Raw genomic sequence first — 442,401 nt, forward strand, 5'->3', positions numbered from 1 at the left:
CCTCCACACCTACAACCACCACCGCTGCCACACCGCACTCGACGGACACCCACCCATCACCCGAGTCAACAACCCTGCAGGTCAATACACCTAGGCCGCGGCGTCCCGTCGCAGGAGGGCCTCGACGGCTTCGTCGGGGCCCTGCTCCTTTGTGCCGGGACGGCGCGGCGGGGTGGACAGGGCGCGCGCGGCGGCGCAGGACGCCAGCAGCTCCCCCATCGAGACGTGGTCCCGGCCGGGTCCCGCTTCGGCTCCTGCTCCCGCGCGCTGTGGCGTGGCCATGCATGCCTCCCGTAGGTTAGGTACACCTAACCAGCTCGTGCATCCATGTGACCACGGCACGTACGACCCACGCAATATCTTCCCGACACGTTGTCGGAAGCTCCTACGATCAGACGTACGCGCCGCCCCGCGTCACGCGTTCAGCCGAGGTCGAGGTCCTCTCCGGCCCAGCGCGAGCCGATCCCGCGCAGCACGACCGTGCGCCGGTCGTCGTCGGTGTCGCCGGTGACGCGGTGGATGAGGACGTGCAGCCGGTCGTCGGTCAACTCCTCGACCTTCCCGTCACCCCACTCCACGACCACCACGGACTCGGGCAGCGAGACGTCCAGGTCGAGGTCCTCCATCTCGTCGAGACCGCCGCCGAGGCGGTACGCGTCGACGTGCACCAGGGCGGGACCGCCGACCAGGGACGGGTGGACGCGGGCGATGACGAAGGTCGGGGAGGTGACGGCGCCCCGCACGCCGAGGCCCTCGCCGAGGCCGCGGGTCAGGGTGGTCTTCCCGGCGCCGAGCTCGCCGGTGAGCATGACGAGGTCGCCGGGCCGAAGGATTTTCGCGAGCCGGCGGCCGAGGTCCCCCATCTGCTCGGGGGAGTCGATGGCGAGGGTGGCGCCGGAGACGGGCGGGTGCGCTGCTTCCATACCCGCCAACCTAACTCTTGCGGGCGTCGCTCCTCACCGTCGCGGGCCCCTGCCCGAGAACGGCGCCCGCGCGGACGAGCAGGTCGGCGAGGCGGTCGGTGACGGCCTCGGGGTGTTCCAGCATGACCAGGTGGCCGCCGTCCGGGACGATGACCAGCTCCGCGTCCGGGAGGAGACCGGCGATGGCCTCGGTGTGCGAACTGGGGGTGACGAGGTCGTTGTCCCCGGCGAGCGCGAGCACCGGCATGTCCGCGAAGACGGCGAGGGCGGCGGCCTTGTCGTGCTCGGCGAAGGCCGGGTAGAACTCCGCGACCACGTCGATCGGGGTCGCCTCGATCATCCGCTCCGCGAAGCGGGCCACCGCCGGGTCCACGTCCTTCGAGGAGAACGAGTACTTCTTGATCAGCCCGGCGAACAGGTCGGCGGTCGCCCGTCGCCCCCGCTCGACCAGCTCCGCCTGCGAGCCGAGCGCCCGGAGCACACCCGGCAGGACCCGCCGGACGGCGTTGACGCCGGCGAGCGGCAGCCCGTACGACACCTCGCCGAGCTTCCCGGTGGAGGTGCCGACGAAGGCGGCGCCCACCACCCGGTCGCGGACGAACTCCGGGTACTGATCGGCCAGCGCCATCATCGTCATGCCGCCCATCGAGTGCCCGACCAGCACGAGCGGGCCCTCGGGCGCGGCGACGTCGAGGACGGCCTTGAGGTCGCGGCCGAGGCGGTCGATGGAGACGGGCACCGCGTCGGGCCCGGACTGGGCGACGCCGTGGCCGGAGCGGCCGTGGCTGCGCTGGTCCCAGTGGACGGTACGGACGAGACCGCGGAGCGCGGCGCGCTGGAAGTGCCAGGAGTCCTGGTTGAGGCAGTAGCCGTGGCTGAAGACGACGGTGAAGGGCGCGGGCCGCTTGCGCCCGAAGAGCCGCCGCAGCCGCCCGTCGGAGCCGGCCGGGGCGCCGACGCCCACGCCGTCCACCTCCTCCACCTCGTCGACCTCGTAGTACAGAACGGTCGAGTCGTCGGCGAGCGCGCGGCCCGAGGTGCCGCGGAGGCTGCCGTAGGGCCCCGTGGCGTCCAGGGCGAGCCGCGCCTTCTGCCGGACGGAGCGGCCGACGGTGAGCCGCTCGACGGCGACCCCGGCGGCCGCGCCGGCGGCGAGAACGCCTATCGCGGCCCCGGCGAAGCCGGCCCGCCGCCAGTTGTTGGTGCCGCTGGACTCGCCCACGCCGTGCCCCCTCGTTCGGTTACTCGCCCAGATAGACGCGCGGGACGCGCGCCCCGATCCGGGTGACGATCTCGTACGCGATGGTGTCGGCGGCCACCGCCCAGTCCTCGGCGGTCGGCTCGCCCCGGTCGCCTGGGCCGAAGAGCACCGCCTCGGTGCCCGGCTCGGGCGTGTCCCCGCCGAGGTCGACGACGAACTGGTCCATGGCGACGCGCCCGGCGACCGTCCGGACGGTGCCGTCGACGAGGACGCGGCCGCGGCCCGAGGCGTGCCGGGGGACGCCGTCGGCGTACCCGAGGGGCACAAGACCGAGCGTGGTCTCCTCGCCGGTGACGTAGTGGTGGCCGTAGCTCACGCCGTGCCCGGCGGGGACGTGCTTGACCAGGGCGACGCTCGCCTTCAGCGACATGACGGGCCGCAGGCCCAGCTCGGCGGAGGTGCCGAGCTCGGGGCTGGGCGAGATGCCGTAGAGGGCGATGCCGGTCCTGACCAGGTCGAAATGGGCCTCGGGGAGGGTGAGGGTGGCCGGCGAGTTCGCGATGTGCCGGACCTCGGGCCGGACGCCCGCCTCCTCCGCGTGGGCGAGCATCGACCGGAAGACGTCGAGCTGCGCGGCGATGGAGGGGTGGTGGGGCTCGTCGGCGCACGCGAGGTGCGACCAGAGCCCGGTCACCTTCACGAGACCGTCGGCCTCCGCCTTGAGGGCGGCCCCGACCAGCTCGGGCCAGTCGGCGGGCTGACAGCCGTTGCGCCCGAGCCCGGTGTCGGCCTTGAGCTGGATCCGGGCGGTCCTCCCGACGGCCTTCGCGGCGGCGACGACCTCCTCCAGCGCCCACATCCCGCTCACGGACATGTCGAGACCGGCCTCGATGCCCTGGTCCCAGGGGTCGCCCGGGGTCCAGAGCCAGCACATGACGGGGACGCCGGTGATCCCGGCGGCGCGCAGGGCGAGCGCCTCGTGCGGGGTGGCCGTACCGAGCCAGTCCGCGCCCGCGTCGAGGGCGGCGCGGGCACAGCGCACGGCGCCGTGCCCGTACGCGTCGGCCTTGACCACGGCCATGATCCGGACGTGGGGGTCGACGCGGGCGCGCAGCGTGCGGACGTTCGCACGCAGCGCGCCGAGGTCGATCTCGGCGCGGGCTCTGCGGGGCGGAGGTGTCTCAGTCATCGCGCCCAGTCTCTCAGGTGTCAGCGACCGGGCCGCTTACCCCAGATGTAGACCCGGTCACCCTTGCGGAGGACGTCCCAGAGTTTCCGGGCGTTGGCGTGGCTCAGATTGACGCAGCCCCGGCTGCCGGTGGGCGTGGCGATCTGCCCGTAGACGGCGTGGAAGGCCTGGCCGCCGCTGAAGAACTGGGAGAAGGGCATCGGGGTGTTGTAGATGGAGGACCAGTGGTCCTTGTGGCGCCAGTAGACGGAGTGCCAGCCGGTCCGGGTCGCGTACCCGGGGCGTCCGCTCCTGATGTTGACCACCGGGAAGGTGACCTTCTTGTCCTTCCGCACCCACATCAGCTGCCGGTCGAGGTCGACGCAGGCGACGGCGTACTTCTTGACGGGGCAGCGCCGCCCCGGGTCGAGGCTCTTCCGCGCGGCGAGCAGCTCGGCCCGGGCCCAGGTGACGGGCCCGGCGTACCCGTTGGCGGGCTTGATCTTCTCCCGCACCTGGAACGCCTTGATCGCCCGGCAGTCGGCTGCCGACTGCCACCCGTCCACGGTCAGCTTCAGCAGCCGCTCGACCAGCCGCTGATGGCTCCCGGTGGTGGCGGTGCAGGCGGCCCCGACGACGCTGCGCGGCAGGTACTCGACCAACTCGTCGACGTCCCCCTCCGGCTCGGGCACGGGAACGCCCCCCTCGGACCGCAGAGGAGGCAGCACCTGATCGGGCGTGTCCATCGGATACTCGGCCCGCCCACCCCCGACGACCCCGGGCACGAGGGGGTCGTCGGCCCCGGCAGGCGACACCTCGGCACCCGCCGGGGCCGGGCCGGACCCGGTCGTTTCGGCAGCGGACCCCGGCAGGCCGGCAGCGGACCCCGGCGGGCCGGCAGCGGACCCGGGCAGGCCGACGGCGGACCCCGGCAGGCTGGCAGCGGACCCGGGCGGGCCGGCGGCGGACGGAACGGTCCCTGCCGCGACGGGCTCGGGCGCATCGGCGAGGGCCGCCGTCGGTCCGAAGGCCAGGACGGCGGCAAGGCCGAGCAGCAACGGCGCGGTACGGCTTCTTCGGCAAGTGATCACCCACCCACCCAATCCGCGCCGAGCGTTCCCAGCGCGCCGGGTCCCACGGGCGGACCAACGGGTTCGCCCGAGTGGAGGCCGCCGGGGCGCCGCGGAGCGGGCGCTGGGGGCTGGGGGCTGGGGCGGAAGCCCCCGGAGACGCGCCGCGGGGCGGACACGGGGGGCGGGGAGTGCCCAGGAGACGCGCCGCGAAGCGGGCGCGGAGGCCTGCCGGAGGCCGGCGCGCCGCGAAGCGGGCGCGGAGGCCTGCCGGAGGCCGGGGCTCCGCCTCGGGCGGGGCCGGGGGCCCGCCGGGCCGGAGCCCCCGGAGACGCGCCGCGGAGCGGGCGCGACGGCGCTCGGAGGCCGGGGCGGAGCCCCGGAGGCGGCTCGTCCCCGCGCACGGGCCGCGGTGCCGGTGCGGTGCAGGAGCCGGGGAGCCGGGGTCCGCAGGACCCGGGGCCCGGGGGGCGGAAGCCCCCGGGAGACCGGTCGCTCCACCAGCCCCCGGCAGGGTTTCGGGAAGGGGCGGGGTGGGGGAGATCCGCCGCCCGGCCTACCGCGCCGGCGCCACCACGTCCTGCCAGGCCCCCCGCAGGGACTCCGCCACCTCGGCCGCCGTCACCGGACCGGCACCGACGCCGCCCCGCCCCGCCGCCGCCCGCCGTGCCGCCAGGCCGTGCAGGTACGCGGCGGCCGAGGCCGCTTCCACCGCGGGGAGCCCCGCCGCGAGGAGGGAGCCCGCCAGGCCCGAGAGGACGTCCCCGCTGCCGGCCGTCGCGAGCCACGGCGTACCGGTCGGATTGACCCGTACGGGCCCGCCCTCCGGCCCGCACACCAGCGTCGTCGACCCCTTGAGCAGCACCGTCGCCCCGAAGCGCCCCGCCAGCTCCCGTACCGCCGCGAGCCGCCCGGCCTCCACCTCCTCGCGGGAGACGCCCAGCAGCGCCGCCGCCTCCCCCGCGTGCGGGGTGAGCAGGGTCGGGGCGGGGCGGCGGGCCCGTACGGCCGCCGGGTCGAGGCCGCGGAGGCCGTCGGCGTCGACGAGGACCGGCACGTCGGAGGCGAGGACCTCCGCGACGGCGACGCCGGGCCCGGGCCCGTCGCCGAGCCCGGGTCCGACGACCCAGGCCTGGACGCGCCCGGCCTTCTCGGGGCGCCCGGAGTGCACGAGGGTCTCGGGGTGCCGCGCGAGCACCGCGTCCCCGGCGGGCCCGACGTACCGCACGGCGCCCGCCCCGCCCCGCAGCGCCCCGGACACCGCGAGGACCGCCGCGCCCGGGTAGCGGGCGGATCCGGCGACGACGCCGAGGACCCCGCGCCGGTACTTGTCGCTCTCGGCCCCCGGCACGGGCAGCAGCCGTGCGACGTCCTCGTGCTGGAGGGCCTCCAGCTCCGGGACCCCGGGGAGGTACGGGTCGAGGCCGATGCCGACGAACCGCAGCGCGCCCGCGTACTCCCGCGCCGGGTCGACGAGCAGCCCCGGCTTGTACGCCCCGAAGGTCACCGTGACATCGGCCCGGAGCGCCTCCCCCGACACCTCGCCCGTGTCGGCGTCGACGCCGCTGGGCAGGTCGACGGCGACGACGACGGCGTTCGAGCCGCGCGCGGCCCGGGCGACGGGGACGGCGTCGGGCCGGAGCCCGCCCTGCCCGCCGATGCCGGTGATGCCGTCGAGGACGAGGTCGGCGGCGGCGAGCGCCTCGAAGGGGTCGTCGGTGGTCCGCCCGCCGGCCGCCCGGAGCGCCGCGAGCCCGCCCTCGTGGGCCCGGGTCCCGAGCGGTACGGCCGTGACCCCGGCGCCCCGGCGGGCGAGCCGGGCGCCCGCGTACAGCGCGTCACCGCCGTTGTCGCCGCTGCCGACGAGCAGCACGACCCTCGCCCCGTACACCCGTGGCAGCAACCCGGCGCAGGCGGCGGCGAGTCCGGCGGCGGCGCGCTGCATGAGGGCGCCTTCCGGCAGGCGGGCCTGGAGTGCGGCCTCGGCGGCCCGGACGGTCTCCACACGATGAGCGGTACGCATGGTCAGCAGTCTGCCGCAGTCCCCAAGCCGCTGCCCGGGGACGAGGGTTGACGCCCCCTCATCGATCAACTTAGGTTTGCCTTACCTAACTAGCCACCGCCTGGAAAGGCAGCTTCGCCATGCGCACCAGCCCCCGCACCCGCGGCACCCGCACCCTCGCCCGTACCGCCCTCACCCTCGCCTCCGCCGCCGCGCTCACCGTCGGCCTCGCCTCCGCCGCCTCCGCCGCCACCGCGAACCGCACGGTCACGGACGGCACCCGCACCTACAACCTCTCCCTCACCGCCCCGAACACCGCCCCCGCGACGGGCGCCAACGTCACCGTCACCGGCTCCGGCTACAACCCCGACCAGGGCGTCTACGTGGGCCTCTGCGCGATACCGGCGGGGGTGAACACCTCCGACCCGGCCACCTGGAACAACAAGCCCACCCCCTGCCTCGGCGGCCAGGACAAGACCGGCACGACCGGCGCCTCCCACTGGGTGAACAGCGACTGGTACTGGATGTCCCCCTCCAACTCCTCCCCGTTCACGGAGTCCGGCGGCCTCGGCTCCTTCTCCGTCCAGATCCACGTCAAGGCGCAGCTCTCCTCCACCGTCACCTGCGGCAAGTCCGGCGTGACCTGCGCAATCGTCACTCGCGCGGACCACTTCGACAGCTCCGACCGGAAGTACGACGTGTACGTCCCGGTGACCTTCCAGTGAGAACACCTCTCCTGACGGCCGCCGCCGTGCTCGCGCTCACGAGCACGGCGGCGACGCCGGCACCGCTCCACGAGAACCTCCGCACGCTCACCCCGCCCTCCGGCAGCGCCCTCGACGCCGAGGTCGACCCGGCCGCCGACCGCCTCTACGTGAGCAGCAGCGACGGCACGGCCCACCGCCTCACGGTCTGGTCCACCGCCACCGGCGAACCCGTCGGCGAGCCCGTCGTCCTCCCGGCCCCGGCCACGGTGCTGGCCCTCGGCGCCTCCGGCACGCTCTACCTCGGCCTCTCCACCCGGATCGCCGCCTACGACACCACGAGCGGCACCCTCACCGACCACCGCATCACGACCGACGGCAGCGTCACGCAGCTCGCCGCCGACCCGGGACAGGGACGGCTGTACGTCGGCAACCAGGCCGCCAAGTCGGTGACGGTGTACGACACGGCCACCGGCGCGCCCGTCGGCGAGCCCGTCGTCCTGCCCTTCCACCCGGCCGGCCTCGCCGTCGACACCACCCACCACGCGGGGTACGCGACCTACGTCGGCGGCGCCGTCGAGAACGGCTCCGTGGTCTACCGCAACGTCCTCAACACCGTCGACGGCACCACCGGCCGCCTCACGGGTGCGGTCAGCCTGGGCTCCACGGCCCTCGGCAGCATGGGGGTGACGGTCGACCCGGTGGGCCGTACGGGGTACGTGGCCAACCTCGCCGCCGGCACGGTCTCGGTCGTCGACCTGCGGGAGCAGAAGGTCACCGGCACCCTCGCCGTCGACGGCAACCCGAAGGCCCTCGCGTACGACCCCGGGACCTCGACCCTCTACGCGGCACGGACCGGCGCCTCGTCCGTGGCGGTCGTCGACCCGGCGAAGGGCGAGGTGACGGAGACGATCACGACGGGCGAACGCCCGGCGGCACTGGCCCTGGACCCGACGGACCACACGCTCTACACGGTGGCGGGCGGGGCGGTGACCCAGACGGTACGGAAGACCCCGCCGGACCCGACCCCGACCGCCCCCACTCCCCCGGACCCGACGGACCCGACCCCCACGGCGACGGCCACGGAACCGACGACCGGACCGACCGATCCCCCCACCCAGGACCCGACGGAACCCCCCACACCGACCTCGACACCCACGGCACCCACCGACCCGACGCCGAGCGCCCCGCCCACCGACCCGACCCCGACGGACTCGACCGCCCCGGAAGCCGTCACGGAGGAGACCACCCAAGGCGGGGGCACCACAGGAACAACAGGAACCACGGAAGCCACCGGAACCACAGGCACCACAGGCACCACAGGCACCACCACAGCCGGCGGCACCGACCCCCGCACCCCCAACCACCCCGCCCCCACCGGCGGTCTCGCCCCCACCGGCGGTCTCGCCGCCACCGGCGGCCGTGCCCTCCCCGTCGCCCTCACCGCCGCGGCGCTCACCGCCCTCGGCGGAGCGGCCCTGGTCCTGACCCGCCGCCGGGCGGCTCGGGCCGCGCGGGCGACCTAGGGGGTGTCCGTAAACTCCCGCCTGGCCCGCCCTGCGGGCAGACGACGCTACTTTCCGGACACCCTCAGGGCGCCCCCTGGACGCGCACCGCACGCGACCCGCCGCCGGCCCTGGCAGCCGTGCGCACACGGCCAGGGGCCCGACCGCCCACCGGCGGCCGGGCCCCTGGTCCGTACGGGCGCCGCAAGGGCGCGCTGCTCACCCCTCCGCGATCACCACCGCCGAGGCCACCCCCGCGTCATGGCTCAGCGAGACGTGCCAGTGCTTGACGCCCAGATCCGCCGCCCGCGCCGCCACCGTCCCGCGTACCCGCAGCCGCGGCTGACCGGTCTCCTCGACGTACACCTCGGCGTCCGTCCAGAGCAGGCCGCCCGGCGCGCCGAGCGCCTTCGCGAGCGCCTCCTTCGCGGCGAACCGCACCGCGAGCGAGGCCACCCCGCGCCGCTCGCCGCTCGGGAGCAGCAGCTCCCGCTCGACGAAGAGACGCTTGAGCAGCCCCGGTGTGCGCTCGATCGACGCGGCGAAGCGGTCGATCTCCGCCACGTCGATCCCCACCCCAATGATCATTTCCCACTCACTCCACGGTCACGGACTTGGCCAGGTTGCGCGGCTGGTCGACCTCGTTGCCCCGCGCGGTGGCGAGCTCGCAGGCGAAGACCTGGAGCGGCACCGTGGAGACCAGCGGCTGGAGCAGCGTAGGCGTCGCCGGGATCCGGATGAGGTGGTCGGCGTACGGGACGACCGCCTCGTCGCCCTCCTCGGCGATCACGATGGTCCGCGCACCGCGCGCCCGGATCTCCTGGATGTTGGAGACGATCTTGTCGTGGAGGACGGAGCGTGCCTTGGGCGAGGGCACCACGACGACGACCGGCAGGTCCTCCTCGATGAGCGCGATCGGCCCGTGCTTGAGCTCTCCGGCGGCGAAGCCCTCGGCGTGCATGTACGCGAGCTCCTTGAGTTTCAGCGCGCCCTCCAGGGCCACCGGGTAGCCGACGTGCCGGCCGAGGAAGAGGACGGTGTCCTTGTCGGCGAGGGAGCGGGCGAGGGCCCGGACGGGCTCCATCGTCTCCAGGACCCGCTCGACCTCGTCGCCGATCCGCGCGAGCTCGCGGACGACGGCGTGGATCTCGTCGCCCCACTTGGTGCCGCGCACCTGACCGAGATACAGCGCCAGCAGGTAACAGGCGACCAGCTGCGTCAGGAAGGCCTTCGTCGAGGCGACGGCGACCTCGGGTCCGGCATGGGTGTACAGCACGGCGTCGGACTCGCGCGGGATCGTCGACCCGTTCGTGTTGCAGACGGCGAGCACCTTGGCACCCTGCTCACGGGCGTGCCGCAGGGCCATCAGCGTGTCCATGGTCTCGCCGGACTGCGAGATCGCGATCACCAGGGTCTTCTGGCCGAGGATCGGGTCCCGGTAGCGGAACTCGCTGGCGAGCTCGACCTCGCAGGGGATGCGGGTCCAGTGCTCGATGGCGTACTTGGCGATGAGCCCGGCGTGGAAGGCGGTGCCGCAGGCGATGATGACGACCTTGTCGGCCTCGCGGAGCACGGCGTCGGGGATGCGCACCTCGTCGAGGGTGAGCCGGCCGGAGCCGTCGATCCGCCCGAGGAGGGTGTCGGCGACGGCCTTGGGCTGCTCGGCGATCTCCTTGAGCATGAAGGAGGCGTAGCCGCCCTTCTCGGCGGCGGAGGCGTCCCAGTCGACGTGGTAGGCCCGTACGTCGGCGGGGGCGCCGTCGAAGTCGGTGACGGTGACGCCGTCCCTGGTGAGCTCGACGACCTGGTCCTGGCCGAGTTCGATCGCCGAGCGGGTGTGGGCGATGAAGGCGGAGACGTCGGAGGCGAGGAAGTTCTCGCCCTCGCCGACGCCGACGACGAGCGGGGAGTTCCGGCGGGCGCCGACGACGACGTCGGGCTGGTCGGCGTGGACGGCGACCAGGGTGAAGGCCCCGTCGAGTCGGCGGCAGACGAGCCGCATGGCCTCGGCGAGGTCCCCGGCGGAGGAGAACTCCTCGGCGAGGAGGTGGGCGACGACCTCGGTGTCGGTCTCGGAGGCGAGGTCGTGCCCGCGGTCGGCCAGCTCCTCCCTGAGGACGGCGAAGTTCTCGATGATGCCGTTGTGGACGACGGCGACGCGCCCGGCGTTGTCGAGATGGGGGTGGGCGTTGACGTCGGTCGGCCCGCCGTGGGTGGCCCAGCGGGTGTGTCCGATGCCGACGGAGCCGCCGGCCAGCGGCCGGTCCACGAGCTCCTTCTCCAGGTTGACGAGCTTGCCCGCCTTCTTGGCCGCGGCGAGTCCCCCGTCGGAGAGCACCGCGACACCGGCCGAGTCGTAGCCCCGGTATTCGAGCCGCTTCAGGCCCGCGACCACCACATCAAGTGCCGACTGCCCGCCGGCGTATCCCACGATTCCGCACATGTCGGAAGCCTAGGGCGGAACGTGCCGGGAAGGGAGGAGTCGACCGGGTTCGGCGGCTGCGCGTCGGCAGCCGCCGGACCCGGGGCCCGCCGGCCCGGCAGGCCACAGGCCCCGGGCACCGGGCCCCGGGCCCCGGGGACCGGGGACCGGGATCAGCCGAGCTTCGCCGCCTGCGCGTCGACGATGGCCTTCGGCAGGGCCTTGACCGTGCCGCCGAAGCTGAGCGTGGAGAAGGAGGCCAGGGTGCCGCCCTGGCGGAAGACGACCACCTTGGTGACGAACGGCTTCCCGTCCAGGTCGGTGGTGACCGTCCAGGCGAGCGCCTCCTCGCCCGCGGTCACCGTCTCCGGCGCGACCTCGGAGATCTTCGTCTTCTCGCCGCCGCCGATGAGGGTGAAGCCGCCCGCGCAGTCGGTGCCGGCCGTCTTCAGCGAGGCGAAGGCCTCCTGGGCGCCCTGGCCGTCGTACGAGCCGAGGGTCACGCCCGTCACGGGCGCCGCCAGCGCGCCCAGGGCGTCCTCCGGCGAGGCCGTCGCGCCCTCGGTCTTCGGCACCTCGATGGCCTTGCGGGTCGCGGTGGCGCCCGGCTTTCCGGGGGCGACGTACGACATGACGTCGGCGAGCGGCTTGCAGGCCGGCTTGTCGGTGGAGACCGCGGCGGACAGGGGGATCTCCCCGGCCTTGGCCTTCTGCACCTGGTGGCCGGGCAGGTCGGCCTGCTCGACGATCAGCTTCTCCAGCTCGGCGGCGGACAGCGCGTCGGCCGCGGGCGCGCTCGTGGCCGAGGCGCCGGGAGTGGCGTCCTTGCCGGAGTCCTTGCCCTGGTCGCCGCTCTTCTCCCCGCCACCGCAGGCGGTGACGAGCAGCGCGAGGGAGACCGCGCTGACGGCGACGGCGGCGGTTCTCATGGACGTACGCATGTGTGGTGTCCTTCTGCTTCTCTTCGCGTTCTCCACCTCCTGACGGGCGGCACGAGCATGATCACCCTCCGCCGGTGGCCGGACAAGGTCTTTTTATGGCGTGACCGACCCCACGGCCCACGGAGCCCCGCGACCCAGGACAATGGCGGGGTGATCACTTCGCCGCCACGAAGCACCGACGGAGACGCCCCCGGGGACAGCGCCGGAGACGTTCCCGGGCCGGACCCCGCCCCGGGGACCCCCCGGAACGGAGCCGGCAGCCGCCGCCCGTCCGAGGCGACCCCGTACGTCGACTTCACCCGGGCGGAGTGGAGCGACCTCCGCGACAAGACGCCGCTCCCCCTCACCGCCGACGAGGTCGAGCGGCTCCGCGGCCTGGGGGACGTGATCGACCTCGACGAGGTACGGGACGTCTACCTCCCGCTCTCCCGGCTGCTCAACCTCTACGTGCAGGCCACCAGCGGCCTCCGCGGCGCCCTCAACACCTTCCTCGGCGAGAGCGCGGAGCAGCGCGGCACGCCCTTCGTCATAGGGGTCGCCGGTTCGGTCGCCGTCGGCAAGTCGACGGTCTCCCGGCTCCTCCAGGCCCTCCTGGCCCGCTGGCCGGAGCACCCGCGCGTGGAGCTGGTGACCACGGACGCCTTCCTCTACCCGATGGAGGAGCTGAAGGCGCGCGGCCTCATGGCCCGCAAGGGCTTCCCCGAGTCGTACGACCGCCGGGCGCTCACCCGGTTCGTCGCGGACATCAAGGCGGGCAAGGAGGAGGTCACGGCCCCGGTCTACTCGCACCTGATCTACGACCGCGTGCCCGGCGAGCGGCTCGTCGTCCGCCGCCCCGACATCCTCATCGTGGAGGGGCTGAACGTCCTCCAGCCGGCCCTGCCCGGCAAGGACGGCCGGACCCGCGTCGGCCTCGCCGACTACTTCGACTTCTCGGTGTACGTGGACGCGCGGCCGGAGGACATCGAGCGCTGGTACCTCAACCGCTTCCGCAAGCTCCGCGACACCGCGTTCCAGGACCCCGACTCGTACTTCCAGCGGTACACCCGGGTCTCCGAGGAGGAGGCCCTCGACTACGCCCGCACCATGTGGCGGACCATCAACAAGGTGAACCTGCTGGAGAACGTGGCCCCGACGCGCGGCCGCGCGACGCTCGTGGTCCGCAAGGGCCCGGACCACAAGGTGCAGAAGCTGAGCCTCCGCAAGCTCTGACCTCCGTAAGCTCGGGGCATGCTGCATCTGCGGATGATCGTCCCGTCGGACCGCACCACGGCCGCCGTCGAGCTGATCCGGTCGACGGTCGGCACCACGCACCTCGTGGTACTGCCGGGCGTGGCCAGGGACCCCGTCGGCGACCTGGTCCTGTGCGACGCGGCCCGTGAGTCGGCGGACGAACTGCTGCACGGACTGCGCGACATGAGGATCGATCAGGACGGGTCGATCGCGGTGGAGAACGTCGACCTGTCGCTGTCCACGCGGGCGGACACGGCCGAGGACGAGGCTCCCGGCGAGGGCGCGGACGCCGTGATCTGGGAGCAGCTGGCGGAGGCGACCCACGAGGAGTCGACGCTCTCCTTCACCTACCTCTCCTTCATGGGCCTCGCGACGATGATCGCGGCCTGCGGTGTCGTCCTGGACAACGCGATCCTGATCGTGGGCGCCATGGCGGTCGGCCCGGAGTTCGGCCCGCTCGCCGGGGTGTGCACCGCGATCGTGCAGCGGGCGCCGCGGCTCGCGGCCCGCTCGCTGACGGCGCTGCTCATCGGTTTCCTGACGGCGATGCTGGCGACGACCCTGTTCAGCCTGCTCATGGACGGGCTGGGCCTGTTCACCGACTCGATGCTGGACGGGGAGCGTCCGCAGACCAGCTTCATCTGGCAGCCGGACCCGTTCTCGTTCGTGGTGGCCCTGCTGGCGGGCGCGGCCGGCACCCTCTCGCTGACCTCGTCCAAGTCGGGTGCCCTGGTGGGGGTGGCGATCTCGGTGACGACGGTCCCGGCGGCGGCGAACGCGGCGGTGGCACTGAGCTACGGCGAGTTCGCCCAGATGTGGGGGTCGACGGGCCAGCTGCTGCTCAACCTGCTGGGGATCATGCTGGCGGGTACGGCGACCCTGTCCCTCCAGAAGCGACTGTGGCGGACCCAGCGCGGACGCCTCAAGCGCCGGCTCCGACGGGGCTGACCCTGTTCGGCAGGGGTGAGGCGGGCCCCCGCACGCCCGAGGGCCCGCCGCACCGGAATCGGTGCGGCGGGCCCTCGGGCTTCTGCATGACGGTGCCTCAGAAAGCTTAGCCGAGCGCGGACTTCACGACGTCGGCGAGACGCTGCGCGACCGCGCGGGCCTGCTCGATGTCGGCGGCCTCGACCATGACGCGGACGAGCGGCTCGGTGCCGGAGGGGCGCAGCAGGACGCGGCCGGTGGAGCCCAGCTCGCGCTCGGCCTCGGTGACGGCCGCGGCGAGCTCGCCGGAGGTGTCCACCCGCGACTTGTCGACGTCCTTGACGTTGATGAGGATCTGCGGCAGGCGCTCCATCACACCGGCGAGGTCCGCCAGGGACTTGCCGGTGGCGGCGACGCGGGCGGCCAGCATCAGGCCGGTGAGGGTGCCGTCGCCGGTGGTGGCGTGGTCGAGCACGATGACGTGCCCGGACTGCTCGCCGCCGAGCGCGTAGCCGTTCTCCTTCATGGACTCCAGGACGTAGCGGTCGCCGACCGCGGTCTGGACGAGGTTCAGGCCCTCGCGCTCCATGGCGAGCTTGAAGCCCAGGTTGGACATGACGGTCGCGACGACGGTGTCGCCGCGCAGCGTCCCGGCCTCGCGCATGGCGAGGGAGAGCACGGCGAGGATCTGGTCGCCGTCGACCTCGTTGCCCGCGGCGTCCACGGCGAGGCAGCGGTCGGCGTCGCCGTCGTGCGCGATGCCGAGGTCGGCGCCGTGCTCGACCACGGCGGCGCGGAGCAGCCCCAGGTGGGTGGAGCCGCAGCCGTCGTTGATGTTGAGGCCGTCCGGCTCGGCGCCGATGGTGACGACCTGGGCGCCGGCCCGGGTGAAGGCCTCGGGCGAGACGTGGGCGGCGGCGCCGTGGGCCTCGTCGAGGACGACCTTGAGGCCGTCGAGACGGTTGGGGAGGACGGCGAGGAGGTGGGAGACGTACGTCTCGAAGCCCTCTTCGTAGTCGCGGACCCGGCCGACGCCGGCACCGGTCGGGCGCGCCCAGGGAGCGCCGGTGCGGTGCTCCTCGTACACGGCCTCGATCTTGTCCTCGAGCTCGTCGGCGAGCTTGTGGCCGCCTCGGGCGAAGAACTTGATGCCGTTGTCGGGCATCGCGTTGTGGCTGGCGGAGAGCATCACGCCGAGGTCGGCGCCGAGGACGCCGGTGAGGTGGGCCACGGCGGGGGTGGGGAGGACGCCGACGCGCAGGACGTCGACACCGGCGCTGGCGAGACCCGCCACGACGGCCGCCTCCAGGAACTCTCCCGACGCGCGCGGGTCCCGTCCGACCACGGCGGTCGGCCGGTGGCCCTCGAAGGTGCCCGCCTCGGCCAGCACGTGCGCCGCCGCGACCGAGAGGCCGAGCGCGAGCTCCGCCGTCAGGTCCGCGTTGGCGACACCGCGTACGCCGTCCGTGCCGAAGAGTCGTCCCACAGCTGTCCTCCGAGAAATACGTGCCCAAGCCGACGAAAGAAGAAAAAGGGTTATGAAAAAACGTACGCCCCGACGGCACGGGCAGTGCCGCCGGGGCGTACGCAACAGTCCGAGCAGGCGTGATTAACGCTTGCTGTACTGCGGGGCCTTACGGGCCTTCTTGAGACCGGCCTTCTTGCGCTCGACCGCACGGTCGTCGCGGGAGAGGAAGCCGGCCTTCTTCAGCGCCGGGCGGTTGTTCTCGACGTCCGCCTCGTTCAGCGCACGGGCCACACCGAGGCGCAGGGCGCCGGCCTGGCCGGAGACACCGCCACCCGCGATGCGGGCGATGACGTCGTAGCGGTTGTCGAGCTCGAGCACCTTGAAGGGCTCGTTGACTTCCTGCTGGTGCACCTTGTTGGGGAAGTAGTCCTCAAGGGTGCGACCGTTGATCTTCCACTTGCCGGTGCCCGGAACGATCCGGACGCGGGCGATGGCGTTCTTGCGACGGCCCAGGCCGGCGGCCGGCTGCGGGTCGCCGAAGCGGGACGCGAGCGACTCGGAGGTGTACTCACCCTCGACGAGCTCGGTCTCGGTGGTGTACTCCTCGACGCCCTCGAACTCGTCGACGGGGGTCTCGGGGGTGGTCTCGGCCACGATGCTCCTCAGATTTCTTTCGTTCTTAGGGGGTGTGGCCGGAACTACTGCGCGACCTGGGTGATCTCGAACGGGACCGGCTGCTGCGCAGCGTGCGGGTGGTTCTCGCCCGCGTAGACCTTCAGCTTCGAGAGCATCTGGCGGCCCAGGGTGTTCTTGGGGATCATGCCCTTGATGGCCTTCTCGACGGCCTTCTCGGGGTTCTTGTCCAGCAGCTCGTCGTAACGGACGGAGCGCAGACCACCCGGGAAGCCGGAGTGGCGGTACGCCAGCTTCTGGGTCTTCTTGTTGCCGGACAGGTGGACCTTGTCAGCGTTGATGATGATGACGAAGTCGCCCATGTCCATGTGGGGCGCGTACACGGGCTTGTGCTTGCCTCGCAGGAGGTTCGCAGCCGTGGTCGCCAGACGGCCCAGGACGATGTCCTGCGCGTCGATGATGTGCCACTGGCGAGTGACATCGCCGGGCTTGGGGCTGTACGTACGCACTTCGTAGCCTTCGCTTCTTCAGTGGATGGAGTCCAGACACACCTGAAGCGATCATGCAGCTGGGGCCTGCACTGCCGGGACACCGCCCGTATGCGAGCCACTGGTAACTGCTCCAGGGAACCTGCGTAAGGGCCCTTCGTGTAACAACGACGAAGCCAATACGCATAACAAACCGCAACAGTACCCGCGCCACCCCGGACGGGTCAAAACGCACCGCCCCCACCGACCACGGACCACGGACCACGGACCACCGGCCGACGATCAACGACCGCCGACCGCCGACCGCCCGAGGTCACCGCGCCCGCTCGACCCGCCGCTCGTCCCACACCGGCTCCGGCGTCTCCCGGACGACGCCGTCGGAGCCGAAGACCAGGAAGCGGTCGAAGCTCTTCGCGAACCAGCGGTCGTGGGTGACGGCCAGGACGGTCCCGTCGTACGACTCCAGGCCGTCCTGCAGTGCCTCCGCCGACTCCAGGTCCAGGTTGTCCGTCGGCTCGTCCAGGAGCAGCGCCGTCGTCCCCGCCAGCTCCAGGAGCAGGATCTGGAAACGGGCCTGCTGCCCGCCCGACAGCTTGTCGAAGGGCTGGTCGCCCTGGCGCTCCAGCTCGTACCGCCGCAGCATCGACATCGCCGCGCCCCGGTCCTTGGCGTGCTCGGTCCACAGGATGTCGACGAGCGGCCGCCCGGTCAGCTCCGGGTGCGCGTGGGTCTGCGCGAAGTGCCCGGGCACGACTCGCGCGCCCAGCTTCCAGTCACCCGTGTGGGCGACCGTCGGGTCCCCCGCGAGCAGCCGCAGGAAGTGCGACTTCCCGGAGCCGTTCGAGCCGAGGACCGCGACCCGCTCCCCGTAGAAGATCTCCAGCGAGAACGGCTTCATCAGACCGGTCAGCTCGAGGTTCTCGACGGTCACGGCCCGCACCCCGGTGCGCCCGCCGCGCAGCCGCATCCGGATCTCCTGCTCGCGCGGCGGCTCCGGCGGCGGGCCCGCCTCCTCGAACTTCCGCAGCCGGGTCTGGGCGGCGGCGTACCGCGAGGCCATGTCGTGGCTGACCGACGCCGCCTGCCGCAGGTTGAGCACGAGCTTCTTCAGCTGGGCGTGCTTCTCCTCCCAGCGCCGCTTCAGCTCCTCGAAGCGCGCGAACCGCTCGCGCCGCGCCTCGTGGAAGGTGTCGAAGCCGCCGCCGTGCACCCACACGTCCGAACCGGCCGGGCCGGGCTCCACCGCGACGATCTTCTGCGCGCCCCGGGAGAGCAGCTCCCGGTCGTGGGAGATGAAGAGCACGGTCTTACGGGTCTCCCGCAGCCGCTCCTCCAGCCACCGCTTGCCCGGCACGTCGAGGTAGTTGTCCGGCTCGTCGAGGAGCAGCACCTCGTCGGGGCCGCGCAGCAGGTACTCCAGGACCAGCCGCTTCTGCTCGCCGCCGGAGAGCGTCCGCACCTCCCGGAACTGCGCCTTCTCGTACGGGACGCCCAGCGCCGCCACGGTGCAGATGTCCCAGAGGGTCTCGGCCTCGTACCCCTGCACCTCGGCCCAGTCGCTGAGGGCCTGCGCGTACCTCATCTGCGCGGCCTCGTCGTCGACCGTCATGATCAGGTGCTCGGCCTCGTCGACCGCCTTCGCGGCGTCCCGGATCCGCGGCTGCGCCACCGAGACCAGCAGGTCACGGACGGTGGACGCGTCCCGCACGGAGCCGACGAACTGCGGCATGACGCCCAGGCCGCCGCTGACGGTGACGGAGCCGCCGTGCGGCTGGAGCTCCCCGGCGATCAGCCGGAGGAGTGTGGTCTTGCCGGCGCCGTTGGCCCCGACGAGGGCGACGACCGCGCCCTCCCCGACCCGGAAGGAGGCGTCCCCGAGCAGGACCCTCCCGTCCGGAAGGTAGTACTCAAGATGTGCGGCCTCGACATGTCCCATGAGGTGCATTGTCACCGCACGCGTCCCCTTCCCCCAAGCGGTTTAGGATGCGCGGCATGAGCTTTGGGGGACCGCAGTGGCCACAGGAGCCGCAGCAGCAGGGGCAGGGACAGCAGGGCCAGGGACAGCAGCCGGGCTTCGGGCAGCAGCCCGGATTCGGCGGACAGCCCGGCTACGGCGGCCGGCCCGAGTACGGACAGCAGCCGTACGGCGGCACGCAGCCCTACGGTGACGGGCAGGCGTACGGCGGGCAGCCCGCCCCCGCACCGCAGCAGCCGGACCCCTTCCCCGGCGCGCAGGGCGGCGGCACCCCGGACTGGGGCGCCCTCGCCGACGCCTCCGAGAGCCGCAGCCGCCGCAAGCGGTGGCTGCTGATCGGTGGCGGGGCCCTGGCCACGATCGCCGTCGGCGCGATCGTCGCCACCGCGATCGTCAGCACGAACAAGACCGGAAACGAGGCGAAGAACGGCGGGATCCCCACCGCCTCGGTCACCCCGACCGGCTCCCCCACGCCCGATCCGACCTTCTCCTCGGTGGCGCCCCCGCCCCCGCCGAACCCGAAGGACTACATCTCGGACCCGAAGAAGGACAAGGCCCCGATCTCCGCGGAGGGCCTCTTCCCGGGCAAGAAGATGAGCATGAACGGCCGCCCGTACAAGAAGGGCGCGACGTCCGCGACGGCGAACTGCGCGGCCGTCACGCAGGGCGGCCTCGGCACCGTCCTCAAGAAGAACGGCTGCCAGAAGGTGCTGCGCGCCACCTATGTGAAGGACGGCGTGGCGATCACCGTCGGCGTGGCCGTCTTCCCCTCGGAGGCCGCGGCCCTGAAGGCGAAGGCCCAGGCCACCGGCGGCATCGCACCGCTGGCGGGCGCCGGCGTGCGTGACTTCTGCCACGCCACGGTCTGCCTGCGCCGCTCGAACGCGATCGGCCGCTACGCCTACTTCACCCAGGCGGGCTTCGCCGACGGCAAGAAGGTCACCAAGGCCGACAAGCCGATCTTCCAGGCCAGCGACGACCTCGGCACCTTCGCCTTCAACCAGATCTACGCCCGCGGCCGGGCGCAGGCCTCAGCAGCAGCCAACGCTCCCGGGGAGTGACCGCTTGTTGCGCGCCTCCTTGCTGCGGGCGGCGAGCAGCGCGTCCTCCGGGTAGCCGACCTCTTCGAGGGTGAGGCCGTGCGGCCGTACGACGTGCACGGCCGAGTCCCGCACGCCGGCGGCGAGCACCTTGCCGGGCCAGTCGACCGGCCGGTGGCCGTCGCCGACGAAGAGCATCGCGCCGACGAGCGAGCGGACCATGTTGTGGCAGAAGGCGTCCGCCTTCACGGTCGCTTCCAGGACGCCGTCGTCCCGCCGCTCCCACCGCAGCACCTGAAGGGTGCGGATGGTCGTGGCGCCCTCGCGCTTCTTGCAGTACGCGGCGAAGTCGTGCTCGCCGACGAGCGCCGTCGCCGCCTCGTTCATGGCGTCCATGTCGAGGGCCCAGTCGTGCCACAGGACGTGCCCGCGCAGGAGCGGGTCGACGCCCCCGGGGTTGTCGGTGACGCGGTAGGCGTAGCGGCGCCAGATCGCCGAGAACCGGGCGTTGAAGCCGCTGGGGGCCTCCGCCACCTTCCACACCCGCACGTCGTGCGAGAGCCGCCCGGCGAGCCGCCTGAGCAGCTTGTCCCGGTGCTCCTCCCACAGCTCGACGGGCAGGTCGACGTGGGCGACCTGGCCGCGCGCGTGGACGCCGGAGTCGGTCCGGCCGGCGACGGTCAGCTCGTACGTCTCCGTGGACCGCGTCACGGTCCGCAGAGCGGCCTCGATCTCGCCCTGCACGGTGCGCCGGCCCTGGGGCTGCTTGGCCCAGCCGGAGAAGTCCCTGCCGTCGTACGAAAGGTCAAGGCGTACCCGTACGAACCCGTCCTGCACGTCATCGCTCACGCGGAATCATCCTCTCAAACACACGGGAACGGGCCCGCACCCCCAAGGGGTACGGGCCCGCACACGAGAACAGTCGATCGGAACGCTTACGCGTCCTTCGACTCCTCGGCCGGAGCCTCGGCGGCCGCGTCGGCCTCCTTGACGGCGCGCACGGTGGCGGCCTCGGCCTCGGCGACGGTCGCCTTCTTGGCGATCTCGCCCTCGACCAGCTCGATCACGGCCATCGGGGCGTTGTCGCCACGACGGTTGCCGATCTTGGTGATACGGGTGTAACCACCCGGACGCTCCGAGTAGCGCGGGGCGATCTCGGTGAAGAGGGTGTGGACGATGCCCTTGTCGGTGATCGTCTGCAGCACCAGGCGACGGTTGTGGATGTCGCCCTTCTTCGCCTTGGAGATCAGGCGCTCGGCGACGGGGCGCAGGCGACGGGCCTTGGCCTCGGTCGTCGTGATGCGGCCGTGCTCGAAGAGCGACTTCGCCAGGTTGGCGAGGAGCAGCTTCTCGTGCGCGGCGGAACCGCCGAGGCGGGCACCCTTCGCGGGACGCGGCATGGTGTTTCTCCTTGCGTTCTGCCCCGGCCGTATCAGGTACCGGAGTCAGTATCCGAGCGGGCGGTCGCCCGTCGAAGACCCCGCGCCCCCATCAGGGGCGCGGGGAACTGCGCGACCGGCCGAAGCCGGTCCGCAGCCAAATCTGGACCGTGAGGCCCGAGCTCTTAGTACTGCTCGGTCTCGACGAAACCGGCGTCCGCGTCGTCGTCGGCGCCGAAGGCGTCGGCGGCGGCGGTCGGGTCGAACCCGGGCGGCGAGTCCTTCAGCGCGAGGCCCATACCGGCCAGCTTCGCCTTGACCTCGTCGATCGACTTCGCACCGAAGTTGCGGATGTCGAGCAGGTCGGCCTCGGAGCGCGCCACGAGCTCACCCACGGAGTGGATGCCCTCACGCTTGAGGCAGTTGTACGAACGAACGGTGAGCTCGAGCTCCTCGATCGGCAGCGCGAGGTCGGCGGCGAGGGCGGCGTCCGTGGGGGACGGGCCCATGTCGATGCCCTCGGCGTCGATGTTGAGCTCGCGCGCCAGACCGAACAGCTCGACCAGGGTCTTGCCGGCGGACGCCATGGCGTCACGCGGGCGCATGGCCTGCTTGGTCTCGACGTCGACGATCAGCTTGTCGAAGTCGGTGCGCTGCTCGACACGGGTCGCCTCGACCTTGTACGTGACCTTGAGCACCGGCGAGTAGATGGAGTCGACCGGAATGCGACCGATCTCCTGGCCCACCTGCTTGTTCTGCACGGCGGAGACGTAGCCGCGACCGCGCTCGACGGTCAGCTCCATCTCCAGCTTGCCCTTGCCGTTGAGCGTGGCGAGGACGAGGTCGGGGTTGTGCACCTCGACACCGGCCGGGGGCGCGATGTCGGCGGCGGTGACCAGACCCGGGCCCTGCTTGCGCAGGTACATCACGACCGGCTCGTCGTGCTCCGAGGAGACGACCAGCTGCTTGATGTTCAGGATGAGGTCGGTGACGTCCTCCTTGACGCCCGGCACGGTGGTGAACTCGTGCAGGACACCGTCGATGCGGATGCTGGTGACAGCGGCACCCGGGATCGAGGAGAGGAGGGTACGGCGGAGGGAGTTGCCGAGGGTGTAGCCGAAGCCCGGCTCCAGCGGCTCGATCACGAACCGGGAGCGGAACTCGTCGACGACCTCTTCGGTCAGCGACGGACGCTGAGCGATCAGCATGTCTCTGTGTCCTTCAGTCGTGGACGCCCACTATTTGACGCCCGACGGATGTAGCTACTGCGGTACTGCTACTGCAAGGGTACGGGCGGCACGGTCCGAAGAGCCGTACCGCCCGAAGTCCTGGGTCAAGCAGCCGTGCGTCAGACGCGGCGGCGCTTGGGGGGACGGCAGCCGTTGTGCGGCGTGGGGGTGACGTCCTGGATCGAACCGACCTCGAGGCCCGTGGCCTGGAGGGAGCGGATCGCGGTCTCGCGGCCGGAGCCCGGACCCTTGACGAAGACGTCGACCTTGCGCATGCCGTGCTCCTGCGCGCGGCGAGCGGCCGACTCGGCGGCCATCTGCGCGGCGAACGGGGTGGACTTGCGCGAGCCCTTGAAGCCGACGTGGCCGGCGGAGGCCCAGGAGATCACGTTGCCCGAGGGGTCCGTGATCGAGACGATCGTGTTGTTGAACGTGCTCTTGATGTGCGCGTGGCCGTGAGCGACGTTCTTCTTTTCCTTGCGGCGCACCTTCTTGGCAGCGCCCTGACGACCCTTGGGGGGCATCTATAACTCCTACGGGAGGTGGTCGGTCCTACAGCGAAGACCGCTTGGTCAAGCGTCCGCTGAGGACTACTTCTTGCCCGGCTTCTTCTTGCCGGCGATGGCGCGACGCGGGCCCTTGCGGGTACGAGCGTTCGTGCTGGTGCGCTGACCGCGAACGGGCAGGCCACGACGGTGGCGCAGACCCTGGTAGCAGCCGATCTCGACCTTGCGGCGGATGTCGGCGGCGATCTCGCGGCGGAGGTCACCCTCGGTCTGGAGGTTGGCGTCCACGTACTCACGGATCTTGACGAGGTCTTCCTCGGCAAGGTCACGGACACGGGTGGACGGGTTCACGCCGGTCGCGGCGAGGATCTCCTCGGACCGGGTGCGCCCGATGCCGAAGACGTAGGTGAGTGCGACCACCACACGCTTTTCGCGCGGGATGTCAACACCGGAAACGCGTGCCATTCAATGGCTCCTGTGTTCTCGGGGGTCTGCTGCAGAACCGCTCCCGACCGCCGACTCCCCGACTGCTCGAAGAGTGGTACGTCCGGGTCCCCGGCCCCCACCGGAGGTGCCGTCAACCGTGGAACACGGCCCGACGGGCTCTGCGTATGTACGTATTGCTATGCGTCGCGCGAAGAACTGCGAAATGCAGGTCGGTCGGCGTGCGTCAGCCCTGGCGCTGCTTGTGGCGCAGGTTGTCGCAGATGACCATGACCCGGCCGTGACGGCGGATCACCTTGCACTTGTCGCAGATCTTCTTGACGCTCGGCTTGACCTTCATGGGATGTGAGGTTCTCCGGGTCAGTGCCACCACCCGCGCGCGGAGGCGGGGTGCGGGCAAGATCTACTTGTACCGGTAGACGATCCGGCCACGCGTCAGGTCGTACGGAGAGAGCTCCACGACGACCCGGTCGTCCGGAAGGATTCGGATGTAGTGCATCCGCATCTTGCCGGAGATGTGCGCGAGGACCTTGTGACCGTTCTGGAGCTCCACCTTGAACATGGCGTTCGGGAGGGACTCGATCACGGTGCCCTCGATTTCGATGGCACCTTGCTTCTTGGCCACGCTTCGCCTTTCGAATCGGCTACCTTGATCGACTCTCGCCGCCGTATGCGGACACACGGGTACACGAGAGCCGACGCATCAGTCTACGTCAGGCCCCTGGAAAAGACGAATCCGGGAAGTTTGCCCACAGTAGAAGATCATTACTCGAACGATGGAGCCAGGGCTACGCCAGCGGGTCCGGCGCCGCCGTCACGCCCAGTTCCGCCAGCTTCGCCTTGCCGCCGTCGACTGCCGTCAGGACCAGCGGGCCCTCCTCGGTGAGGGCGATCGAGTGCTCCCAGTGGGACGACCAGGTGCCGTCCGTCGTGACGACCGTCCAGTCGTCCTTGAGGACCTCCGTGTGCGGGGTGCCCAGGGAGACCATCGGCTCGATCGCGAGGCAGAGGCCGGGGACCAGCTTCGGGCCCTTGCCGCGCTTGCGGGAGACGTAGTTCAGCAGGTGCGGGTCCATGTGCATCTCGGTGCCGATGCCGTGGCCGCCGTAGTCCTCGACGATCCCGTACCGCCCGAGGCTGTGCTCGCCGACCGAGGGGCGCGGCTGCCGCTTGATGTACGTCTCGATGGCCTTCGAGATGTCGACGAGCCGGTTGCCGAGCTTCATCGCCGCGATGCCGGCCCACATCGACTCCTCCGTCACCCGGGAGAGCTCGACCAGCTCGGGCGCGTGCCCGGTGCCCACGAACGCCGTGTAGGCCGCGTCACCGTGCCAGCCGTCCACGATCGCACCCGCGTCGATGGAGATGATGTCGCCGTCCTTGAGGACGGTCTTGTCGTCGGGGATGCCGTGGACGACGACCTCGTTCACCGAGGTGCAGATCGTCGCGGGGAACCCGCCGTACCCGAGGAAGTTCGACTTCGCCCCGTGCTCGGCGATGACCTTCCGCGAGACCTCGTCCAGGTCCCGGGTCGTGGCGCCCGGCACGGCCGCCTCACGGGTCGCCGCGTGGATGGCGGCGACGACCAGCCCCGCCTCGCGCATCTTCGCGATCTGCTCGGGGGTCTTGATCTGCACCATCGTGGCCGCGGCCTTTCATCGAGTACGGGGAACAGAACAACGATACGGCCGCGGCGCCCCCGAGGGGCACCGCGGCCGTATCGAACGAACCAGGGGTTACTTCTTGAGCGCGGCCATCGCCTTCGCGGTGACCTCGTCCACCTTGCCGAGCGCCGAGATCGTCTCGACCAGGTTCTGCGCCCGGTAGTAGTCGATGATCGGCTCGGTCTCCGTGTGGTAGACCTCCAGGCGCCGGCGGACGGTCTCCTCGGAGTCGTCGTCGCGCTGGTACAGCTCGCCGCCACAGGCGTCGCAGACGCCCGCGGTCTTCGGAGCGTTGTACGTCACGTGGAACACGTGAGAGGAGTCGTTGCGGCAGATGCGGCGACCCGCGATCCGCTTCACGACCTCGTCCTCGGGGACCTCCAGGTCCAGGACCGCGTCCAGCTGGACGTGCCCCGCCTTGAGGATCTCGTCGAGAGCCTCGGCCTGGGCCACGTTGCGCGGGAACCCGTCGAGCAGGAAGCCGTTCACGGCGTCCGGCTGCTCCATGCGGTCCTTGGCCATCCCGATCGTCACGGAGTCCGGCACGAGCTGGCCGGCCTTCATGTACGACTGCGCCTCCACACCCAGCTCCGTGCCCTGCGAGATGTTGGCACGGAACAGGTCACCCGTGGAGATGTGCGGGATACCCAGGTTCTTGGCAAGGTACGCGGCCTGCGTACCCTTGCCGGCCCCGGGCGGTCCGACGAGGACGATTCGCATCAGCGGAGGAACCCTTCGTAATTGCGCTGCTGGAGCTGGCTCTCGATCTGCTTCACGGTCTCCAGCCCCACACCCACGATGATGAGGATGCTCGTCCCACCGAAGGGGAAGTTGGCATTGGCGCCACCGAAGCCTGCCAACGCCATCGTCGGCACAAGAGCGATCAGACCCAAGTACAGCGAGCCCGGCCAAGTGATCCGGTTGAGCACGTAGCTCAGGTACTCGGCAGTAGGTCGACCAGCCCGGATACCCGGGATGAAGCCACCATACTTCTTCATGTTGTCGGCAACTTCCTCGGGGTTGAACGAGATCGCCACGTAGAAGAAGGCGAAGAACACGATCAGGAGGAAGTACGTAGCGATGTAGTAGGGGTGGTCACCCTTGACGAAGTGGGCTTCGATCCAGGTCTTCCACCCCGCGGTGGAGTTCGAGAACTGCGCGATCAAGGCCGGGATGTAGAGCAGCGACGACGCGAAGATGACAGGAATCACACCTGCCTGGTTCACCTTCAACGGGATGTAAGTGGACGTACCGCCGTAGGAGCGCCGGCCGATCATCCGCTTCGCGTACTGCACGGGGATGCGTCGCTGTGCCTGCTCGACGAAGACCACGAGGGCCACCATCGCGAAGCCGACGAGGATCACGGTGCCGAACTCGATCCAGCCGTCGGCCAGGTCACCCTCGACCTTGATCTTCCACAGCGCGCCCGGGAAGCCGGCGGCGATCGAGATGAACATCAGGATCGACATGCCGTTGCCGATGCCACGGTCGGTGATGATCTCGCCGAGCCACATGACGACGGCGGTGCCCGCGGTCATCGTGATGACCATCGTGGCGATCGTGAAGATCGACTGGTCCGGCACGACCTGGTCGGCGACGGCACAACCGCTGAAGAGCGCGCCGCTCTTGGCCGTGGCCACGAGACCGGTGCCCTGGAGGACGGCGAGGGCGATCGTCAGGTACCGCGTGTACTGCGTGATCTTGGCGGTGCCGGACTGACCCTCCTTCTTGAGGGCCTCCAGGCGCGGGATCACGACGGTCAGCAGCTGCAGGATGATGCTCGCCGTGATGTACGGCATGATGCCGAGCGCGAAGATGGTGATCTGCAGCAGCGCCCCGCCACTGAACATGTTGACCAGGCCGAACAGGCTGTTGTTGCCCTCGCTGGCCTGCTTGACACACTGCTGAACAGCCTCGTAGCTGACGCCGGGCACCGGGATGTGCGCGCCGAGGCGGTACAGCACGATGATGGCGAGCGTGAAGAGCAGTTTCTTGCGCAGGTCGGGCGTCTTGAACGCCCGGGCGAACGCGGTGAGCACGGTGCCTCCTGCGACCCCCGCGCTATGCGTCAAGGGTGACGGTCTTGAGGTTCGACGATTGGTTATCGGTCATCGAGCCCGTGCGGGCATACCGCACGGAGTCTAGACAGTGCACGCCACCTTACCGGCGACCATGCCCCCCTAGGAACGACCAACCGTGGATGCCCCTTTTGGGAGATATCCCGGCGGGGGCCGCCCTCCCCGCGCCGGGGCGGTCGACTTTGGTCGGCCTCCCGCTCCGACCAAGAGCCGTCATGACACCGTGCCCCGCCCCCAGAAGACTGATCGAGCCGATCCGGACCGACCGGCCGGAGCGGCTCGATACCCGTCGATCCCACTTCTGGGGGAACACCTGTGAAGACGTCACTCACCGTCGCGACCGCCGTGGGCGCCGCTCTCCTGATGGGCGCCGGCTCCGCCGCCGCCCGGCCCGCCGCGCCGAGCCCCGCCCCGGCGGTCGCCGCGCAGGCGGCCGCCGCACCGCAGGCCGTGGCCGCGGGCTGCTACCTCGCGGTGTACACGCCGTGGAAGGAGAACATGGCGAGCAGTGGGCGGAACGACCACGCCCGCGGCAAGTACAGGACCGTGAACAACTGCAGCGGCTGGTACAACACCGCGCTGCTCCAGTACCACCGCTGGGACGGCTGGAACCGCATCGCCGGTACGGAGTGGGTCGGCAACCGCGGCATGAGCCACCTCCAGTGGAAGTGCCAGGGCAAGGGCACGTTCACGTACCGCACGAAGGGGTCCGTACGCGGTGGCAGTCCGGCCCGGGTCGGCTGGGCCACCAGCGCGGAACGCCGCTTCACCTGCTGACGTGAGGCACGTACGGATCGCCGTCGCGGGCGGCGCCGCGGTGGCGGCCACGATCGTGGCCGTCGCCGTCGGCGCCCCCGACGCCGGAGGGAGCGCGCGTGACGACGGCCGGGCCGGGGCGGGACCCGGGGCGGCCGTCACCCGGATCGAGTTCACGGAGGCGGCTCCGTCGGACGCCGACCAGTCCGTGACGACGAACCGCACGGTGGAGATGTACGCCGAACACCGGGGCGACGCGGTGAGCAGACTCCGCTTCGTGATCACTTTCGAAGGGCGTCTGGCGGAGGAGCGCGTCTGGAGTGCCGACCGCCCCGAATCCATCACGTCGCGGAACTGGGCGTCCTGTACGACCGGGGAGGAAGCCACCCCGGCGCCGAGGCCGGACAGCCTGGAGGTGATCCTGACGGGGTACTTCGGACCTCGCGAGATCCCCCGGGACGCGAAGAGGACCGCCTCCGGCGCGCACCGGTGGGAGACGCCCACGGGCATGATGCTCATGACGTACACCGACCTCGGCGGCGCGTATCCCCACCGGATCGTCGAGATCAAGGGACCCGACGGCTCGGTGGGCTCCACGATCAGCGGTACCCGGACGAGTGACCGCTCCTCCTTCCCCGACTGGAGGACGGGCTGGCGGAGCTGTCGTCCCTCCACCGGTGCGCTCTGAACCGGAACATCAGGTACTGCTCAAAGTGACTGTGCATGTGCAATCGGCCTGGATACAGTCGTGATCACCCAGGGGGCGGCGGCGGGGGAACGCAGCGTCGCCCCCTCGCCGCGATCGCGAAGTGGGGGAAATGAGCACGTTACGCCTTGCACATGCCCATGTCCTTGTCGCCGATGACAGCCCGACCCGCACGCTCGGCCTCATCCAGATCGTCCAGCGGTTCTCGTACGTGAAGACGATCAGCACCTGTACCTTCGACGGCCTGGCCGAGGCGGTCGACCGCGCCGCCCCGGATCTCGTCCTGCTCAGCACCGCCGACGCGCCCGAGGACGACCTGACCACCGTCCTGCTGCCCCGGCCGAGGGAGCACGTGGTCCGGTTCATCTCCGTCGGCCGTCCGGCGCGAACCCGGATCACCCCGTCCAGCGTGTCCGCGGGTCTCCACGGGTTCCTGCCCGACACCGCCACGCCCGAGGACTTCAACCGCGCGTTGTCCGCGGCGCTCGCGGGCTTCACCTACTTCCCCCGCGACATGACGGAGGAGCTGACCGGGTTCCGCATGCGGTTCCCGCAGCTGACTCCACGGGAACAGCAGGTGCTGGACCTGCTCTCCGACGGGATGAGCAACCACCGCATCGCGAGTTCCCTGGGGATCAAGGAGGCCACGGTGAAGATGTACGTGACGCACGTGCTGGCCAAGCTGGAGGTCGAGAGCCGGCTCCAGGCCTGCCTCAAGGCCCGGGGCCTCACCGCGGCCGCGGCCTGATCCCGGCCCGGGCGCGACATCTCGTCCGGACACGAAGAAGCCCGGCCGGCTCCCCCGAGGGGGAACCGGCCGGGCTTACTCAGTACTGCTGTCTACCGGACTCAGACGAGCTCGGTGACGGTGCCACCGGCGGCGGCGATCTTCTCCTTGGCGGAGCCGGAGACGGCGTCAACCGAAACCTGCAGCGCCACGGTGATCTCGCCGGTGCCGAGCACCTTGACGAGGCTGTTCTTGCGAACCGCGCCCTTGGCGACCAGGTCGGCCACCGTGACCTCTCCACCCTCGGGGTAGAGAGCGCCGAGCTTGTCCAGGTTCACGACCTGGAACTCGGTGCGGAACGGGTTCTTGAAGCCCTTGAGCTTCGGCAGACGCATGTGGAGGGGCATCTGCCCACCCTCGAAGCGCTGCGGAACCTGGTAACGGGCCTTCGTACCCTTGGTACCACGACCGGCCGTCTTACCCTTCGACGCCTCACCACGACCGACACGGGTCTTCGCGGTCTTGGCACCGGGGGCCGGACGGAGGTTGTGGGCCTTCAGCGGGCTGTTCTCCGCCATTTTACTCAACCTCCTCGACCGTCACGAGGTGGCGGACGGTGTGCACCATGCCGCGGAACTCGGGGCGGTCCTCCTTGACAACCACGTCGTTGACCTTCTTGAGGCCAAGCGAGCGCAGGGTGTCGCGGTGGTTCTGCTTGCTGCCGATGTACGACTTCGTCTGCGTGACCTTGAGGCGAGCCATTACGCACCCGCCCCAGCACGCGCACGGAGCAGAGCCGCGGGAGCGACGTCCTCGAGGGGCAGACCACGGCGAGCCGCGATCTCCTCGGGACGCTGCAGGCCCTTCAGGGCCTCCACGGTCGCGTGCACGATGTTGATCGCGTTGTCGGAGCCGAGCGACTTCGACAGGATGTCGTGAACGCCGGCGCACTCGAGCACCGCGCGCACCGGGCCACCGGCGATAACACCGGTACCGGGGGAAGCAGGCTTGAGCAGGACGACGCCCGCAGCCTTCTCGCCCTGGATCGGGTGCGGGATGGTGCCCTGGATGCGGGGAACCTTGAAGAAGTTCTTCTTGGCTTCCTCGACGCCCTTGGCGATGGCCGCGGGAACTTCCTTGGCCTTGCCGTAACCGACACCTACGGTGCCGTCACCGTCGCCCACCACGACCAGCGCGGTGAAGCTGAAGCGGCGACCACCCTTGACAACCTTGGCGACGCGGTTGATCGCGACAACGCGCTCAACGTACGCGGTCTTCTCGGCGGCAGCGCCACCGTCGCGGCCCTTCCGGTCCCGCCGCTCGCCGCCACCGGCACCGCTTCCGCGGCGCTGGGGTCCAGCCATTGGATTACCTCTCTCTGTTACGTCCGTTAGTCCCGGAACCGGGGCTTAGAACTTCAGCCCGGCTTCGCGGGCGGCGTCAGCCAGAGCGGCAATGCGCCCGGCGTACCTGTTGCCACCACGGTCGAACACGACAGCCTCGACACCGGCGGCCTTGGCGCGCTCGGCGACCAGGGAACCGACCTGCTTGGCCTGCGCGGACTTGTCACCCTCGCCACCGCGGATCGACGCGTCCAGGGTCGACGCAGACGCAAGGGTGTGACCCTTGAGGTCGTCGATGACCTGAGCGGTGATACCGCGGTTGGAACGCGTCACGACGAGGCGCGGACGCTCCGCCGTACCCGACACGTTCTTGCGGATGCGGATGTGGCGGCGCTTCTTGGCGGCACCCTTGTAGGCGTCACCCTTGGCGATCTTCACACCGTATGCCATGGCTTACTTACCAGCCTTTCCGACCTTGCGGCGGATGACCTCACCCGCATACTTCACGCCCTTGGCCTTGTAGGGGTCGGGCTTGCGAAGCTTGCGGATGTTGGCGGCGACCTCGCCGACCTTCTGCTTGTCGATGCCCTCGACCGAGAACTTGGTCGGCGACTCGACCTTGAACGAGATGCCCTCGGGCGCCTCGACCAGGATCGGGTGGCTGTAGCCGAGCTGGAACTCCAGGTTGGAGCCCTTCGCGGCGACGCGGTAACCGACACCGCTGATCTCGAGCGCCTTCACGTAACCCTGGGTCACACCGGTGATCATGTTGGCCACCAGCGTGCGGGACAGGCCGTGGAGGGCCTTGTTCTGACGCTCGTCGTTCGGACGGGTGACGTTGAGAACGCCCTCCTCGCCCTTAACGATCTCGATCGGAGCGGCGACGGTGTGGCTCAGGGTGCCCTTGGAACCCTTCACCGTGACCGTGCGGCCATCGATGGTGACGTCCACGCCGGCGGGAACCGGGATAGGCAGCTTGCCAATACGCGACATGAGCTTTCCTTCCTTTCCCGACTACCAGACGTAGGCGAGGACTTCCCCACCTACGCCCTTCTTGCCTGCCTGCTGGCCGGTCAGGAGACCGTGGGACGTGGAGATGATCGCCACGCCCAGGCCGCCGAGAACCTTCGGCAGGTTGGTGGACTTCGCGTAAACCCGGAGACCGGGCTTCGAGATCCGCTTGATGCCCGCGATGGAGCGCTCACGGTTCGGACCGAACTTGAGCTCGAGGACGAGGTTCTTGCCGACCTCGGCGTCCTCGACCTTCCAGCCCGTGATGAAGCCCTCCTGCTGGAGGATTTCCGCGATGTGAGACTTGATCTTGCTGTGCGGCATCGTCACGGAGTCGTGGTATGCCGAGTTCGCGTTACGCAGACGAGTCAGCATGTCCGCGATCGGATCAGTCATGGTCATGAATTGGCCTTCGGCCTCTCTCGCCGGGGTTTCCTGTATGCGCCATCCCTCTCCCCACACAGGGGCGGGACGGGTGCGGCGCGGGGACCTACGGCGTAGTAAGTCGTACGGGCGGCGGACGCCCAACCCCACAAGCCTAAGGCATACGGGGGTGGGCCTCCGCCGACCCAGTGCTTACCGAGAGACTCCGGTCATCCCAACTAGGGGATTACCAGGAGCTCTTGGTCACGCCCGGCAGCTCGCCACGGTGAGCCATCTCACGGAGGCACACGCGGCACAGGCCGAACTTGCGGTACACGGAGTGGGGACGACCACAGCGCTGGCAGCGCGTGTAGCCACGCACGCCGAACTTGGGCTTGCGGGCAGCCTTCGCGATGAGAGCCTTCTTCGCCATCTCGCTTACGCCTCCTTGAACGGGAAGCCGAGGTGACGGAGAAGGGCGCGGCCCTCAGCGTCGTTGGTCGCCGTGGTCACCACGGTGATGTCCATACCCCGGACACGGTCGATCTTGTCCTGGTCGATCTCGTGGAACATGACCTGCTCCGTGAGACCGAAGGTGTAGTTGCCACGCCCGTCGAACTGCTTGGGGGACAGACCACGGAAGTCGCGGATGCGCGGAAGCGCGAGCGACAGGGTGCGGTCCAGGAACTCCCACATGCGGTCGCCACGGAGGGTGACGTGCGCACCGATCGGCTGGCCCTCACGCAGCTTGAACTGCGCGATGGACTTGCGAGCCTTGGTGACGGCCGGCTTCTGACCGGTGATCGTGGTCAGGTCGCGGATCGCACCGTCGATCAGCTTCGAGTCACGGGCGGCGTCGCCGACACCCATGTTGACCACGATCTTCACGAGGCCGGGAACCTGCATGACGTTCTCGTACGAGAACTCCTCACGCAGCTTGCCCGCGATCTCCTCGCGGTACTTCGTCTTGAGACGCGGAGTGGTGGTAGCCATCAGATGTCCTCACCCGTCCGCTTGGCAACGCGGATCTTGTTGCCCTCGTCGTCGAAGCGGTAACCGACACGCGTGACGACCTTCTTGCCGTCCTTCTCCACGACCAGCTGGACGTTGGAGACGTGGACCGGAGCCTCGGTCGTGACGATGCCACCGGCCTGCGACGGGCCGGCCTTGGTGTGCTTCTTGACCCGGTTGACACCCTCGACGAGGACGCGGTTCTCGCGGGGGAAGGCCGTGATGACCTTGCCCTGCTTGCCCTTGTCCTTACCGGTGATGACCTGGACCAGGTCGCCCTTCTTGATCTTCATGCTTACAGCACCTCCGGCGCGAGCGAGATGATCTTCATGAACTTCTTCTCGCGCAGCTCACGGCCGACCGGGCCGAAGATACGGGTGCCACGAGGGTCGCCGTCGTTCTTGAGAATGACAGCGGCGTTCTCGTCGAAGCGGATGTACGAGCCGTCCTGGCGGCGGCGCTCCTTGACGGTGCGAACGATGACCGCCTTGACGACGTCACCCTTCTTCACGTTGCCACCGGGGATCGCGTCCTTGACGGTGGCGACGATGACGTCACCGATGCCCGCGTAGCGGCGACCGGAGCCACCGAGAACACGGATGCAAAGGATCTCCTTGGCACCAGTGTTGTCGGCGACACGCAGTCGCGACTCCTGCTGGATCACGTCTATCTCCTGATTGTCTGCCGGTTCCCGGCCGGGGCTTCAGCAGAAGCCCCGGCCGAGCCTGGCGGAACGAACTCGAAGGGTTACCCCTTCAAGAATTACTTGGCCTTCTCGAGGATCTCGACGACGCGCCAGTGCTTCGTGGCGGACAGCTTCCGGGTCTCCATCAGGAGGACGCGGTCGCCGATGCCGGCAGCGTTCTGCTCGTCGTGAGCCTTGAGCTTGTTCGTACGGCGGATGACCTTGCCGTACAGCGCGTGCTTGACGCGGTCCTCGACAGCGACGACGACGGTCTTGTCCATCTTGTCGCTGACGACCAGGCCCTCGCGGACCTTGCGAGCGTTGCGCTCGGTCTTCTCAGTCACGTTGCTCTCGCTCATCAGGCGTTCTCCACCGTCTCGATGCCCAGCTCACGCTCACGCATCAGGGTGTAGATCCGGGCGATGTCCTTACGGACGGACTTGAGCCGACCGTGGTTCTCGAGCTGACCCGTCGCCGCCTGGAAGCGGAGGTTGAACAGCTCTTCCTTGGCCTCGCGGAGCTTGTTGAGAAGCTCCTCGTTGCCCAGCTCGCGCAGCTCGGACGCCTTGGTACCGGCCGACATCACAGCTCACCTGCTTCGCGCTTCACGATCTTGCACTTCATCGGCAGCTTGTGGGCCGCACGGGTCAGGGCCTCGCGCGCGATCTTCTCGTTCGGGTAGGACAGTTCGAACATCACCCGACCCGGCTTGACGTTCGCGATCCACCACTCCGGAGAACCCTTACCGGAACCCATGCGGGTCTCGGCGGGCTTCTTCGTCAGCGGACGGTCCGGGTAGATGTTGATCCAGACCTTGCCGCCACGCTTGATGTGGCGGGTCATCGCGATACGGGCCGCCTCGATCTGGCGGTTGGTCACGTACGCCGGCGTGAGGGCCTGAATGCCGTACTCGCCGAACGCAACCTGCGTACCACCCTTGCTCATACCCGAGCGCTTGGGGTGGTGCTGCTTGCGGTGCTTGACCCTACGGGGGATCAGCATTTCGGTCAGGCCTCCGTTCCGGTGCTCTCAGCCGGAGCAGCGGCGGCAGCCTCGGCCTTGGGGGCCTCGGCGGCCGGAGCCGACTGCTGCGGCTTGCGGCCGCGGCCGCCACGCTCGCCACCGCGGCCACCACGGCCGGCCGGGCGGTCGCCAGCGCCGGCACCACGGGCCGGGCGGTTACCCGCACGGGCCGCAGCGTTCTCGGCGCGGACCTCGGCGATGTTCTTGACGTCGCCCTTGTAGATCCAGACCTTGACGCCAATACGACCGAAGGTCGTCTTGGCCTCGAAGAAGCCGTAGTCCACGTTCGCGCGGAGCGTGTGCAGCGGCACACGACCCTCGCGGTAGAACTCCGAGCGGGACATCTCGGCGCCGCCGAGACGGCCACCGCACTGGATCTTGATGCCCTTGGCGCCGGCCTTCATCGTGCCCTGCATGCTCTTACGCATGGCGCGACGGAAGGAGACGCGGGAGGAGAGCTGCTCGGCAACGGCCTGAGCAACCAGCTGAGCGTCCATCTCGGGGTTCTTGACCTCGAGGATGTTCAGCTGGACCTGCTTGCCCGTGAGCTTCTCGAGGTCACCGCGGATGCGGTCGGCCTCGGCGCCACGGCGGCCGATGACGATGCCGGGACGCGCGGTGTGGATGTCCACCCGCACGCGGTCACGGGTGCGCTCGATCTCAACCTTCGAGATGCCGGCGCGCTCCATGCCGGACGTCATCATCCGACGGATGGCGACGTCTTCCTTGACGTAGTCCTTGTACAGCTTGTCGGCGTACCAGCGGGACTTGAAGTCCGTGGTGATGCCGAGCCGGAACCCATGCGGGTTAACCTTCTGGCCCATTACCGGGTTCCTTCCTTGCTGCTGACGACCACGGTGATGTGGCTGGTCCGCTTACGGATCCGGAATGCACGGCCCTGAGCACGCGGACGGAACCGCTTCAGGGTCGGGCCCTCATCCACGTACGCCTCGCTGATGACCAGCGTGGAGGCGTCCGTGTGGTCGTAGTTGTGTGCAGCGTTGGCGATGGCGCTGTCCAGCACCTTGCCAACCGGCACGCTCGCGGCCTGCGGGGCGAAACGCAGGACCGCCTGAGCCTCCGTGGCATCCATGCCACGGATAAGGTCCACCACGCGGCGGGCCTTCATGGGCGTGACGCGGATGTACCGCGCCTGGGCCCTGGCTTCCATGGTTGTCCTTCCAGTGTCTGTCATGGTCATTCCACCCCGCTACTAGCGGCGCTTCGACTTCCGGTCGTCCTTCACGTGACCCCGGAAGGTGCGCGTCGGCGAGAACTCGCCGAGCTTGTGGCCGACCATCGACTCGGTGACAAACACCGGAATGTGGGTCTTGCCGTTGTGCACCGCGATCGTGTGGCCGAGCATGGCCGGGATGATCATCGAGCGACGGGACCAGGTCTTGATGACGTTCTTGGTACCGGCTTCGTTCTGGGCGTCCACCTTCTTGACGAGGTGGCCGTCGACGAAGGGTCCCTTCTTGAGACTGCGCGGCATCTAAACCCGCTCCTAGCGCTTCTTGTTCGTCTTGCGGCGGCGGACGATGTACTTGCTCGAAGCCTTCTTCGGCGAGCGAGTACGACCCTCCTTCTGACCCCACGGGGAGACCGGGTGGCGACCACCGGAGGTCTTGCCCTCACCACCACCGTGCGGGTGGTCGACCGGGTTCATCGCCACACCGCGAACGGTCGGGCGAACGCCCAGCCAGCGCTTACGGCCGGCCTTGCCCCAGTTGATGTTCGACTGCTCGGCGTTGCCGACCTCGCCGATGGTGGCGCGGCAGCGGGCGTCGACGAGACGGATCTCACCGGACGGCATACGAAGGTGGGCCATCGTGCCCTCCTTCGCGAGCAGCTGCACGGACGCACCCGCGGAGCGCGCGAACTTGGCGCCGCCACCGGGACGGAGCTCGATCGCGTGGATCGTGGTACCGACCGGGATGTTGCGGAGAGCCAGGTTGTTGCCGGGCTTGATGTCAGCGCCGGGGCCGTTCTCGACGCGGTCACCCTGCGTCAGACCCTTGGGGGCGATGATGTAGCGCTTCTCGCCGTCCACGTAGTGGAGCAGCGCGATGCGCGCGGTGCGGTTGGGGTCGTACTCGATGTGAGCGACCTTCGCCGGCACGCCGTCCTTGTCGTGACGACGGAAGTCGATCACCCGGTAGGCGCGCTTGTGGCCGCCACCCTGGTGTCGAACCGTGATCCGACCGGTGTTGTTACGGCCGCCCTTGCTGTGCAGGGGGCGGACCAGCGACTTCTCCGGCGTGGACCGCGTGATCTCGACGAAGTCGGCTACGGAGGAGCCACGACGGCCCGGCGTAGTCGGCTTGTACTTGCGGATTCCCATTTCTCAGTCCTCGTCCGATTCCGGACGATCCAGACCGCCCTTAGGCGGTCGGACCGCCGAAGATGTCGATACGGTTGCCCTCGGCAAGGGTCACGATGGCGCGCTTGGTGTCCTTGCGCTTACCGAAACCGGCCTTGGTGCGCTTGCGCTTGCCCTGGCGGTTGATCGTGTTGACCCCGGTGACCTTGACCGAGAAGACCGCCTCGACGGCCTGCTTGATCTGGGTCTTGTTGGAGCCAGGCGCGACGATGAACGTGTACTTGTTCTCGTCCAGCAGGGCGTAGCTCTTCTCCGAGACGACCGGCTTGACGAGAATGTCGCGCGGGTCCGAGAAGGTCTTGCTGGTGACGACGGCGTCAGTCATCAGGCGTCGCTCCCTTCGGTCTCAGCGGTCTGGGGGCCAGACACGAAGGACTCGAGGGCGGCCTGGGTGAAGACCACGTCGTCGGAGACGATCACGTCGTACGTGTTGAGCTGGCCCGGCTCCAGGATGTGCACCTGGGGCAGGTTGCGGGCGGACAGCCACGCGGCCTCGTCGGAGCGCTCGACGACCAGGAGCAGGTTCTTGCGCTCCGAGATCTTGCCGAACAGCGTCTTCGCGGCCTTGGTGGAGATGCCACCCTCGACCACGCCGGTGACGACGTGGATGCGGGAGTGGTTCGCCCGGTCCGACAGGGCACCGCGGAGGGCGGCGACCTTCATCTTCTTGGGAGTCCGCTGCGAGTAGTCACGCGGCACGGGACCGTGCACGACGCCACCACCGGCGAACTGGGGGGCGCGGGTCGAACCCTGACGGGCGCGGCCGGTGCCCTTCTGGCGGTACGGCTTCTTGCCACCACCGCGGACTTCGCCACGGCTCTTGGTCTTGTGCGTGCCCTGACGGGCCGCGGCCAGCTGCGCGACGACGACCTGGTGGATCAGCGGAACGCTGACCTTGGCGCCGAAGATCTCCGCGGGGAGCTCGACGGTCCCGGCCTTGTCGCCTGCCGGCGAAAGGATGTCAATGGTGCTCATCGGTTCCTCAAACCCCCTTGGCCGCGGTGCGGACCAGGACGAGGCCACCGTTGGGGCCGGGGACGGCGCCCTTGATGAGCAGCAGACCCTTCTCGGCGTCAACGGCGTGGACGGTCAGGTTCTGGGTGGTCACACGCTCGTTGCCCATGCGACCGGCCATCTTCATGCCCTTGAAGACACGACCCGGAGTGGCGCAGCCACCGATGGAGCCGGGCTTGCGGTGCACGCGGTGGGCACCGTGCGACGCCTTGCCACCACGGAAGTTGTGGCGCTTCATGACACCGGCGAAGCCCTTGCCCTTGCTCTTGCCGGTGACGTCGACCTTGACGCCGGCCTCGAAGAGCTCGGCGGTGATCTCCTGGCCGAGCGTGTACTCGGAGGCGTCAGCGGTGCGGAGCTCCACCAGGTGGCGGCGCGGGGTGACGTCAGCCTTGGCGAAGTGACCCTTGAGGGGCTTGTTCACCTTGCGAGGGTCGATCTCGCCGAAGGCGATCTGGACCGACTCGTAGCCGTCGACGTCGTTCGTACGGACCTGGGTCACGACATTCGGGCCGGCCTTGACGACGGTCACCGGGACGACCCGGTTGTTCTCGTCCCAGACCTGCGTCATGCCGAGCTTCTCGCCCAGGATGCCCTTGATGTTCTTAGCCATCTCGCGCGTCACCTCAGAGCTTGATCTCGATGTCGACGCCCGCCGGCAGGTCGAGACGCATCAGCGAGTCAACCGTCTTCGGCGTGGGGTCGAGGATGTCGATGAGGCGCTTGTGCGTGCGCATCTCGAAGTGCTCGCGCGAGTCCTTGTACTTGTGCGGCGACTTGATGACGCAGTACACGTTCTTCTCAGTGGGCAGCGGCACCGGGCCCGCGACCGACGCACCAGTGCGGGTCACCGTCTCGACGATCTTCTTCGCCGAGGAGTCGATGACCTCGTGGTCGTAGGCCTTGAGCCGGATGCGGATCTTCTGTCCCGCCATGGCTACTAGTAGTCCTTTGTCTCGTAACGCTCTGGCCTCCCGGTCGACTGTGCTTCCTGAGAAGCGCCGTCCTACCTCCGACCCACGCGGTCGGGCGTGTCGCACTCCCTCTACGCAGAAATCCCTAGGGATCTCCCAACCAAGGGGGTGCGGTCACCTGGACCGCGAGTCGGGGGTGGAACACCCACCGGGAGCCTGGCCGGCACCCCGCTGACGCTTCCCAGAAGATTCCCGTACGTCCGACCCGAGGGGTCGACGAGTACTGTGGGACTCGCTTCCGGTCCTCCCGACGGGAGGCGCGCAGCATCGGCACTCAACCGAGCAACCCCGACAGTCTGCCATACACGGGCTTCCGGCCGCCAATCGGCGGCGAAGACTGTACCCCACGTCACGTACGGACAAGCGCCGGGGCGCACGCGTGTTCCCGGACGCCCCTCCCGGCCGCCGTCACCCCAACCGGCGTGCCCGCTCCGTCAGATGGCGGCGCTCGGGTGCGCTCGTCGCGCGACGGGCCGCCGCACGGTAGGCCTCCGCCGCCCGCTCCGCGTCGCCGAGGAGTTCGAGGAGGTGTGCGCGGGTCGCCAGGAGCCGGTGGTGGTGGGCGAGGCGCCTGTCCTCCGCGAGGCCCGCGAGGAGCTCCAGGCCCGCCTCCGGGCCGTGCACCATCGCGACGGCGACCGCGCGGTTGAGCGTGATCACCGGGTTGTCCTCGGTCCGCTCCAGGAGCTCGTACAGGACGAGGATCTGCGGCCAGTCCGTGGCCTCCGCGGACCCGGCCCCGTCGTGCACGGCCGCGATCGCCGCCTGGAGCTGGTACGGGCCGACCTGCCCCTTCGGCAGCGTGCGGCCGATCAGCTCGACGCCCTCCCCGATCAGCCGGCCGTCCCAGCGGCTCCTGTCCTGCTCGGCGAGCGGCACCAGCTCACCGAGCGGGCTCGTGCGGGCCGGGCGGCGGGCGTCGGTCAGCAGCATGAGCGCGAGCAGGCCGGCGGTCTCGGTGTCCTCGGGGACGAGCCGGTGCAGGAGCCGGGTGAGGCGGATCGCCTCGGTGGAGAGCGCGGGCGCGGTGAGCACGTCGCCGCCGCTGGCCGTGTAGCCCTCGTTGAAGGTCAGGTAGAGGACGTGCCGCACCTCGGCGAGCCCCGCGGCCCTGGCCGCGCCCTCGGGCCGGGCGAGCCCTCCCCCGGCGGCCTTGACGGTCCGCTTGGCCCGGCTGATCCGCTGCGCCATGGTCGCCTCGGGCACCAGGAAGGCGGCGGCGATCTGCGCGGTGGTGAGGCCGCCGACGGCCCGCAGGGTGAGCGCGATCCGGCTGGGGGGCGACAGGTCCGGGTGGCAGCAGAGGAAGAGCAGGGCCAGCGAGTCGTCCGCCTCCGTCGCGGGGACGTCCGCGGCCCTGGCGACGAGCTCCGCCTCGGGCGTGGCGGACGCGAGGGCGTCCTCGCGGCGCCGGCGCGCGGCGTCGGCGCGCAGCTGGTCGATGTACTTGTGGGTCGCGACGGTGAACAGCCACGCGCGCGCGTTGTCGGGGACGCCGTCCTGCGGCCACTGCCGCGCGGCGGCGATCAGGGCCTCCTGGAGGGCGTCCTCGCAGGCGTCGAAGCCGCCGTGCCGCCGTACGAGCATGCCGAGCACCTGCGGCGCGCACTCGCGCAGCAGCGCCTCGATCTCCCGGGTTCCGCCCACACGTCCTCCGCGGTACGCGAGAAGGCCCCGCACCGTACGGTGCGGGGCCTTCTGCTGCAGCTACCTGAGCTACCAGGTCAAACCACCGAAGTTCGTGAGAACTTACTTGGTGATCTTGACGACCTGGCCGGCGCCGACGGTCCGGCCACCCTCACGGATGGCGAACTTGAGGCCCTCCTCCATGGCGATGGGCTGGATCAGCTCAACGCTCATGGCGGTGTTGTCGCCCGGCATGACCATCTCGGTGCCCTCGGGGAGGGTCACGACGCCGGTCACGTCCGTGGTACGGAAGTAGAACTGCGGGCGGTAGTTGTTGAAGAACGGGGTGTGACGGCCACCCTCGTCCTTCGACAGGATGTACGCCTGCGCCTCGAAGTTGGTGTGAGGCGTGACCGAGCCCGGCTTGATGATGACCTGGCCGCGCTCGACGTCCTCACGCTTGATGCCACGGAGGAGCAGACCGACGTTCTCACCGGCCTGGCCCTCGTCGAGGAGCTTGCGGAACATCTCGATGCCGGTGACCGTGGTGGTGGTCTTCTCGGTCTTGATGCCGATGATGTCGACGGTCTCGTTGACCTTGAGGACACCACGCTCGATACGACCGGTGACGACGGTGCCACGACCGGTGATCGTGAAGACGTCCTCGATCGGCATCAGGAACGGCTTGTCGACGTCACGCTCGGGCTGCGGGATGGACTCGTCCACCGCGTGCATGAGGCCGAGGAGCTTCTCGCCCCACTCCTTGTCGCCCTCGAGGGCCTTGAGCGCCGAGACACGGACGACCGGAAGGTCGTCGCCCGGGAACTCGTACTCGGAGAGGAGCTCACGGACCTCGAGCTCGACGAGCTCCAGGATCTCCTCGTCGTCCACCATGTCGGCCTTGTTCAGGGCGACGACGATGTACGGAACGCCGACCTGGCGGGCCAGGAGGACGTGCTCCTTGGTCTGCGGCATCGGGCCGTCGGTGGCGGCGACCACGAGGATGGCGCCGTCCATCTGCGCGGCACCCGTGATCATGTTCTTGATGTAGTCAGCGTGACCCGGGCAGTCGACGTGCGCGTAGTGACGCGACTCCGTCTGGTACTCGACGTGCGCGATCGAGATGGTGATACCGCGCTGGCGCTCCTCGGGAGCCTTGTCGATCTGGTCGAAGGCCGAGGCCTCGTTCAGGTCCGGGTACGCGTCGTGCAGCACCTTGGTAATGGCGGCCGTGAGGGTCGTCTTACCGTGGTCGATGTGACCGATGGTGCCGATGTTGACGTGCGGCTTAGTCCGCTCGAACTTCGCCTTCGCCACTGGTTCCTCCTGTGGAGTGGTTCTGTACGCCTTGCTTCATCGGCGCCAGGTGATCTTTGCTGGGATGCCAGTCGCCGGGGTCCGGTCCTCGGGGTTCCGGGGCGAAACCCCGGCGACTGGTGTCAAGCCTAAAGCGTGAACTCGGGAGAGTTACTCGCCCTTGGCCTTCGCGATGATCTCCTCGGCGACGTTCCGCGGAACCTCGGCGTAGGAGTCGAACTGCATCGAGTAGCTTGCGCGACCCGAGGTCTTGCTGCGGAGGTCTCCGACGTAGCCGAACATCTCCGAGAGGGGCACGAGGCCCTTCACGATGCGAGCACCGTGACGCTCCTCCATGGCCTGGATCTGGCCACGACGGGAGTTGATGTCGCCGATGACCTCACCCATGTAGTCCTCGGGCGTGGTGACCTCAACGGCCATCATCGGCTCAAGGATGACGGGGGAAGCCTTGCGCGCGGCCTCCTTGAAGGCCTGCGAACCGGCGATCTTGAACGCGAGCTCGGAGGAGTCGACCTCGTGGTAGCCACCGTCGAGAAGGATGACGCGGACGCCGGTCATCTCGTAGCCGGCCAGGATGCCGAACTGCATGGCCTCCTGCGCACCCGCGTCGACCGAAGGGATGTACTCCTTCGGGATGCGGCCACCGGTGACCTTGTTCACGAACTCGTACGAGGCGTCGCCGCCCTCGATGGGCTCGATCGCGATCTGCACCTTGGCGAACTGACCGGTACCACCGGTCTGCTTCTTGTGGGTGTAGTCCACGCGCTCGACGGCCTTGCGGATCGTCTCGCGGTACGCGACCTGCGGCTTGCCGACGTTCGCCTCGACCTTGAACTCGCGACGCATACGGTCGACGAGGATGTCGAGGTGAAGCTCGCCCATACCACCGATGATGGTCTGGCCGGTCTCCTCGTCCGAGTGCACCTGGAAGGAGGGGTCCTCCTCCGCGAGACGCTGGATGGCGACACCCAGCTTCTCCTGGTCACCCTTGGACTTGGGCTCGATGGCGACCTGAATGACCGGGGCCGGGAAGTCCATGGACTCCAGGATGACCGGGTTCTTCTCGTCGCACAGCGTCTCACCGGTGGTGGTCTGCTTCAGGCCCATGACGGCGACGATGTCGCCGGCGCCCACCGAGTCGATCTCCTCACGCTTGTTCGCGTGCATGCGGTAGATCTTGCCGATGCGCTCCTTCTTGCCCTTGACGGAGTTCAGCACCGCGGTGCCGGCCTCCAGGCGACCGGAGTAGATCCGGACGAAGGTGAGCTTGCCGAGGTGCGGGTCGCTCGCGATCTTGAACGCGAGGGCCGACAGCGGCTCGTCGTCGGACGGCTTGCGCTTCACGACGACCTCGGCGTCCTTGACGTCGTGGCCCTCGATGGCCTCGACGTCCAGGGGCGAGGGGAGGTAGCGCACGACCGCGTCGAGCAGGGGCTGGACGCCCTTGTTCTTGAACGCGGTGCCGCAGAAGACGGGGGTCACCGTGGTGTCGCCACCCTTGCCGGAGGCAATGGTGATGCGACGGACGGCGGCGTAGAGCTGCTCCTCGGTGGGCTCGGTGCCCTCGAGGAAGAGCTCCATGAGCTCCTCGTCGTTCTCCGCGATGGTCTCGACCATCTTGGCGCGGTACTCGTCGGCGAGCTCGACCAGGTTCTCGGGGATGTCGACGACGTCGTACATCTCGCCCTTGCTGGCCTCGGCGGACCAGACAAGCGCCTTCATACGAACGAGGTCGACGACGCCCTGGAAGTCCATCTCGGCGCCGATCGGGAGCTGCATGACGATCGGGGTCGCGCCGAGGCGGTCCACGATCATGTCGACGCAGCGCAGGAAGTCGGCACCGGTGCGGTCGAGCTTGTTGACGAAGCAGATACGCGGAACGCCGTAGCGGTCCGCCTGACGCCAAACGGTCTCGGACTGGGGCTCGACGCCGGCCACGCCGTCGAACACGGTGACAGCACCGTCGAGCACGCGCAGCGAACGCTCCACCTCGACGGTGAAGTCGACGTGACCCGGCGTGTCGATGATGTTGATCGTGTGATCGACATTCTCGAGCGGCCAGTGGCAGGTCGTCGCGGCGGACGTGATCGTGATGCCGCGCTCCTGCTCCTGCTCCATCCAGTCCATCGTGGCAGCGCCGTCGTGGACTTCACCGATCTTGTACGAGACGCCGGTGTAGAACAGGATCCGCTCGGTGGTGGTCGTCTTGCCCGCGTCGATGTGAGCCATGATGCCGATGTTGCGCACCTTGGCAAGGTCAAGCGAAGTGGTAGCCATATCGGCTCAGTCTTCTCTCGGTCTCGATGTGGGTTGCGACTACCAGCGGTAGTGCGCGAAGGCCTTGTTGGACTCGGCCATCTTGTGCGTGTCCTCACGCTTCTTGACCGAAGCACCGAGGCCGTTGGAGGCGTCGAGGAGCTCGTTCAGGAGGCGCTCGGTCATGGTCTTCTCGCGACGGGCGCGGGAGTAACCGACGAGCCAGCGGAGGGCCAGCGTGGACGCACGGCCCGGCTTGACCTCGATCGGCACCTGGTAGGTGGCGCCACCGACACGGCGGGACTTGACCTCGAGGGACGGCTTGACGTTCTCAAGCGCGCGCTTCAGCGTGATGACGGGGTCCTGGCCGGTCTTCTCACGAAGACCCTCCATGGCGCCGTACACGATGCGCTCGGCGGTGGAACGCTTGCCGTCCAGCAGGATCTTGTTGATCAGCGAGGTGACAAGAGGAGAGCTGTAGACCGGGTCGATGATGACCGGGCGCTTCGGGGCGGGGCCCTTACGAGGCATTCTTACTTCTCCTTCTTGGCGCCGTAGCGGCTGCGAGCCTGCTTACGGTTCTTGACGCCCTGCGTGTCGAGGGAACCGCGGATGATCTTGTAACGAACACCCGGCAGGTCCTTCACACGGCCACCACGCACGAGCACGATGGAGTGCTCCTGCAGGTTGTGACCCTCACCCGGGATGTAGGCCGTGACCTCGATGCCCGAGGTCAGACGCACACGCGCGACCTTACGGAGGGCCGAGTTCGGCTTCTTCGGGGTGGTCGTGAACACACGCGTGCAGACGCCACGACGCTGAGGGGAACCCTCGAGTGCGGGCGTCTTGTTCTTCTCGACCTTGTCCTGCCGGCCCTTACGGACCAGCTGCTGGATCGTAGGCACTACTTCTCCGGTTTCTGTGTGCCGTCGGTGAAACTAACCTGGAACACTCACCGACCCACGCGGTCGGGTGTGTCGAATCTCGCGGACCTCCGCCGAAGGCGGAAAAGGCGCGGATCACGGTGGCCGTTTCGCGGACTCACTGTGCGGCGGAAGACACGCACGCGAGCCCAGGCACACCCCAGGCACAAGGCTTGAGCGTACCTATCGCACGGACTCCGGTCAAAACAAATGGCCACGCACGCGGCCTCCGGGCGGGGCCGGGCGGGGTCGGCCGGAAGCGGGCCAGGTCAGGCACGGTCGGGACGGCACGGGCCGGGGACGGCACCGGGCACGGCCGGGCAGACCGGGCGCGATGCCGGGCACCGGCGGATGCGGTCGGCCGGACGCTTGCGGGCGCGGTCGGCCGGGCACCGGCGGACACCGGCAAGCACGGTCGGCCGGACACTGGCGGGCGCGGTCGGCCGCGCCCGGGTGCCGGGCCGGCCGTCAGTCGCGCGCGGTGCGCCGCGCTTCGGCGGCGGCCTCCTCCAGGCCCTCCTCGTCGGGCTCCAGGAACTGGTTCACGACCTTGACGAAGACACCCATGCGCTCGTCAGGCACGCCGAGCCAGCGGGCGAAGTCCTCCATGGTCGGCTGCCAGTCGTTGGGCGGCAGCAGGTCCGCCGCCAGCGGCAGCTCCTCCGGGGTGACCCGGCCGGACCGGATCAGCATGTCGCGGACGGAGACCCCGAGGAGCGGGGCGATCCGGCGCATCGTCTCCAGGTCGGGCATGCTCTGCCGCTGGAGCAGGCGGGTCACGGCGGCGCGGTGCACCCCGGCCTCGTCCGCGATCCGGGACTTGCCGCCACCGCGGGGACTGTCGATGTCGTATCCGCGCGCTCTCATCAGGCCTTCGACCCAGCCCGCGAATTCGTCGAGCCCTTGACTGGTCATGTGTACCGCTCCCTCACTCCCCACCCTTCCGAATTCCTTACTTTAGCGTGCTTGCGCGCACGGAATTACGTGCTTTCGGGCACGCAATCGTGTCGAATCGATGAAGACCCAGTCGGGGCACCCTCACAAGTTTGTTGCGCGCTCGCACGCAACGTGTCAGGCTGCTCATCGCCGCACTCGCCGGCCCCCTGAGCCCCAGCAGCCCCACCGGCCCCATGGACGCCCCGGTGGCCCCGGACCGTGGAGAAACCTCTTGTTCCCGACCGACCCGTCCCCCTGGCAGGCCTCCGCCGCATGCGCCGGCCTCTCCCCGTCCGTCGTCTTCGCCCGCCGGCCCAAGGACGCCGCTCCGGCCCTGCGCGCCTGCGCCGACTGTCCCGTCCGCCGGGAGTGCGAGGCGGCCGTGGCCCCGGCCGAGAGCTACTTCGACGGCGTCTGCGCCGGGCGCCTGTGGCGCAACGGCCGTGCCGCGGACGCGGAGCGCGTCGCGAAGGCCGTAGCGAAGGCGGGGGGCCGTCGCCGTGGCTGACCTCACCGACCGCACAGGCCGCGCCGATCACCCGGACCGCACGGACCTCACCGACCGCACGGACCGCACAGGCCTCGCCGACCGCGGCGACCGCACCGTCGAGCCCGTGTTGCGGGACATCACCCTCTGGACCGCCTCCCTCGTACGCCAGTTCCCCGAGCTCGCCGAGGAGCTGGCCCCCGGCCGCCGCTCCCCCGCCGGGACCGCGCCCACCGCCCCGCACCCCGGCCGCGACGAGCTGATCCGCGAGGAGCGGCGCGAGGCGCTGCTCCTGGAACAGCGGCACGGCCTCTCCGTACCCGGGCACGGCGCCGCCCCGATCCGGCTCCACATCTCCGACGCCATCCGGGACATCACCGACGGCGTGGTGGAGCTGGAGGAGGCGGTCTGCGCCCGGCTCGCCCTGCCGAGGCCGCGCCGCGCCGGGGTGATCGAGCGGCTGCGGCGGATCGTCGGACTGCTCGACGCCGTCGCCGCCCACCCGGTCCTCGCCCGGCACGTCCGGGACGAGATCCGGCGGATGGCCCGCCGGTGCGCGCGGACCCTGGGTGACGCGGAGACGATCGTCCGGGTCTCGGGGCGCTGCCCGTGGTGCGACTCGGTGTCGCTGCGGGCGTTCCCCGACCGGCGTGCGGTGCTGTGCGTGAACCCGGCGTGCGTGTGCACGGACGCGGCGTGCGGATGCCAGGACGACCCCGCGTACCGGCACCTGTGGGCCGAGGCGCAGTGGGCGGAACTGACGGAGGCCTCGGGGACCCGTACCGAGGAGATCGAAGCGGCGATGGACGACACGAAGGAGACCTCATGCTGAGCTCGCCCGCGATGCCCGCACTGCCGGCGCTGGCCGCGATGCCCGCCCTGATCCCCGGCCCGCTCGCCGCCGAGGAGGCCGGGGTCGCTCCCGCGACGATCCGCAAGTGGGTCCAGCTGGGACACCTGCGGGCCGCGGGCAAGGCGGGCCGCGCGCAGCTCTTCCGCCTGGAGGACGTCTTCGCGGCGGAGCGGCTGGCCCGCCGCCGTACGCGTACCACCTGACCTCGCATGCATGACGAAGCGCCCCGACTCCGGATCCGGAGTCGGGGCGCTTCGTCGTGCCGTCAGGCCGTGAGGAAGGCGCCGAGCGAGCGGACCAGGCTGTCGGCGAAGCGCTCGCGCACCGGCTCGGCGACTCGGTCGAGGGAGAGGTACGGGTTGAGGTCCTCCAGCTCGACGAGGAGGAGCCCGCCCTCCGGGGTGCGGCAGGCGTCGACGCGCTGGATGCCGTGGTCGAGGGTGTTCCAGTCGACGAAGCGGCGCGCGAAGGCGAGGTCGTCCTCGGTCGGCTCGTACGGCTCCAGGACCCAGCGGCGCTCGGGTTCGGGGGCGTACAGCGCGTACTGGAAGAGGTCGTCGACGAAGTAGAAGGAGACCTCGTACCGGAAGTGGACGCGCGGCTGGACGAGGAGGTCGCCGTACGGGAGGGCGGCGAGCTCGTCCCGCCCCACGAAGCGCAGGCCTATGGAGTCGGCGCCGGCCTTGGGCTTGACCGCGTACTCCGTGGCGTCGGGCAGCCGGTGGAGGTCCTCGGGACGGTCGGCGGTGGGGATGACGGGGTACCCGGCGGCGGTGAGGTCGAGCAGGTACTGCTTTCCGGCCATGTCACCGCGGCCGTGGAGCGGGTTGTAGACGCGGGTGCCGAGGGCCAGGGCGCGCTCGCGGAAGGCCTCGTACTCCTTCTCGTACGCGAGGACCGGGCCGCTGTTGCGGACGACGACCGCGTCGAAGGCCTCCATGAGGGCGGCGGCGTCGAGCGGGTGGCAGAGCGCGAGGTCGAAGTCGGCGCGCAGCCGGGCGGTGAGGCGGATGTCCTCGTCGCCGTAGCGCCGGCCCTTGGCCGGGTAGGCCAGGTCGGTCACGTAGAGCAGGCGGGGGCGGGTGGCGGACACGGGCGGCTCCCTCGGTCGGGTCGGGACAACCTATCGAGGCGGCTCGCGGCGGGGTCCGGCACGTCCTTGCGCATTCCCCGACGGTTCTAGTTGCGTGCGCGCACGATCGCTGTCACAGTTGGTGCAGCGGCGGAGCTGCGCCCGCAGGACGGGACGCGGCTCCGCCGTCCGCCGTCCGGGAGCGCTGCCGCGCCCCGCCCCCTCCCGCCGGAGCGCCCCGGGCGGCGCCCCGTCCCGCCATCCCTCCCCTCCACCGAGGAGAACCGTCATGACCACTCCCCCGAGTGCTTTCCCGGACGTCGAGAAGCTGGTCGTCGACGTCCTCAAGGCCGACCCCGCCCTCGCCGGCGCCACGATCGCGGTCAACGCGCCGGCCGGCTTCGACGGCACGCAGAGCGCGGTCCTGGTGAACCGCCGCGGCGGCGCCTGGATCGGCGACCAGCACGTCGACATGCCGCTGATCGAGTTCGAGGTGTACGGGCCGAGCAAGACCGCCGCCCACGTCCTCGCCAACGGCGCCCGGCGGGCGCTGCTCGCCACCATCGGCAAGCAGATCGGCGCCAACAACGTCGTGCACGACGTCGAGGAGCAGGACGGGCCGCGCTGGCTGCCCGACTACCTCTACCGGGGCGCGAACCGCTACCTCTGCGTGATCCGCCTCTCCCTGAGCGTCTTCTAGGCGCTCGACCCCTGAGCCCCACTCCCCCACCCCCTGGGCGTCCCCCGAGCCACACCGGCTCCCTGACGGGCGCTCACCCCACAGACCAGGCCTCGCCGTCCGGCGGGGCCTTTGCCGTACCCGGAATCCCATGTCCGGGGCGGTCAGCCCTCACCACACAAGGAGAAACACCACCATGGCTGGAAACAACTCTGCCGAGATCCGCGTCGCAGGTACCGGCAAGCTCTACGTGGCCGACGCCGGCACCGCCGCCCCGGCCACCTTCGGTACCGACGCCGCCGCCGACTGGACCGGCGCGGGCTGGAAGGACCTGGGCTTCACGACCGGCGACGGCGTCACCTTCTCGAAGAAGGACAAGCTGGAGGCCATCGACTCGTGGCAGTCGGTCTCCCCGGTCCACTACATCTACTCGGCCCGTGACCTCTCGCTGAAGTTCTCGATGCTCCAGTTCAACGAGCTGACGCTGCCCTTCTTCATGGGCGGTGGCGAGGTCAAGGCCGAGCCGACCCCGGCGGTCGACACGTACCGCTACGAGATCGCCGAGCGCCCGTTCGCCGACGTGCGTGCCCTCGGTCTGGAGTTCACCGACGTCAAGGCCGGTGGCACGACCGCGGTCACGTACCGCTTCATCATCCCGCGTGGCCAGGTCACCGCCTCCGACGACATCAAGCTGGCCCGCAAGGCGGCCTCCCAGCTCGGTATCACCTTCTCCGCCATGTCGAAGGGCGACGGCAAGCCGCTGGCGACCTTCCTCATGAAGGACAGCCAGTACGGCGCGGCGGTCTGATCCAGCTCCACCCGGGGCGGGACGGCCGACCGCCGTCCCGCCCCACCCCTCTCCTCTTCTCTTCACCCGACCAAGGAGTACGCATCCCATGGCCCGTTTCGACGTCAACGCCGCCCGCGCCCAGCGCCAGGAGGCCCACGGCCGCAAGTGGTCCTTCGAGCTGGACGGCGAGACCTACACCCTTCCGACGGAGCTCAGCCGCAGCAACGCCAAGGCGCTGCGCAAGCTCGACGACAACGACGTGGACGGCCTGCTCGCACTCCTGATGGGTGAGGAGCAGTTCAACCGCTTCGAGCAGCACGACATCACCATGCAGGACATCGCCGCCATCCTGGAGGCCTACGGCAAGGAGACCGGGCTCGGCCTGGGGGAAGACTGAGCCTCGTCGAGTTCATTGACGAACACGCCGAGGCCCTTGAGGCGGACCTCCTCCGCTACTACGGGGTCGACATCCTCGACTGGCACCGCGAGGAGCTCTCCAGCAGGCGGGTACTCGCGCTGATCAAGCACCTGCCGCGGGACTGCGCCCTCCAGCGCGAGCTCAACGGCGAGGCCGCCGAGTGGTCGATCACCGACCACCTCCTCGCGGCGACGGTGGACCATCTGGCCGTGTCGAACTGGATGTTCCAGTGCGTCAACGGATCCGAGGACAGCGACCAGCCGGATCCGCCGAAGCCCGTACCCCGCCCGGGCACCAAGGACGAGGACGAGGAGACCGCAGGACAGGACGAGCGGTCCCCCGAGGCGGAGACCCCCGCGATCTCCCCCGAAGGGCTCGCCCGGTTCTTCGGCTGAAGCCGAAGCGTCACGCCCCCGCTGCCCCCGGAGTCCGTTCCCGTCAGGGAGCGGACTCCGGGGGCGCTTCCTGTGCTCGCTCGGAGGTCATTTCCTCCTCCAGGGCGCGGGCCCGTTCGGACAGTCGGCGCTTGCCCCCACGCGTCTCCGCGCCAGTGGACTCGGTGGCCCGGCGCTCGCCGCCGGTCGTCGCCTGCACGGGCACGCCGGCCAGCGGCGGGACGATCGGGCGTCCGCCCTTGCCACGGACGACCTTCCGAACCGGCTGTACGTTCCTGCGGGAACGGCTCTCCTGGGCGGTGACGAGGACGTCCGGCTCGGACTCCGGACCCGACTCCTTCTGGTGCTCGGGCTCGGGTTCGGGATCAGGAACGAGCGAGGGAGTGGCGGGCTCGGGCTTCAACTCGGTTCTCTGCTCGAACAGTTCACGCTCTCTGCGGACCCGGCCCTCGGCCTCGACGACGGCGGCAGGTGGTTCGAGGAGACGGGCGAAGGGCAGCGCGATGACCCGGGCGCCCTCCTGACTCACGTCCGTACGGCGCTGGGGGCGGCGGATTCCCCGCGCGTCACCCTGCCCCTGGGCGTAGGCGTCCGCCACGCGCCGCTCGTACTCCCGTCGTATACGCGGGAGTTCGTCCGACACGGCCTCGGCCCAGCCCGAGGTGAAGGCGGTCGTCTCGCGACGGTCCATCTCGCTCCGGGGAATCACGACGAGATCCTCGGGGGCGTACCCGTGGACGTGCACGAGCTCGGAAAGATACGCGAAGAGGTGGGGCAGATCGGGGTGGTTGGCAAGCCAGTCGACGACTTGCTCCCGCCGGCCCGCGCCCGGCTCCGTGTCCATGCGTCAGTACTGCCTTCCAGCCCCCTGGGGTCCCCGCGCGCCCCTCGCGCCCCTCGCCCCTCCAAGTGGTCAGGCCCGAGGAACGCGTCCTCCAGGTTACCCGGTCGAACAGAAGCTCTGATTCGGCCACCGGCCTGTTCGGGGAACCAGCCAAACGACACGCCGTCGAGCGTTTCCCGCTCGACAAACATCGAACAGATGTTCCACACTCTGTTCGCACAGAAGTTCGAACACGTGGTGCCCCCGCTCCTCAACTCCGCGGCGCCGCCACACACGCACGGGCAAGCAACCGGAAGGCAGGCGTCCATGACTCAGCAGGCCGAGGCATCGCGACCGCACATCCCGCTTCAGGACCGCCTCCGCCAGCTCCTCGACGGACCCACGGCTCTCGACAAGAGAGCGTTGCTCGGCAGCCTGTACGCCGAGTTCTCCCGCTGCGAGACCGTCGCGTACGCGGCGGGCTGGAACGACGCCCTCGCGACGTCGCGCCGCGGCATCCGCCGGGACGAGGACGCCTAGCCGCCTCCCGCTGCCCCAGACGAACGAGCCCCTGCCGGAACCGGCGGGGGCTTTTCGGCGCTTGGCCCTCACGGGCCGGAAGCGGAGCAATCCATGGCAGAAGTAACGAACGCCGAACTCCAAAGGCAGCTCACCGAGCTCCACGACAGCCTCATCAAGGGCACCGCCAAGGTCACGGTGACCTATGCCAAGGACCCGATGGACCAGCTGCCCGGGGCGAAGAATCCCGACGGGTCGAAGCTGGACGAGGAGAAGCTGGAGAAGCCACAGACCATCGAGGGGATCTCCAAGCTCAAGGAAGCCCTCATCGCCGAGGCGCCCAGGGTCGTCACGGACGCGATGCTGCCGTTCGACTTCGTCAAGCGGTTCGCGGACATGTACGAGGAGCTCCAGAAGGAGCCGGTGACGGAGTACCTCGAGGCCATGGGGCTTGACGGTTTCGCCGCCGCGGTCGAGAAGAACTACGAGGAGAACAAGGGCTGGAAGGCCTGGCTCTACTCGGCGATCGCCGGCCTGTTCATCCCCATGCTCGGCGCCGTGATCGCCATCATGTTCCTGACCAACTTCAAGACCTTCCAGCGCGGCCTGCAGAAGCTTCTCTTCAACGTCCTGCTCGGCTGGGTCCCCAAGCTCGGCCCCTATCTTCGCGACAAAATCATCGCGATGGAGCCCGACAGCCGGTTCCCCAAGCTCCAGCGTGCAGAGGACGTCAGGAACCGCGAGGGAGGGAACCTCGCGGGCGTGACCCTCACCAACCCGCCGGATCCGGCGACCTTCGACGCGCTCAAGCGGGCCCTCGGCGACATCAACCGCCGGATCATCAACTTCAACAAGGCCGTCGCCAAGATGAAGAGCAAGGCTCAGCTCGACAAGCTGGCCGCCGGCGTCGAGGCGGTCACCAAGGCGACCGACGCCGCGAAGCCGACGGACATCGAGACCCTCGCCACGGCCATCGGCAAGCTCGGCACGGCCCAGGACACGTTCGACCCGAAGAAGCTGCCCAAGGCCCGTGGCCTCGCGAGCGCCGCGACGGAGGCCGAGCGGCTCGCCAAGGCAGGGGACGCCGTGAAGAAGGCGTTCGACGAACTCAAGGCCGCGGCCTCGCAGGCCGAAGCGGTCATCGCCCGCAGCTGACCCCACCACACCTCGAAAGGAGGTTCTTCCATGTCTCTCGTCAGTTCCCTCAAGAAGGCGTCCGACTCCCTGCGCGCCATCAAGACGCAGGCCTCCGGCGCGGGCACCTCGGTCAAGAAGATCGGTGACGCCGGGAAGTCGGCGGCCGGTCAGCTCAAGACGCTCCGTACGAACGCCCAGGGCTCCACCACCCAGCTCAAGAACCTGAAGACCGCCTCGGAGCAGGCCGAGCGCGCCATGAAGAAGGCCGGCGACACCGCCCAGTCGGCCGGAGGAAAGCTCGGCCGGTACGAACAGGGCGCCGGCAAGGCCGCCAAGGGCCAGGACAAGCTCAACCGGTCGATGAAGGGCAACTTCCTGGTCCGCCTGCTCGAACTCTTCATGCCGCTCATCGAGACGATCGTCGAGATGGCGCTGCGCTCGAAGACCATGCAGACGGTCATGAAGAAGGCGTTCAGCGCCATCAAGAGCGTCATCAGCTCCGTCATGAAGGCCATCGGGCCGATCATGAAGAAGGCCGGCGACCTGATCAAGACGGTCTGGAACGGCATCAAGAAGGCCATCTCCACCGTCGTCAAGGCCGTCGCGACCGTCATCAAGACCTACGTGAAGATCTGGAAGACGGTCATCACCACGGTGATGAACGCGATCAAGTCGGTCGTCAGCGCGGTCTGGAAGGGCGTCAAGGCCGTCATCGTGCCGGTCGTCGACTGGATCAAGTCGGCGATCCCGAAGGCGTTCACCGCCGTCAAGGACAAGATGTCGTCCGTGTGGAACGGCCTCAAGGACATCGCGTCCCGGGCGTTCGACGGCATCAAGAGCGGCGTGAAGGGCCCGATCAACGCCGTCATCGGCCTGATCAACTCGATGATCAGCAGCCTCAACCGCGTGAAGGTCAGCGTCCCCGGCTGGGTCCCCGTCGTCGGCGGCAAGACCTTCGGCGTCAACATCCCGAACATCCCGATGCTCGCCACCGGTGGTGTCGTCATGCCCCGCACCGGCGGTGTCCCGGCGATCCTCGCCGAGGCCGGCGAGGCCGAGGCCGTCCTCCCGCTCTCCAAGCTGGACCGGCTGCTCGCCCAGACCGCGCGGCGCGCCCGCATGTCCCCGGGCAACCAGGGCGCGGCCGCCGGCCCCGGGCTGCACATCGAGCACTACCACGCCGCCCGGAACAGTGACCCGCACGCGACCGCCGACGCGCTCATGTACCTCGTGAAGGCGCGTGGAGCACGCGCATGAGTGCCGTGGCCATCGGCGGCCCCATGCCGAACCCCTTCCGGGGCGTCGCCCCGAGGATCACCGATCTGAGGCGGGGACTCGGCGACGCGGGCGGCTCGCTGCGGCGGTTCTCGGGCAACGTCCGGCAGGCGGCCGGCGGCATCGGCGGCCTCGCCACCGCCACCCGTAACGCCGGAACCACCCTGCGCACCCTCGGCCAGAACGCCTCCGGCGCCGCCACCGCCGTCACCAGGATCAAGCAGTCCACCGCGCCCCCCAGGATCAAGCGGATGGGCGACGCCGCCCGCAAGGCCCGTACCGCCGCCGGGAAGATCGGCACCGGCGCCGGCGTGATCCTCGGCATCCTTCTGCCGCTGCTGCCCATCACGGACGTCATCACCGGCCTGATGGGCACCTTCGGCACCGTCATGACCATCGCCTCCATCGCCATGACCGGCATCAACGTCGCCATGCGGGCCAACCCCATCGGCTTCGTCATCGGCCTGATCGTGCCCATCGCGGCGTACCTCATCGAACTGGCGCTCAACTCCGAGACCGGCCAGCGGATCATGAAGCAGGTGTTCCAGCAGGCGCTGAAGGGCTTCCAGGCGGTCTGGAAGTTCATCCAGCCGTTCATGAAGCTCCTCGGCGAGGCCGTGAGCACCTACTTCAAGGCGTACCTGACCGTCTTCAAGACCGGTCTCAAGGTCGTCGGATCGGCCATCGGCGGGGTCTCCAGGGTCGGTTCCGCCGTCCGTTCCGCCTGGAACGCGCTGAGCGGCATCGCCTCCCGCACCATCGGCGGCATCAAGAGCGCCGTACGGCCGGTCGTCGACTGGATCACCGACAAGATCCCCGGCTTCTTCCGGACCGCCAAGGATGCGGTGAGCAAGGCCCTGGGCGGCATCGGCGAACTGATCAAGGGCGCGCTGAGCGCCGTGGTCGGCGTCGTCAAGGGGCCGGTCAACGGCCTGATCGCCTTCGTCAACTGGATCATCGACGGACTCAACAAGCTGAGCTTCGAAATCCCGCTCACCGACAAGAAGTTCGGCGTCGAGCTCGACAAGATCCCGATGCTCGCCGAGGGCGGCATCGTCTCCCCCGGCAGCGCCGAGGACTACCGCATCGACTCGCTCTCCCAGCTGGAGAACCGTCGTGTCCCGGCCCTCACGGAGCCGCTCCCGCAGCCGCACCGCGTCCGGGACTTCCACGAGGAGCCCGGCGCCGGCCCCCGGTCGACCGCGGAGGACCTGCTCTTCCTCGCGACCGCCGCCCGCTGACGCCCACCGCCGACCCCATCCCAAGTGAGGTGACGGCCCCATGGCCGAGACCACGACCCCGTACGCCGCAAACTCCTACACCGCCGACCTCGCGCCCGGCTCGCTCATCACCCAGGACGGGCAGATGCAGTGGGCCGGGCTCCTCATCGGGCCCGGCACTCCGTTCAACGTCGACAAGTCCGGCCTGTCGGGCTGGGAGGACCTGCCCGAGTACGACTCCTCCGACGCCGACCGGCCGACCTCCCACGGTGCCTGGCCCGGCTCCCGCTTCGCCAAGCCGCGCAAGGTCGGCGGCACGATCGTGCTGATGCCGGAGTACGGCGGCACGGCCAGTGCCCTCCGCGCGCTGCGGCAGGCGCTGGCACTCCTCGACGAGGAGCGGTGGCTCACCGTGCGGCTGCACGGTGAGCTGCTCGCCGTCCGCGCCCGGATCGCGCAGCGCGTGGTCCCCGCCGACCAGGGCTTCGCCACCCAGGGCAGCTCGCGCATGTCGGTCCAGTGGCTGGCCTCCGACCCGCGCCGGTACTCCGTCAACGAGCAGGTGGCCACGACCACTCCCCCGCAGCCCGAGTCCGGTCTGAGCTGGGTGCCGGACGGTCTGAAGTGGCCGCTCGACTGGGGCAAGGCGAAGAGCACGGGTGACGCCGTCGCCGAGAACACCGGTTCGGCCCCCGCCCACCCGGTGATCGTCTTCCGCGGCCCCTGCTCCATGCCGACCGTCACCGAGCGGATCACCCGGCGCCGCCTGCGGTACGCGATCGACCTGGCCGCCGGCGACGAGCTCACCGTCGACACGCGCGCGGGCACGGTCATGCTCAACAACTCGGCCTCCCGCCTGCACACCGCGATGGCCGACTCCACCCCGGAGGAGCTGTTCGTGCTGGAGCCCGGCCGCACCGACCTGTCGTTCCGGCCCGAAGAGGGCACCGAGCAGTCACAGATGACGGTGCGCTGGCGCAGCGCCGAATGGTGACCGCCGCCTCCGTGTGAACCCCGAAGGCGCCCGCCGTGCGGTGCCCACGCCACCGCGTGGGCACCGCACGGCCCCGAGCCGTGCCTCCACCCCGACCGCCCCGACCCTTTCGGAGAGGTGACCCCATGACCGTACGTGCCGCTTGGCTCCAGCCCACCGGCCAGACCCGCGAGGACACCCGTCTGACCCTCGCCGCCCTGCTCACCCCCAGCGGCCAGAGCGCCGAGGAGACCCCGCTGCGCTCGCGGTCGGGCATCGTGCCCGGCGGCTTCGTCCTGACCGGCACCACCCCCATGCAGTGCGCCGTCGGCACCGGCCGCGCGATCATCCAGGGCAGGGACACCGCCCAGGGCGCCTACCTCGTCGCGGTCACCGCCCCGGAGAGCTTCACGCTCGGGGACGGCGACCCGCAGTACGACCGGATCGACCTGATCGAGCTGGCCGTCGTGGACGCCGGCTACGACCAGGGCGGCGCCACCGAGGCCGTGGTCCGCCTGGTCAAGGGCGAGCCGAGCGCCACCCCGGTCGCCCCCGCGAGCGGCAACGGCAGCACGATCCCGCTCTACACGGTGCGCGTGCCGAAGGGCACCTCGGCCGGCACCGGCGGCGTGCCGTGGGCCACCGCGGTCACCACCCAGCACTGGGGGGTCGTCGCCCTCGGCGGCATCCTGCCCGCGAGCGGCTTCAAGGGCGCCTACGTCGGCCAGTACCGGGACGTGTCCGGGCTGCTCCAGCGCTGGGACGGCACGACCTGGGTCTCGTACCCGAAGCCCATCGGCGGCATCGCGCCGCACGGCACGGTGACGACCGGCTCCTACACCGGCCAGTTCCGCGACAACGCCGGAGTCCTCCAGCGCTGGGACGGCACGGCCTGGCAGTACGCCGAGGGCAAGGCGACGATCCTGTTCAGCGCCTCGCAGACGGCACACCAGACCGTCCCGCAGAACGAGTGGACCCCGATCACCCTCCAGACCGTCGACATCGACGACTTCAACGGCTGGAACGGGACCAACACCTTCACCGTGCCGCGCACCGGCTGGTGGCGCGTCTCCGGCCACGTCGCCTGGACCAGCGACTCCTTCACCGGCATGCGCGGCGCCCGGGTCGTCGTCGGAGGTGTCGGCGTCCCCCGGATGACCTGGCTCATACCCGCGGGCGGCGGCCCCGTCGTCGTCGGCGGCCAGGGGCTCATCAAGCTCACCGCCGGCAACACGGTCCAGATCGCCGGGTACCAGACGTACAACGCCCCGATCAGGACCCTCGGCGCCGGCGGCTACGCCTGCAACCTCTCGGCCGAGTGGATCAGGTCCTGACCGCACCGGATCGTCCCCCCGTCCCGCCCCTCCCCCGCTCCCTCCTCGACTCCTCGAACGGAGAAACCCCATGAACCTGCGCAGCAGCTGGGTCGCCGAGATCGGCCAGACCCGCGAGGACACCCGGCTCACCCAGGTCGGCGTCACCACCATGACCAACCCCGTCCAGGTCCGCTCCGGCATCCTGCCCGGCTCGTACGAAGGCCTGCACCGGATGGCCGGCTTCTGGACCTTCGGCTCCGCCGCCATGTCCGCCACCGTCTCCGAGGGCCGGGCCGTCATCCAGGGCGAGATCTCCCAGGGCGCCTACCCGGTGACGATGCCGACCTCCACGGTCGTCACCCTCGCGCCGGGCAACGCCCAGTACAACCGCATCGACCTGATCGTCCTGCGGATCTACGACGGCCTCTACGACTCCTCGACGACCAACTCCGCGAAGGTCGAGGTCATCCAGGGCGCCGCGGAGCAGAACCCGAAGGTCCCGCTCGTCCCGGCGCGCTGCCTCCCGCTGTACGAGGTGCTGGTCCCGGCCGGCGCCAGCGCGGGCAACGGCGGCATCCCCTGGAACACCGCGCTCAAGGACCTGCGCACCCCGGTCGTCTCCCTCGGCGGCATCCTCCCCGTCGAGGGACCGGTCCTGCCGGGTGCCTACCCGGGCCAGTACCAGGACGCGGGCGGCGCGCTCCAGCGCTGGGACGGCGGCGCCTGGGTGTCGTACCCGCAGGCGCTCGGCGGCATCCTCCCGTCCTCCGCCTCCGCCACTCCGGCGAGCTACATCGGCCAGTACCGCGACTCGACGAACGGCAAGCTCCAGCGCTGGGACGGTTCCGCGTGGGTCCCGGTCGTGCAGGGCCCGTACCTCGTCGACAACACCGACTACGGCGACACCACGTCGACCACCTGGACCTCGACGCTCCTGGGGCGCGCCACGAACCCGCTCACGCTCAGCTTCGTCGCCCCGCCCTCGCGGACCATCGCCGTCAGCTTCGGCGCCCGCATGAAGTCGAACAGCGCCGACCACTACGCGTTCATGGCGCTCAAGCTCACCAGGGACACCACGGTCGTCGGCGACCTCGACGACGAGTACGCGACGATCGCGGCCAGCCCGCACCTCGTCTCGGCGTCGACCACGCGCCGCTTCACGGGCCTGCTCGCGGGCCAGACGTACACGTTCACGGCCTTCTTCCGGATCATCGCCAACACCACCAACCTCAAGGCCGGCTTCGACAACACGTTCATCAAGGTCGACCCGCTGCCGTAGCCCCGGATCCACCCACCCGACAGGAGAACACCATGGCACTGCGCAGCGGCTGGCTCGCGCCGACCGGACAGACCCGTGTCACCACCCGCCTCACCGCCCACGGAGCCACCACCCCGGTCAACCCGCTCGCCTCGCGCTCCGGGGTCCTGCCCGGCACGGTCGACGGCAAGTACCGGGTCGGCGGACTCTGGATGAGCTCCAGCGGCCCGATGACCGCGACCGTCTACGCCGGGCGGGCCGTCGTCCAGGGCACCAACGCCCAGGGCGCGTACCCCGTCACCCTCGACGCGGACACCGTCCTCACCTTCGGGGACGGCGACCCGCTCCACCCGCGCATCGACCTCGTCGTCCTGCGCGTGTACGACGACGAGTTCGACAGCCTCACCCGGAGCGAGGCCGCCCTGGAAGTGATCAAGGGCCAGCCGAAGGCGCAGCCGGAACCCCCGGCCGCGCCCGCGGCCTCCCTCGTCCTCTTCTCGGTCAAGGTGAAGGCCGGGGCCTCGGCCGGCACCGGCGGCATCGACTGGGTGGGCGGGGCGATGACCGACCTGCGCACCACGGTCGTCGGCGTGGGCGGCATCCTGCCCGTCTACAACAACGCCGGTGTCCCCGGCTCCTACCCGGGCCAGTACCAGGACAACGACAACGCCCACTACCTCCAGCGCTGGGACGGCAACGGCTGGGTCGCCTACCCGAAGGAGATCGGCGGCGTCGCCCCCCACGGGGCGCTCTCGGTCGGCAGCTACCCGGGCCAGTTCCGCGAGAACAACGGCACCCTCCAGCGCTGGAACGGCAGCTCGTGGGCCAACTACCAGCCGCCGGTCGAGGTGGAGACCACCACGAGCGGCGCGACGCCGCTGGCCGGCTGGACGGTCGTGGCCTTCGCCGGCCGGCGCACCCGGGGCATCGCGAACGTCCTGATCACCGTCACCCGCAACGGCGCCGACATCGTGTCCAGCAACACCGGCCACATCATGGACGAACCGCTGTGCACCCTGCCCGCCGGATGGCGCCCCGCCATCGACTTCGAGGCCTCCGCCTGCGACGGCATCGGCAACGGCGGCGCCAACGTCTGGACCAACGGACAGGTCAACCTCCGCACCTGGTCCTCCAACGGTCTCCTCACCGCCGGCCGGCACGTGCGCATCTCCGCGACCTACGTCCTGTAAGGGGGCTGTCCCATGGCACTCGACACGCCCTACCGGGCCATCTTCTGCGACCTGACCTCCGACCAGACCCTGGACATCCTGCCGCTGCGGGACGTCTCCTTCGACGACTACATCGGCCGGGCCGGCTCCCTGTCCGGCACCGTCCCGATCCCCAACCGCGCCATCGCCGACCGGGTCCGCAAGATCCGGCCGGGCCGCACGACGGTCTACCTGGAGCGCGGCGGAGACCTGTGGTGGGGCGGCATCGTCTGGACCACCAACCTCCAGGGCAGCGACCGGGGCGTCCTGACCCTGAGCGTCCAGGCCGCCACCTTCGACTCGTACGCGACCCGGCGCCGCATCCGTACGGACGACTTCAAGACCCTGTTCACCCAGCCGACCGACCAGTTCGACATCGCCCGCCACCTGTGGTCGAAGCTCTCGGTCGGCCTGCGCGCCAGCAGCATCGACCCCGGTGACTGGGAGGAGAAGTCCGGGGTCCTGCGGACGGCCTCGTGGCGGCACGGCGACGAGACCGTCTACCAGGAGGCGCTCGACCAGCTCGGCGCCCAGGTCGACGGCTTCGAGTACCAGATCCTGGTCTACCGCGACCCGGGCGACGGCAAGCGGATGCGCCAGCTGCGGCTCGGGTCGCCCAAGATCCGTACCGGCGCCACCGACATGATCTTCGACCGGCCGGGCGCGATCCTCTCGTACACCTTCTCGGACGACGCCACACGCGGTGGCACCGAGGCCCTGGCCCGCGGCGCCTCCACGAACAGCAACGCCGCCGCCGAGTCCCGGCCCACCCTGTCCGAGCTCATGAAGCCGGACAAGCTCGACGGCGACTGGCCCCCGCTCGACCTCTCGTCGGACCACAACGACATCAGCGACAAGGCCACGCTGAACTCGCTGGCCAAGGCCGCCGTCGAGGAGGCGTCGGGATCGGCCCAGATCCCCGAGATCAGCATCCGGCTCGGGGGGATCGTGCCCCCGGCGCTCCTGGGCCGCACCGCCCGCATCCGCATCACCGACGAATGGCACCCGACGGGCCTCGACGCCCGCTTCCGCATCGTCGGCGTCAAGGTGCGGCCGGCCGAGCGAGGCCGCCCCGACACCGCCGAACTCGCCCTTGAGGAGGCCTGATGGCACTGCTGCCCGAGGACATCATCGACCGGCTGATCCAGATGGAACGCCGGATCCAGGCCCTGTCCACGGCCGTGAACACCCGCCCGCCGCTGACCGAGATCGTCAACGGCTCGCTGACCATGAAGCGGCAGTCCGACCCCGAGGACCCGAACACGGCCGTCACGGTCGCCCAGATCAACACCAGCGGCCCCGGGGGCACCAAGCCGGTGCTGCGGATCAGCGACGCCTACGGCCACGAGATCCTCTCGGACGACATCCTGACCGGCGGTCTCGCCCGCCCCTGGCTGCCGATGCTGCCTCCGCAGGACATCGTGAACCTCGGGAACTGGGCGTCCACCACCTCGACCGCCTGGACCACGATCGCCACGTCCGTCAACCCGATCTGGCAGCCCCACATGCGGCTCAAGGCCCTCACCAGGGTCTCCAGCGGTGCGGCCGGCCAGGTGCGGGTGATGGTCAACGGCGTCCAGTTCGGTTCGACCATCGCCGCCGGCTCCACCTTCGACCACAGCGGCCCGGTCACCAACGACATGCAGACCAACTTCGGCAGGGACCTGACGGTCGACATCCAGGCCATCATCACCACCGCCGGCACCGTCTACGCGCAGCCGGTCCTGATGCACGGCAAGCAGACCTGACCCACCCCACCACCCTGGACAGGAGTCACCCATGACCCCCGACCCGACCCACCCCTGGGGCCTGGCCATCGACTACGCGGGCCGCGGCACCGTCACCGAGGACGGCCACACGGTCGCCGTCCGGCTCTACGACAACACCTTCGGCGGCCCTCTGGAACTCGACCCGATCACGGGCGAGTACCCGGCCGTCTACGTCAGCGCCCAGGTCAACGAGAACGGCCAGAGCGGCGCCTCGCTGCGCGGCTACGGCACGGTCGTGGTCAACCCGACCAACCGCAACCCGGTCGTGCCCGACCCGACCGCCGTACAGAGCGCCGTCGCCGCGGCGCTCGCCGACTTCGAGACGCGCCGGGCGTCGTACTCCGCCCTCTGCGCCGTCTGGGACCCGGCCACCCGGCCGCCCGAGCCGGAACCGCAGCCGGAACCGCAGCCGGAGCCCGCCCCGTAGCGACCGCCCCGGTCACCCCGCCCCACCCGTACGCAAGCCCGCCCGAGTGCGGGCCTTCTTCATGTCCGGAGGAACACCAGATGGCCACTCCCCTCTCCGCGGACCGGCTGCTCGCCGCGCTCCGCGCCGAAGGCGTCCATGTCGTCGAACACCCCGGCTGGCGCACCCACAACCGCAATCACACCGGTGCCTGGGGCCCCGTCACCGGCGTGATGATCCACCACACCGTCTCCACCGGCACCGCCTCCTCCGTCGAGCTCTGCTTCAACGGCTACGAGGGCCTGCCCGGACCGCTGTGCCACGGCGTCATCGCCAAGGACGGCTCCGTCCACCTCGTCGCCAACGGCCGCGCGAACCACGCCGGCGGCGGCGACCCGTCCGTCCTCCAGGCCGTCGCCACCGAGACCTACGGCGACCGGCCGCCCGCCCCGCGCGAACACCAGGGCAGCTCCAACGCCGTCGACGGCAACTCCCGCTTCTACGGCTTCGAGTGCATCAACCTCGGCAACGGCACCGACCCCTGGCCCGCCGCCCAGCTCGACGCGATCGAGCGGGTCTCCGCCGCGCTCTGCCGCGCCCACGGCTGGGGCGCCCGCTCCGTCATCGGCCACCTGGAGTGGTCCGACTGGAAGAGCGACCCCAAGGGCTTCGGGATGCCGACGATGCGCGACCGCGTCCAGGCCCGCCTCGGCAAGGCCCCGGCCAAGACGCCCGCCCCGGGCAACCCGGCGAGCGGCAAGCCCGCACCGCCCCGCCTCCAGCCCTTCCCGGGCACCTCGTTCTTCCGCAAGGAGACGAGCTCCCCGATCATCACCGCGATGGGCCGCCGCCTCGTCGCCGAGGGCTGTTCCGCGTACGGAGTCGGCCCCGGCCCCCGCTGGAGCGAGGCCGACCGGCGCAGCTACGCCAAGTGGCAGCACAAGCTCGGCTTCCGCGGCTCCGACGCCGACGGCATCCCCGGCGCCGCCTCCTGGAACGCGCTGAAGGTCCCGTACACCAAGTAGCCCGTACGGCACGTGGCCCGTACGGCACGTAGCCGTACGGCACGTAGCCCGTACACGTCCACGGAACACCCCGTACGAGAGGAGACCCCGATGTCCGATGCCGCCAAGCGCACGGCCCGCACCGTCCTCCAGTCCGCCGTCGGCATCGCCGTCGTGCTCCCCGCGATCGTCGACGCCTCCGGCGTCCCCGAGACCCTCCCCTGGGTCGCGGGGGCGCTCGCCGTCGCCGGCGGGCTGGCCCGGGTGATGGCCCTCGACCTGGTGCAGAACCTGCTGCCGTCCTGGCTGCGCAGCTCCCCGGGCGGTGCCGATGACCGAGCCTGACCCGAACGACCCGGTGGCCGTCGCCCTCGAACTGGAACGGCTCCGCGGCACCCTGGAGGCCGGCTTCGCCCGCGTCGACGGCTCGCTCGCCCTGCTCGTGCAGCGCAGCGACCAGACCGACAAGCAGCTGGCCGACCACGAGGCCCGGCTCGACGCCCTGGAGCGGGCCCGCTGGCCGCTGGCCAGCATCGCCGCCCTCACCGCGAGCGCCGGCGTGCTCGTCGCGGTCTGGGAGATGGCCGGCCGCTGACGCGGCCGGGTACGCCGAAGGGCGGCCACCCCCCACGGGGTGACCGCCCTTCGGTTCGCACTACTTACTGGTTGTACGGACCGTAGTCGTAGTCCTCCAGCGGAACGGCCTGGCCGGAGCCCGAGCCGAACGGCGAGTAGTCGATGTCGTCGTAGCCGACGGCCGAGTACATCGCGGCCTTGGCCTCTTCGGTCGGCTCGACCCGGATGTTGCGGTAGCGGGCGAGGCCCGTACCGGCCGGGATGAGCTTACCGATGATGACGTTCTCCTTGAGGCCGACCAGGGAGTCCGACTTGGCGTTGATCGCCGCGTCGGTCAGAACCCGGGTCGTCTCCTGGAAGGACGCCGCCGACAGCCACGACTCGGTGGCGAGCGAGGCCTTGGTGATACCCATCAGCTGCGGACGGCCGGAGGCGGGGTGACCGCCCTCGGTGACCACACGACGGTTCTCGGTCTCGAACTTCGAGCGCTCGACGAGCTCGCCCGGCAGCAGCTCCGCGTCGCCGGACTCGATGATCGTCACGCGGCGCAGCATCTGCCGGATGATGATCTCGATGTGCTTGTCGTGGATCGACACGCCCTGCGAGTTGTAGACCTTCTGGACCTCGGCGACCAGGTGGACCTGGACCGCACGCTGACCGAGGATGCGCAGCACGTCGTGCGGGTTGGTGGCACCCACGGTGAGCTTCTGGCCCACCTCGACGTGGTCGCCCTCGCCCACGAGCAGACGGGCACGCTTCGAGATCGGGAACGCCGTCTCGTCGGTGCCGTCGTCCGGGGTGACGACGATCTTCTTGGTCTTCTCGGTCTCCTCGATACGGATGCGGCCGGCCGCCTCCGAGATCGGGGCGACACCCTTGGGCTGACGAGCCTCGAAGAGCTCGACGACACGGGGCAGACCCTGGGTGATGTCGTCACCGGCCACACCACCGGTGTGGAAGGTACGCATCGTCAGCTGGGTACCGGGCTCACCGATGGACTGGGCGGCGATGATGCCGACCGCCTCACCGATGTCGACCAGCTTGCCGGTGGCGAGCGAACGGCCGTAGCAGAACGCACAGGTACCGACGGCGGACTCACAGGTCAGGACCGAACGGGTCTTGACCTCCTCGACGCCCGCGTTGACGAGGGCGTCGATGAGCACGTCACCCAGGTCGACGTTGGCCGGCGCGATGACCTTGCCGTCGACGACGACGTCCTCGGCGAGCATCCGCGCGTACACGGAGGTCTCGACGTCGTCCGTCTTCCGCAGGACACCGGCCTCGTCCTTGGCCGCGATCCGCAGCTTCAGACCGCGCTCGGTGCCACAGTCCTCCTCGCGGATGATGACGTCCTGCGAGACGTCCACCAGACGACGGGTCAGGTAACCCGAGTCGGCGGTACGCAGGGCGGTGTCGGCGAGACCCTTACGGGCACCGTGCGTGGAGATGAAGTACTCGAGGACGGTGAGGCCCTCGCGGAACGACGCCTTGATGGGACGCGGGATCGTCTCGTTCTTGGCGTTCGACACCAGACCACGCATACCGGCGATCTGACGCATCTGCATCATGTTTCCTCGGGCACCCGAGTCAACCATCATGAAGATGGGGTTCGTCTTGGGGAAGTTCGCGTTCATCGCCTCGGCAACCTCGTTGGTCGCCTTGGTCCAGATCGCGATGAGCTCCTGCGTGCGCTCTTCCTTGGTGATCAGGCCGCGCTCGTACTGCTTCTGGACCTTCTCGTCCTGCGCCTCGTAGCCCTTGACGATCTCCTTCTTCGCCTCGGGAACGACGACGTCGGAGATGGCCACGGTGACGCCGGAACGGGTCGCCCAGTAGAAGCCCGCCGCCTTCAGGTTGTCGAGCGTCGCCGCCACGATGACCTTGGGGTAGCGCTCGGCGAGGTCGTTGACGATCTCGGAGAGCTGCTTCTTGCCGACGGAGTAGTCGACGAACGGGTAGTCCTCGGGCAGCAGCTCGTTGAAGAGCGCGCGGCCCAGGGTCGTCCGCAGACGGAAGGTGTCACCCTGCTGCCACTCCGGCTCGCCCTCCTCGGCGACCGGGGGAACCCAGCCGCGGGGAGCGACGGTGCCGACGGGGAAGCGGATGTCGATCTCCGACTGGAGAGCGAGCTCGCCGGCGTCGAACGCCATGATCGCCTCGGCCGTGGAGCCGAACGCGCGGCCCTCGCCCTTGGTGTCACGGAGTTCACCGTCGGTGGTCAGGAAGAACAGACCGAGGACCATGTCCTGGGTCGGCATCGTGACCGGACGGCCGTCGGCGGGCTTCAGGATGTTGTTCGAGGACAGCATCAGGATGCGGGCCTCGGCCTGCGCCTCCGCGGAGAGCGGCAGGTGCACGGCCATCTGGTCACCGTCGAAGTCCGCGTTGAACGCGGTGCAGACGAGCGGGTGGATCTGGATGGCCTTGCCCTCGACCAGCTGGGGCTCGAAGGCCTGGATGCCGAGGCGGTGCAGCGTGGGCGCACGGTTCAGCAGAACCGGGTGCTCGGCGATGACCTCTTCGAGGACGTCGTACACGACCGTGCGGCCGCGCTCGACCATCCGCTTGGCGCTCTTGATGTTCTGGGCGTGGTTCAGGTCGACCAGGCGCTTCATCACGAACGGCTTGAAGAGCTCCAGCGCCATGGCCTTCGGGAGACCGCACTGGTGCAGCTTCAGCTGCGGACCGACGACGATGACGGAACGCGCGGAGTAGTCCACACGCTTGCCGAGCAGGTTCTGACGGAAACGACCCTGCTTACCCTTCAGCATGTCGCTGAGGGACTTCAGCGGACGGTTGCCGGGGCCCGTCACCGGGCGACCACGACGGCCGTTGTCGAAGAGGGCGTCGACCGCCTCCTGGAGCATCCGCTTCTCGTTGTTCACGATGATCTCGGGGGCACCGAGGTCGAGCAGACGCTTCAGACGGTTGTTGCGGTTGATCACACGGCGGTACAGGTCGTTCAGGTCGGAGGTCGCGAAGCGGCCACCGTCCAGCTGCACCATCGGACGCAGGTCCGGCGGGATGACCGGGACGCAGTCGAGAACCATGCCCTTGGGGCTGTTCGCGGTCTGCAGGAACGCGGAGACGACCTTGAGGCGCTTGAGCGCACGGGTCTTCTTCTGGCCCTTGCCGGTACGGATGATCTCGCGGAGGCGCTCGGCCTCCTCCTCCAGGTCGAAGGACTCCAGGCGCTTCTGCAGCGCCGCGGCACCCATCGAGCCGTCGAAGTACGTGCCGAAGCGGTCACGCAGCTCGCGGTAGAGGAGCTCGTCGCCCTCCAGGTCCTGGACCTTGAGGTTCTTGAAGCGCGACCAGACCTCGTCCAGACGGTCGATCTCGCGCTGCGCACGGTCGCGCAGCTGCTTCATCTCGCGCTCGGCACCCTCGCGCACCTTGCGGCGCACGTCGGCCTTGGCACCCTCGGCCTCGAGCTCGGCCAGGTCGTTCTCGAGCTTCTTGGCGCGGGCCTCCAGGTCGGAGTCGCGACGGTTCTCGATCTGCTGACGCTCGACGGAGACGTGCGCCTCCAGGGAGGGCAGGTCACGCGTACGACGCTCGTCGTCGACGAACGTGATCATGTACGCCGCGAAGTAGATGACCTTCTCGAGGTCCTTCGGGGCGAGGTCGAGCAGGTATCCGAGGCGCGACGGGACGCCCTTGAAGTACCAGATGTGGGTGACGGGGGCGGCGAGCTCGATGTGGCCCATCCGCTCACGGCGCACCTTGGCACGGGTGACCTCGACGCCACACCGCTCACAGATGATGCCCTTGAAGCGGACACGCTTGTACTTGCCGCAGTAGCACTCCCAGTCCCGGGTCGGACCGAAGATCTTCTCGCAGAAGAGTCCGTCCTTCTCGGGCTTGAGCGTGCGGTAGTTGATGGTCTCCGGCTTCTTGACCTCGCCGTGGCTCCACTGACGGATGTCGTCAGCGGTAGCCAGACCGATCCGGAGCTCGTCGAAGAAGTTGACGTCGAGCACTATGCGTCAATCCCTCTCAGGGTTGTAAGTCTTGGGGTCTGGAACGGGGGTCCTGGGGCCGGCCGGGGGACCATCACTGGTCCCCCTGCCGGAACTCCCGTCAGACCTCTTCGACGCTGCTCGGCTCGCGCCGGGACAGGTCGATGCCGAGCTCCTCCGCTGCGCGGAAGACGTCCTCGTCGGTGTCGCGCATCTCGATGGACATGCCGTCCGAGGAGAGCACCTCCACGTTGAGGCACAGGGACTGCATCTCCTTGATGAGCACCTTGAAGGACTCGGGGATGCCGGGCTCAGGGATGTTCTCGCCCTTGACGATGGCCTCGTAGACCTTCACGCGGCCGGTCACGTCGTCGGACTTGATCGTCAGCAGCTCCTGGAGGGCGTACGCGGCGCCGTATGCCTCCAGCGCCCACACCTCCATCTCACCGAAGCGCTGGCCACCGAACTGGGCCTTACCACCCAGCGGCTGCTGGGTGATCATCGAGTACGGGCCGGTCGAACGCGCGTGCAGCTTGTCGTCGACCAGGTGGTGGAGCTTGAGGATGTACATGTACCCGACGGAGATCGGGTCCGGGAACGGCTCGCCGGAGCGGCCGTCGAACAGCCTCGCCTTACCGGTCGGGAGCACCATGCGCTCGCCGTCGCGGTTCGGGATGGTGTGGTTGAGCAGACCCGCGAGCTCGTCCTCACGCGCACCGTCGAAGACCGGGGTGGCGACGTTGGTGCCGGGGGCGACCTGGTCGGCGCCGATCGCCTGGAGGCGCTGCGCCCACTCGTCCGCGAGACCGGAGACGTCCCAGCCGCGGCTGGCGAGCCAGCCGAGGTGGATCTCCAGGACCTGTCCCGGGTTCATTCGGGACGGGACACCCAGCGGGTTGAGGATGATGTCGACCGGGGTGCCGTCCTCGAGGAACGGCATGTCCTCGATCGGAAGGATCTTGGAGATGACACCCTTGTTGCCGTGACGGCCGGCGAGCTTGTCACCGTCGGTGATCTTGCGCTTCTGGGCGACGTAGACGCGGACCAGCTGGTTCACGCCCGGGGGAAGCTCGTCGCCCTCCTCGCGGTCGAAGACGCGGACGCCGATGATCTTGCCGATCTCGCCGTGCGGGACCTTCAGCGAGGTGTCACGGACCTCACGGGCCTTCTCACCGAAGATCGCGCGGAGCAGGCGCTCCTCCGGGGTCAGCTCGGTCTCACCCTTGGGCGTGACCTTGCCGACGAGGATGTCGCCGGCGACGACCTCGGCACCGATACGGATGATGCCGCGCTCGTCGAGGTCGGCGAGGACCTCCTCGGAGACGTTCGGGATGTCCCGGGTGATCTCCTCCGGGCCGAGCTTGGTGTCACGGGCGTCGACCTCGTGCTCCTCGATGTGGATCGAGGAGAGGACGTCGTCCTGCACGAGGCGCTGCGACAGGATGATCGCGTCCTCGTAGTTGTGACCCTCCCACGGCATGAACGCCACGAGCAGGTTCTTGCCGAGCGCCATCTCGCCGTCTTCGGTGGCGGGACCGTCGGCGAGGACCTGGCCCTCGATGACGCGGTCGCCCTCGTCCACGACGACCTTCTGGTTCACAGAGGTGCCCTGGTTGGAGCGGGAGAACTTGTGCAGGCGGTACGTGATGTACGTGCCGTCGTCGTTGGCGACCGTGATGTAGTCGGCCGACAGCTCCTGGACGACACCGTCCTTCTCGGCCTTGAGCACGTCGCCGGCGTCGGTGGCGCAGCGGTACTCCATGCCGGTGCCGACGAGCGGGGCCTCCGACTTAATCAGCGGCACCGCCTGACGCATCATGTTCGCGCCCATGAGGGCACGGTTGGCGTCGTCGTGCTCGAGGAACGGGATCATGGCGGTCGCGACCGACACCATCTGGCGCGGCGAGACGTCCATGTAGTCCACGTCCGACGGCTCGACGTAGTCGACCTCGCCGCCACGCTTACGCACCAGGACGCGGTTCTCGGTGAAGCGCAGGTCGTCGTCGAGCGCGGCGTTGGCCTGCGCGATGACGAAGCGGTCCTCCTCGTCGGCGGTGACGTAGTCGACCTCGTCGGTCACGGCGCCGTCGACGACCTTGCGGTACGGCGTCTCGATGAAGCCGAACGCGTTGACGCGGCCGTACGAGGCGAGCGAACCGATCAGACCGATGTTCGGGCCTTCGGGGGTCTCGATCGGGCACATGCGTCCGTAGTGGGACGGGTGCACGTCTCGGACCTCGAAGCCGGCCCGCTCACGGGACAGACCACCAGGACCCAGCGCCGAGAGACGACGCTTGTGCGTCAGACCCGACAGCGGGTTGTTCTGGTCCATGAACTGCGACAGCTGCGACGTTCCGAAGAACTCCTTGATCGACGCCACGACCGGGCGGATGTTGATCAGGGTCTGCGGGGTGATCGCCTCGACGTCCTGCGTGGTCATACGCTCGCGGACGACGCGCTCCATACGAGCCAGACCCGTGCGGACCTGGTTCTGGATGAGCTCGCCGACGTTGCGCAGACGACGGTTGCCGAAGTGGTCGATGTCGTCGGTCTCGACGACGATCTCGTTGCCGTTCTCGCCGATCGTCTCGGTCTCGCCCGCGTGGAGCTTGACCAGGTACTTGATCGTGGCGATGACGTCGTCGGTGGTGAGCACGCCGGCGTCCAGCGGCTCGTCGGCGCCGAGCTTCTTGTTCACCTTGTAGCGGCCGACCTTCGCGAGGTCGTAGCGCTTCGGGTTGAAGTAGAGGTTCTCGAGCAGCGTCTGAGCGGCCTCACGGGTCGGCGGCTCGCCCGGGCGCAGCTTGCGGTAGATGTCGAGCAGCGCGTCGTCCTGGCCCTGGGTGTGGTCCTTCTCCAGGGTGGCGCGCATGGACTCGTACTCGCCGAACTCCTGCAGGATCTGCTCGGTGGTCCAGCCGAGAGCCTTGAGGAGGACGGTGACGGACTGCTTGCGCTTGCGGTCGATGCGGACACCGACCAGGTCGCGCTTGTCGATCTCCATCTCCAGCCAGGCACCCCGGGACGGGATGATCTTGGCGGAGAAGATGTCCTTGTCGGACGTCTTGTCGATCGAGGAGTCGAAGTAGACACCCGGCGAGCGGACGAGCTGCGACACGACGACACGCTCGGTGCCGTTGATGACGAAGGTGCCCTTGTTGGTCATGAGCGGGAAGTCGCCCATGAAGACCGTCTGGGACTTGATCTCGCCGGTCTCGTTGTTGGTGAACTCGGCGGTGACGAAGAGCGGGGCGCCGTACGTGAAGTCACGGTCCTTGCACTCGTCGATCGAGTTCTTCGGCGGCTCGAAGCGGTGGTCGCGGAAGGTCAGCGACATCGACCCGGAGAAGTCCTCGATCGGGGAGATCTCCTCGAAGATCTCCTCCAGACCGGACTTCGTGGGGACGTCCTGGCCCGACTCAAGGGCAGCCTCGACGCGAGCCTTCCAGGCGGCGTTGCCGAGCAGCCAGTCAAAGCTCTCGGTCTGCAGCGCGAGGAGGTTCGGAACCTCGAGGGGCTCCTTGATCTTTGCAAAAGAGATGCGCAGCGGGGCGGTGCTTGCGCCGTTGTTCGTATTGGTCGAGGCGTTGCGCGAGGCGGCCAAGAGGGGGTCCTTCCGAGGGCTCGGACTCACTACGCGCGTACCGGTCCCCAGCAACGCTTCACGGCAGACGTTTCCTGAGATGACCAAAAGGCCAGGTCAGACGGGGTCGGTCCGAGTAGCGGATGCGAAGGTATGCCCCTGGTGACGGGCAGGGGGCAGCTAACAGGCAGCGCAAAGGGTCAGTGTAGCCACTTGGCTCACTGATGTCCAGGGCGAATAATTCGCGACCCTCGTTGCTCTCAACTCCGCGGTACCTCGCGCCGGGCGGCGCACCTCGATACTGCCCGTTCAGCCGTCGATCCATGCCTCGGATACGGATCGTTGTGACGACGCGTCCTGAGAATTGCGCGCTGCGTGCGGTTCGTCAAGGCCCCCCGGTGTGCGGGGCGCACGGCGAAGATCACCATACTCCGCTCCGGACAGCCGTCGGGCCCCCGCCACGCCCTTCCCCGGGGACGCCGAAAGGCGACCACCCACAAGGGTGATCGCCTTTCGGTGCTCCCGCGTTACACGGGGGCAGGAGTCAGCTCAGCGAGCCGAAACGGTCTTACTTGACCGTGACGGAGGCGCCGGCGGCCTTGAGGGACTCGGCGGCCTTCTCGGCAACGTCCTTCGCGACCTTCTCGAGGACGGCCTTCGGGGTGCCGTCGACGAGGTCCTTGGCCTCCTTGAGGCCCAGGGAGGTGAGCTCACGCACGACCTTGATGACCTGGATCTTCTTGTCGCCGGCACCCTCGAGGATGACGTCGAACTCGTCCTGCTCCTCGGCGGCGGCGGCGTCGCCACCACCAACACCGGCCGGGGCGGCAACGGCGACGGCCGCGGCGGCGGTGACGTCGAACTTCTCCTCGAAGGCCTTCACGAACTCGGAGAGCTCGATGAGGGTCATCTCCTCGAACTGGGCGAGGAGGTCGTCCTGAGAGAGCTTCGCCATGATGGGCGATCCTTCCACTAATTCGGCAAGTGCCGATGTGTCTATAGAGGCGGGCGTAACGGCCCGCTACGACCCGCGCACTAGGCGGCGCGGATCAATGCGCGAGCCGAATTACTCGGCACCGCCCTGCTCGGCGCGCTTGGCGCGAAGAGCCTCCGCAGTGCGGACGAACTTCGACGGCAGAGCCTGGAAGAGCGAGGCAGCCTGAGACTGCTTGCCCTTGAAGGCGCCGGCCAGCTTGCTGAGCAGAACCTCGCGGGACTCGAGGTCCGCAAGCTTCTTGATGTCGTCGGCGGAGAGAGCCTTACCGTCAAGGACACCGGCCTTGATGATGAGGTTCGGGTTCTCCTTGGCGAAGTCACGCAGGGCCTTCGCCGACTCCACCGGGTCACCGGTGACGAAGGCGACCGCGGTCGGACCAGCGAAGTGCTCGTCCAGTGCGGTGATCCCGGCCTCGTTGGCCGCAATCTTGGTCAGCGTGTTCTTCACCACGGCGTACTGGGCGTTCTCACCGAGCGAACGACGCAGCGTCTTGAGCTGCGCAACGGTGAGACCCCGGTACTCGGTCAGCACGGCGGCGTTGGAGCTCTGGAACGCGTCCTTGAGCTCGGCCACCGATGCAGCCTTGTTGGGCGTCGGCATAGTGCTTCGGCCTCCTTCCGGGTGATGAGGACCGCTCAGAAGGTGGCTGAACAAAACAAAACGCCCCGGGCGCAGGCGCACGGGGCTCAGCTCGACCGGAATGAATTCCGGGAACCTTCCACAGTCACCTGCGCGGGTCGTCCGTTGTCAGCGGATCCTTCGGCCACCGCACCCGGTAAGGGCACAGCAACGACCAGCGGTCTTTGGCTTCTGTGGAAGCTTACGCGACGGTTTCCGGTCCGGGCAAATCAGCCCTGGGCGCCACCCTTGCCGAGGGCGTCACTCAGCTCCTTGAGCATCTGGAACAGGTCCACGGTGTCCTCGGCCGGCGGCGTCTTGACCGTCGCCTCGGTGCCGTAGTCGCTGTAGTCGGCCCGCATCTTCATCGAGCCCTCGCCCATGGTCATGGCGACGTTCATGCGCGCCGGGTAGCCCGCCTCGTTGACCCAGACCTCGGTGTCGTAGCCCTTCATGCCCAGCTTCTTCATGTTGGCGACGAGGGCGTCGTGGTCCTTCTTGGAGAGGACCTTGGCCGACTCGTTGGAGGCGAGCATCTGCTCGACGGTGAGCGTGCCCTTGTAGTGCTGGGTCTCCATGCCGTTGACCTTCTCGGCCCCGACGTGCTTCAGGTTCGGGGAGTCGAGGAGCAGGGCGAGCTGCTGGGCCGGGTCCTGGTTCAGGCCCTCCAGGCCGCCGGTCATCTGCTTCTGGAGCGCCTTGTCGCCGGAGGCCTCCGCGGCCGCCTTCATGTCCAGCTTCATCCAGCGCTTGCCGTCCATCTCGGCGGCCTGCTTCGCGTCCATCTCCACGTACATGACGTTGTCGGCCATGACCATGCGGATCTTCTCGGGGGCCTCGGGGTCGCCCGCGGCGAGCATGGAGCCCTTCGCGGTGATGTCCATCACCGCGGGGTTCCAGCCCTGGACCCCGGTCATCTCGGCGGTCCCCGACTCCGCGCCGACGCCGCTCATGCTCATCGTCATCGTGACCTTGGCGGACTTGGCCTCCGCGGTCTTCTCGTACGCGGCCTGGATGACCTTCGTGACGTCCCCGCGGCTCTGCGCCTTGGCGCCCGTCTTCGCGTCCCCGTCGTCCTGACAGCCCGCGACACCCACCACGACGGCCGTGGCCGTCAGAGCGACGCCCGCGCGCTTCCATGCGGACATGTTCATGGTGTTCCCCACCCCTTTGGCACTTCTTTGCGGTCCTTCGAACCGTAACAAAGAACAGGCCCCCGCCTCTCCGAGGAGAGGCGGGGGCCTGTCGACCACTCAGTGAACCGGTGAGGTTCAGACCGCGGCCGGGTCCTCCTCGACGAGGAGGTTACGGGTGCGGTTCGAGTCCAGCGGGATGCCGGGGCCCATCGTCGTCGTCAGGGTCGCCTTCTTGATGTAGCGGCCCTTGGCGGCGGACGGCTTCAGACGAAGGATCTCGTCCAGGGCCGCGGCGTAGTTCTCGACCAGCTTCGTCTCGTCGAAGGAGACCTTGCCGATGATGAAGTGGAGGTTCGAGTGCTTGTCGACGCGGAACTCGATCTTGCCGCCCTTGATGTCGTTGACAGCCTTCGCGACATCGGGGGTGACGGTGCCGACCTTGGGGTTCGGCATGAGACCACGCGGGCCGAGGACGCGGCCGAGGCGGCCGACCTTGCCCATGAGGTCCGGGGTGGCCACAACGGCGTCGAACTCGTTCAGGCGGTTGCCCTTGGAGATCTCGTCGATGAGCTCGTCGGAGCCGACGATGTCGGCGCCCGCGGCGATCGCGGCCTCGGCACGGTCACCGGTCGCGAAGACCAGGACCCGGGCGGTCTTGCCGGTGCCGTGCGGAAGGTTCACGGTGCCACGGACCATCTGGTCGGCCTTGCGCGGGTCGACGCCCAGGCGGAAGGCGACCTCGACGGTGCCGTCGAACTTCGTGGTGGCGGTGTCCTTGGCGAGACGGACGGCCTCGAGGGGCGCGTAGTTCCGCTCGCGGTCGACCTTGGCGTCCGCGGTGCGGAGAGCCTTGCTGCGCTTCACTGCTTCTCCTGTTGGTTCAGGTATGGAGTCGTGGTGCGGGCCGCGCCGGCCCTACCACTGAGGTCACGAGGGGGGTGATCAGCCCTCGACCGTGATGCCCATGGAGCGGGCGGTGCCAGCGATGATCTTGGACGCGGCGTCCAGGTCGTTGGCGTTCAGGTCGGGGAGCTTGACCGTGGCGATCTCGCGGACCTGGGCGGCCGTGAGCTTGGCGACCTTGGTCTTGTGCGGCTCGCCGGAGCCCTTGTCCACACCAGCGGCCTTGAGGATCAGCTTGGCGGCCGGCGGAGTCTTCGTGATGAAGGTGAAGGTGCGGTCCTCGTAGACCGTGATCTCCACCGGCACGACCATGCCACGCTGCGACTCGGTCGCGGCGTTGTAGGCCTTGCAGAACTCCATGATGTTGACGCCGTGCTGACCCAGCGCGGGGCCGACCGGCGGGGCCGGGTTGGCCGCGCCGGCGTTGATCTGGAGCTTGATAAGCCCCGTGACCTTCTTCTTCTTGGGAGGCATTGCTCTCTCCGGGTCCTAGTGAGAGTGTTCAGCCCGCCTTCCGGTCATCCGGATGCAGGCATACCGCACAACGATAACGGGTATAGACGCGCGGCTAAAAACCGAGCAGGTCAGAGCGGCTTCGAGAGCCACTCTGACCTGGTCGGAAGACGGTGAGATCAGTTCTTCTGGATCTGGTCGAAGCTCAGCTCGACCGGGGTCTCGCGACCGAAGATCTCGACGAGGCCCTTGACCTTCTTCGAGTCCGGGTTGATCTCGTTGATCGTGGCCTGGAGGGTCGCGAAGGGACCGTCCGTGACCGTGACCGAGTCGCCGACCTCGAAGTCCAGAACCTGGACCTCCAGCTTGCGGGCGGGAGCCGGCTTGCCCTCGGCCTCGGCGGCCTCACGGGCGGCCTTCTCCTCGGCCTCCGGGGCGAGCATCTTGACGATCTCGTCCAGGGTCAGCGGGTACGGGTCGTAGGCGTTGCCCACGAAGCCGGTGACGCCGGGGGTGTTGCGGACGACGCCCCAGGACTCGTTCGTCAGGTCCATGCGGACGAGAACGTAGCCGGGAAGCTTGTTCTGCTTGACGTTCTTCCGCTCGCCGCCCTTGATCTGGACGATCTCTTCCTCGGGGACCTCGGCCTGGTAGATGAAGTCCTCGACGTTGAGCGAGACGGCGCGCTGCTCGAGGTTGGCCTTCACGCGCTTCTCGTAGCCCGCGTAGGTGTGGATGACGTACCACTCGCCGGGGAGGGTGCGGAGCTCCTCGCGAAGCGCGGCGACCGGGTCGACCGGGGCGGCCGGCTCGGCCTCCTCCTCGGTCTCGTCCGCGGCGTCCTCGACCTCTTCGGACTCCTCGGCGTCGGACTCGTCCGACTCCTCTTCCTCGGCGTCCTCGTCGGACTCCTCGGCGTCGAGCTCGTCCTCGTCGGCCTCGTCCTCGTCGGCCTCGGCGTGGAGAGCGGCTTCCTCGGCGGCCTCGCCCGCAGCGTCGTCAGCAGCGTCGGCCTGGTCCTCGTCGGCGGCCTCGACGATGTCCAGCTCGTCCTCGACGGACTCGGACTCGAAGGCGTCGTTCAGGTTCGCGTCAGACACGGTGGCTGCTTCTTCCTGCGATACAGATGGGGTGGAACAAAAAGTCAGCCGAAGACGTACTTGACTGCTTCCTGGAAGCCATAGTCAATCACGGTGACAAGGCCGATCATGATGACGACGAAGATAATCACCACAGTGGTGTACGACGTCAGCTGGCTGCGAGTGGGCCAGACGACCTTGCGGAGCTCCGCGACGATCTGGCGGTAGAAGAGCGCGAGACGGCCCAGAGGGCCCTTCTTTCCGCGCTTGCCGCCCTTGCGAGTCTTCTTCTTCGACTCGGAGGCCTCGTCATCGGCATCAGGCATGTCGATGGAGCCTACGGCGTCCGTCACGATCTCTCACCTGATTCCGGGTCGGCCGTGCCGCGCCCGGGATGGAGCCGCACGGCGGTGCAATGAAGTACGTACATGCGCACAACACCTGGCGGTGTGTGTAGCAGGGCCGGAGGGACTTGAACCCCCAACCGCCGGTTTTGGAGACCGGTGCTCTACCAATTGAGCTACGACCCTTTGTTGGTGTCCCTCAACGTACCGCATCGTGAGATGTGGTCGGTGCGGGCCAACGAGGAGTGAGCATACGTGGTCTTGGGGGTCCACGTCGAACAGAAACCACGCCGACCTGCTCTCGGACGGGCGAACGACCGGTAATGACCGTTCCTGTCCGGTCCGTGAAACCTGCGTGCCGGGCCCTGATCCGGTCTGGGACCATGGGCCGTATGAGCGCTGCTACCCCTCCCACCGAGCGTCGGGTCTCCGCCCGCATCGGTGCGATCTCCGAGTCCGCCACCCTCGCCGTCGACGCCAAGGCCAAGGCCCTCAAGGCCGCCGGGCGCCCGGTGATCGGCTTCGGTGCCGGTGAGCCCGACTTCCCGACCCCCGACTACATCGTCGAGGCGGCCGTCGAGGCCTGCCGGAACCCGAAGTACCACCGCTACACGCCGGCCGGCGGTCTCCCCGAGCTGAAGTCCGCGATCGCCGCCAAGACGCTGCGCGACTCGGGCTACGAGGTCGACCCCTCCCAGGTCCTCGTGACCAACGGTGGCAAGCAGGCGATCTACGAGGCCTTCGCCGCGATCCTCGACCCGGGCGACGAGGTCATCGTCCCGGCGCCGTACTGGACGACGTACCCCGAGTCGATCCGTCTCGCGGGCGGTGTCCCGGTGGAGGTCGTGGCCGACGAGACCACCGGCTACCGCGTCTCCGTGGAGCAGCTGGAGGCCGCGCGCACGGAGAAGACCAAGGTCGTCCTCTTCGTCTCCCCGTCCAACCCGACCGGCGCCGTCTACTCGGAGGCCGACGCCGAGGCGATCGGCCGCTGGGCCCTCGAGCACGGCCTGTGGGTCCTGACGGACGAGATCTACGAGCACCTGGTCTACGGCGACGCGAAGTTCACCTCGCTGCCGGCGCTCGTCCCCGAGCTGCGCGACAAGTGCATCGTGGTCAACGGCGTCGCGAAGACGTACGCGATGACCGGCTGGCGCGTCGGGTGGATCGTGGGCCCGAAGGACGTCGTGAAGGCCGCGACCAACCTCCAGTCGCACGCCACGTCCAACGTGAGCAACGTGGCGCAGATCGCCGCCCTCGCCGCCGTCTCGGGCAACCTGGACGCCGTCGCGGAGATGCGCACCGCCTTCGACCGTCGCCGCCAGACGATCGTGCGGATGCTGAACGAGATCGAGGGCGTGTACTGCCCGACGCCCGAGGGCGCGTTCTACGCGTACCCCTCGGTGAAGGGTCTGCTCGGCAAGGAGATCCGCGGCAAGCGCCCCGAGACCTCGGTCGAGCTCGCGGCCCTGATCCTCGACGAGGCCGAGGTCGCGGTCGTCCCCGGCGAGGCCTTCGGCACGCCCGGCTACCTGCGCCTGTCGTACGCGCTCGGCGACGAGGACCTGGTCGAGGGCGTGTCCCGGATCCAGAAGCTGCTCGCCGAGGCGAAGGCCTGATCACACGGCAAAAACGGGCCCCGGTTCCTCGGAACCGGGGCCCGTTTTTGCGTTCTAGCAAGGTCCCGATCGAGGAAACGGGGTGCCTTCGTCCATTCGGGTGCGGCAGTATCGATCGATGGAGCACGTTTCACGCGACATCACCCTGCTGCCCAAGGCCCATCTGCATCTGCACTTCACGGGTTCGATGCGGCCCACGACGCTCATCGAGCTGGCGGACAAGTACGGGGTCCATCTCCCCGAGGCGCTCAAGCGCGGTACGCCCCCGAAGCTACGGGCGACCGACGAGCGCGGCTGGTTCCGCTTCCAGCGCCTGTACGACATCGCCCGCTCCTGCCTGCGCGAGCCCGAGGACATCCGGCGGCTCGTCCGCGAGGCGGCCGAGGAGGACGTCAGGGACGGTTCGGGCTGGCTGGAGATCCAGGTCGACCCCACCTCGTACGCCCCGCTGCTCGGCGGGCTCATCGCCGCCATGGAGGTCATCCTGGACGCGGTCGACTCGGCCTCCCGGGAGACCGGGCTCGGGATGCGGGTGGTCGTCGCCGCGAACCGGATGAAGCACCCCCTGGAGGCGCGGACGCTCGCCCGGCTCGCCGTGCGGTACGCGGACCGGGGCGTGGTCGGCTTCGGGCTCTCCAACGACGAGCGGCGTGGCATGGCCCGCGACTTCGACCGCGCCTTCTCGATCGCCCGCGACGGCGGTCTGCTCGCGGCCCCGCACGGCGGCGAGCTGACGGGCCCTTCGTCGGTACGGGACTGCCTGGACGATCTGCGGGCCTCGCGGGTCGGCCACGGGGTGCGGGCCGCGGAGGACCCGCGGCTGCTGCGGAAGCTCGCGGAGCGGGGGGTGACCTGCGAGGTCTGCCCCGCGTCGAACGTGGCGCTCGGTGTGTACGAGCGGCACGAGGACGTCCCGCTGCGGACGCTCTTCGAGGCGGGGGTGCCGATGGCCCTGGGCGCGGACGACCCGCTGCTCTTCGGCTCGCGGCTCGCGGCCCAGTACGAGATCGCCCGCCGGCACCACGGGTTCACCGACGTGGAGCTGGCGGAGCTGGCGCGTCAGTCCGTGCGGGGCTCGGCCGCCCCGGAGGGCGTCCGGGCGAAGCTGCTCGCGGGAATCGACGACTGGATCGCCTGATCCCGTAGCCGGCCGGACGACTCGGTCGAGCGACCTCGATCAGGCGATCCCGGTCAGGCGATTCCGCGCATCAGGGTGCGCGCGATGGAGCGGGCGAAGTCGTCGAGCGGTTCGGGCGGCCCGCCGGCCTCGGTCATGTCGTACGCGAAGGCCCGCTGGACGCAGGCGCCGAGGAGGAGCGCCGCGGCCGCCCGCGGGTCCGCGTCGGCACCGACGCGGCCGAGGCGCTGCTCGGTGCGCAGGTAGGCGGTGAGCCCTTCGACGGGCTTGTGCGGGCCGGCGCCGAGTCTGCGCATGCCCTCCTCGTGGCGGGCCTTGAGCTGCGGCTCGGCGTAGAGCGAGGCGGCCATCGGGAAGCTCTCCTGGTAGAAGAGGGCGGCCTGCCGGGCGATCTCGGTGAGGTTCTCCTCGACGGTGCGGGTGCCGGGGTCGGCGGCGAGGGCACCGAGCAGTCCGCCGAGCCGGGGCAGACGTTCGTCGAGGACGGTGAGGAAGAGCTCTTCCTTGCTCGTGAAGTACTTGTAGAGCGCCGCCTCCGAGCAGCCGGCGGCCTTGGCGATCTCCTTGGTCGTGGTGCGGGCGAGGCCCGCCGTCCGCATGAGGTCGCGCGCGGCGTCGACGAGCCGTACGCGGGTCGGCTTCTGGTCCATGCATCCTCCACTCACGCTTGACGCGTGAGTGAGTATCCACCCACTCTGGGGGTGAGTGAATACTTACTCACCCTGGGAGGGTGCGACATGAGGCTCACTGTTTTCGGAGCGACCGGCGGTATCGGGCGGGAGATCGTCCGTCAGGCGCTGGCCTCGGGCCACGAGGTGACGGCGGTGGTACGGGACCCGGCGCGGCTGGCACTCACCGGGGAGCGGCTCGTGGTCCACCGGGCGGACCTCGCCGACCCGGAGACCCTGCGCGCGGCCGTCACCGGCCGGGACGCCGTGCTCTCGGGTCTCGGCGCGCGCGGTCGCGCGGACGCGGCCACGGGCGTGGCGGCGCGGCTGACCGGCTCGGTGCTCGCGGCGATGGAGGCGGAGCGGGTGCGGCGGCTCCTGGTGGTCAGCGCGGCCCCGGTGGGCCCCGCCGCGGAGGGCGACGGGGTGCTCGACAGGGCCGTCCTCGCGGTCGTCGGCAGCGTCCTGAAGGACGTCTACGCCGATCTGCGGGTGATGGAGTCCGCGCTGGCGGCGAGCGGCACCGACTGGACCTCGGTCCGCCCGCCGAAGCTGACGGACAAGCCCCTGACCGGCCGGTACCGCACGGTCGTCGGCGGCAACCCGCCCCGGGGCCGCACGCTGGCCCGCGCGGACGTGGCCCACGCGATGCTGGCGATGATCGACGCCCCGGCGACGGTCAGGCAGGGCGTCGGAGTCGCCTACTAGGGCGTGTTGCGGAAAGTAGCGCCGGCCGCCCGAAGCACCTGTCCGGGCGAGGGGCGCCGAACAGACCCCAGGGGGTGTCAGAGCTCCACGCCGACCGTGACGGGCTCGTTGACCAGGGTGATCCCGAAGGCGTCCCGTACCCCGGCGACGACCTCGCGGGCGAGGGCGAGGAGGTCTTCGGTGGTCGCCTCGCCGCGGTTGGTGAGGGCGAGCGTGTGCTTGGTGGAGATGCGGGCGGGCCCGGAGCCGTATCCCTTGGTGAAGCCGGCGCGGTCGATCAGCCAGGCCGCGGAGGTCTTCACGGCGCCGTCCTCGCCCGTGGGGAAGGCCGGCGGGGCGACGTCGGGGCCGAGGCGCTCCGCCACGCGCGCGAGGAAGGTCCCGTACTCCCCCGCCGTGAGGATCGGATTGGTGAAGAACGAGCCCGCGGACCAGGTGTCGTGGTCCTCCGGGTCCAGGACCATGCCCTTGCCGGCGCGGAGCCTCAGGACGGTCTCACGGGCGGTCGCCAGCGGGACGCGGTCGCCGGCCTCGACGCCGAGGGCGCGGGCGGTCTCCGGGTACTTGATCGGCGCCGACATCCCGTCCGCGTCCTCCAGCTCGAACCGGACCCGCAGCACCACGTACCGCTCGGGCTGGTCCTTGAAGAGGCTGTGGCGGTACGAGAAGGCGCACTCGGCGTTGGTGAGGGTGACGGTCTCCTCGGCGCGCCGGTCGTAGGCGACGACCTCGGTGACGGTGGCGGAGACGTCCTGTCCGTACGCGCCGACGTTCTGGATCGGGGTGGCGCCGGCCGAGCCGGGGATGCCTGCGAGGCACTCGATCCCGGCGAGCCCGGCCTCGACGGTCCGCGCGACGGCGTCCGTCCAGACCTCGCCGGCGGCGAGCTCCAGGCGCGTGCCCTCCAGGGTGAAGCCGGTGGTCGCGACGCGCAGCGCGGTGCCGTCGAAGCCCTTGTCCCCGATGACCAGGTTGGAGCCGCCGCCGATGATCAGCAGCGGGGTGCCCGTGGCGTCGGCCTCGCGGACCGCGGCGACGACCTGGTCGTCGGTGGTGGCGGTGACGAGCCGGGTGGCGGGTCCGCCGAGCCGGAAGGTGGTCAGGGGCGCGAGGGGGGCGTCGTGGAGAGGCTGCACGCGCTCAAGAGTACGGCCGGCTTCTGTCAGGACAGAAAGCCGGCCGTCCGTGCCGGTCAGGCGAGCTCGACCACGGCCCGCGACATGCCGAGGACCTTCTGCCCGGCGCTCGTCGCGGTGATGTCGACCCGCACCTTCCGGTCGTCCAGCTTCGCGGCGACCTTGGCGCTGACCTCGACGAGGGCGCCCTGGTCGTCGTTGGGGACGACGACGGGCTTGGTGAAGCGGACGCCGTACTCGACGACGGCGGCGGGGTCGCCGGCCCAGTCGGTGACGACGCGGATCGCCTCGGCCATGGTGAACATGCCGTGGGCGATGACGTCCGGGAGGCCGACCTCGACCGCGAACTTCTCGTTCCAGTGGATGGGGTTGAAGTCCCCGGAGGCGCCGGCGTACTGCACCAGCGTGGCGCGGGTCACCGGGAAGGACTGCGCCGGCAGCTCGGTGCCGACCTCGACCTCGTCGTAAGCGATCTTCGCTGCCATGGTCAGCCCTCCTCGGCCGCGCGCGCCACGAGCTTGGTCCACGCGGTCACGACGTGCTCGCCGCTCTCGTCGTGGACCTCGCCGCGGATGTCCAGGATGTCGTTGCCCGCGAGGGACTTGATCGCCTCGATGGTGGAGGTGACCGAGAGGCGGTCCCCGGCGCGTACGGGCCGGGTGTAGGCGAACTTCTGGTCGCCGTGGACCACGCGGCTGTAGTCGAGGCCGAGCTGCGGGTCCTCGATGACGGCGCCCGCGGCCTTGAACGTGATGGCGAACACGAAGGTGGGCGGGGCGATCACATCGGAATGGCCGAGCGCCTTGGCCGCCTCGGTGTCGGTGTACGCGGGATTCGCGTCACCGATCGCCTCGGCGAACTCGCGGATCTTCTCGCGGCCGACCTCGTAGGCCGCGGTGGGCGGATAGGTCCGGCCCACGAAGGACTGGTCGAGCGCCATGGCCTCGATACCTCCTGAATTCTTTGCCAAACGACACGAGGCCGCCCCCTGGCGGGGACGGCCTCGTGTACGAGCCTGATTAACGCGTCTCGCGGTGCGCGGTGTGCGAGTTGCAGCGAGGGCAGTGCTTCTTCATCTCAAGACGGTCCGGGTTGTTACGCCGGTTCTTCTTGGTGATGTAGTTCCGCTCCTTGCACTCCACGCAGGCCAGCGTGATCTTCGGGCGGACGTCGGTGGCAGCCACGTGAGTGCTCCTTGACGGACGGATGGGATGGATGAACGCATAAAAGAGTAGCCGATCGCAGGACCGACCCCACAATCGGCTACCGTGTGTAGCGGTGACCGGACTTGAACCGGTGACACAGCGATTATGAGCCGCTTGCTCTACCGACTGAGCTACACCGCTTTGATGATCCGGATCCCGCCCGAAGGCGGGATCCCTCTCACCAGAGCCCCAATACGGAATCGAACCGTAGACCTTCTCCTTACCATGGAGACGCTCTACCGACTGAGCTATTGGGGCGAGCGAGGAAGACATTACACGGTCTCCGGCCCATCACCCAAATCCGTTTCCCCGTGCCCTCGCGACGGCCCTGACCAGGGCCCTCACCAGGCGCCACGTACGCCACACGTGGACTCATCGGTACGACTATTGCGCTCCTCCTCGAAGGTCGCTCCGAGCCGCCCTAGGCTCGGCCCCACCTTGCGCGATCTTGATCTTGAGGAGCTTTGAGGAGCCCGATGTCAGCCGACAGCAAGCAGCCCCAGCCACCCGAGGACGGGGCCGCCACCACCGCCGACTCGACCTCGCTCCTGCTCTCCCACGCACGCCTCACCGACGGCCGGACCGTGGACGTCCGGCTCGTCGGCGGGCGCATCGAGGCCGTGGGCACGGCCGGCAGCCTCAGCGCCGGCGCCGGCGCCCGCGTCGACCTCGCCGGCTACCTGCTGCTGCCCGCCGCCGCCGAGCCCCACGCCCACGCCGACACCGCGCTCTCCGCCGACACCCCCGGCCCCGTCTCGTACGCCCCCGAGGAGGTGCAGCGCCGGGCCACCGAGGCCGCCCTGCTCCAGCTGGGCCACGGCGCGACCACGCTGCGCGCGCACGTCCGCATCGGCGACGTGCAGGGGCTCGGCTCGCTGGAGGCCGTGCTCCAGGCCCGGCGCTCGCTGCGCGGCCTCGCCGACCTGACGGCCGTCGCCGTCCCCCGGCTCCTCACCGGGGTGGCGGGCGCGGACGGCCTCGCGATGCTGCGGGACGCGGTGAAGATGGGCGCCGGCGTGGTCGGCGGCTGCCCGGATCTCGACCCGGACCCGGCCGGATACGTGGAGGCGGTCCTGGAGGTCGCGGCCGAGCACGGCTGCCCGGTCGACCTGCACACCGACGGTGACGACCCGGCGCGGCTCGCCCGGCTCGCGGCGATGGCCGGCGGGCTGCGGCCCGGCGTGGCGATCGGGCCGTGCGCCGGGCTCGGCCGGCTCCCCGCCGACGCGGCGCGGCGGGCGGCGGACCAGCTGGCGGCGGCCGGGGTGACGGTGGTGTGCCTGCCGCAGGGCGGTTGCGGGGGCACGGAGCTGCGCGGCGCGGCGCCGGTGCGGCTGCTGCGGGCGGCCGGGGTGCGGGTCGCGGCGGGCAGCGGGGCGCTGCGGGACCTGTCGAACCCGGTGGGGCGCGGGGACCCGCTGGAGGCGGCGTACCTGCTCGCCTCGCTCGGCGGGCTGCCGCCCCAGGAGGCGTACGCGGCGGTGAGCGCGGGGGCGCGGGCCGCGATGGGGCTGCCGGAGGTGCGGGTGGAGGCGGGCTTCCCGGCGGAGCTGCTCGCGGTGCGCGGCGAGCGGCTCGCGGGCGTGCTGTCCCTCGCGTACAGCCGGATCGTGGTGCACCGGGGGCGGGTGGTGGCCCGGACGAGCGCGGTGCGGGAGTACTGCGACTCGGCGGCCGCCCTCGATCTGCCCAGGCAGGCGCGGCCGGAGCGGCCGCCCGAGCCGGGGAGCCCTCCGGCGGGTCCCGTCGTACGGTCGTGAGTATGCGCATCGTCATCGCTGGAGGACACGGACAGATCGCCCTGCGCCTGGAGAGGCTGCTGGCGGCGGGCGGGCACGAGGTCGCGGGGATCATCCGCCGGCCCGAGCAGGGGGACGAGCTACGGGCGGCGGGCGCCGAGCCGGTCGTCCTGGACCTGGAGTCGGCGTCGGTGGAGATGGTCGCGGCGGTGCTCCAGGGCGCCGACGCGGCGGTCTTCGCGGCGGGCGCGGGCCCGGGCAGCTCGGTGGACCGCAAGGACACGGTGGACCGCGCGGCGGCCGTGCTCTTCGCGGACGCGGCGGAGCGGGCGGGCGTACGGCGCTACGTCGTCGTCTCCTCGATGGGCGCGGACGCGGACCACGCGGGCGACGAGGTCTTCGACGCCTACCTCCGCGCCAAGGGCGCCGCCGACGACGCGGTCCGCGCCCGTACGGCCCTGGACTGGACGATCCTGCGCCCGGGCTCCCTGACGAACGACGCGGGGACGGGCCAGATCCGCCTGGAGGCCCACACGGGCCGGGGCATGGTGCCGCGCGACGACGTGGCGGCGGTCCTCGCGGAACTCCTCGACACCCCGGGGACGGCGGGCCTGACCCTGGAGCTGATCAGCGGCTCGACGCCGTTCTCGGTCGCGGTGAAGGACGTGGCCGGAAACTGACCCCGGAAACGAGCGAAGGTCCCCGGTGTAAGCACCGGGGACCTTCTTCACGTGGCGACGCCAGGATTCGAACCTGGGTAGGCTAAGCCGACGGATTTACAGTCCGCTGACATTAGCTCACTGAACCCGTCGATGACCTGCGGCCTTCCACTCACACCACCGCCGAGGAACTCACCTCGTCCATGAGACGTCCACAGGTACCCCGAGCTAGGTTCTGTCTCCTTGGCCAGTCGTTGCCGCGTCTCGGCTGGCTAATCTGCTCTGGTGATGAGGGACAGCGAGTTGACGGCACCCATCAAAGGGACCCGCTCTAGCTGGACCCCGGGGTGGGCGGTATGCCGCCCACCCCGCACAAGAGCAGCGACCCGCGATTTCTGCGGCCTCACCCGTTGAGCGGCACATCTCCGGACCGGGACCGGACGCCCTCTAGGTAGGGGACCCGCCAGCAGCGCAACCACCATAGGCATTCCCCCGTCCGATAGCGCTATTTGTCCGCATCTACGCCCATGCCCGATTTCCAAGGGGCTTGGCATCCATCCCAAATGGGTTTCAGTGTCCACATTTCTGGCTATTTCCGCCGTGCAGTAGAACTCTCTGCACCCCGCTTCCAAATCAAGCCAGATAAGCAGAGTGTTTCCGTCATGTGCCTGCTGAGAGGCGACCGTTGGTGGGGTTTCTGTGAATAGTTGCCCTAGGTGAGTGAAACCAACCTACCCGGAGGGGCACCTCCCAGGGAACGGAGATTTGACAAGTGCGACGATCTCGAATACTGGTCACCGCAGTCACGACGGGAGTTGTGGCCGCGTTATTGGGGCAGCCCAGCGCGGGAGCGACGGAAGGCGTTGAAACCACAGAGATGTTTCCGACGGTGCCTTACACCGTAGATGAGGAACATCCCATCTTGAATATCGGCGACAGGGTGCCTGTCGATACCATTGCGATGAATGGTTCGCGGCGAGGGGAGCCGGTTCTGGCTACCCAGACCGAGCATGGTGACGCCATCGCCCAACGAACGGGTACCTCGTACGACGTCAACATCGACGACTTCAAGGACGGCGCGCCAGCGCCGCGGGCGGCTCTATCGTACGACCCGATCAATGACTGTCGGAGCCTTCTTGGCGGTAATGAGGGTGCGAGAGTGATCAATCACTTCCAGTACTGCTCAGTCAAGAAGCAGGCGTTCCACTGGGTCGACAGTACCGGCAAGATCGCCGGGACGGTCAGCTACGTGCAGACAACGGCTGGTCAGGCGCCGCAGGATTACCGCGAGATCTACTTTCAGACTAACCTCGGGTACTTCGATATCGTCGGCTACTCCAAGGACATGCCTTTCGAGGTAGTCGGTGTGACGGGCGGATACAGCGGATCCGACGGGTCGAATCCGAAGTGTGACATCATCAACAGTGCAAACAATCCGAAGACTCTTGAGCAGTGGCGCGCTAACGGAAGTGCCGTCGCCGTCAGCGTATTTGATCAAGACAAGTCCCTGGCCGTTGGCCGAGATTTTGTCTCACGCTGCACCGTCGCTACGGTCACCGCACCCGGGGTCTTGAATTACAAGGACGCAGAGACAGGCATCAGGCTCGATTCGGCCAGCTACCTCGAAGGAACTGTCGGAAGCGGCATCTTCGACCGGGTCATGCCGAACGTCACATACTATCTCTACGACTCCCCGCACGGGCCGGTCGCCCTTCACATCCACAACGCCCTCAACAACCCCGAATTTACTGTGCCCTACGTCGCGAACAAATCCGTGCCGGGCGGCACGAAAGACCGTCCGTTGACGCGCCTCTACCCGAGCTGGGATTCTGCCGCCAAGATTCAGCGGCAGAAGAACATCTCGGCTAAAGACAATGCTTGCGCACCCATTAAGCCACCCACCGGCACCGACCAGGACTGCGATGAGTTCCCCTTCGGCTCGACCTGGGAAGGCCCGGCGGCTGGGCCGAACTTCTCCGTGAGGTACTTGGGCACCGCCCCGAACCGCTCTGCCGGAGCAACCCTTGGGAACTGGTACACGAAGGACCGGATCCTCCACAAGGACAAGTTCATAGTGAAAATCGTGCGCTAACCCCTACCTCGACGCCGTAGCCGGCGTCGAGGCTGTGCCCCCTCATTCAGGAGTGGGGCACAGCCACACGCGGATGTCGTAGCCCTCAAGGTCGTCGGCAGTCTGTACCGCACACCGCCAGACCTTCACCTCGTACTCACCCTCGTCCGGGAGCACCAGGACAGGGCCGGGTTCTCTGCCCTCCACGTTGATGAGGGCAAGCTCCCTGGTCGGAGAACTAATGCGCGATGTGCCCAGCAGCGTGCCCAAACGGTCCGGTGCGGGAGAATCCCAGACCGACAGCACCGCCGCGATACGGTCAGTGGAACCCGTCGTGGGGACGCCGACGGCGTCCCCGTTGCCCTGCACAGTGTCCCCTCTGGGGATAGCGGTCGTGGTGTCGACGCCAGGCCCGTCACCGGCAACCAGCCAGAACTCGCCGTGCGAAACCCACATTGAGTCGTACACCGCGTCCCAGGGTTGGACGTCGGGGAACAGTGTGTCGCTATTGAATGCGTTCTCAGGGTCCATGGGAGACACCGTATCGTCCTGCTACTGGAGCGAACCGGCCACTTTCAGCCTTGATGGCGTGGGTCCTTGAGCAACACTCATCTTCAGATGGTCCGCGGGAGACGACATCGAGCAGGCCAGACTGCGGGCCGAACCCGGCTGGTCGGGCAGGTCCCGCCAAGACGGAACCATTGCAGTACTTCCACGCGATGGCTTCCAGGGTGCGGCGGCGGTCGGCCCACCGCCGCCCGCAGACCGGATCGGCCGGCACTAGCAGCTCGATCCGGTCCCACATCGCATCAGTGATCACTAACCGAACAGGCATATCCGATAGACCGACGTACCCATCAAAGGGACACGCTCTAGACCGGCCTCAGCTCAACCTCCCGTTGGAGATGATCACCTGTTCCGCGATGAACCTGACAAGCGGGATCTCCAAGCGGAGATCAACGTCATGGGAAAATGGCGCATACTTCGGCAGGGTCCCTTCCTTCGCATGCACCAGCGAGTTTCGTATCGCATAGATCCTGCTCGCCAATTTGGCGCGCTCAGCCTGCCAATCCTTCGCCTCTAGATCCACCTTTCCAGCTTTCGCGAAAGCGACCTCAACCGTTCGATACCGGTCCACAAGGCTCGAATCGAGGGAGTTCAGGTCGGCGATCAACCTGTCGACATCAATAAACCTTTCGATCACGATCTCAAGAGACCTCTTCTCATTTCCACCCCCATCCTCCCTCCTTCCCTTCATCGCCCCGTCCACCTTCTTGATGACTTTTTGAATATCCCTCGGGCGCTTAATGGAGAACGAAGGATCGACGACGATCCGCTTGACCTGCTCCGTCAAATCGTCATCGAACACTTTCCGGAAGAAGTGTTCAGTAATGTGGTAGTAAGACAGGTACTCGAGCAGGGGAATCTCGGCGCCTACACCCATCAGGTAGTGCTGGACAAGCTCTGCGTCGTAAATCTGGCGCGGGGCATCCAAGGAGACGTCTGCCCTGTGACGCATCCGAGGAATGTGGGGACCATCAAGCAACGGATGCATGCCGATCCTGGCAGAGGCATCCAGGTTGTAGGCAGCATGAAACAGGAACGATTGAGCCAGAGCCTCAAAGTCTGAACGGTCAGTCGGCGAAGTCACGTGAGGAGTCGCAGAGTACAGCGTTCCCCTGATCGCATCCAGCAAATTGAATTTCGCCCCATCGCCCCGGATACTGTTCGCCCGCATCCAGACACGCTGCCTCAACTGCCTCTTTCGGCGCGGATCGAGATGCTCTGCCTTCTCACCCAACAGGCAGAGGAGGTGGACGATGAATATTTTCGAGGGCTTACCTACCTTGTAGCTCGGGGCCGCCTCCCCTTCCCCGCCGATCGAAACCTCACCAACCTCCCGCTCGAAGAAGCCGTAATTATCGAGCGGAACTACAAAGAACTCAGCCCTATTTGACCAATGGATGCCGTCAGCGCCGACGCGCACGGCCTCACCAATCTCCTTGAAAGTCTCGTCAATTTCGATTTCGAGAGTTCACCCATCGCCCTCCCGGCCCCCGTTGTAGCGGTAAGCACTCCCTCCTCTGATTGTTCAACTTCCCTAAGGAAAAGAGTTAGCCCCTTGACGAGGTTGGCCAGGTTATAGACAGAAGAGGCCATGCGCCCCCCTAGGCTTAGAAGAGAAGACTTCCGCCATCCTCCCGCATGATGGCCCCCCACTTCCCAATCACGCCCGATCTGTTACAAGATTCGATCGTCGGATCCGCTGCTCCCACTGTCCGGGATCCCATGCGACCCTGTGAGTACATCGAGAGGGAGGCTGCATGCCAGCGCAGGCCAGCGCACGGGGGACCTACTTGGTCATCGCTCAGCTGTTGAGGCGTCAGTTGGAAGACGGCGCATTGGGGGAGGGTTTCCTCCCCTCCGAGGCCAGCCTCAGTCAGGTGCATCAAGTTTCACGCAACACCATCCGGCGCGCGCTGAAGCAGCTTGAGGCCGACTCCCTCATCGTTTCGGTGCCCGGCTCCGGTTGGCGTGCGGCCCGAGGGTTCGATCACCGCCCCCTAATCCAGCGCTTGACCGCTCTCATCACCGACGAAGCGCTCGCAATCGGTGATGCGTACCCCTCCGAAGCACGCCTGTGCGATCGCTTCGGAGCCTCCCGTACGGCAGTACGAAGGGCTCTTGCTCAGATGGAGGGGAGTGGCCTGCTCGACACTGCCCATGGGAAGGGACGCCGAGTTCGCGCTCTCCCAAGTTCACCCGAGCAGCCGTAGCCTTGGCCCTCATGGGGCTTACTGCGTGGGCGTACTCGCTCTCCGAATCACTGCTGTCCGAGCCGTTGCCGCGCCGCTGGGCGCACTCTCTTGGGGTCGCCAAGCGGGCTCGCTCCCTGAGCCCGATCCTGGGGCGGGACGCCGAGCTGCTGGAGGCCGCAGCCGTCCTGCACGACGTCGGCTACTCCCCCTCCCTCGCCGCCACCGGCTTCCACCCGCTCGACGGCGCCCGCTTCCTCCGAGACCAGGAGGGGGCCGACGAGCGAGTCGTCCGGCTCGTCGCCCATCACTCCTGCGCCCTCTTGGAGGCCGAGGAGCGCGGGCTCCGGTATGAGCTGGAGACCGAGTTCGAGTTGGAGCGGCCCGAGCTGGTGGATGCGCTCATCGTGTCCGATATGACGACGACGCCGACCGGCGAGCACACGACGCCGGCGGCGCGGCTGGACGAGATCGTGCAGCGGTACGGCCCGGACACGATCGTGGGCAGGTTCATCCAGCGGGCGGCGCCGGAGATCTACGCCGCCAACGAGCGAGTGGAGGGGCGGATGGCCGCAGCTGCGGCCGGCGCTCAGCCGATGTAGGGCTCCCGGCCCGAATCGTCCAAGCCGTGCCGGATGCGCAGCCGCATGGATGGGTGGATGTCCAGGTCATCGAGGTCCGCCGGGTTCACCCAGCGGACCTCTTTCGACTCGCTGCTCGTACGAAGAGAGCCACCGACCGGGTGGGCCCGGAAGCAGATGGAGAACTGCTGTCGGACCTCGCCATCGTCGTACGCGAGGACGTGGTCGGGGTCGCTGTAGAGCCCGACGATGTTGTCCACCTCGACCTCGATCCCGGTCTCCTCCTTAACCTCACGCACCGCCGTTTCGCCGATGCGCTCGCCGATGTCGTGGCCGCCCCCAGGGAGTGCCCAGAGCTCGTTGTCGGTCCTGTGGATGAGCAGGAGCCGACCGTCGCTGTTGCGCACGACGACCGTGACCGAAGGCACCACCGAGTTGGCCTTCGGAGCTTTCGGGTCACGGAAGTGGTCAATCCGGCTCATTCGTCTGAACCTTCCAGGTCCGTGGGCGAGGAGATGGGCCGGGCGCTCTCCCAGACCCGCTCGACACTCTCAGCGTAGGCGTCGAACAGCTCGCCCCCAGGGACTCGCTGAATGTGCAGGACCGGCGCCATGTACGCGCCCACGCCGTACAGGTGACCGTTGGCGAGCATCTCGTCGTCGGCCCGGTAGATGGAGTTGTAGAGCGTGGTGGAGTGGAGCCGGAACTCGACGCCGGGCAGCCCGAACAACGGCGCGTAGTTGACCAGCGCGTTGCGTACCTTGCTCGCCATCGCGCCGCCGATGCCTTCGTCAGCCCCACGAATGGCGACAGCGGCAGAGTCGGGGTCCCCGAGCATGAAGCGGACCGGGACGCCGGCCGCCGACTTCTCCTTGACCACCTGATGGAACGCCGCGTCCTCGGTGAGCCAGAACCCCGAGTACACGAGGACGTCGAACTGCCGCGTCGCCCCCGCGTAGAGCTGGGGCCAGAGCCGGTTCGGAACGACGGATCGGTGCGGGTAGAGCCTGACCAGTTCTGCGCCACCCGCTTCGACGACCTCAGCCGATGTCCGCTCCTCCGGCCACAGGTACGACATCTCTCGCTGGAGGAGCGAGGCCGCCGCGTACTTGAAACGGCGGTATGGCTGGCGCTTAGGCTCGTTGATCCAGCGCTCCACCGTCTTGGCTGAGACACCGAGCCGCTCAGCGACCTGATCAAGGGTCAGGCCGCTTTCGATGATGGCGCCGCGCAACCGCTCATTGGCCATGTCGTGCTCTCCCCCCGACGGGACGACTTGGGACGACTTTCACCGTAGCGAGTCGTCTCGGAGCCGTACATCCACGGAGTCCAGCGTCTGCGCTGTTCAGGCCACGCTTGTGACATCAAGCGGGACGGACTCGCAAACACCAAAGCCCAAAGGGACTTGACGGTGCGACACTCGATCCCCATGATGAGGAACAGGTAATACATGCACCCCATCGGGCTTCGGCTCGGTGAGCCGTGCTGCCTGAGCACGCCGCCCGGAGGGCCCCGTGAAACGGACTCGAAGGAAGCGACTGCTGCTTGAGAACTGAACAGAGTGCTTGGAAAGAACGAGGCCGCCGCCTCCTCGATAAGGCGGCCGGCGCGGCATAGGTCCGCGCGCTCAATCTCTCCGCAGCCCTCTCGGCTGCGGCCGGTTGCCTCCTCCGCCCGTCCTGGCCCCGTTCGCGGGGGCCGTACGGGCGGTGTGGCAGGGAGCCGGAGAAATCCCCTGGTTCTAACGGCGAGACCCCCCGGAGCTGGAACTCCGGGGGGTCGGTTCGGGCCGTTCCTGTCTGGAAGGAACACACCCAATGAAGTCCATCGCTGCACTTCAGGCCGTTGTTACGGCCACCCCGTTCGACGGTGAACCGTCGGACGCGGAGCTGGACGCGATCGAGCAGGAGATGCCGCTGATCCTGGCGGAGGTCGACCTGCTCGACGCGCACATCATGACCATCGACCGTCCGGCCACCGAGCTGGACAACCAGCGGCTCCGCCGGGCCCGCCGCCGAGTGATGGCGGCCCGCCGGAACCTCACGAACCGCGCCGCCGGCCTGGCACAGTCGGGCGGTGTCGCGTGAACCGCCTCGTCTTCTGGAGCCTCTTGCTCGCCTGTGTCGCGGTGGAGGTCACCGGGCTGGCCATCGACCGCCGGGACGTCCACTACGCCGGGATCATCGCCGCCGTCGGGGTCATCGCCGCCAACCTGATCCTCGCCCCCCGGAATGGCGAGGCTGAAGGGGGGCGGCGATGAAGAAGCGACAGCTCATGACCGTCGCCCCGGCGGTCGCGATGACGGTCGTGTCCATGGTCCTGACCCTGGCCGTGGTCGTGATGTGGCTCGGTGGGTCGATGCCGTGGCAGATCGCCCTGGTCGTCGGTCTCGGGCTGGATGGCGGGTGGCTGGCCACCCTGGCCTACGAACGCAGGCTCGCCGCGCAGGGCGACCACAACCGCGCGGTGACGGCGGTCGGCTGGGGCTTCGGCATCCTGGCGACCGGTGTCCTCGTGCTCCACGCGCTCGGGGAGGAGTCCACGGGGGCGTGGCTGGCGGTGTCCTGGCTGCCGCTCGCGGCGAAGGCGTTGTGGCTCGTGCATGGGATGTGGGAGCGGACCGCGCTCACCCCGGTCGCGCTCGACGCGATCCGGGGCATCCATCAGGAGGCCCGCGACGAAGCCGCTGTGGCCCGGGCCCGGCTGCGGGCCCAGGCGGGCACGGAGGAGACCCGCCTGACGGCCGTGACGGAGGCCGGGTCACGCGTCGCACGCGTCCAGGCCCAGACCGCCGAACGCCTCTCCGGAGCCTGGGCAACGCTGGAAGCAGCACGACAGGGCGAGGGCACCGCACGCGCCCTGACCTGCGTGACCGACCGCGTCACACCTGGGTCACAGCCCCGCTGGGAGCTCCCCATCTGGGGCCCCTTCGAACCCATCCCCGCACTCGACGCTGCCCCGGCACTGACCGACGAGGAACTGGACCGCCTCGTCACGCAGATCCGCGAGAGCGAGACCCCTCCGCTGTCCTACCGCGAGCTGTCGATCCGCTTCCGGGCGGCCGGCCACAGTGCGAGTGAGACCCGGCTGCGGGCCGCCTGGAAGCGCGTCACCACGGCCGTCTCATGAGCACGATCCCCGTCTACCCCTGGCGGCTCGCGCCGGATGGGCTGGCGACGCTCCGGCAGCTCCGCGCGCTCGGGCTCCGGCCCGGCGGACAGGACGTCGCCGCCCAGCTCGAACGCCCCCGCCGGCGGCGCGGGCCGCTGGTCGCGTTCCTCTACCGCATCGACCTGGCGCTGCCGGTGCGGCCGATGACCCCAGCCCGGTGGGCGGCGCTGGAGCGGGCGAACGCGGCGCGGCGGGTCTGCCCGGAGTGTGGTCGGGATGCCGGGTACCGGATCCCGTCCTCGCTCGGCATGTGCACCCCCTGCGCCTACCCCGACACCACGTCCCCGCTCTCGCCCTCGGAGCCCTCGCACTGGCTGTCTGAGGCCCGGCGGTCAGGCGCTTGAGGCTTCACCGACCAGCTCGAAGATCCGCGCGATCCACTTACGTACCTGGTGCCACCGGCTGCAGTACCGGCGCGAGCGCCACCACGACCGGTACACGACCGGCCGACGACACCACTTGCACGGCTTCGTACGCATCCCTTGATCCCCCATGGCCGCGACTCTAACGGCCCCCTCTGACCTGGGAGAACCGATGTCGAACCTCCCCGAACCCGCCCCCGTCGTCCGCCTCCCGGACGGCACCTACACCTACGCCGACCAACTCCCCGCCATCCAGACCTCGGTGGGGGCCCCGCAGGTGGTTCACCAGCACATCCACCAGGCACCGCCCGACCGCACCGTCCAGCGGATCGCGCTCGGCTCCGGGATCGGCGCCGGCACCGTGGCCGCCGGGGTCTACTTCGGCCCCCTCCTCGTCGGCGCCCTGACCGCGATCGCCGCGAACCTCGCCCTCCTCGCCTTCCTCGCCGCCGTCCTCGCCTGGGGCGTCGTGACCGTCGTCCGCTCCATCGGCGGGCCCGACGGACGACAGGCCGCGAAGAGCATCGCGAAGGCCCGCAAGCGCCGCTGACAGCTGCCTGTCCACCCCACGGCCCCTTACGCCGGGTCGGGGGTGGGTGGGGAGCCGGGACAGCCCCGCGCCCAACTTCCACAGACCCGTAACCAAGGGAGAACCCCATGTCTCAGCACCGCACCGACGCCCAGCTCCTCGACCTCGCCACCCGCCTCGGCTGCATCGGCATGGTCATGGGCCGCGACTTCACCCGCGCCATGGTCAAGGCCGGCCTCACCGACGACGAGATGCGCCGCGTCGTCCCCCTCCTGGAGAAGGCCACCCGCCGCTAACCCCCACCCCACACGAAGAACCGGAGGAAACCCGTGGCCAGCAAGAACAGCAGCGAGTCCGACCCGAAGAACCCCAAGCTCACCGCCGGTGAAAAGGCGCAGGTCGGCTGGTACGTCGCCCGCATGTGCAAGCGCGGCATCGCCAGCGAAACCGTCTACCAGGGCGACCTGGAGAAGAAGGTCGACCGCATCATCGACCGCGCCCGCGAGCGCGCCGAGAAGAACGCGAAGAAGAAGTAGCTGTGCCCCGGGACGGCCGTCCCGGCCAAGGAAACCGCGCCGTCCCCGGGCCCCCTTCACCGCCCCTTTTCGAGCAGCAGGAGTACGTCCATCATGACTGAGCCCGTGATCGAGGCGACCGTGGTCGACCTCGACGAGCACCGTGCCGCCCGCACCGAGGCGGCGACGATAACCCTGGACAAGCCCACCACTGTCGAGCCGGACGGCGCTGAGGAGAGCGCCGGGGTGGACGTGGTCGACCTGCCCGGCAACCCGCTTGCCGACTGGCTGACCGTGCCCGACATGCCGGTGCTGCCGGTGTGGGCCCGCTCCCCGAGGTCGATCCTCGACAACGTCACCGCGCTGGGCCGCCTCGTCTGGTGGCACACCCGCTACCACTCGGTGCGGACCCCGAAGTACCTGTTCAAGACCGTGCTCCTCGCGGCCCGCGGCTTCTACCGGGCCGTGAAGGGGCTGTGGCCGACGCTGTCCGCGCAGGAGCAGTCCGCGACCGTCAAGGCCCTGCGCGCGCAGTCGAGGCTGCGGCCGGAGGACGTTGAACTGGCGGCCCGTCACCAGGCCGCCTATGCGGAGCGGACCCGCAGCCGCAAGTGGCGGTTCGGTCTCGCCGCCGCCGGTGTCGCGTCGGCCGCGACCGGCATCATGCTCGCCGATCCCCTGCTCCAGGCCGCGATCGCCGGTGCCGTCACCATCCCGCTCGCCCACCTCGGCAGGGGTGAGGAGACGCGGCTGCTGGACCATGCCGCGCCGCCGATCCGGGTGGACATGTCCGCGCAGCAGCTCAATGACGCGCTGCGGGCCGCCGGCCTCCTGAAAAGCGGTGGTGGCAAGGACGAGAAGGACCTTCCGCGGGTGTCGTGCACGATGGGCCCTGTCCGGGACGGCCGTGGCTGGTCGGTGATCTTCGATATGCCCCGTGGCGGTGGTAAGACCGCTTCCGACGTCCTCGCGAAGCGGGAGGTCATCGCCCAGGAACTCGGCGTGGACGAGATCCAGGTCATCATGTCCCGCGTCCGTGCCGTGAACGGCGGCAACGCCGGCCGCGTCTCGATGTGGGTGTCGGATGACGATCCCTACCTGGGTACGCCGAACCCCTCGCCGCTGGAGAAGGCGGAGACGTTCTCCATCTGGGAGCCCGTTCCGTTCGGGCAGGACGCCCGGGGGACGCGGATCAGCGTGCCGGTCATGTGGCAGTCGATGTTCTTTGGCGGCCTGCCTCGCCGGGGCAAGACCTTCACCCAGCGACTCCTGACGGCGGCCGGGCTGCTCGACGCGTACGTCAGGCACTACGTCGCGGACGGCAAGGGTGGTGCGGACTGGATGCCGATGAAGGCCGTCGCCCACCGGCTCGTGATGGGCGCCGAGGACGACGCGATCGACGCGCTGAAGGCCATGCTCGCGGAGCTGCTGGCGGAGATGGAACGCCGCTTCGCCCTGCTCCGGGACCTGCCGACGTCGGTGTGCCCGGAGGGCAAGCTGACCCCGGAGATCGTCGCCCGCTACAACCTCCCGGTCATCTTCGTCACCATCGACGAACTCCAGGAGTACTTCACCGCCATGGAACGCGAGGACCGCGAGCAGGTCATCAACGACCTGTGCCGGATCGCCCGCCGCGGCCCGGCCGCCGGTTTCATCTCCAACTTCGCCTCCCAGCGCCCCGACGCCGACTCCGTCCCCACGAAGCTGCGGGAGATCATCACCATCCGCTACTCCACGCAGGTCGTCGACCGTGCCTCCAGCGACATGGTGCTCGGCAAGGGCAAGGCCGCCCAGGGAGCCGACGCGTCCGTGCTCTCCGAGGAACACAAGGGCGTCGGCGTCCTCGTGACCGGTCCCGCGTCGTACGTGACGGTGCGGGCCGACTACCTCGACGGCACCAGCTTCGCGGCCCTGTGCCGCAAGGGCCGGACCTTGCGCGAGCAGGCCGGGCAGCTCACCGGCGACGCCGCCGGAGACGTCACCGCCGCCGCCGACGCGGCCGGCGTCACCGTCCCGCCGATCGTCTCCGACGTCCTGGAAGTCATGCGGCACTCCCCGCGCATGTTCACCACCGACCTGCTCGCCGGACTCGTCAACATCGACGAGGACACCTACGGCGACTTCAACGGTGAAGCCCTCGCCGCCGCCCTCGACGCCGCAGGGGTCAAGCGGACCAGTAAGCAGGTCAAGATCAGCGGCAGCAACGGCGCCGGATACCAGCGCCGCGACATCGAAGCCGCCGTGCCCACCGAGATCCTCCTCTCGACCGGCCGGTAGAGGGGTCCCCTCTACCCACGCCCAGAACCCCACCCCAGATCCGGCCCCTCCCGCACAACCCGGAGGGGCCCGGAAGTAGCGGGGGCCCTTTACCCCGGTCAAGGGGGTGGTAAGGGCCTCTGACCTGCGAGGTAAGGCCGGTAAAGGGGGCCCGTTGGCGTCTCCGCCCAGTCCTCTCAGGGCCGAGATCCAGGCCCGGGGCCGCTCGCCGGTCGGCGCTTGTGGGACCGGCAGCCACCCACTACATGCGGGCTCGCACGAAGCAAACGCTCGCCAGCGCAGCCACCGGTCCATGTCCCCAGGCTTGCGAGCACCCGGGGCCCGCGCAGCGTACCCAGCCACCCCGCCCCGCCGTCAAAGGAGTTCCCAGCATGGCCGTCACGGTCTCGCTCGTCGTCCTCTTCGGGATCGCCCTGTTCTTCCTCTTGCGCTCCAAGGAACTCGGTTACGGCGCTGCTCTCACCGCCGCCGCCTTCGGGTTCTTCCTCGCTTCCACCGGCGCCGCCCACCCCATCAACGAGCTCACCGAGAGCCTCATCGAAGCCGCCACCAACCTCTGAGAGACCCCAGCAACACCGAGGGCGACCCCCTTCTCGCCAAAGTCCGGGGCCGCCCTCGCAACCAGCACTTCTCACAGAACTGGAGACACCCAGCATGACCCATCCGACCTCCTTCCGGCGAGACACCGTCCTCACCCAGGCGCGGGCGGAGGTGGCGGCGTGAACAGCCTCCCCACCCTCGCCCTCGGCATCGCCGAGTACGGCCTGCCGGTACTGCCGCTGCGGGCCGACAAGCGCCCGTTCGGCAACTGCCGCGCCTGCGACGACCTCGCCTGCGGCGGCCGGCCGAACATGCGTGATCCCGGCCCGTGCGTCTGCCCGTGGCCCTGCCACGGCTGGGCGGCCGCCACCACCGACCGCCGTGTCCTGGCGTCCCCGCAGTGGGCGGCGGCATGGCGTCGAGCGAGGGCGATCGGCTACCACCCCGGCGGCGCTGGCGTCACCGTCGTCGACCTCGACGACGCCGACGCTGTGACCTGGGCCCGCAACACCCTCCCGCCCACCACGACGGTCACGACGACGCGCGGGGAGCACTGGATCTACCGGGGCGCCATGCGTTCGGTGAACGGCGTACGCCAGGGCGTGGACATCAAGTCGGCCATGTCCTACGCCCGCTGGCTCGGCCCCGGCACCGGCGCCATGGCGGAGGTCCCCGCCGCCGTACGCGCGCTCGTCGAGGAGAAGCCCGCCGCTCGTCCCGCGCCCGGCGCCGTCGTGGTGTCCGCCCCGGCCGGCGGCGGGCAGTGCCCGCACCGCTCGCCCGCATACCTGGAGCGCGGGATCGCCATGGCCGAGCAGCGGATCAGCACCGCGACGAGCGGGGTGCACATGGCGGTGTACCGGACGTTCCTGGCCGTCCTGTCCGCCCACGGCCGGTGCGGCTGCCTCACCGAGACCCACATCGGCCGCCTGTTCACCGCCGCGCAGGCCAAGGGCGAGTCCCCCCGCCACTGCACCACCGCCTGGTCCAACGCCACCGCGGCTCTGGGGATGTGACGTGGCCGAGGAGGAGAAGAACCCCGCCCGCGAGGTCATCACCGACTACGCGCAGGCCAACTTCCGCTACTTCCGCACGGTCGACGGCACCGTCTACGCACAGCGCAACGGCCACCCCGTCGCCCGCCCGATCCGCTCCCAGGGCACCACGGGGAGCCACCGGCAGGAACTGATGGTCGGCCTGTTCCGCGACGGGCTCGGCGTCTTCAACGGAACCGCCTTGAAGGAGGCACTCGACTTGATCGAAGCACTCGCACTCACCGAGGACGTCCAGCCCACCCACATCCGCGTCGCCCCCGGATTCGACGGCGCGACCTGGCTCGACCTCGGACGCGACGACGGCAAGTCCGTCCGCATCCACCCCACCGGCTGGGACATCCTCACCCCCGACCCGCGCGAGGTGTGCTGGCGCCGCACCCAGCTCACCGGGGAGATGCCCCTGCCGGTCAAGGACACCGACGGGAAGGGGATCGATCGCCTGATGCGGCTGTGCAACTTCGCCAGTGCCCAGGGCGAGAGCCTGGCCCTCGCGTGGCTGATCGGCTGCCTCGGGCCGTCCGCGCCCGTCCCCGCCCCGTTCCTCACCGGCCCCCAGGGCGCGGGCAAGTCCACCGCCGGCCGGATGCTCGTCCGCATCATCGAGGGCATGAGCGGCGACCTGCGCCGCGCCCCGAAGGACGAGGAGAACCTGATCACCGCCGTGGCCGCCGGTTGGGTCACCGCGCTGGACAACCTCTCCCACCTGGGCCCGGACCTATCCGACCTCATGTGCTGCATCGTCACCGGAGCCGAGACCATCAAGCGGGCCCTGTTCACCGACGGAGACGTCGTGCGCTCCCGCTACCGCCGGCCGCTGCTGCTGACCGGCATCGACGTCGGCGTCATCCGCCCCGACCTCGCCGAACGCCTCCTCCCCCTCCGCCTGGAACGCCCCCTCGTACGGCGGACCGAGGCGGAGCTGTGGGCCGAGTTCGAGGAGGCCCTGCCCGTCATCCTCGGCTCCCTGCTCGACCTCACCGTCAAGGTCCGCGCCACCGAGGCCGACATCCCCACGGACCTGCGGATGGCCGACTTCGCCCACCTGTGCGCACAGCTCGACGCCGCCAGCAGCCTCGGCGCCCTGGACGCCTACCGGACTAGCCTCGACGACCTCAACGACGACGTCATCGAAGGCGACCTGCTCGCCCAGACCGTCCTCAAGCACGCCGCCGGCATCGAGCCGGGCGGAGAGGTCCGGATGGCATCGGCCGAGTGGCTGCACTGCCTCACGCAGCTCTACACCGGCGAGGACTTCCGGCCCCTGCCCAAGGGCTGGCCCACCACCGGCAAGGTCCTCTCCGACCGCCTCAAGCGGCTTCAGCCCGTCCTCGCCGCCCGAGGCGTGCTCGTCGACTGGGGCCGGACCGGCGCCGCCCGGTACATCGAGATGGTTCGCTCCGCGCCGCCGTCGCCGCACGAGCAGGGCGAGGTGTTCTAGCCCGCGACGTCCGGGCCGCCGCACAGACAAGAGGAGCACGGCCCCCGCCGCCCGGGGGCGTGCTCCTCTTGCTCTTCGGCGGCTCGCCGCCGCCCAAAGGGCGCGCCGCTCTGCGGCTCCCTCTTCACGCTCTAAGGCGCGCACAACAACAGACACAGACCCGTCTCTTTTTCCTAAGTAGAAAAAGCTGCGTCACCTGCGTCACTAGGGGCCCCGAAACGGCACCTGACCTGCATCAACAGGGGTGACGCAGAGCCCAAGTCTCTGCGTCATCCTGCGTCATCTGCGTCACCTCATGACGGACGGCTGCGTCACTGAGTGACGCAGCCCGCACCCTCTGCGTCATTCAAACCCGCAGGTCAGCGGCACGAATGACGCTGATGACGCAATGACGCAGAAATTCTGACCTCGGACACACACGGGCCCCACGGAGCCGCTCGACCCGCCGCCCTGTGCCGCATCAGCTCCGCCCACCGCCTGCACCGCACCACCCGACTACACCCCGAGGAGGGGACCCGATGGCCCGCACCGCCCGCCGCCGTCAGCCCGTCGACGAGTGGATCCCCCTGACCGACGCCCTCGCCGAGATCGGCATCACCCGAGCCACCTACTACCGCTGGCGCAACCGCGGCTACGCCCCCGAGGTGAAGCGCCTCCCCAACGGGCACCTGCGGATCCGTCGCAGCGTGCTCGACGCCTTTCTGAACGAACTGGAGTCCGCGTGACCGACTGGAGCTACACCGTGCGGATCTGGAGCATCCGCAAGCGGCCGTACCGCAAGCCGTACCAGCTTCGCTGGCAGGTCGGTACGAAGCCCCACTCTGAGTCCTTCCTGACGATGGGGCTCGCGGAGAGCCGGCGGGCGCAGTTCATCACCGCGACCCGCGAGGGCGAGCCGTGGGACGTCGACAGCGGGCTGCCGAAGTCCATGGTCCAGACGGCCAGGGACATCTCCTGGTACCAGCACGCCCGGAACTACGTGGAGATGAAGTGGGACCACTCCCCCGCCTCCACGCGCCGGAACCTGGCCGAGGCCATGGCCACGGTGACCCTCGCGCTGCTGACCGACACGAAGGGCATGGCGGACCACAAGGCCGTGCGCCGCGCGCTCTATACCTGGGGCTTCAACGTGAACCGGTGGAAGGAGGAGACCCCCGAGGACGTGGCCGCGCTGCTCGCGTGGGTGGAGCGGAAGTCCGTCGCCACGTCCAAGCTCGCGGATCGGATCCTCGTCCGCCGGGCCCTGGACGCCTGCACCCGGCGCCTCGACGGGAAGACCTCCGCCGGGTCGGTCATCGCCCGCAAGCGGGCCATCTTCCACCAGGCCCTCGGCCTCGCCGTCGACGCCAAGCTGCTCGGCGAGAACCCGATCCCGGCGATCAAGTGGAAGGCTCCCGAGAAGGTCGAGGAGGAAGTCGACCCCGAGGCCGTGCCGGACCCGGAGCAGGCCGCCGCGCTCCTGGCCGCTGTCGGGAGGCAGGGCGCTCGCGGCCGTCACTTGGAGGCGTTCTTCGGGTGCATGTACTACTCCGCCGGCCGTCCCGGGGAGCTGGTCGGGCTCCAGCTCCAGGACTGCGACCTCCCCCGGCGCGGCTGGGGTCTCGTACGGCTCCGGGAGAGCCGGGCGCGATCCGGGAGCTCCTGGACGGACACGGGTGAAGCTCACGACCGGCGCGGGCTCAAGCACCGCACGCGGAAGACGGTCCGGTACGTGCCGATCCCGCCCGAGCTGGTCGCGATGCTCCGGTGGCACGTCACCCTCTACGGCTCCCACGCCGACGGCCGGCTGTTCCGGACCGCCCGGGGCGGCATGGTTCAGGAGAGCGGGTACGGGGAGGTCTGGGCGGGTGCCCGAGAGGACGTCCTGAGCCCCGCTGAGCGCGAGACCAAGCTCGCCAAGCGGCCGTATGACCTTCGTCACGCAGCGGTCTCAACATGGCTCAGTTCCGGGGTCGAGCCTCAGCTCGTCGCGCAGCGGGCGGGTCACTCCGTTGGAGTCCTCTTCCGCGTCTACGCGAAGTTCCTCAAGGGCGGCGACGAGGCCGCCAACGCCAAGATCTCCGCCCGGCTGAACCAGCACCGGTGAGGGTCCACGCCGGCCGTTGACAACCGCCTCGGCCGGAGCCGTGAGGAGTGGCTCGGATTCCCGTCCACGGGCCGTCCAGAACCCCTGGTAGACCCCGGGATCGAGCGAGACACGGCGAGACAGTCAGGCTCTGTCTCACTTACACACGCGAACGGCCCCTGATCGCGTTTCCGCAGATCAGGGGCCGTCTTTCTCGCGTGGCGACGCCAGGATTCGAACCTGGGTAGGCTAAGCCGACGGATTTACAGTCCGCTCCCATTGGCCACTCGGGCACATCGCCATGAGATCGCTGCCGTGGAGCCGCTTTCGCGGTGTTCCGTGGCAACGACGTAAACAATACCTGATCCCAGGGGGTGGTTCGCCACCCGGTTGATCAGCGGTTCGAGTCGCGGCGAACCCCCTAGGCTTTGGGCTGTACCCGACAGCAACCATCAAGGAGCCACGAGTCATGGCCGACTCCAGTTTCGACATCGTGTCCAAGGTCGAGCGGCAGGAGGTCGACAACGCCCTCAACCAGGCCGTGAAGGAGATCTCCCAGCGCTACGACTTCAAGGGGACCAACGCCTCGATCTCCTGGTCGGGCGAGAAGATCCTGATGCAGGCGAACGGCGAGGAGCGCGTCATGGCGATCCTCGACATCTTCCAGACCAAGCTGATCAAGCGCGGCATCTCGCTGAAGACGCTGGACGTCGAGGGCGAGCCGCAGCTGTCCGGCAAGGAGTACAAGCTCTTCGCGTCGGTCACCGAGGGCATCTCCCAGGAGAACGCCAAGAAGGTCGCGAAGACCATCCGGGACGAGGGCCCCAAGGGTGTCAAGGCGCAGGTCCAGGGTGACGAGCTGCGGGTCAGCTCGAAGAGCCGGGACGACCTGCAGGCCGTGCAGGCGCTGCTCAAGGGCAAGGACTTCGACTTCGCGATCCAGTTCGTGAACTACCGCTGACCCGTTCCGGCACGTCCAGGCTCGTGTCCGAATTCCGCCAGTCCGAGGGCCGGCGAGCCCCGCACACTGGGTCGTGAGAGACCCGTTCGGGGAGAGGAACCAGCCATGACCGTGTACGCGTACGTCGACGGCCCCCTGGGCGAGATGCTGCTGGTCGGGCAGCTCGCCGAAGGGGGCCGTGCCGTGCTGCGCTCGCTGTCCCTGCCGGGGCAGAAGGGCGGCGTCGAGGTCGAGGACGGGTGGACGCTCGCGCCCGAGGCCTTCGCCGAGGCGGCCCGGCAGCTGGGTGAGTACTTCGCCGGGCGGCGGGATTCCTTCGACATCCCGTGCGACGCGAGCGGCGGTACCGAGTTCCAGCGGCGCGTCTGGCGCGCCCTGGAGGAGATCCCGTACGGGACGACCGTGTCCTACGGGGACGTCGCCCGGCTCGTCGGCTCCTCCGGGGCCGGGGTGCGGGCCGTGGGGACCGCGATCGGGCGCAATCCGCTGCTCGTGGTGCGGCCCTGCCACCGGGTGATCGGGGCCGACGGGAGCCTGCGCGGGTACGCCGCCGGGCTGGAGCGGAAAGAGCGGCTCCTCGGGATCGAGGGCGCCCCGGCGGGTCCCGGTTCCGGGTGAGCGAGGGGCTCTTCCCCCGCGAGCGGGCCGTCGTCGCGCCCGGGGCCGTGCACGTGCCCGGGTGGCTGCCGCTCGCGCGTCAGCGGGAGTTGGTGGACGCCTGCCGCGAGTGGGGGCGCGGGCCGGACCCGTACCGGCGGACCGTACTGCCGGGCGGGGGCGTCATGTCCGTGCGGTCGCTGTGCCTGGGCCGGCGGTGGGAGCCGTACCGCTATCTCGACTCGGTCGGGGCCGAACTGCCCGAGTGGCTCGTCACGTTGGGGCGGAAGGCGGTCGCCGAGGCGTACGGGGAGGGCGGCGGGCTCGGTGACGGCCGGGAGTTCTCGCCCGACACCGCGCTGGTGAACTTCTACGGGGACGGCGCCAGGATGGGCATGCACCAGGACAAGGAGGAGCGGTCCGGGGCTCCCGTGGTGTCGTTGAGCCTCGGGGACCGGTGCGTCTTCCGGTTCGGGAACGCGGAGAACCGCGGCCGGCCCTACCGGGACGTCGAGCTGCACTCCGGCGACCTCTTCGTCTTCGGCGGCGCCTCGCGATGGGCACACCACGGGGTGCCCGTGGTGCGTCCCGGGACGGCCGATCCGGCGCTCGGCCTGGCCGGGCGGCTCAACATCACACTGCGGGAGACCGGTTGGTGACCGCCCTCTAGGCTGAGGGCGTGGCAGAGGAACTGCGCCGGTCGCTCGGCGTCTTCGACGCGGTCGTGATCGGGCTCGGCTCGATGATCGGGGCCGGCATCTTCGTGGCACTCGGACCCGCGGCCGCCGCGGCCGGGTCCGGGGCCGGGCTCCTCTGGGCACTCGGGACCGCCGCCGTCGTCGCCTACGCCAACGCCATGGCCTCGGCCCGGCTCGCGGCCCGATACCCGGCCTCCGGCGGCACCTATGTGTACGGTCGCGAACGCCTCGGTTCGTTCTGGGGGTACCTGGCCGGCTGGGCCTTCGTGGTCGGGAAGACGGCCTCGTGCGCGGCGATGGCCCTGACCGTCGGGGCCTATGTGTGGCCCACCCATGCGCACGCGGTCGCGGTCGCCGCCGTGGTGGCCCTGACAGCCGTCAACTACCGGGGAGTTCAGAAGTCGGCGCTGCTCACGCGGGTCGTCGTGGCAGTGGTCCTGGCCGTCCTCGCCTGTGTCGTCGTGGTGTCCCTCGGGGCCGGTGAGGCGGCCCGCCCGACGCTCGGCGGAGAGCTCGTCGGGGGCTCGGTCTTCCAGGCCGCGGGTTTGCTCTTCTTCGCGTTCGCGGGGTACGCGCGCATCGCCACGCTCGGCGAGGAGGTCCGCGATCCGGCCCGCACGATCCCCCGGGCGGTACCGGTGGCCCTCGGGATCACGCTCGCGGTCTACGCGGTGGTCACGGTGAGCGTGCTCACCGTCCTCGGGCCCGCCGCCCTGGCCGCCTCCCCCGCGCCGCTCGCCGACGCGGCGCGCGCGGCGGACGCGGGGTGGCTGGTGCCGCTCGTCACGGTGGGGGCGGCGGTCGCCGCGCTCGGCTCGCTGCTCTCGCTGATCCTCGGGGTGTCCCGGACGACCCTGGCGATGGCCCGGGACGGATATCTGCCGGGCGGGCTCGCGGCCGTGCACCCCCGGTTCCAGGTGCCGCACCGGGCCGAGCTGGCGGTGGGCGCGGTGGTGGCCGTGGTGGCGGCGACGGCGGACGTGCGGGGCGCCATCGGCTTCTCGTCGTTCGGCGTGCTGGTCTACTACGGCATCGCGAACGCCTCCGCCTGGACCCTGGGGGGCCGGAACCGGCCGCTCGCCGCGTTCGGGCTCGTCGGCTGCGCGGTGCTCGCCTTCGCGCTGCCGCTCGGCTCGGTGCTGGCCGGGTCCGGGGTCCTCGCGGCAGGTGTCGTGGCCTGGGCGGTCAGTCGAGGACGAGCCGTACCCCCGCGTCCGTGAGCTCGTCGACGAGCTCCCGGAAGGTCGCCGGGCGGCGCCCCCGGTAGGGCAGGGCGCCCAGGCAGGCGCGGGCCACGTCGGCGTGGTGCCAGACGACGGTGGCGCCGGACAGCTCCGCGCCGATCGCCGCGGTGCCGGTCGCTCCGGCCGCCGTGCGGAAGCAGCGTCCCGGGCCGAGGACGGCCTCCCCCAGGGCGCACCGGAACGAGTCCTCGTCCACGATGTCGGTGCCGTCGAGGTGGTACGTGGCGCCGGGGAGGAGCTCCAGGGTGCCGTACGGGCCGTGGGCGGCCGCCCGGTCCAGCCACTCGCCGCGCGCCGCGCCGGTGAACCGCCGCCAGGTGCCGGGCTCGGCGGGCCTGTCCCGCCAGAACAGGTCCCATATCTCGCCGGTCGCGGGCGGCAGCAGCCGCGTACGGGGGAAGGACAGGGTGAGGTCGACGAGGCCGTGGTGGCGGGCCGAGGCGTCCCAGCCGGTGATGCGGCCCGCCTCGCCCTCGTGGTGACCGTTCCCGATCCGGGTCAGGCCCTGGTAGCGGACCTCGCGGAAGTCGGCGGCGCCCGCGTCGAGGGCGTCGCGGAGCTCGCCGCGCGGGGAGCAGCCGACGAAGGTGACGTCGGTGTGGGTCTCCTCCTCCGGTGCGGCGGGCGTGACCCGGATCAGGTTGCCGCAGGGGACCGGGTCGGGCGGGTGGTGGACGCGGTGCGGTGCGCCGGCCGCCTCGACCGTGACGACGTCGCCGCGCATACCGAGGACGCGGGTCTCCGCGAGGGCCCATCCGGTGCCGTGGAGGTCGACGACGAGCGTCCCGAGGGGGGCCGTGCCCTCGACGACGGCCTGGGTGACGGCCCGGGCCAGCTCGCCGCGCGGTTCGCAGCCGCGGAGCTCGTAGCGGACGCGGGCGGGGCGGGCCGGCTCGGCGAAGAGGCCCGCCACGTCCTTGCACAGGGCCAGGACGTGGCGGGCGGTGTCTCCGGGGGCGGGCACCAGGGCGTACCGGGGCGACTGCATCAGTAGGCCGCGTACGCCTGGTCCGTGCGGACGATCTCCTTGCCGAGGGGGAGCAGCGAGACCGGGATCAGCTTGAAGTTCGCGATGCCGAGCGGGATGCCGATGATCGTGATGCAGAGGGCGATGCCGGTGGCGATGTGGCCGAGGGCGAGCCACCAGCCGGCGAGGATCAGCCACAGGACGTTGCCCACGCAGGAGGGGGCGCCCGCGTCGTGGCGGTCGACGACCGTGTACCCGAAGGGCCACAGGGCGTAGACGCCGATGCGGAACGCGGCGACGCCGAAGGGGATGCCGATGATCGTGATGCAGAGCAGGACGCCGGCGAGCATGTAGCCGAGGAACATCCAGAATCCGCAGAGGATCAGCCAGATGATGTTGAGGATCGTCTTCACGGGCGTCGACCTGCCATCTGTTCTAGCCGGGCGATGCGCTCGGCCATCGGCGGATGGGTGGAGAACATCTTGGACATGCCCTTGCCGGGGCGGAACGGGTTGGCGATCATCATGTGGCTCGCCGTCTCGATCCGGGGCTCGGGCGGCAGCGGGAGCTGCTTGGTGCCCGCCTCCAGCTTGCGCAGGGCGCTGGCCAGGGCGAGCGGGTCGCCGGTGAGCTGGGCGCCCGAGGCGTCGGCCTCGTACTCCCGGGAGCGGGAGATGGCGAGCTGGATGATCGAGGCCGCGATCGGCCCCAGGATGAGGATCAGCAGATAGCCGAGGATGCCGGGGCCGTCGTCGTCGCCGGAGCGGCCGACGGGGATCAGCCAGGCGAAGTTGACCAGGAACATGATCACGGAGGCGAGTGCTCCGGCGACCGAGGAGATGAGGATGTCCCGGTTGTAGACGTGGCTCAGCTCGTGGCCGATGACCCCGCGCAGCTCGCGCTCGTCGAGGATCGCGAGGATGCCCTCGGTGCAGCAGACGGCGGCGTTGCGCGGGTTGCGGCCGGTCGCGAAGGCGTTGGGCGCCTGGGTCGGCGAGATGTAGAGCCGCGGCATCGGCTGGCGGGCCTGCGTGGAGAGCTCGCGCACCATCCGGTACAGCGCGGGAGCCTCGAACTCGCTGACCGGGCGGGCCCGCATGGCCCGCAGCGCCAGCTTGTCGCTGTTCCAGTACGCGTACGCGTTGGTGCCGAGCGCCACGAAGAGCGCGACGATCAGCCCCGTCCGGCCGAAGAAGCTGCCGATGACGATGATGAGGGCGGAGAGCCCTCCGAGGAGGACGGCGGTCCTCAGCCCGTTGTGCCGGCGGTGCACGGTACGCCCTCCAAGTGGTGCGGCAGGGGAACCCTTTGCTTCGTGGTGGTCCACTCGTCCAGTGGACCCTCCCGTACTGGTCAACGCCAGGCGGGAGGCTCGGGTTCCCCCGGCCGTACCGGGGCGGCCATGGGCCGTTCGGGTGAAGGTGCCCGTCAGGTGGTCCGCGTCGGCGGGCCGCCTTTCGGAGGTCGGCGTCAGCGGGCCGCCGGGACCGCGACCTTCTCCAGGTGGGCGGCGGTGGGCTCGACCTCGCTGGTGCAGTGGGCGCAGCGGGAGGCGATCGCCGGGATCTCGGTGAAGCAGCGGGGGCAGTCGCGCTTCTCCGACTTGGGGTCGGCCGCCTCCTCCTTGGCGAACCGCTCCTGGACCTTCGCCAGCGGGGCGACGATCAGGAAGTAGAGGACCGCGGCGGTGATGACGAACGCTATGGCGGCGGAGATGGCGAGGCCGTAGGGGAAGACGGTCTTGCCGACGCTGAACTTCGCCTCGCTGAAGTCGCCGACGGAGCCGGTGGCGAGCCCGATGAGCGGGGTGATGAAGGCCTTGCTGAAGCCCGTGACGACGGCGGTGAACGCGGTTCCGACGGCCAGACCGATGGCCATCGAGATGACGTTCCCGCGAAGTATGAAGTCCTTGAATCCGTTCAGCACGGGGTGTTGCTCCAGGTTCTGCTGTGTGTGGGGGGGACGGTGGGTCAGAACAGCGTCGTCGCCGCGAAGCGGAGGGCGAACTGCGGGTAGCCCGACAGGACGGCTCCGCCGGCGGCGGTCAGCGCGATCGCCAGGGTGACCGGCGCGGAAGCCCGGTGGGGGACGGGGGCGCCGGCCGGTGCGCGGAAGAGCAGTGCCGTCCAGCGCAGGTAGTAGTACAGCCCGACGACGACGTTGACGCCCATGATCACGGCCAGCCAGCCGAGGCCCGCGTCGACGGCCGACGAGAAGACGGTCACCTTGGCGAAGAGGCCAATGATACCCGGGGGCAAACCGGCCAGATTCAGGAGGAAGAACCCGAGTGCGAGGGCGGCGGCGGGGCTGGCCGCGTACAGCCCGCGGTAGTCCTCGATCCGGTTCGCCGGGCGGGTACGGGCGACGAGCGCGACGACCGCGAAGGCGCCGAGGTTCACGACGGCGTACATCAGGGCGTACGCGACGGTGGCGCCGACCTGGTCGTCGTCGGCGTACGCGGCGGCGGCGATCGGCACCAGCAGGTAGCCGGCCTGGGCGACGGAGGACCAGGCGAGCAGCCGGACCGCGCTCCACGCGCGCGTGGAGACCTGGCGGAGGGCGGCGACGTTGCCGGCGGTCATGGTGAGCGCGGCGAGGACGGCGAGCGCCGGGCCCCAGACGTCCGCGTACGAGGGGAAGGCGACGACCGTCACCAGGATGAGGCCGGTGAAGCCGACGGCCTTGCCGACCACGGAGAGGTAGGCCGCGACGGGCAGCGGCGCGCCGACGTAGGTGTCGGGGACCCAGAAGTGGAAGGGGACGGCGGCCGTCTTGAAGGCGAAGCCGACGAGGGTGAGGGCGACACCGGCCTGGGCGAGCGTCTCCAGCTGCCCAGGGACGGAGTCGAGCCGCTCGGCGATCTCCGTGAGGTGGAGGGTGCCGGTCGCCGCGTACACGAAGCTGACGCCGAGCAGGGTGACGGCGGTCGCGGTGACGGAGGAGAGGAAGAACTTCAGCGCGGCCTCGCCGGACCTGCGGTCGCCGCGCTTGAGGCCGACGAGCGCGAAGGCGGGCAGCGAGGCCACCTCGAGGGCGACGACGAGCGTCGCGAGGTCCCGGGAGGCGGGCAGCAGGGCCGCGCCGGCGGCCGAGGAGAGCAGCAGGAACCAGAACTCGCCGGCCGGGAGCCGCTCGCGGGTCTCGTCCAGGGAGAGGAGCGCGGTGAGGAGCGCGCCGCCGAGGACGAGCAGCTGGACGACGAGGGTGAAGGTGTCGGCGGTGTAGCTGCACGCGGCCGCGTGGCCCTGGGCCTGGGCCTCGGAGGTGAGGCAGAAGGTGGAGCGGTCGCCGGCCCGCAGCGGGACGAGGAGGGCGAGGGCGGCGACGAGGCCGCCGATCGCGGTCCAGCCGAGGAGCCGCTTGCGCTCCGGCGGGACGAAGAGGTCGGCGACGAGGACGGCGAGGGCGACCACGGCCGTGAGGGTGGGGGGCGCGATCGTGAGCCAGTCGATGGACTGGACGAGCGACGCGCTCGGCTCGCCCGACTGGCTGGCGAGCGTCGTCACGGGGGTCATCGGGTGCCTCCGGCGAGGAGCTGCTGGACGGCCGGGTCGGTGAGGCCGAGGAGGACGGCGGGCCAGAGTCCGGCGAGGACGGTGAGGGCGACGAGCGGGGTCCAGGCGGCGAACTCGTACCCCTGGACGTCGGCGATCGCCGTCTCCCCCGCCGGGCGGGGGCCGCCCATGCAGACGCGGCGGACGACGACGAGGAGGTAGGCGGCGGTGAGGAGCGTGCCGAACGCGCCGATCGCCGTGAAGGTGAGGAAGGCGGGGCGGCTGAGGCCCGGCGCCGGTTCGAAGGCGCCGAAGAGGGCCAGCATCTCGCCCCAGAAGCCGGCCAGGCCGGGGAGGCCGAGGGAGGCGACGGCGGCGAAGGCGAGGAGGGCGCCGAGGCGGGGGGCGCGGCCGTAGAGGGCGGCGCCGGTGGCCCCGGCGAGGGTGTCGAGGTCGGCGGTGCCGTACCGGTCCTTGAGGGCGCCGACCAGGAAGAAGAGGAGGCCGGTGACGAGGCCGTGGGCGATGTTGGCGAAGAGCGCGCCGTTGACCCCGGTGGGCGTCATGGTGGCGATGCCGAGGAGGACGAAGCCCATGTGGCCGACGGAGGAGTACGCGATGAGCCGCTTGAGGTCGCCCTTGGCGCCGGGGCGCGCGAGCGCGAGGCAGGCGAGCGATCCGTAGACGATCCCGGCGACGGCGAAGGCCGCGAGGTACGGCGCGAAGGTCCGCATGCCGTCGGGGGCGATCGGCAGAAGGATCCGGACGAAGCCGTACGTGCCCATCTTGAGCAGGACGCCGGCGAGGAGGACGGAGCCGACGGTCGGGGCGGCCGTGTGGGCGTCCGGGAGCCAGCTGTGCAGTGGCCACATCGGGGTCTTCACCGCGAGCCCGAGGCCGATCGCGAGAACGGCGGTGACCTGCACGGTCGTGCTCAGTCCGCGGCCGTTGTCAGAGGCGAGTGCCAGCATGTCGAAGGTGCCGGCCTGTACGCCGATGAGGAGCAGGCCCAGCAGCATGACGACGGAGCCGAGCAGCGTGTAGAGGATGAACTTCCAGGCGGCGGCCTGCCTGCCCTCGCCGCCCCAGCGGGCGATGAGGAAGTACATCGGGATGAGGACCATCTCGAAGGCCAGGAAGAACAGGACGAGGTCCAGGACGGCGAAGGTCGCCAGGGTGCCGGACTCCAGGACGAGGAGCAGGGCGACGAAGGCCTTCGGGGACGGGCCCGCGGGCATCTTGAAGTAGCTGTACAGCGCGCAGAGGAAGGTCAGCAGCGCGGTCATGACGAGCAGGGGGAGGGAGATGCCGTCGATGCCGAGGTGGATGCGCACGTCGAGTGCGGGGATCCAGCTGATGTCCGTCGTGGCCTGCATCCTGGACGGGTGGTCGTGGTCGAAGCCGAGCGCGAGGACGATCGCGGCCAGCAGGATCACGCCGGTGACGGTGACGCCGTGGCGGAGCACGGCCTGGTCCGGGGACTTCCCCTTCAGTCCGGGCGGGGCCGGGAGGAGGGCGGCGGCCGCGCCGATGAGCGGGCCGACGACGGTGAACGCGAGAAGGAACTGCATCACGGATTCGCTGATATCGATCACGGCTCACGCTCCGGCGACGGCGTTGGCGAGGGCGACTGCGGCGATCACCAGGACGACGGAGCCGGCGAGCAGGGCGCTCAGGTAGGTCTGGACGTTGCCGGTCTGGGCGCGGCGGACGAGCCAGCCGAGCCCCTTGGCGGAGTTGCCCGCGGCGTCGACGTAGGTGTCGACGACCTCACGGTCCAGGAAGCGGACCAGGGAGGCGGCGGCCACGACGGGGCGGACGAACGCGGTCCGGTAGACGGCGTCCAGGTGGAAGCCGTCGGTGGCGGGGGCGTACAGCGGCCCGAGGAGGGCACGGCCGGGGTCGGTCGGGTCCTCGGCGGGGTGCGGCAGGTGCAGCGCCTCCTTCTCGACCAGGCCGGCGTCGGCGTCGGGGTGGGCCACGTGCGGTACGGGGGCGGCGACCGGGGCCCTGGCGGCGAGGGTGCGCCAGACCGCGTACGTGATCACGGCTCCGGCGGCGGCGAGGCCCGTGCCGAGGACGGCCGTGGTGACGGTCGGGGTGAGGGCGTGGCCGTCGAACCAGTCGTCGAGGTAGGTGACGGTCAGACCGAAGCCGAGGGAGGGGATCGCGAGGACCCACAGGACGGTCGTCATGGCGACCGGCTGGCGGCCGTGGTCGGGGGCCTCGGCGCCGCGGCCGCGGAAGGCCCGCAGCCACAGGCGGAGGGCGTAGGCCGCGGTGAGGAGGGCGGTGAGCAGCCCGGCGACGAGGACGGTCCAGCCCGCCCCGGCGGGGGCTACCGTCCGGTCCCCGAGCGCGGTGTGCTCGGCGGCCACGAGGACGGCTTCCTTGGAGAAGAAGCCGGCGAAGGGCGGGATCGCGGCGAGTGCGAGGAGGGCGACGGTCATCGTCCAGTACGCGTCGGGGACGCGCTTCGCGAGGCCGCTCATGCGGGACATGGCGGTGAGCGAGTTCGTCCCGGCGGCGTGGATGACCGTGCCGGCGGCGAGGAAGAGGAGCGCCTTGAAGGCGGCGTGCGAGAGGAGGTGGAAGACGGCGGCCCCGCGGTCGCCGACGGCGAGGGCGCCGGCCATGTAGCCGAGCTGGCCGATCGTCGAGTAGGCGAGCACCCGCTTGATGTCGTCCTGGGCGAGCGCGGCCAGGGCCGAGCCGACCATCGTGATCGCGGCCATGACGGCGAGGACCGTCATCGCGGCGGCGGACTCGGCGAAGACGGGCAGCAGCCGGGCCGTGAAGTAGATGCCGGCGGCGACCATCGTCGCCGCGTGGATGAGCGCGGAGACGGGGGTGGGGCCGGCCATCGCGTCCGGGAGCCAGGTGTGCAGCGGGAACTGCGCGGACTTTCCGGCGACGCCCGCGAGCAGCAGCAGGGCGATCAGGGTGGGGTGGTCGATGCCGCCGCTCGCGACGGCGCCGAGGACCCCGGTGATCCGGAAGGTGCCGGCGTCGGTGGCGAGCGCGAAGAGACCGATGAGGAAGGGGACGTCACCGAGCTTGGTGACGAGGAAGGCCTTGAGGGAGGCGGCCCGCGCCTCCGGGGTCTCCCAGTAGTGGCCGACGAGGAAGTACGAGCAGATGCCCATGATCTCCCAGCCGACCAGGAGCACCATCAGGTCGCCGGAGTAGACGACGAGCAGCATCGCGGAGGTGAAGAGGGAGACGAGCGCGGCGTACGAGGGGTAGCGCGGGTCGTCGCGGAGGTAGCCCGTCGAGTAGATCTGCACGCAGGTCGCGACGACGCCGACGAGGACGGCGACGAGGGCGGCGAAGCCGTCGATGTACAGGGCCAGGTCGATGGGGACCGAACCGGTCGGGGTGAGCTCGGTGGCCGCGTCGATCGCCTTGCCGCCGCCCTGGCGGGCCGTGACCAGGGCGGCGAGGACGGCCGCCGCGAACGTCGGGAGTACGGCGAGGGGCCGGACGAAGCCGGGCGCGGTGCGGCCCAGGAGGAGTCCGGCGACGGAGCCGAGGAAGGGCAGGAGGGGGACGAGGACGGCCAGGGTCGTGGTGGTCACGCGGTGGCCTCGGCCTTCTCGCCGTGGGGCGTCTCGTCGGTGGGCGCCGCGGCGGCGCCCGCCTCGTCGGTTCCGTCGTCCGGGGAGCCGGGGCGCTCCGCCGTGTCGCGGAGGCGGTCGACGTCCGCGGTGCCGCGGTTGCGGTGGACCATCAGGACGATCGCGAGGCCGATGCCGATCTCCGCTGCGGCGACGGCGATGGTGAAGAGGGTGAGTGCCTGCCCGGCGTGCAGGGTGTCGCGGAGCCAGACGTCGAAGGCGACCAGGTTGAGGTTGACGGCGTTGAGCATCAGCTCGACGGACATCAGGACCAGGATCGCGTTGCGGCGGGCGAGCACTCCGTACACGCCGACACAGAAGAGGAGCGCGGCGAGGACCGCGGGATAGGCGAGGTGCATCAGCGCTCCTGCTCCTTCTTGCGGGAGAGGACGATCGCGCCGACCAGCGCGGCCAGGAGGAGCACCGAGAGGGCCTCGAAGGGCAGCACCCAGTGCTTGAAGAGCGTGGCGCCGGTGACCTCGGTGGAGCCCTGGACGGCGCCGTCCAGGTCGATCCAGGTCGTGCGGAACGCGTCGACGACGACCCAGACGAGCGCGACGGCGGCGGCGAGCGCGACGCCGAGGGCGACCGGGCGGTTGCCGGAGTCGGCGTCCGGGGAGCGGCCGATGGGGGCCTTGGTGAGCATGAGGCCGAAGAGGAGGAGGACGACGACGGAGCCGACGTAGATCAGCACCTGGACCCAGGCGATGAACTCGGCGGTCAGCAGGAGGTACTCGACGGCGAGACCGCCGAGCGCCACGACCAGCCAGAGCGCGGCGTGGACAAGCTGGCGGGTGGTGACGGTGACGACGGCGGCGCCGAGGGTGACGAGGCCGACGAGGAGGAAGGCGATCTCGACGCCGGAGGGCGAGAGGAAGCCGGGGGTCTCGGCGGCGGCCTGTGCTGCCAGGATCACTGCTGCTCCTCCTCGGGCCGGGCCGGGGGCTGGACCGGGGACTCGGCCTGGGGCTCCGCCGGGGGCTCGGGCTCGGCCTCTGCCCGGGCCGCTGCCGCGGCCTCTGCCTGGGCCGCTGCTTCGGCCGCTGCCTTCTCGGCCGCCTTCTCCGCCGCCTTCCGGGCCGCGGCGATCTCCTTCGGTTCCTCCGCCTTCGGGTCGAGCGCGGGCGGCTCCGGGACCGTCCACATCCACTCGCGGAGCTTGTCCCGCTCGTGGGTGAGCTCGTGGATGTCGGTCTCCGCGTACTCGAACTCGGGCGACCAGAAGAGCGCGTCGAAGGGGCACACCTCGATGCAGATACCGCAGTACATGCAGAGCGAGAAGTCGATGGCGAACCGGTCGAGCACGTTCCGGCTGCGCTCGCGGCCACCGGGGGCGGCGGGCGGCACCGTCTCCTTGTGGGAGTCGATGTAGATGCACCAGTCGGGGCACTCGCGGGCGCAGAGCATGCAGACCGTGCAGTTCTCCTCGAACAGCCCGATGACCCCGCGGGTGCGGGGCGGCAGCTCGGGCTGGACGTCCGGGTACTGCGCGGTGACGGTCTTCCTCGTCATCGTGCGGAGCGTGACGGCGAGCCCCTTGGCGAGGCCGGAGCCGGGGATGGGCATTACTGGATCGCCACCTTCACGATGCCGGTGAGCGCGATCTGCGCGAGAGCGAGCGGGACGAGCGTCGTCCAGGCCAGCTTCTGGAGCTGGTCCTCGCGCAGGCGCGGGTAGGTCACCCGCAGCCAGATCACGACGAAGGCGAGGACGGCGGTCTTGAGCAGGGTCCAGACCCAGCCGAGGCCGTCGGCACCGAAGGGGCCGTGCCAGCCGCCGAGGAAGAGGACGGTGGTGAGACCGCAGAGGACGACGATGCCCGCGTACTCGGCGAGCAGGAAGAGCGCGAAGCGGAGGCCGGTGTACTCGGTGTACGCGCCGAAGATGATCTCCGAGTCGGCGACCGGCATGTCGAACGGCGGCCGCTGGAGCTCGGCGAGGCCGGCCACGAAGAAGACGATCGCGCCGACGATCTGCCAGGGCAGCCACCACCACTCGAAGGCGTTCAGGATGCCGGGGAGGGAGACGGTGCCGGCGGCCATCGCGACGGAGGCGGCGGCGAGCAGCATCGGGAGCTCGTACGCGAGCAGCTGAGCGGCGGTGCGGAGGCCGCCCAGCAGGGAGAACTTGTTGGCGGAGGCCCAGCCGGCCATGAGGCTGCCGAGCACACCGACGCCCATGACCGCCAGCACGAAGAAGACGCCCGCGTCGACGACCTGCCCGACCGCGCCCTCGCTCGGGCCGATCGGGATGGCGAGGAGGACGAGGAGGTACGGGAGGAGGGCGACGGCCGGGGCGAGCTGGAAGACCCGGCGGTCCGCGTCCTTCGGGACGACGTCCTCCTTCTGCGCGAACTTCACGCCGTCGGCGACGAGCTGCGCCCAGCCGTGGAAGCCGCCGGCGTACATGGGGCCGAGGCGGCCCTGCATGTGGGCCATGACCTTGTGCTCGGCCTGCCCGACGACCAGGGGCAGGACGAGGAAGAGGCCGAAGACGATCAGGAGCCGGACGGCGACGTCGAGTGCGTCGTTCACGCGGGGTCGCCTCCGGCGGGGTCGGTGGGTTCGGATTCGGGTTCGGGTTCGGGTTCGGTGCTCTTCTCGGCGCTCGCGGCTGCGCCTCCCCGCCCTGCGGGCGGCGGGCCTTCGGCCGGGGCCGGGGCCGGCCCAGTGGCCGGGGCCGGGGCCGGCCCAGTGGCCGGGGTATCGGTCTTCGCCGGTGCTTCCGGCTCGGCCGGAGCGGCCGGGTCCGCCGGAGCTTCCGTGTCCGCCGGAGCTTCCGGCTGCGCCGGACCGGCCGGGACGTCGGCGGCCGGAGCCGCCTCGGCCTCGGAGACCTCGCCGCCGGTCGGCGTGGCCGCCGCCTTCGGCTCGGCCGGGGTGGCCGGGGCCGCCTCGGTCGCGGCTGTCTCGGCCGGGGACGCCTCGGTCCGGGCCGTCTCGGCCGGGGACGCCTCGGCCCGGGTTTCCGGCTGTGGCGGCTTCTCGTCGAAGGCCGGGCGGGCGTGGTGCCAGGGGGCGTCCGAGCTACGCGTGCGCGGGGTGGCGGACGTAGCCGCGTCCGGCGCCGTCTGGCTCGCCGAACCGTCCGAGGCCGAGCGCGAGCGGCGGGCGGGCGTGCCCGGCTCCGCCTGGCTCGCCGAACCGTCGGCTGCCGTGCGGGATCGGCGTGGCGGGCGGGTCGTCGGGGGTTCGGGCGGCGTGCCCTGGTCCTCAGGGGCCGGGGCCGCCTGGCTCGCCGAACCGTCCGAGGCCGAGCGGGAACGGCGTACCGGTGCACCGGGTTCGGCCTGGCCGGCCGAGCCGTCGGCACCCGCGCCCGGGGCCGCCTGGCTCGCCGAACCGTCCGAGGCCGAGCGCGAGCGGCGTACCGGTGCGCCGGGTTCGGCCTGGCCGGCCGAGCCGTCGGCACCCGCCTCCGGCGCCGCCTGGCTCGCCGATCCCTCCGACGCCGTACGGGAACGGCGAACCGGGGCGCCCGCCTCCGGAGTCGCCTGGCTCGCCGAGCCTTCTGTCACCGAGCGGGCGCGGCGGGGCGGGGCTTCCGTGCCTTCTGCGGCTGGTCGGGGGCGGGCCGTTCGGGTGGGGCGGGTCGGGGCCGGGGGGAGCTGGCCCTTCAGGGGGCCCCATTCGTTGGGGTCCGGGACGCCCGGCGGGAGCATCTGGCGGCGCTTCGGGCCTCCGCCGTCGTGGGACTCGCCCGGCTCCTTCGCGCCGGGCCAGGCCTTCGCGACCCGGGCCGCGAGGACGAAGTCCTTGCGGAGCGGGTGGCCCTCGAAGTTCTCCGGGAGGAGGAGCGGGACGAGGTGCGGGTGGCCCGTGAAGTCCACGCCGAACATCTCGTGGGTCTCGCGCTCGTGCCAGCCCGCGCCCGCGTACACCCCGATCGCCGTCGGGAGGGCCGGGGCATCGTGCGGGACCGTGGTGCGGAGGAGGATCCGCCGCGGCGGCCGCCCGGCCGTGAGGGCGACGACGTGGGCGCAGACGCGGAAGCCCGTGCCGGGTTCGTCGACCGCGCTCAGCCAGTCGAAGTAGGTGCAGCCCAGCTCGTCGCGGGCCGTGGTGAGGGCCGTGATCCAGGCGGCCGGCGGGACGTCGACCGTCAGCAGGTCGTAGGCGTGCTCCGCCGTCGCCTCCTCGCCGAAGATCTCGGTGACGGAGTCGGGGAGGGAGTCGTGGAGGGAGTCGAACGTGCTCATGACGTGGCTCCCGGCGGGGGCGTCAGGGGGCTCGTCAGCTCCGCGACCGACGCGGTCGTGGCGTACCGATCCGCCAGGCTCTCGCGCGCGATCTTCTCCTGGAGCTTGAGGATGCCCTGGAGGAGCGCCTCCGGCCGCGGCGGGCAGCCCGGCACGTAGACGTCGACCGGGATGATCTGGTCGACGCCCTTCGTGACCGAGTACGAGTCCCAGTAAGGGCCGCCGCAGTTGGAGCAGGCGCCGAAGGAGATCACGTACTTCGGTTCGGGCATCTGCTCGTACAGCCGCTTCACGGCGGGGGCCATCTTGTCCGTCACCGTGCCGGAGACGATCATCAGGTCGGCCTGGCGCGGTCCGGGCGCGAAGGGGATCACGCCGAGCCGGATGAAGTCGTGCCGGGCCATGGACGCGGCGATGAACTCGATCGCGCAGCAGGCGAGGCCGAAGTTGAAGACCCACAGGCTGTAGCGGCGGCCCCAGTTCAGGACCACCTTCATCGGCTCGGGCGCCAGGCGGGCGAGCGGCCCCAGCGTGGGTGCGGGCAGCGGTGTTACGTCCATGTCAGGACGCCCTTCTTGTACGCGTAGAGCAGCCCGACGGCCAGGAAGCCGAGGAAGACGAACATCTCGACCAGGGTCGTCGCGCCGTAGCCGGGCGCCGCGAAGACCGTCGCCCAGGGGAAGAGGAAGATCGAGTCGACGGCGAAGATGACGTAGAGGAAGGCGTACACGTAGTAGCGGACCTGGGTGTGTGCCCAGCCCTCCCCCACGGGGTCGACGCCGCACTCGTAGGTGAGGAGCTTCTCGGGCGTCGGCACGACGGGCCTGAGCAGCCGGTTGGCCGTGAAGGCCACGGCGACGAAGAGCACGCCGACGACGGCGAGCACGCCGACGACGGAGTACGTCTGGAAGTAGTCCGCCGCGTCGGCCGCGACAACGGTCGGTTCCCGCACGTCCGCCCCTCGGTCTCGGTGTCTCATGGGTCACTTCTGTTGTTGTACGCACGCGAGTCTAGGCCCTGCTAAAGGGACCGTAAGCAGTCCCCGTCCAGTCCGTGAGCACTCCGTGAGCAGTCCGTGAGCCGTCCCCGGGCGGTGCCCCGGTTCCCTTCGGCGCGGGCTCCGGTCCCGGGCCCCGGTGGGGATATCCCTACGTGTTCTCACCGACCTCCCCCATGGCGTCACGCTCTCCGCGACCGGCAGTCTGGGGACCATGAGCGCCGATCTTGAATCCCCCGCCGCCCCCCGTCCACCCGTGCGATCCGCCTACGGCAAGGAGACCTGGAAGGAGATCGCCTTCCTCCTCTCCAATCTCTTCACGTCCCTGGCCGGCTTCGTCTACGCGGTCGTGACCGTCCTGGTCGGGGTGAGCCTCTCCGTCACGGTGATCGGGCTGCCGCTGCTCGCCCTCGGGCTCGGCGGCGCGCGGTGGATCGGACGGTCGGAGCGGGCGAGGGCCCGCTCGCTGCTCGGGGTGCGCGTGCCGGAGCCGTCGCGGATGCCGAAGGGCCACGGATTCCTCGGCTGGCTGTGGTCCTCGCTGAAGGACCCGGTGGCCTGGCGGACCCAGCTGTACGGGCTGATCCGGCTGCCCTGGGGCATCGTGACGTTCACCGTCACCCTGGTCTCGCTCCTGATCCTCTGGCCCGTCCTGCCGTTCATCTCCCGCGGCCTGTCCAACGGCGACCGGGGCATGGTCCGCGGGCTGCTCTCGCCCTCCGACGAGCTGGAGCGGCGGATCGCCGAGCTGGAGTCGGACCGGGGCGTGGTCGTGGACACGGCCGCGGCGGACCTGCGGCGCATCGAGCGCGATCTGCACGACGGCGCGCAGGCGCGGCTGGTCGCCCTCGCGATGGGGCTCGGCCTCGCGAAGGAGAAGCTGCTGGAGGACCCGGAGGGGGCCGCGGCGATGGTCGACGAGGCCCACGGCGAGGTGAAGCTCGCGCTCCAGGAGCTGCGGGACCTGGCCCGGGGCATCCACCCGGCGGTCCTCACGGACCGGGGGCTGAGCGCAGCGCTCTCCTCGGTGTCCGCGCGGTGCACGGTCCCGGTGAAGGTGTCGGTGGACCTGGCGGAGCGGCCGGCGGAGGCGATCGAGGGCATCGCGTACTTCACGGTCTCGGAGCTGCTCCAGAACGTCTCCAAGCACGCACGTGCCCGGTCCGCGTCCGTGGAGGTGTGGAGGTCGGAGGAGCGGCTGATGCTCCAGGTGCGCGACGACGGCGTCGGCGGGGCGCGGCTCGACGGCGGGTCGGGGCTCGCGGGGCTGACGGAGCGGCTCGGGGCGGTGGACGGGCTCCTCGTCGTCGACTCCCCGGAGGGCGGTCCGACGACGATCACGGCGGAGCTGCCGTGGCGCTCCCGACCGGCGGCGTGAGCCTCGGGGAGGCCCGGACGCGGGCCTGACCGAGGCCGGGGCCCGCTGGGCCCGGGCCCGCCTGAGGCCCCGCGACCGCCTGAGGCCCCGCGACCGCGCGATGCCCAGGCCCGCCCGCCCCCCTGGGCGCAGGTAGGGAAAACCCCCCTCCCGAGACGCCCACTCCCCTCATGGTCCGGGGCCCGGCGGGACGGAACCCTGGAAGGCGTCACAGCACGGCGCTCACACCACCGCCCCCCCAGCAGAGAAGGACGACCGCGATGGCCTCCCCCCGACTTCCCGCCGCGATCAGCGCGCCGTTCGAGGCCCGCACCTGGCGTGCGCTCGGCTACGTGCTGATCGGGCTGCCGCTCAGCGTCTGCTGGTTCGCGCTGTCCGTCGCCTTCGTCTCGGCCGGCGCCGGGCTGCTCATCACCTTCCTCGGGGTGCCGGTCCTGGCCGGGGCGCTCGCGATGTGCCGGGGGTTCGGTGCGGTCGAGCGGGCCCGGGCTCGGGCGCTCCTCGGTGTCGACGTGAAGGCGCCGGCGCCGGTGCGCGGCAAGACCGGCGGGGCGCTCCCCTGGATGGGCGCCATGCTGAAGAACGGGGCCTCGTGGCGCCACCTGCTGTACGCGGTCGTCCACATGCCGTGGGCGATCTTCGGCTTCACCGTGACGGTGGCGCTGTGGGGCTGGGGCTGGGGCCTCTTCACGTACCCGCTGTGGCGGTGGACCTTCCCGGCGTACGTGGGCCAGGACGGCATCCAGCTGTACGGGGACGCCACGCACAGCTTCTACCTCGACTCGCCGTTCGAGATCGCGGTGACCAGCGCGATCGGCCTGCTGTTCGTCCTGCTCGGGCCGTGGGTGCTGCGCGGGGTCGTGGCGGTCGACAGGGTCCTCGTCGCCGGGCTGCTCGGTCCTTCGCGGCTGGCGTCCCGGGTGACGGAGCTGGAGTCGGACCGGGGCGTGGTCGTGGACACGGCCGCGGCGGACCTGCGGCGCATCGAGCGGGACCTGCACGACGGTCCGCAGGCCCGGCTGGCCTCGCTCGCGATGGACCTGGGGCTCGCGAAGGAGAAGCTGGCGGAGGACCCGAAGGCCGCGGCGGCGATGGTCGACGAGGCGCACGGCGAGGTGAAGGTGGCCCTTCAGGAGCTGCGGGACCTGGCCCGGGGCATCCACCCGGCGGTCCTCACGGACCGGGGGCTGGACGCGGCGCTGTCGTCGGTGGCCTCCCGGTGCGCGGTGCCGGTGTCGGTGGACGTGGACCTGCCGGCCCGGCCGGTCGCGGCGATCGAGGGCATCGCGTACTTCACGGTCTCGGAGCTGCTGCAGAACGTCTCCCGGCACGCTCGGGCGCGGCGCGCCTGGGTGGACGTGTGGCGGGCGGGCGACCGGCTGATGCTCCAGGTGCGGGACGACGGTGTGGGCGGCGCGGAGGCGGCGGCGGGCCGGAGTCTGGCGGGGCTGTCCGAGCGGGTCGGGGCGGTCGACGGCGTGCTGGCGGTGGACTCGCCCGCCGGCGGTCCGACGACCGTGACGGTCGAGCTGCCCTGGCGGGCGTAGCCCGTACGGCTCGGGTGGACCGGACCGCGCCTGGACCGTACGGCCGGGGCGGCCCGGGCCGTACGCGGGCGAGGCCGTGCGCGGACGGGCCCGTGCGCGGACCGGACCCGCACGGACCGGACGCGCGTGGTCCGGACCCGCGCGGACCGGGCGGCGCGTGCGGAGACCGGACGGCGACCGTCCGTCCCGGGGGCTCGCCTCGGGGCGGGCGGCTTCCTGCGATGCTGGGGGTCTGACGGACTTTTCGACCTTCGGAACAGGGGGCTGTGCGGCGTGGTCGTACAAGAGGTGACGGACCGGGTGCGGGTGGTGATCGCGGAGGACTCGGTGCTGCTCCGCGAGGGGCTGACCCGGCTGCTGACCGACCGGGGGCACGAGGTCGTCGCCGGGGTGGGTGACGGCGAGGCGCTGGTGAAGCTGGTGGCCGGGCTCGCGGACGAGGGCGCGCTGCCGGACGTGGTGGTGGCGGACGTGCGGATGCCGCCGACGCACACGGACGAGGGCGTGCGGGCGGCGGTGCGGCTGCGGAAGGAGTATCCGGGGCTGGGTGTCCTGGTGCTGTCGCAGTACGTGGAGGAGCAGTACGCCACCGAACTGCTGGCCGGTTCGAGCCGGGGCGTCGGCTATCTGCTGAAGGACCGGGTCGCGGAGGTCCGCGAGTTCGTGGACGCGGTCGTGCGGGTCGCCGGGGGCGGTACGGCCCTGGACCCCGAGGTGGTGCAGCAGCTGCTGGGCCGGTCCCGGCAGCAGGACGTGCTGGCGAACCTGACCCCGCGCGAGCGGGAGGTCCTCGGTCTGATGGCGGAGGGGCGGACGAACTCGGCGATCGCGCGGCAGCTGGTGGTGAGCGACGGCGCGGTGGAGAAGCACATCAGCAACATCTTCCTGAAACTGGGCCTCTCCCCGAGTGACGGTGATCATCGACGGGTACTCGCGGTGTTGACGTATCTGAAGTCCTGAAAATCTGACACCCTGTCAGATGACGCACTCGGCCGAGCCGGGCCGAGTGCGGCTGGAGCGAGGCCGGAGCGAGGCCGGAGTGAGATCGGCGAGGCTGGGTCGTGTTCGACAGCCGGAGGGTCCTAGATCCAAAGGATGAGGCGTAACGCGACCTTCCGGAACAATCCGGGTGGCGACAGAACGTGACGATTCAGGGCAAGAGGGCGTCTCACAAAGAGGTCCGCAATACGAGAAGTCCCCGGAAGGCCCCCCTTACCGTCGTAGGGTGGGCCACGGGACGACCGGTGATCGGCCGGCGTCTCCCGAGCCTTCTCCCGCCTCCGGCGGAGAGTCCCCTTGCCACGAGGGAGGTCCAGTTCAGTGACCAGCCAGGTCAGTAGCGAGGCCGGTGAGGCCCTGCTCGGGGAGCAGCGCAGCGCCCCGGCGACGGCCCACCACGGCACCGAGAAGGAAGTGCGCCGACTCGACCGCGTGATCATCCGCTTCGCGGGCGACTCCGGTGACGGCATGCAGCTCACGGGTGACCGCTTCACCTCGGAGACGGCGTCCTTCGGGAACGACCTCTCCACGCTGCCGAACTTCCCGGCCGAGATCCGCGCACCCGCCGGAACCCTGCCGGGCGTCTCGTCCTTCCAGCTGCACTTCGCCGACCACGACATCCTGACCCCGGGCGACGCCCCGAACGTGCTGGTGGCGATGAACCCGGCCGCCCTCAAGGCGAACATCGGCGACGTGCCGCGCGGCGGCGAGATCATCGTCAACACCGACGAGTTCGCCAAGCGCGCCATGGCCAAGGTCGGCTACGCGACCTCGCCCCTGGAGGACGGGTCGCTGGACGCGTACCACGTGCATCCGGTGCCGCTGACGACGCTGACCATCGAGGCCCTCAAGGAGTTCGGCCTGTCCCGGAAGGAGGCCGAGCGGAGCAAGAACATGTTCGCGCTCGGGCTGCTCTCCTGGATGTACCACCGGCCGACCGAGGGCACCGAGACCTTCCTGCGGAGCAAGTTCGCGAAGAAGCCGCAGATCGCCGAGGCCAACGTGGCCGCCTTCCGGGCCGGCTGGAACTTCGGCGAGACCACCGAGGACTTCGCCGTCTCCTACGAGGTCGCCCCGGCGACCCGCGCCTTCCCCACCGGCACGTACCGGAACATCTCCGGGAACCTGGCCCTCTCGTACGGCCTGATCGCCGCCGGCCGCCAGGCGGACCTGCCGATCTACCTGGGCTCGTACCCGATCACCCCGGCCTCGGACATCCTCCACGAGCTGTCCAAGCACAAGAACTTCGGCGTGCGCACCTTCCAGGCCGAGGACGAGATCGCCGGCATCGGCGCCGCGCTCGGCGCCGCCTTCGGCGGCTCGCTCGGTGTGACGACGACGTCCGGACCCGGTGTGGCCCTGAAGTCGGAGACGATCGGCCTCGCGGTCTCCCTGGAGCTGCCGCTGCTGATCATCGACATCCAGCGCGGCGGCCCGTCCACCGGTCTGCCCACCAAGACCGAGCAGGCCGACCTCCTCCAGGCCATGTACGGCCGCAACGGCGAGGCGCCGGTGCCGATCGTGGCCCCGAAGACGCCCGGAGACTGCTTCGACGCGGCCCTGGAGGCGGCGCGGATCGCCCTCACGTACCGCACGCCCGTCTTCCTGCTCTCCGACGGCTACCTCGCCAACGGCTCCGAGCCCTGGCGCGTCCCGGACGTGGACGAGCTCCCCGACCTGCGGACCCAGTTCGCGACCGGGCCGAACCACACGCTCGACGACGGCACCGAGGTCTTCTGGCCGTACAAGCGCAACCCCGAGACCCTGGCCCGCCCCTGGGCCGTGCCCGGCACCCCCGGCCTCGAACACCGCATCGGCGGCATCGAGAAGCAGGACGGCACGGGCAACATCTCGTACGACCCCGCGAACCACGAGTTCATGGTCCGCACCCGCCAGGCCAAGATCGACGGCATCGACGTCCCGGACATCGAGGTCGACGACCCGGACGGCGCGAGCACCCTGGTCCTCGGCTGGGGCTCCACCTACGGGCCGATCACCGCCGCCGTCCGCCGCATCCGCCGGGAGAACGGCCACATCGCCCGGGCCCACCTGCGCCACCTCAACCCCTTCCCGAAGAACCTCGGCGAGGTGCTGAGGCGGTACGAGAAGGTCGTCGTCCCCGAGATGAACCTCGGCCAGCTCGCCACCCTCGTCCGGGCGAAGTACCTCGTCGACGCCCGCAGCCACACCCAGGTCAACGGCATGCCGTTCAAGGCCGAGCAGCTCGCCGCCGCCCTCAAGGAGGCCATCGATGCCTGAGCCCACGGAGACGCTGCTGAACCTGGTGCCCAAGGCCGAGGCCCAGCAGTCGATGAAGGACTTCAAGTCCGACCAGGAGGTGCGGTGGTGCCCCGGCTGCGGTGATTACGCGGTCCTCGCCGCCGTCCAGGGCTTCATGCCCGAACTCGGCCTGGCGAAGGAGAACATCGTCTTCGTCTCGGGCATCGGCTGCTCCTCCCGCTTCCCGTACTACATGAACACGTACGGGATGCACTCCATCCACGGCCGCGCCCCGGCGATCGCCACCGGCCTCGCGACCTCCCGCCGCGACCTGTCCGTCTGGGTCGTCACGGGCGACGGCGACGCGCTGTCCATCGGCGGCAACCACCTCATCCACGCGCTCCGCCGCAACGTCAACCTGAAGATCCTGCTCTTCAACAACCGGATCTACGGGCTGACCAAGGGCCAGTACTCGCCCACCTCCGAGGTCGGCAAGATCACCAAGTCGACCCCGATGGGCTCGCTCGACGCGCCCTTCAACCCGGTGTCGCTCGCGCTCGGCGCGGAGGCCTCCTTCGTGGCCCGCACGGTCGACTCCGACCGCAAGCACCTCACCGAGGTCCTGCGCCAGGCCGCCGACCACAACGGCACGGCGCTGGTCGAGATCTACCAGAACTGCAACATCTTCAACGACGGCGCCTTCGAGGTCCTCAAGGACAAGGACCAGGCCAAGGAGGCCGTCATCCGCCTGGAGCACGGGCAGCCGGTCCGCTTCGGCGCCGAGCTCGACAAGGGCGTCGTCCGCGACCCGGCCACCGGCGACCTCCACGTCGTCACCGTCACCCCGGAGAACGAGTCGCGGATCCTCGTCCACGACGCCCACGCGGCCACCCCCACGACCGCCTTCGCGCTCTCGCGGCTCGCGGACCCGGACACCCTCCACCAGACGCCCATCGGGGTGTTCCGGTCGGTGGACCGCCCGGTCTACGACACGCTGATGGCGGAGCAGCTCGACACGGCGGTGGAGCAGTACGGCAAGGGCGACCTGGGCCGGCTCCTCACCGGCAACGACACGTGGACGGTGGCGGGCTGACGCGCGGGTGGGTGTGAGGGGCCCGGTCGACACGAGTCGGCCGGGCCCTTTTATGTGTCCTTCGCCGCCGCCTCGTCGAACTTCCCGAGGAAGCGGGGCACTCCGCCCTTCACCTGCCAGAGGAAGAGGCCCAGGAGGGCGACGGGCAGGTTCCCCTGCGTCCGGTTCACGTACTCCTTGACGATCCCTTGGTACGAGCTCCGCACCAGGCTGTTCCGGAGACCCGCGGCCACCGATTCGGCGTTGCCGGCGCTCGCGGCACGCAGCCCCTGGAGCGCCCAGTTGGTGGCGTCGTACGCCTCCGTCGCGAACCGTTCGACGGGGGTCCCGGCGGAGAGACCCCAGCGCTTCCGGTACGCGGCCGTGAACGTCCGCGCCGCCGGGAGCCCGTCGGGATCCACGTAGCCCGTGCCGAAGTACCAGCCCTCGGCGGCCGGGCCCGCGACGGCGAGGAACTCCGGCTGGAGCACGTACTCGACGCTGCCGCAGGGGCCCCGGTAGCCCTGGTCGCGCAGGGCCCTGGCACACAGCGCGGCCCGGCGCGGCGACGCCCCCGCGAAGAACACGCCCTGCGGGTCGGTCGCGAGGGCGGCGCGTACGGCGGCGCCGAAGTCCTCGCTGTCCGCCTCCACGGGGTGCGAGGTCACCGATCCGTCCTTCTTCCCGGACGGCGGGTAGTCCTTCAGGTTCTTGACGAGCAGCCAGCTGTACTCTCCGGCGGCCCGGTCCTCCACGACGGCGGTCCGGTAGGCCTCGTGCTCGATGAGATAGCGGACGAAGGCGAGGGACATCATCCCCTGCTGGGTTCGGGGCTGGAAGTAGGTGGTCTTGACCTCCTGGCCCTTGATCTGAGTGGCCGGGACGTCGGCGATGACGCTCGCCAACGACATCGCGTGGAGCGTGAGTTCGTTCGCGGCGGCGGCCGCGGTCGGTGCCGTCGTCGGCCCCAGGACGCCGATCAGTGTCGGGTCCTTGAGCAGAGCCAGCGCGGCGGCCTTGGCGCGCTCCGGCTTCCCCCCGTCGTCCTCGACCCGGAGTCGTACGTCGCACGGCCGGTCGGCGCGGGCGTTGAACTCCTCCACGGCCAGCCGGATGCCTCGCTCCTGCCCCCGCCCGTCCGACTTGGTGGGGCCGCTCAGGTCGGTGAGGACGCCGATCGTGTACGAGGCGAGGGGGCCGCCGGTGCCGCCCGTTCCCGTGCCCGTCCCGCCCGGTGAACGGGTCAGGAGCCAGGCCGTGAGGCCGCCCGCACCCGCGACGGCGGCGGTGGAGCCGGCGATCAGCAGCCGACGCCGCGAGACTCCGGTGGGCCGGTCCTCCCGGGTGAGCAGGGTCGGGTCGGCGACGGGCAGGTCGAGGACGCGGGTGGAGCGCTGGGCGATCAGGGCGGGCAGGCCGGGTGGGAGCCAGTCGCCCGCCGGGCCGTCGGCCGCGCCCAGCGCGGCCCGCACGTCGGCGGCCGTGGGGCGGTCCGCCGGGTCCTTGGCGAGGCAGGCGGTGACGAGCGGGAGGAGGGTGTCCGGTAGGCCGTCGAGCTCGGGTTCCTCGTGGACGGTGCGGTAGACGACGGCGGCCACCGCGCCCGTGCCGAAGGGGCGTTCGCCGGTGAGGGCGTAGGCGAGGACGCAGCCGAGCGAGAAGACGTCGCTGGCCGGGCCGACCTCGCCCGCCCCGGTGACGCGGGCCTGTTCCGGGGCGAGGAAGCCGGGGGTGCCGATCATCGCGTCGGTGGCGGTCAGGGCGGTCGCTCCGGCGGAGCGGGCGATGCCGAAGTCGATGAGGCGGGGCCCGTCGAGGGCGAGGAGGACGTTCCCCGGCTTCACGTCCCGGTGGACGAGCCCGGCCTCGTGCATGTCGGTGAGGGCGGAGGCGAGCCGGGCGCCCAGGGCCCGGACGGTCGGCTCGGGGAGGGCGCCGTGCAGGGCGACGGCCTCGGCGAGCGAGGGGCCGGGCACGTACTCGGTGGCGAGCCAGGGTTCACGGGCCTCCGGGTCGGCGCCGAGGACGCGGACGACCCAGCGGCCGGTGATCCGCTCGGCGGCGCGGGCCTCGCGGCGGAACCGTTCCCGGAAGCCGGGGTCGGCGGCGTGCTCGGCGCGGATGAGCTTGAGCGCGGCGAGCGTCCCGCCGGCGGAACGGGCGAGGAAGACCACGCCCATGCCGCCGGCGCCGAGCCGCCCGAGCAGCCGGTAGCCGGCGAGGGTCGACGGGTCGGCCTTGCGGAGCGGCTGCACGGGTCAGGCCTTCTTGTCGTTCTTCTTGGGCTTGCTCGGCAGCAGGGGCGCGGAGCCGATCGGCTTGTACGCGCCGTTCTGCACGGCGAAGACGAAGGTGCCGCCGCTCCCCAGGTCGCCGTATTCGTTGAAGTTGTACCCGCCCATCACGCCCTTGTAGTTCTGCTTGCGCAGCGCTGCCCACAGGCCCTTGCGCGCGGGTCTGCCGCCGGCCTTCGCCTGGGCCTTCAGCTGCTCGATCGTCATCGTGACGACGTCGTACGACTCGCCCGCGTAGTACGCGGGGGCCGTCCCGAACCGCTTGCGATGGGCGGCGGTGAAGGCGGCGGCCGTCTTCTGGGTCGCGGGGTCGGCGACGGGCGCGCACACGAACCAGCCCTCGGCGGCCGCCCCGGCCTGCTTGAGGAAGTCCTGGCCGAAGACGGCCTGGCCGGTGAACCTCGGTCCGGTGAAGCCGAGTTCGGTGAGGGCTCGGGCGGCGTGGACGGCGGTCTCGGTGACACCGCAGTGGACGTAGGCGTCGATGCCGGCGTCGATCATCTCGCCGAGCACCCGGCGGTACGCGCGCGCGTCGGCGCGGGCGGGGACGACCCGGAAGTGCGGGGGGATCCCGGCCTGCCCGAAGCCGAAGCGGACGCCGCCGGTGACCTGCCAGCTGTAGTGGTCCTCGGTCCGGTCCTCCAGGACCCCTGGGCGGCGGATCGCGGGCAGCAGGGTGGCGGCGAAGGAGAGGTGGGTGCCCGCGCTGATGTGGTTGGGGATGGCGCGCAGGAGCGTCTCGTTCCACGAGCTGCCCGAGCGCAGGGTGAGCAGGTTGTATCCGGCCGAGACCGTGATCAGAGGGATGCCGGCCTCCTCGAAGGCGGGCATGACGGCCTGGCCGACGGCGTCGGTGGTGGGGCCGAGGACCGCGAGGACGCCGGGGTCGGTGGTGAGGGGCTTGACGGTCTCCAGGACGCGGGTCGCGTCGCCCCGGTCGTCGACCACCTTGAGGGCGAGCGTGAAGGGCTTGTCCTTGCGGGCGTTGAACTGCTCGACGGCGAGGCGCGCGCCGCGCTCCTGGGCCCGGCCGATCTCCTTGGCGGGCCCGGACAGGTCGGCGAGGACGCCGATCGTCCAGCTGGTGCGGGGCGGTACGGGCTTCTTGCCGCCCTTGCCGTCCGTCTCCTCGTCGTCCCCGAGCCCCGCCCAGACGGCGGCCGCGCCGCCGCCGACGGCCAGCACGGCGGCGCCCGACGCGAGCAGCAGGAAGCCGCGTCGGCTCTTCTCCGGGGCGGCCGTGCCGGAGGTGCCGCCGGCCTCGGTGACGTCGATCTCGGGGAGGGCGAGCATCCGGGCGGAGCGTTCGGCGATGGTCCGGACGACGGGGGCGGGCAGCCATTCGGCACCGTCGCCGGGGCGGTCCTCGACGAGCTGGACCCCGATCTCGGCCGCGGTGGGCCGTCCGGCCGGGTCCTTGGCGAGGCAGGAGCGGACGAGGTCGAGCAGTCCTTCGGGGACGCCGGTGAGGTCGGGTTCGTCGTGGACGGTCCGGTACATGAGGGCGTCGACGGCGCCGGTGCCGAAGGGCGGGCGTCCGGTCGCCGCGTAGGCGAGGAGACAGCCGAGGGCGAAGACGTCGGCGGGCGGGCCGATGGCGTCGGTGCGGGCCTCGGCCTGCTCGGGGGCGAGGAAGCCGGGGGTGCCGACGACCATGTCGGTGGCGGTGAGGGCGGTCTCGCCGGTGGCGCGGGCGATGCCGAAGTCGATGAGGCGGGGGCCGTCGACGGCGAGGAGGACGTTCCCGGGCTTCACGTCGCGGTGGACGAGCCCGGCCGCGTGCACGGCGGCGAGGGCGCGGGCGACGGACCAGCCGAGGAGGCGGACGCTCCGCTCGGGCAGCGGGCCGTGCGCGGCGACGGCCTCGCCGAGGGAGGGGCCGGCGACGAAGGCGGTGGCCATCCACGGTTCGGGGGCGTCCGGGTCGGCGCCGGTGACGGGGACGGCCCAGGGGCTGGAGACCCGGCGGGCGGCCTCGACCTCGCGGCGGAAGCGGGCCCGGAAGTCGGGCTGGTCGGCCTGGTCGGCGTGGGTGACCTTGACGGCGGCGAGTTCACCGGCGGCGGTGCGGCCGAGGTAGACGACGCCCATGCCGCCGGCGCCGAGGCGGCCGAGGAGCCGGTAGCCGGCGATCGCCGACGGGTCGGAGGGCAGCAGCGGCTGGAGGGCGCCGGGCTCGGGTCGTTCGGGCCGGGGCTGCGGGGTGGGAGTGCTCACGACTGGACCTCCAGCTCGTCCTCGGCGCGTTGCAGCATGGTGACGAGGGCCTGGACCTGTGCCTGGGCGGTGCCGGTGATGGTGTCTCCGTTCAACTCCTGATAGCCGGGGGCACCCTTGACGACGGTGGCGACGGTGACCTGGCCGAGCCGGGACTGGTACCAGCTGTAGGGCTGCTTCCCCTTCACCGCGTCGTTGACGTAGTGGCCGCCCTCGCGGATCGCGTCGTGGGCGGTGGCGTTGCCGCCGACGCCGAAGGGGTTGCCGAGCGACATGAGTCCGGTGATGCGCTCGCCGTCGCGGAGCTTCTGGTCGGGGCAGTTCAGCGCCTCTTCGAGGGTGGAGGCCATCTCCCATTCGGCGTCGGACTCGGTGCGGTGCACGGTGACGGTGGCGGCGACCCGCAGGACGCCCTTGCCGCCGGTGGCGGGGATCTCGCTGTAGGCGGTGACGCTGGCCAGGACGTCGGCGGGCCGGGTGCCGGTCTCCCAGGAGCAGTTGGCGCCGAGGACGGGCCAGTAGTCCGGGTCGCTGAGGTACGGGGTGCGCTTGACGTAGCCGGGGGCCCAGGCATCGGGTCCGGCGACGACGGCGAGGGCGAGGCGCCGGGCCTCGGCCTCGGTCTTCGGTGCGCGGCGCGGGTCCGGCGTGAAGTCGAGGGCGGTCGGGGCGGGAGCCGGGGCGGTGGCCTGCGTCTTGGTGGGCGCCGGTGCCGCACGCGTACTCCCCTTGTCCTCGGGGCCCTTCCCGTCCTCGGCTCCGCCGGCGCAGCCGGTGGCGAGGAGTCCGCCCACCAGTACGGCGCAGCAGGCGCGCAGCGGTCGTCGGTCCCTGTACGTCACAGTTCCCCCCACGGTCCCTCACGGTTTCCCCCGAACGTGAGCAGATCGTACGGTGCGGCGCCGACAACTCGCCTGGGCTACAACGTCATTGAGACGAACCGGTAGCCGTCTCGCGACGCGCCTCGTCGTAGCGTGCGCGGGCGGCCTCGACCTCCGGGACCTGCTGGTCGGTCCAGCGGGCGAGCTCCCGGATCCGGCGGGCGGCGTCCTCGCCCATGGTGGTGAGGCTGTAGTCGACGCGGGGCGGGATGACGGGCTGGGCGTCGCGGTGGACGAAGCCGTCGCGCTCCAGGGTCTGGAGCGTCTGCGTGAGCATCTTCTCGCTGACGCGGCCGACCCGGCGGCGCAGCTCGCTGAAGCGGTACGGGCGCTCGCTCAGGGCGATGAGAATCAGGACGCCCCAGCGGCTGGTGACGTGCTCCAGGACGAGCCGGGCCGGGCACATGGCTCCGCCGACGTCCGCGAGCAGGCTCTTCGGTTCCTTACTTACTTCCACACCAGTACCTTACTTCAAAGTGGGTACTTACGAATAGATAGTGCCAGTCGTACGGTGAGTACCGGTGAGCGCGTCGCCCACCGCACCCCACCGGAGAAGGAAGCACCATGAGCATCGTCGTCACCGGAGCCACCGGACAGCTCGGCCGTCTCGTCGTCGACGCCCTCCTCGCCACCGTCCCGGCCGCGTCCGTCGCCGCCGTGGTCCGGAACAAGGAGAAGGCCGCCGACCTCGCGGAGCGCGGGGTCGAGCTGCGGATCGCGGACTACGACCGGCCGGAGACCCTCGCGGAGGCCTTCGAGGCCGGCGACCGGGTGCTCCTCGTCTCGGGCAGCGAGGTCGGGCGGCGCGTCCCCCAGCACGCCGCCGTGCTGGACGCGGCGAAGGCGGCGGGCGTCGCCCAGTTCGCGTACACGAGCATCCTCGGCGGTCCGGAGGCCGACTTCGACCTGGCCGCCGAGCACCAGGAGACCGAGCGGCTGGTCCTCGCCTCCGGCCTGCCGTACACCTTCCTCCGCAACGGCTGGTACAGCGAGAACTACACCGCGAACCTCGCCCCCGTCCTGGCCCACGGCGCCGTCGTCTCCAACGCCGGCGAGGGCCGGATCGCCTCCGCGACCCGCGCCGACTTCGCCGCCGCCGCGGCCGCCGTCCTGACCGGGCCGGCCGAGGAGCACCTGAACCGGGCGTACGAGCTGAGCGGCGACACCGCCTGGTCGCTCGCCGAGTACGCGGCCGAGGTCGCGGCGCAGTCCGGCCGGGAGGTCACGTACAGCGACGTCCCCGCCGAGAAGCACCTCGCGATCCTCACCGGCGCCGGGGTCCCGGAGCCCTTCGCCGCGATCCTGGTCGACGTCGACCGCGCCGTCGAGCGCGGCGCGCTCGCCCTGCGGACCGGCGACCTGGCCCGGCTGATCGGCCGCCCGACCACCCCGATCACCGTGACGATCAAGGAGGCGCTGGCCGCCTCGTAACGTTGTCATGACCGTATGGCAATACGGGCATGACAACCCGCCCCGTGCGGCGCTACCTTCGACAGGACAGCGCGGCGCGGGGCAGGGCAGGGCGGGAGGTCCGGTGGAGACGAAGACGGAGAACGAAGGGCGAGCAGGACTGCTCTACGGGATCGGCGCCTACGGCATGTGGGGACTGGTCCCGCTCTTCTGGCCACTGCTCAAGCCCGCCGGGGCCGTCGAGATCCTCGCCCACCGGATGGTCTGGTCGCTCGTCTTCGTCGGCATCGCGCTGCTCGCGCTCCGCCGCTGGGGCTGGATACCCGAGCTCGTGCGCAGCCCGCGCAAGCTCGCCCTGATCACCGTCGCCGCCGCCGTCATCAGCGTGAACTGGGGCCTCTACATCTGGTCGGTCAACACCGGCCGGGTCGTCGAGGCCTCCCTCGGCTACTTCATCAACCCGCTCGTCACCATCGCGCTCGGCGTCCTCGTCCTCAAGGAGCGGCTGCGCCCGGCCCAGTGGGCGGCGGTCGGCGTCGGCTTCGCGGCCGTCCTGGTCCTCGCGATCGGCTACGGGCAGCCGCCGTGGATCTCGCTCACCCTCGCCTCCTCCTTCGCGGTCTACGGCCTGGTGAAGAAGAAGCTCAACCTCGGCGGCCTGGAGTCGCTCGCCGCCGAGACCGCCGTCCAGTTCCTGCCGGCCCTCGGCTACCTGGTCTGGCTCGGCACCCAGGGCGATCTGGCCTTCGGCTCCGACGGCGCGGGGCACGCGGCCCTGCTCGTCTCCACCGGCATCGTCACGGCGGTGCCGCTGGTCTGCTTCGGCGCGGCCGCCATCCGCGTACCGCTGTCGACGCTCGGACTGCTCCAGTACCTGGCGCCGACCTTCCAGTTCCTGCTCGGCGTCCTCTACTTCCACGAGGCGATGCCGCCGGAGCGCTGGGCGGGCTTCTCGCTCGTCTGGCTCGCCCTGACACTGCTCACCTGGGACGCCCTGCGCACGGCCCGCCGCAGCCGGGCCGCGATGGCCGCCGCGTCGGCCGAGGCGGAGGCCGTGGCGGCGGCGGTGGCGGCGGCCTCGGCCGAGTCGGCCACGCCCGCGGCCGCGCCCGCCGAGAAGGTCCGCCAGGGGCTCTGAGCCCTCAGGCGGCCAGCAGGTCGTGCTCCCGTATCAGCCAGCAGACCGCCGTCAGCCGCAGGGTCACGAAGTCGTGGCCCGCGGGCTCGGCCCACTCGGCCTCGGTGAGCCCGTGGGTGAAGCCCCGCACGTACTCGGCGAGCTCCTCCCGCCGTACGGTGCGGCCTTCGGGCCCGCGCTGGGCCGGGACGAGCGCGTCACACACCTCGGCGGCGTGCTGGTCGACGGCGGCCGTGAGGCCCGGCTCGGAGGTGACCTCCGCGAGCCGGGGCAGGTACGCGAGGGCGACCTCGGTCAACGGGCAGCGGGGCGAATCGCTCATCCCTCCACATTAGGTGTGCCCCGGGAGGTTCAGGACGTGACCTTGGTCGCAGCCCGCGGGACCTCCGGCCAGGGCCTCCGGGCCGGCGCCCGGGCGGTTTCCCGGAGTGGCCGGTTACCGCCCATGGGGTCGGTTCCCTCTTGTAACCGACAAGGCGCCGCGTCAGGATCAGGGGCATGGATGACAGCGCCATCAAGGCCCCGAGCCACTGCGCGGCGAACTACGGGAGCGACGGGGACCCCGATCCCTTCCAGTGGGACACCCGCGAGGACTGCGAGGTCCGCCAGATCCTCGACCGCGTCGCCGACAAGTGGTCCCTGCTCGTCATCGCCCTTCTCGACCGGCGGGTCCTGCGCTTCACCGAGCTCAAGCGCGAGATCGACGGCGTCAGCCAGCGCATGCTGACCGTGACGCTGCGGCAGCTGGAGCGCGACGGCCTGGTCAAGCGCACCGTCCACCCGGTGGTCCCGCCCCGCGTCGAGTACGAGCTCACCCCCCTCGGCGGCACCCTGCACACGACGATCCGCTCCCTCGTGACCTGGACCGAGCGGCACCAGAACGAGATCGCGGCGGCGCGCGAGGCGTACGACGCGAAGGAGGCGGCCCTCGCCTGATGGCCGGCCCACGACCCGCTGCCGGCTTTGGAGATCGGGTGGCCGCCGGGGGTCCGGTGACCCCCGGAGGTCCGGCGACCCCCGGAGGTCCGCTGGCCCCCGGAAATCCGGTGGCCAGGCCCCCGGGCCCTCGCCCACCCTGAGGTCATGGAAGAACCGAAGTACCGGATCCGGGCCCTCCACACCCCGGACACCGTCACCGTCTACCAGGCGTACGCCCCGGCGATCGGCCTGCCCGCCGCCCGCGACGGTCGATTCCCGGCCAGCTGGAAGCGTGACCGGATGACGTGGATCAAGCCCTCGTTCCTGTGGATGATGTACCGCTGCGGCTGGGGCACGAAGGAGGGCCAGGAGACGGTCCTCGCCGTGGAGATCACCCGCGAGGGCTTCGAGTGGGCCCTGCGGAACGCCTGCCTCTCGCACTACGTGCGCGGCTTCCACCCCGACCAGGCCACCTGGAAGCGGCAGTTGGGGCAGGCCCCGGCCCGCGTCCAGTGGGACCCGGAGCGCGACCCGCACCTGCGCCCGCTCCCGTACCGCTCGCTCCAGCTCGGCCTGTCGGGCGAGGCCTCCCGCCGGTACGCGGACGAGTGGACGGTCTCGGTCACCGACGTGACCCCGCTCGCCCACGACGTCCACGCACTGGTCCGCGCGGGCGATCCGGCCGCGGCCGCCCGCCTGCTGCCCCGCGAGGAGCCGTACCCGACGCCGGCCGGGCTGCTCGACCACCTCGTCGTCCCCGAAGCGGCGGCCGGGACCGGTCAGGGCCTGCGCACCTCGTAGAGGAAGCAGCCGTACTCCACCGCCCGGACGTGCACGAGCGCGACCGCCGGGTCGGCGAACGCCTCCGCGAACGCCCGGTCGAAGGCCTCGCCGGGGACCTCCGGCAGCTCCAGGAGAAGCCCGCCCGCGATCCGGCCCGCCGCGTCGTACCGCCGGACGGTCCGCAGCACCCCGGCCCGCGCGAAGGGGTACTCCTCCGAGGGCGCGGGGCCCCCGCACTCCTCGGCGTGCACGAAGACGGGACCCTGCTCGTCGTACGCCCCCGGCTCGACCCCGGTCCCGGCCGCCCAGCGCCGCAGCGGCGCGTACGACACGAGCGCGATCCGCTCGCCCGGAACGGACCGACGCAGACAGCAGCGCAGCGGCGCCCCGCCCTCGGCGTCGGCGTACGGGACGCACGGGCGCCCCGCGTCGTCGGTGACGCGCAGCTCGGCAAGGACGGAGGACGGGATGGCACGTGCGGCGTAAAGGCTCATGGGGCCAGCCTCAGGCGCCCCTCCCCCACGCGCTGGCGGAATTCGGACGGGGCGCTCGGGGCGGGGGTCTTGAGGGTCCTGGGGGTGGACGGTTCTTCCGGGCTTCCGGTGGGACCGCCCTCTTTCCGAGAGTCGCAGCTTCCGGCGCCGCGTCAAGGGCGAGTCGGCGAAGCCGATGGCCTACGGCCACCCTTGACCCGGCACCGGAAGCTGCGCAACAACTCTCGGAGGGCGGTCCGGGGGCCGGGGTCCACGCACCCTGCCCGGGCATCGGTACCGGTCGCGTGCGCGGGTGACAGGCCGGTGGGTGGGGGCTCGGCCAGTGGCCGGGGCGAGTGGGCGAAGGTCGGCCGGTGGGGGTCGCGCGGTCGTTGAATGGGGCGGCCGGGCCGAGCCAAGCGAGTTGCGGTAGCCGGATGGCCGGGACTCAGGCCCCGCTGATCACTCCCGGCGGTTGGAAAGGGCCCTCGGGCAGACGAACTGCGCACTCCGACCGGCCTGATGGACAAAATGCCCGGGTTACCCTCTTTCCAGGGGAAAGTTACTGCGAGTAGTGCACGGTTTGCATCGCCGACCAGTCCGGGGAGGCCTCAGAGGTCGCCGGGGGGCCGCCGGGGGCCACCGGGCGAACAAACCCTGCAGTCGCACCACCCGTTGGACCGAAATGCCCGCTATGGGCTCTCTGTCGCCGCCTGTTACCCGGAGTATCTGCACGTTTGATTCGTCTCCACCCACCGGGAGCGACCAGCGGGGCCTGAATCCCGACCAGGCGACGGCCGCACCTCGCCAAGCTCCGCCTGGCCGCCCCATTCCACTGCCGCGCGACCCCACCGGCCGGTCTTCGACCACCGACCTCGACAACGAACCCAGCCCCACCCCACCGGGCCGCCACCCGCCTCTCAACGGGTACCGATGCCCGGGCAGGGTGCGTGGGCCCCGGCCCCCGGCCGCCCTCCGAGTGTGAAAAGGCGGGCTCCGCCGCCGGGTCAAGGGTGGCCGTAGGCCATCGGCTTGCCGACGCGACCATCGGGAGCGCCCTTGACGCGGTGGTGGAGCCCGCCACACTCGGAACGAGGGCGGCCCGACCAGAAGCCCGCCCGAAACCTCCGCCCCTTGAGCCTCCACACCCCGGACGTCGGCGTTACTCGGACGCGTGGCTCACGAACCCGGCCCAGGCGGCCGGACCGAAGGCGAGGCGGGGGCCCTCGGTGTCCTTGGAGTCACGGACGTGGATGGTGCCGGGGGAGGTAGCGACCTCGACGCAGTCGTTGCCGTTGCCGCTGTCGCTGTAGCTGCTCTTGAACCAGTTCAGCTCATGGTTGCCGATCATGTCTCTCCCAGCAGTTGCTCGATGAAGTCCCGTGACTCCGCCGGAGTGAGGGCCTTGGAGCGGATGATGCCATAGCGCAGCTCCAAGATCCGGAGTCGTTTGAGGTCGGAGACCGGGCGCCCGCCGAAGTCGCCGTCCATGCGTCCGACCGCCGTGCCGTCCCCGAACTTCAGGAGCGCGATGCGCCCGCCCGTCGCGGGGTGATCGGCTCGTTCGGTCGGCATCACCTGGATCTCAACGTTGGGCAACTCGCCCACCTCCAGAAGATGTTCGAGCTGACGACGCAGCACCATTCTCCCTCCGATGGGCCGCCTCAGCGACACCTCTTCCTGGACGAAGCTGAACTCCGGCGCCGGAGTCTTTTCCAGCACCGAACGACGGGCTACTCGCGCCGACAGGAACCTCTCCAGTTCTTCCGGGCCATAGGCGGGACGCCACGTCCGCAGAATCGCGCGCGAGAACTCCTCGGTCTGCAGCAGGCCGTGAACATCAAAGTTCGAGTACATGCAGAACTCGACCGCCCGCCCCTCCAGCTTCGCCAGGTCCCTCACCTTCTTCGGGTAGCGGACCTCCATGAGGTCGTTCCGCATCCCGGCGATAAGCCCACCCGCCCCCAGTGCCCCGTCCGCCTTGTCCAGGAACTCCGGCCGTGGAATCCGGTCCCCCCGCTCCACCTTCCGGATCAGGTCCTCGCTGTAGCCGATCAGCTCCCCGAACTCGGCCGGCCGCAGGCCTTTCGTCTCTCTCCACAGCCGGATCTGACGGCCGACCGTGGCGACGACCGCCGCGCCCGGCTCGTCGCCGGGATCGACCTCCCACCCCGTGTCCTCGACTGCCGCACCGTTCGCCTCGTCCACGCTCATGCGTGCCCACCTCCTTGTGGCGGCCCTCTACCCGGGGTGCGGTCCGAGACAGTCGAGACAAGGCGGGACAGCCACAGGACAGTAACCGTACGTAAGGGCGTGTTCGATGGGCAGCGTAGGCAACGCTCGCCACGCTGGGTCGCATGAACCAGGATTCAAGCCAACTCATGGCGCCTACACGCCACTTCGCTCTCCAGCTCTCCTCCACCCGCCGAGGTGCCCGGCTCGCCCGGCTTCTCGCCGTGGAGCAGCTGCGTTCCTGGGGGTTGGAAGCCGCCTCCGAGCCGGTGGCGCAGATCGTGGCCGAGCTGGCCAACAACGCCGTGACGCACGGTCGCATCCCGGGGCGGGACTTCCGGCTGGGGATCTCCGCATCCGTCGAGACGCTCCGCGTCGAGGTCACCGACACGCGGGGTGACCGGGCGCCGCTCGTCGGCGGCCACCCCGGCGACGGGGAGAGCGGACGGGGGCTGGTGATCGTGGAGGCGCTTTCGCTCCGCTGGGGTGTGCGGCGAGGGCCCGTTCCGCAGAAGACCGTCTGGGCTGAGCTGGGGCTTTCCTGAATAGCCGCGTCGCGGACGTCCGCGACGCGGTTGCCCGCGCGACGAAGGAGGAAGAGCAGGGAAATACCCCACCCTCCCCCACCCTTCTCCCCCGGAACGCCTGTCACCCACTCGGGTGACTTGCGGCAACTGGGCTGGTTTTGGAGCGGGTTGCCTGGCATATGCTCTCGCTCACAACCCGCCGGATGTCCGTCAGCGTCAAAGCGCTCTCCGCTCGCCGAGCCCGACCGCCCCGCCGCCGATCCCCTCGCCGGCCCCCGCGCGTACAGCCCCGGCTGCTTCTCCCCGAGCGGGATGTGCGGAGGCTCGCACCCGGGCTGACGGCCTTGCTGGAGCGCGGGGCGGACGCCGACGCCGTACGGCGGACGCTCTGTGCGGGCCTCCCCGTCGGCCTGATCAGCCCGGCCGGGCTGATCGCCCACCGCCTGCCAGAGAGGCCGCCCAGCATGAGGCTGATGACTCGGGCCCCGGGGCACGGACGAGGAGCCGGCGCCACGATCACCCCCGCTCTCCGCTACTCCTGCGGGGCGACCCGAGGGCCCCGGTCCTGGGTCCGGAGCGTCCTCGGTCGGGACGGAAGTCGTCGCCTTCGATGTCCCGTATCAGTAGCGGTCGATCCGCCAACTGTCCGCTGAACGAACAGGCTTGTCCTGAATACGCTCTTGACGTGAACTCGACATCAGGCTGAACATTCAGCAGCACCAAGAGCAGTTGAACTCACGAAGCACCGCGCACGCACGAAACACGCACAGCTCCAGCGCCTCGTGGCACCCACGCCCGAGGCGTCTCGCACGTTCCGTCCCATCCCCGTTCGGAATCCGGAGCCCCCACATGAAACTCTCCGTGAGACTCGCCGCCCTGGCCGGATCCTCGGCCCTCGTCCTGGGCGCCCTCGCCGGCGCCGCCCCGGCCACCGCCGCGCCCGACGCCATCGCCGCCGCGCCCGACATCCCGCTGGCCAACGTCAAGCAGCACCTGACGGACCTCCAGTCGATCGCGAACGCCAACGGCGGCAACCGCGCCCACGGCCGTACCGGCTACAAGGCGTCGATCGACTTCGTGAAGGCGAAGCTCGACGCCGCCGGATACACCACGACCCTCCAGCAGTTCACCTCCAACGGCGCCGTCGGCTACAACCTCATCGCCGACTGGCCGGGCGGTGACCCGAACCAGGTCGTGATGGCCGGCGCGCACCTCGACTCGGTCTCCTCAGGCGCCGGCATCAACGACAACGGCTCCGGCTCCGCCGCCGTCCTGGAGACGGCCCTCGCGGTCGCCCGCTCCGGCTACCAGCCCTCCAAGCACCTGCGCTTCGGCTGGTGGGGCGCGGAGGAGCTCGGCCTCATCGGCTCGAAGTACTACGTCAGCCAGCTGCCCACGGCCGAGCGCGCGAAGTTCGCCGGCTACCTGAACTTCGACATGATCGGTTCCCCGAACCCGGGCTACTTCGTCTACGACGACGACCCGACCATCGAGGCGACCTTCAAGGAGTACTTCGCGGGTCTCGGCGTCCCGACCGAGATCGAGACGGAGGGCGACGGCCGCTCGGACCACGCCTCGTTCAAGAACGTCGGCATACCCGTCGGCGGTCTCTTCACGGGCGCGAGCCGGGTCAAGTCCAGTGCCCAGGTGTCGAAGTGGGGCGGTACGGCCACGGCCTTCGACCGCTGCTACCACTCCTCGTGCGACACGACGTCGAACATCAGCGACACCGCCCTCGACCGGAACAGCGACGCGGCCGCGTACGCGGTCTGGAAGCTGTCGGGCGCCACGACCAACCCGCCCACCGGCACGGTCTTCGAGAACTCGGCCGACGTCTCCGTGCCGGACAACGGCGCCGCGGTGACCTCGACGGTCAACGTCACGGGCATCACGGGCAACGCGCCGAGCAACCTCGCCGTCGGCGTGGACATCGTCCACACCTACCGCGGTGACCTCGTGGTCGACCTGGTCGCCCCGGACGGCTCGGTCTACAGCCTGTCCAACCGGGCCGGCGGCAGCGCCGACAACATCGTCCAGACCTTCACCGTGAACGCCTCCTCGGAGGTCGCGAACGGGGCCTGGAAGCTCCGCGTCCAGGACAAGGCCTCGGTCGACACGGGCTACATCAACAACTTCAAGCTGACCTTCCCGTAAGCCCGGGGAAGGACCGGCGCAGGCGGTACCGCAAGCTCCCGGGTGGGTCGGTGACCATCGCCCCCGACCCGCCCGGGGTCCCAACCGGACCGCTACTTACCGGCGTTGGCCGCGTCCACCAGCGCGTCCTGCGTCACCGCGCCGACGTAGACCCGGCCGTCGTCGGTGAGCAGCGCGTTCACCAGCTTCGTCTTGAAGACGGTGCCGGAGCCGAACTTCCCGGTGACCTTGTCGCCGAAGGAGTCCAGGAGACCCTGGATCTCCTTCGGCGCTTCGTCCGTGTTGGGCGCGGGCGCGCCGGTGTCGAGCTTCGCGATCGTCGTCCAGCCCTCGCCGATGACGTTGAGCCCGCCGTCCTTCCCGAAGCCGCCGAAGCCCTTCTCCAGGTCACCGAGGCCCTTCTCGAAGCCCCCGGGGAGCTGCTCCTCCTCCGCGGCCTTCTCGGCGGCGCCCTCGGTGACCTTGGCGCCCTCGGGGACCTTGAAGTCGAAGGTGGAGGCCGCGGGCCGGCCGAAGTCGACCTTGGTGAAGCCCGCGTCGACGACGGGCTTGCCGCCCTCGACGGAGGCGAGGGTGAACTTCAGCGGGGTGCCGTTCGCCGCGTCCACGGCGATCTTGACGGACTCGACGGTCGAGCCGGACTGCTTCGGCTTGATCACCAGCTGGTACGCGTCCCGGCCGGCGACCCTGGCCGTGCCGTCGACGGTGATCGAGGTGGTGTCGCCGGCCGCCTTCAGGACCTCGTCGGCGAGCTCCTTCGGGGTGGTCGGGAGCTCCTTCGCGGGCTTCTCCGCCTCGGCGTCCGCGCCCTCGGGGGCCTTCTCGTGGAAGACCTCCTTCGACTTGCTGTCGTAGGCCCAGACGTCGGCGCCGTTGTGGACGAGGCTGTACTCGTCGGAGCCGTCGAGCAGTGTGAGCTTCTGGCGGTCGGGGCCGTCGGCGGCCACCCGCAGGGTGTGCGTGCCGGAGACGAGCTCGGTGAGCTTCTCGGCGGGGTCCGCGGTGGAGGAGCCGCCGGTGGCGCCGGCGAGACCGCCGAGGCCGGCCAGGCCGTCGAGGGGCAGGCCGAGGTCGGTGGAGATCCTGAAGGTGCCGGACAGGGTCTGGGTGTCCGAGGCGGCGATCTTCTCGATGAGCTGCTGGGCCGTGATCTCCGGCAGGTCCGGGTCGCCGGCCGCCGCGAGCGCCGGGACGAGCCCGATGGTCGCCGCGGCCACTCCTGCCACCGCGACCGGGACGATGAACCGGCTCGCCTTACGGGTGTCTGCCATGGTCTCCGCTTCCTCCGTGCGCTCTGGTGGTCGATGACTCCATCTGACCAAAACGGCGGCACGGAAGCGTCAGCCCCGGGGATCAACCTCACGTACTGCTTCGGGATGACCCGACCCCGAGATCCCCTCACCCGCGCGAGGTACGGAAGCGCCGCGCCGAGTGCCTCCGAGTGGCCTCAGCGCGCACGCCGGACGCCTCCGAGGGACCTCAGCGCGCGCGGTGGACGACCGCGTCGCACATCTCCTGGAGCGCGGACTTCGCGTAGCCGTCGGGCAGCGGCGCCAGCATCTCCCGGGCCTCCTGCGCGTACCGCACGGTGTCCCGCCGGGCCTGTTCCAGGGCCGGGTGGACGCGGAGCCGCCGCAGGACCTCGGCGTGCCGCTCGTCGTCCGTCAGGTCGCTGTCGACGAGGGCGACGAGCTCGACGTCCTCGGGGCGGCCGTGGGCGGCCGCGGCGGCCCGCAGGTGCAGGACGGGCAGGGTCGGGATGCCCTCGCGGAGGTCGATGCCCGGGGTCTTGCCGGACTCGTGGGAGTCGGAGGCGATGTCGAGGACGTCGTCGGCGAGCTGGAAGGCGACGCCGAGGCGCTCGCCGTACTGGGTGAGGATGTCGACGACGCTCTCGTCGGCGCCGGCCATCATCGCGCCGAAGCGGCAGGAGACGGCGACGAGCGAGCCGGTCTTGCCGCCGAGGACGTCGAGGTAGTGCTCGACGGGGTCGCGGCCGTCGGTCGGGCCCGCGGTCTCCAGGATCTGGCCGGTGACGAGCCGTTCGAACGCCTCGGACTGGATCCGTACGGCCTCGGGGCCGAGGTCCGCGAGCGTGTGCGAGGCGCGGGCGAAGAGGAAGTCACCCGTGAGGACGGCGATCGAGTTGCCCCAGCGCGTGTTGGCGCTCGGCACCCCGCGGCGGACGTCGGCCTCGTCCATGACGTCGTCGTGGTAGAGCGTGGCCAGGTGGGTGAGCTCGACGACCACGGCGGAGGGCACCACGCCCGGCGCGTAGGGGTCGCCGAACTGGGCGGCGAGCATCACGAGCAGGGGGCGGAACCGCTTGCCACCGGCCAGGACGAGGTGCTGCGCGGCCTCCGTGATGAAGGGGACATCGCTCTTGGTGGCGTCCAGGAGGCCCGCCTCCACAGCCGCCAACCCCGTCTGGACATCGGCCTCGAGAGCCTGGTCCCGCACGCTAAGACCGAACGGCCCGACGACGGTCACGAGGGGGTCTCCTGTCTGCTGACGCCTGCTGACGATCACATGGACTGTTTGACGATCACACGGATTGTCGATGTGTCGCTCGATTCACTCAAGCCAGCGTATCCGGTCACCTTTCGATCACCGTGGGCGCCTTCCCGTCACCCCCGGTATGTTCGTGATCAGCTCATACGACCAGGAGTAGGCGTTTTGTCCCGAACAGCGATCGACACGGATCCGAACGGCGAGCAGCCGCCGCCGGAGGACGACCACGCGTTCCTCCGTCCGATCCGGTGCGCGGCGGGCCGCCGTCACCCGCCCGGGCGCAAGCACGCCGCCGAGTTCCCGCCCGCCCCGGCGCCCCGCCTGCGCCGCACCATGCACCCCGTCCACTGAGGCAGCCCCCGAGGTGAGCTGATGCCGAAGCCGAAGATCCGCACCGACTTCCCGTACGAGACCCGCCACGAGGACGTCCGCATCCCGCTCCCGGACGGCACCCGGCTGTACGCCCGGATCTGGCGCCCGGTCACCGAGGAACCCGTGCCGGCCCTCCTGGAGTACCTGCCGTACCGCCTCACCGACTGGACCGCGCCCCGCGACTGGCAGCGCCACCCCTGGTACGCGGGCCACGGCTACGCCTCCGTACGGGTCGACGTCCGCGGCCACGGCAACAGCGAGGGCCTCCCCGGCGACGAGTACGACGCCGTCGAGCTCGCCGACGGCGTGGCCGTCGTGAACTGGCTCGCCGAACAGCCCTGGTGCTCGGGCAGGGTCGGCATGTTCGGCATCTCCTGGGGCGGCTTCAACGCGCTCCAGATCGCCGCCCTCGCCCCCGAGCCGCTGAAGGCCGTCGTCACCGTCTGCTCCACCGACGACCGGTACGACAACGACGTCCACTACATGGGCGGCTCGGTCCTCGGCGTCGACATGCACGCCTGGGCCGCCACCATGCTCGCCTTCGTCTGCCGCCCGCCCGACCCCCGGTACATCGGCGACGAGTGGCGCGCGATGTGGCTGGAGCGCCTGGAGGCCGTGGAGCCGCTGATCCACACCTGGCTCGCCCACCAGACCCGGGACGCCTACTGGAAGCACGGCAGCGTCTGCGAGGACTACTCCGCCGTCGGGGCGGCCGTCCTCGCCGTCGGCGGCTGGCACGACCCGTACCGGGACACCGTCCTCCGGCTCGCCAGGCACCTCCCCCAGGACCGGGTGCGCGGCATCATCGGCCCCTGGTCCCACCAGTACCCGGACCGCGGCCTGCCGCCCGGACCCGCCATCGGCTTCCTCCAGGAGACCCTGCGCTGGTGGGACCACCACCTCAAGGGCGTCGAGAACGACGTGATGGCCGAGCCGCTGCTGCGCTCCTGGATCAGCGACTCGCACCCCCCGGCCACCGTCTACGAGGAGCTGCCGGGCCGCTGGGTCACCGACCCCGCCTGGCCCTCCCCGAACGTCACCCCCGTGACGTACGGCTTCCAGGGCGCCCCGGTCGTCGTCGACTCGCCGCAGCAGACCGGCATCGACGCCGGCCGGTTCTTCCCCTTCGGCAACGACGCCGACCTGCCGCCCGACCAGCGCGAGGAGGACGCCCACTCGGCCTGCTTCGACTTCCCCGTCCCCGAGGACGGCGGCCCCATCGAGATCCTCGGCCGCCCCTCCGTGAGCCTCTCGCTGCGCGCCGGCGCCCCCACCGGACAGGTCGTCGCCCGGCTCTGCGACATCGCCCCCGACGGCTCCTCGACGCTCGTCACGCGCGGCGCGCTGAACTTCTCCGCGCGCTACGGTCGCGACCGGGCCGTGGAGGCGCAGGTCGGCGAGAGGGAGAGCTTCGTCTTCGAGCTGAACGGCATCGGGCACACCTTCCCGCCCGGCCACCGGGTGCGGCTCGCGGTCTCCTCCACGTACTGGCCGTGGATCTGGCCGCAGCCGGACGCGAAGGGCTTCACGCTCGACCCGGTGGACTCCTCCCTCACCCTGCCGGTGCGCCGCCACACGGACGACGCCGTCGAGTGGCAGGAGCCGGAGCAGTCCGAGCCGCTGGGCGTCGCCTACCCGCGCACCCTGGAGGAGCCGCGCCCGGAGCGGGTCGTGGTGCGGGACGTGGCGAAGGGCGAGTGGAGGCTGGAGGTCGACCCGAAGTACGGGGGCACGCGGGTGTACCCGGACGGCCTGGAGTTCACCGAGGACGCCGTGGAGACGTACACGATCGACGAGGGCGACCCGCTGTCGGCGCGGACCCGCTCGGAGTGGTCGATCCGGCTGCACCGGCCGGAGATGGCCTGGGACGTCACGGTCGACACGCGCTCGGAGATCTCCTGCGACGCGGACTCCTTCACCACCTCGAACGAGGTGGTGTGCAAGGAGGGCGGCGAGGTCCTCTTCCACCGCACCTGGGAGGAGCGGATCCCGCGCACGGCGGGCTGAGGACGGCCGGACGCGCGAAGGCGCCCGCACCCCGGCGGGGGGTACGGGCGCCTTCAGCGGGTCACGCGTCCGCGCCGGCCTTGCGGCGGCGGGCGAAGACCAGCGCGCCGGCGCCGAGCGCGACGGCGCCCGCGGCGGCGAGGCCCAGCGGCAGGGTGTCGTTCGCACCGGTGGCGGCGAGGGCGCCGTTGTTCACCGGGGTGCTGGACGAGCCGCCCTGCTGGGTGGTGCCGGTGTTGCCCGTGGAGGTGGCGGTCGGCGCCGGGGTGGTCGTCGTGGCAGACGGGGTGGGCTCCGGGGACTCCGTCGCCGAGGTGGGCTTCGGGGACGGCTTGCCGTCCTTGGCCGCGAGGATGTCGAACTCGGCGGTCGCCATGTCGCCCGTGCCGCAACCCTCGTCGCCGTCGGTCTCGTACGCGCCGCCCGCGAAGGCCATGCCCTCGCCGGCGGGCGCGTCCTCGTCGACCGTGAGGCGCAGCTTCACGTCGGCGGAGCCGCCCTTGACCAGGTTGCCGAGCTCGATGGCCTCGTCCTTCTCGGAGAACTCCGTCCACTCCAGGTTGTCGGCGGAGGACCACTCGACCTGGATGAGCTGGTTCTCCCAGTCCGTCTCGTCGTCGATGACGTCATCGGACTCCGGGAGCTGGAAGGCGGAGGCGTAGGCCTGGACCGCCTCCAGGGTCTGGTCGGAGGTGTTGGTGACGCGCAGCGTGAAGACGGCGCCGGTGCCGGCGGTGATCGTCTTCGGGCCGGTCAGCGCGACCTTGAGGGAGGACTCCTTCTCCATCTCCTCCTCGTCGCAGACCGCATCGCCCTCGAACTCCGCCAGGGCGTCCTCGGCGTCGGCGAGGTCCTGCTCGGCCACGACGATCTCGGCGTCGATGAGGCTCACCTTCCGCACGAGGGCGACGCGCGCGTCGTCCACGGCGGTGTCCGCGTTCTTCAGGCGGAGGTCGGCGGCGGCCTTGTCGGCGGCGGCGGTCTCGGCGGCCGTCTTCGCGGCGGTGACGGCCTGCTCGGCCGCCGTGATCTCCTCCGGGGTGGCGGTGCTGCCGGTCTCCTTCAGCTTCGCCAGGGCCTCCTCCGCCGTGACGAGCGCCGCGTCGGCGGTGGCCTGCGCGGTCTTCGCGGCCTCGACGGCGGCCGTGGCCGCGGCCAGCTCGGTCTTCAGGGCCTCGTCGATCTTGTTGTCCCAGACGTCCTGGACAGCCGCCTTGCGCTTGGCCTTGAGCTCGTCCAGCTTGGCCTCCGCCGCGGCGACGGCGGCGAGGAGCTTCTCGTACTCGGCGAAGTCATCGCCGTCCGGGTCGTCGTCCGAGGCGGGCTTCTGCGTCGAGGCGGGCGCGGGCTTGGTGTCGGCGAACGCCGGCGCGGCGGAGAGGAACACGACCGGGGTGGTCACGGCGGCGGCCACGGCGGTCGCGAGGATGCGACGAATCTTCACAGTGCGGACCTTTTTCCTGGTCAGGGAAAGCGAAAAGAGAGCGTGGGGGCGTGCCTCCGCGGGGGCTTCACGCGGCGCGACGCCATCGCGATCGTATGGCGCGGAGGGCCGCCCCGGGAGCCCTGTTTCCGCAGTCGGAGCGGGTGCTCACACCAATCTCGGCCACATACCGCACGAATGCGGACAGTTGCCCACGGAGGCCGCACTTTCTGTGTGATCCATGTCATCAGCGCCCGGCGGCCCGCCCCGTAACGTGTCCCCCACACACGTGGAAAGCGAGGCACGCACAGATGTCCGAGCACAGCCCGCTCGACCTGGCCGAGGGCGATCCCTTCGGCCCGCACAACCTCCCGTACGGCGTCTTCACCACCGCCGGCGAGCCCGAGCGGCGCCGGCTCGGCGTCCGGATCGGCGGGTACGTGCTGGACGCGGGCGCCGCGGCGCACGCGCTCGGCTCGCCCTTCGCGACGCTGCTCGCCCAGCCGAGCCTCAACCCGCTGCTCGCGGCCGGGCGGACCGCCTGGCGCGACGTCCGCCGGGCCCTCACGGCCTGGGTGACGGTGCCGGCGCACCGCGCGGACATCGAGCCGCTGCTGCACCCGCTGGACGCGGTGACGCTGCACCTGCCGTACGAGGTCGCGGACTACGTCGACTTCTACGCCAGCGAGCACCACGCGACGAACGTCGGCAAGATGTTCCGCCCCGACGGCGACGCCCTCACCCCCAACTGGAAGCACCTGCCGATCGGCTACCACGGTCGCGCGGGCACGGTCGTGGTCTCCGGCACCGATGTCGTGCGCCCCTCCGGGCAGCGCAAGGCGCCGACCGACGCGGCCCCGGTCTTCGGGCCGTCCGTGAAGCTGGACATCGAGGCGGAGGTCGGCTTCCTCGTCGGCACCCCCTCGGAGCTGGGCCGCCCGGTCGCGCTCGGCGACTTCCAGGAGCACGTCTTCGGCCTGACGCTGCTGAACGACTGGTCGGCGCGGGACATCCAGGCCTGGGAGTACGTGCCCCTCGGCCCGTTCCTCGGCAAGTCGTTCCAGACCTCGGTCTCGGCCTGGGTGACGCCCCTGGAGGCGCTGGACGCCGCCCGGACCGCCCCGCCGGCCCGGGACTTCCCGCTGCTCCCGTACCTGGACGACGCGGCCGAGGACGTGCCGGGCGGCTTCGACGTGCGGATCACGGTGGAGATCAACGGCGAGACGGTGGCCGAGCCGCCGTTCTCCACCATGTACTGGACGGCGGCCCAGCAGCTCGCCCACATGACGGTGAACGGCGCCTCGCTCCGCACGGGCGACCTGTACGGCTCCGGGACGGTCTCCGGGCCCGAGGTGGGCCAGCGCGGCTCGCTGCTCGAACTCACCTGGAACGGCCGGGACGCGCTCGAACTGGCCGGTGGCAAGCGGACGTTCCTGGAGGACGGCGACGAGGTCGTGCTGACGGCCTGGGCGCCGGGCCCGGACGGCACGCGCGTGGGTCTCGGCGAGGTCCGGGGCCGGATCGCCCCTTCCGCTTAGCTAGGGCGTGTTGCGAAAGTCCCGCCTGCCCGACGGCGTCTGGTGCTGCTTGCGCAACCCGCCCTAGCGGAGCCGCCAGAGTGCGGGGACGTTCGGCGGTTCCCAGCCGGCCTGGGCGGTGTGCGCCTGGAGGCACACATAGCCCGGGCCGCCGTACGTGACGGTGTCCCCCGGCCGGTAGACGGTCCCGGCGGCCCAGCTGCCGCCGGGCGGCTGGGTCGTCGCGGTGGCCGTCGGGCTCGGGCCGGGGTCCTGCGGCACGTTCAGGACGAAGTCGAAGGCGGCCTCCCGGGCCCCGCCCGCGTCCCGCACGGTCATGAGCAGCCGCGGGTCGAAGATCGTGTCGGTGTTGTTGCGGGGCTCGTTCGGGAAGTACAGCTGGGTGGTGAGCACCGGGCGGCCGGGGGCCTGGAGCTTGACGTGGATGTGCCGGGTGCGGCCGGGGTAGAGGCCGGGCACGATCGTGGTGAGCTTGAAGGCGCCCTGGGCGTCGGTGAACTGGTGCCCGCGGAAGCGGAAGCCGGTGTTGTCGTAGGCGCCGTTGGTGTCGGCCTGCCAGAAGTCCAGCAGGACGCCCGCTATCGGCCGGCAGGCGAGCCCGAAGACGTAGCCGCTGACGGTGAGCCGTACGCCGGCTGTGCCGGACTCCAACAGGCTCGTCCTGCGCGGGGAGTTGGGCTTGAAGTAGGGGCCCTCGGTCTGGGGCGGGGTCGGGTCGTCGCCGTCGTCGCACTCGGGGGTGAGCGCGGGCGCCGCCTCACCGGCGGTGAGGGTCCGGGCGAGCGCCGGGACGCCCATGAGCACCGCGGGCGCCGCCATGCCGGCGGCGAGCGCGGCGCGCAGCACCGCCTTGCGGGTGACGTGCCCGGTACTGGTTTCCTGGTCCATGCCTGCTCCTCGTGCGGGGGGGCTGGGGTCGCAACGAACCTAGGCCCGTGCGCCGCCGCCTTCGAGGGACGGAACACGGCCGTCGTGGTGTTTTCGGAAGTCCCCCGGGCTGCGGCCCGTCTCCCGGCGGAAGAAGCGGCAGAAGTACGCGGGGTCGTCGAAGCCGGTCCGGCGCGCTACCTGATGGATCGACAGGTCCGTTCCGATCAGCAGCCGTTGGGCCTCGCGCGTGCGCGCCTCGCGGAGCAGCACCCCCGGGGTGCGGCCGGTGGCGGCCCGCACGGCCGCGGTGAGGTGCCCGGGGGTGACCCCGATCAGCTCGGCGCACTCCCGCACGGACGGGTGGCCCTCGCCGGTACGGGCGATCAGCCGGGCGAACCCCTCGGCGACGGCCCCCGTCCGGCCGGGCGGCGCCCCGGTCGCGGGACTCGGGCCGCTCCCGCCGCCGGTTCCGGGGCCGCCACGGGCTCCGGGGCCGGGCAGGCGCGCCGTACGGACGAGGAGGACGCGCAGCAGGGACCGCAGGACCGTCGCGAAGCCGGGGTCGCCGTGCCCGTACTCCTCGGCGAGTTCGGCCATCAGGAGGGCGGTACGGGCGTGTGTGGGCCCGTCGAGGGTGAGCCAGGGCCGTTCGCCGAGGCGGCGCAGCAGTTCGCGGTCGCCGGGGTGGTCGAGGAGGAAGTCCTCGGTGAAGAGGACGACGGTGCCCTCCAGACCGCGGACGTCCTCCCAGCGGTGCACCTGCCCGGGCACGATCACGGCCAGGTGCGGCGGGCGGAGCTCCCAGCGGGCCAGGTCGACGACGTGGGCGCCGGTCCCGGCGGTGACGTGGACGATCTCGTAGAAGGTGTGGCGGTGGGGGAAGGCGGCCCGGGACATGGGGCCGAGGGCGTCGAAGCTGCCGGCGGCGAAGGGCACGTCGTCGGGCAGGCGCACTTCCAGGCGGTGGACGGGTGGCTCGCCCGCTCGGGGGGCGGCGCAGGGAGTCCCGGGTAACACGGTCGAGCCACGCATCTGCCGCTTCCCTCTCGACTACTGGTACAGACCATTCGGGGCGGTCTCCACGATGACACGGGCACCTCCGACGGGTCACCCCCGCGTGCGGCACCCCGCGCGGGCACGCCGGAGGGGCCCGGCTCGCCACGAGCCGGGCCCCTCCTCCGTAAACGCCCCCGGGGCTACCGCACGAACACGCTCGCCTGGTTGGCGAGATCGAGGAAGTACTGGGGCGCGAGGCCGAGCACCAGCGTGACCACCACGCCCGCCGTGATGGTGAGCGTCGTCAGGGCCGAGGGCACGGCGACCGTGGGGCCGTCCGCCTTCGGCTCGCTGAAGAACATCAGCACGATCACCCGGATGTAGAAGAACGCGGCGATCGCCGAGGAGATCACACCGACCACGACGAGCGCGCCCGCGCCGCCGTCCGCCGCCGCCTTGAAGACCGCGAACTTGCCGGAGAACCCGGAGGTCAGCGGAATGCCGGCGAAGGCGAGCAGGAAGACCGCGAAGACCGCCGCGACGAGCGGCGAACGGCGTCCGAGTCCGGCCCACTTGGAGAGGTGGGTGGCCTCGCCGCCCGCGTCCCGGACCAGGGTGACGACGGCGAACGCGCCGATCGTCACGAAGGAGTACGCCCCCAGGTAGAACAGGACGGACGAGATGCCGTCGGGGGTGGCGGCGATGACACCCGCCAGCAGGAACCCGGCGTGCGCGATGGACGAGTAGGCCAGGAGCCGCTTGATGTCGGTCTGGGTGATGGCGACGATCGCACCGCCCAGCATGGTGACGATCGCGACGCCCCACATGACCGGCCGCCAGTCCCAGGTGAGACCCGGCAGCACCACGTACAGCAGACGCAGCAGCGCGCCGAACGCGGCGACCTTGGTCGCGGCGGCCATGAAGCCGGTGACCGGGGTCGGGGCGCCCTGGTAGACGTCCGGGGTCCACATGTGGAACGGCACGGCGCCGACCTTGAAGAGGAGCCCCGTGAGGACCATGGCGAAGCCGATGAGCAGCAGGACGTCGTTGCCCATGGTGTCGGCGAGCGCCGGGTTCACGGAGACGACGGCGCCGTCGACGACCCGGGCGATCGTCGCGTACGAGACGGAGCCCGCGTAGCCGTAGAGCAGGGCGATCCCGAAGAGCAGGAACGCCGAGGAGAAGGCGCCGAGCAGGAAGTACTTGACGGCCGCCTCCTGCGACATCAGCCGCTTGCGGCGGGCGACGGCGCAGAGCAGGTACAGCGGGAGGGAGAAGACCTCCAGGGCGACGAAGAGCGTCAGGAGGTCGTTGGCCGCGGGGAAGACCAGCATGCCGGCGATCGCGAAGAGCGCGAGCGGGAAGACCTCGGTGGTGGTGAAGCCGGCCTTGACGGCCGCCTTCTCCTGCTCGCTGCCGGGGACGGCCGCGGCCTCGGCGGCGAAGGAGTCGACCTTGTGGCCGTGGTCGGCCGGGTCGAGCCTGCGCTCGGCGAAGGTGAAGATCGCGACGATCGAGGCGAGGAGAATGGTGCCCTGGAGGAAGAGGGCGGGTCCGTCGACGGCGATGGCGCCCATGGCCGCGATCTGGGCCTTGGTGGTGCCGTACCCGCCGGCCGCCAGGGCGATCACCGCGGCGAAGGACGCGGCGAGGGCGAGGACGGACAGGAACACCTGGGCCACGTACCGGCCCTTGCGGGGCACGAAGGCCTCAAGCAGGACGCTGACGACGGCGGCGCCGACCACGATGAGCACGGGCGAGAGCTGCGTGTACTCGATGTGGGGGGCCGGGATCTTGTTCAGCGGCTCGACCGCCGCCGTCGTCCACAGGCTGTGGACAGCCGTTGCGCTCACTGGGCGGCCTCCACGTTGGGCACGGTGGGCTGGGGGTCCTTCTGCTGGACGTCGGACATGGTGTGCTGCACCGCCGGGTTGACGACGTCCGTCAGCGGCTTCGGGAAGACGCCGAGGAAGATCAGCACGGCGATCAGCGGGACGACCACCGCCAGTTCACGCGCCCGCAGGTCCGGCAGCGAGCGCACCTCCTCCTTCACCGGGCCGGTCATCGTCCGCTGGTACAGGACGAGGACGTAGAGCGCGGCGAGGACGATGCCGGTGGTGGCGATGATCCCGGCCACCGGGTACCGGGCGTAGGTGCCGACCAGGACCAGGAACTCGCTGACGAACGGGGCGAGTCCGGGCAGCGACAGGGTCGCGAGGCCGCCGATCAGGAAGGTGCCGGCGAGCACCGGGGCGACCTTCTGCACACCGCCGTAGTCGGCGATGAGCCGCGAGCCGCGCCGGGAGATCAGGAAGCCGGCGACGAGCATCAGCGCGGCCGTCGAGATGCCGTGGTTGACCATGTAGAGCGTGGCGCCCGACTGGCCCTGGGTGGTCATCGCGAAGATGCCCAGGATGATGAAGCCGAAGTGCGAGATCGACGCGTAGGCGACGAGCCGCTTGATGTCCCGCTGGCCGACGGCGAGCAGCGCCCCGTACACGATGCTGATGAGCGCGAGGACGATGATCGCCGGGGTGGCCCACTTCGAGGCCTCGGGGAACAGCCCCAGGCAGAAGCGGAGCATCGCGAAGGTGCCGACCTTGTCGACGACGGCGGTGATGAGGACGGCGACCGGGGCGGTGGCCTCCCCCATCGCGTTCGGCAGCCAGGTGTGCAGCGGCCAGAGCGGCGCCTTCACGGCGAAGGCGAAGAAGAACCCGAGGAACAGCAGCCGCTCGGTGTTGGTCGCCATCTCCAGCGAGCCGTTCGCCCGCGCCTCGGCGATCTCCGTGAGCGAGAAGTTCCCCGCGACCACGTAGAGCCCGATGACGGCGGCCAGCATGATGAGGCCGCCGACCAGGTTGTAGAGCAGGAACTTGACCGCCGCGTACGAGCGCTGGGCCGCCGCGTTCTCGTCGGAGCCCGAGTGCGCCCGGTCGCCGAAGCCGCCGATGAGGAAGTACATCGGGATGAGCATGGCCTCGAAGAGGACGTAGAAGAGGAAGACGTCGGTGGCCTCGAAGGAGAGGATCACCATCGCCTCGACCATGAGGATCAGGGCGAAGAAGCCCTGCGTCGGGCGCCATCTCTTCGACGAGGTCTCCAGGGGGTCGGCGTCGTGCCAGCCGGCCAGGATGACGAACGGGATCAGCAGGGCGGTGAGCGCGATCAGCGCCACCCCGATGCCGTCGACCCCGAGCTCGTACCGGACGCCGAAGTCCTTGATCCAGGCATGGGACTCGGTCAGCTGGTACCGCTCGCCGCCGGGCTCGAACCGTACGAAGACGACGGCGGCGAGCACCAGCGTGGCGAGCGAGACGAGCAGCGCCAGCCATTTGGCGGCGGTGCGCCGGGCGGCGGGGACGGCGGCGGTGAGGATCGCACCGAGCGCCGGCACCGCTGCCGTGACCGTAAGGAGCGGGAAGGACATGACAGTTACACCGCCCTCATCAGCAGGGTCGCGGCGATCAGCACCGCAGTACCTCCGAACATGGAGACCGCGTACGTGCGGGCGTAGCCGTTCTGGAGCTTGCGCAGCCGGCCGGAGAGTCCGCCGACGGCGGCCGCGGTGCCGTTGACGACGCCGTCGACCAGGGTGTGGTCGACGTAGACCAGGGAGCGGGTCACGTGCGTCCCGCCGGTGACGAAGACGGCGTGGTTGAAGTCGTCCTGGAGGAGGTCGCGGCGGGCCGCCCGGGTGAGGAGCGAGCCGCGCGGGGCGACCACCGGGACGGGCCTGCGCCCGTACTGGAGGTAGGCGAGCCCGACGCCGATCACCATGACGGCGACGGTGGCGGTGGTGACGGCGGCGGCGCTGATCGGCGGGTGGCCGTGCGCGTAGCCGGTGACCGGCTCCAGCCATTCGACGAAGCCGGCGAACTCGAAGAGTGCGCCCGCGGCGACGGAGCCGACGGCGAGCAGCACCATCGGGATCGTCATGGACCTGGGCGACTCGTGCGGGTGCGGCGGCTCGCCGTTCTCGTCGTTCTGCCAGCGCTTCTCGCCGAAGAAGGTCATCAGCATCACGCGGGTCATGTAGTACGCGGTGATGGCCGCGCCCAGCAGGGTGACCGCGCCGAGGATCCAGCCCTCGGTGCCGCCCTTCGCGAAGGCCGCCTCGATGATCTTGTCCTTGGAGAAGAAGCCGGACAGACCGGGGAAGCCGATGATCGCGAGGTAGCCGAGGCCGAAGGTGACGAAGGTGACCGGCATGTACTTCCGCAGGCCGCCGTACTTCCGCATGTCGACCTCGTCGTTCATGCCGTGCATGACCGAACCGGCGCCGAGGAAGAGCCCGGCCTTGAAGAAGCCGTGCGTCACCAGGTGCATGATCGCGAAGACGTAGCCGATGGGGCCGAGGCCGGCCGCCAGGATCATGTAGCCGATCTGCGACATCGTCGAACCGGCGAGCGCCTTCTTGATGTCGTCCTTGGCGCAACCGACGATCGCACCGAAGAGGAGCGTGACCGCGCCGACGACGGTGACGACGAGCTGCGCGTCCGGCGCCGCGTTGAAGATGTCCGCGGAGCGGACGATCAGGTAGACACCGGCGGTGACCATCGTGGCCGCGTGGATGAGGGCCGAGACCGGGGTCGGGCCCTCCATCGCGTCCCCGAGCCAGGACTGCAGCGGCACCTGGGCCGACTTGCCGCAGGCGGCGAGGAGCAGCATCAGGCCGATCGCGGTCAGCGTGCCCTGGCTCGCCTGGTCGGTGGAGGCCAGGACCGGCCCGAAGGCGAAGGTCCCGAAGGTGGTGAACATGATCATGATGGCGATCGAGAGGCCCATGTCGCCGACCCGGTTGACCAGGAAGGCCTTCTTCGCGGCGGTGGCCGCGCTGGGCTTGTGCTGCCAGAAGCCGATCAGGAGGTACGAGGCGAGGCCGACGCCCTCCCAGCCGAAGTACAGGAGCAGGTAGTTGTCGGCGAGGACGAGCAGGAGCATCGCCGCGACGAACAGGTTGAGATAGCCGAAGAAGCGGCGGCGGCGCTCGTCGTGCTCCATGTAGCCGATGGAGTAGACGTGGATGAGCGTGCCGACCCCGCTGATCAGCAGGACGAAGGTCATCGACAGCTGGTCGAGCTGGAACGCGATGTCCGCCTGGAAGCCCTCCACCGGGATCCAGGTGTACAGCCGCTGGTGCAGGGCCCGGTCGTCGGCGCTCTTGCCGAGCATGTCGGCGAAGAGCGCCAGGCCGATGACGAAAGTGACGGCCGCGAGCAGGGTGCCGAGCCAGTGCCCGGTCCTGTCGAGCCGCCGGCCGCCGCAGAGCAGGACGGCCGCGCCGAGCAGGGGAACCCCGACGAGCAGCGCAATGAGATTTTCCACGGGTCAGCCCCTCACAGCTTCATCAGGCTGGCGTCGTCGACCGAGGCCGAGTGGCGGGCACGGAAGACGGACACGATGATCGCGAGCCCGACGACGACCTCCGCGGCGGCGACGACCATCGTGAAGAACGCGATGATCTGGCCGTCGAGGTTGCCGTGCATGCGGGAGAAGGCGACGAACGCGAGGTTGCAGGCGTTGAGCATCAGCTCGACGCACATGAAGACCACGATCGCGTTCCGCCGGATCAGCACCCCCACCGCACCGATGGTGAACAGCAGGGCCGCGAGATACAGGTAGTTGACGGGGTTCACCGGGTGGCCTCCTCTTCGTCCCGGTCCCGGCCGAGCCGCTCCTCGGAGCGCTGCTCCAGGGCCTTGAGGTCGGCGAGCGCCTCGCCGGACACGTCCCGGACCTGGCCCCGCTTGCGCAGGGTCTGCATGACGGTGAGCTCCGACGGGGAGCCGTCGGGGAGCAGACCGGCGACGTCCACGGCGTTGTGCCGGGCGTAGACACCGGGTGCGGGGAGCGGCGGCACGTGCGTGCCCTCGCGGACGCGCTGCTCGGAGAGCTCGCGCTGGGTGCGGGCCCGCTCGGTGCGCTCGCGGTGCGTGAGCACCATCGCGCCGACGGCCGCGGTGATCAGGAGCGCGCCGGTGATCTCGAAGGCGAAGACGTACTTGGTGAAGATGAGGGCGGCGAGGCCCTCCACGTTTCCGCCGTACGCCGCGTTGGCCGCGCCGAGGCCGGTGAACTCGGTGAGCGAGGCCTGGCCGATGCCGGCGACCAGCAGGATGCCGAAGCCGAGGCCGCAGGCCGCGGCCCACCAACGCTGGCCCTTGATGGTCTCCTTCAGCGAGTCCGCGGCCGTGACGCCGACCAGCATGACGATGAAGAGGAAGAGCATCATGATCGCGCCGGTGTAGACGACGATCTGGACGATGCCGAGGAAGTACGCGCCGTTGGCGAGGTAGAAGACCGCGAGGACGATCATCGTGCCGGCCAGCGACAGCGCGCTGTGCATGGCCTTCTTCATCAGGATCGTGGCGAGGGCGCCGACGACGGCGACCGTGCCGAGGACCCAGAACTGGAAGGCCTCGCCGGACGAGGTCGTGTAGGCAGCGAGGTTGGCGCTCATGCGTCCGCCCCCTCCGCCTCGCCCTGCTCGCCCTTGGAGACGGCGACCTGCTGGACGGTCCCGGGCGCGGCCTCGGTGACGAGGCCCCGGTAGTAGTCCTGCTCGGTCATGCCGGGGAAGATCGCGTGCGGGGAGTCGACCATGGTCTCCTCCAGGCCCACGAGCAGCTGCTCCTTGGTGTAGATCAGGTTCTCGCGGGAGGAGTCGGCCAGTTCGAACTCGTTGGTCATCGTCAGCGCGCGCGTGGGGCAGGCCTCGATGCACAGCCCGCAGAGGATGCAGCGGGCGTAGTTGATCTGGTAGACGCGGCCGTACCGCTCGCCGGGCGAGTAGCGCTCCTCGTCGGTGTTGTCCGCGCCCTCGACGTAGATCGCGTCGGCGGGACAGGCCCAGGCGCAGAGCTCGCAGCCGACGCACTTCTCCAGGCCGTCGGGGTGACGGTTGAGCTGGTGCCGGCCGTGGAAGCGGGGCGCCGTCGTCTTCTGCTGCTCCGGGTACTGCTCGGTCAGCCGCTTCTTGAACATGGCCTTGAAGGTCACGCCGAAGCCGGCCACCGGATTCTGGAAGTCAGACACCGTCCGTCTCCTTTCCCTCACTCGCAGTAGCAGTATCGGAGGCGCCACTGACAACGAGGTCCTCGTGGTGCCGCGGCCTGCGCCGCGGCACGGGCGGCAGGGACTGTCCGGGCTTGGGCGGTACGGGGAAGCCCCCGGCCATCGGGTCGAAGGCGCGCTCCTTCTCGGGCGCCGCCGCCTGCGCCTTCGCCTTCCTGTCGCGGAAGGTGTCGAAGAGGAAGGAGAGCAGCAGCAGCCCGAGGACGGCCCCGGCCACGTACAGGACGATGTTGCTGAACGCGATGTTCTCGTTCCGCAGGGCCCGGACGGTGGCGACGAGCATGAGCCAGACCACGGAGACCGGGATGAGGACCTTCCACCCGAGCTTCATCAGCTGGTCGTAGCGGACGCGGGGCAGGGTGCCGCGGAGCCAGATGAAGAAGAAGAGGAGCAGCTGCACCTTGAGGACGAACCAGAGCATCGGCCACCAGCCGTGGTTCGCGCCCTCCCAGAAGGTGGAGACCGGGTACGGGGCCCGCCAGCCGCCCAGGAAGAGCGTCACCGACACGGCCGAGACCGTCACCATGTTCACGTACTCGGCGAGCATGAACATCGCGAACTTGATGGACGAGTACTCGGTGTTGAAGCCGCCGACGAGGTCGCCCTCGGACTCCGGCATGTCGAAGGGGGCGCGGTTGGTCTCGCCGACCATCGTGACGATGTAGATGATGAACGAGACCGGCAGCAGGATGACGAACCAGCGGTCCGCCTGCGCCTCGACGATCGCCGAGGTCGACATCGACCCGGAGTAGAGGAAGACCGAGGCGAAGGCCGCGCCCATGGCGATCTCGTACGAGATCATCTGCGCGCACGAGCGCAGGCCGCCGAGCAGCGGGTACGTGGAGCCGGAGGACCAGCCGGCGAGGACGATGCCGTAGATGCCGACGGAGGCGACCGCGAGGACGTACAGCATCGCGATCGGCAGGTCGGTGAGCTGCATCGCCGTGCGGTGGCCGAAGATCGACACCTCGTTGCCCGCGGGCCCGAAGGGGATCACGGCGATCGCCATGAAGGCCGGGATCGCGGCGATGATCGGGGCGAGGACGTAGACGACCTTGTCGGCCTTCCGGACGATCACGTCCTCCTTGAGCATCAGCTTGATGCCGTCCGCGAGGGACTGGAGGAGGCCCCAGGGGCCGTGCCGGTTGGGGCCGACGCGCAGCTGCATCCAGGCGACGACCTTGCGCTCCCACACGATGGAGAACAGCACGGTGACCATCAGGAAGGCGAAGCAGAAGACGGCCTTGATCGCGACGAGCCACCAGGGGTCCGTGCCGAACATGGACAGGTCTTCGGCGGCGAGGAGGGTGTTCATGCCTGCACCTCCGTCGGGGTGGCCGGGCCGATGCGGACCAGGTCGCCGGGGCGGGCGCCGGTGTCGGAGAGGACGCCGGCGCCGGCCGAGTTCAGCGGGAGCCAGACCACGCGGTCGGGCATCTCGGTGACCTGGAGCGGGAAGGCGACCGAGCCGGCCGGGCCGGTGACCTCCAGGGTGTCGCCGTCCTTGACGCCGGCGTCGGCGGCGGTGGCGGCGGAGAGCCGGGCGACGGCCGCGTGGCGGGTGCCGGCGAGGGCGGTGTCGCCCTCCTGGAGGCGGCCGAGGTCGAGGAGCAGCCGGTGTCCGGCGAGGACGGCCTCGCCGTCGCCGGGCCGGGGCGCCGGCCGGCCGGGCTCGACGGGCTCGGAGGCCCGCTCCTCGGTCCAGCGGCCGAGCCGGTCCAGCTCCCGTCGCGCGGACCGCAGGTCGGGCAGGCCCAGGTGGACGTCCATGGCGTCGGCGAGCATGTGGAGCACGCGCGCGTCGGTCGGGGCGAGCGTCCGGGTCATCTGCTCGGGCTTGAGCGCGGCCTCGAAGAGGCGTGCCCTGCCCTCCCAGTTGAGGAAGGTGCCGGACTTCTCGGCGACGGCGGCGACCGGGAGGACGACGTCGGCGCGGTCGGTGACCTCGCCGGGCCGCAGCTCCAGGGAGACGACGAAGGCCGCGTCGAGGGCCTCGCGCGCGCGTGCCGGGTCGGGCAGGTCGACGACGTCGACGCCGGCGACGAGCAGGGCGGCGAGCTCGCCGGTGGCCGCGGCCTCCAGGATCTGGCCGGTGTCGCGGCCGTAGCGGGGCGGGAGTTCGCGGACGCCCCAGGCGGCGGCGACCTCCTCCCGCGCGCGCGGGTCGGTCGCGGGCCGGCCGCCGGGCAGCAGCGTCGGGACGGCTCCCGCCTCCACCGCTCCGCGTTCGCCGGAGCGGCGCGGGATCCAGACGAGCCGGGCGCCGGTGGCGGCCGAGGCGCGCAGGGCGGCGGTGAGCGCGCCGGGCACGCCCGCGAGGCGCTCGCCGACGGCGATGACGGCGCCTTCCCGGCGGAGGGCCTCGGCGGCGGCGGGTCCTTCGCCTTCGAGGCTGAGCCGGGAGGTGAGGGCGTCGAGCCACTCGGTCTCGGTGCCGGGCGCGGCCGGCAGCAGGGTGCCGCCCGCCTTCTCCAGGCCGCGGCTCGCGAAGGCGGCGATGGCGTAGGTCTTCTGACCGTGCTTGCGCCAGGCCTTGCGGAGCCGCAGGAAGACGCCGGGGGCCTCCTCCTCGGCCTCCAGGCCGACGAGGAGCACGGCCGGCGCCGCTTCCAGCGAGGTGTACGTGACGCCGCTGCCTCCCCCGAGGTCCTTCCCGCGTCCGGCGACGGCGGAGGCGAGGAAGTCGGCCTCCTCGCCGGAGTGGACCCGGGCCCGGAAGTCGATGTCGTTGGTGTCGAGGGCGACCCGGGCGAACTTGGCGTACGCGTAGGAGTCCTCGACGGTCAGCCGGCCGCCGGCGAGGACGCCGGTGCGGCCGCGGACGAGTCCGCGGGCGGCGGCCTCCAGGGCCTCCGGCCAGGACGCCGCTTCGAGCTCACCGGTCTCGGTGTTGCGGACGAGCGGGGTGGTGAGCCGGTCGCGCTGCTGGGCGTACCGGAAGCCGAAGCGGCCCTTGTCGCAGATCCACTCCTCGTTGACCTCGGGGTCCTCGGCGGCGAGCCGCCGCATGACCTTGCCGCGCCGGTGGTCGGTGCGGGTGGCGCAGCCGCCGGAGCACTGCTCGCAGACCGACGGCGTGGAGACCAGGTCGAAGGGGCGGGAGCGGAAGCGGTAGGCGGCCGAGGTGAGGGCGCCGACCGGGCAGATCTGGATGGTGTTGCCGGAGAAGTACGACTCGAAGGGGTCGCCCTCGCCGGTGCCGACCTGCTGGAGCGCGCCGCGCTCGATCAGTTCGATCATCGGGTCGCCCGCGACCTGGTTGGAGAAGCGGGTGCAGCGGGCGCACAGGACGCAGCGCTCGCGGTCGAGGAGGACCTGGGTGGAGATCGGTACGGGCTTCTCGTAGGTCCGCTTGACGCCCTCGAAGCGGGACTCGGCCTGTCCGTGGGACATGGCCTGGTTCTGCAGGGGGCACTCGCCGCCCTTGTCGCAGACCGGGCAGTCCAGCGGGTGGTTGACGAGCAGCAGCTCCATCACGCCGTGCTGGGCCTTCTCGGCCACGGGCGAGGTGAGCTGCGACCTGACCACCATGCCGTCGGTGCAGGTGATGGTGCAGGAGGCCATGGGCTTGCGCTGGCCCTCGACCTCGACGATGCACTGGCGGCAGGCGCCGGCGGGGTCGAGGAGCGGGTGGTCGCAGAAGCGCGGGATCTCGATGCCGAGCTGTTCGGCGGCGCGGATGACCAGCGTCCCCTTGGGGACGGAGATCTCGATGCCGTCGATGGTCAGCGTGACGAGGTCCTGGGGCGGGAGCGCCGCCTCGCCGCCCCCGGAGGGGGCAGACGTGGTGACTGTCATGCGTTCACCTCCGTGTTGTCTGCGCGCCGGTCGGCCCAGACGGTCGACCTGGCGGGGTCGAAGGGGCAGCCCTTGCCCGTGATGTGCTGCTCGTACTCGTCGCGGAAGTACTTGAGCGAGGAGAAGATCGGCGAGGCGGCGCCGTCGCCGAGGGCGCAGAACGACTTGCCGTTGATGTTGTCGGCGATGTCGTTCAGCTTGTCGAGGTCGGCCATGACGCCCTTGCCGGCCTCGATGTCGCGGAGCAACTGGACGAGCCAGTAGGTGCCTTCGCGGCAGGGGGTGCACTTGCCGCAGGACTCGTGGGCGTAGAACTCGGTCCAGCGGGTGACGGCCCGGACGACGCAGGTCGTCTCGTCGAAGCACTGGAGGGCCTTGGTGCCGAGCATGGATCCGGCGGCGCCGACGCCCTCGTAGTCGAGGGGCACGTCGAGGTGCTCGTCGGTGAACATGGGGGTGGAGGAGCCGCCGGGGGTCCAGAACTTGAGCCGGTGACCCGGCCGCATGCCGCCGCTCATGTCGAGGAGCTGGCGCAGCGTGATGCCGAGGGGGGCCTCGTACTGGCCGGGCGAGGCGACGTGGCCGCTGAGCGAGTACAGCGTGAAGCCCGGGGACTTCTCGCTGCCCATCGAGGTGAACCACTCCTTGCCGCGGTTGAGGATCGCGGGAACGGACGCGATGGACTCGACGTTGTTCACCACGGTGGGGCAGGCGTACAGACCGGCGACCGCGGGGAAGGGGGGACGCAGCCGGGGCTGGCCGCGGCGCCCTTCGAGCGAGTCGAGCAGGGCGGTCTCCTCGCCGCAGATGTACGCGCCGGCGCCGGCGTGGACGGTGAGTTCGAGGTTCAGACCGCTGCCGAGGATGTTCCGGCCGAGGTAGCCGGCCGCGTAGGCCTCGCGGACGGCCTCGTGGAGGCGGCGCAGGACGGGGACGACCTCGCCGCGCAGGTAGATGAACGCGTGCTCGGAGCGGATCGCGTAGCAGGCGATGATCATTCCCTCGATGAGGGAGTGCGGGTTGGCGAAGAGGAGCGGGATGTCCTTGCAGGTGCCGGGCTCGGACTCGTCGGCGTTGACGACGAGGTAGTGGGGCTTGCCGTCGCCCTGCGGGATGAACTGCCACTTCATGCCGGTGGGGAAGCCGGCGCCGCCGCGGCCGCGGAGCCCGGATTCCTTGACGTACGCGATGAGGTCGTCGGGGCTCATCGCGAGGGCCCGCTTGAGGCCCTGGTATCCCTCGTGCCGCTCGTAGGTCTCCAGGGTCCAGGAGTTGGGCTGGTCCCAGAAGGCGGAGAGGACGGGGGCGAGAAGCTTCTCGGGGCTGCTGTTGTCGATCTCGGCCGCCAAGGTCATCACTCCCCCTCCTGACGGGTTGCCTCACCGCGCGGGTGGACGATTCGGTGGTGGGGCGCCTCGCCCTTGGCCAGTCGCAGTCCGACGAGGGAGGCGGGGCCCGCTCCGCCGGTGGCCTCGACGGCGCCGGGGCGCTCGTCGGGGAAGCCGGCGAGGATGCGGGCGGTCTCCTTGAAGGTGCAGAGGGGGGCGCCACGGGTGGGTTCGACGGTCCGTCCGGCCCGCAGGTCGTCCACCATCTGCTTGGCGGACTCCGGGGTCTGGTTGTCGAAGAACTCCCAGTTGACCATCACGACCGGTGCGAAGTCGCAGGCCGCGTTGCACTCGATGTGTTCGAGGGTGATCTTGCCGTCGTCGGTCGTCTCGTTGTTGCCGACGGCGAGGTGCTGCTTGAGCTCCTCGAAGATGGCGTCGCCGCCCATGACCGCGCAGAGCGTGTTCGTGCAGACGCCGACCTGGTAGTCGCCGGAGGGCTTGCGCCGGTACATCGTGTAGAAGGTGGCGACGGCGGTGACCTCGGCGGTGGTCAGGCCGAGGAGGTCGGCGCAGAACCGCATGCCGGTACGGGTCACGTGGCCCTCCTCCGACTGCACGAGGTGCAGCATCGGCAGGAGCGCGGAGCGGGAGTCCGGGTAGCGGGCGATGATCTCGCGCGCGTCCTGCTCCAGGCGCGCGTGGACCTCGGCCGGGTACTCGGGGGCGGGCAGCTGGGGCATCCCCAGGCTGACGTTCTCCGTCATCGGTCGACGCCTCCCATCACGGGGTCGATGGAGGCGACGGCGACGATGACGTCGGCGACCTGGCCGCCCTCGCACATCGCGGCCATGGCCTGGAGGTTGGTGAACGACGGGTCGCGGAAGTGGACCCGGTAGGGGCGGGTGGAGCCGTCGGAGACGACGTGCACGCCGAGCTCGCCCTTGGGTGACTCGACGGCCGCGTAGGCCTGCCCGGCGGGGACCCGGAAGCCCTCGGTGACCAGCTTGAAGTGGTGGATCAGGGCCTCCATGGAGGTGCCCATGATCTTCTTGATGTGGTCGAGGGAGTTGCCGAGGCCGTCGGGGCCGAGCGCGAGCTGCGCGGGCCAGGCGATCTTCTTGTCGCCGACCATGACCGGTCCCGGGGCGAGGCGGTCGAGGCACTGCTCGACGATCCGCAGCGACTGCCGCATCTCCTCCAGGCGGACCAGGAAGCGTCCGTAGGAGTCGCAGGTGTCGGCGGTCGGGACGTCGAACTCGTAGTCCTCGTAGCCGCAGTACGGGTCGGACTTGCGCAGGTCGTGCGGGAGGCCGGCCGACCGGAGGATCGGTCCGGTGGCGCCGAGGGCCATGCAGCCGGTGAGGTCGAGGTAGCCCACGTCCTGCATGCGGGCCTTGAAGATGGGGTTGCCGGTGGCGAGCTTGTCGTACTCCGGCAGGTTCTTCTTCATGGTCTTCACGAACTCGCGGACGGCGTCGACGGCGCCGGGCGGCAGGTCCTGGGCGAGGCCGCCGGGGCGGATGAACGCGTGGTTCATGCGCAGGCCGGTGATCAGCTCGTACAGGTCCAGGATCATCTCGCGGTCCCGGAAGCCGTAGATCATGATCGTGGTGGCGCCGAGCTCCATGCCGCCGGTGGCGATGCACACCAGGTGGGAGGAGAGCCGGTTGAGCTCCATGAGCAGGACGCGGATGACGCTGGCGCGGTCCGGGATCTGCTCGGTGATGCCGAGGAGCTTCTCCACGCCGAGGCAGTACGCCGTCTCGTTGTAGAACGAGGTGAGGTAGTCCATGCGCGTGACGAAGGTGGTGCCCTGCGTCCAGGTCCGGTACTCGAGGTTCTTCTCGATGCCGGTGTGGAGGTAGCCGATGCCGCAGCGGGCCTCGGTGACGGTCTCGCCGTCGATCTCCAGGATGAGCCGGAGCACGCCGTGGGTCGACGGGTGCTGCGGGCCCATGTTGACGATGATGCGCTCGTCGTCGGCCTTGGCGGCGGACTGGACGACCTCTTCCCAGTCGCCGCCGGTCACCGTGTAGACGGCGCCTTCTGTCGTCTCCCGGGGGGAGGCGGACGGGGTGTTCACGAGTACGACCTCCGCTGGTCCGGAGCCGGGATCTGGGCGCCCTTGTACTCGACGGCGATGCCGCCGAGGGGGTAGTCCTTGCGCTGCGGGTGGCCCTGCCAGTCGTCCGGCATCATGATCCGGGTGAGGGCGGGGTGGCCGTCGAAGACGATGCCGAAGAAGTCGTACGCCTCGCGCTCGTGCCAGTCGTTCGTCGGGTAGACGGCGACGAGGGACGGGACGCGCGGGTCGGCGTCGGGCGCCGAGACCTCCAGGCGGATCAGCCTGCCGTGGGTGAGCGAGCGCAGGTGGTAGACGGCGTGCAGCTCGCGACCCTTGTCCTCGGGGTAGTGGACGCCGGAGACGCCGGTGCAGAGCTCGAAGCGGAGCGCCGGGTCGTCGCGGAGGGTGCGGGCCACCCGGACGAGGTGCTCGCGCTCGATGTGGAAGGTGAGCTCGTCGCGGTCGACGACCGTCTTCTCGATGGCGTTGCCGGGGAGCAGTCCCTGCTCCTCCAGGGCGCCTTCGAGTTCGTCGGCTACCTCGTCGAACCAGCCGCCGTACGGCCGGGTGGCCGGGCCGGGGAGGCGGATCGAGCGGACGAGGCCGCTGTAGCCGGACGTGTCGGCGCCGCTCTGGGCGCCGAACATGCCACGCTGGACCCTGATCTCTTCCCCGTGGTCGCCGCGCTGGCCCGGCAGGTTCTGCGCGCTGAGGTCCTTCTCGGGGTTGGGTGTCTCGTCGCTCACCGGAGCAGACCCTTCAATTCGATCGTCGGCAGCGCCTTGAGCGCCGCTTCCTCCGCCTCCCGGGCCGCCTCCTCGGCGTTCACGCCGAGCTTGGAGGTCTGGATCTTCTGGTGGAGCTTGAGGATCGCGTCGAGGAGCATCTCCGGCCGCGGCGGACAGCCGGGCAGGTAGATGTCGACGGGCACGATGTGGTCGACGCCCTGCACGATCGCGTAGTTGTTGAACATGCCGCCCGAGGAGGCGCAGACGCCCATCGAGATGACCCACTTGGGGTTGGGCATCTGGTCGTAGACCTGCCGCAGGACCGGTGCCATCTTCTGGCTGACGCGGCCGGCGACGATCATGAGGTCGGCCTGGCGTGGTGAGCCGCGGAAGACCTCCATGCCGAAGCGGGCCAGGTCGTACCGGCCGGCGCCGGTGGTCATCATCTCGATGGCGCAGCAGGCGAGGCCGAAGGTCGCGGGGAACACGGACGCCTTGCGCACCCAGCCCGCGGCCTGTTCGACCGTCGTCAGCAGAAAGCCGCTCGGGAGTTTCTCTTCGAGTCCCATAGGTGCCCCTCAGCCCCTCAGTCCCATTCCAGGCCGCCGCGACGCCACACGTAGGCGTAGGCGACGAAGACGGTGAGCACGAAGAGCAGCATCTCCACGAGCCCGAAAAGCCCCAGGGCGTCGAACGTGACCGCCCAGGGGTAGAGGAAGACGATCTCGATGTCGAAGACGATGAAGAGCATCGCCGTCAGGTAGTACTTGATCGGGAAGCGGCCGCCTCCGGCGGGAGTGGGCGTCGGCTCGATGCCGCACTCGTACGCCTCAAGCTTTGCCCTGTTGTACCGCTTTGGCCCGATAAGCGTGGCCATGACCACGGAGAAGATCGCAAACCCCGCACCCAGGGCACCGAGCACGAGGACGGGCGCGTACGCATTCACGCTCCTCGCTCCTTCCAGTCGTCCTTGACCGTTGGATCGCACGGCCGGACCGTGAAAGATCGCCCCCATGTGAGGCAGTTCACAAGCCCGGCTGCCCCGCATCTTATGCCCGCCCCTCTGTGATCTGCGACACGGGGTACAGCGCGGAGTTTGTGATCTCCACCACCTGACGAAGGATCATGAAGCCGGATGAGCGGTGATCTTGTTGCGCGAAGCGCCCAGGTGATCACCAGATGTGACATCCACACCGGAAGATGCTGCTCGGAAGGGGTGGCGCACTATCAAGCCATGGCCCATACAGGCAAATTGGCGGCGGGATCGATCAAGGTGATAAAGGAAGCCGCCGTCGCCCGGTCGGGGGGTCCCGCGTACAGAGGTGGACGCGTGCGCGCGTTCACGAGCTCGGATGTGACCTGCGCCACACCACAAGAGGGTCCGGAAAAACGGGGCTTGGCCACAGAGGTGAAGAGGTGGTAAGCGACGGGCAATTCGGACCTTTTATTGAAAACGCATGATCAAGGGCGCGATGAGCCATGCCCGATTTGCCCGTTACGGCGTCAATAAGGGCGCCAGAGAACCGGATTCAGCCATTCCCTGGGCAACTGTGGCGCAGCCCACGTTTCTTGAAGGGAACCGCCCGGCCCTGATAGCGGTTGTTCCCATGTCCCACTCCGCTCACATACCCAGCCACCGGAAGCCCCGCCGCAGCGCCTCGAAGCTCGCGCTCCGCGCCGGAGTTGCCGGTGGCGTCCTCGGCACCATCGCGGTGGCCGGTGCTGCCGGGCCGGCTCATGCCGAGCCGGTGACCGAGACCATCGAAATGCCCACGCTCGGATCCCTCGACACCGCGGGCCTGGCGAGCGCTGTCGCCGCCTCCGCCGAGGCGTCCCAGCAGGAGGCCCTCGACCAGAGCCTGGAGAGCCAGGAGCACGCGGCCCTGCAGAAGGCCGCGAAGGAGGCCAAGAAGGCCAAGGCCGAGGCGGACCGCAAGGCCGAGGCCGAGCGCGCCGAGAAGGCCCGCGCCGAGGCCGAGGCCAAGGCCGCGGCGGAGAAGGCCGAGCAGGAGCGCCAGGAGGCCGCGGAGCGCGCCTCCCGCGACCGTGCGCGCACCCAGCTCTCCACCACCTCCACGAGCGACAGCGGCTCGGGCTCCGGCTCCTCCGGCACCTCGGACAGCGGCTCCTCCACGGGCAGCAGCACCAACGAGACGCAGGCCCCCTCCGGCTCCGCCGCCGCGATCGTGGCCTTCGCGCGCGCCCAGATCGGCGACGCGTACGTCATGGGCAGCACCGGCCCCAACTCCTGGGACTGCTCCGGTCTCGTCCAGGCCGCCTACGCCTCCGTCGGCATCGACCTGCCGCGCATCTCCAGTGACCAGTCCAGCCGCGGCACCTCCGTCTCGCTGAGCAACCTCCAGCCGGGCGACGTCCTGTACTGGGGCAGCCGCAGCGGCTCGTACCACGTCGCCATCTACGTCGGCGGCGGCAAGTACGTCGGCGCGCAGAACCCGTCCACGGGCGTCGTCGAGCGCTCGCTCGACTGGGACACCCCGTCGGGCGCCGTCCGGATCCTCTGATCCGGCGCACCACGTGAGCATCTGACGAAGGGCCGTCACTCCTCGGGGGAGAGACGGTCCTTCGTCGTGCGCGGCCCCCTCGGGTCAGTGGCGGAGCGCCTCGGCCGGTTCGACGCGGGAGGCCCGCCAGGCCGGGTAGAGACCGGCGGCCACGCCCGTCCCCAGACCGATCAGCGGCGCCGCGACGACCGCCGCGGGATGGACGACCGGGGTCCAGTCCCTGGCGAGCGCCACTCCGACCACCGTGCACACGCCCAGCGCCGTCCCGACGAGCCCGCCGACCGCGCCCAGGGCCCCCGACTCCGTGAGGAACTGGGCGGTGACGTGCCGCGCCCGGGCGCCCAGGGCCCGCCGCAGACCGATCTCACCGGTCCGCTCCAGCACCGCGACCAGCGTGGTGTTCGCGATGCCGACCGCCCCGATCACCAGACAGACCCCGGCGAGCAGCAGGAACAGCTGGTCGAGGTCGCCGGTGACGCCCGCCCGCAGCGCCCTCGGGTCCGGCGGCGGGACGGCCTTCACGTACTCCGGGTGGTCCGGGCGCAGCGCGACCGCGGCCTCGGCGGCGATCTGCCGGGCGGCCCCCGTCTCCGTGGCGATCAGCATCCGCGCGTCGCCGGGCCCGGGCGGCCCCCACATCCGCTCGGCGGTCGTCCGGGGCACGCTCACCGACATCAGGACGTCCGGCCGGCGCTCGACGTCGTCGACGATGCCGGCCACCACGAAGGGCTCGTCGCCGATGAACACCGCGGGCCGGGTCTCCAGGGTGGTGATGCCGAGCCGGGCCGCGACGGACGCCCCGACGACCGCGACCGGCTGCGCCTTCGCCGAGGCGAACTCGTCGTAGAGCCGGCCCTGCGCGAGGCGGGGGACGGCGGCCCGGAGCGCGCCGGGCGAGGCGGCGACCACGTCGACCGGGACGCCGTCCGCGCCGTCGCCCACCGGTGCGGCGCGCACGGTGACGTCCGGGCCGAGCCGGACCGTCCAGTAGACCCCGGCGTCCCGGACGCCGCCGAGCCGCCCGATCCGGGCGTCCGCGTCGGCGGGGAAGGCGGGGCCGGCGAACTCGTCCTGCTCCTGGGCGATGTCCTCGACGGTGACCTCGGTGGCGGTCAGCAGGTCGAAGCGGGAGTCGATCCGGGAGGACGTGGTGGCCGTCAGCCCGAGGACCGCGACGAAGGTGCCGACGCCGAGGACCGTGCCGAGCGCGGTGAGCACGGACCGGCCGGGGCGCTGGAGCATGCCCGCGACGGCCTCGGAGAGCGCGTCGCGGGGCGTGAGGCGCGAGGGTTCGACGACCCGGTCGGCACGGGGGCGGCGGATTCTCACGCGGGGTCCCGTTCGGAGCGGGGGGAGGCGGGCGTGGGCGGAGCCTGGCGGGGTGGGGTGGGTTCGGGCGGTGGGACCTTGCGGGGTGCGGTGGTTTCGGGCCGTTCTCTCAGGACGCCGTCGCGGATCGTGACCGTACGCCCGGCACGGGCGGCGACCTCGCCGTCGTGGGTGATGACGACGACCGTCATGCCGGCGGCATGGAGTTCGCCGAGGAGCGCGAGGACCGTCTCCGCGTTTCCGGAGTCGAGGTTTCCCGTCGGCTCGTCGCAGAGGAGCAGCGAGGGGCGGCCCGCCAGCGCGCGGGCGACGGCGACACGCTGGCGCTCGCCGCCCGAGAGGCGGCCCGGGAGCGCGTCGGCGCGGTGGGCGAGGCCGACGCGGGTCAGCGCCTCCCGGGCCCGGCTGCGGCGCTCGGCGCGGGGCACGGCCGAGTACACCATCGAGAGCATGACGTTCTCCGTGGCGCTGCGGTGCGGCAGGAGGTGGAACGCCTGGAAGACGAAGCCGATGCGGCGCCCGCGCAGGGCCGTGCGGTCGCCGTCGGAGAGGGCCGCCGTGTCGATGCCGTCGAGGAGGTACGTGCCCTCGGTGGGCGCGTCGAGGAGACCGGCGACGTTCAGGAAGGTGGACTTGCCGGAGCCCGAGGGGCCGACGACCGCGACGAACTCGCCTTGGCCGACCGCGAGTTCGCAGGGACGCAGGGCCGGGACCGGCGGTGGGCCCGGGTAGGTGAGGGCGACCCGGCGGAACTCCATGACGGGGGCGCGGGTCACTCCTGCCCCCGGCCGTCCTGGACGGCGCCGGCCGCGGCCACGCCCGTCACGACCTCCGCGCCCTCCGCCAGGGCGCCCGCGGAGAGCGGGACGACCTCGACGTGGCCGTCCCCGAGGGTGCCGGTCCGCACCTCGACGGGGTTCCGGCGCCCCCGCGCGTCGACGACGGTGACCAGGGTCCGGCCGTCCGCGCCCGCCGACACGGCGGTGACGGGGACGACGAGGGCCTCGCCGTCGGTGGAGGCGGCCTCGATCGTCAGCCGCACGTCCTGGCCGGCGAGGGCGGGCGGGATCTCGGTGTCGGGCACGGCGGTGAAGAGGAAGCCGGTGGGGCCCTTCGCGGGGGCGGCACCCTCCTGGTCCGCTCCCCCGCCGGTGCCGTTCGGCGCGGTACGGGCGGAGGTGGGCGCGGTGGCGACGGTGCCGACCTCGGCGGTGAGTTCGGCGCCGGTCACCTCGTCGACGACGCGGACCTTCTGGCCGGGTCTGACCATGCCCCTCTGGTGGTCCTGGAGGTGGCCCTGGGCGAGGAGGCGGCCGGAGGACAGGGTCAGCAGGGTGCCGGACACCGGGGAGCCGGGGCGTACGGCGGTGGAGGCGACCCGGGCGGGGAAGCGCTCCACGAAGACGACCTCCCCGGCCGGGACCATGGGTCCGGCGGCGGCCCAGGCCTTGTCCAGCGCGGTCCGTGCGGTGGCGAGGTCGGCGAGGGCCCGGTCGCGGGCCTTGCGCAGCGCCTTCACCCGGGACCTGTCCCGGGCCTGGGCCCGGGCCCGCTCCTGGGTCTGGGCCTGGGACCGGGCTCGGGCCTGAGCCCGGTCCTCCTCCTCGTCCCCGTCCCTGCCCTCCACGCCCTCCTCGCTGCCCACTCCGCCCTCGCCCTCCTCGCTGTCCACGTCCTCCGCCAGCGCGTCCCGCGCGTCCTCGGCCGCGCGTTCGGCGGCGGTCACGGCGGCCGTGGCGCCGTCGACGGAGGCCCCGTCGTCGTCCTGGGCGGGCCGGGGGTCGTAGCCGACGGAGGCGTAGAACTGCGTCACGGCGACCTTGGTCCCGGCCCCGAAGACGCCCTTCTCGTCGCCGCCCCGGCCGTGTCCGAGCGCGGCCAGCGCGGCCTGGAGCTGGGCGACGTCGTCGCCGCTCGCGCCCGGCTTCAGGTCGCGGTAGACGGGCAGCCGCCCCTTCAGTACGAGGACGGGGCGGCCGGATATCTCCAGGAGGACCTGTCCGGGGCGCACCGCGGCGCCGACGGCGACCGGTGTCTTGGTGACGACGGGCGGCGCGCCCTCGCCGCCGGCGACCACGGGCGCGACCGGGACGGTCTGCCCGGCGACGACGGTGCCGCGCAGGACGACGGTCTCGCGCAGGACGCGGCGCTCGACGGGCGCGGTGAGGACGTCGGGCGGGGGCGCCTGGGCGTCCGCGGCGGCCTGCGCCGGCGACTTGATCACCGTACCGGCGAGGACGCCGGCGCCGGTGAGCACGACGGCGCCGACGACGAGACCACCGAACCACAGGTGCCCGCGGCGGGCGCGGGGTTCGTGGGAGGGCTCCGCCTCCGTTCCGGCGGGCTCAGCCACCGTCGACCGCGGGGCGGCACTTGCGGAGGATCTCGGGGAGCCCCGCGTCGTACTTCAGCGCCTCGCTCTCGGGCACCCGGCCCGTCTTCGGGTCAGGGTCGGGGTAGTCGGGGAACCCGTTGCGCCGGACGCACTCGGACATCGCCTTGTCCCGCTCCAACTGGGTCCGGTCCACCGGCAGTTCGCTGGGCATCAGGCTCCGGCAGGCCTTGTCGGCCGCGCGCTGCGCCTGCTCGCTGTTGGCGTCCTTGTCGACCCGCCGGGCGCCGCCCTCCGTCTCCGTGAGCTTCAGCCCCTGCTCGGCGAGGCAGTCGTAGAACGGGGCGAAGGCGGCTTCCGCCGGGGAGCTCGGGACCGGGCGGGCGGCGGTGGCCGGGTCGGGGTCGCCCCCGCACCCGGTGAGCGCGAGAGCGGCGAGGAGCAGGGGCACGGCGAGCGGGCGTCTCATCGATGCACGTCCTTATCCGGGTGTCCCGGTGCCCGGGACTTCCCGATACGGGGGCGGCGCTCGGAGCCGGCGGCGCGGTGCGCCTCCACGGCTCGGCGCGGAATGGGCCGAGCTGTTCGTACGGCTGCTCGACCCGGGCCACTCTAACGACTTGCTCACCATCACGTCACGCCCACAACTCCCCTACAAAACAAGACGTTTACCGACGCCAAAGCCGGACGGGAAGACATTCGGAAGGCCACGCCTCCGCCGACCTGACGAACTAAGCGGATTCAGCACATCCCCATTTTCGCAAGAAAGTTCGCAGGTCGACGGCGCGCAATGCCTTTGCCGAAAGACGGGTCGAGTCGAATTCGAGGACACGGGGGACGGCCCTGGTGTGTACTTCACGGTCGACTCCTCGCACTTCTTCGCCACGGAAAGGCAAGGACATGAAGAACACCGCTCTCCGCCGCACCCTCACCGCCGTCGCCGCCCTCGGCACCCTCGGAACGGCCGTGCTGGCGACCGCAGGCCCCGCCTCGGCCGTCACCCGGGACGGATACCTGGACATCCGCGAGTTCGGCCTGTTCTACAACTCCGCACTCGGCGGCTCCTTCATTGACCTGTACATGGCAGACGGTGACCTCTCCAACGACCGGTTCATCAGCGCCGGTCCGGGCCAGGGCTACACCGTGAACAACAACGCGGCCTCGTACTTCAACAAGGACCAGGTCACCTGGTACGTCTACACCGGCGCCGGCGCCGGCGGCGTCGAGGGCTGGATCCCCGCGAACTACTTCGGCACCTTCTCCACGACCTTCAAGAACCAGGTCTCCTCGGTCTACCACTTCAAGGCCCGCTGAGACCGGTCGAGGCCGGTCGAGGCCGGTCGAGGCCCACCGCCGAAAGCCGCCCGGCCCCCTGAGCCCCCGCGCCCCGCCCTACTCGCCCCTTCCGGAGCCCGCATGCGTCCCCGACCGCCGCTCACCGCCACCACCGCCCTCCTGCTGGGCGCGGGGCTGCTCGCCGCCTGCTCTTCGGGCGGGACGGCGGGGTCCGTCGGGGCCGGGCCGGTGTCCGACCCGGCCAAGGTGTCGGCCGCCCGGCTGACGTATCCGCTGGATCCGTACAAGACGACGGACGAGCAGATCCGCGGCCTGGAGAAGGCGCAGGACCTGCTGACGGCGGACTGCATGAAGCGGTTCGGGTTCACGTACCGGCCGCCCGTGCGGCCCGCGCCCCGGGGCAGGAGCACGTCGTCGCGGTACGGGGTCACGGACGCGGCGGCGGCGGCGCGGTACGGGTACGTGAAGCCCGGCGTCGCCGAGGCGCCCGAGAAGCCGGCCGCGGATCCGCTGCCGCCCGCCGAGCAGCTGGCGCTGAGCGGACCGCCGCTCAAGGCGAAGCCGGGAGGCGGCCCCGTCCTCCCCCCGGCCACCCTGGAGGAGTCGCGGAGGACCGACAGCGGGCGGACGCTCAACGGGCGGAAGGTGCCCGTCGGCGGCTGCGGCCGGGAGGGGCACCTGCGGCTCTATGCCGAGAAGAAGGACCCGGTGGACCTGCTGTACGTCTTCGGGATGGAGTCCGAGGCCTTCTCCCGGGCCCGGCAGTCGCCGAAGGTGGCCGCGGCGGTCGAGGCCTGGTCCGCGTGCATGGCGGAGAAGGGGTACCGGGTCACCGACCCCGTCTCCCCGCAGCGGGCCCTCGGGCTGGCGTCCGAGGCCGAGTTCGGCGGCGGCCCGGCGATCGCCGCCGCGAAGCAGGACGTGGCCTGCAAGAAGCGCACCGACCTGGTCGCCCTCTGGTACACCGCCGAGGTCGGCTTCCAGAACGCGCTCATGGACGAGCACGCCGAGACCCTGGAGCAGGTCAAGGCGGAGCTGGACGAGCGGATCAGGAAGGCCGCCTCGGTCAACGGGAACTGAGGCGGCCGGTCCTTCGGCGGACGCGCTGCGGACAGCCGGTCCGCAGGTGGCCGGTCCGCAGGTGGCCGGTCCGCGGGCAGCCGGTCCGCAGGGGCCCGTCAGGCCTTCGGGGCCACCTTCGAGAGGCCGTTGATGATGCGGTCCATCGCGTCGCCGCCCGTCGGGTCCGTGAGGTTCGCGAGCATCTTGAGCGTGAACTTCATCAGAAGCGGGTGGGTCAGGCCGCGCTGGGTCGCGATCTTCATGACCTTCGGGTTGCCGATGAGCTTCACGAAGGCGCGGCCGAGCGTGTAGTAGCCGCCGTAGGTGTCCTTGAGGACATGCGGGTAGTTCCGCAGAGCCAGCTCGCGCTGGGCCGGGGTGGCGCGGGCGTGGGCCTGGACGATCACGTCGGCCGCGATCTGGCCGGACTCCATGGCGTACGCGATGCCCTCGCCGTTGAACGGATTGACCATCCCGCCCGCGTCGCCGACGAGCAGCAGGCCCTTCGTGTAGTGCGGCTGGCGGTTGAAGGCCATCGGGAGGGCGGCGCCGCGGATCGGCGTCGTCATGTTCTCCGGGGTGTAGCCCCAGTCCTCGGGCATCGAGGCGCACCAGGCCTTGAGCACCTCGCGCCAGTCCAGCTCCCGGAAGGCGGAGGAGGAGTTGAGGATGCCGAGGCCGACGTTGGAGGTGCCGTCGCCCATGCCGAAGATCCAGCCGTAGCCGGGGAGCAGCCGGTCCTGCGGGCCGCGCCGGTCCCACAGCTCCAGCCAGGACTCCAGGTAGTCGTCGTCGTGGCGGGGGCTGGTGAAGTACGTACGGACGGCGACGCCCATCGGGCGGTCCTCGCGGCGGTGCAGGCCCATGGCGAGGGAGAGCCGCGTGGAGTTGCCGTCGGCGGCGACGACGAGCGGGGCGTGGAAGGTGACTTCGCGCTTCTCCTCGCCGAGCTTGGCGTGGACGCCGGTGATGCGGCCGGTGCGGTCGTCGACGATCGGGGCGCCGACGTTGCAGCGCTCGTACAGCCGGGCGCCGGCCTTCTGCGCCTGCCGGGCGAGCTGCTCGTCGAAGTCGTCGCGCTTGCGGACGAGTCCGTAGTCCGGGTAGGAGGCGAGTTCCGGCCAGTCGAGCTCCAGGCGGACGCCGCCGCCGATGATCCGCAGGCCCTTGTTCCGCAGCCAGCCGGCCTCTTCGGAGATGTCGATGCCCATGGAGACGAGCTGCTTGGTGGCGCGCGGGGTGAGGCCGTCGCCGCAGACCTTCTCGCGGGGGAAGGCGGTCTTCTCCAGGAGCAGGACGTCGAGTCCCGACTTGGCCAGGTAGTACGCGGTGGTGGAGCCGGCCGGGCCCGCCCCGACGACGATCACATCTGCGGTGTGCTCGGAGAGGGGCTGCTCGGTCACGGCGGATTCTCCCGGAGACTCGACGGTAGGGGGCGGTACGGACGTACCGGGGCAGTCTATGGGGGTGGGTCCCGGCCCGTCCGGAGGGCCACCCCCGAAGGGCCGGGCAGGCGGGACTTTCGCAACACGCCCTAGACGGGCTTGAAGCCCCGGTGGAGCGCGACGATTCCGCCGGTCAGGTTCCGCCAGGCCACCTTCGACCAGCCGGCCTTCTGGAGCATGCCCGCCAGGGTCGGCTGGTCCGGCCAGGACCGGATGGACTCGGCCAGGTACACGTACGCGTCCGGGTTCGAGGAGACCGCGCGCGCCACCGGCGGCAGCGCCCGCATCAGGTACTCCTCGTACACCGTGCGGAACGGCGCCCAGGTGGCGTGCGAGAACTCGGAGATGACGACCCGGCCGCCGGGCTTCGTCACCCGGTACAGCTCGCGCAGCGCCTGGTCGGTGTCCTGGATGTTCCGCAGCCCGAAGGAGATCGTGACGGCGTCGAACACGTCGTCGCGGAACGGCAGCTTCGTGCCGTCGCCCGCCGTGAACGGCATCCACGGGTGGTTCTTCTTGCCGACCCGGAGCATCCCCAGCGAGAAGTCGCAGGGCACGACGTACGCCCCCGCGCGGGCGAAGGGCTGCGAGGAGGTGGCCGTGCCCGCCGCGAGGTCGAGGATCTTCTGCGCGGGGCGGGCGTCGACCGCCTTCGCGACCTCCTTGCGCCAGCGGCGGTCCTGGCCGAGCGAGAGCACGTCGTTGGTGAGGTCGTAGTTGGCCGCCACGTCGTCGAACATGGAGGCGACTTCGTGCGGCTTTTTGTCCAGGTTGGCTCGGGTCACGGGACCCATTCAAGCAGCCGCCCGAATCTCTTCCCGTACCGCTTCAACCTTTCGGGCCCGGGGGTGCTCAAGGACGGTCGGAAGCGCTCTTCGGAAGCGCTGCCCGGGAACGAGGGAGCAGGGGTGCGATGGCAGTGCCGACCGAGGTGAGACCCGTGGGGGTGGACGTGGGAACGGACGTGGGAACGGGCGCGGGGTTCGAGGAGTTCGCCCGCTCCGCGCAGCAGCGGCTGTACCGGACGGCGTACCTGCTCTGCGGGGAGGCGGAGGCCGCACGGGACCTGACCCAGACCACGCTGGCCAAGCTGTACCAGCACTGGCGGCGGGCGGGTGCGGCCGACCATCCGCACGCCTACGCCAAGAAGGTCATGACGCGGACGTTCCTGGCGGAGCGGCGGCGCGGGCTGCGGGACCTGCTCGCGCTGACCCGCACCGGCGGCACCGTGCCGGAGCCCGCCGCGGACCACGCCGACCTGCGCGTCACGCTGCTCGACGCGCTGGCCGAGCTGCCGCCGAGGGCCCGGGCGATGGTCGTGCTGCGCTACTGGGAGGACCAGAGCGTGGCCTCCGTGGCGACCCTGCTGCGGTGCAGCGAGGCCACCGTCAAGAGCCAGTGCTCCCGTTCCCTCGCCCGACTCCGCGAACGCCTGGCCGACGCCGGGCTCTCGCTCACGGAAAGCTGAGGTCCACCGTGGAAGACAACGACGACATGGTCCTGCTGCGCGACGCCATGGACCGCGCGACGGACGGTCTGCCGCCGCTGCCCGACCTCGCCCCGCTCGCCGTGCGCGAGGGCCGCAGGCGGCGGACCCGGGCCCGGTTCGCGGTCGGCGTGGCGCTCGCCGTCGTCACGGCCGGGGCCCTCGGCCTCACGCTGCTGCCGCGTCCGGCGGCGGACGTGGCCGGTGTGCCGCCGCGCACCGCCGCGGAGACCCTGCGGGCACGTATCGCGGAGCACCAGCGGAAGGCGGCGGCGCTCCTCGACGAGCTGCTGCCCGCGAAGGTCACCGACGTCAGCCCGCTGCCGAAGGGAGCGGCCCAGTACCTGATCACGGCGGACGGCGAATCCTTCCGCCTCGTCTTCTCCGTGCGGCCGGACGCCCCTGTCGCCCTCCAGCACTGCGAGACGCGGCCGGAGAACGTCCCCTCGTGCGAGGAGGACACGCGGCTGAGGGCGGGCGGTTTCGTCGAGATGCCCGCCAGGTCGAGCGTGCAGTACCAGTACCGCAAGAGCCGGGTCCAGCTCGCCGTCTACGCGAGAGGGGTAGGGAAATCAGTGGTGCCGGTGACCGTACGCGACCTGACCGCCGTGACCGCCGACCCGCGCTTCCTGGAGCTGGTGAAGGCCGCGGACGCGCATCCGATGGAGACGCCGGCACCGCTGGACCCGTCGGAGGACCCGATGGACCCGTTCCCGTTCCACTGAGCACGCGGAACGAGCCCCGGGACCGCTCAGCGGGCCCGGTAGACCAGCCGCCCGCCGATCACCGTGGCGACGCAGGTCGACGCGCCGAGGCGGACCAGGGACGCCCGGTCCGGGACGTCGAAGACGGCGAAGCGGGCCGGGCCGCCCGGTACCAGGCCGGGCAGCAGGATCAGCGGCGCCGGTGAGAAGGACGGGGTCCCCGGGAGCTTCTCCGGGCGGCGGCCCACCGCCAGGCCGGCCCGGCGGACGGCGTCCGCCGCCGCCTGCCCGCGGAGCTCGCCCGCGACGGCGACCGTCCCGTGCGCGAGGAGCCGCTGCACGCCGCGGCGCGCGGAGGCGCCCCGGCGTGAGGCGTCCATGCGGAAGATCCGCTGCGCCCGCTCGCCGCCGATCGGCTCGGTGCCGAAGCCCTCGGCCTCCCGGGGGTCCGGGTGGTACATGCCTTCGAGGAGCTCGGGGGCGTACGGGTTGAGCAGGCCGGGGGTGAGGATGCCCGGCCAGTGCCGGACCCGCGCCTCGGGGCGTACGGCGACCAGGTCCTCGTACGGGCCGACGGCGACGACGAGGCCGCCGTCGACCAGGACGGCGGTCTCGGGCGAGGCCTCGGCGTGGTGGATCGTCAGCACGGGCGCGTCCGCTCCCGTCAGTTCGCGTCGAGGAGCTTCAGCTCCGGGTGCGCCGTGCCGCCCTCGATCGCGGTGGACGAGATGTGCGAGGCGACGCGGGCGTCGACCGGGTCGTTCGCCGGGTCGTCGTGGACGACGAGGTGCTCGTACGTCGTGCTCCGCTGCGCCGGGACCCGGTCCGCCGTGCGGATCATGTCGATCATCTCGCGCAGGTTGGAGCGGTGCTTGGCGCCCGCCGAGGAGACGACGTTCTCCTCCAGCATGATCGAGCCGAGGTCGTCCGCGCCGTAGTGCAGGGTCAGCTGGCCGATCTCCTTGCCCGTGGTGAGCCACGAGCCCTGGATGTGGGCGACGTTGTCCAGGAAGAGCCGCGCGATCGAGATCATCCGCAGGTACTCGAAGAGCGTGGCCTGCGTACGGCCCTTGAGGTGGTTGTTCTCGGGCTGGTACGTGTACGGGATGAAGGCGCGGAAGCCGCCCGTCCGGTCCTGCGTGTCACGGATCATGCGGAGGTGCTCGATGCGCTCGGCGTTGGTCTCGCCGGTGCCCATCAGCATCGTGGAGGTGGACTCGACGCCCAGCTTGTGGGCGATCTCCATGATCTCCAGCCAGCGCTCGCCGCTCTCCTTCAGCGGGGCGATGGCCTTGCGCGGCCGCTCGGGGAGCAGCTCGGCGCCCGCGCCCGCGAAGGAGTCGAGGCCGGCCTCGTGGATCCGGGTGATCGCCTCCTCGACGGAGACCCCGGAGATCCGGGCCATGTGCTCGACCTCGGAGGCGCCGAGGGAGTGGATGACGAGCTGCGGGAAGTCCTTCTTGATGGCCGCGAAGTGCTGCTCGTAGTACTCGACGCCGAAGTCCGGGTGGTGGCCGCCCTGGAACATGATCTGGGTGCCGCCGAGCTCCACCGTCTCCGCGCAGCGGCGCAGGATGTCGTCGAGGTCCCGGGTCCAGCCCTTCGCGGTGTCCTTCGGCGGCGCGTAGAACGCGCAGAACTTGCACGCCGTCACGCAGACGTTCGTGTAGTTGATGTTCCGCTCGATGATGTACGTCGCGATGTGCTCGGTCCCCGCGTACCGGCGGCGGCGCACGGCGTCGGCGGCGGCGCCCAGCGCGTGGAGCGGCGCCGAGCGGTACAGGTCGAGCGCCTCCTCGGGGGTGATCCGGCCACCCGCGGCTGCGCGGTCGAGAACGGACTGCAGTTCGGCCTTCTCGGTCACCGGGTCTGTCCCTTTCGGAGGGGTTCTGAACGTCCGAACCAGCGTACGCCAGGGCTTGTCACGGGTTCCGCGGGGTGCTCGGCGCGAGCAGCTCGACCTTGACGTCGGCCGGGAAGCCGGTCGTCGGGCCGGTGCGGCGGGCGAACTCCCGGACGCCGGCGAGCTGCTCCGGGCCGAAGCGGAAGTCGAGGGTGCGGAAGTACCGCTCCAGGAGCTCGGCGTCGAAGGTCTCCCAGCGGGCGGCCTGCTCGGCGACCTTGGCGACCTCTTCGAGGGAGAGGTCCCGGGAGGCCAGGAAGGCCTGGTGCACCTCGCGGACGGTCTCCGGCTCGCGGGCCAGGTAGTCCTTGCGCGCGGCCCAGACGGCGAAGACGAAGGGCAGCCCGGTCCACTCCTTCCACATGAGGCCCAGGTCGTGGACCTGGAGCCCGAGGCGGGGAGCGTCGTGCAGCGAGGCGCGGAGGGCCGCGTCGCCGATGAGGACCGCCGCGTCCGCCTCCTGCATCATCACGCCGAGGTCGGGCGGGCACGTGTAGTAGTCGGGCTTCACCCCGTACTGCTCGGCGAGCAGCAGCTGGGCGAGGCGGACCGAGGTGCGGGAGGTGGAGCCGAGCGCGACCCGGGCCCCGTCCAGCTCCCGGAGCGGCCGCTGGGAGACGATCACGCACGACATGACGGGGCCGTCGCAGCCGACGGCGATGTCGGGCAGGGCGACCAGGTCCTCCGCGTTGCGGAGGTACTCGACGAGGGTGATGGGGCCGACGTCGAGGTCGCCTCTGACGAGGCGCTCGCTGAGCTTCTCCGGGGTGTCCTTCGTGAGCTCGAGATCGAGGAGCGTTCCGGTCCTCGCGAGCCCCCAGTAAAGGGGCAGGCAGTTCAGGAACTGGATGTGTCCGACGCGTGGCCGGCTGCGCTGGTGGTCATCGGTTGCATTGTCCACATCGCGAGGCTAGACCCGTCCCCCGCGGCGGGCATCGCCGGGGCACGCGACACGGCTCGCGGAACGGCTCGCGGAACGGCCCGCGGAACATTGCGCAAGACATTCGTCATGAACATCATCAAGCGCCTCGGGGGCGGTCCGGGATGCGCTTCGTCATGAGGACGGAACCGCAGATCAAACATGTGGACGACGTGATCTTTCCCTCTACCGCCCGCCGCGTCCTGCGTGCTACGCTCAACGCAAGTTGCAGTTTGGTTTCCCTTGCAGTACAGAGCCTGCGGAGCATGTGACCCGCAGGCTTTTGTAGTTTTCAGACTTGTTTGCAGGTTCTGGAGCAGGGCAACCCTTTGGCCCAAGGAGGGCTTATGGCTACCGGAACCGTCAAGTGGTTCAACGCTGAAAAGGGCTTCGGCTTCATCGCCCAGGACGGCGGCGGCCCGGATGTCTTCGTCCACTACTCCGCGATCAACGCGAACGGCTTCCGTTCGCTCGAGGAGAACCAGCTCGTGACCTTCGACGTCACGCAGGGCCCGAAGGGCCCGCAGGCGGAGAACGTCACCCCGGCCTAAGGTGCCCGGGTCGGCGTAAGCGCTGGACTAGAGCAGTACCCAAGGAGCCCCGCTCCGTGCCTCGGCACGAGCGGGGCTCCTGCCTCTTTCCCTTCCCGTCAGCAGGTGGGGATCACGGTGCCGTTGTTGTCACGGGCCTCGTCGTTGCCCCAGCGTGACAGGTAGTACGCGGAGACGTACTTTCCGTAGCCGTTCTTCCCGGCGTAGACGGTGTCGAGGTCGGTCCGCAGCCACCAGTGGTTGAAGTTCCCGGCGGCGTCCCGGATCTCCTGGCCCCAGACCTTGCAGTAGACGTAGTTGGTGCCCGCGTTCAGGACGCCGTGGGCGTCGTTCGTGTTGGCCTGGGCGTAGCCCGTCGCGTTGGCGAAGGTGTCGACCCAGTACTTTCCACCGCCGCCCGAGCAGCCGTTGTCGCTCGTCAGGTACTTGGAGCCGTAGGAGCCCGGGTAGGGGGCGAGGGAGGCTCCGTTGATCACGATGGGCTGGCCGACGCCGTTGTAGAGCTGCTCGTAGTGGATGTGGGCGCCGGAGCTGTTGCCGGTGGAGCCGGTGGTGCCGATCTGCTGCCCCTGGGCGACCCAGGCGCCGTTGGCGACGGAGTAGGCGTTCAGGTGGAAGTAGTACGTCTTCCAGCCGCTGCCGTGGTCGATCACGATGTAGTTGCCGGCGCCGCTGGGCTGCGAGTAGCGGTAGGCGGTGCCGGACGCGGAGGCGAGGACCGGGGTGCCGGCCGTGGTGCCGCCGTCGGCGCGGATGAAGTCGAGGGCCTGGCGGACCTCGGCGGAGTGGTGGCCGTAGGTCCATTTCTGGCCGCAGGGGTAGGGCGCCTTGAAGAGCGGCGCCGCCTGGGCGGGGGTGGTCGTGACGAGCGCGGTGAGCAGGCCCGCGACGAGCGCGAGCAGGGTGCCGAGCGGGGTGATCCGGGCACGCATGCATCCTCCGGGTACCGAGCGGGGACAAGGGTCGACGCGCGTTGAACGGACCACAGCGTGCCGGAAGATCGCGTGCCGCAGTAGTCCGCGACGACCACACTCGCGAGGGCGTCGTTACGTAGGCTGGACACATGACCGAACGGAAACCGCCGGGTGTGAGCTTCGAGTCGTTCGTCGACAAGCAGATCCGGGAGGCCTCGGAGCGCGGCGAGTTCCGGAGCCTGCCCGGCTTCGGGAAGCCGCTGCCCGACGACTCCGCCCCGTACGACGAGCTGTGGTGGATCAAGGGCAAGATGCACCGCGAGGGCGCGTCCGTGCTGCCGCCCTCGCTGGCGCTGCGCAAGGAGGCCGAGGACGCGGAGGAGGCGGTGGCCGCGGCGGTCTCGGAGAGCCAGGTCCGCCGGATCCTCGGCGAGATCAACACCAAGATCGCCGAAGCCCTCGCCCGGCCGCCGGCCGGACCGCCGCTGAACCTGACGCCCTTCGACGTCGACGCGGTGCTGGAGCGGTGGAGGGCGGAGAGGAGACTCCCGTGAACAGCGCCGGTCTGCTGGTCGATGCGTTCGGACGGGTGCGGGAAGCCGTCCACGAGGCCGTGGAGGGGCTGACGGAGGACGAGCTGGCGGCCCGGGTCGACCCGGACGCCAACTCGGTCGCCTGGCTCGTCTGGCACCTCACCCGGATCCAGGACGACCACCTCGCGGACGCGTTCGACACGGCGCAGCTGTGGGTGTCGGACGGCTGGGAGACCCGCTTCGGCCTGCCGTTCTCGCGGCGGGCCACCGGTTACGGGCAGACGAGCGCCGAGGTCGGCGCGGTGCGCGCGCCGGCGGAGCTGCTGCTCGGCTACCACGACGCCGTGCACGCGCGGACGGTGGAGCTGGTCGGGGCGGTGACGAACGCGGACCTGGACCGGGTCGTCGACACCTCCTGGGACCCGCCGGTCACCCTCGGCGTCCGTCTGGTCTCGGTGATCGCGGACGACCTGCAGCACGCGGGTCAGGCGGCGATCGTCCGGGGTGTGGTGGAGCGGCGCGCCTCGGGGTGAGGGGCTCGGGGGGCGCGTCGGCGTGAGGGGGCGCGGGGGGCGCCTGCGGCGTGGGCCCGGGGGCGTTTGTGGAGGCGGCCTCCGGTCGCGTACAACCAAAGATCGTGATGGTGAGTCAAACCGTCGTGGCAGTTGCCATGTTCGGTTTCCTTGGGGGATTCACCATGCAGAATCGTTTGTCCGCTCAGCGTCGCCGCCACCTCGCCGCCGCCGTGACCGCCGTCCTCGCGATCACCGTCGGTACGGCCGTGGCGGCCGGACCGGTCGCGGTCGCCGCGCCGGCGGGTGCGACCGCCGCCGCCTCCGCCTTCGGGACCGCCTCCGCCGAGGACGTGAGCACGCCGTTCCCCGCCGACGGAAAGATCGCGGCCGCCGGGGCGACCGGCTTCCTGTCCAGCTCCGAGAACGGCGGCGAGCTCCGGTGGACCCTTTACGGGGACGACAACCCGGGCCGCCTCGCGTCCCCCGCCGACCGCATCGACGGCACCGGCACGGACATCCTGGCGCTCGGTGACACCGCCGCCCCGTACCTGGCGCGCACCGTCACGCTCCTGGACATGTCCCGCTCCGACCTCTCCCGCCCCGCCGTCGTGGTCTCCTTCGACCTCGGCTCGCTGGGGGCCCGGTACGTCAAGGCCGTCGGCCCGAACACCATTCTCGCCAAGCGGATCGGTGCGGACCGCTCGGAGAAGCTGCTTCTCCTCACCCGCGAGGACTACAGCGTCAAGGAGCGCGAGGTGACCGGGCTCCCGGCCGACGCGCGGGACTTCTTCGCCGCTCCCGCCGCCGTCGGCGGCGAGATCTTCGTCGGCTACGAGAGGGGCTCCGACCTGGTCACGGGCGGCCGTGCCGTCATCGACCTGAAGACCGGCGCGGCCGTCAAGACGTACGGCGCCGCCGAGTCCGGCTACGGCCGGTCCCAGCTGTCCCTCTCCGCCACGCACGCCGCCTCGACCTCCTTCACCGAGGACGAGGGCGTCGTCGTCGCCACGGTCGACCGGGACACCCGGGCCGCGACGAAGCGCGTCCTCGGCTTCGTCGACGAACACCTCACCGGCCTGGTCGGCAACTGGCTGGTGTACGGGGTCCCGAGCAAGCTCACCGACAACGGGACGTTCCCGAACACGCGGGTGATGGCCGTCGACCTCACGGCCGGCCGGTCCGCCGCGCCCGTCGAACTCACCGCCTACGCCGACTCGGTGAAGCCGGCCGCCGACGGCAGCCTGCTGATCAGCGGCGGCACGGTCGAGCAGGGCGAGGGGCTGTACAAGGTCTCCTCCCCCGGCGGCGGGCCGCTCGCCGTCGAGAAGGTCGCGACGACCGGACAGCCGACCGCGCTGACCTACCTCGGCTCCCAGGTGCCCGCCGTCATCGACTTCGACCGCGACCGCGAGACCGAGCTGAAGTGGCGGATGTCCCGGCTCAACGCCGACGTCCAGCTGAAGCTGACCCACCTGAGGACCGGTCAGACCTACACCCGCGAGCTGAAGCTGCGCCGCGACTACCCCTCCCGGCACACCTTCGACGACATCACCTTCGGCATCACCTGGCAGGGCGTCCTCGACGACCTGTCGGGGACCGGAAAGTCGGCCTTCGACGGCGACTACGCCTGGTCCTTCCGCGCCGTCCCGCAGAACGGCATCGGCCCCGAGCTGAAGCAGGCGGGCCACTTCCGGGTCGTCCGCACGGTGAAGCCGCACGACTTCAGCGACAACGGCTCGCCGGACCTGTTCGCCCGGGACCACGGCGGCGCCCTCTGGCGCTTCGACAGCGCGTACGACACGAACACGCGGAAGCTCACGCCCACCTACCAGCGCGCGGCGGTCGGCTCCGGCTGGAACACGTACGACCGGATCGAGTCCGTCGGGGACGTCGCGGGGACGGACACCGCCGACGTCATCGCCCGGGACAAGGCCGGTGCGCTGTGGCTGTACCAGGGCACCGGCACCGAGACGAAGCCGCTGGGCGCCCGTACGAAGATCGGCTCCGGCTGGGGCGTCTACCACCAGCTCGCCGGCGGCAGCGACCTCACCGGGGACGGCCGCGCCGACCTCGTCGCCACCGACAAGGCGGGCGACCTCTGGCTCTACAAGGGCACCGGCAGCGCCACCGCGCCCTTCGGCACGCGCAAGAGGATCGGCGGCGGCTGGGGCGCCTACAACCAGCTGACGGCCGTCGGGAACCTGGCCGGAGGCCCGGCCGGCGACCTGCTCGCCCGCGACACGGCCGGCGTCCTCTGGCTCTACCTCGGCAAGGGCGACGGCACCTTCGCCGCCCGGACGAAGGTCGGCACCGGCTGGAACGGCTACACCGAGCTCATCGGCTTCGGCGACGCGAACAAGGACGGCCGGACCGACCTGTACGCCTGGGGCGGCCCGGGCCGTCCCTCGTACTTCTACGCCGGTACGGGCAACTGGAACGCCCCCTTCGCGGGCCGCGCCCCGGCCGAGCTCCTCAAGTACGCGAGCGCTGCCTACCAGCACGCCCTCTGATCACCCACGACTCAAGGGGAAACGATCCTTTGACCAGCTCCAGCTCCTTCACGTACACCCGGACCCGCGCGCCCCGGCGCCACCTCGCCGCCGCCGTCGTCGCCGTCCTGGCCGTCACCGCCGGCACGGCCCTGACGGCCGTCCCGGCCGCCCACGCGGCCCCCGTCGCCGTCCAGGGCACCCAGGACCGCGCGGAGGCCATGCCCACGCTCCCGAACGGCTCGCGGATGATCAGCGCCGGGACCACCGGCTTCCTGACCACGACCCCCAACTACGCCGCGGGCACGTTCGAGACGATCTGGACGAACTACGAGACCGGCGAGAACACCCCCCTCAACGCGCGGGACACGAACTACGCGGGCAACGCCTCCGACATCGTCTTCGAGAACAAGCAGGGCTCGCTCACGCACTGGATCCGTGACATGGCCCACCCGAGCAACGTGCTCACGGGCATCTCGATGAACAACGGCACCTACGTCCGCGCGGTCCTGGGCTCGGCGCTCCTGGTCTCGACCGAGAACCGCACCACCGGCGCCGTCACCGTCGACCTGCTCCGCAACACCAACGGCTCCACGAAGACCACGCCCGTGACCGGGCTGCCGACCGACGTCAAGGGCATCTCCGCCACCGTCACGGCCCCCGGCACGGCGACCCTCCGGTACTCGACGGGGTCGGGCGACACCTTCCGCCACCACGTGGCCGCCCTGGACGTCTTCACGGGCGAGCTCCTGGAGACGTTCCCCACCCTGCCGAGCAACTCCGCCTTCGCGTCGGCGACCCACTGGTCCTGGATCGAGTCCACCGGCAACAGCCGCGGCCGCCTCGCCGTCGCCCCGCGCGGCGGCGGCGCCGCGCCCACGTACACCGACCTGGGTTCCATCAGCGGCGGCTCGGGCATGCAGACGAGCATCGTCGGCGACTGGGTGACGTACTCCCTCACGCACTACGGCAACCCCGAGTTCCCGTCGCCGCTCTACCCGCTGATGGCCCGCCCGGTCGGCGGCGGGGAGCCGGTCCGGCTCCTCGACCACGTCCAGTCCGCGACCACGGCCCCCGACGGCTCCCTCGTCGTGCGCGGCGGCACGGTCGCCCACGGCGAGGGCGTCTACCGGATCGCCCCGAACGGCGAGAACGGCGCGCCGACCGTCGAGATGGTCGCGACCACGAACACCCCGACGGCGCTCGGCCTCGTCTCCCACGACGTGCCCGCCACGGTCGACCTGGACAAGAACGGCGGCCGGGCCGCCTTCACCTTCCTCCTGACCCACTCCTACGTCCAGGGCTCGTTCACCCTGCGGCACGTCCGCACCGGGAGGTCCGAGAAGATCGACTTCATGACCTCCGGCGGCAGCACGAGCACCGGGAACAAGGTCACGGTCAACTGGTCGGGGCAGACCAACTGGACCGCCGCCTTCAACGGCGACTACACCTGGGAGTTCCGCGCCATGCCGAACAACGGCATCGGCCCGGAGCTGCGGAAGTCCGGCACCTTCAAGGTGGTCCGCAAGACCGCCCTGCACGACTACAACGACAACGGCACCCCGGACCTCCTGTCCCGCGACCCCTCCGGCCGGCTGTGGCGCGACGACGTCCTCAACATCCGCACGGAGGACGGCGTCCCCGCCTCCGACCACAAGCTGCTCGGCTCCGGCTGGAACACCTACACCCAGATCGAGGCCGTCGGGAACGTCGCCGGCGGGCCCGTCTCCGACGTCGTCGCCCGAGACCGGGACGGCGCGCTCTGGCTGTACCTCGGCAAGGGCGACGGCACCTTCGCGGCCCGGACGAAGATCGGCACCGGCTGGAACACGTACAACAAGATCACCGGTGGCAGCGACGTCAACGGCGACGGCTGGGCCGACCTCCTCGCCACCGACACCACCGGCGTCCTCTGGGTCTACAAGGGGACGGGCAACTGGCGCGCCCCCTACGGCGTCCGGACCAAGGTCGGCGGCGGCTGGGGCAGCATGAACCAGATCACCGCCGTCGGCAACCTCGGCGGCACCGCGCACGGCGACCTCCTCGCCCGCGACACCGCCGGCGTCCTCTGGCTCTACCCGGGCACGGGCGGCACCGCCCTCGGCAGCCGGGTGCGCGTCGGCGGCGGCTGGGGCGCCTACCCCCACCTGGTCGGCTCCGGCGACTTCAACGGCGACGGCCGCAACGACGTCATGGCGTACGGCCCGAGCGGCTCGTTCTACTACCCGGGCACGGGCAACCTCTCGGCACCCCTCGGCAGCCGCGCGGGCATCCCGGTCTTCGTCGGGGGCTCGCCGGACATCAACCTGATCGCCTGAGCGGCCCCGCCGCCACCGCCGGGGCGGGACTCCCGTCCCGCCCCGGCGTCATCCGGTCACCCCGTGCGCCACGGACCCCGGCGAACGACACCCGGACAGCTCCGTAAGGAATCCCGTACGTCGTACAACTCTTCGATCCCCTGACGGGTCTTGAGGGTGTGGCGACGAAGGCCACGACCACGCTCCTGGGGGGAAACCCGCTTTGTCCGTCATGCCCAACCCGCGCGCATCCCGATCCCGTATCCGGCTCGCCGCCGGCGTCACCGTCGCCCTCGCCGTCACTGTGGGCACGCTCGCGGCCGGACCGGCCACGGCGGCCACGGCGGCCACGGCGGCCACGGCGGCCACGGGAACCCTCACCACGGCTCCTGCTTCCGGCACGGCGGCACAGAAGGCGGACGCCGCCGCGCTCCTGCCCGAGTCCAAGGTCCTCGGCAACGGCCCGGAGGGCTTCCTGACGCTCCGCCGCGACAGCTACGACATCGGCGACGTGTACCGCTGGACCCGGTACGACACCGGCGTCACCACCGTCCTGCCCAAGGGCAAGTACCAGGGCAGCCCCCGGTCCGACGTGATCGTGAAGATCGAGGGGACCACGTACAAGCTGTACGACATGGCCACCGGCGCCGCCCCCGTCGTGATCGACACCGGCTCCCTCGGCCCGTCGGCCAAGTTCGTCCAGGCCGCCGGCTCCACCCTCGTCATGGAGGTCCCGCGCGCCGGCGGCGGCGCCGACATCCACCTCGTCTCCAAGTCCGGCGACACCCTCCTGGACCGCACGGTCACCGGGATGCCCGCCGGCGCGGTCGTCCGCTGGTACGACCAGTCCTCGCCCGACACCCTGGTCATCCGCCACGGGGAGACCTGGACAGGCCCCCTGCGCGTGGCCCTCGTGGACGTCGCCTCCGCCGCGGTCGTGGAGGACCGGCCCCTCACGGCCGGCAACTACGACTCCGGAGTCCGCGCGTCCGCCACCCACCTGGCCTGGGCGGAGTACTCCAGCACCGAGAGGGCCGTCCTCCGGGTCGCCCGGCGGGGCCAGGACGGGAGCACGTCCATCCCCCTCGGGACGGGCGGGCTCGCGACCGGTCTCCTGGGCGCCGACTGGGTCGCGTACGCCGCGACCGGCGGGGCGAGGGCCGTCTTCCCCAACCCCCTCCACTCCCTCACGGTCCGCTCGCTGACCGACGGCCGGACGGTGACGCTCCTCGACACCGTGAGCGAGATCCGCAGCGACGTCGACGGCGGCCTGCTGGTCCTCGGCGGCACGATCGCACAGGGCGAGGGCCTCTACCGGATCACCCCCGGCGCGGACGGAGCCACCCCGACCGCCACCCTCGTGGCGAGCACCGGCCGTCCCATCGTGCTCGAACTGACCTCCCAGTCCGTCCCCGCGACCATCGACTTCGGCACGCGCGACGCGAACCTGATCTTCCAGTTCGCCGGCTCGACCTCCGCGACGGTACGCGTCGAGCTGACGCACACCGCGTCCGGGAAGCGCCGCGTCCTCCGCCACGACCTGAACCGGCAAGGGGGTGTCAACGCCTGGTGGGACGGCACCTTCGACGACGCCACGGCCGCGTACAACGGTGACTACACCTGGCGCATGACGGCGAATCCCACGAACGGCATCGGCGGGCCGGTCGAGCGGTCGGGCACCCTCAAGGTCGCGAGCAAGGCCTCGCCGCACGACTTCTCCGACAGCGGCTCCCCGGACCTGATTTTCCACGAAGGCAGCCACATCCTCCTCTACGACGCCCGTCAGATCGTCGACCGGTCCGGAGCGCCGACGGTACCGGAGTCGATCAACGGAGGCGGCTGGGCCGTCTACGACCAGATCGTCACGCCCGGGAACATCGGCGGCGCCCGCCACTCCGACCTGATCGCCCGGGACAGGACCGGCGTGCTGTGGTCCTACGCGGGCACCGGCAAGGCCACGGCCCCCTTCGCCGGCCGCACCAAGATCGGCGGCGGCTGGGGTGTCTACGACAAGCTCACCGCCGGCAGCGACCTCACCGGCGACGGCCGCCCCGACCTCCTCGCCACCGACAGGACCGGCGCCCTCTGGCTCTACAAGGGCACCGGCTCCGTCACCGCCCCCTTCGCCACCCGCACCAAGATCGGCGGCGGCTGGGGCATCTACAACAAGATCGTCGCCACCGGGAACATCGGCGGCGGCCCGGCCGGAGACCTCGTCGCCCGCGACACCGCCGGCGTCCTCTGGCTCTACCTCGGCAAGGGCGACGGCAGCTTCGCCGCCCGCACCCGCATCGGCGGCGGCTGGAACCGGTTCGACTCCGTCGTCGCCATCGGCGACGCCACCCGCGACGGCCGTCCCGACCTGATCGCCGACCGCGGCGACGAGGTCGTCGTGTACAGCGGCAGCGGCGACTGGCGCGTGCCGTTCTCGCTCTGGTCGACCACGACGCTCCAGGACGACCTCGCCCACCAGAACCCGACGCTGTACTGACCCCCGGAGAGAACCGAGGTAGCAGTTCCTTGAACCGCACGAGCAACACCCGGTTCCGGCTCGCCGCCGCCCTCGCCGCCCTCGCCGTCACGGCGGGCGCGGCGGTGGCGGCGGCGCCGCTGGCGATGGCGATGGCGATGCCGGAGACCTCGGCGGCGACCACCGGGCAGTCGGCACAGCAGGACGCCGTCCCCTATCCCGGCGGGTCGTTCGCGGGCGCCGGCCCGACGGGCTTCCTGACCGTCCGCTGGGTCGACGGAGAACGCCACTACCAGTGGACCCGGTACAAGGACGGGGTCACGACCTCGCTGCCCAAGGGTTCCTACACGTCAGGTCTTCGGACGGACACCGTCATGAAGGCCGACGGAGCCGTCTACACGATGTACGACATGTCCACGGGCGCCGAGCCCCTGGTCATCGACACGAGCGCCCTCGGCGACGGTTTCGACCGCGCGCGTGCCGCCGGATCCGCGCTGGTCGCGACCGCGCCCAACTCCACCGGCGGCCGTGACATCCACGTCATCGGCAAGCAGGGCGACACGCTCGTGGACGACACCGTGACCGGCCTGCCCGGGGACGCCGTGATCACCAGCCTCTGGATCGACTCCCCCGACTCCGCAGTGGCCCTCTACACAGGCACCGTGGACGGAACGCCCAAGAGCCGCGTCGCCGTGGTGGACCTGAAGTCCCGTTCCGTCATCGAGGAGTACGACACCCGGCGAGTGACCGCGTGGAGTGACACCGCTCTGTCCGCCACTCACGTCGCCTGGGTCGAGCAGCCGACGGACCACGAATCGACCCTGGTCACGGTCCGGCGGGACAACGGCGCAACCCAGCGTGTGCCTCTGGGGCTCGCCCAGAACGTACCGATCGAGCTGGTGGGCGACTGGCTGACCTACGGGGAGCCGGGGGGCTACGACGCCCTCTACGACGACCCCCAGCACGCGCTGACCGCTCGCTCCCTCACGACCGGTGCCACCGTCAAGCTCCTGGACGACCTCGCCCAAGGCCTCCCGGGGCCCGAGGGCACGCAGGTGGTGTCGGGCGGCACCCTCGCCGAGGGCGAGGGCCTGTACCGGATCTCCTCCGGGACGGACGGAACTCCGGTCGCCGAGCTCCTGGCGAGCAGCAAGGTGCCGACCACGCTCGCCCTGGCGAGCGAGAACGTTCCCACGGTGCTCGACTTCGACCGCACCCCCGCCCCGGTCCCCATGAGCTGGACCTTCAGCCGACCGGCGGGGATACGCGTGGAGCTGACGCACAACGAGACCAAGAAGGTCGTCCGACTCAGGGACGGCATCGACGGATCAACCACGAACTCGGTGAAGTGGGACGGCCTGCTCGACGCACCCGACCACCGCTTCCCCGCCTACAACGGCGACTACACCTGGCGGATGACCGCCAGACCGGCGAACGGCATCGGTCCGGCGGTCGAGAGGACCGGGACCTTCAAGATCGTCCGTAAGCCCGTCCCCCACGACTTCGACGACAACGGCACGACGGATCTGCTCGCCCGGGACCGCTCCGGCGGGCTGTACCGCTACGACGCGATTTTCTCCATGGACTCGTGGCCCCACCTCACACCCGAGCGGCTCGGCCACGGCTGGGGGGTCCACGACCAGCTCCTCGCTCCCGGAAACGTCGGCGGCTCACCGGCCGCAGACGTACTGGGTCGTGACAGGAGCGGCGTTCTGTGGCTCTACACGGGCACCGGACGTGCCCTCGCTCCCCGCGTAAAGGTCGGCGGCGGCTGGGGCGTCTACGACAAGCTCACCGCCGGCAGCGACCTCACCGGCGACGGCCGCCCCGACCTCCTCGCCACCGACAAGAGCGGCGCCCTCTGGCTCTACAAGGGCACCGGCTCCGTCACCGCCCCCTTCGCCACCCGCACCAAGATCGGCGGCGGCTGGGGCATCTACAACAAGATCGTCGCCACCGGGAACATCGGCGGCGGCCCGGCCGGAGACCTCGTCGCCCGCGACACCGCCGGCGTCCTCTGGCTCTACCTCGGCAAGGGCGACGGCAGCTTCGCCGCCCGCACCCGCATCGGCGGCGGCTGGGGCATGTACGACCAGTTCATCGCTCTCGGAGACGCCAACCGCGACGGCCGCCCCGACCTCCTGACGGAACGCCCGGGCACCGGCGACCTGTACTACTACAGCGGGACCGGCAACTGGAAGGCCCCCTTCGGGCCGGCCGTCACGGCCTACAACAGTCTTGGAGCGGGCCAGCTCACCCTGTTCTGACAGACCAGCGGGACGGTCGCCCAGACCGTCTTGCCGACCGACCGGTCCTTCACACCCCACGTGGTGGCGAGGGCGGCCACGAGCAGCAGCCCGTAGCCGCCCTCGTCGGGGTTCTCCACCCGTAACGGGCGGCGCTCGCCGCGCGTGTCGGAGAGTTCGATCCGTACGTGGTCGTCGTCGAGCGCCATCCGCACCTCGAAGTCCCTCCCCGGCACGCGGCCGTGGAGGGCGGCGTTGCTCGCCAGCTCGGCGACGACCAGTTCGGCCGCCTCGGCGGCGGGGCCGGTCACTCCCCACTCGTGGAGCTGCTGCACGGCGAGCAGCCGGGCCAGGCGTGCGCCCCGGCGCGTGGCCGAGAGCCGGAGCGTGAACTCACCGGTTGGGGTGGTGGTTTCGGACTTCATGCCCCTGAGCCTGGGCCCCCGCCCGTACCCTGACCAGCAGCGACGCGACGACGCTGGGTAACTGTACGGGTACGCCAAGAAGGCGGTACGGATGTCGGGGAACGTGGAGGAGCGGCCCGAACGGCCCTCCGAGGTGGACGGCACGGCGCACCTCTTCCGTGCGCTCGGAAAGATCATCAAAGTCCTGCGGAAGAACGCGGGCCTCAGCCAGGCGGAGCTGGCGGAGATCGCCCACTGCAGCGAGGACCTGGTGTCCTCGATCGAACGGGGAGTACGGATCCCCCAGCCGGACTTCCTGCTCCGGGCGGATCCGGTGCTGGGCGCCGGGGGCGTGCTGGTGGCGGCGGTGGACGACGTACGGGAGGCGCTGGCCAAGGCGCGGGTGCGGCATCCGGATTGGTTCCGGAGTTTCGCGAAGGAGGAAGCGGAGGCTGTCGCCAACCACTACTACGAAGTACAAGCGGTTCCAGGGCTCCTCCAGACTCCCGCCTACGCCAGCTCGCTCTTCGAGCGCAGCCGCCCGATGCTCGATAAGGCGACCGTCGAGAAGCGGGTGGCCGACCGGATCTCGCGGCAGGTGATCTTCGATCGTTGGCCCGTGCCGACCATCAGCTTCGTTCTGGAGGCAGCGGTCCTGCTTCGACCGTTCGGCGGACCCGAGGTCCACCGCGAGCAGCTCCTGCGCATCCTGGAGGTGGCCCAGCGACGCACAGTGGAGCTACAGATCCTCCCGCAGGACGGCGAGGAACACCCTTACCTGGGCAGCCCGTTCACCTTGCTCACCCCAAAGGGGCGGCGCGAGGTCGCGTACACCGAGGTCTACGGCCACGCCCGACTGATCACCGACCCTGAAGAGGTACGCCAGTACTCCGAGCGCTATGGGATCCTGCGATCACAGGCGCTCACCAAGCGGGAGTCCCTGGTTTGGATCGAGAAACGGCTGGGAGAACGATGAAGACCGCGGATCTGGCCTGGTTCAAGAGCAGCTACAGCGGCCCCGAGGGCGGCAACTGCATCGAAGTCGCCGCGCACCCCACCGCCGTCCACATCCGCGACTCCAAGGACCCCCACGGCCCCCAGCTGGCCGTGGCTCCCGCCAGCTGGGTGTCGTTCGTGGCGTACGCGACTGACTGACCCTCAGGACGCCGGGCAAGGTCCGTCACCGTGATCTCGTACGCTGCGATCTTCAGGCAATCGTGAGGAGCGGGAGGGGTGTTGAGTGACACCGCGCCCGGCTTCCTGGGGGGATACGCACCATGAATCACGCATACATACGCGGCCGCCGGCTCGCCCTGGCCGTCACCGCCGTGCTCGCCGTCACCGCTCTCGGCGGGACGCTCGTCACCGCCGTCGCGCCGGCCGCCGAGGCGGCGGTCGTCTCGCCCGGTGCCGCGAACGAGACCGCCACCCTGCCCGCCGGGGAGAAGTTCGTCAGCGGCGGGACCGCCGGATTCCTGACCTCGAAGGACACCGGGGCGGGCACGTCCGAGCTGATCTGGACGAGGTTCGACGACGGGTCCCGGTGGAGCGTGCCGGGGTCCTCGCTCGCGTACCCGAGTCGTGCGGACACGATCGTCACCCGCGAGACGAATCGTTTCGCCCTGCGGGACATGAGCGCGAGCGTGTTCACGTCGTACGTGGAGCCGGTCAATCTGGGGACCGACTTCGAGGTCGCGGGCGCGGCCGGTTCGACGCTCTTCCTGAGCGTGCCGAACCCGACGTACGGCTCCGACGAGCTCTACCGGCTCGCCCGGGTGAACGGCGTGCAGCAGCAGGAGAGGATCTCGGCACTCAGCAACGCCCACGACTTCCAGGTCCTGGCGCACTCGGGGCGCGACACGGCCGTCGTCTACCGGGTGCACGGCGGCGCCGTCGGAGAGACGAGGTACCGCCTCGGGGTGACCGACCTGACCGGCGGCTTCATGCGGAAGGAGCACGGGATCACGTCCTACGATCCGGCGACGGTCACCGCCGCGATCAGCCCCTCGTACCTGGCGTGGACGGAGTACGTGGACGGCGTCGGCCGCCTGGCCGTCCAGAAGCGGAGCGAGTACGAGCCCTTCAAGCAGATCTCGCTGGGCGCGGGCTCGAAGGGTGTCGTCGTCGGCTTCTCCGGCGACTGGGTGCTGTACGGCGTCCCGAACGGGCTCACGGCCCCGACGGCGAACCCGCTGCACGCGCTGACCGCGCAGAACCTCACCACCGGGCAGACGATGACGCTGCTCGACCACTTCACGACCTCGTCGACCGCCCCCGACGGGACGATCCTCGTCCACGGCGGCAGCACCACCTCGGGCGAGGGGCTCTTCCGGATCACGCCGATGGAGTGGCCGCAGGTCGCGCTCGTCGCGGGTACGCCCGGTGCCTCGACCGCGGCGGCCGTCGTGAAGAGCACCGTTCCGCCCGTGGCGCAGCTCGACCGCAACGGCGGTCAGGTCGCCATGGAGTGGGAGCTCTCGCGGTACAACGTCCATCTGGACGTCACCCTGCGGCACCACGTCACCGGGAAGACGTTCACGAAGCGGCTCACCCGGCCGTCGGCGCCCGCGCGCCTCACGTGGGACGGGCTGATCAACGGGGTCAGCGCGCCGAACGGCGACTACACGTGGCAGGTGACCACGACGCCGACGAACGGGATCGGGAACCCGGGGTACGCGAACGGCACGTTCAAGGTGACCCGGCAGGCCAACCCGCACGACTACACCGACAACGGCTCGCCCGACCTGCTCGCGCGGGACGCGGCGGGCGTCCTGTGGCGGGACGACCTGCTCGATCAGCCGGTGGGCGGTCAGGTGACGCCGGCGAAGCCGCGCGTGAAGATCGGTCCGGGGTGGAACACGTACAACGTCGTCGAGGCGGCCGGGAACATCGCGGGCAGCGGTGCCGGTGACCTCCTGGCGCGCGACACGGCCGGGGTGCTGTGGACCTACCTCAGCAAGGGCGACGGCACCTTCGGGGCCCGGATCAAGGTCGGCCCCGGCTGGGGGATCTACAACAAGCTCGCGGCCGGTTCGGACCTCACGGGCGACGGTCGGGACGACCTGGTCGCCACGGACGCCTCCGGCGTGCTGTGGCTGTACAAGGGCACGGGCAGCGCCACCGCGCCGTACGCCGGCCGGGTGCGGGTCGGGTCCGGCTGGGGCGCCTACAACCAGCTGACGGCCGTCGGGAACCTCGCCGGCGGGGTCGCCGGGGACCTCGTCGCGCGGGACGCGGCCGGGGTGCTGTGGCTGTACCTCGGGAAGGGCGACGGGACGTTCGCGGCCCGGACGAAGATCGGTACGGGCTGGGGCGGTTACAGCCAGCTCGTGGGCGTCGGCGACGCGAACAACGACGGACGTGCGGACCTCGTCGCGTACGGGTCGGCGGGGACGCACGTGTTCCTGGGGACGGGGTCGTGGGCGGCGCCGTTCACGAAGACGGCGACCTCGCTGTACGCGGGTGAGGGGACGAGGTTCACCTCGGTCTCGTGACGGTTCCCCGCGGCTGAGCGGGGGCCGTGTCGCGCTCCGGGTGGCTCGTCGTAGCATCCGGGGCGTGACCTCCACCAGCGGCTTCGTACTCTTCGACGTCGACGGCACCCTCATGGACGCCGTCGCCAACCAGCGGCTCATGTGGCACGAGTGGGCGGCCCGTCACGGGCTCGACGGGGACGAGGTGTACGCCGTGGCCCTGCGGACCCGGCCCGTCGAGACCTTCGCGGCCGTCGCCCCGGGGCACGACCCGGACGAGTGCCTCGCCCTGCTGCACGCGCTGGAGGACGAGGACGTCCGTACGGGCACGTACGCCGCCTTCGACGGGGCCGCCGAGCTGCTCGGCGCGCTTCCGGCGGACCGGTGGGCGCTCGTCACGTCGAACTACGAGCACCGGGTGCGGGGCCGGTTCGAGCGGACCGGGCTGCCGCTGCCGGGGCTGATCGTGGACGCGGCCTCGGTGACCGAGGGGAAGCCGTCCCCCGTCCCGTACCTCCTCGCGGCCGAGAAGCTGGGCGCGGACCCCGCGGACTGCCTGGTCGTCGAGGACGCGCCCTCCGGGGTCCGCTCGGGTCTCGCCGCCGGGATGACGGTCTGGTCGGTGAACGGCCCGGCCCCCGTGGAGGGCGCCCACCGGCACTTCCCGACCCTGGCCGACGCGGCCCCCCACATCCTGGGCTCCGTCGGGGCCCCGTAGGGCCTGGCCGGTGCGGTGCTGCGGCACGCTCAGCCGGCCTTGCGGGCGATGCCGCGGGCCGCGTCGGCCACCGCGCGGAAGTCCTTGCGCAGGATCTTGGAGTGGTTGCTCGGGACCTTCGCGCTGAGCCGGATGTGCGGGTTGCGGGCGGTCACCGGGGCGAGGTTGCCGCGGATCTTCTCCATCAGCTCGGGGTCGCCGCCCAGGTTGCCGCCGGTCGCGAGGACGTACTCGGTCGGGACCGTGATGCGGTCGAAGACCGGGTCGAGGGCCTCCGGCGCGCAGAGCTCGTTGACCTCGATGTTGATCTCGGCGTGCTGCTCGGCGCTCATCCGCGCCGCCAGGCCGATCCGGCGGGCGACCGGGAACAGCGGGCTCATCCGGCGGAACAGCTTGCGGACCTGCACCTTGGCGTCCTCGTCGAGCCACGAGTGCGGCAGGGCGCCGTCCACGGACACGACGCCGAGGACGCGGTCGGGGTTCCGGGCGGCCCAGTGCACGGCGAGCATCGCGCCGTACGACCAGCCGACCAGGATCGGGCGCTCCACACCGCGGGCGGTGAGGACGGCGTCGAGGTCGCGCAGGCAGGCCTCGAAGGAGTAGTCCCCGGAGAGCCCGGACTTGCCGCGGGCACGCTCGTCGTAGGTGATGTGCCGGAACCCGCCGCCGAGTTCGCCGGTCACGCGGCGCCAGTGCGACTGGTCGGCGTAGGAGCCGTTGAGGTAGACGACGGTGGGTCCGGAGCCGCCGGTGTCGGTCACGGCGAGGGTGGTGTCGTCGACGGAGACGGTGCCGGTCCAGGCGGCGGGGGCGGGGGTGGCGGGGGCGGGGGTCGCCGTCATGGGGTTCCTGTCTTCGGTGGGGGTGGCGGGGACGGTGGTGGGGGTGGTGGGGGTGGTGGGGGCCGCGGTGGTCACGGTGTGCCTGCTCTCGGGGGCTTCGGGGGTCTGGGTCGGGGGTGGGTCTTGTGTGTCGGTCGGGGGTGTGGGTCTTGTGTGTCGGTCGGGGACGAGGGGGATCAGAGGCCGCGGGCGGTGATGTCGCCGTGGGCCGTGGTGGCGCGGACGTTCAGGGCGGCCTTGGCGCCCTCGCTGTTGCGGAAGGTGTTGCTGATGCGGCCGTAGGAGGTGCCGGCGTCGAGGGTGGCGGAGACGCCGTGCGCGGCGCCGACCTCCAGGTCGCCGGCCTCCGTGCGGAGCACGACCGTGCCGCCCACGGCCTCCGCGATCCGGATGTCGCCCTGCTGCGTGCTGATCTCCGCCGCGCCGCCGAGGCGGCCGACCGTGATGTCGCCGGCCTGGAGGGTGAGGCGGGCGGCGGCGGTCTCGTCGAGCTTGACCGCGCCCTGCGCGCTCTCGAAGGTGACGTCGCCGAGGCGTCCGACTCCGTGGAGGTCGGCGGCGGCCGTCCTCGCCTCGACGCGGGAGCCGGCGGGGAGCTGGACCGTGATGTCGACCGAACCGGCGTTGCCGAGCAGCCGGTTCGCGGCCTCGGCGGCCTCGATGCGCAGCACACCGTCGGTGTAGGCGACGGCGACCTGCTCGGCGGCCTTCACGTCGCGGCCCTTCGAGCCGTCCGCCGGGAGGACCTCGACCGTGGTGTCGGCGCGGTCGGCGGCGATGAAGCGGATGTGGCCCGCGGGGACGGCGAGGACGACGGCGATCGGGGCGGTGGTGGGGAACTGCATGTCGGACTCCTTGGTTTCCTGCGTTCGCGGCTCTCGGACTCTTGCCCGCGCCGTTTCTGACAAGAGAAACGCTACGTTGCGTTCAGAGTTCGCGCAACAACTCCTTAGCTCCAAATCCCTATATTCACAGGTCAAGGCAGGTATTTCATTGCAACCATCATGAGGCCTAACGCAACAGAGTCCATTCATCCATTGCAATGGCCTGCCGATGAACGCGCCGCGAGGCCCCTGGCCCCTCCGGTCAACCACCGTGCGGAAAAGGAGACTTGGGATCCACCCAAAGGTGAATCACCCTCAGCTAATGTGTGGCCCATGCAGGGGGAACTGGAAGACCAGTCCGGTCCGGGCGGTCTGAACGGCAGCGGAGCCATGCCACTCGAAGCGGGGGACCCCCGCCGGATCGGGGCCTTCAGGCTCCTCGGCGTACTGGGCTCCGGAGGCATGGGACGGGTCTATCTCGGGGCCGTGCCGGGGAAGTTCGCGGCGGTGAAACGGGTCCTTCCCGTGCTCGCCGAGGACCCGGACTTCCTGAGCCACTTCGGCCACGAGCTCGACAACCTGGCCCGGCTGCCCGCCGGGGCCAACACCAAGCTCCTGGCGAGCGACCGCACGGCCAAACCACCCTGGTTCGCCACCGAGTTCATCCCGGGGATCACCCTCAGCGAGGCCGTCAGGCTGCACGGCGGCCCGCTGCCCGGGGAGTCCCTGTGGCGGCTGCTGCGGGACGCGGCGGCCGGACTGCGGGTCGTGCACGGCGCCGACATGGTGCACCGCGACCTCAAGCCCTCCAACATCATGCTGACCGGGGACGGCCTCTCCCTCATCGACTTCGGCGTGGCCCGCGCCGCCGACCAGAGCCGGCTCACCAAGACCGGCATGGTCATCGGCACCCCCGCCTACATGGCCCCGGAGCAGGCCGTCGCCGACCGGCAACTCACCGGTGCGGCCGACGTGTTCGCCCTCGGCAGCCTGCTCCTGTACGCGGCGAACGGGCGGCCCCCGTTCGGTGACGGCTCCGGGCCCGACCTCCTCTACCGCGTCGTCCACGGCGAGCCCGACTTCGGGAAGCTCACCGAGACCGAACCCGAGCTCGCCGCGCTCGTCCGGACCTGCTTCGCCAAGGACCCGGCGGACCGGCCGACCGCGGCCGAGCTCGTCGAGCGGGCCGACGAGAGGGCCGCCGGGGCCGCGTGGCCCGCCACCGTCGCCGAACGCATCGGCGAGCGCGCCGCCTTCGCCGCCGCGGCGCCCACCGCCGAGCACCTGGCGGAGCTGGAGCGGACCGAGCCGGCCCAGGACATCGCCACCGCCTCGCTCACCCCGCAGGGCGGGAAGGAGCCGGCCACCGCCGCCCCCGACCCGGTCGCGAACACCGGGGCCGCCGCACCGGGCGCCGGACGGACCCGGCGGAACCGTTTCGTCATGCTCGCCGTGCCCGTCGTCGTCGCGACCGGCACCACCCTGACCGTCGCCCTCGGCCCGTACGAGATCGGCCGCCTCGGCGCCGCCCCCGACACCTCGGACACGCCCTCCGTCGTCGCCTCGCAGCCGGCGCCGGGCAACCCCGCGCCCGTACCCCCGTCGTCCTCCGCCTCCGCCTCGGCCTCCTCCTCCGTCTCCTCCTCGGCCTCGGCCTCCGCCTCCGTCTCCGCTCAGCCGGGCGCGTCCTCCGCGCCTCCGGGCGGGTCCACGGCGGCCCCGCCGCCGCCCGGCACGGGCGGCGCGGTCGGCGGCGGGGGCGGAACCCGGCCTGGCGGCGGCTCCGGGGGCGGCTCGACGACCGAGCCGGGCGGCGGCTCGGCCACGACCGGCCCCGGCGGCGGGACCGCGACCACGCAGCCGCCCGCGCCGCAGCCCACGCGGACGACCACCCGCCCCGCTCCCCCGCCGGCCACCGGCGGCGGCTCGGCGCCCTCAGGGACGTACTCCATCGAGAACGTCTCCAGCGGGGAGTGCCTGTCCGAGAGCAACGCCGCATGGGGCGGCACCATGGCCAACACCGCCCCGTGCGGCACCCCGCCCACCAGCGGCACCGTCTCCTACGCCTGGACCTACTCCGCCACAGGGAACGGCACCTTCCGGCTGGTCAACAAGGAGAGCGGCCACTGCCTCCAGCCGGGCGGGACACCCGGCTTCACCACCAAGGCCTGCAACGGCTCCAGTCTCCAGTCGTGGACTATCGGCACCAAGACGTCGGCCGGTCACACCATCAGGAACGTGAACAGCGGCGAGTGCATGATCCCCGGTCCGCCGTTCCTGATGACGTACGCCTGCAACCCGAACGACCGAAGTCACCTCTGGCGGAACATCTCTCCGGTCTGACCCGTGGACCCGCCCCTCCCGCCGCTAGGGCGTGTTGCGGGGGATGGTCCTGGACGACCGGTACCGGCTCGTCGAGCGGGTCGGCGTCGGAGGCATGGGCGTCGTCTGGCGCGCCGAGGACCCCCGCCTCGGCCACCCCCGTGTGCGGCTGGCACTGGCGCCGGCGTTCCCCCGGGACGATGTGCACCAGATCGTCGCGCACGACCGCGCCGTGCCCACCACCCGCATCCTTCCGCCCGGCGTCCGCGGCCACCGGGACCCCGGCGCCGGGCCGCTCGGCACGGAGCCGAACGGAGACCCGGAGCGCGCCCGGAAGACGCTCGGGGAGCGAGCGCCGGCGCGCGAACTCGTCGTCGCGTACATGCAGGGCGAGACGAACGGCCGCGAGCGGGCGGCGCCGTCGTGGACGCGCTGCTGGGAGTCGGGTTCCGGGCGCGGGCGGCCGACGTGGTACCGCCCTCCGCCGAGACCCGGAAACGTCCGGGCGACTACGACTACGACCTGCACGTGGTGACGCTCTCCACGTACTCGCCCGATCCGTCGCTGTTCTTCCGGTCCCAGTTCGACACGCGCGTGCCGGACGGCCAGGGGCTCGGCGCCTTCGACGACCCCGCCCCGCACCGGGCGATCGACCGCGCGATGGCGGCGACGGGCGGCGCGCAGGAGGAGGCCTGGGCCGCCGTGGACACCCTGCTCGTGACGCGCGGGGTGGTGGTGCCGATCTGCTGGTACGAGAGCCTGCTGCCGTACCACCGGGACCTGGAAGGACTCACCCACCTCGACGGGCTGGGCCCTTCACTCGCCGCGGCCTACGTCAAGTCGTGACCGGTCACGACCGGGCGTGATCCGCCGTGAAGACAGGAACCGTCGTCTCGCCCTCCGCGCGGAAGGCGACCCGTAGCTCCATGCCGATCCGGAGGTCCGCCTCCGGGACGTCCACGACCTCCGTCATCATGCGCGGGCCCTCCGCGAGGTCGACGACGGCGGCGACGTACGGGACGCGCTCGCCGAAGGGCGGGAGGTCGTTCCGGTGGACGACCGACCAGGTGTAGAGCGTCGCCCGGCCGCTCGCGGGCTCCCAGCGGACGTCCTCGCTCCAGCAGTGGGGGCAGAACTCGCGCGGGTAGTGGTGGGTCCGGTCGCAGGCCGCGCAGTGGCGCAGCAGCAGCCGGCCCTCGGCGGCGGCGTCCCAGTACGGGCGGGTGAAGGCGTCGATGTCGGGGTCGGCTGCCGTCATCAGAAGAGTCCGATCGCGTGGTCGAGGGACCAGGTCTGCCAGGACATCGCGAGGAGCGCGACCAGGGAGATCAGCGCCATCATCGCGTTCTGCCCCTGCTCGGCCCAGTCGTGGATCATCAGGACGAGGTAGAGGAGGTTGAGGAGGAGGCCGCCGACGAGGGCGACCGGGGTGAGGAAGCCGACGACCAGGCCGAGGCCGAGGGCGAGTTCGGCGTAGACGACGACGTACGCCATGGCCTTGGGGCGGGGGGCGACGACGGTGTCGAACCCCTTCTTCACCTGCGGCCACTTGTGCTTGGCGGCGACGTCGGCGGCCCAGGCGATGCCGGTGCCGCGCTCGAACCAGCCCTTCCTGTCCTTGTGCCGCCAGCTCTCCAGCCACCACAGGCCGAGGCCGATGCGGAGGACGGCGAGCCATTCGGCGCCGGTGAGCCAGACGGTCTGCATGCGCGCCCCCACGAGCCGGTCCGGGAATCCGAGGATACGAATCTGACGGTACGTCAGTTCAGCGCAGGGCGGGCCGCTCGCGCAAGGGGCGGGCGGGCGTGACCGATTCGCAACCGAAATCCCTCTTGGTCGAGACCCACTACGTGTACACGTCATTACGCTCAGCATTCATGGCCACCACCCCCCAGCAGTCTCCCGCTCACCCCGTGTACGTCATCGGCGGCGGCCCCGGCGGACTCGCCGTCGCCGCCTCCCTGCGCGAACGCGGGGTGCGGGCCGTCGTCCTGGAGAAGTCCGACGCCGTCGGCTCCTCCTGGCGCACCCACTACGACCGGCTGCGGCTCCACACCACCCGGCGCCTCTCCGGCCTCCCCGGCCTGCGGATACCCCGCTCCTTCGGCCGCTGGGTCGCCCGCGCCGACGTCGTGCGGTACCTGGAGAAGTACGCCGAGAAGCACGAGCTGGAGATCGTGACGGGCGTCGAGGTCTTCCGCGTCGACCGGGCCGGCACGGAGTGGATCCTGCACGCCACCGGCGGCCGACGGCTCACCGGGAGCGCGGTCGTCGTCGCCACCGGGTACAACCACACCCCGCGCCTGCCGGAGTGGCCCGGCCTCGACGCGTACGACGGCGAGCTGAGCCACGCACGCGAGTACCGCAACCCGGAGCCGTACACCGGGAAGGACGTCCTCGTCGTGGGCGCCGGGAACACCGGGGCCGAGATCGCCGCCGACCTCGCCGAGGGCGGCGCCGGGCGGGTACGGCTCGCGGTCCGCACCGTCCCGCACATCGTGCGGCGCACCACCCTCGGCTGGCCCGCCCAGCGCAGCGGCATCCTGGTGCGGCGCCTGCCGGCGCCCGTGGTCGACCGGCTGGGCGCGGTCATCGCCCGCTGCTTCCTCCCGGACCTGTCGGCGCACGGGCTGCCCCGGCCCGGGAAGGGGCTCGCCACCCGCCAGCGGGAGGGCGCGGTCCCGGTGCAGGACGTCGGCCTCATCGACGCCGTGCGGGCCGGGAAGGTCGAGGTCGTCGCCGCCGTCGAGGCCTTCGAGGACGGCGAGGTGCTCCTCGCGGACGGCACCCGGATCGCCCCGGACACGGTGATCGCCGCGACCGGCTACCGGCGCGCCCTGGAGCCCCTCCTCGGCCACCTGGACGGCGTGCTCGACCCGGACGGCCGGCCGGTGGCGCGGGGGGCGCGCTGCCCGCGCGAGGCTCCGGGTCTCTACTTCCAGGGCTTCACCAACCCGATCAGCGGGATGCTGCGGGAACTGTCGATCGACGCGGAGAAGATCGCGCGGAGGATCGCGCGGGGGACGCGGAGGGCGCGGAAGAGCGCGGGCTAGGAAGAGGAGGCGCGACGGTCTGCGCCCCCTGGTCCGGCCGCATGGTCGGCCGTGCGGGCCCCCGGCCGCCACTGCTCCTCGCCGGCGGGTTCCTGGCGGCCGGTGGGACGCTCCTGGTCGGGCTCACCCCGTACACGAGCGTGTTCCTGCTCCTCGCCGCGCTCTCGCTCATCGGGGTCGGGTTCGGCTTCGCCAACGCCCCGATCACCAACACAGCGGTCAACGGCCTGCCGCCCGCGCGCGCCGGGGTGGCCGGGGCGATCACCTCCACGGCGCGGCAGCTGGGCGCCGCCCTCGGTATCGCGCTGGCCGGCGGCCTGGTCGCGGCGGCCGGTCCGGCGGGGCTCGCGGAGGCAGCCCGTCCCGGCTGGATCCTGGTCGCCGCCTGTGGCGTGCTGCTCCTGGTGGTCGCGCAGGCCACGCAGCCGAAGAAGGTCTAGGAGCCGGGTGGTTCGGGTAGCACCCGAACATCCACTCCCGCACAATCCCGAACATCCACTCCCGCACAACCATTCCTGACTGAGCGTCAGTTCTGTAATCTGACTAGGCGTCAGGTCAATGGTCATGGGCGAAAGGTGGAGCGGAACGATGCTTGGATCGACTCACGGCACCTTCACCACCGATCTCCGCGCCCGCGTGGTCGCCTGCGGGGAGGAGCCCGTCGGTGTCGTGCACGGCATCACCGCCGCGCCCGGCGACCAGGACGTCAGCGGCCGGCCGCTGCACGCACCCGTGCCCGACCTCGACCGGTTCTTCCGGCCCGGGTCCGTCGCCGTCGTCGGCGCCTCCGACGCCGAGGGCCGCCCCAACACCGGCATCACCCGGCAGCTCCTCGCCTGGGCCGAGCGGGTCGGCGCCCGGCTCGTCCCCGTGCACCCGACCCGTACGAGCGTCTTCGGGATCGACTGCGTACCCTCCGTCGGCGCGCTCACCGAACCCGTCGACCTCGCCGTCCTCCTCGTCGCCGACCCGCTCCCCGTCATCGAGGAACTCGCCGACACGAAGGTGCGGTTCGCCGTCGCCTTCGCCTCCGGATTCGCCGAGACCGGCGAGGCCGGCGCCGCCGCGCAGGAACGTCTCGCCGCCGCCGTGCGCCGCTCGGGACTCCGGCTCCTGGGCCCCAACACCAACCTCAACGCCTTCGAGCGCTTCCGCGAGGACCTCGAAGGCCCGGCCGTCGCCCTCATCACCCAGTCCGGCCACCAGGGGCGGCCCGTCTTCACCCTCCAGGAGCTGGGCGTCCGGCTCTCCCACTGGGCGCCCACCGGCAACGAGGCCGACCTGGAGACCTCCGACTTCATCTCGTACTTCGCCGGGCTTCCCGAGGTCGGGGCCATCGCCTGCTACGTCGAGGGGCTCAAGGACGGCCGCTCCTTCCTCCTCGCCGCCGACCGGGCCGCGCGCCAGGGCGTCCCCGTCGTCGCCGTGAAGGTCGGCCGCACCGAGACCGGGGCCCGTACCGCCGCCTCCCACACCGGCAAGCTCACCGGCGCCGACCAGGTCGTCGACGCGGCCATGCGCCAGTACGGGGTGATCCGGGTCGACGGGCTCGACCAGCTCCAGGACACCGCGACCCTGCTCGCCCGCGCCCGCAGGCCGCAGGCGGACGGCGTCGTCGTCTACTCGATCTCCGGCGGTACGGGCGCCCACTTCGCCGACCTGGCGACGGCGGCCGGACTCGAACTCCCCCCCCTGCCGCAGGCCAAGCAGGACGAACTGCACCAGTGGATCCCGGAGTACCTGAGCGTCTCCAACCCCGTCGACAACGGCGGGCACCCCGTGGGCGACTGGCGCGGCCGGAAGATCATCGACGCGATCCTCGCGGACCCCTCCGTCGGCGTCCTCATCTGTCCGATCACCGGCCCCTTCCCGCCGATGAGCGACAGGCTCGCGCAGGACCTGGTCGACGCCGCCGAGGCCACCGACAAGCTGGTGTGCGTGGTGTGGGGCTCCCCGGTGGGGACGGAGGAGGCGTACCGCACGACCCTCCTCGGCTCCTCGCGCGTCGCCACCTTCCGGACGTTCGGCAACTGCATCGGGGCCGTGAAGGCCTACCTCGACCACCACCGCTTCACCGTCGGCTACCGCTCCCCCTTCGACGAGGCCCCCCGCACCCCCTCCCCCTCCTTCCGCAAGGCGCAGGCCCTCATGCGGCCCGGCCGGCGGCTCAGCGAGCACGCGGCGAAGCAGCTGCTGCGGGCGTACGGGATACGGGTGCCGCGCGAGCAGCTCGTGACGAGCGCGGCGGCGGCGGTCCGGGCGGCGGGGCTCGTCGGCTACCCGGTGGTGATGAAGGCCTCGGGCGCGCAGCTCGCGCACAAGACCGAGCTGGGGCTCGTGAAGGTCGGGCTGACCTCGGCGAGCCAGGTGAGGGACGCGTACCGCGAGCTCACCGACATCGCGCGGTACGAGTCGATCGACCTCGACGGCGTCCTCGTCTGCCAGATGGTCGGGCGGGGGGTCGAGATGGTGGTGGGCGTGACCCGCGACGAGCTCTTCGGCCCGACCGTCACCGTCGGCCTCGGCGGGGTCCTCGTCGAGGTCCTGAACGACACGGCCGTCCGCGTCCCGCCCTTCGGCGAGCGCGAGGCCCGCTCCATGCTCGCCGAGCTGCGCGGCCGGGCGCTCCTGGAGGGCGTACGGGGCGCTCCGCCGGCCGACGTCGACGCGCTCGTCGAGGTCGTGCTGCGGGTGCAGCGGATGGCCCTCGAACTCGACGGCGACCTCGCCGAACTGGACATCAACCCGCTGATGGTGCTGCCGCGCGGGCAGGGGGCGGTGGCCCTGGACGCGCTCGCGGTCTGCCGATAGGAGTCTGTCGTGGACGAGGTCCTGCACGCCGTGGAGAACGGCGTCTCCTGGATCACGCTCAACCGCCCCGAGGCGATGAACGCGGTCACCTGGGACCAGCGGGAGCGGATCATCGCCCTGCTGGCGTCGGCCTCCGCCGACCCGGAGATCCGCGCGGTGGTCGTCACGGCGACGGGCCGGGGCTTCTGCGCGGGCGCGGACCTGCGGGGCGCTCCGGCCACGGGTGACCGGGTCGCGGGGGACGTGGCCCGGATGATCCGGCTCGGCGCGCAGCGGTTCATCGGGGCGGTCATGGACTGTGAGAAGCCGGTGATCGCGGCGGTGAACGGGACGGCGGCGGGGATCGGGGCGCACCTCGCCTTCGCCTGCGACCTGGTGCTGGCGGCGGACTCGGCGCGCTTCGTCGAGGTGTTCGTACGGCGGGGACTCGTCCCGGACGGCGGGGGTGCGTACCTGCTGCCCCGGCTGGTCGGGCCGCAGCGGGCGAAGGAGCTGATGTTCTTCGGCGATGCGGTGCCGGCGGCGGAGGCGGAGCGGATGGGCCTGGTGAACCGGGTCGTCCCGGCGGACGACCTCGCGAAGACGGCCCGCGAGTGGGCGGAACGCCTGGCCCAGGGCCCGACGCGGGCCCTCGCCCTCACCAAACAGCTGGTCAACGCGTCCCTGGACACGGACCGGGCGACGGCCTTCGCGGCGGAGGCCACGGCTCAAGAGCTCAACATGACGACCCGGGACGCCCAGGAGGGCGTGGCGAGCTTCGTGGAGCGGCGGGAGGCGCGGTACGAGGGGCGGTAGCGGAGGCTGTCGTACCGGAGCTTTATGGTGTGTCGCGCATATGCCACACACTGCCGCTCCGGGGGGAACGGAATGCCCAACTCCGCGCGCTCGCGCAAAAGATCCCGAAGATCCGGAAGATCCTTTCTCCTGGTCCCGGCCCTGCTGACGGCTCTGCTGAGCCCGATGCTTCCGACAGGGGTCGCCGTGGCGGGGACGCCCGTGCCACCGCCGGTCAGCGCGGCGCCCGGACCGGAAACGGAACCGACGCCTGAACCGACCCCGACGGTCGACCCGACGCCGGAACCGACTCCCACCTCGGACGCGACCTCGGAGCCGACGCCCGCCCCGTCATCCGATCCGACTCCGAGCACGCCGCAGACCGTCGCCCCCACCGACGACCCCTCCTGCCCCGCCCTGCCACTCGCGCCGTTCGGCAACCCGGGCGATGCGGTCGGCCGAGCGACGCTCGCCCCGGACCAGTACGCATGCTTCACGGTCACCGTGGCGCGGCCGGGCCTGCACCGGATACTCCTGGACGGGTCCGCCACCGTGTACGTCCGGCTCACGTCCGGCGGGACCCCGGTCACCTGCGAGCTGATCACCACGCATCCCTGTGAGCTCGCGGCGGGTACGTACCGGCTCACGCTCCAGAACTACAACTCCGCCACGTACGAGACGAGCGTCGCCGTCGTCCCGCTGATGGCGGGACCCGGATGCTCCGGCTCCGTCAGCACCGACTACGGCACGGGCCTGGTGACCGGTTCCGCCGCCAGCAGGCTCGCCCTCTTCTGCCACCCGTTCACAGCCTCGCCCGGTGCGCTGATCACCGCGGACCTCGACATCCCCCTTTACGAAAGGCCCACTGCCTGGATCACCGACGACAGCGGCAAGCAGCTGTGCGAGGCCGTGGCCTCCGGCTGCGTCCTGCCGTCGGGTAACGGTGGCTACCGGCTTCTCGTGCTGCCGAGTTCCCGCTACGACAGCCGCACCTCCTACGCCTTGAAGCTCCGTCGCCTCAGCGACCCGATCGGCTGCGCGACGGTCGCAGCGTCCGTGTACGGCTCCGTGCCCGCTCCGGTCTCGCCCGCGACGGACTGCAAGACGTTCACGCCGGCCACGACGGCTTCCTACGAGATGGAGACCGTCAGTACATCCGACCGGCGGCCTTCGCTCACAGTGCACACGACGGACGGGCGGAGGATCTGCGAGTCCACGTCCTCCTGCACCCTCACCGCGGGCGTCGCCTACCTGCTGCTCACCGACGGCACAGTCCGCATCATCGATACGCGCTCGGCGGAGGGCTGCACGGACGACATCCGGCTCGGGCTCACCGTCCGGGGCGCCTTCTCCGCCCGCGACGAGGTCGATTGCCTGAACGTGCCGCTGCCCCGAGGCGCTCGCATGGCCCTTCTCAAGGGATACGCGCCGGACTCCTCGCCTCCCCTCACCGACGTCACCGTCCTCGACGCGACCGGCGTCGTCCAGTGCGACGACACGCCCGGAACCGACCAGTACGCCTGCGCGTTGGGCGGCACCGCACCGTACCGAGCCATCGTCAGGAACCGATCCGACGAACCCCCCAGCGCCACCGGCCCGTACGCCCTCGCCTTCCACCGCATCGACGCGGCGGGCGGTTGCCCGGCTCTCCCTGCCGGTGACTTCACCTCTTCCTCGCCCAGCGCGAAGGTGACGACCGGCGAGGACGCGTTCTCGGGCTGCTACACGATCCCGGCGGACGCACACTCCGCGCGCGAGCTGATCACCGTGCGAAGTGTGTCCGGGGCATCGACCGGCGAGCTGCACGTGTACGACCAGAACGGCACTCGGGCCTGCGAAGAGTTCGAGTCGGACGCCGCCGCACCGGTGCCGCAGGAGGCCTGTGCCCTGACCGCCGGGCACGCGTACACGGCCCTCGTCCTCGGCCTCGACACCACCGCCGAGTTCGCCCTCACCCGCCGGGACGTCACCGCCACCGCGCGCGGCTGCGTCACGACTCCCGCCACGCCGGTCGGCCGGCCGTCGGTCGCCGGAGTGCCCGGCTCGTACACCTGCCACCGGGTGACCACACCCGATGCCCGGGACACCCTGCACGTGAACCCCCGCTACACGTCGTACGGCTCCGCCCACGGCCTCGGCGTGTACCGGCCGAACGGTGCGGAGGCCTGTGACGACCCGTTCTTCGGTTGTGCCGTCGACGGCTCCACCAGCTACCAGCTGATCGTCAAGACTGACCCGCACACGACCACCACTCCCGCCTACCGCCTCGACGCCCTCCGGATCGGCACCGCAGCCGGGCCCGCGCCCGAGTGCGTCAAGGTCCCCAATGTGAGCTACGGCTTCGGGCCGCTCGTCGCCACCCTGTCCGAGCAGAAGACCGCGATCTGTGCCGTGCTCCCGACGATGTCGGGCGACAGTTTCGCCATGCCTCAGGCGTCCGGCACCGACCTTCCTGGCACGCCGATCCCCAGGCTGTACACGCTGGCGGACCGCCAGGACGGCTGTACGGAGCGGCACTACGAGGGGCGCTACGAGTGCGAGGTTCCGCCGACGGAGGACGAGTGGTACCCGGTGTCCCGGCCGGCCGTCCTCCTCATCGGCATGCCGTCGAGGCCCACCACGTCCTCCGTGCCGGTATCGGCGAAGTTCTCCTGCATGCACGCCCCCTGCGGCAGCGACGCCCGGACCATCGGCACCGTCACCCCCGGCACCGTCGGCGCCGGGAAGATCACCATGAAGGTCTCCGGCACCGCCCTGCACGAGAAGGACGTCGTCGAGCTCACCTCTGGCTCCTACCGCGCCCGGTCGACGACGGTCTCCGTCGCGGCCGACCGCCGGAGCATGGTGGTCGCCCTCGACCTGACCAGCGCCCCGCGCACGAAGCTCTACGCGACCGTGGTCACGCACGACGCCGAGAGATTCGCACGCGGCCAGATCACCGTCGTCGCCCCCCTCCGCGCCACCGCCGCCCCCAAGGTCACCGGCACGGTCGTCGTCGGCGGCAAGGTGACGGCGACGAGCGGCTCGTGGTCGCCCACGGCCGACACGTACGCGTACCAGTGGCGGGCCAACGGCGTGATCATCGCGGGGGCCACGGCCTCCTCGTACACCGTGCCGTCGACGCTCCAGGGCAAGCAGCTGTCGGTCTCGGTGACCGCCCGGAAGGCCGGCCACCCGGCCGTGACCTCCGCCAGTGCGGCCACCACCGTCAAGGGCGTCGCCCCCAAGGCGACCAAGGCCCCCTACACCACCGGCACCGTCAAGGTCGGGCGGACGCTGACCCTGAACCGGGGGACGTGGACGCCGGCGCCGAGCTCGTACGCGTATCAGTGGTACGCGAACGGGCGGGCGATCAGCGGTGCGACCAAGGCCTGGTTCACGCTGACGAGCGCGCAGCGCGGGACGAAGATCACCGTACGGGTGACGGCCTACCGGACCGGTCACCTCAACGGTGTCGCCTGGACCCGGGCGACCTCGGCGGTCGTCGGCTGATCCTCGCGAGGCACGGGTGAAGGAGCCCCTCGGGGCGGCGGAACGGCCGTCGCCCCGGGGGGCTCTCGTGTACGGAAGGTCCGAGGCGTTCTCGCGGGCGGGAGGGCCCGAGGGGCTTCACATCTGACGTACCGTCAGTTTCAATGAGTGGTGTGATGGGACACGCCGGGATGGCGGCCACCGCCGTCCGACACCTGAGAGCGGCCGGTTCGCCGACGGCCGTCGAACCACTGCCACGGCCGGTACTGCGCGCGGTGCGGGAGGACGAGCGACCGCCCGTCGATCCCGCCGAGTTCCGCCGCGTCCTCGGTCACTTCGCGAGCGGCGTCACGATCGTGACCGCCCTCGACGCGGAAGGGCCGGCCGGCTTCGCCTGCCAGTCCTTCGCCTCCCTCTCCCTCGACCCGCCCCTGGTCGCCTTCATGGTCGCCCGCACGTCGACGACCTGGCCCCGGATCGCCGACGCGGGCACCTTCTGCGTCAACATCCTCGGGGCCCGGCAGGGCGATCTCTGCCGGTCGTTCGCCGTCAGCGGGGCCGACAAGTTCGCGGGCGTCGAGTGGGACCCCGCCCCGGCCACCGGCTCACCGCGCCTGGCCCACTCGCCCGCCTGGATCGACTGCACGATCACCGCCGTCCACACGGGCGGCGACCATCTGATCGTGGTCGGGCGGGTCGAGTCGCTCGGCGCGGCGGAGGACGGGGATCCACTGCTGTTCCACCGGGGGCGGTTCGGGCGGTTCGGCTCGCCCTAGGGCGTGTTGCGAAAGTAACGCCGTCGGGCAGGCGGGACTTTCGCAACACGCCCTAGTCCTGCGCGAGCAGGACGATCCCGCCCACCATGAAGACGCTCACCACGGCGAGCGTGCCCCAGAGAAGCAGGGAGACGAAGTAGCCCTGCTTCGCCGGCCGGGTGAGCAGCGCCGCCACGGCCAGGACCGTCCAGCCCAAGACCCACCCCCACACGCCCGCGAGCGGTGCGAGGAGGGCGCCGGCGAGGCCCGCCAGGGAGAGCTGCCACCGGACCGGGCCGCCGCCGAACCTGCGCCCCAGGCCCTCGCCGAGCAGCAGCACCGGCAGGACCAGCACGGCGGAGACCGCGAACGCCGCCAGGACGACGAACACGGACACGAACGGAAGCGCCAGCACGTACATGCCGCCGCCCATGGTGTCCTCCCCGGGCTCCGGTTCCATGGACAGGCCCACCGTCATCAGCACCGCCAGGGCCACCCCGGCCTCCAGGCACAGCGCCAGTGTCGAGACCCGCAGCATCCGGGCCGTCGTCCGCCCCGCATCAGGACCGCCCATGTGCGATCACCCCCCGGCGGTCATCATGCTCCTTCGGCCGCCGCGGGCTCCGCCCGCCCTCCTGGTGACCAGGGCCGCCACCGTCAGGACCACCCACGCCGTCAGCCACGCCCCGACCGTGTCCGTCGGGCCCGAGCCGCCCGAGAGGGCCCGGGGCAGGACCGGCAGCGTGGCGCCGGCAGCCGCCACGGCCGGCACCCAGAGGTCCGCGCGACCGCCGAAGCGGCCGGCCATGTGCTCGCTCAGCCACACCGTGGGCAGCACGACCACCGTGGCGGCCAGCAGCACGGCCCCCAGCCACGTCGCCAGAGGCAGCGGGTGCGTGACGACGTCCAGGAGCGCGGCCGTGTCCCCGGGCTCGGCCAGGGCGGCCTTCGCCGCCACCGTCAGGGACGCCTCCAGCAGCAGCACCGGCACCGCCACCCGCAGCATGCGGCCGACGGTCCGGCCGTCGTCGGAACCGCTCATCCGCGACCACCTCCTCGGCATCATCATGCGCTGAGCGGAATCCGCGCCTCCGCTCGGGGGCGACGGATGACCAGGGCCATCAGCGCCGCCGCCGCGCAGAGCGCCCCGGAGGCGTACCAGACGACGTCGTACGAGCCGAAGGCGTCCCGGGCGACACCGCCCCCGAAGGCGACGAGGGCCGCGCCCACCTGGTGGGAGGCGAGGACCCAGCCGAAGACGATCGCCGAGTCCTCGCCGTAGTGCTCGCGGCAGAGGGCGATCGTCGGCGGGACCGTGGCCACCCAGTCCAGGCCGTAGAAGACGATGAAGAACAGCATCGGGGGGTGCACCGAGGGCGCGAGGAGCATCGGCAGGAAGAGCAGCGAGACACCGCGCAGCGCGTAGTAGACCGCGAGGAGCCGGCGGGCCTCGAAGCGGTCGGTGAACCAGCCGGAGGCGATCGTGCCGACGACGTCGAAGACGCCGATGACGGCCAGCAGCCCGGCGGCCGCCGTGACGGGCATCCCGTGGTCGTGCGCGGCGGGCACGAAGTGGGTCTTGACCAGGCCGTTCGTCGAGGCCCCGCAGATCGCGAAGGTGCCGGCGAGCAGCCAGAAGGGACCCGTGCGGGCCGCCTTGAACAGGACGGTGACGGCCCGGCGCGCGGCGCCCGTCACGGGGGCGGGCTTCTCGGCGTACTCCCCGCCGTACGGGGCGAGGCCCGCGTCCGCCGGGTGGTCGCGGAGCAGCAGCCACACGAAGGGGACGACCGCGAGCGCCGCCAGGGCGACGGTCACGGCGGCGGGGCGCCAGCCGTGGTGTTCGACCAGCCAGGAGAGAAGGGGGAGGAAGACCAGCTGGCCGGAGGCCCCCGCGGCGGTGAGGATGCCGGTGACGAGGCCGCGGCGGGCGACGAACCAGCGGTTGGTGACGGTCGCGGCGAAGGCGAGCGCCATCGAGCCGCTGCCGAGGCCGACGAGCACGCCCCAGTAGAGGACGAGCTGCCAGGCGGCCGTCATCCACACGGTGAGGACGGAGCCGACGGCGATGACCGTCAGCGCGGCGGCGACGACCCGGCGGATGCCGAAGCGGTCCATGAGCGCGGCGGCGAAGGGGGCCGTGAGCCCGTAGAGGGCGAGGTTCACCGAGACGGCGAAGCCGATCGTGCCGCGCGACCAGTCGAACTCCCGGTGCAGCGGATCGATCAGCAGGCCCGGGAGGGAGGCGAAGGCCGCCGCGCCGATGATCGTGACGAAGGTGACCGCGGCGACGAACCAGGCGCGGTGGACGCGGGGGGTGCGGCGGGCGGGGGGTGCGGGAGCGGCGCGCTCGGTTGTCTGGGCCATGCCACCGAGCTTCACCCCTCTCCCCCGCCGCCCACCATTGGCCTGAATGACATGTTTCCAAAGGATCGGGTCACCGCGGGGCCGGTGCCTCCGCTTTCCCCCAGCTCAGAACCACCTCAAGTCGCTTGCCCTGCGCAGTCTTTGAGGTGCACATTCACATCACCATCTGACCAGTGGTTACGGGGGACACGACATGAAGATCAGAGACGGAATCCTTTCCGCCTGCGCCGTCGCCGCGCTGCTCGCGGGCACGGCCGCCTGCACGTCCGGCAACGAGGGGCGCTCCGCCGCCGCCAGGACCGCGCTCGACGCCGCCTGCAAGAACGGCAGGTACGAGTGGGTCAACATCTCCCAGCGGGAGGTCCTGACGGCCGTCTCCGCGAAGCAGACGCTCGGCAAGGGCGGCGGCGCGCTCACGAACAAGCCGACGGTGATCCACACCCCGCGCGTCGTCGTCCTCCTCGACAAGGGGACGCGGGCCGGCGCCGACCGGACGAAGGCCGCGCTGCGCTCCCTGGGCGCCCGCATCGGGGAGACCTCCCTGGACGAGAGCAGCGAGTACGCGTTCGCCGACGTCGACCGGCCCTCGCCGCTGAACAGCAAGAACCGGACCGAGGTCCTCGGCGCGGGGACCTTCGTCGACTACTCCTACGTGCAGGAGGTCACCGCCGACTTCCGGTACACCTGCGGCACCGACAGGCCGGTGACGGGCCGGGCGACCAGCTGGACCATCGACGGATCCGGCGTCCTGGAGTGCGCCGCGTCGATTCCGGACCCGGACGAGGCCGAGGCGGCCAGGGAGGCGGCCCGCCTGTCCTGCGGACCCGACGCCCCGGCCGCCAAGACCCCGAAGCGCTGACCGACGGCGCCCGATCGGCACAGCAGGCGGGACACCCCCCTAGGGCGTGTTGCGAAAGTAGCGCCGGCCGCCCGAAGGGCGGGCCTGACGGCGTCTGGTGCGTGCGATCGCAAGGCGGAGGGTCGCCCCGATACTGGATGTATCGGGGTGATCCGACAACGCGGCGAGCGTGCGTGCCAGGCGCCGTCGGGCAGGCGGGACTTTCGCAACACGCCCTACACCCTCGGCAGCCGTCTGACCGGTCGTACGGCGAGCAGGGCCGCGACGACGAGCACGGCGATGCCCGCGCCCGTGAGCAGTACCCGCTCCGTGCCGACCGCCGCCGCGACCGGGCCCGACAGGGCCCGGCCGACGCCCATCATCAGGAGCGAGCCGGCCACGTCGTAGGCGTGCATGCGGTTGAGGGCCTCCTGCGGGACGTGGGTCTGGACGGCGGTGGACCACATGACGAGCCAGAAGGCGAAGGCCGTGCCGCCGATGAACTGGCCCGCGCCGAGCAGCCACACCGGGGCGCCCGTACCGAGCAGGAAGAGGTTCACGGGGAGGCCGAGGAGGGCCACCGCGCCGGCCGCGAGGGGGCGGCGGGGTCTGAGCCGCAGGGCGAGGAGGCCGCCGAGGGCGCTGCCCGCGCCGTTGATCGCCATGAGCACGCCGTACGTGGCGGAGCCGTGCTCGCCGGTGACCAGGCTCGCGGTGAGCGGCACCATCGGGCCGGCGACGGTCAGCCCGTACACGGTCCAGATGCAGATGACCCCCCACAGCCAGCTGCGCGAGCGGAACTCCCGCCATCCGCCCGCGAGTTCGGCGCCGAGGGAGTCCCTGCGGGCCGTGTCGGACGGGAGCGGGACGAGGCGCATGAGCGCGAGGCAGAGGGCGCTGACGGCGAAGGTCGCCCCGTTGACGGCGAAGGCCGCGCCCGCGTTCCACACGGCGACGAGCAGGCCCGCCACGGCCGGTCCCGCCATGATCATGAGGGCCTCGACGACCCGCAGGACGGCGTTGGCGCGCTGCACGTCGGGGGCGATGCGCGGGATCGTGGAGGCGACCCCCGGCTGGAAGAGGGCGGCGCCCACGCCGCTGAGGGCGGAGAGGGCGTAGACGGCCCACAGGGGCGGGCTGCCGAGGGCGAAGGAGACGGCGAGGACGGCGGTGCCGGGGAGCCGGAGCAGGTCCGCGAGGATCATCATGCGGCGGGCGGTGAACCGGTCGGCGAGGACGCCGCCGAAGAGCACGAAGAGGGCGAAGGCGGCGGTCCAGCCGCCGAGCGCGAAGCCGACGGTGGAGCCGGGGTGGCCGGCGCCGAGGAGTCCGGCGGCGTAGGCGACCGGGACCATGCCCTCGCCGAGGACGGCGACCGCGCGGGCGACGAAGAAGAGCCGGAAGTTACGGTTCCAGAGTGCGGGCGGCGCGGCCGGTACGGAGCCCGGTACGGGAATCCGTTCGGCGGCCTCAGACTTGTACGTGTTGTCCGTCACGGACACGAAGAGGTACCAGCCAACTGGTCTGGACCACCACTGGTTTTTCGCGCCGCCGCCCTCCGGAAGGAGCCCCCACCGTGCCGAGGCCGCCCCATCGCGTCGCCGTCCTCGCCCTGCCGGGGCTCCTCCCCTTCGAGCTGGGCATCCCGCACCGCATCTTCGGCCGCGCCCGGGACCCCGAGGGCACGCTCCTGTACGAGATCGTCACCTGCGCCCCGGTCGCGGGCCCCGTCCCCACGGACGCCGACTTCTCCGTGCACGTGGAACACGGCCCCGAGATCCTCGCCACCGCCGACACGGTCGTCGTCCCCGCCTCGTACGAGCTCGGCCCCGTCTACGAGGAGGGCAGGCTCACCGAGGAGCTCGCCGCCGCCCTCGCGCACATCCGGCCCGGCACCCGGCTCGTCTCCATCTGCACCGGCGGGTACGTGCTCGCCGCCGCCGGGTTCCTCGACGGGCGCCCCGCCACCACCCACTGGTCCTCCGCCGCGCACTTCCAGCGGCTCTTCCCGAGCGTGCGGGTCGACGCCGACGTCCTCTTCGTCGACGACGGCGACGTCCTCACCTCGGCGGGCGTGGCCGCCGGGATCGACCTGTGCCTGCACATCGTGCGCCGCGACCACGGCACGGCCGTCGCCAACGACGTCGCCCGCAGGACCGTCGTACCGCCGCACCGGGACGGCGGACAGGCCCAGTACATCGAGCGGCCCCTGCCCGAGGCCGGCACGCACACCACGGCCACGGCCAGGGCGTGGGCGCTCGCCCACCTCCACGAGCCGATCCAGCTGCGGGACCTGGCCGGGAAGGAGGCGATGAGCGTCCGGACGTTCACCCGCCGCTTCCGCGACGAGGTCGGGATCAGCCCCGGGCAGTGGCTCACGCAGCAGCGCATCGAGCGCGCCCGGCACCTCCTGGAGTCCACGGGCCTGCCCGTCGACCGGATCGCGCAGGACGCGGGCTTCGGCACGGCCCAGTCGCTGCGGGTGCACCTGATGAGCGCGATCGGGGTGACGCCGACGTCCTACCGGCGCACCTTCCGCTCCGCCTCGGGGACGTCGTCCGCCTGAACCACCGGGCGGTTCCGGACGAGCCGCCGCTCGCCCACCGCGCCGACCGCCACGAGCAGCACGGTCAGACACACCCCGTACAGGATCGCCGTCGACGGGGCCACCACCTTGAGCAGCCCGCCCGCGAGGGTGCCGCTCACCGCGTAGCCGGCGCCGACGGCCGCGTACATCACCGAGTACCCGGCGGCGAGCGCGGACGGCGGCAGGAGCTGGCGGAGGGACAGGTTCCGGGTGAGGCTCGCGGGGGCCTGGAGGAGCCCGGCGACGACCAGGACCGAGGCGATGGCGGCGGTCCACGGCAGTACGGCGACGAGGGCGACGCCCGTGGCCACCCCCAGGACGAGGACGACGGACTGGACGGACAGCGAACCCGGCCAGGTGCCCCGCAGGCCGTAGACGAACGCGCCGACCGCCGAGCCGACCGAGAACCCGGCGAGCAGCACGCCCGCCCAGCCGACGCCGACCCCGCGCTGTTCGAGGAGGGCGGGCAGCAGCAGTTCGGCGAGCGCGAGCAGCGTCAGCCCGGCGGCCCCCAGGACGTACACGGGCCAGGCCCGCAGCAGCGCCCGCCGCGTCGACGCCCCCTCCGCCTTCGCCTCTCCCTTGCCCCACCCGGCGGGCAGTGCCCACAGCCCGGCGACGGCGAGCACCTGCAGGACCCCCGACAGGAGCAGCGGTACGGCGGGGTCGACGCCGAGCGCCAGGCCGGTGACGAGCGCGGGCGCGGCGGCCCAGATCGCGAAGACCAGGATCGACTCCATGCTCATCGCCTGGGTGACGGCCCGTTCCGGTACGAGGCTGGTGAGCAGGGCCCGCAGCGCGCCGGGTACGGCCGCGGGGCCGATGCCCGCGAGCACGGCGAGGGCTCCGAGGGCGACCGGGTGGGCGTCGGACGCGAGTCCGAGTCCGGTGAACCCGACGGCGCCGACCGCGAGCCCGGCGGCGAGCTGCGGCCGGGCGCGCTCGGGGTCGAGCCGCATGCCGAGGAGGGGCGCACCGATGATCTCCCCGATCACGTACACGGCGGTGAGCACGGCCCCCAGCGTGTACCCGCCCGGCCGCTCCCGCACGAGGAACACCAGCGCGAGCGGCGCCATGGCGATCGGCAACCGCCCGGCGGCGCTGACGGCGCACCAGGTGAGGACGGGTCGGGTGACGAGCTCGCGATAGGCCATGGCCACGACCGTAGCCCCCGGGCGGTCCTGTCCCCCAGGGGATTAAAGCGGCTGTTCCGCCTGTGCTGCCGTCCACGTCGGACGGGTGGCCGGGCAGTGGAGCGGAGCAGGAGACCGGGCAGTGGTGGCGCAGCGACGAGACCCCGCCCCGGCTGGTGAAGGACGACGGTCCCGTACGGCTCAGAAAGTGAGCACGCCCCGGGCCACCTTCCCCCGCTCCGCGTCCTCCACGGCCCGTGCGAACTCCTCCACCGGGTAGGTGGCGGTGACGAGTTCGTCGAGGAGGAGGCTTCCGGAGCGGTAGAGCTCGGCGTAGAGCGCGATGTCCTTCTGGGGGCGGGACGAGCCGTAGCGGCAGCCCAGGATCGACTTGTCGAGGAACATCGCGGCGGGCGGGAAGCTCGCCTCCGCGGTGGGGGCGGTCATGCCGAGGAGGACCGCCTGGCCGTGCCGGTCGAGGAGGTCGACGGCGGCGCGGACGAGCCCGGTGTGGCCGACGCACTCGAAGACGTGGTCGGCGCCGGTGGGCAGGACCTCCCGTACGCCGTCGGTGGTGGTGAGGAAGTGCGTGGCGCCGAACCGCCGGGCCACGGCCTCCTTCTCCGGGTTCGTGTCGACGGCGACGATCGTCGGGGCGCCGGCGATCCGGGCGCCCTGGATGACGTTGAGGCCGATGCCGCCGGTGCCGATGACGACGACGGTCTCGCCGCGGTCGACCTTCGCGCGGTTGAGCACGGCCCCGACGCCGGTGAGGACGCCGCAGCCCATCAGGGCGGCGGAGGACAGCGGGATGTCCTTCGGGATCCGCACGGCCTGGACGGCCTTCACGACGGTCCGCTCGGCGAAGGAGGAGTTGGACGCGAACTGGAACAGCGGCTGTCCGGTCGAGGCGCGGGTGAACGGCTGCTTCGGCATCCCGATCGCCTTGCGGCACATGGTGGGCCGGCCGCGGTCGCAGTCGGCGCAGGCGCCGCAGTTCGCGAGGGTGGAGAGGGCGACGTGGTCGCCGGGGACGACATGGGTGACGCCGGGACCGACCGCCTCGACGACTCCGGCGCCCTCGTGGCCGAGGACGACGGGCGGCGGGAACGGGATGGTCCCGTCGACGACGGACAGGTCGCTGTGGCACAGTCCGGCGGCGGCGATCCCGACGAGCACCTCCCCGGGCCCGGGGTCCCGCACCTCCAGGTCGTCGACGACCTGGACGGACTTCCCGTCGAACACGACGCCCCTCATGACCCGCTCCTCTTGTCCGTGTTGGGCCGCTCGCCGGCCGCCGCCGCCCGGGCCATCTCCTCCAGCCGCTCCAGCATCGGCATGGGGTCCGTCCCCACCGTCCCGGGCAGGAAGTCCGCGATGCGCTCCGGGGTCCAGCCGCCGCCCTCCGCGTACCCGGCGCGCAGCTCCCTCGGCTGCGCCCAGACCGCGATCTTCGGGCCGGCGATCGTGTACACCTGGCCGGTGATCTTCTCGGCCCTGGCCCGCTCCGACAGCAGGTAGACGACGAGCGCGGCCACGTCCTCCGGCTCCCCGATCTCCTTCAGCTCCATCGGGACGTTCGCGGACATCCGGGTCCTGGCCACGGGCGCGACCGCGTTCGCGGTGACCCCGTACTTGTGGAGTCCGAGGGCCGCGCTCCGTACGAGCGAGATGATCCCGCCCTTCGCCGCCGAGTAGTTGGCCTGTGCGACCGAGCCCTGGTGGTTGCCGCTGGTGAAGCCGATCAGCGTCCCCGTGCCCTGCTTGCGCATGACCGCCGAGGCCGCGCGGAAGACCGTGAAGGTGCCCTTGAGGTGGGTGGCGACGACCGGGTCCCACTCCTCCTCCGCCATGTTGAAGAGCATCCGCTCGCGCAGGATGCCCGCGACGCACACGACGCCGTCGATCCGCCCGTACTCCGCGAGCGCGACGTCCACGACGCGCTGCCCGCCCGCCATCGTCGAGATGTCGTCGGCGACGGCGACGGCCGTGCCGCCGGCCGCCTCGATCTCCTTCACGACGGAGAGCGCGATCTCCGAGGTCGGTTCGCCGCCCTCGATCGACACCCCGTAGTCGTTCACGACGACCTTCGCGCCCTCCGCCGCGCACGCGAGGGCGACCGCGCGGCCGATGCCCCGCCCCGCGCCCGTCACGGCGACGACCCTGCCAGCCAAGAAGTTCCCCATGCCCGGCCCCTCCCACAGTTTCTGACGGTCCGTTAGATTTGTTCGTCGTCAGGATTCTACGGTCCGCCAGATACCCGAGAACAAGACCCCGGAGGCCCCGGATGTCTCTGCCCGCCGCATTTCACGAGATCGCCAAGCGCGTCAACAACTGGGGCCGTTGGGGCCAGGACGACGAGATCGGCACGCTCAACCTCGTCACCGACGAGGTCGTGCGGGAGGCCGCCGCGACCGTCCGTACCGGCCGGCGCGTCCCCCTCGCCGTCGACCTCAAGCAGGACGGCGTCCAGACCGGCATGATCCCCGGCCGCGTCAATCCGCTCCACGTCATGGTCCAGGTCAACCAGGAGCTGTTCGGCCCCGGTACGGTCGCCACCAGCGACGACGCCGTGACCCTCGGCCTCCAGGCCGGCACCCACTGGGACGCCCTGACGCACGCCTCGCACTCCGGGCGGATCTACAACGGCCGGCCCGCCGGCACGATCACCGCGCACGGCCGCGCCGAGTTCAGCGGCATCCACACCGCCCGCCAGGTCGTCTCCCGGGGCGTCCTGCTCGACGTGGCCGCCGCCAAGGGCCTCGACCGGCTGCCCGGCGGACACGCCGTCACCCCCGAAGACCTCGACGAGGCGGCCGAGTTCGGCCGGGTCACCGTCCGCTCCGGCGACATCGTCCTCGTCCGGACGGGACAGATGCAGGTGTACCTGGCCGGGGACAAGCACGGGTACGCCTTCCCGTCACCCGGGCTCTCGGTCCGTACGCCGGAGTGGTTCCACGCCCGGGACGTCGCGGCCGTCGCCAACGACACGCTCACCTTCGAGATCTTCCCGCCGGAGATCGACGACCTCTGGCTGCCCGTCCACGCCCTCGACCTCGTCGAGATGGGGATGCTCCAGGGGCAGAACTGGAATCTGGAGGAACTGTCCACAGCCTGTGCACAGGAGCGGCGCTACACCTTCCTGCTCTCCGCCATGCCGGAGCCCTTCGTCGGCGGCACGGGCACCCCGGTGGCCCCGGTCGCACTCCTCTGAACTGCGCTTTCGTGGGTGGCGGCGCGCTCGCACGCGCCCCGAGCACGGCACGGCCGCCGCCACCCTGCCGCGACCCGCACACGCCGAGGGCACACGGCCCTCGGCTCCCCTCGCCACGAATCGCTCACACCAGAGTGGGCAAAACGGAACGAACCGTCAACAGTGCACCCGACCGGGCGACACCACACCGTGCCCGTTGGCGGGGGTCACCGGGGCCCGGTCCACCTCGCACCAGATGCTCTTGCCGGCGCCCTCGCGCTGCCAGCCCCACCGGTCCGCGAGGCCGTCCACCAGCTCCAGACCTCGCCCGTTGGTGTCCTCACCCTCGGCGTGCCGGGGCTGCGGCGGCCGGTCGCTCGCGTCCGCCACCTCGACGCGCACCCCGCCCTCCGCCGCGAACAGCATCCGCAGCACCGCGGGGCAGCCCGTGTGCACCACGGCGTTGGTCACCAGCTCGGAGATCAGCAGCACCAGCGTCTCCGCCAGCGGCTCGTCGTCCCCTATACCCGAACCGGCGAGCCGCGAACGCGCCCACCTCCGGGCTCGCCCCACTTCCGCCGGGTCGGGCCCGACCTCCAACTGAACCTGAAGCACCTGCACCGCTCACACCATCCGAACCGGCGGACACACCTTCACGGAACGTGATTCCCTTGTGGGACAGCATGGTTGACGTACAGTCACCGCAACAAGCGCTTCGGGCATATTCCAGCGCGAAGGAGTACGAGTGGTCCATACTGTGCGACGCACTCTGCGGGTAGTCGAACGCCGGGCGCGAGCGGCGGGCATCCCCGGGCCCGGGGTCACCACAGGGGCGACACCGGGACGATCCGGGCCAACGAGCACTCGCATCCCACGGAGAGTACCGGAGCCGGAGGCCGACTCCGGGCCGTGACGGCCCCGGCGAAGGACACAACCCGATATCGACATTCCGTGACGTGACGGACGCGGAGCGCTACAGGGCCGCCGCGACCACCTCCTCGGCCCGCGCGGCGGGCAGCCACAGCCGCGCCCGCACCCAGGCCCGCTTGAGGTGCAGGTGCACGTCGGCCTCCCAGGTGAAGCCCATGCCGCCGTACACCTGGAGGCAGTCGCGGGCGTTCGCGGTGGCGGCCTCGTCGGCGAGGAGCTTGGCCCCGGCGATCTCGACGGGGTCGGCGGTCACGGCGGCGGCCCGCACGGCGGCCCGCGCGAGCTCGGCCCGCACGAGCATCCCGGCGCACAGGTGCTTGACCGCCTGGAACCCCCCGATGACCTGCCCGAACTGCTCCCGCTCCCGCGCGTGGACCACAGCCATGTCCGTGGTCCGCCCGGCGCTCCCGACCTGCTCGGCCGCGGTGAGCAGAGCGGCGACGAGGCCGTCCCCGACCGCCGGGCCCGGGCTCCCCGCCCCTACGGCGCCCACGAGCCCCCGCACCCGGTGCAGCGGCGTCAGCGGATCCACCGACCGCACCGGTACGGCGCCCTCCACCTCCCCCAGCACCACATCCGCCTCGTCCAGCCAAGGGAGCAGCCCCTCCGAGTCGGAGGTCACCACGACGGACCCCTCCGCCGCGCCCCGCAGGGCCCCCGCCGCCACATGCGTCGCGACCAGCGGCCCCGGCAGCAGCACCCGCCCCGCCTCCTCGAAGAGGAGCACCGCCTCCGGGAGGCCGAGCCCCACCCCGCCCTCCTCCTCCGGCAGGCGCAGCGCGAAGAACCCGGCCGCGCCGAGCTCCCGCCACAGCTTCCGGTCGAGTCCCCCGGAGTCCACGGCCGCCCGCAGCGCCTCACGGTCGAAGAGCCGCGCGAGCAGCTCGCGTACGCCCTTCCGCAGCGCCCGCTGGTCCTCGGTGAGTCGGAAGTCCATGGCGGGGGTCACCGTCCCTTCGGGAGGCCGAGGATGCGCTCGGCGACGATGTTGCGCTGGATCTGGGAGGTGCCGGCGGCGATCGTGTACGAGAGCGAGGACAGCCGGTCGAGCGTCCAGTCGTGCCCGAGGTCCAGCGCGTCCGGGCCCAGGACGGTCGCGGCGGCCTCGTACAGCTCCTGGCGGGCGTGCGAGTAGTGCAGCTTGAAGACGGACCCGCCGGCGCCCGGCACCCCGCCGCTCGCCTGGGCCTCGCTGACGTTCGCCTGGGTGAGCCGCCACAGCGCCCGGAACTCGGCGGAGAGCCTGCCGAGCCGGCGTCGCAGGACGGGGTCGTCCCAGGTGCCGTTCTCCCGGGCGGTGCGGGCGAGTTCGCCGAGGAGGCGGCGGCAGGCGACGACCTCGCCGACGAACGCGGTGCCGCGTTCGAAGGAGAGGGTCACCATGGTGACGCGCCAGCCGTCGTTCTCGTCGCCGACCCGGTTCCCGACGGGTATCCGCACCTCGTCGAGGAACATCTCGGCGAACTCGGTGGACCCGGCGAGGGTCCGCAGCGGCCGTACGGTGACGCCGGGGGCGTCCATGGGCATGGCGAGCCAGCTGATGCCCCGGTGCTTGGGCGCGGTGGGGTCCGTACGGACGAGGAGTTCGCACCAGTCGGCGACCTCGGCGTGCGAGGTCCAGATCTTCTGCCCGGTGACGACGTACTCGTCGCCGTCCCGGACCGCCCGGGTGCGGAGGGAGGCGAGGTCGGAGCCGGCGTCGGGCTCGCTGAAGCCCTGGCACCAGACCTCGTCGCCGCGCAGGACCGGCGGCAGCCAGCGGTCCCGCTGGGCGGGCGTGCCCTCGGCGGCGATCGTCGGGCCGGCGTGCAGCAGCCCGACGAAGTTGGCGCCGACGTAGGGCGCGCCGGCGAGTTCGGTCTCCTCCAGGAAGATCAGCCGCTGGGTGGGGGACGCGTCCCAGTGGACGTCGGCGTACCCGGCGTCGTGCAGCCTGCGCTGCCAGCCGCAGTCGTACGCGCGGCGGGCCGGCCAGTCGAGCGGGTCGGGCCTCGGCGGCAACGTGGGCAGGACGACCGCGAGCCAGGCCCTCAGCCGCGCCCGGAACTCCTCCTCCTCCGCGCTGTACGCAAGGTCCATCAGACGGCGCCCAGGTCGAGGCCCCGGTCGAAGTCCAGGTCCAGCATCCGGATGGCGTTGCCGCGCATGAGCTTGTAGACCGTCTCGTCGTCGAGGCCCTGGACGTGGTCGAGGGCGACCTCCTTGGTGTGCGGGAAGGTCGAGTCGACGTGCGGGTAGTCGGTCTCGAAGGTGGCGTTGTCGCGGCCCACCACGTCCAGCGAGGCGATCCCGTGCTTGTCGCGGAAGAAGCAGCAGAAGATCTGCCGGTAGTAGTACGTGGACGGCGGCTCGGGGATGAGGTCGCGGACGCCGCCCCAGGCGCGGTGCTCCTCCCACACGTCGTCGGCGCGTTCGAGGGCGTACGGGATCCAGCCCATCTGGCCCTCGCTGTAGGCGAGCTTGAGCCGCGGGAACTTCACCAGCACCCCGCTGAAGAGGAAGTCCATCATCGAGGCCATGGCGTTGTTGAAGCTGAGGGAGGCCTGGACGGCGGGCGGGGCGTCGGGGGAGGCGGCGGGCATCTGGCTGCTGGAGCCGATGTGCATGTTGACGACCGTGCCGGTCTCCTGGCAGACGGCGAAGAAGGGGTCCCAGTAGCCGGAGTGGATGGAGGGGAGCCCGAGGTGGGTGGGGATCTCGGAGAAGGTGACGGCCTTGACTCCCCGGGCGGCGTTGCGCCGGATCTCGGCGACGGCCAGGTCGATGTCCCACAGGGGGATGATGCAGAGCGGGATGAGCCGGCCGCCGCTGTCGCCGCACCACTCCTCGACCATCCAGTCGTTGTAGGCGCGGACGCAGGCGAGGGCGACCTCCTTGTCGTGGGCCTCCGCGAAGGTCTGGCCGCAGAAGCGGGGGAAGGTGGGGAAGCAGAGGGAGGCCTCGACGTGGTTGAGGTCCATGTCCTTCAGGCGGGCGGCCGGGTCCCAGCAGCCGCGCCGCATCTCCTCGCGGGTGATGCCTTCGAGGGTCATGTCGTCGCGGTCGAAGCCGACGGCGGCGATGTTGCGCTTGTACGGGAACTTGAGGTCCTCGTAGATCCACCAGTCGGTGGGCGGGCCCTCGGGGTCCATCGTGATCTGGTATTTGCCGGCGACGTAGGCGAGCTCGCCGATGCCGGCCGTGAGGGGCCGGGGGCCGCGGTCGCGGTACTTCTTCGGGAGCCAGGTCTCGAAGAGGTGGGCGGGCTCGATCACGTGGTCGTCGACGCTGATGATGCGGGGCAGTTCCGTCATGACCCCTCCATGTCTCTCATGGCGTTCCTGATGGAGTTCTCCGCCGGAGTCTTCCGGTGCAGTCCGAGGCATTTTCTGATGGACCGTCAGATCCGACGGGATCAGGCTAGCCCCGCACCCCTGGACCGACAAGCGCCCGGCCTCTACGCTCACCGCACTATCTGACGGAACGTCAGCCAAGAGGAGTACGGTCATGGATACGGCCCTGGACCAGACCGCGCACGCCCTCGGCGAGTCCCGCACCCTCTGGGAGCTCGTCGAACGCCGCGCCGCCCTCACCCCCGACCGGCCCGTCCTGCTCCAGGGCGACCGCGTCCTCACCTTCGGCGGACTGCGCGAGCGCGCCGAGCGCTGCGCCGCCGGGCTGTACGGGGCGGGGGTGCGGCCGGGCACGGTCGTCGCCTGGCAGCTGCCCACCCGCATCGAGACGGCGGTGCTCTCCTTCGCGCTCGCCCGCCTCGGCGCCGTGCAGACGCCGGTGATCCCCTTCTACCGGGACAAGGAGGTCGGCTTCGCGCTGCGCGAGTCCCGCGCCGAGTACTTCGCCGTCCCGGGAGTCTGGCGCGGATTCGACCACACGGAGATGGCCCGCCGGCTCGGCGCACGTGGGATCTTCGAGGCGTACGACCCCGAATCGCTCCCCGACGGCGACCCGGCCGTGCTCCCCCCGCCGCCCTCCTCCGGCACCGAGGTCCGCTGGATCTACTGGACTTCCGGCACGACCTCCGACCCCAAGGGCGTCCTGCACACCGACCGCTCGCTCCTCGCCGGCGGCTCCTGCCTCGCCCACGCCCTGCGGCTGACCGCCGAGGACGTCGGCTCGATGGCCTTCCCGTACGCGCACATCGCCGGACCCGACTACACGGTGATGCTTCTGCTGTACGGATTCCCCGCCGTCATGTTCGAACAGTTCGCGCTGCCCGAGGCGCTCGACGAGTACCGCGCGCACGGCGTGACCGTCGCCGGCGGCTCGACGGCCTTCTACTCGATGTTCCTCGCCGAACAGCGCGCGCGGCCCGGCGAGCCGGTCATCCCCACCCTGCGGCTGCTCGCGGGCGGCGGTGCGCCGAAGCCGCCGGAGATCTACCACGCGGTGCGCAAGGAGCTGGGCTGCCAGCTCACCCACGGGTACGGCATGACCGAGGTCCCGATGATCACGATGGGCGACCCCGAGGACACCGCCGAGAACCTCGCGACCACCGAGGGCCGCCCGCCCGCCGGCATGGAGATCCGGATCACCGCCGACGGCGAGGTCCGGCTGCGCGGCGAGGCCGTCTGCCAGGGCTACCTGGACCCGGCGCAGACCGCGGCCGCCTTCGACGAGGACGGCTTCCTCATCACCGGGGACGTGGGCCACCTGACCCCCGGCGGCCACCTCGTCCTCACGGGCCGCATCAAGGACATCATCATCCGGAAGGGAGAGAACATCTCGGCCAAGGAGATCGAGGACCTCCTGCACGGCCACCCGGACGTCGGCGACGCCGCCGTCATAGGCCTCCCGGACCCCGAGCGCGGCGAACGCGTCTGCGCGGTCGTCGAGCAACCCCCGGGCGCCGCCCCGCTGACCCTGCCCGCGGTCACGGAATTCCTGCGCGGGGCGGGCCTCTCCGTCCACAAGCTCCCCGAACAGCTGGAGGTCGTGGCCGCGCTCCCGCGCAACGAGACCCTCCGCAAGGTGCTCAAGTACCAGCTCAGGGAGCGGTTCGGCGCCCGGTGACCGCCCGGGGCCGCCGGCTGCCCGGGGCCGTGGTCCGGGCGGCTCGGTCCGTTCAGCCGGCCGTCTCCCGCACCGCTGCCGGGACGTCCCCGTAGACCTCGAAGAGGCGGCGTACGCCGAGGGCGGACAGCACCCGGTCGACGTGGCCGTCGCCGCCTTCCACGACCGCCTCGGGCAGGATCAGGCGGAGCCGGCCGCCGCAGGAGCGGAGCAGCCGGCGGGCGGCGATGAGGACGCCGACGCCGCTGGAGTCGCAGAAGCGCACGGCGGACAGGTCTATCACCAGGTCGTGCCGGCCGCCCGCGACGGCGTCGTGGACGCGGCGGCGTATCCGGGGAGAGGTGACCAGGTCCAGTTCCCCCCGGATGCTCAGCACCGTCCAGGGGCCGTGTTCGTCCTCGTCGACCTCGATCGTCGTCACGGTCGCCGCCTGCCCCGGCACGACCGCCCGAAACCCCTTCTCCCAGGTATGGCGCTTTCCTTACCATCCAGACCCGCGTCAAGGGCGCACTTGCGGCAAACGGACGTGCGTTGTCGGCGCGGCGCATTACTTTGGAGTTCGGAGGAGCGCACGAGAGCGAGAGAACCCAAGGACCGGCAGGGGACGGAGGATTCGCAGGGCGATGGAGACACCACCACGCTGGGACCGCAAGATGCAGCAGCGACTCGCCGCCGGAGAGGCCGCCGCCCTCGGCGAGTTCTACGACCGGTTCGCCTCGCTCGTGCACAGCCTCGCCCACCGGGTGCTCGACGACGACGACGCGGCCGACCAGGTCACCCGCGAGGTCTTCGGCTACATCTGGGAGAACCCCGACGACTACGACCCCAAGCAGGGCAACATGCGCTCCTGGGTCGCCCGGCTGACCCAGCGGCAGGCCGTCCACCGGCTGCGGCAGGCCGAGGCGACGGCCTACGCGGAGACCGGACAGGGCTCCGCCGAGGAGCTGGAGCAGAAGGTCCGGCGGGCCCACGTCGCGGCCCGCGCCGAGCACATCGTGACCTCCATGCCGGCCCCGCTGCGCGCCGCGCTCGAACTGGCCTACTTCCAGCGGCGGGACTACCGCCAGACCGCCGCCGACCTCGGGGTCACGGAGGACGAGGCGCGACGGCGCCTCCGGCTCGGGCTCCAGCTGCTCTCCTCGGCGAACACCCGCCCCCTGGAGGGCTCCTCGCCTCCCGGCGGCTACGGGCGGACGCTGTGACGGGGGCGAACGGCGACGCGGACGACGTCGCACGCGCCCCGTGGATACCGGGACCGCGCCGGTCGGCGGACGACCACGCGGACCTGACGGCGCTCCCGCCGGCCGCCCCGGAGCTCCCGGCGTCCCCGGAGACCCGGGCGGCCCCGGAGACCCCGGTGGCCGAGCCGGGCCCGGCGGAGGACCCCGACGAACCTCCGGACGTGCCCCAGCTGACGCACCGCGTGCTCAAGTCCCTCCTCGGGGCCTGGGCGCTCTCGGCGTGCTCCGCCGGGGAGACGAAGGCCGTCGAGGACCACCTCACCGAGTGCGCGCCCTGCGCCGAGGAGGCCCTGCGGCTGCGGGACGCCGTCGCACTGCTCCACGAGGACCGTGACCTGGACCTCGACCCGCTGCTGCGCTCCCGGGTCCTGGAGAACTGCCTGGGCCGCCGCCCCGCCCGCGTACCGGTGCCCGAGTGGGTCACGCCGTACGACGCGGAGACCGCCCGGCTCGACGCGCTGCTCCGGGACATCGGCGAGTCGGAGTGGCACGCCCCGGTGCGGCTGAAGTGGTACGAGGAGGACCACCTGGTGCGCCGCAAGACCACGGTCGCCGGGGTCATCGGCCACCTCCTGGCCGTGGACGGCCTGGTGAGCTCCGCGCTCGGCATCAAGGACCCGCTGGGCGCGGGCGTGCCCGAGCTCTCGCCGACGGAGCGGACCGAGGCGTTCTGGTCGGCGCTCGACCGGCCGCCGAACCGCGCGCTGCGCGGGCCCTGGCGGGACCAGACGCACACCCTGATCCGCACGGTCTCCTTCGCGGGCCGTGGCGTCGGCGACCTCACGGTCACCTACAAGGACTTCGCGCTGCCGCTGCGGGACTCGCTCCTGGAGCGGGCCTTCGAGTGCTGGCTGCACGCGGACGACATCGCCAACGCGGTGGCGTACCCGTACGCCCCGCCGAGCGGCGCCCATCTGCACGGCATGATCGACCTGGCGGCCCGGCTGCTCCCCGCGGCCCTCGCCGGCCGCCGTCGCAGCGGCCTCGCCGCCCCGGCCCGTCAGCTCGTCGCCGCGGGCGCGCCCGGCCGCTCGCTCCATCTGGAGGTCGAGGGCGCGGGCGGCGGCCACTGGTACATCGCGCTGGACTCCCCGGCGGCGGTCGGCTCGCCGGACCTGGCGGTGGCGCAGGTCGCGATGGACGGGGTGGAGTTCTGCCAGCTGGTGGCCGGGCACATCTCGCCGGAGGAGGCCGCGGCCGGCCAGGACGGCGACCGGGAGGCCATCCGCGACGTCCTGTCGGCGGCGGCCTCGCTCAGTCGCCTCTGATCCGGGCCGGGGCCTCGCCCGGTCGCCTCCGGGCAGGCCCCCCGGGGGTCAGGCGAAGACGACGGTGCGGTGGCCGTTCAGCAGGATGCGGCGTTCCGCGTGCCACTTCACCGCGCGGGCCAGGGCCTGGCACTCCACGTCACGGCCCACCGCGACCAGCTGGTCCGGGGTGACCTCGTGGCCGACCCGCTCGACCTCCTGCTCGATGATCGGGCCCTCGTCGAGGTCGGCCGTCACGTAGTGCGCGGTCGCGCCGATCAGCTTCACACCGCGCGCGTGCGCCTGGTGGTAGGGCTTGGCGCCCTTGAAGCTCGGCAGGAAGGAGTGGTGGATGTTGATGATCCGGCCCGAGAGCTGCTTGCACAGGTCGTCGGAGAGCACCTGCATGTAGCGGGCGAGGACGACCAGCTCGACGTTCTCCTCGCGGACCAGGTCGAGCAGGGCCGCCTCGGCCTCGGCCTTGGTGTCCTTGGTGACCGGGATGTGGCGGAAGGGGATGCCGTACGAGCCGACGAGCTCCGCGAAGTCCGTGTGGTTGGAGACGACGGCGACGATCTCCACCGGCAGCGCGCCGAGCCGCGAGCGGAACAGCAGGTCGTTCAGGCAGTGCCCGAACTTGGAGACCATGAGCACGATCCGCATGCGGTCGTCGGCGCGGTTGATCTGCCAGTCCATCCCGTAGGAGTCCCCGACCGCCGTGAAGCTCGCGCGCAGCTTCTCCACGTTCACCGGCGCGTCGGCCGAGAAGTGGACCCGCATGAAGAAGAGACCCGTGTCGTGGTCTCCGAACTGCTGGCTGTCCTCGATGTTGCACCCGGTGATGAACAGGTAGCTCGACACGGCGTGCACGATGCCCTTTTTGTCGGGGCACGAAAGGGTGAGGACGTACTGGTCGGTCATCCCGTCAGCCTGCCACACGAGAGAGGCCCGCAAGAGCCGGCGTCCGCCAGGCGGAACGGCTCAGGACCGGGTCATGATACGGAGCACGTCGAGGGAGCGCGGGGGCGTGTCGGGGTCCTCCCCGTCGGCCACCGCCATCCGTACGTGTGCCTCGCGGGCGGCCAGGACGGCCTCGGGCCAGCCCTGGTGCTGCAGGTAGGCGGAGACGGGCGCGTCCGGGCCGACCTGGTGCAGGATCCGCAGCACGCGGAGCACGGCGACGTCGACGAGAGCGGCCTCGCCGCTGTCGCGGAAGACGGCACCCACGTACTTCTCGGCGGACCAGTTGTCGAGCCAGGTGTCCTCGACGAGGCGGTAGACGGCGTCGGTGACGTCGCCGTACCCCTCCTGGCCGGTCAGCCAGGTCGTCTCGTGGAACCCGGGGTCGGAGAGCATGTGCAGCGCGGAACGCACGTTGATGCGCCAGCGCCACCACGGCATGTCGTTGAGCGGCATGCCGCCCATGGTGGAGGAGCGACGGCCACGACGGGAAGAGTTCACCGAACCGGAGACTGGACTGGACACGTTTCGATCGTACGTTCCCTTGCCCCGTAAGCGGACTCACCCCCTCCTCATCCTTGCCCGGCCCCCGTAATTCACCTTCACGTCACCCATCGTTGAACCGTGCTCACTCCCGCGTTACCCGTGAGGCGGAAATGTGCATGCCCATGACCGGTAGGCGACTGACCTCACTCCTCGCGTACGTCACCACCGCGGCGGCCGGAGCGTCGCTGCTCACCGGGTGTGGCGTGCTCCCTGGGACCACGGGGGGCTCCAGGGAGCCCGTCACGGTGATGACCTGGGCACCCGACCAGACCCAAGCGACCAACATGCCCGGAATGCCCGCCATGGCGCAGGCCTACGCCCGGTGGATCAACTCCCAGGGCGGCATCGACGGCCACGAACTCCGCGTCCTCACCTGCAACGAACAGAACACCGGCGCCGGCGCCGCCGCCTGCGCCCGCCGGGCCGTCCGCGAAGGCGCGGTCGCGGTCGTCGGCTCGTACAGCCAGAACGGCAGCGCGTTCCTCGCCCCGCTGGAGGCCGCCGGCATCCCGTACATCGGCGGCTACGGCATCTCGGAGGACGAGTTCACCAGCTCGCTCTCCTACCCCGTCAACGGCGGCCAGGCCTCCCTCATCGCAGGCCACGGCATCCAGCTCGCCGAGTCCTGCCGCACGGTCTCCCTCGTCCGTCCCGACACCGTCGCCGGCGACCGGCTCCCCGACCTCCTCAACTCCGGCCTCCGCAAGGCCAGCCACCGCAGCGCCGTCGACATCCCCGCCGTCGAGGACGCCGGCGAGTACACCGAGCAGGCCGGCCGCGCCCGGGACAAGGCCGGCCGCAAGAACGGCTGCGTCACCGCCGTGCTCGGCGAGCGCACCCAGACCTTCTTCGACTCCTTCCGCCGCCTCCCCTCGGAGGGGAAGAACGGCGGCTCCGGCAAGCAGAGCGACCCCGTCCGTATCTCCTCGGTGCTCGGCAGCGTCGCCCAGCCCGTCATCGACCGCACCGGCGGCGCCCACAGCCCCTTCGAGGGCGCGTACGTCACCGGCTGGTACCCGGAGGCCTCCGACAAGAGCTGGGCGCCGATGCGCAAGGTCATCCAGGAGCACGCCTTCGCCGACAACCGCGTCGACCCGGCCGACGCGGGCGTCCAGACCACGTGGATCGCCTACACGGTCCTCAAGTCGGTCGTCGAGTCCCTCGACAAGGACCGCATCACCGCCGAGGGGCTCACCCACGCCCTCGACCGGGGCGCGCGCATCGACACCGGCGGCCTCACCCCCAGCCTGCGCTGGAAGTACGAGGACCTGCTCGGTGCCCCCGGCCTCACCCGGGCCGTCAACCACAAGGTGACGTTCCAGGTGGTCCGCCAGGGGCGGCTCGTGGCGGAGAAGCCCGGCTTCGTCGACGTCGGCGAGACCGTCCTCAGCGCCCCGTAGCCGCCCTCACACACCGCCCTACAGCTGCGTGGGCGTCCGCTTCTCCAGTCCGTACTTCACGGCGGTCGGGTTCCACAGCCCGGCCGCCTGCTTCTTGGCGGCGGTGGCCTCGCCGCTCTTCTGCTCCGCCTCGGCCAGCCGGTTGGTCCGCTTGGCCTTGCCGCCCTTGCAGGCCTTCTTGTCCTTCATCTGGACCGCCCAGGCCGCGTAGTGGTCGTCCGCGGAGGCCGAGGCCTGCCAGGCCTTCGTCAGCGCGGCCGTCAGCGCGGGGCTGTTCGGGATCTTGTCGACCGACAGCGTCCGGAGCTTGGTCACCAGGCCCCGGCGCTGGTCGGCCGCGCCCCGCAGGTCGCGCGCCGCCTTGTCGAGGTCCTTGCACTGGTTGATCTTCGCGACCGAGCTGATCACCGTGTCACGGCTGCTGTTGCTGGTCGCGAGGAGCTTGTCCAGCTCCTTGGCCTGCGGCTCCGCCGGGTCGACCGGCTTCTCCGTGGGCGGCGCCTCGGTGGTGGTGGCGGAGGGCGCGGCGGAGCTCGCGGCCACGTTCTGCCCGGGCGTCTTGGGGTCCTTCTCGTCCTCGCCGCTGAGCAGCATCCCGGCGCCGAGGCCGACGACCGCGCAGCCGACGACGACGGCGGCGATCAGCGCGACCGGCGACTTCCGGCGCGGCGGCTCGGGCTCGTCGTCGTAGTAGGCGTCCTGGTACGCGTACTGCCCCCCTGGGCCCAGGGGCCCGGGAGGTGCCCCCAGCGGCTGCGGCGGCTGGTAGCCGTGCTGCGGCGGGCCCTGGTGCTGCTGGTGCTGCTGGTACGCCGGCGGGGCGGGCTGCTGTCCCCCTGGGCCCTGCGGCCCGGGAGGTGCCCCCAGCGGCGGCTGGTAGCCCTGTGGCTGCTGCGGGGCGCGCGGCGCCTCCGTACGGAAGAGGTTGTCGAACTCGGCGGGCGGCTGCCGCTCACCGGGCGGCTGCGGCGCCTGCGCCTGCGGCGGCACGGGAGCGATGTACTGGGTCGCGTCCGAGGAGCCCGCGGGCTGCCCCGGCCCCTGGTGCGGGAGCGGGCCCGTCCCCAGGAACTGGGTGTCGGAGCCCGCGCCCGGATGCGGCGGCACGGCGGAGATGTGCTGCGTCGCCTGCATGTCGGCGGCGGCCTGGGCGGCCGGCGGCGGGTATCCGTACCCCGGCTGCGGGGCCTGCACCGGCGGCATCGCGCCGGGGACCGGCGCGATGTGCTGGGTGGCCTGCATGTCCGCGGCGGCCTGCGCGGCCGGCGGCGGGTACCCGTACCCCGGCTGCGGCGGGAGCTGCGGCGGTATCGGCGGCGCCTGCGGGAACTGCTGCTGCGGGACCGGCGCCAGGTACTGCGTGGACTGCATGTCGGCGGCGCCCGGCGTCGCCTCGGGCGGCAGCGGCTGCGCGGGCGGGAGCGGCTGCCCGCCCGCGTGACCACCGGCGGGACCCCAGGCACCGTCGTGCGCGGGGGGCGCCGCCGGGTACTGCGGCTCCTGACCCTGTCCGTTCTGCGTCACCGGGACTCCTACCGATAAACCTATGGAATCGTCGGCTCACGCTACCGGGTGCGCGCGGCGCTCCGCACACACGTGTGAGGCCGGTTACACAACCTCGACACGCCTAGGGCGCGGACAGGTCCATCCGCGCGTGGAACTCCCGCACCACCGCCTCCCCCGCGTACGGCTCCAAACTCTCCCTCAGGTCTTCGAGGTACTCGGCGCCCCGCGACGACCGCAGCGTGCCCAGGAGTTCGAGCGCGCGCGTCCCCGTCTTGCAGGCCTGCTCCACCTCCCGCTGCTGCACCTGCGCCGAGGCCAGCAGGGCCAGCCCGATCGCCCGGCGCCGCGCCCGCGTCTCCGGATGCCCCGCGATCGACTCCCGCGCCGCCCGCGCCGCCTCCTCCGCCTGCCCCAGGTCCCGGTAGCAGTGCGCCAGTTCGTCCGCGAGATAGGCCTGGTCGAAGTGCGCGATCCACACCGGGTCGTCGCCCGCCTCCGGATCGGCCCGCCCCAGCGCCCGCACGGCACGGCCCGCCGCCGTCTCGAAGGAGCTCACGTCCCCCATCAGCGCGTGCCCGCGCGCCTCGGCCGCGAGGAACATCGCCTCGGCCCTCGGCGGCACCTTGCCCCGCGCGCCCTCCTGCGCCGCCCGCGCCAACTGGGCGATCTCCCGGGGGTTCCCGAGCTGCGCGGCGAGGTGGCTCATCGACGCGGCCAGCACGTAACCGCCGTAGCCCCGGTCCCCCGCCGCCTGCGCGAGCCGCAGCGCCTGGATGTAGTACCGCTGCGCGAGCCCCGGTTCCCCCGTGTCCACCGCCATGTACCCGGCGAGTTCGGTGAGCCGCGCGGCCGCCCCGAACAGCTGCCGGCCCACGGCCTCCCGGTACGAGCCCGAAAGCATCCCCGACACCACGCTGTTCAGGTAGTGCACCACCACCGGCCGCACGTGGCCGCTGCCGAACCGCCGGTCGAGGTCGACCAGCGCGCTCGTCATCTCCCGCACCGCCGCCACGTCCGCGACCCCGACGCGCGCGCCCGCGAGCCGCGCCACGTGCGTGTCCGGACCGGTGATCAGCCAGTCCCTGCTCGGCTCGACCAGCGCCGACGCCGCGACCGTCGAACCCGTCAGGAAGTCCCTCCTGCCCACGTCGCTGCGCCACAGCTCGCAGACCTGCTCGATCGCCCCGAGGACCGTCGGCGCGAACTGGAGCCCCACACCCGCGGCGAGGTTCCGTCCGTTCGCCATCCCGACCTCGTCGATCGTGACCGTCCTGCCCAGCTTGCGGCCCAGCGCCTCCGCGATGATCCCCGGCGCCCGGCCGCGCGGCTGCTGCCCGCGCAGCCACCGCGCCACCGACGTCTTGTCGTACCGCAGGTCGAGGCCGCGCTCGGCGCCGACCATGTTGACCCTGCGGGCGAGGCCGGCGTGCGAACAGGCCGCCTCCTGGATGAGCGCCTGGAGCCGTTCGTTCGGCTGACGCGCGACGAGTGGCCTGGCTGCCATGAGTACCCCCTGAGGCCGAACGGTGATCACAGGTGCAGTGATCACGAGAAGTGATCAATGCCCGGTGGATATCCGGTCAATGCCGATGTGAACACGCGAAACCGGACAGTTCCGGTGGCACGTGCCACACGCTCGGCACCGGACACGCCGGCCGCGACGCTGCCGCCGGCGCCCCCACCGGTACGTACCCACCCCCCGCTCCCCCGGCCCCCGCGCGCCCCCGCCGGTGCACCCGTGCGCCCCGTATGCAGGATCGATGCGTCACACCGCTCTTCCCCGCGCCCGTAACCCCAGGTGGCGGGGGCAGTTGTGCTCACCGTGGAAGAGACCATCGGAGTCACGGAAGCCGCACAGATCCCCCAGCAGCGAGGCGAGCAGCTGCTGGACAGCGCCGTGCGGTACGCGGAAGAGCGGCACTGGGACGTGTTCCCCGGGACCTGGCTTGAAGCCGTCGAGGGCAGGGAGCGCTGTTCCTGCGGCGCGGAGTGCGCCGTCCCCGGCGGGCACGCGGTCAAGCCGGACTGGTCGACACAGGCCACCGGGAGCGGCGTCGGGGCGCGGCGCATGTGGTCGAAGACGCCGAAGGCGTCGATCCTGCTGCCGACGGGCCGGACGTTCGACGCGATCGAGGTGCCGGAGTCGGCCGGCTTCCTCGCGCTCGCCCGGATGGAGCGCATGGAGCTGACGCTCGGCCCCGTCACCTGCACGCCGGACCGCCGGATGTTCTTCTTCGTCCTGCCGGGCGCCGCCGCCAAGGTGCCCGACCTGGTCCGCAAGCTGGGCTGGGTGCCGGCCTCGATCGACCTCGTGACGCGCGGCGAGGGCCACTACGTGGCGGCCCCGCCCACCCGGATCGGCGGCGTCGGCGCGGTGCAGTGGGCGCGGCGCCCCACCCCGGCGAACCGCTGGCTCCCCGATGCGGAGGAGCTGATCAGCCCCCTCGCGTACGCATGCGGCCGGGAAGCGGCGGAGGCCCGCGGCCGGGCTCAGTGAACCCGGGGCGTCGGGCTCGGTGATCTCTGGCCACGAGGCTCGGTGAACGCCGGCCACGGGCTCGTGATCACTGGGGCGGGTCAGGCCTCACCCGTATGGTGGTGCCCGTATTCACGGGGACAACCGAAGGGTTGACGGACCATGCCTGACCAGGCATTTGACGGAGTTTTCGACAAGGCGGGCGCCACTGCGGGCACCGCACCGGATTCCGGTGCGGTGCCCGCAGTGCGTGTCGAGGGGCTGTGGAAGCGTTTCGGCCAGCAGATCGCGGTGAACGGGATCGATCTCGTGCTGCCGGCGGGGAAGTTCATCGGGCTCGTCGGGCCCAACGGCGCCGGCAAGACCACCACCCTCTCCATGATCACGGGCCTGCTCCGGCCCGACCAGGGGCGGATCCTGGTCGCCGGGCACGACGTCTGGGCGGACCCCGAGTCGGTCGCCCGGGTCAAGGCCCGGATCGGCATCCTGCCGGAGGGCCTGCGGCTCTTCGAGCGGCTCTCCGGCCGTGAACTCCTTGCCTACAGCGGCCGGCTGCGGGGGCTGCCGGGCGCCGAGGTCGACAAGCGGGCCGCGCAGCTCCTCGACGTCCTCGACCTGACCGGCTCACAGAACAAGCTGGTCGTCGACTACTCGACCGGCATGCGGAAGAAGATCGGCCTCGCGGCCGCCCTGCTCCACAACCCCGAAGTGCTCTTCCTGGACGAGCCGTTCGAGGGCGTCGACCCGGTGTCCGCGCAGACCATCCGCGGGGTTCTGGAGCGGTACACCCGGTCCGGCGCTACGGTCGTCTTCTCCAGCCACGTCATGGAGCTGGTCGAGTCGCTCTGCGACTGGGTCGCCGTGATGGCGGCGGGCCGGATCCGTGCGCAGGGCACGCTCGCGGAGGTCCGCGGCGACCGGCCCTCGCTCCAGGCGGCGTTCCTGGAGCTGGTCGGGGCGAGCGGGCACGAGACGGCCGGGGAGTCCCTGGACTGGCTGGGCGGCGGGGCGCAGCGATGAGCACGAACGCCACGCCGTCCACCTCTCCCTTCCCCTCCCCCTCCGCGGGTCCCTCGCCCGCCCCCGCCGACGCCCCCGTGCCGTCCCTCACCGCGGTCTTCGTACGGCTCAAGCTGTCGCTGCTGAAGAACGGGCTGCGGCAGTCGGGCGGGCGGACCGCCGCGTACATCGTCTCGATCGTCTTCGGCGTGCTCTTCGCCGCGGCCATGGTGCTGTCCTCCGTGCTGCTGCGGGGCAGCGCGGACGCGGACACGATCGCGGTCCTCCTCACGGGGGTCGTGGCGCTCTCGTGGGCGGTCATGCCGCTGTTCGTGCCGACCGGGGACGAGACCCTCGACCCCTCGCGGCTCGTGATGCTGCCGCTGCAACCCCGGCCGCTGGTCCGGGCCCTGCTGGTGGCGTCCCTGGTGGGTGTCGGGCCGGTCCTCACGCTGTGCCTGGCGTTCGGCGCGGCCGTGTCGGTCGCGCGGGGCGCCGCCGGGACGGTCGTCGCCGTCCTCGCCGTCCCGCTCGTGACGGTCGTGTGCGTCGCGCTGTCCCGGGCGGTGGTCGCGGCGAACATCCGGCTGCTGACCTCCCGCAAGGGCCGGGACCTGGCGCTGCTGAGCGGTCTGGTGATCGCGGTCGGCATGCAGTTGGTCAACTTCGGCGCCCAGCGCCTCGGCCAGGCCGGCGGTCTCGGCCCGCTCGAACCGGCGGCCGCGGTCGTCGGCTGGCTGCCGCCCGCCGCCGCGATCGGCGCGGTGGACGCGGCGAGCAACGGCGACCACGCCGTGGCGGCGGTCCGGCTGCTGCTCACGGCGGCGGCGCTCGTGGCGCTCGTCCACTGGTGGCGGCGGAGCCTGGTGAAGCTGATGGTCGAGCCGGACGGCTCCACGATCGGCGCGTCGTCCGGCAAGGGCGTCCGCGAGAAGTCCGGCGGTACGGGGCTCCTCGGCCGGATCCTGCCGGGCGGTCGCACGGGCGCGGCCATGGAGCGCACCCTGCGCTACATCTGGCGCGATCCCAAGACGAAGGCCGCGTGGGTGACCTCGCTGGCCATGGGCCTGATCGTGCCGGTCTTCAACGCCTTCCAGGGCACGGGCTCGATCTACTGGGCGTGCTTCGCCTCGGGGATGCTCGGCGTCCAGATGTACAACCAGTTCGGCCAGGACACCTCGGCGTTCTGGATGGTCGCGCAGACCGTCTCGACGACGGCCGACGCGTACGCGGAGCTCCGGGCGCGAGCCCTGGCCCTGCTGTCGGTGACCCTGCCGTTCACCGCCCTCGTGACGGTGGCGACGGCCGCCGTCCTCGGCGACTGGTCGGCCTTCCCGGAGGCGCTCGGCCTGTCGTTCGGCCTGCTGGGGGCGCTGCTGGGTTCGGGGGCGCTGGCCTCGGCGGTCTTCCCGTACTCGATCCCGCAGGACAGCGGCTACAAGAACGTGGTGCCGGGGCAGGGCGGTCTGGCCTGGATGTCGATCCTCGGCGGCATGTTGGGCTCGATGCTGCTGTGCGCCCCGCTCATCGGGGTGACGGTCTACCTCCACCTCTCCGACCAGCGGTCCCTGCTGTGGCTCCTCCTTCCGGCCGGGGTGCTCTACGGCGCGCTGCTCGTCCAGGCGGGCCTGAAGCTGGCGGCCCCGCGGACGGCGGCGCGGCTGCCGGAGATCCTGGCGGCGGTCAGCAAGGGGTGACCCCGGCGCCGGGCGCCGGTCGCCCGCCGTCGATTCCGGTCGTCGGGCGCCGGATGCCGGATGCCGGATGCCGGATGCCGGTTGCCGGATGCCGGTTGCCGGATGCCGGATGCCGGTTGCCGGATGCCGGATGCCGGATGCCGGTTGCCGGTCACTCGTCAGGAGGCGGGTGACCGGCGCCGTACCAGCGACGCGAGCGCCGTGACGGCGACGACGAGGACGAGGGAGCGGAGGGGGAGGAGCGTCCCGGGGGCGTCGTCGAGGAGGTCGATGCCGTTCCCCAGGGCGACGACCCAGGCGGCGGTGCCCGTCAGCACCATCGGGCCGACCCGCCGCTCCCCGCTGATCCGCATCCCCGCCCACAGGACGAACGGCATCGCCAGGAACGTGTTGATCAGTGCGGTCGTGAACGCCTGGTCCGCCGAGTAGCCGGGGGCGGCGCCCAGAGTCGCGGCGGCCTGGCTGCTGAAGGACAGGCGCAGGGTGTCGGACAGCACGAGATGCGCCGCCGCGACGGCGATCGCGGAGACGATCAGCGCCTTGAGGAGGCGGGGGGCGGTCGCGGTGTGTGGAGGCGGTGCCATGCGGCCGACTATACGCAGTGTGTATACACCGGGTGTATAGGGGGTTGTCGATGGCGCGAACCCCGGGCGTGTCGGACTTTCGGGGCGCGTGTTACCGTCCGCCGATTGTTCGAATATGTGGGGGAGCGGGAGCTTTGCGAAAGTTTGTGGGGGCCGGTGTCGCGGCCGCGCTGCTCGTGACGGGCGGCGTTGGGGGAACGGGTACCGCCGTGGCGGCGGGAGACCCGACGTTCGGGTTCGACCCGGTCGAGAACAAGGTCCTCATGCCGGGCGAGGGGTGGGTCTGGCTGTCCCCGCAGAGCACCCAGGGTGGCGAGCCGGACGGTACGTACGTGTACGCGGTGAGCAAGAAGCCGCTCACGGACGCCGGCTGGTCCGGCGGCGGGCTGCCGACCGGGCTGAAGGTGGACCGGGCCGAGGGCTGCACGCCGAAGGCCGGGAAGCCCGGCGTGTACCTGTGCGGCCTGAGGGGCTGGGGCAACCCCACGCCCGACATCTCGGCGACGAGCACGGCGGCGAACGGCACGACGGCCTACTACAGCCTCGTCTACGTGCCGCGCGGGGCGAGCATCGACGCGGGCATCAAGGAGGCGCAGACCGCCGCCTCGAAGCCCGTCGGCACGCGCCGGGCGCACGCGACGATCACCGTGAAGAGCCGGGCGCACGTCGCGCAGAACACGATCACGATGTCGACGCCGACCGTGCCGGCCGGCGGCAGCGTGAAGCACACGACCAAGCTGCACGCGGTCGACAAGGGCCACCTGAGCCTGTACCTGTCCGCGGCGCCCGGTTACCGGAACTGGGACGAGGGCGAGCTCAAGGTCACCGCCGACGGCATCGGCGCGGGCGGCGCCGCCGGCGCCACGTGCGACCACTCGCTCGGCGAGGTCGGCGACTTCCGCTGCGACATCACGAAGCCCGGCGACTACACGATCACCTACGGGCTCAAGGCCGCGGCGAACGCGCCCGCGTGGCGCGTGCGGACCCAGGCGACGTACGAGGTGTACACCTTCGGCACGGGCAACCCGGAGAAGGCGTCCGACTTCGCCGTCAGCAGCCCCGTCCCGGTGATCGAGCGCCACCGGCTCGTCGGCCGCGACGCCGAGGGCTGGCTGTGGGACTACACGGGCACGGGCAAGCTCTCCTCGCCCTTCCACTGGACCAGCCCGGTCGGCGGAAACTTCGACTGGAACCGGTACTCGGCCCTCACCCGGCTCGGCCCCGTCACCGTGCAGAGCACCGGGCCCGGCGCGGTCGGGCGGGACAAGGGCGGCGTGCTGTGGTTCTACCGGATGTCCGGTGACGGCGGCATCTACAAGGACCGGCTGCGGGTCGGCGGCGGCTGGAACGCCTTCGACCTGCTGGCCGGCGCCGCGGACCTGACCGGCGACAGGAAGGCGGACCTGCTCGCGCGGGACACCACCGGGACGCTGTGGCTCTACCCGGGCACCGGCACCGCCACGGCGCCGTTCGGCGCCCGCGTGCGGATCGGCGCGGGCTGGGGCACGTACAACTCCCTGGTGGGCGGCACCGACGTGACCGGCGACGGCCGGGCCGACCTGGTGGCCCGCGACACGGCCGGCAGGCAGTGGCTGTACGCCGGTACGGGCACGGCGGCGAAGCCCTTCGGCGACCGCAGGCAGATCGGCCACGGCTGGCAGGCCTACAACTCCATGGTGGCGCCGGGCGATCTGAACTCCGACGGCAAGGCGGACCTCGTGGCCCGGGACTCCTCGGGGACGCTCTGGTACTACGCGGGCACGGGTGTCGCGACCAAGCCGTACGCCACGCGCGCGCGGATCGGCTCGGGCTGGCAGCGGTACAACCTGCTGTTCTAGCCGGTCCGTTCCCGGACGACCCACTCGACGGCCTCCACCCCTGCCCGGGGTGGGGGCCGTCCCCCCATGTGCGGCCCTGAGGGGGAGTCGGGGTGCGGTCAGGGTCGGGTCCGGGTGATCACCGATGAGCAACGGGCGGTGCGGGGGCGATGGTTGACGCAGAACGAAACGCCGCGGCGCCGCCGAGCACCGCGTCGCCCGCACCGCTCGAACCGCTTGAACCGCTCGAACCGCTTGAACCGCTCGAACCGCTTGAACCGCTTGAACCGCTTGAACCGCTTCAACCGCTCGAACCCGACCGCATCGTCCCCAGGAGCTCCCCGATGACCGCTCTCCCGGCCGCCCAGTCCCCCGCCTCCGCCGCTTCCGCCGCCACCTCCTCCCCCTCCCGCCCCCGCGGTCTCCGGCGTCTCGCCGTCACCGGCCTCGCGCTCGCCGCGGTCACCGCCGGGGTCGGCGCCGCGCCCGCCGCGACGGCCGCGCCCGCCCCTCACCACTCACCCACCGCGGTGCGGGCGTTGCTGGCCACCCTGCCCGACGACGTGACGGACGCGGCGGTGGTGCGGGGCGCCGGCCGGGGCCTGAGAGGCCCGTACACCGGGACGGCCGGGCCGGTGACGGCGGACGCGCGGGTCCCGGTGGGGAGCGTGACCAAGGTGTTCACCGACGCGGTGCTCCTCCAGCTCGTCGCCGAGCGCCGGATACGCATCGACGAGCCCGTACGCCCCCACCTGCCCGAGCTGATCCCGGCGGCGTACTCCGGCGTGACGGTCCGGCAGATCCTGGACCACACGAGCGACTTCCCCCGCCCGGCCAAGGTCCCGCTCGACCCGAGCGGGGTCGTGACGGCCTCCTTCGCGGCGGACGCGACGGGCCGCCCTGGCCACGTCCCGGCGCCCGGCACCGTCCAGCAGTACAACGGGCTCAACAGCTTCGTCGCCGGACTGCTCGTGGAGCGGCTCACCGGCCGCTCCTTCGCCGAGGAGCTCGACCGGCGCGTCCTGCGCCCGCTCGCCCTGCGGGACACCGCGCTCTCCGAGGAGCCGGCCATCGCCTGGGCCTGGGCGGAGGGCGGCCTGACGTCCACCACGACCGACCTCGACAGGTTCCTCCGCGCCCTGCTGGACGGACGGCTGCTCCCGCCGACGCAGCAGCGGCACCTCTTCGAGATACCCGCCGTCCCGGGCGCCCCCGGGAACACCAGCTGCCCCGGGGCCACGGCCTGCTTCAGCGCGGGCGGACTGATGGGCATCGACCTGGACGGCACCCGGGTCTGGGGCAAGACCGGCTCCAGCGGCGGCTGGACCAGCGGCGTGTTCGCGACGACCGCCCCGCAGCGCCGCGTCACGTACGTCCTGCGCCCCGACGCCCTGGCCACCCCTCAGGCCCAGCGCGAGCGGGTCGAGACCGTGGTCGGCGCGGCGCTCACGAAGTAGGGGGTGGCCCGCCGGAGAAGCGCCGAGGACCCCCACCGGAGGCGGGAGGGAGCCCTGTGCCGCCAGGGGGTTCTACGGCGTCAGGACCCCGTTCAGGAAGGGCTCGACGGCCTCGCTCCAGGCCTGCGGGTGCTCGTAGTGGAGGAGATGACCCGCGTCGGGGATCTCCGCGTACGCCCCGTGGGGCAGGACCCTGACCATCTCCTGGGCCTCCGCGCGGCCCAGTTCGCCGTCGAGGCCGCGGACGACGAGGGTCGGGCAGCGGACCTGGGCGAGCGAGTCCCAGTGAGCGTCGTGGACCCAGGTCTCACGGGACGTCAGCATCTGCGCCGGGTCGAAGACCGGGCGCCAGCCGTCCGCGTGCTCGGCCATCACCTCGGCGAAGAAGGCACCCCGGGCGGGGTTCGGGCGCTCGACCCACGGGTCGTCCTCGCCGAACCAGCGGCGGGCGGCGTCCAGGGACGGGAAGGGCGCGGGCCAGCCCCGGAACCAGTCCTGCCAGGCGCGCTGCGAGGCGGCGCCGAGGGCGGAGGCCCGCATGTCGCAGATGACGAGGGCGCGGACCAGGTCGGGGCGCTCGGCGGCGAGTTGCCAGGCGGTGAGCGCGCCCATGGAGTGGCCGACGAGGGTGACGGGGCCGAGGCCGAGCTGCTCGACGGCCGCGGCCGCGTCCGCCACGTACGCCTCGCGGGTGAAGGGGCCGGCAGCCGGCTTCTGACTGTGGCCGTGACCCCGCTGGTCGAGGGCGACGACGCGGTGACGTCCGGTCAGGCGGCGGACCGCGGGGGCCCAGTGGGCGGCGTGCCCCATGAGGCCGTGGAGGAGTAACACACCCTGCGTGGAAGGCACGGAAGCCGTGGACGGGGTGGCGGTCGCCGGGGCGGCGCGGGTCGCGGCGGGGACGGGGAGGCCCTCCCGGTGCAGCGCGGCGGGTGCCGGCGCGGGCCGGGGCGCGGGTGGCCGCGGGGCGGCCTTCGGGTCCTCGTTTCCGCCGGTCAGCGTCGTGTAGTCCCAGGCGGCCAGGCGTACGCCGCCGGCCCCGGTGACGTCGAGTCGTCGCGCCATGTCCCTGGCACCCCCTCTTTCCCGTCGAACCGCATCAGACTATCGAACTCGCATTCGAAAATGCGCTTCTGCCACCCAACACCCCTCGTTCGAGTGACAGGGCTCAAGGATTGACTCCCGCTGCCGAGGGGAGATCTTGAACGGGAGGCGGACCGCTCGGGGAAAAACGGTCCGACGGGACTGACCTTGAGAGCTCGGGGCTCCAGGTCAGCACAGGGGAGGACAGGCCCCGGCGCCACAAGGCGCCGGGGCCCTCTGCCGTTCGGAGACCCCTGCCGTCCGTGGCCCTCATGGCCTCACACCCCTTCCACGCCCAGCTCGTACCAGCGTGGCACGCCGAGGGGGCGGGCGTGGCCATTCCGGCGTAAACCGGGGCGCGCGACGGACCGTTGGCCGCCCCGGCGGCGAGTCGACACGCGTTCGTGACCCCCGCGACGACGGAGGGGCGCCCCGCCGTGACCCGGCGGGGCGCCCCTCACTCCGTACGGGACGGACTCAGCGCTTCGCGACGAAGACGTGCGCCGCGACCTCCGCGTCCAGCTCGGCGGCCTCGCCGCTGCTGCCCACCAGGACGCCGCCCGGCGACTCCGTCACCGACACCACGGAACCGGGCTGCACGCCCGCCCTCCGCAGCGTGTACATCAGCTGGGCGTCCGTCTGGATCGGCTCGCCGATCCGGCGCACGACCACCGTCTTGCCGCCGCTCGCGTCCAGGTCGGCGAGGGAGACCATCGAGTCGTCCAGGAACGCCTCGGCCTCCGCCTTCTCGCCGAGCTCCTCCAGGCCCGGGATCGGGTTCCCGTACGGCGACTCCGTCGGGTGACGCAGCAGCTCCAGGACCCGGCGCTCCACGGCCTCGCTCATCACGTGCTCCCAGCGGCAGGCCTCCGCGTGGACCTGCTCCCACTCCAGGCCGATCACGTCGACGAGGAGACACTCCGCGAGCCGGTGCTTGCGCATGACGCGGGTGGCGAGGCGACGGCCCTCGTCCGTCAGCTCCAGATGGCGGTCACTCGCCACGGCCACCAGGCCGTCGCGCTCCATCCGGGCCACCGTCTGGCTCACCGTCGGGCCGCTCTGGTCGAGCCGCTCGGCGATCCGGGCACGCATCGGGACCACACCTTCCTCCTCAAGCTCGAGGATGGTGCGGAGATACATCTCCGTTGTGTCGATCAGTCCGGACATACGTGCCCCTCGATGAGTCGTGCGCTGGCCCTGCCCCAATTCTGACGCATCACACCGACAACCGGGCCTCACCGGGGTGAGGCGGTATTGACAGAGCAATGGTCCAGACCGCACGGTGATCCGCGACTCGGCGAGAGCCACGACGAGAGCCCCGCCGGGAGCCACGACGAGAAGGAGTCGCCGTCATGGGCGAGAGCAAGCTGGCCGGACAGTTCTTCGACGCCGCTATCGGCCTGCTCCAGCAGGTCCGCGACGGGGACTCCGCCGAGATCGCCGCCGCCGGAGCGGCCATCGCGGAGGCCGTCGCGAACGGCAACCGGCTCTTCGCCTTCGGAGCGGGCCACTCCTCGCTCGCCGCTCAGGACGTCGTCTACCGGGCCGGCGGCTTCGCCCTGATGAACCTGCTCGCCGTCCCCGGCGTCGTCGGCGTGGACGTCATGCCCGCCACCCTCGGCTCCGCCCTGGAGCGCGTCGACGGCCTCGCCGGGGCCGTCCTGGACTCCTCCCCCGCCAAGGCCGGGGACGTCCTGATCATCATCTCCCTCTCCGGGCGCAACGCCCTGCCCGTCGAGATGGCGATGAACGCCCGGGCGCTCGGCCTCACGGTCATCGGCGTCACCTCGGTGGCGTACGCGACGGAGACGAAGTCGCGGCACGTCTCGGGGCAGTACCTCAAGGACCACTGCGACATCGTCCTCGACTCCCGTATCGCCGTCGGCGACGCGGAGCTCACCCACGACGGCATCGAGGCGCCCTTCGCCCCCGCCTCGACCGTCGTGACCAGCGCCCTCATGCAGGCCACGATGGCCGCCGCGGCCGAGGAGCTCGTACGCCGGGGGATCGAGCCGCCGCTGCTCCGCTCGGGGAACGTGGACGGCGGGCACGAGTGGAACGGCCGCGTGATGTCGGAGTACGCCGACCGGATCTTCTACCGGCACTAGGGCGTGTTGCGAAAGTAGCGCCGGCCGCCCGAAGGGCGGGCCCGACGGCGTCTGGTGCGTGCGATCGCAAGGCGGAGGGTCGCCCCGATACTGGATGTATCGGGGTGATCCCGATAACGCGGCGAGCGTGCGTGCCAGGCGCCGTCGGGCAGGCGGGACTTTCGCAACACGCCCTAGAACGGGTCCGCCGCCGGGCCGCTGAGGAACCGGGCCACCGGGCTGCTCGGCTGCTCGGCTGCTCGGCTGCTCGGCCACTGGGCTACCGGGCTACTGGGCTACTGGGCTACTGCGGGAAGCGCACCCGGACCGTCAGGCCGCCGCCCTCCGCGTTGGCACTCGCCGTGGCCGGCGCGTCGTGGGCGCGGGCGATGGACTCGACGATCGACAGACCGAGGCCCACGCCCTCGCCGGGGGCCTGGGTGCGCGCGGACAGCCGGCGGAAGGGCTCGAAGAGTAGGGGCACGGTGTCGGGCGGGACCACCGGGCCGGTGTTCGTCACCTCAAGGCCCCCCGGGCCCGTACGGACCTCCACGCGGCCGTCCGGGACGTTGTGCCGGACGGCGTTCGCCACCAGGTTGTGCGCCAGCCGGTCCAGGAGGACCGCGTCGCCGCGCACGGTCAGGGGTCGGGCGTCCAGCGAGACCGTGATCCCGCGCTCGGCCGCCTCGGCCGACAGCGCCTCGACCGCCCCCGCGGCGGCCTCGTGCACCGCCACCGGCCGCCGCTCCCGCAGCCCCTGGTCGCAGGAGGCGAGCAGCAGCAGTCCCTCGATGGTCCGCTCGCTGGCGTCGGCGACCTCGATCAGCTTCTCCCGGATCCGGGCCACCCGCTCCGGGCCCGGATCCCCGGCCAGGCCGATCTCGGCCGCCGCCCGCTGCACGGCGACCGGGGTCCGCAGCTCGTGCGCCGCGTTCGCGGCGAACCGCTGCTGCGCCGACACCAGCCGCTCCATCCGCCCGAGCATCCCGTCGAAGGTGTCCGCGAGGCGCTTCAGCTCCCCCGGCGGCGCGTCCAGGGCGATCCTCTCGTGCAGGTTCTCCCCGGACAGTCGACGGGCCGTGTCGGTGATCACGGCGACCGGGCGCAGGACCCGGCCCGCCATCCACCAGGCGAGCGCGACCGAGAGGCCGGCGTACGCGGCGAGGACGGTCAGGGAGACCGTGAGCAGGCGCTCCAGCGCGGCGCTCTCGGCGGCGTCGCTCAGCGTCCGGGTGATCGCCATGCCCGGGGTCACGCCCGGCGGCAACGGTGCCGCGGTCGCGGGCAGGGCCGGTGTCCACAGCGGGCTGGGCGTGGTGGCGGCGGGCAGGTCCTGGAGGCGCTGCGCGGGCACGGCCGTCGTCATGGCCACGCTGATCGACGAGTACAGGCCGTCCTTGACCAGGAAGTACACGACTCCGGTGAGGAGCGCGCCCGCGAGGAGGAGCAGTCCGCCGTAGAGCGCCGTGAGGCGGGCCCGTTCGCCGCCCATGGCCCCGCGCACCCAAAACCTCGGGTTCAGCGCGGTCCACCCCGCCCTCGTGGGCCTCGTGGGCTGCGTGGGCCGCCCGGTCCTCGTGGGCCGCCGCATCACGCGATCCGGTAGCCCGCGCCGGGCACCGTCTCCACCGCCGGCGGCTCGCCGAGCTTCGCCCGGAGCTTGCTCAGGGTCACCCGTACCGCGTTCGTGCGGTAGCTGGTGTGCTCCTCCCACACCTGCTCGATCAGGTCCTCGCCGCTCACGACGGCCCCCTCGGCCCGCAGCAGTGCCTCCAGGACCGCGAACTCCTTCCGCGACAGGTGCAGGTGCCGCCCGTCGCGGCTCGCCTGCCGGCGCGCGCTGTCCAGGACGATCCCGGCCCGTTCGAGGACGGGCGGCAGCGCGGGCCGGGCGCGGCGGCCCAGGGCGAGGACGCGGGCGAGCAGCTCGTCGTACGCGAAGGGCTTGGCGAGGTAGTCGTCGGCGCCGAGTCCGAGGCCCTCGACCCGGTCCCGTACCGTCCCGGCCGCCGTCAGCATCAGGACCCGGGTCATCAGCCGGTGCCCGACCACCCGCCGGCAGACGTCGTCGCCGTGCATCCCCGGCAGGTCGCGGTCGAGGACCATCACGTCGTACTCGCCGAACTGCAGCTTCCGCAGGGCCTCCAGGCCGTCGCCGGCGACGTCCACGGCGAGCGCGTCGCGGCGCAGCCCCTCGGCGATCATCTCGGCGAGAAACGCCTCGTCCTCCACCACCAGTACGCGCATGGCCACCTGTCTACCGGACCTGGGCTTTCGTCTCCGTAAACCGATCCGGTGAGAGAAACGAAACACCGCCCGCGCGCACGCTCCCGCTCATGACGACGACCACGAGCACCCGACGTACGACCCGCGAGACCCTCCAGCTGGCTGCCGCCGCCGCTCTCGCCGCCCTCTGCCTCCTCACCACCGCGTGCACCGCCGACGGCGGCGGTGCCAAGGACGGCGGCGAGGGCGTGAGCGACGAGGTCGAGCAGGCCGACCAGGCCCTTGAACACCGCAAGTGCCTGCGCGAGCAGGGCCTGGACGTGCCCGAGCCGAAGCCGGGCGAGCAGGGCGTCGGCCTGACCATCGGCGGCGACGGCATGTCGAAGGAGAAGATGGAGAAGGCGTTCAAGGCCTGTCAGGGCAAGGGCGGCGCCGGTCTGGGCAAGGAGCCGACCCAGGCCGAGAAGGACAAGATGATCAAGTACGCCCAGTGCATGCGGAAGAACGGCTTCGACATGCCCGACCCGGAGTTCGGCGGCGGCGGGATGACGGCGGCCCGGCCCGTACCCCAGGGCGCGGAGGCCAAGAAGTTCGAGAAGGCCGACAAGGCCTGCGCGGGCGTGGCGCGATGAGCCGGCGCACGCTCGTGGCCGCCGTGGCCGCGCTCGTCGTCGTCGCGGGCGCCGGGGTGGCGGTGACCGCGCTCGCCGCCCCCGAGGAACCGCGGGCCGTGGCGGACGAGGGACGAGTGCCCGCCACGACCCCGGTCACCCGCGGCGACCTGAGCGACAGCTCCCAACAGGACGGCACGCTCGGCTACCTCGGCGAGCGGAAGATCAACGCCGGGCCGTCCGGGATCCTCACCCGGATCGCCCCGCCCGGCTCCACCGTCGAGCGCGACGAGCGGCTGTACGAGGTCGACGGCAGGCCCGTCCTCCTCATGTACGGCGCCGAGCCCATGTACCGGACCCTGAAGACCGGCGACAAGGGCAGGGACGTGCGGCAGCTGGAGGAGAACCTCGCCGCCCTCGGCTACGTCGGCTTCACCGTCGACGAGGAGTACACGTCGTACACGGCCGAGGCCGTCAAGCGCTGGCAGAAGTCCCACGGCCTGAAGCGGACCGGCAGCCTCGGCCCCGAGACCGTCGCCTTCGCCGGCAGCGCGGTACGCGTCAAGGAGGCGGGCGCCGCCACCGGCGACCAGGTGGGGCCCGGGCGGCCGGTGCTGACCGTGACCGGCTCCGAGCGGGTCGTACGGTTCAGGCTGCCCGTCGCGGACGCCGCCCTCGCGAAGACCGGCACCAAGGTCTCCGTACGGCTCCCGGACGGGACCACGGCACCCGGAAAGGTCTCCTCCGTGGGCAGGACCGCCTCCGCTGGCAGCGATCCGCAGGACCGGACCCCGAAGATCGACATCACGGTCTCCTTCGACGCACCGGCGAAGGTCAGGGGCGTGGACCAGTCCCCGGTCACCGTCGACCTCACCGGGGAGACCCGGAGAGACGTCCTGTCCGTGCCCGTCAACGCCCTCCTCGCCCTGCCCGGCGGCGGCTTCGGCGTCCAGGTCGTCGAGAACGGGCGGACCCGGGACGTCGAGGTCGAGCTCGGCATGTTCGGCCAGGGCCGGGTCGAGATCGACGGCAAGGGTCTGCGCGAGGGCACGAAGGTCGGGGTGCCGTCCGCATGAGCACGAGCAAGAGGGCCCATGCGCCCGCGCGCGCGAGTGCGCCGGCCGGTGGGCGGACGGGCACCGTCGTCAGGCTCTCCGGGGTCACCAAGGAGTACGCGGGCGGGGTCCGGGCCCTCGACGACGTCGACCTCACCGTCGGCGCCGGGGAACTCCTCGGCATCGTCGGCCCGTCCGGATCCGGCAAGTCCACCCTCCTCCACATCGTCGGCACCCTGGACCGGCCCAGCGCCGGGACGGTGGAGATCGCCGGCCACGACGTGGCCGCGCTGCCGGACCGCCGGCTGTCCGCCCTGCGCTCGCGCCACATCGGATTCGTGTTCCAGGCCTTCCACCTGGTGCCCGGCGTCGGCGCGCTGGAGAACGTCGCCGAGGGGCTGCTGTACTCCGGGCTCCCCCGGGCGCGCAGGCGGGCCATGGCCGCCGACGCGCTCGCCCGCGTCGGTCTCGCCGACCGCATGAAGCACCGCCCCCACGAGTTGTCCGGCGGGCAGAAGCAGCGCGTCGCCATCGCCCGTGCGGTGGTCGGCGAACCCGACCTGCTGCTCGCCGACGAACCGACGGGCGCGCTGGACTCGGCGAGCGGCGAGGCGGTGATGGACCTCCTGCACGCCCTCAACGGGCAGGGCGCGACGATCGCGGTCATCACCCACGACGCGGAGATCGCCGACCGGCTGCCGCGCCAGGTCCGGATCCGCGACGGCCGGATCGTCGCGGACACGGCGAGCGGAGAGGTCATGGCCCGATGACGGGCGGCAGCGGAGACCGGCGAGCGGACCGCGGTGCGGACCGGCGCGCAGACCGGCAGGCGGACCGACGCACAGACCTGCGAGCGGACCGGCGTGCGGACAGGCGTGCGGACCGACGCACAGATCGGCGTGCGGACCGGCAGGCAGACCGGCAGGCAGACCGACGCACAGATCGGCGTGCGGACCGGCGTGCGGACCGGCAGGCACGACGCGTACGACGCGCACGCGCCGGGCTGAAGGCCGCGCGGCTCGGGCCGCGTGACGTCCTCCACGTCGGCTCGGCCGGACTGCGCAGCCGGCCCGCGCGCGTGGTCCTGTCCGCGCTCGGCATCGCCATCGGGATCGCCACGATGATCGCGGTCGTGGGCATCTCCGCCTCCAGCCAGGCCCAGCTGATGCGGCAGCTCGACGCGCTCGGCACGAACATGCTGGTCGCCAAGCCCGGCGAGGCGATGTTCAGCGGGGAGGAGGTCAAGCTCCCCAAGGACGCGGTGGGCATGGTCGGCCGGATCGAGGGCGTCGAGGAGGTCGGTGCGACCGCCGACCTCGACCGCACGGTCCGGCGCTCCGAGAAGATCCCCGAGGGCGAGACCGGCGGCATCGCCGTCAAGGCCGCCACGGAACGGCTGCTCGCCGTCCTGCGCGGCGGGACGGCCGCCGGCACCTGGCTGAACGCCGCCAACGGCCGCTATCCGGCCGTGGTGCTGGGCCATGTCGCGGCCGAACGGCTCGGCATCACCGAGCCCGGCCGACAGGTCTGGATCGACGACCGGTACTTCACCGTCGTCGGCATCCTCGACCCGCTGCCGCTCGCGCCCGAGATCGAACGGGCGGCACTGGTCGGCTGGGAGGGCGCGCAGCGGCTCCTCGGCTTCGACGGGCATCCGACGGCGGTGTACGAGCGGTCCACCGACGCGTCCGTACGGTCCGTCCAGCGGCTGCTCGCCCCGACGATCGACCCGGAGAACCCGCGGAACGTGTCGGTCGGCGACCCGTCGGCGGCCCTCCAGGCCAGGGCGGCGACCGAGGGGGCCTTCTCCACCCTGCTGCTGGGCCTCGGCGGGATCGCCCTGCTCGTGGGCGGCGTCGGAGTCGCCAACACCATGATCATCTCGGTGCTCGAACGCCGCCACGAGATCGGACTGCGCCGCTCACTCGGCGCGACGCGGGGCCAGATCAGGATCCAGTTCGTGACGGAGTCCCTGATGCTCTCCGGCCTCGGCGGCCTGGCGGGCGTGGTGCTCGGCGGGGCGGCGACGGGCGTGTACGCGCACACGGGCGGCCTGCCGTGGGTGGTGCCGCCCTGGGCGGTGGGCGGCGGCTTCGGCGCGACGCTGGTGATCGGTACGGTCGCGGGGCTGTACCCGGCCGTACGGGCGTCCCGGCTGTCACCGACGCTGGCCCTGCAGACGGCGTAGGACCGACGCCGGAGGACGCCCGCTCGGCGTCCGACGCACCGCCGGACCTCACCGCGCCGGCGTTCCCCCGGACCTCACCCCTCCGGCGGAGCGTCGGCGCCGAGCTCCGCCGCGACCCGGCACGCCACCGTCTCCGCGTACATCACGTCCTCCCGCTCGAAGCCCGGGCGGCAGGACGCCCGCAGGAACGTCAGCACGCCCAGCGTCCGGCCCCGGGTCCGCAGGACCACGCACAGCGCGTGCGCCGCGTCCCCCGGCCACTGGTGCGCCTCCGCCCACACCTCGGCCGTCCGGCCCGCGCTCGCCCGCACCGCGCCCGCCCGGTCCCAGGCCTGGAGCGCCGGGTGCCGCGGCCCGTACCGCAGCGGGATGCCGCCGCCCACGACCGGGGAGGACGGGCCGGGGGCGCCGGGCGGCGTGGCGAGGGCGCGGGTCAGCCGGCGCTCGCCGACGACCCGGTCGACGAGGGCGTGGTCCGCGAAACCGGCCAGGGCGAAGTCGAGCAGCACCGTCACCGCCTCCTCCGGGTCCTCGCACTCCGCGGCCGCCACGCCCGCCCGGTGCAGCTGGCTCCACCGGAACCGCAGCCGGTCCGCCTCGCGCACCGCGAGCCGCTGCTCCGTCACGTCCTGGAACAGCCAGGCCACGCCCAGCGGCACCGGCTCCTCCGCCATCGGCGAGGACAGCCGCAGGAAGCCGCTGCGCCAGCACCGGCGCCGCTCGCCCTCCGGGGTCCGCAGCGTCACCCACACATCGGCGGGCGCGGGCGGCGTGCCCTCCGCCAGGACGTGCTGGAGCGCGCCCTCCAGCTCCTCCGCGCCGTGCACGACGACATCGCCGAGCGGGCGCCCGAGCAGGGCCGTACGGCCCGTCCCGAAGGCGCGGGCCGCGTGGCCGTTGACGACGGCGGGGCGCAGATCGGCGTCGACGAGGACGACGCCCCAGGAGGCGTCCTCGAAGAGGGCCTCGCTCAGGGCGACCGAACGCTCCAGATCGAGCTGGACGTGCACCTCGCTGAAGGCGCAGTAGACGCCCGCCGGGCTGCCGTCGGCGCCGCGCACCCCGGCGGCCTGGCTCCGCACGAGGACCCGCCCGCCGTCCTTGCGCAGCAGCGCCAGCTCGTGGACCTGCCGGCCGGAGCCCTTCATCGCCCCCATCAGCCGCCCGAGGGTCTCCTCGGCGTCGGCGCCGCGCGCCGCCCACCCCCCGAAACCGCGCCGGCCGACGGCCTCGCCGGCGGACCAGCCGAGGATCCGCTCGGCCTCACGGTTCCAGTGCGTGATCGTCCCGTCGGCGTCCAGGGCGCAGAGCGCCGCGTCCATCCCGTCGAGCAGCGCGGCCAACAGATCGCCCCCGGCCCCCGGAACGGACGCCGTCTCACTCGCGGCCCCCGTGAAAGCACTCATCCCGGTACCCCCCATTGCTGCGCCCATTCAACTGGAAACGTGACGCAGGGCACACCCTCTTCGGCGAATTGAATAAATGGGTTGAGGCGCGTGAGGGGGGTTCCTAGGGTGTGGGTACACGCGAAAGGAGGTGATCCGAAGACATGGTTTCTTTTCGGACTCGTGAGGTGACTGCGGGCTAAGGCCTGCCGTCGCACGCACTCTGTGCACCTCGGCAGGCCTGTCTGCCGAACACCACCGCAGTCACCCGACCCGTGAGTCGCCGGTCAGTCCGACCGGCTCCTGTCCGAACCTAGGCGGACGGGACCAAGGCTCACGGGTCGTCTGCGTTCTCCGCGGGTGTCCCGTGGTCAGGGCGCCAGTCGCTCCACGCGCCAGGTTTCCGCTTCCCGGCCGTAGCGGAGGCGGTCGTGGAGGCGGTTTTCGTGGCCCTGCCAGAACTCGACCGTGTCCGGGACGACGCGGACGCCGCCCCACTCCGGCGGGACCGGGACCTGCTCGCCCTCGGGGTAGCGGGTCTCCAGCTCCTCGTAGCGGGTGAGGAGTTCCTCGCGGGAGGCGATCACCGAGGACTGGTGGCTCGCCCAGGCGCCGAGCTGGGAGCCGTGCGGGCGGGTGCGGAAGTAGGCGACGGTCTCGTCGCGGCCGGTGCGGAGTGCGCGGCCCGTGACGATGACCTGGCGGGCCAGCGGGTGCCAGGGGAAGAGCAGCGAGACGTACGGGTTGGCCGTCAGTTCCTCGCCCTTGCGGGAGCTGTAGTTGGTGAAGAAGACGAAGCCGGCGCCGTCGTAGTGCTTGAGCAGGACGGTCCGGGAGGACGGGCGGCCGTCGGGGGTCGCGGTGGAGACGACCATCGCGTTCGGCTCGTGGATGGCCGGGTTCTCCGCGGTCTCCTTGAACCAGCGGGAGAACTGCGCGATGGGCTCGGGCGCGAGGTCGGCCACGGTCAGTTCCGTGGTGCGGTACTGCTCGCGCATGTCGGCGGGATCCAGGGCGTCGGTCACGGCGTCGGTCACGGGATCGGTCACAGTGCCCATCCTGCCGCAGCACCTGAGCCTGCCCGGCACCGCCCGAGGCTAATCCTCTCTCGCCGAATCGGCGCAGTGTGCCGGATGTCACGCTTCCCCGCATCATCGGAACCGTACAGACTCTTCCGCTGGATGACTGTTGATTCCCCACCATCGACCACCGCACAGTTGATCGATCATCGATAGAGGAGCCGCCTGATGTCCGACTTCGTACCCGGGCTTGAGGGAGTCGTCGCGTTCGAGACGGAGATCGCCGAACCCGACAAGGAGGGCGGCGCCCTCCGCTACCGAGGCGTCGACATCGAGGATCTCGTCGGCCACGTCTCGTTCGGCAACGTCTGGGGCCTGCTGGTCGACGGCGCGTTCAACCCCGGTCTGCCGGCGGCCGAGCCGTTCCCGATCCCGGTGCACTCCGGTGACATCCGGGTCGACGTGCAGTCCGCGCTCGCGATGCTCGCGCCGGTGTGGGGCCTCAAGCCGCTCCTCGACATCTCCGTCGAGCAGGCGCGTGACGACCTCGCCCGCGCGGCCGTCATGGCCCTCTCGTACGTCGCCCAGTCCGCGCGCGGCCAGGGCATGCCGATGGTCCCGCAGAGCGAGATCGACAAGGCGCAGTCCGTGGTCGAGCGGTTCATGATCCGCTGGCGCGGCGAGCCGGACCCTAAGCACGTCAAGGCCGTCGACGCGTACTGGACCTCCGCCGCCGAGCACGGCATGAACGCGTCCACGTTCACCGCGCGTGTCATCGCCTCCACCGGGGCGGATGTCGCCGCCGCGCTCTCCGGCGCCGTGGGTGCCATGTCCGGGCCGCTGCACGGCGGCGCGCCCTCCCGCGTCCTCGGCATGATCGAGGAGATCGAGCGGACCGGGGACGCCACCGCCTGGGTGAAGCAGGCCCTCGACAAGGGCGAGCGGCTCATGGGCTTCGGCCACCGCGTGTACCGCGCCGAGGACCCGCGCGCCCGTGTCCTGCGCCGGACCGCGAAGGAGCTGGACGCGCCGCGCTACGAGGTGGCCGCCGCGCTGGAGAAGGCCGCCCTGGAGGAGCTGCACAACCGCCGCCCGGACCGCATCCTGGCGACGAACGTCGAGTTCTGGGCGGCCATCGTCCTCGACTTCGCCGAGGTCCCGGCGCACATGTTCACGTCGATGTTCAGCTGCGCCCGTACGGCCGGCTGGTCGGCGCACATCCTGGAGCAGAAGCGCACCGGCCGGCTCGTGCGCCCGTCGGCCCGCTACACGGGTCCCGGCCAGCGGGACCCGCGCGAGATCGAGGGGTACGGCGACATCGTCGGCTGAGCGGCCGCGGTGGTCAGGACGCCATCGCCGGGTACGTCTCCGGGTGCAGCAGCAGGTCCGCGTGGTGGCGGGCCGCCACCAGCGGGTGGGCCCGGAGCTTGCCCTTCAGTTCGTTCCGGCCGTACTCGGCGAACAGCGGGTTCGCCGGGTCGGCCGTGACGCCCGGGGCCGCGGAGGCGTACGGGAACTCCAGCGGCGCGATCCGGGCGTCCAGGCGCGGGTTGTAGAAGAACGGCACGGAGTAGCGCTCCGTCGCCCCGGGCGGGGACACCACGCGGTGGTTGGTCGCGATCAGGTAGCCGTTCGTGGCCACTTCGAGGAGTTCGCCGAGGTTGACGACGAAGGCGCCGGGCAGCGGCGGCACGTCGTGGAACTCCCCGTCCTCCCGCTGGACCTGGAGCCCGCCGACCTGGTCCTGGAGCAGCAGGGTGAGGAAGCCGTAGTCCTTGTGCGCGCCGACGCCCTGGTCGTCGCCCTCGCCGCTGCTGCCCGGGTAGCGCACCAGCTTGAGGTGCGGGTGGGCGCGCGGGCCGAAGATGTCGTCGTAGAAGTCCGCGGGGGCGCCGATCGAGGTCAGCAGTTCGTGGAGGAGCCGCTGGGCGATGCCGCTGAGGCGGTCGATCCAGTGCAGGGTGGCGGCCTTGAGTTCGGGGAGCGCCTCGGGCCACTGGTTGGGGCCTTCGAGCCACCAGTACGGGGCTTCCCAGGGCGCGGGGGCGTGTGCGGGGCGCTCGGCGCCGATGTCGAGCTGGTCGCGCCAGTCACGGGCGCCCGCGGTGCGCTCGTCGCCGATGCGGGTGTAGCCGCGGAAGTGCGGCGAGTTGATGTTGTCGATGGCGAGCCGGTCGGCCTCGGGCAGTGCGAAGAAGGCGCGCATGGCGGTGGTGAGGGCCTGCGTCTCGGCCTCGGTCACGCCGTGTCCGACGAGCTGGAAGAAGCCGACGTCGTGGGCGGCGGAGTGCAGCTGGGCGTGGAGCAGGCGGCGGGCCTGGGGGCCGCGGTCGGCGGCGGAGAGGTCCACGATCGGGAGCTGTGAGGCGTACGAGGGGTGGATGCGCGAGCCGTCCACGGGCTCGTGCGAGCGCGCGCTGCGGGTCGACTGCGGGAGGGGGGTGCTGCGATTCATGGGTGCGTCCGCGGGGTGTACGGGGTGCCCGGGCGGCCGCCAGGGGTGGGGCGGGGGCCACGGGTGCCGGTCGGGCTTGGGCTCTGAACGAGGGACCCGGGGACCCGGGGGCGGAGTGTGGCGCCCGGAGGTCGGGGGGTCAGGCGGAGCGGCGACAGCTCATGCTCGTGACGCGGACGAAGTCCACGTGGCGACGGCGTACGAGCGAAGGCATGCGAACAGCGTACTGCGGCGGGCCGCTACGGGGTGTGGTCGGCGTCACGTCCGGGGCATCGGAACCTACGGGTTCCGGACTCTGGCCAAAACGGTGGGTGTGCGCGAAGATCGCCGCCACGCATGTCACGCGCATGCCAACCTTCCCGTCGCAGCAGCCACACGCAGGAGGATGTCCATGACCCGCCGCACCCGCCGTACCTCGCGCGGCCTGGTCGCCGCGGCCGCCGTCGCCGGCACGGCCGCCGCCGCCCTGCTCCCGTCCCCGGGGGCCGTCGCGGCCGCGCTGCCGCAGGCCCGGGTCTTCATGGTGAACCCGGTGCAGTCCTCCGGCGACCAGTCCCTCGCCGACCACAAGGACGCGGCGAGCGACGTGCCCGCCTCCGCCTACGCCACCGCCACGCTCCGGAACCTCGACGCGAGCGGCGCCCTGTCCGGCAGGTGGGTGACCGTCCGCTCCGAGACGGGCAAGCCCGCCAAGGTCGCCGACGCCACCACGTACGACCGCTCGGACGACCAGTTCGAGCAGGTCATGGCGTACTTCTGGGTCAACGAGGCGCAGGAGTACCTCCAGGGCCTCGGCTTCGGCACCGAGCTGCCCGGCGCGAACGACCGCGTCCAGCCCGTGCGGCTCAACCAGTACGGCGCGGACAACTCCTTCTTCACCGACAAGAAGGACGAGATCCGCCTCGGCAAGGGCGGCGTCGACGACGCCGAGGACGCGGACGTCATCGTCCACGAGTACGGCCACGCCGTGCACCACGCCCAGGTGCCCGGCTTCGGCACGAACGCCGAGTCCGGCGCGATCGGCGAGGCCTTCGGCGACTACCTCGCCGTCGCCGTCGGCACGCACGCGGCCACCAAGTACGGCTGGCCGCTGAAGGCCGACGCGGCCTGCGTGGCCGACTGGGACGCCACCGGCTACAGCGAGGCGCCGCACTGCCTCCGCCGGATCGACGGGACGAAGACGTACGCGGACCGCGAGGGCGAGGTCCACGCCGACGGCGAGATCTGGTCGCGGGCGCTCCTCGACATCCGCACCGCGCTCGGCGCCCGCACCGCCGACCGGATCATCGTCAACGCCCAGTTCGGCTTCGCCCCCGACACGAGCTTCCAGGACGCGGCGCTGAAGACGGTCGCGACGGCGGAGCGGATGTACGGCGAGGGCGCGGCGGACGCGGTCCGCACCGCCTTCCGGGCACGCGCGATCCCGGGCGTCTGAGCGGGGGCGCCTGAGCCGGGGGCACCGGGCACGGGGCGCCTGAGCCGGGGGCACCGGGCACGGGGCGCCTGAGCCGGGGGCACCGGGCACGGGGCGCCTGAGCCGGGGGCACCGGGCCCCGGCTGCCTCAGCCGAGGGCACCGGGCCCCGGCGGGCGAGTCGGGGTGGGTGTCGGGCCCGGGGTCGTCTCGGCCCCGGTGTCCGCGGCCGCTTCTCTACTCGGTCAGTGCCTCGTTCACCAGCCGTGCCCACTGGGCGACCACCCGTTCCCGGCGGGCGCGGTCGTCCGTGAGGAGGGTGGCGAGGCCCAGACCCCGGGCCATGTCGAGCAGGCCCTGGACCGTCTCGCGGACGCCGGGGCGGGACTCGTCGGCGCCCAGGACCTCGACGGCGATCCGGTGGCACTCCCGGCCGACCCTGGCCTCCAGTTCGGTGACCCGGTCCCGGAGCTGGGCCTCGTCGGAGGCCGCGACCCAGAGGTGGAGCGCGGCCCGGAAGAGGGGCCCGGTGAAGAGGTCGACGAGGGCCTCGACGGCCTGCTCGCGGTTGTCCGTACGGAGCGTCCGCAGGGCCTGCGAGCGCTCCTCGGCGACGTACTCGACGGCCGCCGTGAAGAGGTCCTCGCGGGTCGGGAAGTGGTGCTGGGCCGCACCCCGGGAGACGCCGGCCCGTTCGGCGACGACGGCGACAGTGGAACCCGCCCAGCCGCGCTCGGCCAGACAGGCCACCGCGGCCTCCAGGAGCCGCTGCCGGGTGGCGCGGCTCCTGTCCTGCTTGGGGTTCCGGTCCGGCTTGGCGGTCCGGTCCGGCTCGGGCGCGGTCAAAGCCGCCATTCGGGGTCCCGTCGTTCGAGGAAGGCCGTCATCCCTTCGCGCGCCTCGGCCGAGGCGAAGAGCGTGGCCGACCTCTGCACCAGGTCCTCCGCGTCGCGTTCGAAGGTCTCCAGGACTCTAGCGGTGACCAGCCGCTTCGCCTCCCGGAGGCCTTGCGGGGAGCCCGCGCGGAGGGCGTCGAGGATGCCCGGGAGGTCCTCGGCCCCGGCGGTGACGAGGCCCATCGCGAGGGCCTCCGGCACGCCGAACCGCTCCCCCGTCAGGTAGTAGCGGGCCGCCGCGCGCTGGTCGAGCTTGGGGAGGAGGGTGAGGGAGATGACGGCGGGCGCGACCCCGATGCGTACCTCGGTGAGCGCGAAGTCCGCCGCGTCCCCCGCCGTCACGACGTCGCAGGCCCCGAGGAGGCCGAGTCCGCCGGCCCGGACGTGGCCGGTGACGTGGCCGACGACGGGCTTCGGCAGTTCGACGAGCTGCCGGAGCAGGTCCACGAAGGCGTAGGGGCTGGGCGGGGCCTTCAGGTCGGCGCCCGCGCTGAACGTGCCGCCGGTGTGGGTGAGGACCACCGCCCGGACCGCCGCGTCCTTGCCGCAGGCGGTGAGGGCGTCGGCGAGCTCGGTGACGAGGTGGGCCGAGAGGGCGTTGCGGGTGGCCGGGGAGTCGAGGGCGAGGGTGGTGACGCCCCGCTCCTCGGTGACGGTGACCAGGGTCATGCGCGGTCCCTCAACTCTCTGCGGAGGATCTTTCCGGACACCGCCCGCGGGATGCTCGCGACGAACTCCACGTGGCGGACCTTCTTGTACGGGGCGACGCGGGCGGCGACGTGCGCCATGACGTCCTCGGCGGTCAGGCCGGGCGCCGAGGCCTGGCGTACGACGAAGGCCTTGGGCGTCTCCGTGCCCTCGGCGTCGGTGACGCCGATGACGGCGGCGTCGGCGACGTCCTCGTGGGTGAGGAGGAGCGCCTCCAGTTCGGCGGGGGCGACCTGGAAGCCCTTGTACTTGATGAGCTCCTTGACCCGGTCGACGACGAACAGCCAGCCGTCGGCGTCGACGCGTCCGATGTCGCCGGTGTGGACCCAGCCGTCCTCGTCGATCATCGCGGCGGTGGCCTCGGGCCGCCCCAGGTACCCCTTCATGACCTGCGGCCCCCGGATGGCGACCTCGCCCGCCTCGCCGGGGGCGGCGTCCTTCGCCGGGTCGTCGAGCGAGAGGATCCGCAGCTCGGTGGAGGGCAGCAGCTTGCCGACGGTGCCGGGCGGGGGGTTCGGGGCGTCGAGCGGGGTGACGTGGGTGCCCGGGGAGAGCTCCGTCATGCCGTACGCCTGGCGGACCGGCGGCAGCCCGAGCCGTGCCGAGCAGGCCTCGGCGAGGGCCGCGTCGAGCGGGGCGGCGGAGCTGACGATGTACTCCAGGGACGACAGGTCGTAGTCGGCGACGGCCGGGTGCTTGGCGAGGGCCAGGATGATCGGCGGGGCGACGTACAGGCCGTTGATGCGGTGCTTCTGGATGGCCCCGAGGAAGGTGTCGAGCTCGAAGCGGGGCAGGACGACGACGGTGGCTCCGTGGCGGAGCGGCGCGTTCATGAGGGCCGTCAGGCCGTAGATGTGGAAGAAGGGCAGCACCGCGAGGATGCGGTCGCCGGGGCCCATCGGGACCAGCGGGGCCAGCTGCGTCAGGTTGGTGGCGATCGAGGTGTGCGTGAGCATCACGCCTTTGGGGACGCCGGTGGTGCCGGAGGAGTACGGCAGGGCGGCGACGTCCTCGTCGGGGTCGATCGGCGGCTCGGGAACGGGTCCGGTCGAGGCCAGGAAGGACTGGAGCGACCGTGTGCCCTCGCCCTCGGGGGCCTGGTCGCAGACGAATATCTCCTCGACGCCGCCCGCGAGTTCGGCCGCCGCGCGGGCCGTGGCGAGCAGCGGCGAGACGGTGACGATCCAGCGCGTGGCGGAGTCGCGGAGCTGCTTGGCGAACTCCTCGGGCGTGGCGAGCGGGTGCACGGTGGTGACCGAGGCGCCCGCGCGGGTCGCGGCGTAGAACGCGACGGGGAACAGCACGGTGTTGGGGCTGTGCAGGGCGAGCACGTCCCCCTTCCGCAGCCCGGCCTCGGCGAGCCCGGCGGCCACCCGCCGGTGGAAGGCGTCGACCTGCCCGTAGGTGAGGGTGAACTCCCCCGTCCCGTCGATCAGTGCGGGGGTGTCACCCCGCTCGGCGGCGCCGCCGAGCACCGCGTCGTGGATCGGCAGGGAGACGGTCGGAACGGCCTCGTACTCGCTGTGGAACACCATGCAAGCCCCCTGGAGAGGTGGGAGAGGTGGAAGGTGGTCGCCAGGATCGCGCGTGTCGGTACGACTTGGGGAGACCCTGTCAGCACTCCACCGAAACAATCAAGCGTGCATGCATGATTATTGGGAGGACCGGTCTCATGGCGCTGCCCGGCCGGGCCGTGCGCCCGGGCGGGCACATGCGCGGTCGGGCCGGGCGGCCGGGCACGCGCGCGGTCGGGCACGCGCGGTCGGGCCGGGGAAAGGTTGTACGGGGAAGATCTTCTTTTCCGGTTGCCGCGGGCTCTAGGATCCGGACGCTCTCCATCCTCTTCTGTCTCGTCCGTCCCAGGAGAAACCTTGCTCCACACGCGCCGCCTCGCGGCTTGTGCGGCCCTCGCGCTCGGCGTGGGTCTGCTGTCCGTCGGCCCCACGTCACCGACGGCGGACGCGGCCCCCGTCGCGACCCCGGCGAAGCCCCGCTTCGACCGGGACGGTGACGGCCGCAGCGACCGGGTCTACCGGTCGGCCGCCACCGGCGAGCTGCGGATATCCCTGTCGAAGACCGGCACCAGCGCGCCGTTCGCGCTCAGCCACCCCGGCATGGAGATCCTGCCGGCGGACGACCTCACGGGAACCGCGACCCCGGAACTGCTGACGCTCCATGCCGACGGCGGCCTCATACTGCGCCGCGGTGACAGCCCCACCTCCGCCGGCCAGTCGGACTGGTCGGGATACGGCTGGCACATCTACAACAAGGTCCTCGCCCCCGGCGACCTGACCAGGGACGGGCACCAGGACCTGCTGGCCCGCACCCCGGACGGCACGCTCTACCTGTACGCGGGGAAGGGCACGATCGACAACGGCGGCCCGTTCAGGACCCGCGCCAAGGTCGGCACCGGCTGGCAGGTCTACGACCAGCTCGTCGGCACCAACGACCTCGACGGCGACGCGATCGCCGACATCGTCGCCAAGACGCCGGGCGGCGACCTCTACTTCTACAAGGGGACCGGCTCGGCCACCGTCCCCTTCAAGGCCCGCGTCCTGGTAGGCGGCGGCTGGCACACGTACAACCAGATCATCGGCGCCGACGACCTGAACGGCGACGGCCGGGCCGACCTCCTGGCCCGCGCCTACGACGGCACGTTCTACCGGTACCTCTCCATCGGCGGCGGCAGGTTCGGGACGCGCACGTACTACGGGGGCGGCGGCCAGACCCTCTCGTACTACCTCGGCCAGGGCGGCGTACCGGCGTACGGAAAGCACAACCTCTTCACCGTGGACGGCGCGGGCACCGCCTTCGCCCACGGGACGCTGGCGGACGGCAGGCTCACCGCGCGCAGGCAGTACGACGCGGCCGGGGCCTTCGCCTACCACTGGCCCACCGTCAACGGGTACGCCCTGGACGGGGTCGACCGGGCCAACGTGCTGACCGCCGACAACCGCGGCCTCATGATGTGGCGCGAGGTGGACGGCGAACCGCGCGGCGGCCAGGTCGGCAGCGGCACCGCCTACCTGAACTACCTGATCAAGGTCTCGCCCGGCGACGTCAACGGCGACAGCGAGGCCGACTTCGTCGGCATGGACCACCAGGGCGGCGTCTTCCTCCACCTGGGTCTGAAGAGTCACTCGCCCGCGTACCTCGGCCCCGCCGTGCGGATCGGCACCAACTGGTCGAGGGACATCCTGATCGGCCCCGGGGACGTCACGGGCGACGGCCGCCCCGACCTGATCTCCCGGGACGGCGAGCAGCTGTACGTGCACGCGGGCACCGGGTCCGCCACCGCTCCGTTCGCTCCGCGCGCCTATGTCGGCCACGGCTGGTACCTGTACAAGTACCTGGCCTCGCCCGGCGACATGGACGGCGACGGCCGGGCCGACCTGGTCGCCGTCACCCCGGGCGGTGACGTGTACCGCTACTCGGCCCGCGGCCTGCGCGGCGCGTACACGTTCAAGGCCCGCGTCAAGATCGCCTCGGGCTGGAAGTACGACCACGTCAGCTGACGTGGCCGCGGCGGGCTGCCCGGGTCAGTACGACTTGGGCAGCCCCAGCGTCTGGTGCGACACGAAGTTGAGGATCATCTCCCGGCTGACGGGCGCGATCCGGGCCACCCGGGCGGCGGTGACCAGGCGGGCGAGCCCGAACTCCTTGGTGAGGCCGTTGCCACCGAGGGTGTGGACCGCGGTGTCGACCGCCCGCACACAGGCCTCCGCCGCCGCGTACTTCGCCATGTTGGCGGCCTCGCCCGCACCCATGTCGTCGCCCGCGTCGTAGAGGTGGGCCGCCTTCGCCATCATCAGGCGGGCCAGTTCGAGCTCGATGTGGGCCTGCGCCAGGGGGTGCGCGACGGCCTGGTGGGCGCCGATCGGCGCCTTCCAGACCTGGCGCTCCTTGGCGTACTTCACGGCCTGCGCGAGCGCGTACCGGCCCATGCCGATGGCGAAGGCCGCCGTCATGATCCGCTCCGGGTTGAGGCCCGCGAAGAGCTGGAGCAGGCCCGCGTCCTCGTCGCCCACGAGCGCCTCCGGCGGCAGGTGCACGTCGTCGAGGGTCAGCTCGAACTGCTTCTCGTCCGCGGCGAGTTCCATCTCGATGTGCCGCCGCCCGAAGCCCGGGGCGTCGCGCGGGACGATGAAGAGACAGGGCTTGAGGCTTCCCGTGCGGGCGTCGGACGTGCGGCCCACGATCAGGGTCGCGTCCGCGATGTCGACGCCCGAGACGAAGACCTTGCGGCCGCTCAGGACCCAGCCCTCCTCGGTGCGGGTCGCGGTCGTCGTGATGCGGTGCGAGTTGGAGCCCGCGTCGGGTTCCGTGATGCCGAAGGCCATCGTCTTCGAGCCGTCCGCGAGACCCGGGAGCCACGCCTGCTTCTGCTCCTCGGTGCCGAAGCGGGCGATGACCGTGCCGCAGATCGCGGGCGAGACGACCATCATGAGGAGCGGGGCCCCGGCGGCGCCCGCCTCCTCCAGGACGACCGACAGCTCGGCCATGCCGCCGCCCCCTCCCCCGTACTCCTCGGGCAGGTTCACCCCGAGGTAGCCGAGCTTGCCCGCCTCGGCCCACAGGGCGGCCCGGTCGAAGCCGGGGCCGTGGCGGTGGCCGAGGGCGGAGACGGCGGCGCGGAGTGCGGAGAGCTCTTCGGTCTCGACGAGGGTGCTCATACGGGGTCTTCCTCCGTTGCTTCGGTCTGTACGACGGCGAGCAGGGCACCGACCTCGACCTGGCGGCCGGGGGCGGCGTGGAGCGCGGTGAGCGTGCCGGAGGCGGGAGCGGTGACGCGGTGCTCCATCTTCATGGCCTCCAGCCAGAGGAGCGGCTGCCCGGCGGCGACCCGGTCGCCGACGGCGAGGCCGTCCGCGAGCCGGACGACGGTTCCGGGCATGGGGGCGAGCAGCGATCCGGGTTCCCGCTGATCGGCCGGATCGGGGAAGCGGGGGCGGGGGGTCAGGCGGTGGGCGCCCGCGTGGACGACCTCCCCCGCCCCGTACGTGGCGACCTCGAAGTCCCGGACGACTCCGCTCACTTCGAGGCGTACGCGGCCGGGCTCGGCCGACACCACCCGCACCCCCTCGGGCGCGGTGACCTCGTAGCCGCCGTCGCGGGCCGGCCGGTAGCGGATCTCGGTGTCGCCGTACGCCCGCACCTCGTCCTGGGAGCGGAGGTTGCGCCAACCGCCGCCGAAGCGGCCTCCGTCGGCGCTCGCCGCGGAGAGGGCGGCTGCGACGGCCGCGTACTCCCGGCCCTCGGGGGCGACGGTCAGGGCGGTGAGGTTCCGCTCGTAGAAGCCGGTGTCGAGCCTGCGCGCCGAGGCGTACTCGGGGTGGCGCAGCGAGGCGACGAGCAGCTCCCGGTTGGTGGCCGGGCCGTGGATCCGGGACCGCTCCAGGGTGTGGGCGAGCTTGCGGACGGCCTCGGCTCGGGTGGCGGCGTGGACGACGACCTTCGCGAGCATCGCGTCGTAGTGGATGCCGACCTCGTCCCCGGAGGCGTAGCCCGTGTCGACCCGGACCCGGCCCTCGCGGGGGACCTCGAAGCGGTGCAGGACGCCCGTCTGGGGCGCCCAGCCCCGGGCCGGGTCCTCCGCGTAGAGCCGGGCCTCGATCGCGTGGCCGCGCGGGGCCGGACGTTCCGGCGGCAGCGCCTCGCCCTGGGCGACGGCGAGCTGGAGGGCGACCAGGTCGACCCCGTACACCTCCTCCGTCACCGGGTGCTCGACCTGGAGGCGGGTGTTCATCTCCAGGAAGTGCGCCCGGCCGTCCGCCACGAGGAACTCGACCGTGCCCGCGCCGACGTAGCCGACGGCCTCCGCCGCGCGGACGGCCGTGTCGAGGAGCGAGGCCTCCAGCCCGGCCGGGAGGCCGGGCGCCGGGGCCTCCTCGATCACCTTCTGGTGGCGCCGCTGGAGGGAGCAGTCGCGGGTGCCGAGCGCCCAGACCGTGCCGTGGGTGTCGGCGAGGACCTGCACCTCGACGTGCCGGCCGTTCTCCACGTACGGCTCGACGAACACCTCGCCGTCCCCGAAGGCGCTCGCCGCCTCGGCGGACGCCGCCGCCAACTCCGTCGGCAGTGAATCGAGTTCGCGGACGATCCGCATGCCCCGGCCGCCGCCGCCCGCCGCCGCCTTCACCAGGACGGGCAGGTCGGCCTCGGTGACGTCGGCGAGCGGGGCGATGCCCAGGAGCTCCTTCGCCCGGGTCTTCGAGGCCATCGCCTCGATCGCCTCGGGCGGCGGGCCGATCCAGACCAGGCCCGCGTCCGTCACGGCCCGCGCGAAGTCGGCGTTCTCGGAGAGGAAGCCGTAGCCGGGGTGGACGGCGTCGGCGCCCGCCGCGAGCGCCGCCTTCACGACGAGGTCGCCGCGCAGATACGTCTCCGAGGGCGCCGCCCCCGGCAGACGTACGGCCGCGTCGGCCTCGCGGACGTGCAGGGCGCCGGCGTCCGCGTCGGAGTACACGGCGACCGTGGCGACGCCCAGCTCACGGCAGGTGCGGAAGACCCGGCAGGCGATCTCGCCGCGGTTCGCGACCAGTACGGTCGAAATCATCAGAGCCTCACATCCGGAAGACGCCGAAGCCGCCGCGCGCGCCCTCGACCGGTGCCGTGTGGATCGCGGACAGGCACAGCCCGAGGACCGTGCGGGTGTCGCGGGGGTCGATGACCCCGTCGTCGTACAGCCGTCCCGACAGGAACATCGGGAGGGACTCCGACTCGATCTGCGCCTCGACGAGCGCGCGCAGACCGGCGTCGGCCTCCTCGTCGTACGGCTGCCCCTTCGCGCTCGCGGACGCCCGCGCCACGATGGAGAGCACGCCGGCGAGCTGCTGCGGGCCCATGACGGCGGACTTGGCGCTGGGCCAGGCGAAGAGGAAGCGGGGGTCGTACGCCCGGCCGCACATGCCGTAGTGCCCCGCGCCGTAGGAGGCGCCCATGAGGACGGAGAGGTGCGGGACGCGCGAGTTCGCGACCGCGTTGATCATCATCGCGCCGTGCTTGATGATGCCGCCCTGCTCGTACTCCTTGCCGACCATGTAGCCGGTCGTGTTGTGGAGGAAGAGGAGCGGGATGTCGCGCTGGTTGGCGAGCTGGATGAACTGCGCCGCCTTCTGGGACTCGGCGGAGAACAGCACGCCCTGCGCGTTGGCGAGGATGCCGACCGGGTAGCCGTGCAGCCGCGCCCAGCCGGTCGTCAGGGACGTCCCGTAGAGCGGCTTGAACTCGTCGAAGTCGGAGCCGTCGACGATCCGGGCGATCACCTCGCGCGGGTCGAAGGGCGTCTTGAGGTCGCCCGGCACGATCCCGAGGAGCTCGTCCTCGTCGTACTTCGGAGACTCGGCGAGCGGCGGATCGGCGTGCGCCTTGCGGTGGTTGAGGCGGGCGACGATCCGGCGGGCCTGGCGGATCGCGTCCGTCTCGTCGACGGCGTAGTGGTCGGCGAGGCCGGAGGTCCGGGCGTGCATCTCGGCGCCGCCGAGGGACTCGTCGTCGCTCTCCTCGCCCGTCGCCATCTTCACGAGCGGCGGACCGCCGAGGAAGACCTTCGACCGCTCCCTGACCATCACGGTGTGGTCGGACATGCCGGGGACGTACGCGCCGCCGGCCGTCGAGTTCCCGAAGACGACCGCGACGGTCGGGATGCCGGCGGCGGAGAGCCGCGTGAGGTCGCGGAAGAGCGCCCCGCCGGGGATGAAGATCTCCTTCTGGGACGGCAGGTCGGCGCCGCCGGACTCGACGAGCGAGACGACGGGGAGCCGGTTGGCGAACGCGATCTCGTTGGCCCGCAGGGCCTTCTTCAGCGTCCACGGGTTGGAGGCGCCGCCGCGCACGGTCGGGTCGTTGGCCGTGATCAGGCACTCGACGCCCTCGACGACCCCGATGCCGGTGATCAGCGAGGCGCCCACCTGGTAGTCGCTGCCCCAGGCAGCGAGCGGCGACAGCTCCAGGAAGGGGCTGTCCCGGTCGACGAGCAGCTCGATGCGCTCGCGGGCCAGCAGTTTGCCGCGCCCCCGGTGCCGGGCGGTGTACTTCTCACCGCCGCCCGCGAGGGCCTTGGCGTGCTCGGCTTCGAGCGCGGCGAGCTTGTCGAGCATCGCGGAGCGGTGCTCCCGGTATTCGGGTCCGCCGGTGTCGAGGGCAGAGGCGAGGACGGTCACAACAGAACCTCCGGGATGTCCAGGTGCCGGGAGCGGAGCCATTCGCCGAGGGCCTTGGCCTGGGGGTCGAAGCGGGCCTGGGAGGCGACGCCCTCGCCGAGGATCCCGGCGACGGTGAAGTTGAGGGCCCGCAGGTGCGGGAGGACGTGCCGGACGACCGGCAGACCGGCGGTCTCCGGGAGGAGCGCGCGGAACGTCTCGACGGTGAGCGTGTGCGCGAGCCAGCGCCACTCCTCGTCCGTGCGGACCCAGACACCGACGTTGGCGTCGCCGCCCTTGTCGCCGCTCCGGGCCCCGGCGACCCGCCCGAGGGGTGCCCGGCGGGCGGAGCCGTACGGGAGGGGCGGGGGGAGCTGCGGATCGGGGACGGGCGCGAGGGGCTCCGTGCCGTTCGGCGGTACGGGGGCGGGGTGCTCCGTGCCGGTCGGCGCTGCGGGCGCCGGGGGCTCCGTGCCGTTCGGCGGTACGGGGGCGGGCGTCCGTGGCGGTGCGGGGATCTCCTGGCGGGTGCCGTCCGGGAGGACGGCCGTGTGCGGGACGTCGCCGGCCGGCACGTACGCGGTGGTGAAGACCCCGTAGGGCGCGCCCCGGCCGGGCGGGGCCGTGACGTGGAAGCCGGGGTAGCTCGCGAGGGCCAGTTCGATCGCGGCGCCGGTCAGGGCGCGGCCGACGGCCTCGGGGTCGGGGTCGCGGACGACGAGCCGGAGCAGCGCGCTCGCGGTCTCCTCGGTGGCGGCGTCCTCGCGGTCCGTGCGGACCAGATCCCAACGGACCTCCGCGGGGCGGGAGTCGGACAGCGCGTCCTCGATCTGCTCGCGCACGAGCCGGGCCTTGGCCTCGACGTCGAGGCCGGTGAGGACGAACACGACCTCGTTGCGGAAGCCGCCGAGGCTGTTGAGGCCGACCTTGAGGGTGGGCGGCGGGGCCTCGCCGGTCACGCCGTGGATCCTGACCCGGTCCGGGCCCTCCTGGGTGAGCCGCACGGTGTCGAGCCGGGCCGTCACGTCGGGGCCGGGGTAGCGGGCGCCGGCCGTCTCGTAGAGCAGCTGGGCCGTGACCGTGCCGACGTCGACGAGGCCGCCCGTCCCCGCGTGCTTGGTGATGACGGAGCTGCCGTCCGCGTGGAGCTCGGCGACCGGGAAGCCGGGGCGGCGGAACACTGCCGGGTCGTGCCGGGCGAAGAAGGCGTAGTTGCCGCCGGTGGCCTGGGTGCCGCATTCCAGGACGTGCCCGGCGACGACCGCGCCGGCCAGCCTGTCGTACTCCTCCGGGCCCCAGCCGAAGTGCCACTGCGCCGGCCCGGTGACGAGGGCGGCGTCGGTGACCCGGCCGGTGACGACGACGTCGGCGCCGGCGGCGAGGCAGGCGGCGATGCCGGCCCCGCCGAGGTAGGCGTTGGACGTCAGCACTCCGTCGCGGGGCGGCAGCCGGTCGCCCTCGACGTGGGCGATCCGGGTCGGCAGGCCCAGCTTCGCGGCGAGCTCGCGCAGGGCCTCGGCGAGGCCGGCGGGGTTCAGGCCGCCCGCGTTGGCGACGATGCGGACCCCTCGCTCGTGGGCGAGGCCGAGGCCCTCCTCCATCTGGCGCAGGAAGGTCTTCGCGTAACCGGCGCCCGGGTCCTTGAGCTGGTCGCGGCCGAGGATGAGCATGGTCAGCTCGGCGAGGTAGTCGCCGGTGAGGACGTCCAGTTCACCGCCGGTGAGCATCTCGCGGACGGCCGCGAAGCGGTCGCCGTAGAAGCCGGAGGCGTTGCCGATCCGGAGCACGGGGCGGGCGGGGAGGCCGGGGCCGGCGGGGGCGCCGGAGCCGGCGGGGGCGCCGGGCCGGGTCACTGTTCCGCCCCTTCGGCCGCGCGGCCCGGGCCCGCCGGGCCGGCGAAGGCCTGGGCGATGGTGAGCCAGCGCTCGGCGTCGGGGCCGTGCGCGACGAGCGCGGTGTCGTCGCGGTGGACGCGCTGGGTGACGAGCAGGCAGAAGTCGAGGGCGGGGCCGGTGACGGTCTGGGCGGCGTCCTCGGGGCCGTACGCCCACATCTCCCCGTCCACTCCCGCGAGTTCCACGCGGAAGGGCTCGGCGGGTGCCGGGAGGCCCCGGACGAGGAAGGCGTAGTCGCGGGCGCGGACGCCGATCCAGGCGACGTGCCGGAGCCGGGCCGTGGGGACGCGGGTCACCCCGAGGGCGTCGGCGACGTCCTGGCCGTGCGCCCAGGTCTCCATGAGCCGGGCGGTGGCCATGGCCGGGGCGCTCATCGGCGGCCCGTACCAGGGGAAGCGGGCGCCGGACGGGACCGCGCGCAGGGCCTCCTGGAGGCGCTCGCGGCCCGCGCGCCAGGCGGCGAGCAGCTCGGCGGGCGGCAGCTTCGCGCCCTCCTCCGCGCCCTCGTCGACGAACCGGTCGGGGGCCGCGAGGGCCTTCGCGGTCTCGGCGGCGAAGGCCTCGGGGTCGGTGGCGGCGAGCAGGGCCGCCCGGTCGGTCCAGGCGAGGTGGGCGATCTGATGGGCGATGCTCCAGCCGGGCGCGGGGGTCGGCGTGCTCCACCGCTCCTCGGCCAACCCCCCGACCAGCAGGTCGAGTTCCTCGCTCTCCTCGCGCAGGTCGTCGAGGACGACGGCGGGATCGGACACGGTGCGCTCCCCTCGGGACACGGCGACGACACGACGGCGTGCCCGGAGCATGGCAGCGAACCAGAAAACAATCAAGCATGCTTGCTTTGATTTCTGCGGGAGGCGCGCGGGACCGGGCCGACGGGTCACGCCGGCCCGCCCACGCCCTAGGGCGTGTTGCGAAAGTAGCGCCGGCCGCCCGAAGGGCGGGCCCGACGGCGTCTGGTGCGTGCGATCGCAAGGCGGAGGGTCGCCCCGATACTGGATGTATGGGGGTGATCCCGACAACGCGGCGAGCGTGCGTGCCAGGCGCCGTCGGGCAGGCGGGACTTTCGCAACACGCCCTAGGGGTGTCTTGTCGATCAGGCCGGATCAGGGAGCGGTGTCTGGTGCCGTGGATCGCAAGGCGGAGGAGGGAGTCGACGCGGTGGGGGCACCCCCGCGCCCGAAGGGCTGCGGGGGACGTCGGCGACTGACGACAGGGCCTAGCTCAGTCCCACTGCACGTCGGCGAGGGAGGCGACCGGCTGCGGCTTGCCGATGACGGCGAGGGCGATGAAGAAGTTGATCTGGCCGATGGCGATGGTGAGGGTGGCCAGGGCCTTCTCGTCGTAGTGCTTCGCCACCTCGGCGTACAGCTCGTCGGAGACGCGCTCCTCGCCGTGCGCGGCGGGCTGGAGGGTGGCCTCCACGAGGGCGAGCGCGGCCCGCTCGGCGTCGGTGAAGTACGGGGCGTCCTGCCAGGAGGAGACGGCGGTGATGCGCTCCTCGGACTGGCCCGCCTTGCGGAGGAAGCCGGTGTTCAGGATGGTCAGGTAGGTGTTGCGGACGATCTGCCCGGCCCGCAGGTGGACGAGGTTGATCGTGGTGCGCGGCACCGACCGGTTGCCGGTGGCCCGGAAGAGGGCGGCGCTGATGTCGTCGACCTCGGGAACGAACGCGGCGGGGTCGGACATCCGGGAGATGGAGGGACGGGCGTCGGTGTTCGTCATGATGGCTGGCTCCTGGGGATCTGCCGGGTCGGTGTCTTCACAGCACTGACGGAGGGCAGCGAGGAGATGTGACGGGATCCCCGGCAGGAATCTCCAGGAGCCGGGTGGCCGGCTCAGCCGTTGATGTCGAGCGCCGTCCCGTACAGCCGGGAGACCTTGAGCCGGATGACCACGCGGCGCTCGTCGACGAGCTGCGCCAGGAACGCGGCCTCGTCCTCGCCCCGCGGCCGGGCGGCCTCCGGCACCATCGCGAGCAGCTCGCGCCCGGTCGCGTCGCCCGGGGTGGTCGTGACCTCGGAGACCTCGGCCTCGCCCTCGGCCACGGCGAACGACCAGACGTCCCCGCCGGGGACGTGCACGGCCGCGCGCGGGTCGCGCCGGATCTGCCTGACCTTGACGCGGTCGGCGGTGGTGGAGAACCGCACGACGCGCTCGCCGGCGTCCCAGTGGAAGAGCATGGTGGTGAGGTGCGGGTGCCCACTGCTCTTGTTGGTGGCGAGCGTGCCGAACCGCTGCGTGCTCAGCAGCTCGGAGAGCGCGTCGTCGGACAGGGCGCGGGGTGCGGCGGGCTTCGTCATGCCGTGATCAACTCCCGTACGCACGGGAGAATTCCGCGACGGGGAGCTACGCGGCGGCGGCGCGCCGCGGGCGGGCGACGAGCTCGCCGCCGCAGTTGGGGCAGACGTCGTCCATGGCGTCGGCGCACGGCACGCAGAAGCTGCACTCGTACGTACAGATCCGCGCGGGCCCGTCGACGGTCAGGACCGCCGTCTCGCAGCGCTCGCAACGGTCTCGCATCTCCAGGGCCATGACCGGCTCCTCTCCTCGTGACGTAGGACGACACCGTCATCCTCCGGGCCACCGTCGTGCCCCGGAAACAGGCCGGAAGACAGAGATCGACAGGATCGGGCCACGCGGTGCGCCGGGCATGCCGGGAGACCTTCGACCACGCCGGGCCGTCGCGTCAGGGCGCCTTCACGCCCGTCGCGTCAGACCGTCGCCCCGGGGACCTGCCGCTTCGCCGCGCGGGCCTGGGTGCGGACCGCTCCCATGCTCGCCGCGATGACCAGGGCGATGGCCAGGGCGTCGGTTGCGGAGAGGGCCTGGCTCAGGATGAGGAAGCCCGCCGCCGCCGCGATGGCCGGCTCCAGGCTCATCAGGATCGCGAAGGTGGGTGCGGGCAGGCGGCGCAGGGCGAGGAGTTCGAGGGTGTACGGGAGCACCGAGGACATCAGCGCGACGCCCAGGCCGAGCAGGACCGTCGACGGTACGAGGAGCTTGTCGCCCGCCTCCCCGATGCCCAGCGGCAGGCTGAGGACGGCGCCGAAGGCCATGGCGAGCGCGAGCCCGTCGGCCTGCGGGAAGCGGCGGCCGGTCCGGGCGCTGAAGACGATGTACGCGGCCCACATCGCGCCCGCCGCGAGCGCGAACGCGGCTCCGGCGGGATCGAGGCGGTCGAAGCCGCCGCCACTGAGCAGGACGACGCCGCCGAGTGCGAGCCCGGCCCACAGCAGGTTCGCCAGGCGGCGGGAGGCGACGACCGAGAGGATGAGCGGGCCGAGGACCTCCAGGGTCACGGCGGCGCCCAGCGGGATCCGGTCGGCGGCCTGGTAGAAGAGGATGTTCATCCCGGCCATGGCGGTGCCGAAGGCGACGATCGTGCCCCAGTCGGCGCGGCTGTAGCCGCGCACCTTGGGCCGGCACACGGCCAGCAGGACGACGGCGGCGAGCACGAGCCGCAGGGTGACGACGCCGAGCGCCCCGGCACGGGGCATGAGGAGGACGGCGACGGCGGAGCCGAACTGCACGGAGAGCCCGCCCGCGACGACGAGGGCGACGGGCCCGAGGTGCCGGCCGCCCCTGCGGGACGCCGGCGTGCCGGTGACCGCGCTCCCGGGCGCGGCAACCGTCGTGGAAGCCCCCGGCCCGTCCTTGACCGGGCTGTTCACCGGACTGTTCACCGGGCCGCTCCTCCGTTCCGCTCCACACCACCATCAGTTCACTTCACTGTACTGCAAGTACACCTCAGTGAACCCCGCACGCCTCCCCCAGGATTCCCCTCTCACGCTACGAGCCCCCGCGCGGCACCGGAAATGCCGATTGCGCTGCGGTTATGCTCCGAAGACATGAGCATCGAGCTACGCCACCTCCGCTGCTTCCTCGCCATCGCCGAGGAACCCAGCCTGACCAGGGCGGCCGCCCGGCTCCACCTCACCCAGCCCGCCGTCTCCCGCACGCTCGCCGCACTGGAGACCCACCTCGGCGCCCGGCTCGTCGACCGCTCGACCCACCACCTCGCCCTCACCGCCGAGGGCCGCGCCTTCCGGGACAGGGCCGCCGCCGCGCTCGCCGCCTTCGACGCCGCCGTCGACCCGGCCCGGCTCCGGAACCGCCCCCTGCGCCTCGGGCACGCCTGGTCGGCCTTCGGCCCGTACACGACGCCCCTGCTCCGGCGCTGGCAGCGCCTGTACCCCGAGACCCCGCTCGAACTCCTCCGCATCGACGACCGCACGGCGGGGCTCGCCCGCGGCGAGGTGGACGCGGCGCTGCTCAGGGGCCCGGTCGACGCCCCCGGCCTCGTCACCGAGGAGCTCGCCACGGAGGAGCGGGTCGTCGCACTCCCCGCCGACAGCCCGCTCGCCGACCGGCCGGGCCTCGCCCTCGGGGACCTGACGTCCGAAACGATCGTCCTCAACACCGTCTCCGGCACGACCACGCTCGGGCTCTGGCCGCCCGGAGCCCGCCCGGCGGCCACGCTGACCGTCGCCAACACCGACGACTGGCTCACCGCGATCGCCGCGGGCCGGGGCGCCGGCGTCTCCTCCGCCTCCACCGCCGCGCTCCACCCGCACCCGGGCGTCGCCTACCGCCCGCTGTCCGACGCGCCGCCGCTGCCGGTGGTCCTGGCCTGGCGGGACGCCTTCCCGCACCCGGCGACGGAGGCGCTGGTCGCGATGGCCCGGGAGATCGTCACCGAGGCGGCCCCGCCCACTCCTCGCGGAGAATCCCGTACGTGATCGAGTCCCGCCAGGCACCCCTGACATGGACGTGCCCCCGGATCCGCCCCTCCTCCACGAAACCGGCGGCGAGCAGCGTCCGCGCCGAGGCGGTGTTGAGGGGAGCCCGCGCGGCCCACACCCGGTGCAGGCCGAGCTCCCCGAAGGCCAGCGCGAGCAGCAGCCCGACGGTCTCGCGCCCGTAGCCGACCCCCCACGACCCGGGCCGCAGCGCGAACCCCACGGTCGCCGCGCGCTGCTGGTGCGGATCGGTCGCGAGCCGCCCGAACCCGACGAGCAGCCCCGTGGCCCGCTCGACGACCCCGAGCGCGTACTCCTCCCGGGGATCGGCCCGAGCGGACACCGTCGACCGCTCGACGATCCCCCGGACCTCGTCGAGCGAGCGCGGCGGAAAACTGAGGTGCTCGGTCGCGGCCTCGGAGCCGTAGATGCCGTGCACGGCCGGTACGTCACCGGCCTCCAGCTCACGCAGGACGAGCCGGGGACCGGGGGAAGGGAGCCGCTCCATCCTTCGAGCGTATCCGGACTCCCCGACGGAAGAACCGAGTTGTACGGACACGGCCGTCGTGGCCCGCCGAAGCCGGGTCACACCTCATCGGAGTTGAGTGCCTGATCCCGCCCATGTGAGTACGCGTGCTCACGCGCGGGGGCACCGCCCGGCGCGGAGGGGCAGGCCGTCGAGGCGGCGCCGGTCGAACCCACGACGGGACCGGAATGGGAACTGAACGCGCGTGACTGGTGCGCGAGCAACCTTCACGAGCAGCGCATCGCCGAGGCTCTCCGGGATCTGACGGATCCCACCCCCGCGAAGGTCAGGACGATCCTGAACGACCTCGGCTACGCCGACGAGCGCATCCACGACCTGCGGCAGTCCGGCGCGACCACGCGGTTCTTCCTCGACCTGCGGGAGAAGGGCGGCCAACTCTGCCTGGACGGTTCGGCGGCCGGCGACGGGACCGTCGTCGACAAGTGCGTGGCCCCCGCGACCGGCCCGTTCACACCCCGGGACCGGAAGGGGTGACCGCCGGTCCGTGACCGCCCGCGTCGGAGCACACCGGAATCTCGCGGTGCCGGGTCACCCCCGGCACCCGAGGAGCCCGAGGTCAGCGGTATTCGCAGAGGTACGCGGTGGCCACCGCGACCTTCAGCTGGAACGTGCTGTCGCCCGGGACCTCGAAGCGCGTGCCCGCCTCGAAGGTCTCCCAGCCGTCGGCGTCCGGCAGCTTCACCGTCAGGGCGCCGCTGACCACGTGCATGGTCTCCGGAGCGCCCGTGCCGAACTCGTACTCACCGGGAGCCATGACGCCGACGGTCGCCGGGCCCTGCTCCTGCTCGAAGGCGATCGACTTGACCGTGCCGTCGAAGTATTCGTTGACCTTGAACATGACCGTCCTCCGGGGGAACTCGTCGCGCCGCTACTGGCGAGGCGAGTGTACGAGTCACCTTTCGCGGCCCTCCTCCAAGCCCTCCGCCAGCAGCTCCGCCAGGTGTCGGGCCCGGCCGTCCGCGAGGTCGGCGATCTGGGTCCTGCACGAGAAGCCGTCCGCCAGGATCTCCGTGCCCTCCGGGGCCGCGCGGAGGGCCGGGAGGAGCTGGTCCTCGGCGCAGGCCGCCGAGACCTCGTAGTGGCCCGGTTCGAAGCCGAAGTTGCCCGCCAGGCCGCAGCAGCCGCCCGACAGCTCGCCCGTCAGGCCCGCGCGGGCGCGGAGGCGGCGGTCCGGCGCGTCGCCCAGGACCGCGTGCTGGTGGCAGTGGGTCTGGCCGGTGACCGGGCGGTCGAGGCGCGGCGGGGTCCAGTCGGGGGCCAGGGTCTCCAGGGCCTCGGCGAAGGTCAGGACCCGCGACGCCAGGGCCGCCGCCCGGGGGTCGTCCGGCAGCAGCTCGGGCAGGTCGGTGCGGAGGGCCGCCGCGCAGGAGGGTTCGAGGACGACCACCGGCCGCCCGGGGGCCGGGACGCCCGCAGCCGGTCCCGCCGGGCCCCCGGCTCCGTCGGCGGCCCGCGTGCCCTCCAGCACGTCCAGCGTCCTCCGCATCACCTTCCGCGCCGCGCCCAGTCGGCCCGTCGACACGTACGTCAGGCCGCAGCAGACCCGGCCCGGGGGCAGCATCACGCCGAGGCCCGCGTCCTCCAGGACGCGTACCGCCGCGCGGCCCACCTCCGGGGCCAGGTGGTTCGTGAAGGTGTCCGGCCACAGGGTGAGGGCCGGCGGGCGGCGGGAGGCGCGCTCGCCGAACCAGGACACGAACGTCCGGTCCGCCACCCTCGGCAGCGCCCGCTCGGGCGTCACCCCCGCCAGGCGGGCGGTGAACGGCAGCCGCGTCGCCGCGTTCACGCCCCGCCCGAAAAGCGCCAGCCACCGGGGCAGCCCGCCCATCGTCCAGTGCGAGCGGGGGCGGGCGAAGGGCCGTCCCGCGTAGTGGCGGTCGAGGAACTCCGCCTTGTACGCGGCCATGTCGACGCCCACCGGGCAGTCGCTGCGGCAGCCCTTGCAGGACAGGCACAGGTCGAGCGCCTCCCGGACCTCCTCGGAGCGCCAGCCGTCCGTGATCACCTCCCCGAGCGCCATCTCGTGGAGGAGACGGGCCCGCCCGCGCGTGGAGTGCTTCTCCTCCCCCGTCGCCCGGTAGGAGGGGCACATGACGGAAGGACCTGAAGTAGGACCCGCCGTGCGGCACTTGGCGACGCCCACGCAACGCGCCGCCTCCCGGCCCAGCCCCACCAGCGGCAGGCCCTCGAACCGCAGGCCCTCGTCCAGCCGCTTCGGACGGACCAGCATCCCCGGGTTCAGGCCCCCGTCCGGGTCCCACACGTCCTTCACCGCGCCGAAGAGGCCGACCAGCTCCTCCCCGTACATCCTCGGCAGCAGCTCGGCCCGCGCCTGCCCGTCGCCGTGCTCGCCGGAGAGCGAGCCGCCGTGGGCGACCACGAGGTCCGCCACCGCCTCCGAGAAGCGGCGGAAGTCCCGTACCCCCTTGCCCGTCCACAGGTCGAAGTCGATCCGGACGTGCACGCAGCCGTCCCCGAAGTGCCCGTACGGCGTCCCCCGGAGGCCGAAGTCCGCGAGGAGTGACCGGAATTCCCGCAGGTACGCGCCCAGCCGGGCCGGCGGCACCGCGCAGTCCTCCCACCCCGGCCACGCCTCCGTCCCGTCGGGCATCCGGGTCGCCGTCCCCGCCGCGTCCTCCCGGATCCGCCACAGCGCCCGCTGCCCGGCCGGGTCCGACACCACTGCCGCGTCGAGGGCCTCCGCGGCGCGGACCAGCCTCCGGGCCGCCCCCTCCCCGTCGACCTCGCAGAACAGCCACGCCCCGCCCCTCGGCAGCCCCGCCGCCCCGCCCCGCACCAGGTCGGCGGCCATGCCCTCCACCGTCAACGGCTCGTACGGGAGGAGCCCCGCCGCCGCGTCCGCCGCCGCGCTCTCGTCCGCGTACCCGAGGACGACGAGGACCGGGTCGGCCGGCAGCGGGACGAGCCGGACCGTCGCCTCCGTCACCACGCCGAGCGTGCCCTCGCTCCCGCAGAAGGAGCGGGCCACGTCCGTCCCGCGCTCCGGCAGCAGCGCGTCGAGGGCATAGCCGGAGATCCGGCGCGGCAGCCCCGCCGGATAGCCGGTCCGCAGGAGCGCGAGGTGGCGGTCGACGAGCTCCCGCAGTCCGGGCGGCGCACCCCGCCCGTCCCGGCCGAGAGTCAACCTCGCGCCCCGGTACGTCACCACGTCGAGCGAGCGCACGTTGTCCGCCGTGGTCCCCCAGGCGACCGAGTGCGCCCCGCACGCGTTGTTGCCGATCATCCCGCCGAGGGTGCAGCGGCCGTGCGTCGACGGATCGGGGCCGAAGGTCAGGCCGTACGGCCTCGCCGCCTCCCGCAGCCGGTCGAGGACGAGCCCCGGCCGGACGACCGCCGTGCGCGATTCCGGATCCAGCGAGACGATCCCGCCCATGTGCCGTGTGAGGTCGAGCACCACGCCCGTGCCCGTGGCCTGCCCGCCGATGGACGTCCCGCCGCCGCGCGCGACGACCGGCGTGGCGCCGTGGGCACGGCACACCTCCAGGGCCGCCGCCACGTCGTCCGCGTCGCGCGGCGCGACCGTACCGACCGGCACACGGCGGTAGTTGGAGGCGTCCATCGTCGTCAGGGCCCTCGCCGCGACGGAGAAGTCGACGTCTCCGGCGACGGCCGCGCGCAGCTCCGCGGCGAGCGCGGACGCATGATCCTCGTGTGTTCCCACAACGCCAGGATGTCTCAGTCCTCGTCTCATCCGGCGGACATCCCGCGACCGGGCCCTTCCCGACCCGATACTCTCCGCCTCGTGGCTGAGATCCAGATTCCCGCTGACATCAAGCCCGCCGACGGCCGTTTCGGCGCGGGCCCCTCCAAGGTGCGTACGGAGGCGCTGGACGCCCTGGCCGCGACCGGCTCCTCTCTCCTCGGCACGTCCCACCGCCAGGCCCCGGTCAAGAACCTGGTCGGCGAAGTGCGTGCCGGTGTCTCCGACCTCTTCTCGCTCCCCGAGGGCTACGAGGTGATCCTGGGCAACGGCGGCTCCACCGCCTTCTGGGACGTCGCGACCCACGGGCTCATCGAGAACAAGTCGCAGCACCTCACCTTCGGCGAGTTCTCCTCCAAGTTCGCGAAGGCCGCCAAGCTGGCTCCCTGGCTTGCCGAGCCGACCGTGATCTCCTCCGACCCGGGCACGCACCCGGAGCCGGTGGCCGAGGCGGGCATCGACGTCTACGCGTACACCCACAACGAGACCTCCACCGGTGTCGCCGCCCCGGTCAAGCGGGTCGCGGGTGCCGACGAGGGCGCGCTCGTCCTGGTCGACGCGACCTCGGGCGCGGGCGGCCTGCCCGTCGACATCACCGAGTCGGACGTCTACTACTTCGCTCCGCAGAAGTCCTTCGCCGCCGAGGGCGGCCTGTGGCTGGCGGCCTTCTCCCCGGCCGCCCTGGAGCGGGCGCAGAAGATCCACGCGTCCGGCCGGCACATCCCGGAGTTCTTCTCGCTGCCGACGGCGATCGACAACTCGCTGAAGAACCAGACGTACAACACCCCGGCGCTGTCCACCCTCTTCCTGCTCAACGAGCAGCTGAAGTGGATCAACGGACAGGGCGGTCTCGACTGGGCCGTGGCCCGGACGAAGGAGTCCTCGGACGCGCTGTACGGCTGGGCCGAGGAGTCCAAGTACGCCTCGCCGTTCGTCGCGGACGCGGCGAAGCGCTCGCAGGTCATCGGCACGATCGACTTCGCGGACGAGGTCGACGCGGCGGCGGTCGCGAAGGTGCTGCGCGCCAACGGGATCGTGGACACCGAGCCGTACCGCAAGCTGGGCCGCAACCAGCTGCGGATCGCGATGTTCCCGGCGATCGACCCGGCGGACGTGCGCGCCCTGACGGCCTGCATCGACTACGTGATCGAGAAGCTGTAACCCCCTTCTCCTCTCGCGGTACGCACGAAGGGCCCGGCGCCGGATCTCGTCCGACGCCGGGCCCTCGTGCGTCACCGGCTCAGCGCCTGGTAGCGGCGGACCGCCAGCGGCAGGAAGACCGCGGTGATCGCCAGCGGCCAGGCGAAGGCCATCAGGACCGCGTGCTGTTCGACCCAGGTGCCGCCGCCCGCGCCGGGGTTGCCGAAGAGTTCGCGGGTGGCCGTCACCGTGGACGAGATCGGGTTCCAGGCGGCGACGGGCGCGAGCCACGAGGGCATCAGGGACGGTGCCACATACACGCTGGAGATCATCGTGATCGGGAAGATCACGGCGTAGAGCGCCCCTGCGGCCTCCGTGTTCGGCACCATCAGCCCGCACCACACGCCCACCCAGATGAGGCTGAAGCGGAGCAGCAGGAGCAGCCCGAAGCCGAGGAGGGTGGGGCCCGCGCCGCCGTCCGAGGTCCAGCCGATGGCGAGGGCCGTGGCGGCGAGGATGGCGAGTTCGGCGGAGGCGATCAGGAGGTCGGACACGCCTCGGCCGGTGGCGACGGCGGACGGGGCCATCGGCATGGAGCGGAACCGGTCCACGACCCCCTTGCCGCTGTCGGAGACGACGGCGACGGCGGTGTTCATGAGGCCGAAGGCCATGGTCATCGTGAACATGCCGGGCATGAGGAACTCGCGGTAGTCGCCGTCGCCGGGCACGCGCATCGCGCTGCCGAAGACGAATCCGTAGAGCAGGACGGAGACGATCGGGAAGCCGAGCTGCCAGACGATCGCGAGGGGTGCGCGCCGGTAGTTGAGCAGGGTGCGGCGGACGAGGGTCCAGCAGTCGGCGACGGCCCAGTAGGCGCGGCCGCCGAGGCCGGTGGCGTGCTCCGCGGGGGCGTGCGGGGCGGTGGTCCGCGGGGTGGTGGCGTGCGGGGCGGTGGCGTTGCTCATGCGGCGGCCTCCTGGCCGGTGAGGCGGAGGAAGACGTCGTCGAGGGCGGGGCGGCGCAGTGCCAGGTCCTCGACGTCGATCCCCTCCTGCTGGAGGGTGCGGGCGACCTCGGTGAGGGCGGCGACCCGGTCGGCCACGGGGGCGTGGACGCGGCGTTCGGCCTCGTCGGTACCGGGGTCGGTGCCCGCGACCCGGGCGAGGACCGCGCGGGCGGCGGGGAGGTCGGCGGGTTCGGCGACGACGACCTCGACGCGGTCGCCGCCGACCCGGTCCTTGAGGCCGTCGGGGGTGTCGTCGGCGATGGCCCGGCCCCGGTCCATCACGGTGATGCGGGAGGCGAGCCGGTCGGCCTCGTCGAGGTACTGGGTGGTGAGCAGGACGGTCGTGCCGCCCGCGACGAGGGTGCGGACCGCGTCCCAGACCTCGCCGCGGGCGCGCGGGTCGAGGCCGGTGGTCGGCTCGTCGAGGTAGAGGACGGCGGGGGCGAGGACCATCGAGGCGGCGAGGTCGAGGCGGCGGCGCATGCCTCCGCTGTACTGGCCGGCGCCCTTGTCGGCGGCCTCGGTGAGGCCGAAGCGGTCGAGGAGTTCGGCGGCGCGGGTGCGGGCGCGGCGGGCGCCGAGGTGGAAGAGGCGGCCGAAGAGTTCGAGGTTCTGGCGCCCGGTGAGGCCTTCGTCGACGGCGGCGTACTGGCCGACGAGGCCGATGCGGGTGCGGGCGGCGCGGGGGTCGCGGACCACGTCGACGCCGGCCACCCGGGCGTGGCCGCCGTCCGGCCTGAGGAGGGTCGCGAGGATGCGGACGGCGGTGGTCTTGCCCGCGCCGTTGGGGCCGAGGAGGCCGTGGACGGTTCCGGGGCGGACGGCGAGGTCGAAGCCGTCGAGGGCGTGGGTGGCGTCGCTCTTCCTTCCGTAGCGCTTGCGCAGTCCTTCGGCGAGGACCGCGTACCCGATGTCTTCTGTCATGGAGCCCCTCCAGTTCTGAGTACACCGTACCCAAATGAGAGTACACCGTACTCAGTTTTAGAGTGGCGGCATGACGACGAGCAGCCTCGACCTCCTCTGGGGCACCGGCGACCGCCCCAGCCGCGGCCCCAAGCCGGGCCTCACCCTCGACCGGATCGTCACCACGGCGGTCGGCATCGCCGACGGGGAGGGGCTCGACGCCGTCTCGATGCGGAGGGTGGCGAGCGAGCTCGGCGTCGGCACGATGTCGCTCTACCGGTACGTCCCCGGCAAGACCGAACTCCTCGACCTGATGCTCGACCGCGTCCAGGGCGAGTCCTTCGACGACCCCCCGGCGGACCCCGCCCGGGCCCACTGGCGCGAGACCGTCACGGAGCTGGCGCAGACCACCCTCGGCCTCTACCGGGCGCACCCCTGGCTGCTGAAGGTCAACGAGGCCCGCTCCGTCCTCGGCCCGAGCGCGCTGCGCGGACTGGAGCACTGCCTCACGGGGCTCAAGGGGCCGCACGGCATGGGCCTGAGCGACCCCGAGACCATCTCGGTCATCATCACGGTGCAGAGCTTCGCCGCCGGGATCGCCCGCACGGAGCTGCAGACCGTCGAGGCCGCGAAGGAGACCGGCGTCGACGACGAGGAGTTCTGGCGCACGCAACAGCCCTACCTGGAGCGCGCGATGGCCTCCGGGGACTACCCCATGATGGCCGCGCTCGCCGCCGACACCTTCTCCCGCGACACCGACCACTTCGCCTTCGGCCTCGCCCGCCTGCTCGACGGCTTCGAGGCCCTGGTCAGCCCGCCTGGGCCTTCACGTGATCGATCACCGCGGTGAACTCGTCGGTCGGCGAGAACTCCACGACGTCGACGTCCTCCAGCGCCTCGGGCGCATGGCCCGGCCCCCAGTAGTAGGCCTGACCGGCCTCGTAGACGTCCTCGCCCGAGGCCGTCCTCATCCTGATCCGGCCCTTGAAGACGTACCCCCAGTGGGGGCACTGGCAGAGGTCGCCCTCCAGGCCCTTGAGCGCCGGCCCCATGTCGGTGCCGGCGGGAAGGTGGATGAAGGCGGCGGTCATACCGCCCCCGGCCTCCTTCATGCGCAGCTCCACGCCTCCGCCCTCCAGGGCGACGGGAGTGGTCTCGCGGGTGGTTGCCGTCATGACTCCTCCACGGACGATCCGACGGTCTCCCTTCCAGTCTCGCCCTCTCGGGTCAGCCGCGCCTGAAGAGGCGCTTGCCGCCGATGACGAGTGCGGTGGCGCCCGCGAGGACGAGGAAGCCGACGGTCGCGCTGCCCTGCCCCTCCTCGCCGTCACCCGCGCCGGGTGTGCCGGCCGGGGCCTCCGACGCCCCGGGCGTCTCCGACGCGTCCGGCGTCTCCGTGGCCGGGCGGTCGGCCTCCGCCCGCTCGACCCGGACGACCCTGCTGCTCCGCCCCTCCGAGCCGAACATGAACGCCGAGCCGTCCGGCGTGTACGTCACCGACTCGGCCTGCCCCTGGAAGGGCGCCCCGACGCCCGTGCCCTCGTCCCCTAGGCGCCCGTCCTTCCAGGCGTACTCCTTCGCGCCGAAGTAGCCGCGCAGGACGAGCCGTCCGCCGTCCGGGGAGAAGGCGCCGTCGGTCACCCACGGCACCTCGCCGACGCGCCGGAAGGTGTTCGTCCCCGACGCGGAGAGCTTCTCGGGGCCCGCGTACAGGCCGCCGCCGTCCTCGTTCTTGCTCGCGATGTACACCCGGCCGGTCTTCGGATGGACCATCAGGGCCTCGGCGTTGCGCGGCCCGTCGGCGTACTTCACGTCGTACTGCTCCGCCGCCACCTTCTGGTCCTTGAGCGTCTTCGGCTCGGGGAAGCGGTAGATCCAGACGTGGTCCCAGGAGCCGTCGAGGTTGTCGCCGATGTCGCCGACGTAGATGTCGCCGTCCGGGCCGACGGCGATGGCCTCCATGTCCCGGGGGGTGCCGACGCCCTGCATCGTCAGGGTCGCGACCGTCTCGCCCGTACGGGAGTCGATCCCGTAGATCAGGGGCGCGTCCTGGTCGTTGTGCGTCCAGTAGATCCCCGGGTGGGCCCGGCTCGCCGCGAGACCGCTGGACTCGGTGATCCGGGGGTCGGCGATCGTGAAGTCCCGGTCGGGCTCCTGCCCTTCGGCACGGGCATGACCGGCGGGGAGCAGCGCCAGGGCCACCGCCGCACCGAGGGCGCACAGAGCAGTTCGCATGGCACCAAGCCTGCCACGGCCCCGCGGAAACCTGCTTGACCTGCTCCGAAGCCCCTGCGATGGTCGCGCGCATGCCTACTCTCACCGCCCCCGACGGAACCCTGCTCGCGTACCACGCCTCCGGTTCCGGCGCCCCGCTGATCTGTCTGCCGGGCGGCCCCGTGCAGGACTCCGTCTACCTCGACGGGCTGTGCGGACTCGACGCCCGCCGCACGCTGATCCGCCTCGACCTGCGGGGCAGCGGCGCGTCCGCGGTGCCGGAGGACCCGTCCTCGTACCGCTGCGACCGGCTCGTGGAGGACGTCGAGGCGCTCCGGACCGCACTGGGCCTCGACACCGTCGACCTCCTGGGCCACTCGGCGGGCGCCAACCTGGCCGCGCTGTACACCGCCCGGTACCCGGAGCGGGTGGCCCGGCTCGTCCTGCTCACCCCGGGCACGGCGGCCGTCGGCCTCGACACGACGGGCGAGGAGCGGCTCGCGGCGGCGCGGCGGCCGTGGCGCGAGCAGGAGCCGTGGTTCGCGGAGGCGTACGCGGCGCTGGAGGAGCTCGCGGCGGGGCGCGGGTCGGCGGAGACCTTCCAGACGGTCGCCCCCTTCTTCCACGGGACGTGGGACGACGCGGCGCGCGAGCGGCATGCCGAGAGCCACCGGCAGCGGAACGGGGAGGCGGCGGGGGTCTACGGGAGCGAGGGCGCGTTCCGTCCGGAGGCGACCCGGGCGGCGCTCGCGGAGTTCGGACGGCCCGTGCTGGTCGTCGCCGGCGAGGGCGACGCGAACACCCCGGTGCCGACGGCCACCGCGTACGCGGAGCTGTTCCCGAAGGCCACGCTCGCGGTGCTGGCCGGGGGCGGACACTTCCCCTGGCACGACGACGCGGAGTGGCTCGTGAAGACCGTCGACTCCTTCCTGTCCCCGGGCGCCTGAGGAAGATCCGTGTCCCGGATCACGTCGCCGCGCCCGCGAGCGGTCCGCGATGATGTGACCATGCGTTTTCTGTTCGTCGGCGACAGCATGACCATCGGACGCGTCGGCGACTGGACCTGGCGCCACCGGATGTGGCAGCACCTGGAGGCGACGCTCCCCGGCGGGTACGAGATCGTCGGCCCCCGCACCGGGCTCTACGACCCGACGGCGCCCGACGAGCCGAACGGCGTCGAGGCCTACGCCGACCCCGCGTTCCCCGCCCCCGCCCGGCGCCATCTGGCCGGCTGGGGCGAGGGCTGGCTGCACATGGCGCCCGTGATCGGCGAGACCGTGACGGCCACGGGGGCGGACGTCCTGCTGATCTCCCTCGGCCTGATCGACCTCGGCTTCTACACGAACAGCGACCAGACCGAGGAGAACGTCCGCGCGTTCGTCGCGGCGGCCCGCGCCGCGAACCCGCACGTGCGGGCGGTGCTCCTGCCGGTCATCCCGAACGTCCGCGCCGAGTACGACGCCCCCTTCGCCGCCGAGTGCGAGCGCTTCAACGAGCTCCTCGGGAAGGCGGTCGCCGACCTGGACACCCCGGCCTCGCCGCTGCTCCTGGCGACGGTCCCGGAGTCGTACGACATCCACACGGACACCTACGACGGCACGCACCCGGGCGTGACCGGCGAACACAAACTGGCCGCCGCCTTCGCCACGGCGATGCACCAGGCCTGGGGCCTGGGCGGCCCCTACAGCTCCCTCTGAGGACGGCATGGAAGAGCAGTACACGGAAGGCCGGCGCGAACACCCCGCCGACGGCGCGGCGCTGAGCGTCGGCCACCACGACGCCGAACTCGACGCGCGCCTGGAGAGCGGCCTCGACGCGATCAACTTCCCCGCCACCGGCACCACCGCCGCCGACCAGGGCACGCTCTCGGTGAAGGCCGTCGACGAGGCCGGCGAGCTCATCGGCGGCCTGTCCGCCTGGACCTGGGGCGGACTGCTGGGCATCGAGATGCTCTGGGTCCGCGAGGACAGCCGCCGGGACGGCTGGGGCGCCAAGCTCCTCCGCGCCGCGGAGGAGGAGGCCCGGCGGCGCGGCTGCGACCGCGCCTCCGTGTCGTCGTTCACCTTCCAGGCACCGGACTTCTACCGGCGCCAGGGATACGTGGAGACGGGCCGGACGCTGGGCATCCCCGGCGGCGCCGAGGACGTCCACTTCCACAAGTCGCTGAACTGAGACGGGCCCCGGGCGCCGCGCGGCAAGGCGGCGCGGCACCCGGAGACGGGCCGCCCCCTCAGGGCGTCACCAGGCGAAGGCCTCCGGCGACGGCCCCGGGCCGGGGAAGATCTCGTCCAGGCCGGACAGGAGCTCCTCGCTCAGCTCCAGCTCCAGGGCGCGCAGCGCGCTCGTCAGCTGCTCGGGCGTGCGCGGGCCGACGATCGGGCCCGTCACCCCGGGCCGGGTGAGCAGCCAGGCGAGGGCCGTCTCGCCCGGCTCCAGGCCGTGCTTGTCGAGCAGGTCCTCGTAGGCCTGGAACTTCGCCCGGTTCGCCGGATCGGCGAGCGTGGCGGCCGCGCGGCCCTCGGTCCGGCGCTTGCCCTGCGCCTCCTTCTTCAGCACCCCGCCGAGCAGCCCGCCGTGGAGCGGCGACCACGGGATGACCCCGAGGCCGTACTCCTGAGCGGCCGGGATCACCTCCATCTCGGCGCGCCGCTCGTAGAGGTTGTAGAGGCACTGCTCGCTGACGAGCCCGACCGAGCCGCGCCGGGCGGCGGTCTCGTTGGCCTGGGCGATCTTGTAGCCGGGGAAGTTCGAGGAGCCGGCGTAGAGGACCTTGCCCTGCTGGATCAGGACGTCGACCGCCTGCCAGACCTCCTCGAAGGGGGTCGCGCGGTCGATGTGGTGGAACTGGTAGACGTCGATGTAGTCGGTGCCGAGCCGCTTGAGGCTGGCCTCGACCGCGCGGCGGATGTTGAGCGCCGAGAGCTTGTCGTGGTTGGGCCAGGCGTCGCCGTCGGCGGCCATGTTCCCGTACACCTTGGTGGCGAGGACGGTCCTGTCGCGGCGGCCGTCGCCCTTGGCGAACCAGGAGCCGATGATCGACTCCGTCCGCCCCTTGTTCTCGGCCCAGCCGTAGACGTTGGCCTTACCGAACAATCCATTTTGACGCCACGCTCTCAGGGTCCTAGCGTCGATCCCCAAGCGCCGCAGGGGATGGGGAGAGCAAATGGCAAGAGTCCTGGGAGTGGTCCGCCTGTCGAAGGTGTCGGACGAGACCACGTCGCCGGAGCGCCAGCGCCGATCAATTCAACGATGGGCCGACCAGGAAGGGCACGTCGTCGTCGGGTGGGTCGAGGACATCGACGTGTCGGGCGGTGTCGAGCCCTGGAAACGGCCCGAGTTCGGCAAGTGGCTGCCGTCCACCATCGGCAAAGAGGTCAGCTCGATCGAGCACCGGATCGCGATGGAGGAGTCCCGCGCCGCCGAGTACGACATCATCTGCGCGCTGAAGCTCGACCGCCTGTCGCGGCGCGTCCTGCACGTACACACCCTCGTGGAGTGGTGCGAGAAGCACGGCAAGGAGGTTGCCACCGTCGAGGACGGGATCAACCTGAACACGCAGATGGGCAAGCTGTTGTTCAGCCTGATCGCGTCATTCGCGGAAGGGGAGCTCGAAGCCATCAAGGCCCGGGCCAAGTCCTCGTACAACCACCTGGTGAAGGAGGGCCGCTGGCGCGGGGGCCGGATTCCCTATGGCTACCGGGCGGAGAAGCAGGACACCGGTGACGGCTGGCGGCTGGTCCCGGACGACTACGGAACGGACACCGCCGGGACACTGCGCGAGATCGTCCGTCGACTCATCGAGGGCGAGTCGGCGAACAGCATCGCCCAGTGGCTCAACGAGGACCCGACCAAGACCCCGGTGTCGCTCGACGCCCAGCTGATCAGGAACGGCAAGCCCCCGAAGGGTGGGCGGTGGACCGCCGCGAACACAGCCAAGGTGGTGCGCTCCCTGAACGTTCTCGGTCGGATGGAGGTGACGGAGGAAGTCGTCATCGACGGCAAGAAGACGAAGCGAACCCGCATCGTCCGTGACGCGGAAGGGCGTCCTCTCCAGCGGGCGGAGCCACTGATCACCCAGGAGGAGTGGGAGCTGGCGAACAAGAAGCTGGACGAGAACACCAGCAAACGCAACGGCAACAGGAAGGGCGGCTCTCCTCTTCTCAGGGTCGCGTTCTGCACCTGCGGTGAGCCCGCGTACCTCGGCCCGGGGCGGAACTGGCCGTACTACCGGTGCGCCTCGCGGACCACGCACAAGCCGTGCCCCACAGGCAGCAAGGGCATCGCGGCGCACGTCCTGGAGGGAGCGGTCGAAGAGGTCTTCCTGCGCGCGGCCGGCGATGTCGAGATCGTGCGGAAGGTCTTCCGCCCGGGTGTGGACTTCACACGGGACATCGAAGAGGTGAACCGCGCTCTGGCAGAACTCCGGGAGGACCGCGAAGCCGGTCTCTACTCCAGCGAGCTGGGCAAACAGGAGTACCGGGAGACGTACAAGCGGCTGGACGCGAGGCGGGAGCAACTCATGGCGCAGCCCACCCGCCCCGACACATGGGAAGAGATCCCGACGGGCGAAACCTACCGGGAACGCTGGGCGAAGCTTTCGACCCAGCACGAGAAGGGCAGGGAACTCCGGGCAGCCGGCATCAAGGCGGTCATCCACGCCGAGAAGATCCCGCCCATGACTGCCGTGCAGGCCATGTCTCCGGAGGGGCATGACAGCATGTGGCAGGAGGGGAAGGGCCGCGTGCAGATCCTCATCCCGATGGACTTCAAGCGCCGCGTGCGCGACCTGGCGGCGGTACACAGCGAAAGCTGACCGCCTCGCCGCCTTACGACAGGAGGGCCCCGCCCCGGGCCCTCCTTCGCTCTGTAGGATCCTGGCAGGTCGCCGCCGTCGCTCCCGACTGCACGAGACCGAGTCCAGGCGCGAAGCCTTGGGCGCCCTGTGAAGAGACTGGCCAGCCGTGGCCGGTCCACCCCTGCGAAGAAAGGGAGGCACATGTCCCGCCGTCCGGCGGGGGTCACTGGCGCACCTGTGTGTGCCTCACAGGAAGGAGCCACACTCGGTGGCTATCAGCTTCGGCCGTGACCGCCCGTGGGGCGGAGTCTCCCAGCATGAGTACCGGCGCATGGCACAGCACCCAGGACATCCCCTCGCCTACCGCGTGCACTTCGCCGCCCTCGGATGGGCCGAGCGGCGAGGGCACGCAAGCTTCGGCCCGGGCAAGCTGGCCGCGTTGCTGGGCAAGGAGGGCAAGTCCCTGTCCGACCAGAGCACCCGCAACGCGGTGGCCCGCGCTAAAGAGCTGGACCTTGTGTCACCCCGCTCCGGGGCCGCCTGCCTCGTGCTTCCGCCTCACCTGTTCCAGAAAGGCAAGGGCGCGCCGGTTCCCTGCCGACTCCATCAGGGCCGGTGAGCACACGCGGTACGTGTAGTCAGAGCACGTCTGGCGTGTACCGGCGGGGCACCTGACCTGCGGAATCGTTCACGTGCTCTCTTATCTGTTTGGCTTCAGGGGCAGTGCGGCCCCGGAAGGGGCCGACAGGAGCAAGCACGCAAGACCAAGGGGGCGCTGTCGCGCCCCGCAGCCACAGCCTTAAGGCTCTGTTCCTTGCAGCCTTCCGCCGCGGCCAGTAATGGCAGAGATGGACTCTGACCAGGTCATACGCTCCCGCCGTGAAAGTCTGTGGGCAGGACGGACGGACCCTGAAACCGTGGCGGAATCCCGGCTGCTAAGACATGGCGGTCGAGCAATGACCCTTCAGGAGGGCATACCCCACCCCTTCGACGCCAACGTGCTCAGCCGTCTGGGTCAGCGGTCCTCGCCGTTGCCGTGGAGGACGGCTTCGGCGATCTCGCGGACGCGGTCGAGAGTGATGCTTGTGCGCTGCTCGACCGCGAGGGGATGATCGGTGGGTTCGAGCTCGATGAAGGGGCGCTGGCCGACCGGGCGGGTGTGAGCGTTCGTCTTCAGGTTGGTGGTACCGGGCGAGTAGATCGGAAGTTCGGTGGTCAGCCAGCCGAAGTACGGCTTCTCGTCTTCGCGGCCGGGCGTGTTCCACATGTCGGCGGCCCGGGAGAAGTTGTCTCGGCTGAGGGAAACCCAGACCCCCCACGAGAACACCTCGTCACTGCCGATGACGGGTATCTCGATCACGCCAGCTCGGCCTGTCTCGTGCCGAGCCCTTTGCGCCGAAGCTCTCGGACGTCCCGCCACTCGGTGTTCGCCATCCTGGCGAGGGCGGAGACCTCGGCGACCAGTTCCGGCGGAGCGTCCAGCGCCCGCAAGATCTGCTCGACATCGACCAGGGACGGCCGTGTCCGGCCGTTCTCGATGCGAGACACCTTCGACTGGGACATGTTGCAGCGTGCTGCGAGCCGGTCCCCCGAGAGGCCGGCTCGCTTACGCAAGTCCCGAAGCAGTGAGGCGAGTTCGATACCGGAGTCGCCAAGCTGCTCAGCTTCGAACGTCACTCCGTCACGCGCTCCGCGTACTCCAGGAAGGGAACCGACTCGGCAACGGCGATGCGCTGCCACTCGATGAACGGCGCAAGGTCACCCTCGTACAGCTCCCGACTGATCTGCGTGCCGTCGCCCGCGTAGTGCATCAGGACGACGGTCGAGCGGTCGAACATCCAGAAGTCCTCGACGTCCGGCAACGGGTTGTCTCGCTCGGTCACGTCAAGGATGCGGACATCCTCCCCGGCGAGCACGTGCGGGGCGTAGTACCGCGAGAACTCGAAGCGCAGGTACTCGGAGAGCGGTCGTGTCAGGACGTGCACTCGCCCCTTGCTCCTGCCCTCCCCTCGCAGCCGCTTCAGGTCTTCCGTGTACGCGGACGAGTAGGCGTGCGGGTCGACGCGCTTGCCCGCCCGGAAGGCTTCGAGCTCTTCCGCCTCCTGCGGTACGAGGTACTGGGGCAGGGTCTCCAGTCGCCACGCTTCCGACCGGAAGCCCCGGAGCATCGCCCGCCACTCGTCACCATCCAAGAGCACGAACGGCCTCCCGGAGAACGCTCTCGGGGATCTCCACGAGCCCTTCCCCCTGCGGGGGAGTAAAGGCGTCGGACACGTCGCCCTGAACCACGATGGAGCCGGAAGCGGTGCGGTAGACGTTCGGGCAGTCGTCCTCTCCACACGTGCCGTTGCCGTTGCCGGTGAGCCGAGTCAGTTCTTCGCGCGCCATGCGGAACTCCCTTGACCTGTCGGCCCGGTCAGGCCGCCTGGGGCGACCGTACGGGGGCCGCTCGCAGCCGTCCATGCACGGACGTGACTCATGCGCGTTGTCGCATAAATGAGCGGCTGAGTGGTCGGCCCTTGCTTGGAGTGGGCTCGAAGCAGTTGGCTTGTGCCTCATGAAGTACACGCAGCTCGGACGCACCGGACTCAAGGTCAGTCGACTCGTCCTCGGGACGATGAACTTCGGCCCGCAGACAGACGAACCGACAAGCCACGGCATCCTGGATGCCGCGCTCGACGCAGGTCTGAACTTCGTAGACACGGCCAACGTGTATGGGTGGGGTGAGAACAAGGGCCGCACCGAGGAGATCATCGGGACGTGGTTCGCCCAGGGCGGTGGTCGGCGGGAGAAGACGGTCCTCGCCACGAAGGTCTACGGCTCCATGTCACGTGAGGGCGAGACCTGGCCCAACGAGGACCGGCTGTCGGCCTTGAACATCCGGCGGGCCGTCGACGCCAGCCTCAAGCGGCTCGGTACCGACTACATCGATCTGTACCAGTTCCACCACGTCGACCGCGCCACTCCCTTCGAGGAGATCTGGCAGGCCGTCGACGTGCTGATCCAGCAGGGGAAGATCCTGTACGCGGGCTCCTCGAACTTCCCCGGGTACAAGATCGCCCAGGCCAACGAGACCGCCGCCCGGCGCGGCATGGTCGGCCTGGTCAGTGAGCAGTGCCTGTACAACCTCTACGAGCGGCGCGCGGAGATGGAGGTGATCCCGGCCGCGCAGGACTACGGCCTCGGGGTCATCCCCTGGTCCCCGCTGCACGGCGGCCTGCTCGGCGGCGTCCTGAAGAAGGAGGCCGGGGGCAAGCGGCGTACGGAGGGCCGCGCGGCAGAAACGCTCGCCGACCCGACCGTGCGGGCGAAGTTCCAGGCGTACGAGGACCTGCTCGACAAGCACGGCCTGGAGCCCGGCGAAGTCGGGCTGGCATGGCTGCTGACCCGGCCCGGCGTCACCGGCCCGATCGTCGGCCCCCGCACGGTGGAGCAGCTGGAGAGCGCGTTGCGCGCCCTGGAGCTGGAGCTGAGTGACGAACTTCTGACTGGTCTGGACGAGATCTTCCCCGGCCCGGGGCCGTCGCCGGAGGCCTTTGCCTGGTGATCGAGTAGCGGCTGGAAGCACGGCCGTCACCTGCTACTCCATGAAGGTCAAGCCAACTGCTTCGAGTCCGCTCGAAGCAAGGAGATTCCCACGGAGGAAGGCGGACGGTGCGTCCTTATTGTCCGGTCACCGACGCCACCGCGATGATCGCGAACATCAGTACGAGCACGCCGGCCATGATTCGGTTACGGGTCTTCGGGTCCACGCATCGAGGTTAACCCGACCGCGCCTCTCCCCCTTCAAGGGGCCAGGTGTCGAGCGTCTCGTACCGGGGCTGCTCGCCCCGGACCCCGCTCACCGGCAGGAGCGAGCGGACGAGCGCCAGCTCGCCCACCCGCCAGCGGCGGCCCTCGAAGGAGTGGAGCTCGTCGAGGAACGGCCGGAGGTCCGTGTCGTCCGTCCGCGCGCGGGCGAGCGTCAGGTGCGCCTGGTAGCGGCGGTGCTCCTCCATCGCGACCCCGGCCCGGCGCGCGGCGGCGTCGGCCCGCTCGGCCAGCAGCCGCAGCTCGTCCAGGTCCCCGGCGACACCCGTCCACAGGGCGCGGCGGCCGAAGTGGCCCCCGCCGTGGAGGCGGAGCGGGAACGGCGGGGTGCGGTGCGCGGCCCGGGCGAGCCGGACCCGCAGCTCGGGCAGCAGCTCCTCGTCGACCTCGCCCATGAAGGCGAGCGTGAGGTGCCAGCCGGGCCGCGAGGTCCAGCGCAGCCGGTCGGCCCCGGGCAGCCCGTGCAGCCGGTCGGTGACGTGTCCGAGCTCGACGAGCTGCTCGGCGGGTGGCAGGACGGCGGCGAAAAGCCTCATGGGAGGAGTCTGGCAGGCAGCGGCTAGCCTCTGTGGGATGAAGATCAGGAAGGGCGGGGCGGAGGACCTCCCCGCGATAGTCGACGTGCTCGACAGCGCCGTGGTGTGGCTCAACGGCAAGGGGATCACCGCCCAGTGGGGCACGGAGCCGTTCTCGGCCCGCCCGGCGGCGGTGCAGCAGGTCGCGGACACCGTGGCCGAGGGCGATCTGTGGATCGCCGAGATCGACGGCGTACCGGCGGGCACGATGACGCTGACCCCGCACCCGGGCAAGCACGTGCCGTCGGCGGACGAGCCCGAGGTGTACGTGCGCCTGCTGGCGACCGACGCGCGGTTCCACGGGCACGGGGTGGGGGCGGCGCTCCTCGCCCACGCGGCGGAGGAGACCCGGCGACAGGGGGTGTCGCTGCTGCGGGTGGACTGCTTCGCGGGCAGCGAGGGCCGCCTGATCGCGTACTACGAGGGCCGGGGCTTCACCCGGACGGAGACGTTCCAGGTCGGGGACTGGCAGGGCCAGGTGCTGGAGCGGCGGGTCTGAGGGGTCCGCGGACCCGCCGCTCCGCGGCGGGTCAGACGGTGAAGTACCCGGCGTCCAGGCCGACCCAGCCGGTGAACGCGCGCTCGTCGAAGATGCGCAGCTGGCCGTCGGCGGTGACCTCGAAGCGGGTGGTGAGGGATCCGGTGATGTCGCCGGAGCCGGTCGTCGTGCCCACCAGGCTCTGGGTGCGGCTGGGGCGGAGGTGCGCCGGGAGCGTGAGGATCGTCTCGCCGCTGGCCCACCGGACCGTGGTGTCGACGTGGCTCACCCGCAGGTGGATGTCGACGCGGTCGCCCGACTGACGGTACTGCGGGAGGTAGCTGTCGCTCGCGGTGTAGACGTTCCTGTCGAACGCGAGGGGGATCCACGCAGTGGTGCTGGTGATGCCGTAGAGGGCCATGAGTCGGTTCTCCTGGGTAGCGAAGCCGAAGACGAGCTGCGGCTGCCCGTCAGGCGTTCGGCGGACGGTGATGGCTTCGGTCTCGCGGTGGTTCAGTTCGAGGGCGGTGGTGTTGAAGATCCGCTCGATCACCACTCCCGCGTTGACGTCGTAGACGGTCCACCAGGAGTTGCCCGGGCTCGGGTTGGCGGCGCTGTAGGCGTCGCCCGCGTTCTGGTAGACGAAGTTCCCGTACAGGCACCAGGACTGGGTGCTGTGCTTGACCGGGAAGCGGTGCTGCGGGGTGAAGTCGCGGCTCTTGAAGGCGGCGAGGTCGTAGACGCGGTACTCCGCGGTGCCGGACGTGACCTGGCGTACCGCGATGCGGCCGTGGTCGAGGTCCAGGGACGGGGTGACTCCGGAGGTTCCCGGGACCGGGTCGAAGACCTCGACGAGCTCGCTGCCCGCGTCGACGATGGCATCGGCCTGGAACGCGATCCGGCCGATGTGCTTGCCGTGGGCGTTGCTGCCGAGGGCCGCGCGGTCCGCGTCGGTCTCCAGCCAGAGCCAGGCGGTGCCGTCGACGTGCTCGACGCCGAGTCCGGCGCCGTGGCCGAAGCCCCTCAGGTGCATGACGGCGAGGACGGTGCCGTCGGGCGCGACCTGGTTGACGCACAGATCGCCCCGCGCGTCGCGCTCCGCGCGGGACAGGACGACGGTCTCGTCCCGGAGCAGATGGCTGCCGGGCATGCCCTGCACGGCGTAGGCCAGCCCGGTGACCGGATCGAAGGCGACCTGCTGGTGCACCCTCTTGTGGTTGAGCGGGATCTCCTTGCCGAGCAGGTCGACAGGAGCGGACTTCAGGTCGAACCTGTGCGCGTCGGGCAGGCCGCCGGTCGGCGGGTTCGCGGCGACGGGCACCGTCGCGGGCGCGGCCTGAGGCGCTGCCTGAGGTGCGGCGGACGCCTCGGCGGCTCCCACGGAGGCGAGGACCGGAGCCGCCGCGATCGCGGTCAGGAGGCTACGGCGGCTCAGCGACATGACGCGGCTCCGTTTCCTCGCGGAGACGGCCTGTGGGCAGAACGTATGGACATGGGCGTGCAAGCCCCCCTTTCAAGATCAAACACCTGCACGGTGCCGTGATCTTCGCACACGGGTGCGAGGGATCGAGGGGGAAATTCGGGGGCCGAGGGGAGGTCCGGGGCGGAGGGAGAAACTCCGGAAATGCGGAGGTCACGCCTCCGCCCCGGCCCCCGAAAGGCGGAGCTTCCGGCTCCGCCCCGGACCGGAAAGGCGGAGGCTCATCCCCCGCCCCCGCCCCCGCCCCCGCCCCCGCCCGTCAGGCCGCAGTCGCCAGCCGTTCGCGGGCCACGAAGCGGACCTGCGGGTGGCCGTGGCGCCAGCCGAAGGCCATGCGCAGGCCGCCGACCCTCGCCAGGATCAGGCCGATGACACCCGCCGCCGCCAGCGAGATCACGCCGCCCGTCGCGAAGCCGACGCGGGCGCCGTACGTGTCGGTGACCCAGCCGAGGAGCGGCGCTCCGATCGGCGTGCCGCCCGCGAAGACCATCATGTAGAGGCTCATCACACGACCCCGCATCGCCGGGTCGGTCGCCATCTGGACGGCCGAGTTCGCCGTGATGTTGACCGTGAGGCCGATCATGCCGATCGGCACGAGCAGCAGCGCGAACAGCCAGAACGCCGGCGACAGCGCCGCCGCGATCTCCAGCACGCCGAAGACCGCCGCCGCGATCACCAGCATCCGCAGCCGGGTCGAGCCCCGGCGCGCCGCGGCGAGGGCGCCCACGAGGGAGCCGGCCGCCATCAGGGTGTTCAGGAAGCCGTACGTACCGGCGCCGACGTGGAAGACCTCCTCCGAGAAGGCCGTCAGCCAGATCGGGAAGTTGAACCCGAAGGTGCCGATGAAGCCCACGAGGACGATCGGCCAGATCAGGTCGGGGCGCCCGGCCACGTACCGCAGGCCCTCCCGGAGCTGGCCCTTGCCGCGCGGGGCGCGCTCCACCCTGTGGAGCTCGCTCGTCCGCATGAGCAGGAGGCTCACGAGGGGGGCGAGGAACGACAGGCCGTTGAGGAGGAAGGCCCAGCCGCTGCCGACTCCGGCGATCAGCACACCGGCGACGGCGGGGCCGACGAGCCGCGCGGACTGGAAGTTCGCGGAGTTGAGCGAGACGGCGTTGCGGAGGTGCTTCGGGCCGACCATCTCGGCGACGTACGCCTGCCGGGCCGGGTTGTCGACGACGGTCACCATGCCGAGGAGGAAGGCGATCAGGTAGACGTGCCAGACCTGGACGGAGCCGGAGAGCGTGAGGACGGCGAGCGCGAGGCCGCAGAGCCCGAGGGCCGCCTGGCTGACGAGGAGCAGGTTCCGCTTCGGGTAGCGGTCGGCTATGACGCCGCCGTACAGGCCGAAGAGCAGCATCGGCAGGAACTGCAGGGCGGTGGTGATGCCGACGGCGGCGGCCGAGCCGGTGAGGCTCAGGACCAGCCAGTCCTGGGTGATGCGGGCCATCCACGTACCGGTGTTGGAGACGATCGCTCCGGTGAAGAACAGCCGGTAGTTGCGGATTCTGAGCGAGGAGAAGGTTTCCCCCCGCCCACGGGTCTTGAGGGTGGGTTGATGGACGGGTGCGGAGTCTGCTCCGGGTCCCGTACTCAAAGTGCGTTCGCCTCCTCGGCTGCGGGTCTACAGATGGGCGAGCTTCTCCAGGACGGGGGCGGCGGCGCGCAGCTTGGCCCATTCGTCCTCGTCCAGACCCTCGGCGAGGGTGGCCAGCCAGGCGTTCCGCTTGCGGCGGGACTCTTCGAGCATGGCCTCGGCCTGCTCGGTCTGGCGGACCACCTTCTGGCGGCGGTCGTCGGGGTGCGGCTCCAGCCGGACCAGTCCCTTGGCTTCGAGCAGCGCGACGATGCGGGTCATCGACGGAGGCTGGACGTGCTCCTTGCGGGCCAGCTCACCGGGGGTGGCGGAACCGCAGAGCTTCAGGGTGCCGAGCACCGACATCTCGGTCGGGCTCAGCGACTCGTCGACCCGCTGGTGCTTGAGCCGGCGGCTCAGTCGCATGACGGAGGAGCGGAGCGCGTTCACGGCCGCGGCGTCGTCGGCGGTGCCGTGGGACAGGTCTGGCATGTTTGTTAGCCTAACTCATTACTCTGTCTAAATACCAACGGAAACGCGCCGACGTCGCACGGATCACAGCCGTCACACCGGCGATCCGGAGTGAACCGGACGCGCCCGGATCACGCTTCCGCATCCATGTATCACCCAAACGAGTGAGTCGGATCCGGAAAGTGACGCAAAGAGCCACCGGGTGCCCCGACCCTGAACGGCATGGGATCGACAGTGCTCAGCCTGCGCATCGACGGTGAGCTGCTCGACCGGCTCAGAAGTCACGCCGCGAAAAGAGGAATGAGCGTCCAGGACTATGTCGTCCGGACGCTCATTCGCGAGGATTTCGACGAGCGGTTCAAGACCGCCGTCGACGAGACGGAGAGGTTCTACGGGGCGGCCGACGGAACGGCCGGCGACGACGAGGCGGCCGGCCCTGCGGCCGCCTCGCCCCGCGATCACGTGAGGCCGAGCGCCGGCATCGCGTAGTAGAAGACGAAGACCGCCGACACGACGTACATGGCCACCGGGACCTCACGGCCCCGACCGGCCGCCAGGCGCAGCACGCTGAAGGCGATGAAGCCGATGCCGATGCCGTTCGTGATCGAGTACGTGAACGGCATCATCACCATCGCCAGGAACGCCGGCACCGCGATCGTGTAGTCGCTCCAGTCGATGTCCTTGATCGAACCCGCCAGGATGAGGAAGCCGACCGCGAGCAGCGCGGGCGTGGCCGCCTGGGACGGGACCATCGTGGCGAGTGGCGTGAGGAACAGCGCGACCGAGAAGAGACCGCCGGTCACGACCGAGGCGAGGCCCGTCCGCGCGCCCTCGCCGACGCCCGCCGTGGACTCCACGAAGCAGGTGGTGGCGGAGGACGAGGTCGCGCCGCCGGAGGCGACGGCCAGGCCGTCGACGAGCAGGACCTTGTTGATGCCCGGGAAGTTGCCGTCCTTGTCGATCAGCTTGGCCTCGTCGCCGACACCGAGGATCGTGCCCATCGCGTCGAAGAAGCAGGACAGCAGCACGGTGAAGACGAAGAGGACGCCGGTCAGCAGACCGACCTTCTCGAAGCCGCCGAAGAGGCTGACCTCGCCGACCAGGCCGAAGTCGGGGGAGGCGACGGGGTTGCCCGGCCACTTCGGGGTGGTGAGGCCCCAGGAGGGGACGGTCGCGACGGCGTTGATCACCATGGCGACGATCGTCATGACGACGATCGAGATGAGGATCGCGCCCGGCACCTTGCGGATGATCAGGGCGAGGGTGAGCAGGGTGCCCAGGACGAAGACGAGGACCGGCCAGCCGGTGAGGTGCCCGTCGCCGCCCAGCTGGAGCGGGACGGTGGTGTGCGCGGCGTCGGGGATGCGGGAGACGAAGCCCGAGTCGACGAGGCCGATGAGCATGATGAAGAGGCCGATGCCGATCGCGATGCCCTTGCGCAGGCCGACCGGGACGGCGTTCATGACGCGCTCGCGCAGACCGGTCGCGACGAGCAGCATCACGACGACGCCGGCGAGGACGACCATGCCCATGGCGTCGGGCCAGGACATCTTGGGCGCGAGCTGGAGCGCGACGACCGTGTTGACGCCGAGGCCGGCGGCGAGGGCGATCGGGACGTTGCCGATGACGCCCATGAGGAGCGTCGAGAAGGCGGCCGTGAGGACGGTCGCCGTGACGAGCTGACCGCTGTCGAGCTGGTTCCCGTACATGTCCTTGGCACTGCCGAGGATGATCGGGTTCAGCACGATGATGTAGGCCATCGCGAAGAAGGTGGCGAAGCCGCCCCGGACCTCGCGGGCGACGGTCGAACCGCGCTCCGAGATCCTGAAGAAGCGGTCGAGGCCCGAGTCCGGCTGCGGGGAACCGGCGGGCTCGGGGGACGTGGCCTTGGCGGTGGCCGTGGTGCTCATGGGGTTCCTCATCGGGAGACTCGTGCCCTCGCTCGGCGGTTCATGCGTTCGTACGTTCGCACGAGAGAAACGCGCCGGAGGCAAACCGTTTCAGTATGAACACATGAACGAGAGGGAGTCCATCTCCGCGCGTAGACCAGGCGTGGGTGCGAATTCCTGCCACCTAGACTGGGTCCATGGCGAAGTGGACACCGAAGCACGAGGCACCCGAGCCCCTCGAAGGGCCGGTCGTCGCCACCATCACCGGCGGCACGATCATCTGGTTCGTGCTCTTCCTCGTCCAGGTCCCCTTCTACGGCTGGTTCGACGACCGGGACCTGACCTGGTGGGTGTGGACCTGCCTCGCGGGAGCGGGCCTGGGCCTGATCGGCATCTGGTACGTACGGGGCAGGGACGCGGCACTGAAGCGGCACGCGGCGGCGCAGGCGGCAGAGGCGGAGGCGGCCACGGCCGGGACGGGGACCACGGAGCCCCGCACCCCCTGACCGCACCCTTCCGCGTAGCACCAGGGAACGATTCCGACCGTTTTCGGTCCTCCTCCGGTCTGATCTTCTCCCTCCTCGGCAGGTGAACGACCCATTCCGGTCGTACCGTCGAAAACATGACTCAGCGGGCGAAGATCGACACGGGCGGCAGCGAGACCGAGGCGGTGGAACCACCCGTCGTGCACCGCCCGGCCGGGCTCACCTCCGCCGAGGTCGCCGAGCGGGTCGCGCGCGGCGAGGTCAACGACGTACCCGTACGCAGCTCCCGCTCCACCGTCGACATCGTCCGCGCGAACGTCTTCACCCGCTTCAACGCCATCATCGGCGTGCTGTGGGTGATCATGTTCTTCGTCGCGCCGATCCAGGACAGCCTCTTCGGCTTCGTGATCATCGCCAACACCGGCATCGGCATCATCCAGGAGCTCCGCGCCAAGAAGACCCTCGACGGGCTCGCGGTCATCGGCGAGGCGAAACCGACCGTCCGCCGCGACGGGACCGCCGCCGAACTCTCCACCTCCGAGATCGTCCTCGGCGACCTCATCGAGCTGGGACCCGGCGACAAGGTCGTCGTCGACGGCGTCGTCGCCGAGGCCGACAGCCTGGAGATCGACGAGTCACTCCTCACCGGCGAGGCCGACCCGGTGGTGAAGAAACCCGGCGACCGGATGATGTCCGGCTCGTTCGTCGTCGCCGGCGGCGGCGCGTTCACCGCCACCAAGGTCGGCCGCGAGGCCTACGCGGCCCAGCTCGCCGAGGAGGCCTCCCGCTTCACCCTCGTCCACTCCGAGCTGCGCAGCGGCATCTCCACGATCCTCAAGTACGTGACGTGGATGATGGTCCCGACCGCGATCGGGCTGATCATCAGCCAGCTCGTCGTCAAGGACAACGACCTCAAGAACTCGATCGCCCGCACGGTCGGCGGCATCGTCCCGATGATCCCCGAGGGCCTCGTGCTCCTCACCTCCGTGGCCTTCGCGATCGGCGTGATCCGCCTCGGCCGCAAACAGTGCCTCGTCCAGGAGCTCCCCGCCATCGAGGGCCTGGCCCGCGTCGACGTCGTCTGCCTCGACAAGACGGGCACACTCACCGAGGGCGGCATGGACGTCACGGAGCTGCGCCCCCTCCACGGCAGCGACGAGACGTACGTACGCAAGGTGCTCGGCGCCCTCGGCGAGTCCGACCCCCGCCCGAACGCCTCCCTCCAGGCGATCATCGACGCCTACCCGGACTCGGTGGACTGGCGCTGCACGGAGTCGCTCCCCTTCTCCTCGGCACGCAAGTACAGCGGCGCCGCGTTCAGCGAGGGCAACGGCGAGGACTCGACCTGGCTGCTCGGCGCCCCCGACGTCCTGCTCCCCGCCGGGGACGCGACCCTCGCCGAGATCGACCACCTCAACGAGCAGGGCCTGCGGGTCCTCCTCCTCGCCCGTACGAGGCACGAGCTCGACTCCCCCCGGGTCGCCACCGACGCCCGCCCGACGGCCCTCGTCGTCCTGGAGCAGCGGCTGCGCCCCGACGCGTCCGACACCCTCGCGTACTTCGCCGACCAGAACGTCGCCACGAAGATCATCTCCGGTGACAACGCGGTCTCGGTCGGCGCCGTGGCCGGGAAGCTCGACATGCCCGGCGCCGAGAACACGGTGGACGCCCGCACCCTCCCCGCCGACCGGGAGGAGATGGCGAAGGTCCTGGACGCGAACGGCGTCTTCGGCCGGGTCTCCCCGCAGCAGAAGCGGGACATGGTGGCCGCGCTCCAGTCCCACGGCCACACGGTCGCGATGACGGGCGACGGCGTCAACGACGTCCTGGCCCTGAAGGACGCCGACATCGGCGTCTCCATGGGCTCGGGCTCGGAGGCGACGAGGGCGGTGGCCCAGATCGTGCTCCTGAACAACAGCTTCGCGACGCTCCCGTCGGTGGTGGCGGAGGGCCGCCGGGTCATCGGCAACATCACACGCGTCGCGACCCTCTTCCTCACCAAGACGGTCTACTCGGTCCTCCTGGCCGTCCTGGTGGTCTGCTCACAGGTGGAGTACCCCTTCCTCCCCCGCCACCTCACCCTGCTCTCCACCCTCACGATCGGCGTCCCTGCCTTCTTCCTGGCGCTCGCCCCGAACAAGGAACGCGCGAAACCGCACTTCGTCCGCCGGGTGATGCGGTACGCGATCCCCGGCGGCGTCATCGCGGCGGCGGCCACCTTCACCACGTACCTCCTCGCCCGCCACCACTACAGCGGCGAGGGCGCCCTGGAGGCGGAGACCAGCGCGGCCACCCTCACGCTCTTCCTCGTCTCCATGTGGGTCCTCGCGATCATCGCCCGCCCCTACACGTGGTGGCGCGTCACCCTGGTCGCCACGATGGCCGGCGCGTTCCTCCTCGTCCTCGTCGTCCCCTGGCTCCAGGACTTCTTCGCCCTGAAACTGGTCGGCACGACGATGCCCTGGGCAGCGGTCGCGATCGCCGCGGTGGGCGCGGCCCTCCTGGAGGTGGCGTACCGCTGGGTGCCCCGGAGGTTTCCGGCCTGACGCCAGCCCGGGCGGTCAGTCACCGCCGGGTCGCCACGACCGGGCCTGCCGGACGGCGACATGCGAGGCCCAGACCCACAGGAGCACGCTGACGGCGAGGACGACGCCGGTCGCCGACAGGATCACGCCTGCGGTGATGTGCGACGCGTCGCCGCCGGTGATCGGCGCCGCGAGGACGGCCGCGACCCCGGTACCCGCCGTTCCGGCGAGGGCCAGCGGGGCGAGGACCGCCCACGCCGCACTCGTACGGAAGACCCGCAGCCCGCCGGTGAGCACGGACAGGGGCGCGAGCGCCCGCCCGTGGCGAAGGAACTCCGCCACGGCGCCGAGCCCGGCGGTCGCGGCGAGCACCGCGATCCCGGCCAGCCCGAACAGGACGCTCCACCGCCCCTGGTCGCGGTTGGCGGCGCCCGCGGTGAGATCGCCCTCCTGCGGACCCCAGAAGGCCGCGCCGCGCGGGAACGCCTCGTGCGACAGCCGCTTGAGGACGGGCACGGACAGGGGCTGCCCGTCCGGCCGTACGAGGACGAGCCTCGACTCCTCGCCGTCGGCGGAGGCGGCGGCGCGTTCCGCCAGCGTCCCGGCGTCGGCGCGTCGGATCAGCAGCGCCGCATCCTCGTACGGGGTCCACCGGAACAGCTCGACCAGGCCCGATCCCGTCGGGAACCCGTCGAGGCGCGCCTCGCGAGCCGGACAGGGGAGGCGCAGGGCGATCAGGGCGGGACAGTCGCCGTCCAGGGTCACGGACGTGGTGGCGCCGCGGTAGCCGCTGCGGGGGGCCAGCAGCACCGCCTCGGTCCCGGGAGCACGGCCCGGGCGGGCCGCCCCGACTGCACTGTCCGCGCCGTGCGCGCCGTCCGCGCTGTTCGTACCGTCCGCACCGTCCGCGCCGTCCGCGCCGTCGAGGAAGGAGGCCACGGCGGCCGCCGACACGTCACCGCGCGGAGCCACACTGAGGACGCTGCGGTCCATCCGGTCGGCCGCTCGGCCCGCCTCGGCCGCCTGCCCGCCGAAGATCCCCTGCCACGCGACGGCCTGCATGAGCACGATGAGCGCCACCGAGATCCCGGAGACGAGCCGGGCCGTCGCACCGGGGTGCGCACTCGCACGACGCCCCGCCACCAGCGTCCCGGGCAGGTCGTGCGCCCGGGCACGGCGGGTGAGCAGACGTCCGGCGCCGGCGGTGACGGTCGCGAGCGCGGCGGGCAGGGTCAGGACCGTCCCGGCGATGCCCGTCCAGCTGGCGGCCATGCGCGACACGGGATCCGGCGCGAACCCGGGGCCGTACGCCGCGAGGAGGATCCACACCGGGCACAGCACGGCCAGCCGGGGAAGCCAGGAGCCGCGGGACGTGCCGCGCGGCCGGGTCCCGGACGCGCCCCGGCGCGGCGCGAGGTCCGCGACCACGACGGCGGCCGACACCAGCAGAAGCGCCGCGAGGGGTACGAGGCCGGCGGCGGTCCAGCCGAAGTGCCGGAGGTACGAGGAGGAGAGGAGGTAGTCGGTGTAGGGGATGCGTACGTCGCCCACGAGGGCCGCGCCGATCACCGCGGCGCCCGCCACCGCGCCGAGCACGGCCGCGGGCCCTGCCTCGCCGACGGCGATCAGGGCGCGGTCCCGGCGCCGGCCGCCGAGTGCGGTGACGAGCGCGGTCCTGCGGTCCCTGGTGTGCGCGCCGGTGCGTGCCGCCACGACCAGCAGGACGGCGGCCGGGAGGACGAGGAGGCCGCAGACGACGGCCTGGAACATCCACTCGTCCTTGTCGTTTCCCTGACCGAAGCCCACGTCCCGGTCGAATCCGGCGCGTGCGGCCCCCGCCGGACCGAAGCCGGTGACGAGCTCGGCGTCCCGCTCCCCGGCCAGACCGTCGCGCGGACGGACGTAGGCGAGCCATTCGGACGGCTCGTCCAGTCCTTCCTCGCCGATCGTCCCGGCCAGTCGGCCGTAGCGGTGGTCGATGCCCTCGTCGGCGCCCGCCCTGCGGAGTTCGGGCGACAGGAAGACCTCGCCCGGCTCGGGCCAGCGGTCGAGCCCGGGAGGCAGCGGCGCGTCCCCCCGGTGCGGAGCCATGTACACGAGGGGAAAGGACCGTTCGCCGTCGAGCGTGTCGGAATGCACGAGCCAGGCCGTCACGTCGGCCGCCCGCGCCCCGCCCTCCTCCGCGGCCATCCACGCGGCCCTGCCCGCCCGGCGCTCCTCCTTGCCCGCGTACACGGCGTGGACGGCGACGAGACTCCCCAGGCCGAGCGCGAGGACCAGTGCCGCCAGGAACAGCGCGACGAACCGCACGCCTCCCGCCTCGGTGCGCCGGCCGGCGACACGTCCGACGGCGAGGAGCCGGCGCGCGAGCACCAGGGCGTCCTTGACGGCGGTCATGCGGAGGCGCCGGAGTGGGCCGGCACCAAGGTGCCCGCCTCCAGCCGCAGATGGCGGTCGGCCCGTGCGGCGATCCCCGGATCATGGGTCACGACGAGCAGCCCGCACGCGTACCGGCGGGGCAGGCCGAAGAGCAACTCGGCGGTACGGTCCCGGGTTTCCGTGTCGAGGGCGCCGGTCGGCTCGTCGGCGAGCAGCAGGGCGGGCTCGTTGATCAGGGCGCGGGCGACCGCGGTCCGCTGCCGCTCACCACCGGACAGCTCCTCGCTCGTCGCCGCCCGCGGCACGCCGAGCTCGTCGAGGAGCCGCTGCGCCCGGTCCCGCGCGCCACGGCGCCCGGCACGGGCCAGGAGCGAGGCGAGGACGACGTTGTCCAGCGGGCTCAGTTCGGGAAGCAGCTCCCCGAACTGAAAGACCATTCCCAACGACCGGGCGCGCAGTTCGGCGAGACGGGCGGGCCGCAGCCCGACGATGTCGGTGCCGGTGACCCTCACCGAGCCCGCCGCCGGTTCGACCAGTCCCAGGACGCAGGACAGGAGCGTGCTCTTCCCCGACCCGCTGGGCCCGGTCACCGCGACGGATTCACCGGCCCGCAGCGTGAGGGACAGACCGCGGAACAACTCCCGCGCGCCGAGGGAGTGCGTGAGCCCCTCGATCTCCAGAACGGGACCAGCGGTTACCGAATCAAGCTCCGAACCCACTCGCGCACCCTCTCGTGCCGGCCTCACGCCCGGTGGCGCGGACGGAATTCGTCACGCTCGCAGCGCCGCACGGGCTCGGCAAGGAATCCCGTGAATTTCCGTCATATCGCCGCTCACGGCGCGGTAATCACCCGCCTCACACCCGGCAGTCGACACAGACGGCGTCGGGGTCACTGCTGCGGATCGCCCGGTCACACCCGTCGCAGTTCATCAGCGGCGCGAGTCCGTCGGCCGCCGAGGGTGGTGGCGGTCCGGCGGGCAGGCGGGGTGGGCGGAGGGTGGAGAGGCGGTACTCCAGGAATCTGCCGGGGTGGTGGATGGGTACGTGGGAGGGCGGCAGGGCCGCCGTGAGCGTACGGACGATCTGCGCCGGGGTCGCGTCGAGCGCCAGCCACTCGTCGACGGCGGGCGCGAGCCGCAGGACCTCCCGCCAGGGCAGCAGCAGCCGGGAGTCGACGGTCCGCAGCCGGGCGAGCAGGTCGGCGGCGGGGCCGGGGAGGTCGGGGGGCGGCGGGGCGGGGAGGGCGCGTACGGGTACGGGCCCCTGTTCCTGGGCGCGAGCCGGCACGGGCCCCCGTCCTGGGCGCGAGCCGGCACGGGCCCCCGTCCTCGGCGCGAGCCGGTACGGGCCCCCCGTCCTCGGCGCGAGCCGGTACGGACCCGACGCCGGGGCCGGGCTCTTGATCAGGGTCGGGGTCGGGATCGCCCCCGGGCGCGGCCGGGGCCTGCGCCTGCGCCCGCCGGGTCCGTGAGCCGCCGCAGCCGGGCTTGTCGTACGACAGGGTCCGCGTGGCGAACCGGCCACCGCCGAGGGGCACCCGCCGACGCTCCAAGTAGCCTTCCGCGACCAGCTCGTTGAGGGCGCGGCGGATGGTGATCTCGCCTTCCGTGAAGCGGTTGGTGAGGGTCTTCACGGTGACGTCGGCGCCGTCGGGCAGCGACTGGATGTACACACCGAGCCCGATCGACACGGCGGAGAGGGACGGGTGCTGGGCGAGGTGGTTGCCGACGACCGTGAACCGGTCGGCGTGCCGGAACCGCACCCGGATCACCCCGGAGCGGGGCGCGTCGGCGGGAATCTCGATGCCCCGCGGCCCGCCGGCACCCCCGCCCCGGCCACGCGGGCCGTCGGCGAAATCGGCGAGCGGACTGTCGGAGGGCGGTGCGAGGATGGCGGTATGGCCAAGGAATTTCAGGTGACGTTCGATTGTGCCGATCCGGCTGCGCTGGCCGCCTTCTGGGCGGAGGCGCTGGAGTACCAGGTGCAGCCGCCGCCCGAGGGCTTCGCCGACTGGGCCGCCGCTCTGACGGCGTGGGGTGTGCCGCCCGAGCAGCACAACAGCCGGTCGGCCATCTCGGACCCGGACGGCAAGGGGCCGCGGGTGTTCTTCCAGAAGGTCCCGGAAGGGAAGACCGTCAAGAACCGGGTGCATCTCGACGTGCGGTCCGCCCCCGGGCTGAAGGGGGACGCGCGGATGGAGGCGCTGGAGGTGGAGGCCGCCCGGCTGGAGGCCCTCGGGGCCAAGCGGCTGTACCGGCTCGAACCCGACGGCATCGACGAGGGGATCATCGTGATGGGCGACCCCGAGGGGAACGAGTTCTGCCTGGACTGAGGGCGGGGAACGAAACGCGCGTGGGGCCCCGGCATCACCCAGGGCCCCACGCGAAAGCCCCCACCGCGGTTTGAGTAGCGCTACTCAGGTGCCAGGGGTCGGCCCCGCCGGACGATGGGCCCGGCGCCGAAGCGGCGCGACCGAACCGTCCAGGAGGAACCGACCCATGCGAGACAACCGCCCCCGCGGAGTCGTCCGGCTCACGTTCGCCAACCCCGTCTCGCTCGTCTACCTGGCGGTCGCGGCTTCGCTTCCCCTGCTGGTCAGCCCGTGGACCGAGGGCCAGGCCTTCGCGGACGTCTGGTTCGCCATGGTCACCGCGCCCAGCAGCCTGCTTCTGCTTCTGCCAGACGCGATGACCGGTCTCTCGGGCTGGGCGACCGCGTACCACTACACGGCGCTGGTCCTCTCCGCGCTGATCAACGCCTTCCTCCTCGGCCTTGCCTACCGGGCCCTTCGGGGGAACCCGGCACGGCAGGGCCTCACCGCCTGACCGCTCAGTCGAACCAGCGGTCCCGCGCCAGCTCGGCCGTGCGGGACGGGTCCTCCAGGAGGGCCGCCACCTCGAAGCGGCGCGGCCACTGGCCCGCCGACCAGGCCAGGCCCGCCGCCACGCCTTCCAGGGTCGACGCGTGGAGGATGCCGTCGGGGGTGACCCGCCAGTCCAGTTCCACGCCCGCCGCGCGGAGTTCCTCGTGCTCGATGTACGAGGCGGGGGTGGACGGGCCCAGGAGGGCGTGGACCGACGACGGAACCTCGTGCTCCTCGCCGACCGTCGTCACCTCCGCCTCGAACGCCTCGCTCAGGCGGCGGACCTGGAACAGCTCCGCCAGGTCGGCCGCGCGGGACGGGGCCACCGGGAGGAGCGGGGTGTCGCCGCTGAGGGGGAGGAGGTCCGGGGCGTCCGCCACCAGGGCCTCCGCCGCGTCCACGACGACCAGTTCCCCGTCCACGACCGCGCGCAGCTCGTCCGGGAGCGTCACCTGCTCCGGGTCCAGGTCCGCGAGGGCCGTGTAGAGGGCGTGCAGCTGGGGGGCCGTGACCTCGCGGGACGGGTCCGCCAGGCGGGTGAGGAGTTCCGCCGCGCCGCCGGGCTCTTCGAGGAGCGCGGCGACGGAGGTGCGGACGCCGAGCGCCCGCAGGACCTGCTCGTCGTCGAAGCCGGTCGCGTCGGCGGAGTCGTACAGACCCGCGAGCAGGGGGTCCGAGCCCTCGGCCCGGAGGCCCGCCGGGCGGCGTCCGTCCAGGACCGGGTGGTCCCGGAGCCACCACGCCGTGTACGAGCGGACCGTCTCCGTCGTGCCGTCCGGCAGGAGGATCCGTACGGGCTGGGTGAGCGCGTCCCGGAGCGGGGGCTGCGCCAGCAGGGCGAGCGCCTGCGGCCAGGCCTCGTCGTCCACCAGGTCCAGGTCTCGTACGGCCACGATCTCGGTCGCCACCGGCGGCACCGGCGACTCCGGCAGGCGGTCCAGGACGTCCTCGCACCACACGTCGACCGCGTCGAGCAGCCCGGCGTCGTCCGGCTCCGGGTAGTCGCCCTCCCGCGGCTCGACCTCGTCCGGGTCGAGGACCAGGTCCGTCGCCCGGACCAGCGCGAAGTTCGCCAGGACCCCGCAGGCCGCCAGAGGGCGTTCGCCCCAGCGGGCGGCGAGTTCGGCGTCCACGAAGGGCAGTTCGTCCTCGCGCATCACGGCGGCGAAGGCCGATCCCGGGAGCACCAGCTCGCCCGCCGGGGAGAGCTCGCCGTCCTCGTCGGGCAGGGCGAGCGCACCGAGCCAGGGCTCGTCGCCCGGGTCGAGTTCGGCGTCCCTGACCAGGGCGAGGACCGTGTCCGCCAGCTCCTCCGCGTCGAGCGTCTCGACGTCCTCGTCCCAGATCTCCCCCGCGTCGAGGGAGGCCGCGACCGCCGCCCGCACCTGCGGGGTCGTCAGGACCGCGCGGGGCGTGGCGGGCAGGGCGCCCAGCTTCTCCAGCAGCGGGTGCACCGCCTCCGGGTGCGCCACCTTCAGGCCGAGCCGGGTCAGCTCGGCGGGTGTCCTGTCCTGCGGGAGGAGGACCTGACGGGGGCCGATCGTCGTGCGGATCCGGAGGGCCTCGGCGTCGTCCGCGAGCGGTACCGGAAGGCCCGTCAGTCGGTCCGGGTCGACGCCCGCGAGGGAGTCGTAGAGCCGCCACCACCACGTCGGCGCCCTGTCGACCCCGGCCAGGCGGTCTACGGCCTCGGTGAAGGGGATGCGGCCCACGCCCAGGGTGCGGAGCTCGGGCCGGCGCTCCAGGCCCGCCGGGAGCAGTGTCGGGAAGACCTCCGCGAGGACGTCGACGGTGTCCGCGCCCGCGCCCTCCGCGACCTCGGCCTCGATGGGGCGGAGCGCGGGCAGCTCCTCGGTCGGGGCGGCCGGCGCGAGGAACGCGACCCTGGGCAGCCGGTCGAGGATCGCCTCGCGCAGCGCCCCGTCGAGCGGGCCCTTGCCGAGCGGGCCGGGCACGAGGTCGAGGGTCGCGGTGGTCACCGGGTGCCAGTCGGCGAGGAGTTCGGCGTACGCGTCGGCCGCGCGCTGCACCAGGAAGTCGGTGAGCGGGCCGGGCGCCGGGTGGCGCCGCGCGGTGTCCAGCGGCAGGGAGGCGATGAGGAGGGCGGGGATGCCGAGGGGCTCGTCGGTGGGGGTGGGGGCGTGGACGACGGGCTCGGTGCGGGGGTGGCGCGGGGCGCCCTCGCCGTCGACGGGTACGGCCCAGGTGACGGACCAGTGGGGGCGGAGGCGCTCCTCCACCGGGCGGTCCCTGAGGAGTTCGGCGTCGAGGGGCCCCGAGTGGGAGACGGTCCGCCAGCGGTGGGTGCCGGTCGCCGTGTCGTCGATGCGGACGTAGCCGTCGTCCTCGGAGCGGCGGAGGGTCCGTACCCCCTCGGCCGTCTCGACGACGATCTCCGCGAGGCCGGGGAGCGTCAGGAGCAGGGCGTCGTCGACCGCGGCGAGGAGACGCTCGGCGAGGTCCTGGGCCGCGGAGTCCCGCAGCGGGAGGACGACGACCGTGTCGTAGCCGTCGGGCGCGGTGCCCTCGGCGGGCAGCGGGAGCCGCAGGAGGGGTACGTGGCCGTCGCGGCGGCGCAGTTCGTCGCCCAGGCCCGGGCTGTACCGGGCGGACTCGGCGGCGAGTTCGCGGGCCTCCGCGAGGGACCAGCGGACGCCGCCGTGGCGGCCGAGGACGGCCGGCTCGTCGGAGACGGCGAGGACGGCGGCGAAGCCGACGCCGAAGCGGCCGACGGACCCCGCGCCCTGCTCGCGCTTGGCGGAGGCGCGGAGCGTGGACAGCGACTCCGCGCCCGTGGCGTCCAGCGGGGCGCCGGTGTTGGCGGCGGCGAGGGCCGCCGGGCCCTCGTGGTCCGCGGGGTGGAGGGTGAGGCGGAGGCGGCCGGTGACGCCGGCGCGGTGGGCGGCGTCGGCGGCGTTCTGGGCGAGCTCGACGACGAGCCGGTCGCGGTAGCCGCCGAGCGCGAGGTCCTCCTCGGCGTTGGCGTCCTCCCGGAACCGGGCGGGCGAGGCGCCCCAGGCGTCGAGCACGCCCCGCCGCAGCCGTGCGGTGCCGAAGGGATCGGTTCCGTCGGTCGTCGTCCGGACGCTGACGCTCACGTCTGACTCCACTCTGCGGGGCGGTGATCTGGGAGATCATCGGGCGGTGACGCTGCCGGACCCCAAGGCCCGGGGCCCGAAAGGTACCGCGCCGCGCCGCGCCCCGGCCGCCGGGGCACGTCCGGGCCCCGGGGCGCGCGGAAGCACATCCCGGGGCCGGGCGGAGGGACTACGAGTGACCGAGGTCCTCGGAGGAGTCGTCGGGCTCCGTCGTGGAGCCGGAGTCCTTGGCCGGGCGGAGCGGGAAGGCGTCCGCGGCCATCGAGTCGAGGACCGGCGGCGCCGGGCGCGGGGGCTTCGGCATGACCGCGGCCTCCGAGTGGCCGCCGCAGCCGTACGCGAGGGAGACGACCCGGCCGTCCGCCGGGGAGAACTCGTTGGCGCACACGCCGAACGCCTGCTTCAGCGAGCCGGCGAGCGGCACCAGGAACGCGCAGGACTCGCAGGACGCGGGCGCCGCCTGCGCCATCGGCGTCTTGGCGCCGAAGCTCTCGTCCCAGCGGTCCGCGGCCACGTGCAGCCCGTACCGGGAGAGGACCCGGGCGCGGCGCATGCCGAGCTCCTCGGCGACCGAGGCGATCGCGCCCCGGGAGGGCGTACGGGAGACGATCTCGGCGTCCTCGGCGTCGAGGTGGTCCGCCAGCTCCTCCGAGACGGCCGAGTTCGGCGGCGGCGCGTCCTCGCCCGAGTACCCGGGCTCCAGGCGCAGGTCGTCCTGCTCCGTCGGCAGCAGGTCGCCCGGGCCCATGTCGCCGGGGCGCAGGCGCTCGCTCCACGGCACCCACTCGGGGGCGAGGAGGGCGTCGGAGCCGGGCAGCAGGACGGTTTCGTCAAGCGTGACGTTCTTGGCGCGGGAGGCGCGGGTGACCGTCACGGCCCAGCGCCAGCCGCGGTAGCCCGGCTCCTGGCACTCGAAGAAGTGCGTGACGACCCGGTCGCCCTCCGCGACGACCTCGACGTGTGGGCCGACGACGCCGGGCGCGGCCGCCTCCTCGGCGGCCTCCCGCGCGAGGTCTACCGCCTCGACGCACAGGCGGTCGGGGGTACGCGTGGCTCGCGGGGTACGCGGGGCACCGCTTCGCGTCGTCGCAGCACTCACAGGTCTCGCTTCTCTCCTACGCCGTCTCACGGGTGCGCCGGCCGAGGGGCGAAAGCGAAGCCACGGGCGGCGGGCGGAGCGGACCTGAGGGCCGCATCGACGTCCGCACCCGACTTGTCTCGCAGTGTCTCGGGCACACCTATCGCCATCCATTCTGCGGGATGCCGAAGAGGCGCGCGGCCGAGAACTTCCGCCGGTGACGCGCTACGCACGCTACCCCGTTCGCGGGCCTCCGCCCACCTGCCCGTCTCAAGTGGCCCGCATCGCGGACGGCCGGGACCGGGCCGGGACCGCGCCGCGGGCAGGCCCGGGGCGGGCCTGGACCGGCCCGACTCCGCTCCGTCTCCCCGCCGCAGACGGCCTGTTACCGGTTGTGTACCAGGGCGGTCGGCGGATTCGTACAGGCTCCCGGACCGGAGGCGTACGGCCCTCGTACAGGCTTCGTACGGCCCACGCGCGGCTTCCGTACGGTCTTCGTACGGCTTTCGTACCGCCGCCGTTCGCCGCGCCACGGTTCGTCCGGCGCGCCCGTGGGGCACTATGACGGAGTGGCAGCCGCACGGTCTCCCGCACGATCCGAAGATCATGCCGGACCGCTCAGCCGAGCGGGCCGGTCGGTCGGACGTGCCCTGCACCTGCCCTTCACCGGCACCGCGCGCGGCATCCGCAAGGCCACCCACGCCCACGGCGCGGGCGAGTCGGGGCTCGGGAAACTGATCGAGCTCCACGCCGTGAACGGCGCCGGGGACGTCATGATCACCGTCGCCCTCGCGTCGACGGTCTTCTTCTCCGTGCCCACGGACGAGGCCCGCGGCCGCGTCGCCCTCTACCTCGCCGTCACGATGCTGCCCTTCACGCTCCTCGCCCCCGTGATCGGCCCGCTCCTGGACCGCATCCCGCACGGCAGGCGCGCGGCCATGGCGGGCGCGATGCTGACCCGCGCGGTCCTCGCGATCATGATGTCGGGCGCGGTCGCCACCGGCGGCCTGGAGCTGTACCCGGCGGCGCTCGGGGTGCTGGTCGCCTCCAAGGCGTACGGGGTGGTGCGCAGCGCGGTCGTCCCGCGCCTGCTCCCACCCGGTTTCTCGCTCGTGAAGGCGAACTCCCGGGTCACCCTCGCCGGGCTGCTCGCCACCGGGATCGCCGCGCCCATCGGCGCGGGGCTCCAGATGATCGGGCCGCCCTATCCGCTGTACGGGGCGTGCGCGCTGTTCCTGCTGGGGACGTTCTGGGCGCTGCGGATGCCGCCCAAGGTGGACTCGGCGAAGGGTGAACGGCGGGCGCACCTGCTGACGCACGGCGAGAAGAAGCCGAGCCTGCGGACGGTCGGCCCGTCGGTCCTGCACGGCCTGGAGGCGAACGCGGCGCAGCGCATGCTGTCGGGTTTCCTGATCTTCTTCCTGGCGTTCCTGCTGCGCGACCATCCGCTGTCGGGGCAGAGCGCCGCCGTCTCCCTGGGGATCGTGGGCGTCGCGGCGGGCGTCGGCAACGCCTGCGGCACGGCCGCCGGCTCGCTCCTGCGCGACCGGGGCCACGGGCCCGAGGTGATCATCGCCACGATGATCACCGTGGTGTGCGGCACGGCGATCTGCGCGGCGATCTTCTTCGGCGGCCTGATGGTCGCCGTCCTCGGCGCGGTCGCGGGCCTCACCCAGGCCCTGTCGAAGCTGTCCCTGGACGCGCTGATCCAGCGAGACGTGCCCGAATCGGTGCGCACCTCCGCGTTCGCCCGCTCGGAGACGGCGCTGCAGATGGCGTGGGTCGTGGGCGGCGGCATCGGCATCGCGCTGCCGCTGAACGGCACGCTCGGCATGGCCGTGGCCGCCGGGATCCTCGCGGTGGGCGCCCTCCTGGCCGTCCGCGGCCTGCTCGCCGCCGCCCGCCGGAACCCGGGCCCGCCGGGGCCGAAGGGCCGGCACAAGGCGCGGGTGGCGTAGGTCCCGGGGTCAAACTCCCGTCGTCCGCCCGAAGGGCGGGCGGGAGTTTGACCACAGGACCTAGCCGGCGGGCGCTCTCCCGAGGCCGGTGGGCGCTCTCCCGAGGTCACGGAGTGGCGGCGCGCCGTACCCCCGCGTGGCGCGGGCGCGGCGGCCCGATAGCCTTCGGCTCATGACCGTTGCGTTCTTCTCCGGCTCGCGCCGCCGGGCCGCCGTCGCCCTCGGGGCCGTCTCCGCCGGGCTCCTCGTTCTCTCCGCCTGCGACAAGCCGACTCCGATCGCGACCGTGACGGTCGGGTCCGACTCGATCCACTCCGAGGCCGCCTGCTACAACGACGGCGACGCCATCAAGGAGTCGCAGATCCAGCAGTGCCTCAACAAGAAGGCCGAGAAGTCCATCACCGTCGCGATGGACGACAAGGTCCGCTTCGGGGTCGACCCCGAGATCGCGGACAACGGCTGGACGATCTTCCTCGGCGGCCAGCAGGCCGAGCCCGAGCCGTACAAGAAGACGTACCGGACCATTCCGGCCAGCGCCTTCTTCTCCAGCCAGACCGGCGAGGCCACCGACAACTCCCAGGTGACCATCGTCGAGACCGACGGCAAGAAGCTCACCGGCATCTGGCACTTCCAGCTGAAGAAGGAATCCTGATCCGCCGGTGGTCCACCGGATCCTGATCGTGACGGCCGTGGCGGCGGAGGCCGACTCCGTCGCCGCCGGCCTCGGTCACGACGCCCGGGACACGCCCCGGGACACTGCCCGGGAACCCTCCCGAAAGCCCGTACCGCTCCCGGGCGGCCTCACCCTGCGCCGCCGTGCCGACGGAGCGGACCTCCTCGTCGGCGGGGTCGGGCCCGCGGCCGTGGCCGCCGCGACCGCCACGGCGCTCACCGCCGCCTCACTCGCCGGCACCCCCTACGACCTCGTGGTCTCCGCCGGGATCGCCGGCGGATTCGCACCCCACGCCCCGATCGGCACCGTCGTCGTCTCCGAGGCGATCGTCGCCGCCGACCTCGGCGCGGACACCCCCGACGGCTACCTGGCCGTCGAGGAGCTGGGCTTCGGGCGCTCCGCCCACCCCGTACCGCACTCCCTCACCGGGCCCCTCGCCGCCGCGCTGCGCGCCGGCGACCGGCCGCACACCGTCGCACCCGTCCTCACCGTCTCCACCGTCACCGGCACCGCCGGGCGCGCCGCCGAGCTGGCGGGACGGCACCCGACGGCAGCCGCCGAGGCGATGGAGGGCTTCGGCGTCGCCGAGGCCGCCGCCGCGTACGGCGTGCCCGCCGTCGAGATCCGGTCCGTGTCGAACGCCGTCGGCCCGCGGGACCGCGCGGCCTGGCGGATCGGCGAGGCCCTGGACGCGCTGCGGCAGGCCTTCGCCCTGCTGGGCCCACAGCTCCTCACGAACCCCACCACCCCCTCCGCGGAGGCGAAGTGAAACTGAAGATCGCCTACTCGCCCTGCCCCAACGACACCTTCGTCTTCGACGCCTGGGCCCACGGCCGCGTCCCCGGCGCCCCCCGCCTCGACGTGACCTTCGCCGACATCGACGTCACCAACGGCTGGGCCGAGGGCGGCGACGACCACGACGTCCTGAAGGTCTCGTACGCCGTGCTGCCGTGGATCCTCGACGAGTACGCGCTGCTGCCCTGCGGCGGCGCGCTCGGCCGGGGCTGCGGGCCGCTCGTGCTGACGCGCGAGGAGGGCACCGGGGCGGACCTCGCGGGGAAGACGGTCGCGGTGCCGAGCGAGCGCTCGACGGCGTACCTCCTCTTCCGGCTGTGGGCGGCCGAGACCGTGCCGGGAGGCGTCGGGAACGTCGTCGTCATGCCGTTCCACGAGATCATGCCCGCCGTCCGCGACGGCAAGGTCGACGCGGGGCTCGTCATCCACGAGGCCCGCTTCACCTACCAGAACTACGGCCTGCACTGCCTCGCCGACATGGGCGAGCACTGGGAGGCCACGACAGGGCTGCCGATCCCGCTCGGCGCGATCGTCGCCCGCCGCTCCCTGGGCGAGGAGACCCTGCGGCTGCTCGCCGAGTCGGCCCGCGCCTCCGTACGCATGGCCTGGGACGACCCGGTGGCCTCCCGGCCGTACGTCCTGGAGCACGCGCAGGAGATGGACCCGAAGGTGGCCGACCAGCACATCGGCCTCTACGTCAACGAGTTCACCGCCGACCTGGGCGAACACGGCTACGCGGCGGTCCGCGGCCTGCTCACCCGCGCCGCGGCCGAGGGGCTCGTACCGCCCCTCGGCCCGGACTCGCTGTCGTTCCCGTAGGGGAACGAACCGCTACACGTCGAGCTGGTCCGCCACCGCGCGGAGCAGCCCGGCGATCTTCTTGCCCTGGGTCTTCTCGGGGTAGCGCCCGCGCTCCAGCGCCGGAGTGATGTTCTCCAGGAGCGTCGTCAGGTCCTGCACGATGGACGCCAGTTCGTCGGGCTTGCGCCGCTGCGCGGCGGCGACGGACGGCGTCGGCTCCAGGATCGCCACGGAGAGCGCCTGGTCACCACGCTGACCTGCGACGACTCCGAACTCGACCCGCTGGCCCGGCTTCAGTGCCTCGACTCCGGCGGGGAGCACCGACGAGTGCACGAAGACGTCGCCGCCGTCGTCACGGGAGAGGAAGCCGAAGCCCTTCTCGCTGTTGAACCATTTGACCTTGCCGGTAGGCAAAGCACGCACCCCATTCCACCAGTAAGCCGAAACACTGTCGTCGCAGGTCAGGCCATCCAGCGCTTGCTCGTGCCTGCCGTCGTTCGAAGCCTCCCCAGCTGTGTACCCCCCGTCAAGCAGCTCCACCCATCCCGGCCAGCAGTCCTGGCCGGTATCGATCGCGGCTCGCCCGGGGCGAGAAGGCACGCACATCACAGCACATGTGCGGGACGCCCCGAGAGGTGATTACCCCGGGACGTACGACAAACCCCCCTCCCGTAGGGAATACGGGAGGGGGGTTTGTCAGGTCCTCCGCCGCGGGCCGCGATCGCGGGCGGCGCCGGGCGGAGCCGGTTCCCCGGCACCGGGGAACTACCCTGGCCGAATGCGTACTGAATCCCCTGCCGGACCGGTGAACGACAGCGCGCCGGGTGACGGCCTCGTCAAGGCCGGTGTCGTGCTCTTCGCGGTCGGTGCGGTGGCGACGCTGGTCACGGTGGCCCCGCTGTTCCTCGGGACCGAGCCGTTCCCCACCGTCGCGTACACCGTCTCCATGCTCATGGGGGTCGGCTTCGCCGTCGCCGCCGCCGGGGTGCTCCGGTCGATCGCGGCCCAGCGCCGGCAGGCCCGCGAGGGTGCGGCCGGGGGCGCTCAGGCCCGGTAGGCCTCCAGCCACGGGCGGAAGCCCGTCAGGTCCGTGAGGACCACGTCCGCGCCCGCCGCGCGCAGCTCCTCGGGGGCGCAGGGGCCGGTCGCGACGGCCACCGCGAGGGCGCCCGCCGTGGCGGCGCCGCGGACGTCGCCGACGTGGTCGCCGACGTACACCTGGGCGTCGTGGGCCCGCAGGGCCTCGGCCTTGCCCTCGGCCCAGAGACCGCCGACGACGGCGTCCGGCTCGATGCCGAGGTGCGCGAGGTGCAGCTCCGCGTGCGGGCCGTTCTTGGCGGTGACGACGATCGTGCGGCCGCCCGCGTCGCGCACGGCCTGGATCGCGTCCCGGGCGCCCGGCATCGGGGGCGAGGGCTCGATCGCGTACGCCGGGTAGAGCGCGCGGTAGCGGGCCACCATCTCCTCGACCTGCTCCTCGGGGAACCAGTACGCCATCTCGTGGTGGAGCGGCGGGCCGAGGCGGGTGACGACGAGGTCGGCGTCGATCACGGCACCCGTCTCCGCGGCGAAGGCCTCCCAGGCGGCCTTGATGCCGGGGCGGCTGTCGATCAGCGTCAGGTCGAGGTCGAAACCGACGGTGAGCGGGGCGGGGGCCGACGAGGTCGGGGGCTGGTCGGGCTGGTTCGTCGTCATGGGGCCATTCTGCGGGAGGGCCCGGTGGCCGCCGGGGGCGGGCGTGGCCGCGCTCGCGGCCGGTGGTTCCGGGGCGGCCGGGCGTGACCGCACGCCGACGGTGGTTCCGGGGCGGCCGGGCGTGACCGCGCACGCCGACGGTGGTTCCGGGGCGGCCGGGCGTGACCGCGCACGCGGCCGGTGGTTCCGGGGCGGGCGGGCGTGACCGTGCACGCCGACCGTGGTTCCGGGGCGGGCGGGCGTGACCGCGCACGCCGACGGTGGTTCCGGGCGCCTCGCCTCGCTAGCCCGCCGCACCCGGTGTCAGTGCCTGCGGGAGCGCCAGAGCAGGAACAGGGCCGAGGCGATCGCCGCGCCCCGCAGTACCCACGGCCAGGTCTCGGAGACCGCCGCGCCCATCGCCTCGCCGCCCTGGGCCACGGCCTCGCCCCAGCGGCCCTCGACGCGGCCCCACAGCCAGACCACCCCGGTCGCGGCGGCGAGCCCGGGGATCACGAGGACGGCGCCCTTGACCTCGCCGGGGGTCAGCCGGCGGGAGGCGTACGCGATGAGCCAGCCGACGGCGAGCGCGAGCAGCGAGCCGAAGACGGCGCCGCCGATCAGGAGCAGCGCCGCGAGCAGGACGAAGGGGTTCGCGAGGCGGGGGCGCGCGGATGCCTGCGCCGGCTCGCCGGTCTCGCCCCCCGCCTCCGTCTCCTGGCCGGCTTCGGGGGCCGGGGCCGCCTTGCGGCGCAGGACGACGCGGGCCGCGCGGCGCCACCGGCCGGCGGCGGCCTCCTCGTCCTCGTACTCCTCCTCGGTCTCCGGGGCCGCGGGTTCGAAGAAGAGGTCCGGCCGCTCGATGCCGCCGACGAAGCCCGGGAGCCCCTCCGTCACGTCGATGTCGGTCGCGCGACTGGCGTCCGTACGCCACCAGTCGGGGTCCATGCCGCCGTCCCGGGGCGACGGGACGGAAGCGGAGGCCTCCGAGGAGGAGGAGGCGGAGGCGGAGGACGGGGCGGGCTTCGGGGAGGGCTTCCTGAGGGTTCTGGGCTGCTTCGGCGCCTTCGGCGCCTTGGCGGGCTTCGCGCGGGGTGACGGCAGCGGCGGCGTGTCCGCCCCGGCTGCCCCGGCCGACCTGCCCGCCCCGGTCGCCCCCGCCGACCCGCCCGGGCCCGCCGCCGGACCTTCCGGCCCGTCACCCGCCCGTCCCACGACCTCGTCCGGCGTACCCAGCGCGCCGAGGATGCCCCGTACCGCCGCCGGGCTCTCCTCGCCGTGCGTCGCGCGCCGCCGGTCGATCTCGTTCCGCAGCGTCGACACCAGCCGCATCCGGTCGCTCGCCGGCAGCTGACGCTGCTGTGCCAGATCGCCGACCCGGCTCAGGTAGTCGTAGACCAACTGGTCGCTCTCGATGCCCACGGTGCCCCTCCACGGCCGGTTCGCCCGGTACGACCCGACGGTAGCGCGCGGGCAGGGGCTAACGTGGGGCGGATGGGGATCGGTGAGCTCGACCGGGAGGCGCACGTGGCCGAAGCATCTGGTGCCGCGGCGCCGCGCACGCTCGCGGAAGCGCTGCGCGCGCGGGGCGACGACGGCCTGGCCGCGCTGCTGCGCGCCCGGCCGGACCTCCTGGGGCCCGTGCCGAACGACCTGACGCAGCTGGCGACCCGCGCCGGTACGCGCGGTTCCGTGATCCGGGCGATCGAGCGGCTCGACCGGTTCGCCCTCCAGACGGCCGAAGCGCTCGCCGTGGGCCCGGACCCTACCCCGTACCCCGTGCTCCTCGGGCTGCTCGCCGGCGACGAGGGCGACCCTGCGATCGAGGCGGCGCTGCCCGGCGCCGTCGCCCTGCTGCGCGAGCAGGCGCTCGTGTGGGGCGAGGACGAGCGGCTGCGGCTCGTCCGGACCGCGCGGGAGCTCCTGGCGCCCTCCGCGCAGCACCCGTCGCCGACCGGGCTCGGGCCGACGGTCGCCGAGGCCACGTCCGGGATGTCGCCGGGCCGGGTGCAGGAGATCATCGCGGCGGCCGGGCTGACGGCGACGCACGACCCGGTGTCGGCGGTGGCCGTGCTGACGGAGCTCTTCACCGACCGGACGCGGATGGGCGGGCTGCTCGACACGGCCCCGCCGGAGGCGCTCGCCGTCCTGGACCGGCTGGTGTGGGGTCCGCCCTACGGGGAGGTGACGGCGAACCCGGCGCCGCCCGTGCAGTGGCTGCGCGACCGGGGCCTGCTGCTGCCGGTGTCGGCGCGGACGATGGTGCTGCCGCGCGAGGTGGCGCTGCACCTGCGGGGCGGCCGGGCGCACCGGTCGCCGGAGCCGGCGGCGCCGGAGCTGGTGGTGCGGCGCGACTACCGCCCACAGGTTGTGGACAGCGCCGCCGCAGGGCAGGCCTACGTGGCGCTCGCCACGGTCGAGGAGCTGCTGAAGTCCTGGGACCTGGGCGGCCCGCCGGTGCTGCGCGCGGGCGGACTGGCCGTGCGCGACCTCAAGCGGATCGCCGCGGCCCTGGACGTCTCCGAGCAGATCGCCTGCTTCTGGCTGGAGCTGGCCTACGGGGCGGGGCTGCTCGCCTCGGACGGCGAGGCCGACGAGCGGTACGCGCCGACGCCCGCCTACGACGACTGGCTCGACCTGCCGCCCGCCGAGCGGTGGGCGCTGCTCGTCACGCCGTGGCTGGACGCGACCCGCACCCCGGGTCTGGTCGGCGGGCAGGACGCGAAGGGCCGCACGCTGTCGGCTCTCGGCCCCGAGCTGGACCGGTCGGCCGCCCCCGAGGTGCGGCACCGGGTCCTGTTCCTGCTCGCGACGCTCCCGCCGGGCGCCGCGGCCGACCCCGAGTCGCTGCTCGCCAGGCTGCGCTGGGAGCGACCGCTACGCGGCGCCGAGGGCTCCGCCTCGGCGGGGGCCGCGACCGTGCGGTCCCGGGTCGCGGCCTGGACCCTGGAGGAGGCCGAGCTGCTCGGGCTGACCGGGCGCGGCGCGCTGTCCGGCCCGGCCCGCGCGCTCCTCAACCTGCCGCTCGCGGAGGCCGCGACCGCGGCGGAGCCGGGCGGCGGGGTGGAGCTGTCGGTGGCCGCGACGCGGGCGGCGACGCTCCTCGCGCCGCTGCTTCCCGAGGCCGTCGACCACGTGCTGCTCCAGGCCGACCTGACGGCCGTGGCGCCGGGCCCGCTGCGGCGGCCGCTCGCCGACGCGCTGGGCGTCCTCGCGGACGTGGAGTCGAAGGGTGGTGCGACGGTCTACCGGTTCACGCCGGGCTCCGTGCGGCGGGCTCTCGACTCGGGGCAGACGGCGAGCGACCTGCACGACTTCCTCGCGCGGCACTCGCGGACGCCCGTCCCGCAGCCTCTGGCGTATCTGATCGACGACGTGGCGCGGCGCCACGGCCATCTCAAGGTCGGGGCGGCCTCGGCGTACGTGCGCTGCGACGACGACACGGTGCTCGGCGAGATCCTGGCCGACCGGCGGTCGGCGTCCCTGGGGCTCCGCCGGCTCGCGCCGACCGTGCTCGCGGCGCAGGCGGACCCGGTGGCGCTGCTCGACGGGCTGCGGTCGATGGGGTACGCGCCGGCGGCCGAGTCGGCCGAGGGCGACGTCCTGATCGCCCGCGCCGACACGTACCGCACCCCGGCCCGTACCGCCCCGGTGCCCGTCCCCGACGGGCCGCCGTCCCCCGACGCCACCCTCCTCACCGCGGCGGTCAGGGCCATCCGGGCCGGCGACCGGGCGGCGACGGCGGTCCGCAAGGAGCCCTCGGAGCCGACGGCCGCCGGCGCCCTCCCCCGCACCTCGGCGGCCGAGACCCTGGCCACGGTCCAGGCGGCCGCGATGACCGGCTCGGCGGTCTGGATCGGCTACGTCAACGCGGAGGGCGCGGCGAGCCAGCGGGTGATCGCCCCGGTCCGGGTGGAGGGCGGCTTCGTGACGGGCTACGACCACACGGCCGACGAGGTCCGCACGTATCCGCTGCACCGGATCACGGGCGTCGCCGAGCTGGCGGACGACCAGGTCTGACGCCCGCGCCGGACCCCGGGCCCGGCCGGGTCCGCGGCGCACGCACGCCGCGACGCAGCGGCGTCGCGGTGACCCCTGCCCATCGGGCAGACTGGAGGATTGGCCGCCGTCGTCGGGAGCGGCCCGGGAAGGACTGATCGCGCGTGAATGGGCCTCTCATCGTCCAGAGCGACAAGACGCTGCTCCTGGAGGTCGACCACGATCTCGCCGAGGCGTGCCGACGGGCCATCGCGCCCTTCGCGGAGCTGGAGCGGGCGCCCGAGCACATCCACACGTACCGGCTGACGCCGCTCGGCCTGTGGAACGCGCGTGCCGCCGGGCACGACGCCGAGCAGGTCGTCGACGCGCTCGTCGAGTACTCCCGCTACCCCGTGCCGCACGCGCTGCTCGTCGACATCGCCGAGACGATGGACCGGTACGGGCGTCTCACCCTCTCCAAGCACCCCACCCACGGGCTCGTCCTGACCAGCACCGACCGGCCCGTCCTGGAGGAGATCCTCCGGTCGAAGAAGGTGCAGCCGCTGGTCGGGGCGCGGATCGACGAGGACACCGTCGCCGTGCACCCCTCCGAGCGCGGGCAGATCAAGCAGACGCTGCTGAAGCTCGGCTGGCCCGCCGAGGACCTCGCCGGGTACGTCGACGGGGAGGCCCACCCGATCGAGCTCGCCGAGGACGGCTGGACACTGCGCCCGTACCAGCGGCAGGCCGTCGACGGCTTCTGGCACGGCGGGTCCGGGGTCGTCGTGCTGCCCTGCGGCGCGGGGAAGACGCTGGTCGGGGCCGGGGCGATGGCCGAGGCCAAGGCGACCACGCTGATCCTGGTGACCAACACGGTCTCCGCCCGCCAGTGGAAGAGCGAGCTGGTCAGGCGGACCTCGCTCACCGAGGACGAGATCGGCGAGTACAGCGGGACGAAGAAGGAGATCCGGCCCGTCACCATCGCCACCTACCAGGTCCTCACGACCAAGCGGAAGGGCATCTACCCGCACCTGGAGCTCTTCGACTCCCGGGACTGGGGCCTCGTCGTCTACGACGAGGTGCACCTGCTGCCCGCGCCCGTCTTCAAGTTCACCGCCGACCTCCAGGCGCGGCGGCGGCTCGGGCTGACCGCGACGCTCGTCCGCGAGGACGGACGCGAGTCCGACGTCTTCTCGCTGATCGGGCCCAAGCGGTTCGACGCGCCGTGGAAGGAGATCGAGGCGCAGGGCTACATCGCGCCCGCCGACTGCGTCGAGGTCAGGGTCAACCTCACGGACTCCGAGCGGCTGGCCTACGCGACGGCCGAGCCGGAGGAGAAGTACCGCTTCTGCGCGACGACCGCGACGAAGCGGAAGGTGACCGAGGCGCTGGTGCGGAAGTTCGAGGGGCAGCAGATCCTCGTCATCGGGCAGTACATCGACCAGCTCGACGAGCTCGGCGAGCACCTGGACGCCCCGGTCATCAAGGGCGAGACGTCGAACAAGGAGCGGGAGCGGCTCTTCGACGCGTTCCGGACGGGCGAGATCAGCGTGCTCGTCGTCTCGAAGGTCGCGAACTTCTCGATCGACCTGCCGGAGGCGACGGTCGCGATCCAGGTCTCGGGCACCTTCGGCTCGCGCCAGGAGGAGGCGCAGCGTCTCGGCCGGGTCCTGCGGCCGAAGTCCGACGGGCACCAGGCGCACTTCTACTCCGTCGTCGCGCGCGACACGATCGACCAGGACTTCGCCGCGCACCGGCAGCGGTTCCTCGCCGAGCAGGGGTACGCGTACCGGATCGTCGACGCGGACGAACTGCTGGCTCCGTAGGGGCCCGGCGCAGGGCCCTCCGTGAAGGGTCCGGTCAGTCCAGCAGCTGGAGGAAGACGCCGAGGATTCCGAAGGCGTACTGGGCGATGACGAGGGCCCGGCGCGGCGTGGTCGGCATCAGGGCCCGGGGGGTGGCGAGGGCGACGAGGCCGGCCGCGGCGGCGACGGGGAACATCCAGAAGGCGGTGTCGGTGAAGCCGCCGGCCGCTCCGTCGCCGCTGACGGCGTCGCGGATGACCAGCATCGCGGTGAGGACCAGGAGCGCGGCGAGGACGGCGAAGCCGCCGAGGGCGGTGAGGCGCAGCTTCCGGGTGGAGGTGCGGACGAACTCGTCGGTCTCGGTCTCGGTCTCGGGCGGGGTCGCGATCGTGGTCTCGGTCGCGGGCGTCGTCGGCGTCATGTGGTGATCACATCAGGCGGCGGCCCGCCCGCGGCAGTCGTCCGGGTACTCAGTCGGGGCCGGGCGCGTACTCAGGTCGCGGGTTCCTGACGCCCGCCTCGCGCGGGCCGTGGTCGCCGAGGAGGACGACGCCGGCCGCCGCGCCGCCGAAGGCGCGTATCGCGCGGAACGCGGTGGCGAGGTGGCGGGTACGGGGCCGGGGGACGGTGGTCACGAGGGTGAAGGTCGTCGCGGTCATGCTTCCATCATGGAATCCGGACATTCCGAACACATCGGCCTGGGGGTGGAACCGGGGTCCGACTCACGACGGACCCCGTCCCCTACGGGTAGGCGGCCGGACGGAGACCGCGCGGGGAGGGGTGAAAACGATTCGCCTCGTGCGGCCGGCCGGAGTTACACTCGCCAGCTTCCCCGCCTCCCCCGTGGAGCGCCGCCGTCCGGTTGGAAACCGGCGGCCACCTCGTCGTGTCCGCGTATCCACCTGCTCGGAGGCTTCACCGTGTCCGTTTCCGGTCCGCTCGATCCGCTCGCGCGTGAGCGCGCCCATCTGACCGAGTCGCGCTCCGCCCTCCGCGCGATGCGGGAGGACGTCGAGGCGCTCGACATCAAGGACGTCACGGCGAACTGGGTCAACTCCCTCGTCCTGGGGCGCCAGATCGAGGACCGGATCAAGGCGCTCGCGGACCTCGCCGACACCCCGCTGTTCTTCGGACGGCTCGACTACCTGCACACCACGCAGGAGGGACAGCGCTTCTACATCGGCCGGCGGCACGTCCACGACGCCGACGGCGACCCCATGGTCATCGACTGGCGCGCCCCGGTGTCGCAGCCGTACTACCAGGCGTCGAAGAAGGACCCGCAGGACGTGGGGCTGCGGCGGCGCTTCGGGTACACGGGCGGGGAACTCACCGCGTACGAGGACGAGCACCTCTCCGACCCGGCCGAGCTGCAGACGACGAGCCGGCTGCTCCAGGCGGAGATCGAGCGGCCCCGCGTCGGCCCCATGCGGGACATCGTGGCGACGATCCAGCCCGAGCAGGACGGGATCGTCCGCTCCGACCTGTCGGGGACGGTGTGCGTGCAGGGAGGCCCCGGGACCGGAAAGACGGCCGTCGGCCTGCACCGTGTCGCGTACCTGCTGTACGCGCACCGGGAGCGGCTGGCCCGCACCGGCACCCTGGTCATCGGGCCGAACCGTTCCTTCCTCCACTACATCGAGCAGGTGCTGCCCGCCCTGGGCGAGCTGGAGGTCCAGCAGGCGACCGTCGACGACCTCGTGGCGCACGTCGACGTGCGGGGGACGGACGACGCGGCGACGGCGGTGGTCAAGGGCGACGCCCGGATGGCGGAGGTGCTCCGGCGCGCCGTCCGCTCGCACGTCTCGCTGCCGAAGGAGCCGCTGATGGTGGTGCGCGGCTCGCGCCGGTGGCGGGTGCCCGCGTACGAACTGGAGCAGATGGTCCAGGAGTTGCTGGACCGGGACATCCGGTACGGGGCGGCCCGCGAGGCGCTGCCGCAGCGGATCGCGCACGCGGTCCTGGTGCGGATGGAGGAGGCCGGCGAGGCGCCCGACGACCGCGTGCAGAACGCGGTCGCGCGGAACCCCGCCGTGAAGGCCGTCGTGAAGGAGTGCTGGCCGCCGGTCGAGCCCGCGAAGCTGGTGCTGCGGCTGCTCGGCGACGCCGACTTCCTGGCGGAGCACGCGGAGGGGCTGCTCTCCGAGGACGAGCAGAAGCTGCTGCTGTGGGCGAAGCCGGCGCGGAGCGTGAAGGCGGCGAAGTGGTCGGCCGCGGACGCGGTGCTGATCGACGAGACGAAGGACCTCGTCGAGCGGACGCACTCGCTCGGGCACGTGGTCCTCGACGAGGCGCAGGACCTGTCCCCGATGCAGTACCGGGCGGTGGGCCGCCGGTGCACGACGGGTTCGGCGACGGTCCTGGGCGACCTGGCGCAGGGGACGACGCCGTGGGCCACGGAGAGCTGGGCGCAGGCGCTCGGGCACCTGGGCAAGCCGGAGGCGGTCGTGGAGGAGCTGACCGCCGGCTTCCGCGTGCCGCGCGAGGTCATCGCGTACGCCTCGCGGCTCCTTCCGCACATGTCGCCGGGGCTCGCGGCGGTGGAGTCGGTCCGGGAGAACCCGGGCTCGCTGGTCGTCCGCCCGGCCGGCGACCTCGACGCCGACGTCGTCGCGGCCTGCGTCGAGGCCCTGGCGCACGAGGGTTCCGTCGGCCTGATCGCCGCCGACGCCCGGATCGCCCCGCTGGCGGAGGCGCTGACGGCGGCGGGGATGGCGTACCTCTCCCCCGGCGAGGAGACGACCGCCGAGTCCCGGCTGACCCTCGTCCCCGCCTCGCTCGCGAAGGGCCTGGAGTACGACTACGTGGTCCTCGACGAGCCGGCGGCCGTCGTCGACGGCGAACCCGACGAGCGGACCGGGCTGCGGCGCCTGTACGTGGCGCTGACCCGTGCCGTCTCCGGCCTGACGATCATTCACTCGGCTCCGGTTCCCGCCCAGTTGGGCACCCTGTGACCCGTCCTCCGGCCGGCTCCCTGCACCACGTGGAGATCTGGGTGGGCGACCTGGCGGGCGCCGAGGCGAGCTTCGGCTGGCTGCTCGGCGCCCTCGGGTACGCGCCCTTCCAGCACTGGGAGGGCGGCCGCAGCTGGGCGCTCGGCTCCTGCTACCTCGTGGTCGAGCAGTCCCCGGCCCGTACGGCAGACACCCACGACCGGCTCCGGCCCGGCCTCAACCACCTGGCCTTCCACGCGGGCGACCGGGCGGCCGTCGACGCGCTCGCGGCCGAGGCCCCGGCCCACGGCTGGCGCCTGCTGTTCGCCGACCGGCACCCGTACGCGGGCGGCGAGGGCCACTACGCGGCCTACCTGGAGAACGCGGACGGGTTCGAGGTCGAACTGGTCGCCGCCGGGCCCTGAGGCGCGCCGGGGTCAGCTCTCGGCGAGCGCCTCGGACCAGGTGCGGTGGGCCACCGCGGCCAGGACCGGGTTCGTGACGCGGTAGTAGTTCTCGGTCACCAGGCCCCAGCACAGGGCCCAGCCGCGGCCGCGCGCCCAGGTGTCGTCGTCGACCCGGGCCGCCTCGCGGAAGAGGGGGCGGGTCTCGGCGGTGAGGATCGACCAGCCGGGCATCATGTCGCAGGCCGGGTCGCCCACGCCGAGGCCGCCGAAGTCGATGACGGCGCTGAGGCGGCCGTCTCGGGTGAGGACGTTGCCGGGGAGCAGGTCGCCGTGGACCCAGACGGGGGCGCCCTCCCACTGCGGGAGCGCGAGGACCGACTCCCAGGCCCGGGTGGCCCGTTCGGGGTCGACCGTGCCGTCGGCGGCGAGCTCCCGGATCGCGCCCGGCATCGCGCCCTGCTCCCACTCCGTGACCGGGCCGCCCCGGAAGGAGGCCGGGCCACCGCTCGCGTCGACCGCGCGCAGGGCGGCGCCGAAGCGGCCCAGCCGCACGGCGGCGTCGGCGAGATCGGTGAGGGGCGCGATGAAGGCGTCGGCACCGTCGAGCCAGCCGAACACGGACCAGGGGCGGTCGAAACCCTCCCCGGGGACCCCGTGCCCGAGGGGGACGGGGACGGGCAGGGGCAGGTGCGGCGCGAGGAGCGGGAGCCAGCGCTGCTCCTTCGCGGCCTGCCCGGTCGACCACTCGGCCTTCGGCAGCCGTACGGCGAACTCGTCCCCGAGCCGGAACATCGCGTTGTCGGTGCCGGCGGAGTCCACCTCCCGCACCGGGAGTCCCGCCCACTCGGGGAACTGCGCGGCGACCAGGCGGGCCACGAGGGCGGTGTCGAGGGTCACGGGGGATGCCATGGGGGCGACGCTAACGGGCGACCGCCCCCACGACCACGGGTTTTCCGCCCGTCCGCCCGGAGGTCACCGGGCGGACGGGTGCGGGTCGCGGGCGGTGGAGCGGGCCAGCGCCAGGCCGCCGAGGACGGAGGCGACCAGACCGACGAGGAGGGCCACGAGGGCGCCGCCGAGCCCGTTGCCCGTACCGAGGGAGCCGTCGGAGCCGGCGACGACCGTCCCGCCGAGCGCCATGGCGACGAGCCCCGCCGCGAGGGCGGCGAGGGCCCCGGTCCGCACGGATCGGGATGCGGCGCCGCTTCCGGTGCCGGAGCCGGAGTCCGTACGGGTACGGCCGGCGGCGCGGGCGAGGGCCCGTGCGCCGACGGCGGCTCCGGCGATTCCCAGCAGCGCGGCCACGATGGCTCCGACGCGCCCGCTCATCCGCAGCGGGTTCCGCGCGCTCCTCGACGTCGAGGACGACATCGAGGTGGTGGCCGAGGCCGGCGACGGGCTGGAGGGCCTGGCGCTGGCCAGGGAGCACCTGCCCGACATCGCGCTCGTCGACATCCGGATGCCGGTCGTCGACGGCATCGAGACGACCCGGCGCATCGCCGCGGACCCGGAGCTGGCCGGGGTGCGGGTCGTCGTCCTGACCAACTACGGCCTCGACGAGTACGTCTTCGACGCGCTGCGCGCCGGTGCGGCGGGGTTCCTCGTCAAGGACATCGTCCCCGAGGACTTCCTGCACGCCGTGCGGGTCGCCGCTCGCGGGGACGCCCTGCTCGCGCCGTCGATCACCCGCAAGCTGATCGACCGGTACGTCACCCAGCCGCCGCCCGCGAGGGTCCGCGAGCGGCTGGCGGAGCTGACCAACCGTGAGCGCGAGGCGGTCGTCCTGGTGGCGGGCGGCCTGACCAACGACGAGATCGCCGCCCGCATGGTGATCAGCCCGCTGACCGCGAAGACCCACGTCAACCGTGCGATGACCAAACTCGCCGCCCGCGACCGCGCCCAGCTCGTCGTCCTGGCCTACGAATCGGGCCTGGTGACCCCGGGAGGCTCAGGTCCGGCGTAGGGGGGGCGTAGGGCGGGCGTAGGGCGGGCGGGCCGAGGCCGACGCCACGACACAGGGCGCGCCCGCGGCGCAGGGCCCGCGGCGCAGGGCCCGCGGCGCAGGGCCCGCGGCCGGGGGCGGGACTCGCGGTTCGACGCTGGACCCGCCGCCGGCGCAAGGCGCTCCGCCCGGCGCAGGGCGCGCGGCCCGACACGGGACCCGCCGCCCGGTGCAAGGCGCGCCGCCGGGCGTAGGGCGGGTGGGTCCGACGCAGGACCCGCCGCCCGGCGCAGGGCCGGGCGCGGGCGGCGGGTGGGCCGGCCCCGGGCGGCGGGTGGGCCGCGCGTGCCCGGACGTGCCGCGGGGCATCGGCCGCCGGGGCGGCGGGGCTCAGGCGTCGACGGCCTCGCGCCAGGTGCGTACCGCTTCCGCCGAGACCGGGGCGGTCCAGCCCTGGGGGCGGGCGGCGCCGCCGATGTGGAAGGCGTCGAGGCCGGCCGCGCGCAGCTCGGGGAGGTGGTCGAGGCGCAGGCCGCCGCCGACGAGGATCCGGGCCTCGTAGCCCGGTTCGCCGGCGCGGGCGGCCTCGGCCTTGAGGGTGGCGAGGCCGTCGTCGACGCCGGTGGCGGAGCCCGCCGTGAGGTAGGTGTCGAGGCCGGGGAGGTCGGCGAGGCGCTTGCGGAGGCCGTCGCGGTCGGCGGTCCGGTCGATCGCCCGGTGGAAGGTCCAGCGGCAGCCGTCGAGGACGGCGATGAGCCGCTCGACGGCGACGAGGTCCGGTTCGCCGTCCGGGGTGAGGAAGCCGAGGACGAACTCGTCCGCGCCCGCCTCGCGGAGCTCCGAGGCCCGGGCCACGAGGGCGTCGATGCCGTCGGGGCCGCCGGCCGAGAACCCGTCGGCGAGGCGGAGCATCACGCGCAGCGGGATGTCGACGGCGGAGCGGATGGCGGCGAAGCCGGTTCGGGACGGGGTGAGCCCGTCCGCCGCCATGTCGGTGACGAGTTCGAGCCGGTCGGCTCCACCGGCCTGGGCGGCGACCGCGTCTTCCTCGTCGAGGGCGATCACCTCAAGGACTGCACGGTTGCTCATCGCGGCCCATTCCTCCATGAATGACGGCACTACAGGTCTAGTCCAATGACCAGACTAGCCGTGCGTGTGCTCTCCCGCATCGTCCGTCGCATCACCGGCCGCGGGAGCGGTGGCCTCGGGGGCCGGGGCGGTCGCCTTCGCGGCTCCCGCGGTGACCGTGAAGGCCGCCGTCCGGACCTTGCCCTCGTGCTGGAAGTCGAGGAAGAGACGGTACGTCCCCGCGCTGGGCGCCGTCGCGGTGAAGGAGACGTCCGGGCCGGGGCCGCCCTCGTTCGGGTGCACGTGGAGGTAGGCGAGGTCGCCGTCGCGCAGGGCGACGAGGTGTCCGTACGCGCCGAGATAGGGCTCCAGGTCGGTGACGGGCCTGCCGGCCTTGGTGACGGTGAGCTTGAGCTCGCCGGCCTTGCCCGGGTCGAGGGTGCCGCCGAGGCGGACCTGGTAGCCGTCGACGTTCGCCGTCGGGGCGACGGCCGGCATGGCCTCGGGGGCGTACGCGCCGGGTACGGAGAGGTCGGCGCCGAGTGTGATGCCCTTGGCGCCCTTCGCGGCGGGCTTGAAGTCGGCGAAGGCCTTGTAGCCGCCGGCGGCGGGCAGGTCGACGGGGGTCGTCCAGGTGCCGTCCGCGGCCTTCACCGGGTGCAGATGGCGGAAGGTGGTGAGGTCGCGCGAGGCGACGATGAAGTGCAGTTCCTTGCCGTGCTCGGTGGTGAAGGCGGTGACCTTCCGGCCGGTCGCGTCCTTGATCGAGAACTTCAGGACGCTCTTGCCGACGGCGGGGGCCGGGGTGTCCAGGGCGAGGGTGTAGCCGCCGTCGGAGACCTGGAGGCCGCCGGGGAGCTCGGCGGCGGGGGCGGCGTCCGCGCCCGCCTCGTGGCCGGCGTGGCCGTCCGCCGCGGGGCTCTTCGCGGGGGCGGCCGCGTGCTCGCCGTGCTCCGCCTTCTTCGGCTCCTCGAAGGGCCCGACGCCCGTGCCGACCCCGTACGCGGCCCCGAAGGTCGCGGCGAGCGCGGCGGCATAGGCAGTGATCTTCACACCGGTGTTCATGGCTGCTCTCCCGATACGTGGGTGGGTGCGCGGGTGGCGCGGTAACCGTTCGATGCACCTCACCATACCCCTGGGGGGTATCAAGTCAAGCCGCGGATCTGCTTGCGTCGGATACGGGAGGGGGGTATACATGAACCACAACCGGATACCCCCTGAGGGTATCGCGCCCGAAGGAACCGACCGAGGAGAAGCCATGGGCTCCTGCTGCACCCCCGACAACAGCTGCTCGACCACCGCGGAGACCGCCGCCGTCGCGATCGCCGAGAGCACCGCGACCGTCTACGCCGTCTCCGGCATGACGTGCGGCCACTGCAGGACCGCGATCACCCAGTCCGTCGGCGCGCTGGACGGCGTCATCTCCGTGGACGTCGACGTCAACGGCGGCCTGGTGACCGTCACCACCGGCGGCGAGCCCGACGACGCCGCCATCGCCGCCGCCGTCGACGACGCGGGCTACGAGCTGACCGGCCGCGCCTGAGCCGCCCGCCCCACCCCGGCCGCCGGGACCCGCCCACCACGCCCGGGTCCCGGCCCCCGACCCGTACTCACGAGGAGCAGGAACAGCCATGACAACGACGACACCGGGCACCGCCCAGGTCGAGCTCGCCATCGGCGGCATGACCTGTGCCTCGTGCGCGGCCCGCATCGAGAAGAAGCTCAACCGGATGGACGGGGTCGAGGCCACCGTCAACTACGCCACCGAGAAGGCCAAGGTCACCTTCGACGCCGACATCGACGTCGCCGCCCTGATCGCGACCGTGGAGGCCACCGGCTACACCGCCGAGGAGCCCGCGCCGCCGAAGGCCGCCGGCCCGGGCGACGGCGGCCCCTCCGACGAGGAGAAGGCCGACGAGGAGCTGCGGCCCCTCAGGCAGCGGCTGGTCACGGCCGTCTCGCTCGCCGTGCCCGTCATCGCGATGGCGATGGTCCCGGCCCTCCAGATCGAGTACTGGCAGTGGCTGAGCCTCACGCTCGCCGCGCCGGTCGTCGTCTACGCCGCCTGGCCCTTCCACCGGGCCGCCTGGACCAATGCCAGGCACGGCGCGGCCACCATGGACACCCTGATCTCGGTCGGCACGATCGCCGCGTTCCTCTGGTCGCTGTGGGCGCTGTTCTTCGGGACCGCCGGCACGCCCGGCATGACGCACCCCTTCGAGTTCACGATCGCCCGTACCGACGGCGCCGGGAACATCTACCTGGAGGCCGCCGCCGGCGTCACCGCCTTCATCCTGGCCGGCCGGTACTTCGAGGCCCGCTCGAAGCGCAAGGCGGGCGCCGCGCTCAAGGCGCTGATGCAGCTGGGCGCCAAGGAGGTCACCGTCCTGCGCGGCGGCCAGGAGCTCACCGTGCCGACGGCCGACCTCCAGGTCGGGGACCGCTTCCTGGTCCGCCCGGGCGAGAAGATCGCCACCGACGGCACCGTCGTCGAGGGCTCCTCCGCCGTGGACGCCTCCATGCTGACCGGCGAGTCCGTCCCGGTCGAGGTCTCCGTCGGCGACGCCGTCACCGGCGCCACCCTGAACGCCGGCGGCCGCCTCGTCGTCGAGGCCACCCGCGTCGGCTCCGACACCCAGCTCGCCCGGATGGCCAAGCTCGTCGAGGACGCGCAGAACGGCAAGGCCGCCGCCCAGCGTCTCGCCGACCGGATCTCGGCCGTCTTCGTCCCCGTCGTCATCGCGCTCGCGCTCGGCACCCTCGGCTTCTGGCTCGGCACCGGCCAGGGGCTCACCGCCGCCTTCACCGCGGCCGTCGCCGTCCTGATCATCGCCTGCCCCTGCGCCCTCGGCCTGGCCACCCCGACCGCCCTCATGGTCGGCACCGGCCGCGGCGCCCAGCTCGGCATCCTCATCAAGGGCCCCGAGGTCCTGGAGACCACCCGCAAGGTCGACACGATCGTCCTCGACAAGACCGGCACCGTCACCACCGGCCGCATGACCCTCATCAAGGTCCACACCGCCGAGAGCGTCGACGAGAGGGACGCGCTGCGGCTCGCGGGCGCCCTGGAGCACTCCTCCGAGCACCCGATCGCCCAGGCCGTCGCCACCGGCGCGGCGGCGAAGGTCGGCACCCTGCCCACCCCCGAGGACTTCGCCAACATCCCCGGCCTCGGCGTCCAGGGCGTCGTCGACGGCCACGCCGTCCTCGTCGGCCGCGAGAAGCTGCTCGACGAGTGGGCCATGGAGCTCCCCGCCGCGCTCAAGTCCGCCAAGGACGCGGCCGAGAAGGCCGGCAGGACCGCCATCGCGGTCGCCTGGGACGGGGAGGCCCGCGCGGTCCTGGAGGTCGCCGACGCCGTCAAGGAGACCAGCCCCGAGGCCATCCGGCGGCTGCGCGCCCTGGGTCTCACCCCGATCCTGCTCACCGGCGACAACAAGGCGGTCGCCGAGGCCGTCGCCGCCGAGGTCGGCATCGACGAGGTCATCGCGGAGGTCATGCCGCAGGACAAGGTCGACGTCGTCAAGAGGCTCCAGGCGGAGGGCCGTTCGGTCGCGATGGTCGGCGACGGCGTGAACGACGCCGCCGCGCTCGCCCAGGCCGACCTGGGCCTCGCGATGGGCACCGGCACGGACGCCGCCATCGAGGCCGGCGACCTGACCCTCGTACGGGGCGACCTGCGGGCCGCGGCCGACGCGATCCGGCTCTCCCGCAAGACGCTCGGCACGATCCGCTCGAACCTCTTCTGGGCCTTCGCCTACAACGTGGCCGCCCTGCCGCTCGCCGCGGCCGGACTGCTCAACCCGATGATCGCGGGGGCCGCGATGGCCTTCTCCTCGGTCTTCGTCGTCGGCAACAGCCTGCGCCTGCGCGGCTTCCAGGCCGCCGACCGCTGACGAACCCCCTTCCCGCCGATCTCCCGAGGAGCCCGTCGTGGCCGGTTACGGACAGCACAAGGAAGACATCATCAGACGCCTGCGCCGCATCGAGGGCCAGGTCAGGGGGGTGCAGCGGATGGTCGACGAGGACACCTACTGCATCGACGTCCTCACCCAGGTCTCCGCCGTCAACGCGGCCCTCCAGTCCTGCGCGGTGGCCCTCCTGGACGAGCACCTCAGCTGCTGCGTCACGGAGGCCATCGCCCAGGGCGGGGACCAGGCCAAGGTGAAGGTGGGCGAGGCGTCGAAGGCGATCGCCCGGCTCATCCGGACCTGACGAAGTGCCCCGGACATCGTCCGGGGCACTTCGCCGTGCGGGAGCGGTTGCGGAATCGGCGTCCTGACGCGGTACGCGGTCTCAACCGCCCTTGCGCGACGGGCACTCGGCGGAGAGCGTGACGCTCAGGCGGAGACAGAGCCCGAGCACCCGCCGGAGGAGCACAAGCTCCGCCGAACCGGGCAGACCGGGGCCGCAGAGCGTCACGCAGGGGCGGTTCCTCATGAGGGTCGACATCCCGCCATCGTACCCCTGGGGGGTATACCTGGACGAGGGAGGCGGCCCGTACGATGAGCCGCCCAGGGGGAAGGGGAGCCACGTGCGCCGGCTGGGAGAGCTGGAGGCCGAGATCATGGACCGGCTGTGGGCCTGGCAGCGGCCCGCCACCGTCCGCGAGATCGTCGACGACATCAATCGGGGACGCCGGGTCGCCTACACGACCGTCATGACGGTCGCGGACATCCTGCACCGCAAGGACTGGCTGCGCCGCGAGAAGGCGGGCCGGGCCTGGCTGTACGAACCCGTCCGCAGCCGCGAGGAGTACACCGCCGGCCTGATGCGGGACGCCCTCGGCGACAGCCAGGACCGGCCCGCCGCCCTCCTGCGGTTCGTCGAGGTCATCTCGGACGAGGACATGGCCGCCCTGGACGCGGCCCTCCGGGCGGCCCGGGGCGGCCCACCGGGAGGACCCGGCGGGGGTGGTGGCGCGTGAACCACCACGCCCTCGTCCCCCTCGGACTCGCCCTGGTCGCCGGCTTCCTCGTGCCGTGGCTCGTCGTCCGGGCCCGCTGGGCCCAGCAGGTGCCCCGCCTCGCGCTCGCCGTGTGGGCGGCCTGCGGCGCCGTCTTCACCGCCGCGGCCGCCCTGCTCCCCGCCCAGCTGGTCCTCCCCGGCGAGAGCAGCCACCGCCTCACCGACATGGTGCTCACGCTCCGGCTCCCCGCCCCCGAGCAGCTGCTCGGCCTCGAAGGCCGCGAGCGGCTCGCCCTCGCGATCGCCCTCGGCGTCCTCGCCCTCCCCGTCACCGCCTTCCTGACGAGACTCGCGCGGGCCCGCCGGGTGCGGGTCCGGCACGCGGGGGTGCTGCGGCTCGTCGGGCGGTACGACCCCGGCCTGCGGGCCACCGTCCTCGACGACGACCGGCCCGCCGTCTACTGCCTGCCCGGCCGCTCGCGCCGCGTGGTCGTCTCCTCCGGGGCCCTCGACACCCTGACGCCCGCGCAGCTCGCGGCGGCCCTCGCGCACGAGCGGGCGCACATCGCGGGCCGCCACCACCTCCTCGTCGCGGCGACGGAGGCCTTCACGGCCGTCTTCCCGCGCCTCCCGCTCGCCCGGCACGGCGGGACGTCCGTACCGCTGCTCCTCGAAATGGCCGCCGACGACCGGGCCTTACGGCGATGCACGCGCGACGCGCTCGCGACCGCGCTGTACGCACTGGCCTCCGGGCGCGCCCCGCGCTCCGCGTTCGCGGCGGGCGGGCCCTCGGCGGCGCTGCGGATGCGGCGCATCCTCACCCCGTACAGCGCCGGACACCCCGTCCTGCGGGGGCTGTTCACCGTCTCGGCGGGGGCGCTCGCGATGGCGCCGCTCGTCATCGCCTGCTGTTCCTTCCCCGGCTAATCGACTCGCTTCACCGCCTCACCCCGCTTCCCCGACCGACCCCCGAACACCGTTAATTACTAAGCGAATTCGTAGATTTCGCATCGGTCACGGGCAACTTAATTCACCGCTATCGTGGGTATGTTGGGGCTCTGGCTCGGCACGTCGAAGGGTACAAAACCAATGCAGCTGGCTGGCGTTCGAGCGGCCGCGGCCGGCGATGCGACGACGATATCCAGGCTGCTCGCGGACGCCATTCGGAGCAGCTACGAGGGAATACTGGACGAAATCCCGATGCGGCGGCTGATCTCGGCGCAATGCGCGCTCCCCCGCATCCGCGCGGAAATTGAAATTCCGGGTGGTGCGCCCGGCTGGCTCGGCTGGCTCGTCGCGACCGACCCCGAGGGCGCGGTCGTCGGCGTCGCCGCGGGCGGCGTCCCCGTACCGGGCGAGGGCGAGGTGTACGCACTGGCCGTCGCGGCCGGATCCCGCCGGCGGGGAGTGGGTACGGCCCTGCTGGCCGCCGCCACGGACCGGATGCGGAGCTACGGAGCCCACGACCAGCGGGTCGAACTCCCGGCGGAGAAGGACCCGTCGCTCCCCTTCTACACCCGGATGGGCTTCGGCTCCCTCGGCCCCACCCGCTGGAGCCGCACGGTCTGACGCACGGCCCGCGGGAACGCCTCCGGCACCGTGCCCGACCCCGTGACCGGCGGTCGTGGCAGATCCACGCCATCGCGTGTTCACGCAGCCCGATCCGGTGGATCGGCGCTCCTCCGCCAGGTCAGGATGGGTTCAGCGGCGCGGTCCCGGCGGCACGGGTACCTCGTCCGGACGGCATGGACCGAGCGAGCCCCTGGAGGAGCGATGCACACACCGAGCGGCCTTTCCCTGCCCGTCGTGCCCGCAGCGTTCGCCCCGGTCCTGCCGTCCCGATACGACCGGGAGCCCGCCGCCCGGACACAGCGGGGCCGGGTCAAGTCCGACCTCCTCCCCGGCCTCGAATCGGTCTCCCCCGTCGACGAGGCCTCGGTCTGGCTCCACGACGCCCTGCTCGGCCCGCACAGCGCGGACATCGTCCGGTACCTCGGCCTCGCCCGCTCCACCGGCGGACCCGTCCTGGACCTCGGCTCCGGCGCCGGGCGGCTCGCCGTCCCGTTCGCCCGGCACGGCTTCGCCGTGGAAGCCGTGGACCGGGACGCCTCCGCACTGGAGCGCCTCGAAGGCTGGGCCCGCCGGATCGGCCCGCAGGTCGCCGGGCTCGTCGTCACCCACCGCGCCGACCTCACCGAGCTGCGGCTCGACGGGAGTTACCGGCTCGCGCTCCTCGCGGGCGCCGTGGTCACCGCCGTCCCGCCCGCCCACCGGCCCGGGCTGCTGCGCGAGGTCGCCTCCCACCTGGAGGCCGGCGGGGCGCTCGCCCTCGACTACACCGCGCACCGGCTCCCCGGACTCGTCGCGGAGCCGCGCCGGACCTGGGCCTTCCAGGTGCCGCGCTTCGACGGGGTCGACGAGTGGGTGGTGGCCCGGCAGGTCTTCGACCTGCCGTCGATGAGCGAGCGGATCACGTACTACACGGCCCGCACCGGCAAGGTCTCCACCGAGCGGGTCGTGCTGACCACCGACAAGTGGATCGTGGACCCCGAGCGGCTCGCGGCCGAACTGCACTCGGCCGGCCTGCACATCGAGGGTCGCCGGCGGCAGCGGATCGACGACCGGACCGAGAGCGTCCTGCTGGTGTGCAGGACGGACGACTGAACCGGACGCCTGACGAGGTTGACGAGCAAGAGGTACGATGCCCACAAACGTTTGAGCCGACCAGGTGGCGGGCGGAGAAGATGGCAGTCGTGGAAGAGCTGACGGGCCGCGAGGCGGTGATCCAGCGCCTGCGCGACGTCGGCCTGCGGGTCACGGGCCCCCGCCTGGAGGTGCTCACGGTGCTCGCCGCCGGCGGCCATCTCGACGTCGAGGCGATCACCACGACCGCCCGCGAGCGGCTCGGCACGCTCACCAGCCAGGCCGTGTACGAGATGCTGCGGCACTTCCAGGAGACCGGCCTGGTCGGCAAGTTCGACCGCCCCGGCCTGCCCGCCGTCTTCGAGATCTCCGGCCCCCCGCACCAGCACGCCCTGTGCGTCGTCTGCGGCCGCGTCGAGAACGTCGCGGCGACCGCGCCGAAGCCGCCCCGGGGCGCGCTGCCGGAGTGGACGGTCGAGGACGCCGAGATCGTCTTCAAGGGCCTGTGCCCCGACTGCCGGACGGACGCACCCGCCGCCTGAGCTGCGGCGAACCCCGTGCGCGCCGTTCGAATGTGTGGCAGGGTCTAGCGGGGCGATTCATGAGGATCCAGGGGGATCCGAGGGGAGTCCGCTGCGCCGTGTCCAGAAACGCCGCCGCTGCCCGTACCGGCAGCGACCAGGCTCTCGCCGTCTACCAGCAGCTTCGCGCCCGTCCGGGGACGACCTTCGCCGAGGTCGCCGACCGGCTGGACCTCTCCGCCGAGGAGCGGGAGCGATGTCATGACGAACTCGTCTCCTTAGGACTCACCGCACCCGCGTCACCGCAACCCGTCGTCGACCCCGACGTGGCCCTGCTGCGACTGCTGCGCCGGGAGCGCGACCGGCTCCAGGAACGCCTCGCCGCCACCAGCCGCGCCCACACCGCCCTCGAAGCCCTCGCCGGACCGTTCCTGCGGGCCGGGGCCACCCCGCGCGGGGAGATCGAGGTCGAGATCGTCGAGGATCCCGCGCGCGTACGGCGGAGCCTCGTGGACCTGACGGACTCCGTCCGGACGGCCGCGCACTTCATGCACACCGGCTCCGTCCGCCGCGAGGAGCTGCCGGGCGAGCTGGCCCAGGACCGCCTGTGGGCCGAGCGCGGGGTCCGGATCCGGGCCATGTACAGCCGGCGGGCCGCCTCGGTGCCGGAGATGGCCCAGCACCTGGAGGAGCGGGCCGCGCTGGGGGTGGAGGTCCGTTTCGCCTCCGTCGTGCCGATGAACATGGTCCTCGCCGACGAGAACTTCGCGCTCCTGCCGACCGATCCGCACGACCTGTCGTCCGCCGCGATCCTCGCGCGCGGCCCCGGTCTCGTCCGCTCGTACCTCGCCCTGTACGAGTACTGCTGGACGGCCGCGGCCCCGTACGGCGAGGACGACGAGCCGGAGAAGGGCGGCGGCGGGCTCTCCGAGCAGCAGCGGGCGGCGCTCCTCATGCTCGCCTCCGGCATCAAGGACGAACAGATCGCCAAGAACCTCGGGGTCTCGCTGCGGACGGTGAGCCGGCTGCTCTCCGAGGTCATGCAGGAGCTGGGGGCGGCGAGCCGGTTCGAGGCGGGCGTCAAGGCGTCCCGGCTGGGTCTGCTCGACGGCGAGGCCCCGTAGGGGCCCGACACAAGGGCGGGATTCCGCCGGGGAGTTCGGATGACGCACGATGGACGCCTGATCGGTCGGACCGGCCCGATCGGTTTGACGGACGGCCGCCCAGCCGGGTGACACGGGTGACGGCGGCGCGACTCGAGGGAACAGGGGGTCACTTCGCCTTGATCACCACCGGCGGCGGTACGGGCACGGGCAGCGGGACCGAGCGCTCGGAAGGCTCACCCGATGCCGTGGTGAACCTCTACCAGGAGCTGCGCAGGCGCGGGGTGTCCAGCCTCGGCGAGGTCGGGGCCCAACTCCGGCTGTCGCCCGAGGAGTACGAGCGATGTCGTGGCGAACTGACGGACCTCGGACTCATCGTGCCGACCAACCCGGCCCAGCACGGGGCCCGCGCCGAGCTCCGGGCGGGCCTCCGGGAGGGCGGGGACGGCCGGCAGCAGGACGGCGACGGCGACACCGTCGCGGTGATCGACCCGGAGATAGCGCTGCTGCGGCTGCTGCACCGGGAGCGGGAGCAGCTGCGCGAGCACCTCGACGAGGCGGACCGGGCGTACGGGACGCTGGAGACCTTGGCGGGGGCGTTCCTGCGGGCCGGTTCCCTCACTCGCTCGGACGCCGACGTGGAGCTGCTGAGCGACTACCGGCGGATCCAGCAGGTCCTGGAGGACATCACGGACGTCATCCAGCACAGCCTGGCGTCGATGCATCCGACGTCGCTCGTGCGGGAGGTGGCGGAGCGCGTACTGAGCCGGGACCGGCGGCAGATCGAGAACGGGGTGCGGGTCCGCGCCATGTACAGCGAGCGGGTCACCTCGGTGCCGGAGGTGGCGGAGCTGCTGCGGCGCCGGGTCGAGACGGGTGTGGAGGTCCGCATCACCCCCGCCGTCCCGATGACGATGATCATCGCCGACGCGCAGTTCGCGATGGTCCCGGTGGATCCGGCGGAGCCGATGGCGGGGGCGGTGCTGGCCCGGGGGCCGGCCCTGGTCCGCTCGTACATCGCGCTGTACGAGCACTGCTGGCACACGGCCTCGCCCTACGGGGACGGCAGTACGCCCGAGCAGGGCGGTGACGGGCTCTCGGAGCAGCAGCGTGCGGCGCTGACGATGCTGGCCTCGGGGATGAAGGACGAGAAGATCGCGCGGGGGCTCGGGGTGTCGCTGCGGACGGTGAGCCGCATGCTGTCGGAGCTGATGCAGGAGATGGGCGCGACGAGCCGCTTCGAGGCCGGGGTGCGGGCGCACCGGCTCGGCTGGGTCGACTGAGATCCGGGAATGGCCGTCCATTGTCCTTCTGGCATACGGAAAAGGCCCCGCGCACGCCCGGACGGGGGCGTACACGGGGCGTGCGCGGAGCCTTTTCCGATTCCCCGACGCTCAATTGGCAGGTATCGGCGCCGGGGAGACCTTGTTCCACTCGTTTCCGTTGGACGGGGACGACGTGGGGGTGGGGGTCGGGGTGGCGGTGGCCGCACCGGCCGCGCCCTCGGCCACCACGTGCTGGGGGGCCGGGTCCGCGCTCGGGGCCGTCGCCAGGGCCGCGCCGCCGGCGACGGCGAGACACGCGGCCGCGGCGAGGGCGAACTGACGGGCGGCCTTGCGCATCCCCGTGGTGTGCTCAGCAGACATGATTCCTCCAGGAGTGGGAATGTGAATTCCGTCTTCCGGGGGCCCGTGCCGCCGGGCGTTCCCTGAAGACATCTCCATTCTGTCCTCGGCCCGGATTCCGATCCAGGGATTGTCCGGGCGTGGACCCGCCATGGCGTGGATGCGTCAATACGCCTTCTCCGCAACGGAATTGCACCATCCGGAGCTCTCCATACCTTTGGTCGAACCAAAAGAGGTGCTAGACTTGAGCTACGGCCTTCTCGTTCCTCCAGGAGAGAGAGGCCGCCGGGGCAGGGGCGTGCCGCCGCCCCTGCCCCAACCCCCCGCCCTGCCCCGGACCCCGGACCCGGCCCTCCGCCAGCGCCTCCCGGTACACCTCGACCGTCCGGCCGGCGGACGCCCTCCAGCTCATCCCGCGCGCATGGCGCACCGCCGCCTCCCCCATCATCCGCACCTCCTCCGGGTGCGCCGCGAACCACCGCAGCCGCCGCGCGTACTCCACCGGGTCGTGGCCGTGCACCAGCAGCCCCGTCCCCCCGTCCCGCACCGCCGTCGGCAGACCGCCGACCGCCGCCGCGAGCACCGGCGTTCCGCAGGCCTGCGCCTCCAGGGCCACGAGCCCGAAGGACTCGCTGCGCGAGGGCACCACCAGCACGTCCGCCGCCCGGTACCAGTCCGCCAACTCCCCCTGCGGCACGGGAGGACAGGCCCGCAGCACGTCGGTGACGCCCAGCTCCCCCGCCAGCTTCCAGGCCGTCCCCTCCCGGGTCGCGCCCGAGTGGCCGCCCACCACCGGCACCAGGAGCCGGCCGCGCAGCCCCGGCTCCAGGCGCAGCAGCTCGGCCACGGCCCGCACCAGCACGTCCGGGCCCTTCAGCGGCTGGATGCGGCCCGCGTAGAGGGGGACGAAGGCGTCGGCCGGCAGTCCGAGCCGGGCCCGGGCGGCGACCCGGCCGCCCGCGGCGGGGCGGAAGGTCCGCAGGTCGACCCCCGGGCGGACGACCTCGGTCCGCTCCCCCGGAGCGCCGTACAGGGCGCGCAGCGCCTCCGCCTCGTCGGCGGTGTTGGCGATCAGCCGGTCGGCGGACGCGACGACCTGGAGCTCTCCGCGGACGCGGAGCTCGGGTTCGGGGGTGTCGCCCGCGGCGAGCGAGGCGTTCTTCACCCGGGCCAGGGTGTGGGCGGTGTGCACGAGCGGGACGCGCCAGCCGACCGAGGCGATCCGGCCCGCCTGCCCGGAGAGCCAGTAGTGCGAGTGGACCAGGTCGTGGCGCCGGCCCTCCTTCAGCAGGGCCAGCGAGAACGGCACGACGAGGTCCGGCATGGCCTCCTTGGGCAGCGGCCCGCGCGGCCCGGCCTGCAGATGGCGGACCCTGACACCGGGGGCGAGCTCGACGGGCCCGGGCAGGCCCTCGCCCCGGCAGCGGGTGAACAGGTCCACTTCCACGTCCAGTTCGGCGAGGGCCCGGGACAGCTCGACCATGTAGACGTTCATGCCGCCGGCGTCCCCCGTCCCGGGCTGGTGGAGCGGGGAGGTGTGGACGCTGAGCATGGCGACGCGCAGGGACACGTGGGACTCCTGTGGAGTGGGGGCCACGTGTCCCTGCGCGTGGCTCGCGCGCACGGTCACGCGACAGGGAGGGGGACGAGCATGGGTGCCGGGCACCGACGTACTGGACTACGGGAGTACTTAGTTGCTTAGTAGTAGGGGTCAGAAGCCGAAGACCGGGCCGGACGGCGGAGCCAGCCGGGTCCCCGGGAGGGGGCCCGTCAGCGCGTGCCAGTCCACCGGCCGGCCCGTCTCCACGTGGAGCGCCGCCGCGAGCCGGTCGGCACCCTCCGGCATCACCGGACGCGCCCACGCGGAGAGCGCCGACGCCACCGCCAACTGGGCCGCGAGCGCCGGGAGATGACGGCAGGAGGCGCTGGGCCTGCACCGCTCGTGGGCGTTCACGTGACCGAAGTCGGCCACCGAGCGGACCATCTCGTCGAGGACGGCGACCGCCCGGCGCGGGTCGAAGGCGTCGGGGCCGTACGCCTCGCGCAGGTCGTCCACGCCCCGGTGCAGCCGCCGCTCCAGGATCTCCCAGCCGGTGCCGCCGGGCAGCGCCTGCGGCGCACGGCCCCCGCACTCCTCCCGTACGGCGGCGAAGAGGCGGCCGAGCCAGCTGTTCCAGCTCTCGTCCAGCTCCCGGCGGGCCGCCGCGAGGCGCTCCCGGTGGAAGACGGTCCGGCGGCCCAGCGGGCGGGCCTGGAGGACGTGCCGGCGCAGGGTGTCGGAGCCGTACTCGGTGAGGAGGTCGAGCGCCCAGACGTTGCCCTCCTGGACGCCTTCCTCGATGACGTACGACTCGTTGACGTTGAAGTCCTGCGGCAGCTTGACGTCCTGGGCGAGCAGCAGCACCGGCAGGAGCACCGCGTGGCAGAAGGAGTGCCCGAAGCCGCAGAAGTGGATGGCGCGGCGGGGCAGCGGGCCCTTGGTGTCGTAGCCGAAGAGGTGCATCGCGGCGGCCTCGAAGCAGCCGTCGATCCGGTGCTCGGGGAAGCCGTCGACCGGGACCGGCAGGCCCCACTCGGCGGGGTGGCCGACGGCGATGTCCGGCAGCCCGTCCTCGACGAGCGACTCGCACAGCGCGGCCAGCCGGGGCGGGAGCCCGGCCGTCGCCCAGTACTCGGCGAGCGTCTCGCGGAACGGCTCCAGGGGCACGTACAGCCGGCGGCAGCGGCGGGCTGCCGCCGGGGTTCCGCAGACCGCGCAGCGCGCCGAGAGGAGGTCGCCGCCGTCGTTCGGGCGGGCGCACTCGTGGCACATGCCGCCGTCGCTGTCCGCACCGCAGTGCGGGCAGCCGCCGGTGGCGTGCGCCCCGTACAGCCAGCGGTCGCAGGGCTCGCAGTAGGGCAGCAGGCGGGTGCGCGGGGCGATGACCCCCTGGGCGAACAGTCTGCTGAAGAGGTCCTGCACCCAGCGTCCGTAGCCCTTGTCGCGCCGGGGGCGCACGATGTGGTCGAACTCGACCCCCGAGCGCAGCCAGTCGGCGGTGATCGCGGCGCGGTAACCCTCCGCGACCTCCTCGGGCTTGCGGTGGTGGCGCAGCGCGCGGACCTCGACGGAGCTGGCGTGGTCGGCGGTGCCGGTGGTGAACCGGACCGCCTCCCCCTCGGCCCGCAGGTAGCGGGTGAGGACGTCGGCGGCGACGTACGGCCCGGCGAGATGACCGATGTGGAGTTCGCCGTGGGTGGCGGGCGGGGTCGCGGTGATCCAGACGGGGGTGCTCATGGGACCTCCTTGACGCTGTGGTGCGGTGGGCTTCAGCGAAGTGAGCGGGGCGGCGGGCCGCGGGTCAGCGGGGCTCGAAGTGGAAGGAACGGATGAAGCAGTCGCGCGGCTGCTCGACGGCGTAGACGATGCATTCGAAAAGGGCCTGGGTGGTCAGCTTCTCGTCGGGTGCCATTCCGTCCGGATTCGATCCGTCCCATTCCGCGAACCGCGGATCCGAGGTCGAGAAGTCGGGCGGGAAGAGCGAGAAGACGCGGACCCCGGAGGGCCGCAGCCGGCGCGAGAGGATGTCGGCGAATCCGGCCTGCGCGCTCTTCGCGGCCCAGAAGGCCTCGTGGGCGGCGCCGGCGGTCGCCGCGGAGGCGCCCTCGGCGTCGCGGACGGCGACCATGTTGACGATGTCGGGGCGGAGCGAGCCGCGCAGCAGCGGCAGGAAGTGCTTCACCATGAGGACCGTGCCGCCGGCCGTCGACTCGATCGTCTCGACGATCTCGGCGTCGCTGGCGGCCTCCAGGTCCATGCCGTCGAGCCACCGCGCGCCGTTGTTGACCAACAGGTCGACCCGGTCGGTGCGTTCGCCGACGCGGGCGGCGAACTCGCGGATCTCGGCGGGCCTGCTCAGGTCGCAGCCGAAGGCGTGGATACGGTCACGGGCCGAGCCCATGACCTCGGCGCGGGTGCGTTCGGCGGCTTCGACGGTCCGCGCCGAGACGTAGACCTCGGCGCCGAGGTGCGCGAATCCGACGGCGAGCGCGCGACCGAAATAGCGGGACGCTCCGGTCACGACGACACGCAGATTCTCGAATTTCATGTGTGTCTGCTCTCCCCACGGATACCGATTGCCGGTCCATTTCAGCGTGGCAGAGAAAGGACGGCGGAAGCCCGGTGAAAGGGTGCGCGTTCACGCCGTTGCGTGGACACGCCACGGCAGTTCCAGGCCGCCGAGGACCCTCGCGCGCTTGTGGTGGACCCGGACGCGGTCGGCCGCGGCGGAGACGGTCACGGTGCCGCCGGGGGTGCGGACGGGGCCGGCCGGCGCGGGGACGACAGTGCCGTCGAGCGCACCGGCCGCGGCGAGGGCGGCGGCGCCGGTGAGCGCGAGCCGGGGGTGCCAGCCGCCGACCGTGAGGGCGCGGACGGAGAGCCCGTCGGGTCCCGCGGAGAAGGCGGCGATCTTGGGGAGCGCGGAGCGCGGCCCGTACCCGAGGAGCCGGGCGGCCTCGGCGCGGAGCGCGAGCAGCCGGCCCTGGAGGGCCTCGTCGGGCCCGGGGAGGTGGCGGGCGTCGACGAAGACGTACGGGTTGCCGTACCGCACGAGGGAGACGGGCACCCCGCGGAGGACGTCGAGGGGGCGGCCGGTGGGGAGGGTGCCGGGGGCGGTGGGGGCGCGCAGGAAGCTGAGCGTGTACGCGTCGCCGTGCGGTTCGCGCTCGCACAGCACGGTGTCGCCGGTGGTGACGGCGCGGACGGTCACGGGCCCGGGGCGGCCGTCGGCGACGACACAGGCGAGGAGGGAGTGGCCGCAGCCGGCACGGAAGTCGAAGGTGCCGCCGGGGAGGGCCTGGACGAAGCGGTAGCCGAGGGTGTGCCCCGCGCGGGTGGCGGGGCCGTAGAGAGCGATCTTGTTGAGCTCGGCGTACGCCGTCCCGGAGAGCGCGTGGCGCAGCCGCGCCAGCTCGGCCCCGAGCGCGAGCGCCCCGGCGGGCAGCTGGTCGAGCCGCACGACGAGGGTGGGCCCCGGGGCGTCCTCGGCCCGGACGAGGGTGGCGGGGACGACACCCGCGGCCCGCCCCGACACGGCAGGGGGCGGGGCGGGTCCGGGACGGCGAGGTCCCGGGCGGTCAGGCCGCACAGTCGGCCGGGATCCGCATGCTGCGGACGACCTCCGTCCACAGCTCGTGGACGGCGAGCCCCCAGAGCGCCAGGGCGTCGTGCTGCGAGGGGCGTTCGAGCTGGCGGGCCAGGAGCTTGCGGACCCGGTCCGCGCGGACCTTGCCGCCGAGGACGAGCCGGGCCGGCGAGAGCAGCTCGCGGACGGTGTCGAGGAGCGGGCTCCCGGGGGCGAGCATCGCCGCGAGCGGCAGCGTGAAGGGCTGCTTGGGCCGCCGCAGGACCGCGGCGGGCAGCAGCTCCGCCCCGGCCTCGTACAGCGCGCGCTTCCCCGTCCGCGCCCCGGTCGGCAGGGCGCGGGCGTGGGCGACGACGGACGGCTGGCAGAAGGGCATGCGGGCCTCGACGGCCCAGGCCATCGAGAGGTGGTCGACGCGCCGCAGGTGGTAGGCGGGGAGCCGCCAGCGCGTCTCGAAGGAGGTCATCGCGGTGAGCCGGTCCGCGCCGACGGCCTCGGCGGAGCGCAGCTCCTGTTCGATGCGGTCGGCGGCGGAGCCCTGATCGGCGATGTGGGCGCGGTAGTCGGCGGTGTAGAGGTGGTCGCGGAGGAGGCGCGGCGCGGCCGAGAGCGCGTCGGCGTAGGCGCCGGCCCAGTCGGCCCCGGCGGGGGCGTCGAGCGCGGCGCGCATCCGGTCGTAGCCGCCGAAGAGTTCGTCGGCGCCGTCGCCGGCGAGCGCGACGGTGAAGCCGTTCTGGCGGACGGCGCGGAAGAGCGCGTACGTGGAGAGGGTGATGGGGTCGGCGTTGGGCTGGCCGAGGTGGCGGACGGTCCGGGTGAGGAGCGAGGGGAGCTCGTCGGGGTCGACGGAGACCTCGTGGTGGACGGTCCGGGCCCGGCGGGCGACGGAACGGGCGTACGCGGCCTCGGAGTCCGGCCACTTGCCCCGGTAGGTGAGGTGGAAGGTGTGGAGCGGCGGGGCGCCGGTCTCGCGGGCGTGTTCGGCGGCGAGCGCGGTGACGAGTCCGGAGTCGAGGCCGCCGCTGGTGATCGCGCACACGGGCACCTCGGCGTGGGCGAGCCGTCGGACCTCGTGGCGGAGGAGGTCCTGGGTGCCCGCGGCGGGCGCCTCGGGCGTCCGGGGGCCCCGGCGCCGTACGACGGGAGCCGCGCCCGGGCGGACGAGCGCGGTGGCGCCGGGCGGCAGGACGCCGACGCCGTCGAGCGCGGTGTGCGTGGAGAAGGACGTACGGGTGGCGAGGACCGTGTCGAGGGCGTCGTCGCGCGGGGAGATCCGTACCCCCTCGAAGGCGAGGAGCGCGGGGATCTCGGAGGCGAAGCGGGTGGAGCCGTCGTGGGGATCGTGGTGGAGGTAGACCGGCTTCATGCCCATGTCGTCGACGGCGAGGACGAGTTGGTGGGAGCCGGGCCGCAGGTCCAGGACCGCGACGGCGAACATGCCGTCGAGGTGCTCGGCGAAGGCGGGGCCGTACTCGGCGTAGAGGGCGGGGAGCACGGTGCCGTCGCAGCCGTCGGGGAAGCGGTGGCCGCGGGCGGCGAGCGAGCGGCGCAGTTCGGCGTGGTTGTAGATCTCGCCGTTGAGCACGGCGAGGACGCCGGGGAGGTGCGGCAGCCGGTAGGGCTGCCGGCCGCCGCACGGGTCGGTCACGGCGAGCCGGTCGCAGCCGAGCGACCAGCCGGGCCCGCTGAGCACCTGGTGCTCGTCGGGGCCGCCGTGGCGCTGGCGGGCCGAGACCGCCGCGAGCTCGGCGGGGTCCGGGCGGTCCGCCCCCGCGGCGATGGTGCCGAGAATCCTGCACATGGCGGTCGCCTCCGTTGTCCGAAGTCACTGTCCGTCTCTCCCGACGGCCATCCCACACTGGTCGCACCCAATGATTTGAATCTACCAAGTTTTTGAGTGGCGCGTAAGTGCCATGTCCAGTTCACGCCACGGCCCGGCCTTGCGACACCCCCGCCGCCCCAACAGGCTGGCCCCATGAGGGACATGGAGGAAATCGCGAAGGACCGCGGCGCGCCCGAGTCACTGCTGGTCGTGGCCGCGCACCCGGACGACATCGAGTTCTGCGTCAGCGGCACCGTCATGCAGTGGATCGAGCGCGGCACCCGCGTCACGTACTGCATCGTCACGGACGGCGGCGCCGGGGGTTACGACGAACGGCTCCCCCGGCAGGCGATGGCGGACCTGCGCCGCGCCGAGCAGGTCCACTCCGCGAAGCTCAGCGGCGTCGCCGACGTCCGGTTCCTCGGCTACCCCGACAGCTTCGTCGAGGCCTCCGTGGAGCTGCGGCGCGATCTCTGCCGGGTCATCCGCGAGGTGCGCCCGCAGCGGGCGATCATCCCGTCCCCCGAGATCAACTGGGCGCGCGTCGCCGACCTCCACCCCGACCACCGCGCGGTCGGGGACGCCTGCCTGCGCGCGGTCTACCCCGAGGCCCGCAACCCCTTCGCGCACGCCGAACTCCTCAAGGAGGAGGGCCTGGAGCCGTGGACGGTCCACGAGCTGTGGCTGATGACCGGCCCCACCCCGAACCAGTACGTGGACGTCACCCCGGTCTTCGACCGCAAGGTCCAGGCGCTGCGCATCCACACCTCGCAGACCGCCCACTTCGACGACCTGGCGGGCCTCCTCCGCGCCTGGCTCGGCGAGCACGCGACGGCCGGCGGACTGCCGCCCGGCCGGATGGCGGAGGCCTTCCAGATCGTGCACATCGACTGAGCCGGCCTCCCGGCGGAGTCCTTGTGGCGGCCCGGGGCCCATGAGACCGTGAGCGGCACACGTGGGGGCGCGCGTCACCAACACGCGCGTGAAGAGGGGGAGTTCACGCCATGGCCATGGACGTACCTGACCTGTTCGAGACCCTGATCGCGCACTACCTCGCCTGGCCGGAGGCCGACGAGGACGCCTACCTGTCGGCGGCGAACGGCCTGACCTCGTACGCCGACCTCACCCTGGACGACACCTGGGCCGCCCACAAGCACATCGAGCGGCTGCTGTCCTCCGGCAGCGGCGAGGCGATGGACGCGCTGGGGCAGCACTGGGTCAAGGTCAAGGACCAGCACGCCGCCGCCGTCACGGCGGCGGCGCAGCAGGCCGCCACCGCCGCGGCCGAGATCGCCGCCGACGTCGCCGCGGCGAAGGGCAGCGTCATCCGGATCGCCGCCCACCTCGCCGAGGTCACCGTCGCGGCGGCGGCCGCCGGGGTGGTGACCTTCGGCGCGAGCGCGGCCGTGGTGGCGACCGCCACCAGCCAGGCCCAGGCACAGTCGAAGGCGGTCTTCTCCCAGTGCCTGAACAGCACGGTCCGGACACTGGCCCGGCTGCGGAAGGACCCGTCGGTCGCCTCCCTCGAAAGCGTCGCCGCCGACCTCGCGGCGGGCGTCGGCGGCCAGGCGATCGGGGCGGCGGGCGGAGCGGCCGGCGGGGTGGCGGACGGCTCGGACACCGGCCGGGGCTGGGGCCGGGGCCTTCCCTCCGACACCGGCCGCGCCATCGGCAAGGGCGTCCACGTCGACCACGAGGAGCACCGGCTCGCGGCCGGGAAGCTCCGGGAGGTCGCCACGACGATCCTCGGGACGACGGCGGGAGCGCTGTCCCAGGCCGTCGCCCACCACGCCACGGCGGCCACCGGCTCCCTCGGCTCGGTCCTCGCCCCGGAGCTCGACTCGGTCCTGGACCACCTCTCCAGGGCCAACACCGCCTACGGCGACCACCTGAACGGTCCGCTCCCCGACGCCGTCCTGCTGATCTCCACGAGCCAGCAGTCCACGGACGACGACAACAAGCAGCGGATGTCCCAGCTGGACCGCTGACCGCCGCGCGGAGAGGCCTCTGGTGTGCGCGGCGGTGATCGGGTTCAATGCCCTTCCGTCGACGAACAGGGGCCTTCCGTGAGCGAGTTACCACCCTCCCAGGACCGTGTACCACCGCAGGCACCGCCGGCGCCGAGGCAGCCGCCGGATCAGTCACCGGCAGCGGCACCGAGACCGACCTCGCCACCGGCGCGGACACGGGCACCCGCCACGCCGCCGCAGGCGCCGACACCGACCGCTCCGGCACGGGAGGTCCCGGACCAGGAACCTCCCCGCCCCCGTCGGCTGGGCGAGGTCGCCGCGATCGTGTCCGCCCTGACCGCCCTGGCGGGTCTCCTGCTGGGCTTCTTCGGCCTCCCGACCCTGGTCAACTCGCCGACGGCCCGCCCGGTCGTGGTGACGGTCACCGTCCCCGCCCCCGCCCCCTCCGGCACGGGCACCGACACCGCGGCCACAGCCACAGCCACCGCCACCGCCACGCCGTCACCGGAGACGAGCGGCCCGGACGCGGACGACCCCCGGTCCCTCCCCGCCCCGCCCCCGCTGCCGACCGGCACGGTGGCGCTCAAGGACCTCACTCCCCTCGGCGACTGGGGAGCCGACGAGGTCGGCCTGAGCACCGCGACGCTGGGGGGCAAGGCCCACCCGAACGCGATCATCGTCAGGTATCCGTGCCAGGGCCCCGTCGAGTACGGCCTCAACCAGCGGTACAAGAGCCTCACCTTCATCGTCGGCCTCGACGACAACGGCCTGGCCACACCCGGCAAGCTGACCGTGACGGGCGACGGAAAGCCGCTCAAGAGCGTGATGCTGGAGATCAACCGTCCGCAGTCCGTCACGGTGGACCTCACCGGCGTCATCAGGCTCGGCATCGCGCCCGACATCATGGACGGCAGCTACTGCACCCCCGACGGCGTCGTGATCGCACTCGCCGACGCCGTCCTCCGCTCCTGAGCCGCGATCAAATGCCTCGACACCCGTCCGGGTGATCGGGGAGGCTTCGCGCGATGACCAGAACCGACGACACACCGCCCGCGTGGGACGAGCGCACCCAGCTCACCACGTTCCTCGACTACGCACGCGACACCGCCCGCGCCAAGTGCGACGGCGTCTCCGCCGAGAACGCCGTCAAGGCGCTCCTGCCGGGCTCCCCGCTGATGACCCTGAACGGACTGGTCAACCACCTCCGCTGGGTCGAGTACTACTGGTTCCAGGTGGTGTTCCTCGGCGAGGAGGACCGGGGCCCCTGGACCGAGGAGGACCCCGACCGCGAGATGCGGATCGCCGTCGACTTCCCGCTTCCGCAGCTCCTCGACGAGTACGCCGCACAGAGCGCCGCCTACCGCGAGCTGGTCGCCGCGAGCAGCCTCGACGAACAGGCCAAGCGGCCCGTACGCGGCGGCCTCCACGTCGACCTCCGCTGGATCCTCCTCCACCTCACCGAGGAGACCGCCCGCCACAACGGCCACCTGGACATCCTCCGCGAACTCCTCGACGGCACGACCGGCGACTAGGGCGACCCCATGGCCGAGAACACCGGGAACACCGGGATCGCAGACGACGAGCACGACGCGGACGGCGCGGAGACCGCGAGGGAACTCTCCTGGCGGGCCGCGTCCGTCGGCCTCGCGGTCCTCGACGTGGACGACGCCGAGCTCGTGCACGGCTGGCGTTCCGACCCCGTGGCCGCACACCAGATGGGCATGTGGCCACGTTCGCTCACCGCTCTGCGCGAGCGCATCGAGCGCGACATCGACGACGACGACCGCGACGACTTCCTCGTCCTCCTCCCCGGCGGCGACCCCGTCGGCCTCGTCGGGCTGACCGCCCAGAACATCGTCAACGGCACGGCTCAGGTCGAGCTCATGCTCGCTCCCGGGCATCGCGGGCACGGCCACGGCACCGCCGCCCTCGACGCCCTCGTGGACCTGGCCTTCGGCGAGCTCCCGATGTACCGGCTCACCGCGGAGACCCACACCGACAACAGGCCCGCGCTCGCCGTCCTGGCCAGGTCCGGATTCACCCGGGAAGGGACCAGCCGCGCCGCCTGTCTCCACCGCGGCCGCCGCCACGACCTCGCCGTGTTCTCCCTGCTCCGCCCCGAATGGGAGGAACTGGACCGTCCGCGAGCCTGGGACGCCTGAGCCGGAACACCCCGGCGGCGGGAAGCGGTTCCTCCGCCGGGGCCGTGGGTACGGGGCGGGCATGTCCAAGGGCTGGCGTTGGGTTCTTCTTGCCGGGTTCGTCGTCTGGACCGTCTTCGCGCTCCAGTGGACCGACCTGGGCTGCGACTATCCGGAGGCGTACCTCGCGGTCGTGCGCTTCGGTACGCCGGAGGGGCTGGAGTTCCTGCCCGCCTGCCACGGCTAGGGCGTGTTGCGAAAGTCCCGCCTGCCCGGCGGCGCCTATGGCGTCGCGGGGCAGGCGGGAGTTTGACGACAGGGCCTAGCGCCTGATCCGAAGGGGCGGTCCTCAGCGCGTGCCCGTGCGGGGCTTCGGCAGGTGGCGGAGGGAGAAGGCTCCCAGGGCCGCGTGGAGTGCGGCGGCCACGGCGGCCGCGGTGTGCAGGCCGGTGACGAAGGCCGACCTCGCCTCACCGACCGTCGCGGCCGTCAGACCGGGCACCCGGAGCGTCTCGTTGAGGGTGCCCGCCACGTCGGGGCCCTGGAGCCGGAAGACCAGGGCCGCCAGGGAGCCGAGGAGGGCGATGCCCAGGGCGTTGCCGATCTCGTTGCTCGTCTCGGCGATCGCCGCCGCCGCCCCGACGCGCTCCGCGGGAACCGCGGCGACCGCCGTGTCGGCGACCACGCTGAACGAGATCCCGTAGCCGAGGCCGGCGACGACGGTCGACGCCACGTACCAGCCGATGCCGCCGGAGACGGTCGTGGCGAGGAGCAGGAGCATCCCCGCGGCGACGAGGAAGTGGCAGGTGACGAGCGCCGCCCTCGTGCCGGTACGCGCCACCGCCGCCGGCGTGACCACACACGTCGCCGTGAGCACGGCCGCGCCGGGAAGCGCGACCAGCGCCGCGTCCAGGACGCTCAGTCCGAGGACCGACTGGAGGTAGATGCCGCCGAGGTACGCCGTCGCCGACCAGGCGGCCAGCGGCAGCAGCCCGGTGACGGCCGCGATCGTGAACACCCGGTCGCGGAACAGCCGGAAGTCGATCAGCGGCTGCTCCAGGCGGAGTTGGCGGCGCACGAACCCGGTCAGGACGGCGACGCCGACGGCTCCCGTGGTCAGGGCGGTGACGTCCGGCCCCTCCGTGGCGGCGTGCTTGACCGCGTGGACGGCCGACAGGATGCCCACGGCCGAGAACAGCACGCTCGGGACGTCCACCCGGCCCGCCCGGGTCGTCCGCACCTCACGCAGCAGGACCGGGGCCAGGACCAGGAACAGGGCGACCACGGGGAGGTTGATCAGGAAGACCGAACCCCACCAGAAGGAGTCCAGCAGCCGTCCCCCGACGACCGGGCCGATCGCGAACCCCGCCGCGAAGGTCGCCGCGAAGATCCCGATCGCCCTCGCCCGCCGGCGCGGGTCGGTGAACAGTTCGCTGAGCACCGCCAGCGCCGACGGCAGCAGCGTCGCACCCGCCACGCCCATCAACGCCCGGCAGGCGATGAGCAGTTCCGGACCCGAGGCGAACGCCGCCCCCGCCGAGGCCGCCCCGAACACCGCCGCCCCGGCCGTCAGCAGCCTCAGCCGGCCGTACCGGTCGCCGATGTTCCCGAACGCGATGAGCAGCGACCCGACGGCGAACCCGTAGACGTCCAGGATCCACAGGGCCTGATCGGCGGTCGGCGACAGCGCCTCGGACACCTTCGCCATCGCCAGGAACAGGACCGACCCGTCCATCGCCACCAGCAGGACCGGGCCGAGGACCACGAGGAGGCCCAGCCATGCCCGCCGGTCCGACGCGGGAGGGATCGATGCGGGGGGAGACGACGAAGGGGGTGATGAGGGGGGTGGTGATGAGGGGGGTGGTGGTGAGGGAGGTGGGGGTGAGGGAGGCGATGGGTGTCGCTGCGCCGCTTGCTGTTCGTCCATGGTCCGACGGTGCGGCGCGTCCGACCCCGCAGCCATCCCCGTCCCGTGGGTACACCTCGCAGGGACACCCTGGCCGCCGCCCCGGCGCCTACGCTCGAAGCCATGGAACTGGAGAGCCTCGGGGCCTATCTCAAGGCCCGGCGCGACCGGGTCACCCCCGCCGACGTCGGGCTGCGCACGTACGGCACCACCCGCCGCGTACCGGGCCTGCGCCGCGAGGAGCTCGCCCACCTCGCCGGGGTCAGCGCCGGCTACTACACGCGCCTGGAGCAGGGCCAGGCCGGCACCGCCTCCCAGCAGGTCCTCGACTCCCTCGCCGGGGTGCTCCGGCTCGATCCGGCCGAGACCGCCCACCTGCACAACCTCGCCCGCCGGCCCGCCGCACCCCGGCTGACCCGCCCCCGCCCCGAGAAGCCGCACCCGCGCGTCCTCGCGCTCCTGGCCTCCCTGGCCGGGGCCACGCCCGCCGTCGTGCTCGGCCGCCGCGGCGACGTCCTCGCCTGGAACCGCACCGGACACGCCCTCGTCGCGGAGCACGTCGACTTCGACGCCCCCGGCGATCCCGCGCGCCGGCCGTCCGTCCCCCGGATGTTCTTCCTCGACCCGCTCGCCCAGGACCTGCACCGGAACTGGGAGCAGCTCGCCCGCACCCACGTCGCCTATCTGCGCCTCACCGCGGGCCGGTACCCCACCGACGCCCGGCTCGCCGAGCTGATCGGCGAACTCGCCATGCGCAGCCGAGACTTCGCGAGGCTCTGGGCCAAGGGCGAGGTCGCGGACTGCACGGTCGGCACCATGCGCCTGCGGCACCCGACCGTCGGCGCGGTCGACGTCGACTACCAGGTGTGGCTCCAGCCCGAGAGCCCCGACCACCGCCTGGAGGTCTACACGCCCAACGACACCGCCTCGACCGACGCCCTGCGCCTGCTGTCCGACCAGGTCGCGGACCACGTCGCGGACCGGGCCGCGGACCACGTCGCGGACCAGGCCGGTCACCAGGCCGGACAGCAGGTGGCCGGGCGGGTCGGCGCCGGGTCGGCCCGACGGTGCGCAGCCCGGTCCGCGTGACGGTGCGGCGGCCGGGCCGGCCGCTCAGCGCCGCCAGAACAGGTGGTGGGTCACCCCGCCGGCCGGGCTGGGCACGGTCTCGTGGTGGAACCGGTCGTCCAGCTCGTCGGGGGACTCCCAGAGCCGTACCCCGGCACCGATCCGCACCGGCGCGACCGCCACGTGCAGGGTGTCGACGAGGTCCGCGTCGAGGAACTCCCGGACGACCGTGGGACCGCCGCCGAGCCGGACGTCCTTCCCGCCCGCCGCCTCCCGCGCCATGGCGAGGACCGTCGCCGGGTCGTCGTCCACGAAGTGGAAGGTGGTGTCGGAGAGCGTGAACGACGGACGCTTGTGGTGAGTCATGACGAACACCGGCGTGTGGAACGGGGGTTCGTCGCCCCACCACCCCCGCCACTCCTCGTCGGCCCAGGGCCCGCGCTGCGGACCGAACTTGTTGCGGCCCATGATCTCGGCGCCCATGTTCAGCCGGTAGGACCGCGTGAAGTAGTCGTCGAGGCCGCGGCTGCCCCCGGGCTCGGTACGCATGGGCCAGCTCGCCGTGGCACCGGCCCAGGCGAACAGCTCCCCCGGATCCGCGTGCCCGAACGGCCTCTCCAGGCTCTGGCCCTCGCCGGTGCCGTAGCCGTCGCTCGACACCATGAAGTTCTGCACTCTCAGCAGCTGGGGCGCGCCCATGTGCTCTGCTCCTGTCCTCGTCGGCGTCGTCGGGGCGGACGTCAGCGGACGACGTCGAAGACCTGCTTCTGCAGGCCGTTGGCGTAGACCTCGTGCTCGACGAGCTTCAGCTTCTGGGTGTCCTTGTCGGTGGTGCTGAAGAGCCGCTTGCCCGCGCCGAGGAGCAGCGGGAAGACGAGCAGGTGGTAGCGGTCGATCAGGCCGGCGTCCGAGAGGGCCCGGTTCAGGGTGGCGCTGCCGTGGACGATGATCGGGCCGCCCTCGGTCTCCTTCAGCGCGGCGACCTCGTCGAGCGAGCGCAGGATCGTCGTCTCGCCCCAGTTCGACACCAGGTCGTCCTCGGTGAGCGTGGTGGAGACGACGTACTTCGGCATCGTCCGGTACTCCGCGAAGTCCTCCATGTCGGGCCACACGGGGCTGAACGCCTCGTAGCTGGTCCGGCCCAGCAGGATCGCACTCGCCTCCTTCTGCTCCCGGCCCTTGATCTCGTAGGCCTCGGGGAGGAACTCGATGTCCTTGAAGGTCCAGCCGGAGTTCCGGTAGCCGGGCTCGCCGCCGGGGCCCTCCACGACGCCGTCCAGGGAGATGAAGGCGGAGGTGATGAGAGTGCGCATGTCGGATCCTCGTTCGCTCGGTGTCTCGGTGTCTCGGTGTCTCGGGTTCTGTGAGCTATGACCGGGGGTCGTGGAGAAACTCATCGGTCGGCATCGGGTGGATGTGCGGCCGACATCCGATCGGCGTTCGGCCTGTCCCCGGTCGATGTCCGAGCATAGGATCGAAGTATGGCGAATCGGTGCAATTCAACCCTGTCCCTGTGGTCCCGGGACTCGTTCCTGTCCATCGGATCGGTGGGCTCGGCCCTCTCGATCGGTTCCGTCGGGTCCTTCCTCTCCGTCGGCTCGGTCGGCTCCGCGCTCTCGGCCGGCTCCGTCGGTTCCTGGGCGAGCGCCGGCTCCCTGCTGTCCGCCCGCTCGTGCTGGTCGGTCATGTCCTACCGCTCCCGGCGGGGAGTCCTCGCCACGGGCGCGGTCCTCGCCGTCACGGGAACGGTCGCGGGTGCCGTCGCCCTGACGTCCGGGGCCCGGCGAGGCCGCTGAATCACGCCCGGCCCCCAAGTAGCCCTGCTCTGCCGAGGCTTGAGCACGATGATCGCACGGTTCGCGCTGTCCGCCGGCGATTCAGAGCGCTTCCGGCACACCCGGACGCAGGCGGCGGAGCCGGCCCTTCAGGTCCGGGGCCGCGAAGGCCTCCTCGATACGGGCCGGGTCCTCCGTGAAGTGGGACCAGGAGTCGTAGTGGAGCGGGATCACCGCGCCGGCACCGAGGGTGCGAGCGAGGGCGGCGCCCTCCGCGGCACTCATCGAGAAGGCCAGGTCACCGGTGGCCGGGAAGTGGGCGTCGCCCAGGTGGAGGAAGGCGGTGTCGATCGCGAAGCGCTCGCCGATCTCCGCCAGCGCGTCGTGCCGGACGGTGTCGCCGGAGACGTAGAGCGTACGGCGCCTCACCTCGCGTCCCCCCTGCTCTCCGCGCTCCCCCGGCTCCCCGTACTCGACGACGAAGCCCGTCACCGGGCCGGTGACCTGCTCCGTGCCCTCGGGGCCGTGTCGCGCGGGGGTCGCCGTGACCCTGACGGTGGTCGCGCCGACGGTGACCTCGCGGCTCTCCCAGGGCGCGAGCCCCTCCGCCGCGCCGCCGAGGCGTTCGGCCGCGGCCGGGGTGGTGAGGATCCTCGCGGCCCGGCCGAGGAGTTCGCGGCCCGCCCGGTCCAGGTTGTCGGCGTGCTGGTCGTGGGAGAGCAGGACCAGGTCGACGGGCGGCAGCCGGTCGGCGCCGAGCGCGGGGCCTGTCGTGCGGTGCAGCGGGCGGGCGGCCGGGTAGTCGGCGGGGCCCGGGTCGAGCGCGGGGTCCGTGAGGACGGTGAGGTCGCCGATCCGGAGGAGGACGGTCGCGGTCCCCAGGTAGGTGACCGACGCGGGCGCGGGCGGGACCGCCGCAGGCGGGGTCGCGGTCACGACCGGGCCGGCTTCGGCGCGTCGATCTTGGACTGGAGGTTGGCCAGGAGGAGCTGGAGGAGCTCGATGGTCACCTCGTCCGTGAGGTTGCCCTCGGCGTCGAAGCGCTCGTGCGAACGGAACACGTGCACCTCCGGCTTCACCACGACGTCGTTGTCCGTCCAGACGAAGATCTGGCGCAGGGCGAGCTGCGCGCGGACGGTCCCGAAGTTGGTCGGGGCGGCACCGAGGATCGCGGTGGGCTTGCGGTGCATCGGCAGGCCCTCGGTGCGGGTCCAGTCGGTGCTCAGCCAGTCGAGGGCGTTCTTGAGGACGCCGGGGACGGAGTAGTTGAACTCCGGGGTGGCGATGAGCAGCCCGTCCGCCTCCGTGACGCGGCGGCGGAGGTCGTCGACGACGGCCGGACGCAGCTCGGGGGTGTCGAGGTCCTGGTCGTACGGCGGGATGTCGCGCAGGCCTTCGTAGATCTCGATGTCCTGGCCGGGGCTGAACTTCTGGGCGGCGCGCAGGAGTCGGGTGTTGTGCGAGTCGGCGCGGACGGAGCCGGAGATGGCGAGGACCTTGGACGGGGACGCGGACGTGGCCGTGGACATGGGGACTCCTGACAGAGAGGGAGGGGTGGAGGGAGGGAGAGGGCGAGGGGTGCGGCGGCGCCGGTCCCCGACGAGGAAGAAGCTAAACCGATCGGTTCAGTCTGTCAACGGAACGGTTCAGTCTTGACAGTGAACTGAATGGTGTAGTTCATTCTTGGCATGGCCACCGACATCGCCGCGACGCGGACCGTCGCCCGCGTCATCCGCCCCTTCCACACCCTCGAAGGCGCCGGATTCCCCGTCCGCCGCCCCTTCCCCACCGAGGAACTCCCCCTCCTCGACCCCTTCCTGATGCTCGACCAGGTCGGCCCGACCGAGCTCGGCCCCGGCGAGGCCCAAGGCGCCCCCGCCCACCCCCACCGCGGCTTCGAGACCATCGAGTACGTCCTCGACGGCCCCATGACCAACACCGACTCGCGCGGCGAGACCACCGTCGTCCGCGCGGGGGGCGTCCAGTGGCTCACCGCCGGCTCCGGGATCGTCCACGAGTCCCTGCCCACCCCCGAGTTCCTCGCCTCGGGCGGCCGTCGGCACATGTTCCAGATCTGGGTGAACCTGCCCGCCCGCCTCAAGGGCCTCCCGCCCTACAGCCAGACCGCCGAGGCCTCCGAACTCCCCGTGGCCACCGCCCCGGACGGCACCACGGTCACCGTCCTCGCCGGCAAGAGCCACGGCGTGATCGGCCCGTTCACCACCCGTACGCCGGTACTCGTCGCCCACGCCCGCCTCAGGCCCGGCAGCCGCACCGAGTTCACCGTCCCCGCCGACCACAACGCCGCCGTGTACGCCATGGAGGGCGCCGCCACCGTGAACGGCGAACCGCTCACCGACGGGCACCTCGCCGTCCTCGGCCGGGACGGCGAGCGCTTCACCGTGGAGACGGCGGGGCCCGGCGCGGCGGCCGACGTGCTGGTCCTCGCGGGCGAGCCCATCGGCGAGCCGGTCGCCCGCAGCGGCCCGTTCGTGATGAACACCGCCGACGAACTCCGTCAGGCCGAGCAGGACTTCGCACGCGGACTCATGGGGCGGATGCCGGTATGACCGCGGACCCGCGCACGACGACCGCACAGCCCGACGAGGCCGCGGACGGCCTGCCCTCCTCGCACGCCGGTCGTGCCTCGGACGCCGCCCCCGCTCCCGCCCCCGGGCGGGCGTACGGCGGTCCGGTCCTCGCGCTGCTCGCCGCGCCCGCCGCCATGGGCGTGTCCGGGCCGACCCTGGCCCTGTCCGACGCCGCCCGCGCCTTGACCGTCCCGCCCGGGACGGCGGCCTGGCTGCTCACCGCGTACGGGATCGGCATGGCGGTCGGTACGCCCCTGCTCACCGCGGCCGGCGGGCGGCGCGGCCCCGCCGGGACCGTCCGGGCCGGCGCTGCCGTCCTCGTCCTGGGCGCCGCCCTCTCCCTCGTCGCCCCGAACCTGCCGCTCGCCGTCGCCGGGCGCGCCCTGGAAGCCGCGGGCGCGGCCGGGCTGAACGTCGCGGCCTTCCAGATCGCCGGCCGGGACCGCTCCGGCCGGGCCGCCGGGATCGTCGCGATCGGCAGCGCGGTCGGCGGCACGTCGGGGCTCTTCGTCGGCGCGGCCGTCGCCGGAACGCTCGGCTGGCGCGCGACCCTGGTGCTCCCGCTCCTCAGCCTGCTCGCCCTCGTACCCGCCCTGCGTCTCGCGGCCCGCACGGGGCCGGAGCCGGCGCCGGAGACCCGTACCGCCGCCACCGCACCGCGACGCCCCCTCTCCCTCCCCCTCGACGTCCTGCGCGACCCCGGCTTCCGCACCGCCGCCGGGCTCATGCTGGCGCTCTCCACCGTCAACTTCGCCCTGCTGTACGCGGCTCCGCGCCGCGTCGCGGGCCTCGCCGGCTGGGACGGCGTGCAGACCGGCGCGGCGGCCTCGATCGCGACCCTCGTGGGCGCCCTGCTGTCCTGGCAGCTGATCCGCGCGGCTCCGGCACGGGGCATGCGCCGGATGCGGCTGCTGCTCGCCGCCGGGTCCCTGGCGGCGGCCGCCCTGGCCTCGTTCGCGCCCTGGACGGCGGTGGTCCTGATCGGCTCGGCGACCAGCTCGCTCGTCACGGCCGGCGGGCAGGGCCTGCTCACCGGCGCGGCGACCGGGCGCCTCCCGGAGGCCCGGCACGGCACGGCGATCGGCCTGTTCAACCTGGCGTTCCTGCTCGGCGTGGCGGCGGGCCCGGCGGTGGCGGAGGCACTGACGGCCGGCTGACGGCCGGACGGGAGCCACCCGGCCCCCGACCCCGACGAACGAACCACGACCCCCGACCCCCGACGAACGAACCACGACTCCCGCACCACACCCACGACCCCCGAATCACGACCTCCTTCCCACCACCCCCATCCCTCCCTTCATCCCCCAAGGAGCTCCCCATGTCCCTCCTCCACCCCGCCTACCCCGCCCCCCGCTACTTCGGCGAGAAGGGCGAGCTCTCCGCCCGTTTCCGGCCCGCCGACAGCGAGCCCGACTACGTGTCGGCGCCCGGTGGCACCGCGTACCACTACCTCTCCACCGCCACCTCCACCGACGGCGAGTACGGCCTGTACCGCGTGGAGATGGGGGCGAAGGCCGGCGGTCCGAGCACGCACTTCCACAAGGCGATGTCGGAGGCGTTCTTCGTACTCTCCGGCAGCGTGCGCCTCTTCGACGGGGAGCAGTGGGTCACCGCCCGCTCCGGCGACCACCTCTACGTCCCCGTCGGCGGTCTGCACGCCTTCCGCAACGACGCCGACGAACCGGCCTCGATGCTCATGCTGTTCGCCCCCGGCGCGCCCCGCGAGGAGTACTTCGAGGCGATCACACAGCTGGCCGACCTGAGTGACGCCGAGCGGGTGGAGTTCTGCGAGCGCCACGACAGCTTCTTCGTCTGAACCCGGAGGTCCGAGCTCCGGCCTTTGCAGACCAAACCGTTCAGTTCATATACTGACGGCCCCGCCACCACAGTGAAGGACACGTCCCATGGGAGCCGAGACACAGGACGCCCAGGGCGCCACCGACGAGTACGGCATCCCGATCATCCCGGACCCCGCCGACGCGGCCTCCCGCAAACGGCAGGCGATCATCGACGCCGCGCTCGCCGAGTTCCTCGCCGAGGGCTACTCGGCGGCGTCCATGGACGCGATCACGCGCGGTTCAGGGGTGTCGAAGGCGACGATCTACAAGCACTTCGGCAGCAAGGAGCGCCTGTTCCTCGCCGTCATCGGCGGTGTCCTGCCGAAGACGTACGCCGATCTGGAGCCGTCCAACTCGACCATCGCCGAGGCCCCCGACCTGCGGGCCGCGCTCGTCCGGCTCACGACGGACTGGGCGCGGATCCTGCTGCGGCCCGACATCATGTCGCTGCGGCGGCTGGTGATCGGCGAGATAGACCGTTTCCCGCAGCTCGGTCAGCTCTGGTACCGGGTCAGCTACGACATGAACAACGGCCCGCTCGTCGAGGCGTTCACCGAGCTGCACGCGCGCGGCGTCCTGGACGCACCCGACCCGAAGCTCGCCGTGCAGCAGCTCGTGGCGGTGACGGTGGGGGTGCCGCAGCTCGTGCGGACGTTCTCGCCCGACGCGGAGATCGAGGACGCGGAGCTGACGCGGGTGATCAGCTCGGGAGTGGATCTGTTCCTGGCGCGGTACGCGCCCGCCTGACGGTCCTGATCCGGGCCCCCACCAGGAGGGCGGCCGCCCACGCGCCCGTGGTGAGGATCTGGACGCGGCTCGCCTCGTCGCCCAGCATGAAGAGCATCACCCCGCCGACCCCGGCGAGGGCGGCCACCGAGCGTACGGACGGGCCGTGCAGGCGGAGGTGGGAGGCGGCGATCAGCGCCCAGACGACGAGGATCGCGGCGCCGATGGAGTTGAGCAGGAACGGGAAGACCGTGCGCGGCCACAGCAGGCTGAGGACGACCGAGACGAAGCCGAAGGCGGCGGAGGCGAGGACGGCCGCGTGCGGGACGCCCGTCCCCTTCCGCCGCCTGGCGAGGACGCGGGGCGCGTCGCCGCGCCCGACGAGGGCGTACAGCATGCGCGAGGAGCCGTAGATGTTGGCGTTCATCGCGGACAGGAGCGCGACGAGGACGACGGCCTTCATGACGTCGGCCGCGCCGGGGACGCCGATGCCGGCCATGACGGCGGCGTACGGGCCGTCGGCGACGGCGGGGTCGTTCCACGGGACGAGGGCGACGATCACGGCCATCGAGCCGAGGTAGAAGACGGCGACCCGCCACATGACGGCCCGTACGCCGGTGCGGACCGCGCGGGCCGGGTCCTCGCACTCGGCGGCGGCGATGGTGACGGTCTCCAGGCCGCCGAAGGCGAAGACGGCCGCGACCATGCCGACGGCGACGCCGTACCAGCCGTTCGGGAGGAAGCCGCCGTCACCGGTGAGGTGGGCGGCGCCGGGTGAGGGCTGCCCGGGGAGCAGGCCGGCGAACGCGACGGCGCCGAGGACGAGGAAGCCGACGATGGCGGCGATCTTGAGGCCGGCGAACCAGAACTCCAGCTCGCCGAAGTGCCGTACGCCGGCGAGGTTGCTCGCGGTGAAGACGCTCATGAAGACGGCGACCCAGACCCAGCCGGGCACGGCGGGGACCCAGCCCTCCACGATGTGCGCCGCGCCGACGGCCTCGGCGGCGACGCTGACGACGAGCAGCGCCCAGTACATCCACCCGGCGAGGAGCCCGGCCCACGGCCCGAAGGCCGAGCGGGCGTGCTCCGCGAAGGAACCGGTCACCGGGCGGGCGGCGGACATCTCGCCGAGCATCCGCATCACCAGGACGGTCAGGAGTCCGGCGAGCGCGTACGAGACGAGGATCCCCGGCCCGGCGGCCGCGATCCCGAAGCCGGACCCCACGAAGAGCCCGGCGCCGATGGCCCCGCCCATCGCGATCATGGCCAGATGCCGCTGTCGCAGCCCAGCACCGAGTGCCTGCGTTGTCACGATTCCCCCGAATTCCAGACGACCAGCGCGGGAGCCTACCCCACTGATCCCCGCCGAGGGTAAGCCTGTTCCGGCCGCTGAGACGTCCCGGGACGGCCCGAGACCCCCTGGTGGGGGCCGGCCCGGAGCCCCTGGTGAGAGGGGCCTCGGCAGCGGGGCCCCTCTCCCAGGGACGCTCGGTTCGGGCTCAGACCACCAGCCCCACCGCGAGGGCCGTGATCAGGAGGCCGGAGGCGAGGGCCGTCGCCAGACGGCCGCGGGGGCCCGTGACGAGGTGGCCCAGGAGGGTGCCGCCGGTGGCGAGGAGGAGTTGCCAGCTCGCCGAGGCCGCGAAGGCGGCGGCGACGAAGACCGTCGACTCCGTCCCGCCCGTCGTCGAGTGGCCGCCGAGCACGAGGGCCGTGAAGTAGACGACCGTCATGGGGTTGAGGACCGTGATCCCCAGGAAGGTGAGGAACGCGCGCCGGGGAGCCGGCGGCGGGGACTCCGCGCCGCTCGGGCCCGCGCGGTACGCGCGGACCGCCGCCCGGGTCCAGTGGGCCGCCAGGGCCACGAGGACCACGGCCGAGACCCAGCGCAGCGGGCTCGCCACCGGGGCGAGGAGGGGGACGAGGGCCGCGCCCCCGAGGACCGCGAGCAGGGCGTACAGCCCGTCCGCGACGGCGATGCCGAGCGCCGCGCCCGCCCCCGTACGCCAGGGGGAACGCGCCGCGACCGCCACCAGATGGGCGCCGACGGCGCCGACCGGGATCGCGATGCCGTAGCCGGCCAGCAGGCCGGCCACCACCGCGGCCGTCACGCGACGGCGGGGATCGCGCCTCCGGGGGAGCCGGGCTGCTGCTGTCGGCGGTAGGCCGAGCCGTCCTTGGTGCGGCCGAGGAAGCCGCCGGTCACGAGGTAGCGGCGCAGGGCGGAGAAGTCCTCGTGCACGGTCAGCAGGGCCTCGTTGACCTCGGGCTCGCGGTACTCCCGATCGGCCTCGAACAGCGTCTCGGCGAGGTGGGCGAGGAGGGCCTCGCGGCGTGCGGGCCTGCGCGGGATCGCCTTGAGGCGCCCGTCGGCGGAGAACAGGTCCGCGACGGGGCGGAGGGGATGACTGGTCATGGGCCGAAGCCTGGCGGCCCCGGCCCCCGCCCCGCAAAGGGTTTTCGGTCCTCCTACTTCCCGGGACGCACGGTCACGTTCACCGCCTCCTGCATCTTCGGGAGGACCGGCGGCATGCCGGTCCGCTCGAAGATCGGCCGCGCCTTCTCCACGAAGGCGAGGAAGTCGTCCTCGGAGTCCCAGAAGTCGACGACGCGCCACCCACCGGTCCCGTCGGGCCCGGCCGCGTGGGCGATGAACCCCTGGGGCGGCCACCACTCGGCGCCCATGAGCTGCGCGTGGGTCGCTTCGTACTCGGCCTGGGTATGACCGGGGATCTCGACGGTGACGATGACGGCCATGCTGTCGCTCCTGTCCGTGCGGGGAGAGTCCCGATCAGCACAGCAGCCGCTCCCCCGCCCCGCACGGCGACGGGCCCCGACCGGGCTACGGAACCGGCGTCACGGCACCGCACCGCACCGCACCGGCCGGCCTCGACACCGCACCGGCCGGCCTCGTCACGGCACCGGGCGGGCGAAGGTCAGCCCGTAGCGTCGTTCGAGCTCGTGGATGCGGGGTGGCAGCGTGCGTCCCAGCGCGCGGAGCTCATCCCCGTGCGAGGCCTCCAGGGCCGTCCGGCGACTGAGGCGCAAGGGCTCCCGTACCGCCTCCACCGGAGCCATGCACACCGCGTATGCCGCCCCGAGCCCCTGGTCGGCGCGGGCCGCCTCGCCCGGGTCCTCGACGCTCTGGGCCGTGCGGTCGACCAGCGCGAAGAAGCCGTCCTGGTCGTCGACGTCGACGCCGTACCGCTGGAAGCAGCCCGGGAGCCCCCGCAGGGCCTCGCGGGACCGCGGGTCGTCACGGACGGCGGAGACCTCGGGCCACCACCTCGACTGGAGCGGCGCGTAAAGGTCCTTGAAGTCCTCGACCACGGCCTGCGCCTCCCGGCCGCAGCGCCGCTGCGCCTCCGGATCGCTCCGGCCGCCGCCCCGGGCCGTCGCTTCCGCCGCTTCCGCCGCTTCCTCCTCCGAGAGCGCCGGCACGCTCGCCGTCAGGCCGTGCCGCCCGATGAACTCCAGGTCGGGAACGTCGGCCCAGCCGATGTACGCCGGCGGGGGCCCCTCCGCGAGGCCCACGCCCTCCCGCTCCGCACACTCGCGCAGCCGGGCGTGGCCCACCCGCTGCGCGAAGCCGTCGAGCCCCCGTGTCAGCCGGGTGTCGGCACCGGTCGCGGGCAGCACCATGGCCGTGACGTCCCGCGGCACTCCCGTCCGGACACCGGGTGGCCGCACGGCCTCCGACGGCACGGGGAGCGAGGCCGCGGAGAGCCCCGGCGCGGAGCCGGCCGGTGCGGAGGGCCCGCACGCCGTCAGGACGGTCGACGCGGCCACGGCGCTCAGCAGCACGGCGACGGTCCGCCTCGTCCTCACGGCGTGCACGGCCCTCACCTCCTCTCGGTTCAGTGCGTGATCTGCACGGTGTCGGCGCCGTCCAGGTAGCTGGCGACGGTGAACTGCGTGCCGGCGGAGAGGCCGGTGACCAGGGCGTACGTCGAGTCGTTGATGTCGTGGTAGCCGTCCCACGCCTGGACGTACCCCTTGGAACCGGTCACCCAGGTGCCGTTGGACTTCTTGTACCGGCCCGCGTAGTAGTCGTGATCGCGGCTGTTGCGGTTGAACGAGTGCGTCAGGTTGAGGTCCTGGCAGCCGCTCGACGCCTTGGTGGCGATCGTGCCCACCTGCTCCCACCCGCCGGTGGTGATGGTGGTGACCTGGCACGCCTGGGCCGCGGCCGAGGCGGACGGCGCGAGCGCCACGCAGGTGGCGGCGACACCGGCCAGGGCGAGAGCGCCCGAGGTCAGCGTGAAGGTACGGATGCGGCGCATGTCTTGACTCCCTGTGTGATGCGACGACTGGCTTGCCTCGAAGTCTGCGCAGATGAACGGGAGTTCAGGGTGTCCCGCCCGCATTCACAGGACACCCTCGGGACGGGGGACGGAGGGGGCGGGACACCCGCGGGACACTCCTCGCCCAGCTCCCGCAACACGCCCTAGCGGTAGATGAGGAGTTCCTGTTCCGTGGCGCCCGTGAGTTCGTAGCGGGTGCGGACCAGGGGGCGGCCCGCGTAGATGCGGATCAGGGTCGCCGCGTCGCCGTGGAAGCGGGCCTCCGGGCGGCCCTCCCGCGCGTTGCCGAGCGCCACCGGCCGGTCCTCGCGGTCGGCGAGGACGCCCACCAGGCGGGGGGTCTCCCGCTTGCGGCTCGTCACCGAGAGGAGCGGGAGGGCGAGGTCCAGGCTCTGCCCGCAGTACGCCCCCGGTTCGCCGAAGGCCTCCCGTACGTCCCCCGCGTGGACCCACTCGCCGAGCGCGACCGCGTCGAGCCGGCCGTCCTCCCGCTCCGCGATGACCGGCCCCGCCTCCGTCAGGCCGCGTTCCAGTTCGTCGAGGATCCGGGCCAGCGGCCAGCCCTCCCGCTCGGCCACGTCGCAGGCGTTCGCCTCCGGCAGGAACACGCCCTCCTCCAGCCGGTCCTCCACGATCCGGACCAGCGCCGCCCCGCAGTGGGCCAGGACCTGCCGCGCCGTCCACCCGGGGCACGCCGTCCGGAGCTCGTACGCCTCCTCCGGCGTCCGCCGCAGCAGCGGCATCAGCAGATCCCGCTCCGTGCGGAGCAGCCGGTCGGGGAGCCACGGGTCACGTGTGTCGTCGGCACACATCAGTAGCGGTAGTGGTCCGGCTTGTACGGGCCCTCGACCGGGACGCCGATGTACGACGCCTGCTCCGGGCGGAGGGTCGTGAGGCGTACACCCAGGGCGTCCAGGTGCAGGCGCGCCACCTTCTCGTCCAGGTGCTTCGGGAGCGTGTGGACGTCCACCGGGTACTGCTCCGGCTTCGTGAAGAGCTCGATCTGGGCCAGGGTCTGGTCCGCGAAGGAGTTCGACATCACGAAGGAGGGGTGGCCGGTCGCGTTGCCGAGGTTGAGGAGGCGGCCTTCCGAGAGGACGATGACGACCTTGCCGTCCTCGAACGTCCACGTGTGGACCTGCGGCTTCACCTCGTCCTTCACGATGCCCGGGATCCGTGCCAGGCCGGCCATGTCGATCTCGTTGTCGAAGTGGCCGATGTTCCCGACGATCGCCTGGTGCTTCATGCGGGCGATGTCGGACGCCATGATGATGTCCTTGTTGCCCGTGGTGGTGATGAAGATGTCGGCGGTCTCGACGACGTCCTCCAGGGTCGCCACCTGGTAGCCGTCCATCGCCGCCTGGAGCGCGCAGATCGGGTCGATCTCGGTGACGATCACCCGCGCGCCCTGGCCGCGCAGCGACTCGGCGCTGCCCTTGCCGACGTCGCCGTAGCCGCAGACGACCGCCGTCTTGCCGCCGATGAGGACGTCGGTGGCGCGGTTGATGCCGTCGATCAGGGAGTGGCGGCAGCCGTACTTGTTGTCGAACTTCGACTTCGTCACGGCGTCGTTCACGTTGATCGCCGGGAAGAGCAGCGCGCCCTCGCGGTGCATCTCGTACAGGCGGTGGACGCCCGTCGTCGTCTCCTCCGTGACGCCACGGATGCCGACGGCGATGGTCGACCAGTCCAGGGTGGTGGTGCGGAGCAGCTCCAGGACGACCCGGTGCTCGTCGTTCTCGGCGGTCGACGGGTCCGGGACCGCGCCGGCCTTCTGGTACTCCACACCCTTGTGGACGAGGACGGTGGCGTCACCGCCGTCGTCGAGGATCATGTTGGGGCCGTCGGCGCCGGGCCAGGTCAGGGCCTGCTCGGTGCACCACCAGTACTCCTCCAGGGTCTCGCCCTTCCAGGCGAAGACCGGGATGCCCGCGGCGGCGATCGCGGCGGCCGCGTGGTCCTGCGTCGAGTAGATGTTGCAGGACACCCAGCGGACCTCGGCGCCGAGCGCGACGAGCGTCTCGATGAGGACCGCGGTCTGCACGGTCATGTGGAGCGAGCCGGTGATCCGCGCCCCCGCCAGCGGCTGTGCCTCCGCGTACTCGCGGCGGATCGCCATCAGGCCGGGCATCTCGTGCTCGGCGAGGGTGATCTCCTTGCGGCCGAAGGCGGCGAGCGAGATGTCGGCGACCTTGTAGTCGTGGAAGTCGTTGACGTCGGTGAAGTCGAATGCGTCAGACATGTGCGGCAACTCTCCTTGCGCTCAGGACGGTTCGGTGGATTTCCAGGGCCGCCGTCGACTTGTTCAGGGTGATGTGGTGCAGGCCCGGCGCGCCCTCGTCGAGCAGCCGCAGGCCCATCGCCGTCGCGTGCTCGACGCCGATGCGGTACGCGGCCGCCGGGTCGTCCTTGGCCGCCTCCAGACGGTGCGCCAGGTCCTCGGGGAAGGCTGCGTCGCTCAGCTCGGCGAAGCGCCGGATCTGGCGCACGTCGGTGGCCGGCATGATCTCCGGGATGATCGGGGTGTCGCAGCCGGCGGCCGCCACCCGGTCCCGCAGCCGCAGGTAGTCCTCCGGGTCGAAGAACATCTGCGTGATGGCGTAGTCCGCGCCCGCCCGGCACTTGGCGACGAAGTGCGCCAGGTCGTCGGCCGGACCCGCCGACCTCGGGTGGCCCTCCGGGAAGGCGGCCACCCCGATCCGGAAGTCGCCCAACGAGCGGACCAGCTCGACGAGTTCGTACGCGTACGTGAAGCCGCGCGGGTGCGGTGTCCACGCGCCGCGCGGATCGCCCGGCGGGTCGCCGCGCAGCACGAGGACGTCCCGGACCCCGGCGTCGGCGTACGCGCCGATGATCGAGCGCAGTTCGGCGACCGAGTGGCCGACGGCCGTGAGGTGCGCGACCGGCCGCAGGGTCGTCTCGGCCGCGATCCGCTTGGTGACCTGGACGGTCCGGTCGCGGGACGAGCCGCCCGCGCCGTACGTCACGGAGACGAAGTCCGGCGAGAGGGCCTCGACGCGGCGGATCGCCTCCCACAGGGTCCGCTCGCCCCTGTCCGTCTTCGGCGGGAAGAACTCGAACGAGTACGTGGGGCTCATCTGCGGCCTCCCGCGTTGAAGTAGCTCGCCTCCGGGTGGTGCACGACGATCGCGTCCGTCGACTGCTCCGGGTGCAGCTGGTACTCCTCGGACAGCTCGACCCCGATCCGCTCGGGGCGCAGGAGCGCGGCGATCTTCGCGCGGTCCTCCAGGTCCGGGCAGGCCGGGTAGCCGAGCGAGTAGCGGCAGCCCTGGTACTCGGTGCGGAGCATGCCGTCCAGGCCGGCCGGGTCGCCGTGGGCGATGCCCCAGTCGGCGCGTACCCGCGCGTGCCAGTACTCGGCGAGGGCTTCGGCCAACTGGACCGAGAGGCCGTGGAGTTCGAGGTAGTCGCGGTAGCGGTCGGCGGCGAAGAGCCGGGCCGTCTCCTCGCCGATGCGGGAGCCGACGGTGACGACCTGGAGGGCGACCGCGTCGACCTCGCCGGAGTCCTCGGCGCGGTGGAAGTCGGCCAGGCAGAGGCGGCGGCCCCGCTGCTGGCGGGGGAAGGAGAAGCGGGTCCGCTCGCCTCCGTCCTCGTCCAGGACGATCAGGTCGTCGCCCTTGGACACACAGGGGAACCAGCCGTGGACGACGGCTGCTTCGACGAGGCCTTCGCGCTCGATCCGGTCGAGGAGCGCCCGCAGCCTGGGCCGCCCCTCCGTCTCGATCGTCCCGGCGTCCTTCAGGCCCCACTGGCCCTTGAAGAGGGCGGTCTCGTCGAGCCAGGGGGCGTACTCGGCGAGGGGGATGCCCTTGACGACCCGCGTCCCGAGGAAGGGGGGTTCGGGTACGGGGTTGTCGGCGGCGACGTCGGAGCGGCCGGCCGGCCCGGGCTCCCGTACCTCCGTGAGCGGTGTCTCGCGCCGGGGTACGCGGCGCTGCTTGAGGGGCGGGAGCGCGGCTCCGGGGACGCCGCGCTTGACGCCCATGAGCGCGTCCATGAGGCGGAGGCCCTCGAAGGCGTCGCGGGCGTACCGGACCTCGCCCTCGTACAGCTCGTGGAGGTCCTGCTCGACGTAGGCCCTGGTCAGGGCCGCGCCGCCGAGGATCACGGGGAAGCGGTCGGCGAGGCCGCGGCCGTTCAGCTCCTGGAGGTTCTCCTTCATGATGACCGTGGACTTCACCAGCAGGCCGGACATGCCGATGACGTCGGCCCTGTGCTCCTCGGCGGCATCCAGGATCGCGGAGACGGGCTGCTTGATGCCGATGTTGACGACGTTGTAGCCGTTGTTGGAGAGGATGATGTCGACGAGGTTCTTGCCGATGTCGTGGACGTCTCCGCGGACGGTGGCGAGGACGATCGTGCCCTTGCCCTCGGCGTCGGACTTCTCCATGTGCGGTTCGAGGTGGGCGACCGCCGTCTTCATGACCTCGGCGGACTGGAGCACGAACGGCAGCTGCATCTGGCCGGAGCCGAAGAGCTCGCCGACGGTCTTCATGCCGTCGAGCAGTACGTCGTTGACGATCTCCAGGGCGGGGCGCCCGGTAAGGGCGGAGTCCAGGTCCGCCTCCAGGCCGTTCTTCTCGCCGTCGACGATCCGGCGCCTGAGCCGCTCGTCGAGCGGCAGCGCGAGGAGCTCCTCGGCCTTCCCCGCCTTGAGGGACTTCGCCGTCGCGCCCTCGAACATCTCCAGGAACCGCTGGAGCGGGTCGTACCCGTCCCGCCGCCGGTCGTGGATCAGGTCGAGCGCCACCTCGACCTGCTCCCGCTCCAGGCGGGCGATCGGCAGGATCTTCGAGGCGTGCACGATCGCCGAGTCGAGGCCGGCCTGCACGCACTCGTCGAGGAAGACCGAGTTGAGGACGATGCGCGCGGCCGGGTTGAGGCCGAAGGAGATGTTCGACAGACCCAGGGTCGTCTGGACCTCCGGGTGGCGCCGCTTCAGCTCGCGGATCGCCTCGATCGTCGCGACGCCGTCGCCCCGCGACTCCTCCTGGCCCGTGCAGATCGTGAAGGTCAGGGTGTCGATGAGGATGTCGGACTCGCGGATGCCCCAGGTGCCGGTGAGGTCCGCGATGAGCCGCTCGGCGATCGCCACCTTCGCCGCGGCCGTCCTGGCCTGGCCCTCCTCGTCGATCGTCAGCGCCATCAGCGCCGCGCCGTGCTCCTTCGCAAGGGCCGTGACCTGCGCGAACCGCGAGTCGGGGCCGTCACCGTCCTCGTAGTTGACCGAGTTGACGACGGCCCGGCCGCCGAGCTTCTCCAGGCCTGCCCGCAGCACTCCGATCTCGGTCGAGTCGAGGACGATCGGCAGGGTCGAGGCCGTCGCGAACCGGCCCGCCAGCTCCGCCATGTCCGCCGTGCCGTCCCGGCCCACGTAGTCCACGCACAGGTCGAGCATGTGCGCGCCCTCGCGGATCTGGTCCCGGGCCATCTCGACGCAGTCGTCCCAGCGGCCGTCCAGCATGGCCTCGCGGAACTTCTTCGAGCCGTTGGCGTTCGTGCGCTCGCCGATCGCCAGGTACGCGGTGTCCTGCCGGAACGGCACGTGGCTGTAGAGCGAGGAGGCGCCCGGCTCCGGCGTCGGCCGCCGGTCGAGGACCGCCGCGCCCCGCACCCGCTCCACGATCTCCCGCAGGTGCTCCGGGGTCGTGCCGCAGCAGCCGCCGACCAGGGAGGGGCCGTAGTCGCGGACGAACGCCTCCTGGGCGTCGGCCAGTTCGGCCGGGGACAGCGGATAGTGGGCGCCGTCGGCGGTGAGGACGGGCAGGCCCGCGTTGGGCATGACGGAGATCGGGATCCGGGCGTGCCGGGACAGGTGGCGCAGGTGCTCGGCCATCTCGGCGGGGCCCGTGGCGCAGTTCAGGCCGATCATGTCGATGCCGAGGGGTTCGAGCGCGGTCAGCGCCGCGCCGATCTCCGAGCCGAGCAGCATCGTGCCCGTCGTCTCGACGGTGACCTGCACGATCACCGGCAGGTCCACGCCGACCCAGTCCAGGGCGCGGCGGGCGCCGATGACGGCCGCCTTCGTCTGGAGCAGGTCCTGCGAGGTCTCGATGAGCAGGGCGTCCGCGCCGCCCCTGATCAGGCCCTCCGCGTTCTGCTGGAAGGCGTCGCGGAGGGGCTCGTACGTGACGTGGCCGAGGGTCGGCAGCTTCGTGCCGGGGCCCATGGAGCCGAGGACCCAGCGGGGGCGGCCGTCCGTGGCCGTGTGCGCGTCGGCGGTCGTACGGGCGATCCGGGCGCCGGCCTCCGACAGCTCGTACACCTGGTTCTCGATGCCGTACTCGGCGAGCGCGGCGAGGTTCGCGCCGAAGGTGTTGGTCTCGACGCAGTCCACGCCGACCGAGAAGTAGGCGTCGTGGACGGAGGCGACGATGTCGGGGCGCGTGAGGTTGAGGATCTCGTTGCACCCCTCCAGCTGCCGGAAGTCGTCCATCGTCGGGTCTGCGGCCTGGAGCATCGTGCCCATCGCACCGTCGGCCACCACGACCCGGGTGGCGAGCTCCTCCCGGAGGGAACGCCTCATGTCAGCCCCCTCAGATGCGTGACGAGCGTGGCCGTGCAGCCCACCCCGTACGTCGTCCTGATCCGGTCCAGGAGGGAGTCCCGGTGCAGCCGGTACTCCTGCGTCCCCACGTAGTCGAGGACGGTCGCCGCGACCGCGCAGCCCAGCTGCGCCGCGCACCGCTCGGTCACGCCCCACAGCGTCGCCGCGAGGAAACCCGCCCGGAAGGCGTCGCCGACGCCCGTCGGGTCGACGACCCCGGCGGCCGGCACCGCCGGCACGGCGAGCGTCGCGCGGCCCGCGCCGTGGATGCGGACGCCCGCCTCCCCGTGCGTCGTGACCCAGGTGCCGACCCTGCGCAGCACCTCGGCCTCGCCCCAGCCGGACTTCTCCAGGAGCAGGGCCGTCTCGTACTCGTTGGTGAAGAGGAACCGCGCCCCGTCCACCAGCTCCCGCACCTCCGCGCCGTCCAGCCGCGCCAGCTGCTGCGACGGGTCGGCGGCGAAGGGTATCCCCAGGTCACGGCAGGTGCGGGTGTGCCGGAGCATGGCCTGGGGGTCGTCCGGGGAGACCAGGACCAGTTCCAGCCGGCCGGTGCGCGCGACGACGTCCCGCAGGTCGATCTCGCGCGCCTCGGCCATCGCCCCCGCGTAGAAGGTGGCGATCTGGTTCTGGGCCCGGTCGGTGGTACAGACGAAGCGGGCGGTGTGGAGCGTCTCGCTGACGCGCACCGAGTCGGTGTCCACGCCGTGGTCCTTCAGCCAGACCCGGTACGGCTCGAAGTCGGCCCCGACCGCGCCCACGAGGGCGGGCCGCAGGCCGAGGACGCCGAGCCCGAAGGCGATGTTCGCTGCCACTCCGCCGCGCCTGACCTCCAGGTTGTCGGCGAGGAACGACAGGGAGACCCGGTCCAGCCGGTCGGCGAGCAGCTGCTCGCTGAACCAGCCGGGGAAGGTCATCAGATGGTCGGTCGCGATGGATCCCGTGACAGCGATACGCATGGGTCAGACCCCTTTTCCTTCTTGCGCTGCCTTCTTCAGGGCCTCCACGCGGTCCGTGCGCTCCCAGGTGAACTCGGGGAGCTCGCGGCCGAAGTGGCCGTAGGCGGCCGTCGCGGCGTAGATCGGCCGCTTGAGGTCCAGGTCGCGGACGATCGCGGCCGGGCGGAGGTCGAAGACCTCGCTGACGGCCTCCTGGATCGCCGTGTCCGGGAGGGTGCCGGTGCCGAAGGTCTCGACGAAGAGGCCGACGGGCTCGGCCTTGCCGATCGCGTACGCGACCTGGACCTCGCAGCGGCGGGCGAGACCGGCGGCGACGACGTTCTTCGCGACCCAGCGCATCGCGTACGCGGCCGAGCGGTCGACCTTCGACGGGTCCTTGCCCGAGAAGGCACCGCCGCCGTGACGGGCCATGCCGCCGTACGTGTCGATGATGATCTTGCGGCCGGTGAGGCCGGCGTCGCCCATCGGGCCGCCGATCTCGAAGCGGCCGGTCGGGTTGACCAGGAGCCGGTAGCCGTCGGACTCCAGGGTGACGCCCTCCTCGACGAGCTCCTTGAGGACGTGCTCGACGACGTACTCGCGGACGTCCGGGGCGAGCAGGCCCTCGACGGAGATGTCGGCGGCGTGCTGCGAGGAGACGACCACCGTGTCGAGACGGACCGGGCGGTCCCCGTCGTACTCGATGGTGACCTGCGTCTTCCCGTCCGGGCGCAGGTACGGCACGGTGCCGTCCTTGCGGACCTCGGTCAGCCGGAGCGACAGGCGGTGGGCCAGCGCGATCGGCAGCGGCATGAGTTCCGCGGTGTCGTCGCAGGCGTAGCCGAACATCAGGCCCTGGTCGCCGGCGCCCTGGGCGGCGAGCTCGTCCAGGGCGCCCTCCACACGGGCCTCGTGGGCCGTGTCGACGCCCTGCGCGATGTCCGGGGACTGGGCGCCGATGGAGACGGAGACGCCGCAGGAGGCGCCGTCGAAGCCCTTCGCGGAGGAGTCGTAGCCGATGTCGAGGACGGCCTCGCGCACCAGCTGGGCCACCGGCGCGTACGCGCTGGTGGTGACCTCGCCGGCGATGTGGACCTGGCCGGTGGTGATGAGGGTCTCCACGGCCACCCGGGAGTGGGGGTCCTCGGCGAGGAGCGCGTCGAGGATCGTGTCGCTGATCCGGTCGGCGATCTTGTCGGGGTGTCCCTCGGTGACGGACTCCGAGGTGAAGAGGCGGCGGCTCATGCCTGGGCCTCCGCAGGGGTCTTGAAGAAGTGCTGCTCGATCGCGCCGAGGGTGCGGATCGACTCGACCTCCAGGGTCTCCATCTGGATGGAGGTGCCGCTCTCCTGCTCCAGGAGGAAGACGAACTCGACGAAGGACAGCGAGTCGATGAGCCGGTTCTCGATCAGGTCGAGGTCGGAGGCGATGTCGTCGCGCTCGGGGTGACGGTCGAGGATCCAGTTCTTCACCGTCTGCAGGCCGTCGGCCATGGTTGATCTCCTTTAGCTGCTACTGGATGGGTGTGGCGGGGGCGGGAGCGGGGGCGGGGGCGACGATCGGGGCGGCCACCGCCACCGCGTAGTCCACGTCGTGGCTGATGGACACGGTGATCTCGGTGATCCCGGACTCGGCGGCCATCTCGGCGGCGGTCCGGTGCAGCTCCACGAGCGGCCAGCCGCCCTCGGAGCGCCGTACGACGATGTCCGGCCAGGGCAGGAACCTGCCCCTGACCCGTAAGGTCTTGAAGGCCGCTTCCTTGGCCGCGATCCGCCCGCACAGGCTCAGGACGTCGAGCCCGGAGGAGGTACGGCAGTCGGCGAGCTCGCCGGGGGTGAGCATCCGCTCGAAGAACAGCTCGCCGTACTCGGCGAGGAGCCTGCGGACACGGTTGACGGACACGATGTCCATGCCGAGGTTCGCCCACCCCAGGCCGCCCGCCGGCGGGGCGGCGGGACGGGCCGGCACGTCAGATCACCGGCCCGGCCGTGCCGCTCGCACCGGCCCGCGTGCGGGCGTTCGCGTCGAGCACCGCCCGGGTGGCGGACTCCCAGCTGCCGTGTCGGCGGGTCAGTGCGGACAGCCAGCGCTCCAGGCCGAAGGCGACACAGCTGGTGAAGGCCGGTCCGCCGGTCGACTCCAGGGTGATGTCGCAGCGGTCCCCGAAGAAGTTCCGGTGCGTGTTGACCGAGGCGATGGCCAGGTCCTCGTAGAGGAACTCGTACTTGACCGGGGTGAGGCGCTGGAGGACCGCCTTCGAGCTGCCCTTGTCGAAGAAGGGGTCGCAGGCGGCCTCCTTGCGCAGCGGCAGGTCGAGCGCCGTCGCGAAGGCCTGGATGCGGGCGGTGAAGTCGGCGAGGTGCGCCTCGGCGTGCTCGCGGGCTCCGATGGCGACGATCTCCCGCATGCGGAAGCCGAGCTGGCGCCGCATGCCTTCGTAGTGGGTCTCCTTGCGGAAGCACCAGGAGCAGACGGTGACGAGGGTGTCGTCGGCGACCCGGGTGCCCTGGTGGTCGAGGTAGACGGCGTAGCAGGACGCCGAGGGCAGTCCGAGCGCGGCCGGTTCGAGGGCGTCGCTCGGGAAGCAGCCGGTGTCCGCGGAGAAGGGCGTGGTCGCGCGGCGCTCCAGGTCGAGCGGGGCGGCGACGACGGCCTGGTGCGGGAAGTTGTCGTAGTAGTCCAGCCGGGCCAGGTCGGCGGCCGGCAGGAGCGGGGGCATGGTCATCGGGCGGGCGCCCGCGGTCGTGCCCCAGCCTTCGAAGGTGTCGTCGAGGAGCCGCAGCAGGCGCGTCCCCTCCGGTCCGAGCGAGGGCAGGCCCCGGGTGGTGCCCGGCCGGTCGCTCCTCGGCCTGTCCCGGCTGTCCCCGACTGCCTCGGGGGCCCCGGCTTGCGCGGGGGTCGTCACGGTCATGGTCTCTTCACCTCTCGGGTGGGAGGTCTCGGCGCGGGCGCTCAGACGACGGGCAGGGTGTCGTCGGAGAAGATCCCGGTCTTCAGGAAGAAGGCGAGCGGCTTGCGGATGGCCTTGCGCTCGTGCGGCCGGCGGCGTTCGTCGGCGACCAGCGCGTTGCGCAGGGCCAGCGGGTCGGGGATGCCGGCGTCGCGGTAGACGTGCGGGTTGTAGAGGGAGTTGGTGCTGTAGACGACGTACCGCTTGAGGTACGCCTCCACCTCCCGCACCCGCTCGGCGCTGACCGCCTGGCACATCCGGGCGTACAGGAGCGAGACCAGTTCGCGGCCGAAGGCGATGTGCCGGGACTCGTCCTGGTGGTGGATGCGGTTGACCTCGCGGATGGTGTGGCAGAGGGAGTCGTCCTTCGCCATCCGGGAGTTGTAGTGGTCGACCAGCTCCTCGAAGAAGAGGATGCGGGTGAAGACCAGGAAGTTCTCGACCTCGGGCTCCCAGGCCGCGTCGGCGCGCATCGCGGTGGAGCCGTAGATCTTGTGGCCGTAGCGGCGGCAGAACTCGGAGAAGAACCACATGTGTTCGTTCTCCTCACCGATGAAGTGGTGGAAGAAGTCCGAGGGGACCTCGAAGCCCGGCATGTGGATGCGGCCGACGACCTCGATGAGGAGCTCGCGGATGCCGTGGACGTTCAGGCTGTAGAAGTTGATGGACTCCCACTTCGACAGGCGCTGAAGCGTTTCCTCACCGAGGGTGTCGTAGTGCTCGGTGCCGTAGACGGTGAGCAGCTCCGGGGTCATCCAGAAACGGTTCTCCTCCAGCGTCTCGGGCCATTGGAAGGTCTGGTACGGGTTGTAGTAGTCCTCGACGGAGCGCTCGCTGAGCCGCTCCAGGACCTCCATGAACCGGTCGGTCACGGGCAGGGGGGCGGTCACGCCCATGGATTCACTCCTCTTCTTTCGGGGCTCGGTTCACCTCCGGGGGCCTTGAGCCGGGCTCACGCGTCCGTACGTGCTCGCTCCCTCGTTCCTCGGGAACTCCGCGCGCTCGGACGCGTTCCCCCGACGGCCCCCTTCGGCTCACTCGCCCTCAGGCTCAGGGGGTGCGGGGCCTGGGGCCCTCAGGGCCGGACTTCGTACACCGCGTTGACCGCGGTCTCCGTGGCGCGCCGCCAGCGGGTGAAGCCGGCCTCCTCCGCGATGGCCCGGAAGGCCTTCTCGCCGGAGTGGTTGCCGAGGGCGTGCGGGCCGCGTTGCGCGACCGCGACCGGCAGGCACATCACGGCCGACAGGGCCATGAACATGCGGGCGGCGGGGGTCTGCGTGTCGATGTCCTGCGGGGACACGTTCGACTCGACGAGCATCCAGGTGCCGTCCGCGTCCAGGGACTTGTGGACGTGCTGGGCGGCGGCGACCGGGTCGCCCATGTCGTGCAGGGCGTTGAAGAAGCACACCAGGTCGTAGCCGGAGCCCGGGTAGTCGTCGGCCGAGGCGACCTCGAAGACGACCCGGTCGGACAGACCGGCCTCCTCGGCGAGCCCGCGGGCGATCGCGACGGCCTCCTCGGAGTAGTCGAAGCCGTGGACCGTCGCCTGCGGGAACGCCTCGGCGATGAGGAGGGTGGTGTGGCCGACGCCGCAGCCGACGTCCGCGACGGTGCCGCCGGCGGAGAGCTTCCCGGTGACCTCGTGCAGGGCGGGCAGCCAGTCGGGGACGAGCTTGTGCTCGTAGGTGGGCTGGAAGAAGGAGCCCATGCCCGTGTCGAGGGCCGCGTCGTGCTCGGCCCAGCCGACGCCGTCCCCGGTCCGGTACGCCTCGACGAGCAGGTCCTCGGTGGCGTACAGCGCCTTGAGGGCGGTGAAGAACCCGGCGGCGTAGGTGACGGCCTTCGGGTCGGCGAGGACCTCGACGTGGTCGGCGGGGAGGGTGTACGTGAGCGAGCTCGGGTGCCGCTCGACGTACCCGGCGGAGAGCTGGGCGTGCAGCCACTCCTCGATGTACCGCTCGTTCGTGCCGGTCTCCTCAGCGAGCCGCGCCGCGGTGAGGGGGCCCTTCTCTGCCAGGGCCGCGTAGAGGCCGAGGCGCTGGCCGAGGGCGACGGTCAGTCCGCGGACGGCCGCGCCGGCGTCGGTGATGACCCGCTGGTGGAAGTCGTGGGCGCTCATGCCGCCTCCTCCTCGCCGTGTCCGGGGGTGTCGCAGGTGAAGAGGAACGACCTCGGGACGCCGGGGAGGGCGCGGGGCGCGACCTGGTAGGGCCAGCGCTCGAAGTCGGCGCCCTCCTCGCCGGGCTGCCTGACCTCCCGTACGGCCCAGCCGCAGGCGTCGAGCAGCGCCTCGGGCTCCTCGGTGCCGAAGAGCCACGGGTTGCCGTCGTCCTTCAGGGCCTGGAGGAAGGTGCGGGCCAGCGGGTTGACCAGGGCGGCCCGGGAGATGACGTCGCCGAGCAGCACGGAGCCGGGCGCGGAGTGCGCGGCGAGCGTCGAGATGAGGCCGCGTACGGCCTGCTCGGGCAGGAAGAACAGCAGGCCTTCGACGACCCAGAGGACGGGCTCCTCGCTCTTCCAGCCCGCCTCCTTCAGGAAGCCGGTCCAGTCCTGGGTCAGGTCGACGGGGACGGTGACGCGGGTGCGGCCGGCGGGCTGTGGCTCGTCCGCGAGCATCTCGGCCTTGGCGGCGAGGAGCGCGGGGCGGTCCAGCTCGTAGACGGTGACGCCGTCGGGCCAGGGGAGCCGGAAGAAGCGGGTGTCCATGCCGGCGGCGAGGAAGACGACCTGGCGGATGCCGCGCTCATCCACCGCCTTGACGATGGCCCGGTCGAGGTAGGTGGTGCGGATGGCGAGGAACGGCACGATGCCGCCCCCGTCGTAGCGGTCGAGCAGTTCGAAGCCGATCTGGTCGGCGACCGTCCGCGCGTAGGGATCGGCGAACAGCCGGTCCTCGCGCTCGGTCTCCAGGGCGCGCGCGGCGGCGGTCCACTGGGCGGTGCGGGATACGGCCTCCACAGGAGGTCCCCCTTCACTGGCGAACAGGGTGGGAAGAATCGGGGTGGGAAGAATCGGGGCGGGCCGCCGGGGACGGTCCGGAGGGGACGGTCCCGGCGGGTACGGGTCCCAGAGGGGACGGTCCGGAGGGGACGGTCCCGGAGGGGCGGGAACTGCGGGGCGGGAACTGCGGACGGCCGTGTTCACGGCCCTGCGGAGGACGGTCCGTCAGGAACTCATGGCCGGAACAGCGGACTTCGCCACCGGTCGCCCGCAGGCGACGGGGTCCTCGGCCGCGGGCATCGACGACAGATGCGCGGCCTCGGTGCCGGCGGGGCGCCGGCGGAAGATGCTGTGCAGGATCATGCTGAACACGGCCGTCCCGTCGGCGGCCACCAGGGTGCACCGCGGTTTGACGGTGCCGGTGGTGCGGTTGAACGGCGACGGGGTGGAGCCGAGGATCTCGACGCGCGCGGTGAGGACGTCGCCCGGGCGGACGGGCCGCAGGTAGCGGACCTCGTCGATGCCGGGCGAGCCCATACAGGCGCTGTAGGCGAGCAGGCCGTCCACGTACCGCCGCATGAACATCGACTGCGTGTGGAAGCCGCTCGCGATCAGACCGCCGAACTGCGAACCCGCCGCGAGCTCGGGGTCCGTGTGGAAGGGCTGCGGATCGAAGCGCCTGCCGAACTCCAGCACCTCCTCCGTCGTGACGGTGACGGTGCCCAGCTCGTGGACGTCGCCGGGCCGGAAGTCCTCGAAGTAGCGCATCACGCGCCCCCCTTGACCTAGGAGTGAGCTTTCCCTGGCGACATCCAATCTACGAATCACTCATTTATTTTGTCAACCCAAAAGAAGGCCGGAATCCGTTCAGGCGAGGGCCTGTTCGAGGTCGGCCCGGAGGTCGTCGACGTCCTCGATCCCGACGGACATCCGCACCAGGCCGGCACCGATCCCGGCGGCCTCCAGCGCGGCCCCGTCGAGCTCCCGGTGGGAGGTGGAGGCGGGGTGCGTCACCAGGGTCTCCACACCCCCGAGGGAGAGCGCCAGCTTCGCGAGGCGCACACGCTCGACGAAGGCCCGGCCCGCCTCCCGGCCGCCCCGCAGCTCGAAGGAGAGGAGCCCGCCGCCGCCCGAGAGGACCTTGCGGGCGTTCTCGCGCGAGGGGTGGCCCGTGAGCCACGGGTAGTGCACGGCGGTGACGTCGCCGCGGGACTCGGCGCGCTCGGCGAGCACCGCCGCGAGCGAGACGGCGTTGGCGCAGTGCTCGCGCATCCGCAGCGGCAGGGTGGGTATGCCGCGCAGGGTCAGCCAGGCCGCGAACGGGTCGGCGCAGGCGCCGAGTTCGACGGTCCTCGGCCACACCCGCCCGCGCAGCTCGTCGTCGGCGAAGACGGCCGCGCCGCCGAGGACGTCGGAGTGCCCGGAGAGGTACTTGGTCGTCGAGTGGACGACGATGTCGGCGCCGAGCTCCAGGGGGCGACACAGCACGGGCGAGGCGAGCGAGTTGTCGACGAGGCTCGTGACGCCGGCCGCGCGGGCGACCGCGAGCAGTCCCGGCAGGTCGGGGACCTGTCCCGTGGGGTTGGCGATGGTCTCCAGGACGAGGAGCCGGGTGGCGGGGTGGACGGCCGCCGCCTCCAGCTCGGCCGGGTCGTCGCCGGAGATCCGGACGACCTCGATCCCGTACCGCCCGGCCAGGTCGGACAGGACGGCATGGGTGCCCCCGTACAGGCAGCGCTGGGCCACGACCCGGTCCCCGGGCCGCAGGAGCGCGAGGAGTACGCCGCTGATCGCACCCATCCCGGAGGCGAAGGCGATGGACCCGGCGCCGCCTTCCAGGCCGGCGAGGGTCTGCTCCAGGGCCCGGACGGTCGGGTTGCCGCGGCGGCCGTAGACGTACCGGCCGTCGGGTCCGGCCATCGCGTCGGCGAGCTCGGCCGCGGAGTCGAAGGCGAAGGCGGAGGACTGCACGAGGGGCACGGAGAGCGGCCGACTGCCGCTGGGGAAGGGTTCGTTGACCACGTGCACGGCGCGGGTGTTCAGTTCCACGGCTTTCCTTTCCGGATGTGGATCCCGATACGGAAAAGGGGCCGCCCGACGTCCGGCGACGGACATCGGGCGGCCCCTTCGGGACGGTTCAGGCCGAGACCTTCTCGCCCTGGGGGGCGGGAGCGGCGGCCTCGGCGGCGACGGCCTTGTCGCTCTTCATGACGAGGAGGGTGATCACCCCGCCGAGGGCGGCGATGATCGCGGCGCCGATGAAGGCGGACGAGAACCCGTCGGTGAGGGCGGGCAGGTCGCCGAGCCGGTCGGCGCCCTGGGACATGGCGACGGCGGTCAGCGCGGCGAGGCCGAGCGCGGAGCCCACGTTGTAGGTGGTGTTGACGATGCCGGAGGCGAGACCGGCCTGCTCCTGCGGGGCGCCGGACATCGCGGCGATCATCGCCGGGATGTAGGCGAGGGACATGCCGAGCGCGGCGACGAGCGAGGCCGGCAGGACGTCGACGAGGAAGGTGCCGGTCGGCGGGACGGCCGCGAGCCAGACCAGGCCGGCCGCGAGGACGAGCAGGCCGATGCCGATGAGCGGCTTGGCCCCGACCTTCATCATGAGCCGGGCGGTGATGGCCGTCATGAAGATCATGAGGAGCACGGTCATCGGGAGGAGCGCGGCGCCGGAGGCGAAGGCGCCGTAGCCCAGGACCTGCTGGAGGTACAGGTTGAGGAAGTACCACATCGGGATCCAGGCGGCCCCGAGCAGCGTCATCGCGAGGTTGGCCGAGCCGAGGCGCGGGACCCGCCAGACGCTGAGCGGCATGAGCGGCTCGCGGATGCTCTTCTGGATCACGAAGAAGAGGATCAACAGGGCTGCAGCGCCGACCAGTTCGAGGATGGTGGCGGTGGCGCCCCAGCCGACCTCGGGGGCGCGGACGACGGCGAACACGGCGAGCGCGAGACCGGCGGTGACGGCGACGGCACCGAGGACGTCGACGGAGCCGCGGCGGGACTCGACGTCCGGGAGGAGCTTGGTCGCGGCGAGGGTCGCGAGGCCGATCGGGATGTAGATGATGAAGACCCACTGCCAGGCGGCCCACTCGGTGAAGACGCCGCCGAGGAAGACGCCCGCGGTGCCGCCGGCGGGGGCCGCGGCGCCGTAGAGCGCCATGGCCTTGCCGAGCTCCTTCGGGTCGTGCATGAAGAGCATCATCAGCAGGGTCATCGCGGCCGGCGCGATGAGCGCGCCGCCGACGCCCTGGACGGCGCGGCCGGCGATCTCGACCCAGGCGGTCTGCGCGGCGGCGGCGAGGATCGAGCCGACGATCATCACGGCCCAGCCGGTGACGAAGATCTTGCGGGCCCCGACGAGGTCGGAGAGGCGTCCGCCGAGGAGCAGCAGGCCGCCGAAGACGATGACGTAGGCGTTGAAGACCCACTGGAGCTCGCCCTGCGTGAAGCCCAGGTCCTTCTGCATCTCGGGGAGTGCGACCCCGATGATCGAGGTGTCCATGATGACCATGAACTGGGCGGCGGCGAGCACGACAAGTGCCCACCAGCGCCGGGGATTGACGGTTGACATTGCCCTGACCCTTCGCTCGCGACGAGCCCCGAGTAACCTCCGAGGCATACCCCTGGGGGGTACCTTCGCGGAGCACCGTAGCATACCCATGGGGGGTATGTAAGAGCGAGATGAGTACGCGAGGGAAGCGGGGCTTCCGGGGCACAATGCGTCCATGACCGCCGAGGACCACGCACACCCGGACCTGCTCCAGCGCTGGAACGCCACCCTGCTCGCGGCCCGCGCCGGCCGCGAGGGCCCGGACCCCGCCCCGTACGGCCGCAACCTCCTGGCCCGCTGGGCCGAGCCGCAGCGCCGCTACCACACGGTCGACCACCTGCGGGCGGTCCTGGACCGCATCGACGAACTCGCCGACCAGGGCGGGGAGGGCGGCGAGCTGGAACTCGTACGCCTGGCCGCCTGGTTCCACGACGCGGTCTACCGCCCGGACCGCTCCGAGAACGAGGAGCGCTCGGCCGCCCTGGCCGAACGGGCCCTGATCGAGGCGGGCCTGACGGAGCACGAGACGCGCGAGGTGGCCCGGCTCGTCCGCCTGACGGTCTCCCACGACCCCGCCGCGGGCGACCTGAACGGCGAGACGCTCTGCGACGCGGACCTCGCGATCCTGGCGACCTCGCCTGATACCTACAGGGGGTATGTGGCGGCGGTCCGCGAGGAGTACGCCTTCGTCCCCGAGGGCGACTTCCGGAAGGGCCGCGCGGCCGTCCTCCGCCAGCTTCTCGGACTGCCCCGCCTTTTCCGCACGCCGTACGGGGCGGCGGTGTGGGAGGAGAAGGCACGGGAGAACCTGGAACGGGAGATCAAGGAGCTGACGGAGCCGACGGATACGGACTGATCCGACGCCATACCGATCTTCGACCGGCCACGGTTGTTGTCACCGGCCGTGAAGCGGCGGGGCGGGGGCCGCCCCGTCCCGCATCGCAAGACGATTCCCCCATCCGGAATGTCAGGCACAAAATCCTGGTTCACCCATGTCATGCCCTCCCTCTCCGCCGAAGCCGCGAACCCCGCACCCGCCCCCGACCCGGCCGCCACCCCGGCCCCCGCCCGGATGCCCCTGGCCGTCTACATCCTCGGCCTCTCCGTCTTCGCGCTCGGCACGAGCGAGTTCATGCTCTCGGGACTCCTCCCACCCATCGCGGAGGACATGAACGTCTCCATCCCCCGCGCCGGGCTGCTCATCTCCGCCTTCGCGATCGGCATGGTCGTCGGCGCGCCCCTGCTCGCCGTGGCGACGCTCCACCTCCCCCGCAAGACGACCCTGGTCGCCCTCATCACCGTCTTCGGCCTCGGCCAGATAGCGGGCGCCCTCGCCCCCGACTACGAGATCCTCTTCGCCTCGCGGATCGTCAGCGCACTCGCCTGCGCCGGATTCTGGGCGGTCGGCGCGGCCGTCGCCATCGCGATGGTCCCGGTGGGCTCGCGTGCCCGCGCCATGGCGGTCATGATCGGCGGCCTGTCCATCGCCAACGTCCTCGGCGTCCCCGCCGGCGCCTTCCTCGGCGAACACCTCGGCTGGCGCTCCGCCTTCTGGGCCGTCGCCGCCGCCTCCGCGATCGCCCTCGCCGGCGTCCTCACCCGGATCCCCCGCATCCCCCTCCCCGAGACGAAGCCGCGCCTCAAGCGGGAGCTGGGCATCTACCGGGACCCGCAGGTCCTGCTCCAGGTCGCGATCGTCGCGCTCGCCGCGGGCGGCGTCTTCTGCGCCTTCTCCTACCTGGCCCCGCTCCTCACGGACGTCGCCGGCCTCGACAAGGGCTGGGTCTCCGCGGTCCTCGGCCTCTTCGGCATCGGCGCCCTGATCGGTACGACGATCGGCGGCCGCGTCGCCGACGCCCACCTCTTCGGCGTCCTGCTCACCGGCATCGCCGCCTCCACGGCCTTCCTGGTCGCCCTGACCTTCCTGGCGTCCAGCCCGGTCGCCGCGATCACCCTCACCTTCCTCCTCGGCGTCTCCGCCTTCTACACGGCCCCCGCCCTCAACGCCCGCATGTTCAACGTCGCCGGCGCCGCCCCCACCCTCGCGGGCGCCACCACCACCGCGGCCTTCAACCTCGGCAACACGGGCGGCCCCTGGCTCGGCGGCACGGTCATCAACGCCGGCCTCGGCTTCGCCTCCCCCGCCTGGGCCGGCGCTGCGATGACGGCGACGGCCCTCGGCGCGACGGCCCTGGCCCTGAAGCTGCGGAGGTCCCCGTCCCGCGTGGTGACCTCGGGCGTTCCGCGGCAGCAGAAGGCGGCTGCGCCGCACTGACCCTCCGCGCGGTTCTCCCGGGAAGCGTGACGGCGGGCGTCACGCGACCGGGGGACGCCCCTTCGGCCGCCGCAGGCCCGCCTCCGTGAGGCGGCGGAGGAGCTCCTTGGAGCCGACCTCGACCGCGCCGCCCGCCACCGCGTCGGCGTAACGGTCGGAGGGGATGTCGTAGTGGTCGCGCTCGAAGGCGCGGGGCGGGGCGCCGATCGAGGCGGCGAAGGCGTGCAGTTCCTCGAAGGAGACGTCGCTGACCAGGTGCGACCACATGCGGCCGTGGCCCGGCCAGGTCGGCGGATCGATGTACAGGCTCACGCGGGGGCTCCTTCCGGCCTGCGGCTCACGTCAGACCGCCCACCCTCGCGACCACCACTCCCTGCTTGCCGCAGACCCAGTGCGGGTCCGGGCCCAGCTCGGGTTCCACGTCGAGGGCGTGCGGGTCGCCCGAGGAGCAGACCGGACAGAGCGGCCAGCGTCCGTACCGTTCGAGCAGGGCGTCCTGGACGTCCTGGGCGACGAGGCCGGCGACGTACTCCACGCCCTCGGGCCACTGCTCGACCCACCAGCGGCGGTGGGTCACCGAGTCCTCCACCATCGACACGACCTCGGCGGCCGCCACCTCTCGGGCCACCAGGTCGGCCATCACCAGCGCGCGGGCAGTGTGCAGCGCCTGCTCCACCGGGTCGATCTCGTCCATGCACTCATTGTCACCCGGCACCGCGGAAGGACGAAGGTCCCGTCCGATTCCGGGACCGATCCGGGACCGAAGGGGGCTTGTCGCCCCATCCCGCCGAAAGTATCTTTCAGATGTGACCAATGAAGTGAAGGAAAGTTTCACGAGCGACGCGCCCCCCGCGCCCGCCGCCCTCGCGGCCAAGGTGCGGACCCTCGCGCCCTCCATGACCCGCTCGATGCAGCGGGTCGCCGAAGCCGTCGCCGGCGACCCGGCCGGCTGCGCCGCCCTCACGGTCACCGGCCTCGCCGAGCTCACCGGCACCAGCGAGGCGACCGTCGTCCGCACCGCCCGCCTCCTCGGCTACCCCGGCTACCGCGACCTGCGCCTCGCCCTCGCCGGCCTCGCCGCCCAGCAGCAGTCCGGGCGGGCGCCCTCCGTCACCGCCGACATCGCCGTCGACGACCCGGTGGCCGACGTCGTCGCCAAGCTGGCCTACGACGAGCAGCAGACCCTCGCCGACACCGCCGCCGGACTCGACACGGTCCAGCTCGGCGCCGCCGTCGCCGCCCTCGCGACCGCCCGCCGCGTCGACATCTACGGCGTCGGCGCCTCCGGCCTCGTCGCCCAGGACCTCGCCCAGAAACTGCTCCGCATCGGCCTGATCGCGCACGCCCACAGCGACCCGCACCTCGCCGTCACCAACGCCGTGCAGCTCCGCTCCGGCGACGTGGCCATCGCCATCACCCACTCCGGCTCCACCGGCGACGTCATAGAACCGCTGCGGGTCGCCTTCGACCACGGCGCCACCACGGTCGCGATCACCGGCCGCCCGGACGGCCCGGTCACCCAGTACGCCGACCACGTCCTGACCACGTCCACCGCCCGCGAGAGCGAACTGCGCCCCGCGGCCATGTCGTCCCGCACCAGCCAACTCCTGGTCGTGGACTGTCTGTTCACCTGTGTCACCCAGCGTACGTACGAGACGGCGGCCCCTGCCCTCGCCGCCTCGTACGAAGCCCTCGCCCACCGCCACTCGCCCCGGACCCGCTGACACCCCCCGGTCAGCCGAGCGTCACACGTCGACCGCCAACGACGCCGACGACGTCCACGCACCGAAAGAGCAGCCCATGCCCACTTCCACGTACTCCGAGCTCCGCGCCCAGCTGGCCACCCTCACCACCGAGGCGTTCCGTCCCGAGCTCGCCGAGATCGACCGGCTCCCGACGCTGGAGATCGCCCGGACCATGAACGGCGAGGACCGGACCGTCCCCGCCGCCGTCGCCCGCGAGCTCCCCGCCATCGCCGCCGCGATCGACGCGACGGCCGAGCGCATGGCCCGCGGCGGCCGGCTGATCTACCTGGGCGCCGGCACCGCGGGCCGCCTCGGCGTCCTCGACGCCAGCGAGTGCCCGCCCACCTTCAACACCGACCCCTCCCAGGTCGTCGGCCTGATCGCGGGCGGCCCCTCCGCCATGGTCCAGGCCGTCGAGGGCGCCGAGGACTCCAAGGAGCTCGCGGTGGCCGACCTGACCGCGCTCGGGCTCACCACCGACGACACGGTGGTCGGCGTCTCCGCCTCCGGCCGCACCCCGTACGCCGTCGGTGCCGTCGAACACGCCCGCGCACTCGGGGCACTGACCATCGGCCTGTCCTGCAACGCGGACAGCGTGCTCGCCGCCGCCGCCGAGCACGGCATCGAGGTCGTCCCCGGCCCCGAGCTCCTCACCGGCTCCACCCGCCTCAAGGCCGGCACCGCCCAGAAGCTCGTCCTCAACATGATCTCGACCATCACGATGATCCGACTCGGCAAGACCTACGGAAACCTGATGGTCGACGTCCGCGCCTCCAACGACAAGCTCCAGGCACGCTCCCGCCGGATCGTCGCCCTGGCCACCGGCGCCCCGGACGAGCAGATCGAGGCCGCGCTCACCGCCGCCGACGGCGAGGTGAAGAACGCGATCCTCATGATCCTCGCCGACCTCGACGCCCCCACGGCCGCCGAGCGGCTGACCGCCTCCCACGGTCATCTGCGGGCGGCGCTGCTCGCGACGACCGGCTGAGCCCCCTCCCCCTCCCCCCACAGCAAGGCCCACCGCACCATGAGCACAGACGACAAGAACCGCGCCGTCGCCGCCGCGATCCTCCCCCTCGTCGGCGGCGCCGGGAACATCAGCACCGTGGCCCACTGCATGACCCGCCTCCGCCTCGGCCTGCGGGACCGCTCTCTCGTCCAGGACGAGGCACTCAAGGCCCTGCCGGCCGTGCTGGGCGTGGTGGAGGACGACACGTACCAGATCGTCCTCGGCCCCGGCACCGTCGCCCGCGTGACGCCGGAGCTGGAGGCCCTGGTGGCCGAGGCTCCCAAGCCCGCGCACTCCGCCGAGGACCTGGCGGCGCAGGGCGCGGCCCTCAAGGCCGCGCGGAAGGCCAAGAACGCCACACCGTTCAAGATGCTCCTGCGCAGGATCGCGAACATCTTCGTCCCGCTGATCCCCGCGCTCATCGGCTGCGGCATCATCGCCGGCCTCAACGGCCTCCTGGTCAACCTCGGCTGGCTGCCCGGCGTCACCCCCGCCCTCGCGGCCATCGCGAGCGGCTTCATGGCGCTCATCGCGGTCTTCGTCGGCCACAACACGGCGAAGGAGTTCGGCGGTACGCCGATCCTCGGCGGCGCGGTCGCGTCCATCATCGTCTTCGCGGGCGTCGCGAAGATCGACGTCTTCGGCCAGACGCTCTCCCCCGGCCAGGGCGGCGTGCTCGGCGCGCTGGGCGCGGCGGTCCTCGCCGTGTCCGTGGAGAAGTGGTGCCGCCGCTGGGTGCCGGAGGCCCTGGACGTCCTGGTCACCCCGACCCTGACCGTCCTGGTCTCGGGCCTCGTCACGGTCTTCGGCCTGATGTTCGTCGCCGGTGAGATCTCCACCGCGATCGGCGACCTCGCGAACTGGCTCCTGGCGAACGCGGGCGCCGGCGCCGGCTTCCTCCTCGGCGGCCTCTTCCTCCCGCTCGTCATGCTCGGCCTGCACCAGGCCCTCATCCCGATCCACACCACCCTCATCGAGCAGCAGGGCTACACGGTCCTCCTCCCCGTGCTGGCGATGGCGGGCGCCGGCCAGGTCGGCGCGGCCATGGCCGTCTACCTGAAGCTCCCGCGCAACGGCTCCATCCGCCGCACCATCCGGTCCGCCCTCCCGGCCGGCTTCCTGGGCGTCGGCGAGCCCCTGATCTACGGCGTCTCGCTCCCCCTGGGCCGCCCGTTCGTCACGGCCTGCGTGGGCGGTGCGTTCGGCGGCGGCTTCGTCGGACTCTTCGGCATGCTGGGCGACTCGGTCGGCTCGACCGCGATCGGCCCCTCGGGCTGGGCGCTCTTCCCGCTCCTCGACGGCAGCAAGGGCCTCGGCACGACGATCGCGGTCTACGCGGGCGGGCTGCTCGTCGGCTATGCGGTCGGGTTCGTCGCGACGTACTTCTGGGGCTTCAGCACGGCGCTCCTGGAGGAGTTCGACGTCGACACGGAGGCCGGTGCGGAGGCCTCGGTGGCGGCGGGAACCCCGGCCCTGCAGCCGGAACCGGAGCCGGCGAAGGTCTGACAGGACGGCGGTACGGGAGGGCCCGGGCGGCGACAGCCCCCGGGCCCTCCCGCTGTCCGCGGTCACCGGCAGAGGACGTCCCCGGACGGCCGTACGCCCTCGGTCAGAAAGCGGGTCACCGCCGCGTCGCCGCAGGCGTTCCCGTTGCCCAGGTAGACCCCGTGCCCGCCGTGGTCGACCGAGACGAGCCGCGCCCGCTCGCCGAGGGCCGCCCGCATCCGCAGCCCCTTGGCGTACGGCGTCGAGGGGTCGCGCAGGTTCTGGATCATCAGGATGTTCGACGGCCCCCGGTCGGTGATCCGGACCGGCTTCTCCACCGCCCCGCCCTTCCAGAAGGAGCAGGGCGTGATGTTCGCCGGCATCCCCGCCGTCAGCGGGAACCGCTCCCGGTCCTTCGCCACGGCCCGCTCGTACGCCGGTACGGACGCGGGCCAGTCCACGTCGTTGCAGATCACGCCCACGGTGACGGCCGCGGCGTCGTCCGGCATCGCGCCCGCCAGCTCACGCGGCAGCACCGGCCGGCCCTCCGGGTCGCGCGCCTCCGTCACCAGCGCCGCGAAGGACGGGAAGGACCCGTCGGAGTAGAGCGCGAGCTGGAACGCCTGGAGGAGCATCGTCCCCGTCAGCGGAGGCCCGGCCTTCACGGGCTCGCCCGGCGCCCCGGGGAGCACCGTGGCGTGCGGCTCCCGGTCGAGGCGGGCCGCCAGCTCCATGAGCACGCCCCGTACGTCCTCGGGGCGCTCCGCGAGCCGCAGCCCCTCGTCCGCCCGGTCCGGGTGCGCCGCCCAGGCGGCGAAGTCCGGCAGCCGGTCCTCGGCGCCCCGCGCCATGCCCTCCAGCCAGCCCCGGGCCACCCGCTTCGGGTCGGGGTCGTTGCTGCTGTCGAGGACCCAGCGGTCGGTGCGGTGCGGGTACTTCTCCGCGTACGCGGCCGCCACGTACGTCCCGTAGGACACGCTCCACGCCGACAGCCGCCGCTCGCCGAGCGCCTGCCGCAGCCGCTCCAGGTCCCGCACCTGGTTGGCCGTCGTCAGGCCGCGCAGCATCGCGCCGCCGTTGCGGCCGCAGGCCTCGGCGATCCGCTTCGCGCGGGCCACGTTCTCGTCGATCGCGCCGTCGGCGCCGGGCCACGAGCGCAGGGTCACCATCCACCGGTCGCCCTCGTCGAGCCCGCACGCGGCCTTGGCGGAGCCGCCGATCCCGCGCGGGTCGAAGGCCACGAGGTCGTACGCCCCGGCCGTCTCCTTCGCCAGGGCCGCCCCCTTCTGCGCCAGCCGCTGCACCCCGGAGCTGCCGGGCCCGCCCGGGATCACCATCAGGGCGCCGCGCCGGGCCTCGGGCCGTGCGCTGGGGAGACGGGAGACGGCGAGCCCGATCTGCTCGCCGTGGGGATGGGCGTAGTCGAGGGGTACGGAAAGCGTGGCGCACTCCTGCCCGGGCAGTGGCCGCACGGCCGGCGCGCAGTCGCCCCACACGAGTCCGGCGCGGCCTGCGGTGGCGGGCGCGGCGGCGGCGGTGGCACCGCCGCCGGTGAGGGCGGCTCCGGCGACGGCGGCGGCGGAGAGGGCGAGGAGGAGAGGCGTGCGCACCCGGTTCGTTGTCATGCGCACAGCCTCGCGTGCGCCGCGGATCCGTCCCATCCGGCAGGCACGCGAGTCCCGGGTGGGGACAACCCCCGGAAGGTGGAGGGGTGTTCGAGAAGTCCGGACAGCGGTCGGCCATCCCCACCCCCGGCTCCCTAGACTCCACCCCCATGACGACACCCCAGCCCGACGCCTCCACGTCCCGGATCGCCGCCGACCTGGCCCCCACCGGCACCCTGCGCGCCTCGATCAACCTCGGGAACCCGGTCCTCGCACAGGGCACGCCCGACGCCCCCTCGGGCATCACGGTCGACCTGGCCCGGGAGTTCGGGGCGCGGCTCGGCCTGCCCGTCGAGCTCCTCTGCTTCGACGCGGCGCGCAAGTCGTTCGAGGCGATGGCGGAGGGGCGCGCGGACCTCTGCTTCCTGGCGGTCGACCCGGCGCGCGAGAAGGAGGTGGCGTTCACCGCGCCGTACGTCGTCATCGAGGGCGTGTACGCGGTCCCCCACGGCTCGCCTCTCACCACCGTCGAGGACGTCGACGCCCCCGGCGTCCGGATCGGCGTCAAGCAGGGCTCGGCGTACGACCTGTTCCTCTCCCGCTCCCTCACCCACGCGACCGTCGTCCGCGGCGACGAGGGCGTCGACGTGTTCCGCGCCGAGGGCCTGGAGGCGGGCGCGGGCATCCGCCAGCCGATGACCGCGTACGCGGCGGCGCACCCGGAGGAGGTCCGGCTGATCGAGGGCCGCTTCATGGAGATCCGCCAGGCGGTCGGCACGACCGTCGGCCGCCGCCCGGAGACGGTCGCGTTCCTCCGCGAGACGGTCGAGACCCTGAAGACGGACGGCTTCGTCACGGCCTCCCTCACCCGCGCGGACCAGGACCCGGCGCTCGTGGCACCGCCGGCGTGAGGCGAAGCCGACGTACGAGACGCCCGAGGGCCCGGCCGCACCACGGCGGCCGGGCCCTCGGGGGGACAGGGGCGATCCTTCGGATCAGTACAGCCCCTTGAAGACGCTCCATCCGCTGCCGACGGCGACCCGGCCGCCGTAGGCCCCGGTCCCGGTGCCGCTGTAGCGCCACAGTTTCCCGGCGGTGTCGCGGGCCAGGAGGTCCGCACGTCCGTCGCCGGACAGGTCGCCGACGCCGACGAGCGAGGAGTACCCGCCCCAGCCGCCGCCGACCTGCACCCGGGCGGTCACGCCACCGGTCGCGGTGCCGTGGTACCGCCAGAGCACGCCGGAGGCGTCCACGCCGAGCAGGTCGCCGCGCCCGTCGCCGTTGAGGTCACCGGCGCCGACGATCTTCTTGTACAGCTTCCAGTTGGTCCCGATCCGGACCCGGGGCTTGACCCGGTGGTCGGCGGTGCCGCCGTAGAAGTACACGTCGCCGGTGGACGCCTGACGCGCGACGAGGTCGGCGAACCCGTCGCCGTTCACGTCACCCGACGAGGTCAGCACGTCGTACTGGCCCCAGCCCGTACCGACGAGCGTGTACGGCGAGGAGGCGGACAGCACCTTCCCGCAACCGGGCCGGTAGGCCCGCAGCTGGTCGCCGACGCGCACGTACACGTCCGCGCACCGGTCGCCGTTCAGGTCGCCCGTCGGCACGAACACCGACGAGGTCGCGAACTTCGTGCCCGTACCGGCGATCCGCGCCGAGACCGCGCCGGTGCCCGTACCCCGGTACATCGACACCAGACCCGCCGTGTCCATCACCAGCAGGTCACCGAACCCGTCGTCCCCGGCGAGGTCCCGCCGCACGGCGGCGCCACCGGTCACGGAGAGGGCCCCGGACCGGACGAGGTCGGCGCCGTGGCCGTCGGCCGGCTTCACCGTCAGGGTCCAGGTGTGGGCCCCGTTCGCGACGAGCTTCCCGGCGGCGTCCTTGCCGTCCCAGACGGGAGCGACGATGCCCCGGCCCACGCCGGTGAGGGTGCGGACGGTCGCCCCGGTCGCCTTGCGCTTGAGGGTGAGCGACCACGTGCCGGGCTTGGAGAGGTTCCAACGCGGCTTCCAGGTGGCGGACTTCAGGTTCACCGCCGCCGGCACCGACGATTCGAGGGCCGTCAGGCGGCTGGTGACGCCGCCGAGGCCGACGACGTGGATCTTCTGCTGGGGGTCGATGTAGGCGACGCCTCCGCCGAAGCGGTCGATCGTCCAGTTCTTGTTGTAGTTGGTGACGTTGCCGCCGTCGAGGCCGACGAGGCCGAGGGCGCGCGTGACGGGTGCGCCGGTGCGGACGTCGATCACGCTCAGCGCATCAGGGCCGGTGTTGCTGGACTCGGTGTAGGCGATGAAGCCGTCGCCCAGGTGCGGTCGGCTGTACCGGGACACCTGGAAGCGGACGGAGGTCCGCTTCTCCTGGTCGTACACGACGGCGGACGTGTCGTCCTGGCACCGGGCGTAGATCCACTTGCCGACGACCTCGAAGCCGGAGGTGGCGCAGTTCGTCCCGAGGTCGACGGTCGCGACCTTCGCCCCCGTGCGCAGGTCGACCGCCGAGACGATGTCGCTGTCCGCCGACGCGGTCCAGAGCCAGGTGCCCCACAGGGACTGGTTCCCGGCACTGGAGACCGAGACGATCCTTCCGGTCTCGATGTCCGCGACGACCGACGTGGCCACGTAGTTCTCCGTGGCGCCGAAGTGCACGTAGCGGCCGGAGGCACTGCGGATCACCGTGGGCCTGATCCTGCGCGTGGTGTCCAGCGTGATCTTGCGGGTGGTCGCGCCGGGCGCGGCCGTGGTCACGTACACCGTCGGGGCGCACCAGCCGCAGGGCGCTTCCCCGCGGGACGGCGGAACGTCGTCCGCCCCGAGCGTGACGAGACGGCCGTCCCCGGTGTCGGCCCAGCGGGCGCCGGCGATCCCCGGGCCGGAGGGCTCGGCGCACGGCGAGGTGCCGGCGGAGGTCACGGCACAGCTCCAGACGGAGGCGGCCGTGCGCGGCTCGGTGAGGGAGACGTCGTAGCCCCGGAGGGTGCGGTAGCCGTCCTCCTGCTCGGTCGTGACCCGGCCGTTCGTCACGGTCAGAGCCGTCCGTGTGACCGGCTTCGGCGGGGTGCTCAGGACCTGCGTGGTGACGGGCGCGCCGGCGGTGTCGAGGGTGACGCGCCGGATGCCCCAGTGGGTGGAGTCGGTGCCGCCCACGAAGGCGAGGGTGCCGTCCGTGCCGGTCCTGATCTCGGAGTTCCCGGCGACGAGGACACCCAGGTCACGGGTGGCTCCGGTGGCGAGCGAGGTGGCCTTGAGCGGGGCGGAGCCGTACGCGCTGTAGGAGCCCACGACCCAGTCGCCGAGGAGGGCGAGACGGTCCTGCCTGGCCTCGGTGCTCGGCAGCTTGACCGTGCTCGCGGGGCCCGCGGGCGTGGCGCGGGGCACGATCAACGCCTCCGTCGTGCCGTACCCGCCGTAGAGGGCGACGCGGTCGGCGCCGAGCGTCGCCTTCACGCCGTAGGGGACACCGGCCGCGGGCTGCGCCAGCGGGACGAGCGTGGCGGCGCCGAAATCGACGAGCCCGACGCCCTGCCCACCGGAGGCCTTGGTGTACGTGACGACCGCGCCCTCGGCGTCGAAGGCCAGGACCTCCGGGTAGCCGGTGATCCGCTCGGTCGTCGTGACGTCGGCGTCCGCCGGAGCGCCTTCACCGAGGCCCGGAAGGTGCAGGGTCACGGCGCCTTCGGCGTCGGTGCTGTAGCTGAGCAGACGGTCCGTGCCGAAGGCCCGCAGCCACGTGTGGCCCTCGGGGCGCGGGCGGGTCAGGGTGACGCCGGTGGCCCAGTCGTGGACCGTGGCGTCCCAGGTGCCCTGGTGGTAGTCGAGGCAACCGAACCGGTCACCGTGGAACGCCATCCTGTCGGTGGAGTCGCAGGCAGCCTGGTACGAGACCGGGCCACCCGCGAAGCTCTGCCAGCGCATGCCCCGGTCGGGGTCGGAGGCCTGCAGACCGGTACCCGCGCCGAAGACGGTCTGGGCCGGCGGGGTGACGCTCGGCGGCGCGTCGATCGTCACCTCGTACGGCGCGCCGGTCGCCGCCGCGGCGGTCGGCGCGACGGCCGCCAGGCCGGTGATGCCAAGGGTGGCGCTCAGGGCGAGCGCGACCACTCTTCGTACGGACAAGTCCTGTGTCCCCTCGTACGGGTGTGAAGACGGGTGCGACACGGGAGGGTCGGCGCGACAGCAGGACGGGCAGGGCGCAGAGCGGCAGGCCGGGAAGGGCCGCTGGGCCGGGGCCGGCGGGACCCCCCTGTCGGCAGACGGATCGTACAGTCACGCGGGACGGGAGTTCGAAAAGTTTCCCGGGAGCCGCCCGGGAAGGCCGCTTCCCGGGCCTGGAGGGCCCCTTCACGCGGCGGCGCCCCCTCCTCCCACCCACGGGGGTGCACCCCTTCCCCACGAGCCGTCCACGCCCCGCACAGGCCATCCCCGGACCACCTCTGACCTGCGCTTTTACCCTCAACTCCCTTATCCTGGAAGCCTACTTGGAGGGGGTTTCCATGGACCGCAACAGCCTTGCCCACCGTGACATCCGCACGATCGACGACGTCCTGAACCTGCTCGACGGACTCTTCGCCCCCGGCGCCGACCGCTGGACGGAAGGGGGCGCCGACTGGTGGGACGGGTTCTACGCGGACCGGGACAAGCCGGTGCCGTTCTTCGTCGCGAAGCCGGACGAGAACCTCGTCTCGTACGTCGAGCGGGGCCTGCTCCCGGCCGGCGGCAAGGCCCTCGACCTCGGCTGCGGGCCGGGGCGGAACGCCCTGCACCTCGCGTCTCTGGGCTTCGACGTGACCGCGGTCGACCTCTCGCCCACCGCCATCGCCTGGGCGGAGGAACGGGCCCGGGAGGCCGGCACCGAGAACGTCAGGTTCGTGAACGGCGACGCCTTCGCCGTCGGCCTGGACGGCCCGTACGACCTCGTCTACGACTCCGGCTGCTTCCACCACCTGCCCCCGCACCGCCGCGTCAGCTACCTCGCGCTCCTCGACCGCGTCCTCGCGCCCGGCGGGCACTTCGCGCTCACCGCGTTCGCCGCAGGGGAGGGCGGCATGGGATCGGAACTGCCGGACGCCGAGTTCTACCGCCGGGGCGGCCTGGAAGGCGGACTCGCCTACACCGACACGGAGTTGCGCACGCTCTTCGCCGGCCTGACGGCGATCGACCTCCGTCGCATGCACGACGAGCCCCCCACCTCCCCGAACTTCGGCGAGTCCTTCCTCTGGACGGCCCTCTTCCACCGCTGAGCCCCGGGACGCGGGAGAGACCGAGGCGGGGGAAATCCCGTGGAGTCCCCCTCCGCCTCCTCCCTACCCTGGCCCCATGGGCTACACCAAGACCTCGTACGTCTGCCTGCCGTGCCGGGCCTCGTACAAGCAGCCGTACGACCCCGACCGCGAGCGGCGCTGTCCGCGCTGCGCGCAGACGCTCATCCACGTGGGTTCGGCCTTCGCCCCGCCCCGCCGCCGGGACACCTCGGCGTGGCGGGTGCTGTCGGTCCTCCTCCACGCGGGTGTCCGCTTCCACAAGAGCTGCTGCGGCGGGCCCGGCCACCGGCCCAGGACCCTCTCCGAGCTGAAGTCGCTCACGGCCCGGGCCCGGGCCGAGGGCGTGGCGTTCCCGAAGGGAATGGCCCGCTGAGCCTCGGGGGGACCGACGCCGCAACCAACACCCCCGTCCCTCACATCGCCCGCAGATGGTCCGCGAGCCGGTCGTACTGCTCCCGGACGCCCGCCTCCATGCCCGCCGCCAGGGCCTGGTCGCGGATCTCGTTCGAGGGCCAGAGCGACGTGCTGGTCAGGGCCGTGCCGCCGTCCGGGGTCGCGTCGAAGGTGAGGGTGACGCGGACCGGGTCGGCGTCCGGCATCTGCTCGAAGACCTCCGTGTAGTCGAGCCGCTCCGCCGGGACGATCTCCTCGTACGTGCCGGAGAAGACGATCTGCTGGCCGTCCGGCGCGGTCTGGCCCCAGCGCCACGCGCCGCCCACCCGCAGGTCGACGTCGACGACCGTCGTCGTCAGCGCCGCGGCCCCGTACCAGGCCCGTACGTGCTCGGGGCGCGTCCAGGCCTCCCACAGCCGGCCCGGCGGAGCGTCGAACGTCCTGGTGATGACCAGCTCGCGGTCGGCGGGTGTCGTCAGGAGGGTGACCATGGCCTCGGCCCTTCCACCGTGTCCCTTTCAGTCCCTTCCAGGATTACTCGGGCACGCCCGTCCAGCCACTCCCGTAAACAGAGTGAACACGTTCAACAGGTGAGCGCTAAAGTTCTGCCACGCGGCCGCCCCCGATCACGGGCGACGCCGCCATCACAGACCTGTGGGGGGTCCCTTTGCCGCGCTCAACGCGCAGGCTTCCGCACGCCCTTGTGCGTGCCGCAGCCGTCTTCGCTCTCTCGGCGGGCGTCATCGCGCCCGCCGTCGTCCACGCCCCGGCCGCACACGCGGACGCGACGGCCCTCTCCGGCAAGACGCTGGACGACGGGCGCTACCGCGTGACGCTGCCCGCCAACGCGCTCTGGATCAAGGTCAGCGTCCTGGCCTCCACCGCCCCCGGCGCCGCCGTGCTCGCCTCCACGGAGGCGCTCACCACGGACAACACCAACTGGGACACCGACGCGCCCTTCGCGCTCCCGCAGGGCACCGCCTTCGCGGACTACCCGGTCCGCGTCGAGTACCGACTCCCCGGCGGCACCACCACGAAGGCGACCGGCGCCACCTACAGCTACCGGCCGCACGTCGGCGTCACCGACCTGTCCTGGAACCGCCGGAGCACCAGCTACGACCAGCGCCAGGCCGTCCTCTCCGGGAGGACGACCTCCTGGGACCCGGCCACCGGCGCCCGCACCACCGCGCCCGGCGGCACCAAGGTCGCGATCACCCTCAACGCGCTGGACGGCACCAGCAGGGTCGTCAACGCCACCGCCACGACCCTCGCGGACGGCACCTTCTCCGTGACGATGACCCCAGGCGGCTGGGTGTCCGGCACGGCGACCGTGGTCACGGCCGGCACCGTCAACGACCCGGACGACGCGGCGCACCTCCCGTCCCTGGGCGTGGAGAAGCTCCTCTACCGGATCAGCGCCGACGTGAACAAGTACCGCGTGCTCGCCGGTACGGACGTGCGGGTCAGCGGGCACGTGGAGCGGTACACGCCGACCGGCTGGAAGCCCTTCCCCGGCGCCCCCGTCGTCGCGACCGGAACACAGCCCTACGGCTCCACCACGACGACCACCCTCGGCAGCGCCACCTCGTCCGCGACCGGCACGTTCTCCTTCAACGCGCGGGCCCAGTACAGCACCGACTTCGTGTACACCGCGCTGCGGTACTCGCCGTACTTCGACGACTCCCGCCCGTACGCCAAGAGCGACATCGTCGTACCGCAGCAGTTCTCGTACTCCGGGCACACGATCACCCTGGACGAGTACGGGGAGCTCACCGCCACGGGCGGCTTCGGCTCGGCCTACTGCCGCAACGGGCAGCCCGTGCAGCTCCAGGTCTCCTTCGACGCCGGGTCCACCTGGCGCGTCATGCGCTCCGGCATGACCGACAGCGGCTGCTCCTACCGCTTCACCACCCAGGGCTACGAGAGCGCCCTCTACCGGATCTACCACCCGGAGACCAACGAGCTGGTCGCCAAGGGGAGTACGTCCCTGAAGCGGGGCCGCACGCCCACCCGCTTCTCCGCCTTCACCATCAGCCCCACCCGGCCCACCGTGAACGGCAAGATGACCGTCTCCGGAACCGTCCAGCGCAAGGTCGGCGGCATCTGGAAGCCGCTCGCCGGAACCAAGCTGACCCTGCTCTTCAAGCCCAGGAACGAGAGCACGTGGTACTGGGTGACCAAGAGCGTCACCACCGACAGCAGCGGCCGGTTCAACTACCGCGCCACCGCCTACGGAGACGGCTCCTGGGCCATGTACCTCAACAGCACGGGCACCTACTTCTACAGCGACACGAAGGCGATCTACATCGATGCGCGCTGACCTCCGCCCCTCCCGCGCCCTGACGGCGGGCCTGGCCGCGGCCGCCCTCGCCGCGACGACCCTCGCCGTCACCGCCGCGCCCGCCACGGCGGCCGACCCGCTCGTCGGCATCGGCCGGGCCCTGACCGACGACACCCAGCGCGGCATCTTCCAGGTCACCGCCTGGACCGACGCCCCGTCCGCCAGGATCACCAAGGTCTCGGCGAAGGTCCGGCAGGGCGACACCGTCCTCGTCGACATCCCGACGCTCCCGGGGGTGGTCGACCCCTGGAACCCCTCGGCCCCCGCCAACACCTTCCGGCTGCCCGACGCGGCCGTGCTGAAGCTCGTCGAGGACGGCGGCCGCATCCCGGCCCTCGGGACGTACGCCATCGACGTCACCGCCACCGACTCGCTCGGCAACAAGCAGACCCGGACCGACGCCGGGCAGCTCGACTTCCGGCTCCGCCCCGAGATCACCCTCGTCCCCACCAAGCCCACGTACGCCGACCGCAACGCCCGACCCTCGGGCACCGTCGTCGGCGTCCAGCCCGGCTCCGGGGACCGGGTCGCGGTGACCGGCCTGCCGGTGACCGTCGAGCGGCTCGACCCGCCGCAGGACGGGACGCAGAGCCCGGCACAACAGGCGGTCACCGACACGGCCGGCCGGTTCACCTCGCCACCGTTCCCGATCTCCAGCGAGGACCTCGGCAGCCCGTCCCTCAGCTTCCGGACGACGGTCACGGCCGACAGCCCCGAGGTCCACGGCACCGTGACGCAGTACCTCAGCGTCTACGAGCACGTGCCGCGCAAGGTGGCCGTCACCGCCACCGCCGACAAGAAGCGGGCGCTCGACGGGCAGACCGTGACTGTCAGCGGCCGGATGACCGACCCGGCCGCGGCCGGCGCCCCCGTCGCGAACCACCAGGTGCGCGTGCGGCTCGGCGGCCCCACCTACGGAACGGGCCCGAGCGCCGTCGTCCGGACCGGCGCGGACGGCCGGTTCACCGCGCGGCTCGTCGCCGTCGCGGGCAAGGAGTCGGGCAACTGGTTCGTCGAGTCCCCCGACCGGTACGTGAGCTTCCCGGATCTCCACGGCGCGCTGGCCATCCCGCTGGACTCCCGCACCGACATCCGCACGTACGGGCTCTCCGCCGACGGCCGGGTCACGGTCTCCGGCACCTTCGGCGCCCGGTACGTGGCGGAACCGAACTTCACGGAGGCCCAGTTCATCCGGCTGGAACAGCTCGTCGACGGCGGCTGGAAGGCGATCGCCTGGGGCAGCGTGAACTCGGCCTACTTCAACGAGTTCACGGCCTCGGCGGCGAGCCGGGGCGGCTACTTCCGGCTCCGGCACCTCACCACCGACCAGTTCGCCGAGTCCAGCACCGGCACGCTGCGGCTCACCCGCCTCGACACCCGGATCGTCTCCCTGAACGCCGGCCCCGAGCCGGTCGCGAAGGGCGGGTACGTGACGGTCACCGGCGGGCTCCAGCACTACACGGACTACAACTGGCGCGCGTACGCGAACGCTCCGGTCGTCCTGCAGTTCCAGCCGCGGGGCTCCACCACGTGGAAGCAGATGGCGACGGGCCGGTCGAACGCGAACGGCAACGTCTCCCTGAAGGCGAAGGTCACCGGGGACGGCTCCTGGCGCATCCGCCACTACGGCGACAGCAAGCACTTCAACACCCCGGCCTCGGCCGGCGGTGACTACGTCGACATGCGCTGACGGCAGCGCACGGCGTCACGCCCGAGGGCGGCACCCCCCTTCCGGGGAGTGCCGCCCTCGTTCGTGCTGAGCTTCGCGTTCAGCGATGAACCACCGATCCCGGAGGATCAGAAGTCCATGTCACCGCCCGGCATGCCGCCGCCGGCCGGCGCGGACGCCTTCTCCGGCTTGTCGGCGATGACGGCCTCGGTGGTGAGGAACAGCGCGGCGATCGACGCGGCGTTCTGCAGCGCGGAGCGCGTGACCTTCGCCGGGTCGATGATGCCCTCGGCGATGAGGTCGACGTACTCGTTGGTCGCGGCGTTCAGGCCGTGGCCGACGGGCAGGTTGCGGACCTTCTCCGCGACGACGCCACCCTCCAGGCCGGCGTTGACGGCGATCTGCTTCAGCGGGGCCTCCAGGGCCAGCTTCACGATCGCGGCACCCGTGGCCTCGTCGCCCGTGAGGTCACCCTCGAGCTTCTCGAAGACGTTCGACGCCTGGAGCAGGGCGACGCCACCGCCGGCGACGATGCCCTCCTCGACGGCCGCCTTCGCGTTGCGCACGGCGTCCTCGATGCGGTGCTTGCGCTCCTTGAGCTCGACCTCGGTCGCGGCACCGGCCTTGATGACCGCAACACCGCCGGCGAGCTTCGCCAGGCGCTCCTGCAGCTTCTCGCGGTCGTAGTCGCTGTCCGAGTTCTCGATCTCGGCGCGGATCTGGTTCACGCGACCGGCGACCTGCTCGCTGTCACCGGCACCGTCGACGATGGTGGTCTCGTCCTTGGTGATGACGACCTTGCGGGCGCGGCCCAGCAGGTCGAGACCGGCCGACTCCAGCTTGAGGCCGACCTCCTCGGAGATGACCGTGCCGCCGGTGAGGATGGCGATGTCGTTCAGCATGGCCTTGCGACGGTCGCCGAAGCCCGGGGCCTTGACGGCGACGGACTTGAAGGTGCCGCGGATCTTGTTGACGACCAGGGTCGACAGGGCCTCGCCCTCGACGTCCTCGGCGATGATCAGCAGGGGCTTGCCCGACTGCATGACCTTCTCCAGGAGCGGGAGCAGGTCCTTCACGGAGGAGATCTTGGAGTTGACGATCAGGAGGTAGGGGTCGTCGAGCGACGCCTCCATGCGCTCCATGTCGGTGGCGAAGTACGCCGAGATGTAGCCCTTGTCGAAGCGCATACCCTCGGTGAGCTCCAGCTCCAGACCGAAGGTCTGGGACTCCTCGACGGTGATGACGCCTTCCTTGCCGACCTTGTCCATCGCCTCGGCGATGAGCTCGCCGATCTGGGTGTCGGCGGCGGAGATGGAGGCCGTGGAAGCGATCTGCTCCTTGGTCTCGACATCCTTCGCCTGCTCGAGGAGGGCGCCGGAGACGGCCTCGACGGCCTTCTCGATGCCGCGCTTGAGGGCCATGGGGTTGGCACCGGCGGCGACGTTGCGGAGGCCCTCGCGGACGAGCGCCTGGGCGAGGACGGTGGCGGTGGTCGTACCGTCGCCGGCGACGTCGTCCGTCTTCTTGGCGACTTCCTTGACCAGCTCGGCGCCGATCTTCTCGTACGGGTCCTCGAGCTCGATCTCCTTGGCGATGGAGACACCATCGTTGGTGATCGTGGGGGCGCCCCACTTCTTCTCGAGGACGACGTTGCGGCCCTTGGGGCCGAGGGTGACCTTGACGGCGTCAGCGAGCTGGTTCATGCCGCGCTCGAGACCGCGCCGGGCCTCCTCGTCGAACGCGATGATCTTGGCCATGTGAAGTGGTCCTCCCGGACATGGGGTGGATAACGCTCCAGGACCGCGCCGATGCCCGCGACGGACGGCCTGCGAGCCCGGCGGTTCCTTGCCCCACCTGGCCGCGGGCCTCATCTGCCCGATCCTCGTAGTAGCACTCTCACCTTCCGAGTGCTAACGCCAATGATTAGCACTCGCCCTAGGAGAGTGCAAGCGACTCTCGGGTTTCGGGCGGCTCCACGCCACGCCCGGGAGCGCGTGCGGGAACACGCGAGGGGCCCGCGTCCCCTCAGGGATGCGGGCCCCTCGACGGCGTTGCGTCGGTGGCCGATCGCGCCGCGCTCAGACGGCGAGCTTGACCATGTCCGCCTGCGGACCCTTCTGGCCCTGCGAAATCTCGAACTCGACCCGCTGCCCCTCTTCGAGGCTGCGGTAGCCATCCATCTGGATCGCGCTGTAGTGGACGAAAACATCCGCACCACCGTCGACCGCGATGAAGCCGTAGCCCTTCTCCGCGTTGAACCACTTGACGGTGCCCTGAGCCATGCCTAACTCCCCTATTACTGGCCCTTGCGCGGGAACCGCACTTCGCGGACCCGGGTCAGACCCTGCGCCGGAAGCGCGTCGACCGCCGCTGAATGTATCTGCCCAACTGCCCTCTGCAACAGGTCATTCGACCGAGAATTCTGGGCAGCCCGGAAAGGGGAATTAGGGAGAATCCCCGGAGTTCCGGGGCAAGTCGGGCCCGGCAAACCGCGCAGAACGTACACAACGCACACGCACTTTGGCTGCTTCCAGACGTGCGGAGACGCATTCTCATATGCGCCCGGCATGAGCAGCGGAGGGGACTTCCCCAACTCTACCCCGCTCAACCATGCAGAATTGCCCCTTCCGCTTTATGGCGCGGAAGGGGCAATTCAAGAAAGACGGGACAGCGCGGGAGGGCGGAGGGGGTGTCGGCCCCCTCCGCCGTGACCGGCGATCAGCCTCCGGCGACGGCCGGGATGATCGAGACGCCGGCGCCGGCCGGGGTGGCCGTCTCCAGGCCCTGCTCGAAGCGCACGTCGTCGTCGTTCACGTAGACGTTGACGAAGCGGCGCAGCTTGCCCTGGTCGTCCAGGACGCGGGCGGCGATGCCCGTGTGGTTCTTCTCCAGGTCCGCGATGACCTCGGCGAGGGTCGCGCCCTCGGCCTGGACCTCGGACTGACCGCCCGTGTAGGTGCGGAGGATGGTGGGGATGCGGACGTTCACGGCCATGTCTTCGTAGCCTTTCAGTGGGCCAGGCCGGCGTCGCGGAACGCGTCCAGGCTCGGGCGGATGGTGACGGTCGCCTGAGAGGTGTCGGCCACCGCGTCCAGGGTCTTGAGTCCGTCGCCGGTGTTGAGCACGACGGTGGTCAGGTTCGGGTCGATCAGACCCGCCTCGACGAGCTTCTTCGTGACGCCGACGGTCACGCCGCCGGCGGTCTCGGCGAAGATGCCCTCGGTCTGGGCGAGCAGCTTGATCGCCTCCACGACCAGCTCGTCGTTCACGTCCTCCACGGCGCCGCCGGTGCGGCGGGCGATGTCGAGGACGTAGGGGCCGTCGGCCGGGTTGCCGATCGCGAGCGACTTGGCGATCGTGTTCGGCTTCTGCGGGCGGACGACGTCGTGGCCGGCCTTGAAGGCGGCGGAGACCGGGGAGCAGCCCTCGGCCTGCGCGCCGAAGATCTTGTAGGGCTTGTCCTCGACGAGGCCGAGCTTGATGAGCTCCTGCAGACCCTTGTCGATCTTGGTGAGCTGGGAGCCGGAGGCGATCGGGATGACCAGCTGGTCGGGGATGACCCAGCCGAGCTGCTCGCAGATCTCGTACGCGAGCGTCTTGGAGCCCTCGCCGTAGTACGGACGGAGGTTGACGTTCACGAAGCCCCAGCCCTCGCCGAGCGGGTCGCCGATGAGCTCCGAGCAGAAGCGGTTCACGTCGTCGTAGTTGCCCTCGATGGCGACGAGGTCACCGCCGTAGACACCGGCCATGACGACCTTGCCCTGCTCCAGGTCGTGCGGGATGAAGACGCAGGAGCGGAAGCCGGCGCGGGCGGCGGCGGCGCCGACGGCGCCGGCCAGGTTGCCCGTGGAGGAGCAGGAGAGGGTGGTGAAGCCGAAGGCGCGGGCGGCTTCGATGGCCTGCGCGACGACCCGGTCCTTGAAGGAGTGGGTCGGGTTGCCCGAGTCGTCCTTGACGAAGAGCTTGCCGGGGGCGACGCCGATCTCGCGGGCGAGGTTGTCGGCCTGGACGAGCTTGGTCCAGCCCGGGTTCAGGTTCGGCTTCTCGGCGACGTCGGCGGGGACGGGCAGCAGGGGGGCGTAGCGCCAGATGTTGGCGGGGCCGGCCTCGATCTGCTTGCGCAGCGCCTCGGGGTCACCGGTGGGCAGGTCGTACGCGACTTCGAGCGGTCCGAAACAGAGTTCGCAGGCGAAGATCGGACCGAGTGCGAAGACTTCACCGCATTCGCGACAGGAGAGTCCTGAAGCGGGACCGAGGTCGACGGTGGTGGCAGAGGCGACAGTCTGTACAGCCATGGAGGCGAGGCCCTTTCTCCTCATCTTTCCCATGACGAACTTTTCGTCATGAGACGGATTTGGCACCTTCCCTAGCCGGGGACCTCGCTGGAGGACGAGACAAACCGACTGGAGGGTTGCCGGGGCTTCAACGGGCCGTTTCCCTCTGCCCCTCTGGATGAGCGGTATTCGATTGTGAAGCGCGGTGGACTTTCGTTCCTGCGCTCCGACGCGGGCGGCACCCCGACGTGCATCGGGCATCCGCGTTGTTCAAGACTGTAACCGAAGGCCCTGGCGCTTGGACGGGCCGTCCGTACCGCGAGATGGAGATCACGTGCTGGAAGAGGTGGAGCGCTGGCTGGACCGGCGGTCCTGGTCCGTGGCCGACCGGCCGATGGAGCGGATCCTCGCCGCCAAGCGGAACACGACGGTCAGCGTGGTGCTTCCCGCGCTGAACGAGGAGGCGACGGTCGGGGACATCGTCGCCGTGATCCGCCGCGAGCTGATGAGCGAAGCCGTGCCCCTCGTGGACGAGCTCGTGGTGATCGACTCGGGCTCCACCGACCGCACGGCGGAGGTCGCCGCGGCGGCCGGGGCGCGCGTGGTCGCGCGGGACGAGGTGCTCCCCCGGATACCCGCCGTCCCCGGCAAGGGCGAGGTCCTGTGGCGGTCGCTCATGGTGACGAGCGGGGACGTCGTGTGCTTCGTCGACGCGGACCTGCGGGACTTCTCCGCGGACTTCGTGACGGGGATCGTGGGCCCGCTGCTCACGGACCCCGGGATCGACTTCGTCAAGGCGACCTACGACCGCCCGTTCGGCGCGGAGTCCGATGAGCTCGCCCCCGGCAAGACCCCCGCCCAGGGCGGTCGTGTCACCGAGCTGGTGGCCCGCCCGCTGCTCAACCTGCACTGGCCGCAGCTGGCCGGTTTCGTGCAGCCGCTCGGCGGCGAGTACGCGGCCCGCCGCTCGCTCCTCGAACGCCTCCCCTTCCCGGTCGGCTACGGGGTGGAGCTGGGGCTGCTCGTCGACGCCCTGCACACGGTGGGCCTGGACGCGCTCGCCCAGGTCGACGTGGGTGTGCGCAAGCACCGCCACCAGGACGAGCGGGCGCTGGGCCGGATGGCCGCGGCCATCTACCGGACGGCGCAGCTGCGGCTCTCGCGCGGGCACCTGGTGCGGCCGCGGCTGACGCAGTTCGAGCGGGGCGAGGACGGGTTCACCCCCCGGACCTACGCGGTGGACACGGAGGAGCGGCCGCCGATGGTCGACATCACGGAGTACACGCGCCGCCGCGTGGCGTAACGCCCGTATATGATCCGCTTTGCCTACATTGCCCTTTTATGCGCTTCAGACAACATCACCCGGGCAGGGTCCTGGCGGCCATCGGCCTCACCGCGGGCACGCTCGTGTCCGCGGTGGCCGCTCCGGCCGCGGCCGACGTGGTCGAACCCTTCGGCAAGCGGTACGGCGAGTCCCTCTACGGCGACTTCACCACGATCGGCAACACGGTCATGGGCTGTCCCACCGAGCTCCCCGGCCCGGCCGCGCGCTGCGCGGCCGCGGCGAGGGGTGAGGGCTCCGACGACAACAACGCGTTCGTGATGCGGAGGATCGACGCCGCCGGCCTGTCGGCCGGGGGCGGCGCACCCGACTTCGGCTCCAGCACCGGCCACGTGAAGATCCCGGCGGGCGCCGAGGTCGCGTACGCCCGACTGTTCTGGGGCGGCAACGACGGCACGTACAAGGGGCCGGGCGGGGCGCAGCTCCGGCGCTGCGACATCTCGGGCGCCGACGTCACGGCCTCGCCCGGCGACCCGGCGACGACCGCGCCGGTGATCAGGGTGGGGACGGGGGCGGCGACGCCGGTCTCGATCGACAGCATGGTCGCCGACCCGGCCGACACGAGCGGCCCGCACTACTACACGGGCGAGTCGGACGTGACGGCCGCCTTCGCGGGCGTCTCGGGGACGGACGCGCAGGTCGCGGTGGGCAACGTGTGGGCGCCGAACGGCCGGGGCTGCGTGGCGGGCTGGTCGCTGACCGTCGTCCACCGCTTCCCCGGCCCGGACCCGGTCCGCGCCCCGGAGCGGCGGAACGTGTACGTCTACGGCGGCCACGTCCTGCAGCGCTCGAACTCCCCCGCCACCACCGTCACCGTCGACGGCTTCCGCCGCGGCCCGGGCACGGTCCGGGCGGGCGTGACGGCGTACGAGGGCGACCGGAACGCCCCGGGCGACAGGTTCCTGGTCGACGGCAGGAACGTCACCGAGGCCGCCTCCGGGAACACGGACGACTTCTTCGTCGGCCAGGACGAGGGCGCCGTCGCCCCCGCGCTCGCGAACAACCTGAGCATCGACGCCAAGACCTTCGACCTCCCCGCCGGCGCCGTCCCGCAGGGCGCGACCTCGGCCGACCTGACCTTCGCCACGAACGGCGACACCTATGTGCCGTCCGGCCTGGCCCTCTCGGTGCCGGTGCCCGACCTGGAGATCACCAAGACGGCGAGCCCGCGCACGGTGAAGCCGGGCGACACCCTCACGTACACGATCACCGCGAGGAACACCGGCCCGCTCGACCACCCGAACGCCGCGTTCGGCGACGACCTCACCGGGAACCTCGACGACGCCGACTACAACGGGGACGTGAAGACGGACCTGGGCACGGTCTCGTACGAGAAGCCGAGGATCGGGTACGTGGGCACCATCCCGGCCGGGAAGACCGCGACCGTCACGTACTCGGTGACGGTCAAGGACCCGGCGACCGGGGACGGCAGGCTCCGCGGCAGCGTGCAGGTGAGGACCCCGCGCTCCAACTGCGGCGCCGGCAGCGAGGACCCGTCCTGCGCGGCGGCCCCGGTGCTCGACAGGCCGGAGAGCCCGAAGCCGACGCCCCCGGCCCCCACGGGCCCGACGCCGGGCGAGCCGTCGACGGGCCCGTCGGAGCCCGAGGCCCCGTCCGCCTCCCCCACGGCGAGCGCGCCCGCCCCGGCCCCGCCGGCACCGGGCCCGCAGGGCGGCTCCGGCTCCGACCTCGGCTCCGGCTCGGGCTCGGACGCCGGCTCCGAGGCCGGCTCCCGCTCCGGCTCGATGGCGGAGACGGGCGGCAGCGGCGAGCGGCTGTGGCTGCTCGGCGCGCTCGGCGTGGCACTCGCTGCGACGGGCCTGGTGGCGAAGGCGGCGATGCGTGACCACCACGACCGCTGACCCGCGCACACGCTCCGTGGCCGGATCGGCCCGTCTCGTATACGTACGTTTGAGCGTTTACGGGACGGGCTAGGTTCGCCACATGGCTACTGTGCTCGTGGCATCGAACCGAGGTCCTGTCTCGTACAAGCTCGGCGAGGACGGCACGCTCACCCCGCGCAGGGGCGGCGGCGGCCTGGTCTCGGGCCTGAGCGCCGTCTCCGCCGACGACTCGCAGGAGAGCCTGTGGGTGTGCGCGGCGCTCGGCGAGGGCGACCGGGAGGCGGTGCGGCGCGGGGTCGGCGAGCCGGGCGTGCGGATGCTGGACATCCCCCCGGACGTGTACGCCGACGCGTACAACGGCATCGCGAACTCGGTCCTGTGGTTCCTCCACCACCACCTGTACGACATCTCGCGCGAGCCGGTCTTCGACGCGGAGTTCCGGCGCCGCTGGGAGTCGTACCGCGCCTACAACCGCGCCTTCGCGGAGGCCCTGGCCGCGGAGGCGTCCGAGGGCGCCGAGGTCCTGGTCCAGGACTACCACCTGGCCCTGGTCCCGGGGATGCTCCGCGACCTGCGCCCCGACCTCCGGATCGCCCACTTCACGCACACGCCGTGGGGCTCCCCCGCCTACCTGGGCATGCTCCCGGACGACATCCGCGAGGAGCTGGTCTGGGGGATGCTCGGCGCGGACGAGCTGGGTTTCCACACCTGGCAGTGGGCGGCGGCGTTCGTCTCGGGCGCGTCCATGGACACGGAGCGCGGGGTGGCGCAGGGCCTGTCGCCGACCGGGACGCCCTGGCGGGGCGTGGAGCACCTGCGCTACGGGGTCGGGAAGGGCCGCACCACGGTCCGGGCCTACCCGCTCGGCGTCGACGCCGAGGAGCTGCGCGCCCTGGCGCACCGCCCCGAGGTGGACGAGAAGCTCGCCGCCCTCCGGGCCGAGGTCGGCGACCGCAGGACCATCGTCCGCGTCGACCGCACCGAGCTCTCCAAGAACATCCTGCGCGGCCTCCTGGCCTACCGCGAGCTCCTCACCACCCACCCCGAGTGGCGCGACCGGGTCGTCCACCTGGCCTCGGCGTACCCCTCGCGGCAGGACCTGGAGTCGTACCGCTCGTACACGGCGGCGGTGCGCACGCTCGCGGAGGAGATCAACACCGAGTTCGGCACGGCCGGCTGGCAGCCGGTCCTGGTCTCGGTGCAGGACGACTTCCCCCGCTCCCTCGCCGCCTACCGGCTCGCGGACGTGGCCCTGGTGAACCCGGTGCGCGACGGCATGAACCTGGTCGCGAAGGAGATACCGGTGGTCTCGGAGGCGGGCTGCGCGCTGGTCCTGTCCCGGGAGGCGGGCGCGTACACGGAACTGCGGGACGACGCCCTCACGGTGAACCCCTTCGACGTGTCGGAGACCGCGGAGGCCCTGCACACGGCCCTGTCGATGCCCCCCTCGGAACGCTCCGACCGCACGAAGCGCCTCGCGGCGGCGGCGACGGCCCTCCCGCCCCAGCGCTGGTTCCTGGCCCAGCTGGAGGCCCTGCGGGAGCCGATGCAGCCGCCCGCCTGAGCCGGGGGACGCCCCTCAGGCGGGCCGGTTCCGCTCCCTGCCCCAGGCCGCCAGGGGTTCGAGGGCGTCGGTGAGGCGCATGCCGTCCTTCGTCAGCGCGTACTCGACGCGGGGCGGGACCTCGTCGTACGCGACGCGCTCCACGATGCCGTCCGCCTCCATCTCCCGCAGGTGGGAGGCGAGGACCTTCTCGGTGATGCCGGGGACGATGCGGCGCAGCTCGCCGAAGCGGCGCCGCGTGCCGCCGCTCAGCGCCCACAGGATGAGCACCTTCCACTTCCCGCCGATGACCTCCATCGCGGCGTCGATCCCGCAGACGTGCCCGTCCTCGTCTCCGGGCCGGTTCAGCGTCGCCATCTGTCCACCCTCCTGACCTGCTCGCTCACCTCAGGGTAACCACCCACTTCCAAGTGGGTACTTGAGCGGCCCGGGGCCCTCGCCCAGCCTGGTGGCATGACAGCGAACACCGGAGAGAAGACCCCCGTCACCCTGCTCGGACTCGGCGCGATGGGCACCGCCCTGGCCGGTGCCTGGCTCGCCGCCGGTCACCCCCTCACCGTCTGGAACCGCACCCCGGCCCGCGCGGCCGGGCTCGTCGCCGAGGGCGCGAAGGGGGCCGGCAGCGCCGCCGAGGCGGTCGCCGCGAGCACGCTGGTCGTCGTCTGCCTCCTGGACGACGCCTCGGTCGGCGAGGCCCTCGCCGAGGCCGACCTGACGGGCAAGGACCTCGTCAACCTCACCACCACGACCCCGGAGCAGGCCCGCGCCCGCGCCGACTGGGCCCGCGAGCGCGGCGCCCGCTACCTGGACGGCGGGATCATGGCCGTACCGCCGATGGTCGGCGTCCCGGAGGCCGGCGGGTACGTCTTCTACAGCGGCTCCGCCGAGCTGTTCGAGCAGCACCGGGAGACCCTGGCCGTGCCCGTCGGCACCCGGTACGTCGGCGCGGACGCCGGCCACGCGGCCCTGCACGACGTGGCGCTGCTCAGCGGCATGTACGGGATGTTCGCCGGGATCCACCACGCCTTCGCCCTGATCCGCAAGGAGGACATCGACCCGGTCGAGTTCGCCCCGCTGCTCGCCGACTGGCTCGCCGCGATGTCCCAGGGCGTCCACCTCGCCGCCGACCAGCTGCGCAGTGGCGACTACACGAAGGGCGTCGTCTCCAACCTGGCCATGCAGGTGGCCGGCACGCCCACCTTCCTCGCCACCGCCGAGCAGCAGGGCGTCAGCACCGAACTGCTGCGCCCCTACTTCGACCTGATGGCCCGCCGTCTGGCGGAGTCGAGCGGCGACGAGGACCTGACGGGCGTGGTGGAGCTGCTCGTACGGGGAGAGTGACGGGCGGCGGGAGAGGACGCGGGACGGGCGGGGAGGGTGACGGCACGGTCGGCCCTCCCGTACTACTCCCCTCCCGTACTGCTCCCCTCCCGTACCGCCCTCGCCAGGTCCGTCAGGAACTCCACCACGCCCGGCGGGCCCGCCACCGAGAGGTCCGCGCGGTCGGCGAGTTCCGGGACCTCGGCCGAGCCGCTGCGGACCAGGAGGCCGGGGACGCCGTCCGAGCGGAGCTTCTCCACGGCGGCGAAGGCGGGCAGGTCGCCGAGGTCGTCGCCCGCGTAGAGCACGGACCCGGCGCCCACCTCCCGTACGTACTCCGCGAGCGCCACGCCCTTGTCCATGCCCGGGGGCCGCAGCTCCAGGACCATGCGGCCGGGCTCCAGGACGAGGCCGTGGTGGGTGGCGAGGTCGCCGAGCGGACCCTTGAGGGCCTCGAAGGCGCCCTCCGGGTCGAGGGCGCGGCGGGTGTGGACGGCGACCGCCCGGCCCTTCTCCTCGATCCAGACGCCCGGCCAGGCGCCGGCCCGGTCGAGGAAGCCGGGGAGTTCGGCGCGGACGGAGGCCACGCCCGGGTGCGGGGCGGCGGCCCGGACGGTGCCGCTGACGGCGTCCCAGCGTTCGGCGCCGTAGTGGCCGAGGACGACGAGGTGTTCGAGGCCGGGGACTCCGGCGAAGCCGCCGTAGCGGACGGCGACCCCGGCGGGCCGGCCGGTCACGACCGCGACGGAGGCGACCTCGGGCGCGAGGGCGGCGAGGGCGGCCACGGCACCGGGGTGGGCGCGGGCCTGTTCGGGGTCGGGGACGATCTCGGCGAGCGTCCCGTCGAAATCGAGGGCGACGACGGCTTCCGCGGGCCGCGCGAGGAGCGCGGCCAGACCGTCGCGGCCGGCGGAGGTGGTCGGGTGCGGCAGGCTGCTGACCATGTTCACGACCCTACCGACGCGGGGCGTCCGCGTCAGCGTGGCCGGGGTCACCGGTGCCGAGCCCTTGCGGGCCCGGGGCGTCCCTACCGCCGCCGCTGCCTCTCCTCCCGCACCCGGCGCAGCCGGTTGACGGTCACCGGGTCGTGGGCGAGGGCGCGCGGGTCGTCGAGGAGGGCGTTGAGCAGCTGGTAGTAGCGGGTCGGGGAGAGGCCGAGGCCCTCACGGACGGCCCGCTCCTTGGCGCCGGGGCCGGGCCAGGAGCGGCGCTCGACGGCGAGCACGGCCCGCTCACGCTCGCCGAGCCCGCTCGCGCCGGGGAGCGCGCCGTCATCGGCTTCGACGCTCGCGCCGCCCGCTGCCCCCTGCTCTTCGGTCATAGGACCAACCTATTACTCGGCGTTCTCGGCCGCCGTCGCCGCCCGTCCGATCGTGCCCAGGACCTCGGAGGGCCGGCCGTCGGGGGTGACGGCCTTGCCGATGTTCTGCTTGACGTTCTCGCTGACCGTGGCCCACGAGGTCTTGCCGACGGGCGGGAGCTGGGAGTCCGGGAGGCCCTTGAGGAACTCGCGGAGGTTCGCGTACTCGGGGTCGGTCTCCATGCGGGCGGAGGCGCTGACGGTGACCGGCAGCAGGTCGTTGTCGCCGGCGAACTTGAGGACGTTCTCGTCCTCGAAGACGAAGTTCAGGAACTCGCCGATCTCCTTGCGGTGACCGTTCTGCTTGAAGCCCATGATCCAGTCGGCGACGCCCATGGAGGTCCTGGGCTTGCCGTCGGCGCCGGGCAGCGGCACCTGGCCGACGTCGACGCCCTTCTTCTCGGCCTCCTTGACCAGCGAGGGGTGGCCGTTGAGCATGCCGACCTCGCCCGCGGCGAAGGCGGCGAAGGCGGTCTTGCGGTTGAGCTTGCCGGGGGCGACGGGCCCGGTGAGGCCCTTGCCGACGAGGTTCTTCTTGAGCCAGTCGAAGGTGCGGACGTTCGCCTCGGAGTCGACGGCGTAGTGGTCGCTGGCGTCGGTCCAGCCGCCGCCGCCGCTGAGGAGCCACATCAGGGCCTCGGCCTGGGCCTCCTCGGGGCCGAGCGGCAGCGCGAAGGGGGTGGTGACGCCCTTCGCCTTGAGCTTCTCGGCGGCGGCGGCCAGCTCGTCCCAGGTGGTGGGGGCCTCGGCGCCGGCCTCCTCGAAGAGGGCCTTGTTGTAGAAGAGCGGCCGGGTGGAGGCGACGAAGGGCAGCCCGTACTGGGTGCGCTTGGTCTCTCCGGCGGCGACGAGCGGCGCGAGGAAGTTGGCCTGGACGGGTATGGAGAGGATCTCGTCGGCGGAGTAGAGCTCGCCGGCGGCCGCGTAGTCGGCGTAGGCGCCGATCTGCGCGATGTCGGGGGCCTCGTCGGCCTTGACCATCTCGGCGACCTTGCGGTCGACGTCGTCCCAGGAAACGATCTGCACCTCGACCTTCACGCCGGAGTGCTTCGCCTCGAAGGCGGTGACGAGGTCGGCCCAGTACTTCTTGGTCGTGTCCCCGCCGTTCAGGTCGTAGTCGGCGGCGACCAGTCTGAGGGTCACGTCGCCGGAATCGCCCTCCAGGACGCCGCAGCCGGTGACCGTGGCGGCCAGTCCGAGTGCGGCGGCGGCCGCGGTCAGTCCAAGGAATCGTCGCCGCTGCACGGCCTCATCCACCTCTTTGCTCGTCGTTGAGCTGTTCCAGCGCTGCTTCGGGTTGCGTTTGCGCTGCATTTGCACGGTATTCGCGCCGCTGTGAGCTGCATGTTCACTCCCAGCAGGCCCGCAAGTCTCTCCCGTCACCCGGCATGAGGTCTACACCACTCGGGTATCACTTCCGCAACACAGCCGGGACCATGGCCCCATGACGGGTCCCGAATTTGTATCCGTACGCAACAATCCTCGGCAGTGGACTAGACCTTTTGGGTCCTCGCGCGCCAAACTGTCCTCCGTGAGACACGTCATCGCCCTGGATGTGGGCGGCACCGGCATGAAGGCCGCCCTCGTCGGGGCGGACGGCACCCTGCTCCACGAGGCCCGCCGCGCCACCGGGCGCGAGCGCGGCCCCGAGGCGGTGGTCGAGACGATCCTCGGCTTCGCGGAGGACCTCCGCGCCCTCGGCCAGGAGCGGTACGGCGAGCCCGCCGCGGCCGCCGGAGTCGCCGTGCCCGGCATCGTCGACGCCGAGAACGGCATCGCCGTCTACGCCGCCAACCTCGGCTGGCGCGACGTTCCCATGCGCGAACTCCTCAGCCGCCGCCTCGACGGCATCCCCGTCGCCCTCGGCCACGACGTCCGCACCGGCGGCCTCGCCGAGGGCCGCATCGGCGCGGGCAACGGCGCCGACCGCTTCCTCTTCGTGCCCCTCGGCACCGGCATCGCCGGCGCCATCGGCATCGGCGACCGCATCGAGGCGGGCGCCCACGGCTACGCAGGCGAGATCGGCCACATCGTCGTCCGCCCCGGCGGCACCGACTGCGGCTGCGGCCAGCGCGGCTGCCTGGAGCGGTACGCCTCCGCCTCCGCCGTCTCCCAGGCCTGGGCCGAGGCGAGCGGCGACCCGAAGGCCGACGCCGCCGACTGCGCCAAGGCCGTCGAGTCCGGCGACGCCACCGCCGTACGGATCTGGCAGGAGGCCGTCGACGCCCTCGCCGACGGCCTCGTCACCGCGCTCACCCTGCTGGACCCCCGCACCCTCATCATCGGTGGCGGGCTCGCCGAGGCCGGGGAAACCTTGTTCACACCACTCCGGGCCGCGGTGGAGGAGCGAGTCACGTTCCAGAAGCTGCCCGCCATCGTCCCGGCGGCCCTCGGGGACACCGCCGGATGCCTGGGCGCGGGCCTCCTCGCCTGGGACCTGCTCGCCGACCAGCACCCCACCGACTCGGAGGTTTCCGCCTGATGGCCGATCACCAGGTTCTCGCCGGCGCACACGTCGTGCTGCCCACCGGAATCGTCGAGAACGGACGCGTGATCGTCGACGGCGGCCACATCGCGGGCAGCGCGCCCGAGGGTGCCCCGAGCATCGACCTGACCGGCCACTGGCTCGTCCCCGGCTTCGTCGACATGCACAACCACGGCGGCGGCGGCGCGTCCTTCACCTCCGGCACCGTCGACGACGTCCTCACCGGCGTCCACACCCACCGCCTGCACGGCACCACCACCGTCGTCGCCTCCTTCGTCACCGGCGACATGGACTTCCTCACCCAGCGGGCCGGACTCCTCTCCGAGCTCGCCGAGCAGGGCGAGATCGCCGGCCTCCACTTCGAGGGCCCCTTCATCTCCCCCTGCCGCAAGGGCGCCCACGACGAGACGCTGCTCCGCGACCCCGACCCGGCCGAGGTCCGCAAGCTGCTCGACGCCGGCCGCGGCCAGGCCAAGATGGTCACCCTCGCCACCGAGCTCCCCGGCGGCCTCGACTCCGTACGCCTCCTCGCCGAGCACGGCGTGATCGCCGCGATCGGCCACACCGACGCGACGTACGAGCAGACCGTCGCCGCCATCGACGCGGGCGCCACCGTCGCCACGCACCTCTACAACGCGATGCCCGCACTCGGCCACCGCACGCCCGGCCCGATCGCCGCGCTCCTGGAGGACGAGCGGATCACCGTCGAGCTCATCAACGACGGCACCCACCTCCACCCCGCCGCCCTGGAGCTCGCCTTCCACCACGCGGGCCCCGAGCGCGTCGCCTTCATCACCGACGCCATGGACGCGGCCGGCTTCGGCGACGGCAGCTACATGCTCGGTCCGCTCGCCGTCGAGGTGAAGGACAGCGTCGCCCGGCTCGTCGAGGGCGGCTCCATCGCCGGCTCGACGCTCACCCTGGACCGCGCCTTCAAGCGCGCCGCCACCATCGACGGCCTTTCGGTCGAGGCCGTCGTCCAGGCCATCTCCGCCAACCCGGCCCGCCTCCTCGGCGTCTACGACCGGGTCGGCTCCCTGGAGCCCGGCAAGGACGCCGACATCGTCGTCCTCGACGCCGAGTTCACCCTCAAGGGCGTCATGCGCAAGGGCGTCTGGATCGTCGATCCGAGGGTCGACGCAGCCGTCTGATCAGGGGTCATACGAGGTCAAACGGAAGGGCGGTGGGCCCGAGGTCTGGGCCAACCGCCGTTCCTTTGGCATGATCGGTGCCCGTCGGAACGCGCGTTCCACAGGACTTCACACGGAGTACGGGGGTGCAGCGGTGATTCTGACGGTCACCCTCAACACGGCGCTGGATCTGACCTACCGGGTCCCCGCCCTCACCCCGCACGCCACGCACCGGGTCACCCAGGTCATCGAACGCCCCGGCGGCAAGGGCCTCAACGTGGCCCGGGTGCTCGCCGCGCTCGGCCACGAGACCGTCGCCACCGGCTTCGCGGGCGGCGCCACCGGCGCCATGCTGAAGGACCTGCTCGCCGCGACCCCGGTCCGCGACGAGCTCGTCCCGACCGCGGGCCCCACCCGGCGCACCGTCGCCGTCGTCGACACCTCGACCGGCGACACGACCCAGCTCAACGAACCGGGACCCGCCATCACTCCCGCCGAGTGGGCCGGCTTCCGCACCCGCTTCACCGAACTCCTCGACGGGGCCCGGGCCGTGGCCCTCTGCGGCAGCCTCCCGCCGGGCATCCACGTCGGCGCGTACGCGGAACTGATCCGCCTCGCCCGCGCCGCCGCCGTCCCGGTCCTCCTCGACACCAGCGGCGAACCCCTCCGCCGGGGCATCGCCGCCCGCCCCGACCTGGTCAAGCCGAACGCCGACGAACTCGCCCAGCTCACCGGCTCCCGCGAACCCCACCGGGCCACCCGCGACGCACGCCGCCGGGGCGCCCACGCGGTGGTCTCGTCCCTCGGCCCGGAGGGCCTGCTCGCGGCCACCCCGGAGGGCCTGTGGCGCGCGGCCCCGCCGGCGGCCGTCAGGGGAAACCCGACGGGCGCGGGGGACTCGGCCGTCGCGGGCCTGCTCTCGGGCCTGGTGGACGAAGCCCCCTGGCCCGACCGCCTGACCCGCGCGGTCGCCCTCTCCGCCGCGACGGTCCTCTCCCCGGTAGCAGGCGAGTACGACCCGTCGGCCTACGAGGAACTGCTGCCGCGGGTGAAGGTGACGGAGGAGCCGGGCTCCCCATAACGTAGGCGCCGCTCCACAGCTCACCGCTTTCAGCAGCGCTCCGCAGGGTGGGATCTCAGGCGATACGTCCCAGCGTCACGCACTTGTCGGCAACCCACCTCTTCGTCCCTCCGTAGTTGAGGGGAGTCCAGGTGTTGTGCGTGGCGCTCTCATTGGCGCACCTGTAGGAGCCACCGGTCACCCGCCCGGTGCACGTGGCCGTCCAACAACGGACGGAATCGGGGTTCCCAGTGCCCAGAGCATGAATCCGGGCGATCACGGCAGAGCTTGTCGAGGTGGACGCGCGAACGTTCCAGTCGACGCTCCCGTAGGCGCCCGATACGGCGGCAAAGGCCGAAGGCGTGGCCCCGAAGAGCAGGCTCGAAGCCAGTACACCGATCGACGCAAACTTTCCTGCGGCACGCAACTTGGGCCTCCCTGATAGTCCGGCGCCTCCTCACGTTCGGCGTGGGAGGCGCTTGGGTTCGTACGTGATCGTACGGACTACCAGGAGGCCGAAGTGAACACACATTCGAGCCACATCTAGGAGGCGAATGAGTCCTTAGCCCGGCGGGGTGGGCGTGACCTCAAGCCAGTCGAGCAGCACGTTGCACTGGTTGCCCGTCTCGCACGAGATCTTGATCTCGTTGTCGCCCTTCTGGAGGGTGACCGGCGCCCAGGTGGTCTGCCAGTTCTTCTCCAGGTTCGGGTCCGTGGAGTGCACGAAGTTCTTCAGGCCGAGCGGCGAGGAGTTCGCCTTGCCGTTGACCGTCAGGGTGGCGTTGGCGTCGACCGCGGGAATGGCGTAGCGCACGGTCAGGCGGTACCCGCCCGCCGTGGGCATGTTCGCCTTCCAGGTCACCGAGGCACCGACCTGGTCGAAGCCGGAGACGTAGGTGCCCTCGACGCCCTCGGCGCCCTTGACGGTCTTATCCGTGGTGGCCGAGCCGCCCAGCTTCAGCGTCGCCGCGTCCTGCTTCGGGAGTTCCGCCGGGGTCGGTTCCGTGCTCGGTTCGGTGCTGGGTTCCTCGGAGACCTGCGAGGGCGCGGTCGAGGGGGCGCCGCTGCCGCCGGCCTGGGGGTTCTTGTCGTCCTTGTTGCCCGAGTTGGTGATCACGGCGGCGGCGATGCCGACCACGACGACCGCGACGACCGCGACCGCGCCGATCAGGAGGCCCCGGGTGTTGGGGCCGCGGCCGGAGCCGCCGCCGCGCGGGGGCTGCGGCGGGGCCTGCCGGGTGGGCGGGCCGCCGTACGTCTCGGGGGCGGCGTACTGCGCGTGCGGCTGGCCGTAGGGGGCCTGCTGCTGCGGCGGCACGTAGGGCTGCTGCTGCGGCTGGCCGTACTGGCGCTCGCCGACCGTCCTGACCTGGTTGTACGAGGTCCGGGGCACACCGGGCTGAGCGGGGGCGGGGCCGGGGTAGCCGTAGCCACCGCCCTGCGGTGCCCGGGCGCCCGCTGCCTGTCCGTCCTCGTACAGGTAGCCGAACGGATCGTCGTCCTCGGGCTTGTTCCCGCCGTTGTTACCGGCAGCCATCCGGGCCATCCTCTCCATGCTCGCCAGCCGTCGCCGACCGGCCGAGCCTACCCCGAACGGACCAGCGCGGGGTGCGGGGCTTGACAGGCGGACGGGTGGCGGCGGTCTCAGCCGGCCCGGCGGTGGACCTTGGCGCGGGAGCGCTTCTCGATGTACATCCGCTGGTCGGCGGAGTTCAGAACCTCTTCGACGGTCATCCCGCACTCGGCCCAGCCGATGCCGAAACTCGCGCCGACCCGGACCGCCCGGCCGTCCACCCGGATCGGCGGAATGATCGCGTTCCGCAGGCGTACGGCCAGGTCGGCGGCGTCGGCCGCGCCGAGGCCGTCGGCGAGGACGACGAACTCGTCACCGCCGAGCCGGGCGACGGTGTCCCCGTCGCGGACGCCGGTGGTGAGCCGGCGGGCGACCTCGATGAGGACGGCGTCGCCGGTGTGGTGCCCGAAGCGGTCGTTGATCGACTTGAAGCCGTCGAGGTCGCAGAAGAGGACGGCGAGCCCCTTCGTCCCGTCGTCGACCTCGCCGGTGGACGGGGCGACGATGTGGACGTGGTGGTCGTAGGGCCCGGCGCCGTTCGCCGGCTCGAAACCGAAGCCGTGCTCGTGCTCGTACTCGTAGGGCGACTCGTACGACGACTCGTAGCCGGAGTCGTGGCCCGGGCCGGAAGCCGCGTCGTGGCCGGGGCCCGGGGCGTAGCCGGGGCCGTAGCCGCCGTCCCTGGCGGAGTCGTAGCCGCCGTCGTGCCCGCCGCTCTCGTAGCCGCCGCCTTCGTAGCCCGTGTACGCGGCGGCCGTACCGGAGCCCGCCGCCAGTGCGGGGCGCTCGCAGAGGCGGGCGGAGAGCCGGGAGCGCAGTTCGGCGCTGTTGGGGAGTCCGGTGAGCGCGTCGTGCGAGGCGCGGTGGGCGAGCTGAAGCTCGTGGCGCTTGCGCTCCTCGATGTCCTCGACGTGGGTGAGGAGGAAGCGGGGGCCGTCGGCGGTGTCGGCGACGACCGAGTTCCGCAGGGACACCCAGACGTAGGTGCCGTCGCGCCGCCCGAGGCGCAGCTCGGCGCGGCCGCCCTCGGCGGAGGTCCGGAGCAGGGTCCCTATGTCCTCGGGGTGGACGAGGTCGGCGAAGGAGTAGCGCCGCATGACGGAGGCGGGCCGGCCGAGGAGCCGGCAGAGGGCGTCGTTGGTCCGGAGCAGCCGGCCGTGCTGGTCGCCGCCCATCTCGGCGATGGCCATGCCGGAGGGGGCGTACTCGAAGGCCTGCCGGAAGGACTCCTCGCTGGCGCGCAGGGCCTGCTGCTCGCGCTCCAGGCGGACGAGGGCCCGCTGCATGTTGGAGCGGAGGCGGGCGTTGCTGATCGCGATGGCCGACTGCGAGGCGTACATCTGGAGCGCCTCCTGGCCCCAGGGGCCGGGATGCCGGCCGTTGCGCGGGCGGTCGACGGATATGACGCCGAGGAGCTCGCGGCCGGAGCCGGAGGCGTACATCGGGGCGTAGAGGCGGTCGTGGGGGTGCCACTCGTCCTCGAAGCGGGGCGCGGGGCCGTCGGTGTGCCACTGGGGGACGTCGTCGTCCATCAGCACCCAGCCCTCGGTGTGCGGGATGAAGCGGAGGTCGCCCCAGGCGGAGCCCATGGAGAGGCGGCGGTCCCAGGAGGCGCGGGAGCCGACGCGGCCGGTGATCAGGGCCTCGGCGGCGGAGCTTCCGGCGAAGGCGGCGACGACGAGGTCACCGTCGGGGCGTACGAGGTTGACGCAGGCCAGCTCGTAGTTGAGACCGGCGACGACGCCGTCGGCGACGGTCTGCAGGGTGTCCGCCAGGCTGCGCGCAGTGTTGAGGTCCGCCACGACCTGATGCAGCTGCCGCAAGGTCGAGAGACGGACGTACGGCTCCGACTCGGTCTCCATCGCTCGCTCTCCCCGAGACCTCGACAGCAACTCCAGGGTTCTCATCGGCTTCGTGCTGCACTGTCCCTGCCACTGAATCACAGCGAGCTGCGCACCCGGTACACAGGGTCAGCAAATACTGCCCTCTGTGACTCAAGTCACAGCAGGTCATCGCGGGTCGAGCACAACCCCCCGGGGTGGTCCGGTCCTAGTGGGTTCTCGGCCGATCCGGCCGATCCGGCTGATCCGGCCGATCCGGGCCGGCGGGGTCCTAGGACCGTCGGGGGTGGCCGGCTGGTCCCCGGGTCCGATGCGGCCCCCGGGCGGCCCGGTCTAGCGTCGGGGTGTGCTGCAGAAGACTCCCGCCCCGCCCCCCGTCTCCGATCTGGCCATCCCCCATGCTGAGGGGGTGAGCAACGACGAGTTCCGGGCGGCGATGTCCCGCCTCGCCGCGGGCGTGGTCCTGGTGACGGCGCACGATCCCGACGAGGGCCCGCGCGGCGAGGACGTCGGCATGACGGCCACCGCCTTCATGTCGGTCTCCCTCGATCCGCCCCTGGCCCTGGTCAGCCTCCGCAACGGTTCCCGCATGGACGACCTGCTCGCCGAGGTCCCGGTCTGGGCGGTGTCGGTCCTCTCCGAGGGCCAGCGGCAGGTCGCCGGGCGCTTCGCGATGAAGAACCGGGTCAGCGACCGGCTGCTCTTCGCCGATCTCCCGTACACGCGTGGCGAGGAGAGCGGCGCGCCGCTGCTGGACGGGGCGCTCTCGGTCCTGGAGTGCCGCACGGAGAGCCGTGTCGTGGCCGGGGACCACACCCTGGTCGTCGGCCGGGTCCTGACGGTCGGCCTGCCCTCGACGGCCGGCGGCGGCCCGCTGACGTACTTCCAGGGGAAGTACCGGCACCTGAGCTGAGGCCGGACGAGGGGGCCCGGGCACGGGCGGCCCCGGAGCTCCGGGGCCCGGCGCGTCTCAGCCCCAGTCGCCCCGGGACTGCCGGGTCCGCTTGGTCTCCGAGCGCTGCTTCTTCTCGCGCAGCCGGCGTTCGTTGATGCCGCGCGGGATCTTCGTCGGCCTGCGGGGCTTCGGCGGCGGGGCCGTCGCCTCGGCGAGGAGGGCGGCGAGGCGGACGGCGGCGGTCTCGCGGTTGCGCCACTGGGAGCGGTGCTCCGAGGCGCGGACCGTGACGACGCCGTCGACCAGCCGGGAGGCCAGGCGCTCCAGGGCGCGGGCCTTCCACACCTCGGGGAGCGCCTTGGTGGCCGCGAGGTCGAAGCGGAGCTCGACCTGCGAGTCGCTGGTGTTGACGTGCTGCCCGCCCGGCCCCGACGAGCGCGAGAAGCGCCACTGGAGCTCGGCCTCGGGGAGCGAGACGGAGCCTCGGATGAGATGGGGACCGGACATGCCCTCCATGTTCCCCGGAGTGGGCCGTTGGAGTCATCCTGTTTTCGCCGGGAACCCTTCGGGAACCGCTGGGGGCCCGTGCGCGTTTCACCAGGCGAAGACACCACGATGAAAGGGACTTTCCATGGCTGTGAGCCTGTCCAAGGGCGGCAACGTCTCCCTGACCAAGGAGGCCCCGGGCCTCGCCGCCGTCACCGTGGGCCTCGGCTGGGACGTCCGCACCACCACCGGCACCGACTTCGACCTCGACGCGTCCGCGATCGGTGTCGACGCCGCCGGCAAGGTCGCGTCCGACGCCCACTTCGTCTTCTTCAACAACAAGTCGACGCCGGACCAGACCATCGTCCACACCGGTGACAACCGCACGGGCGAGGGCGGCGGCGACGACGAGCAGATCAACGTCAACCTCGCGGCCCTCCCGCCGAACGTCGACAAGATCGTCTTCCCGGTCTCCATCTACGACGCGGTCTCCCGCTCGCAGAACTTCGGCCAGGTGCGGAACGCCTACATCCGCATCGTCAACCAGGCCGGCGGCGCCGAGCTCGCCCGCTACGACCTCTCCGAGGACGCGGCCGTCGAGACCGCCATGGTCTTCGGCGAGCTCTACCGCAACGGCGCCGAGTGGAAGTTCCGCGCGGTCGGCCAGGGCTACGCCTCGGGCCTGGAGGGCATCGCCCGCGACTTCGGCGTCAACCTCTGACCCGTCGGCTCCGCACTCCGGCGCGCGAGGCTCTGATCCTTCGCGCGCCGGTTGAGCCCCGGCCGGGTTTCCCGGCCGGGGCTCTACCCTTGCCGCGTGATCGTCGAAGCCCTCACCCCGAAGGCCCTGGAGGACGGCACCGCCCTCCCCGGCCCGCTGCTCACCGAGCTCACCGCGCTGTACGCGTCGAACGAGGAGTTCCAGCAGCTCAGCGGTGACTTCCCGGATCCTTCCGACATCCGCCCCGGGCAGGTCGCCGCGGCCCTCGCCGACGAGCTCGCGCAGCCCACCGCCGAGGTCCTCCTCGCCCGCTCCGAAGGACGGCTCGTCGCCGTCGCCGTGGTCCTCGGCCGCCACCCCGACCCGGCCGACCCGGACCCGTGGCTCGGCCTGCTCATGGTCCACGGGGACGAGCGCCGCGCCGGCCACGGACGCCGGCTCGCCGCGTGCGTCGAGGACCGCTTCCGCGCCGAGGGCCGCACCGGCCTGCGGCTCGCCGTCCTGGAGAACAACCCGAAGGCCCTCGCCTTCTGGACCGCCCTCGGTTACGAGGAGACCGGCCGCCGCCCGGACCTCGCGCACGGCCGCCCGTGCGTCGTCCTGCGCAAGAGCCTGGCGGGATAGACCGCCAGGGCTCGCGACGGGGCCTCGGGCTACATGGCGGCCGGCTTCCCGTCGCCGTAGAGCCAGACCTTCCACAGCCCGTCGAGGTCCTGCCCGGCCACGCTCTCCGCGTAGGCCGTGAAGTCGTCCGTCGAGGCGTTGGCGTGGCGGTACTTCGCGGGCCAGCCGCGCAGGATCTCGTCGAAGGCGGCGTCCCCGACCGTCTCGCGCAGCTTGTGGAGGACCATCGCGCCGCGCTGGTAGACCGGCGGGTCGAAGAGGTTCTCCGCGGTGGGCGGGGCGGCCGGCGGGAACGCCCAGTTGGCGTCCTGGGCGAAGGCCCGCTCGAAGTGCGTCCGCGCGGGGACGTCCCCGTACTCCTCCGTGTACAGCCACTCGGCGTACGTGGCGAAGCCCTCGTTCAGCCAGAGGTCCCGCCAGGTCGCGGGTGTCACCGAGTTCCCGAACCACTGGTGGGCCAGTTCGTGGACGAGGGTCGTGCGGTCGAAGGCGGCGGCCGGGAAGACGGGCCGGGTCTGGGTCTCCAGGGCGTAGCCGAGGGTCCCGTCCTCGGTGACGATCGCCCCGGCGGCCGAGAAGGGGTACGGGCCGAAGCGTTCCGCCTGCCGGGCGAGGATCCCGGGGATCTCGCCGCGCAGGGCGGCACTGCCCGCCGCGACGGAGGGCTCGGCGGCGGTCAGCACGGGAAGGGAGCGGCCGCCGGTCGCCGGCGTGGACGCCGCCGTCTCGTACCGGCCGATCGCGACCGTCGCCAGATAGCTGGCCATCGGCTCGGCCGCGTGCCACGCGGTGGTGACCCGGCCGTCACCGCCCTTACGCCGCTCGGTCCTGACGCCGTTGGAGATCGCTTCGAGCCCGGCCGGGACGGTGAGCGTGATGTCGTACGCGGCCTTGTCGGCGGGGTGGTGGTTGCCGGGGAACCAGGTCATGGAGCCCTCCGGCTCGCCGACCGCGACCGCCCCGTCGTCGGTGCGCAGCCAGCCCTCCTCGGAGCCGTCCGCGTCCGTGATCGGCTCGGGCACGCCCGAATAGGTGACGGTGGCCGTGAACTCCGCCCCCTCGCTGATGTCCTCGCGCGGCCGGAGCGTCAGCTCGTCCCCGGCCCTGTTGTACGCGGCGCGGGCGCCGTCGACGGTCGCGCGCGAGACCGTGAGGCCGGCCAGGTCGAGGTTGAAGGCGCTGAGGTCCTGCGTGGCGCGGGCGGTGATCTCGGCGGTGCCGTCGAGGCGGCCGGTGCCGGGGTCGTAGGCGAGGGACAGGGCGTAGTGCCGCACGTCGTAGCCGCCGTTGCCGAGCTTCGGGAAGTACGGGTCGCGCAGACCGGCGGCCCCGGGGGTGCCCCGGACGCCGCCGGTGACCTCCGTGCAGCCGCCCGCGAGGAGCGCGAGGGCGAGGAGGGCCGCGGCGGTCCCGGTCCGGGTGGGCCGCCGGGTCACGTCACCGGGCCGTTCTCGTACACGTACTCGTACACGTATCGATCCTAAACAGGACGGATCCGTGGGGCCGGGCGCGGAGACGGCGGTGGCGCCCGGCGGGGGAACCGGGCGCCACCGCCGAGTGAGGAGGGGGCTGCTGTTACTGCTGTGACTGCTGTTACTGCCGTTACTGCTGCCGAGCGGAAGCTCAGTTGGCGAGCGCGGCCACGCCGGCCTGGGCGAACTTCTCGTCGAGGTCGCCGGAGGGGGCGCCGGCGACGCCGATGCCGGCGATGGGGACGCCCTTGGCGGTGACGGGGGCGCCGCCCGCGAGGAAGAGGGTGCCGGGGATGTCCTTCAGGTTCGGGGCCTGGGCGAGGCGGCCGGCGAGGACGGAGGTCGGGGCGTTCCAGGAGACGGCGGTGAACGCCTTCTTCTCGGCGGACTCGTAGGACTGCGGGCCGGCGCCGTCGCCGCGCAGGGTCACGATGGTGTTGCCGTTGCGGTCGACGACGGCGACGGAGACGCGCTGGTTCTCCTTCTCGGCGGCGTCCAGCGTCGCCTGCGCGGCCTTGGTGGCGGCCTCGATCGTCAGGTGCGTCGACTGCTGGAGGTTGTCGTTGCCGGCGTCGGCACGGACGACGGCCGCGGGGGCGGCGGCCGGGGCGGAGGCGTTGGCGGAGACCGCGCCGAAGGTACCGGCGGCGACGACGGCGGCAGCGGTGGCACCGAAGAGGATCTTCTTCATGAGGAACTCCGTGAGGTGAGGAGGGGAGGGGAGAGGGGAGGAGGGGAGAAAGAAGGGGGAGGGCGAGGTGCGGAGCCGAGGAGGCGTTCCGTCCGTTCCTTCGCTCTGCCATCCATCCTGTGGCCGGTGCCGGGGCCTTCCGGTCCACGGTCCGGCTGCCCTGCTCGCGCACACTGGAGGACGTCCGGGTCAGCCGATCGGCTGATGCCGGTCTGGTCACTCCGGGCCAGGATGGACAGATGTCCCCAGGTCAGGACGGGGAGTGAAGGAAAGGCAGGCAGGTGACACAGCCGCCCACCGAGCAGGACCCGGACGCCCCCTGGCTCGCCCGCGTCATGCACATCGCGTTCTTCCTCCTCCTCGGCGCTTCGCTCGCCCGCTTCCTGCTGCGCCACCCCTGGGAGGACCGCAGCCCCTGGATCGTCGCCCTCTCCGGCGCCCTCGCCTCCCTCTACCTCCTCGGGCCGGTCGTCGGCACCCGCGTGGCCCCGCGCCGGATCGCCTGGCTCAGCACCGTCGTCGCCGTCTGGATCGTCCTCGTCGTCCTCGCGCCGAGCTTCGCCTGGTGCGCGGTCCCGCTCTTCTACACGGGCCTGCGCACCCTTCCCCCGCGCGCCGCGCTCGGCCTCGTCGTCCTGCTCACCGCGTTCGTCGTCTTCGCCCAGGTGCAGCTCGCGCACGGCGGCTGGGACCCGAACCTGATCGTCGCCCCGCCGGCCGTCGCCGCCATCGCCACCGGCGTGTTCGTCTACTCCGACCGGCAGGCCGCACGGCAGCGGGCGCTCATCCACGACCTGATCCGCACCCGGCGCGAACTCGCCGCCATCGAGCGCCGCGAGGGCACCCTCGCCGAGCGCCAGCGGCTCTCCATGGAGATCCACGACACCCTCGCGCAGGGCCTGTCCAGCCAGCAGATGCTGCTCCAGGCCGCGGACCGCACCTGGGACAGCGACCCCGGGACCGCCCGGCGCCACGTCCGTACCGCCGAGTCCATCGCCGAGCGCAACCTCGCCGAGGCCCGCCGCTTCGTCCACGACCTCGCGCCCGCCGACCTCGCCGAGGGCGGCGGCCTCGAACAGGCCCTGCGCGGCCTGGCCGCCCGCGAGTCGGCGGAGTTCCACGTGGACGGGACCGCGGTGCCGCTGCCCGACCGGACGCAGTCGGCGCTGCTGCGGATCGCACAGGGCGCCCTCGCGAACATCCGCGAGCACGCCGGCGCCGACTCCGCCGCGCTGACCCTCACGTACCTCGACGACCAGGTGGTCCTGGACATCGCCGACGACGGCCACGGCTTCGACCCGGCGCTCGCGCGCGACCCGGACGAGCGCGGCGACCGGGGCCACGGGCTGCCCGCGATGCGCGTACGGGCCCGGCAGCTCGGCGGCACCCTGACGGTCGAGTCCGCCCCCGGCGAGGGCACGGTGCTCTCGGCCGCGATCCCCCTGACGCCCCCGCCCCGGCCCCACTCCTCTCCCACTCCCCCGCCCCCGCCCCCGTCCCTGGAGTCGTGATGTCCGTACGGATCCTCCTCTGCGACGACCACGTCGTCGTCCGCGCCGGGCTGCTCGCCCTGCTCGGCAGCACCCCCGACATCGAGGTCGTCGGCGAGGCGGGCAGCGGCGAGGAGGCCGTCGCCATGGCGGCCAAGCTGAAGCCCGACGTCGTCCTCATGGACCTCCAGCTCGGCCCGGGCATCGACGGCGTCGAGGCGACCCGGCTGATCGCGCCCACCGGCGTCCACGTCCTCGTCCTCACCACGTACGACACCGACGCCGACATCACCCGGGCCATCGAGGCCGGCGCCACCGGCTACCTCCTGAAGGCCGAACGGCCCGAGGAGCTCTTCGCCGCCATCCACTCCGCCGCGCAGGGCCGCACCGCCCTCTCGCCGCCGGTCGCGAGCCGGGTCATGGACCGGATGCGGGGCGCGGCGGGCCCGAGCCTCACCGACCGGGAGCGGGACATCCTCGGCCAGCTCGGCCGCGGCCTCGGCAACCGCGAGATCGCGCGGGCGCTGTTCATCAGCGAGGCGACGGTGAAGACCCACCTGGGCCGGATCTACGCGAAGCTCGGCGTCGACACGCGCGCGGGCGCCGTGGCCGTCGCGAAGGAACGCCGCCTGCTGCCGTAGGGGACGTCCCGCCGACCACGCCGCGAGCCCGGCCCGATCGGCAAGACAACCCCCCCCGGGCCCCCACAGACTGCTACCGTGCGTGGCTGTCCGACCGCACGGCGTCATGTCGCGGTCACAGTCTCCGTGGGAGCGCACGTGAAGCTCGCCATCGTCGGCGGCGGCCCCGCCGGCCTCTACCTCTCGATCCTGCTGAAGCGGCAGGACCCGTCCCACGACATCGCCGTGTACGAACGGAACCCCGAGGGCTCCACGTACGGCTGGGGCGTCACCTACTGGGCCGGGCTCCTCGACAAGCTGCGCGCGGGCGACCCCGAGTCCGCCGCGGCCGTCGCCGAGGCCTCCGTCACCTGGAACGACGGCGTCGCGATCGTCCGCGACGAGCGGACCGTCCACCGCGGCGACGCCGGCTTCGGCATCGGGCGGCGGCGGATGCTCGCGCTCCTCGCCGACCGGGCCGAGGAGCTCGGCGTACGGGTCGACTTCGAGCACGACGTGACCGGCCCGGACGCGCCCGAGCTCGCCGGCGCGGACCTGGTCGTCGCCGCCGACGGCGTCAACAGCGTGCTGCGCGAGGCGCACGCGGACCACTTCGGCAGCGAGGTCGCCGCCGGCCGCAACCAGTACATCTGGCTCGGCACCACCAAGGTGTTCGACTCCTTCAGCTTCGCCTTCAAGGAGACCGAGCACGGCTGGATCTGGTGCTACGCCTACGGGTTCAGCGGCGAGCGCTCCACCTGCGTCGTCGAGTGCTCCCCCGAGACCTGGCGGGGCCTCGGCCTCGACACGAGCGGCGAGACCGACAGCCTGCGCCTCCTGGAGAAGCTCTTCCACGACCTCCTCGACGGCCACGAGCTGATCGGCCGGGAGCGGTCCGACGACGCCGCGCAGTGGCTCACCTTCCGGACGCTCACCAACCGGGTCTGGCACCGCGGCAACGTGGTCCTCCTCGGCGACGCCGCCCACACCACGCACTACTCGATCGGCGCGGGCACCACCCTGGCCCTGGAGGACGCGCTGGCCCTCGCGGCCGCCCTGCGCGCCCCCGAGGCCTCCCGCACCCCCGCCGGCCTCGACGCGGCCCTCACCACGTACGGGAAGCGGCGCCGCGCCGAGCTCGTCTCGGCCCAGAGCGCGGCCAGGTACAGCGCCCAGTGGTACGAGAACCTCCCCCGCTACATGCGCCTGGAGCCGGCGCAGATGTTCGCGCTCCTCGGCCAGCGCCACTCGCCGCTGCTCCCGCACGTTCCCCCGCAGCTGTACTACCGGATCGACCGGGCCGCCGAGCAGCTGGAACCCCTGCGCCGCCTCAAGCGGTGGCTGGGCCCGCGGGTGGCCCGGGCGGTCCACGGGCGCCGCTGAGCCCGTCCGACGCACCGGCCTCAGGCGTCCCGGCGGTGGACCGCGACCAGGGCCACCGCCACCGCGCCGAGCGACCAGGCCGCGTACACCGTCCACGCCCCGCCCGCCGTCCAGGGGAACTCCACCGGCACCGGCGAGTCCCCCACCTCCGTCAGCCGCCTCCACGCGCCCTGCGGCAGCGCGTGGAGCGGCGTCGCCGACCAGCGGCTCTGCTCCGGCGCGAGCGGTTTCCTGGTCAAGGACATGGCCGTGGACGACATCCTCGCGGCGGTCCGGGTGGTCGCCGCCGGGGACGCCCTGATCGCACCGGGCGTCACGCGCCGGCTGATCGAGGAGTTCGCGGCCGCCCGGAGCCCGGGCGGCCGGCACCGGCCCCGCTCGCGGCACGCACCCTCGACGGGGTCACCGCGCGGGAGCGCGAGGTGCTCACGCTCGTCGGCCGGGGACTGTCCAACGGCGAGATCGCGGAGCGGCTCCACATCAGCACGGCCACCGCGAAGGCGCACGTGGCGCGCCTCTTCACCAAGCTGGACGCCCGCGACCGGGTGCAGCTGGTGATCCTCGCGTACGAGGCGGGCCTGGCGCCGTGACACCATCGGTCCCGTGCTCGACATCGGCTACTCCCTCTCGCGTCGCTTCCCCGACCCGCCGCAGACCGACTACCGCCGCGCGGACGTCCACGCCCTGCGCCACGACCTCTTCTGCGGGGACGTCTACCTCGCGGACACCGAGGCGGACCGCGAGGTGTCCACAGCCTGGGGATGGGTCCCGGTCCTCGACTTCGCCTGGGCCCTGTGCGACATCGTCGAGCAGCTCGACCAGGACCCGCGCGGCAGCCGCGCAGCGCAGCCGCAGTACGCGGAGCTCGACTTCACCGAGTCCTCGGACCGGATGCTCTTCGAGCGCCGCTTCGGCTGGGTCGACGTCGAGGCCGACTGGATGCCGGGCGAGGAGCCGCCGGTCACCTTCAACCACGCGGAACTGCGCCGCGAGGCCCGCGACTTCCTGCACGACCTGATCGCCGACCTCACCGACATGCACGAGGGCCTCGCCGACAACCCGGCCGTCTGGTCCCTCCAGGCCCGCTTCCCCCGCGTCCCTTAGCCCCGTCCGAACAGACGCCGCACCCCGCAGGGCCGAGCAGACGCCGCACCCCGCAGCCCCGTCCGAGCAGACGCCGCACCCCGCAGCCCCGTCCGAACAGACGCCGCACCCCGCAGCCCCGTCCGAACAGACGCCGCACCCCGCAGCCCCGTCCGAACAGACGCCGCACCCCGCAGCCCCGTCCGAACAGACGCCGCACCCCGCGGCCCCGTCCGCACACACAGCGCCCCCGTGGGCCCGGCAGGACACGCGCCCGCGCCGCAGACCGCGGCCGGACACCCGCCCGCGCCCCGCGGGCCTCGACCGACCGCGCCGCACCCCGCAGCCCCGCACCCCGCAGCCCCGCGGCCTCGACCGAACGAGCGCCCCCTACCCCTCCACCCGCACCCCCAGCCGTGCCGCGAGCACCGGTGCCAGGTCGAGGAGCTGGGCCGTCGAGATGACGGCCCCGGCCAGGGACTCCACCCCGCGCGCGATCTCCAGACGCTGCACCCCGCGCAGGTCCACGTCCGTCAGCCGCGCCCCGGAGAAGTCCACCCCGGTCAGCACGCAGTCCACGAACTCGACCCTCTCCAGGACCGCGCCCCCGAAGTCCGGCTCGGCCAGCACGCACCCCTCGAAGACGACGTCCTTCAGCTTCGCCGCCCGCAGGTTCAGGTAGTCGCTCTTGCCGCCCCGCACCACGACTCTCTCCAGCACCGCCCCGTGCAGCTGCGCCCCGCCGAGCCGCGCCTCCACGACCTCCACGTCCCGCAGCTGCGCCCCCGACAGGTCCGTGCCCACGCCCCGTACCCCCGTCAGGACCGAGTCGAGGAACCGCGCCCCCGTGAGCCGCGCCTCGTCGAGCCCGCACTCGCGCAGCGCGCAGTCCAGGAACCGGGCCCCCGCGCCCGACTGGCCCGCCAGGTCGAGCCCGGCCAGTTCGAGCCCGTCGTAGTCCCCGTCCGCCTCGATCCCGCCCTCGTACGCCACGAGGGGAGGCAGCCGAACCTCCGGCCGCCGCGCCCCCGCCACCTTCTTCTTCCGTGCCGTCGCCATGCCCCCATGGTGATGTACGCCACTGACAACGCCCCCGATGTCACGAACGCGACCCCGCCGCCCGTCCCCCACACGAGACCGGACACCGAGACCCGACACGGGGCCCGGACACGGCACCCGGACACGAGGGAGACGGACATGCGCAAGCTCACCATCATCGGCGGCGGCTTCGCGGGGCTCACCGCGGCGATCACCGCCGCCGAGGCCGGCGCGAAGGTGACCCTGCACGAGGCCCACCGCACGCCCGGCGGCCGGGCCCGCACCGCCGAAGGCCCGTACCGCACCAACGAAGGCCCGCACGCCCTCTACTCCGGCGGCCCCCACTGGACCTGGCTCAAGCAGCGCGGCCTCCTCGGACCGCTCGCCCCGCTCCCGCCCGCCGAGGCCCTCCGGCTCCGCTTCCACCGCGACGGCGCCCTGCGCCGCACCCCGCCGCTCGGCCTGCTGCGCCAGACCCTCCGCGGGGCCGGCCAGGCCCCCGTCGACGTCGACTTCCGTACCTGGGTCACCGGCCTCGCGGGCGAGCGGACCGCCCACGACGCCGCCGCCTACAGCGCGGTCGCCCTCTTCCACCACGACCCGGGCTCGCTCTCGGCCCGGTTCGTCCAGGAGCGCCTGCACCGGGCGGGCTCCCTGCCGCCCGAGGCCCACTACATCCGGGGCGGCTGGGGGCAGCTGATCGAGCGGATGGTCGCGCGCGCCTGGGAGACGGGCGTGCGGATCGAGACCTCGTCCCGCGTCGACAGCCTGCCGCTCGGCGAAGGGCCCGTGATCGTCGCCACCGCCCTGCCCGCCGCCGCCCGCCTCCTCGGCGACCCGTCGCTGAACTGGGACAGCGGCCGCACGGTCCTGCTCGACCTGGCGCTGCGGACCCGGAAGGGCGACCCGTTCGTCGTCTCGGACCTGGACGCGCCCGGCTGGGTCGAGCGGTTCACGGCGCAGGACCGCTCGCTCGCCCCCGCCGGACAGCAGCTCGTCCAGGCCCAGCTGCCCATCGGCCCCGGGGAGTCCAAGGCGGACGGCGTCGCCCACGGCGAGCGGCTCCTCGACCGGGCCTTCCCGGGCTGGCGCGAGCGGACGGTGTGGCGCAGGGAGGCCGTGTCCCAGGGCCGTACGGGAGCGGTGGACCGGCCGGGCACCACCTGGCGCGACCGTCCCGCGGTCGACCGGGGCGACGGCGTGTACCTGGTGGGCGACCAGGTGGCGGCGCCCGGCGTGCTGTCGGAGGTGTCGTTCACGAGCGCGATCGAGGCGGTGTCGCTGGCCGTCCGCACGGAACAGCTTGACCTCAAGCGCGCTTGAGGGCGGAGGCTCGGGAACTGTCACCGAGGAAGACCGCTGAAGTGTCAGCGACGACGACAGGGGAACCGTCATGCACGCCATCCGCCTCCACGCCTTCGGCCCCGCCGAGAACCTCACCCACGAGGAGACGGCCGACCCCGTGCCGGCCCCCGGCCAGGTCCGGATCCGTGTCGCGGCCGCCGGGGTGCACCTCCTCGACACCGCACTGCGGCTCGGCCAGGCGGGCCCCTTCCCCGCCCCCGCCGAGCTCCCCACGATCCCCGGCCGCGAGGTCGCCGGCACGGTCGACGCGCTCGGCGAGGGCACCGACCCGGCCTGGCTCGGCAAGCGGGTCGTCGCCCACCTCGGCATGGCCCCGGGAGGATACGCGGAGCTCGCCGTCACCGACGCGGCCCGGCTGCACGCCCTCCCCGACCACGTCGGCGAGGCCGAGGCCGTCGCCATGATCGGCACGGGCCGCACGACCCTGGGCATCCTGCAGTTCACCGAGCTGGGCCCCGACTCGGTCGCGATCGTCCCGGCCGCCGCGGGCGGCATCGGCACCCTGCTCGTCCAGTACGCGAAGAACGCCGGCGCCACCGTCGTCGGCCTCGCCGGCGGCCCCGCGAAGGTCGCGCTCGTCGAGGCGAACGGCGCCGACCTCGCCGTCGACTACAAGGAGGCGGACTGGCCGGAGAAGGTCCGCGCGTACCTCGACGAGCTCGGGCGCTCCGCGACCGTCGTCTTCGACTCGGTCGGCGGCGACGCCGGCCGCGCCGCCGTCGACCTCCTCGGCGAGGGCGGGCAGCACGTCGTGTTCGGCTGGTCGGGCGCGGGCCTGCACGACGGCGAGCCGCTGACGTTCACCCCGGAGGAGCTCGCGGAGCGCGGCATCACCTCGGAGTCCGTCCTCGGCCCCGTCATGCTCCGGAAGGCGGGCGGCGACGTCCGCAACCTCGAACTCGCCGCCCTCGCCGCCGCGGCCGACGGCACGCTCCGCCCGGCGGTCCACCGCTTCCCGCTGGAGAAGGCGGCGGAGGCCCACCGCGCCCTGGAGACCCGGGGCACGACGGGCAAGGTGGTCCTGATCCCGTAAGAGCCTCCGTACGGGATCAGACCCCGACGACGTCCCAGGAGTGCGCCTTGAACTCCTTCTGGAAGTCGGCGTGGTCCTCCCACATCCGGGCGGCGGAGCGGAGCACGTCCCAGTTGTGCTCCAGGGCCTGGTCGACGACGGGCCGCAGCTCCGGCTCCGACTCCCGCTTCTCCACCAGGCCCTTGACCGCCGACGCCGCCTGCACGGTGTAGCGCAGGGCGCGCAGGGCCCGGGAGGTGTCGTCCATCCCGAACCCGTGGTCCTTCCCGTTCGCGGGGTCGAAGAGGGGCGTCAGGCGCGCCTCGATGAAGTCGGTGATCCGCTGAAACCGCTGCTCGATATCCATGCCCCCTTCCTACAGCACGCCCTACAGCGCTCCCGCCCCACCACCGCCGAGCTCGGCCAGCGCCCCGTCCGTGAGGCGGTAGACCGTCCACTCGTCCTGCGGGCGGGCGCCCAGGGACTCGTAGAAGTCGATCGACGGCTTGTTCCAGTTCAGGACGGACCACTCCAGGCGCTCGTAGCCGCGGTCCACGCAGATACGGGCCAGTTCGGTCAGCAGGGCCTTGCCGTGGCCGCCGCCGCGGACCTCCGGACGGACGTACAGGTCCTCCAGGTAGATGCCGTGGACCCCGCGCCAGGTCGAGAAGTTGAGGAACCAGAGGGCGAAGCCGGCGACCTCTCCGGACTCCGTCTCCGCGATGTGGGCGAAGGCCGCGGGGCGGTCGCCGAAGAGGGCCTCGTGGAGCTGGTCCGGGGTCGTACGGACCTCGTGGAGGGCCTTCTCGTACTCCGCGAGGTCGCGGATCATGGCGAAGACGACGGGGACGTCTGCGGGCGTGGCGGTACGGATCATGCCCCCAGCCTGCCCCGGATCACACCCTCCTGGCCAGCAGGATCCGCGCGAGCGCCACCTGCTCCTCGTCCAGCTCCGGCTCGCCGTCCTCGACGTCCCACAGGCCGTTCTGCAGGACGCGGCCGAGGGTCCACGCCGCGGCCCGCCGGCGGTCGCCGACGACCTCGGCGAGCAGGTCGAACCGCCACAGCAGCTCGTCCGGATCGGGGTCGAACCGGTCCGTCAGAGCGGGCAGCAGATCGAACCCCGGATCCCCGGCGAGCGGCTTCGGGTCGATGGCGAGCCAGGGCTCGCGCTCGGACGCGAGGACGTTGTCCAGGTGGAGGTCCCAGTGGAGCAGCCGGTCCCCCGGTTCGCCCACCACGTCCCGTACGGCCGCCGCGCAGTCCCGCAGGACCGCCGCGTCCGCAGCGCCGAGCCGTGCGGCCGCGTCCGGTACGTCGGCGAGCATCCCGGCGGCGATGTCGCCGAGGGTCCGCAGCCCGGCGGGCGCCGGGTGCGCGACGAGCCGGGCGAGCAGCCCGGCCACGATCCGCAGCGCCTCCCGCGTGTCCTCGACCGCGGACAGCGGGCGGGCGGCGTCGAGCCACTCCAGGAGCATGGTCCCGGTGCCGGCGTCGTGGTCGAGCAGGCGCACCGAGCCCGCCCCGTCCCAGACGCGCAGCCCGACGGGCTCGCCCTCGGTCTCGTCGTCGAGGATCTGCAACTTCAGCGCGGCGCGGGTGCCGTCCTCGACCCGCTGCACGGGCAGGACGAGCGAGGCCGCCCCGTGCATCGAGGCCCCGGTGAGCCTCAGCCCCCATCTGTCGAGGAACTCCCCGGCCCGCGCGGGCAGTCCGGCGACGAACGCCCGTCCCGCCTCACCGTTGTACTCGGCCTGGGACAGCGCGAGTTCCTCCGGTACGTGAATCACGTGCCCGAGCCTAGGTCCTGTCGTCACACTCCCGCCTGCTCCGCGACGCCGGCGTCGCGGAGCGCCTTCGAGAATTCGGCCGCGTCGTGGAGCGCGCTCCCGCCCGGAAACCCTCACCGGAAGACCCGTATCCACAGGCCCAGGGCCCCGGGTAACGTCCCGCCCACGCACCCGGAAGACGGACTGAGGAACGACACATGAGTACGGTCAACGGCGGCATCTCGTTCTGGTACGGGCAGGAGGGCGCCCCCGCGCCCCGCGAGCCGCTCCCCGGCGACACGACGGCCGACGTCTGCATCGTCGGCGGCGGCTACACCGGCCTGTGGACCGCCTACTACCTGAAGAAGGCCGTCCCCTTCCTCAACATCACCGTCCTCGAAGCGAAGTTCTGCGGCTACGGCGCCTCCGGACGCAACGGCGGCTGGCTCTACAACGGCATCGCCGGCCGCGCCCGCTACGCCGAGCTCCACGGCCACGAGGCCGCCGTCCGCCTCCAGCAGGCCATGAACGCCACGGTCGACGAGGTCCTGGACATCTGCGAGACGGAGAAGATCGAGGCGGACCAGCACCGCGGTGGCGTACTCGAAGTAGCCGTGTCCCCCGCCCAACTGTCCAGGCTGAAGGAGTTCCACGCGACCGAGGCCGCCTTCGGCGAGAGGGACCGCGAGCTCTACGGCGCCCGCGAGACGGCGGACCGCATCCGCGTCACCGGTGCCGTCGGCTCGTCCTGGACCCCGCACGGCGCGCGCCTGCACCCGGTGAAGCTGGTCAAGGGCCTCGCGGCGGCCGTCGAGGCGCTCGGCGTCACGATCCACGAGTCGACCCCGGTCACGGAGATCAAGCCGAAGCACGCGATCACCCCGTACGGCACGGTCCGCGCCCCGTACGTCCTGCGCTGCACCGAGGGCTTCACGGCCTCCCTCGCCGGCCAGCGCCGCACCTGGCTGCCGATGAACTCCTCGATGATCGCCACCGAGCCGCTCACGGACGAGCAGTGGGACTCCATCGGCTGGGAGGGCCGCGAGACCCTCGGCGACATGGCACACGCCTACATGTACGCGCAGCGCACCGCCGACGGCCGGATCGCGCTGGGCGGCCGGGGAGTCCCGTACCGCTACGGCTCGAAGACGGACAACGACGGCCGCACCCAGCCGCAGACGATCGAGGCGCTCCGCGAGATCCTGGTCCGCTTCTTCCCCCAGCTGGCAGGGGTACGGGTGGACCACGCCTGGTCCGGCGTCCTGGGCGTCCCCCGCGACTGGTGCGCGACCGTGACCCTCGACCGCTCGACCGGCCTCGGCTGGGCGGGCGGCTACGTCGGCTCGGGCGTCGCCACGGCCAACCTGGCGGCCCGCACGCTCCGCGACCTGATCCAGCAGGACTCGGGCCAGTCGGGCCCCACGGACCTCACGGCACTGCCCTGGGTGAACCACAAGGTCCGCAAGTGGGAACCGGAACCGCTGCGCTGGCTGGCGGTCCAGACGATGTACGCGGCCTTCAGGGGGGCGGACCGCCGCGAACTCACGGGCCACAGCGCGAAGACGGACAGGGTGGCGACGCTGGCGGACAGGGTGGCGGGCCGCCACTGAAAGCAGGGCAGGGGCAGAGGCAGAAACAGGAACAGGAACAGGAACAGGCCACAAGCGCCCTACCCCGCCCCCTGCCCCTGCCCCTACACCCCACCGCCGACGCGGCTCACTCCACCTGAATCCCGAAGTCCCCCACCAACTCCTCGAGACCGCCCCGGTACCCCTTCCCCCCGAGGACGAAGTCCCAGTTGCCGCCGGCCCGTCGCCGGAACGACCCGAGGACGAGGGCGGTCTCGCCGGGCCGCCCGTCGGAGACCTCCAGGCGGTCGAGCTCGCCGCCGGCGTCGTCGCGGAGCCGGATGCCCGCGTCGGTGAAGCCGCCGAGGTCCGCGTCCGGGTTCACCTCGGGGTCCACCGCGGCCACGAGGACGAGCCGGTCGGCGCGGGCGGGCAGGGCGTCGAAGCCGACCCGGACGGCGGCCCGGTCACCGGGAGCGGCGGCCACCATGGCGACCGAACCATCGGGAGTGGCCTGATTGTTGAAGAAGACGAACCACTCGTCACCGAGAACCCGACCGCCCGAGCAGACGAGCGCGCAGACGTCGAGGGCGACCGAGCCGGACCAGACCATGCCGAGCAGGTTGAAGTCCTCGGCGGCCTCGGGCGGCGCGGTCACGGCGGCCTCGACGGGGGCGGGGGCCGTCCCGGGGCCGAGGCGCCCGCGCAGGCCGTGCTGGTGGAGGAGGTCGACGAGCTCGGTCCCCGAGATCAGGGTGAGGGGCTTGCCGTTGGCGAAGGTGTAGGAGCCGGGCCCGAACTTGGAGGTGGTGACGAGCACGCCCTTGTTGGCACCGGCGTCCTGCACGGTGCCGTACAGGTCGCGGACGGCGGTCGGCGGCACGGTGTTCCGGTAGCGCTTCACCTGGACGACGATCGACCCGCCGCTGATCGGGTCGGAGTCGAGCGCCTCGACGTCGACCCCGCCGTCGTTGGAACGGCGCGTGGTCACGGCCTGGAGCCCACGAGCCCGGAACAGCTCCGCCACGAGCCCCTCGAAGGCGATCGGATCCATGGCGAGCAGGTCGGGCTCCTCGCCGTCGCCCTGGACGACGACCTCGGAACCCACCTGGTCGGGGGTGCGGAGCGGCGCCACGGCGACGCGCTCCTCGGGCTTGGCGGACAGCCGGCCGGCGAGGGCCCCGGTCAGGCACTCCACCGCCCCGACGAGCTCCAGGTTCAGGCGGTCGAAGTCCCGCCGCCCGACGACCACGGACGCGACGCACACGCGCCCGGCGAGCCCGGTGGCGGGATCGACCCCGCCCACGTACCCGTTGAGGGCGACGCTCTCCAGGGCGCCGGCGCGGTCCGCGGCGAACAGCTCCCGCACGGCGAGGAGGACGCTCTGGGAGAGGACGTCCCGGTAGAGGGCCCGCCGCTGCGTGACGGGCCGCGGGACCTCCTTGTCCTGGTCGGTGCTGGGCAGGTACTTGACGCCCTTGGCGGCGGGCACGACCTCGTACGGGGGCAGGTCCCAGTCGAGGACGAGCGTCCGGCCGGCACGGTCGTAGGCGGCGGCCACCTCCCGAGGGAAGCCCTCCGGCCAGGCGGTGGAGGCGAAGAGCACGGCGGAGAAGTAGTCGACGACGGTGTCGGGCTCGCCCGCCCGCAACGCGTCGGCGGTCCCGGCGAGCCCGTCGTTGTGGCGCCGGATCTCGGCGACCCGGGCCGCGGCCCACAGGTCGTACTCCCGCCGGTAGGCGGCCAGCTGCTCAAGGCGCCGGGCCTCGGCGGCCTGCGCCGCGTACCAGTCCCGCTCGAACCGCGCCCGCCCGCCGTGCTCCTGGTAGTACCGCTGGTCGGGCATGGCCACGGGAACACCCAGGGGCCCGGGCGCGAACGGCTCGACCTCCTCGGCCTGCCGCAGGGCCTCCACCCCGAAGGCCGGCGCGCGGCACCCCGCGACGAGCAGCCCTTCGAGCGCGGCGACCCGCGCGTCCAGCTCCCGGGTCCGCCGCAGGGCGTCCTCGTCCCGGTGCCGCCGATAGGCGGCCTTCTGCTCCTTCTGCATCCGGGCGACATCCCGCTCGTACGCCCGCTGCGCCCCCTCGGCGTCCCGCTGCTGCCGCAGCACCGCCTGCTGCTGCCCCTCCCGCTGCCGCTGCGCGACCCGCTGCTGCTCGGCCCAGATCCCGATCAGCCCACCGGAACGCCGCCCCATCCGCACACCCCTCCCCGAACACCACCTGTACGCCCCCCGCAACCCCCAAGTGTCCCGGACAAACCCCCTCCAGGACACCTGATCGCAAGAGCCCCGGCAATTTGCATCCCCTTGTCTCTCCGCGGCGCTGTACGCGATGATCTGGGCTTTCCGTCGTGCGTGGGGGCGACGCAGGTGACCAGGCCGGCCTTCCCGGGCACGCTGAGGGGGCTGGCGTGAGAAGCCGCTGGTGTGGAAACCCAGGTGGCCCTCATCCTGCTGACGTGCGCCACCGCCGCCCTCTGCTACGACCCACATCCGACATGCACGGTGACCCGCGCCGACGAGGCACCACCGCAGACACCGCCGCACTCGCAGCCATGACCTCCCACGGACACGGAAGACCCCAGACCAAGATCGGCCAAGGGTCTTCGCAGGCCCCAGCCCGGACCCCCTGTCGGGTTCGAACCGACGACCCCCGGTTGACAAGTTCGTGCAAGTCAGCAGTCCCCGTCACCGCTTCTTCCGGAGCTTCCGCATCTTCGCTTCGGCTTCCTTCTTCTTCCGCTGCTCCACCCCGTACGCGGACCACGGTCCCTGGTGCTTGGCGCACCGGGAGGTCCCGATGACCGCCTTGTTCTGGCACCGGCCGCCGCTCTGCGTAGGAGCTCCGCACTTCGACTGCGTCATCCCGTCTCCCCTCCAGGGCCCACCATGGGCATCCCTCG

The 442,401-nt window shown here is 71.9% G+C and carries 437 protein-coding genes, 5 tRNA genes, 4 pseudogenes and 1 riboswitch; of the genes and pseudogenes, 189 read left to right on the top strand and 257 right to left on the bottom strand.

From position 1 onward, the window contains the following. Nucleotides 1–90: 90 nt before the first annotated feature. The 6 genes from ACF08F_RS11255 to ACF08F_RS11280 all read right to left on the bottom strand — a co-directional run bounded on the left by ACF08F_RS11255 (nt 91) and on the right by ACF08F_RS11280 (nt 6,385). The gene (locus tag ACF08F_RS11255) at nt 91–282 is read right to left on the bottom strand and encodes a hypothetical protein (RefSeq protein WP_392298269.1); all 192 of its coding nucleotides are present in this window, start codon (nt 280–282) and stop codon (nt 91–93) included. Between the two features lie 140 nt (nt 283–422). Beyond that, nucleotides 423–923 (bottom strand): tRNA (adenosine(37)-N6)-threonylcarbamoyltransferase complex ATPase subunit type 1 TsaE, encoded by a 501-nt coding sequence (gene tsaE / locus ACF08F_RS11260; RefSeq protein WP_392298270.1) that lies wholly within the window; start codon nt 921–923, stop codon nt 423–425. A gap of 10 nt (nt 924–933) precedes the next feature. Next, nucleotides 934–2,145, bottom strand: coding sequence for an alpha/beta fold hydrolase (locus ACF08F_RS11265; protein ID WP_392298271.1), 1,212 nt, complete (start codon nt 2,143–2,145; stop codon nt 934–936). A 19-nt stretch (nt 2,146–2,164) separates the two neighbouring features. Then, nucleotides 2,165–3,313, bottom strand: a complete 1,149-nt coding sequence (gene alr / locus ACF08F_RS11270) for an alanine racemase (protein ID WP_392298272.1) — start codon at nt 3,311–3,313, stop codon at nt 2,165–2,167. A gap of 20 nt (nt 3,314–3,333) precedes the next feature. Further along, nucleotides 3,334–3,984, bottom strand: coding sequence for a L,D-transpeptidase family protein (locus tag ACF08F_RS11275; RefSeq protein WP_392298273.1), 651 nt, complete (start codon nt 3,982–3,984; stop codon nt 3,334–3,336). Nucleotides 3,985–4,918: 934 nt separating this feature from the next. Further along, the gene (locus ACF08F_RS11280; RefSeq protein WP_392298274.1) at nt 4,919–6,385 is read right to left on the bottom strand and encodes an NAD(P)H-hydrate dehydratase; all 1,467 of its coding nucleotides are present in this window, start codon (nt 6,383–6,385) and stop codon (nt 4,919–4,921) included. A 119-nt stretch (nt 6,386–6,504) separates the two neighbouring features. On the opposite strand from ACF08F_RS11280, the gene ACF08F_RS11285 reads away from it, so the two are divergent. Both ACF08F_RS11285 and ACF08F_RS11290 read left to right on the top strand, forming a co-directional pair. Then, on the top strand, nt 6,505–7,089 hold the full coding sequence (locus ACF08F_RS11285; RefSeq protein ID WP_392298275.1) for a hypothetical protein: 585 nt from the start codon (nt 6,505–6,507) through the stop codon (nt 7,087–7,089). After that, entirely contained in the window at nt 7,086–8,594 is a 1,509-nt protein-coding gene (locus ACF08F_RS11290) for a hypothetical protein (RefSeq protein ID WP_392298276.1), read from the top strand. The genes ACF08F_RS11285 and ACF08F_RS11290 overlap by 4 nt, the downstream gene beginning before the upstream one ends. A gap of 198 nt (nt 8,595–8,792) precedes the next feature. Here the strand turns inward: ACF08F_RS11290 and ACF08F_RS11295 are convergent, their stop codons facing one another. From ACF08F_RS11295 to ACF08F_RS11305, 3 genes are all read right to left on the bottom strand, one after another. After that, entirely contained in the window at nt 8,793–9,161 is a 369-nt protein-coding gene (locus ACF08F_RS11295; RefSeq protein ID WP_392298277.1) for a holo-ACP synthase, read from the bottom strand. A 7-nt stretch (nt 9,162–9,168) separates the two neighbouring features. Continuing rightward, nucleotides 9,169–11,016: a glutamine--fructose-6-phosphate transaminase (isomerizing) gene (gene glmS / locus ACF08F_RS11300; RefSeq protein WP_392298278.1), complete on the bottom strand. Its 1,848-nt coding sequence runs from the start codon at nt 11,014–11,016 to the stop codon at nt 9,169–9,171. Nucleotides 11,017–11,168: 152 nt separating this feature from the next. Continuing rightward, nucleotides 11,169–11,936: a hypothetical protein gene (locus tag ACF08F_RS11305; protein ID WP_392298279.1), complete on the bottom strand. Its 768-nt coding sequence runs from the start codon at nt 11,934–11,936 to the stop codon at nt 11,169–11,171. Between the two features lie 150 nt (nt 11,937–12,086). On the opposite strand from ACF08F_RS11305, the gene coaA reads away from it, so the two are divergent. Beyond that, nucleotides 12,087–13,148: a type I pantothenate kinase gene (gene coaA / locus ACF08F_RS11310; protein WP_392298280.1), complete on the top strand. Its 1,062-nt coding sequence runs from the start codon at nt 12,087–12,089 to the stop codon at nt 13,146–13,148. Between the two features lie 18 nt (nt 13,149–13,166). Continuing rightward, complete coding sequence (locus ACF08F_RS11315) at nt 13,167–14,117, top strand: DUF389 domain-containing protein (RefSeq protein ID WP_392298281.1); 951 nt, start codon at nt 13,167–13,169, stop codon at nt 14,115–14,117. Nucleotides 14,118–14,223: 106 nt separating this feature from the next. On the opposite strand, the gene glmM is transcribed toward ACF08F_RS11315, so the two are convergent. The 4 genes from glmM to ACF08F_RS11335 form a co-directional block, all read right to left on the bottom strand. Next, nucleotides 14,224–15,582 (bottom strand): phosphoglucosamine mutase, encoded by a 1,359-nt coding sequence (glmM, locus tag ACF08F_RS11320; protein ID WP_392298282.1) that lies wholly within the window; start codon nt 15,580–15,582, stop codon nt 14,224–14,226. 123 nt (nt 15,583–15,705) lie between these two features. Then, a complete protein-coding gene (gene rpsI, locus ACF08F_RS11325; protein WP_015035601.1) occupies nt 15,706–16,218 on the bottom strand; it encodes a 30S ribosomal protein S9 in 513 nt (170 codons plus the stop codon). Between the two features lie 44 nt (nt 16,219–16,262). Beyond that, nucleotides 16,263–16,706, bottom strand: coding sequence for a 50S ribosomal protein L13 (rplM, locus tag ACF08F_RS11330; RefSeq protein WP_055641831.1), 444 nt, complete (start codon nt 16,704–16,706; stop codon nt 16,263–16,265). A gap of 292 nt (nt 16,707–16,998) precedes the next feature. Continuing rightward, nucleotides 16,999–18,621 carry an ABC-F family ATP-binding cassette domain-containing protein gene (locus ACF08F_RS11335; RefSeq protein WP_392298283.1) on the bottom strand — a complete coding sequence of 541 codons (1,623 nt, stop codon included), beginning with the start codon at nt 18,619–18,621 and terminating at the stop codon, nt 16,999–17,001. 56 nt (nt 18,622–18,677) lie between these two features. Here ACF08F_RS11335 and ACF08F_RS11340 point away from each other — a divergent pair, with 56 nt between their 5' ends. Then, nucleotides 18,678–19,721 carry a hypothetical protein gene (locus tag ACF08F_RS11340; RefSeq protein WP_392298284.1) on the top strand — a complete coding sequence of 348 codons (1,044 nt, stop codon included), beginning with the start codon at nt 18,678–18,680 and terminating at the stop codon, nt 19,719–19,721. Here the strand turns inward: ACF08F_RS11340 and truA are convergent. The 10 genes from truA to secY all read right to left on the bottom strand — a co-directional run bounded on the left by truA (nt 19,692) and on the right by secY (nt 26,961). After that, nucleotides 19,692–20,549 (bottom strand): tRNA pseudouridine(38-40) synthase TruA, encoded by an 858-nt coding sequence (truA, locus tag ACF08F_RS11345; RefSeq protein WP_392298285.1) that lies wholly within the window; start codon nt 20,547–20,549, stop codon nt 19,692–19,694. The two genes, ACF08F_RS11340 and truA, sit on opposite strands and share 30 nt — an antisense overlap. A gap of 86 nt (nt 20,550–20,635) precedes the next feature. After that, nucleotides 20,636–21,100, bottom strand: coding sequence for a 50S ribosomal protein L17 (gene rplQ, locus ACF08F_RS11350; RefSeq protein ID WP_189511768.1), 465 nt, complete (start codon nt 21,098–21,100; stop codon nt 20,636–20,638). 164 nt (nt 21,101–21,264) lie between these two features. Next, the gene (locus tag ACF08F_RS11355; RefSeq protein WP_003966937.1) at nt 21,265–22,287 is read right to left on the bottom strand and encodes a DNA-directed RNA polymerase subunit alpha; all 1,023 of its coding nucleotides are present in this window, start codon (nt 22,285–22,287) and stop codon (nt 21,265–21,267) included. A gap of 140 nt (nt 22,288–22,427) precedes the next feature. Further along, on the bottom strand, nt 22,428–22,832 hold the full coding sequence (gene rpsK / locus ACF08F_RS11360; protein WP_003956432.1) for a 30S ribosomal protein S11: 405 nt from the start codon (nt 22,830–22,832) through the stop codon (nt 22,428–22,430). A 66-nt stretch (nt 22,833–22,898) separates the two neighbouring features. Then, nucleotides 22,899–23,279, bottom strand: coding sequence for a 30S ribosomal protein S13 (gene rpsM / locus ACF08F_RS11365; protein WP_015035595.1), 381 nt, complete (start codon nt 23,277–23,279; stop codon nt 22,899–22,901). Between the two features lie 205 nt (nt 23,280–23,484). Beyond that, nucleotides 23,485–23,598 (bottom strand): 50S ribosomal protein L36, encoded by a 114-nt coding sequence (gene rpmJ, locus ACF08F_RS11370; protein WP_003956441.1) that lies wholly within the window; start codon nt 23,596–23,598, stop codon nt 23,485–23,487. 63 nt (nt 23,599–23,661) lie between these two features. After that, nucleotides 23,662–23,883 carry a translation initiation factor IF-1 gene (gene infA / locus ACF08F_RS11375; RefSeq protein WP_003956442.1) on the bottom strand — a complete coding sequence of 74 codons (222 nt, stop codon included), beginning with the start codon at nt 23,881–23,883 and terminating at the stop codon, nt 23,662–23,664. A 163-nt stretch (nt 23,884–24,046) separates the two neighbouring features. Beyond that, nucleotides 24,047–24,898 carry a type I methionyl aminopeptidase gene (map, locus tag ACF08F_RS11380; RefSeq protein ID WP_150267009.1) on the bottom strand — a complete coding sequence of 284 codons (852 nt, stop codon included), beginning with the start codon at nt 24,896–24,898 and terminating at the stop codon, nt 24,047–24,049. A gap of 96 nt (nt 24,899–24,994) precedes the next feature. Beyond that, nucleotides 24,995–25,642, bottom strand: a complete 648-nt coding sequence (locus ACF08F_RS11385; protein WP_392298286.1) for an adenylate kinase — start codon at nt 25,640–25,642, stop codon at nt 24,995–24,997. Next, nucleotides 25,642–26,961: a preprotein translocase subunit SecY gene (secY, locus tag ACF08F_RS11390; RefSeq protein ID WP_392298287.1), complete on the bottom strand. Its 1,320-nt coding sequence runs from the start codon at nt 26,959–26,961 to the stop codon at nt 25,642–25,644. Before secY ends, ACF08F_RS11385 begins: the two co-directional genes overlap by 1 nt. Nucleotides 26,962–27,315: 354 nt before the next feature. Between secY and ACF08F_RS11395 the strand changes: the two genes are divergently transcribed. The 3 genes from ACF08F_RS11395 to ACF08F_RS11405 all read left to right on the top strand — a co-directional run bounded on the left by ACF08F_RS11395 (nt 27,316) and on the right by ACF08F_RS11405 (nt 29,210). Continuing rightward, nucleotides 27,316–27,777 (top strand): hypothetical protein, encoded by a 462-nt coding sequence (locus ACF08F_RS11395; protein WP_392298288.1) that lies wholly within the window; start codon nt 27,316–27,318, stop codon nt 27,775–27,777. Nucleotide 27,778: 1 nt separating this feature from the next. Further along, nucleotides 27,779–28,444 carry a hypothetical protein gene (locus tag ACF08F_RS11400; protein WP_392298289.1) on the top strand — a complete coding sequence of 222 codons (666 nt, stop codon included), beginning with the start codon at nt 27,779–27,781 and terminating at the stop codon, nt 28,442–28,444. A 130-nt stretch (nt 28,445–28,574) separates the two neighbouring features. Beyond that, the gene (locus ACF08F_RS11405) at nt 28,575–29,210 is read left to right on the top strand and encodes a LuxR C-terminal-related transcriptional regulator (RefSeq protein WP_392298290.1); all 636 of its coding nucleotides are present in this window, start codon (nt 28,575–28,577) and stop codon (nt 29,208–29,210) included. Nucleotides 29,211–29,311: 101 nt separating this feature from the next. Here ACF08F_RS11405 and rplO read toward each other — a convergent pair whose 3' ends face one another. From rplO to ACF08F_RS11540, 27 genes are all read right to left on the bottom strand, one after another. Beyond that, on the bottom strand, nt 29,312–29,767 hold the full coding sequence (gene rplO, locus ACF08F_RS11410) for a 50S ribosomal protein L15 (protein ID WP_024755416.1): 456 nt from the start codon (nt 29,765–29,767) through the stop codon (nt 29,312–29,314). 1 nt (nt 29,768) lies between these two features. Continuing rightward, a complete protein-coding gene (gene rpmD, locus ACF08F_RS11415) occupies nt 29,769–29,951 on the bottom strand; it encodes a 50S ribosomal protein L30 (RefSeq protein ID WP_024755415.1) in 183 nt (60 codons plus the stop codon). Next, nucleotides 29,951–30,553 carry a 30S ribosomal protein S5 gene (gene rpsE, locus ACF08F_RS11420; RefSeq protein WP_015035588.1) on the bottom strand — a complete coding sequence of 201 codons (603 nt, stop codon included), beginning with the start codon at nt 30,551–30,553 and terminating at the stop codon, nt 29,951–29,953. Before rpsE ends, rpmD begins: the two co-directional genes overlap by 1 nt. 45 nt (nt 30,554–30,598) lie before the next feature. Beyond that, entirely contained in the window at nt 30,599–30,982 is a 384-nt protein-coding gene (gene rplR, locus ACF08F_RS11425; protein ID WP_056651228.1) for a 50S ribosomal protein L18, read from the bottom strand. Nucleotides 30,983–30,985: 3 nt separating this feature from the next. Further along, nucleotides 30,986–31,525 (bottom strand): 50S ribosomal protein L6, encoded by a 540-nt coding sequence (gene rplF, locus ACF08F_RS11430; RefSeq protein WP_392298291.1) that lies wholly within the window; start codon nt 31,523–31,525, stop codon nt 30,986–30,988. A gap of 21 nt (nt 31,526–31,546) precedes the next feature. Continuing rightward, entirely contained in the window at nt 31,547–31,945 is a 399-nt protein-coding gene (gene rpsH / locus ACF08F_RS11435; RefSeq protein WP_015035585.1) for a 30S ribosomal protein S8, read from the bottom strand. Between the two features lie 208 nt (nt 31,946–32,153). Continuing rightward, nucleotides 32,154–32,339: a type Z 30S ribosomal protein S14 gene (locus ACF08F_RS11440; RefSeq protein WP_003948630.1), complete on the bottom strand. Its 186-nt coding sequence runs from the start codon at nt 32,337–32,339 to the stop codon at nt 32,154–32,156. 5 nt (nt 32,340–32,344) lie between these two features. Further along, on the bottom strand, nt 32,345–32,902 hold the full coding sequence (rplE, locus tag ACF08F_RS11445; protein WP_099054322.1) for a 50S ribosomal protein L5: 558 nt from the start codon (nt 32,900–32,902) through the stop codon (nt 32,345–32,347). Continuing rightward, a complete protein-coding gene (rplX, locus tag ACF08F_RS11450) occupies nt 32,899–33,210 on the bottom strand; it encodes a 50S ribosomal protein L24 (protein WP_015035583.1) in 312 nt (103 codons plus the stop codon). The genes rplE and rplX overlap by 4 nt, the downstream gene beginning before the upstream one ends. Before the next feature lie 2 nt (nt 33,211–33,212). Then, nucleotides 33,213–33,581, bottom strand: a complete 369-nt coding sequence (gene rplN, locus ACF08F_RS11455) for a 50S ribosomal protein L14 (protein ID WP_003956455.1) — start codon at nt 33,579–33,581, stop codon at nt 33,213–33,215. A gap of 98 nt (nt 33,582–33,679) precedes the next feature. Then, entirely contained in the window at nt 33,680–33,961 is a 282-nt protein-coding gene (gene rpsQ, locus ACF08F_RS11460) for a 30S ribosomal protein S17 (RefSeq protein WP_030208995.1), read from the bottom strand. Then, nucleotides 33,961–34,185: a 50S ribosomal protein L29 gene (gene rpmC, locus ACF08F_RS11465; RefSeq protein WP_017239580.1), complete on the bottom strand. Its 225-nt coding sequence runs from the start codon at nt 34,183–34,185 to the stop codon at nt 33,961–33,963. The genes rpsQ and rpmC overlap by 1 nt, the downstream gene beginning before the upstream one ends. Next, nucleotides 34,185–34,604, bottom strand: a complete 420-nt coding sequence (rplP, locus tag ACF08F_RS11470) for a 50S ribosomal protein L16 (protein WP_015035580.1) — start codon at nt 34,602–34,604, stop codon at nt 34,185–34,187. Before rplP ends, rpmC begins: the two co-directional genes overlap by 1 nt. A 5-nt stretch (nt 34,605–34,609) precedes the next feature. Beyond that, complete coding sequence (gene rpsC, locus ACF08F_RS11475; RefSeq protein ID WP_015035579.1) at nt 34,610–35,449, bottom strand: 30S ribosomal protein S3; 840 nt, start codon at nt 35,447–35,449, stop codon at nt 34,610–34,612. After that, a complete protein-coding gene (gene rplV / locus ACF08F_RS11480) occupies nt 35,449–35,796 on the bottom strand; it encodes a 50S ribosomal protein L22 (protein WP_392298292.1) in 348 nt (115 codons plus the stop codon). The genes rpsC and rplV overlap by 1 nt, the downstream gene beginning before the upstream one ends. Before the next feature lie 42 nt (nt 35,797–35,838). Further along, nucleotides 35,839–36,120: a 30S ribosomal protein S19 gene (gene rpsS / locus ACF08F_RS11485; protein WP_015035577.1), complete on the bottom strand. Its 282-nt coding sequence runs from the start codon at nt 36,118–36,120 to the stop codon at nt 35,839–35,841. Nucleotides 36,121–36,132: 12 nt separating this feature from the next. Continuing rightward, nucleotides 36,133–36,969, bottom strand: coding sequence for a 50S ribosomal protein L2 (gene rplB / locus ACF08F_RS11490; RefSeq protein WP_030318653.1), 837 nt, complete (start codon nt 36,967–36,969; stop codon nt 36,133–36,135). Between the two features lie 40 nt (nt 36,970–37,009). Continuing rightward, nucleotides 37,010–37,333 carry a 50S ribosomal protein L23 gene (rplW, locus tag ACF08F_RS11495; protein ID WP_141295699.1) on the bottom strand — a complete coding sequence of 108 codons (324 nt, stop codon included), beginning with the start codon at nt 37,331–37,333 and terminating at the stop codon, nt 37,010–37,012. After that, entirely contained in the window at nt 37,333–37,983 is a 651-nt protein-coding gene (rplD, locus tag ACF08F_RS11500) for a 50S ribosomal protein L4 (protein ID WP_392298293.1), read from the bottom strand. The genes rplW and rplD overlap by 1 nt, the downstream gene beginning before the upstream one ends. Nucleotides 37,984–37,990: 7 nt before the next feature. Then, nucleotides 37,991–38,635, bottom strand: a complete 645-nt coding sequence (gene rplC, locus ACF08F_RS11505; protein ID WP_024755405.1) for a 50S ribosomal protein L3 — start codon at nt 38,633–38,635, stop codon at nt 37,991–37,993. A gap of 13 nt (nt 38,636–38,648) precedes the next feature. Beyond that, the gene (rpsJ, locus tag ACF08F_RS11510) at nt 38,649–38,957 is read right to left on the bottom strand and encodes a 30S ribosomal protein S10 (protein WP_003948644.1); all 309 of its coding nucleotides are present in this window, start codon (nt 38,955–38,957) and stop codon (nt 38,649–38,651) included. A gap of 447 nt (nt 38,958–39,404) precedes the next feature. Next, nucleotides 39,405–40,643 carry an RNA polymerase sigma factor gene (locus ACF08F_RS11515; RefSeq protein WP_392298294.1) on the bottom strand — a complete coding sequence of 413 codons (1,239 nt, stop codon included), beginning with the start codon at nt 40,641–40,643 and terminating at the stop codon, nt 39,405–39,407. A gap of 102 nt (nt 40,644–40,745) precedes the next feature. Next, nucleotides 40,746–41,939, bottom strand: a complete 1,194-nt coding sequence (tuf, locus tag ACF08F_RS11520; protein WP_365337558.1) for an elongation factor Tu — start codon at nt 41,937–41,939, stop codon at nt 40,746–40,748. 150 nt (nt 41,940–42,089) lie between these two features. Further along, on the bottom strand, nt 42,090–44,216 hold the full coding sequence (gene fusA, locus ACF08F_RS11525) for an elongation factor G (RefSeq protein ID WP_392298295.1): 2,127 nt from the start codon (nt 44,214–44,216) through the stop codon (nt 42,090–42,092). A gap of 39 nt (nt 44,217–44,255) precedes the next feature. Then, on the bottom strand, nt 44,256–44,726 hold the full coding sequence (rpsG, locus tag ACF08F_RS11530) for a 30S ribosomal protein S7 (RefSeq protein ID WP_055641845.1): 471 nt from the start codon (nt 44,724–44,726) through the stop codon (nt 44,256–44,258). Between the two features lie 2 nt (nt 44,727–44,728). After that, nucleotides 44,729–45,100, bottom strand: a complete 372-nt coding sequence (gene rpsL / locus ACF08F_RS11535) for a 30S ribosomal protein S12 (RefSeq protein ID WP_003948652.1) — start codon at nt 45,098–45,100, stop codon at nt 44,729–44,731. A gap of 486 nt (nt 45,101–45,586) precedes the next feature. After that, entirely contained in the window at nt 45,587–46,033 is a 447-nt protein-coding gene (locus ACF08F_RS11540; protein ID WP_392298296.1) for a helix-turn-helix domain-containing protein, read from the bottom strand. A 253-nt stretch (nt 46,034–46,286) separates the two neighbouring features. Between ACF08F_RS11540 and ACF08F_RS11545 the strand changes: the two genes are divergently transcribed. The 3 genes from ACF08F_RS11545 (at nt 46,287) to ACF08F_RS11555 (ending at nt 47,597) form a co-directional block, all read left to right on the top strand. Then, nucleotides 46,287–46,562, top strand: a complete 276-nt coding sequence (locus tag ACF08F_RS11545; RefSeq protein ID WP_055641847.1) for a WhiB family transcriptional regulator — start codon at nt 46,287–46,289, stop codon at nt 46,560–46,562. A 106-nt stretch (nt 46,563–46,668) separates the two neighbouring features. Further along, entirely contained in the window at nt 46,669–47,373 is a 705-nt protein-coding gene (locus ACF08F_RS11550; RefSeq protein WP_392298717.1) for a hypothetical protein, read from the top strand. After that, the gene (locus tag ACF08F_RS11555; protein ID WP_392298297.1) at nt 47,367–47,597 is read left to right on the top strand and encodes a hypothetical protein; all 231 of its coding nucleotides are present in this window, start codon (nt 47,367–47,369) and stop codon (nt 47,595–47,597) included. Before ACF08F_RS11550 ends, ACF08F_RS11555 begins: the two co-directional genes overlap by 7 nt. Before the next feature lie 62 nt (nt 47,598–47,659). On the opposite strand, the gene ACF08F_RS11560 is transcribed toward ACF08F_RS11555, so the two are convergent. Further along, nucleotides 47,660–48,487, bottom strand: a complete 828-nt coding sequence (locus ACF08F_RS11560; RefSeq protein ID WP_392298298.1) for a hypothetical protein — start codon at nt 48,485–48,487, stop codon at nt 47,660–47,662. A gap of 268 nt (nt 48,488–48,755) precedes the next feature. On the opposite strand from ACF08F_RS11560, the gene ACF08F_RS11565 reads away from it, so the two are divergent. The 4 genes from ACF08F_RS11565 to ACF08F_RS11580 all read left to right on the top strand — a co-directional run bounded on the left by ACF08F_RS11565 (nt 48,756) and on the right by ACF08F_RS11580 (nt 50,748). Next, nucleotides 48,756–49,166 (top strand): hypothetical protein, encoded by a 411-nt coding sequence (locus ACF08F_RS11565; RefSeq protein ID WP_392298299.1) that lies wholly within the window; start codon nt 48,756–48,758, stop codon nt 49,164–49,166. Between the two features lie 175 nt (nt 49,167–49,341). Then, nucleotides 49,342–49,953 (top strand): phage tail protein, encoded by a 612-nt coding sequence (locus tag ACF08F_RS11570; RefSeq protein WP_392298300.1) that lies wholly within the window; start codon nt 49,342–49,344, stop codon nt 49,951–49,953. Between the two features lie 88 nt (nt 49,954–50,041). Further along, nucleotides 50,042–50,332: a hypothetical protein gene (locus tag ACF08F_RS11575; RefSeq protein ID WP_392298301.1), complete on the top strand. Its 291-nt coding sequence runs from the start codon at nt 50,042–50,044 to the stop codon at nt 50,330–50,332. Between the two features lie 230 nt (nt 50,333–50,562). Further along, on the top strand, nt 50,563–50,748 hold the full coding sequence (locus ACF08F_RS11580; RefSeq protein ID WP_392298302.1) for a hypothetical protein: 186 nt from the start codon (nt 50,563–50,565) through the stop codon (nt 50,746–50,748). Between the two features lie 43 nt (nt 50,749–50,791). On the opposite strand, the gene ACF08F_RS11585 is transcribed toward ACF08F_RS11580, so the two are convergent. Then, complete coding sequence (locus tag ACF08F_RS11585) at nt 50,792–51,592, bottom strand: hypothetical protein (protein ID WP_392298303.1); 801 nt, start codon at nt 51,590–51,592, stop codon at nt 50,792–50,794. A gap of 306 nt (nt 51,593–51,898) precedes the next feature. Between ACF08F_RS11585 and ACF08F_RS11590 the strand changes: the two genes are divergently transcribed. The 14 genes from ACF08F_RS11590 to ACF08F_RS11655 all read left to right on the top strand — a co-directional run bounded on the left by ACF08F_RS11590 (nt 51,899) and on the right by ACF08F_RS11655 (nt 64,251). After that, entirely contained in the window at nt 51,899–52,111 is a 213-nt protein-coding gene (locus ACF08F_RS11590) for a hypothetical protein (RefSeq protein ID WP_392298304.1), read from the top strand. A 93-nt stretch (nt 52,112–52,204) separates the two neighbouring features. Then, on the top strand, nt 52,205–53,245 hold the full coding sequence (locus tag ACF08F_RS11595) for a hypothetical protein (protein WP_392298305.1): 1,041 nt from the start codon (nt 52,205–52,207) through the stop codon (nt 53,243–53,245). A gap of 30 nt (nt 53,246–53,275) precedes the next feature. Further along, entirely contained in the window at nt 53,276–54,484 is a 1,209-nt protein-coding gene (locus ACF08F_RS11600; RefSeq protein WP_392298306.1) for a phage tail protein, read from the top strand. Then, a complete protein-coding gene (locus ACF08F_RS11605; protein WP_392298307.1) occupies nt 54,481–55,743 on the top strand; it encodes a tape-measure protein in 1,263 nt (420 codons plus the stop codon). Before ACF08F_RS11600 ends, ACF08F_RS11605 begins: the two co-directional genes overlap by 4 nt. 40 nt (nt 55,744–55,783) lie before the next feature. Continuing rightward, nucleotides 55,784–56,716, top strand: coding sequence for a phage distal tail protein (locus ACF08F_RS11610; protein ID WP_392298308.1), 933 nt, complete (start codon nt 55,784–55,786; stop codon nt 56,714–56,716). Nucleotides 56,717–56,841: 125 nt separating this feature from the next. Next, complete coding sequence (locus tag ACF08F_RS11615) at nt 56,842–58,029, top strand: hypothetical protein (RefSeq protein ID WP_392298309.1); 1,188 nt, start codon at nt 56,842–56,844, stop codon at nt 58,027–58,029. A 70-nt stretch (nt 58,030–58,099) separates the two neighbouring features. Then, nucleotides 58,100–59,290, top strand: a complete 1,191-nt coding sequence (locus ACF08F_RS11620) for a hypothetical protein (protein WP_392298310.1) — start codon at nt 58,100–58,102, stop codon at nt 59,288–59,290. Between the two features lie 32 nt (nt 59,291–59,322). Beyond that, nucleotides 59,323–60,459 (top strand): hypothetical protein, encoded by a 1,137-nt coding sequence (locus tag ACF08F_RS11625; RefSeq protein ID WP_392298311.1) that lies wholly within the window; start codon nt 59,323–59,325, stop codon nt 60,457–60,459. 12 nt (nt 60,460–60,471) lie between these two features. Continuing rightward, nucleotides 60,472–61,584, top strand: coding sequence for a hypothetical protein (locus ACF08F_RS11630; RefSeq protein WP_392298312.1), 1,113 nt, complete (start codon nt 60,472–60,474; stop codon nt 61,582–61,584). Then, a complete protein-coding gene (locus tag ACF08F_RS11635) occupies nt 61,584–62,225 on the top strand; it encodes a hypothetical protein (RefSeq protein WP_392298313.1) in 642 nt (213 codons plus the stop codon). The genes ACF08F_RS11630 and ACF08F_RS11635 overlap by 1 nt, the downstream gene beginning before the upstream one ends. A 31-nt stretch (nt 62,226–62,256) precedes the next feature. After that, a complete protein-coding gene (locus ACF08F_RS11640; RefSeq protein ID WP_392298314.1) occupies nt 62,257–62,673 on the top strand; it encodes an ATP-binding protein in 417 nt (138 codons plus the stop codon). An 80-nt stretch (nt 62,674–62,753) separates the two neighbouring features. Next, nucleotides 62,754–63,677, top strand: a complete 924-nt coding sequence (locus ACF08F_RS11645; protein WP_392298315.1) for a peptidoglycan-binding protein — start codon at nt 62,754–62,756, stop codon at nt 63,675–63,677. Nucleotides 63,678–63,767: 90 nt separating this feature from the next. Then, nucleotides 63,768–64,001: a hypothetical protein gene (locus tag ACF08F_RS11650; RefSeq protein WP_392298316.1), complete on the top strand. Its 234-nt coding sequence runs from the start codon at nt 63,768–63,770 to the stop codon at nt 63,999–64,001. After that, nucleotides 63,988–64,251 carry a hypothetical protein gene (locus ACF08F_RS11655; RefSeq protein ID WP_392298317.1) on the top strand — a complete coding sequence of 88 codons (264 nt, stop codon included), beginning with the start codon at nt 63,988–63,990 and terminating at the stop codon, nt 64,249–64,251. The genes ACF08F_RS11650 and ACF08F_RS11655 overlap by 14 nt, the downstream gene beginning before the upstream one ends. A 64-nt stretch (nt 64,252–64,315) precedes the next feature. Here ACF08F_RS11655 and ACF08F_RS11660 read toward each other — a convergent pair whose 3' ends face one another. From ACF08F_RS11660 to ACF08F_RS11705, 10 genes are all read right to left on the bottom strand, one after another. Continuing rightward, nucleotides 64,316–68,215 (bottom strand): DNA-directed RNA polymerase subunit beta', encoded by a 3,900-nt coding sequence (locus tag ACF08F_RS11660; protein ID WP_392298318.1) that lies wholly within the window; start codon nt 68,213–68,215, stop codon nt 64,316–64,318. Between the two features lie 100 nt (nt 68,216–68,315). Continuing rightward, nucleotides 68,316–71,798 (bottom strand): DNA-directed RNA polymerase subunit beta, encoded by a 3,483-nt coding sequence (rpoB, locus tag ACF08F_RS11665; protein WP_392298319.1) that lies wholly within the window; start codon nt 71,796–71,798, stop codon nt 68,316–68,318. A gap of 547 nt (nt 71,799–72,345) precedes the next feature. Continuing rightward, nucleotides 72,346–72,732, bottom strand: a complete 387-nt coding sequence (gene rplL, locus ACF08F_RS11670) for a 50S ribosomal protein L7/L12 (RefSeq protein ID WP_392298320.1) — start codon at nt 72,730–72,732, stop codon at nt 72,346–72,348. A gap of 111 nt (nt 72,733–72,843) precedes the next feature. Next, nucleotides 72,844–73,374: a 50S ribosomal protein L10 gene (rplJ, locus tag ACF08F_RS11675; RefSeq protein ID WP_392298321.1), complete on the bottom strand. Its 531-nt coding sequence runs from the start codon at nt 73,372–73,374 to the stop codon at nt 72,844–72,846. A gap of 248 nt (nt 73,375–73,622) precedes the next feature. Beyond that, entirely contained in the window at nt 73,623–74,546 is a 924-nt protein-coding gene (locus ACF08F_RS11680) for a hypothetical protein (RefSeq protein ID WP_392298322.1), read from the bottom strand. Between the two features lie 117 nt (nt 74,547–74,663). Further along, nucleotides 74,664–75,392 carry a 50S ribosomal protein L1 gene (gene rplA, locus ACF08F_RS11685; protein WP_150267065.1) on the bottom strand — a complete coding sequence of 243 codons (729 nt, stop codon included), beginning with the start codon at nt 75,390–75,392 and terminating at the stop codon, nt 74,664–74,666. 78 nt (nt 75,393–75,470) lie between these two features. After that, nucleotides 75,471–75,905, bottom strand: coding sequence for a 50S ribosomal protein L11 (gene rplK / locus ACF08F_RS11690; protein ID WP_015035536.1), 435 nt, complete (start codon nt 75,903–75,905; stop codon nt 75,471–75,473). A 158-nt stretch (nt 75,906–76,063) separates the two neighbouring features. Further along, nucleotides 76,064–76,984, bottom strand: a complete 921-nt coding sequence (gene nusG, locus ACF08F_RS11695) for a transcription termination/antitermination protein NusG (RefSeq protein ID WP_392298323.1) — start codon at nt 76,982–76,984, stop codon at nt 76,064–76,066. 44 nt (nt 76,985–77,028) lie between these two features. Continuing rightward, complete coding sequence (secE, locus tag ACF08F_RS11700) at nt 77,029–77,316, bottom strand: preprotein translocase subunit SecE (protein ID WP_141295768.1); 288 nt, start codon at nt 77,314–77,316, stop codon at nt 77,029–77,031. A 104-nt stretch (nt 77,317–77,420) separates the two neighbouring features. After that, nucleotides 77,421–77,493 (bottom strand) — tRNA-Trp (locus ACF08F_RS11705). 206 nt (nt 77,494–77,699) lie between these two features. On the opposite strand from ACF08F_RS11705, the gene ACF08F_RS11710 reads away from it, so the two are divergent. After that, the gene (locus ACF08F_RS11710; RefSeq protein WP_392298324.1) at nt 77,700–78,926 is read left to right on the top strand and encodes a pyridoxal phosphate-dependent aminotransferase; all 1,227 of its coding nucleotides are present in this window, start codon (nt 77,700–77,702) and stop codon (nt 78,924–78,926) included. 118 nt (nt 78,927–79,044) lie between these two features. Continuing rightward, complete coding sequence (locus ACF08F_RS11715; RefSeq protein ID WP_392298325.1) at nt 79,045–80,064, top strand: adenosine deaminase; 1,020 nt, start codon at nt 79,045–79,047, stop codon at nt 80,062–80,064. Between the two features lie 53 nt (nt 80,065–80,117). Here ACF08F_RS11715 and ACF08F_RS11720 read toward each other — a convergent pair whose 3' ends face one another. Further along, nucleotides 80,118–80,714, bottom strand: a complete 597-nt coding sequence (locus ACF08F_RS11720) for a TetR/AcrR family transcriptional regulator (RefSeq protein ID WP_392298326.1) — start codon at nt 80,712–80,714, stop codon at nt 80,118–80,120. Nucleotides 80,715–80,801: 87 nt separating this feature from the next. Here ACF08F_RS11720 and ACF08F_RS11725 point away from each other — a divergent pair, with 87 nt between their 5' ends. After that, the gene (locus ACF08F_RS11725) at nt 80,802–81,440 is read left to right on the top strand and encodes an NAD(P)-dependent oxidoreductase (protein ID WP_392298327.1); all 639 of its coding nucleotides are present in this window, start codon (nt 80,802–80,804) and stop codon (nt 81,438–81,440) included. Between the two features lie 77 nt (nt 81,441–81,517). Here the strand turns inward: ACF08F_RS11725 and ACF08F_RS11730 are convergent, their stop codons facing one another. The 6 genes from ACF08F_RS11730 to ACF08F_RS11755 form a co-directional block, all read right to left on the bottom strand. Then, nucleotides 81,518–82,606: a UDP-N-acetylmuramate dehydrogenase gene (locus tag ACF08F_RS11730; RefSeq protein ID WP_392298718.1), complete on the bottom strand. Its 1,089-nt coding sequence runs from the start codon at nt 82,604–82,606 to the stop codon at nt 81,518–81,520. A 26-nt stretch (nt 82,607–82,632) separates the two neighbouring features. After that, nucleotides 82,633–83,061 (bottom strand): MaoC family dehydratase, encoded by a 429-nt coding sequence (locus ACF08F_RS11735; protein ID WP_392298328.1) that lies wholly within the window; start codon nt 83,059–83,061, stop codon nt 82,633–82,635. Between the two features lie 2 nt (nt 83,062–83,063). Beyond that, the gene (locus ACF08F_RS11740; protein ID WP_392298329.1) at nt 83,064–83,516 is read right to left on the bottom strand and encodes a MaoC family dehydratase N-terminal domain-containing protein; all 453 of its coding nucleotides are present in this window, start codon (nt 83,514–83,516) and stop codon (nt 83,064–83,066) included. A 79-nt stretch (nt 83,517–83,595) separates the two neighbouring features. Next, complete coding sequence (gene rpmG / locus ACF08F_RS11745) at nt 83,596–83,760, bottom strand: 50S ribosomal protein L33 (protein ID WP_003956487.1); 165 nt, start codon at nt 83,758–83,760, stop codon at nt 83,596–83,598. 89 nt (nt 83,761–83,849) lie between these two features. Continuing rightward, a tRNA-Met gene (locus ACF08F_RS11750) sits at nt 83,850–83,922 on the bottom strand. 44 nt (nt 83,923–83,966) lie between these two features. Beyond that, nucleotides 83,967–84,039, bottom strand: a tRNA-Thr gene (locus tag ACF08F_RS11755). A gap of 218 nt (nt 84,040–84,257) precedes the next feature. On the opposite strand from ACF08F_RS11755, the gene ACF08F_RS11760 reads away from it, so the two are divergent. After that, nucleotides 84,258–85,541: an amidohydrolase family protein gene (locus ACF08F_RS11760; protein ID WP_392298330.1), complete on the top strand. Its 1,284-nt coding sequence runs from the start codon at nt 84,258–84,260 to the stop codon at nt 85,539–85,541. Nucleotides 85,542–85,543: 2 nt separating this feature from the next. Continuing rightward, the gene (locus ACF08F_RS11765; RefSeq protein ID WP_392298331.1) at nt 85,544–86,200 is read left to right on the top strand and encodes an NAD(P)H-binding protein; all 657 of its coding nucleotides are present in this window, start codon (nt 85,544–85,546) and stop codon (nt 86,198–86,200) included. 52 nt (nt 86,201–86,252) lie between these two features. On the opposite strand, the gene ACF08F_RS11770 is transcribed toward ACF08F_RS11765, so the two are convergent. After that, nucleotides 86,253–86,364 (bottom strand) — tRNA-Tyr (locus ACF08F_RS11770). Between the two features lie 632 nt (nt 86,365–86,996). Between ACF08F_RS11770 and ACF08F_RS11775 the strand changes: the two genes are divergently transcribed. Next, entirely contained in the window at nt 86,997–88,271 is a 1,275-nt protein-coding gene (locus ACF08F_RS11775) for a NucA/NucB deoxyribonuclease domain-containing protein (RefSeq protein WP_392298332.1), read from the top strand. Between the two features lie 42 nt (nt 88,272–88,313). On the opposite strand, the gene ACF08F_RS11780 is transcribed toward ACF08F_RS11775, so the two are convergent. From ACF08F_RS11780 to ACF08F_RS11790, 3 genes and pseudogenes are all read right to left on the bottom strand, one after another. Next, nucleotides 88,314–88,781, bottom strand: a complete 468-nt coding sequence (locus ACF08F_RS11780; protein ID WP_392298333.1) for a hypothetical protein — start codon at nt 88,779–88,781, stop codon at nt 88,314–88,316. Between the two features lie 129 nt (nt 88,782–88,910). Then, nucleotides 88,911–89,085 (bottom strand): annotated as a pseudogene (locus tag ACF08F_RS11785) (transposase); the annotation flags it as partial. Between the two features lie 48 nt (nt 89,086–89,133). Next, nucleotides 89,134–90,237, bottom strand: a complete 1,104-nt coding sequence (locus tag ACF08F_RS11790; RefSeq protein WP_392298334.1) for a hypothetical protein — start codon at nt 90,235–90,237, stop codon at nt 89,134–89,136. A gap of 337 nt (nt 90,238–90,574) precedes the next feature. Here ACF08F_RS11790 and ACF08F_RS11795 point away from each other — a divergent pair, with 337 nt between their 5' ends. After that, nucleotides 90,575–91,027: a GntR family transcriptional regulator gene (locus ACF08F_RS11795; protein WP_392298335.1), complete on the top strand. Its 453-nt coding sequence runs from the start codon at nt 90,575–90,577 to the stop codon at nt 91,025–91,027. A gap of 11 nt (nt 91,028–91,038) precedes the next feature. Then, on the top strand, nt 91,039–91,608 hold the full coding sequence (locus tag ACF08F_RS11800) for an HD domain-containing protein (protein WP_392298336.1): 570 nt from the start codon (nt 91,039–91,041) through the stop codon (nt 91,606–91,608). Here ACF08F_RS11800 and ACF08F_RS11805 read toward each other — a convergent pair. Further along, nucleotides 91,596–92,069 carry an NUDIX hydrolase gene (locus ACF08F_RS11805; protein WP_392298337.1) on the bottom strand — a complete coding sequence of 158 codons (474 nt, stop codon included), beginning with the start codon at nt 92,067–92,069 and terminating at the stop codon, nt 91,596–91,598. The genes ACF08F_RS11800 and ACF08F_RS11805 overlap by 13 nt on opposite strands. Beyond that, complete coding sequence (locus ACF08F_RS11810; RefSeq protein WP_392298338.1) at nt 92,066–92,836, bottom strand: helix-turn-helix domain-containing protein; 771 nt, start codon at nt 92,834–92,836, stop codon at nt 92,066–92,068. The genes ACF08F_RS11805 and ACF08F_RS11810 overlap by 4 nt, the downstream gene beginning before the upstream one ends. 568 nt (nt 92,837–93,404) lie before the next feature. Here ACF08F_RS11810 and ACF08F_RS11815 point away from each other — a divergent pair. The 13 genes from ACF08F_RS11815 to ACF08F_RS11875 all read left to right on the top strand — a co-directional run bounded on the left by ACF08F_RS11815 (nt 93,405) and on the right by ACF08F_RS11875 (nt 103,560). Next, a complete protein-coding gene (locus ACF08F_RS11815; protein WP_392298339.1) occupies nt 93,405–93,674 on the top strand; it encodes a DUF6284 family protein in 270 nt (89 codons plus the stop codon). Then, a complete protein-coding gene (locus ACF08F_RS11820) occupies nt 93,671–93,847 on the top strand; it encodes a hypothetical protein (protein ID WP_392298340.1) in 177 nt (58 codons plus the stop codon). Before ACF08F_RS11815 ends, ACF08F_RS11820 begins: the two co-directional genes overlap by 4 nt. Continuing rightward, nucleotides 93,844–94,716: a protein spdB gene (locus ACF08F_RS11825; protein WP_392298341.1), complete on the top strand. Its 873-nt coding sequence runs from the start codon at nt 93,844–93,846 to the stop codon at nt 94,714–94,716. The genes ACF08F_RS11820 and ACF08F_RS11825 overlap by 4 nt, the downstream gene beginning before the upstream one ends. Further along, nucleotides 94,713–95,102 (top strand): RRQRL motif-containing zinc-binding protein, encoded by a 390-nt coding sequence (locus tag ACF08F_RS11830; RefSeq protein WP_392298342.1) that lies wholly within the window; start codon nt 94,713–94,715, stop codon nt 95,100–95,102. The genes ACF08F_RS11825 and ACF08F_RS11830 overlap by 4 nt, the downstream gene beginning before the upstream one ends. 190 nt (nt 95,103–95,292) lie before the next feature. Continuing rightward, entirely contained in the window at nt 95,293–95,670 is a 378-nt protein-coding gene (locus tag ACF08F_RS11835; protein ID WP_392298343.1) for a DUF6251 family protein, read from the top strand. Between the two features lie 107 nt (nt 95,671–95,777). Further along, nucleotides 95,778–95,945, top strand: coding sequence for a hypothetical protein (locus tag ACF08F_RS11840; protein ID WP_392298344.1), 168 nt, complete (start codon nt 95,778–95,780; stop codon nt 95,943–95,945). 33 nt (nt 95,946–95,978) lie between these two features. After that, nucleotides 95,979–96,185 (top strand): DUF6257 family protein, encoded by a 207-nt coding sequence (locus ACF08F_RS11845; protein WP_392298345.1) that lies wholly within the window; start codon nt 95,979–95,981, stop codon nt 96,183–96,185. Between the two features lie 93 nt (nt 96,186–96,278). Then, nucleotides 96,279–98,441 carry an FtsK/SpoIIIE domain-containing protein gene (locus ACF08F_RS11850; protein ID WP_392298346.1) on the top strand — a complete coding sequence of 721 codons (2,163 nt, stop codon included), beginning with the start codon at nt 96,279–96,281 and terminating at the stop codon, nt 98,439–98,441. A gap of 371 nt (nt 98,442–98,812) precedes the next feature. Beyond that, the gene (locus ACF08F_RS11855; protein ID WP_392298347.1) at nt 98,813–99,001 is read left to right on the top strand and encodes a hypothetical protein; all 189 of its coding nucleotides are present in this window, start codon (nt 98,813–98,815) and stop codon (nt 98,999–99,001) included. A gap of 159 nt (nt 99,002–99,160) precedes the next feature. Continuing rightward, nucleotides 99,161–99,997: a DNA primase gene (locus ACF08F_RS11860; protein ID WP_392298348.1), complete on the top strand. Its 837-nt coding sequence runs from the start codon at nt 99,161–99,163 to the stop codon at nt 99,995–99,997. Nucleotide 99,998: 1 nt separating this feature from the next. Continuing rightward, nucleotides 99,999–101,474, top strand: a complete 1,476-nt coding sequence (locus ACF08F_RS11865) for an ATP-binding protein (RefSeq protein WP_392298349.1) — start codon at nt 99,999–100,001, stop codon at nt 101,472–101,474. 518 nt (nt 101,475–101,992) lie between these two features. Next, the gene (locus tag ACF08F_RS11870) at nt 101,993–102,199 is read left to right on the top strand and encodes a helix-turn-helix transcriptional regulator (protein WP_392298350.1); all 207 of its coding nucleotides are present in this window, start codon (nt 101,993–101,995) and stop codon (nt 102,197–102,199) included. After that, entirely contained in the window at nt 102,196–103,560 is a 1,365-nt protein-coding gene (locus ACF08F_RS11875; RefSeq protein ID WP_392298351.1) for a tyrosine-type recombinase/integrase, read from the top strand. Before ACF08F_RS11870 ends, ACF08F_RS11875 begins: the two co-directional genes overlap by 4 nt. A gap of 198 nt (nt 103,561–103,758) precedes the next feature. On the opposite strand, the gene ACF08F_RS11880 is transcribed toward ACF08F_RS11875, so the two are convergent. After that, a tRNA-Tyr gene (locus ACF08F_RS11880) sits at nt 103,759–103,840 on the bottom strand. A gap of 168 nt (nt 103,841–104,008) precedes the next feature. Between ACF08F_RS11880 and ACF08F_RS11885 the strand changes: the two genes are divergently transcribed. The 4 genes from ACF08F_RS11885 to ACF08F_RS11900 all read left to right on the top strand — a co-directional run bounded on the left by ACF08F_RS11885 (nt 104,009) and on the right by ACF08F_RS11900 (nt 107,015). After that, a complete protein-coding gene (locus tag ACF08F_RS11885) occupies nt 104,009–104,500 on the top strand; it encodes a YajQ family cyclic di-GMP-binding protein (protein WP_390562632.1) in 492 nt (163 codons plus the stop codon). 105 nt (nt 104,501–104,605) lie between these two features. Continuing rightward, on the top strand, nt 104,606–105,118 hold the full coding sequence (locus ACF08F_RS11890) for a methylated-DNA--[protein]-cysteine S-methyltransferase (protein ID WP_392298352.1): 513 nt from the start codon (nt 104,606–104,608) through the stop codon (nt 105,116–105,118). After that, a complete protein-coding gene (locus ACF08F_RS11895; protein WP_392298353.1) occupies nt 105,115–105,756 on the top strand; it encodes an alpha-ketoglutarate-dependent dioxygenase AlkB family protein in 642 nt (213 codons plus the stop codon). Before ACF08F_RS11890 ends, ACF08F_RS11895 begins: the two co-directional genes overlap by 4 nt. Before the next feature lie 20 nt (nt 105,757–105,776). Then, nucleotides 105,777–107,015 (top strand): APC family permease, encoded by a 1,239-nt coding sequence (locus ACF08F_RS11900; RefSeq protein WP_392298354.1) that lies wholly within the window; start codon nt 105,777–105,779, stop codon nt 107,013–107,015. Here ACF08F_RS11900 and ACF08F_RS11905 read toward each other — a convergent pair. The 14 genes from ACF08F_RS11905 to ACF08F_RS11970 all read right to left on the bottom strand — a co-directional run bounded on the left by ACF08F_RS11905 (nt 106,981) and on the right by ACF08F_RS11970 (nt 120,294). Continuing rightward, complete coding sequence (locus ACF08F_RS11905; protein WP_392298355.1) at nt 106,981–108,027, bottom strand: hypothetical protein; 1,047 nt, start codon at nt 108,025–108,027, stop codon at nt 106,981–106,983. The genes ACF08F_RS11900 and ACF08F_RS11905 overlap by 35 nt on opposite strands. Further along, nucleotides 108,027–108,419: a YccF domain-containing protein gene (locus tag ACF08F_RS11910; RefSeq protein WP_392298356.1), complete on the bottom strand. Its 393-nt coding sequence runs from the start codon at nt 108,417–108,419 to the stop codon at nt 108,027–108,029. Before ACF08F_RS11910 ends, ACF08F_RS11905 begins: the two co-directional genes overlap by 1 nt. Continuing rightward, nucleotides 108,416–109,279, bottom strand: a complete 864-nt coding sequence (htpX, locus tag ACF08F_RS11915) for a zinc metalloprotease HtpX (protein WP_392298357.1) — start codon at nt 109,277–109,279, stop codon at nt 108,416–108,418. The genes ACF08F_RS11910 and htpX overlap by 4 nt, the downstream gene beginning before the upstream one ends. A 197-nt stretch (nt 109,280–109,476) precedes the next feature. Next, the gene (mscL, locus tag ACF08F_RS11920; protein WP_392298358.1) at nt 109,477–109,932 is read right to left on the bottom strand and encodes a large conductance mechanosensitive channel protein MscL; all 456 of its coding nucleotides are present in this window, start codon (nt 109,930–109,932) and stop codon (nt 109,477–109,479) included. 44 nt (nt 109,933–109,976) lie between these two features. After that, a complete protein-coding gene (locus ACF08F_RS11925) occupies nt 109,977–111,521 on the bottom strand; it encodes an NADH-quinone oxidoreductase subunit N (protein WP_392298359.1) in 1,545 nt (514 codons plus the stop codon). Then, the gene (locus tag ACF08F_RS11930; RefSeq protein ID WP_392298719.1) at nt 111,518–113,071 is read right to left on the bottom strand and encodes a NuoM family protein; all 1,554 of its coding nucleotides are present in this window, start codon (nt 113,069–113,071) and stop codon (nt 111,518–111,520) included. Before ACF08F_RS11930 ends, ACF08F_RS11925 begins: the two co-directional genes overlap by 4 nt. Nucleotides 113,072–113,098: 27 nt before the next feature. After that, on the bottom strand, nt 113,099–115,078 hold the full coding sequence (locus ACF08F_RS11935; protein ID WP_392298360.1) for an NADH-quinone oxidoreductase subunit L: 1,980 nt from the start codon (nt 115,076–115,078) through the stop codon (nt 113,099–113,101). Then, nucleotides 115,075–115,476 (bottom strand): NADH-quinone oxidoreductase subunit NuoK, encoded by a 402-nt coding sequence (gene nuoK, locus ACF08F_RS11940; protein WP_392298361.1) that lies wholly within the window; start codon nt 115,474–115,476, stop codon nt 115,075–115,077. Before nuoK (ACF08F_RS11940) ends, ACF08F_RS11935 begins: the two co-directional genes overlap by 4 nt. Next, nucleotides 115,476–116,033: an NADH-quinone oxidoreductase subunit J gene (locus ACF08F_RS11945; protein WP_359675551.1), complete on the bottom strand. Its 558-nt coding sequence runs from the start codon at nt 116,031–116,033 to the stop codon at nt 115,476–115,478. The genes nuoK (ACF08F_RS11940) and ACF08F_RS11945 overlap by 1 nt, the downstream gene beginning before the upstream one ends. After that, complete coding sequence (locus ACF08F_RS11950) at nt 116,030–116,683, bottom strand: NuoI/complex I 23 kDa subunit family protein (protein WP_392298362.1); 654 nt, start codon at nt 116,681–116,683, stop codon at nt 116,030–116,032. Before ACF08F_RS11950 ends, ACF08F_RS11945 begins: the two co-directional genes overlap by 4 nt. Beyond that, nucleotides 116,683–117,651, bottom strand: coding sequence for an NADH-quinone oxidoreductase subunit H (locus tag ACF08F_RS11955; RefSeq protein WP_392298363.1), 969 nt, complete (start codon nt 117,649–117,651; stop codon nt 116,683–116,685). The genes ACF08F_RS11950 and ACF08F_RS11955 overlap by 1 nt, the downstream gene beginning before the upstream one ends. Next, nucleotides 117,648–119,315: an NADH-quinone oxidoreductase subunit C gene (locus ACF08F_RS11960; RefSeq protein WP_392298364.1), complete on the bottom strand. Its 1,668-nt coding sequence runs from the start codon at nt 119,313–119,315 to the stop codon at nt 117,648–117,650. The genes ACF08F_RS11955 and ACF08F_RS11960 overlap by 4 nt, the downstream gene beginning before the upstream one ends. After that, entirely contained in the window at nt 119,312–119,875 is a 564-nt protein-coding gene (locus ACF08F_RS11965) for an NADH-quinone oxidoreductase subunit B (RefSeq protein WP_392298365.1), read from the bottom strand. Before ACF08F_RS11965 ends, ACF08F_RS11960 begins: the two co-directional genes overlap by 4 nt. Then, the gene (locus tag ACF08F_RS11970) at nt 119,866–120,294 is read right to left on the bottom strand and encodes an NADH-quinone oxidoreductase subunit A (protein WP_174867584.1); all 429 of its coding nucleotides are present in this window, start codon (nt 120,292–120,294) and stop codon (nt 119,866–119,868) included. Before ACF08F_RS11970 ends, ACF08F_RS11965 begins: the two co-directional genes overlap by 10 nt. 232 nt (nt 120,295–120,526) lie before the next feature. Here ACF08F_RS11970 and ACF08F_RS11975 point away from each other — a divergent pair, with 232 nt between their 5' ends. The 5 genes from ACF08F_RS11975 (at nt 120,527) to ACF08F_RS11995 (ending at nt 127,549) form a co-directional block, all read left to right on the top strand. Beyond that, nucleotides 120,527–121,690, top strand: coding sequence for a sensor histidine kinase (locus ACF08F_RS11975; RefSeq protein WP_392298366.1), 1,164 nt, complete (start codon nt 120,527–120,529; stop codon nt 121,688–121,690). Between the two features lie 260 nt (nt 121,691–121,950). Further along, nucleotides 121,951–123,237: a sensor histidine kinase gene (locus ACF08F_RS11980; RefSeq protein ID WP_392298367.1), complete on the top strand. Its 1,287-nt coding sequence runs from the start codon at nt 121,951–121,953 to the stop codon at nt 123,235–123,237. Nucleotides 123,238–123,537: 300 nt separating this feature from the next. Next, nucleotides 123,538–124,197, top strand: a complete 660-nt coding sequence (locus ACF08F_RS11985; RefSeq protein WP_056652441.1) for a response regulator transcription factor — start codon at nt 123,538–123,540, stop codon at nt 124,195–124,197. 360 nt (nt 124,198–124,557) lie between these two features. Continuing rightward, nucleotides 124,558–126,495: a 2-oxoacid:acceptor oxidoreductase subunit alpha gene (locus ACF08F_RS11990; RefSeq protein ID WP_392298368.1), complete on the top strand. Its 1,938-nt coding sequence runs from the start codon at nt 124,558–124,560 to the stop codon at nt 126,493–126,495. Then, complete coding sequence (locus ACF08F_RS11995) at nt 126,488–127,549, top strand: 2-oxoacid:ferredoxin oxidoreductase subunit beta (protein WP_392298369.1); 1,062 nt, start codon at nt 126,488–126,490, stop codon at nt 127,547–127,549. Before ACF08F_RS11990 ends, ACF08F_RS11995 begins: the two co-directional genes overlap by 8 nt. Nucleotides 127,550–127,599: 50 nt before the next feature. Here the strand turns inward: ACF08F_RS11995 and ACF08F_RS12000 are convergent, their stop codons facing one another. The 4 genes from ACF08F_RS12000 to ACF08F_RS12015 all read right to left on the bottom strand — a co-directional run bounded on the left by ACF08F_RS12000 (nt 127,600) and on the right by ACF08F_RS12015 (nt 133,326). Beyond that, on the bottom strand, nt 127,600–129,783 hold the full coding sequence (locus ACF08F_RS12000) for a bifunctional serine/threonine-protein kinase/ABC transporter substrate-binding protein (protein ID WP_392298370.1): 2,184 nt from the start codon (nt 129,781–129,783) through the stop codon (nt 127,600–127,602). A gap of 3 nt (nt 129,784–129,786) precedes the next feature. Further along, the gene (locus tag ACF08F_RS12005; RefSeq protein ID WP_392298371.1) at nt 129,787–132,039 is read right to left on the bottom strand and encodes a bifunctional serine/threonine-protein kinase/ABC transporter substrate-binding protein; all 2,253 of its coding nucleotides are present in this window, start codon (nt 132,037–132,039) and stop codon (nt 129,787–129,789) included. Further along, complete coding sequence (locus tag ACF08F_RS12010) at nt 132,036–132,881, bottom strand: hypothetical protein (protein WP_392298372.1); 846 nt, start codon at nt 132,879–132,881, stop codon at nt 132,036–132,038. The genes ACF08F_RS12005 and ACF08F_RS12010 overlap by 4 nt, the downstream gene beginning before the upstream one ends. Nucleotides 132,882–132,966: 85 nt before the next feature. Then, a complete protein-coding gene (locus tag ACF08F_RS12015; RefSeq protein ID WP_392298720.1) occupies nt 132,967–133,326 on the bottom strand; it encodes a winged helix-turn-helix transcriptional regulator in 360 nt (119 codons plus the stop codon). Between the two features lie 158 nt (nt 133,327–133,484). On the opposite strand from ACF08F_RS12015, the gene ACF08F_RS12020 reads away from it, so the two are divergent. Both ACF08F_RS12020 and rarD read left to right on the top strand, forming a co-directional pair. After that, entirely contained in the window at nt 133,485–134,351 is an 867-nt protein-coding gene (locus ACF08F_RS12020) for an SDR family oxidoreductase (RefSeq protein WP_392298373.1), read from the top strand. A gap of 166 nt (nt 134,352–134,517) precedes the next feature. After that, nucleotides 134,518–135,468 (top strand): EamA family transporter RarD, encoded by a 951-nt coding sequence (rarD, locus tag ACF08F_RS12025; RefSeq protein WP_392298721.1) that lies wholly within the window; start codon nt 134,518–134,520, stop codon nt 135,466–135,468. Between the two features lie 4 nt (nt 135,469–135,472). Here rarD and ACF08F_RS12030 read toward each other — a convergent pair whose 3' ends face one another. Next, on the bottom strand, nt 135,473–135,790 hold the full coding sequence (locus ACF08F_RS12030; RefSeq protein WP_392298374.1) for a DUF6401 family natural product biosynthesis protein: 318 nt from the start codon (nt 135,788–135,790) through the stop codon (nt 135,473–135,475). A gap of 176 nt (nt 135,791–135,966) precedes the next feature. Between ACF08F_RS12030 and ACF08F_RS12035 the strand changes: the two genes are divergently transcribed. Then, nucleotides 135,967–136,404: a winged helix-turn-helix transcriptional regulator gene (locus ACF08F_RS12035; protein ID WP_392298375.1), complete on the top strand. Its 438-nt coding sequence runs from the start codon at nt 135,967–135,969 to the stop codon at nt 136,402–136,404. Nucleotides 136,405–136,551: 147 nt separating this feature from the next. Next, entirely contained in the window at nt 136,552–137,187 is a 636-nt protein-coding gene (locus ACF08F_RS12040; protein WP_392298376.1) for a DUF4291 domain-containing protein, read from the top strand. On the opposite strand, the gene ACF08F_RS12045 is transcribed toward ACF08F_RS12040, so the two are convergent. The 3 genes from ACF08F_RS12045 to ACF08F_RS12055 all read right to left on the bottom strand — a co-directional run bounded on the left by ACF08F_RS12045 (nt 137,166) and on the right by ACF08F_RS12055 (nt 139,856). Continuing rightward, entirely contained in the window at nt 137,166–137,663 is a 498-nt protein-coding gene (locus tag ACF08F_RS12045; RefSeq protein WP_392298377.1) for a DUF1203 domain-containing protein, read from the bottom strand. The genes ACF08F_RS12040 and ACF08F_RS12045 overlap by 22 nt on opposite strands. Before the next feature lie 1,141 nt (nt 137,664–138,804). Continuing rightward, nucleotides 138,805–138,993: a DUF397 domain-containing protein gene (locus ACF08F_RS12050; protein ID WP_392298378.1), complete on the bottom strand. Its 189-nt coding sequence runs from the start codon at nt 138,991–138,993 to the stop codon at nt 138,805–138,807. Beyond that, nucleotides 138,990–139,856, bottom strand: coding sequence for a Scr1 family TA system antitoxin-like transcriptional regulator (locus ACF08F_RS12055; RefSeq protein WP_392298379.1), 867 nt, complete (start codon nt 139,854–139,856; stop codon nt 138,990–138,992). The genes ACF08F_RS12050 and ACF08F_RS12055 overlap by 4 nt, the downstream gene beginning before the upstream one ends. Before the next feature lie 143 nt (nt 139,857–139,999). Here ACF08F_RS12055 and ACF08F_RS12060 point away from each other — a divergent pair, with 143 nt between their 5' ends. Together ACF08F_RS12060 and ACF08F_RS12065 are read left to right on the top strand one after the other, a co-directional pair. Next, entirely contained in the window at nt 140,000–140,419 is a 420-nt protein-coding gene (locus ACF08F_RS12060) for an ATP-binding protein (RefSeq protein ID WP_392298380.1), read from the top strand. An 831-nt stretch (nt 140,420–141,250) separates the two neighbouring features. After that, complete coding sequence (locus ACF08F_RS12065) at nt 141,251–142,555, top strand: M28 family metallopeptidase (protein WP_392298381.1); 1,305 nt, start codon at nt 141,251–141,253, stop codon at nt 142,553–142,555. 92 nt (nt 142,556–142,647) lie between these two features. Here the strand turns inward: ACF08F_RS12065 and ACF08F_RS12070 are convergent, their stop codons facing one another. Then, the gene (locus ACF08F_RS12070; RefSeq protein ID WP_392298382.1) at nt 142,648–143,826 is read right to left on the bottom strand and encodes an outer membrane lipoprotein carrier protein LolA; all 1,179 of its coding nucleotides are present in this window, start codon (nt 143,824–143,826) and stop codon (nt 142,648–142,650) included. 208 nt (nt 143,827–144,034) lie between these two features. Then, on the bottom strand, nt 144,035–145,045 hold the full coding sequence (locus ACF08F_RS12075; RefSeq protein ID WP_392298383.1) for a polyprenyl synthetase family protein: 1,011 nt from the start codon (nt 145,043–145,045) through the stop codon (nt 144,035–144,037). Nucleotides 145,046–145,231: 186 nt separating this feature from the next. Here ACF08F_RS12075 and ACF08F_RS12080 point away from each other — a divergent pair, with 186 nt between their 5' ends. After that, the gene (locus ACF08F_RS12080; protein ID WP_392298384.1) at nt 145,232–145,417 is read left to right on the top strand and encodes a hypothetical protein; all 186 of its coding nucleotides are present in this window, start codon (nt 145,232–145,234) and stop codon (nt 145,415–145,417) included. A 21-nt stretch (nt 145,418–145,438) separates the two neighbouring features. After that, nucleotides 145,439–147,445, top strand: a complete 2,007-nt coding sequence (locus ACF08F_RS12085; protein ID WP_392298385.1) for a CocE/NonD family hydrolase — start codon at nt 145,439–145,441, stop codon at nt 147,443–147,445. 61 nt (nt 147,446–147,506) lie between these two features. Here ACF08F_RS12085 and ACF08F_RS12090 read toward each other — a convergent pair whose 3' ends face one another. Next, on the bottom strand, nt 147,507–148,889 hold the full coding sequence (locus ACF08F_RS12090; RefSeq protein WP_392298386.1) for an LPXTG cell wall anchor domain-containing protein: 1,383 nt from the start codon (nt 148,887–148,889) through the stop codon (nt 147,507–147,509). A 290-nt stretch (nt 148,890–149,179) separates the two neighbouring features. On the opposite strand from ACF08F_RS12090, the gene fahA reads away from it, so the two are divergent. Further along, on the top strand, nt 149,180–150,406 hold the full coding sequence (gene fahA, locus ACF08F_RS12095) for a fumarylacetoacetase (RefSeq protein ID WP_392298387.1): 1,227 nt from the start codon (nt 149,180–149,182) through the stop codon (nt 150,404–150,406). Nucleotides 150,407–150,469: 63 nt separating this feature from the next. Here fahA and ACF08F_RS12100 read toward each other — a convergent pair whose 3' ends face one another. From ACF08F_RS12100 to ACF08F_RS12175, 16 genes are all read right to left on the bottom strand, one after another. Next, nucleotides 150,470–151,294 carry a carbohydrate-binding protein gene (locus ACF08F_RS12100; protein WP_392298388.1) on the bottom strand — a complete coding sequence of 275 codons (825 nt, stop codon included), beginning with the start codon at nt 151,292–151,294 and terminating at the stop codon, nt 150,470–150,472. Nucleotides 151,295–151,333: 39 nt separating this feature from the next. Then, nucleotides 151,334–152,308 carry an AraC family transcriptional regulator gene (locus tag ACF08F_RS12105; RefSeq protein WP_392298389.1) on the bottom strand — a complete coding sequence of 325 codons (975 nt, stop codon included), beginning with the start codon at nt 152,306–152,308 and terminating at the stop codon, nt 151,334–151,336. 164 nt (nt 152,309–152,472) lie between these two features. After that, nucleotides 152,473–154,125, bottom strand: coding sequence for an NADH-quinone oxidoreductase subunit NuoN (nuoN, locus tag ACF08F_RS12110; protein ID WP_392298390.1), 1,653 nt, complete (start codon nt 154,123–154,125; stop codon nt 152,473–152,475). Continuing rightward, nucleotides 154,122–155,702: an NADH-quinone oxidoreductase subunit M gene (locus tag ACF08F_RS12115; RefSeq protein WP_392298391.1), complete on the bottom strand. Its 1,581-nt coding sequence runs from the start codon at nt 155,700–155,702 to the stop codon at nt 154,122–154,124. Before ACF08F_RS12115 ends, nuoN begins: the two co-directional genes overlap by 4 nt. 5 nt (nt 155,703–155,707) lie before the next feature. Beyond that, nucleotides 155,708–157,600: an NADH-quinone oxidoreductase subunit L gene (gene nuoL / locus ACF08F_RS12120; protein ID WP_392298392.1), complete on the bottom strand. Its 1,893-nt coding sequence runs from the start codon at nt 157,598–157,600 to the stop codon at nt 155,708–155,710. Between the two features lie 11 nt (nt 157,601–157,611). Beyond that, entirely contained in the window at nt 157,612–157,911 is a 300-nt protein-coding gene (gene nuoK, locus ACF08F_RS12125) for an NADH-quinone oxidoreductase subunit NuoK (RefSeq protein ID WP_148005711.1), read from the bottom strand. Then, nucleotides 157,908–158,735 carry an NADH-quinone oxidoreductase subunit J gene (locus ACF08F_RS12130; RefSeq protein ID WP_392298393.1) on the bottom strand — a complete coding sequence of 276 codons (828 nt, stop codon included), beginning with the start codon at nt 158,733–158,735 and terminating at the stop codon, nt 157,908–157,910. Before ACF08F_RS12130 ends, nuoK (ACF08F_RS12125) begins: the two co-directional genes overlap by 4 nt. Continuing rightward, the gene (gene nuoI, locus ACF08F_RS12135) at nt 158,732–159,310 is read right to left on the bottom strand and encodes an NADH-quinone oxidoreductase subunit NuoI (RefSeq protein WP_392298394.1); all 579 of its coding nucleotides are present in this window, start codon (nt 159,308–159,310) and stop codon (nt 158,732–158,734) included. The genes ACF08F_RS12130 and nuoI overlap by 4 nt, the downstream gene beginning before the upstream one ends. Further along, nucleotides 159,303–160,664 carry an NADH-quinone oxidoreductase subunit NuoH gene (gene nuoH / locus ACF08F_RS12140; protein WP_392298395.1) on the bottom strand — a complete coding sequence of 454 codons (1,362 nt, stop codon included), beginning with the start codon at nt 160,662–160,664 and terminating at the stop codon, nt 159,303–159,305. The genes nuoI and nuoH overlap by 8 nt, the downstream gene beginning before the upstream one ends. Further along, entirely contained in the window at nt 160,661–163,147 is a 2,487-nt protein-coding gene (locus tag ACF08F_RS12145; protein WP_392298396.1) for an NADH-quinone oxidoreductase subunit G, read from the bottom strand. The genes nuoH and ACF08F_RS12145 overlap by 4 nt, the downstream gene beginning before the upstream one ends. Further along, on the bottom strand, nt 163,144–164,502 hold the full coding sequence (gene nuoF / locus ACF08F_RS12150; RefSeq protein ID WP_392298397.1) for an NADH-quinone oxidoreductase subunit NuoF: 1,359 nt from the start codon (nt 164,500–164,502) through the stop codon (nt 163,144–163,146). The genes ACF08F_RS12145 and nuoF overlap by 4 nt, the downstream gene beginning before the upstream one ends. Further along, nucleotides 164,502–165,242: an NADH-quinone oxidoreductase subunit NuoE gene (gene nuoE / locus ACF08F_RS12155; RefSeq protein WP_392298398.1), complete on the bottom strand. Its 741-nt coding sequence runs from the start codon at nt 165,240–165,242 to the stop codon at nt 164,502–164,504. The genes nuoF and nuoE overlap by 1 nt, the downstream gene beginning before the upstream one ends. Further along, on the bottom strand, nt 165,239–166,561 hold the full coding sequence (locus ACF08F_RS12160; RefSeq protein WP_392298399.1) for an NADH-quinone oxidoreductase subunit D: 1,323 nt from the start codon (nt 166,559–166,561) through the stop codon (nt 165,239–165,241). Before ACF08F_RS12160 ends, nuoE begins: the two co-directional genes overlap by 4 nt. Next, nucleotides 166,558–167,289, bottom strand: a complete 732-nt coding sequence (locus ACF08F_RS12165; RefSeq protein WP_392298400.1) for an NADH-quinone oxidoreductase subunit C — start codon at nt 167,287–167,289, stop codon at nt 166,558–166,560. The genes ACF08F_RS12160 and ACF08F_RS12165 overlap by 4 nt, the downstream gene beginning before the upstream one ends. Then, on the bottom strand, nt 167,286–167,840 hold the full coding sequence (locus tag ACF08F_RS12170; protein ID WP_024756031.1) for an NADH-quinone oxidoreductase subunit B family protein: 555 nt from the start codon (nt 167,838–167,840) through the stop codon (nt 167,286–167,288). Before ACF08F_RS12170 ends, ACF08F_RS12165 begins: the two co-directional genes overlap by 4 nt. A 17-nt stretch (nt 167,841–167,857) precedes the next feature. Next, on the bottom strand, nt 167,858–168,217 hold the full coding sequence (locus ACF08F_RS12175; protein ID WP_019888619.1) for an NADH-quinone oxidoreductase subunit A: 360 nt from the start codon (nt 168,215–168,217) through the stop codon (nt 167,858–167,860). 661 nt (nt 168,218–168,878) lie between these two features. Between ACF08F_RS12175 and ACF08F_RS12180 the strand changes: the two genes are divergently transcribed. Beyond that, nucleotides 168,879–169,793 (top strand): C40 family peptidase, encoded by a 915-nt coding sequence (locus ACF08F_RS12180; RefSeq protein ID WP_392298401.1) that lies wholly within the window; start codon nt 168,879–168,881, stop codon nt 169,791–169,793. A gap of 84 nt (nt 169,794–169,877) precedes the next feature. On the opposite strand, the gene ACF08F_RS12185 is transcribed toward ACF08F_RS12180, so the two are convergent. From ACF08F_RS12185 to ACF08F_RS12200, 4 genes are read right to left on the bottom strand one after another with little or no spacing between them, the layout of a single operon-like run. Continuing rightward, nucleotides 169,878–171,122, bottom strand: a complete 1,245-nt coding sequence (locus tag ACF08F_RS12185) for an ABC transporter permease (RefSeq protein ID WP_392298402.1) — start codon at nt 171,120–171,122, stop codon at nt 169,878–169,880. Further along, nucleotides 171,119–171,880 carry an ABC transporter ATP-binding protein gene (locus tag ACF08F_RS12190; protein WP_392298722.1) on the bottom strand — a complete coding sequence of 254 codons (762 nt, stop codon included), beginning with the start codon at nt 171,878–171,880 and terminating at the stop codon, nt 171,119–171,121. Before ACF08F_RS12190 ends, ACF08F_RS12185 begins: the two co-directional genes overlap by 4 nt. A gap of 14 nt (nt 171,881–171,894) precedes the next feature. Next, nucleotides 171,895–173,475, bottom strand: coding sequence for a peptidoglycan-binding protein (locus ACF08F_RS12195; protein ID WP_392298403.1), 1,581 nt, complete (start codon nt 173,473–173,475; stop codon nt 171,895–171,897). Beyond that, a complete protein-coding gene (locus tag ACF08F_RS12200; protein ID WP_392298404.1) occupies nt 173,468–173,923 on the bottom strand; it encodes a hypothetical protein in 456 nt (151 codons plus the stop codon). Before ACF08F_RS12200 ends, ACF08F_RS12195 begins: the two co-directional genes overlap by 8 nt. A gap of 431 nt (nt 173,924–174,354) precedes the next feature. Here ACF08F_RS12200 and ACF08F_RS12205 point away from each other — a divergent pair, with 431 nt between their 5' ends. Beyond that, complete coding sequence (locus tag ACF08F_RS12205) at nt 174,355–174,768, top strand: peptidase inhibitor family I36 protein (protein ID WP_392298405.1); 414 nt, start codon at nt 174,355–174,357, stop codon at nt 174,766–174,768. Between the two features lie 102 nt (nt 174,769–174,870). Beyond that, nucleotides 174,871–175,830: a hypothetical protein gene (locus tag ACF08F_RS12210; RefSeq protein ID WP_392298406.1), complete on the top strand. Its 960-nt coding sequence runs from the start codon at nt 174,871–174,873 to the stop codon at nt 175,828–175,830. 98 nt (nt 175,831–175,928) lie between these two features. On the opposite strand, the gene ACF08F_RS12215 is transcribed toward ACF08F_RS12210, so the two are convergent. Both ACF08F_RS12215 and ACF08F_RS12220 read right to left on the bottom strand, forming a co-directional pair. Beyond that, nucleotides 175,929–177,215, bottom strand: coding sequence for a geranylgeranyl reductase family protein (locus ACF08F_RS12215; RefSeq protein WP_392298407.1), 1,287 nt, complete (start codon nt 177,213–177,215; stop codon nt 175,929–175,931). Between the two features lie 131 nt (nt 177,216–177,346). Beyond that, nucleotides 177,347–178,042 (bottom strand): demethylmenaquinone methyltransferase, encoded by a 696-nt coding sequence (locus tag ACF08F_RS12220; protein WP_392298408.1) that lies wholly within the window; start codon nt 178,040–178,042, stop codon nt 177,347–177,349. Nucleotides 178,043–178,170: 128 nt separating this feature from the next. Between ACF08F_RS12220 and ACF08F_RS12225 the strand changes: the two genes are divergently transcribed. Both ACF08F_RS12225 and ACF08F_RS12230 read left to right on the top strand, forming a co-directional pair. Beyond that, nucleotides 178,171–178,725, top strand: coding sequence for a SigE family RNA polymerase sigma factor (locus tag ACF08F_RS12225; RefSeq protein WP_392298409.1), 555 nt, complete (start codon nt 178,171–178,173; stop codon nt 178,723–178,725). A gap of 8 nt (nt 178,726–178,733) precedes the next feature. Further along, the gene (locus tag ACF08F_RS12230; RefSeq protein WP_392298410.1) at nt 178,734–179,468 is read left to right on the top strand and encodes a hypothetical protein; all 735 of its coding nucleotides are present in this window, start codon (nt 178,734–178,736) and stop codon (nt 179,466–179,468) included. 26 nt (nt 179,469–179,494) lie between these two features. Here the strand turns inward: ACF08F_RS12230 and ACF08F_RS12235 are convergent, their stop codons facing one another. From ACF08F_RS12235 to ACF08F_RS12245, 3 genes are read right to left on the bottom strand one after another with little or no spacing between them, the layout of a single operon-like run. Next, nucleotides 179,495–180,094, bottom strand: coding sequence for a hypothetical protein (locus tag ACF08F_RS12235; protein WP_392298411.1), 600 nt, complete (start codon nt 180,092–180,094; stop codon nt 179,495–179,497). 17 nt (nt 180,095–180,111) lie between these two features. Continuing rightward, complete coding sequence (mqnC, locus tag ACF08F_RS12240; protein ID WP_392298412.1) at nt 180,112–181,311, bottom strand: cyclic dehypoxanthinyl futalosine synthase; 1,200 nt, start codon at nt 181,309–181,311, stop codon at nt 180,112–180,114. Between the two features lie 58 nt (nt 181,312–181,369). After that, nucleotides 181,370–182,251: a menaquinone biosynthetic enzyme MqnA/MqnD family protein gene (locus ACF08F_RS12245; RefSeq protein WP_392298413.1), complete on the bottom strand. Its 882-nt coding sequence runs from the start codon at nt 182,249–182,251 to the stop codon at nt 181,370–181,372. 365 nt (nt 182,252–182,616) lie between these two features. Here ACF08F_RS12245 and ACF08F_RS12250 point away from each other — a divergent pair, with 365 nt between their 5' ends. After that, on the top strand, nt 182,617–182,820 hold the full coding sequence (locus tag ACF08F_RS12250; protein WP_030208785.1) for a cold-shock protein: 204 nt from the start codon (nt 182,617–182,619) through the stop codon (nt 182,818–182,820). Nucleotides 182,821–182,918: 98 nt separating this feature from the next. On the opposite strand, the gene ACF08F_RS12255 is transcribed toward ACF08F_RS12250, so the two are convergent. Then, nucleotides 182,919–183,752, bottom strand: a complete 834-nt coding sequence (locus ACF08F_RS12255) for a M23 family metallopeptidase (RefSeq protein ID WP_392298414.1) — start codon at nt 183,750–183,752, stop codon at nt 182,919–182,921. 131 nt (nt 183,753–183,883) lie between these two features. On the opposite strand from ACF08F_RS12255, the gene ACF08F_RS12260 reads away from it, so the two are divergent. From ACF08F_RS12260 to ACF08F_RS12285, 6 genes are all read left to right on the top strand, one after another. Beyond that, nucleotides 183,884–184,288 (top strand): DUF1992 domain-containing protein, encoded by a 405-nt coding sequence (locus tag ACF08F_RS12260; RefSeq protein WP_392298415.1) that lies wholly within the window; start codon nt 183,884–183,886, stop codon nt 184,286–184,288. Continuing rightward, complete coding sequence (locus ACF08F_RS12265) at nt 184,285–184,800, top strand: DUF664 domain-containing protein (RefSeq protein WP_392298416.1); 516 nt, start codon at nt 184,285–184,287, stop codon at nt 184,798–184,800. The genes ACF08F_RS12260 and ACF08F_RS12265 overlap by 4 nt, the downstream gene beginning before the upstream one ends. A gap of 164 nt (nt 184,801–184,964) precedes the next feature. Continuing rightward, nucleotides 184,965–187,292, top strand: coding sequence for an FG-GAP repeat domain-containing protein (locus ACF08F_RS12270; protein ID WP_392298417.1), 2,328 nt, complete (start codon nt 184,965–184,967; stop codon nt 187,290–187,292). A gap of 29 nt (nt 187,293–187,321) precedes the next feature. Beyond that, nucleotides 187,322–189,589 (top strand): FG-GAP repeat domain-containing protein, encoded by a 2,268-nt coding sequence (locus tag ACF08F_RS12275; RefSeq protein ID WP_392298418.1) that lies wholly within the window; start codon nt 187,322–187,324, stop codon nt 189,587–189,589. 211 nt (nt 189,590–189,800) lie between these two features. After that, nucleotides 189,801–192,059: an FG-GAP repeat domain-containing protein gene (locus ACF08F_RS12280; RefSeq protein ID WP_392298723.1), complete on the top strand. Its 2,259-nt coding sequence runs from the start codon at nt 189,801–189,803 to the stop codon at nt 192,057–192,059. 29 nt (nt 192,060–192,088) lie between these two features. Beyond that, on the top strand, nt 192,089–194,305 hold the full coding sequence (locus ACF08F_RS12285) for an FG-GAP repeat domain-containing protein (protein ID WP_392298419.1): 2,217 nt from the start codon (nt 192,089–192,091) through the stop codon (nt 194,303–194,305). Here the strand turns inward: ACF08F_RS12285 and ACF08F_RS12290 are convergent. Then, entirely contained in the window at nt 194,266–194,709 is a 444-nt protein-coding gene (locus tag ACF08F_RS12290; protein ID WP_392298420.1) for an ATP-binding protein, read from the bottom strand. The two genes, ACF08F_RS12285 and ACF08F_RS12290, sit on opposite strands and share 40 nt — an antisense overlap. Before the next feature lie 91 nt (nt 194,710–194,800). On the opposite strand from ACF08F_RS12290, the gene ACF08F_RS12295 reads away from it, so the two are divergent. The 4 genes from ACF08F_RS12295 (at nt 194,801) to ACF08F_RS12310 (ending at nt 198,879) form a co-directional block, all read left to right on the top strand. Further along, nucleotides 194,801–195,664, top strand: a complete 864-nt coding sequence (locus tag ACF08F_RS12295) for a helix-turn-helix domain-containing protein (protein WP_392298421.1) — start codon at nt 194,801–194,803, stop codon at nt 195,662–195,664. Beyond that, nucleotides 195,661–195,843 (top strand): DUF397 domain-containing protein, encoded by a 183-nt coding sequence (locus tag ACF08F_RS12300; protein WP_392298422.1) that lies wholly within the window; start codon nt 195,661–195,663, stop codon nt 195,841–195,843. Before ACF08F_RS12295 ends, ACF08F_RS12300 begins: the two co-directional genes overlap by 4 nt. Nucleotides 195,844–195,965: 122 nt before the next feature. Next, the gene (locus tag ACF08F_RS12305) at nt 195,966–198,182 is read left to right on the top strand and encodes an FG-GAP repeat domain-containing protein (protein ID WP_392298423.1); all 2,217 of its coding nucleotides are present in this window, start codon (nt 195,966–195,968) and stop codon (nt 198,180–198,182) included. A gap of 64 nt (nt 198,183–198,246) precedes the next feature. Further along, on the top strand, nt 198,247–198,879 hold the full coding sequence (locus ACF08F_RS12310; protein ID WP_392298424.1) for an HAD family hydrolase: 633 nt from the start codon (nt 198,247–198,249) through the stop codon (nt 198,877–198,879). Between the two features lie 29 nt (nt 198,880–198,908). Here the strand turns inward: ACF08F_RS12310 and ACF08F_RS12315 are convergent, their stop codons facing one another. Together ACF08F_RS12315 and ACF08F_RS12320 are read right to left on the bottom strand one after the other, a co-directional pair. Beyond that, the gene (locus ACF08F_RS12315) at nt 198,909–199,796 is read right to left on the bottom strand and encodes an alpha/beta fold hydrolase (protein WP_392298425.1); all 888 of its coding nucleotides are present in this window, start codon (nt 199,794–199,796) and stop codon (nt 198,909–198,911) included. Nucleotides 199,797–199,897: 101 nt separating this feature from the next. Next, nucleotides 199,898–200,566, bottom strand: coding sequence for a DUF4097 family beta strand repeat-containing protein (locus ACF08F_RS12320; RefSeq protein WP_392298426.1), 669 nt, complete (start codon nt 200,564–200,566; stop codon nt 199,898–199,900). A gap of 312 nt (nt 200,567–200,878) precedes the next feature. On the opposite strand from ACF08F_RS12320, the gene ACF08F_RS12325 reads away from it, so the two are divergent. From ACF08F_RS12325 to ACF08F_RS12335, 3 genes are read left to right on the top strand one after another with little or no spacing between them, the layout of a single operon-like run. After that, on the top strand, nt 200,879–202,888 hold the full coding sequence (locus ACF08F_RS12325) for a protein kinase (RefSeq protein WP_392298427.1): 2,010 nt from the start codon (nt 200,879–200,881) through the stop codon (nt 202,886–202,888). Between the two features lie 43 nt (nt 202,889–202,931). Further along, nucleotides 202,932–203,402, top strand: coding sequence for a hypothetical protein (locus tag ACF08F_RS12330; RefSeq protein WP_392298428.1), 471 nt, complete (start codon nt 202,932–202,934; stop codon nt 203,400–203,402). Then, nucleotides 203,396–203,713, top strand: a complete 318-nt coding sequence (locus ACF08F_RS12335) for a hypothetical protein (protein WP_392298429.1) — start codon at nt 203,396–203,398, stop codon at nt 203,711–203,713. The genes ACF08F_RS12330 and ACF08F_RS12335 overlap by 7 nt, the downstream gene beginning before the upstream one ends. 4 nt (nt 203,714–203,717) lie before the next feature. Here ACF08F_RS12335 and ACF08F_RS12340 read toward each other — a convergent pair whose 3' ends face one another. Continuing rightward, nucleotides 203,718–204,125: a Zn-ribbon domain-containing OB-fold protein gene (locus tag ACF08F_RS12340; RefSeq protein WP_392298430.1), complete on the bottom strand. Its 408-nt coding sequence runs from the start codon at nt 204,123–204,125 to the stop codon at nt 203,718–203,720. Then, nucleotides 204,125–204,574: a DoxX family protein gene (locus tag ACF08F_RS12345; protein WP_392298431.1), complete on the bottom strand. Its 450-nt coding sequence runs from the start codon at nt 204,572–204,574 to the stop codon at nt 204,125–204,127. Before ACF08F_RS12345 ends, ACF08F_RS12340 begins: the two co-directional genes overlap by 1 nt. Before the next feature lie 170 nt (nt 204,575–204,744). Between ACF08F_RS12345 and ACF08F_RS12350 the strand changes: the two genes are divergently transcribed. The 6 genes and pseudogenes from ACF08F_RS12350 to ACF08F_RS12375 all read left to right on the top strand — a co-directional run bounded on the left by ACF08F_RS12350 (nt 204,745) and on the right by ACF08F_RS12375 (nt 213,752). After that, complete coding sequence (locus tag ACF08F_RS12350) at nt 204,745–205,920, top strand: flavin-containing monooxygenase (protein WP_392298432.1); 1,176 nt, start codon at nt 204,745–204,747, stop codon at nt 205,918–205,920. Between the two features lie 20 nt (nt 205,921–205,940). After that, a pseudogene (locus tag ACF08F_RS12355) lies at nt 205,941–206,360 on the top strand (MFS transporter); the annotation flags it as partial. 148 nt (nt 206,361–206,508) lie between these two features. After that, the gene (locus ACF08F_RS12360; protein WP_392298433.1) at nt 206,509–208,731 is read left to right on the top strand and encodes an acetate--CoA ligase family protein; all 2,223 of its coding nucleotides are present in this window, start codon (nt 206,509–206,511) and stop codon (nt 208,729–208,731) included. 9 nt (nt 208,732–208,740) lie between these two features. After that, on the top strand, nt 208,741–209,526 hold the full coding sequence (locus ACF08F_RS12365) for an enoyl-CoA hydratase/isomerase family protein (RefSeq protein ID WP_392298434.1): 786 nt from the start codon (nt 208,741–208,743) through the stop codon (nt 209,524–209,526). 165 nt (nt 209,527–209,691) lie between these two features. Then, nucleotides 209,692–212,997 (top strand): hypothetical protein, encoded by a 3,306-nt coding sequence (locus tag ACF08F_RS12370; protein WP_392298435.1) that lies wholly within the window; start codon nt 209,692–209,694, stop codon nt 212,995–212,997. Between the two features lie 143 nt (nt 212,998–213,140). After that, complete coding sequence (locus ACF08F_RS12375; protein ID WP_392298436.1) at nt 213,141–213,752, top strand: flavin reductase family protein; 612 nt, start codon at nt 213,141–213,143, stop codon at nt 213,750–213,752. A gap of 52 nt (nt 213,753–213,804) precedes the next feature. On the opposite strand, the gene ACF08F_RS12380 is transcribed toward ACF08F_RS12375, so the two are convergent. The 3 genes from ACF08F_RS12380 to ACF08F_RS12390 are packed head-to-tail and all read right to left on the bottom strand — an operon-like array spanning nt 213,805 to nt 216,098. Further along, complete coding sequence (locus tag ACF08F_RS12380) at nt 213,805–214,305, bottom strand: hypothetical protein (RefSeq protein WP_392298437.1); 501 nt, start codon at nt 214,303–214,305, stop codon at nt 213,805–213,807. 6 nt (nt 214,306–214,311) lie between these two features. Next, nucleotides 214,312–214,773, bottom strand: coding sequence for a hypothetical protein (locus ACF08F_RS12385; protein ID WP_392298438.1), 462 nt, complete (start codon nt 214,771–214,773; stop codon nt 214,312–214,314). A gap of 23 nt (nt 214,774–214,796) precedes the next feature. Beyond that, nucleotides 214,797–216,098, bottom strand: a complete 1,302-nt coding sequence (locus tag ACF08F_RS12390; RefSeq protein ID WP_392298439.1) for an MFS transporter — start codon at nt 216,096–216,098, stop codon at nt 214,797–214,799. A 193-nt stretch (nt 216,099–216,291) separates the two neighbouring features. Between ACF08F_RS12390 and ACF08F_RS12395 the strand changes: the two genes are divergently transcribed. Continuing rightward, nucleotides 216,292–216,957 carry a hypothetical protein gene (locus ACF08F_RS12395; RefSeq protein ID WP_392298440.1) on the top strand — a complete coding sequence of 222 codons (666 nt, stop codon included), beginning with the start codon at nt 216,292–216,294 and terminating at the stop codon, nt 216,955–216,957. Between the two features lie 215 nt (nt 216,958–217,172). Here the strand turns inward: ACF08F_RS12395 and ACF08F_RS12400 are convergent, their stop codons facing one another. Next, nucleotides 217,173–218,438: an MFS transporter gene (locus ACF08F_RS12400; protein ID WP_392298441.1), complete on the bottom strand. Its 1,266-nt coding sequence runs from the start codon at nt 218,436–218,438 to the stop codon at nt 217,173–217,175. Nucleotides 218,439–218,512: 74 nt separating this feature from the next. On the opposite strand from ACF08F_RS12400, the gene ACF08F_RS12405 reads away from it, so the two are divergent. Further along, nucleotides 218,513–219,502 carry a GlxA family transcriptional regulator gene (locus tag ACF08F_RS12405; protein ID WP_392298442.1) on the top strand — a complete coding sequence of 330 codons (990 nt, stop codon included), beginning with the start codon at nt 218,513–218,515 and terminating at the stop codon, nt 219,500–219,502. Here ACF08F_RS12405 and ACF08F_RS12410 read toward each other — a convergent pair. The 3 genes from ACF08F_RS12410 to ACF08F_RS12420 form a co-directional block, all read right to left on the bottom strand. Continuing rightward, nucleotides 219,457–220,677, bottom strand: coding sequence for an MFS transporter (locus ACF08F_RS12410; RefSeq protein WP_392298443.1), 1,221 nt, complete (start codon nt 220,675–220,677; stop codon nt 219,457–219,459). The two genes, ACF08F_RS12405 and ACF08F_RS12410, sit on opposite strands and share 46 nt — an antisense overlap. Before the next feature lie 180 nt (nt 220,678–220,857). Next, complete coding sequence (locus ACF08F_RS12415) at nt 220,858–221,913, bottom strand: Zn-dependent alcohol dehydrogenase (RefSeq protein ID WP_392298444.1); 1,056 nt, start codon at nt 221,911–221,913, stop codon at nt 220,858–220,860. Beyond that, nucleotides 221,910–222,842, bottom strand: a complete 933-nt coding sequence (locus tag ACF08F_RS12420; RefSeq protein ID WP_392298445.1) for an SDR family oxidoreductase — start codon at nt 222,840–222,842, stop codon at nt 221,910–221,912. Before ACF08F_RS12420 ends, ACF08F_RS12415 begins: the two co-directional genes overlap by 4 nt. A 101-nt stretch (nt 222,843–222,943) precedes the next feature. Between ACF08F_RS12420 and ACF08F_RS12425 the strand changes: the two genes are divergently transcribed. Continuing rightward, entirely contained in the window at nt 222,944–223,870 is a 927-nt protein-coding gene (locus ACF08F_RS12425; protein WP_392298446.1) for a cyclase family protein, read from the top strand. Nucleotides 223,871–224,026: 156 nt separating this feature from the next. Here the strand turns inward: ACF08F_RS12425 and ACF08F_RS12430 are convergent, their stop codons facing one another. From ACF08F_RS12430 to ACF08F_RS12445, 4 genes are all read right to left on the bottom strand, one after another. After that, the gene (locus ACF08F_RS12430; RefSeq protein ID WP_392298447.1) at nt 224,027–224,470 is read right to left on the bottom strand and encodes an ATP-binding protein; all 444 of its coding nucleotides are present in this window, start codon (nt 224,468–224,470) and stop codon (nt 224,027–224,029) included. A gap of 352 nt (nt 224,471–224,822) precedes the next feature. Beyond that, complete coding sequence (locus tag ACF08F_RS12435; protein ID WP_392298448.1) at nt 224,823–225,716, bottom strand: acyl-CoA dehydrogenase family protein; 894 nt, start codon at nt 225,714–225,716, stop codon at nt 224,823–224,825. An 8-nt stretch (nt 225,717–225,724) separates the two neighbouring features. After that, nucleotides 225,725–226,858, bottom strand: coding sequence for an acyl-CoA dehydrogenase (locus ACF08F_RS12440; RefSeq protein ID WP_392298449.1), 1,134 nt, complete (start codon nt 226,856–226,858; stop codon nt 225,725–225,727). Then, nucleotides 226,858–228,072: an amidohydrolase family protein gene (locus ACF08F_RS12445; protein WP_392298450.1), complete on the bottom strand. Its 1,215-nt coding sequence runs from the start codon at nt 228,070–228,072 to the stop codon at nt 226,858–226,860. The genes ACF08F_RS12440 and ACF08F_RS12445 overlap by 1 nt, the downstream gene beginning before the upstream one ends. A 205-nt stretch (nt 228,073–228,277) precedes the next feature. Between ACF08F_RS12445 and ACF08F_RS12450 the strand changes: the two genes are divergently transcribed. Continuing rightward, nucleotides 228,278–229,789 carry a class I adenylate-forming enzyme family protein gene (locus ACF08F_RS12450; RefSeq protein ID WP_392298724.1) on the top strand — a complete coding sequence of 504 codons (1,512 nt, stop codon included), beginning with the start codon at nt 228,278–228,280 and terminating at the stop codon, nt 229,787–229,789. Nucleotides 229,790–229,841: 52 nt separating this feature from the next. Here the strand turns inward: ACF08F_RS12450 and ACF08F_RS12455 are convergent, their stop codons facing one another. Next, entirely contained in the window at nt 229,842–230,210 is a 369-nt protein-coding gene (locus ACF08F_RS12455) for an STAS domain-containing protein (protein ID WP_392298451.1), read from the bottom strand. A 202-nt stretch (nt 230,211–230,412) separates the two neighbouring features. On the opposite strand from ACF08F_RS12455, the gene ACF08F_RS12460 reads away from it, so the two are divergent. Together ACF08F_RS12460 and ACF08F_RS12465 are read left to right on the top strand one after the other, a co-directional pair. Next, a complete protein-coding gene (locus ACF08F_RS12460; protein WP_392298452.1) occupies nt 230,413–230,991 on the top strand; it encodes a sigma-70 family RNA polymerase sigma factor in 579 nt (192 codons plus the stop codon). After that, nucleotides 230,988–232,298, top strand: a complete 1,311-nt coding sequence (locus ACF08F_RS12465) for a maleylpyruvate isomerase N-terminal domain-containing protein (protein WP_392298453.1) — start codon at nt 230,988–230,990, stop codon at nt 232,296–232,298. The genes ACF08F_RS12460 and ACF08F_RS12465 overlap by 4 nt, the downstream gene beginning before the upstream one ends. Before the next feature lie 48 nt (nt 232,299–232,346). Here ACF08F_RS12465 and purU read toward each other — a convergent pair whose 3' ends face one another. After that, nucleotides 232,347–233,198: a formyltetrahydrofolate deformylase gene (gene purU, locus ACF08F_RS12470; RefSeq protein ID WP_392298454.1), complete on the bottom strand. Its 852-nt coding sequence runs from the start codon at nt 233,196–233,198 to the stop codon at nt 232,347–232,349. 60 nt (nt 233,199–233,258) lie between these two features. Further along, complete coding sequence (locus tag ACF08F_RS12475) at nt 233,259–233,702, bottom strand: hypothetical protein (protein ID WP_392298725.1); 444 nt, start codon at nt 233,700–233,702, stop codon at nt 233,259–233,261. A 203-nt stretch (nt 233,703–233,905) separates the two neighbouring features. Here ACF08F_RS12475 and ACF08F_RS12480 point away from each other — a divergent pair, with 203 nt between their 5' ends. Further along, the gene (locus ACF08F_RS12480) at nt 233,906–235,183 is read left to right on the top strand and encodes an ABC transporter substrate-binding protein (protein WP_392298455.1); all 1,278 of its coding nucleotides are present in this window, start codon (nt 233,906–233,908) and stop codon (nt 235,181–235,183) included. 18 nt (nt 235,184–235,201) lie between these two features. Here ACF08F_RS12480 and ACF08F_RS12485 read toward each other — a convergent pair whose 3' ends face one another. Next, the gene (locus ACF08F_RS12485) at nt 235,202–236,707 is read right to left on the bottom strand and encodes a hypothetical protein (RefSeq protein ID WP_392298456.1); all 1,506 of its coding nucleotides are present in this window, start codon (nt 236,705–236,707) and stop codon (nt 235,202–235,204) included. Between the two features lie 103 nt (nt 236,708–236,810). Further along, nucleotides 236,811–238,193, bottom strand: a complete 1,383-nt coding sequence (locus tag ACF08F_RS12490; RefSeq protein ID WP_392298457.1) for a transcriptional regulator — start codon at nt 238,191–238,193, stop codon at nt 236,811–236,813. A gap of 309 nt (nt 238,194–238,502) precedes the next feature. Here ACF08F_RS12490 and ACF08F_RS12495 point away from each other — a divergent pair, with 309 nt between their 5' ends. The 3 genes from ACF08F_RS12495 to ACF08F_RS12505 all read left to right on the top strand — a co-directional run bounded on the left by ACF08F_RS12495 (nt 238,503) and on the right by ACF08F_RS12505 (nt 241,861). Beyond that, nucleotides 238,503–239,186: a bifunctional DNA primase/polymerase gene (locus ACF08F_RS12495; protein WP_392298458.1), complete on the top strand. Its 684-nt coding sequence runs from the start codon at nt 238,503–238,505 to the stop codon at nt 239,184–239,186. 141 nt (nt 239,187–239,327) lie between these two features. After that, nucleotides 239,328–240,185, top strand: a complete 858-nt coding sequence (locus tag ACF08F_RS12500; RefSeq protein WP_392298459.1) for an ABC transporter ATP-binding protein — start codon at nt 239,328–239,330, stop codon at nt 240,183–240,185. Beyond that, nucleotides 240,182–241,861: a transporter gene (locus ACF08F_RS12505; protein WP_392298460.1), complete on the top strand. Its 1,680-nt coding sequence runs from the start codon at nt 240,182–240,184 to the stop codon at nt 241,859–241,861. The genes ACF08F_RS12500 and ACF08F_RS12505 overlap by 4 nt, the downstream gene beginning before the upstream one ends. A gap of 158 nt (nt 241,862–242,019) precedes the next feature. Here ACF08F_RS12505 and ACF08F_RS12510 read toward each other — a convergent pair whose 3' ends face one another. Further along, the gene (locus ACF08F_RS12510; protein ID WP_392298461.1) at nt 242,020–242,445 is read right to left on the bottom strand and encodes a hypothetical protein; all 426 of its coding nucleotides are present in this window, start codon (nt 242,443–242,445) and stop codon (nt 242,020–242,022) included. Between the two features lie 134 nt (nt 242,446–242,579). On the opposite strand from ACF08F_RS12510, the gene ACF08F_RS12515 reads away from it, so the two are divergent. Beyond that, nucleotides 242,580–244,283, top strand: a complete 1,704-nt coding sequence (locus ACF08F_RS12515) for an FG-GAP repeat domain-containing protein (protein WP_392298462.1) — start codon at nt 242,580–242,582, stop codon at nt 244,281–244,283. Between the two features lie 323 nt (nt 244,284–244,606). Beyond that, nucleotides 244,607–245,719, top strand: a complete 1,113-nt coding sequence (locus ACF08F_RS12520) for a serine hydrolase domain-containing protein (protein WP_392298463.1) — start codon at nt 244,607–244,609, stop codon at nt 245,717–245,719. 72 nt (nt 245,720–245,791) lie between these two features. Here the strand turns inward: ACF08F_RS12520 and ACF08F_RS12525 are convergent, their stop codons facing one another. Beyond that, a complete protein-coding gene (locus tag ACF08F_RS12525; RefSeq protein WP_392298464.1) occupies nt 245,792–246,784 on the bottom strand; it encodes an alpha/beta fold hydrolase in 993 nt (330 codons plus the stop codon). Nucleotides 246,785–247,279: 495 nt separating this feature from the next. Continuing rightward, nucleotides 247,280–247,969 carry a metal-dependent transcriptional regulator gene (locus ACF08F_RS12530; protein WP_055642001.1) on the bottom strand — a complete coding sequence of 230 codons (690 nt, stop codon included), beginning with the start codon at nt 247,967–247,969 and terminating at the stop codon, nt 247,280–247,282. 185 nt (nt 247,970–248,154) lie between these two features. Between ACF08F_RS12530 and ACF08F_RS12535 the strand changes: the two genes are divergently transcribed. Then, nucleotides 248,155–248,910 carry an SIS domain-containing protein gene (locus ACF08F_RS12535; protein ID WP_392298465.1) on the top strand — a complete coding sequence of 252 codons (756 nt, stop codon included), beginning with the start codon at nt 248,155–248,157 and terminating at the stop codon, nt 248,908–248,910. 283 nt (nt 248,911–249,193) lie between these two features. Here ACF08F_RS12535 and ACF08F_RS12540 read toward each other — a convergent pair whose 3' ends face one another. Next, nucleotides 249,194–250,381 (bottom strand): sensor histidine kinase, encoded by a 1,188-nt coding sequence (locus ACF08F_RS12540; protein WP_392298726.1) that lies wholly within the window; start codon nt 250,379–250,381, stop codon nt 249,194–249,196. 98 nt (nt 250,382–250,479) lie between these two features. Further along, entirely contained in the window at nt 250,480–251,136 is a 657-nt protein-coding gene (locus ACF08F_RS12545; protein WP_392298466.1) for a response regulator transcription factor, read from the bottom strand. 89 nt (nt 251,137–251,225) lie between these two features. On the opposite strand from ACF08F_RS12545, the gene ACF08F_RS12550 reads away from it, so the two are divergent. The 5 genes from ACF08F_RS12550 (at nt 251,226) to ACF08F_RS12570 (ending at nt 254,969) form a co-directional block, all read left to right on the top strand. After that, nucleotides 251,226–251,747 carry a hypothetical protein gene (locus tag ACF08F_RS12550; protein ID WP_392298467.1) on the top strand — a complete coding sequence of 174 codons (522 nt, stop codon included), beginning with the start codon at nt 251,226–251,228 and terminating at the stop codon, nt 251,745–251,747. Further along, nucleotides 251,744–252,802, top strand: a complete 1,059-nt coding sequence (locus ACF08F_RS12555; RefSeq protein WP_392298468.1) for an efflux RND transporter periplasmic adaptor subunit — start codon at nt 251,744–251,746, stop codon at nt 252,800–252,802. The genes ACF08F_RS12550 and ACF08F_RS12555 overlap by 4 nt, the downstream gene beginning before the upstream one ends. Next, nucleotides 252,799–253,551 (top strand): ABC transporter ATP-binding protein, encoded by a 753-nt coding sequence (locus ACF08F_RS12560; RefSeq protein ID WP_392298469.1) that lies wholly within the window; start codon nt 252,799–252,801, stop codon nt 253,549–253,551. The genes ACF08F_RS12555 and ACF08F_RS12560 overlap by 4 nt, the downstream gene beginning before the upstream one ends. A 105-nt stretch (nt 253,552–253,656) precedes the next feature. Continuing rightward, on the top strand, nt 253,657–253,788 hold the full coding sequence (locus ACF08F_RS12565) for a hypothetical protein (protein WP_392298470.1): 132 nt from the start codon (nt 253,657–253,659) through the stop codon (nt 253,786–253,788). A 71-nt stretch (nt 253,789–253,859) separates the two neighbouring features. After that, nucleotides 253,860–254,969, top strand: coding sequence for an ABC transporter permease (locus ACF08F_RS12570; RefSeq protein ID WP_392298471.1), 1,110 nt, complete (start codon nt 253,860–253,862; stop codon nt 254,967–254,969). 74 nt (nt 254,970–255,043) lie between these two features. Here the strand turns inward: ACF08F_RS12570 and ACF08F_RS12575 are convergent, their stop codons facing one another. Both ACF08F_RS12575 and pdxH read right to left on the bottom strand, forming a co-directional pair. Beyond that, a complete protein-coding gene (locus tag ACF08F_RS12575; protein ID WP_392298472.1) occupies nt 255,044–256,375 on the bottom strand; it encodes a PAS domain-containing protein in 1,332 nt (443 codons plus the stop codon). 350 nt (nt 256,376–256,725) lie between these two features. After that, entirely contained in the window at nt 256,726–257,412 is a 687-nt protein-coding gene (pdxH, locus tag ACF08F_RS12580; protein ID WP_392298473.1) for a pyridoxamine 5'-phosphate oxidase, read from the bottom strand. Nucleotides 257,413–257,601: 189 nt separating this feature from the next. Between pdxH and ACF08F_RS12585 the strand changes: the two genes are divergently transcribed. After that, the gene (locus tag ACF08F_RS12585; RefSeq protein ID WP_392298474.1) at nt 257,602–258,702 is read left to right on the top strand and encodes a citrate synthase 2; all 1,101 of its coding nucleotides are present in this window, start codon (nt 257,602–257,604) and stop codon (nt 258,700–258,702) included. A gap of 13 nt (nt 258,703–258,715) precedes the next feature. On the opposite strand, the gene ACF08F_RS12590 is transcribed toward ACF08F_RS12585, so the two are convergent. Then, nucleotides 258,716–259,828: an isopenicillin N synthase family dioxygenase gene (locus ACF08F_RS12590; protein WP_392298475.1), complete on the bottom strand. Its 1,113-nt coding sequence runs from the start codon at nt 259,826–259,828 to the stop codon at nt 258,716–258,718. A 391-nt stretch (nt 259,829–260,219) separates the two neighbouring features. Here ACF08F_RS12590 and ACF08F_RS12595 point away from each other — a divergent pair, with 391 nt between their 5' ends. After that, a complete protein-coding gene (locus ACF08F_RS12595; RefSeq protein WP_392298476.1) occupies nt 260,220–261,263 on the top strand; it encodes a M4 family metallopeptidase in 1,044 nt (347 codons plus the stop codon). Between the two features lie 215 nt (nt 261,264–261,478). Here ACF08F_RS12595 and ACF08F_RS12600 read toward each other — a convergent pair whose 3' ends face one another. From ACF08F_RS12600 to ACF08F_RS12610, 3 genes are read right to left on the bottom strand one after another with little or no spacing between them, the layout of a single operon-like run. Next, nucleotides 261,479–262,096, bottom strand: coding sequence for a TetR/AcrR family transcriptional regulator (locus ACF08F_RS12600; RefSeq protein WP_392298477.1), 618 nt, complete (start codon nt 262,094–262,096; stop codon nt 261,479–261,481). Next, complete coding sequence (locus ACF08F_RS12605) at nt 262,084–262,806, bottom strand: enoyl-CoA hydratase family protein (protein WP_392298478.1); 723 nt, start codon at nt 262,804–262,806, stop codon at nt 262,084–262,086. Before ACF08F_RS12605 ends, ACF08F_RS12600 begins: the two co-directional genes overlap by 13 nt. Further along, nucleotides 262,803–264,380 (bottom strand): 4-coumarate--CoA ligase family protein, encoded by a 1,578-nt coding sequence (locus tag ACF08F_RS12610; RefSeq protein ID WP_392298479.1) that lies wholly within the window; start codon nt 264,378–264,380, stop codon nt 262,803–262,805. Before ACF08F_RS12610 ends, ACF08F_RS12605 begins: the two co-directional genes overlap by 4 nt. 336 nt (nt 264,381–264,716) lie before the next feature. Between ACF08F_RS12610 and ACF08F_RS12615 the strand changes: the two genes are divergently transcribed. Continuing rightward, nucleotides 264,717–266,360 (top strand): FG-GAP repeat domain-containing protein, encoded by a 1,644-nt coding sequence (locus tag ACF08F_RS12615; RefSeq protein WP_392298480.1) that lies wholly within the window; start codon nt 264,717–264,719, stop codon nt 266,358–266,360. A gap of 24 nt (nt 266,361–266,384) precedes the next feature. On the opposite strand, the gene ACF08F_RS12620 is transcribed toward ACF08F_RS12615, so the two are convergent. The 9 genes from ACF08F_RS12620 to ACF08F_RS12660 form a co-directional block, all read right to left on the bottom strand. Continuing rightward, complete coding sequence (locus ACF08F_RS12620; protein WP_392298481.1) at nt 266,385–267,518, bottom strand: acyl-CoA dehydrogenase family protein; 1,134 nt, start codon at nt 267,516–267,518, stop codon at nt 266,385–266,387. Continuing rightward, on the bottom strand, nt 267,515–269,401 hold the full coding sequence (locus tag ACF08F_RS12625) for an acetyl/propionyl/methylcrotonyl-CoA carboxylase subunit alpha (protein ID WP_392298482.1): 1,887 nt from the start codon (nt 269,399–269,401) through the stop codon (nt 267,515–267,517). Before ACF08F_RS12625 ends, ACF08F_RS12620 begins: the two co-directional genes overlap by 4 nt. Nucleotides 269,402–269,408: 7 nt before the next feature. Continuing rightward, nucleotides 269,409–271,007 carry an acyl-CoA carboxylase subunit beta gene (locus ACF08F_RS12630; protein WP_392298483.1) on the bottom strand — a complete coding sequence of 533 codons (1,599 nt, stop codon included), beginning with the start codon at nt 271,005–271,007 and terminating at the stop codon, nt 269,409–269,411. After that, nucleotides 271,004–272,773 (bottom strand): acyclic terpene utilization AtuA family protein, encoded by a 1,770-nt coding sequence (locus tag ACF08F_RS12635; protein ID WP_392298727.1) that lies wholly within the window; start codon nt 272,771–272,773, stop codon nt 271,004–271,006. Before ACF08F_RS12635 ends, ACF08F_RS12630 begins: the two co-directional genes overlap by 4 nt. A gap of 62 nt (nt 272,774–272,835) precedes the next feature. Beyond that, entirely contained in the window at nt 272,836–273,630 is a 795-nt protein-coding gene (locus ACF08F_RS12640; protein WP_392298484.1) for a TIGR03084 family metal-binding protein, read from the bottom strand. Nucleotides 273,631–274,099: 469 nt separating this feature from the next. After that, on the bottom strand, nt 274,100–274,600 hold the full coding sequence (locus ACF08F_RS12645) for a carboxymuconolactone decarboxylase family protein (RefSeq protein ID WP_392298485.1): 501 nt from the start codon (nt 274,598–274,600) through the stop codon (nt 274,100–274,102). Between the two features lie 113 nt (nt 274,601–274,713). Beyond that, the gene (locus ACF08F_RS12650) at nt 274,714–275,178 is read right to left on the bottom strand and encodes a pyridoxamine 5'-phosphate oxidase family protein (protein WP_392298486.1); all 465 of its coding nucleotides are present in this window, start codon (nt 275,176–275,178) and stop codon (nt 274,714–274,716) included. 46 nt (nt 275,179–275,224) lie between these two features. Then, nucleotides 275,225–275,410, bottom strand: coding sequence for a DUF1272 domain-containing protein (locus ACF08F_RS12655; RefSeq protein WP_392298487.1), 186 nt, complete (start codon nt 275,408–275,410; stop codon nt 275,225–275,227). Nucleotides 275,411–275,589: 179 nt separating this feature from the next. Then, the gene (locus ACF08F_RS12660) at nt 275,590–276,561 is read right to left on the bottom strand and encodes a DMT family transporter (RefSeq protein WP_392298488.1); all 972 of its coding nucleotides are present in this window, start codon (nt 276,559–276,561) and stop codon (nt 275,590–275,592) included. Between the two features lie 165 nt (nt 276,562–276,726). Between ACF08F_RS12660 and ACF08F_RS12665 the strand changes: the two genes are divergently transcribed. Then, on the top strand, nt 276,727–277,617 hold the full coding sequence (locus ACF08F_RS12665; protein ID WP_392298489.1) for a LysR family transcriptional regulator: 891 nt from the start codon (nt 276,727–276,729) through the stop codon (nt 277,615–277,617). On the opposite strand, the gene ACF08F_RS12670 is transcribed toward ACF08F_RS12665, so the two are convergent. The 3 genes from ACF08F_RS12670 to ACF08F_RS12680 form a co-directional block, all read right to left on the bottom strand. Continuing rightward, nucleotides 277,571–278,125 carry a GNAT family N-acetyltransferase gene (locus ACF08F_RS12670; RefSeq protein ID WP_392298490.1) on the bottom strand — a complete coding sequence of 185 codons (555 nt, stop codon included), beginning with the start codon at nt 278,123–278,125 and terminating at the stop codon, nt 277,571–277,573. The genes ACF08F_RS12665 and ACF08F_RS12670 overlap by 47 nt on opposite strands. 595 nt (nt 278,126–278,720) lie before the next feature. Further along, on the bottom strand, nt 278,721–279,002 hold the full coding sequence (locus tag ACF08F_RS12675) for a pyrimidine/purine nucleoside phosphorylase (protein WP_392298491.1): 282 nt from the start codon (nt 279,000–279,002) through the stop codon (nt 278,721–278,723). Nucleotides 279,003–279,056: 54 nt separating this feature from the next. Beyond that, nucleotides 279,057–281,876, bottom strand: coding sequence for an FAD-binding and (Fe-S)-binding domain-containing protein (locus ACF08F_RS12680; RefSeq protein ID WP_392298492.1), 2,820 nt, complete (start codon nt 281,874–281,876; stop codon nt 279,057–279,059). Nucleotides 281,877–281,927: 51 nt separating this feature from the next. On the opposite strand from ACF08F_RS12680, the gene serC reads away from it, so the two are divergent. Further along, complete coding sequence (gene serC / locus ACF08F_RS12685; RefSeq protein ID WP_392298493.1) at nt 281,928–283,046, top strand: phosphoserine transaminase; 1,119 nt, start codon at nt 281,928–281,930, stop codon at nt 283,044–283,046. 71 nt (nt 283,047–283,117) lie between these two features. Here the strand turns inward: serC and ACF08F_RS12690 are convergent, their stop codons facing one another. Together ACF08F_RS12690 and ACF08F_RS12695 are read right to left on the bottom strand one after the other, a co-directional pair. After that, the gene (locus tag ACF08F_RS12690) at nt 283,118–283,990 is read right to left on the bottom strand and encodes an ABC transporter permease (RefSeq protein WP_392298494.1); all 873 of its coding nucleotides are present in this window, start codon (nt 283,988–283,990) and stop codon (nt 283,118–283,120) included. Beyond that, entirely contained in the window at nt 283,987–284,955 is a 969-nt protein-coding gene (locus ACF08F_RS12695) for an ATP-binding cassette domain-containing protein (protein WP_392298495.1), read from the bottom strand. Before ACF08F_RS12695 ends, ACF08F_RS12690 begins: the two co-directional genes overlap by 4 nt. Nucleotides 284,956–285,025: 70 nt before the next feature. On the opposite strand from ACF08F_RS12695, the gene ACF08F_RS12700 reads away from it, so the two are divergent. Next, a complete protein-coding gene (locus ACF08F_RS12700) occupies nt 285,026–285,784 on the top strand; it encodes a TetR/AcrR family transcriptional regulator (protein ID WP_392298496.1) in 759 nt (252 codons plus the stop codon). Here ACF08F_RS12700 and ACF08F_RS12705 read toward each other — a convergent pair. Both ACF08F_RS12705 and ACF08F_RS12710 read right to left on the bottom strand, forming a co-directional pair. Then, nucleotides 285,744–286,109 (bottom strand): hypothetical protein, encoded by a 366-nt coding sequence (locus ACF08F_RS12705; RefSeq protein ID WP_392298497.1) that lies wholly within the window; start codon nt 286,107–286,109, stop codon nt 285,744–285,746. The genes ACF08F_RS12700 and ACF08F_RS12705 overlap by 41 nt on opposite strands. A gap of 52 nt (nt 286,110–286,161) precedes the next feature. Further along, the gene (locus ACF08F_RS12710) at nt 286,162–287,169 is read right to left on the bottom strand and encodes a WD40 repeat domain-containing protein (protein WP_392298498.1); all 1,008 of its coding nucleotides are present in this window, start codon (nt 287,167–287,169) and stop codon (nt 286,162–286,164) included. A 71-nt stretch (nt 287,170–287,240) separates the two neighbouring features. On the opposite strand from ACF08F_RS12710, the gene ACF08F_RS12715 reads away from it, so the two are divergent. Genes ACF08F_RS12715 through ACF08F_RS12725 form a run of 3 tightly spaced genes read left to right on the top strand, consistent with a single transcriptional unit; the run spans nt 287,241 to nt 289,320 of the window. Next, entirely contained in the window at nt 287,241–288,095 is an 855-nt protein-coding gene (locus tag ACF08F_RS12715; protein WP_392298499.1) for an alpha/beta fold hydrolase, read from the top strand. A 60-nt stretch (nt 288,096–288,155) separates the two neighbouring features. Further along, nucleotides 288,156–288,845: a GDSL-type esterase/lipase family protein gene (locus ACF08F_RS12720; protein WP_392298500.1), complete on the top strand. Its 690-nt coding sequence runs from the start codon at nt 288,156–288,158 to the stop codon at nt 288,843–288,845. A gap of 7 nt (nt 288,846–288,852) precedes the next feature. Beyond that, nucleotides 288,853–289,320, top strand: a complete 468-nt coding sequence (locus ACF08F_RS12725) for a GNAT family N-acetyltransferase (protein ID WP_392298501.1) — start codon at nt 288,853–288,855, stop codon at nt 289,318–289,320. A 66-nt stretch (nt 289,321–289,386) separates the two neighbouring features. On the opposite strand, the gene ACF08F_RS12730 is transcribed toward ACF08F_RS12725, so the two are convergent. Then, nucleotides 289,387–290,286 (bottom strand): aldo/keto reductase, encoded by a 900-nt coding sequence (locus ACF08F_RS12730; RefSeq protein ID WP_392298502.1) that lies wholly within the window; start codon nt 290,284–290,286, stop codon nt 289,387–289,389. Between the two features lie 25 nt (nt 290,287–290,311). Here ACF08F_RS12730 and ACF08F_RS12735 point away from each other — a divergent pair, with 25 nt between their 5' ends. After that, nucleotides 290,312–291,961 carry a recombinase family protein gene (locus ACF08F_RS12735; RefSeq protein WP_392298503.1) on the top strand — a complete coding sequence of 550 codons (1,650 nt, stop codon included), beginning with the start codon at nt 290,312–290,314 and terminating at the stop codon, nt 291,959–291,961. Between the two features lie 250 nt (nt 291,962–292,211). After that, nucleotides 292,212–292,562 carry a hypothetical protein gene (locus tag ACF08F_RS12740; RefSeq protein ID WP_392298504.1) on the top strand — a complete coding sequence of 117 codons (351 nt, stop codon included), beginning with the start codon at nt 292,212–292,214 and terminating at the stop codon, nt 292,560–292,562. A gap of 396 nt (nt 292,563–292,958) precedes the next feature. On the opposite strand, the pseudogene ACF08F_RS12745 reads toward ACF08F_RS12740, so the two are convergent. The 4 genes and pseudogenes from ACF08F_RS12745 to ACF08F_RS12760 all read right to left on the bottom strand — a co-directional run. Further along, a pseudogene (locus ACF08F_RS12745) lies at nt 292,959–293,306 on the bottom strand (DUF2199 domain-containing protein); the annotation flags it as partial. Beyond that, a complete protein-coding gene (locus tag ACF08F_RS12750) occupies nt 293,300–293,683 on the bottom strand; it encodes a helix-turn-helix domain-containing protein (protein WP_392298505.1) in 384 nt (127 codons plus the stop codon). The pseudogene ACF08F_RS12745 and the gene ACF08F_RS12750, both read right to left, overlap by 7 nt. Next, nucleotides 293,617–294,141: a DUF6879 family protein gene (locus tag ACF08F_RS12755; RefSeq protein WP_392298506.1), complete on the bottom strand. Its 525-nt coding sequence runs from the start codon at nt 294,139–294,141 to the stop codon at nt 293,617–293,619. The genes ACF08F_RS12750 and ACF08F_RS12755 overlap by 67 nt, the downstream gene beginning before the upstream one ends. Beyond that, complete coding sequence (locus ACF08F_RS12760) at nt 294,125–294,331, bottom strand: hypothetical protein (protein WP_210989046.1); 207 nt, start codon at nt 294,329–294,331, stop codon at nt 294,125–294,127. Before ACF08F_RS12760 ends, ACF08F_RS12755 begins: the two co-directional genes overlap by 17 nt. A 169-nt stretch (nt 294,332–294,500) precedes the next feature. Between ACF08F_RS12760 and ACF08F_RS12765 the strand changes: the two genes are divergently transcribed. Beyond that, complete coding sequence (locus ACF08F_RS12765) at nt 294,501–295,490, top strand: aldo/keto reductase (RefSeq protein WP_359166256.1); 990 nt, start codon at nt 294,501–294,503, stop codon at nt 295,488–295,490. A gap of 214 nt (nt 295,491–295,704) precedes the next feature. Here the strand turns inward: ACF08F_RS12765 and thpR are convergent, their stop codons facing one another. After that, nucleotides 295,705–296,289, bottom strand: a complete 585-nt coding sequence (thpR, locus tag ACF08F_RS12770; RefSeq protein WP_392298507.1) for an RNA 2',3'-cyclic phosphodiesterase — start codon at nt 296,287–296,289, stop codon at nt 295,705–295,707. Nucleotides 296,290–296,326: 37 nt separating this feature from the next. On the opposite strand from thpR, the gene ACF08F_RS12775 reads away from it, so the two are divergent. Further along, a complete protein-coding gene (locus tag ACF08F_RS12775) occupies nt 296,327–296,827 on the top strand; it encodes a GNAT family N-acetyltransferase (RefSeq protein WP_392298508.1) in 501 nt (166 codons plus the stop codon). A gap of 31 nt (nt 296,828–296,858) precedes the next feature. Here ACF08F_RS12775 and ACF08F_RS12780 read toward each other — a convergent pair whose 3' ends face one another. The 3 genes from ACF08F_RS12780 to ACF08F_RS12790 all read right to left on the bottom strand — a co-directional run bounded on the left by ACF08F_RS12780 (nt 296,859) and on the right by ACF08F_RS12790 (nt 300,354). After that, a complete protein-coding gene (locus tag ACF08F_RS12780; RefSeq protein WP_392298509.1) occupies nt 296,859–298,247 on the bottom strand; it encodes a signaling protein in 1,389 nt (462 codons plus the stop codon). 298 nt (nt 298,248–298,545) lie between these two features. Next, the gene (locus ACF08F_RS12785; protein ID WP_392298510.1) at nt 298,546–299,883 is read right to left on the bottom strand and encodes an MFS transporter; all 1,338 of its coding nucleotides are present in this window, start codon (nt 299,881–299,883) and stop codon (nt 298,546–298,548) included. 27 nt (nt 299,884–299,910) lie between these two features. Beyond that, complete coding sequence (locus ACF08F_RS12790; protein WP_150267471.1) at nt 299,911–300,354, bottom strand: MarR family winged helix-turn-helix transcriptional regulator; 444 nt, start codon at nt 300,352–300,354, stop codon at nt 299,911–299,913. A 201-nt stretch (nt 300,355–300,555) separates the two neighbouring features. Here ACF08F_RS12790 and ACF08F_RS12795 point away from each other — a divergent pair, with 201 nt between their 5' ends. Then, a complete protein-coding gene (locus ACF08F_RS12795; RefSeq protein ID WP_392298511.1) occupies nt 300,556–300,822 on the top strand; it encodes a hypothetical protein in 267 nt (88 codons plus the stop codon). On the opposite strand, the gene ACF08F_RS12800 is transcribed toward ACF08F_RS12795, so the two are convergent. Further along, nucleotides 300,792–302,243 carry an NCS2 family permease gene (locus ACF08F_RS12800; protein ID WP_392298512.1) on the bottom strand — a complete coding sequence of 484 codons (1,452 nt, stop codon included), beginning with the start codon at nt 302,241–302,243 and terminating at the stop codon, nt 300,792–300,794. The genes ACF08F_RS12795 and ACF08F_RS12800 overlap by 31 nt on opposite strands. 176 nt (nt 302,244–302,419) lie before the next feature. Between ACF08F_RS12800 and ACF08F_RS12805 the strand changes: the two genes are divergently transcribed. Further along, nucleotides 302,420–302,728, top strand: coding sequence for a DUF2530 domain-containing protein (locus tag ACF08F_RS12805; protein ID WP_392298513.1), 309 nt, complete (start codon nt 302,420–302,422; stop codon nt 302,726–302,728). A gap of 116 nt (nt 302,729–302,844) precedes the next feature. Beyond that, entirely contained in the window at nt 302,845–305,253 is a 2,409-nt protein-coding gene (locus tag ACF08F_RS12810) for an HAD-IC family P-type ATPase (protein ID WP_392298514.1), read from the top strand. A gap of 15 nt (nt 305,254–305,268) precedes the next feature. Here ACF08F_RS12810 and ACF08F_RS12815 read toward each other — a convergent pair whose 3' ends face one another. The 3 genes from ACF08F_RS12815 to ACF08F_RS12825 all read right to left on the bottom strand — a co-directional run bounded on the left by ACF08F_RS12815 (nt 305,269) and on the right by ACF08F_RS12825 (nt 308,898). Continuing rightward, nucleotides 305,269–307,629, bottom strand: coding sequence for an ABC transporter permease (locus tag ACF08F_RS12815; protein ID WP_392298515.1), 2,361 nt, complete (start codon nt 307,627–307,629; stop codon nt 305,269–305,271). Then, nucleotides 307,626–308,330 carry an ABC transporter ATP-binding protein gene (locus ACF08F_RS12820; RefSeq protein ID WP_392298516.1) on the bottom strand — a complete coding sequence of 235 codons (705 nt, stop codon included), beginning with the start codon at nt 308,328–308,330 and terminating at the stop codon, nt 307,626–307,628. The genes ACF08F_RS12815 and ACF08F_RS12820 overlap by 4 nt, the downstream gene beginning before the upstream one ends. 136 nt (nt 308,331–308,466) lie before the next feature. Then, on the bottom strand, nt 308,467–308,898 hold the full coding sequence (locus ACF08F_RS12825; protein WP_392298517.1) for a hypothetical protein: 432 nt from the start codon (nt 308,896–308,898) through the stop codon (nt 308,467–308,469). A gap of 610 nt (nt 308,899–309,508) precedes the next feature. Between ACF08F_RS12825 and ACF08F_RS12830 the strand changes: the two genes are divergently transcribed. Both ACF08F_RS12830 and ACF08F_RS12835 read left to right on the top strand, forming a co-directional pair. Next, nucleotides 309,509–309,943, top strand: coding sequence for a VOC family protein (locus ACF08F_RS12830; RefSeq protein WP_392298728.1), 435 nt, complete (start codon nt 309,509–309,511; stop codon nt 309,941–309,943). 166 nt (nt 309,944–310,109) lie between these two features. Then, entirely contained in the window at nt 310,110–310,436 is a 327-nt protein-coding gene (locus tag ACF08F_RS12835) for an SCO4225 family membrane protein (protein ID WP_392298518.1), read from the top strand. A 4-nt stretch (nt 310,437–310,440) separates the two neighbouring features. Here ACF08F_RS12835 and ACF08F_RS12840 read toward each other — a convergent pair whose 3' ends face one another. Both ACF08F_RS12840 and ACF08F_RS12845 read right to left on the bottom strand, forming a co-directional pair. Next, nucleotides 310,441–313,584 (bottom strand): sacsin N-terminal ATP-binding-like domain-containing protein, encoded by a 3,144-nt coding sequence (locus ACF08F_RS12840; RefSeq protein ID WP_392298519.1) that lies wholly within the window; start codon nt 313,582–313,584, stop codon nt 310,441–310,443. Nucleotides 313,585–313,741: 157 nt separating this feature from the next. Continuing rightward, nucleotides 313,742–314,671: a DUF3027 domain-containing protein gene (locus ACF08F_RS12845; protein WP_392298520.1), complete on the bottom strand. Its 930-nt coding sequence runs from the start codon at nt 314,669–314,671 to the stop codon at nt 313,742–313,744. Between the two features lie 548 nt (nt 314,672–315,219). Here ACF08F_RS12845 and ACF08F_RS12850 point away from each other — a divergent pair. The 4 genes from ACF08F_RS12850 (at nt 315,220) to ACF08F_RS12865 (ending at nt 318,895) form a co-directional block, all read left to right on the top strand. After that, complete coding sequence (locus tag ACF08F_RS12850; RefSeq protein ID WP_392298521.1) at nt 315,220–316,608, top strand: MFS transporter; 1,389 nt, start codon at nt 315,220–315,222, stop codon at nt 316,606–316,608. Nucleotides 316,609–316,780: 172 nt separating this feature from the next. After that, nucleotides 316,781–317,260 carry a DUF2771 domain-containing protein gene (locus tag ACF08F_RS12855; RefSeq protein ID WP_392298522.1) on the top strand — a complete coding sequence of 160 codons (480 nt, stop codon included), beginning with the start codon at nt 316,781–316,783 and terminating at the stop codon, nt 317,258–317,260. A 7-nt stretch (nt 317,261–317,267) separates the two neighbouring features. Next, nucleotides 317,268–318,050 (top strand): futalosine hydrolase, encoded by a 783-nt coding sequence (locus tag ACF08F_RS12860; RefSeq protein WP_392298523.1) that lies wholly within the window; start codon nt 317,268–317,270, stop codon nt 318,048–318,050. After that, nucleotides 318,047–318,895, top strand: coding sequence for a 1,4-dihydroxy-6-naphthoate synthase (locus ACF08F_RS12865; protein WP_392298524.1), 849 nt, complete (start codon nt 318,047–318,049; stop codon nt 318,893–318,895). The genes ACF08F_RS12860 and ACF08F_RS12865 overlap by 4 nt, the downstream gene beginning before the upstream one ends. 12 nt (nt 318,896–318,907) lie before the next feature. Here the strand turns inward: ACF08F_RS12865 and ACF08F_RS12870 are convergent, their stop codons facing one another. After that, the gene (locus tag ACF08F_RS12870) at nt 318,908–319,291 is read right to left on the bottom strand and encodes a cold-shock protein (RefSeq protein WP_392298729.1); all 384 of its coding nucleotides are present in this window, start codon (nt 319,289–319,291) and stop codon (nt 318,908–318,910) included. A gap of 364 nt (nt 319,292–319,655) precedes the next feature. Between ACF08F_RS12870 and ACF08F_RS12875 the strand changes: the two genes are divergently transcribed. After that, complete coding sequence (locus ACF08F_RS12875) at nt 319,656–319,934, top strand: hypothetical protein (RefSeq protein ID WP_392298525.1); 279 nt, start codon at nt 319,656–319,658, stop codon at nt 319,932–319,934. On the opposite strand, the gene ACF08F_RS12880 is transcribed toward ACF08F_RS12875, so the two are convergent. Further along, nucleotides 319,922–320,572, bottom strand: coding sequence for an HAD family hydrolase (locus ACF08F_RS12880; RefSeq protein WP_392298526.1), 651 nt, complete (start codon nt 320,570–320,572; stop codon nt 319,922–319,924). The genes ACF08F_RS12875 and ACF08F_RS12880 overlap by 13 nt on opposite strands. Nucleotides 320,573–320,875: 303 nt before the next feature. Continuing rightward, nucleotides 320,876–321,973 carry a hypothetical protein gene (locus ACF08F_RS12885; RefSeq protein ID WP_392298527.1) on the bottom strand — a complete coding sequence of 366 codons (1,098 nt, stop codon included), beginning with the start codon at nt 321,971–321,973 and terminating at the stop codon, nt 320,876–320,878. A 72-nt stretch (nt 321,974–322,045) separates the two neighbouring features. Here ACF08F_RS12885 and ACF08F_RS12890 point away from each other — a divergent pair, with 72 nt between their 5' ends. Both ACF08F_RS12890 and ACF08F_RS12895 read left to right on the top strand, forming a co-directional pair. Then, a complete protein-coding gene (locus ACF08F_RS12890; RefSeq protein WP_392298528.1) occupies nt 322,046–324,571 on the top strand; it encodes a helicase-associated domain-containing protein in 2,526 nt (841 codons plus the stop codon). Between the two features lie 143 nt (nt 324,572–324,714). Then, the gene (locus tag ACF08F_RS12895) at nt 324,715–326,355 is read left to right on the top strand and encodes a DNA repair helicase XPB (protein WP_392298529.1); all 1,641 of its coding nucleotides are present in this window, start codon (nt 324,715–324,717) and stop codon (nt 326,353–326,355) included. A gap of 34 nt (nt 326,356–326,389) precedes the next feature. Here the strand turns inward: ACF08F_RS12895 and ACF08F_RS12900 are convergent, their stop codons facing one another. Further along, on the bottom strand, nt 326,390–326,755 hold the full coding sequence (locus ACF08F_RS12900) for a hypothetical protein (RefSeq protein ID WP_392298530.1): 366 nt from the start codon (nt 326,753–326,755) through the stop codon (nt 326,390–326,392). 49 nt (nt 326,756–326,804) lie between these two features. Then, entirely contained in the window at nt 326,805–326,993 is a 189-nt protein-coding gene (locus ACF08F_RS12905; protein WP_392298531.1) for a hypothetical protein, read from the bottom strand. A 261-nt stretch (nt 326,994–327,254) separates the two neighbouring features. On the opposite strand from ACF08F_RS12905, the gene ACF08F_RS12910 reads away from it, so the two are divergent. Next, nucleotides 327,255–329,285, top strand: a complete 2,031-nt coding sequence (locus tag ACF08F_RS12910; protein WP_392298532.1) for a HelD family protein — start codon at nt 327,255–327,257, stop codon at nt 329,283–329,285. After that, nucleotides 329,282–329,689 carry a VOC family protein gene (locus ACF08F_RS12915; RefSeq protein ID WP_392298533.1) on the top strand — a complete coding sequence of 136 codons (408 nt, stop codon included), beginning with the start codon at nt 329,282–329,284 and terminating at the stop codon, nt 329,687–329,689. Before ACF08F_RS12910 ends, ACF08F_RS12915 begins: the two co-directional genes overlap by 4 nt. A 12-nt stretch (nt 329,690–329,701) precedes the next feature. Here the strand turns inward: ACF08F_RS12915 and ACF08F_RS12920 are convergent, their stop codons facing one another. Both ACF08F_RS12920 and ACF08F_RS12925 read right to left on the bottom strand, forming a co-directional pair. After that, nucleotides 329,702–330,580 (bottom strand): aminoglycoside phosphotransferase family protein, encoded by an 879-nt coding sequence (locus tag ACF08F_RS12920; protein WP_392298534.1) that lies wholly within the window; start codon nt 330,578–330,580, stop codon nt 329,702–329,704. 63 nt (nt 330,581–330,643) lie between these two features. Next, nucleotides 330,644–331,000 (bottom strand): DUF6223 family protein, encoded by a 357-nt coding sequence (locus tag ACF08F_RS12925; RefSeq protein ID WP_392298535.1) that lies wholly within the window; start codon nt 330,998–331,000, stop codon nt 330,644–330,646. On the opposite strand from ACF08F_RS12925, the gene ACF08F_RS12930 reads away from it, so the two are divergent. Then, nucleotides 330,978–331,634: a response regulator gene (locus tag ACF08F_RS12930; RefSeq protein ID WP_392298536.1), complete on the top strand. Its 657-nt coding sequence runs from the start codon at nt 330,978–330,980 to the stop codon at nt 331,632–331,634. The two genes, ACF08F_RS12925 and ACF08F_RS12930, sit on opposite strands and share 23 nt — an antisense overlap. Before the next feature lie 369 nt (nt 331,635–332,003). Here ACF08F_RS12930 and ACF08F_RS12935 read toward each other — a convergent pair whose 3' ends face one another. Beyond that, complete coding sequence (locus ACF08F_RS12935; RefSeq protein ID WP_392298537.1) at nt 332,004–332,702, bottom strand: copper homeostasis protein CutC; 699 nt, start codon at nt 332,700–332,702, stop codon at nt 332,004–332,006. A gap of 54 nt (nt 332,703–332,756) precedes the next feature. Further along, entirely contained in the window at nt 332,757–333,746 is a 990-nt protein-coding gene (locus ACF08F_RS12940; protein ID WP_392298538.1) for a hypothetical protein, read from the bottom strand. Between the two features lie 193 nt (nt 333,747–333,939). Here ACF08F_RS12940 and ACF08F_RS12945 point away from each other — a divergent pair, with 193 nt between their 5' ends. From ACF08F_RS12945 to ACF08F_RS12955, 3 genes are all read left to right on the top strand, one after another. After that, a complete protein-coding gene (locus ACF08F_RS12945) occupies nt 333,940–334,224 on the top strand; it encodes a cation transporter (RefSeq protein WP_392298539.1) in 285 nt (94 codons plus the stop codon). A gap of 88 nt (nt 334,225–334,312) precedes the next feature. Next, complete coding sequence (locus tag ACF08F_RS12950; RefSeq protein WP_392298540.1) at nt 334,313–336,577, top strand: heavy metal translocating P-type ATPase; 2,265 nt, start codon at nt 334,313–334,315, stop codon at nt 336,575–336,577. 37 nt (nt 336,578–336,614) lie between these two features. Continuing rightward, on the top strand, nt 336,615–336,896 hold the full coding sequence (locus ACF08F_RS12955; protein WP_392298541.1) for a metal-sensitive transcriptional regulator: 282 nt from the start codon (nt 336,615–336,617) through the stop codon (nt 336,894–336,896). 81 nt (nt 336,897–336,977) lie between these two features. Here ACF08F_RS12955 and ACF08F_RS12960 read toward each other — a convergent pair whose 3' ends face one another. After that, complete coding sequence (locus tag ACF08F_RS12960) at nt 336,978–337,133, bottom strand: hypothetical protein (protein WP_392298542.1); 156 nt, start codon at nt 337,131–337,133, stop codon at nt 336,978–336,980. An 82-nt stretch (nt 337,134–337,215) separates the two neighbouring features. On the opposite strand from ACF08F_RS12960, the gene ACF08F_RS12965 reads away from it, so the two are divergent. The 7 genes from ACF08F_RS12965 (at nt 337,216) to ACF08F_RS12995 (ending at nt 343,139) form a co-directional block, all read left to right on the top strand. Further along, nucleotides 337,216–337,608 (top strand): BlaI/MecI/CopY family transcriptional regulator, encoded by a 393-nt coding sequence (locus tag ACF08F_RS12965; RefSeq protein ID WP_392298543.1) that lies wholly within the window; start codon nt 337,216–337,218, stop codon nt 337,606–337,608. Further along, nucleotides 337,605–338,516 (top strand): M56 family metallopeptidase, encoded by a 912-nt coding sequence (locus tag ACF08F_RS12970; RefSeq protein ID WP_392298544.1) that lies wholly within the window; start codon nt 337,605–337,607, stop codon nt 338,514–338,516. Before ACF08F_RS12965 ends, ACF08F_RS12970 begins: the two co-directional genes overlap by 4 nt. 273 nt (nt 338,517–338,789) lie before the next feature. Then, nucleotides 338,790–339,158, top strand: a complete 369-nt coding sequence (locus ACF08F_RS12975; protein ID WP_392298545.1) for a GNAT family N-acetyltransferase — start codon at nt 338,790–338,792, stop codon at nt 339,156–339,158. Between the two features lie 204 nt (nt 339,159–339,362). After that, nucleotides 339,363–340,253, top strand: coding sequence for an SAM-dependent methyltransferase (locus ACF08F_RS12980; protein ID WP_392298546.1), 891 nt, complete (start codon nt 339,363–339,365; stop codon nt 340,251–340,253). Between the two features lie 80 nt (nt 340,254–340,333). After that, nucleotides 340,334–340,774: a Fur family transcriptional regulator gene (locus tag ACF08F_RS12985; protein WP_392298547.1), complete on the top strand. Its 441-nt coding sequence runs from the start codon at nt 340,334–340,336 to the stop codon at nt 340,772–340,774. Nucleotides 340,775–340,872: 98 nt separating this feature from the next. Further along, nucleotides 340,873–341,877 (top strand): LuxR C-terminal-related transcriptional regulator, encoded by a 1,005-nt coding sequence (locus tag ACF08F_RS12990; RefSeq protein ID WP_392298548.1) that lies wholly within the window; start codon nt 340,873–340,875, stop codon nt 341,875–341,877. Between the two features lie 158 nt (nt 341,878–342,035). Beyond that, nucleotides 342,036–343,139, top strand: coding sequence for a LuxR C-terminal-related transcriptional regulator (locus tag ACF08F_RS12995; RefSeq protein ID WP_392298549.1), 1,104 nt, complete (start codon nt 342,036–342,038; stop codon nt 343,137–343,139). 111 nt (nt 343,140–343,250) lie between these two features. On the opposite strand, the gene ACF08F_RS13000 is transcribed toward ACF08F_RS12995, so the two are convergent. The 6 genes from ACF08F_RS13000 to asnB form a co-directional block, all read right to left on the bottom strand. Continuing rightward, complete coding sequence (locus ACF08F_RS13000) at nt 343,251–343,502, bottom strand: hypothetical protein (RefSeq protein WP_392298550.1); 252 nt, start codon at nt 343,500–343,502, stop codon at nt 343,251–343,253. 217 nt (nt 343,503–343,719) lie between these two features. Then, a complete protein-coding gene (gene mshA, locus ACF08F_RS13005; protein WP_392298730.1) occupies nt 343,720–345,033 on the bottom strand; it encodes a D-inositol-3-phosphate glycosyltransferase in 1,314 nt (437 codons plus the stop codon). Nucleotides 345,034–345,192: 159 nt separating this feature from the next. Then, complete coding sequence (locus ACF08F_RS13010) at nt 345,193–346,758, bottom strand: class I tRNA ligase family protein (protein WP_392298551.1); 1,566 nt, start codon at nt 346,756–346,758, stop codon at nt 345,193–345,195. A 64-nt stretch (nt 346,759–346,822) separates the two neighbouring features. After that, entirely contained in the window at nt 346,823–347,569 is a 747-nt protein-coding gene (locus ACF08F_RS13015) for an SDR family oxidoreductase (RefSeq protein ID WP_392298552.1), read from the bottom strand. A 90-nt stretch (nt 347,570–347,659) separates the two neighbouring features. Further along, nucleotides 347,660–348,556 carry a hypothetical protein gene (locus tag ACF08F_RS13020; RefSeq protein ID WP_392298553.1) on the bottom strand — a complete coding sequence of 299 codons (897 nt, stop codon included), beginning with the start codon at nt 348,554–348,556 and terminating at the stop codon, nt 347,660–347,662. 43 nt (nt 348,557–348,599) lie between these two features. After that, nucleotides 348,600–350,408, bottom strand: coding sequence for an asparagine synthase (glutamine-hydrolyzing) (asnB, locus tag ACF08F_RS13025; protein ID WP_392298554.1), 1,809 nt, complete (start codon nt 350,406–350,408; stop codon nt 348,600–348,602). 174 nt (nt 350,409–350,582) lie between these two features. Between asnB and ACF08F_RS13030 the strand changes: the two genes are divergently transcribed. From ACF08F_RS13030 to ACF08F_RS13055, 6 genes are all read left to right on the top strand, one after another. Further along, the gene (locus tag ACF08F_RS13030) at nt 350,583–351,323 is read left to right on the top strand and encodes a PIG-L deacetylase family protein (RefSeq protein ID WP_392298555.1); all 741 of its coding nucleotides are present in this window, start codon (nt 350,583–350,585) and stop codon (nt 351,321–351,323) included. A gap of 110 nt (nt 351,324–351,433) precedes the next feature. Further along, nucleotides 351,434–352,417, top strand: coding sequence for a hypothetical protein (locus tag ACF08F_RS13035; protein ID WP_392298556.1), 984 nt, complete (start codon nt 351,434–351,436; stop codon nt 352,415–352,417). A gap of 306 nt (nt 352,418–352,723) precedes the next feature. After that, the gene (locus ACF08F_RS13040; RefSeq protein WP_392298557.1) at nt 352,724–353,371 is read left to right on the top strand and encodes a hypothetical protein; all 648 of its coding nucleotides are present in this window, start codon (nt 352,724–352,726) and stop codon (nt 353,369–353,371) included. A 53-nt stretch (nt 353,372–353,424) separates the two neighbouring features. Beyond that, entirely contained in the window at nt 353,425–353,931 is a 507-nt protein-coding gene (locus ACF08F_RS13045) for a DinB family protein (protein ID WP_392298558.1), read from the top strand. A gap of 9 nt (nt 353,932–353,940) precedes the next feature. Next, nucleotides 353,941–354,561, top strand: a complete 621-nt coding sequence (locus tag ACF08F_RS13050) for a GNAT family N-acetyltransferase (protein WP_392298559.1) — start codon at nt 353,941–353,943, stop codon at nt 354,559–354,561. Between the two features lie 61 nt (nt 354,562–354,622). Further along, nucleotides 354,623–354,787: a hypothetical protein gene (locus ACF08F_RS13055; protein WP_392298560.1), complete on the top strand. Its 165-nt coding sequence runs from the start codon at nt 354,623–354,625 to the stop codon at nt 354,785–354,787. A 102-nt stretch (nt 354,788–354,889) separates the two neighbouring features. Here the strand turns inward: ACF08F_RS13055 and ACF08F_RS13060 are convergent, their stop codons facing one another. Further along, a complete protein-coding gene (locus tag ACF08F_RS13060) occupies nt 354,890–356,275 on the bottom strand; it encodes an MFS transporter (protein ID WP_392298731.1) in 1,386 nt (461 codons plus the stop codon). Between the two features lie 294 nt (nt 356,276–356,569). On the opposite strand from ACF08F_RS13060, the gene ACF08F_RS13065 reads away from it, so the two are divergent. Then, entirely contained in the window at nt 356,570–357,535 is a 966-nt protein-coding gene (locus ACF08F_RS13065) for a helix-turn-helix domain-containing protein (protein ID WP_392298561.1), read from the top strand. Nucleotides 357,536–357,559: 24 nt separating this feature from the next. Here the strand turns inward: ACF08F_RS13065 and ACF08F_RS13070 are convergent, their stop codons facing one another. Continuing rightward, entirely contained in the window at nt 357,560–358,213 is a 654-nt protein-coding gene (locus ACF08F_RS13070) for a dihydrofolate reductase family protein (RefSeq protein WP_392298562.1), read from the bottom strand. A 41-nt stretch (nt 358,214–358,254) separates the two neighbouring features. Beyond that, nucleotides 358,255–358,827, bottom strand: a complete 573-nt coding sequence (locus tag ACF08F_RS13075) for a dihydrofolate reductase family protein (protein ID WP_392298563.1) — start codon at nt 358,825–358,827, stop codon at nt 358,255–358,257. A 168-nt stretch (nt 358,828–358,995) separates the two neighbouring features. On the opposite strand from ACF08F_RS13075, the gene ACF08F_RS13080 reads away from it, so the two are divergent. Then, entirely contained in the window at nt 358,996–359,310 is a 315-nt protein-coding gene (locus ACF08F_RS13080) for a hypothetical protein (protein WP_392298564.1), read from the top strand. An 81-nt stretch (nt 359,311–359,391) separates the two neighbouring features. Here the strand turns inward: ACF08F_RS13080 and ACF08F_RS13085 are convergent, their stop codons facing one another. Together ACF08F_RS13085 and ACF08F_RS13090 are read right to left on the bottom strand one after the other, a co-directional pair. After that, nucleotides 359,392–360,225 (bottom strand): MBL fold metallo-hydrolase, encoded by an 834-nt coding sequence (locus ACF08F_RS13085; RefSeq protein ID WP_392298565.1) that lies wholly within the window; start codon nt 360,223–360,225, stop codon nt 359,392–359,394. Continuing rightward, nucleotides 360,222–360,818, bottom strand: a complete 597-nt coding sequence (locus tag ACF08F_RS13090) for an NADPH-dependent FMN reductase (RefSeq protein WP_392298566.1) — start codon at nt 360,816–360,818, stop codon at nt 360,222–360,224. Before ACF08F_RS13090 ends, ACF08F_RS13085 begins: the two co-directional genes overlap by 4 nt. Before the next feature lie 159 nt (nt 360,819–360,977). Here ACF08F_RS13090 and ACF08F_RS13095 point away from each other — a divergent pair, with 159 nt between their 5' ends. From ACF08F_RS13095 to ACF08F_RS13110, 4 genes are all read left to right on the top strand, one after another. Beyond that, complete coding sequence (locus tag ACF08F_RS13095; protein WP_392298567.1) at nt 360,978–361,859, top strand: pirin family protein; 882 nt, start codon at nt 360,978–360,980, stop codon at nt 361,857–361,859. Continuing rightward, nucleotides 361,856–363,037 carry an MFS transporter gene (locus ACF08F_RS13100; RefSeq protein ID WP_392298568.1) on the top strand — a complete coding sequence of 394 codons (1,182 nt, stop codon included), beginning with the start codon at nt 361,856–361,858 and terminating at the stop codon, nt 363,035–363,037. Before ACF08F_RS13095 ends, ACF08F_RS13100 begins: the two co-directional genes overlap by 4 nt. A 161-nt stretch (nt 363,038–363,198) precedes the next feature. Next, nucleotides 363,199–363,696 (top strand): cupin domain-containing protein, encoded by a 498-nt coding sequence (locus tag ACF08F_RS13105; RefSeq protein WP_392298569.1) that lies wholly within the window; start codon nt 363,199–363,201, stop codon nt 363,694–363,696. An 88-nt stretch (nt 363,697–363,784) separates the two neighbouring features. Beyond that, nucleotides 363,785–364,465, top strand: coding sequence for a TetR/AcrR family transcriptional regulator (locus ACF08F_RS13110; RefSeq protein ID WP_392298570.1), 681 nt, complete (start codon nt 363,785–363,787; stop codon nt 364,463–364,465). On the opposite strand, the gene ACF08F_RS13115 is transcribed toward ACF08F_RS13110, so the two are convergent. From ACF08F_RS13115 to ACF08F_RS13215, 21 genes are all read right to left on the bottom strand, one after another. Further along, nucleotides 364,419–365,756 carry an amino acid permease gene (locus tag ACF08F_RS13115; RefSeq protein WP_392298571.1) on the bottom strand — a complete coding sequence of 446 codons (1,338 nt, stop codon included), beginning with the start codon at nt 365,754–365,756 and terminating at the stop codon, nt 364,419–364,421. The genes ACF08F_RS13110 and ACF08F_RS13115 overlap by 47 nt on opposite strands. 187 nt (nt 365,757–365,943) lie before the next feature. After that, nucleotides 365,944–366,555 carry a LysE family transporter gene (locus tag ACF08F_RS13120; RefSeq protein ID WP_392298572.1) on the bottom strand — a complete coding sequence of 204 codons (612 nt, stop codon included), beginning with the start codon at nt 366,553–366,555 and terminating at the stop codon, nt 365,944–365,946. Beyond that, entirely contained in the window at nt 366,552–366,860 is a 309-nt protein-coding gene (locus ACF08F_RS13125) for a DUF2087 domain-containing protein (protein WP_392298573.1), read from the bottom strand. The genes ACF08F_RS13120 and ACF08F_RS13125 overlap by 4 nt, the downstream gene beginning before the upstream one ends. A gap of 53 nt (nt 366,861–366,913) precedes the next feature. Further along, nucleotides 366,914–367,201 (bottom strand): hypothetical protein, encoded by a 288-nt coding sequence (locus ACF08F_RS13130; RefSeq protein WP_392298574.1) that lies wholly within the window; start codon nt 367,199–367,201, stop codon nt 366,914–366,916. Nucleotides 367,202–367,357: 156 nt separating this feature from the next. Beyond that, nucleotides 367,358–368,281, bottom strand: coding sequence for a hypothetical protein (locus tag ACF08F_RS13135; RefSeq protein ID WP_392298575.1), 924 nt, complete (start codon nt 368,279–368,281; stop codon nt 367,358–367,360). A 20-nt stretch (nt 368,282–368,301) separates the two neighbouring features. After that, nucleotides 368,302–368,727, bottom strand: coding sequence for a hypothetical protein (locus tag ACF08F_RS13140; protein WP_392298576.1), 426 nt, complete (start codon nt 368,725–368,727; stop codon nt 368,302–368,304). Nucleotides 368,728–368,891: 164 nt separating this feature from the next. Beyond that, the gene (locus ACF08F_RS13145) at nt 368,892–369,560 is read right to left on the bottom strand and encodes a maleylpyruvate isomerase family mycothiol-dependent enzyme (RefSeq protein ID WP_392298577.1); all 669 of its coding nucleotides are present in this window, start codon (nt 369,558–369,560) and stop codon (nt 368,892–368,894) included. After that, nucleotides 369,560–370,990, bottom strand: a complete 1,431-nt coding sequence (ahcY, locus tag ACF08F_RS13150; protein WP_392298578.1) for an adenosylhomocysteinase — start codon at nt 370,988–370,990, stop codon at nt 369,560–369,562. Before ahcY ends, ACF08F_RS13145 begins: the two co-directional genes overlap by 1 nt. Further along, nucleotides 370,983–371,846, bottom strand: coding sequence for a methylenetetrahydrofolate reductase [NAD(P)H] (metF, locus tag ACF08F_RS13155; protein ID WP_392298579.1), 864 nt, complete (start codon nt 371,844–371,846; stop codon nt 370,983–370,985). Before metF ends, ahcY begins: the two co-directional genes overlap by 8 nt. Further along, nucleotides 371,843–375,298: a methionine synthase gene (gene metH, locus ACF08F_RS13160; RefSeq protein WP_392298580.1), complete on the bottom strand. Its 3,456-nt coding sequence runs from the start codon at nt 375,296–375,298 to the stop codon at nt 371,843–371,845. The genes metF and metH overlap by 4 nt, the downstream gene beginning before the upstream one ends. Next, a complete protein-coding gene (locus tag ACF08F_RS13165) occupies nt 375,295–376,278 on the bottom strand; it encodes a carbohydrate kinase family protein (RefSeq protein ID WP_392298581.1) in 984 nt (327 codons plus the stop codon). Before ACF08F_RS13165 ends, metH begins: the two co-directional genes overlap by 4 nt. A 3-nt stretch (nt 376,279–376,281) precedes the next feature. Next, nucleotides 376,282–377,502 carry a methionine adenosyltransferase gene (metK, locus tag ACF08F_RS13170; RefSeq protein ID WP_392298582.1) on the bottom strand — a complete coding sequence of 407 codons (1,221 nt, stop codon included), beginning with the start codon at nt 377,500–377,502 and terminating at the stop codon, nt 376,282–376,284. Then, a complete protein-coding gene (locus ACF08F_RS13175; protein ID WP_359671074.1) occupies nt 377,499–377,750 on the bottom strand; it encodes an acyl carrier protein in 252 nt (83 codons plus the stop codon). Before ACF08F_RS13175 ends, metK begins: the two co-directional genes overlap by 4 nt. Nucleotides 377,751–377,769: 19 nt before the next feature. Next, on the bottom strand, nt 377,770–378,225 hold the full coding sequence (acpS, locus tag ACF08F_RS13180; protein WP_392298583.1) for a holo-ACP synthase: 456 nt from the start codon (nt 378,223–378,225) through the stop codon (nt 377,770–377,772). Between the two features lies 1 nt (nt 378,226). After that, nucleotides 378,227–379,168, bottom strand: a complete 942-nt coding sequence (locus ACF08F_RS13185; protein ID WP_392298584.1) for a hypothetical protein — start codon at nt 379,166–379,168, stop codon at nt 378,227–378,229. A 41-nt stretch (nt 379,169–379,209) separates the two neighbouring features. Next, the gene (locus tag ACF08F_RS13190) at nt 379,210–380,103 is read right to left on the bottom strand and encodes a diiron oxygenase (protein WP_392298585.1); all 894 of its coding nucleotides are present in this window, start codon (nt 380,101–380,103) and stop codon (nt 379,210–379,212) included. 179 nt (nt 380,104–380,282) lie between these two features. Further along, nucleotides 380,283–381,326, bottom strand: a complete 1,044-nt coding sequence (locus ACF08F_RS13195) for a class I SAM-dependent methyltransferase (protein WP_392298586.1) — start codon at nt 381,324–381,326, stop codon at nt 380,283–380,285. Beyond that, nucleotides 381,323–382,165, bottom strand: a complete 843-nt coding sequence (locus ACF08F_RS13200) for a class I SAM-dependent methyltransferase (RefSeq protein WP_392298587.1) — start codon at nt 382,163–382,165, stop codon at nt 381,323–381,325. The genes ACF08F_RS13195 and ACF08F_RS13200 overlap by 4 nt, the downstream gene beginning before the upstream one ends. A gap of 207 nt (nt 382,166–382,372) precedes the next feature. After that, nucleotides 382,373–382,915 (bottom strand): MaoC family dehydratase, encoded by a 543-nt coding sequence (locus ACF08F_RS13205; RefSeq protein ID WP_392298588.1) that lies wholly within the window; start codon nt 382,913–382,915, stop codon nt 382,373–382,375. A 99-nt stretch (nt 382,916–383,014) separates the two neighbouring features. Beyond that, nucleotides 383,015–384,196: a trans-sulfuration enzyme family protein gene (locus tag ACF08F_RS13210; protein WP_392298589.1), complete on the bottom strand. Its 1,182-nt coding sequence runs from the start codon at nt 384,194–384,196 to the stop codon at nt 383,015–383,017. A gap of 88 nt (nt 384,197–384,284) precedes the next feature. Continuing rightward, complete coding sequence (locus ACF08F_RS13215) at nt 384,285–385,721, bottom strand: MFS transporter (RefSeq protein WP_392298590.1); 1,437 nt, start codon at nt 385,719–385,721, stop codon at nt 384,285–384,287. Nucleotides 385,722–385,875: 154 nt separating this feature from the next. Here ACF08F_RS13215 and ACF08F_RS13220 point away from each other — a divergent pair, with 154 nt between their 5' ends. After that, nucleotides 385,876–386,556 carry a hypothetical protein gene (locus ACF08F_RS13220; protein ID WP_392298591.1) on the top strand — a complete coding sequence of 227 codons (681 nt, stop codon included), beginning with the start codon at nt 385,876–385,878 and terminating at the stop codon, nt 386,554–386,556. A gap of 216 nt (nt 386,557–386,772) precedes the next feature. Next, nucleotides 386,773–387,975, top strand: coding sequence for a Cmx/CmrA family chloramphenicol efflux MFS transporter (locus tag ACF08F_RS13225; RefSeq protein ID WP_392298732.1), 1,203 nt, complete (start codon nt 386,773–386,775; stop codon nt 387,973–387,975). Nucleotides 387,976–388,014: 39 nt separating this feature from the next. Here ACF08F_RS13225 and ACF08F_RS13230 read toward each other — a convergent pair whose 3' ends face one another. Together ACF08F_RS13230 and ACF08F_RS13235 are read right to left on the bottom strand one after the other, a co-directional pair. Continuing rightward, complete coding sequence (locus ACF08F_RS13230; RefSeq protein ID WP_392298592.1) at nt 388,015–388,287, bottom strand: DUF4031 domain-containing protein; 273 nt, start codon at nt 388,285–388,287, stop codon at nt 388,015–388,017. Between the two features lie 25 nt (nt 388,288–388,312). After that, nucleotides 388,313–388,669 (bottom strand): hypothetical protein, encoded by a 357-nt coding sequence (locus tag ACF08F_RS13235; RefSeq protein WP_189506881.1) that lies wholly within the window; start codon nt 388,667–388,669, stop codon nt 388,313–388,315. A gap of 112 nt (nt 388,670–388,781) precedes the next feature. On the opposite strand from ACF08F_RS13235, the gene ACF08F_RS13240 reads away from it, so the two are divergent. The 3 genes from ACF08F_RS13240 to ACF08F_RS13250 all read left to right on the top strand — a co-directional run bounded on the left by ACF08F_RS13240 (nt 388,782) and on the right by ACF08F_RS13250 (nt 392,235). Further along, on the top strand, nt 388,782–389,699 hold the full coding sequence (locus ACF08F_RS13240; RefSeq protein WP_392298593.1) for a MurR/RpiR family transcriptional regulator: 918 nt from the start codon (nt 388,782–388,784) through the stop codon (nt 389,697–389,699). A gap of 76 nt (nt 389,700–389,775) precedes the next feature. Continuing rightward, nucleotides 389,776–390,708, top strand: a complete 933-nt coding sequence (gene murQ / locus ACF08F_RS13245) for an N-acetylmuramic acid 6-phosphate etherase (RefSeq protein ID WP_392298594.1) — start codon at nt 389,776–389,778, stop codon at nt 390,706–390,708. A gap of 39 nt (nt 390,709–390,747) precedes the next feature. Beyond that, complete coding sequence (locus ACF08F_RS13250) at nt 390,748–392,235, top strand: PTS transporter subunit EIIC (protein ID WP_392298595.1); 1,488 nt, start codon at nt 390,748–390,750, stop codon at nt 392,233–392,235. Nucleotides 392,236–392,297: 62 nt separating this feature from the next. Here ACF08F_RS13250 and ACF08F_RS13255 read toward each other — a convergent pair whose 3' ends face one another. Next, nucleotides 392,298–393,839, bottom strand: a complete 1,542-nt coding sequence (locus ACF08F_RS13255) for an alpha/beta hydrolase (RefSeq protein WP_392298596.1) — start codon at nt 393,837–393,839, stop codon at nt 392,298–392,300. A gap of 149 nt (nt 393,840–393,988) precedes the next feature. Between ACF08F_RS13255 and ACF08F_RS13260 the strand changes: the two genes are divergently transcribed. Further along, entirely contained in the window at nt 393,989–394,729 is a 741-nt protein-coding gene (locus tag ACF08F_RS13260) for a transporter substrate-binding domain-containing protein (protein ID WP_392298597.1), read from the top strand. 84 nt (nt 394,730–394,813) lie between these two features. Here the strand turns inward: ACF08F_RS13260 and ACF08F_RS13265 are convergent, their stop codons facing one another. After that, a complete protein-coding gene (locus ACF08F_RS13265) occupies nt 394,814–397,936 on the bottom strand; it encodes an FG-GAP-like repeat-containing protein (RefSeq protein WP_392298598.1) in 3,123 nt (1,040 codons plus the stop codon). Between the two features lie 377 nt (nt 397,937–398,313). Here ACF08F_RS13265 and ACF08F_RS13270 point away from each other — a divergent pair, with 377 nt between their 5' ends. Beyond that, nucleotides 398,314–399,060, top strand: coding sequence for a class I SAM-dependent methyltransferase (locus ACF08F_RS13270; RefSeq protein WP_392298599.1), 747 nt, complete (start codon nt 398,314–398,316; stop codon nt 399,058–399,060). A 76-nt stretch (nt 399,061–399,136) separates the two neighbouring features. Next, entirely contained in the window at nt 399,137–399,454 is a 318-nt protein-coding gene (locus ACF08F_RS13275) for a deoxyxylulose-5-phosphate synthase (protein WP_392298600.1), read from the top strand. Between the two features lie 40 nt (nt 399,455–399,494). Here ACF08F_RS13275 and ACF08F_RS13280 read toward each other — a convergent pair whose 3' ends face one another. Then, on the bottom strand, nt 399,495–399,965 hold the full coding sequence (locus tag ACF08F_RS13280; protein ID WP_392298601.1) for an SRPBCC domain-containing protein: 471 nt from the start codon (nt 399,963–399,965) through the stop codon (nt 399,495–399,497). 212 nt (nt 399,966–400,177) lie between these two features. Here ACF08F_RS13280 and ACF08F_RS13285 point away from each other — a divergent pair, with 212 nt between their 5' ends. Beyond that, nucleotides 400,178–401,794, top strand: coding sequence for a hypothetical protein (locus tag ACF08F_RS13285; RefSeq protein WP_392298602.1), 1,617 nt, complete (start codon nt 400,178–400,180; stop codon nt 401,792–401,794). After that, on the top strand, nt 401,784–403,505 hold the full coding sequence (locus ACF08F_RS13290; protein ID WP_392298603.1) for a hypothetical protein: 1,722 nt from the start codon (nt 401,784–401,786) through the stop codon (nt 403,503–403,505). The genes ACF08F_RS13285 and ACF08F_RS13290 overlap by 11 nt, the downstream gene beginning before the upstream one ends. Nucleotides 403,506–403,612: 107 nt before the next feature. Here the strand turns inward: ACF08F_RS13290 and groL are convergent, their stop codons facing one another. The 4 genes from groL to thrC all read right to left on the bottom strand — a co-directional run bounded on the left by groL (nt 403,613) and on the right by thrC (nt 407,779). Further along, the gene (gene groL / locus ACF08F_RS13295) at nt 403,613–405,241 is read right to left on the bottom strand and encodes a chaperonin GroEL (protein ID WP_392298604.1); all 1,629 of its coding nucleotides are present in this window, start codon (nt 405,239–405,241) and stop codon (nt 403,613–403,615) included. Between the two features lie 321 nt (nt 405,242–405,562). Then, a complete protein-coding gene (locus ACF08F_RS13300) occupies nt 405,563–405,766 on the bottom strand; it encodes a cold-shock protein (protein ID WP_015035246.1) in 204 nt (67 codons plus the stop codon). Nucleotides 405,767–406,202: 436 nt separating this feature from the next. After that, nucleotides 406,203–406,478 (bottom strand): MoaD/ThiS family protein, encoded by a 276-nt coding sequence (locus ACF08F_RS13305; RefSeq protein WP_055642141.1) that lies wholly within the window; start codon nt 406,476–406,478, stop codon nt 406,203–406,205. A gap of 14 nt (nt 406,479–406,492) precedes the next feature. Further along, nucleotides 406,493–407,779 carry a threonine synthase gene (gene thrC, locus ACF08F_RS13310; RefSeq protein WP_392298605.1) on the bottom strand — a complete coding sequence of 429 codons (1,287 nt, stop codon included), beginning with the start codon at nt 407,777–407,779 and terminating at the stop codon, nt 406,493–406,495. 17 nt (nt 407,780–407,796) lie between these two features. After that, nucleotides 407,797–407,943: riboswitch (SAM riboswitch) on the bottom strand. A gap of 149 nt (nt 407,944–408,092) precedes the next feature. Here thrC and ACF08F_RS13315 point away from each other — a divergent pair. The 3 genes from ACF08F_RS13315 to ACF08F_RS13325 all read left to right on the top strand — a co-directional run bounded on the left by ACF08F_RS13315 (nt 408,093) and on the right by ACF08F_RS13325 (nt 412,508). After that, a complete protein-coding gene (locus tag ACF08F_RS13315) occupies nt 408,093–409,061 on the top strand; it encodes a glucosyl-3-phosphoglycerate synthase (RefSeq protein ID WP_392298606.1) in 969 nt (322 codons plus the stop codon). A 38-nt stretch (nt 409,062–409,099) separates the two neighbouring features. Next, on the top strand, nt 409,100–410,962 hold the full coding sequence (locus ACF08F_RS13320; protein WP_392298607.1) for a DUF11 domain-containing protein: 1,863 nt from the start codon (nt 409,100–409,102) through the stop codon (nt 410,960–410,962). 82 nt (nt 410,963–411,044) lie between these two features. Continuing rightward, nucleotides 411,045–412,508 carry a trehalose-6-phosphate synthase gene (locus ACF08F_RS13325; RefSeq protein WP_392298608.1) on the top strand — a complete coding sequence of 488 codons (1,464 nt, stop codon included), beginning with the start codon at nt 411,045–411,047 and terminating at the stop codon, nt 412,506–412,508. A 15-nt stretch (nt 412,509–412,523) separates the two neighbouring features. Here ACF08F_RS13325 and ACF08F_RS13330 read toward each other — a convergent pair whose 3' ends face one another. After that, on the bottom strand, nt 412,524–412,865 hold the full coding sequence (locus ACF08F_RS13330) for a winged helix-turn-helix transcriptional regulator (protein WP_392298609.1): 342 nt from the start codon (nt 412,863–412,865) through the stop codon (nt 412,524–412,526). Nucleotides 412,866–412,961: 96 nt separating this feature from the next. Here ACF08F_RS13330 and ACF08F_RS13335 point away from each other — a divergent pair, with 96 nt between their 5' ends. Continuing rightward, a complete protein-coding gene (locus tag ACF08F_RS13335; protein ID WP_392298610.1) occupies nt 412,962–413,849 on the top strand; it encodes an NAD(P)-dependent oxidoreductase in 888 nt (295 codons plus the stop codon). Between the two features lie 62 nt (nt 413,850–413,911). Here the strand turns inward: ACF08F_RS13335 and otsB are convergent, their stop codons facing one another. From otsB to ACF08F_RS13350, 3 genes are all read right to left on the bottom strand, one after another. Beyond that, nucleotides 413,912–414,772, bottom strand: coding sequence for a trehalose-phosphatase (gene otsB / locus ACF08F_RS13340; protein ID WP_392298611.1), 861 nt, complete (start codon nt 414,770–414,772; stop codon nt 413,912–413,914). An 83-nt stretch (nt 414,773–414,855) separates the two neighbouring features. Further along, nucleotides 414,856–415,149 carry a DUF3263 domain-containing protein gene (locus ACF08F_RS13345; RefSeq protein ID WP_392298612.1) on the bottom strand — a complete coding sequence of 98 codons (294 nt, stop codon included), beginning with the start codon at nt 415,147–415,149 and terminating at the stop codon, nt 414,856–414,858. 12 nt (nt 415,150–415,161) lie between these two features. Then, nucleotides 415,162–416,445 carry an extracellular solute-binding protein gene (locus ACF08F_RS13350; RefSeq protein ID WP_392298733.1) on the bottom strand — a complete coding sequence of 428 codons (1,284 nt, stop codon included), beginning with the start codon at nt 416,443–416,445 and terminating at the stop codon, nt 415,162–415,164. Nucleotides 416,446–416,719: 274 nt separating this feature from the next. Between ACF08F_RS13350 and ACF08F_RS13355 the strand changes: the two genes are divergently transcribed. From ACF08F_RS13355 to ACF08F_RS13365, 3 genes are all read left to right on the top strand, one after another. Further along, complete coding sequence (locus ACF08F_RS13355; protein WP_392298613.1) at nt 416,720–417,670, top strand: ROK family protein; 951 nt, start codon at nt 416,720–416,722, stop codon at nt 417,668–417,670. Beyond that, nucleotides 417,670–418,824 (top strand): N-acetylglucosamine-6-phosphate deacetylase, encoded by a 1,155-nt coding sequence (gene nagA / locus ACF08F_RS13360; protein ID WP_392298614.1) that lies wholly within the window; start codon nt 417,670–417,672, stop codon nt 418,822–418,824. The genes ACF08F_RS13355 and nagA overlap by 1 nt, the downstream gene beginning before the upstream one ends. Before the next feature lie 133 nt (nt 418,825–418,957). Further along, nucleotides 418,958–419,884, top strand: a complete 927-nt coding sequence (locus ACF08F_RS13365; protein ID WP_392298615.1) for a 1-phosphofructokinase family hexose kinase — start codon at nt 418,958–418,960, stop codon at nt 419,882–419,884. A gap of 541 nt (nt 419,885–420,425) precedes the next feature. On the opposite strand, the gene ACF08F_RS13370 is transcribed toward ACF08F_RS13365, so the two are convergent. Then, nucleotides 420,426–421,400, bottom strand: a complete 975-nt coding sequence (locus tag ACF08F_RS13370) for a CBM35 domain-containing protein (protein ID WP_392298616.1) — start codon at nt 421,398–421,400, stop codon at nt 420,426–420,428. A gap of 107 nt (nt 421,401–421,507) precedes the next feature. Next, nucleotides 421,508–423,298, bottom strand: a complete 1,791-nt coding sequence (gene cdgB, locus ACF08F_RS13375) for a diguanylate cyclase CdgB (RefSeq protein ID WP_392298617.1) — start codon at nt 423,296–423,298, stop codon at nt 421,508–421,510. Between the two features lie 325 nt (nt 423,299–423,623). Between cdgB and ACF08F_RS13380 the strand changes: the two genes are divergently transcribed. Next, nucleotides 423,624–424,190, top strand: a complete 567-nt coding sequence (locus ACF08F_RS13380) for a flavin reductase family protein (RefSeq protein ID WP_392298618.1) — start codon at nt 423,624–423,626, stop codon at nt 424,188–424,190. 57 nt (nt 424,191–424,247) lie between these two features. Here ACF08F_RS13380 and arfB read toward each other — a convergent pair whose 3' ends face one another. Continuing rightward, nucleotides 424,248–424,688: an alternative ribosome rescue aminoacyl-tRNA hydrolase ArfB gene (gene arfB / locus ACF08F_RS13385; protein WP_392298619.1), complete on the bottom strand. Its 441-nt coding sequence runs from the start codon at nt 424,686–424,688 to the stop codon at nt 424,248–424,250. A gap of 115 nt (nt 424,689–424,803) precedes the next feature. On the opposite strand from arfB, the gene ACF08F_RS13390 reads away from it, so the two are divergent. Beyond that, a complete protein-coding gene (locus ACF08F_RS13390; protein WP_073911578.1) occupies nt 424,804–425,379 on the top strand; it encodes a TerD family protein in 576 nt (191 codons plus the stop codon). Nucleotides 425,380–425,475: 96 nt separating this feature from the next. After that, nucleotides 425,476–426,003, top strand: a complete 528-nt coding sequence (locus tag ACF08F_RS13395; protein ID WP_392298620.1) for a GNAT family N-acetyltransferase — start codon at nt 425,476–425,478, stop codon at nt 426,001–426,003. Nucleotides 426,004–426,032: 29 nt separating this feature from the next. Here the strand turns inward: ACF08F_RS13395 and ACF08F_RS13400 are convergent, their stop codons facing one another. After that, entirely contained in the window at nt 426,033–427,439 is a 1,407-nt protein-coding gene (locus ACF08F_RS13400; RefSeq protein ID WP_392298621.1) for a M1 family metallopeptidase, read from the bottom strand. A gap of 187 nt (nt 427,440–427,626) precedes the next feature. Then, nucleotides 427,627–428,166 carry a heme-binding protein gene (locus ACF08F_RS13405; protein ID WP_392298622.1) on the bottom strand — a complete coding sequence of 180 codons (540 nt, stop codon included), beginning with the start codon at nt 428,164–428,166 and terminating at the stop codon, nt 427,627–427,629. A 335-nt stretch (nt 428,167–428,501) separates the two neighbouring features. Between ACF08F_RS13405 and ACF08F_RS13410 the strand changes: the two genes are divergently transcribed. The 3 genes from ACF08F_RS13410 to ACF08F_RS13420 all read left to right on the top strand — a co-directional run bounded on the left by ACF08F_RS13410 (nt 428,502) and on the right by ACF08F_RS13420 (nt 431,659). Beyond that, a complete protein-coding gene (locus tag ACF08F_RS13410) occupies nt 428,502–429,677 on the top strand; it encodes a sensor histidine kinase (RefSeq protein WP_392298734.1) in 1,176 nt (391 codons plus the stop codon). After that, nucleotides 429,677–430,297: a response regulator transcription factor gene (locus ACF08F_RS13415; RefSeq protein ID WP_317597815.1), complete on the top strand. Its 621-nt coding sequence runs from the start codon at nt 429,677–429,679 to the stop codon at nt 430,295–430,297. The genes ACF08F_RS13410 and ACF08F_RS13415 overlap by 1 nt, the downstream gene beginning before the upstream one ends. A 138-nt stretch (nt 430,298–430,435) precedes the next feature. Further along, nucleotides 430,436–431,659, top strand: coding sequence for an FAD-dependent monooxygenase (locus ACF08F_RS13420; RefSeq protein ID WP_392298623.1), 1,224 nt, complete (start codon nt 430,436–430,438; stop codon nt 431,657–431,659). Between the two features lie 20 nt (nt 431,660–431,679). Here the strand turns inward: ACF08F_RS13420 and ACF08F_RS13425 are convergent, their stop codons facing one another. Then, nucleotides 431,680–431,904, bottom strand: a complete 225-nt coding sequence (locus ACF08F_RS13425) for a hypothetical protein (protein ID WP_392298624.1) — start codon at nt 431,902–431,904, stop codon at nt 431,680–431,682. Here ACF08F_RS13425 and ACF08F_RS13430 point away from each other — a divergent pair. Further along, nucleotides 431,867–432,249, top strand: a pseudogene (locus ACF08F_RS13430) (response regulator transcription factor); the annotation flags it as partial. The gene ACF08F_RS13425 and the pseudogene ACF08F_RS13430 sit on opposite strands and share 38 nt — an antisense overlap. 13 nt (nt 432,250–432,262) lie before the next feature. Next, nucleotides 432,263–432,763 (top strand): hypothetical protein, encoded by a 501-nt coding sequence (locus ACF08F_RS13435; RefSeq protein WP_392298625.1) that lies wholly within the window; start codon nt 432,263–432,265, stop codon nt 432,761–432,763. 369 nt (nt 432,764–433,132) lie between these two features. Here ACF08F_RS13435 and ACF08F_RS13440 read toward each other — a convergent pair whose 3' ends face one another. Beyond that, nucleotides 433,133–433,801, bottom strand: a complete 669-nt coding sequence (locus tag ACF08F_RS13440) for a pentapeptide repeat-containing protein (RefSeq protein WP_392298626.1) — start codon at nt 433,799–433,801, stop codon at nt 433,133–433,135. Nucleotides 433,802–433,939: 138 nt separating this feature from the next. Between ACF08F_RS13440 and ACF08F_RS13445 the strand changes: the two genes are divergently transcribed. Continuing rightward, nucleotides 433,940–435,103: an NAD(P)-binding protein gene (locus ACF08F_RS13445; RefSeq protein ID WP_392298627.1), complete on the top strand. Its 1,164-nt coding sequence runs from the start codon at nt 433,940–433,942 to the stop codon at nt 435,101–435,103. 70 nt (nt 435,104–435,173) lie between these two features. Beyond that, nucleotides 435,174–436,178, top strand: a complete 1,005-nt coding sequence (locus ACF08F_RS13450) for a zinc-binding dehydrogenase (RefSeq protein ID WP_392298628.1) — start codon at nt 435,174–435,176, stop codon at nt 436,176–436,178. Nucleotides 436,179–436,194: 16 nt separating this feature from the next. On the opposite strand, the gene ACF08F_RS13455 is transcribed toward ACF08F_RS13450, so the two are convergent. From ACF08F_RS13455 to ACF08F_RS13465, 3 genes are read right to left on the bottom strand one after another with little or no spacing between them, the layout of a single operon-like run. Beyond that, a complete protein-coding gene (locus ACF08F_RS13455) occupies nt 436,195–436,524 on the bottom strand; it encodes a hypothetical protein (protein WP_392298629.1) in 330 nt (109 codons plus the stop codon). Between the two features lie 21 nt (nt 436,525–436,545). Then, on the bottom strand, nt 436,546–437,034 hold the full coding sequence (locus ACF08F_RS13460; RefSeq protein ID WP_392298630.1) for a GNAT family N-acetyltransferase: 489 nt from the start codon (nt 437,032–437,034) through the stop codon (nt 436,546–436,548). Between the two features lie 19 nt (nt 437,035–437,053). Beyond that, nucleotides 437,054–437,947 (bottom strand): aminoglycoside phosphotransferase family protein, encoded by an 894-nt coding sequence (locus ACF08F_RS13465; RefSeq protein WP_392298631.1) that lies wholly within the window; start codon nt 437,945–437,947, stop codon nt 437,054–437,056. A gap of 197 nt (nt 437,948–438,144) precedes the next feature. On the opposite strand from ACF08F_RS13465, the gene ACF08F_RS13470 reads away from it, so the two are divergent. Continuing rightward, entirely contained in the window at nt 438,145–439,536 is a 1,392-nt protein-coding gene (locus ACF08F_RS13470; RefSeq protein WP_392298632.1) for an NAD(P)/FAD-dependent oxidoreductase, read from the top strand. 106 nt (nt 439,537–439,642) lie between these two features. On the opposite strand, the gene ACF08F_RS13475 is transcribed toward ACF08F_RS13470, so the two are convergent. Next, nucleotides 439,643–441,694, bottom strand: a complete 2,052-nt coding sequence (locus tag ACF08F_RS13475) for a restriction endonuclease (RefSeq protein ID WP_392298633.1) — start codon at nt 441,692–441,694, stop codon at nt 439,643–439,645. 492 nt (nt 441,695–442,186) lie between these two features. Next, nucleotides 442,187–442,363: a hypothetical protein gene (locus ACF08F_RS13480; protein ID WP_392298634.1), complete on the bottom strand. Its 177-nt coding sequence runs from the start codon at nt 442,361–442,363 to the stop codon at nt 442,187–442,189. Nucleotides 442,364–442,401: the final 38 nt, after the last annotated feature.

It is taken from the genome of Streptomyces sp. NPDC015130 (assembly GCF_043080005.1).
Lineage (GTDB): Bacteria > Actinomycetota > Actinomycetes > Streptomycetales > Streptomycetaceae > Streptomyces.

What these genes read in the sequence shown, in the direction of transcription:
- ACF08F_RS11255 (WP_392298269.1), bottom strand. Translation starts at nt 282, where the DNA reads ATGGCCACGCCACAGCGCGCGGGAGCAGGAGCCGAAGCGGGACCCGGC.
- tsaE (WP_392298270.1), bottom strand. Translation starts at nt 923, where the DNA reads ATGGAAGCAGCGCACCCGCCCGTCTCCGGCGCCACCCTCGCCATCGAC.
- alr (WP_392298272.1), bottom strand. Translation starts at nt 3,313, where the DNA reads ATGACTGAGACACCTCCGCCCCGCAGAGCCCGCGCCGAGATCGACCTC.
- ACF08F_RS11280 (WP_392298274.1), bottom strand. Translation starts at nt 6,385, where the DNA reads ATGCGTACCGCTCATCGTGTGGAGACCGTCCGGGCCGCCGAGGCCGCA.
- ACF08F_RS11285 (WP_392298275.1), top strand. Translation starts at nt 6,505, where the DNA reads ATGCGCACCAGCCCCCGCACCCGCGGCACCCGCACCCTCGCCCGTACC.
- ACF08F_RS11295 (WP_392298277.1), bottom strand. Translation starts at nt 9,161, where the DNA reads ATGATCATTGGGGTGGGGATCGACGTGGCGGAGATCGACCGCTTCGCC.
- glmS (WP_392298278.1), bottom strand. Translation starts at nt 11,016, where the DNA reads ATGTGCGGAATCGTGGGATACGCCGGCGGGCAGTCGGCACTTGATGTG.
- ACF08F_RS11305 (WP_392298279.1), bottom strand. Translation starts at nt 11,936, where the DNA reads ATGCGTACGTCCATGAGAACCGCCGCCGTCGCCGTCAGCGCGGTCTCC.
- ACF08F_RS11315 (WP_392298281.1), top strand. Translation starts at nt 13,167, where the DNA reads ATGCTGCATCTGCGGATGATCGTCCCGTCGGACCGCACCACGGCCGCC.
- ACF08F_RS11335 (WP_392298283.1), bottom strand. Translation starts at nt 18,621, where the DNA reads ATGGGACATGTCGAGGCCGCACATCTTGAGTACTACCTTCCGGACGGG.
- ACF08F_RS11340 (WP_392298284.1), top strand. Translation starts at nt 18,678, where the DNA reads ATGAGCTTTGGGGGACCGCAGTGGCCACAGGAGCCGCAGCAGCAGGGG.
- rplQ (WP_189511768.1), bottom strand. Translation starts at nt 21,100, where the DNA reads ATGCCGCGTCCCGCGAAGGGTGCCCGCCTCGGCGGTTCCGCCGCGCAC.
- ACF08F_RS11355 (WP_003966937.1), bottom strand. Translation starts at nt 22,287, where the DNA reads ATGCTGATCGCTCAGCGTCCGTCGCTGACCGAAGAGGTCGTCGACGAG.
- rpsK (WP_003956432.1), bottom strand. Translation starts at nt 22,832, where the DNA reads ATGCCCCCCAAGGGTCGTCAGGGCGCTGCCAAGAAGGTGCGCCGCAAG.
- rpsM (WP_015035595.1), bottom strand. Translation starts at nt 23,279, where the DNA reads ATGGCACGCGTTTCCGGTGTTGACATCCCGCGCGAAAAGCGTGTGGTG.
- rpmJ (WP_003956441.1), bottom strand. Translation starts at nt 23,598, where the DNA reads ATGAAGGTCAAGCCGAGCGTCAAGAAGATCTGCGACAAGTGCAAGGTG.
- map (WP_150267009.1), bottom strand. Translation starts at nt 24,898, where the DNA reads ATGGTGCAGATCAAGACCCCCGAGCAGATCGCGAAGATGCGCGAGGCG.
- ACF08F_RS11385 (WP_392298286.1), bottom strand. Translation starts at nt 25,642, where the DNA reads ATGCGAATCGTCCTCGTCGGACCGCCCGGGGCCGGCAAGGGTACGCAG.
- ACF08F_RS11405 (WP_392298290.1), top strand. Translation starts at nt 28,575, where the DNA reads ATGAGCACGTTACGCCTTGCACATGCCCATGTCCTTGTCGCCGATGAC.
- rplO (WP_024755416.1), bottom strand. Translation starts at nt 29,767, where the DNA reads ATGGCGGAGAACAGCCCGCTGAAGGCCCACAACCTCCGTCCGGCCCCC.
- rpmD (WP_024755415.1), bottom strand. Translation starts at nt 29,951, where the DNA reads ATGGCTCGCCTCAAGGTCACGCAGACGAAGTCGTACATCGGCAGCAAG.
- rpsE (WP_015035588.1), bottom strand. Translation starts at nt 30,553, where the DNA reads ATGGCTGGACCCCAGCGCCGCGGAAGCGGTGCCGGTGGCGGCGAGCGG.
- rplR (WP_056651228.1), bottom strand. Translation starts at nt 30,982, where the DNA reads ATGGCATACGGTGTGAAGATCGCCAAGGGTGACGCCTACAAGGGTGCC.
- rplF (WP_392298291.1), bottom strand. Translation starts at nt 31,525, where the DNA reads ATGTCGCGTATTGGCAAGCTGCCTATCCCGGTTCCCGCCGGCGTGGAC.
- rpsH (WP_015035585.1), bottom strand. Translation starts at nt 31,945, where the DNA reads ATGACCATGACTGATCCGATCGCGGACATGCTGACTCGTCTGCGTAAC.
- ACF08F_RS11440 (WP_003948630.1), bottom strand. Translation starts at nt 32,339, where the DNA reads ATGGCGAAGAAGGCTCTCATCGCGAAGGCTGCCCGCAAGCCCAAGTTC.
- rplX (WP_015035583.1), bottom strand. Translation starts at nt 33,210, where the DNA reads ATGAAGATCAAGAAGGGCGACCTGGTCCAGGTCATCACCGGTAAGGAC.
- rpsQ (WP_030208995.1), bottom strand. Translation starts at nt 33,961, where the DNA reads ATGAGCGAGAGCAACGTGACTGAGAAGACCGAGCGCAACGCTCGCAAG.
- rpmC (WP_017239580.1), bottom strand. Translation starts at nt 34,185, where the DNA reads ATGTCGGCCGGTACCAAGGCGTCCGAGCTGCGCGAGCTGGGCAACGAG.
- rplP (WP_015035580.1), bottom strand. Translation starts at nt 34,604, where the DNA reads ATGCTGATCCCCCGTAGGGTCAAGCACCGCAAGCAGCACCACCCCAAG.
- rpsC (WP_015035579.1), bottom strand. Translation starts at nt 35,449, where the DNA reads ATGGGCCAGAAGGTTAACCCGCATGGGTTCCGGCTCGGCATCACCACG.
- rplV (WP_392298292.1), bottom strand. Translation starts at nt 35,796, where the DNA reads ATGGAAGCCAGGGCCCAGGCGCGGTACATCCGCGTCACGCCCATGAAG.
- rpsS (WP_015035577.1), bottom strand. Translation starts at nt 36,120, where the DNA reads ATGCCGCGCAGTCTCAAGAAGGGACCCTTCGTCGACGGCCACCTCGTC.
- rplB (WP_030318653.1), bottom strand. Translation starts at nt 36,969, where the DNA reads ATGGGAATCCGCAAGTACAAGCCGACTACGCCGGGCCGTCGTGGCTCC.
- rplW (WP_141295699.1), bottom strand. Translation starts at nt 37,333, where the DNA reads ATGACTGACGCCGTCGTCACCAGCAAGACCTTCTCGGACCCGCGCGAC.
- rplD (WP_392298293.1), bottom strand. Translation starts at nt 37,983, where the DNA reads ATGAGCACCATTGACATCCTTTCGCCGGCAGGCGACAAGGCCGGGACC.
- rplC (WP_024755405.1), bottom strand. Translation starts at nt 38,635, where the DNA reads ATGGCTAAGAACATCAAGGGCATCCTGGGCGAGAAGCTCGGCATGACG.
- rpsJ (WP_003948644.1), bottom strand. Translation starts at nt 38,957, where the DNA reads ATGGCGGGACAGAAGATCCGCATCCGGCTCAAGGCCTACGACCACGAG.
- fusA (WP_392298295.1), bottom strand. Translation starts at nt 44,216, where the DNA reads ATGGCTACCACTTCGCTTGACCTTGCCAAGGTGCGCAACATCGGCATC.
- rpsG (WP_055641845.1), bottom strand. Translation starts at nt 44,726, where the DNA reads ATGCCTCGTAAGGGCCCCGCCCCGAAGCGCCCGGTCATCATCGACCCG.
- ACF08F_RS11540 (WP_392298296.1), bottom strand. Translation starts at nt 46,033, where the DNA reads ATGACCAGTCAAGGGCTCGACGAATTCGCGGGCTGGGTCGAAGGCCTG.
- ACF08F_RS11555 (WP_392298297.1), top strand. Translation starts at nt 47,367, where the DNA reads ATGCTGAGCTCGCCCGCGATGCCCGCACTGCCGGCGCTGGCCGCGATG.
- ACF08F_RS11565 (WP_392298299.1), top strand. Translation starts at nt 48,756, where the DNA reads ATGACCACTCCCCCGAGTGCTTTCCCGGACGTCGAGAAGCTGGTCGTC.
- ACF08F_RS11570 (WP_392298300.1), top strand. Translation starts at nt 49,342, where the DNA reads ATGGCTGGAAACAACTCTGCCGAGATCCGCGTCGCAGGTACCGGCAAG.
- ACF08F_RS11575 (WP_392298301.1), top strand. Translation starts at nt 50,042, where the DNA reads ATGGCCCGTTTCGACGTCAACGCCGCCCGCGCCCAGCGCCAGGAGGCC.
- ACF08F_RS11585 (WP_392298303.1), bottom strand. Translation starts at nt 51,592, where the DNA reads ATGGACACGGAGCCGGGCGCGGGCCGGCGGGAGCAAGTCGTCGACTGG.
- ACF08F_RS11590 (WP_392298304.1), top strand. Translation starts at nt 51,899, where the DNA reads ATGACTCAGCAGGCCGAGGCATCGCGACCGCACATCCCGCTTCAGGAC.
- ACF08F_RS11595 (WP_392298305.1), top strand. Translation starts at nt 52,205, where the DNA reads ATGGCAGAAGTAACGAACGCCGAACTCCAAAGGCAGCTCACCGAGCTC.
- ACF08F_RS11600 (WP_392298306.1), top strand. Translation starts at nt 53,276, where the DNA reads ATGTCTCTCGTCAGTTCCCTCAAGAAGGCGTCCGACTCCCTGCGCGCC.
- ACF08F_RS11605 (WP_392298307.1), top strand. Translation starts at nt 54,481, where the DNA reads ATGAGTGCCGTGGCCATCGGCGGCCCCATGCCGAACCCCTTCCGGGGC.
- ACF08F_RS11610 (WP_392298308.1), top strand. Translation starts at nt 55,784, where the DNA reads ATGGCCGAGACCACGACCCCGTACGCCGCAAACTCCTACACCGCCGAC.
- ACF08F_RS11615 (WP_392298309.1), top strand. Translation starts at nt 56,842, where the DNA reads ATGACCGTACGTGCCGCTTGGCTCCAGCCCACCGGCCAGACCCGCGAG.
- ACF08F_RS11620 (WP_392298310.1), top strand. Translation starts at nt 58,100, where the DNA reads ATGAACCTGCGCAGCAGCTGGGTCGCCGAGATCGGCCAGACCCGCGAG.
- ACF08F_RS11625 (WP_392298311.1), top strand. Translation starts at nt 59,323, where the DNA reads ATGGCACTGCGCAGCGGCTGGCTCGCGCCGACCGGACAGACCCGTGTC.
- ACF08F_RS11630 (WP_392298312.1), top strand. Translation starts at nt 60,472, where the DNA reads ATGGCACTCGACACGCCCTACCGGGCCATCTTCTGCGACCTGACCTCC.
- ACF08F_RS11635 (WP_392298313.1), top strand. Translation starts at nt 61,584, where the DNA reads ATGGCACTGCTGCCCGAGGACATCATCGACCGGCTGATCCAGATGGAA.
- ACF08F_RS11640 (WP_392298314.1), top strand. Translation starts at nt 62,257, where the DNA reads ATGACCCCCGACCCGACCCACCCCTGGGGCCTGGCCATCGACTACGCG.
- ACF08F_RS11645 (WP_392298315.1), top strand. Translation starts at nt 62,754, where the DNA reads ATGGCCACTCCCCTCTCCGCGGACCGGCTGCTCGCCGCGCTCCGCGCC.
- ACF08F_RS11650 (WP_392298316.1), top strand. Translation starts at nt 63,768, where the DNA reads ATGTCCGATGCCGCCAAGCGCACGGCCCGCACCGTCCTCCAGTCCGCC.
- ACF08F_RS11655 (WP_392298317.1), top strand. Translation starts at nt 63,988, where the DNA reads ATGACCGAGCCTGACCCGAACGACCCGGTGGCCGTCGCCCTCGAACTG.
- rplL (WP_392298320.1), bottom strand. Translation starts at nt 72,732, where the DNA reads ATGGCGAAGCTCTCTCAGGACGACCTCCTCGCCCAGTTCGAGGAGATG.
- rplJ (WP_392298321.1), bottom strand. Translation starts at nt 73,374, where the DNA reads ATGCCGACGCCCAACAAGGCTGCATCGGTGGCCGAGCTCAAGGACGCG.
- ACF08F_RS11680 (WP_392298322.1), bottom strand. Translation starts at nt 74,546, where the DNA reads ATGAACATGTCCGCATGGAAGCGCGCGGGCGTCGCTCTGACGGCCACG.
- rplK (WP_015035536.1), bottom strand. Translation starts at nt 75,905, where the DNA reads ATGCCTCCCAAGAAGAAGAAGGTCACGGGGCTTATCAAGCTCCAGATC.
- ACF08F_RS11710 (WP_392298324.1), top strand. Translation starts at nt 77,700, where the DNA reads ATGAGCGCTGCTACCCCTCCCACCGAGCGTCGGGTCTCCGCCCGCATC.
- ACF08F_RS11715 (WP_392298325.1), top strand. Translation starts at nt 79,045, where the DNA reads ATGGAGCACGTTTCACGCGACATCACCCTGCTGCCCAAGGCCCATCTG.
- ACF08F_RS11720 (WP_392298326.1), bottom strand. Translation starts at nt 80,714, where the DNA reads ATGGACCAGAAGCCGACCCGCGTACGGCTCGTCGACGCCGCGCGCGAC.
- ACF08F_RS11725 (WP_392298327.1), top strand. Translation starts at nt 80,802, where the DNA reads ATGAGGCTCACTGTTTTCGGAGCGACCGGCGGTATCGGGCGGGAGATC.
- ACF08F_RS11735 (WP_392298328.1), bottom strand. Translation starts at nt 83,061, where the DNA reads ATGGCAGCGAAGATCGCTTACGACGAGGTCGAGGTCGGCACCGAGCTG.
- ACF08F_RS11740 (WP_392298329.1), bottom strand. Translation starts at nt 83,516, where the DNA reads ATGGCGCTCGACCAGTCCTTCGTGGGCCGGACCTATCCGCCCACCGCG.
- ACF08F_RS11760 (WP_392298330.1), top strand. Translation starts at nt 84,258, where the DNA reads ATGTCAGCCGACAGCAAGCAGCCCCAGCCACCCGAGGACGGGGCCGCC.
- ACF08F_RS11765 (WP_392298331.1), top strand. Translation starts at nt 85,544, where the DNA reads ATGCGCATCGTCATCGCTGGAGGACACGGACAGATCGCCCTGCGCCTG.
- ACF08F_RS11780 (WP_392298333.1), bottom strand. Translation starts at nt 88,781, where the DNA reads ATGGACCCTGAGAACGCATTCAATAGCGACACACTGTTCCCCGACGTC.
- ACF08F_RS11795 (WP_392298335.1), top strand. Translation starts at nt 90,575, where the DNA reads ATGCCAGCGCAGGCCAGCGCACGGGGGACCTACTTGGTCATCGCTCAG.
- ACF08F_RS11800 (WP_392298336.1), top strand. Translation starts at nt 91,039, where the DNA reads ATGGGGCTTACTGCGTGGGCGTACTCGCTCTCCGAATCACTGCTGTCC.
- ACF08F_RS11805 (WP_392298337.1), bottom strand. Translation starts at nt 92,069, where the DNA reads ATGAGCCGGATTGACCACTTCCGTGACCCGAAAGCTCCGAAGGCCAAC.
- ACF08F_RS11810 (WP_392298338.1), bottom strand. Translation starts at nt 92,836, where the DNA reads ATGGCCAATGAGCGGTTGCGCGGCGCCATCATCGAAAGCGGCCTGACC.
- ACF08F_RS11815 (WP_392298339.1), top strand. Translation starts at nt 93,405, where the DNA reads ATGAAGTCCATCGCTGCACTTCAGGCCGTTGTTACGGCCACCCCGTTC.
- ACF08F_RS11825 (WP_392298341.1), top strand. Translation starts at nt 93,844, where the DNA reads ATGAAGAAGCGACAGCTCATGACCGTCGCCCCGGCGGTCGCGATGACG.
- ACF08F_RS11830 (WP_392298342.1), top strand. Translation starts at nt 94,713, where the DNA reads ATGAGCACGATCCCCGTCTACCCCTGGCGGCTCGCGCCGGATGGGCTG.
- ACF08F_RS11835 (WP_392298343.1), top strand. Translation starts at nt 95,293, where the DNA reads ATGTCGAACCTCCCCGAACCCGCCCCCGTCGTCCGCCTCCCGGACGGC.
- ACF08F_RS11840 (WP_392298344.1), top strand. Translation starts at nt 95,778, where the DNA reads ATGTCTCAGCACCGCACCGACGCCCAGCTCCTCGACCTCGCCACCCGC.
- ACF08F_RS11850 (WP_392298346.1), top strand. Translation starts at nt 96,279, where the DNA reads ATGACTGAGCCCGTGATCGAGGCGACCGTGGTCGACCTCGACGAGCAC.
- ACF08F_RS11855 (WP_392298347.1), top strand. Translation starts at nt 98,813, where the DNA reads ATGGCCGTCACGGTCTCGCTCGTCGTCCTCTTCGGGATCGCCCTGTTC.
- ACF08F_RS11870 (WP_392298350.1), top strand. Translation starts at nt 101,993, where the DNA reads ATGGCCCGCACCGCCCGCCGCCGTCAGCCCGTCGACGAGTGGATCCCC.
- ACF08F_RS11885 (WP_390562632.1), top strand. Translation starts at nt 104,009, where the DNA reads ATGGCCGACTCCAGTTTCGACATCGTGTCCAAGGTCGAGCGGCAGGAG.
- ACF08F_RS11890 (WP_392298352.1), top strand. Translation starts at nt 104,606, where the DNA reads ATGACCGTGTACGCGTACGTCGACGGCCCCCTGGGCGAGATGCTGCTG.
- ACF08F_RS11905 (WP_392298355.1), bottom strand. Translation starts at nt 108,027, where the DNA reads ATGCAGTCGCCCCGGTACGCCCTGGTGCCCGCCCCCGGAGACACCGCC.
- ACF08F_RS11925 (WP_392298359.1), bottom strand. Translation starts at nt 111,521, where the DNA reads ATGACCCCCGTGACGACGCTCGCCAGCCAGTCGGGCGAGCCGAGCGCG.
- ACF08F_RS11930 (WP_392298719.1), bottom strand. Translation starts at nt 113,071, where the DNA reads ATGCAGTTCCTTCTCGCGTTCACCGTCGTCGGCCCGCTCATCGGCGCG.
- nuoK (WP_392298361.1), bottom strand. Translation starts at nt 115,476, where the DNA reads ATGCACCTCGCCTATCCCGCGGTCCTCGCCGCGCTCCTCTTCTGTGTC.
- ACF08F_RS11950 (WP_392298362.1), bottom strand. Translation starts at nt 116,683, where the DNA reads ATGCCCATCCCCGGCTCCGGCCTCGCCAAGGGGCTCGCCGTCACGCTC.
- ACF08F_RS11960 (WP_392298364.1), bottom strand. Translation starts at nt 119,315, where the DNA reads ATGAGCACGTTCGACTCCCTCCACGACTCCCTCCCCGACTCCGTCACC.
- ACF08F_RS11965 (WP_392298365.1), bottom strand. Translation starts at nt 119,875, where the DNA reads ATGGACGTAACACCGCTGCCCGCACCCACGCTGGGGCCGCTCGCCCGC.
- ACF08F_RS11970 (WP_174867584.1), bottom strand. Translation starts at nt 120,294, where the DNA reads ATGAGACACCGAGACCGAGGGGCGGACGTGCGGGAACCGACCGTTGTC.
- ACF08F_RS11975 (WP_392298366.1), top strand. Translation starts at nt 120,527, where the DNA reads ATGAGCGCCGATCTTGAATCCCCCGCCGCCCCCCGTCCACCCGTGCGA.
- ACF08F_RS11980 (WP_392298367.1), top strand. Translation starts at nt 121,951, where the DNA reads ATGGCCTCCCCCCGACTTCCCGCCGCGATCAGCGCGCCGTTCGAGGCC.
- ACF08F_RS11995 (WP_392298369.1), top strand. Translation starts at nt 126,488, where the DNA reads ATGCCTGAGCCCACGGAGACGCTGCTGAACCTGGTGCCCAAGGCCGAG.
- ACF08F_RS12015 (WP_392298720.1), bottom strand. Translation starts at nt 133,326, where the DNA reads ATGTGCCCGGCCCGGCTCGTCCTGGAGCACGTCACCAGCCGCTGGGGC.
- ACF08F_RS12020 (WP_392298373.1), top strand. Translation starts at nt 133,485, where the DNA reads ATGAGCATCGTCGTCACCGGAGCCACCGGACAGCTCGGCCGTCTCGTC.
- rarD (WP_392298721.1), top strand. Translation starts at nt 134,518, where the DNA reads ATGTGGGGACTGGTCCCGCTCTTCTGGCCACTGCTCAAGCCCGCCGGG.
- ACF08F_RS12030 (WP_392298374.1), bottom strand. Translation starts at nt 135,790, where the DNA reads ATGAGCGATTCGCCCCGCTGCCCGTTGACCGAGGTCGCCCTCGCGTAC.
- ACF08F_RS12035 (WP_392298375.1), top strand. Translation starts at nt 135,967, where the DNA reads ATGGATGACAGCGCCATCAAGGCCCCGAGCCACTGCGCGGCGAACTAC.
- ACF08F_RS12040 (WP_392298376.1), top strand. Translation starts at nt 136,552, where the DNA reads ATGGAAGAACCGAAGTACCGGATCCGGGCCCTCCACACCCCGGACACC.
- ACF08F_RS12045 (WP_392298377.1), bottom strand. Translation starts at nt 137,663, where the DNA reads ATGAGCCTTTACGCCGCACGTGCCATCCCGTCCTCCGTCCTTGCCGAG.
- ACF08F_RS12050 (WP_392298378.1), bottom strand. Translation starts at nt 138,993, where the DNA reads ATGATCGGCAACCATGAGCTGAACTGGTTCAAGAGCAGCTACAGCGAC.
- ACF08F_RS12055 (WP_392298379.1), bottom strand. Translation starts at nt 139,856, where the DNA reads ATGAGCGTGGACGAGGCGAACGGTGCGGCAGTCGAGGACACGGGGTGG.
- ACF08F_RS12060 (WP_392298380.1), top strand. Translation starts at nt 140,000, where the DNA reads ATGAACCAGGATTCAAGCCAACTCATGGCGCCTACACGCCACTTCGCT.
- ACF08F_RS12065 (WP_392298381.1), top strand. Translation starts at nt 141,251, where the DNA reads ATGAAACTCTCCGTGAGACTCGCCGCCCTGGCCGGATCCTCGGCCCTC.
- ACF08F_RS12070 (WP_392298382.1), bottom strand. Translation starts at nt 143,826, where the DNA reads ATGGCAGACACCCGTAAGGCGAGCCGGTTCATCGTCCCGGTCGCGGTG.
- ACF08F_RS12085 (WP_392298385.1), top strand. Translation starts at nt 145,439, where the DNA reads ATGCCGAAGCCGAAGATCCGCACCGACTTCCCGTACGAGACCCGCCAC.
- fahA (WP_392298387.1), top strand. Translation starts at nt 149,180, where the DNA reads ATGTCCGAGCACAGCCCGCTCGACCTGGCCGAGGGCGATCCCTTCGGC.
- ACF08F_RS12100 (WP_392298388.1), bottom strand. Translation starts at nt 151,294, where the DNA reads ATGGACCAGGAAACCAGTACCGGGCACGTCACCCGCAAGGCGGTGCTG.
- ACF08F_RS12105 (WP_392298389.1), bottom strand. Translation starts at nt 152,308, where the DNA reads ATGCGTGGCTCGACCGTGTTACCCGGGACTCCCTGCGCCGCCCCCCGA.
- ACF08F_RS12115 (WP_392298391.1), bottom strand. Translation starts at nt 155,702, where the DNA reads ATGTCCTTCCCGCTCCTTACGGTCACGGCAGCGGTGCCGGCGCTCGGT.
- ACF08F_RS12130 (WP_392298393.1), bottom strand. Translation starts at nt 158,735, where the DNA reads ATGAGCGCCAACCTCGCTGCCTACACGACCTCGTCCGGCGAGGCCTTC.
- nuoH (WP_392298395.1), bottom strand. Translation starts at nt 160,664, where the DNA reads ATGAACACCCTCCTCGCCGCCGAAGACCTGTCCATGTTCGGCACGGAC.
- ACF08F_RS12145 (WP_392298396.1), bottom strand. Translation starts at nt 163,147, where the DNA reads ATGACAGTCACCACGTCTGCCCCCTCCGGGGGCGGCGAGGCGGCGCTC.
- nuoF (WP_392298397.1), bottom strand. Translation starts at nt 164,502, where the DNA reads ATGACCTTGGCGGCCGAGATCGACAACAGCAGCCCCGAGAAGCTTCTC.
- nuoE (WP_392298398.1), bottom strand. Translation starts at nt 165,242, where the DNA reads ATGACGGAGAACGTCAGCCTGGGGATGCCCCAGCTGCCCGCCCCCGAG.
- ACF08F_RS12170 (WP_024756031.1), bottom strand. Translation starts at nt 167,840, where the DNA reads ATGGGACTCGAAGAGAAACTCCCGAGCGGCTTTCTGCTGACGACGGTC.
- ACF08F_RS12180 (WP_392298401.1), top strand. Translation starts at nt 168,879, where the DNA reads ATGTCCCACTCCGCTCACATACCCAGCCACCGGAAGCCCCGCCGCAGC.
- ACF08F_RS12190 (WP_392298722.1), bottom strand. Translation starts at nt 171,880, where the DNA reads ATGGAGTTCCGCCGGGTCGCCCTCACCTACCCGGGCCCACCGCCGGTC.
- ACF08F_RS12200 (WP_392298404.1), bottom strand. Translation starts at nt 173,923, where the DNA reads ATGAGACGCCCGCTCGCCGTGCCCCTGCTCCTCGCCGCTCTCGCGCTC.
- ACF08F_RS12205 (WP_392298405.1), top strand. Translation starts at nt 174,355, where the DNA reads ATGAAGAACACCGCTCTCCGCCGCACCCTCACCGCCGTCGCCGCCCTC.
- ACF08F_RS12210 (WP_392298406.1), top strand. Translation starts at nt 174,871, where the DNA reads ATGCGTCCCCGACCGCCGCTCACCGCCACCACCGCCCTCCTGCTGGGC.
- ACF08F_RS12225 (WP_392298409.1), top strand. Translation starts at nt 178,171, where the DNA reads ATGGCAGTGCCGACCGAGGTGAGACCCGTGGGGGTGGACGTGGGAACG.
- ACF08F_RS12250 (WP_030208785.1), top strand. Translation starts at nt 182,617, where the DNA reads ATGGCTACCGGAACCGTCAAGTGGTTCAACGCTGAAAAGGGCTTCGGC.
- ACF08F_RS12255 (WP_392298414.1), bottom strand. Translation starts at nt 183,752, where the DNA reads ATGCGTGCCCGGATCACCCCGCTCGGCACCCTGCTCGCGCTCGTCGCG.
- ACF08F_RS12260 (WP_392298415.1), top strand. Translation starts at nt 183,884, where the DNA reads ATGACCGAACGGAAACCGCCGGGTGTGAGCTTCGAGTCGTTCGTCGAC.
- ACF08F_RS12270 (WP_392298417.1), top strand. Translation starts at nt 184,965, where the DNA reads ATGCAGAATCGTTTGTCCGCTCAGCGTCGCCGCCACCTCGCCGCCGCC.
- ACF08F_RS12280 (WP_392298723.1), top strand. Translation starts at nt 189,801, where the DNA reads ATGCCCAACCCGCGCGCATCCCGATCCCGTATCCGGCTCGCCGCCGGC.
- ACF08F_RS12290 (WP_392298420.1), bottom strand. Translation starts at nt 194,709, where the DNA reads ATGAAGTCCGAAACCACCACCCCAACCGGTGAGTTCACGCTCCGGCTC.
- ACF08F_RS12295 (WP_392298421.1), top strand. Translation starts at nt 194,801, where the DNA reads ATGTCGGGGAACGTGGAGGAGCGGCCCGAACGGCCCTCCGAGGTGGAC.
- ACF08F_RS12300 (WP_392298422.1), top strand. Translation starts at nt 195,661, where the DNA reads ATGAAGACCGCGGATCTGGCCTGGTTCAAGAGCAGCTACAGCGGCCCC.
- ACF08F_RS12305 (WP_392298423.1), top strand. Translation starts at nt 195,966, where the DNA reads ATGAATCACGCATACATACGCGGCCGCCGGCTCGCCCTGGCCGTCACC.
- ACF08F_RS12320 (WP_392298426.1), bottom strand. Translation starts at nt 200,566, where the DNA reads ATGCAGTTCCCCACCACCGCCCCGATCGCCGTCGTCCTCGCCGTCCCC.
- ACF08F_RS12325 (WP_392298427.1), top strand. Translation starts at nt 200,879, where the DNA reads ATGCAGGGGGAACTGGAAGACCAGTCCGGTCCGGGCGGTCTGAACGGC.
- ACF08F_RS12330 (WP_392298428.1), top strand. Translation starts at nt 202,932, where the DNA reads ATGGTCCTGGACGACCGGTACCGGCTCGTCGAGCGGGTCGGCGTCGGA.
- ACF08F_RS12340 (WP_392298430.1), bottom strand. Translation starts at nt 204,125, where the DNA reads ATGACGGCAGCCGACCCCGACATCGACGCCTTCACCCGCCCGTACTGG.
- ACF08F_RS12345 (WP_392298431.1), bottom strand. Translation starts at nt 204,574, where the DNA reads ATGCAGACCGTCTGGCTCACCGGCGCCGAATGGCTCGCCGTCCTCCGC.
- ACF08F_RS12350 (WP_392298432.1), top strand. Translation starts at nt 204,745, where the DNA reads ATGGCCACCACCCCCCAGCAGTCTCCCGCTCACCCCGTGTACGTCATC.
- ACF08F_RS12360 (WP_392298433.1), top strand. Translation starts at nt 206,509, where the DNA reads ATGCTTGGATCGACTCACGGCACCTTCACCACCGATCTCCGCGCCCGC.
- ACF08F_RS12370 (WP_392298435.1), top strand. Translation starts at nt 209,692, where the DNA reads ATGCTTCCGACAGGGGTCGCCGTGGCGGGGACGCCCGTGCCACCGCCG.
- ACF08F_RS12375 (WP_392298436.1), top strand. Translation starts at nt 213,141, where the DNA reads ATGAGTGGTGTGATGGGACACGCCGGGATGGCGGCCACCGCCGTCCGA.
- ACF08F_RS12380 (WP_392298437.1), bottom strand. Translation starts at nt 214,305, where the DNA reads ATGGGCGGTCCTGATGCGGGGCGGACGACGGCCCGGATGCTGCGGGTC.
- ACF08F_RS12385 (WP_392298438.1), bottom strand. Translation starts at nt 214,773, where the DNA reads ATGAGCGGTTCCGACGACGGCCGGACCGTCGGCCGCATGCTGCGGGTG.
- ACF08F_RS12390 (WP_392298439.1), bottom strand. Translation starts at nt 216,098, where the DNA reads ATGGCCCAGACAACCGAGCGCGCCGCTCCCGCACCCCCCGCCCGCCGC.
- ACF08F_RS12395 (WP_392298440.1), top strand. Translation starts at nt 216,292, where the DNA reads ATGAAGATCAGAGACGGAATCCTTTCCGCCTGCGCCGTCGCCGCGCTG.
- ACF08F_RS12410 (WP_392298443.1), bottom strand. Translation starts at nt 220,677, where the DNA reads ATGGCCTATCGCGAGCTCGTCACCCGACCCGTCCTCACCTGGTGCGCC.
- ACF08F_RS12415 (WP_392298444.1), bottom strand. Translation starts at nt 221,913, where the DNA reads ATGAGGGGCGTCGTGTTCGACGGGAAGTCCGTCCAGGTCGTCGACGAC.
- ACF08F_RS12420 (WP_392298445.1), bottom strand. Translation starts at nt 222,842, where the DNA reads ATGGGGAACTTCTTGGCTGGCAGGGTCGTCGCCGTGACGGGCGCGGGG.
- ACF08F_RS12425 (WP_392298446.1), top strand. Translation starts at nt 222,944, where the DNA reads ATGTCTCTGCCCGCCGCATTTCACGAGATCGCCAAGCGCGTCAACAAC.
- ACF08F_RS12435 (WP_392298448.1), bottom strand. Translation starts at nt 225,716, where the DNA reads ATGGACTTCCGACTCACCGAGGACCAGCGGGCGCTGCGGAAGGGCGTA.
- ACF08F_RS12440 (WP_392298449.1), bottom strand. Translation starts at nt 226,858, where the DNA reads ATGGACCTTGCGTACAGCGCGGAGGAGGAGGAGTTCCGGGCGCGGCTG.
- ACF08F_RS12445 (WP_392298450.1), bottom strand. Translation starts at nt 228,072, where the DNA reads ATGACGGAACTGCCCCGCATCATCAGCGTCGACGACCACGTGATCGAG.
- ACF08F_RS12460 (WP_392298452.1), top strand. Translation starts at nt 230,413, where the DNA reads ATGGAGACACCACCACGCTGGGACCGCAAGATGCAGCAGCGACTCGCC.
- purU (WP_392298454.1), bottom strand. Translation starts at nt 233,198, where the DNA reads ATGACCGACCAGTACGTCCTCACCCTTTCGTGCCCCGACAAAAAGGGC.
- ACF08F_RS12475 (WP_392298725.1), bottom strand. Translation starts at nt 233,702, where the DNA reads ATGGGCGGCATGCCGCTCAACGACATGCCGTGGTGGCGCTGGCGCATC.
- ACF08F_RS12480 (WP_392298455.1), top strand. Translation starts at nt 233,906, where the DNA reads ATGACCGGTAGGCGACTGACCTCACTCCTCGCGTACGTCACCACCGCG.
- ACF08F_RS12490 (WP_392298457.1), bottom strand. Translation starts at nt 238,193, where the DNA reads ATGGCAGCCAGGCCACTCGTCGCGCGTCAGCCGAACGAACGGCTCCAG.
- ACF08F_RS12500 (WP_392298459.1), top strand. Translation starts at nt 239,328, where the DNA reads ATGCCTGACCAGGCATTTGACGGAGTTTTCGACAAGGCGGGCGCCACT.
- ACF08F_RS12505 (WP_392298460.1), top strand. Translation starts at nt 240,182, where the DNA reads ATGAGCACGAACGCCACGCCGTCCACCTCTCCCTTCCCCTCCCCCTCC.
- ACF08F_RS12510 (WP_392298461.1), bottom strand. Translation starts at nt 242,445, where the DNA reads ATGGCACCGCCTCCACACACCGCGACCGCCCCCCGCCTCCTCAAGGCG.
- ACF08F_RS12520 (WP_392298463.1), top strand. Translation starts at nt 244,607, where the DNA reads ATGACCGCTCTCCCGGCCGCCCAGTCCCCCGCCTCCGCCGCTTCCGCC.
- ACF08F_RS12525 (WP_392298464.1), bottom strand. Translation starts at nt 246,784, where the DNA reads ATGGCGCGACGACTCGACGTCACCGGGGCCGGCGGCGTACGCCTGGCC.
- ACF08F_RS12530 (WP_055642001.1), bottom strand. Translation starts at nt 247,969, where the DNA reads ATGTCCGGACTGATCGACACAACGGAGATGTATCTCCGCACCATCCTC.
- ACF08F_RS12535 (WP_392298465.1), top strand. Translation starts at nt 248,155, where the DNA reads ATGGGCGAGAGCAAGCTGGCCGGACAGTTCTTCGACGCCGCTATCGGC.
- ACF08F_RS12540 (WP_392298726.1), bottom strand. Translation starts at nt 250,381, where the DNA reads ATGGGCGGCGAACGGGCCCGCCTCACGGCGCTCTACGGCGGACTGCTC.
- ACF08F_RS12545 (WP_392298466.1), bottom strand. Translation starts at nt 251,136, where the DNA reads ATGCGCGTACTGGTGGTGGAGGACGAGGCGTTTCTCGCCGAGATGATC.
- ACF08F_RS12550 (WP_392298467.1), top strand. Translation starts at nt 251,226, where the DNA reads ATGACGACGACCACGAGCACCCGACGTACGACCCGCGAGACCCTCCAG.
- ACF08F_RS12555 (WP_392298468.1), top strand. Translation starts at nt 251,744, where the DNA reads ATGAGCCGGCGCACGCTCGTGGCCGCCGTGGCCGCGCTCGTCGTCGTC.
- ACF08F_RS12560 (WP_392298469.1), top strand. Translation starts at nt 252,799, where the DNA reads ATGAGCACGAGCAAGAGGGCCCATGCGCCCGCGCGCGCGAGTGCGCCG.
- ACF08F_RS12575 (WP_392298472.1), bottom strand. Translation starts at nt 256,375, where the DNA reads ATGAGTGCTTTCACGGGGGCCGCGAGTGAGACGGCGTCCGTTCCGGGG.
- pdxH (WP_392298473.1), bottom strand. Translation starts at nt 257,412, where the DNA reads ATGGGCACTGTGACCGATCCCGTGACCGACGCCGTGACCGACGCCCTG.
- ACF08F_RS12585 (WP_392298474.1), top strand. Translation starts at nt 257,602, where the DNA reads ATGTCCGACTTCGTACCCGGGCTTGAGGGAGTCGTCGCGTTCGAGACG.
- ACF08F_RS12590 (WP_392298475.1), bottom strand. Translation starts at nt 259,828, where the DNA reads ATGAATCGCAGCACCCCCCTCCCGCAGTCGACCCGCAGCGCGCGCTCG.
- ACF08F_RS12595 (WP_392298476.1), top strand. Translation starts at nt 260,220, where the DNA reads ATGACCCGCCGCACCCGCCGTACCTCGCGCGGCCTGGTCGCCGCGGCC.
- ACF08F_RS12600 (WP_392298477.1), bottom strand. Translation starts at nt 262,096, where the DNA reads ATGGCGGCTTTGACCGCGCCCGAGCCGGACCGGACCGCCAAGCCGGAC.
- ACF08F_RS12605 (WP_392298478.1), bottom strand. Translation starts at nt 262,806, where the DNA reads ATGACCCTGGTCACCGTCACCGAGGAGCGGGGCGTCACCACCCTCGCC.
- ACF08F_RS12610 (WP_392298479.1), bottom strand. Translation starts at nt 264,380, where the DNA reads ATGGTGTTCCACAGCGAGTACGAGGCCGTTCCGACCGTCTCCCTGCCG.
- ACF08F_RS12620 (WP_392298481.1), bottom strand. Translation starts at nt 267,518, where the DNA reads ATGAGCACCCTCGTCGAGACCGAAGAGCTCTCCGCACTCCGCGCCGCC.
- ACF08F_RS12625 (WP_392298482.1), bottom strand. Translation starts at nt 269,401, where the DNA reads ATGATTTCGACCGTACTGGTCGCGAACCGCGGCGAGATCGCCTGCCGG.
- ACF08F_RS12645 (WP_392298485.1), bottom strand. Translation starts at nt 274,600, where the DNA reads ATGACGAACACCGACGCCCGTCCCTCCATCTCCCGGATGTCCGACCCC.
- ACF08F_RS12650 (WP_392298486.1), bottom strand. Translation starts at nt 275,178, where the DNA reads ATGACGAAGCCCGCCGCACCCCGCGCCCTGTCCGACGACGCGCTCTCC.
- ACF08F_RS12655 (WP_392298487.1), bottom strand. Translation starts at nt 275,410, where the DNA reads ATGGCCCTGGAGATGCGAGACCGTTGCGAGCGCTGCGAGACGGCGGTC.
- ACF08F_RS12665 (WP_392298489.1), top strand. Translation starts at nt 276,727, where the DNA reads ATGAGCATCGAGCTACGCCACCTCCGCTGCTTCCTCGCCATCGCCGAG.
- ACF08F_RS12670 (WP_392298490.1), bottom strand. Translation starts at nt 278,125, where the DNA reads ATGGAGCGGCTCCCTTCCCCCGGTCCCCGGCTCGTCCTGCGTGAGCTG.
- ACF08F_RS12675 (WP_392298491.1), bottom strand. Translation starts at nt 279,002, where the DNA reads ATGTTCAAGGTCAACGAATACTTCGACGGCACGGTCAAGTCGATCGCC.
- ACF08F_RS12680 (WP_392298492.1), bottom strand. Translation starts at nt 281,876, where the DNA reads ATGAGACGAGGACTGAGACATCCTGGCGTTGTGGGAACACACGAGGAT.
- ACF08F_RS12690 (WP_392298494.1), bottom strand. Translation starts at nt 283,990, where the DNA reads ATGAGCAACGCCACCGCCCCGCACGCCACCACCCCGCGGACCACCGCC.
- ACF08F_RS12695 (WP_392298495.1), bottom strand. Translation starts at nt 284,955, where the DNA reads ATGACAGAAGACATCGGGTACGCGGTCCTCGCCGAAGGACTGCGCAAG.
- ACF08F_RS12700 (WP_392298496.1), top strand. Translation starts at nt 285,026, where the DNA reads ATGACGACGAGCAGCCTCGACCTCCTCTGGGGCACCGGCGACCGCCCC.
- ACF08F_RS12705 (WP_392298497.1), bottom strand. Translation starts at nt 286,109, where the DNA reads ATGACGGCAACCACCCGCGAGACCACTCCCGTCGCCCTGGAGGGCGGA.
- ACF08F_RS12710 (WP_392298498.1), bottom strand. Translation starts at nt 287,169, where the DNA reads ATGCGAACTGCTCTGTGCGCCCTCGGTGCGGCGGTGGCCCTGGCGCTG.
- ACF08F_RS12715 (WP_392298499.1), top strand. Translation starts at nt 287,241, where the DNA reads ATGCCTACTCTCACCGCCCCCGACGGAACCCTGCTCGCGTACCACGCC.
- ACF08F_RS12720 (WP_392298500.1), top strand. Translation starts at nt 288,156, where the DNA reads ATGCGTTTTCTGTTCGTCGGCGACAGCATGACCATCGGACGCGTCGGC.
- ACF08F_RS12725 (WP_392298501.1), top strand. Translation starts at nt 288,853, where the DNA reads ATGGAAGAGCAGTACACGGAAGGCCGGCGCGAACACCCCGCCGACGGC.
- ACF08F_RS12735 (WP_392298503.1), top strand. Translation starts at nt 290,312, where the DNA reads ATGGCAAGAGTCCTGGGAGTGGTCCGCCTGTCGAAGGTGTCGGACGAG.
- ACF08F_RS12760 (WP_210989046.1), bottom strand. Translation starts at nt 294,331, where the DNA reads ATGGCGCGCGAAGAACTGACTCGGCTCACCGGCAACGGCAACGGCACG.
- ACF08F_RS12765 (WP_359166256.1), top strand. Translation starts at nt 294,501, where the DNA reads ATGAAGTACACGCAGCTCGGACGCACCGGACTCAAGGTCAGTCGACTC.
- thpR (WP_392298507.1), bottom strand. Translation starts at nt 296,289, where the DNA reads ATGAGGCTTTTCGCCGCCGTCCTGCCACCCGCCGAGCAGCTCGTCGAG.
- ACF08F_RS12775 (WP_392298508.1), top strand. Translation starts at nt 296,327, where the DNA reads ATGAAGATCAGGAAGGGCGGGGCGGAGGACCTCCCCGCGATAGTCGAC.
- ACF08F_RS12780 (WP_392298509.1), bottom strand. Translation starts at nt 298,247, where the DNA reads ATGTCGCTGAGCCGCCGTAGCCTCCTGACCGCGATCGCGGCGGCTCCG.
- ACF08F_RS12790 (WP_150267471.1), bottom strand. Translation starts at nt 300,354, where the DNA reads ATGCCAGACCTGTCCCACGGCACCGCCGACGACGCCGCGGCCGTGAAC.
- ACF08F_RS12795 (WP_392298511.1), top strand. Translation starts at nt 300,556, where the DNA reads ATGGGATCGACAGTGCTCAGCCTGCGCATCGACGGTGAGCTGCTCGAC.
- ACF08F_RS12800 (WP_392298512.1), bottom strand. Translation starts at nt 302,243, where the DNA reads ATGAGCACCACGGCCACCGCCAAGGCCACGTCCCCCGAGCCCGCCGGT.
- ACF08F_RS12805 (WP_392298513.1), top strand. Translation starts at nt 302,420, where the DNA reads ATGGCGAAGTGGACACCGAAGCACGAGGCACCCGAGCCCCTCGAAGGG.
- ACF08F_RS12810 (WP_392298514.1), top strand. Translation starts at nt 302,845, where the DNA reads ATGACTCAGCGGGCGAAGATCGACACGGGCGGCAGCGAGACCGAGGCG.
- ACF08F_RS12815 (WP_392298515.1), bottom strand. Translation starts at nt 307,629, where the DNA reads ATGACCGCCGTCAAGGACGCCCTGGTGCTCGCGCGCCGGCTCCTCGCC.
- ACF08F_RS12830 (WP_392298728.1), top strand. Translation starts at nt 309,509, where the DNA reads ATGGCCAAGGAATTTCAGGTGACGTTCGATTGTGCCGATCCGGCTGCG.
- ACF08F_RS12835 (WP_392298518.1), top strand. Translation starts at nt 310,110, where the DNA reads ATGCGAGACAACCGCCCCCGCGGAGTCGTCCGGCTCACGTTCGCCAAC.
- ACF08F_RS12855 (WP_392298522.1), top strand. Translation starts at nt 316,781, where the DNA reads ATGACCGTTGCGTTCTTCTCCGGCTCGCGCCGCCGGGCCGCCGTCGCC.
- ACF08F_RS12875 (WP_392298525.1), top strand. Translation starts at nt 319,656, where the DNA reads ATGCGTACTGAATCCCCTGCCGGACCGGTGAACGACAGCGCGCCGGGT.
- ACF08F_RS12880 (WP_392298526.1), bottom strand. Translation starts at nt 320,572, where the DNA reads ATGACGACGAACCAGCCCGACCAGCCCCCGACCTCGTCGGCCCCCGCC.
- ACF08F_RS12890 (WP_392298528.1), top strand. Translation starts at nt 322,046, where the DNA reads ATGGGGATCGGTGAGCTCGACCGGGAGGCGCACGTGGCCGAAGCATCT.
- ACF08F_RS12900 (WP_392298530.1), bottom strand. Translation starts at nt 326,755, where the DNA reads ATGACGCCGACGACGCCCGCGACCGAGACCACGATCGCGACCCCGCCC.
- ACF08F_RS12905 (WP_392298531.1), bottom strand. Translation starts at nt 326,993, where the DNA reads ATGACCGCGACGACCTTCACCCTCGTGACCACCGTCCCCCGGCCCCGT.
- ACF08F_RS12920 (WP_392298534.1), bottom strand. Translation starts at nt 330,580, where the DNA reads ATGGCATCCCCCGTGACCCTCGACACCGCCCTCGTGGCCCGCCTGGTC.
- ACF08F_RS12930 (WP_392298536.1), top strand. Translation starts at nt 330,978, where the DNA reads ATGGCTCCGACGCGCCCGCTCATCCGCAGCGGGTTCCGCGCGCTCCTC.
- ACF08F_RS12925 (WP_392298535.1), bottom strand. Translation starts at nt 331,000, where the DNA reads ATGAGCGGGCGCGTCGGAGCCATCGTGGCCGCGCTGCTGGGAATCGCC.
- ACF08F_RS12935 (WP_392298537.1), bottom strand. Translation starts at nt 332,702, where the DNA reads ATGAGCAACCGTGCAGTCCTTGAGGTGATCGCCCTCGACGAGGAAGAC.
- ACF08F_RS12940 (WP_392298538.1), bottom strand. Translation starts at nt 333,746, where the DNA reads ATGAACACCGGTGTGAAGATCACTGCCTATGCCGCCGCGCTCGCCGCG.
- ACF08F_RS12945 (WP_392298539.1), top strand. Translation starts at nt 333,940, where the DNA reads ATGGGCTCCTGCTGCACCCCCGACAACAGCTGCTCGACCACCGCGGAG.
- ACF08F_RS12950 (WP_392298540.1), top strand. Translation starts at nt 334,313, where the DNA reads ATGACAACGACGACACCGGGCACCGCCCAGGTCGAGCTCGCCATCGGC.
- ACF08F_RS12960 (WP_392298542.1), bottom strand. Translation starts at nt 337,133, where the DNA reads ATGTCGACCCTCATGAGGAACCGCCCCTGCGTGACGCTCTGCGGCCCC.
- ACF08F_RS12975 (WP_392298545.1), top strand. Translation starts at nt 338,790, where the DNA reads ATGCGGCGGCTGATCTCGGCGCAATGCGCGCTCCCCCGCATCCGCGCG.
- ACF08F_RS12980 (WP_392298546.1), top strand. Translation starts at nt 339,363, where the DNA reads ATGCACACACCGAGCGGCCTTTCCCTGCCCGTCGTGCCCGCAGCGTTC.
- ACF08F_RS12985 (WP_392298547.1), top strand. Translation starts at nt 340,334, where the DNA reads ATGGCAGTCGTGGAAGAGCTGACGGGCCGCGAGGCGGTGATCCAGCGC.
- ACF08F_RS13000 (WP_392298550.1), bottom strand. Translation starts at nt 343,502, where the DNA reads ATGTCTGCTGAGCACACCACGGGGATGCGCAAGGCCGCCCGTCAGTTC.
- mshA (WP_392298730.1), bottom strand. Translation starts at nt 345,033, where the DNA reads ATGCTCAGCGTCCACACCTCCCCGCTCCACCAGCCCGGGACGGGGGAC.
- ACF08F_RS13010 (WP_392298551.1), bottom strand. Translation starts at nt 346,758, where the DNA reads ATGAGCACCCCCGTCTGGATCACCGCGACCCCGCCCGCCACCCACGGC.
- ACF08F_RS13015 (WP_392298552.1), bottom strand. Translation starts at nt 347,569, where the DNA reads ATGAAATTCGAGAATCTGCGTGTCGTCGTGACCGGAGCGTCCCGCTAT.
- asnB (WP_392298554.1), bottom strand. Translation starts at nt 350,408, where the DNA reads ATGTGCAGGATTCTCGGCACCATCGCCGCGGGGGCGGACCGCCCGGAC.
- ACF08F_RS13030 (WP_392298555.1), top strand. Translation starts at nt 350,583, where the DNA reads ATGAGGGACATGGAGGAAATCGCGAAGGACCGCGGCGCGCCCGAGTCA.
- ACF08F_RS13035 (WP_392298556.1), top strand. Translation starts at nt 351,434, where the DNA reads ATGGCCATGGACGTACCTGACCTGTTCGAGACCCTGATCGCGCACTAC.
- ACF08F_RS13045 (WP_392298558.1), top strand. Translation starts at nt 353,425, where the DNA reads ATGACCAGAACCGACGACACACCGCCCGCGTGGGACGAGCGCACCCAG.
- ACF08F_RS13050 (WP_392298559.1), top strand. Translation starts at nt 353,941, where the DNA reads ATGGCCGAGAACACCGGGAACACCGGGATCGCAGACGACGAGCACGAC.
- ACF08F_RS13055 (WP_392298560.1), top strand. Translation starts at nt 354,623, where the DNA reads ATGTCCAAGGGCTGGCGTTGGGTTCTTCTTGCCGGGTTCGTCGTCTGG.
- ACF08F_RS13060 (WP_392298731.1), bottom strand. Translation starts at nt 356,275, where the DNA reads ATGGACGGGTCGGTCCTGTTCCTGGCGATGGCGAAGGTGTCCGAGGCG.
- ACF08F_RS13065 (WP_392298561.1), top strand. Translation starts at nt 356,570, where the DNA reads ATGGAACTGGAGAGCCTCGGGGCCTATCTCAAGGCCCGGCGCGACCGG.
- ACF08F_RS13070 (WP_392298562.1), bottom strand. Translation starts at nt 358,213, where the DNA reads ATGGGCGCGCCCCAGCTGCTGAGAGTGCAGAACTTCATGGTGTCGAGC.
- ACF08F_RS13075 (WP_392298563.1), bottom strand. Translation starts at nt 358,827, where the DNA reads ATGCGCACTCTCATCACCTCCGCCTTCATCTCCCTGGACGGCGTCGTG.
- ACF08F_RS13080 (WP_392298564.1), top strand. Translation starts at nt 358,996, where the DNA reads ATGGCGAATCGGTGCAATTCAACCCTGTCCCTGTGGTCCCGGGACTCG.
- ACF08F_RS13090 (WP_392298566.1), bottom strand. Translation starts at nt 360,818, where the DNA reads ATGTCCACGGCCACGTCCGCGTCCCCGTCCAAGGTCCTCGCCATCTCC.
- ACF08F_RS13095 (WP_392298567.1), top strand. Translation starts at nt 360,978, where the DNA reads ATGGCCACCGACATCGCCGCGACGCGGACCGTCGCCCGCGTCATCCGC.
- ACF08F_RS13100 (WP_392298568.1), top strand. Translation starts at nt 361,856, where the DNA reads ATGACCGCGGACCCGCGCACGACGACCGCACAGCCCGACGAGGCCGCG.
- ACF08F_RS13105 (WP_392298569.1), top strand. Translation starts at nt 363,199, where the DNA reads ATGTCCCTCCTCCACCCCGCCTACCCCGCCCCCCGCTACTTCGGCGAG.
- ACF08F_RS13110 (WP_392298570.1), top strand. Translation starts at nt 363,785, where the DNA reads ATGGGAGCCGAGACACAGGACGCCCAGGGCGCCACCGACGAGTACGGC.
- ACF08F_RS13125 (WP_392298573.1), bottom strand. Translation starts at nt 366,860, where the DNA reads ATGACCAGTCATCCCCTCCGCCCCGTCGCGGACCTGTTCTCCGCCGAC.
- ACF08F_RS13130 (WP_392298574.1), bottom strand. Translation starts at nt 367,201, where the DNA reads ATGGCCGTCATCGTCACCGTCGAGATCCCCGGTCATACCCAGGCCGAG.
- ACF08F_RS13140 (WP_392298576.1), bottom strand. Translation starts at nt 368,727, where the DNA reads ATGCGCCGCATCCGTACCTTCACGCTGACCTCGGGCGCTCTCGCCCTG.
- ACF08F_RS13145 (WP_392298577.1), bottom strand. Translation starts at nt 369,560, where the DNA reads ATGTGTGCCGACGACACACGTGACCCGTGGCTCCCCGACCGGCTGCTC.
- ahcY (WP_392298578.1), bottom strand. Translation starts at nt 370,990, where the DNA reads ATGTCTGACGCATTCGACTTCACCGACGTCAACGACTTCCACGACTAC.
- metF (WP_392298579.1), bottom strand. Translation starts at nt 371,846, where the DNA reads ATGAGCCCCACGTACTCGTTCGAGTTCTTCCCGCCGAAGACGGACAGG.
- metH (WP_392298580.1), bottom strand. Translation starts at nt 375,298, where the DNA reads ATGAGGCGTTCCCTCCGGGAGGAGCTCGCCACCCGGGTCGTGGTGGCC.
- ACF08F_RS13165 (WP_392298581.1), bottom strand. Translation starts at nt 376,278, where the DNA reads ATGCGTATCGCTGTCACGGGATCCATCGCGACCGACCATCTGATGACC.
- metK (WP_392298582.1), bottom strand. Translation starts at nt 377,502, where the DNA reads ATGAGCCGCCGCCTCTTCACCTCGGAGTCCGTCACCGAGGGACACCCC.
- ACF08F_RS13175 (WP_359671074.1), bottom strand. Translation starts at nt 377,750, where the DNA reads ATGGCCGACGGCCTGCAGACGGTGAAGAACTGGATCCTCGACCGTCAC.
- ACF08F_RS13185 (WP_392298584.1), bottom strand. Translation starts at nt 379,168, where the DNA reads ATGACCGTGACGACCCCCGCGCAAGCCGGGGCCCCCGAGGCAGTCGGG.
- ACF08F_RS13190 (WP_392298585.1), bottom strand. Translation starts at nt 380,103, where the DNA reads ATGGGCGTGACCGCCCCCCTGCCCGTGACCGACCGGTTCATGGAGGTC.
- ACF08F_RS13195 (WP_392298586.1), bottom strand. Translation starts at nt 381,326, where the DNA reads ATGAGCGCCCACGACTTCCACCAGCGGGTCATCACCGACGCCGGCGCG.
- ACF08F_RS13205 (WP_392298588.1), bottom strand. Translation starts at nt 382,915, where the DNA reads ATGCGCTACTTCGAGGACTTCCGGCCCGGCGACGTCCACGAGCTGGGC.
- ACF08F_RS13215 (WP_392298590.1), bottom strand. Translation starts at nt 385,721, where the DNA reads ATGTCAACCGTCAATCCCCGGCGCTGGTGGGCACTTGTCGTGCTCGCC.
- ACF08F_RS13220 (WP_392298591.1), top strand. Translation starts at nt 385,876, where the DNA reads ATGACCGCCGAGGACCACGCACACCCGGACCTGCTCCAGCGCTGGAAC.
- ACF08F_RS13225 (WP_392298732.1), top strand. Translation starts at nt 386,773, where the DNA reads ATGCCCCTGGCCGTCTACATCCTCGGCCTCTCCGTCTTCGCGCTCGGC.
- ACF08F_RS13235 (WP_189506881.1), bottom strand. Translation starts at nt 388,669, where the DNA reads ATGGACGAGATCGACCCGGTGGAGCAGGCGCTGCACACTGCCCGCGCG.
- murQ (WP_392298594.1), top strand. Translation starts at nt 389,776, where the DNA reads ATGCCCACTTCCACGTACTCCGAGCTCCGCGCCCAGCTGGCCACCCTC.
- ACF08F_RS13250 (WP_392298595.1), top strand. Translation starts at nt 390,748, where the DNA reads ATGAGCACAGACGACAAGAACCGCGCCGTCGCCGCCGCGATCCTCCCC.
- ACF08F_RS13255 (WP_392298596.1), bottom strand. Translation starts at nt 393,839, where the DNA reads ATGACAACGAACCGGGTGCGCACGCCTCTCCTCCTCGCCCTCTCCGCC.
- ACF08F_RS13260 (WP_392298597.1), top strand. Translation starts at nt 393,989, where the DNA reads ATGACGACACCCCAGCCCGACGCCTCCACGTCCCGGATCGCCGCCGAC.
- ACF08F_RS13270 (WP_392298599.1), top strand. Translation starts at nt 398,314, where the DNA reads ATGGACCGCAACAGCCTTGCCCACCGTGACATCCGCACGATCGACGAC.
- ACF08F_RS13275 (WP_392298600.1), top strand. Translation starts at nt 399,137, where the DNA reads ATGGGCTACACCAAGACCTCGTACGTCTGCCTGCCGTGCCGGGCCTCG.
- ACF08F_RS13280 (WP_392298601.1), bottom strand. Translation starts at nt 399,965, where the DNA reads ATGGTCACCCTCCTGACGACACCCGCCGACCGCGAGCTGGTCATCACC.
- ACF08F_RS13290 (WP_392298603.1), top strand. Translation starts at nt 401,784, where the DNA reads ATGCGCGCTGACCTCCGCCCCTCCCGCGCCCTGACGGCGGGCCTGGCC.
- groL (WP_392298604.1), bottom strand. Translation starts at nt 405,241, where the DNA reads ATGGCCAAGATCATCGCGTTCGACGAGGAGGCCCGGCGCGGTCTCGAG.
- ACF08F_RS13300 (WP_015035246.1), bottom strand. Translation starts at nt 405,766, where the DNA reads ATGGCTCAGGGCACCGTCAAGTGGTTCAACGCGGAGAAGGGCTACGGC.
- ACF08F_RS13305 (WP_055642141.1), bottom strand. Translation starts at nt 406,478, where the DNA reads ATGGCCGTGAACGTCCGCATCCCCACCATCCTCCGCACCTACACGGGC.
- thrC (WP_392298605.1), bottom strand. Translation starts at nt 407,779, where the DNA reads ATGGCTGTACAGACTGTCGCCTCTGCCACCACCGTCGACCTCGGTCCC.
- ACF08F_RS13320 (WP_392298607.1), top strand. Translation starts at nt 409,100, where the DNA reads ATGCGCTTCAGACAACATCACCCGGGCAGGGTCCTGGCGGCCATCGGC.
- ACF08F_RS13325 (WP_392298608.1), top strand. Translation starts at nt 411,045, where the DNA reads ATGGCTACTGTGCTCGTGGCATCGAACCGAGGTCCTGTCTCGTACAAG.
- ACF08F_RS13330 (WP_392298609.1), bottom strand. Translation starts at nt 412,865, where the DNA reads ATGGCGACGCTGAACCGGCCCGGAGACGAGGACGGGCACGTCTGCGGG.
- ACF08F_RS13335 (WP_392298610.1), top strand. Translation starts at nt 412,962, where the DNA reads ATGACAGCGAACACCGGAGAGAAGACCCCCGTCACCCTGCTCGGACTC.
- otsB (WP_392298611.1), bottom strand. Translation starts at nt 414,772, where the DNA reads ATGGTCAGCAGCCTGCCGCACCCGACCACCTCCGCCGGCCGCGACGGT.
- ACF08F_RS13345 (WP_392298612.1), bottom strand. Translation starts at nt 415,149, where the DNA reads ATGACCGAAGAGCAGGGGGCAGCGGGCGGCGCGAGCGTCGAAGCCGAT.
- nagA (WP_392298614.1), top strand. Translation starts at nt 417,670, where the DNA reads ATGGCCGATCACCAGGTTCTCGCCGGCGCACACGTCGTGCTGCCCACC.
- ACF08F_RS13370 (WP_392298616.1), bottom strand. Translation starts at nt 421,400, where the DNA reads ATGGCTGCCGGTAACAACGGCGGGAACAAGCCCGAGGACGACGATCCG.
- cdgB (WP_392298617.1), bottom strand. Translation starts at nt 423,298, where the DNA reads ATGGAGACCGAGTCGGAGCCGTACGTCCGTCTCTCGACCTTGCGGCAG.
- arfB (WP_392298619.1), bottom strand. Translation starts at nt 424,688, where the DNA reads ATGGAGGGCATGTCCGGTCCCCATCTCATCCGAGGCTCCGTCTCGCTC.
- ACF08F_RS13390 (WP_073911578.1), top strand. Translation starts at nt 424,804, where the DNA reads ATGGCTGTGAGCCTGTCCAAGGGCGGCAACGTCTCCCTGACCAAGGAG.
- ACF08F_RS13405 (WP_392298622.1), bottom strand. Translation starts at nt 428,166, where the DNA reads ATGAAGAAGATCCTCTTCGGTGCCACCGCTGCCGCCGTCGTCGCCGCC.
- ACF08F_RS13410 (WP_392298734.1), top strand. Translation starts at nt 428,502, where the DNA reads ATGCACATCGCGTTCTTCCTCCTCCTCGGCGCTTCGCTCGCCCGCTTC.
- ACF08F_RS13415 (WP_317597815.1), top strand. Translation starts at nt 429,677, where the DNA reads ATGTCCGTACGGATCCTCCTCTGCGACGACCACGTCGTCGTCCGCGCC.
- ACF08F_RS13425 (WP_392298624.1), bottom strand. Translation starts at nt 431,904, where the DNA reads ATGTCCTTGACCAGGAAACCGCTCGCGCCGGAGCAGAGCCGCTGGTCG.
- ACF08F_RS13440 (WP_392298626.1), bottom strand. Translation starts at nt 433,801, where the DNA reads ATGGCGACGGCACGGAAGAAGAAGGTGGCGGGGGCGCGGCGGCCGGAG.
- ACF08F_RS13445 (WP_392298627.1), top strand. Translation starts at nt 433,940, where the DNA reads ATGCGCAAGCTCACCATCATCGGCGGCGGCTTCGCGGGGCTCACCGCG.
- ACF08F_RS13450 (WP_392298628.1), top strand. Translation starts at nt 435,174, where the DNA reads ATGCACGCCATCCGCCTCCACGCCTTCGGCCCCGCCGAGAACCTCACC.
- ACF08F_RS13455 (WP_392298629.1), bottom strand. Translation starts at nt 436,524, where the DNA reads ATGGATATCGAGCAGCGGTTTCAGCGGATCACCGACTTCATCGAGGCG.
- ACF08F_RS13460 (WP_392298630.1), bottom strand. Translation starts at nt 437,034, where the DNA reads ATGATCCGTACCGCCACGCCCGCAGACGTCCCCGTCGTCTTCGCCATG.
- ACF08F_RS13470 (WP_392298632.1), top strand. Translation starts at nt 438,145, where the DNA reads ATGAGTACGGTCAACGGCGGCATCTCGTTCTGGTACGGGCAGGAGGGC.
- ACF08F_RS13475 (WP_392298633.1), bottom strand. Translation starts at nt 441,694, where the DNA reads ATGGGGCGGCGTTCCGGTGGGCTGATCGGGATCTGGGCCGAGCAGCAG.
- ACF08F_RS13480 (WP_392298634.1), bottom strand. Translation starts at nt 442,363, where the DNA reads ATGACGCAGTCGAAGTGCGGAGCTCCTACGCAGAGCGGCGGCCGGTGC.